At 55.1% G+C, this 408,178-nt stretch carries 336 protein-coding genes, 4 tRNA genes, 3 pseudogenes and 6 riboswitches; of the genes and pseudogenes, 71 read left to right on the forward strand and 272 right to left on the reverse strand.

The window, feature by feature from the left end; genetic code table 11:
• Nucleotides 1–299: 299 nt before the first annotated feature.
• Both ACFSOY_RS01235 and fdhF read right to left on the reverse strand, forming a co-directional pair.
• Nucleotides 300–788 carry a helical membrane plugin domain-containing protein gene (locus tag ACFSOY_RS01235; RefSeq protein ID WP_386043536.1) on the reverse strand — a complete coding sequence of 163 codons (489 nt, stop codon included), beginning with the start codon at nucleotides 786–788 and terminating at the stop codon, nucleotides 300–302.
• Nucleotides 781–3,738 carry a formate dehydrogenase subunit alpha gene (fdhF, locus tag ACFSOY_RS01240; protein ID WP_386043538.1) on the reverse strand — a complete coding sequence of 986 codons (2,958 nt, stop codon included), beginning with the start codon at nucleotides 3,736–3,738 and terminating at the stop codon, nucleotides 781–783. The genes ACFSOY_RS01235 and fdhF overlap by 8 nt, the downstream gene beginning before the upstream one ends.
• A gap of 103 nt (nucleotides 3,739–3,841) precedes the next feature.
• On the opposite strand from fdhF, the gene fdhD reads away from it, so the two are divergent.
• On the forward strand, nucleotides 3,842–4,633 hold the full coding sequence (gene fdhD, locus ACFSOY_RS01245; RefSeq protein WP_386043540.1) for a formate dehydrogenase accessory sulfurtransferase FdhD: 792 nt from the start codon (nucleotides 3,842–3,844) through the stop codon (nucleotides 4,631–4,633).
• Between the two features lie 226 nt (nucleotides 4,634–4,859).
• On the opposite strand, the gene ACFSOY_RS01250 is transcribed toward fdhD, so the two are convergent.
• The 5 genes from ACFSOY_RS01250 to ACFSOY_RS01270 form a co-directional block, all read right to left on the reverse strand.
• Entirely contained in the window at nucleotides 4,860–5,303 is a 444-nt protein-coding gene (locus ACFSOY_RS01250; RefSeq protein ID WP_386043542.1) for a universal stress protein, read from the reverse strand.
• 395 nt (nucleotides 5,304–5,698) lie between these two features.
• On the reverse strand, nucleotides 5,699–6,208 hold the full coding sequence (locus ACFSOY_RS01255) for a GNAT family N-acetyltransferase (RefSeq protein ID WP_386043544.1): 510 nt from the start codon (nucleotides 6,206–6,208) through the stop codon (nucleotides 5,699–5,701).
• A 147-nt stretch (nucleotides 6,209–6,355) separates the two neighbouring features.
• Entirely contained in the window at nucleotides 6,356–6,838 is a 483-nt protein-coding gene (locus ACFSOY_RS01260) for a GNAT family N-acetyltransferase (protein ID WP_386043546.1), read from the reverse strand.
• 97 nt (nucleotides 6,839–6,935) lie between these two features.
• Nucleotides 6,936–7,256, reverse strand: a complete 321-nt coding sequence (locus tag ACFSOY_RS01265) for a rhodanese-like domain-containing protein (RefSeq protein ID WP_386043548.1) — start codon at nucleotides 7,254–7,256, stop codon at nucleotides 6,936–6,938.
• Between the two features lie 189 nt (nucleotides 7,257–7,445).
• On the reverse strand, nucleotides 7,446–17,879 hold the full coding sequence (locus ACFSOY_RS01270) for a non-ribosomal peptide synthetase (protein WP_386043550.1): 10,434 nt from the start codon (nucleotides 17,877–17,879) through the stop codon (nucleotides 7,446–7,448).
• A 399-nt stretch (nucleotides 17,880–18,278) separates the two neighbouring features.
• Here ACFSOY_RS01270 and ACFSOY_RS01275 point away from each other — a divergent pair, with 399 nt between their 5' ends.
• A complete protein-coding gene (locus tag ACFSOY_RS01275) occupies nucleotides 18,279–19,592 on the forward strand; it encodes a dicarboxylate/amino acid:cation symporter (RefSeq protein ID WP_386043552.1) in 1,314 nt (437 codons plus the stop codon).
• Nucleotides 19,593–19,696: 104 nt separating this feature from the next.
• On the opposite strand, the gene ACFSOY_RS01280 is transcribed toward ACFSOY_RS01275, so the two are convergent.
• Nucleotides 19,697–24,991 (reverse strand): amino acid adenylation domain-containing protein, encoded by a 5,295-nt coding sequence (locus ACFSOY_RS01280; RefSeq protein ID WP_386043554.1) that lies wholly within the window; start codon nucleotides 24,989–24,991, stop codon nucleotides 19,697–19,699.
• Nucleotides 24,992–25,214: 223 nt separating this feature from the next.
• Here ACFSOY_RS01280 and ACFSOY_RS01285 point away from each other — a divergent pair, with 223 nt between their 5' ends.
• Nucleotides 25,215–26,210, forward strand: coding sequence for a YeiH family protein (locus ACFSOY_RS01285; RefSeq protein WP_386043556.1), 996 nt, complete (start codon nucleotides 25,215–25,217; stop codon nucleotides 26,208–26,210).
• Between the two features lie 197 nt (nucleotides 26,211–26,407).
• Here the strand turns inward: ACFSOY_RS01285 and ACFSOY_RS01290 are convergent, their stop codons facing one another.
• The 11 genes from ACFSOY_RS01290 to ACFSOY_RS01340 are packed head-to-tail and all read right to left on the reverse strand — an operon-like array spanning nucleotide 26,408 to nucleotide 36,394.
• Complete coding sequence (locus tag ACFSOY_RS01290) at nucleotides 26,408–26,854, reverse strand: GNAT family N-acetyltransferase (protein WP_386043558.1); 447 nt, start codon at nucleotides 26,852–26,854, stop codon at nucleotides 26,408–26,410.
• 12 nt (nucleotides 26,855–26,866) lie between these two features.
• Complete coding sequence (locus ACFSOY_RS01295; protein ID WP_386043561.1) at nucleotides 26,867–27,166, reverse strand: YuzB family protein; 300 nt, start codon at nucleotides 27,164–27,166, stop codon at nucleotides 26,867–26,869.
• Between the two features lie 2 nt (nucleotides 27,167–27,168).
• Nucleotides 27,169–28,092 carry an RluA family pseudouridine synthase gene (locus tag ACFSOY_RS01300; protein ID WP_386043563.1) on the reverse strand — a complete coding sequence of 308 codons (924 nt, stop codon included), beginning with the start codon at nucleotides 28,090–28,092 and terminating at the stop codon, nucleotides 27,169–27,171.
• A gap of 9 nt (nucleotides 28,093–28,101) precedes the next feature.
• On the reverse strand, nucleotides 28,102–29,670 hold the full coding sequence (gene pelG / locus ACFSOY_RS01305; RefSeq protein ID WP_386043565.1) for an exopolysaccharide Pel transporter PelG: 1,569 nt from the start codon (nucleotides 29,668–29,670) through the stop codon (nucleotides 28,102–28,104).
• Nucleotides 29,670–31,076, reverse strand: coding sequence for a GT4 family glycosyltransferase PelF (gene pelF, locus ACFSOY_RS01310; RefSeq protein ID WP_386043567.1), 1,407 nt, complete (start codon nucleotides 31,074–31,076; stop codon nucleotides 29,670–29,672). The genes pelG and pelF overlap by 1 nt, the downstream gene beginning before the upstream one ends.
• Complete coding sequence (locus ACFSOY_RS01315; RefSeq protein ID WP_386043569.1) at nucleotides 31,073–32,932, reverse strand: DUF2194 domain-containing protein; 1,860 nt, start codon at nucleotides 32,930–32,932, stop codon at nucleotides 31,073–31,075. Before ACFSOY_RS01315 ends, pelF begins: the two co-directional genes overlap by 4 nt.
• Complete coding sequence (locus tag ACFSOY_RS01320) at nucleotides 32,929–33,966, reverse strand: tetratricopeptide repeat protein (protein WP_386043571.1); 1,038 nt, start codon at nucleotides 33,964–33,966, stop codon at nucleotides 32,929–32,931. Before ACFSOY_RS01320 ends, ACFSOY_RS01315 begins: the two co-directional genes overlap by 4 nt.
• Nucleotides 33,963–35,261 carry a GAF domain-containing protein gene (locus ACFSOY_RS01325; protein ID WP_386043573.1) on the reverse strand — a complete coding sequence of 433 codons (1,299 nt, stop codon included), beginning with the start codon at nucleotides 35,259–35,261 and terminating at the stop codon, nucleotides 33,963–33,965. The genes ACFSOY_RS01320 and ACFSOY_RS01325 overlap by 4 nt, the downstream gene beginning before the upstream one ends.
• 55 nt (nucleotides 35,262–35,316) lie before the next feature.
• Nucleotides 35,317–35,511 carry a hypothetical protein gene (locus tag ACFSOY_RS01330; protein WP_386043575.1) on the reverse strand — a complete coding sequence of 65 codons (195 nt, stop codon included), beginning with the start codon at nucleotides 35,509–35,511 and terminating at the stop codon, nucleotides 35,317–35,319.
• Nucleotides 35,508–35,897, reverse strand: coding sequence for an OsmC family protein (locus ACFSOY_RS01335; RefSeq protein WP_386044446.1), 390 nt, complete (start codon nucleotides 35,895–35,897; stop codon nucleotides 35,508–35,510). Before ACFSOY_RS01335 ends, ACFSOY_RS01330 begins: the two co-directional genes overlap by 4 nt.
• Before the next feature lie 41 nt (nucleotides 35,898–35,938).
• Nucleotides 35,939–36,394: a hypothetical protein gene (locus ACFSOY_RS01340; protein ID WP_386043577.1), complete on the reverse strand. Its 456-nt coding sequence runs from the start codon at nucleotides 36,392–36,394 to the stop codon at nucleotides 35,939–35,941.
• A 108-nt stretch (nucleotides 36,395–36,502) separates the two neighbouring features.
• Here ACFSOY_RS01340 and ACFSOY_RS01345 point away from each other — a divergent pair, with 108 nt between their 5' ends.
• The gene (locus ACFSOY_RS01345) at nucleotides 36,503–36,886 is read left to right on the forward strand and encodes a hypothetical protein (protein ID WP_386043579.1); all 384 of its coding nucleotides are present in this window, start codon (nucleotides 36,503–36,505) and stop codon (nucleotides 36,884–36,886) included.
• A gap of 172 nt (nucleotides 36,887–37,058) precedes the next feature.
• On the opposite strand, the gene ACFSOY_RS01350 is transcribed toward ACFSOY_RS01345, so the two are convergent.
• Nucleotides 37,059–41,429, reverse strand: a complete 4,371-nt coding sequence (locus tag ACFSOY_RS01350; RefSeq protein WP_386043581.1) for a diguanylate cyclase — start codon at nucleotides 41,427–41,429, stop codon at nucleotides 37,059–37,061.
• Nucleotides 41,430–41,876: 447 nt separating this feature from the next.
• Between ACFSOY_RS01350 and ACFSOY_RS01355 the strand changes: the two genes are divergently transcribed.
• Nucleotides 41,877–42,224 (forward strand): c-type cytochrome, encoded by a 348-nt coding sequence (locus ACFSOY_RS01355; RefSeq protein WP_386043583.1) that lies wholly within the window; start codon nucleotides 41,877–41,879, stop codon nucleotides 42,222–42,224.
• A gap of 377 nt (nucleotides 42,225–42,601) precedes the next feature.
• Here ACFSOY_RS01355 and ACFSOY_RS01360 read toward each other — a convergent pair whose 3' ends face one another.
• Nucleotides 42,602–43,384: a CheR family methyltransferase gene (locus tag ACFSOY_RS01360; RefSeq protein WP_386043585.1), complete on the reverse strand. Its 783-nt coding sequence runs from the start codon at nucleotides 43,382–43,384 to the stop codon at nucleotides 42,602–42,604.
• Nucleotides 43,385–43,486: 102 nt separating this feature from the next.
• Between ACFSOY_RS01360 and ACFSOY_RS01365 the strand changes: the two genes are divergently transcribed.
• Nucleotides 43,487–44,392, forward strand: a complete 906-nt coding sequence (locus ACFSOY_RS01365; protein WP_386043587.1) for a patatin-like phospholipase family protein — start codon at nucleotides 43,487–43,489, stop codon at nucleotides 44,390–44,392.
• 45 nt (nucleotides 44,393–44,437) lie between these two features.
• Here ACFSOY_RS01365 and ndk read toward each other — a convergent pair whose 3' ends face one another.
• From ndk to mtrB, 10 genes are all read right to left on the reverse strand, one after another.
• Nucleotides 44,438–44,884, reverse strand: coding sequence for a nucleoside-diphosphate kinase (gene ndk / locus ACFSOY_RS01370; RefSeq protein WP_386043589.1), 447 nt, complete (start codon nucleotides 44,882–44,884; stop codon nucleotides 44,438–44,440).
• A gap of 110 nt (nucleotides 44,885–44,994) precedes the next feature.
• Nucleotides 44,995–45,960, reverse strand: a complete 966-nt coding sequence (locus ACFSOY_RS01375; protein ID WP_386043591.1) for a polyprenyl synthetase family protein — start codon at nucleotides 45,958–45,960, stop codon at nucleotides 44,995–44,997.
• Nucleotides 45,961–45,972: 12 nt separating this feature from the next.
• The gene (gene mqnC / locus ACFSOY_RS01380; protein ID WP_386043593.1) at nucleotides 45,973–47,061 is read right to left on the reverse strand and encodes a cyclic dehypoxanthinyl futalosine synthase; all 1,089 of its coding nucleotides are present in this window, start codon (nucleotides 47,059–47,061) and stop codon (nucleotides 45,973–45,975) included.
• Entirely contained in the window at nucleotides 47,058–47,933 is an 876-nt protein-coding gene (locus ACFSOY_RS01385; RefSeq protein WP_386043595.1) for a menaquinone biosynthetic enzyme MqnA/MqnD family protein, read from the reverse strand. Before ACFSOY_RS01385 ends, mqnC begins: the two co-directional genes overlap by 4 nt.
• Nucleotides 47,933–49,093 (reverse strand): aminofutalosine synthase MqnE, encoded by a 1,161-nt coding sequence (gene mqnE / locus ACFSOY_RS01390; RefSeq protein ID WP_386043597.1) that lies wholly within the window; start codon nucleotides 49,091–49,093, stop codon nucleotides 47,933–47,935. The genes ACFSOY_RS01385 and mqnE overlap by 1 nt, the downstream gene beginning before the upstream one ends.
• Nucleotides 49,094–49,108: 15 nt before the next feature.
• Entirely contained in the window at nucleotides 49,109–49,717 is a 609-nt protein-coding gene (locus ACFSOY_RS01395) for a UbiX family flavin prenyltransferase (protein ID WP_386043599.1), read from the reverse strand.
• Nucleotides 49,710–50,447, reverse strand: a complete 738-nt coding sequence (locus ACFSOY_RS01400) for a demethylmenaquinone methyltransferase (RefSeq protein ID WP_386043601.1) — start codon at nucleotides 50,445–50,447, stop codon at nucleotides 49,710–49,712. The genes ACFSOY_RS01395 and ACFSOY_RS01400 overlap by 8 nt, the downstream gene beginning before the upstream one ends.
• An 11-nt stretch (nucleotides 50,448–50,458) precedes the next feature.
• Complete coding sequence (locus ACFSOY_RS01405) at nucleotides 50,459–51,340, reverse strand: heptaprenyl diphosphate synthase component 1 (RefSeq protein ID WP_386043603.1); 882 nt, start codon at nucleotides 51,338–51,340, stop codon at nucleotides 50,459–50,461.
• A gap of 207 nt (nucleotides 51,341–51,547) precedes the next feature.
• Entirely contained in the window at nucleotides 51,548–52,048 is a 501-nt protein-coding gene (locus ACFSOY_RS01410) for a hypothetical protein (RefSeq protein WP_386043605.1), read from the reverse strand.
• Between the two features lie 104 nt (nucleotides 52,049–52,152).
• The gene (gene mtrB / locus ACFSOY_RS01415; protein ID WP_386043607.1) at nucleotides 52,153–52,377 is read right to left on the reverse strand and encodes a trp RNA-binding attenuation protein MtrB; all 225 of its coding nucleotides are present in this window, start codon (nucleotides 52,375–52,377) and stop codon (nucleotides 52,153–52,155) included.
• Between the two features lie 259 nt (nucleotides 52,378–52,636).
• Between mtrB and ACFSOY_RS01420 the strand changes: the two genes are divergently transcribed.
• Nucleotides 52,637–52,849, forward strand: coding sequence for a DUF378 domain-containing protein (locus ACFSOY_RS01420; protein WP_386043609.1), 213 nt, complete (start codon nucleotides 52,637–52,639; stop codon nucleotides 52,847–52,849).
• 204 nt (nucleotides 52,850–53,053) lie between these two features.
• The gene (locus tag ACFSOY_RS01425) at nucleotides 53,054–54,568 is read left to right on the forward strand and encodes a M36 family metallopeptidase (RefSeq protein ID WP_386043611.1); all 1,515 of its coding nucleotides are present in this window, start codon (nucleotides 53,054–53,056) and stop codon (nucleotides 54,566–54,568) included.
• A 77-nt stretch (nucleotides 54,569–54,645) separates the two neighbouring features.
• Here the strand turns inward: ACFSOY_RS01425 and ACFSOY_RS01430 are convergent, their stop codons facing one another.
• The 9 genes from ACFSOY_RS01430 to ACFSOY_RS01470 form a co-directional block, all read right to left on the reverse strand.
• Nucleotides 54,646–55,071: a DUF2935 domain-containing protein gene (locus tag ACFSOY_RS01430; RefSeq protein WP_386043613.1), complete on the reverse strand. Its 426-nt coding sequence runs from the start codon at nucleotides 55,069–55,071 to the stop codon at nucleotides 54,646–54,648.
• Nucleotides 55,072–55,238: 167 nt separating this feature from the next.
• On the reverse strand, nucleotides 55,239–55,529 hold the full coding sequence (locus ACFSOY_RS01435) for a DUF4183 domain-containing protein (RefSeq protein ID WP_386043615.1): 291 nt from the start codon (nucleotides 55,527–55,529) through the stop codon (nucleotides 55,239–55,241).
• Between the two features lie 56 nt (nucleotides 55,530–55,585).
• On the reverse strand, nucleotides 55,586–55,876 hold the full coding sequence (locus tag ACFSOY_RS01440; RefSeq protein ID WP_386043617.1) for a DUF4183 domain-containing protein: 291 nt from the start codon (nucleotides 55,874–55,876) through the stop codon (nucleotides 55,586–55,588).
• A 40-nt stretch (nucleotides 55,877–55,916) separates the two neighbouring features.
• The gene (locus ACFSOY_RS01445; RefSeq protein WP_386043619.1) at nucleotides 55,917–56,450 is read right to left on the reverse strand and encodes a DUF4183 domain-containing protein; all 534 of its coding nucleotides are present in this window, start codon (nucleotides 56,448–56,450) and stop codon (nucleotides 55,917–55,919) included.
• A 148-nt stretch (nucleotides 56,451–56,598) separates the two neighbouring features.
• Nucleotides 56,599–57,186 carry a polysaccharide deacetylase family protein gene (locus ACFSOY_RS01450; RefSeq protein WP_386043621.1) on the reverse strand — a complete coding sequence of 196 codons (588 nt, stop codon included), beginning with the start codon at nucleotides 57,184–57,186 and terminating at the stop codon, nucleotides 56,599–56,601.
• A 428-nt stretch (nucleotides 57,187–57,614) separates the two neighbouring features.
• Nucleotides 57,615–58,199 carry a GNAT family N-acetyltransferase gene (locus ACFSOY_RS01455; RefSeq protein ID WP_386043623.1) on the reverse strand — a complete coding sequence of 195 codons (585 nt, stop codon included), beginning with the start codon at nucleotides 58,197–58,199 and terminating at the stop codon, nucleotides 57,615–57,617.
• A gap of 789 nt (nucleotides 58,200–58,988) precedes the next feature.
• A complete protein-coding gene (locus ACFSOY_RS01460; RefSeq protein WP_386043625.1) occupies nucleotides 58,989–60,029 on the reverse strand; it encodes an acyl-CoA dehydrogenase in 1,041 nt (346 codons plus the stop codon).
• Nucleotides 60,030–60,444: 415 nt separating this feature from the next.
• Nucleotides 60,445–61,122: a hypothetical protein gene (locus tag ACFSOY_RS01465; protein ID WP_386043627.1), complete on the reverse strand. Its 678-nt coding sequence runs from the start codon at nucleotides 61,120–61,122 to the stop codon at nucleotides 60,445–60,447.
• A gap of 184 nt (nucleotides 61,123–61,306) precedes the next feature.
• Nucleotides 61,307–62,014 carry a restriction endonuclease gene (locus ACFSOY_RS01470; RefSeq protein WP_386043629.1) on the reverse strand — a complete coding sequence of 236 codons (708 nt, stop codon included), beginning with the start codon at nucleotides 62,012–62,014 and terminating at the stop codon, nucleotides 61,307–61,309.
• A gap of 259 nt (nucleotides 62,015–62,273) precedes the next feature.
• Here ACFSOY_RS01470 and ACFSOY_RS01475 point away from each other — a divergent pair, with 259 nt between their 5' ends.
• The 5 genes and pseudogenes from ACFSOY_RS01475 to ACFSOY_RS01495 all read left to right on the forward strand — a co-directional run bounded on the left by ACFSOY_RS01475 (nucleotide 62,274) and on the right by ACFSOY_RS01495 (nucleotide 66,495).
• Nucleotides 62,274–62,942: a vWA domain-containing protein gene (locus ACFSOY_RS01475; RefSeq protein WP_386043631.1), complete on the forward strand. Its 669-nt coding sequence runs from the start codon at nucleotides 62,274–62,276 to the stop codon at nucleotides 62,940–62,942.
• A 311-nt stretch (nucleotides 62,943–63,253) separates the two neighbouring features.
• A complete protein-coding gene (locus ACFSOY_RS01480) occupies nucleotides 63,254–64,867 on the forward strand; it encodes an ABC-F family ATP-binding cassette domain-containing protein (protein WP_386043633.1) in 1,614 nt (537 codons plus the stop codon).
• Between the two features lie 210 nt (nucleotides 64,868–65,077).
• Nucleotides 65,078–65,221, forward strand: a pseudogene (locus ACFSOY_RS01485) (helix-turn-helix domain-containing protein); the annotation flags it as partial.
• Nucleotides 65,221–65,574, forward strand: a complete 354-nt coding sequence (locus ACFSOY_RS01490) for a hypothetical protein (protein ID WP_386043635.1) — start codon at nucleotides 65,221–65,223, stop codon at nucleotides 65,572–65,574. The pseudogene ACFSOY_RS01485 and the gene ACFSOY_RS01490, both read left to right, overlap by 1 nt.
• Nucleotides 65,575–65,595: 21 nt before the next feature.
• Nucleotides 65,596–66,495 (forward strand): sensor histidine kinase, encoded by a 900-nt coding sequence (locus tag ACFSOY_RS01495; RefSeq protein WP_386043637.1) that lies wholly within the window; start codon nucleotides 65,596–65,598, stop codon nucleotides 66,493–66,495.
• Nucleotides 66,496–66,792: 297 nt separating this feature from the next.
• Here ACFSOY_RS01495 and ACFSOY_RS01500 read toward each other — a convergent pair.
• From ACFSOY_RS01500 to ACFSOY_RS01545, 10 genes and pseudogenes are all read right to left on the reverse strand, one after another.
• A tRNA-Ser gene (locus ACFSOY_RS01500) sits at nucleotides 66,793–66,877 on the reverse strand.
• 207 nt (nucleotides 66,878–67,084) lie between these two features.
• The gene (locus ACFSOY_RS01505) at nucleotides 67,085–67,681 is read right to left on the reverse strand and encodes a hypothetical protein (protein ID WP_386043639.1); all 597 of its coding nucleotides are present in this window, start codon (nucleotides 67,679–67,681) and stop codon (nucleotides 67,085–67,087) included.
• A 122-nt stretch (nucleotides 67,682–67,803) separates the two neighbouring features.
• Nucleotides 67,804–68,916 carry a DNA polymerase III subunit gamma/tau gene (locus tag ACFSOY_RS01510; RefSeq protein ID WP_386043641.1) on the reverse strand — a complete coding sequence of 371 codons (1,113 nt, stop codon included), beginning with the start codon at nucleotides 68,914–68,916 and terminating at the stop codon, nucleotides 67,804–67,806.
• Nucleotides 68,917–69,095: 179 nt separating this feature from the next.
• Nucleotides 69,096–69,866: a hypothetical protein gene (locus ACFSOY_RS01515; protein ID WP_386043643.1), complete on the reverse strand. Its 771-nt coding sequence runs from the start codon at nucleotides 69,864–69,866 to the stop codon at nucleotides 69,096–69,098.
• Between the two features lie 222 nt (nucleotides 69,867–70,088).
• Entirely contained in the window at nucleotides 70,089–70,379 is a 291-nt protein-coding gene (locus ACFSOY_RS01520) for a recombinase family protein (RefSeq protein ID WP_386043645.1), read from the reverse strand.
• Nucleotides 70,372–70,905 (reverse strand): annotated as a pseudogene (locus ACFSOY_RS01525) (recombinase family protein). Before ACFSOY_RS01525 ends, ACFSOY_RS01520 begins: the two are co-directional and overlap by 8 nt.
• Before the next feature lie 700 nt (nucleotides 70,906–71,605).
• Nucleotides 71,606–71,887 carry a helix-turn-helix transcriptional regulator gene (locus ACFSOY_RS01530; protein ID WP_386043647.1) on the reverse strand — a complete coding sequence of 94 codons (282 nt, stop codon included), beginning with the start codon at nucleotides 71,885–71,887 and terminating at the stop codon, nucleotides 71,606–71,608.
• On the reverse strand, nucleotides 71,887–73,170 hold the full coding sequence (locus ACFSOY_RS01535) for a helix-turn-helix domain-containing protein (RefSeq protein ID WP_386043649.1): 1,284 nt from the start codon (nucleotides 73,168–73,170) through the stop codon (nucleotides 71,887–71,889). The genes ACFSOY_RS01530 and ACFSOY_RS01535 overlap by 1 nt, the downstream gene beginning before the upstream one ends.
• A gap of 235 nt (nucleotides 73,171–73,405) precedes the next feature.
• Entirely contained in the window at nucleotides 73,406–73,549 is a 144-nt protein-coding gene (locus tag ACFSOY_RS01540) for a hypothetical protein (protein WP_386043651.1), read from the reverse strand.
• Nucleotides 73,550–73,552: 3 nt separating this feature from the next.
• Nucleotides 73,553–74,722 (reverse strand): hypothetical protein, encoded by a 1,170-nt coding sequence (locus ACFSOY_RS01545; protein WP_386043653.1) that lies wholly within the window; start codon nucleotides 74,720–74,722, stop codon nucleotides 73,553–73,555.
• A gap of 437 nt (nucleotides 74,723–75,159) precedes the next feature.
• On the opposite strand from ACFSOY_RS01545, the gene ACFSOY_RS01550 reads away from it, so the two are divergent.
• Nucleotides 75,160–75,783: a hypothetical protein gene (locus tag ACFSOY_RS01550; protein WP_386043655.1), complete on the forward strand. Its 624-nt coding sequence runs from the start codon at nucleotides 75,160–75,162 to the stop codon at nucleotides 75,781–75,783.
• 18 nt (nucleotides 75,784–75,801) lie between these two features.
• Entirely contained in the window at nucleotides 75,802–76,413 is a 612-nt protein-coding gene (locus ACFSOY_RS01555; protein ID WP_386043657.1) for a hypothetical protein, read from the forward strand.
• Nucleotides 76,414–76,773: 360 nt separating this feature from the next.
• Here the strand turns inward: ACFSOY_RS01555 and ACFSOY_RS01560 are convergent.
• From ACFSOY_RS01560 to ACFSOY_RS01625, 14 genes are all read right to left on the reverse strand, one after another.
• Nucleotides 76,774–76,850 (reverse strand) — tRNA-Pro (locus ACFSOY_RS01560).
• A 143-nt stretch (nucleotides 76,851–76,993) separates the two neighbouring features.
• Nucleotides 76,994–77,755 (reverse strand): fumarylacetoacetate hydrolase family protein, encoded by a 762-nt coding sequence (locus tag ACFSOY_RS01565; protein ID WP_386043659.1) that lies wholly within the window; start codon nucleotides 77,753–77,755, stop codon nucleotides 76,994–76,996.
• A gap of 100 nt (nucleotides 77,756–77,855) precedes the next feature.
• On the reverse strand, nucleotides 77,856–79,217 hold the full coding sequence (locus tag ACFSOY_RS01570; RefSeq protein ID WP_386043661.1) for a hypothetical protein: 1,362 nt from the start codon (nucleotides 79,215–79,217) through the stop codon (nucleotides 77,856–77,858).
• Nucleotides 79,218–79,324: 107 nt separating this feature from the next.
• Nucleotides 79,325–80,197, reverse strand: coding sequence for a DUF1028 domain-containing protein (locus ACFSOY_RS01575; protein WP_386043663.1), 873 nt, complete (start codon nucleotides 80,195–80,197; stop codon nucleotides 79,325–79,327).
• Nucleotides 80,198–80,227: 30 nt separating this feature from the next.
• Entirely contained in the window at nucleotides 80,228–81,844 is a 1,617-nt protein-coding gene (locus tag ACFSOY_RS01580; protein ID WP_386043665.1) for an acyl-CoA synthetase, read from the reverse strand.
• 135 nt (nucleotides 81,845–81,979) lie between these two features.
• Nucleotides 81,980–82,252, reverse strand: coding sequence for an HU family DNA-binding protein (locus ACFSOY_RS01585; RefSeq protein WP_386043667.1), 273 nt, complete (start codon nucleotides 82,250–82,252; stop codon nucleotides 81,980–81,982).
• A gap of 254 nt (nucleotides 82,253–82,506) precedes the next feature.
• The gene (gene spoIVA / locus ACFSOY_RS01590; RefSeq protein WP_386043669.1) at nucleotides 82,507–83,985 is read right to left on the reverse strand and encodes a stage IV sporulation protein A; all 1,479 of its coding nucleotides are present in this window, start codon (nucleotides 83,983–83,985) and stop codon (nucleotides 82,507–82,509) included.
• A 308-nt stretch (nucleotides 83,986–84,293) separates the two neighbouring features.
• Nucleotides 84,294–85,124, reverse strand: a complete 831-nt coding sequence (locus ACFSOY_RS01595) for a lipoate--protein ligase family protein (protein ID WP_386043671.1) — start codon at nucleotides 85,122–85,124, stop codon at nucleotides 84,294–84,296.
• A gap of 11 nt (nucleotides 85,125–85,135) precedes the next feature.
• Nucleotides 85,136–85,519, reverse strand: coding sequence for a glycine cleavage system protein GcvH (gene gcvH / locus ACFSOY_RS01600; protein WP_386043673.1), 384 nt, complete (start codon nucleotides 85,517–85,519; stop codon nucleotides 85,136–85,138).
• Nucleotides 85,520–85,616: 97 nt separating this feature from the next.
• A complete protein-coding gene (locus ACFSOY_RS01605) occupies nucleotides 85,617–86,660 on the reverse strand; it encodes an NAD(P)H-dependent glycerol-3-phosphate dehydrogenase (protein ID WP_386043675.1) in 1,044 nt (347 codons plus the stop codon).
• Nucleotides 86,661–86,802: 142 nt separating this feature from the next.
• Nucleotides 86,803–88,131 carry a ribosome biogenesis GTPase Der gene (gene der / locus ACFSOY_RS01610; RefSeq protein WP_386043677.1) on the reverse strand — a complete coding sequence of 443 codons (1,329 nt, stop codon included), beginning with the start codon at nucleotides 88,129–88,131 and terminating at the stop codon, nucleotides 86,803–86,805.
• A 307-nt stretch (nucleotides 88,132–88,438) separates the two neighbouring features.
• Nucleotides 88,439–88,627: a capping complex subunit for YIEGIA gene (locus ACFSOY_RS01615; RefSeq protein ID WP_386043679.1), complete on the reverse strand. Its 189-nt coding sequence runs from the start codon at nucleotides 88,625–88,627 to the stop codon at nucleotides 88,439–88,441.
• Between the two features lie 21 nt (nucleotides 88,628–88,648).
• Complete coding sequence (locus tag ACFSOY_RS01620) at nucleotides 88,649–89,539, reverse strand: YIEGIA family protein (RefSeq protein ID WP_386043681.1); 891 nt, start codon at nucleotides 89,537–89,539, stop codon at nucleotides 88,649–88,651.
• A complete protein-coding gene (locus ACFSOY_RS01625; RefSeq protein WP_386043683.1) occupies nucleotides 89,532–90,185 on the reverse strand; it encodes a YphA family membrane protein in 654 nt (217 codons plus the stop codon). The genes ACFSOY_RS01620 and ACFSOY_RS01625 overlap by 8 nt, the downstream gene beginning before the upstream one ends.
• Nucleotides 90,186–90,349: 164 nt before the next feature.
• Here ACFSOY_RS01625 and ACFSOY_RS01630 point away from each other — a divergent pair, with 164 nt between their 5' ends.
• On the forward strand, nucleotides 90,350–91,024 hold the full coding sequence (locus ACFSOY_RS01630; protein WP_386043685.1) for an HAD family hydrolase: 675 nt from the start codon (nucleotides 90,350–90,352) through the stop codon (nucleotides 91,022–91,024).
• Between the two features lie 90 nt (nucleotides 91,025–91,114).
• On the opposite strand, the gene ACFSOY_RS01635 is transcribed toward ACFSOY_RS01630, so the two are convergent.
• The 7 genes from ACFSOY_RS01635 to ACFSOY_RS01665 all read right to left on the reverse strand — a co-directional run bounded on the left by ACFSOY_RS01635 (nucleotide 91,115) and on the right by ACFSOY_RS01665 (nucleotide 96,969).
• Entirely contained in the window at nucleotides 91,115–91,825 is a 711-nt protein-coding gene (locus tag ACFSOY_RS01635; RefSeq protein WP_386044448.1) for a DUF1028 domain-containing protein, read from the reverse strand.
• A 23-nt stretch (nucleotides 91,826–91,848) separates the two neighbouring features.
• The gene (gene fni / locus ACFSOY_RS01640; protein WP_386043687.1) at nucleotides 91,849–92,904 is read right to left on the reverse strand and encodes a type 2 isopentenyl-diphosphate Delta-isomerase; all 1,056 of its coding nucleotides are present in this window, start codon (nucleotides 92,902–92,904) and stop codon (nucleotides 91,849–91,851) included.
• A gap of 24 nt (nucleotides 92,905–92,928) precedes the next feature.
• Nucleotides 92,929–94,077, reverse strand: a complete 1,149-nt coding sequence (gene rpsA, locus ACFSOY_RS01645) for a 30S ribosomal protein S1 (RefSeq protein ID WP_386043689.1) — start codon at nucleotides 94,075–94,077, stop codon at nucleotides 92,929–92,931.
• A 191-nt stretch (nucleotides 94,078–94,268) separates the two neighbouring features.
• A complete protein-coding gene (locus ACFSOY_RS01650) occupies nucleotides 94,269–94,859 on the reverse strand; it encodes a lysophospholipid acyltransferase family protein (protein WP_386043691.1) in 591 nt (196 codons plus the stop codon).
• 12 nt (nucleotides 94,860–94,871) lie between these two features.
• Entirely contained in the window at nucleotides 94,872–95,552 is a 681-nt protein-coding gene (gene cmk, locus ACFSOY_RS01655; RefSeq protein WP_386043693.1) for a (d)CMP kinase, read from the reverse strand.
• A gap of 185 nt (nucleotides 95,553–95,737) precedes the next feature.
• A complete protein-coding gene (locus ACFSOY_RS01660) occupies nucleotides 95,738–96,238 on the reverse strand; it encodes a hypothetical protein (RefSeq protein WP_386043695.1) in 501 nt (166 codons plus the stop codon).
• Nucleotides 96,239–96,294: 56 nt separating this feature from the next.
• On the reverse strand, nucleotides 96,295–96,969 hold the full coding sequence (locus ACFSOY_RS01665; RefSeq protein ID WP_386043697.1) for a flagellar brake protein: 675 nt from the start codon (nucleotides 96,967–96,969) through the stop codon (nucleotides 96,295–96,297).
• A gap of 141 nt (nucleotides 96,970–97,110) precedes the next feature.
• On the opposite strand from ACFSOY_RS01665, the gene ACFSOY_RS01670 reads away from it, so the two are divergent.
• Nucleotides 97,111–97,797, forward strand: a complete 687-nt coding sequence (locus tag ACFSOY_RS01670; protein WP_386043699.1) for an N-acetylmuramoyl-L-alanine amidase — start codon at nucleotides 97,111–97,113, stop codon at nucleotides 97,795–97,797.
• 64 nt (nucleotides 97,798–97,861) lie between these two features.
• On the opposite strand, the gene ypeB is transcribed toward ACFSOY_RS01670, so the two are convergent.
• The 3 genes from ypeB to ACFSOY_RS01685 all read right to left on the reverse strand — a co-directional run bounded on the left by ypeB (nucleotide 97,862) and on the right by ACFSOY_RS01685 (nucleotide 101,030).
• Entirely contained in the window at nucleotides 97,862–99,184 is a 1,323-nt protein-coding gene (ypeB, locus tag ACFSOY_RS01675) for a germination protein YpeB (RefSeq protein ID WP_386043701.1), read from the reverse strand.
• A gap of 18 nt (nucleotides 99,185–99,202) precedes the next feature.
• Nucleotides 99,203–99,994: a spore cortex-lytic enzyme gene (sleB, locus tag ACFSOY_RS01680; protein WP_386043703.1), complete on the reverse strand. Its 792-nt coding sequence runs from the start codon at nucleotides 99,992–99,994 to the stop codon at nucleotides 99,203–99,205.
• 349 nt (nucleotides 99,995–100,343) lie between these two features.
• Nucleotides 100,344–101,030, reverse strand: coding sequence for a PrsW family glutamic-type intramembrane protease (locus ACFSOY_RS01685; protein WP_386043705.1), 687 nt, complete (start codon nucleotides 101,028–101,030; stop codon nucleotides 100,344–100,346).
• A gap of 145 nt (nucleotides 101,031–101,175) precedes the next feature.
• Between ACFSOY_RS01685 and ACFSOY_RS01690 the strand changes: the two genes are divergently transcribed.
• Nucleotides 101,176–102,153 carry an asparaginase gene (locus ACFSOY_RS01690; protein ID WP_386043707.1) on the forward strand — a complete coding sequence of 326 codons (978 nt, stop codon included), beginning with the start codon at nucleotides 101,176–101,178 and terminating at the stop codon, nucleotides 102,151–102,153.
• Between the two features lie 59 nt (nucleotides 102,154–102,212).
• On the opposite strand, the gene ACFSOY_RS01695 is transcribed toward ACFSOY_RS01690, so the two are convergent.
• The 4 genes from ACFSOY_RS01695 to ACFSOY_RS01710 form a co-directional block, all read right to left on the reverse strand.
• Nucleotides 102,213–103,484, reverse strand: coding sequence for a Glu/Leu/Phe/Val family dehydrogenase (locus ACFSOY_RS01695; RefSeq protein WP_386044450.1), 1,272 nt, complete (start codon nucleotides 103,482–103,484; stop codon nucleotides 102,213–102,215).
• A 186-nt stretch (nucleotides 103,485–103,670) separates the two neighbouring features.
• Nucleotides 103,671–103,880 (reverse strand): hypothetical protein, encoded by a 210-nt coding sequence (locus ACFSOY_RS01700; RefSeq protein WP_386043709.1) that lies wholly within the window; start codon nucleotides 103,878–103,880, stop codon nucleotides 103,671–103,673.
• A 203-nt stretch (nucleotides 103,881–104,083) separates the two neighbouring features.
• A complete protein-coding gene (locus tag ACFSOY_RS01705; RefSeq protein ID WP_386044452.1) occupies nucleotides 104,084–105,223 on the reverse strand; it encodes a trans-sulfuration enzyme family protein in 1,140 nt (379 codons plus the stop codon).
• 18 nt (nucleotides 105,224–105,241) lie between these two features.
• A complete protein-coding gene (locus ACFSOY_RS01710; protein WP_386043711.1) occupies nucleotides 105,242–106,417 on the reverse strand; it encodes a trans-sulfuration enzyme family protein in 1,176 nt (391 codons plus the stop codon).
• 73 nt (nucleotides 106,418–106,490) lie between these two features.
• A riboswitch (SAM riboswitch) is annotated at nucleotides 106,491–106,603 on the reverse strand.
• 137 nt (nucleotides 106,604–106,740) lie between these two features.
• On the opposite strand from ACFSOY_RS01710, the gene ACFSOY_RS01715 reads away from it, so the two are divergent.
• Nucleotides 106,741–108,024, forward strand: a complete 1,284-nt coding sequence (locus ACFSOY_RS01715; RefSeq protein ID WP_386043713.1) for an MFS transporter — start codon at nucleotides 106,741–106,743, stop codon at nucleotides 108,022–108,024.
• Between the two features lie 97 nt (nucleotides 108,025–108,121).
• On the opposite strand, the gene csaA is transcribed toward ACFSOY_RS01715, so the two are convergent.
• Nucleotides 108,122–108,451: a chaperone CsaA gene (gene csaA, locus ACFSOY_RS01720; protein WP_386043715.1), complete on the reverse strand. Its 330-nt coding sequence runs from the start codon at nucleotides 108,449–108,451 to the stop codon at nucleotides 108,122–108,124.
• A gap of 182 nt (nucleotides 108,452–108,633) precedes the next feature.
• Between csaA and comA the strand changes: the two genes are divergently transcribed.
• On the forward strand, nucleotides 108,634–109,437 hold the full coding sequence (comA, locus tag ACFSOY_RS01725; protein ID WP_386043717.1) for a phosphosulfolactate synthase: 804 nt from the start codon (nucleotides 108,634–108,636) through the stop codon (nucleotides 109,435–109,437).
• Between the two features lie 98 nt (nucleotides 109,438–109,535).
• Nucleotides 109,536–109,979, forward strand: coding sequence for a DUF441 domain-containing protein (locus ACFSOY_RS01730; protein WP_386044454.1), 444 nt, complete (start codon nucleotides 109,536–109,538; stop codon nucleotides 109,977–109,979).
• A 52-nt stretch (nucleotides 109,980–110,031) separates the two neighbouring features.
• Here the strand turns inward: ACFSOY_RS01730 and ACFSOY_RS01735 are convergent, their stop codons facing one another.
• From ACFSOY_RS01735 to ACFSOY_RS01755, 5 genes are all read right to left on the reverse strand, one after another.
• Nucleotides 110,032–110,640, reverse strand: coding sequence for an adaptor protein MecA (locus ACFSOY_RS01735; protein WP_386043719.1), 609 nt, complete (start codon nucleotides 110,638–110,640; stop codon nucleotides 110,032–110,034).
• A gap of 90 nt (nucleotides 110,641–110,730) precedes the next feature.
• Nucleotides 110,731–112,113 carry a dipeptidase PepV gene (pepV, locus tag ACFSOY_RS01740; RefSeq protein WP_386043721.1) on the reverse strand — a complete coding sequence of 461 codons (1,383 nt, stop codon included), beginning with the start codon at nucleotides 112,111–112,113 and terminating at the stop codon, nucleotides 110,731–110,733.
• 43 nt (nucleotides 112,114–112,156) lie between these two features.
• Nucleotides 112,157–113,140, reverse strand: a complete 984-nt coding sequence (locus ACFSOY_RS01745; protein ID WP_386043723.1) for a 2-hydroxyacid dehydrogenase — start codon at nucleotides 113,138–113,140, stop codon at nucleotides 112,157–112,159.
• Nucleotides 113,141–113,144: 4 nt separating this feature from the next.
• A complete protein-coding gene (locus ACFSOY_RS01750) occupies nucleotides 113,145–114,149 on the reverse strand; it encodes a substrate-binding domain-containing protein (protein ID WP_386043725.1) in 1,005 nt (334 codons plus the stop codon).
• Between the two features lie 170 nt (nucleotides 114,150–114,319).
• Entirely contained in the window at nucleotides 114,320–114,802 is a 483-nt protein-coding gene (locus tag ACFSOY_RS01755; protein ID WP_386043727.1) for a DUF6884 domain-containing protein, read from the reverse strand.
• A 113-nt stretch (nucleotides 114,803–114,915) separates the two neighbouring features.
• On the opposite strand from ACFSOY_RS01755, the gene ACFSOY_RS01760 reads away from it, so the two are divergent.
• Nucleotides 114,916–115,218 (forward strand): helix-turn-helix domain-containing protein, encoded by a 303-nt coding sequence (locus ACFSOY_RS01760; RefSeq protein WP_386043729.1) that lies wholly within the window; start codon nucleotides 114,916–114,918, stop codon nucleotides 115,216–115,218.
• 177 nt (nucleotides 115,219–115,395) lie between these two features.
• Here ACFSOY_RS01760 and ACFSOY_RS01765 read toward each other — a convergent pair whose 3' ends face one another.
• From ACFSOY_RS01765 to ACFSOY_RS01775, 3 genes are all read right to left on the reverse strand, one after another.
• Nucleotides 115,396–116,661: an MFS transporter gene (locus ACFSOY_RS01765; RefSeq protein WP_386043731.1), complete on the reverse strand. Its 1,266-nt coding sequence runs from the start codon at nucleotides 116,659–116,661 to the stop codon at nucleotides 115,396–115,398.
• Nucleotides 116,662–117,051: 390 nt separating this feature from the next.
• Nucleotides 117,052–118,647, reverse strand: coding sequence for a glycosyl hydrolase family 18 protein (locus ACFSOY_RS01770; RefSeq protein ID WP_386043733.1), 1,596 nt, complete (start codon nucleotides 118,645–118,647; stop codon nucleotides 117,052–117,054).
• A gap of 112 nt (nucleotides 118,648–118,759) precedes the next feature.
• A complete protein-coding gene (locus tag ACFSOY_RS01775; RefSeq protein ID WP_386043735.1) occupies nucleotides 118,760–119,950 on the reverse strand; it encodes a threonine synthase in 1,191 nt (396 codons plus the stop codon).
• Between the two features lie 186 nt (nucleotides 119,951–120,136).
• On the opposite strand from ACFSOY_RS01775, the gene ACFSOY_RS01780 reads away from it, so the two are divergent.
• The 3 genes from ACFSOY_RS01780 to ACFSOY_RS01790 are packed head-to-tail and all read left to right on the forward strand — an operon-like array spanning nucleotide 120,137 to nucleotide 124,019.
• On the forward strand, nucleotides 120,137–121,948 hold the full coding sequence (locus ACFSOY_RS01780) for a CotS family spore coat protein (protein ID WP_386043737.1): 1,812 nt from the start codon (nucleotides 120,137–120,139) through the stop codon (nucleotides 121,946–121,948).
• On the forward strand, nucleotides 121,945–123,072 hold the full coding sequence (locus ACFSOY_RS01785; protein ID WP_386043739.1) for a glycosyltransferase family 4 protein: 1,128 nt from the start codon (nucleotides 121,945–121,947) through the stop codon (nucleotides 123,070–123,072). The genes ACFSOY_RS01780 and ACFSOY_RS01785 overlap by 4 nt, the downstream gene beginning before the upstream one ends.
• On the forward strand, nucleotides 123,069–124,019 hold the full coding sequence (locus tag ACFSOY_RS01790; protein WP_386043741.1) for an NAD-dependent epimerase/dehydratase family protein: 951 nt from the start codon (nucleotides 123,069–123,071) through the stop codon (nucleotides 124,017–124,019). The genes ACFSOY_RS01785 and ACFSOY_RS01790 overlap by 4 nt, the downstream gene beginning before the upstream one ends.
• 146 nt (nucleotides 124,020–124,165) lie before the next feature.
• Here ACFSOY_RS01790 and ACFSOY_RS01795 read toward each other — a convergent pair whose 3' ends face one another.
• The 4 genes from ACFSOY_RS01795 to ACFSOY_RS01810 form a co-directional block, all read right to left on the reverse strand.
• Nucleotides 124,166–125,203, reverse strand: a complete 1,038-nt coding sequence (locus ACFSOY_RS01795; RefSeq protein ID WP_386043743.1) for a glucose-1-phosphate thymidylyltransferase — start codon at nucleotides 125,201–125,203, stop codon at nucleotides 124,166–124,168.
• Nucleotides 125,200–126,510 (reverse strand): UDP-glucose dehydrogenase family protein, encoded by a 1,311-nt coding sequence (locus ACFSOY_RS01800; protein WP_386043745.1) that lies wholly within the window; start codon nucleotides 126,508–126,510, stop codon nucleotides 125,200–125,202. Before ACFSOY_RS01800 ends, ACFSOY_RS01795 begins: the two co-directional genes overlap by 4 nt.
• A gap of 88 nt (nucleotides 126,511–126,598) precedes the next feature.
• A complete protein-coding gene (locus ACFSOY_RS01805) occupies nucleotides 126,599–127,951 on the reverse strand; it encodes a glycosyltransferase family 4 protein (protein WP_386043747.1) in 1,353 nt (450 codons plus the stop codon).
• Nucleotides 127,948–128,754, reverse strand: coding sequence for a HipA family kinase (locus ACFSOY_RS01810; RefSeq protein ID WP_386044456.1), 807 nt, complete (start codon nucleotides 128,752–128,754; stop codon nucleotides 127,948–127,950). The genes ACFSOY_RS01805 and ACFSOY_RS01810 overlap by 4 nt, the downstream gene beginning before the upstream one ends.
• Before the next feature lie 696 nt (nucleotides 128,755–129,450).
• Here ACFSOY_RS01810 and ACFSOY_RS01815 point away from each other — a divergent pair.
• The 4 genes from ACFSOY_RS01815 to ACFSOY_RS01830 all read left to right on the forward strand — a co-directional run bounded on the left by ACFSOY_RS01815 (nucleotide 129,451) and on the right by ACFSOY_RS01830 (nucleotide 135,544).
• Entirely contained in the window at nucleotides 129,451–129,801 is a 351-nt protein-coding gene (locus tag ACFSOY_RS01815) for a hypothetical protein (RefSeq protein WP_386043749.1), read from the forward strand.
• Nucleotides 129,802–130,158: 357 nt separating this feature from the next.
• The gene (locus tag ACFSOY_RS01820) at nucleotides 130,159–131,391 is read left to right on the forward strand and encodes an efflux RND transporter periplasmic adaptor subunit (RefSeq protein ID WP_386043751.1); all 1,233 of its coding nucleotides are present in this window, start codon (nucleotides 130,159–130,161) and stop codon (nucleotides 131,389–131,391) included.
• A complete protein-coding gene (locus ACFSOY_RS01825; RefSeq protein ID WP_386043753.1) occupies nucleotides 131,388–134,474 on the forward strand; it encodes an efflux RND transporter permease subunit in 3,087 nt (1,028 codons plus the stop codon). Before ACFSOY_RS01820 ends, ACFSOY_RS01825 begins: the two co-directional genes overlap by 4 nt.
• Before the next feature lie 8 nt (nucleotides 134,475–134,482).
• Nucleotides 134,483–135,544, forward strand: coding sequence for a GDSL-type esterase/lipase family protein (locus ACFSOY_RS01830; protein WP_386043755.1), 1,062 nt, complete (start codon nucleotides 134,483–134,485; stop codon nucleotides 135,542–135,544).
• 33 nt (nucleotides 135,545–135,577) lie between these two features.
• Here the strand turns inward: ACFSOY_RS01830 and ACFSOY_RS01835 are convergent, their stop codons facing one another.
• From ACFSOY_RS01835 to ACFSOY_RS01860, 6 genes are all read right to left on the reverse strand, one after another.
• Nucleotides 135,578–137,803 carry an ATP-dependent helicase gene (locus ACFSOY_RS01835; RefSeq protein ID WP_386043757.1) on the reverse strand — a complete coding sequence of 742 codons (2,226 nt, stop codon included), beginning with the start codon at nucleotides 137,801–137,803 and terminating at the stop codon, nucleotides 135,578–135,580.
• Between the two features lie 21 nt (nucleotides 137,804–137,824).
• Complete coding sequence (locus tag ACFSOY_RS01840) at nucleotides 137,825–138,085, reverse strand: hypothetical protein (RefSeq protein ID WP_386043759.1); 261 nt, start codon at nucleotides 138,083–138,085, stop codon at nucleotides 137,825–137,827.
• A gap of 23 nt (nucleotides 138,086–138,108) precedes the next feature.
• Nucleotides 138,109–139,053 (reverse strand): hypothetical protein, encoded by a 945-nt coding sequence (locus tag ACFSOY_RS01845; RefSeq protein ID WP_386043761.1) that lies wholly within the window; start codon nucleotides 139,051–139,053, stop codon nucleotides 138,109–138,111.
• Nucleotides 139,054–139,125: 72 nt separating this feature from the next.
• Complete coding sequence (locus tag ACFSOY_RS01850; RefSeq protein WP_386043763.1) at nucleotides 139,126–139,599, reverse strand: SprT family protein; 474 nt, start codon at nucleotides 139,597–139,599, stop codon at nucleotides 139,126–139,128.
• 21 nt (nucleotides 139,600–139,620) lie between these two features.
• Nucleotides 139,621–140,106: an NUDIX hydrolase gene (locus ACFSOY_RS01855; protein WP_386043765.1), complete on the reverse strand. Its 486-nt coding sequence runs from the start codon at nucleotides 140,104–140,106 to the stop codon at nucleotides 139,621–139,623.
• A gap of 171 nt (nucleotides 140,107–140,277) precedes the next feature.
• The gene (locus tag ACFSOY_RS01860; RefSeq protein ID WP_386043767.1) at nucleotides 140,278–141,531 is read right to left on the reverse strand and encodes a rhomboid family intramembrane serine protease; all 1,254 of its coding nucleotides are present in this window, start codon (nucleotides 141,529–141,531) and stop codon (nucleotides 140,278–140,280) included.
• A 34-nt stretch (nucleotides 141,532–141,565) separates the two neighbouring features.
• On the opposite strand from ACFSOY_RS01860, the gene ACFSOY_RS01865 reads away from it, so the two are divergent.
• Nucleotides 141,566–142,270 carry a metallophosphoesterase gene (locus ACFSOY_RS01865; protein WP_386043769.1) on the forward strand — a complete coding sequence of 235 codons (705 nt, stop codon included), beginning with the start codon at nucleotides 141,566–141,568 and terminating at the stop codon, nucleotides 142,268–142,270.
• A 26-nt stretch (nucleotides 142,271–142,296) separates the two neighbouring features.
• Here ACFSOY_RS01865 and ACFSOY_RS01870 read toward each other — a convergent pair whose 3' ends face one another.
• From ACFSOY_RS01870 to ACFSOY_RS01895, 6 genes are all read right to left on the reverse strand, one after another.
• A complete protein-coding gene (locus ACFSOY_RS01870) occupies nucleotides 142,297–143,250 on the reverse strand; it encodes an NAD(P)H-dependent flavin oxidoreductase (RefSeq protein ID WP_386043771.1) in 954 nt (317 codons plus the stop codon).
• 88 nt (nucleotides 143,251–143,338) lie between these two features.
• Nucleotides 143,339–143,902 carry a GTP cyclohydrolase I FolE gene (gene folE / locus ACFSOY_RS01875; RefSeq protein WP_386043773.1) on the reverse strand — a complete coding sequence of 188 codons (564 nt, stop codon included), beginning with the start codon at nucleotides 143,900–143,902 and terminating at the stop codon, nucleotides 143,339–143,341.
• 252 nt (nucleotides 143,903–144,154) lie between these two features.
• Nucleotides 144,155–146,602 (reverse strand): transglycosylase domain-containing protein, encoded by a 2,448-nt coding sequence (locus ACFSOY_RS01880; RefSeq protein ID WP_386043775.1) that lies wholly within the window; start codon nucleotides 146,600–146,602, stop codon nucleotides 144,155–144,157.
• A gap of 223 nt (nucleotides 146,603–146,825) precedes the next feature.
• Nucleotides 146,826–147,278 carry a hypothetical protein gene (locus tag ACFSOY_RS01885; RefSeq protein ID WP_386043777.1) on the reverse strand — a complete coding sequence of 151 codons (453 nt, stop codon included), beginning with the start codon at nucleotides 147,276–147,278 and terminating at the stop codon, nucleotides 146,826–146,828.
• Between the two features lie 31 nt (nucleotides 147,279–147,309).
• Complete coding sequence (locus ACFSOY_RS01890) at nucleotides 147,310–147,906, reverse strand: YkoP family protein (RefSeq protein WP_386043779.1); 597 nt, start codon at nucleotides 147,904–147,906, stop codon at nucleotides 147,310–147,312.
• Between the two features lie 142 nt (nucleotides 147,907–148,048).
• Entirely contained in the window at nucleotides 148,049–148,246 is a 198-nt protein-coding gene (locus tag ACFSOY_RS01895) for a cold shock domain-containing protein (protein WP_386043781.1), read from the reverse strand.
• A gap of 149 nt (nucleotides 148,247–148,395) precedes the next feature.
• Here ACFSOY_RS01895 and ACFSOY_RS01900 point away from each other — a divergent pair, with 149 nt between their 5' ends.
• The gene (locus ACFSOY_RS01900; protein WP_386043783.1) at nucleotides 148,396–148,776 is read left to right on the forward strand and encodes a hypothetical protein; all 381 of its coding nucleotides are present in this window, start codon (nucleotides 148,396–148,398) and stop codon (nucleotides 148,774–148,776) included.
• 31 nt (nucleotides 148,777–148,807) lie between these two features.
• Here the strand turns inward: ACFSOY_RS01900 and ACFSOY_RS01905 are convergent, their stop codons facing one another.
• From ACFSOY_RS01905 to ACFSOY_RS01925, 5 genes are all read right to left on the reverse strand, one after another.
• A complete protein-coding gene (locus tag ACFSOY_RS01905) occupies nucleotides 148,808–149,581 on the reverse strand; it encodes an SDR family NAD(P)-dependent oxidoreductase (RefSeq protein WP_386043785.1) in 774 nt (257 codons plus the stop codon).
• Nucleotides 149,581–149,922, reverse strand: coding sequence for a rhodanese-like domain-containing protein (locus ACFSOY_RS01910; protein ID WP_386043787.1), 342 nt, complete (start codon nucleotides 149,920–149,922; stop codon nucleotides 149,581–149,583). The genes ACFSOY_RS01905 and ACFSOY_RS01910 overlap by 1 nt, the downstream gene beginning before the upstream one ends.
• 18 nt (nucleotides 149,923–149,940) lie before the next feature.
• Complete coding sequence (cysK, locus tag ACFSOY_RS01915; RefSeq protein WP_386043789.1) at nucleotides 149,941–150,861, reverse strand: cysteine synthase A; 921 nt, start codon at nucleotides 150,859–150,861, stop codon at nucleotides 149,941–149,943.
• Nucleotides 150,862–150,966: 105 nt separating this feature from the next.
• On the reverse strand, nucleotides 150,967–151,680 hold the full coding sequence (locus ACFSOY_RS01920) for a C40 family peptidase (protein WP_386043791.1): 714 nt from the start codon (nucleotides 151,678–151,680) through the stop codon (nucleotides 150,967–150,969).
• A gap of 156 nt (nucleotides 151,681–151,836) precedes the next feature.
• The gene (locus ACFSOY_RS01925) at nucleotides 151,837–152,193 is read right to left on the reverse strand and encodes a Lin0512 family protein (RefSeq protein WP_386043793.1); all 357 of its coding nucleotides are present in this window, start codon (nucleotides 152,191–152,193) and stop codon (nucleotides 151,837–151,839) included.
• 143 nt (nucleotides 152,194–152,336) lie between these two features.
• On the opposite strand from ACFSOY_RS01925, the gene ACFSOY_RS01930 reads away from it, so the two are divergent.
• On the forward strand, nucleotides 152,337–153,095 hold the full coding sequence (locus ACFSOY_RS01930) for a TRM11 family SAM-dependent methyltransferase (RefSeq protein ID WP_386043795.1): 759 nt from the start codon (nucleotides 152,337–152,339) through the stop codon (nucleotides 153,093–153,095).
• 3 nt (nucleotides 153,096–153,098) lie between these two features.
• Here ACFSOY_RS01930 and nth read toward each other — a convergent pair whose 3' ends face one another.
• Nucleotides 153,099–153,773, reverse strand: coding sequence for an endonuclease III (nth, locus tag ACFSOY_RS01935; RefSeq protein ID WP_386043797.1), 675 nt, complete (start codon nucleotides 153,771–153,773; stop codon nucleotides 153,099–153,101).
• Between the two features lie 334 nt (nucleotides 153,774–154,107).
• On the opposite strand from nth, the gene ACFSOY_RS01940 reads away from it, so the two are divergent.
• Nucleotides 154,108–154,566: a hypothetical protein gene (locus ACFSOY_RS01940; RefSeq protein WP_386043799.1), complete on the forward strand. Its 459-nt coding sequence runs from the start codon at nucleotides 154,108–154,110 to the stop codon at nucleotides 154,564–154,566.
• Between the two features lie 30 nt (nucleotides 154,567–154,596).
• On the opposite strand, the gene ACFSOY_RS01945 is transcribed toward ACFSOY_RS01940, so the two are convergent.
• Entirely contained in the window at nucleotides 154,597–155,385 is a 789-nt protein-coding gene (locus ACFSOY_RS01945) for an MmgE/PrpD family protein (protein ID WP_386043801.1), read from the reverse strand.
• Between the two features lie 20 nt (nucleotides 155,386–155,405).
• A complete protein-coding gene (locus ACFSOY_RS01950; RefSeq protein ID WP_386043803.1) occupies nucleotides 155,406–155,855 on the reverse strand; it encodes a DUF441 domain-containing protein in 450 nt (149 codons plus the stop codon).
• Nucleotides 155,856–156,057: 202 nt separating this feature from the next.
• Here ACFSOY_RS01950 and ACFSOY_RS01955 point away from each other — a divergent pair, with 202 nt between their 5' ends.
• Nucleotides 156,058–157,296 carry an MFS transporter gene (locus ACFSOY_RS01955; protein WP_386043805.1) on the forward strand — a complete coding sequence of 413 codons (1,239 nt, stop codon included), beginning with the start codon at nucleotides 156,058–156,060 and terminating at the stop codon, nucleotides 157,294–157,296.
• A gap of 25 nt (nucleotides 157,297–157,321) precedes the next feature.
• Here ACFSOY_RS01955 and ACFSOY_RS01960 read toward each other — a convergent pair whose 3' ends face one another.
• The 6 genes and pseudogenes from ACFSOY_RS01960 to ACFSOY_RS01985 form a co-directional block, all read right to left on the reverse strand.
• Entirely contained in the window at nucleotides 157,322–158,683 is a 1,362-nt protein-coding gene (locus ACFSOY_RS01960; RefSeq protein ID WP_386043807.1) for a TldD/PmbA family protein, read from the reverse strand.
• 6 nt (nucleotides 158,684–158,689) lie between these two features.
• Nucleotides 158,690–160,078, reverse strand: a complete 1,389-nt coding sequence (locus ACFSOY_RS01965) for a TldD/PmbA family protein (RefSeq protein WP_386043809.1) — start codon at nucleotides 160,076–160,078, stop codon at nucleotides 158,690–158,692.
• A 361-nt stretch (nucleotides 160,079–160,439) separates the two neighbouring features.
• Nucleotides 160,440–160,709: pseudogene (gene fecE, locus ACFSOY_RS01970) on the reverse strand (Fe(3+) dicitrate ABC transporter ATP-binding protein FecE); the annotation flags it as partial.
• A 63-nt stretch (nucleotides 160,710–160,772) separates the two neighbouring features.
• Nucleotides 160,773–160,988, reverse strand: a complete 216-nt coding sequence (locus ACFSOY_RS01975) for a hypothetical protein (RefSeq protein ID WP_386043811.1) — start codon at nucleotides 160,986–160,988, stop codon at nucleotides 160,773–160,775.
• 350 nt (nucleotides 160,989–161,338) lie between these two features.
• The gene (locus ACFSOY_RS01980; RefSeq protein WP_386043813.1) at nucleotides 161,339–162,520 is read right to left on the reverse strand and encodes a ParB/RepB/Spo0J family partition protein; all 1,182 of its coding nucleotides are present in this window, start codon (nucleotides 162,518–162,520) and stop codon (nucleotides 161,339–161,341) included.
• A 12-nt stretch (nucleotides 162,521–162,532) separates the two neighbouring features.
• On the reverse strand, nucleotides 162,533–163,144 hold the full coding sequence (locus tag ACFSOY_RS01985; RefSeq protein ID WP_386043815.1) for a hypothetical protein: 612 nt from the start codon (nucleotides 163,142–163,144) through the stop codon (nucleotides 162,533–162,535).
• A 645-nt stretch (nucleotides 163,145–163,789) separates the two neighbouring features.
• Here ACFSOY_RS01985 and ACFSOY_RS01990 point away from each other — a divergent pair.
• Nucleotides 163,790–165,022, forward strand: a complete 1,233-nt coding sequence (locus ACFSOY_RS01990; protein ID WP_386043817.1) for a helix-turn-helix domain-containing protein — start codon at nucleotides 163,790–163,792, stop codon at nucleotides 165,020–165,022.
• Nucleotides 165,023–165,148: 126 nt separating this feature from the next.
• Here ACFSOY_RS01990 and ACFSOY_RS01995 read toward each other — a convergent pair whose 3' ends face one another.
• Nucleotides 165,149–165,385 carry a hypothetical protein gene (locus ACFSOY_RS01995; RefSeq protein ID WP_386043819.1) on the reverse strand — a complete coding sequence of 79 codons (237 nt, stop codon included), beginning with the start codon at nucleotides 165,383–165,385 and terminating at the stop codon, nucleotides 165,149–165,151.
• Between the two features lie 311 nt (nucleotides 165,386–165,696).
• On the reverse strand, nucleotides 165,697–166,461 hold the full coding sequence (locus tag ACFSOY_RS02000) for a S1C family serine protease (protein WP_386043821.1): 765 nt from the start codon (nucleotides 166,459–166,461) through the stop codon (nucleotides 165,697–165,699).
• A gap of 125 nt (nucleotides 166,462–166,586) precedes the next feature.
• On the opposite strand from ACFSOY_RS02000, the gene ACFSOY_RS02005 reads away from it, so the two are divergent.
• Complete coding sequence (locus ACFSOY_RS02005) at nucleotides 166,587–167,375, forward strand: nickel/cobalt transporter (protein WP_386043823.1); 789 nt, start codon at nucleotides 166,587–166,589, stop codon at nucleotides 167,373–167,375.
• A gap of 43 nt (nucleotides 167,376–167,418) precedes the next feature.
• Here ACFSOY_RS02005 and ACFSOY_RS02010 read toward each other — a convergent pair whose 3' ends face one another.
• From ACFSOY_RS02010 to ACFSOY_RS02035, 6 genes are all read right to left on the reverse strand, one after another.
• On the reverse strand, nucleotides 167,419–168,903 hold the full coding sequence (locus tag ACFSOY_RS02010) for a leucyl aminopeptidase (RefSeq protein ID WP_386043825.1): 1,485 nt from the start codon (nucleotides 168,901–168,903) through the stop codon (nucleotides 167,419–167,421).
• 91 nt (nucleotides 168,904–168,994) lie between these two features.
• Nucleotides 168,995–169,531, reverse strand: coding sequence for a DUF1450 domain-containing protein (locus ACFSOY_RS02015; protein WP_386043826.1), 537 nt, complete (start codon nucleotides 169,529–169,531; stop codon nucleotides 168,995–168,997).
• Nucleotides 169,532–169,987: 456 nt separating this feature from the next.
• The gene (gene iscX / locus ACFSOY_RS02020; RefSeq protein ID WP_386043828.1) at nucleotides 169,988–170,182 is read right to left on the reverse strand and encodes a Fe-S cluster assembly protein IscX; all 195 of its coding nucleotides are present in this window, start codon (nucleotides 170,180–170,182) and stop codon (nucleotides 169,988–169,990) included.
• Nucleotides 170,183–170,196: 14 nt separating this feature from the next.
• Nucleotides 170,197–170,439 (reverse strand): hypothetical protein, encoded by a 243-nt coding sequence (locus tag ACFSOY_RS02025; RefSeq protein ID WP_386043830.1) that lies wholly within the window; start codon nucleotides 170,437–170,439, stop codon nucleotides 170,197–170,199.
• Complete coding sequence (locus ACFSOY_RS02030; RefSeq protein ID WP_386043832.1) at nucleotides 170,417–170,845, reverse strand: sirohydrochlorin chelatase; 429 nt, start codon at nucleotides 170,843–170,845, stop codon at nucleotides 170,417–170,419. Before ACFSOY_RS02030 ends, ACFSOY_RS02025 begins: the two co-directional genes overlap by 23 nt.
• Nucleotides 170,846–170,864: 19 nt before the next feature.
• On the reverse strand, nucleotides 170,865–171,416 hold the full coding sequence (locus tag ACFSOY_RS02035; RefSeq protein ID WP_386043834.1) for an NADPH-dependent FMN reductase: 552 nt from the start codon (nucleotides 171,414–171,416) through the stop codon (nucleotides 170,865–170,867).
• 281 nt (nucleotides 171,417–171,697) lie between these two features.
• Between ACFSOY_RS02035 and lepB the strand changes: the two genes are divergently transcribed.
• The 3 genes from lepB (at nucleotide 171,698) to ACFSOY_RS02050 (ending at nucleotide 175,211) form a co-directional block, all read left to right on the forward strand.
• A complete protein-coding gene (gene lepB, locus ACFSOY_RS02040; protein ID WP_386043836.1) occupies nucleotides 171,698–172,234 on the forward strand; it encodes a signal peptidase I in 537 nt (178 codons plus the stop codon).
• Between the two features lie 117 nt (nucleotides 172,235–172,351).
• On the forward strand, nucleotides 172,352–174,160 hold the full coding sequence (locus ACFSOY_RS02045) for an HSP90 family protein (RefSeq protein WP_386043838.1): 1,809 nt from the start codon (nucleotides 172,352–172,354) through the stop codon (nucleotides 174,158–174,160).
• A 13-nt stretch (nucleotides 174,161–174,173) separates the two neighbouring features.
• Nucleotides 174,174–175,211 carry a hypothetical protein gene (locus ACFSOY_RS02050; RefSeq protein ID WP_386043840.1) on the forward strand — a complete coding sequence of 346 codons (1,038 nt, stop codon included), beginning with the start codon at nucleotides 174,174–174,176 and terminating at the stop codon, nucleotides 175,209–175,211.
• On the opposite strand, the gene ACFSOY_RS02055 is transcribed toward ACFSOY_RS02050, so the two are convergent.
• Both ACFSOY_RS02055 and ACFSOY_RS02060 read right to left on the reverse strand, forming a co-directional pair.
• Nucleotides 175,148–176,518, reverse strand: coding sequence for a helix-turn-helix domain-containing protein (locus ACFSOY_RS02055; RefSeq protein WP_386043842.1), 1,371 nt, complete (start codon nucleotides 176,516–176,518; stop codon nucleotides 175,148–175,150). The genes ACFSOY_RS02050 and ACFSOY_RS02055 overlap by 64 nt on opposite strands.
• 2 nt (nucleotides 176,519–176,520) lie before the next feature.
• Nucleotides 176,521–176,838, reverse strand: coding sequence for a hypothetical protein (locus tag ACFSOY_RS02060; protein ID WP_386043844.1), 318 nt, complete (start codon nucleotides 176,836–176,838; stop codon nucleotides 176,521–176,523).
• A 141-nt stretch (nucleotides 176,839–176,979) separates the two neighbouring features.
• On the opposite strand from ACFSOY_RS02060, the gene ACFSOY_RS02065 reads away from it, so the two are divergent.
• Nucleotides 176,980–177,222 carry a YuzB family protein gene (locus ACFSOY_RS02065; protein WP_386043846.1) on the forward strand — a complete coding sequence of 81 codons (243 nt, stop codon included), beginning with the start codon at nucleotides 176,980–176,982 and terminating at the stop codon, nucleotides 177,220–177,222.
• A gap of 69 nt (nucleotides 177,223–177,291) precedes the next feature.
• Here the strand turns inward: ACFSOY_RS02065 and ACFSOY_RS02070 are convergent, their stop codons facing one another.
• Complete coding sequence (locus ACFSOY_RS02070; protein WP_386043848.1) at nucleotides 177,292–178,110, reverse strand: DUF2797 domain-containing protein; 819 nt, start codon at nucleotides 178,108–178,110, stop codon at nucleotides 177,292–177,294.
• Between the two features lie 68 nt (nucleotides 178,111–178,178).
• Nucleotides 178,179–179,117: a GNAT family N-acetyltransferase gene (locus ACFSOY_RS02075; protein WP_386043850.1), complete on the reverse strand. Its 939-nt coding sequence runs from the start codon at nucleotides 179,115–179,117 to the stop codon at nucleotides 178,179–178,181.
• 76 nt (nucleotides 179,118–179,193) lie between these two features.
• Between ACFSOY_RS02075 and ACFSOY_RS02080 the strand changes: the two genes are divergently transcribed.
• On the forward strand, nucleotides 179,194–180,156 hold the full coding sequence (locus ACFSOY_RS02080) for a DNA-3-methyladenine glycosylase family protein (protein ID WP_386043852.1): 963 nt from the start codon (nucleotides 179,194–179,196) through the stop codon (nucleotides 180,154–180,156).
• Nucleotides 180,153–180,671, forward strand: coding sequence for a hypothetical protein (locus tag ACFSOY_RS02085; RefSeq protein ID WP_386043853.1), 519 nt, complete (start codon nucleotides 180,153–180,155; stop codon nucleotides 180,669–180,671). The genes ACFSOY_RS02080 and ACFSOY_RS02085 overlap by 4 nt, the downstream gene beginning before the upstream one ends.
• Before the next feature lie 34 nt (nucleotides 180,672–180,705).
• Here the strand turns inward: ACFSOY_RS02085 and ACFSOY_RS02090 are convergent, their stop codons facing one another.
• The 4 genes from ACFSOY_RS02090 to glpK form a co-directional block, all read right to left on the reverse strand.
• A complete protein-coding gene (locus tag ACFSOY_RS02090; protein ID WP_386043855.1) occupies nucleotides 180,706–181,065 on the reverse strand; it encodes a hypothetical protein in 360 nt (119 codons plus the stop codon).
• A gap of 24 nt (nucleotides 181,066–181,089) precedes the next feature.
• Nucleotides 181,090–181,377, reverse strand: coding sequence for a hypothetical protein (locus ACFSOY_RS02095; protein WP_386043857.1), 288 nt, complete (start codon nucleotides 181,375–181,377; stop codon nucleotides 181,090–181,092).
• Between the two features lie 24 nt (nucleotides 181,378–181,401).
• Nucleotides 181,402–182,817 carry a leucyl aminopeptidase family protein gene (locus tag ACFSOY_RS02100; RefSeq protein WP_386043859.1) on the reverse strand — a complete coding sequence of 472 codons (1,416 nt, stop codon included), beginning with the start codon at nucleotides 182,815–182,817 and terminating at the stop codon, nucleotides 181,402–181,404.
• 106 nt (nucleotides 182,818–182,923) lie between these two features.
• A complete protein-coding gene (gene glpK, locus ACFSOY_RS02105; RefSeq protein WP_386043861.1) occupies nucleotides 182,924–184,432 on the reverse strand; it encodes a glycerol kinase GlpK in 1,509 nt (502 codons plus the stop codon).
• A 190-nt stretch (nucleotides 184,433–184,622) separates the two neighbouring features.
• Between glpK and ACFSOY_RS02110 the strand changes: the two genes are divergently transcribed.
• The gene (locus ACFSOY_RS02110; RefSeq protein WP_386043863.1) at nucleotides 184,623–184,787 is read left to right on the forward strand and encodes a hypothetical protein; all 165 of its coding nucleotides are present in this window, start codon (nucleotides 184,623–184,625) and stop codon (nucleotides 184,785–184,787) included.
• Nucleotides 184,788–184,850: 63 nt separating this feature from the next.
• On the opposite strand, the gene ACFSOY_RS02115 is transcribed toward ACFSOY_RS02110, so the two are convergent.
• On the reverse strand, nucleotides 184,851–185,501 hold the full coding sequence (locus tag ACFSOY_RS02115) for an SIR2 family NAD-dependent protein deacylase (protein ID WP_386043865.1): 651 nt from the start codon (nucleotides 185,499–185,501) through the stop codon (nucleotides 184,851–184,853).
• Between the two features lie 80 nt (nucleotides 185,502–185,581).
• Here ACFSOY_RS02115 and ACFSOY_RS02120 point away from each other — a divergent pair, with 80 nt between their 5' ends.
• Together ACFSOY_RS02120 and ACFSOY_RS02125 are read left to right on the forward strand one after the other, a co-directional pair.
• A complete protein-coding gene (locus ACFSOY_RS02120) occupies nucleotides 185,582–186,499 on the forward strand; it encodes a YIEGIA domain-containing protein (RefSeq protein WP_386043867.1) in 918 nt (305 codons plus the stop codon).
• Between the two features lie 3 nt (nucleotides 186,500–186,502).
• Entirely contained in the window at nucleotides 186,503–186,694 is a 192-nt protein-coding gene (locus ACFSOY_RS02125; protein WP_386043869.1) for a capping complex subunit for YIEGIA, read from the forward strand.
• A 163-nt stretch (nucleotides 186,695–186,857) separates the two neighbouring features.
• Here ACFSOY_RS02125 and ACFSOY_RS02130 read toward each other — a convergent pair whose 3' ends face one another.
• Both ACFSOY_RS02130 and ACFSOY_RS02135 read right to left on the reverse strand, forming a co-directional pair.
• On the reverse strand, nucleotides 186,858–187,535 hold the full coding sequence (locus tag ACFSOY_RS02130) for an MBL fold metallo-hydrolase (protein WP_386043871.1): 678 nt from the start codon (nucleotides 187,533–187,535) through the stop codon (nucleotides 186,858–186,860).
• A 119-nt stretch (nucleotides 187,536–187,654) separates the two neighbouring features.
• Nucleotides 187,655–187,867: a helix-turn-helix domain-containing protein gene (locus ACFSOY_RS02135; RefSeq protein ID WP_386043873.1), complete on the reverse strand. Its 213-nt coding sequence runs from the start codon at nucleotides 187,865–187,867 to the stop codon at nucleotides 187,655–187,657.
• 238 nt (nucleotides 187,868–188,105) lie between these two features.
• Between ACFSOY_RS02135 and ACFSOY_RS02140 the strand changes: the two genes are divergently transcribed.
• Both ACFSOY_RS02140 and ACFSOY_RS02145 read left to right on the forward strand, forming a co-directional pair.
• Complete coding sequence (locus ACFSOY_RS02140; RefSeq protein ID WP_386043875.1) at nucleotides 188,106–189,422, forward strand: tetratricopeptide repeat protein; 1,317 nt, start codon at nucleotides 188,106–188,108, stop codon at nucleotides 189,420–189,422.
• A 14-nt stretch (nucleotides 189,423–189,436) separates the two neighbouring features.
• Nucleotides 189,437–189,595, forward strand: a complete 159-nt coding sequence (locus ACFSOY_RS02145; protein ID WP_386043877.1) for a hypothetical protein — start codon at nucleotides 189,437–189,439, stop codon at nucleotides 189,593–189,595.
• Nucleotides 189,596–189,648: 53 nt separating this feature from the next.
• Here ACFSOY_RS02145 and ACFSOY_RS02150 read toward each other — a convergent pair whose 3' ends face one another.
• Nucleotides 189,649–190,461 (reverse strand): histidinol-phosphatase HisJ family protein, encoded by an 813-nt coding sequence (locus tag ACFSOY_RS02150; protein WP_386043879.1) that lies wholly within the window; start codon nucleotides 190,459–190,461, stop codon nucleotides 189,649–189,651.
• Nucleotides 190,462–190,873: 412 nt separating this feature from the next.
• Here ACFSOY_RS02150 and ACFSOY_RS02155 point away from each other — a divergent pair, with 412 nt between their 5' ends.
• Nucleotides 190,874–191,038, forward strand: coding sequence for a hypothetical protein (locus tag ACFSOY_RS02155; protein ID WP_386043880.1), 165 nt, complete (start codon nucleotides 190,874–190,876; stop codon nucleotides 191,036–191,038).
• 862 nt (nucleotides 191,039–191,900) lie between these two features.
• Nucleotides 191,901–192,200, forward strand: a complete 300-nt coding sequence (locus ACFSOY_RS02160; RefSeq protein ID WP_386043882.1) for a DUF2642 domain-containing protein — start codon at nucleotides 191,901–191,903, stop codon at nucleotides 192,198–192,200.
• A gap of 527 nt (nucleotides 192,201–192,727) precedes the next feature.
• On the opposite strand, the gene ACFSOY_RS02165 is transcribed toward ACFSOY_RS02160, so the two are convergent.
• From ACFSOY_RS02165 to ACFSOY_RS02180, 4 genes are all read right to left on the reverse strand, one after another.
• Nucleotides 192,728–193,507, reverse strand: coding sequence for a thiazole synthase (locus tag ACFSOY_RS02165; protein ID WP_386043884.1), 780 nt, complete (start codon nucleotides 193,505–193,507; stop codon nucleotides 192,728–192,730).
• 31 nt (nucleotides 193,508–193,538) lie between these two features.
• Nucleotides 193,539–193,742, reverse strand: coding sequence for a sulfur carrier protein ThiS (gene thiS / locus ACFSOY_RS02170; RefSeq protein WP_386043886.1), 204 nt, complete (start codon nucleotides 193,740–193,742; stop codon nucleotides 193,539–193,541).
• On the reverse strand, nucleotides 193,739–194,374 hold the full coding sequence (gene thiE / locus ACFSOY_RS02175; RefSeq protein ID WP_386043887.1) for a thiamine phosphate synthase: 636 nt from the start codon (nucleotides 194,372–194,374) through the stop codon (nucleotides 193,739–193,741). The genes thiS and thiE overlap by 4 nt, the downstream gene beginning before the upstream one ends.
• An 83-nt stretch (nucleotides 194,375–194,457) precedes the next feature.
• A riboswitch (TPP riboswitch) is annotated at nucleotides 194,458–194,576 on the reverse strand.
• A gap of 43 nt (nucleotides 194,577–194,619) precedes the next feature.
• Nucleotides 194,620–195,123: a hypothetical protein gene (locus ACFSOY_RS02180; RefSeq protein ID WP_386043888.1), complete on the reverse strand. Its 504-nt coding sequence runs from the start codon at nucleotides 195,121–195,123 to the stop codon at nucleotides 194,620–194,622.
• A gap of 644 nt (nucleotides 195,124–195,767) precedes the next feature.
• On the opposite strand from ACFSOY_RS02180, the gene ACFSOY_RS02185 reads away from it, so the two are divergent.
• The gene (locus tag ACFSOY_RS02185; RefSeq protein ID WP_386043889.1) at nucleotides 195,768–196,325 is read left to right on the forward strand and encodes a YhcN/YlaJ family sporulation lipoprotein; all 558 of its coding nucleotides are present in this window, start codon (nucleotides 195,768–195,770) and stop codon (nucleotides 196,323–196,325) included.
• Nucleotides 196,326–196,364: 39 nt separating this feature from the next.
• On the opposite strand, the gene ACFSOY_RS02190 is transcribed toward ACFSOY_RS02185, so the two are convergent.
• From ACFSOY_RS02190 to ACFSOY_RS02300, 23 genes are all read right to left on the reverse strand, one after another.
• A complete protein-coding gene (locus ACFSOY_RS02190; protein WP_386043890.1) occupies nucleotides 196,365–198,119 on the reverse strand; it encodes an ATP-binding protein in 1,755 nt (584 codons plus the stop codon).
• Entirely contained in the window at nucleotides 198,116–198,838 is a 723-nt protein-coding gene (locus tag ACFSOY_RS02195; protein WP_386043891.1) for a response regulator transcription factor, read from the reverse strand. Before ACFSOY_RS02195 ends, ACFSOY_RS02190 begins: the two co-directional genes overlap by 4 nt.
• Nucleotides 198,839–198,908: 70 nt before the next feature.
• Complete coding sequence (ccsB, locus tag ACFSOY_RS02200; protein ID WP_386043892.1) at nucleotides 198,909–200,102, reverse strand: c-type cytochrome biogenesis protein CcsB; 1,194 nt, start codon at nucleotides 200,100–200,102, stop codon at nucleotides 198,909–198,911.
• Nucleotides 200,099–201,595 carry a cytochrome c biogenesis protein ResB gene (resB, locus tag ACFSOY_RS02205; RefSeq protein WP_386043893.1) on the reverse strand — a complete coding sequence of 499 codons (1,497 nt, stop codon included), beginning with the start codon at nucleotides 201,593–201,595 and terminating at the stop codon, nucleotides 200,099–200,101. The genes ccsB and resB overlap by 4 nt, the downstream gene beginning before the upstream one ends.
• Nucleotides 201,596–201,600: 5 nt before the next feature.
• Nucleotides 201,601–202,146, reverse strand: coding sequence for a redoxin domain-containing protein (locus ACFSOY_RS02210; protein ID WP_386043894.1), 546 nt, complete (start codon nucleotides 202,144–202,146; stop codon nucleotides 201,601–201,603).
• 157 nt (nucleotides 202,147–202,303) lie between these two features.
• Nucleotides 202,304–202,861: a YhcN/YlaJ family sporulation lipoprotein gene (locus tag ACFSOY_RS02215; protein WP_386043895.1), complete on the reverse strand. Its 558-nt coding sequence runs from the start codon at nucleotides 202,859–202,861 to the stop codon at nucleotides 202,304–202,306.
• Nucleotides 202,862–202,909: 48 nt separating this feature from the next.
• Nucleotides 202,910–203,629, reverse strand: a complete 720-nt coding sequence (locus tag ACFSOY_RS02220; RefSeq protein WP_386044457.1) for a pseudouridine synthase — start codon at nucleotides 203,627–203,629, stop codon at nucleotides 202,910–202,912.
• Nucleotides 203,630–203,722: 93 nt separating this feature from the next.
• Nucleotides 203,723–204,064, reverse strand: coding sequence for a peptidoglycan recognition protein family protein (locus ACFSOY_RS02225; RefSeq protein ID WP_386043896.1), 342 nt, complete (start codon nucleotides 204,062–204,064; stop codon nucleotides 203,723–203,725).
• 105 nt (nucleotides 204,065–204,169) lie between these two features.
• Nucleotides 204,170–204,706 (reverse strand): spore maturation protein, encoded by a 537-nt coding sequence (locus tag ACFSOY_RS02230; RefSeq protein WP_386043897.1) that lies wholly within the window; start codon nucleotides 204,704–204,706, stop codon nucleotides 204,170–204,172.
• Nucleotides 204,703–205,302, reverse strand: a complete 600-nt coding sequence (locus tag ACFSOY_RS02235) for a nucleoside recognition domain-containing protein (protein ID WP_386043898.1) — start codon at nucleotides 205,300–205,302, stop codon at nucleotides 204,703–204,705. Before ACFSOY_RS02235 ends, ACFSOY_RS02230 begins: the two co-directional genes overlap by 4 nt.
• A gap of 19 nt (nucleotides 205,303–205,321) precedes the next feature.
• Complete coding sequence (locus ACFSOY_RS02240) at nucleotides 205,322–206,512, reverse strand: D-alanyl-D-alanine carboxypeptidase family protein (RefSeq protein ID WP_386043899.1); 1,191 nt, start codon at nucleotides 206,510–206,512, stop codon at nucleotides 205,322–205,324.
• Nucleotides 206,513–206,656: 144 nt separating this feature from the next.
• Nucleotides 206,657–207,157, reverse strand: coding sequence for a GerW family sporulation protein (gene ytfJ / locus ACFSOY_RS02245; RefSeq protein WP_386043900.1), 501 nt, complete (start codon nucleotides 207,155–207,157; stop codon nucleotides 206,657–206,659).
• The gene (locus ACFSOY_RS02250) at nucleotides 207,130–207,867 is read right to left on the reverse strand and encodes a DUF2953 domain-containing protein (RefSeq protein WP_386043901.1); all 738 of its coding nucleotides are present in this window, start codon (nucleotides 207,865–207,867) and stop codon (nucleotides 207,130–207,132) included. The genes ytfJ and ACFSOY_RS02250 overlap by 28 nt, the downstream gene beginning before the upstream one ends.
• Before the next feature lie 93 nt (nucleotides 207,868–207,960).
• Nucleotides 207,961–208,557 (reverse strand): SMC-Scp complex subunit ScpB, encoded by a 597-nt coding sequence (scpB, locus tag ACFSOY_RS02255; protein WP_386043902.1) that lies wholly within the window; start codon nucleotides 208,555–208,557, stop codon nucleotides 207,961–207,963.
• Nucleotides 208,558–208,574: 17 nt separating this feature from the next.
• Nucleotides 208,575–209,339: a segregation and condensation protein A gene (locus ACFSOY_RS02260; RefSeq protein ID WP_386043903.1), complete on the reverse strand. Its 765-nt coding sequence runs from the start codon at nucleotides 209,337–209,339 to the stop codon at nucleotides 208,575–208,577.
• 4 nt (nucleotides 209,340–209,343) lie between these two features.
• On the reverse strand, nucleotides 209,344–209,988 hold the full coding sequence (locus ACFSOY_RS02265) for a site-2 protease family protein (protein WP_386043904.1): 645 nt from the start codon (nucleotides 209,986–209,988) through the stop codon (nucleotides 209,344–209,346).
• A gap of 119 nt (nucleotides 209,989–210,107) precedes the next feature.
• Nucleotides 210,108–211,586 carry an MDR family MFS transporter gene (locus tag ACFSOY_RS02270; RefSeq protein WP_386043905.1) on the reverse strand — a complete coding sequence of 493 codons (1,479 nt, stop codon included), beginning with the start codon at nucleotides 211,584–211,586 and terminating at the stop codon, nucleotides 210,108–210,110.
• 166 nt (nucleotides 211,587–211,752) lie between these two features.
• Nucleotides 211,753–212,220 carry a 6,7-dimethyl-8-ribityllumazine synthase gene (gene ribH / locus ACFSOY_RS02275; protein ID WP_386043906.1) on the reverse strand — a complete coding sequence of 156 codons (468 nt, stop codon included), beginning with the start codon at nucleotides 212,218–212,220 and terminating at the stop codon, nucleotides 211,753–211,755.
• Between the two features lie 36 nt (nucleotides 212,221–212,256).
• The gene (gene ribB / locus ACFSOY_RS02280; RefSeq protein ID WP_386043907.1) at nucleotides 212,257–213,399 is read right to left on the reverse strand and encodes a 3,4-dihydroxy-2-butanone-4-phosphate synthase; all 1,143 of its coding nucleotides are present in this window, start codon (nucleotides 213,397–213,399) and stop codon (nucleotides 212,257–212,259) included.
• Nucleotides 213,400–213,415: 16 nt separating this feature from the next.
• Nucleotides 213,416–214,072 carry a riboflavin synthase gene (locus ACFSOY_RS02285; protein WP_386043908.1) on the reverse strand — a complete coding sequence of 219 codons (657 nt, stop codon included), beginning with the start codon at nucleotides 214,070–214,072 and terminating at the stop codon, nucleotides 213,416–213,418.
• 3 nt (nucleotides 214,073–214,075) lie between these two features.
• On the reverse strand, nucleotides 214,076–215,185 hold the full coding sequence (gene ribD / locus ACFSOY_RS02290) for a bifunctional diaminohydroxyphosphoribosylaminopyrimidine deaminase/5-amino-6-(5-phosphoribosylamino)uracil reductase RibD (protein WP_386044459.1): 1,110 nt from the start codon (nucleotides 215,183–215,185) through the stop codon (nucleotides 214,076–214,078).
• A gap of 159 nt (nucleotides 215,186–215,344) precedes the next feature.
• Nucleotides 215,345–215,502, reverse strand: a riboswitch (FMN riboswitch).
• 57 nt (nucleotides 215,503–215,559) lie between these two features.
• On the reverse strand, nucleotides 215,560–216,927 hold the full coding sequence (locus ACFSOY_RS02295; protein WP_386043909.1) for a TrkH family potassium uptake protein: 1,368 nt from the start codon (nucleotides 216,925–216,927) through the stop codon (nucleotides 215,560–215,562).
• A gap of 42 nt (nucleotides 216,928–216,969) precedes the next feature.
• Entirely contained in the window at nucleotides 216,970–218,340 is a 1,371-nt protein-coding gene (locus tag ACFSOY_RS02300; RefSeq protein ID WP_386043910.1) for a TrkH family potassium uptake protein, read from the reverse strand.
• Nucleotides 218,341–218,501: 161 nt separating this feature from the next.
• Here ACFSOY_RS02300 and ACFSOY_RS02305 point away from each other — a divergent pair, with 161 nt between their 5' ends.
• Nucleotides 218,502–219,713: a D-alanyl-D-alanine carboxypeptidase family protein gene (locus ACFSOY_RS02305; RefSeq protein ID WP_386043911.1), complete on the forward strand. Its 1,212-nt coding sequence runs from the start codon at nucleotides 218,502–218,504 to the stop codon at nucleotides 219,711–219,713.
• 193 nt (nucleotides 219,714–219,906) lie between these two features.
• On the forward strand, nucleotides 219,907–222,195 hold the full coding sequence (locus ACFSOY_RS02310; RefSeq protein ID WP_386043912.1) for a phospholipase D-like domain-containing protein: 2,289 nt from the start codon (nucleotides 219,907–219,909) through the stop codon (nucleotides 222,193–222,195).
• 55 nt (nucleotides 222,196–222,250) lie between these two features.
• Here the strand turns inward: ACFSOY_RS02310 and ACFSOY_RS02315 are convergent, their stop codons facing one another.
• The 13 genes from ACFSOY_RS02315 to ACFSOY_RS02375 form a co-directional block, all read right to left on the reverse strand.
• Nucleotides 222,251–222,724 carry a cell wall hydrolase gene (locus ACFSOY_RS02315; protein ID WP_386043913.1) on the reverse strand — a complete coding sequence of 158 codons (474 nt, stop codon included), beginning with the start codon at nucleotides 222,722–222,724 and terminating at the stop codon, nucleotides 222,251–222,253.
• A gap of 353 nt (nucleotides 222,725–223,077) precedes the next feature.
• Complete coding sequence (lysA, locus tag ACFSOY_RS02320; RefSeq protein ID WP_386043914.1) at nucleotides 223,078–224,415, reverse strand: diaminopimelate decarboxylase; 1,338 nt, start codon at nucleotides 224,413–224,415, stop codon at nucleotides 223,078–223,080.
• A 116-nt stretch (nucleotides 224,416–224,531) separates the two neighbouring features.
• Nucleotides 224,532–224,727: riboswitch (Lysine riboswitch) on the reverse strand.
• Between the two features lie 74 nt (nucleotides 224,728–224,801).
• Nucleotides 224,802–226,295 carry a spore germination protein gene (locus ACFSOY_RS02325; protein WP_386043915.1) on the reverse strand — a complete coding sequence of 498 codons (1,494 nt, stop codon included), beginning with the start codon at nucleotides 226,293–226,295 and terminating at the stop codon, nucleotides 224,802–224,804.
• Nucleotides 226,282–226,872 carry a stage V sporulation protein SpoVABEA gene (gene spoVAEA / locus ACFSOY_RS02330; RefSeq protein ID WP_386043916.1) on the reverse strand — a complete coding sequence of 197 codons (591 nt, stop codon included), beginning with the start codon at nucleotides 226,870–226,872 and terminating at the stop codon, nucleotides 226,282–226,284. Before spoVAEA ends, ACFSOY_RS02325 begins: the two co-directional genes overlap by 14 nt.
• Before the next feature lie 10 nt (nucleotides 226,873–226,882).
• Nucleotides 226,883–227,233 (reverse strand): stage V sporulation protein AE, encoded by a 351-nt coding sequence (spoVAE, locus tag ACFSOY_RS02335; protein ID WP_386044461.1) that lies wholly within the window; start codon nucleotides 227,231–227,233, stop codon nucleotides 226,883–226,885.
• 7 nt (nucleotides 227,234–227,240) lie between these two features.
• Entirely contained in the window at nucleotides 227,241–228,260 is a 1,020-nt protein-coding gene (gene spoVAD, locus ACFSOY_RS02340) for a stage V sporulation protein AD (RefSeq protein ID WP_386043917.1), read from the reverse strand.
• 26 nt (nucleotides 228,261–228,286) lie between these two features.
• Nucleotides 228,287–228,745 carry a stage V sporulation protein AC gene (spoVAC, locus tag ACFSOY_RS02345; RefSeq protein ID WP_386043918.1) on the reverse strand — a complete coding sequence of 153 codons (459 nt, stop codon included), beginning with the start codon at nucleotides 228,743–228,745 and terminating at the stop codon, nucleotides 228,287–228,289.
• A 114-nt stretch (nucleotides 228,746–228,859) separates the two neighbouring features.
• Nucleotides 228,860–228,994, reverse strand: coding sequence for a hypothetical protein (locus tag ACFSOY_RS02350; RefSeq protein ID WP_386043919.1), 135 nt, complete (start codon nucleotides 228,992–228,994; stop codon nucleotides 228,860–228,862).
• A 62-nt stretch (nucleotides 228,995–229,056) separates the two neighbouring features.
• The gene (gene sigF / locus ACFSOY_RS02355) at nucleotides 229,057–229,806 is read right to left on the reverse strand and encodes an RNA polymerase sporulation sigma factor SigF (protein WP_386043920.1); all 750 of its coding nucleotides are present in this window, start codon (nucleotides 229,804–229,806) and stop codon (nucleotides 229,057–229,059) included.
• An 11-nt stretch (nucleotides 229,807–229,817) separates the two neighbouring features.
• Nucleotides 229,818–230,255, reverse strand: a complete 438-nt coding sequence (spoIIAB, locus tag ACFSOY_RS02360) for an anti-sigma F factor (protein WP_386043921.1) — start codon at nucleotides 230,253–230,255, stop codon at nucleotides 229,818–229,820.
• The gene (gene spoIIAA / locus ACFSOY_RS02365) at nucleotides 230,256–230,603 is read right to left on the reverse strand and encodes an anti-sigma F factor antagonist (protein ID WP_386043922.1); all 348 of its coding nucleotides are present in this window, start codon (nucleotides 230,601–230,603) and stop codon (nucleotides 230,256–230,258) included.
• A 252-nt stretch (nucleotides 230,604–230,855) separates the two neighbouring features.
• Entirely contained in the window at nucleotides 230,856–231,398 is a 543-nt protein-coding gene (locus ACFSOY_RS02370) for a TlpA family protein disulfide reductase (RefSeq protein WP_386043923.1), read from the reverse strand.
• A gap of 71 nt (nucleotides 231,399–231,469) precedes the next feature.
• Nucleotides 231,470–232,498 carry a hypothetical protein gene (locus ACFSOY_RS02375; protein ID WP_386043924.1) on the reverse strand — a complete coding sequence of 343 codons (1,029 nt, stop codon included), beginning with the start codon at nucleotides 232,496–232,498 and terminating at the stop codon, nucleotides 231,470–231,472.
• Nucleotides 232,499–232,753: 255 nt separating this feature from the next.
• Here ACFSOY_RS02375 and ACFSOY_RS02380 point away from each other — a divergent pair, with 255 nt between their 5' ends.
• Entirely contained in the window at nucleotides 232,754–234,046 is a 1,293-nt protein-coding gene (locus tag ACFSOY_RS02380; RefSeq protein WP_386043925.1) for a tetratricopeptide repeat protein, read from the forward strand.
• 524 nt (nucleotides 234,047–234,570) lie between these two features.
• Nucleotides 234,571–235,977 carry an MDR family MFS transporter gene (locus ACFSOY_RS02385; RefSeq protein WP_386044463.1) on the forward strand — a complete coding sequence of 469 codons (1,407 nt, stop codon included), beginning with the start codon at nucleotides 234,571–234,573 and terminating at the stop codon, nucleotides 235,975–235,977.
• Between the two features lie 64 nt (nucleotides 235,978–236,041).
• On the opposite strand, the gene ACFSOY_RS02390 is transcribed toward ACFSOY_RS02385, so the two are convergent.
• From ACFSOY_RS02390 to ACFSOY_RS02495, 22 genes are all read right to left on the reverse strand, one after another.
• Nucleotides 236,042–236,245, reverse strand: coding sequence for a cation transporter (locus ACFSOY_RS02390; RefSeq protein WP_386043926.1), 204 nt, complete (start codon nucleotides 236,243–236,245; stop codon nucleotides 236,042–236,044).
• A 38-nt stretch (nucleotides 236,246–236,283) separates the two neighbouring features.
• Nucleotides 236,284–238,485, reverse strand: coding sequence for a heavy metal translocating P-type ATPase (locus ACFSOY_RS02395; protein ID WP_386043927.1), 2,202 nt, complete (start codon nucleotides 238,483–238,485; stop codon nucleotides 236,284–236,286).
• Nucleotides 238,486–238,510: 25 nt separating this feature from the next.
• The gene (locus ACFSOY_RS02400) at nucleotides 238,511–238,786 is read right to left on the reverse strand and encodes a metal-sensitive transcriptional regulator (RefSeq protein WP_386043928.1); all 276 of its coding nucleotides are present in this window, start codon (nucleotides 238,784–238,786) and stop codon (nucleotides 238,511–238,513) included.
• Nucleotides 238,787–238,987: 201 nt separating this feature from the next.
• Nucleotides 238,988–239,566 carry a hypothetical protein gene (locus ACFSOY_RS02405; RefSeq protein WP_386043929.1) on the reverse strand — a complete coding sequence of 193 codons (579 nt, stop codon included), beginning with the start codon at nucleotides 239,564–239,566 and terminating at the stop codon, nucleotides 238,988–238,990.
• Nucleotides 239,567–239,709: 143 nt separating this feature from the next.
• Entirely contained in the window at nucleotides 239,710–241,173 is a 1,464-nt protein-coding gene (locus tag ACFSOY_RS02410; RefSeq protein ID WP_386043930.1) for a methyl-accepting chemotaxis protein, read from the reverse strand.
• A gap of 99 nt (nucleotides 241,174–241,272) precedes the next feature.
• The gene (locus ACFSOY_RS02415) at nucleotides 241,273–241,929 is read right to left on the reverse strand and encodes a hypothetical protein (protein WP_386043931.1); all 657 of its coding nucleotides are present in this window, start codon (nucleotides 241,927–241,929) and stop codon (nucleotides 241,273–241,275) included.
• 16 nt (nucleotides 241,930–241,945) lie between these two features.
• On the reverse strand, nucleotides 241,946–242,395 hold the full coding sequence (locus ACFSOY_RS02420; protein WP_386043932.1) for a hypothetical protein: 450 nt from the start codon (nucleotides 242,393–242,395) through the stop codon (nucleotides 241,946–241,948).
• Nucleotides 242,396–242,464: 69 nt separating this feature from the next.
• The gene (locus ACFSOY_RS02425; protein ID WP_386043933.1) at nucleotides 242,465–243,055 is read right to left on the reverse strand and encodes a TetR/AcrR family transcriptional regulator; all 591 of its coding nucleotides are present in this window, start codon (nucleotides 243,053–243,055) and stop codon (nucleotides 242,465–242,467) included.
• A gap of 18 nt (nucleotides 243,056–243,073) precedes the next feature.
• Nucleotides 243,074–245,197, reverse strand: coding sequence for a DNA helicase RecQ (gene recQ, locus ACFSOY_RS02430; RefSeq protein WP_386043934.1), 2,124 nt, complete (start codon nucleotides 245,195–245,197; stop codon nucleotides 243,074–243,076).
• Between the two features lie 101 nt (nucleotides 245,198–245,298).
• On the reverse strand, nucleotides 245,299–246,504 hold the full coding sequence (locus ACFSOY_RS02435) for a D-alanyl-D-alanine carboxypeptidase family protein (protein WP_386043935.1): 1,206 nt from the start codon (nucleotides 246,502–246,504) through the stop codon (nucleotides 245,299–245,301).
• Nucleotides 246,505–246,611: 107 nt separating this feature from the next.
• Nucleotides 246,612–246,827 (reverse strand): DUF1540 domain-containing protein, encoded by a 216-nt coding sequence (locus ACFSOY_RS02440; protein ID WP_386043936.1) that lies wholly within the window; start codon nucleotides 246,825–246,827, stop codon nucleotides 246,612–246,614.
• Between the two features lie 71 nt (nucleotides 246,828–246,898).
• Nucleotides 246,899–248,227 carry a pyrimidine-nucleoside phosphorylase gene (locus ACFSOY_RS02445; RefSeq protein WP_386043937.1) on the reverse strand — a complete coding sequence of 443 codons (1,329 nt, stop codon included), beginning with the start codon at nucleotides 248,225–248,227 and terminating at the stop codon, nucleotides 246,899–246,901.
• A 55-nt stretch (nucleotides 248,228–248,282) separates the two neighbouring features.
• Nucleotides 248,283–249,458: a phosphopentomutase gene (locus ACFSOY_RS02450; protein ID WP_386043938.1), complete on the reverse strand. Its 1,176-nt coding sequence runs from the start codon at nucleotides 249,456–249,458 to the stop codon at nucleotides 248,283–248,285.
• A gap of 258 nt (nucleotides 249,459–249,716) precedes the next feature.
• On the reverse strand, nucleotides 249,717–250,604 hold the full coding sequence (gene xerD, locus ACFSOY_RS02455) for a site-specific tyrosine recombinase XerD (RefSeq protein ID WP_386043939.1): 888 nt from the start codon (nucleotides 250,602–250,604) through the stop codon (nucleotides 249,717–249,719).
• A 91-nt stretch (nucleotides 250,605–250,695) separates the two neighbouring features.
• Nucleotides 250,696–250,941 carry a DUF4227 family protein gene (locus ACFSOY_RS02460; RefSeq protein ID WP_386043940.1) on the reverse strand — a complete coding sequence of 82 codons (246 nt, stop codon included), beginning with the start codon at nucleotides 250,939–250,941 and terminating at the stop codon, nucleotides 250,696–250,698.
• Nucleotides 250,942–251,035: 94 nt separating this feature from the next.
• Entirely contained in the window at nucleotides 251,036–252,154 is a 1,119-nt protein-coding gene (ald, locus tag ACFSOY_RS02465) for an alanine dehydrogenase (RefSeq protein ID WP_386043941.1), read from the reverse strand.
• Between the two features lie 200 nt (nucleotides 252,155–252,354).
• Nucleotides 252,355–252,795: a ferric iron uptake transcriptional regulator gene (gene fur / locus ACFSOY_RS02470; protein WP_386043942.1), complete on the reverse strand. Its 441-nt coding sequence runs from the start codon at nucleotides 252,793–252,795 to the stop codon at nucleotides 252,355–252,357.
• Between the two features lie 65 nt (nucleotides 252,796–252,860).
• A complete protein-coding gene (locus tag ACFSOY_RS02475; RefSeq protein WP_386043943.1) occupies nucleotides 252,861–253,703 on the reverse strand; it encodes a DNA alkylation repair protein in 843 nt (280 codons plus the stop codon).
• 79 nt (nucleotides 253,704–253,782) lie between these two features.
• Nucleotides 253,783–254,124: an RNHCP domain-containing protein gene (locus tag ACFSOY_RS02480; RefSeq protein ID WP_386043944.1), complete on the reverse strand. Its 342-nt coding sequence runs from the start codon at nucleotides 254,122–254,124 to the stop codon at nucleotides 253,783–253,785.
• Between the two features lie 24 nt (nucleotides 254,125–254,148).
• The gene (gene spoIIM / locus ACFSOY_RS02485) at nucleotides 254,149–254,799 is read right to left on the reverse strand and encodes a stage II sporulation protein M (RefSeq protein WP_386043945.1); all 651 of its coding nucleotides are present in this window, start codon (nucleotides 254,797–254,799) and stop codon (nucleotides 254,149–254,151) included.
• 72 nt (nucleotides 254,800–254,871) lie between these two features.
• Complete coding sequence (locus ACFSOY_RS02490) at nucleotides 254,872–256,062, reverse strand: endonuclease Q family protein (RefSeq protein WP_386043946.1); 1,191 nt, start codon at nucleotides 256,060–256,062, stop codon at nucleotides 254,872–254,874.
• A gap of 1 nt (nucleotide 256,063) precedes the next feature.
• Entirely contained in the window at nucleotides 256,064–256,621 is a 558-nt protein-coding gene (locus ACFSOY_RS02495) for an NUDIX domain-containing protein (RefSeq protein WP_386043947.1), read from the reverse strand.
• An 86-nt stretch (nucleotides 256,622–256,707) separates the two neighbouring features.
• Between ACFSOY_RS02495 and mciZ the strand changes: the two genes are divergently transcribed.
• Nucleotides 256,708–256,863 (forward strand): Z-ring formation inhibitor MciZ, encoded by a 156-nt coding sequence (gene mciZ / locus ACFSOY_RS02500; protein WP_386043948.1) that lies wholly within the window; start codon nucleotides 256,708–256,710, stop codon nucleotides 256,861–256,863.
• Here the strand turns inward: mciZ and ACFSOY_RS02505 are convergent.
• The 3 genes from ACFSOY_RS02505 to ACFSOY_RS02515 form a co-directional block, all read right to left on the reverse strand.
• Nucleotides 256,815–257,984 carry a DUF3866 family protein gene (locus ACFSOY_RS02505; protein ID WP_386043949.1) on the reverse strand — a complete coding sequence of 390 codons (1,170 nt, stop codon included), beginning with the start codon at nucleotides 257,982–257,984 and terminating at the stop codon, nucleotides 256,815–256,817. The genes mciZ and ACFSOY_RS02505 overlap by 49 nt on opposite strands.
• Nucleotides 257,981–259,195: a M20/M25/M40 family metallo-hydrolase gene (locus ACFSOY_RS02510; RefSeq protein WP_386043950.1), complete on the reverse strand. Its 1,215-nt coding sequence runs from the start codon at nucleotides 259,193–259,195 to the stop codon at nucleotides 257,981–257,983. The genes ACFSOY_RS02505 and ACFSOY_RS02510 overlap by 4 nt, the downstream gene beginning before the upstream one ends.
• Nucleotides 259,196–259,334: 139 nt before the next feature.
• Entirely contained in the window at nucleotides 259,335–260,135 is an 801-nt protein-coding gene (locus tag ACFSOY_RS02515) for a sulfite exporter TauE/SafE family protein (RefSeq protein WP_386043951.1), read from the reverse strand.
• Between the two features lie 148 nt (nucleotides 260,136–260,283).
• On the opposite strand from ACFSOY_RS02515, the gene ACFSOY_RS02520 reads away from it, so the two are divergent.
• Nucleotides 260,284–260,523, forward strand: a complete 240-nt coding sequence (locus tag ACFSOY_RS02520) for a hypothetical protein (RefSeq protein ID WP_386043952.1) — start codon at nucleotides 260,284–260,286, stop codon at nucleotides 260,521–260,523.
• A 127-nt stretch (nucleotides 260,524–260,650) separates the two neighbouring features.
• Here the strand turns inward: ACFSOY_RS02520 and ACFSOY_RS02525 are convergent, their stop codons facing one another.
• The 8 genes from ACFSOY_RS02525 to trpS form a co-directional block, all read right to left on the reverse strand.
• Nucleotides 260,651–262,579, reverse strand: a complete 1,929-nt coding sequence (locus ACFSOY_RS02525; RefSeq protein ID WP_386043953.1) for a methyl-accepting chemotaxis protein — start codon at nucleotides 262,577–262,579, stop codon at nucleotides 260,651–260,653.
• Between the two features lie 182 nt (nucleotides 262,580–262,761).
• Nucleotides 262,762–263,880 (reverse strand): M20/M25/M40 family metallo-hydrolase, encoded by a 1,119-nt coding sequence (locus ACFSOY_RS02530; RefSeq protein WP_386043954.1) that lies wholly within the window; start codon nucleotides 263,878–263,880, stop codon nucleotides 262,762–262,764.
• A complete protein-coding gene (locus ACFSOY_RS02535; protein ID WP_386043955.1) occupies nucleotides 263,877–264,095 on the reverse strand; it encodes a hypothetical protein in 219 nt (72 codons plus the stop codon). The genes ACFSOY_RS02530 and ACFSOY_RS02535 overlap by 4 nt, the downstream gene beginning before the upstream one ends.
• A gap of 10 nt (nucleotides 264,096–264,105) precedes the next feature.
• Nucleotides 264,106–265,632 carry an acyl-CoA carboxylase subunit beta gene (locus ACFSOY_RS02540; RefSeq protein WP_386044465.1) on the reverse strand — a complete coding sequence of 509 codons (1,527 nt, stop codon included), beginning with the start codon at nucleotides 265,630–265,632 and terminating at the stop codon, nucleotides 264,106–264,108.
• Nucleotides 265,633–265,650: 18 nt separating this feature from the next.
• Nucleotides 265,651–266,076, reverse strand: a complete 426-nt coding sequence (mce, locus tag ACFSOY_RS02545) for a methylmalonyl-CoA epimerase (RefSeq protein ID WP_386043956.1) — start codon at nucleotides 266,074–266,076, stop codon at nucleotides 265,651–265,653.
• Nucleotides 266,077–266,081: 5 nt separating this feature from the next.
• Entirely contained in the window at nucleotides 266,082–266,486 is a 405-nt protein-coding gene (locus ACFSOY_RS02550) for a cobalamin B12-binding domain-containing protein (RefSeq protein ID WP_386043957.1), read from the reverse strand.
• Nucleotides 266,487–266,501: 15 nt separating this feature from the next.
• A complete protein-coding gene (locus tag ACFSOY_RS02555) occupies nucleotides 266,502–268,157 on the reverse strand; it encodes an acyl-CoA mutase large subunit family protein (protein WP_386043958.1) in 1,656 nt (551 codons plus the stop codon).
• A gap of 236 nt (nucleotides 268,158–268,393) precedes the next feature.
• Nucleotides 268,394–269,377 carry a tryptophan--tRNA ligase gene (gene trpS, locus ACFSOY_RS02560; protein ID WP_386043959.1) on the reverse strand — a complete coding sequence of 328 codons (984 nt, stop codon included), beginning with the start codon at nucleotides 269,375–269,377 and terminating at the stop codon, nucleotides 268,394–268,396.
• 238 nt (nucleotides 269,378–269,615) lie between these two features.
• Here trpS and ACFSOY_RS02565 point away from each other — a divergent pair, with 238 nt between their 5' ends.
• On the forward strand, nucleotides 269,616–273,524 hold the full coding sequence (locus ACFSOY_RS02565; RefSeq protein WP_386043960.1) for a non-ribosomal peptide synthetase family protein: 3,909 nt from the start codon (nucleotides 269,616–269,618) through the stop codon (nucleotides 273,522–273,524).
• A 351-nt stretch (nucleotides 273,525–273,875) separates the two neighbouring features.
• Complete coding sequence (locus ACFSOY_RS02570) at nucleotides 273,876–275,630, forward strand: methyl-accepting chemotaxis protein (protein WP_386043961.1); 1,755 nt, start codon at nucleotides 273,876–273,878, stop codon at nucleotides 275,628–275,630.
• Nucleotides 275,631–275,729: 99 nt separating this feature from the next.
• Here ACFSOY_RS02570 and lipB read toward each other — a convergent pair whose 3' ends face one another.
• From lipB to ACFSOY_RS02610, 8 genes are all read right to left on the reverse strand, one after another.
• The gene (gene lipB / locus ACFSOY_RS02575; protein WP_386043962.1) at nucleotides 275,730–276,488 is read right to left on the reverse strand and encodes a lipoyl(octanoyl) transferase LipB; all 759 of its coding nucleotides are present in this window, start codon (nucleotides 276,486–276,488) and stop codon (nucleotides 275,730–275,732) included.
• A 51-nt stretch (nucleotides 276,489–276,539) separates the two neighbouring features.
• Nucleotides 276,540–277,469 carry a lipoyl synthase gene (gene lipA / locus ACFSOY_RS02580; RefSeq protein WP_386043963.1) on the reverse strand — a complete coding sequence of 310 codons (930 nt, stop codon included), beginning with the start codon at nucleotides 277,467–277,469 and terminating at the stop codon, nucleotides 276,540–276,542.
• 25 nt (nucleotides 277,470–277,494) lie between these two features.
• A complete protein-coding gene (locus ACFSOY_RS02585; protein WP_386043964.1) occupies nucleotides 277,495–278,832 on the reverse strand; it encodes a dihydrolipoamide acetyltransferase family protein in 1,338 nt (445 codons plus the stop codon).
• Nucleotides 278,833–278,855: 23 nt separating this feature from the next.
• Nucleotides 278,856–279,839, reverse strand: coding sequence for an alpha-ketoacid dehydrogenase subunit beta (locus tag ACFSOY_RS02590; RefSeq protein WP_386043965.1), 984 nt, complete (start codon nucleotides 279,837–279,839; stop codon nucleotides 278,856–278,858).
• Nucleotides 279,840–279,854: 15 nt separating this feature from the next.
• Nucleotides 279,855–280,850 (reverse strand): thiamine pyrophosphate-dependent dehydrogenase E1 component subunit alpha, encoded by a 996-nt coding sequence (locus tag ACFSOY_RS02595; RefSeq protein ID WP_386043966.1) that lies wholly within the window; start codon nucleotides 280,848–280,850, stop codon nucleotides 279,855–279,857.
• Between the two features lie 12 nt (nucleotides 280,851–280,862).
• The gene (gene lpdA, locus ACFSOY_RS02600) at nucleotides 280,863–282,308 is read right to left on the reverse strand and encodes a dihydrolipoyl dehydrogenase (RefSeq protein ID WP_386043967.1); all 1,446 of its coding nucleotides are present in this window, start codon (nucleotides 282,306–282,308) and stop codon (nucleotides 280,863–280,865) included.
• Nucleotides 282,309–282,348: 40 nt separating this feature from the next.
• Complete coding sequence (locus tag ACFSOY_RS02605; RefSeq protein WP_386044467.1) at nucleotides 282,349–283,422, reverse strand: Leu/Phe/Val dehydrogenase; 1,074 nt, start codon at nucleotides 283,420–283,422, stop codon at nucleotides 282,349–282,351.
• Nucleotides 283,423–283,840: 418 nt separating this feature from the next.
• A complete protein-coding gene (locus ACFSOY_RS02610) occupies nucleotides 283,841–285,931 on the reverse strand; it encodes a sigma 54-interacting transcriptional regulator (protein ID WP_386043968.1) in 2,091 nt (696 codons plus the stop codon).
• A gap of 220 nt (nucleotides 285,932–286,151) precedes the next feature.
• Here ACFSOY_RS02610 and ACFSOY_RS02615 point away from each other — a divergent pair, with 220 nt between their 5' ends.
• Complete coding sequence (locus ACFSOY_RS02615) at nucleotides 286,152–286,394, forward strand: DUF2627 family protein (RefSeq protein WP_386043969.1); 243 nt, start codon at nucleotides 286,152–286,154, stop codon at nucleotides 286,392–286,394.
• Nucleotides 286,395–286,421: 27 nt separating this feature from the next.
• Nucleotides 286,422–286,805, forward strand: coding sequence for a hypothetical protein (locus tag ACFSOY_RS02620; protein ID WP_386043970.1), 384 nt, complete (start codon nucleotides 286,422–286,424; stop codon nucleotides 286,803–286,805).
• A 239-nt stretch (nucleotides 286,806–287,044) separates the two neighbouring features.
• Here the strand turns inward: ACFSOY_RS02620 and ACFSOY_RS21245 are convergent, their stop codons facing one another.
• From ACFSOY_RS21245 to moaA, 22 genes are all read right to left on the reverse strand, one after another.
• Nucleotides 287,045–296,137 (reverse strand): SDR family NAD(P)-dependent oxidoreductase, encoded by a 9,093-nt coding sequence (locus ACFSOY_RS21245; RefSeq protein ID WP_465335895.1) that lies wholly within the window; start codon nucleotides 296,135–296,137, stop codon nucleotides 287,045–287,047.
• Nucleotides 296,130–302,456 (reverse strand): amino acid adenylation domain-containing protein, encoded by a 6,327-nt coding sequence (locus tag ACFSOY_RS02640; RefSeq protein ID WP_386043971.1) that lies wholly within the window; start codon nucleotides 302,454–302,456, stop codon nucleotides 296,130–296,132. The genes ACFSOY_RS21245 and ACFSOY_RS02640 overlap by 8 nt, the downstream gene beginning before the upstream one ends.
• Nucleotides 302,453–304,873, reverse strand: a complete 2,421-nt coding sequence (locus tag ACFSOY_RS02645) for a beta-ketoacyl synthase N-terminal-like domain-containing protein (protein ID WP_386043972.1) — start codon at nucleotides 304,871–304,873, stop codon at nucleotides 302,453–302,455. Before ACFSOY_RS02645 ends, ACFSOY_RS02640 begins: the two co-directional genes overlap by 4 nt.
• Nucleotides 304,870–317,640, reverse strand: coding sequence for an SDR family NAD(P)-dependent oxidoreductase (locus tag ACFSOY_RS02650; RefSeq protein WP_386043973.1), 12,771 nt, complete (start codon nucleotides 317,638–317,640; stop codon nucleotides 304,870–304,872). Before ACFSOY_RS02650 ends, ACFSOY_RS02645 begins: the two co-directional genes overlap by 4 nt.
• The gene (locus tag ACFSOY_RS02655) at nucleotides 317,637–322,430 is read right to left on the reverse strand and encodes an SDR family NAD(P)-dependent oxidoreductase (protein WP_386043974.1); all 4,794 of its coding nucleotides are present in this window, start codon (nucleotides 322,428–322,430) and stop codon (nucleotides 317,637–317,639) included. The genes ACFSOY_RS02650 and ACFSOY_RS02655 overlap by 4 nt, the downstream gene beginning before the upstream one ends.
• Nucleotides 322,427–332,068: an SDR family NAD(P)-dependent oxidoreductase gene (locus ACFSOY_RS02660; protein WP_386043975.1), complete on the reverse strand. Its 9,642-nt coding sequence runs from the start codon at nucleotides 332,066–332,068 to the stop codon at nucleotides 322,427–322,429. The genes ACFSOY_RS02655 and ACFSOY_RS02660 overlap by 4 nt, the downstream gene beginning before the upstream one ends.
• Before the next feature lie 49 nt (nucleotides 332,069–332,117).
• Nucleotides 332,118–341,423, reverse strand: coding sequence for an SDR family NAD(P)-dependent oxidoreductase (locus ACFSOY_RS02665; protein WP_386043976.1), 9,306 nt, complete (start codon nucleotides 341,421–341,423; stop codon nucleotides 332,118–332,120).
• Entirely contained in the window at nucleotides 341,420–346,510 is a 5,091-nt protein-coding gene (locus ACFSOY_RS02670) for an SDR family NAD(P)-dependent oxidoreductase (RefSeq protein WP_386043977.1), read from the reverse strand. Before ACFSOY_RS02670 ends, ACFSOY_RS02665 begins: the two co-directional genes overlap by 4 nt.
• Nucleotides 346,507–347,931 (reverse strand): polyketide synthase dehydratase domain-containing protein, encoded by a 1,425-nt coding sequence (locus ACFSOY_RS02675; RefSeq protein ID WP_386043978.1) that lies wholly within the window; start codon nucleotides 347,929–347,931, stop codon nucleotides 346,507–346,509. Before ACFSOY_RS02675 ends, ACFSOY_RS02670 begins: the two co-directional genes overlap by 4 nt.
• A gap of 24 nt (nucleotides 347,932–347,955) precedes the next feature.
• The gene (locus ACFSOY_RS02680) at nucleotides 347,956–356,211 is read right to left on the reverse strand and encodes an SDR family NAD(P)-dependent oxidoreductase (RefSeq protein ID WP_386043979.1); all 8,256 of its coding nucleotides are present in this window, start codon (nucleotides 356,209–356,211) and stop codon (nucleotides 347,956–347,958) included.
• An 89-nt stretch (nucleotides 356,212–356,300) separates the two neighbouring features.
• A complete protein-coding gene (locus ACFSOY_RS02685) occupies nucleotides 356,301–357,677 on the reverse strand; it encodes an ABC transporter permease (protein WP_386043980.1) in 1,377 nt (458 codons plus the stop codon).
• Between the two features lie 16 nt (nucleotides 357,678–357,693).
• Nucleotides 357,694–358,953 (reverse strand): ABC transporter permease, encoded by a 1,260-nt coding sequence (locus tag ACFSOY_RS02690; RefSeq protein WP_386043981.1) that lies wholly within the window; start codon nucleotides 358,951–358,953, stop codon nucleotides 357,694–357,696.
• Nucleotides 358,950–359,636 (reverse strand): ABC transporter ATP-binding protein, encoded by a 687-nt coding sequence (locus ACFSOY_RS02695; protein ID WP_386043982.1) that lies wholly within the window; start codon nucleotides 359,634–359,636, stop codon nucleotides 358,950–358,952. Before ACFSOY_RS02695 ends, ACFSOY_RS02690 begins: the two co-directional genes overlap by 4 nt.
• A 54-nt stretch (nucleotides 359,637–359,690) precedes the next feature.
• Nucleotides 359,691–363,080 carry an ACP S-malonyltransferase gene (fabD, locus tag ACFSOY_RS02700; protein ID WP_386043983.1) on the reverse strand — a complete coding sequence of 1,130 codons (3,390 nt, stop codon included), beginning with the start codon at nucleotides 363,078–363,080 and terminating at the stop codon, nucleotides 359,691–359,693.
• A 30-nt stretch (nucleotides 363,081–363,110) separates the two neighbouring features.
• Nucleotides 363,111–363,785 carry an MBL fold metallo-hydrolase gene (locus ACFSOY_RS02705; RefSeq protein WP_386043984.1) on the reverse strand — a complete coding sequence of 225 codons (675 nt, stop codon included), beginning with the start codon at nucleotides 363,783–363,785 and terminating at the stop codon, nucleotides 363,111–363,113.
• A 433-nt stretch (nucleotides 363,786–364,218) separates the two neighbouring features.
• Nucleotides 364,219–365,082, reverse strand: coding sequence for a hypothetical protein (locus ACFSOY_RS02710; protein ID WP_386043985.1), 864 nt, complete (start codon nucleotides 365,080–365,082; stop codon nucleotides 364,219–364,221).
• Entirely contained in the window at nucleotides 365,079–365,744 is a 666-nt protein-coding gene (locus tag ACFSOY_RS02715) for a glycosyltransferase family 2 protein (protein ID WP_386043986.1), read from the reverse strand. Before ACFSOY_RS02715 ends, ACFSOY_RS02710 begins: the two co-directional genes overlap by 4 nt.
• Entirely contained in the window at nucleotides 365,741–366,628 is an 888-nt protein-coding gene (locus ACFSOY_RS02720; RefSeq protein ID WP_386044471.1) for a copper transporter, read from the reverse strand. Before ACFSOY_RS02720 ends, ACFSOY_RS02715 begins: the two co-directional genes overlap by 4 nt.
• A gap of 29 nt (nucleotides 366,629–366,657) precedes the next feature.
• A complete protein-coding gene (gene steA / locus ACFSOY_RS02725) occupies nucleotides 366,658–367,809 on the reverse strand; it encodes a putative cytokinetic ring protein SteA (RefSeq protein ID WP_386043987.1) in 1,152 nt (383 codons plus the stop codon).
• A gap of 348 nt (nucleotides 367,810–368,157) precedes the next feature.
• Nucleotides 368,158–368,643: a MogA/MoaB family molybdenum cofactor biosynthesis protein gene (locus tag ACFSOY_RS02730; RefSeq protein ID WP_386044473.1), complete on the reverse strand. Its 486-nt coding sequence runs from the start codon at nucleotides 368,641–368,643 to the stop codon at nucleotides 368,158–368,160.
• Nucleotides 368,643–369,137 carry a cyclic pyranopterin monophosphate synthase MoaC gene (gene moaC / locus ACFSOY_RS02735; RefSeq protein WP_386043988.1) on the reverse strand — a complete coding sequence of 165 codons (495 nt, stop codon included), beginning with the start codon at nucleotides 369,135–369,137 and terminating at the stop codon, nucleotides 368,643–368,645. The genes ACFSOY_RS02730 and moaC overlap by 1 nt, the downstream gene beginning before the upstream one ends.
• A gap of 15 nt (nucleotides 369,138–369,152) precedes the next feature.
• Nucleotides 369,153–370,151: a GTP 3',8-cyclase MoaA gene (gene moaA, locus ACFSOY_RS02740; RefSeq protein ID WP_386043989.1), complete on the reverse strand. Its 999-nt coding sequence runs from the start codon at nucleotides 370,149–370,151 to the stop codon at nucleotides 369,153–369,155.
• Nucleotides 370,152–370,293: 142 nt separating this feature from the next.
• Here moaA and ACFSOY_RS02745 point away from each other — a divergent pair, with 142 nt between their 5' ends.
• Together ACFSOY_RS02745 and ACFSOY_RS02750 are read left to right on the forward strand one after the other, a co-directional pair.
• Nucleotides 370,294–371,010 (forward strand): molybdenum cofactor biosynthesis protein, encoded by a 717-nt coding sequence (locus ACFSOY_RS02745; RefSeq protein WP_386043990.1) that lies wholly within the window; start codon nucleotides 370,294–370,296, stop codon nucleotides 371,008–371,010.
• Nucleotides 371,011–371,013: 3 nt separating this feature from the next.
• Complete coding sequence (locus ACFSOY_RS02750; RefSeq protein ID WP_386043991.1) at nucleotides 371,014–372,042, forward strand: ThiF family adenylyltransferase; 1,029 nt, start codon at nucleotides 371,014–371,016, stop codon at nucleotides 372,040–372,042.
• 290 nt (nucleotides 372,043–372,332) lie between these two features.
• Here ACFSOY_RS02750 and ACFSOY_RS02755 read toward each other — a convergent pair whose 3' ends face one another.
• Nucleotides 372,333–373,256 carry a helix-turn-helix transcriptional regulator gene (locus ACFSOY_RS02755; RefSeq protein ID WP_386043992.1) on the reverse strand — a complete coding sequence of 308 codons (924 nt, stop codon included), beginning with the start codon at nucleotides 373,254–373,256 and terminating at the stop codon, nucleotides 372,333–372,335.
• 99 nt (nucleotides 373,257–373,355) lie between these two features.
• On the opposite strand from ACFSOY_RS02755, the gene ACFSOY_RS02760 reads away from it, so the two are divergent.
• The gene (locus tag ACFSOY_RS02760) at nucleotides 373,356–373,847 is read left to right on the forward strand and encodes an effector binding domain-containing protein (RefSeq protein WP_386043993.1); all 492 of its coding nucleotides are present in this window, start codon (nucleotides 373,356–373,358) and stop codon (nucleotides 373,845–373,847) included.
• Nucleotides 373,848–374,076: 229 nt separating this feature from the next.
• On the opposite strand, the gene ACFSOY_RS02765 is transcribed toward ACFSOY_RS02760, so the two are convergent.
• The 7 genes from ACFSOY_RS02765 to ACFSOY_RS02795 all read right to left on the reverse strand — a co-directional run bounded on the left by ACFSOY_RS02765 (nucleotide 374,077) and on the right by ACFSOY_RS02795 (nucleotide 378,760).
• Nucleotides 374,077–374,523 (reverse strand): GNAT family N-acetyltransferase, encoded by a 447-nt coding sequence (locus ACFSOY_RS02765; RefSeq protein ID WP_386043994.1) that lies wholly within the window; start codon nucleotides 374,521–374,523, stop codon nucleotides 374,077–374,079.
• A gap of 240 nt (nucleotides 374,524–374,763) precedes the next feature.
• Nucleotides 374,764–374,850, reverse strand: a tRNA-Leu gene (locus ACFSOY_RS02770).
• Between the two features lie 9 nt (nucleotides 374,851–374,859).
• Nucleotides 374,860–374,935: transfer RNA gene (locus tag ACFSOY_RS02775), tRNA-Thr, on the reverse strand.
• A gap of 46 nt (nucleotides 374,936–374,981) precedes the next feature.
• A complete protein-coding gene (locus tag ACFSOY_RS02780; RefSeq protein ID WP_386043995.1) occupies nucleotides 374,982–375,890 on the reverse strand; it encodes a DMT family transporter in 909 nt (302 codons plus the stop codon).
• 71 nt (nucleotides 375,891–375,961) lie between these two features.
• Nucleotides 375,962–376,627, reverse strand: coding sequence for a uracil-DNA glycosylase family protein (locus ACFSOY_RS02785; RefSeq protein ID WP_386043996.1), 666 nt, complete (start codon nucleotides 376,625–376,627; stop codon nucleotides 375,962–375,964).
• Nucleotides 376,628–376,776: 149 nt separating this feature from the next.
• Nucleotides 376,777–377,493, reverse strand: coding sequence for a polysaccharide deacetylase family protein (locus tag ACFSOY_RS02790; protein WP_386043997.1), 717 nt, complete (start codon nucleotides 377,491–377,493; stop codon nucleotides 376,777–376,779).
• A gap of 34 nt (nucleotides 377,494–377,527) precedes the next feature.
• Nucleotides 377,528–378,760: an MFS transporter gene (locus ACFSOY_RS02795; RefSeq protein ID WP_386043998.1), complete on the reverse strand. Its 1,233-nt coding sequence runs from the start codon at nucleotides 378,758–378,760 to the stop codon at nucleotides 377,528–377,530.
• A 322-nt stretch (nucleotides 378,761–379,082) separates the two neighbouring features.
• Here ACFSOY_RS02795 and ACFSOY_RS02800 point away from each other — a divergent pair, with 322 nt between their 5' ends.
• On the forward strand, nucleotides 379,083–379,214 hold the full coding sequence (locus ACFSOY_RS02800; protein WP_386043999.1) for a hypothetical protein: 132 nt from the start codon (nucleotides 379,083–379,085) through the stop codon (nucleotides 379,212–379,214).
• Nucleotides 379,215–379,269: 55 nt separating this feature from the next.
• Here ACFSOY_RS02800 and ACFSOY_RS02805 read toward each other — a convergent pair whose 3' ends face one another.
• The 5 genes from ACFSOY_RS02805 to aroQ all read right to left on the reverse strand — a co-directional run bounded on the left by ACFSOY_RS02805 (nucleotide 379,270) and on the right by aroQ (nucleotide 382,355).
• A complete protein-coding gene (locus ACFSOY_RS02805; protein ID WP_386044000.1) occupies nucleotides 379,270–379,728 on the reverse strand; it encodes a CD1247 N-terminal domain-containing protein in 459 nt (152 codons plus the stop codon).
• A gap of 89 nt (nucleotides 379,729–379,817) precedes the next feature.
• The gene (locus tag ACFSOY_RS02810) at nucleotides 379,818–380,093 is read right to left on the reverse strand and encodes a YqhV family protein (protein ID WP_386044001.1); all 276 of its coding nucleotides are present in this window, start codon (nucleotides 380,091–380,093) and stop codon (nucleotides 379,818–379,820) included.
• A gap of 114 nt (nucleotides 380,094–380,207) precedes the next feature.
• A complete protein-coding gene (efp, locus tag ACFSOY_RS02815; RefSeq protein ID WP_386044002.1) occupies nucleotides 380,208–380,765 on the reverse strand; it encodes an elongation factor P in 558 nt (185 codons plus the stop codon).
• 39 nt (nucleotides 380,766–380,804) lie between these two features.
• Nucleotides 380,805–381,872: a M24 family metallopeptidase gene (locus ACFSOY_RS02820; protein WP_386044003.1), complete on the reverse strand. Its 1,068-nt coding sequence runs from the start codon at nucleotides 381,870–381,872 to the stop codon at nucleotides 380,805–380,807.
• Nucleotides 381,873–381,899: 27 nt separating this feature from the next.
• Complete coding sequence (gene aroQ, locus ACFSOY_RS02825) at nucleotides 381,900–382,355, reverse strand: type II 3-dehydroquinate dehydratase (RefSeq protein WP_386044004.1); 456 nt, start codon at nucleotides 382,353–382,355, stop codon at nucleotides 381,900–381,902.
• Nucleotides 382,356–382,502: 147 nt separating this feature from the next.
• Here aroQ and ACFSOY_RS02830 point away from each other — a divergent pair, with 147 nt between their 5' ends.
• Nucleotides 382,503–383,108, forward strand: coding sequence for a histidine phosphatase family protein (locus ACFSOY_RS02830; RefSeq protein WP_386044005.1), 606 nt, complete (start codon nucleotides 382,503–382,505; stop codon nucleotides 383,106–383,108).
• Nucleotides 383,109–383,180: 72 nt separating this feature from the next.
• Here the strand turns inward: ACFSOY_RS02830 and gcvPB are convergent, their stop codons facing one another.
• The 3 genes from gcvPB to gcvT are packed head-to-tail and all read right to left on the reverse strand — an operon-like array spanning nucleotide 383,181 to nucleotide 387,121.
• Nucleotides 383,181–384,650, reverse strand: a complete 1,470-nt coding sequence (gcvPB, locus tag ACFSOY_RS02835) for an aminomethyl-transferring glycine dehydrogenase subunit GcvPB (protein ID WP_386044006.1) — start codon at nucleotides 384,648–384,650, stop codon at nucleotides 383,181–383,183.
• Nucleotides 384,650–386,002 carry an aminomethyl-transferring glycine dehydrogenase subunit GcvPA gene (gene gcvPA, locus ACFSOY_RS02840; RefSeq protein WP_386044007.1) on the reverse strand — a complete coding sequence of 451 codons (1,353 nt, stop codon included), beginning with the start codon at nucleotides 386,000–386,002 and terminating at the stop codon, nucleotides 384,650–384,652. Before gcvPA ends, gcvPB begins: the two co-directional genes overlap by 1 nt.
• A gap of 18 nt (nucleotides 386,003–386,020) precedes the next feature.
• Nucleotides 386,021–387,121, reverse strand: coding sequence for a glycine cleavage system aminomethyltransferase GcvT (gene gcvT / locus ACFSOY_RS02845; RefSeq protein WP_386044008.1), 1,101 nt, complete (start codon nucleotides 387,119–387,121; stop codon nucleotides 386,021–386,023).
• Between the two features lie 65 nt (nucleotides 387,122–387,186).
• A riboswitch (glycine riboswitch) is annotated at nucleotides 387,187–387,249 on the reverse strand.
• Between the two features lie 3 nt (nucleotides 387,250–387,252).
• Nucleotides 387,253–387,382: riboswitch (glycine riboswitch) on the reverse strand.
• Nucleotides 387,383–387,507: 125 nt separating this feature from the next.
• On the opposite strand from gcvT, the gene ACFSOY_RS02850 reads away from it, so the two are divergent.
• Nucleotides 387,508–389,190 (forward strand): DEAD/DEAH box helicase, encoded by a 1,683-nt coding sequence (locus ACFSOY_RS02850; RefSeq protein WP_386044009.1) that lies wholly within the window; start codon nucleotides 387,508–387,510, stop codon nucleotides 389,188–389,190.
• Nucleotides 389,191–389,214: 24 nt separating this feature from the next.
• On the forward strand, nucleotides 389,215–390,087 hold the full coding sequence (locus ACFSOY_RS02855) for a YqhG family protein (protein WP_386044010.1): 873 nt from the start codon (nucleotides 389,215–389,217) through the stop codon (nucleotides 390,085–390,087).
• Here ACFSOY_RS02855 and ACFSOY_RS02860 read toward each other — a convergent pair.
• From ACFSOY_RS02860 to ACFSOY_RS02890, 7 genes are all read right to left on the reverse strand, one after another.
• Nucleotides 390,030–390,983: a hypothetical protein gene (locus ACFSOY_RS02860; RefSeq protein ID WP_386044011.1), complete on the reverse strand. Its 954-nt coding sequence runs from the start codon at nucleotides 390,981–390,983 to the stop codon at nucleotides 390,030–390,032. The two genes, ACFSOY_RS02855 and ACFSOY_RS02860, sit on opposite strands and share 58 nt — an antisense overlap.
• A gap of 180 nt (nucleotides 390,984–391,163) precedes the next feature.
• Nucleotides 391,164–392,069 carry a phosphate/phosphite/phosphonate ABC transporter substrate-binding protein gene (locus tag ACFSOY_RS02865; protein ID WP_386044012.1) on the reverse strand — a complete coding sequence of 302 codons (906 nt, stop codon included), beginning with the start codon at nucleotides 392,067–392,069 and terminating at the stop codon, nucleotides 391,164–391,166.
• A 159-nt stretch (nucleotides 392,070–392,228) separates the two neighbouring features.
• Nucleotides 392,229–392,738: a hypothetical protein gene (locus ACFSOY_RS02870; protein ID WP_386044013.1), complete on the reverse strand. Its 510-nt coding sequence runs from the start codon at nucleotides 392,736–392,738 to the stop codon at nucleotides 392,229–392,231.
• A 108-nt stretch (nucleotides 392,739–392,846) separates the two neighbouring features.
• Nucleotides 392,847–393,791, reverse strand: a complete 945-nt coding sequence (locus ACFSOY_RS02875; RefSeq protein ID WP_386044014.1) for an ATP-binding protein — start codon at nucleotides 393,789–393,791, stop codon at nucleotides 392,847–392,849.
• Nucleotides 393,792–393,881: 90 nt separating this feature from the next.
• Nucleotides 393,882–394,328 (reverse strand): ACT domain-containing protein, encoded by a 447-nt coding sequence (locus ACFSOY_RS02880; protein WP_386044015.1) that lies wholly within the window; start codon nucleotides 394,326–394,328, stop codon nucleotides 393,882–393,884.
• A 119-nt stretch (nucleotides 394,329–394,447) separates the two neighbouring features.
• On the reverse strand, nucleotides 394,448–396,370 hold the full coding sequence (gene asnB / locus ACFSOY_RS02885) for an asparagine synthase (glutamine-hydrolyzing) (protein WP_386044016.1): 1,923 nt from the start codon (nucleotides 396,368–396,370) through the stop codon (nucleotides 394,448–394,450).
• An 84-nt stretch (nucleotides 396,371–396,454) separates the two neighbouring features.
• Nucleotides 396,455–396,973 (reverse strand): shikimate kinase, encoded by a 519-nt coding sequence (locus tag ACFSOY_RS02890; protein ID WP_386044017.1) that lies wholly within the window; start codon nucleotides 396,971–396,973, stop codon nucleotides 396,455–396,457.
• 184 nt (nucleotides 396,974–397,157) lie between these two features.
• On the opposite strand from ACFSOY_RS02890, the gene ACFSOY_RS02895 reads away from it, so the two are divergent.
• Nucleotides 397,158–397,364, forward strand: coding sequence for a hypothetical protein (locus tag ACFSOY_RS02895; protein WP_386044018.1), 207 nt, complete (start codon nucleotides 397,158–397,160; stop codon nucleotides 397,362–397,364).
• A 1,419-nt stretch (nucleotides 397,365–398,783) separates the two neighbouring features.
• Here the strand turns inward: ACFSOY_RS02895 and ACFSOY_RS02900 are convergent.
• The 9 genes from ACFSOY_RS02900 to ACFSOY_RS02940 all read right to left on the reverse strand — a co-directional run bounded on the left by ACFSOY_RS02900 (nucleotide 398,784) and on the right by ACFSOY_RS02940 (nucleotide 404,289).
• Nucleotides 398,784–399,113: a hypothetical protein gene (locus ACFSOY_RS02900; RefSeq protein WP_386044019.1), complete on the reverse strand. Its 330-nt coding sequence runs from the start codon at nucleotides 399,111–399,113 to the stop codon at nucleotides 398,784–398,786.
• Nucleotides 399,110–399,562, reverse strand: coding sequence for a PulJ/GspJ family protein (locus ACFSOY_RS02905; protein WP_386044020.1), 453 nt, complete (start codon nucleotides 399,560–399,562; stop codon nucleotides 399,110–399,112). Before ACFSOY_RS02905 ends, ACFSOY_RS02900 begins: the two co-directional genes overlap by 4 nt.
• Nucleotides 399,531–399,884, reverse strand: a complete 354-nt coding sequence (locus tag ACFSOY_RS02910) for a type IV pilus modification PilV family protein (protein ID WP_386044021.1) — start codon at nucleotides 399,882–399,884, stop codon at nucleotides 399,531–399,533. The genes ACFSOY_RS02905 and ACFSOY_RS02910 overlap by 32 nt, the downstream gene beginning before the upstream one ends.
• Complete coding sequence (locus ACFSOY_RS02915) at nucleotides 399,884–400,336, reverse strand: pilus assembly FimT family protein (protein WP_386044022.1); 453 nt, start codon at nucleotides 400,334–400,336, stop codon at nucleotides 399,884–399,886. The genes ACFSOY_RS02910 and ACFSOY_RS02915 overlap by 1 nt, the downstream gene beginning before the upstream one ends.
• Nucleotides 400,333–400,707: a competence type IV pilus major pilin ComGC gene (locus ACFSOY_RS02920; protein ID WP_386044023.1), complete on the reverse strand. Its 375-nt coding sequence runs from the start codon at nucleotides 400,705–400,707 to the stop codon at nucleotides 400,333–400,335. The genes ACFSOY_RS02915 and ACFSOY_RS02920 overlap by 4 nt, the downstream gene beginning before the upstream one ends.
• A 43-nt stretch (nucleotides 400,708–400,750) precedes the next feature.
• Nucleotides 400,751–401,773, reverse strand: a complete 1,023-nt coding sequence (locus ACFSOY_RS02925) for a type II secretion system F family protein (RefSeq protein WP_386044024.1) — start codon at nucleotides 401,771–401,773, stop codon at nucleotides 400,751–400,753.
• Nucleotides 401,770–402,822, reverse strand: coding sequence for a GspE/PulE family protein (locus ACFSOY_RS02930; RefSeq protein ID WP_386044025.1), 1,053 nt, complete (start codon nucleotides 402,820–402,822; stop codon nucleotides 401,770–401,772). The genes ACFSOY_RS02925 and ACFSOY_RS02930 overlap by 4 nt, the downstream gene beginning before the upstream one ends.
• Nucleotides 402,823–402,910: 88 nt before the next feature.
• Nucleotides 402,911–403,147, reverse strand: coding sequence for a hypothetical protein (locus ACFSOY_RS02935; protein WP_386044026.1), 237 nt, complete (start codon nucleotides 403,145–403,147; stop codon nucleotides 402,911–402,913).
• Nucleotides 403,148–403,245: 98 nt separating this feature from the next.
• Nucleotides 403,246–404,289 (reverse strand): S66 family peptidase, encoded by a 1,044-nt coding sequence (locus ACFSOY_RS02940; protein WP_386044027.1) that lies wholly within the window; start codon nucleotides 404,287–404,289, stop codon nucleotides 403,246–403,248.
• A gap of 67 nt (nucleotides 404,290–404,356) precedes the next feature.
• On the opposite strand from ACFSOY_RS02940, the gene ACFSOY_RS02945 reads away from it, so the two are divergent.
• The 3 genes from ACFSOY_RS02945 to ACFSOY_RS02955 all read left to right on the forward strand — a co-directional run bounded on the left by ACFSOY_RS02945 (nucleotide 404,357) and on the right by ACFSOY_RS02955 (nucleotide 408,120).
• Entirely contained in the window at nucleotides 404,357–405,511 is a 1,155-nt protein-coding gene (locus tag ACFSOY_RS02945; RefSeq protein WP_386044028.1) for an ABC transporter permease subunit, read from the forward strand.
• Nucleotides 405,511–407,223: an ABC transporter permease subunit gene (locus tag ACFSOY_RS02950; protein WP_386044029.1), complete on the forward strand. Its 1,713-nt coding sequence runs from the start codon at nucleotides 405,511–405,513 to the stop codon at nucleotides 407,221–407,223. Before ACFSOY_RS02945 ends, ACFSOY_RS02950 begins: the two co-directional genes overlap by 1 nt.
• A 105-nt stretch (nucleotides 407,224–407,328) precedes the next feature.
• Nucleotides 407,329–408,120, forward strand: coding sequence for a sulfite exporter TauE/SafE family protein (locus tag ACFSOY_RS02955; protein WP_386044030.1), 792 nt, complete (start codon nucleotides 407,329–407,331; stop codon nucleotides 408,118–408,120).
• Nucleotides 408,121–408,178 lie beyond the last annotated feature (58 nt).

Consider the following 408,178-nt stretch of genomic DNA (forward strand, 5'->3'; position numbering starts at 1 on the left):
ATGAAAGAGAAATTCACTGCCTCGTTGATCTTACGTAGAACATGGTATTCGGGGATCAGCTCATAGAGCTCTGCATGAAAGGATGCTTTGGTTTGCTTTGATGTAAACAACATAAAATCGTCCCTCCCTTAGTAGAATCAATTCCATTATAAAAGAAACAGCATCCGTGTTAGATGCTGTTTCCAAGTTTTATGCTGTGTTTTGCGGTGCTCTCTCATGCAAGGTGGAGTTTTCGTTCCGTTCATTTTCCTTTTTCTCCGATCGACCGAGAAATGCCCAGCAGATCGCAGACGTTGGCGCTACTCCTGCTGTTTCGCTTCCCCCATGCCGCGCAGAAATCGCATCAACATCATCAGCGAAGCGCTCACTTCTGGATCGCGCAACTGCTGCATCAACTTCAAAAGCCCGACCGACTGTTTCGGCTCCTCGTCTGCCGGCTGGACCGCATGCTCGACGCCAGCAGCGACCGACGTCAGCATCGTCTCCATCTTCACCGGGTCGAGCTTGCCGAGAAACTGCAGCGTGCTCATGCTGTTTTTGATCAGATTTTGGGCGCCCGACTTGTTCAGCTGATCGAGTCCGATCGCACCGATCGCCTGACGGTTTTTCAACGCTCCCTGTACGATTTCCAGAGCGCCTGACGCGTGCAGTTCGCCGATGATATCCAAAAAGACGATCAGCGCGTCTTTGTGCTGCGCCACCGCGCTGATCAGCTCGCTAAGCGATCGCGCATCCTGCTCCGCTTGGCTCAGCACGCGCTTTTCGATCTGTGTGGTCGCTTTAGCCACGGCGCTCCCCTCCTTCGATCGCTTCTGCGAGCGGGACATAGTCTGCCCGCTTCCACTTCTCCTCGATCTTGATGCCGATCTGCGGCTGACGGTTGCCGAAGCGATGGTTCCATCTCGGCAGCGGACGCTCCCCTTTTTGTTCAAGCACTTCCATCTTCACGCTCATCTCTTTGTAATTGGGCGTGTGCGTGACCTTGTCATGATAGGAGGAGGTGAGCTTGTTGACCGCCCCATCCCCCGTCGTGTTCATCGTGATGTACAGCTCGTGCCCTCGCACGCGATCGGTGACCTCCACTCGCACTTTCACGCTGCCATACGGTGAGGTCAAGCGCACCAGCGAACCTGATTGCACCCCGCGCTCTTGCGCAAGCTCAGGCGAGATCTCCACCCACTCGCTCGGCACTTTATGGGTCAGACCTTTCGACTTGTAGGTCATGTTCCCCTCATGAAAATGTTCGAGCAGTCGGCCGTTGTTCAAGTGCAGATCATACTCTGCTCCCGGCTGGAACGGCGGTGTCCACTCGACCGGATAGAGGCGCGCCAAGCCATCAGGAAAGGCGAAGCGCTCCGTGTAGAGCAGCGGTGTGTCCGTACCGTCCGCCTGCACCGGCCAGACCTGCGAGCCCCATCCTGCCAAGCGATCGTAGGAGACCCCAGCAAAAATGGTCGCAAGCGATGCTGCTTCCGCCATGATCTCCGCCGTGCTCTGGTAGTTCCAGTTCGCCCCGAGTCGGTTGGCGACGAGCTGGATGATCTCCCAATCTGGCTTCGAATCGCCCAGCGGGTCGAGCGCACGGTAAAAGCGCTGGATGCGGCGCTCCGTGTTGGTGAACGTGCCCTCTTTTTCTAAGCTCGGCGCTGCTGGAAGCACCACGTCAGCAAACTGAGCGGTGCGGGTGAAGAAAATGTCCTGCACGACGAAGAAATCTAACTTTTCAAAAGCGGAATCCACATGGTTGGAGTTCGAATCGACCAACCCCATGTCTTCGCCGAACAGGTACATCGCCTTAAGCTTGCCATCGTGGATCGTCTCGATCATCTGATGGTTGTTCAGGCCAGGCTCTGGCGGAAGTTTGACAGCCCATGCCGCTTCGTAACGCGCGCGAACCGACTCGTCTGTGATCGACTCATAGCCGGGGAACCAAGCGGGCATCGTGCCAAAATCGCAGGCGCCCTGCACGTTGTTGTGACCGCGCAGCGGATAGGCGCCAGTCCCTTCACGCCCGTAGTTGCCGGTCAGGAGCAACAGGTTGGAAATCGCAGTCGAGGTGTCGGTGCCCCCCAGATGCTGGGTGACGCCCATCGCCCAACAGACCACGACCGACTTGGCCTGATGGATCATCGTGGCGATCTCGATCAGCTGCTCGCGGGACAGACCTGTTTTCTCGCTCGCGTACTCCAAGCTGTAGGGCGTAAGCGATGCGCGATACTCTTCCAATCCGACCACTCGGTTTTGCAGAAAGCTCCGATCTTCCCACCCTTGTTCGAGGATGTAGTTGCTCACAGCGGACAGCCAGACCAGATCGGTGCCTGGGTTGGGGCGAAGGAACAGGTCGGCGCGCTCCGCCAGCTCATGTTTGCGCAGATCGAGGACGAGCAGTTTCTGACCGCGCAGTTTTTGCGCTCGCTTGATGCGGGTCGCCAGAACGGGATGCGACTCGGCCGGGTTGGCGCCGACGATCATCACGAGGTCGGCTGCGGCGATGTCATGAATCGTGCCCGCATCGCCACCGATGCCGACCGTTCGCATCAGCCCTGCTGTCGCCGGCGATTGGCAGTAGCGCGAGCAGTTGTCCACATTGTTCGAGCCCATCACCGCGCGAGCAAATTTTTGAAAGATGAAATTCTCTTCGTTTGAGCATTTTGAGGAGGCGATGTAGCCGATCGAGTCGGGGCCATGCTGTTGCTTGATCGCTCCCAATTTGTCGGCGATCAGATCGAGCGCTTCCTCCCAGGTCGCTTCGACAAACTTGTCTCCCTGTCTGATCAGCGGTGTGGTCAGCCGCTCTTCGCTGTTGACAAAGTCCCAGCCGAACTTGCCTTTGACACAGGTGGAGATCCCGTTGACCGGAGCTTCTGTCTGCGGCTCGATCTTCAAGATCTGCCTGTCCTTCGTCCACACTTCGAACGCACAGCCGACCCCGCAGTAGGTGCAGACCGTCTTCGTGCGCTTGATGCGCGAGCTGCGCATCGCCGACTCGATCTCCGAGATCGCAAAGATCTCCTGATAGCTCGGCTCCACCGCCTTGGTCAGATCGATCATCGGCAAGAGCAGATCTTCGGAGATGCTCGTCAGATAACCCGCTTCGCTGAGCATCGTTTTTTCCATCAGCGCGTTGCACGGGCAGACGGTCACACAATGCCCGCAGGATACGCAGGAGCTCTCGTCGATCGCCACGCCGCCGTCCCAGAGCACGCGAGGGCGCTCCATGCTCCAATCGATCGTCAGCGTCTCATTGACCTGCAAATCTTGGCACGCTTCGACGCATCGACCGCAGAGGATGCACTGGTCTGGCTCATAGCGGTAAAATGGATGAGAGTGATCTGGCGCATACGGTTTTGGCGTAAACTCATATTCGTTGTGTTCGACCTGCAGAAACGCAGCCGTGTTGTGCACGGTGCAGTTGCCGTTGTTGTTGTCACAGACGGTGCAGTACAGCTCATGATTTTTCAAAATGCGCTGCATCGCTTCATGCTGTGCTGCTTTCGCTCGCTCGGAGACAGAATGAACCTGCATTCCGGGTGCGACAGGCGTCGAACAGGCGCGCTTTAACTCGCCATCGATCTCCACCATGCAGGTGTCACAGCTTTGAATCGGCCCAAGATCGTTGTGATAACAGATGTGCGGCATGTAGTAATCATGCGCTTTTGCCGCCTGCAGGACGGTCTGATCGGCCCGACACGTAAATTCTTGATCATTGATTCGAATCGAAAAATTCTGATCGCTCAACAGTAGCACCACCTAACCGTACATTTTTCAACAATTTCAGTATTGCCAGCTGTTGCTGGTGGATATGCCACAGATATAATGGAACGCAAGAGGAGTGACGCAGATGCAACGAATTGTAAAGTCCAGGTTGATCACCACCTACCATGAGGGAGTTGTGAATCAACGCGAAGATCTGGTCGTGACCGAGTATCCGCTGACGATCTTTGTAAACGATGAGGAATTTGCCACGCTGGTGTGCACGCCTGAGCATTTGGAAGAGCTCACCGTCGGTTTTCTCGCGTCGGAAGGCGTGATCGAACAGTGCGCAGATCTGAAACAGGTGCTGATCGACGAGGAGCGCGGGTTGGCCTATGTAGAGACCCACCGGGTGAATGCGCTTTCAAAAAACTTGCATGCCAAGCGCTACCTCACCTCTTGCTGTGGTAACAGCCGTCAGAGCTTCTATTTCTACAACGATGCTCGAACTGTAAAAAAGCAACTCGCGCAAACAGTATCGCTGCGCTACACCGACTGCTTCGCCCTGATGCGGAGCATGCAGGAGGAAGCGGAGACCTTTCGGGAGACGGGGGGCGTTCACAATGCGGCCCTCTGTGATCAAAACGGGATCTTGATCGCTCGCCTCGATATCGGTCGCCACAATGCGCTCGATAAGATATACGGTCACTGCTTACAAAACGGAATTCCGCTCGATGACAAGGTGATCGTCTTCAGCGGTCGGGTCTCCTCCGAGGTGCTGATCAAGACAGCGAAGATCGGTTGCCAAATCGTCCTTTCCAAGTCGGCCCCCACAGAGCTCGCTCTCGATCTGGCCGATCAGTTGGGAATCACGGTAGTCGGATTCATTCGTAACCGCTCGCTCAATGTATACACGCATTCGGAACGCATCCGCGCTTAGATTGCTTATTCAATACGAGCCTTAAAAATCCTGCGCTCGTACCGCTTTTGCACAGTTCCGACTGCCACTTGTGATCTGGCGCTCGACGAGTGCAAAAGCGGGCCCGGCGCGCAAGCTTCTGAATGCACGCTGATTCGCATTCAAGGAAGAAAGATCGCCGGAAAAAGCAAACAGCTCGCTCGCCTGCACACATTGCCAGGCGAACGAGCTGTTTTTTGCACCGAAACTATCGGACGATGAGCACCGGAATTTTTGCGTAGTGGAGAATCTTCGCCGAGACGCTGCCGAGCAAGACCGACTCGACCACACCGTGCCCTTCTGCACCGAGGACGATCAGATCATATTCTCCCGCATCCGCTTCCTTCAGGATGACATCGGACGGTACACCCTGTTTGGCCAAGCCGGTCACGCGCTCTTGGCTGGTGAACTGTTCGACCGCACGCTTTGCCGGATGCTCAGATGGCAGCTCTTCGGCAGCCCCCTGCAGGTCGTAGTCGAACTTATAGCCGACCGGCGCATACGCCGCAAACGTGGATGCTTTCAGCACCTGTTGGACATACAGAAAGGTAATTTGTGCATCTGGCAGTGAGTCGTGCGTATCTTTTGCCCAAGCGAGCGCTTTTTCAGACGCTTGCGAGCCATCGAGAGCTACAAGAATTTTTTTGAACATGGGCGGTTCCTCCTTATGTTCTGTATCATTTGTACTAGTTTCAGTTTATATGTAAGCAGCATCGTTGTAAGTCGGGAGGTTCCCTGATTTTTGCTGCCGGAACTCCCTGAACTATATTTCAATTCTGCAAGTTAACCGTTCCATCCTTCTTTTGCAAAAAAAAGGCCGCCTGTCCAGCTGGACGGCGGCAACACAATTGGAAGATATCGGGTTAGGCTTCTTCCTCTTAACTATAGATCAAGTCGAAGATGATGACTATCGGGGAATTCCCTGATCATTCGCTCAGGGGGATCAGGGAAATGCGAAATGATAGTATTTTTCAGGCTACTTCGGTGCGATGCGCTGCATTCGTTTCGATCAGCTTTTGGTCGCTCTATCACCTTTACAAATACTGGTCAGAAATCGATCGAAAACAGCCGACTTTCCTTGTGCTCAGGAGATAGTCTGATCATCCGTTCAAATCGCATCCCCAGCCGTTCCAGCAGTTTCGCTGAGTTATGATTGTCTGGAGCTGTGATCGCCACGATTCGCTTCAGTCTCAAGCTATGAGTTCCGTACTCGATCACAGCGGAAGCAGATTCGAACGCATATCCTTTTCCCCAGTACCTCGGCAAGAAGGCAAAACCGATGTCCACATCTTCCAGAGTATCCCTTTTAATCAGGCCGCAGATCCCGATCGGTACCGCGTCCGCTTTCCGCGCTGTCAAATTCAGGCCAAAGCCTTCTCGTTCATACATCTGAATCGGTCCTTTGACAATGTAGTTGCGCGCATCTTCAAGCGTGCGCACCCCGAAATCGCCGATGAACTTCAGCCAGGACGGGTCGTTCAAAAGCTCAAGGATAAACTCCGCATCACCTGTTGTCAAATACCGAACGATCAACCGCTCTGTTTCAAGCACGATCAAACAAATCCCCACCTTTTGAACGCAAAGTTTCTTTCGGGTTCTGAAATTATTTTACAGGAACCGAATCGATATGACCTTAGTTTTTTGCACGAGCTGCGAGTTCCTCTTCACAAAAAACAAGTTGCCAAAAAGACCTGCCGATCGCGATCAGCAGGTCTTTTCCAGTTCGATCTCATCCTGTATCGGAATCCCATCAAACCCGATCAGCGGGATTTGCGGTTTGATCTTGCGCGCTTTCGCAACCGCATGGCGGTGTATGTGGACAAGCTGGTAACCGCGCTTCTGATAGAAGCGCAGCGCGTTCAGATTGTCGTTGGTGGTGATCAGCCAGATGCGGCCGATGTTGCGCTTCTCCGCCTCCCCTTCCACCGCCTCGATCAGTGCTGATCCGATGCCCTTGCCCTCTTGTAAGGAGTCGAGCGAGACGATCTCGCAGGTCTCATCGCTCAGCGCATAGGTGATCAAACCGATCGGGTGACCGTTCTGGAAGGCAGCAAACCCAGGCAATCTGTCGCAATGATGTATTCCTTTCGAGTAGACCATCTGCGGGCTGCCCCAATGCTCGATCAAAAAATCGCGAAGCCACGCCCGATCGGACGGTTCAAGAGCACGAATGAGGGTGTCTGACATGGGAATCACTCTTTTCTCAATGTTTGGCAACTAGGATACCATGTCCGCGCGCTTTTTGAGAAGTGGGTACCACGTCCGACAGGCTTTCACAGTGAACTTATGGGTAATATTCCTCAAGCTCCCCCTTCCAAGCGAGCATCCCATCGCTCATGTTCAACAGGTTGGTGAAGCCTTTTGCTTGGAGAAAATTGCAAGCGGAACGACTGCGACGACCGCTTCGACAGACGACGACCGTCTCCAGCTCCGGGTCAAGCTCTTCATATCGCTCCTCCACCTCTGGCAGGCGGATATGCATGGCACCTGGAATCATGCCCCGCGTCACTTCCGACTCTTCGCGAACGTCGAGGATCTGCAACACATCCCCGCGGTCGAGCCGCGCGAGCACCTCTTCTGCCGTGATGTTCCTCGGTTTTGCCAACGGATGTCCCCCTCCTTATCTGCGCCTCTTCAAACCTATATTCTGCGCGACCATGACCTCGTTTGTCCAACAGTTTTTCACCTTCGCCTTCGAAGCGTGCCACCCCTGCTCCGTGGAGAACGTCACAGAAAAAGGCAAAGGTGAAGATCGTCGAGACCCTTCACCTTTGCCAAAAACGTAGCTTGCTGGCTAGCCTTGCACGTTTTGCGCTTGCGCCAAACATTTGAGAATTCGATCGGTCAGCGCTTGCAGATGAGGAGCGCTCAGAATTGTAAAGTGATCCCCCTGCGCTTCGTGCGCATCGATCTGTTGCGCCAGCTGACCCCAGCGATAGAACTTGTCGCGACGAAGTTTCTCATACATTTCGTGCGCAGGTGCCGTGCTCGCTCGGAAGAAGGCGATCGGCACATCTGCAGCCAGTCCAGGAGTCGGTTCATACTTCTCCAACGCGTTCGTATTCGCTTTGAAAATCTTAAACAGGCGGCGCACCTGCTCAAATTTTAGCCCATCTGGCAGCGATCCCATCGCTTTGGCCTGCTGGTACAGCATGCTCAAAGCGTCATCGATGGCGAGCCTGCCCAGCTGATGCATCATCATTTGCATGTTGGAGAAATCAAAACCGTTCGCCCCCGCGAAGTCTCCTGCAAATGCCATCAGCAGTTGAACATCGTCCATCTTCTCCTGCTCATTCTCCTGGACGGGAGCCATCGTATCGAGCAAGATCAGCAACTCGACCTCTTCGCCCCGCTCGCGAAGCTGCCGCGCCATCTCAAAGGCGACCGTGCCGCCGAGCGACCAACCTCCGAGACGATATGGCCCTTCCGCCTGCGCTCGTCTGATCTCTTCGAGATACCAGCTGGCCATCTCTTCGATCGAAGTGAGCGGCAGGCGATCATCCTCAAAGCCCAGCGCCTGCAGCCCATAGAACGGCTGATCGGTGCCGAGGCGTCGAGCCAACTCGAAGTAGGAGAAGACACCGCCGCCGACCGGATGGACGAAAAACACGGGCTTTTGCGAGCCATGCGGTTGGATCGGAACCAGCGAAGATCCAGTTCTCGTTCCCACTCCTTGGCGCAACAGCATCGCCAACCCTTCGATCGTGCCATCTTGGAACAGCACGGTCAGAGGCATGTTCAGACCTAACCGCTGCTCGATCGATGCCATCAGTTGCACTGCGAGCAAGGAGTGTCCGCCGATCGAGAAAAAGTTGTCTTTCACAGAAGGAGTTCTGCCGAGCAGCTCCTCCCAAATTTTCACCAGTTCTTTTTCGATTTCATCGCGTGCGGCCACAAACTCCGCCTCTCGTTCCAACACGATCTCTTCCGGGATCGGCAGGGCGCGACGATCGACTTTTCCGTTCTCGTTGATCGGAAGCTGCTTCATCACGACGATCGCAGATGGAACCATATATTCGGGCAAGGATTGGCGCAGATACCCGCGCAGTTCGGTCGCCATGCTCTCCTCGACCGCCACCGCTTCCACATAGGCGACAAGACGCTTCTCGCCGTGCGGATCATCGATCGCAAGCACGGTAGCCAAAGCGACATTCGGATGTGCGGTCAGCAGCGATTCGATCTCCCCGATCTCGATGCGGAACCCGCGGACCTTCACCTGCGTGTCGATCCGGCCGAGGAACTCCAGGCTGCCATCGGCGAGGTAGCGCACCAAGTCACCGCTCTTATACCAACGCTCGCCGTCGATCCAGACAAACGACGCGGCGGTCAATTCCGGCTGATTGCGATAGCCTCGACCAACGCCATGTCCGCCGATATAGAGCTCGCCCGGAACACCGACCGGAACCCGTTGTCCGTCACCGTCACAGACGCGGAATTTACCGTTTTTAAGCGCTCGCCCAATCACCAAACGCTCAGATGGCTCCGCTTCAACCGTGTGGAACGAGCAGAGGATGGTGGCCTCTGTCGGCCCGTAAGCCACGATCACGTTCGCATTCGGGAACGCTTGGCGCAGCTCTGCCTGCAGGTCGGCCGTGACCGCTTCGCCGCCGACGAGTACCGTCCGCATCGAGGTTACCGGCGCTTGCGACTTCATCACTTCCTGCGCGACGTGGCGCATCAGGCTTGGCACAGACAGACATGTCGTCGCGGATCGAAACTCCCCGACCAGCTGCGCGAGGTCGAGCACCCGATCTTTCGACATCAGGACGGTAGTACCCCCCGAGAGCAGCGGAGCGAACACCTCGGCGACGCTGACATCGAATGTCATCGTCGTCACCGACAGCATGCGCGTTTCGCGGCTGAAGTCGAACTGCTCTAACACCGTCGACAGCGTGCTCACCAGCTGCGCATGCTCGATCATCACCGCTTTCGGCTTGCCGGTCGAGCCGGATGTATACAGCATGTACGCCAGATGATGCGGCTCGACCGCGCTGTTCGGCGCTGTGATCGGATACTCTGCCAGCGACGCTTCCTCTTCGGCAAAGATCAACGGCACGTCTGTCGGGAGCCCACTTGCCAGCTCACGCTTCGTCAACAGCGCGACCATCTCTGCATCTTCGATCAGGTAGGCGATTCGCTCTTTCGGATGCGATGGGTCGATCGGCACGTACGCACCGCCCGCCTTCAGGACGGCCAACAACGAGATGACCATCGCAAGCGATTTGTCCATGCAGACCCCGACCAGCACATCTGGCCCCACTCCGAACGTTTGCAGATGATGGGCCAAACGATTTGCCCGCTCGTCCAACTCTTGGTAGCTTAACGTCTCGCCAGCAAATTCTGCCGCAACAGCATCTGGCGTCGTGCGCGCATGCTCGGCGATCAGCTGATGTGCACAGCGGCGTGGGAAGTTGTCCGATACAGCATTCCAGCCTTCGAGCATCGCTTCTTCTGCTGGTGTCAACAGCGAGAGTTCTGTGAGCTTGCGATCCGGATCATCGACGATCGCGGTCAACAGCTGCTCCAGATGACCGGCCATCCGCTCGATCGTGCTGGGGTCGAACAGGTCTGTCTGGTAGTTGAACGCATGCAGCTGACCCTCCTCCGACTCATAGACCATCAGCGAGAGTTCAAAATTGGCCACACCGCCTCCCGCCTCCAGCGCTGACATCGTGACACCAGGCAAGGTCAGATCGCCCATCGGTGCGTTTTGCACCGCGAACATCACTTGGAACAGCGGCGAGATGCTCATGTCTCGATTCGGCTGAATCTCTTCGACCAGCTTTTCGAACGGCAGATCTTGATGCGCATAGCTGTCGAGCGCCGACTGGCGAACTCTCTGCAAAAGCTCGCGGAACGAAGGCTGTGCCGAGAGATCGGTGCGCAAGACGATCGTGTTGACAAAGAAGCCGATCAGAGGTTCGATCTCTTTGCGATTGCGTCCGGCGATCGGCGAACCGATCAGGATGTCATCCTGTCCGGAATAGCGAAAGAGCAAAGTGTTGAGCGCTGCCAGCAGCGTCATATACATCGTGACACCCTCTTGCTGGCAGAGCGCTTGCAGTCGATCAGAAAGATCTTTTGAGATGCGCAGCGCATGCGATCCGCCCCGCAAGGTCGGCACCGGTGGGCGCGGATGGTCATGCGGGAGCGGCAACACCGTCTTCGCCCCTTGTAGTCGATCCTTCCAGTGTGCCAGCTGCGCCTGCAAGTTGTCCCCTTGGAGCCATGCGCGCTGCCAGTGTGCGAAATCTGCATACTGCACCTCAAGCTCTGCGAGCGGCGTCTCCCTGCCTTCCGCAAAGGCGGCATACAGTTCGCCTAGCTCGCGCACGAACACCCCGATCGACCAGCCGTCCGACACGATGTGATGCATCGTGAACAGCAGCACCACCTCGTCCTGCGAAGCGCGCAACATCGTCGAGCGGAACAGAGGTCCGGTGCTCAGATCGAAAGGTTTGCGCGCTTCCTCTCCGGCAACGCGCAAGATCTCCGCTTCACAAGCTTCTTTCGATAGATGCTGGAGATCGATGCGCTCCAGACGATGCGTATAATTTGCCTGCACCACCTGAACAGGACGGTTCTCCACCATCGAGAACGTGGTTCGCAACACTTCGTGACGGCGCACGATCTCTTGGAGCGCTTGATCGAGCGCCTCCACATTCAGATCCCCGCTGAAGCGCACGCCGGAGAACATGTTATAGCTCGACTGTTTCGTCAGTCGGTCGATAAACCACAACCGCTGCTGGGCGAACGACAGCGGCAATTCGCGATCGCGACCCACCGGGACGATCGGCGGAATTTGAATGCCTGTTGCCAACTCGCTGTGGTGCTTCATATACTCGACGATGCTCGCGACGGTCGCCGCTTCAAACAGGGCGCGCACCGGCAATTCCATGCCGAACACTTCGCGAATGCGCGAGATGAGCTGTGTGGCGAGCAGCGAATGGCCGCCCAGATCGAAGAAATGATCATGGATGCCGACACGATCCACCTTGAGCACTTCGCCGAAGATGTCTGCCATCAGCTGCTCCGTTGCGGTGCGCGGTGCCACATAGGACTCTGCCGCCTCCAATCGCGAGCCGTCAGGAGCTGGCAGGGCCTTTCTGTCGATCTTGCGGTTCGGTGTGAGCGGCACAGCGTCGATCGGCATGAACAGCTGCGGCACCATGTACTCGGGCAGGCGATCTTTCAAGAAGCTGCGCAGCTCTTGCGTGCTCGGCTCCAGCTCTTGATCGAGCACCACGTAGGCGACCAGCAGCGTCTTGGCGGCGCCTTCCGACTCTTCGCGCGCCATCACCACCGTTTCCAATACGCCTGGGTGCTGACCGAGGATCGTCTCGATCTCGCCGAGCTCGATCCGATACCCGCGAATCTTCACCTGAGTGTCGATCCGACCAAAGAACTCGATATTGCCATCTGGGAGATAGCGCGCGAGGTCGCCCGTGCGATACATGCGCGCCCCCTGTTCTTTGCTAAACGGGTCGGTGATAAATTTCTCAGCTGTCATCTCCTCGCGCTTTAAATACCCGCGGGCGAGCGAAATGCCTCCGATAAACACCTCGCCTGGCACGCCGAGCGGAACGGGGCGCATCTGCTGGTCGAGGATGTAGATCTGCGTGTTGGCGATCGGGCGGCCGATCGGCGGCAGCAGCGGCCATTCCTCTTGCCCGAGCGGCAGCGTGTACGAAGTGACGACATGACATTCGGTCGGGCCGTACTGGTTGTAGAGGCGACATCCCTCCAAGCTGGCCAACCAGTTGCGAACCGGTCGCGTGGTCTGCAGTTGATCGCCCGCCGTCGTGATCTCTTTTAGCTGTAGGGGTAATCGCTCGCTCAGACTTTCTGCTACCTCACAGAGCTGTTGGAAGGCGACAAACGGCAAGTAGATGCGATGTACGCCCTGTTCGGACAGATAGCGGAGCAGGCGGAGCGGATCGCGGCGCACTTCCTCTTTGACCAACACGAGCGTGCCGCCCGTCGTCAGCGTGCAGAAATACTCTTGGAACGAGATATCAAAGGTCATCGACGCATATTGCAACGTCCGCTCAAGCGGTGCAAACGGGGTCTCCTTCAATTGCCAGGAGATCATGTTGCGAAGCGGGCGATGCGTCATCATCACACCTTTTGGCTTGCCGGTCGTCCCCGATGTATAGATGACATAGAGCGCGTTGTCCAGCGTCTCGCCAGCGTTCAGGTTTTGGCTCGGCCACTTCTCGATCTCTTCCCAATCGCGATCCAGCGCGACCACTTCTACACCGTCTGTCGGCAGGTCGTCCACCAGATCGGCTTGCGTCACCAGCACGCCGACCTCAGCATCTTTCAGAATGAACTCGATGCGATCTTTCGGATGTGCGGGGTCGAGCGGCACGTACGCGCCTCCCGCTTTGAGAATGCCGAGCGTCGCGACGACCAGTTCGAGCGAGCGCCCCATGCAGAGGCCGACCAACGCTTCTGGTTGCACACCGCGCGCCTGCAAATGATGCGCCAAGCGGTTGGCTCGCTCGTTCAACTCGCGATAGGTAACTTGCGCTTCGTCGAGCACGAGCGCCACCGCATCCGGGGTGCGCGCCACCTGCTCTTCGAACAGCTGATGCGCACATTTCCCATCCGAATCGTCAAGCGCGATGCCGTGCGCCAGCTCGCGCACGCCGCGCTCTTCCTCCTCTGTCATCAGCGGCAGAACGGCGATCGGCTGTGCCGGATCGACGGTGATCGCTTCGAGCAGCGTATGGAAGTGACCGAGCATTCGCTCCATCGTCGCCTGCCGGAACAGATCCACGTTGTACTCGATGGAGACGATCAGCCCATCTGTTCTCTCCGCCATCGTCCAGAGCAGATCGAACTTTGATGTCTTGCTATCCTGCGACAGCGGAACGAGCGTGATATCGGCCGCAACCGTTGCATCGCTCTCAAAATTTTGCAGAGCGAACATCACTTGAAACACCGGTGAATGGCTTTGGTCGCGATCTGGCTGCAACTCCTCGACCAGTTTTTCAAACGGGACATCCTGATACTGGAAGGCTGCCAATGCAGTTTCCCGCACGCGCTTGACCAGTTCGAGAAAACTCGGGTTCCCCGACAGATCGGAGCGAATGACCAGCGTGTTGACAAAAAATCCGATCAGACCTTCGATGCCGCTTCGGTTGCGGTTGGCGATCGGCGTTCCGATCAGGATGTCGTCCTGCTTGGTGTAGTGGAAGAGCAGCGTATTGAAAGCTGCCAACAAGGTCATGAACAGCGTCGTGCCCTCCTGTTGGCTCAGCGCTTGCAGTTTGTCTGCCAGATCTTTTGGCAACAGATAGCTCATGCCATCACCGTTGTAGGTCTGCACAGCAGGGCGCTTAAAGTCGGTCGGCAACTCCAAGACGGGCAGCGTGCCACCAAGTTGCTGTTTCCAGTAGTTGATTTGCCCCTCCAACACTTCCCCTTGCAGGTAGTCTCGCTGCCACACAGCAAAATCAGCATATTGCAGGGGCAGGTCTGGCAGCGGTGACGGTTCTCCGTTGGCGAACGCTTGATAGAGCTGGGTGATCTCCTTGACCAGCACGCCATACGACCAACCGTCAGCGATGATGTGGTGGATGGTGAACAGGAGCACATGATCCTGCTGATCGAGCTGCAACAGCTGGGCACGAACCAAAGGCCCTTTGGCGAGATCGAACGGCAACCGCGCCTCTTCGCCTGCCAGCCGCATCGCTTCCGCTTCCCGCTCCGCCGCTGGCAGCTCCTGCAGGCTGATGATCGGCAGCGGCACTTGCAGGCTGTGCTTGATCACCTGCTCAGGTATCGTTCCATTCTTGCGGAACGTCGTGCGCAGCGTTTCATGACGACGAGCGATCTCATTAAAGCTCGCCTCCAGCGCCGCCACATCGAGCACTCCATAGATGCGGAACCCGAGCGGAATGTTGTATAGTGGTGAGTTGGGAATCAACTGATCGAGGAACCACAAGCGCTGCTGAGCGAACGAAGTCGGGAAGGCAACTTCCTCCTCATTTTCAGAGCTGGCTCCACGCGAGGTGACGGTCGGCCCCTGATCCTCCATCCCCAGCCTTTGCCCGCTTGCCGCCACGATGCATCCGGCTAGCTCAGAAAGCGTAGGAGCTTCAAACAGGGTGCGGAGCGGCAGTTCGATGCCAAACTCATCGTGCACGCGCGACATCAGGCGGGTGGCGAGGAGCGAATGGCCGCCCAATTCGAAAAAGTTGTCATGCTGCCCCACCCGGTCGATCCGCAAGATCTCCGCCCAGATCGAAGCTAATTTTTCCTGCACCCCACTCTCTGGCAGCACGTATTCCAGCTCTGCACTGCGCGTCCCGTCGGGAAGCGGCAGCGCTTTGCGATCCACTTTTCCATTTGGCGTAAGCGGGATCTGATCGAGCAGCACAAAGGCGGACGGAACCATATACTCGGGCACCTGCTGCTTCACATGGTTGCGCAGTTCGATGGTGGTCAGCTCCACACCGTTGCCCACCACATAGGCGGTGATCCGCTTATCCCCCGGCACATCTTCGCGCACGATGACGATCGTCTCTTTTACAGCTGCATGCTGTCCGATCACAGCTTCGATCTCGCCGAGCTCGATTCGGAATCCCCGCACTTTGACCTGATGGTCGATCCGCCCGAGAAACTCCAAGTTGCCATCGGGAAGATAGCGCACCAGATCGCCCGTCTTATACAGGCGAGATCCGTCTTCGCGGAACGGATTGCGGATAAACTTCTCCTCGGTCAGCTCCGGGCGGTTCAAATATCCGCGCGCAAGACCTGGACCGCCGACATGCAGTTCACCTGGCACGCCGATCGGCACCGGTTGCAACAGCGAGTCGAGCACATAAAGCTCGTTGTTGGAGATCGCCCGTCCGATCGGTACCACCCCTGCGACCTCCTCTGGCTGAGACAGCCAGATCGTCGTCGAGGCGACCGTGTTTTCGGTCGGCCCGTATGCGTTTGCCAGCAGACATCCGGGCAGCTTTTGCAAAAACTTCTTCGCATGCGGAGCGGACATCACATCGCCGCCGACCGAAAGCAGCTTCAGGTGGCCGATCTTTTCCAAATCCGCCTCTGCCAACTGTGGCAACAGGCCGGAGGTTAACAGCGCGACCGTCACTTTCTCCTCGCTCAACACGCGAATGACTTCATCGATCGTCGGTGTCATCGCGGGGAACACGACCAGTTTCGCACCGTTGACCAACGCCCCCCACACTTCTGGCGTGGCCGCATCGAAAGAGATCGCCGCCAGTTGCAGGAACACTTCCTCTTCGCCGAAGATCAGATAGTTGCTGTTTTTCACAAGGCGTGCCACCCCGCGGTGTGGGATCAGCACACCTTTTGGCTTGCCGGTCGAGCCGGACGTGTAGATCATATAGGCCAGATGTTCCGGATCGAGCGCAACGTCGAGGTTTTCCTCCCCCTCAAGCGCGATGTGCGGCCAATCGCGATCCAGACAGATCAACTCAGCGCCATGTGCGGGCAGATCGTCGATCAGCTTCTCCTGCGTGAGAAGCACAGACACGCCGCTGTCTTCCAACATGTAGCTCAAGCGATCTTGCGGATAGGCCGGATCGAGCGGCACGTATGCTCCGCCCGCCTTGAGGATGCCGAGCATCCCGACCACCATCTCCAGCGAGCGCTCTGTGCAGAGGCCGACGAGCACATCAGGGCCGACACCTTTCTTTTGCAGCAGGCGCGCCAGTTGGTTGGCGCGGCGGTTGAGCTCGCCATAGGTCAGCTCTGCACCTTCAAACGACAGCGCTACCTTTGCCGGCACGCGGGCGACCTGCTCGTCAAACATCTGCGGAATGGTCAGATCGTGCGGGTAATCGACACGATTGCGATTCCACTCCACCAGCGTCAGATCGGCCTCCTCAGCGGTCAACAGCGGGAGCGCGGCGATCTCGCGGTCAGGATCTGCAGCGATGCCTTGCAACAGCTCGGTAAAGTGTTCGGTCATGCGCAAGATGGTCGCTTCATCGAACAGGTCTGTACTATACTGGATCGTGCCGTATAAACCGTTCTTGCTTTCAGACATCGCAAGGTTCAGGTCAAACTTCGCACTGGCGTGATCGGCGTCCAATCCGCTCATCTTCAGCCCGGTCATCTGCTCTGCGCCCTTCGGGGCGTTTTGCAGCGCGAACATCGTCTGAAACAGCGGAGTATAACTCATGTTGCGCTCCGGCTGTACCTCCTCGACCAACCGCTCAAAAGGCAAATCCTGATGAGCGTACGCATCGAGCGCCGTTGTGCGAACGCGCGACAGCACTTCGCGGAACGTCGGTCGACCGGAAAGATCGGTGCGCATGACCAGCGTGTTGACAAAAAATCCGATCAACCCTTCGATCTGGGCGTTGTTGCGGCCTGCGATCGGCGATCCGACCGCGATATCATCCTGCCCGCTATAGCGATAGAGCAGCGTGACGAACGCTGACAACAACGTCATATACAGCGTCACGCCTTCCGTTTGCGTCAGATCGATCAACCGATCGGTCAGCGCTTTCGGAACGACAAATTCGACCGAAGCACCGCGATGGCTCTGTACGGCCGGACGGGGACGGTCTGTCGGCAATTGCAGGACTGGCGGATGATCTCCTAACTGTTTTTTCCAATAGGAGACCTGCCGTTCGAGCTCAGCTCCGGAAAGATGCTCCAACTGCCAATTGGTAAAATCGACATATTGGATCGGCAACTCGGGCAGCGGAGATGGCAAGTTGTTGACAAATGCTTCATAGAGCACCCCAACCTCTTTCATCATCACGCCACAGGACCAACCATCTGAGATGATGTGGTGCATATTCAAAAGGAGGACATGCTCCTCCTCATTCAGTTCCAAAAGCGCTGTCCGCATCAGCGGACCTTTGCTCAGATCGAACGGTCGGTTCGCATCTTCGAACGCCATTCGCTTAGCGTGATCCATGCGGCTCTCGGCCGGCACATGCCGCAGATCGATCATCGGCAACTCAAACGAGACCTCCGGCAAAATAACTTGCATCGGAGCGCCGCCCTCTTCGATAAAAATGGTGCGCAGCGTCTCGTGACGATCTACGATTTCCTCTAAACTCCGCTTCAATGCGTCCACATTGAGATTCCCCTGTAGTCGAATGGCAAACGGAATGTTGTACATGGCACTGCCCGGCATCAGCTTATCGAGAAACCATAGCCGTTGCTGAGCAAAAGACGCGGGGAAGACGAACGCCCCTTCCTCCAAGACCGCCTGATTTCCTGTGTGCTCCATCATTTCGACCTCCCTAACCCTGTCACAAGTGCATCGACAAAACGATTCGACTCTTCAATGCAATCTCTGACAACTATTTCTTTATTAAACCAGAATAAACCTTCCTGAAATCCTAAAGTTTTTACGGAGGTTGTGACCTATGAAAATTTATAGTGTGCAGGATCGCGCCTTTGCTTCGCTCGCCACTCCAGAAAGATTCTTGCTCCTCCAATTTTTCTGGACAGAATTCGGTGAGAAAATAACAGCCTACTCATTATTTTCTAAATATTAAGATTTTTCTTAGTTCTCATAGTTCTCACATTTTCATCAAGCTATTGACTTCTCTACTGGATCGCAATATGATATACCCAGTAATCCGAGTGTGATTACATACCATTGATTCTCTAGGAGGTGTCCCCTATGATTGCAAGTTTTATCGTTTCGTTTGTGATCTTGGCCTTATTGTATTACTTGAAAAGGAAAAAAGTAGGTTTTGGTAGTCGCGTCATTCTCGCGATGCTGCTCGGTGTCGCCGTCGGTGCCTTCTTCCAAGGAGACGCCATTAAAGTCGGCACGATCGGCACGATTTACGTCTCCCTGATCAAAATGATCGTCATGCCGCTGGTGATCGCGATGATCATCACTTCGGTCACCGCGCTGACCGATCCACAGCAGTTGAAAAAGTTAGGTGTGAAAACGGTCGCTCTGTTCCTCGCCACCACCGGGATCGCAGCGGTGATCGGCATCTTGGTCGCTCTGGTGATCGATCCAGGCGCAGGCGTCACCTTCGTCAAAGATGCTGCGTTTCAAGCGCGAGAAATTCCGACCTTCGACAAAGTGTTGCTTGATCTCATCCCGTCCAACCCGGTCAATGAGATGGCGAATGGCAAGGTCATTCCGGTCATCATCTTCTCCCTGTTCATCGCGGTTGCCATCCTGATCGAGCGCGGGCGCAAACCGGAAAAAGTTCAACCGGTGATGGATTTCCTGAACTCTTTCGCCGCGATCATGTTCCGAGTGACCAAGCTGGTCATCGCGCTGACTCCATACGGCGTCTTCGGTTTGATGGCTTCAATGGCAGCCAAGTACGGCTTCTCGTCGCTGTTGCCGCTCGGTGAAGTGATCCTTGCCGTCTATGTGGCTTGCCTGCTGCATTTTGTGATCACCTACGGCTCGCTCGTCACCTTCGTGGCTCGCGTCAACCCGTTCCGCTTCCTGAAGAAGATCTATCCGGTGATCACCGTCGCCTTCACGACGCGCAGCTCGTATGCCACTTTGCCGGTCAACCTTGAAGTGATCACCAAGCGCGTGAAAGTGTCGGAGAAGATCGCCTCCTTCGTCGCTCCGCTCGGCGCTACGATCAACATGAACGGATGCGGCGGTCTGTACCCTGCCATCGTGGCGATCTTTGTCGCCCGGGTCTTCGATATCGACCTCGTCTTCACCGATTATCTGCTGATCGTCGGCAGCGCGATGATCGCATCGATCGGTACGGCTGGCGTTCCGGGACCTGCTACCATCTCGACCACCGTCGTCCTCACTTCGCTCGGCTTGCCGCTGGAAGGTTTTGCACTGGTGCTCGGCATCGACGCGATCGTCGATATGGCGCGCACCGCAATCAATGCGACCGGCACGACCGTCTCCTCGCTGATCATCGCCAACTCGGAAGGTGAGTTTGACCGCGAGGCGTTTAACACCGAAGTTGACGAAGAGCTCGACACCAAGATCGCATAACTTCCTTCGAACTTATTGTCGATCATTCAAGCTCACTCGCTCACAAGCGAACGGCTCCCAAGATCTCTTGGGAGCCGTTCGTTGTTTTTACGAGATTGTGCTCTTTATCCGTCGATGCGGTGCGCCTCGCGGGACAGTCTGCCGATGGCAGGCTTTTTCGGCTTGCTCTCGCGGCCGATCGACTCGTCCACAATCTTGGCGAGCTCCGCGATCGTCGGGTTTTCAAACAGCCGCGCCACCGGCACTTCGACTTGGAACAGCTTGCGAACGCGGGTGACGATCTGCATCGCGAGCAGAGAATGTCCTCCCCGCTGAAAGAAATGATCATACACGCCCACTCGCTCGATGCCGAGCACTTCGCTCCACATCGACGCTAACTTCGCTTCGGTCGGGGTGCGCGGAGCTGTATAAGGCACCGTCGCATCGATTGCCTCAACTGTCGGTTGCGGCAAAGCGCGCAGGTCGATCTTGCCGTTTGGCAGCAGCGGGAACGAATCGAGCAGGACGAACGCAGACGGAATCATATAGTCGGGCAATTTTTGCTTCAACAGGTTGCGCAGGTCGGCGTCAGAAACGGCCGTGCTTGGGCCGATCAGGTAGGCGACCAATCGCACATCACCGCTGACATCTTCTCGGGCGATCACGACCGCCTCCCGGTGATCAGGATGCTCTTTGAGCACCGCTTCGATCTCCCCAAGCTCGATCCGAAATCCGCGAATCTTCACCTGATGGTCCAACCTGCCCAGATATTCTAACGTCCCATCTGCCAAGAAGCGAACCAGATCTCCCGTCTTGTACAGACGCTCCCCGTGCGCAGTTGGGTGAAAAACAAATTTTTCTGCGGTCAGATCGGCACGGTTGTGATACCCGCGCGCCAATCCCAGCCCGCCGATATGCAGTTCGCCTGCCACCAGCGCCGGAACGGGGCGCATCTGGCCGTCAAGCACGAACGTTTGCAGGTTGGCGATCGGTCGTCCGATCGGAACGGACCGCTTCGTCTCGCCTTTTTGACAGTCCCAGACGGTCGCATCGATCGTGCACTCGGTCGGTCCGTACAGGTTGTGCAACTTCGCGTCGAGCACTTGGAAGAAGCGTTCCTGCAGATCGATCGACAATGCTTCCCCGCCACAAAATACGTGCTTCAAGCTCTGACAGCTAGCGATCTCCGGCTCCTCCAACATCAGGCCGAGCATCGTCGGCACCAGCTGCAGCACGGTGATCTGTTGCGCTTTGACTGCGCTCACCAGATACCCGCTATCTCGATGCCCGCCCGGACGTGCGAGCACCAGCTGTGCTCCAGAGAGCAACGGTGCCCAAAACTCCCAGACGGACGCATCAAAGCCGATCGGCGTTTTCTGCAACACGCGATCACCCGCGCCCAGCGGATATGCTTCCTGCATCCACAGCATGTGGTTGACGATCGCCCGATGCGGAATTTCAACGCCTTTCGGTCGTCCGGTAGAGCCTGACGTGTAGAGGATATAGGCCAGATGGTCGGGCGACACTTCAACGTCCAGATTGTGCTCTGGGTAGGTTGCGATACGCTCTTCGTCGCGATCCAAGCAGATCGCCGTCGCAGCTTGGATCGGAATCTTTGCGAGGAGAGCCTCCTGTGTCAACACGACTGGGACTGCTGTGTCTTCAGCGATCCAAGCGATTCGCTCCTCCGGGTAGGAGGGGTCGAGCGGCACATAGGCACCGCCCGCTTTTAAGATCGCCAGCAAGCCCACCACAAGTTCAAGCGAACGCTCCATGCAGATTCCAACCGGCACATCGGCCCCCACGCCAAGCTCGCGCAGCTGATGCGCGACTCGATTGGACAGGCGGTTCAAGCGATCGTACGTCAACATTTGCCCTTCTAATGAGACGGCGACCGCTTCCGGCGTGAGTGCAACTTGCTGTTCGAGCAGCCGATGCAGGCGATCGGCTGTCACCGCGCCGACTTCCCCTTGCCATCCGAGCAACAGTTCCTGTTCGTTCGCGGTCAGCAGCGGAAGTGCATCCACCGAAGATGCGGGCGCCTCTGCGATGCTTGTGAGCAGCGTCTGAAAATGTCCGATCATTCGCTCGATCGTCGTTCGATCGAACAGCGATGTGCTGTACTCGAATACACCGTGTAGCTTTCCGCCCATCTCGCCCATCATCAGCGAGAGATCATACTGGGCAAACTGCTGCGGGAGCGCAATCGACTCCAGCATTAGCTCTCCTGCTGCGATCTTTGCTCCTGCTGCTCCCAATGCGAGCGCGATCAGCCCCTCCTCTTTCCAAAGCGCAGCGGACTGATAATTGAACATCACATTGAACAGGGGCGGCGAGCTGAGATCGCGATCTGGCTGCAGTCGCTCGACCAAAAGCTGGAATGGAAAGTCTTGATGCTTGAGCGCGGTCAGCACATCTGCCCGCACTCGCTCGACCACCTCTACAAATGGCGCCTTCTGCACGATTTGACTGCGCAGCACCACCGGGTTGACAAAATAGCCCACCGTCTGGGAAAACTTAGCCGAACTGCGCCCCGCGCTGGGCGAGCCGATCACAAAATCTGCCTGTCCCGAATAGCGATACAACAGCACCTGAAACGCGGTGAGCATCACCGTATAGAGCGTAACCCCCAGCTCTTTCGCCAGCGCATGCATTTGTTGCGTGATCTGCTCAGGCAGCTCGAACGCCTGCACAGCACCTGCCGAGTGCTGCACCGCAGGGCGCGTGCGATCGGTCGGCAGATCGAGCACCGGTACCTGTTCGAGCCGTTCCTGCCAATAGGACCAGAGGCGATCGCCCTCCTCCCCGCGCAACAGCTCTTGTTGCCAGCGCACATAGTCGAAATAGCTGTGATCGACCTCCGCTTTTCCATTCTCGGAATAATGCGCGCCCAACTCTTGCAACAACAAGCCGAACGACCAGAAGTCGACCGCGATATGGTGGGCGGTCACCTGCAAGAGGTGCTCCGTCTCTGAGATCTGCCAGAGGTGGACGCGCAGCAGTTGGCCGGTCGTAAAATCGAACGGGCGATTCGCTTCGGCGATCAGCTCTGCCCGCAGTTGATCTGCCGATAGCAGAGAAGCGTCCTTGACTACAACTGATGCCTCCGCTTGCGGCACCACCTTTTGGATCGGCTGGTCATCTTGCATTTCAACCGTAACCCGCAGCTGCGGATGCCTGGTCAACAGCTCTGCAAACGCAGCTTTCAACTTTTGCACATCCAGCCGCTGAGCGATGCGAACCGTCTTGGAGATGTTGTACGCCGCGCTCTCTGGCGCCACGCTTTGCATGAAATAGAGCGACTTCTGACCGAACGAAAGGAGAGACTCCGCTCGCTCCTCCGGCTCGACCGCTTCGAGCGGAGATCGGTCTGCACTTGCGTTCAGCTGCTCCGAGATCAGGCGGGAAAGCTCAGCTACGCTGGGGCCATCCAGAACGTCCGACATGGTCAGATCCACTGCAAACGTCACTTCTACGAGATGTTTGATCTCCACCGCCATCAGCGAGTCCATTCCGTACGCATGCAACGAGCGATCGATCGGAAGCTGACCGGGTGTCACTTTTAAGATCTCAGCACATTCGCCAAGCAAGAAGTTCGCGATTGGCGCCTCCCGCTCGTTTGTCGGCAGTGCGAGCAGTTCGCCGAGGTTCAACTCGATCCGTTCGGACGCTTCGACAGCTGCGCCTGCCCCCATCGCCGCCTGCGCCATCGCATCGTCTGCCACCACCTCTAACGTCCCGTTCAAAAAACGCTCTTTGCAAGCATGGCGTTGAATCTTTCCGGAGGACGTTTTCGGAATGCTCGCCGGTTTGATCAGCACCACCGCGTGCACCTGCAGCTGAAACTCTTCCGACACGCGCTTGCGAACTGCAGCGATGACCGCCTGATGATCGCCTTTTCGATGGGTGCGCTCGATCTCCTGAACGACGACCAGCCGCTCTTCTCCGCCGATCTCCACGGCAAAAGCTGCCCCGTTGCTGTTCTTGACGGCTGGATGGCTCTCCTGCACGACAAACTCCACATCCTGCGGATAGTAGTTTCGCCCGCGGATGATCAACAGGTCTTTGATCCGTCCGGTCAGATAGATCTGACCCTCTTTCCTAAATCCTAAATCTCCCGTTCGCAAAAACGGTCCGTCTCCCGAATCGGCCAGCGCGGCGCAGAACGTCTCCTCCGTCTGTTGCTCGCGATTCCAGTACCCGATCGCGATGTTCGGGCCTTTGACCCAGACCTCGCCAACCTGCCCGTCTGCACATGCCGTTTTCGAAGCGGCATCGACGATCAGCAGCTGTTGCCCCTTGCGGTCGCCTCGCCCGCTGCTCACCATCAACCGCGAGTCTGCTTCCGCTGTCGTTGCAACCGCTCGATTTTGCGCCAGCGCGTCCGCCTCGATCCGCTCGATCTGCGGAGTGTGACCGACCGTGCCTCCCGATACGAAAAGCGTCGCTTCTGCCAACCCATAGCAGGGGTAGAATGCCTCTTCCTTAAATCCGCAGGGCGCAAAAAACTCGGCGAACCGTTTGAGCGTCTCCGCGCGGACAGGCTCTGCCCCGGTGAACGCATTTTCCCAGCTGCTGAGGTCGAGCCCATCCCGCTGCTCCGGCGTTATCTTCTGCAAACAAAGCTCGTAGGCAAAGTTCGGCCCGCCGCTCACCGTCGCTTTCGTCTCGGAGATCGCCTGCAGCCAGCGGAGCGGTTTTTGAATAAAATCGACCGGTGCCATCAGCATCATCGGATACCCGGTGAACAGCGGCTGCAAGATCCCACCGATCAGCCCCATGTCATGATAGGGGGGCAACCAGACCACGCCCCGGCTCTCGGCTGTCGTCCCAAACGCCTCTTCGATCATCTCCAAATTGTGCAACAAGTTGCCATGTGTCAACATCACCCCTTTGGGTGTCGATGTGGAGCCTGACGTGTACTGCAGGAACGCAAGGCTCTCCATCCCGACATCAGGCTCAAGCCACAGCTCGGCCAGCGAGCGATCGGTCGCATCTGCGACCAGCCAGCGGAGCGCCTCCATCTCGGGCGACTCTGCAAATCGCTTTTCGATGCCAGCCAAGATCGTCTCTGTCGTCAGGGCAAACTTCGCCTCCGCATCGGCGACGACCGCTTGCAGTCGTCCGAGATTGCCGTTTTGGCGTGGAGGATAGGCGGGAACTGCCACAACCCCTCCGTACAAACAGCCAAAAAAGGCGGTCACATACTCGATCCCCGTCGGATACAGCAACAGCGCTCGCTCCCCGGTCGCGCCTTTCGCCTGCAGCCATGCGCCGATCGCTCGCGCACGCAGATCGAGCTCTCCATAGGTCAGCTCTATTCTTGTATCCTCTCCCCAAAACGAGTATGCAATTTGCTCTGGCTGTTCTGCCGCACGGCGCATCAGCAGGCCAACCAGCGAATCCACTCCACCGATCATCGATCGTTCAACCTCCCCGATTTACATACTTCATACATATTACAACCTACAGTGCGAAACCTCCTCTTTCCAGCTGCACACCTTTTCATTTCAACAGCGGTTCGCCGCGCATCTGCCGAGCATTAGGAATCCTTATGATACTCATAAAATCTTCCGATTTAATAAAGAAATCGAACCACGCTATACTCAAACTACAAAATGTTGTAGGAAGAAGTGATCTAGCATGACAGCTTTCACAAAGACTCACATCAGCGAACGCCCCGCGCTCGCCTTTGCGCTCGGCATCCTCTTCACCCTGTTGCTCTCCCTGCTCGGATTTGCGCTGGCGCAATTGCCAGGGCTCGATCATATCGGCCCGCTCGCCTGTGCGATCTTGCTCGCCATCCTCTATCGGCAAAAATTTGGCTATCCTGAAGCGGTGCGCACCGGCGTTCAGTTCTCCTCCAAGCGACTGCTGCGCATCGCCATCATCCTCTACGGATTAAAGCTGAATCTCGACCTGATGCTCAGCCAAGGGCTTCCCTTGTTAGCGCTCGACGCTCTGGTGATCCTTTTCGCGATCACCCTCTCGATCTTGCTCGCCAAGTGGTGGAAAGCGGACGCTTCCCTCACGCTGCTGCTCGGCATCGGCACCGGCATCTGCGGTGCTGCTGCGATTGCGGCAGTCTCTCCGATCTTGCGAACCAAACAGGAGGATTCGGCCCTCTCCGTCGGGATCATCGCGATGATCGGCACCCTGTTCTCAGTCGGTTACATCCTCTTGCTTCCGCTGCTTCCGATCTCAGCTGAAGCGTACGGGATCTGGTCGGGGCTGACCTTGCATGAGCTTGCACATGTCGCGCTCGCCGCCGCCCCCGCTGGGCAGGATGCGCTGGCGCTCGCCTTGTTGGCAAAATTGGGGCGCGTCCTGCTCCTCGTTCCCTTTTCCTTCCTGCTGCTCTTCTGGCAACGGAAAAAGGGAGGCAGCTCCGCGCCGGTTGAATTTCCGTGGTTTTTGCTCGGCTTTCTGGCGATGAGCGTCATCGGCACGTTGATTCTGCTGCCCGCAAGCATGCTCAGCGCGCTCTCGACGCTGACCACCCTGTTGCTGGCGATGGCGATGGTCGGGCTGGGTCTAAACGTTGCCCTGCGCGATCTGCGCAGCAAAGCGGGTCGCCCCCTGCTGATCATCATCGTCACCTCGCTGTTGCTCTCGCTCGGAGTACTGCTCTTGGTGTGAGATCGACACGATGTCGCTGAGACGGCGCGATCTGCCACTACCGCTCACCCCCTTCGAACTATCGAGTCGATGAAACGGCGAGCTGCTGAGAATCAAAAAAAGAGCGCATTCAGCCTTTACGGCCATGCGCTCTTTTCTGATTGGAACAACGATAGCGGAGGGCGATTTCTCAGCCTCTCTCCTCGTTGTGGGTTCGATTACCCGATCTGCTTGATAAACAGGACACGGCTCTGCCCTTGGCCGTCATAATCTTCGGCCACCCGCTCGACCGCAAAGCCCATCCGCTTGTGAAAGGAGATCGACCCTTCGTTTACCGGGGAGGTGATGCAGCGAACCTTCCGACAGCCTTTCTCGACCGCTCGCTCAAAAAAGAGCTGATACAAGCGGTTGCCCAGCTGCTGTTTTCGATAGTTCGGATCGACCCCGACAAAATGGATGTACGCCTCGTCTGGAGCTGTTTGCGAGACCAGGCCGACCAAAAAGGCGACGATCTTTCCCTCATCTTCCACCACGAAGCTCGTGTCTTGGAAATGGATAAAAAATAGCTTCGGAAGCATGGCTGCCATCTGCCGGCCGCCCCACCACTCATCGATGACCGAGATGACCTCCCGATAATCTTCCTCTCGAATCGCTCGCACCTGCATGTAGGACACTCCTCACTCCGTTTTCGTCTCTCCATCCAAAATCTGTTTCGCATCGGCCAGCCCTTGACGGTGGTTTTCAATATACGCTACGATCTGATCTTTTAATTCGCTTACCGAGTTGGCATAGAGAAAATCATCATTGATCACCACATACGCATAGCGGATACAGATTCCACAGCGATCCAAACACCCGTCCGGTTCGATCGAAAGCTCCGGATAGGTCGCAGATAGCCAATCGATCGTCGCAATGTCATCCAAAAACATATTGCTCGAACAGCACTCCAGCACAAACTGCTTCTCCACTTCAGTCACGGTCAGTCCTCCCTTTCCTCACTGTTCCCTTTTAGCCTTTCGACCAGCCGACACATATCCTCCGGCAAAGGGGATTGAAACAGCATCTTCTCACCTGAGCGCGGATGGACGAATCCGAGAAGTTTTGCGTGCAGCGCTTGCCGTTCGATCCATCGCTGATCATCTGTCGTCCCGTACATCGCATCCCCGAACAGCGGATGGCCGAGATGCTTCATATGCACTCGTATCTGGTGCGTTCTGCCCGTATGCAGCTTCAGATCGACCTGCGTGCCCTCCGCGAAACGGTCGGTCACCCGGTATTCGGTGCTCGCCTCCTGCCCGTCCGCTCGAACCTCACGCACTCGAAAATCGTCATCGTTGCGGCCGATCGGTCCGACGACCAAGCCCTCGTCCCGCTCAAGCACACCATTCACGATCGCCGTATAGGCACGGTCGATCGTGCGCTCCATCATCTGGCGGCTCAACAGCTGATGCGCATGGTGGTTTTTGGCGATCACCAACAGGCCAGAAGTCCACTGGTCGATCCGATGGACGGGACGAAAGCGAGCGACGATGCCCCGCTGCTGCCAATCGTAGACCACACCGTTGGCGAGCGTGCCCGTCCAATGGCCTGACGTCGGGTGCACGATCAGACCTGCTCGCTTTTCCACCACCAGCACGTCCTCATCCTCAAACACGTTTTGAAAGGGGATCGGCTCCGGCAGGATGTCGACCGACTCTTCTGCCGGCAGGATCAGGCGCAGGTGATCGCCTTCTGCCAACCGCCACGAGAGCCAGATCGGTTCGCCGTTCACCAGCACCCCTTGCGCTGCGACCAGCTTGCGAATGACGCGACGCGACATGTGCAATCGCTTTTGCAGCACCTCTTTGATCTGCTTTCCCGCCCATTCCTGATCGATCGTCAGCGCATACAACTCATCCTTCATCAAAAGAGTCTACTCCTCCTTCCGCTTATTCTTCCCATGTTTTTCCCGACGCGAGGGAAGGCGCATCTCCAGCTCCCAGCGGTTCGCTTCTTCCTGTTCTTGATAGAAGCGCTCCTCCTCGTCCAGATCGAGCACCGGATGCCCGAGTCGCCTTTGTCGAGGGTGTGCAGAAGCTGCTGGGGGCAGACTGCGCTTGCGCACGCCGTTAGGGTCATAGAAAGCGTAGAACAACAGGCGATCCAGCTGTTTGTTCAACAGCCACAAAGCGGCGAGCAGCATCACGACCGAGCCGAGCAAGTATCCTGCACCTGGCGACCAGTTGAGCTCCGTTGCCAGCGCCCCACCTGCCAGCAGCGCGAGCACGGCAATCCCAGCTGCCCACAACGCTTGCTTGCGCGCATCAAAGTAGAGCAGGAGCAAAAAGGCGGTGATCCAGACCATATGCGGTACCGAACCGATGATCGTCCACTGAAACGTGTCGATCACATTGGGATAGAACTGTTTGACCTGCTGAGCAAACACCCAGGACAGGCTCGCCACAAACGCTTGAATTTTCATCATCCGGAGCAGAGCGGCTTTCGTCTCCGTCCTCAGTTCCTCCTCAAACATCCGTACGGGGGCCAGCGTGTCACCGCTTTCGATCGCATCATAAAAGCGCCGGAACACTTGGTAGAAGTCCGTTTCGATGTTGACGGAGAACAGCGTAAAGGCGGGGATGAAGGCTAAAAACGTCCAAAACTTCGCCAGATCATACCCTGGAGAGAGCAGGTAGCTCCCCCCGACGATCAGACCTTGATCGGAAAACCAATAGATCCCGTTGTCCACCCAAAGCGTCATCGCGTACAAAAAACCGATGCCCAGCAGTTCAGGGTAGCGCCGATACTGCGGGAGCGCATCATATAGCACAGGCATTTGGCCAGGAAAATCGCGGACGATCACCCGACCCAACCAAAGAAATGCGACCGCCTGCCCGCAGGTGAACAGCCCGAGCATCACCGTTTCGTCAACTTGGGCGCTCGCCACGCTCAAGTAGATCGAGTACACCAGTGCGGATACGCCGAGCATCAGCAGCCCGAACAAAAAACCGCGGGCGATGTCCCAATACGCTTTGGCTGCGGAGAGCAGGATCATCGCAAGTCCCAGCTGTGTGAGCAGGACGGTCAGCACGACCGTCCAGATCTTATACGCGATCGGCAAGGGCAACAGCCATTGAAACGCGGTGGATAACGCTAACGCCGCCAAGCCGGTGTAGAGATAGATCCCGGTAAATCCGCTCAGCAGGCGCTCCGGCGCTTCCACATAGAGGGCGTCTGCCAGATAGCGCGTCAAAAAGAATTGTGCGGTCGTCGAGATCAGGTTGGAACCGATCATCGCATAGGTGATCGTCGCAAAAAACAGATCGCGCTGATCCGCCTGCAGGCCGAGCGCATTTCCCCACGCCAACAGCAGAAACAGTGAGATCAACGTCAGTAGCCACGGACCTGCCGCAACGAAAGCGGCCGCGCTGTACACCCGCCATTTTCCCGATCTGCCGAGCTCGCCCAGCGCTTTGCGCAAAGTGAATCCGATGCCCGCCACTACGACATCACCGCCTCATCGTAGAGCTTGCGATACGATCGCATCACATCGCGCAACGTGTAGTATCTTCGCACACGCTCTCGCCCGACGCGCCCCATCTGCTCGCGAAGCGGCCGGTCGCCCGACAGCTTGAGCAGTGCAGCCCCCGTCTCATCGGGCGCCATCAATCGGGTGACGATGCCGCATTCGCCAAGATCATCCCCTGCAAACCCTTCGATCAGCTCTCGGCACGCGCCGACATCTGTGGCGACGATCGGCAGTCCCGCCGCCATCGCTTCTAACATCACCAACGGCTGTCCCTCCGAGATCGAGGTGAGCAAGATGCAGTCGAGCTTGGGCAGGTAGTCGAGGACGTTGACCGACCCGGTCCACTGCACGCGCTCGGCGATGCCGAGCGATTCGATCAGGGCTAAACATTCCTCAAAATACTCCTGATCCTCATCCTGTGGTCCGATCAGCATCATCCTCGCGTCAGGCTGCTGCCTGAGCACGACCGCCATCGCCCGCAGCAGCGTCTTCACATCTTTGATCGGGACAACCCGCAGAATCGCCCCGATCGTGAACGGCCGATCGGGCGTCGGAGTGACCTGCGCATACAGATCTGGGTTGACACCGTTTGGAATCAAGCGCATCTTCTCCTGCACCGCCCCGTAGAACAGCTGCGCTTTCTGATTGCCTTGTGAAAGCGTGGTCACATATTTTGCCGACTCGTATCCTGCGCGCCCGACGCGCACAAAAAATTGGTTCCACCAGCCTTTGAGCGGCAACGATACCCAGTCGGCGCGCACGATCTCCTCTTCTCGTTCTCTGGTGTAGATCCCGTGTTCCGTGATGATCAGCGGCAGCCCCGACAGGCGGTTGATCACCGCACCGCACCACCCGGCATAGCCGGTTGATGCCGCATGCATCAACTGCCCTGGCGGAAGCGGCACTCGAAACAGGTGCAACATCGGCAGCCACATCGAGCGCCAATTCCAGACAAAATCGACGAGAGCGGGTGCGTTCGGCAATTCGCGATACACATCGAGCGTCACTTCCCACGCCCACTTTTCCTCCAAGATCGCTTCGACCGAAGGCGTATGCCGCTTCGAGCGAATGATCGACAGCGTCTCTTGGCTTGGCAGCTCACCCGTCTTAAAAAAATGGTGCATCTCTTCACGGTGCCGCTTGCGCCAGCGCCAAAGTCCGCCCTGCTCTTGATCTTGATCGTGCAGGTAGACCTCTTGCAGATGCGTGACATTCGCTGGCAGCTCATACTTATATCGCGCGTTTTTCTGGCGGGTCGCACCGATGTACACCAGCGAGAACTCGCAATCTGACATCGTTCTGATCAGCTGGTGCGTCCAAGAAGAGACGCCTCCTTGCACGTATGGATACGTTCCTTCCAGCAACAACGTCACCTTCACTTCGCCACCTCCAGCACCAACATCGGTTCGGTGACCTCCACCCAGAGCAGACCGTACTCCTCATTGCGCGAAACGATCTTTCCACCCGCTTTCACATCCCAATCATGCGGCGCTGCGACCCGAACTTCCAGATAGACCGGCCCTTTTAGCGGAGTCAGATAGGCGGTCAATCTCCCCGCCTGCGACCGATCGATCTGCACCTGGGTCTGATGATACAGGCGCAGCTTATCTGAAAGCTCGCTTGCGGTCAGCGGTTGCAACCAGGAGAAACGCAAGTTTACATCTTGGACCAACCGATCAAATCCATCGCGCAGTTTGTCCCACGTCATGCCTTTTCCCCGCTCATCGCTGAACACATCGTCAGGATGATTAAAGTGGGAGACGATGCCGAGCGTCGCCACCAACGAGTAGAGATCGGAAAGTTCGTCCGCCTCCGGTGAGTAGCCAGAGGTCGCGCGCGGCGTGCCCATCACTTGCGGATAATCAGGATCGGGCAAAAACTCCTGCGCCAGCTCCCCTTGTTTTCCGCTCGTCGCATAGAGCGATGAGATCGTTTTTAAATCGGGGAACGCTTTGAGCAACTGATCCTTTCCTTCCTTGCTCAAAACGTTCGAAGGCGGGATGTACATCGTCGGCAACTGCGAGTGAATTTCTGCCTTCCACGTGTTGCGAGCTGCGAGGAGCGACTGAAGCATCGCCTGCTCAGATGGCCACGGCCTGTACCCGTACAGCTCCTGCTCTTCTGGCGTATAAGACAGGTTGAGCGATTGGTGATTGAAGCCGTGCAGACCGATCTCGCCACTGTCTTCGATCAGCTTTACCTCTAAGTCGAACAACAGCTGCTGGCCTTCGTGCAGAACTTCAAACGGTGGCGTCACGCGGTCGCTGTACATAAAAATCGTCCCGACCGAATAGCGAACGCCATATTTTTTGGCGATCTCCTGCATATCTGGGTCCCAACGCTTCAGCCGAAAATCGTAATCGGTCATCCCCGTCAGATTGCCTTCTGAGACGCGGTTGTAGGCGGGCGATGGAAAGTCATCGATAAACCAGACCTGCCCGCCGATCGTCGCCTTGGCACCATCGCCCTGTGCTTTGATCATCGACTGCACAAACGCGCCGCGCATCACCGACTCATGCAGCAGCAGCGTGTTCCAGTACAACACGCCGCCCTTTCCTTGCTCCATTCGCCAAAGATAGGGAATGCCGCTCGGCTCCACCGACTCCGCCCACACGTTCACCTGGGAGCTCAGCTGCACCTCTAAAGACGAGGAGGTCACCCGCTCCGCACTCAAAGTCTGCTCGCTCAAGCCAGGATAGATCTTCTCCGTCCAGCGCAAGCCGGTCGGCGCGGTCGGTGCGAAGTCGACCGACCCTAAGATGCCCATGAACGAGTTGATCGGAGAATCGGAGCTGCGGATCGTGTTGACCAACAGCCCGCCCTGTTCAGTTACATATCTTTTGATGTTCTCAACGTGCGGCAAGTTGGCCTGCTGTTCGGCCACCAGAATGATCGCACCTTGCGCATACTGATCGAGCGGAGTGTTCAGCTGGCGATATTCGGCAAAGCTCATCACATCGACCGGCAGTTTGCCATAGCTCATCGCCATCGCCAGATTGTCCCGGGTCGCCTTCGTCTCGGCAATTCGGTCCTCTGCGTTATACAACAGCAAGTAGCGCTGGTGAGGTGCATCTGGCAACACCGTTTGCTTCGAGTGCGTGAATTCGAACTCTGGCGACCACCTTTTGTCGCTCCCCACCCATTCCTGAACACGGGTGGGAATGGTGAGCGCTAAAACGATCAGCAAAATCGCATAGACTGCAACTCGCCAGACGGGCAGCTTGGTCTTTCTCATCTGTTCCCCTCCCGTCGCCACAGTTGCACCAATCCTTGCATAAAGTCTGGCAGATGGTGCACATCTGTCACCTCGCGTACCAAGCGGATCAGCAGTTCCTGATCGTTTTGCTCATAGGCGAGCTGAATCAAGACCCCTCTTGCCCGGTCCGCCGTTTCCGCCTGTCGCTGTCCCAACCACAGCTTCGCTTCCGCCTCCGCCTCCTGATATCGCTTCAAGAAAAAGAGGGTTTGCGCCTTTTCGATGCCCACCTGCGGCTGATCGGGGTTGAGGAAAAGCGATCGCTTTAGGACTGTTAAGCGCTTGTCCAAATAAAAGTGAGATAATTCTGCGCCGGCAATCCCCTCTTCGATGATCAGCTCATATTCGGTCGCGAGTTCATTCCAAGCGTCAACATCTTCGGGCATGCGCTCCAATCGTTTTTCCAAACGACGAATCTGTGCAGAATGAGCAGCTTCTGCTCGCGAGAGCAAAGAAGCACCATAATAGCGAACTTCCGGATCAGGATCATCGAGCGCTTTTCGCACGACCGGCACCTGAATCTTGGAGCTCATCGACTGCGCCTGCAAGAGCACGCGCTTCTTCTTCTGCGCGTCCTGACCCTCCAGCACATCGATCAGCGGAACGACATCGAGCACGCCCCCCCAATCGATCGAAGAGCGATACACCTCTTGGGCGACCGGTACATCTTGCCAAGCTCCCTGTACCCGAGTCACCTGTGTCGACCAAAGGGCGGCGATCAGACCTCCGATCCCAGGCAGCAAGAAACAGGTCAGTGCGGTCAGCGCTTGCCGAGAACTCCACGGCTGAATTCCAGAGATCGGTTGGGCGAGATGAGCGACCAAGAGCGCGAACGCCGCTCGCAGGAACAGCAACCAGACCATCCCCTGCAGCGCGAATACAAAAAGGAATAAATCCACTACTGCGAACAGAGCGAACAGGATGATCGAGCGCAGATGGCGCGCTCGCACCAGCGTATCGAACACGTTTTGCTTGCTGTGTTTCGCTTTGCGCGAACTCAGTTCTGCACTCATCGCGCTTCAACCTTGCTTTCTATCCGTATTTGACATTCATTGTGCAACACTTGAAGATCGAGAATTTGAAATTCTGCCGACTCGATTCGCTCCTCGATTCGCTGAACAACCCCTCCGGCGTACTGTTGCTCCATCGTCGGAAAGAGCAACAGCAAGCGCATCGACGATGGCTCCCACATCGCGAGGTCGAAGGTGCGCATCTTCCCCCGCAGCCTTTCGGTCAACAGCTGGGGAATCTGATCGTCCGGCAAAGACGTATGCAAAGTCGCTTCGATAATCGTATAAGGAATCCCATAACGAACATAGCGATCATGCTCGATCGCGCATTGCTCTTCAAAATAGGGCGCTCGCAAAAAGCGCGAATTCGGATAGGTCGCCTCGGTCTGACGGGCCGTCTCAAAAGCGGTCGCACGCTCAAGCGAAGAGGATGCCCATCTGGTCAAGACCTGTAACAGTTGTGTCGTGTCGGCCGTCACCTTCGAGAGCGGCAACTTGTGAATCGCGATCAGCGCATAGGTCCGCTTTTGCCGAAAGAGCGGCACGATATAGATCGGCGCCGGACGCTCGTCCGCCTCCTGAAACGTGAGCACTTCCCCCGCTTCGATCGCTCTCTTCACCAGCTCATGCGCATCGATCGACACCGAGTTGGACCAGGCGGGCTCACCCACGCGCACCGCAAGGCGTGCAAATCGATTGCCCTCCTCGATTCGGTAGATGCTCGCCTGCTCCACCTGCAAAAGGTCTTCGAGCACGCCGAGCAGCTCGGTTAAGATCTTTTCGACAGACAGCACGTTCAAACTCTGTGCGATCTGGTAGAGTCGGGTCATCGTCGCCGTCTGCCCCAGCACGCGACCTTGCAATTCGAGCAGCGCCGTCTCCGCCTGTTGCAAGCGGGACCTGGCAGCTACCGATTCCTTTTGCAGCAGCTCCGCCTGATCGCGCAAGCGCTGCATGCGCCGCTCCATCGTGATTCGCAATTCGCCGAGCACATAGCCTGCGACGATCAAAAACATTGGGGTCAGATAGTGGGTTGGATCAGCGATGATAAATGTCCAGAGAGCATTGAGTGGAAAAGCTGTGGTGAACGTGAGCATGGCCAAATAGAGCAGGGAGGCTAAAAGCCCTGCTAGAACACCGATCACAGGGCCTGCGACCCATGCGCCGTAGATCACGAACAGAAAGAACGGAGAGGGGTTTAAATTTAACAGGGTTGCTGCAGGAAAAAAGCCTACCAACAAGCCGAGCCCGATCAAGACTTCGAGCAGCCCGGTCAGCTTTCGACGAAGCGGTATCATCTCGTTACCTCCAGAAGTTGCCAAGCACCCTGCCCAGAAGGCAAGGGTGCTTGTGTTACCATACCGTCTTTCGAGTTCCGTCCGGAAGCTTGTCCCGACGAACGATCGTATTTGGCGCATCGTGATGCTGCCATTCAAAATGGTCGCGCGTCTGCTCGCGGCGCGCATCGTCCATCAGACGACCACAGCGGCAGCAGCGATCATTTCTCACATCATTTTCTTCGTAGCAATCTGTGCACTTGATGATCATGCGTTGCCTCCCAGTTCGAATCGCTCTCCGTTCAACTCATAGGAGGCGGTCAAGCTTGCGTTCAACGAGGCGGACGCCGAGCAGTATTTCTCATTGGAGAGATGGATCGCTCGCTCCACCTTGTCCCGCGTCAGGTCGGGGCCTTTTAACACGTAATGAATATGTATGTTGGTAAAGCGCTGGGGCATTTCTTCCGCTCGTGACCCTGACAGTTCCATGCGGAATTCATCGATGGTCAGCCGACCTTTTTCCAAGATCATCACCACATCGATCCCCGAACAGCCGCCAAGTCCCATCAATAGCATTTCCATCGGACGCGGGCCCGTATCCTCGCCGCCCACTTCCGCCTTCGCATCCATCGTGACCGGGTGACCAGAGCCGCCAATCGCTTCGAATTTGCGTTTTCCCTGCCATTCAATGTTTACGTTCACTTCGATCCATCCTTTCTATCAAAAGGTGGGGCTGCGCCCCCAAAACTTACCTCTCCCAATTGTACAGCACTGTACGCATTTTGGAAACGATCTTTCAGAATCTGTTCGATCAACCAGAGATCGAGATGCACCCGCCCTTTTTGTTTAAAGTGGTGGTTGATCGACCAGACGATGACCAGGATCGACAGGATGGCGACGATCAGCCAGTGCAGCGAGTCATGCGGAAAATAACGATTGACCTGGCTGCCAAAGATCAAGAAGACGATCGGCGTCGTCGAGGCGAGCAGCGGGATGTTCCCGAGCATGTGTTGTCGGCGGGTCAACTCCGCTCGAATCACCGCCAACTCCTCTTCGTCCTTCATCAGGTAGTAGCGTCGTACTTTTTTTACCATCCCCGCATGTCGTCGATAATATCTGTCGAGCATTCGGGCGCGCGTCTCCGTACTTTTCAAGCCCACCTGCACTCCCTTTCCGCCCTTGCATTTGAAGTTAGTCTATACGTCTCCCCTCATTTCATGTACCATTACCGTATAGATTTCTCAGTTCGAGGAGGAAGTTCATTGCAGACGTTTTTGCTGATTATCTCCTACCCGATTCTGCTGCTTTCGCTCGTCTCCTTTTGGCAAACGATCCGCCAGAAGCCTGAAGGCTTCTTTCACGATTTGGAGCGAGCAGGTATGGGCAATGGGATCAGACAGGTCATCTACGGCATCACCGGAGTCTACTTGCTCTACGTGCTGACCGCGATGAACCATGTGCGCCCGCTTTCTTGGTACGGCTGGATCGTCATCTTCGAGTCGCTGCTCTTTTTGTTGTCGCTGCGAGGCGATCTGACAAAGGGGCTATTGATCGGCTGGTATCGCCGCGGCCCAGGTCTCTACATCTCATCGGTGCTCAACACCCTCTTCCCCCTCACCGCCATCTATTTGCTACAGTTTTCCTGAGGACAGACCGGCAAGTTCCCGCACTTCGACCAGTTTCGCGCCACCATTTCACGCCTCACACAAAAGACAAAAGAGCGCAAAGCCCCTTCACAGGCTTTGCGCTCTTTTCAATTGGACATCCGCTCTATTGAACATCCGCACGATTCGACCAGCGAACGCGAGCAGACATTGCTCAACTCTGCTCTTCCTCGACGGGAAGCTCCCAATGACAGACCACACGGTCCTTGCCGATCCGCTTGGCAAACGTTTCTGCCTGATCCGCCTTCTCAAAGAGATCGAGCGCATCGACCGGTTGATCCATATCGAAGGAAGCCACCCCGATCGAGGCGGTGATCTGATAGCGATCACCTTCGATCGGAATGTTGCGCAGGTTGTTCAGCACGCGCTCCGCTACGATCCGAGCGGCAGCGCCGTTCGTGTTCGGCAGGATCACGATCAGCTCTTCCCCACCGAAGCGACCGACGATGTCAACGTTGCGCACCGATCGCTGCAACGTCTTCGCCACCATGCGCAACACGCGGTCTCCTTCATTGTGCCCAAAGCGGTTGTTGATCGAGGAGAAGTTATCCAAGTCGATCATCAGGAAGGAGAGATCGACACCGTATCGTTTGACCTTGATAAACTCTTCAGATAATCGCTTCATAAAGTAATTGCGCTGATAGAGTCCCGTCAGGTTGTCGGTGATCATCACCTCGTACATGATCGCATTTTCGACGTTTGAGGAGACCAGTTGGGCCAGCGAGTTGATAAATCGTTTGTCGCGCAAAGAGAACGGCGTTTGCAAACTCAATTTTTCCAACACCATTACGGCGATCACCTGCTGGTCATGCGCAAACACCGGCATGCCGTACAGATAGGAGCTGCGGCTTTCTCGCTCTGTCGGCTGCTCCGACTCAAGCACTTTTGCCCACATCTCCTCCACTTCCAGATTGGCAGATAGCACCATCTGCAGCTGTTCGTTGAGGTGGATGCGCTCGATCCGTTCCGCTCCGAGTTTGACCCAGAGATGAATGTTGTCGAACAGGAGGTTCTCAAAGATGACGGCCGCCAAGTTCTCGCAGACCGTCTTGACCATGATCGACGAGGAGACGCGACGAACCGCATCGAGCAAAATTTCATTGTCGGTCAGCGTATCGATCAGCTCTTGGCGCTCATCGACCATCTTGCCCGACCATGCGCTCAGCTCCTCAACGCCAGAGTCGATCGTCTCCCCCAGTTCTGGGGATGTTCGCACCACATCTTGTCGCATGTTGTCGATGATCAGCTCTGCCTGTTCGACCAGCTCTCGATTGGTCTGACGCATCAGATAGTCCACATGCCCCAGCCGCGATTGCTGGTTGAGCTTGCGGAAGCCCATCAACGCTCGTTTGTAGTTCAAGTTGGCCTCGACAAACTGCTGTACCTGTTGGTGCAGACGACCGAGATAAAAATGGGCGAGCGGCAGATAGCCGATATAGCCAGTGTTGTGAATCAACTTTTGCACCATCAGCGCGACTTGCAGCCCTTCTTCACTGCGATTCGTTTTCATAAAGGCGATCACGAGCAGCAGATAGCGCTTGATCCTGACTTCTGTCGGGACGTCCTGCTCAAGAATCAGCTTGCTAAACTCCTCGATCACCTGCTCTTGACGCTCGGTGATCACATAGTAGCGGGCGCGCAGCAGCTGATGTTCACAAGTGAATCCTCTGAGCTCACAGATGCGCTCCACAATCGGCCACATCCGAGCACACCTGTTGAACTTGCCCAGTGCGAGCGCCGTGCGGAAGCGATAGATGAAGGCAAAGGCTCGCATCTTCTTCTGCCCCTGTTTCTTCGAAACGCGTGCCAGCGTGTCGATGACCCGATCCGCCTGTTCATATTCCTCGATAAAGAGAAAATGTTCAATCTCATTGCGCAACAAGCTCGTCTCATCGTCAGGAAACACCGCGCGACAGATCTCGCGCGCCTTTTCGATATAGCGCTGAGAATGGTACATATCGCCGAGCAATCGATAGGTCTCGACCAGGTTGACATACGCCATCCCCTCCAGCATCCGATTGCCCAGGTCTGCCGCCAGATTGGCAGCTTCCAAATAGTAATCTTTCGCTCGGAGCGGGTCTGTCTCTTGGAAACCGCTCGCCATGCTGTTGTAGATGCTGATCAACAGTTGGCGATTGTTGGTGTGCTCTGCGAGCGATGCTGCCTCGTGCAGGTAGCAGGACCGCTCCTCCCACGAGATGCCCGGCACGTACATCAAGAGCAGTTGCAAGTTGTACAGCCAAGAGATGTAATGTCTCGTCTTGATCGCCTCGCGCAGTCGGTGACCGTTCTCCTGCTGATAGCGAACCATCGCTCTGATCGCTTCGTAATCGCCGAGCGCTTCGTTCTCGTAAATGCCGACGACGACCATCGTGTACAACCTGTCTTGCTCCGACAGCTCCTCTTTGCCGATCTGTTCCCTTAACAGCGGGATAAAAGGCTCGATGCCTTGGAAATTCCCGATGTTGACATAGAGGAGCATCAGCGTCAACAGGACGTGCACCGATCCGGTCCGCTCATATAGATCGGTGATCACATTTGTCGCATCATCTAACAGCCCGAGCAGGCGTAAAATTTTCGCTCGAAACGCGTACAGCGCATTGGGGCATTCCCGATGCGGCAAGCGGTCATAGAGCTCGATCGCCTTTTTGATCTGCGTGTCCGCTTCTGCAAACAGCCCCCGCTGATACCAGCGTCTGCCGCCGATGATGTTCAGATAGATCGCCTGCTCCCACTCTTGACCTGCCTCAAAATGATGAGCCACCTCGATATAGGAGGTGGAGCCCACTTCCAGCAGGCGCTTGGCCAGCGTGCGATGCATCTCCTGGCGTCGATCTGAAGGGATCGTTCTGACGATATGATCTTTGATGTTGTTCGAGGTAAACCCATACAGGTTGTGCATCTGCCAGATCAGACCCTGCTCCTCCAACTGGTGTAGAACAGGCAACAAGTCCTGCGTCTTTTCAAAGCCGACCGCCCGCGCGGCAGCTTCGACGACGATCGAACCTTTAAACAGCGACAGCACCTGACAGACCTCTTTCGCATCGGGAGGCAACGCCTGCAGTCGGTAGAGGATCAGCGATTCCATCGAATGTGGGATCTCAAACTTATCGACCTGATCGGGCACCATCCGCCACACGTAGCGCTCCTGATAGATCTGCTTGGTGTCAGCCAGATATTCGATCAGTTGAAACACCTGTTCCAGCGAACCGCGGCTGTGATAATTGAGCCACTGGATCAGTTCGTCGCTCAAAAAGTCGGCGCTCCCAAATCGGGATAGCACCGCTTCCCTCATCTGCCCAAGCGGGAGCGGCTCCAGATGCAACTGCTCTTGAAACAGCGTTTGCAACGCCTGAGATTGCGCTTGCGCCACCCCGACAAACCCGATCGTCAGATGCTCCTGGGCCAGCAGGCGTTTGAAAAACTGAATCGACTCCCCATCGAGCAGGTGAGCATCGTACAGCTCAAACACCATCGGCTCACCGTATGCGTCCAAAATTTCTGTAAAAAATTCGAAGAGCAGATTCTCCCGCTCTTGCACCTTCGCCTCGGCAACGCTCTCCGCAGTCAGCATGTCCCTGTATTCGAACGCGACGCGCGGCAACACGCTGCTCAACCGATTGACATACATGCGCCCGAGCCGGTCCAACTTCGGTACGGCAAAGCAGAGCATGAACAGCTTCATCACCAGCACTTCGACCGCACCGAACGGCGTTTCGCGCACCGTCGCCGAGAGCACAGACAGATTGTGCATGTAGCGTCCCGACACTTCGTAGATCAAGCGCTTCCTTCCGACTCCGAGCTGTCCGGTGATCAGCAGCGACTGGCTCGATCCGATGATCAAACCCTCGTAATAGTCGGACAATGCCCGCACCTCGTCTTCGCGACCGGTAAATTCTGCGGAGAACAGATGCTGGGAACCGAACGTCTGCTCATCGGCATGGCAGATCGAATCGTGACGCCCTAACGTGCGCGTCAGCTCATCGATGATCTGTCCGATCCATTGAAAGCGCTTGCTCGGTTTGCGATTGATCATCTTGAGCACCAAACGATCAAGATGCGGTGGCAGATGCTCATTGTACTTGGAGGGCGGGAAGATCGTACCGTCCCCTTCCTCGTCAAACGGAAAGCGACCTGTCAGCACCAGATAGAAAAGCACACCGAGGTTATAAAGGTCCGTTCGCGCATCGAGCGGACTCATCGTCATCGTTTCCGGAGCAAAAAACTGAAGGGCATCATGTGTGCCGCACGCGTTGTATAAGGACAAGGGCAAGTCTGTGAGCATCGTCAGCAGGCGCACGCTGCCATCCGGCTGTACCAACACATATTCGGGTGCGATCCCACCATGCCACATCGTTCGCTTGTGAAGGGACGCGATCGCAATGCACAGCTCGCGCAACACGTCCAGCACGACGGGAAGCGGCTTGCCTTTCGTGTAGGTCAGAAGCGGTTGCTCCCCCTCCTGCCACTCATACGCAACATAGCTGCCACCCTCTGCGGAGAAGACATCCTGCACACGAACCATCGGTAAGTCTTGCTCTTGAAACAAGCTAGACCGCAGTGCAATTTGATCATGACCAATGAAGGACACCACATGAGGTGCCAATCGCAAGAGCCGAACTCGCTCATCCTTCTCCTGATTTAATCCTGCAAAGATCTCCCCAAAATAGGGACATACACCAAGTTGCTCCACAATGGTATAGCGGGTGTCTGTCAATTTATGCAGGGTCTCCGTCATGGAACGTCACATCCATTCTGCCGATACAGTTCTACTAGATTAATCTTAACACAAAAATTAATAAAAGTCATACCTCTGGACCGGAAGTTTATAGAATACAACTCGATTTTCCACTATTTTTCTGACCCTTCTCCGAAAATGTACCTATTTGGACACAAGTTATCAAAAAATCAAGTGTACGTATTTCTTTTTTGTCATGGTAAAATGGGTAGGTAGAAGAAAGGAGTGTGAACTATGAGCTTACGTGGTATCGGCATTGTACTCGTCCTGTTCGTATTGGGCATCGCATTTAGCGGCTTCGCTGCATACTCTGCAGACACCTTCCAACATAAGGAAGAAAAAGCAATCGACGCTGAAAAGCTCGTTGCGCAAAACTGCGCCTCCTGCCATGGCAAGGATCTGAAAGGAACGGAAACCGCTCCGAACCTGCATGAGAAAGGTCAAAAGCTGTCAGCGGAGACGATCGCACAGATCATCACTGACGGTGTAGCACCGAACATGCCGCCATATGCGGGTGGCAACTTGAAAGACCATGCAGAAATTAGTGCAGTAGCTCAATACATTACTAATCTCGATAAATAATCGACAATCGGATTCTTGCGACTTTCGCTTGAATCCTTTTTGTTTGGTGAAAAAAGACTGTCCTTCACGGACAGTCTTTTTCTGCTCTCAATTGCTACATCAGGAGTATATATGGTAGCTCATTTAAATACAGTATACCGAAAATTTAAGAAGTGCCTCCCTGTCCCCGTTTTTTTGGTGGGGCTCTCTCTTTGGAAATTGAAGTTGAATCCAATCCCGTTTCCTACTTCATTCTACGTTCTAATCAGCAGAATGTAAATAGTTATTCGATATCCCGTTCAAAATTTTTGCATGTAAATAACGCGACATATTTCGATGTATTTCGACAAACGAAATCGTCGTAAGACATCCTCATCTGCACATATGGATGAGTAAAACTACTGCCGCTGATAGAAGAACGTGTCGTAGGTCGAGAACTGAAAAGTTTGAGGATTGAAGATCTGTTCGGTGCTTCCGACGAACAACACTCCTCCAGGTCGCAACGCGTCCGAAAACTTTTGATACAATTTGTCCTTCGCATCCTCGGTGAAATAGATGATCACATTGCGACAGACGATCAGATCAAAGTCCGATTCGAACTTGTCCTCAAGCAGATTGTGCTTCTTAAACGTAACACAGCGCTTAACAGCATCGGAAATCGCAAACAGGTGGTTCCCCGCATCGGTGAAGTATTTGCGCTTGAAATCGTCCGGCACAAAGTGCAGGGATCGCTCCGAATAGAGCCCTTGCTTCGCTCTGGCGATCACACTTTCATCGAGGTCGGTGGCCAACACTTGAATGTCGGCGTAGGGCAGTAACTGATTGAGCAACATCACCAGCGTATATGGCTCCTCCCCTGTCGAGCAGGCAGCACTCCAAACTTTGACCCGCTTTTTCTGCTTCAACAGCTCTGGGAGCACGCGATCGCGCACGACGTCCCAACGATTCGGGTTGCGGAAAAACTCGGAGACGTTGATCGTCATGCGGTCGAGAAATTCACTGAACAGCGCATCTTCCTTCTTCAACGCTTGAAAATAGGTTGCAAAATCTGGATAGCCTCGCTTGTCGCGCAATGCGGTCAAACGGCGCTGCATCTGAGGCCGCTTGTATTTTCGGAGATCGATTTTCGTATAGTTATAAATATTTTCCATAAAGAGATCAAAATCATCGACGAGCGGCAAGGCTAGTACCTCCTCATAACCTTCATGTTAATCGGAGTAATATTCGCTTTGCCCCCCAAAAGTCCTGCTGTGGACACAAAATTGCCAAAAGGGGGAATCGCCATGAAACTCGGTTTGGCGCTGGGCGGAGGTACCCTGCGCGGTACCGCTCATATCGGCGTTCTGGAAGTGCTCAGCGAAGCGGGCATCAAGCCTGACATGATCGCCGGAACATCTGCCGGCGCGGTGGTGGCCTCCTTATACGCCCACGGGCTCGCTCCGAGCACGCTCAAGCGGCTGGCAAAAAGCTTTAAAGGTCGTGAGCTGATCGATTGGACGACCAGCGCGTTCGACGTGTTGAAGCTGATCGCCCGCCTTCCCTTTCATTATGCGGGCCTCGCAAAAAATTGGGATCGCCTGCTCCCCCAGGGGCTGATCAGAGGATCGAATTTTGAGCGATACCTCAATCAACTGTTCAGCTTGCCCCCTGCGCACCAAAAAATTCCGCTTTTCATCACCGCGGTGGACATCGTCACTGCCGAATCGGTGCTCTTTACCGACTATGCGAGATTTCGAAGCTACGCGCCGGAAGGATACGTCTACCTCCCGATCGAGGACAGAGGTGCCTGTGTCCGCGCTTCCTGCTCGCTGCCCGGCCTGTTCACACCGCGCGTGATCGACGGACGCTCGCTGGTCGATGGCGCTGTCCGCACGAACATCCCCGCCGAAGTGCTCATCCATGCCGGTTGCGACAAAGTGATTGTGGTCGACCTCCACGAAACGGAGATGAAACATGTGACGAAAGCGCCGAAAACTTTTTTCGATGTGTTTATGCGCAGCCTCGACATCATGCAAGATGAGATCATCTCGTTGCAGTTGATGGATGAAAACGTATTCGCCATCAAACCGATGATGAAAAACGTCACCTTCACCTCGTTTGACAAGATCGACTACTGCATCGAGCAAGGGCGCAAAGCAACGCTTGCCAAAATCGAAGAGCTCAAAGAGTATCTCAGACCTCGACATTAAAAAGCCCGCCTCCCTGACAGGAAGCGGGCTTTCGCATGTTGCCGATTAGATCCACTTGTTGATCGCTTTTTCGTAAGCGAGCGTTTCGCCGCCGAACCAAAGATCGATCTCGCGCTTTGCATTCTCCGGGGAGTCGGAACCGTGGATGATGTTCATGCCGACGGAGATTGCAAAATCGTTGCGGATGGTGCCCGGTGCAGCGTTTGCCGGGTTAGTAGCACCCATCATCGCACGAGCGGTGGTGATCACGCTCTCACCTTCCCAGATCATGCCGAATACCGGGGAGGATGTGATAAAGTCGACCAGTTCACCGAAGAACGGCTTGTCGGACAGTTCTGCATAGTGGGACTCTGCCAGTTCACGCGGAACTTGGATCAGCTTTGCGTTCACAAGTTTGAAGCCTTTCTTTTCGAAACGAGCAACGATTTCACCGATCAGACCGCGTTGTACGCCGTCCGGTTTTACCATGAGGAAAGTTTGTTCAACTGCCATTGGTTCAGACACTCCTTTATGTACACATTACAATCCTTGTCCATTTTACCAAGCTCATTGGCGAGACGCAAGTCGCAGAGTAAAACTGATACAAAAACGAACGCGATCGGTCAATGATCGCGTTCGTTGATAAAATGGGCAATACCTTCTAGCTTTCCACGCGCATCGATCATCGGCAACTCGCGCAGAGCGGACAGACACTTCTCCATGTAGCGGTCTGCCATCTGCCGCGCATATTCGATTCCGCCGGACGCTTTGACGATTCGAACCGCTTCCGCAAGCTCTGCCTGGGACATGTCGCGATGAATCAAGCTGCGCAACCGCAGTCCGTCTGGCGAATTGTGCAAGGCGTACAGAACTGGCAGCGTCAGATTGCCTTGGCGCAGGTCGGAGCCGACCGGCTTGCCAAGCTTTTTCGGCGTCGAGGTCAGATCGAGGATGTCGTCGATGATCTGAAACGCCATCCCCGCATAATAGCCGTAGCGCTCCAGCAGGCGCACCACCTGCGGCGAGCAGTCTGCCACCATCGCCCCCATCGTGCAAGAGATCGAAAGCAGCAGAGCCGTTTTGCGCTTGATCCGGCGCAGATAGGTGCGCAGGTTTTGATCTTTGTTATAGAAATCTCGAATCTGCTCGATCTCCCCTTCACACATGGAGACGATCGCCTTGGAAAGAAGTTGATGGACCCGTACATCTGAGAACTCTGAAAGGAGGACGAGGGCGCGGGCAAAGATGAAATCGCCTGTGTACATCGCCATCCGATCGCCCCACTCAGCCTTGACCGTGGGGGTCCCTCGCCGCGTGGAAGCGTCGTCGATCACATCGTCGTGGACGAGCGACGCCATGTGAATCAGCTCAAGCGCTGCGGCGACCTGGGCCATTTTGGTAACGTCATAGCGACCAAACTTCCCTGCGAGCAAAACGAAGACAGGACGAATCCGCTTGCCGCCCGCTTTCAGAAGATGGGAGGATGCTTTCTTCAGGTTGTATTGGGAAGTGTGCACCTCATCGAGAAGCCGACGCTCCACCAAGTCAAGATCCGATTTGAGCGAAAAATAGATGTCCAGCAACTTCATTCAAAATCCACCTTAGAAAATGTTCAGAATGTTGTATTGCGTATCGCGTTGAGCCGGGGTGCGCCCTGCATCGCGAATCAGACGGATCAATCCATCTTTGTTGATCCGGTTGTGTGCGCCTGCAGCTGCGACAACGTTTTCCTCGATCATCGTCGATCCCATGTCATTGCAACCAAACTCCAGTGCCAACTGACCGATCTTCGGCCCCATCGTCACCCACGAGGATTGGAAATTGCGAATGTTGTCCACCATCAGGCGAGAGATCGCGAGGTTTTTCAAAAATTCAACAGCGGTCGCACGAGTGCCTTTAAGCGCCGTGTTGTCCGGCTGATAAACCCAAGAGATAAATGCGGTAAATCGGCCGGTCAGATCTTGCTGTTCGCGGACGCGCACAAAGTGCAGCAAACGCTCCTCCACCGATTCACCAAAGCCAATGACCATCGTCGCGGTCGTGTTCATCCCCTGACGCTGAGCAGCGTCGTGGACTTCCATCCATTTGGTCCAAGACTCTTTCAGCTTGGAGATGCGCAGGCGCGTGCGATCATCCAAGATCTCCGCCCCGCCGCCTGGCAGCGAATCGAGCCCCGCTTCGCGGAGTTGCTTGATCACCTCGTCGAGCGGCAGTCCGGACACTTCGACCATCTTCAAAATCTCTGCCGCTGAGAACGAGTGCATCGTGATATCAAAGCGGGATTTGATCTTTCGCAGCAGATCGAGATAGTAAGAGAACGGCAGATTCGGGTGCGTACCACCTTGCATCAAGATCTCCGTCCCCCCGAGGTCGATCGTCTCCTGAATCTTATCGAAGATCACCTCATCGCTGAGCACATACGCATCAGCATCTCGCTCTGTCCGATAGAAGGCGCAAAAGCGACAGTAGGTATCGCAGATGTTCGTGTAGTTGATGTTTCGGTTGATGACAAACGTCCCCAAGTTATCTGGAACGTGCTTTTGCATCACCTGCTTGGCTGCAGCGCCCAGTTTGATCAGATCGTTCGAATCATACAGGATCTTACCTTCTTCTAAAGAGAGGCGTTCCCCTTGTAGCGCTTTATCGATCACTTCATCCACTTTGGTCGTTTTTGTGTTTACAAAACTCATTCCTCGTCACCCCACAGTTCCACCTTGGCCGGTTTTGGAATCAATCCGTGGCGATAGGCCGCATCAAAATATGCATTGGCGCCAACCGCCCACTCTTCGTCCAGATCATAACGTAGTTTATTGAAATAGTTGCGCCAGAACTCCTCCGTCTGACCGAGCATGCGAGTTGCCTCGGCGATGACAGCGTCCATATCGGCCAACCCCTTGCGCTTCCCTTCGAGGAAAAAGCGGTGGATCTTCCGCACCTTTTCCGGATTCTCGCGGACCAGTCGCTTCGGAATCGCACAGAGAGCGAACGTCATCGAATGGCCGGTGCGCACATTCCACTCTTCTCCTAGATCGTACAGGTGACATCCATGATCCTGAACCGACCAGTAGAGCGCATCATCTGCGATCAGCAGAGCCGCTTCCGCCTGTTCTAACATCGAGGGCAGATCGGGCTCTAGCGTTACGTATTTTGACGGTGTGATCCCAGCCTCAGCAAGCAGGATTCGCAACAGGTTGGAACTGGAGGCGGAGATGGTCGGCAATGCTACCACACAGCCGTTCAATTCCTCCAAAGGGCGCTTGGAGAAAAAGAAGATGGAGCCGACCGGTCCACGCGATGAGACGGACAGTCCGCGCAAAGCGACATAATCATCAGCATTGTAGGCATAGGCGAACGAAGAGCATAGCCCCGCGTCCACCGTACCGTCTGCAAGCCAAGCGTTCAGTTCGCTCGGTGCACCCGGCAGAAATTCGATCTCAGGGTCAGATCTGTCGAGAAAATGACAGATCGGCAATGCATTGGTGAACTTGATATGACCGATCCGCACATGCGTTCGAGACAAGGGGTCTGCGACCTGCAGCGCGCCGTTCGCCTTGGTTTCCACTAGAGTACGGGAAGCTCCTCAGCTTGCGGTTGTTTCTTCGTGTCGTCAAGGTGCGAAAAGTCGGTGTTGACGACATTGTACAGCGTATCGCGTTCAACCGGTGTGCGACCCGCCTCTCGAATCAATTTCACCAGATCTGCTTTTGTCATTCCCTGAGATGTCTGCGCGCCTGCAGCATGATAGATCTTCTCTTCGACAACGTTGCCGTCGAGATCGTCCGCGCCAAACCAAAGTGCGGTCTGCGCCAACTTGTCGCCAACTTGCATCCAGTACGTTTTGATATGGTCGATATTGTCGAGCATCAGGCGAGCGACGGCGACCACTTTCAGATCATCAAAGCCTGTCGACCAGTTCAGATGCGGATATTTTTTGATCAACTCGGTGTTGTCCGGATGCCACGACAGCGGGATGAACGTTTGGAAGCCACCCGTTCTGTCCTGGACGTCGCGCAGACGAACCATGTGGTCGATGCGATCTTCGATCGATTCCACGTGGTTGTAAAGCATCGTCGAGTTGGTGCGCAAACCTTTTTGATGTGCGACCTCATGAACTTCCAACCAGCGGTCACCGCTCGTCTTGTGATCGCAGATGATCGAGCGCGGTTGATCTGCAAAGATCTCTGCACCGCCGCCCGGCATCGAATCGAGACCTGCTGCGATCAGCCTGTCGAGCACCTCTTCGATCGACAGCTTGTTGACGCGGGTAAAATGGTCGATCTCCACGCCCGTAAATGCTTTCACATGCAGGTTGGGCCGCTTCTTCTTCACCGCGCGCAAGATGTTCTCATAATAATCCAAGCGCAGCGCCGGATTGTTGCCGCCGACGATGTGCACTTCGGTCGCGTCATCTGTGATCATGTCCACGCGATGCTCAACCTCTTCGATCGTCATCGTATAGGCGGCCGGGTCTTTCATGCGGACGCCAAACGCGCAGAAGTCACACAGAGTCTGGCAGATGTTGGTCGGGTTGATATGGCGGTTGGTGTTGAAAAACGTCTTGTCACCATGCCTCTTCTCCCGCACGTAGTTGGCCATAAAACCGAGTGATGCGATGTCCACAGAGGACATCAGCTTCACGCCATCCTCGAAGGTCAGACGCTCTTCGCGCTGCACCTTCTCCCAAATTTCTGCAAATGGGTGGTCTTTGGTGATGATTTCCACAATACTTCCCCCCGTCTACTCCTTCTCCCGTTCGCCCCAACGGCGAAACAGAGTATGTTCAACATGCATGGCATCCAGCACTTTGCCGACCACAAAATCGATCAGATCGTTCATCGTCTGTGGGCGATGGTAGAAGCCGGGCATCGCGGGAACGATGCTCGCACCCGCATCGGCAGCTGCCAGCATGTTCTTCAAATGGATTTTATTAAACGGTGTTTCCCGCGGCACGAGCACGAGCGGACGACCTTCCTTGAGATGAGTGTCTGCCGCGCGTTCCAACAGGTTGTCGGAGGAACCGTTGGCAATGGCTGAAAGCGTTCCCATCGAACAGGGAACGACCACCATGCCGGCTGTCAAATGGGAACCGGAAGCGACCGGAGCGCCATAATCTCGGCTGCCGTGAATGTGCAGATCTGCGCTTTCAGGCAGTTCAAAAAGAGACGGGATCGCGCTCAGATCACCATGCTCCACCGGCCAGCCCATCTCAAGGGTGAAAACTTGCCAGACCGATTCGGAGAGCAGCAGATGTACGCGATGCCCCGCCCGGCACAGCTCCTGCACCAGGCGAATCGCATACACCGCACCGCTCGCCCCCGTCATGCCGACCACATATTCCTTACGCATCGGGCGACTCCTCAACATGCGGCTTCTTGCCGATGTGCAGCGCGCAGATGCCCCCGAAGAAATTCCAGACCTTCACATCGGTCATGCCGACCTCTTCCATGATCTTTTTCAGCTCTTGCTGATCTGGGAAGTTGGTCAGCGACTCGGGCAACCACGAATAGGAGATCCCATCGCGGGACGACAGGTTGCCCAACATCGGCAAGACCTTATAAAAATAGAAAAAGTAAAGCGCTCGAAACGGCTTCCAGACCGGCTTCGACAGCTCAAGCGAGACCACTTGCCCGCCCGGCTTGACCACGCGCATCATCTCGGAGAGCACCTTGCGGATGTCCGGGACATTGCGCAGCGCGAAGCCGATCGTCGAGTGTTCGAACGTGTTGTCCTCATAGGGCAATTCCATTGCGTTGCCATAGATCATCGACGTCTGCTTTTCAACGCCCGCTTTTTCGATCTTCGGATAAGAATACTTGAGCATCTCTTGCGAAAAGTCCAATCCGACCACCTTGCCGGTCGGGCCGACCGCTTTCGCCAGCGAGATCGTCCAATCGCCAGTGCCTGCGCACACGTCGATCGCCGACTGACCTGGCTGAATCTGCATGCGCCGCATCGTCACCTTCCGCCAACGCTTGTGAAACCCTGCGCTCAAGACGGAGTTCATCAGATCGTAACGCTTGGCGACGCGTTCGAAGACATAATGAACTTTTTCTTCTTTTGATACAAATTTATCCATTCAGCGTCCCCTCAACCTTCTTCGCAAACTCGCCGTGGGAGAGCATCTGGCGCGAAAAGCTGCTCCAATAGGTTGCGCAACTCTTCGCTTGCGCCATCTGCCACCACCATCTCAGGCTTCGCAAGCGCTGCTGCTGCTTCCAGCAGGGAGAACAGATATGTCGATGTGCCATATTTCACATACAGGGACATAATCCTATTATCCCGCTCATCGCTCGCTTTTATCGCCTTCAGCCACTTCTTTTCTTCGTTGGTCGCCTGTTGCCACAAGGAAAGGTTGGCCGCATGGCGAGTCCATGTAGACGCAGACATCTTCTCAAGCTCAGCCTTGAGCACATGCGCGCGCACCAGATGGCTGACCAACGCCTCCCACTGCGGTTGATGCGGCACCAGCGCCATTCGAAGTGCGTGGAGCAGGGTAGCGTGAATTTTCTCCTGCATCTGAAGGTATCGCTCGACGTCAAGGGTAAAGTCGACCGGAGCGCGGACAAGCTCTGCCTTCACTTCGTTGATCGTTTGAATCGCCAGCGCAAAATGTCCGATCAGTTGGATCTGACCGCTCTCTGCCAGCAAACGATAATATTTGCTCGAATAGTAATCGCCAGCCAATACCCCAAGTTGCCGATGGCGCTCATCAGCATGGCGAGCTAACCACTCGATCTCTTCGTGCACAGCGAGACCGTGGTAGATCAGAAGCAGCGTCGACACGATGACCTCCGTCTCCTTCTTGCTCAAGCCAGCCGCTGTACAGATCGCTTCACTGAGTGTCAGTTGCAACTTATCCGGGGTCGGTTGTTCGATGATTGAAGATAAGTACGGATGATCCATTTCGCCATGAATCTTCGACCGGATGTTCTGCATGCCTGTCTCTTCGATGCGTTGTTGTACCTGCAATCGTTCCATCCCCTACTCAGACTGGCTGCCAAACCCCTATACATAAGAAAAAGGCCCGACCAGCCCTAGGATACAAAGCTACTAAACCAAGTTTAACATGGGCTTTTTCGTCAGGAAATATGAAATTTCCTGCAACAATCTCTAGCCCCTAGTATAGCATACAAAATTCTTCACGGAAGAGAAAAAAAGACGCGGCTAAACCGCGCATCATCTCGATTCCTCAATATTTTCTATCACGTCCAATTTTTGTTGAACGAACGCTTGCACCGCTTGCGAATCTGGCTTGGGTGCATCGATCATATCTTTTCGCTCGGCGATCACAGCAAACGCGACCGCATCGGGCCGCTCATAGGACACGACGCGAACTTCGACCACCTGCTGTTTCGGCACCTCCACCAAAAAGCGATGCGCGATCTTATAGATATCGCCCCAGGGCCGGTTGCGCTCCTGTCGCAGCTTTGCGGCGGGCACCGCCAGACAGACGATCAGCCGCTCATTTTCAGAAACGACCTTTTGCAGATGGCTCCCGAGCTTCAAGCTGCCGAGCTCATCGACGATCTGGTTCATCTTGATCACAGGTACATCTCCGCTCAGATGAGCTTCGAACTGCTCGCCTCCCCACCGTTTGAGCGCTTGCTCAGGCAAAAAGGACAATGCGAGCGCAAGCGCTGTCGAGATGAGGAGTGCTGCGATCAATCCTTTCGACATCTCGCTCTCCTCCTTTTCCCACTACCAAGAGGATATGCAAGTCGGTTGAAAAAAAGACGAGCCCTGTGCCTGTTAGACACCCGCTCGCCCTTTCGTACCTGCTATTATTCAGAATCGGCCTCGCCCGCTACGATCTTGCCGAATTTGGTCCAGATCGTCGCTTTGCCACGGACTTTCACAGCCGAAGTGTGCTCCGTAAATTCGGCGATCATCACTTCACCTTTGTCCAGCTTTTCAGCATGGTGAAACCTCGTGTCTTGACCGCGAGTAAGCCCAATCACCTGTACGCCATTATCTTGTGCTTTAATCACGAAATACTCGTTTGACATTCAATCCCCGCCCTCCAAAACTTCGTATTTTAGTATACCATCACGTGGTAAGAAATTGCAATGTAAATCAAACAAGGCGTTCCGGCTTTCCGAACGCCGCAGCCATTTGAGTTGCGAGCGATCGATCGCTCCGGCACGCAAATGCTGAGCATGATTCGCACGGATGATCGGCGATCGGTTGCCAACAACTACCGCCGATACGAGCGTCTTCAGGCGGCAATTCTATAGTAGAGACGGAAATCGAAAGGAGGCGCACACTATGAGTTCTCTGGATCGTACCGCGTTGACCTTGGTCATCATCGGAGCGCTGAACTGGCTGCTCGTCGGCCTTTTCCAATGGGACTTAGTCGCAGCACTGTTCGGTGGTGAATCATCATGGCTCAGCCGAATCATCTATTCGCTGGTCGGGATTTCCGGTCTGTACTGTCTGTCACTCCTGTTCCGCGGTGGTCGCACGATGACCGATCGCTAACCGTTGCTCATAGCTTGGCTGATGATGTTTTACCGCATTCCTCTTATTGGGGAATGCGGTATTTTTATGCATATTTTTAATAGTATATTAGTTGCATAAATATATGTTTCGTCTATCGTTTTTTATTGATAAAAAACTATTGCAATTTCAAAGAGAAAATTATAAGATTATTACGAAAACAAATATAGGGAGGTTATATGGGTCATGAAAAATCGCAAAACTTTCGTAACAGCAGTAACGACAGCCATCATGTTGACGATGCTTGCTCCACAAGCGATGGCAGAAACTGCACAAGGGGCAGCTGTGGTCGCAACGGTCGACATGAAGTCAGCAGCAGACAGCTTCTTGCAGCAAAGCGCTGGTGAATATGGTTTCAAATCGGATCTTTCCGACCTGAAACATGTGTCGACCACCGACACGAAGGCTGGTTCCTATGTGCGCTATCAGCAGACGGTAGATGGAGCAGATCTGTTCTATCACCAAGTGACCGTCACCTTGGACAGCGCAGGCACTCCCCTCTTGATCACGTCCGACTACGTGCCCAACCTGACCGGTTCGAAAAGCAAAGGCAGACTGTCTGCAAACGAAGCGGAAGGCAAAGCGCTTGGACACAACAAAGTGAAAAAGACGAAAGAGCTGGTCTCTCGCGTCTTCGGGTACACGGTTGAAAACGGCGTTGCCGTTCCGGTTTATAAAGTGACCGCGCTGGATGCTGACACGCATTCCAACTGGGAGACGTTCATCAACGCTGACAACGGTCAGATCGTGAAGAATAAAGACCTGAACCAAAAGGCCAGCGGCACCGGCCAAGTGTTCCTCCCCAATCCGATCGCATCGGCAGGCACCAAAGTTGGTTTTGCTGACAACAACAACGCCGACTCCGCCGCGTTGACAGGCCAGCTGAAGACGGTCACCCTGCTAGGTCTGGACGGCTCGGGCTACCTGAAAGGTGACTACGTCTATGCCAAACAGTCGAGCGCGAACAGCTACTCGGCTACCTATACCTACAACTACACCCGCAGCAGCAAACACTTCGAGAACGTGATGGTGTACTACCATATCGACTCGCTCCAACGCTACATTCAGTCGCTCGGTTTCACGAACATCAACAACCGTCAAATTCTTGTCAACGTCAACGGCACGACGGCTGACAACTCGTTCTACTCGCCGTCGAACAAACAGCTGACCTTCGGCACGGGCGGTGTTGACGATGCGGAAGATGCGGGCATCATCGCACATGAGTACGGCCACTCCATCCAAGACAACCAAGTACCTGGCTTTGGCAGCACGCTGCAGGGCGGCGCGATGGGTGAAGGCTTCGGCGACTACCTCGGCGCGATCTGGGAGGACAAGCTGATCGCTCCTTCCACCTACGGCAACGCATGTGTCGGTGAATGGGATGCGATGTCCTACAACTCGGGCGGCAACCCGCCATGCTTGCGCCGACTGGACAACAACAAAGTCATGCCGGGCAGCTGGTATGGCGAAGTTCATGAAGATGGTGAGATCTGGTCGCAAGGCTTGTACGAGATGGGGAAACAGCTCGGTGTCGATACGGCGACGAAGATCATTCTGCAATCTCACTTCTCCCTCACCTCAAGCTCCGGCTTTAACGCGGGTGCAAAAGCGATCAAAACGGCAGACCAACTGCTCAACGGTGGTGCGAACGCTGCTGTGATCGATGCGATCTGGGCTGCTCGTGGTATCTCCACCCTGTAATCGAACACCGAATCCACAATCCACAAAGACACCTTCTCAGCTTCGGCAGAAGGTGTCTTTTTCTGATCGGTTCCCGCTCATCCATCTGCTAAAATCGCTTGCGCCACCCCGAGAAAGTATTCGGACTCCCTCCTGATATGATGAAGGACCACATTGGCGACCGGAATGCTCTTTAGCGCTGTACTGCCCGCTTCAATCTGATTGAGCAACGAAATGAACGACTGGCTCTGTTGGAAACTGAAGGACGTCAAGTTGATGATCTGCTCTTGCAGCTCTTTTGAAACTCGATGCCCGAGTCGAACGAGCGATTCGATGTACCGCTCAACCTGAGCATGCGTTTGACTGAGCGCATTCTCCCATCGCTCCAACGCTTCGACGAAAGTGCGCTCCAACTGCGGTACCATCTGACGAATGACGACCGTATGTTCCGCCTCTTGCAACTTCCAAAATTGCACTTCGTCCAAAATGCGAAGTGGCATTCGATCTCCGTAAGCAAATTGCATGCGAGACTCACCTCTCCATCGTTCTCTTCCTACGCTATGAGAGAAGTTGAAGCATCGCATCTTGTCACTTCAGATTCAATCCCGACTCGATAAAAATCAGAGCCAGTACCCCAAGTGGGCACCGGCTCCAAGAGCTGCACAAAAATATTACTTCTCAGCAGATCAAACTAGAAGTTGATTCCTAGCTCGATAAAGATCGGATCTGCCGGGTCTAACGCACCACCGCCGGTGATCACGACCTGGCTTGATGTCAGAGTGGCAACACCATTTTCTTGGATCATGCCATTGATGTACAGGTTAAAATAGGCGTAGGTCGGGAAAGCTGTGATCGCATTGCCGCTGTCATCGACAAATGCTGTGGCAAGGATCGTCAAGTCCCCCGCAGCGACCGTCCCGGCAGATGCCAACGCAAAATACTTCTTGCTTTTAAAATTTGGAGGGACAATACTAGCAGGCATCTCTTTCACCTCCTTTCAAGTCGAGAGCGTTCATCAAACGCTCATTTGCGACGAGACTAGAAGTTGATGCCCAGCTGAACGGTGATCGGGTCGCCGCCGTCCAGAACCGCGCCGCCGAGAATTGTCAGCGTGCTGGAGGTCAGCGTAGCAACACCGTTTTGTTGAATCATGCCGTTGATGTACAGCGAATAAAAGGCAAACGACGGGAATGCGGTAATCGCAGTACCTGTGTCATCAACGAAGTCTGCCGCATCAAGCACGAGATCTGCACCTGCCACTGTGCCGCTCGACGCGACTGAAAAATACTTTTTGCTCTTAAAATTGGGAGGAACTATGCTCGCAGCCATTGTCTCACCTCCTTTCAATAATTCGCACCCGATCGAGCGCTTAGCTCAGGATGACAAATTCGATGAAGATCGGATCGCCAGAATCGAGCAATGCTCCACCTGTGATCATGAGCAGCGTAGAATTTACTGCGGCAACACCATTCAATTGGATCATGCCGTTAATATATAGGTTGAAGTAGCTGTACTCGGAGGGAAACGTGCTGATCGGATTCCCCTGATCATCCACGAAGCTCATCGCTGCAAAGATCAGATTCTGGCCTGACACCATACCAGCGGAAGCATGGGCAAAATACTTTTTCGAGGTGAGTGCAGCTGATGGTGGATGGGGAGGTTTTGGCGGGGTTGGAGGTTTGGGGCAACAGCACGTACAAGGAGAATGGCATGTACATTGGCAGCATTTGTTGCAAGGATCTTCACGCTTCAAGCAGAGTTTCGCCTTCTCTAGATGGCGAAGCGCATCGCAAATCTCAGATTCAGCCTTGCCGATTTTGCCTTCCTTCACGTGCTTCTTCGCATCTTTCAATTCATCAATCGCTTGATCGATCAGTTCCGAACAATCCTTCCCATCGGACATTGTTGTCACACACCACCTTTCGAGTCGCACCAGTTCTAGTATTGTATATGTTCTATCGATAAGCATTGGAAGGTACAAATGTGGTAGTGAAACGTTTGTTTTCTGCACATAAAAAAACAGTCTCGATCTGACGAGACTGTTTCCACACTTATTCATATTCGAGCGCCTTCATGTTCAACAATTCGGGGATAGTGACAATTTTATAGTTTTTGGCACGCAGCATCCGAATCATGTCAGGCAGCGAGTTGACCGTGTGTTGAATCTGTTTGGGACCTGCGCTATGCCCTAAGATGATCGCCCCCGGTTTGACCGTTTGATTGACGATGTTCAGGATCTGATCGGGGGAACTTGCGATCCAATCTCTTGTGTCGACCGACCAATCGATCACTTTGTAGTTCATCTTCGTGATCTGAAACACGTTGGCGGTGGTCGCTTCCCCGTAGGGAGGGCGAAACATGTAGGTATGAAATCCGACAATTTTGAAGAGCACATCATCCGTCTTCTGAATTTCCGCGCGGATCTTTTGCGGCGTTGATTTTGTCAGAATCGGATGATCCCACGTGTGATTTCCGATCGAATGACCTTCCGCCACGATTCGCTGAACGATATGCGGGTACATTTTGGAGCGTTTTCCCAGTAGAAAAAAAGTGGCTTTGACATTCTCGCGCTTCAGAATGTCGAGGATCTGAGGGGTGAACTCTAGATCTGGGCCATCGTCAAACGACAGCGCCACCATCTGGGACTTCTCCGACCCGCTGGTAAAAAAAAACCTGCTGGAATGCCTTTCGGTGTGGCGATTGCTGCACTTGCACGCTCATCATGCGACGCACTGTGGAAAAAACAGAGGCTGGAGAGCAAAGTGGACAGAAGGAATAATCTCGATATCTTCAACAGTCTGCCTCCCATTCGATCATTTCAACTTACAGATGCTTATCGATAAACTGCCACCAGAACATCTCCGTTACTCCTTGAAAAACATTCCACGCCGCGCAGATGATGTCCGAAAAAAGCGCCGACACCAGACTCGTCGAAACGGTTGGCATCGGCACCTTCTGATAAATTTGGAAACGAAGAGATCGAGATAGGATCGATGAGACCGCACTTGCAAAGGCATTTCCAAAGGCACTTGCAAAGATCAAATGGAAAAGAGCTGACTCGATTTGCTCAAAAGTACCGTTCTGGTGTAGCCGTTTGATGTCGCCGATTCTTTTCTTGGAGCATTCGACTGGCAGCCGACTGGGAAAACGTCTCCTCTGTGATATACATTGGCTGATAGGCTGCTTCGGTCGTGCCCACCAGGTGAGCAAATGGGCGAAAACCGATCCTCTGATAAAGCCTCAGCTCGCGAGTCGTTCCCGATATGACCGCCATGTCAAAGGCCGCCTCGCGCAGATGCTGTAGCAGGAAATGAAACAGCTCATAAAAAATCTGTCCTTTGCGATATTCCTTTTCGATCGCGAGCAGTCTGATCTCGACCATCTTCCTCGGTCGAAAGGGCAAATGCTGATCGAGGTCTGCTATTTTCTGATCCAAAGAGAAAGGTCTGTGCTCCCGGATTGCCAGCATCGCGACAACTCTCTGTTCATCAAGTGCGATCATATATGTGTTTTGCTCATGGTAGCGATCGATCAGTTTTCGCTGCTCATTCGGAAGGTGCTGAGGGATCTCTTCCACAAACGTTTTATAATTCAAGCGAAAGATCTGTTCCATCTCATCTGCATGGGAAGCAACTTTATAGATCAAACTCAATCGGAATACACTCCTCATCTTTCAAATCCTCTGCGATGTCAGCAAGGAAATAATGTGGTGCTCCAACATCCGGTTACTGTCCATAAATCGAAAATAAGCGGTTCTATTCCGATGACACACAATCCATACTTTACCATTTACCAACTAGCAGTATAGCAATTTATAGAAATGCTGTAAATGACCAATCTGACTCATCATCTTCAATTGATTTCGGCAGACACATGCGAAGACCGATATTTCAAAAATGCCCAGTTTCGTTGCCCAAAGCGATCCGATCAATTCCACTCTGTTTATCATCGTCTGTCCAGCTCAAGCATGCTGAGGCTGTAAAGCGCGTAGAGCAAATCTAGGGTTGTCTATTCATACTATATTTTATTAACGAACATCATCCAAAATGCCTGCCTTTCCTGCTCAAGATCATGTAGAAGGACAAAAAATTGCGAACGATTGATGCGTTCGCAGCCTTTTTATTGAAAGGGGATTTTGGAGCGAGAGATAATGTTGAGAAACAGACTGCTCTCTCGTATCGCAATTCTGACACAGATAGGATAAATCATAGAAAAAATCAGACTGACCAGTAGATGATTCTCTAATGTTGCTGTTCGGAGGAGATAAGAATCGCCACTGATTCTCATCAGAGGTGATAAGGATCGCCTAGAAAAAAAGCTGTCCTTGAGAAACAGGAAGAGTGCCTCCCCAAATGAGCAGGCACTCTATCATCCACCTATCTACTTGATCATTCTGCGCAATTGACAGTTCGTGATCCCTTCAAGCTGATTATGTGCGAGATCAGGATAGGCTCTTCAGCATTTTCTCCAGTTGCTTCACGGCTGGCGTCACCACCGCGAGAAACAGCGACTCTCGCAAGCGGCGCGAAGTGTGGCTCCCCGCGACGTAACCGGCAGCTCCTGCATGAAGCATCTCAGCTTGCGCTGCGTCCATCGCGAGATAGGCACTTTCCAGACGCGCTTCCACCACCTCTCGAAACGAAACTGTCGCGATCGCTGAACGATCGGACAACTGCTCAACGAGATCGGTCAGCCGCTGCAGGCGGTTTTCTAAAGATGTTGGTTGGACCTTGAGGAACTGATTGACCGCGTTCTGCTTGTCCTGCAGATTGTTCATGCTGTCGAGACTCGCGCGAGTTACCCCAAGAGCTAGACCAACCTGCGTCAGTAGAAAGCCTGGGCGAATCTTGGCGATCAACTCGTCCGCCTGCTCGGATACGACGTATTTCTGAGAGAGATGGACATTTTGAAATTGACAGCTGTAGGTGGCCGTCCCGTTCAAGCCGAGGAACCCGTTCGCCTCTTTCAAATTCACTCCCTCAAGATCGGTAGGCACGAGTGCGATTGCCCGTTGATTATCTTCGGTACGAAACACAACGGCAAACCAAGAATGAGGCGCAAGATTCGAGACAAAGGGCAAAGTTCCATGCAGACAGTATCCGGTCGGTGTTTTCTCTCCTACCAGCTTCAGCTCTTCCAACCCAGCGTAAAACTTCATCGCATTTGAAATGCCTGTCCCGCCAAGCACCTCCCCTGTCAGTAAAGAAGAGAGTAGTTCTTGTTTCAACTCATCGCTCGTTCCGTTGCTCACAAAGCTGATCGCAGCAGTCTGGCACCAGACAACAAACGCTGTCGAAACACAGACTGTGGCCACGTCGCGAATGAGCTTTAGATTGTCTGACGGGGATTGGGAGTAGAATCCTTCCTCGCCGAGCAGTCTTAAAAAGTCGCCAGGATATCTACCCAGTTCGTCAATCTCTTTGACTCGTGGGCGAAGATGCTTGTGTAATAGCTCCTGTAATCGTTGGCTCTCGATTGTCATCTCATGCTTCACTCCTAGACTTGCTGATTGATCGATCTTGATGGTAAGAATGTCATTCACATTGCTGATCGTAGGTGTTCAGTAGGAACGATTTTCATATCTTTTTTGGAACTAGCTCAGTTCCGGGGCTCGTCTTGCTCAAACTTCAATGAGACATTTAGATCGACCATAACTACCATCACATAACTGCTATCTATCAAGATGTCATTGGTTTGAAAATAGCACAGAGATTCATTACTCGCTACCTATTTATTCTACACGAGCATCTCGGTCTGGTAGTTGTCACTCCAATAGAAAGCACTCCATTAAGTAGAGTCGAGATCTCCCCCGCTGTCTGTCTACTTAATGGAGTGCGATTATGTGTCAGATCTGAAATGTTTGCGAATCTGCCGGAAAATTCATTGCCGATCAGACGTTATGGTTTGTGAATTTTGGGATCGGCCATCTTGGTCAATATTTTGTACGCTTGAAGCTCAGTTGTGATTTCCTCTGCGAGTGAAGCGAGTGTGAGAGCATCCTTTCCATTGCTGAGGGACGTACTTTCTGGCAGAGATTTAGAGAACTTCCCCTGTTTCATGCCGCTCAGTACATAATTCTGCTCTTCAGGTCTTGCGTTGTCACTGTCATCTTGCTGCAAAAATAAAACGATCTCCTCATCGAGAGCGAAGTCTGGAAAACCTTCCAATCTCCACTCGATGTTGCCAACCTTGCCCTTGTTGATCCGAATCATCACTTCATTTTTATGATAGGGCTGCCCTTTGAATACTTGATCAACTTGCACCCTGACATCGGTCTGCACCACGTTCGAGATATGCTCCCCACGCTCAAAGTTTGGATTCGACCATTTGCTTGGTAAGATCTCCTTTACCTTTCCTGAGAGAATCAATTGTGATTCCCCCACCAACTCTGTTTTCGTTTTTTCTGGTATGATCCAGGAAACGTTCACGATCTTGATTTCATCACCCGCTACAGCATCTACTTGCTTTACTTGGGCCGCAACTGGTACTTTGGTAGGTAATAAGATATAGTATCCGGCTAGAGCGAAAATAAATGAGGTACACACCGCAATGATTGACAACCTCGTTTTCCCCATCGATCGGTCCTCCAAAAAGCTTCTTGTTGTATGTGAGCATTGCGGATATTAAGATTCGATCCTATCCAATTGCTCAGTGTGATCAATAAGCTCTTTCCATTCTCATTCTCAATAGATTTGAACATGCTGTTTTCAATTGCATTGAATACAAGTCGAAAGGGTAGCATTCTCCCTACTGTTTCATTTACTCAACCGACTTGGTGTGTCGACAATTAGGAAAGCGGGAACAACCATAGAACGACTCCCCTTGCCTGTTTTTACGGATGACCATCAAATGACCACATCGACAAATGACTTCTGCTGTTGCCGCTACCTCTTTGCGAACGGAGCGTTGCTTTTTCTTCGTTGGCTTATACTTGCCCCATGCTGCCAATTTCCTCTCCACGATGCCGCCATGCCAATAATCAACATGGAATTGCTCAGCCTCTTTTTTAGCAGGCTCTGTAAGGTCTGATGTTGTAACCAGTAAGGTTAAAATACAATTATGATTTCGCTTTGCTCCAACCAACTCACGCACGGTCTGCACAGGCACTTTGTTGTGATCCGCATAGCGCTTCGCCTGAACTGCTGTTCGCTCCCCTTTTCGGTTGATCAGCACCAGATCAACCCCACCGTCATTTCCACCCACACCTGTTTCCTCAACCTTGTACCCTTGATCGCGGAAGTAAAGTGCGAGGAGCCGTTCAAATTCGAATCCTGAAAGCTCCTGAAGCGGCGTTTTGAGCAGCGTCGCATCCGGACGCACCTCATTCGAAAAAGCGGGCTTTGCCTTTGTTTTCGGCAAACCGTTCCGTTTGCCCGATCGACCTCTTTTCCTCGAACTTTTTGTTGCGCGTTCAAGCAAAATAGAAAGTATAAACATACCACCTACAACCATCCAAAACGTCGACATAAAACTTCTCCTTAATTGTTAGCACACTTTATCTACTAATTCTTCCGAACTTTGAGTTTTCCTTTTTCAGATTGCTCATGACATGATCGATGTGATAGATTCTCGCGCCGCAACCATCCTCGGCCTCTCTAACATCATATCGGGGTTAAATAGTACATCCGCTATGTTCTTCTAACATATCTTTTGCTAAACTGAAAATGAATGTTTTTGTTGATGGTTTTCTTGTTTGATTAACAGGAAAGATGAGGAGGAGTAGTGAATGAACTCAGTTTCTCTGATGAAGAAAAGTGTACAGGTCGTGCTTGAGAAAAAGCAGTTACGCGGCGTTGTTGCAAAAGTAGGATTGGTCTTGGATATCAGCGGATCGATGCGGAACTTCTATAAAAATGGAACCGTTCAGCAAGTTGTCGAACGCATTTTAGCGGTAGCAAGTCAATTTGATGATGATGGTTCTTTGGATGTTTGGGTTTACGACAATGAATTTTCCCGATTGCCGGCAGTGACGGAAAAAGATTTTATCGGTTACGTAAACAATCATATTCTGAACGATGAATCGATCCATAAATTTGGCCGGAACGACGAGCCGCAAGTGATGGCAGACGTTCTACAGAAATATGTAAAAGAAGAGCCTAGCGATCTGCCTGTCTTCTTGGTTTTCATCAATGATGGCGGGTGCAAAGCGGGGATCAAGAAGTTCATCGTCGAGTCTTCGAGCCAACCTATCTTCTGGCAGTTTGTAGGGATTGGAGATTCGAACTTTGATGTCTTGCGCAAGTTAGACACGATGGAAGGCCGAGTTGTAGACAACGCGAATTTCTTCCACTTTGACAACATTGAAACAGTCTCCGATGAGCAGCTCTATGACCAGTTGTTAGATGAGTTTCCGATGTGGCTTAAAGAGGCAAAGGCGAAAAGGATACTGAGATAGATTTGCCAAGCGAGCTGCATCTACATTTGCCATGTCAAAAAACACCCTATTCGGTCAGACTGAATAGGGTGTTTGATATATACATCACTTTGTCTGAGTTACATAGTTGCAGGGAATTATATTTATGAAAAACAATAACTTGGAGAAGATCGAGCTGACGAGCAAACTTTTTAGAGCAACCATTTCCCTCGCTCCCTCCCCCTTTCTCTTCCGATCTTACAATGTTCCTCGTTTCGCACAAGCATTAATTGTTCAATTATGATATAGTAGGTGTTTGATAGGATAAAAAAGAAGGATGGTATTGCAAACAAATGATCAGCACAAACGGTGTTACCTTACGATATGGAAAACGCGCTCTATTTGAAGACGTCACCATCAAGTTCACCCCTGGCAACTGCTACGGCCTGATCGGAGCGAACGGAGCTGGGAAGTCGACCTTCCTGAAAATCCTCTCTGGCGAGATCGAACCGAGCGTCGGCGATGTGAGCATCACGCCTGGCGAGCGTCTGGCGATCCTCAAGCAGAACCACTTCGAATTTGATGAGTTTCAAGTTTTGAAAGTCGTGATCATGGGTCACAAGCGCCTCTATGACATCATGGAGGAAAAAGACGCGATCTACGCAAAAGGCGACTTCACTGAAGAAGACGGCATGCGTGCCGCTGAACTGGAAGGCGACTTCGCCGAGCTGAACGGCTGGGTGGCCGAATCGGAAGCGGCGGAGCTGCTACAAGGTCTCGGCATCCCGGTTGACCTGCACGACAAGCAAATGAAAGAACTCGACGGCAGCCAGAAAGTCCGCGTCCTGCTCGCACAAGCACTGTTCGGCAACCCGGACATCTTGCTTCTCGACGAGCCGACCAACCACTTGGATCTCGCGTCGATCAAGTGGCTGGAAAACTTTTTGCTGGGCTATGAAAACACGGTCATCGTCGTCTCCCATGACCGTCACTTCTTGAACCAAGTCTGCACGCACATTGCCGACATCGACTTTGGCAAGATTCAGCTGTATGTGGGCAATTACGATTTCTGGTACGAGTCCAGCCAACTGGCACTCTCCCTGCAACGCAACTCGAATAAGAAGAAGGAAGAGAAGATCAAGGAGCTGGAAGAGTTCATCCGTCGCTTTAGCGCGAATGCTTCCAAGTCCAAGCAGGCGACTTCTCGTAAGAAGCAACTCGATAAGATCACGCTCGACGATATCCGTCCGTCGAACCGCAAATATCCGTTCATCGATTTCAAGCCGGAGCGCGAGGCGGGCAACGACATTTTGACTGTCGATGGTCTGACTGTGACCGTCGAAGGCGTGAAAGTGCTCGACAACATCTCCTTCACCGTCAACAAAGGCGACAAGATCGCGCTGGTCGGCCCGGACGAACTGGCAAAGACCACATTGTTCAAAGTGCTGGCAGGCGAGCTTGAGCCGGACAGCGGCGAGTTTAAATGGGGCATCACGATCACTTCTGCGTATTTCCCGAAAGACAACGCCGAGTATTTTGATACCGACCTGAACTTGGTCGACTGGCTGCGTCAGTATTCGAAAGATCAAGATGAGACCTATGTGCGCGGCTTCTTGGGTCGCATGCTGTTCTCTGGCGAAGAGTCGCTGAAAAAAGCGAACGTCATCTCCGGCGGCGAAAAAGTGCGCTGCATGCTCTCGAAGATGATGAACGTCGGCGCGAACGCGTTGATGCTCGATGAGCCGACCAACCACTTGGATCTCGAATCGATCACCGCCCTGAACAACGGGCTGATCAACTTCACAGGCTCGATGATTTTCGTTTCGCATGACCATCAATTTGTGCAAACGATCGCGAACCGCATCATCCAGATCACTCCGAACGGTCTCATCGACAAGCAGATGAGCTATGACGAGTTTTTGGAAGATGATCGCGTGAAGGAACAGCTTGAAAAAATGTACAGCTAGTTCACTTGGCTTTGCGAACATGGAACCCTTTTCGATTATGGAAAGGGTTCTTTTTTAAGCTTCAGACTCTAGGTTTCGATCAAAGAGAACGTCTTTGCAGTCCTCGAACCTGCCAATCGCTAACCCCAAAAACAGTTGGTCGCACTTGCCCAACTGTTTTTTCATACCGGTTATTGCCTCGTAGCTGATCGCTTCAACGGCACTCCCATGCTATGGGGGGTTGATTCGGAGGTGGAGAGCAACAACGTAGAGGTCTATATCTCCTTCTTGCGCAAAAAGCTGGCCTTTCTGCAATCGACTGTGAAGATCAACACGATTCGCGGAGTCGGCTATGTGTTGGAGGCGACGACTTGATGTTTACGAAACTCCGCAACCGCTTCTTGGTCTTGAACTTGGTGACCATCTCCTTCATGATGCTCTTGGCGTTTGCTGCCATCTATATGATGACCTATCAAAACGTGCAGCAGGCCATCCGGATGGAGCTGGATAGGGTCGTTGAATTCTACAACAAGCCGGGGGATCCGCGCCAGCCAAAAGGAGATCATCCGCAGCAGCCACCCGATGCCAAACACGACTCCGGGCCAGAGCGCTCCGTTGCCTTCACGATTGTGACGGACAAATCTTGGAACCGTCTGAGCGTCTCCTCCCTTTTTACGCTGGAAGACAGTTTCTACAATAACGCTTTGCAAATTGTGACCTCAGAATAACAGGAACGGGGCCAAGTCAACTTGGATGGCAACGAGTGGGCATACGCCGTCCGCGACGTGTCGGAAGGGCACCGAATCGTCTTTCTCGACGTGACCACCAGACAAGGCATCCTGACCAATCTGGTCTATACTTTCTTAGTTGTCGGATTCGTGATGCTGATCGTGATCTTCTTTATCAGTCGCTATTTCGCCAATCGTTCCATCGCTCCGGTTCAAGAAGCGTTCGACAAGCAAAAACAGTTCATCGCCGATGCATCCCATGAATTAAAGACGCCGCTCGCCATCATCAACACCAACACAGATGTGCTGCTAGCGAACGAAGAAGACACGATCCGCAGCCAAGCAAAGTGGCCCTCGTACATTAAGTCGGAGACCGAACGCATGTCGAAGCTGACGGGAGACCTGCTCTACCTGACCGAAATGGACGATGCGAGAGAAGGAATGATCTTCACGACGTTCGATGTGAGCGAAGCTGTCGAAAACGTAATCCTGATGATGGAAGTTGCCATCTTCGAGAAGCAGATCACGTTGAACTACGCCATTGAACCGCGCGTCATGGTGCGCGGCAACAGCGAACAGTTCAAGCAAGTCGTCATGATCCTCCTAGATTACGCCTTGAAATACACCTATCCCCGCGGCTCGATACGCATTGAATTAAAAACGCATCATCACGACATGGTTCTGTCTGTCGCCAACACGGGAGAAGACATAGCGCCGGAGCATCTCGACCTCATCTTCGAGCGGTTTTTCCGCACCGATGCCTCCCGAGCACGGAAGCATGGTGGCTACGGGCTTGGGTTGGCCATCGCCAAAGCGATCGTGGAGCAGCACAAAGGGAAGATCTACGCCAAGAGCGAGGTGAAAGAGCACACGACTTTCTTTGTACAGCTTCCTCTCGATCGTAAGAAAGTGCTCGATTGACCGCGGAACCTTCTCCGGGAACTTTAAAACATCGCTTGATTATAATCCTGTCTAGTAAACATTGGGTTAACAAAGTACCTTATAAGCGGCCTGAGTCCGATCGACTATCGGACTCAGGTTGTTTCGATTTCTTTGAATAAAAAAAGCGCCACGGACAAATGTCCATGACGCATTCTGATGTTCTCAATATCTTAGAAGACCGCTTGCACCGGCGAACGATCACATAGACTGGCGCGTGTTTCGTGATCGATCCATCTACTGTCGAAAAACAACGAGTCCTTGAACTACATTGTTTAGCGGAGAGTACAGCATTCGAACCTGCGTGGAGTTGCCCCCTAACGGTTTTCAAGACCGCCCCATTATGACCACTTCGGTACCTCTCTTTGGTGAGAGGCAAGTGGTAAGTTGTAGCAAGGGCTGTATGGCGTTCATACTGATTAGTTTGATAAATTCGTGTGTAAAGCCCTAGCGAACTCTACTACAAATTTACTATGAGCTGCGCGGTTTATCAAGGTCATTCTCCCAACTGGGAGACTTGGATTGAACAAACAAAAATTGCATCCAAAAATATATACGGCTTCCTAAAAATTCACCTAGAGCTTGAATAACATGAACTGCAAAGTTTCTTCCATCTGTTTTCAACGTTCAACCATCTTTTCTTTTGGCATCTAGTACACGTTTGTTTAACCTTTCGAAGCACCCACTCTAGTTTATTTTTGTCGAATTCATATTTAGAATCCGTATCTGAAGGATTAGGTGTTTCCTTCTCTATTATTTTTGGTAAACAAGTAGAACAATATTTCTTACCGTCTTTCTCTCTATACTTTTCATCTCTCCCCAAGAATGAACCATCATAGCCCTCTACATTTCTACACAAAAAACAAATCCGTCCTTGTTCAATTGCTTTCAGTTTTCCAAGTTTCCGTTCCATGACCTCAGTACAGACATTATCAAATACACCTGCATTCCGAATTATTGATTTGCAGTTGTAACAAGTCAGATCTCTAACTGGCAAGACTGGTTTAGTAAACGTGACACCGCTGAACCCTTTTCTATCGGTTTCCCATTTGGCGATTCCAACCACCGAAACATCATTTTCAAATGAACAATGTGGACAATTGATCGTATAGTCAATTCTTCTGCAATCTCTGCAATCACATGGGCGATTAAAATCACAACTCGGCATATGGATACCCCTCCAACTAATAATATTTGTTTAACAAAATTCATTGCTAGCACCTATGGTCTTTTTATATTCTATGCAAGTTATGTAATTTTGATTTAACACACAAGGGATTGTGCTTCAAGTTAATGTCTAGCCTGTCTAAATGACCATTTCCCCATATTTCTACGCAACCTCGTCACGATTTTCTCCCAATCGCTCAAGCTCCTTTTATTATGTATATCAAAATAGTTAGAGATGATTTTGCTTATTGGATCTAAGAACCCGTGCAAAATATTCTCTATCATAAAATCGACATAACTAGGCTCATTGTGCAACTTGATTTGAATGTACCCCCAATAATTCTGTCCCTTTTCATCATAATGGAGCATATTTCGTAGAATTTGACATTCCTCTTGTATTCCTTTGGAATATTGATCAGTCAAATACGATACACGGCCATTGCTATGTTTATCTAACATATCGTAGTAGGGTTTCATGTGCTTCTTCATATTCATCAGATTATCCATTATTTCATCCATACTTATGGATATGAAACGCAATAAGATATATTTATTGAACCCTCCCACTGCGTGGGCTGATTGAAGCGCGTTCCCTAACCAAATACAAGTGGTTGCTTCCTGTGCAATAAGCAATAGTCTAGTAGTAAGTACATTTTGGGCTTCATCGTTAGAAAATACCAAACTCCAATGGACATCCTTAAATTCGTAACTCGTTACGTCATCATAGAACAAGGATGGTTGATTGAATAGTGGCAATTGTCCATTTGCAAGTTCATTAATTTTTTCCATCAAATTTGCGGATAACTCGCCTGTCATTGTAAAAAACCGAATTATATCTTCCCCTTTCGTTTCTATACCACTGCTTTTATAAAACGTTGTGTCATAGAAGACATAGGTAGGATAAACCGTACTGCCTGCAAGTTCTGTACCATCTAGATAAAAACCGATGTTATCAATATCATCACCAAATCTCGCTACATGGTAGGATAAAATTTCATTATACACTTTTTTATTATTTTTCTTTTGATGCAGGTGTACCTTGTTTCTGATTTTTTTGTAGTCCTTATCCAGCGAGTCAATTTCACCCAAAATATCATGATGTATTTGATATATTATCAAACAAACATTTCTCGCCAAAACATGTATTGGGGCGGCCGTAAACTTCTTGCTGCCTTTGGTAAGAAGGAGAGAATTTATTCCGAGCAGATCAAAGTACGCTGTTATTAGATGATTCATTTCTCAACCTCCAAAACATCTTTGCATTAAGCCAGTTTTCTACTTTGGATAAGGTTCATCATTAGCGTCAGCAGCGATGACCAAGCATTCCGAAGTTGATTCCGTTATCTCTTAAGTAAAAATGTTTTACGACCGCTGAATTTTAGCGAGACTTTGTTAGGAAAAGTATCTCATTTCACTTACTCATTCAACTTATATATTTTAGATTTACCCAAAAACTTAATATCGAACACTTCACAGACCATTCTTAATGTATCTTCAAACCAACTAGGTGCAAATGGATTTAGCATTACGGATTCAATAAAATTTTCGATATGACCATAATTTATCTGGGTTGTTTTGTCCTCAATAGTGTAATTTAACTTCGAGATTATTCTATCTATTCCCTCGTCAATTTCATAGATTTCAAATTTATTAAATAGCCTCGAATCGCCACTGAGCTTTAAAAAATCATTTGAGTATTCTACAACATCTTCCTTTCCGCTAAATTTATAATGAGTTACCAACCTAATCTCACGTTCATGTGAAAACACTTCCCGTTTTGTAACAATCATACCATAAAAGGAGTCTGTTGAAGTTATATCTAGATCATCCACATAATTTACTTCTATTGCTTCAACACCTTCGAGTTTCGAGATTTTATTTAAATCGGTTTCAATGCGCACCGAGGTGTTATGATGATTATAAATTCTCCACAAAGCATCGCTTTCATTTAGTTTTGTCCAAGATTGACAGTATAACTTCTTCGAAATAATATGTTCGAGTATCGCACCTAATGTACCCTCATCAGCAATAGAACTGCTAGAACCAATGATTTGTTTAAGGTTATTTTCAAGCAACTTTAGCTCATATGGGTCGTCCCAAGCAGTTGGATGAACGAAAGTTAGTGATTTTCTAATCAACATATCAATAAATACCTCGAAACTGATAAATCTATATATTTTTGTCATATCTTTCTCCTCCAAGCAAATCTGTTGGTGAATAATACATTTTACGTGACGTTGTATACGAATTCTGTACTGCAATAGTGTAATGTTAATACATCTCACTTAATATTACCAGAGTAATAAAATTATTCTAGAAATGGAAGTGCTCATCTTTGTCAGTAAAAGCCAAACTCGATTTGGGATGTTTTCATACCCCCCCACGCAATAACCACCCTCACGGATGGCTTATTCGGTGTTCCTTTTGTTTTGTCGCTCCAATTTCGATTGTACTTTCCCAAAGGTGATTTTGTTTATGATCGCTTCATGCTGACCGCTTACCTCCAATTCGTTCCAAGTCACCTTTCCTATATAGAATTCATTTTTCAAAATGTTGCGGATCGACATATCGGTGAATTCTTTCCCTCTATTCATTTTATATCCCTGCTCGATCAGGTACTTCTTTACTTTTCCGATGCTGCCAAGCTCCAAGTATTGTTTGAAAATCTCTTTGACGATGTGAGCCGTTCGATCAATCAATCACAATGATTGGTTTTTTCTCATCATCATGTTTCCACTTGTAGCCTATCGGGGCTTCACCACTTGCTTTTACTCCGGCTTTTACCTTCGCCTTTCTTCCTCTTGCTAATTTTAGATTTGTGGACATCCGATCATAAGCATCCAAGAGTTCCATCATTCCGTTGAGCAGAAAATCATTCGGGTCTTTGGTATGTACGCTGTAGTTCGGCTGCTCGATACTGATTACATAAACGTTCAACTTCTCCAGTTCCCTTTTGATCAACACTATCGCTGTGTCGCTTCTCCAGAGGCGTGAAGTGTTCAAAACAATGACTCAATTGATACCGTTAAAACTCCCGATCAAGTCAGTGAGTCCTTCACGATCTACTACCGTGCCAGTTACCCCGAAATACTTGAAGACACGCACAAGCTCCAGATTGTTTTTCTTGCAGTAGTCTTCAATTGCTTGCTCTTGCGAATCTGCCCCGTAACCGCTCTTAGCCTGAGTCTCCGTACTGACCCGAATATAGCCGAACACTTTCTCCATTATTCAATCTCCGTCCAAGTTCTCTTGATGATCCTAATATCTCACGGAACGGAGTTTTTGTATATTGTCACACATAACTTTTTACAAAAATAGCACTAAACGCCTAGAAAATAAGCTATTTGCCGATATTCATCTTAGTGAGTATCCTCAATCGGTAAAACCCCTATCTCTCAACGATACAAGTCAATTTCATCCTTAAAATTCTCCTAATAATCGGAATCGGTGAAAAACAGATACCTCCATTCCAAAGTGTTCCATTTTACTTTTGACCCCTAATCCGTAACTACCTCACAGAAAAAGAAAAGAGCAACCGATACAGGTCGCCCAATTCACCGCTCATAAATCCTTGCCCCAGCCTCCCAAATGCCCCTTAGCATCCTTTTCTGTCTCAGCCCCAAACTCATGCCCACACCACACCCAAACACCTAATCTCGCCACGCTCTTATATAAGTACCCCCATTTTCCTCTCACTCCGATCATCGAGCCTACTTTTGACCAAAGAGAATCGTTCGATAATTCTGGGAGAGAAAAGATTGCCTCTTCAAGCTTTGTGAATGCTTCTGCGAAGTCTATTGCTGTCACATGTTACCCACGAAAATACCACACATTCCAATTGCCTCTGTTTCTGAATAGCCTTCCGCTCAATTTCCCAATCTGAATCCTGGCTGTTGTGTAGCTGACCCAATTATGCCTGTCCTTGCTATTCAAAACTGCCACTCTCGTTACAATTCGACATCAAAATGGGACAACTCTTGGATGACCTTTTCAGTGGATCAGGAGAATCCCTTTGATGAAAAAACAGCATCTCAATTGAATAGCCGAGACGGATTGCGAGCCTGTAAGCTACTTTAAGCGAGGGGACATGCCTGCCGCGTTCGATATTTGCGAGATAGGCTCTAGTAATCCCAACAGCGCCTGCTAATTGCTCTTGTGTTAATTTCTTACCCTTTCTCGCCTTTACGAGAGAGTTCAAATGTCTCATTACAGCACAATCCCTTTTTGTTCGAGCTTTTGCTTCATGAAACTTTGAAACTTCGATAGCTGTTCAAACGCTTCTTTGTGCATTCCTCCGCTGATCAGATGCTCACACAACTGACCGTTCGCTTCTTCAAACTCTGCGACTTTGCCATGCTGTTGAAAAATCTTGATCGCATTGAGCAGATGCTTCTCCGCTTTTTCATCATTGCTGCGTTCAAAATAAACACTGGCAAGAACACGATGGACGATCCCCATTGCCGGATGAAGATCTGAAAGTGATAATCTTGCTTTCTCAGCATACGCCCACGCTTCTTCGAGTTCACAATGCTCCGAGGAGATCAGGGCGATGTCTGCATATACAGTTCCTGCTTTTTCTTTATTTGATGTTGCCTCATAGTATTGTGCGATCCGTAAGAGTACTTCCACGGACTTCTGCCAATCTTCCTTTTTGCTTTTCAACTTGACCAGTCGATACTTCAACTCTTTCTCATGTTCGACGTTGGACAATTGTTCCAGGATCGTGAAAGCTTTGCTTGCGTACTCCTCCGCTTTTTCAAAGCTTTGTGCTCGGTGATGCATCTCTGCAACGTGGAGGTAGGCGAAACCCCGTTCTTCGATATTTCCTTGAGCTAGCATCAGCGCATCCTCATAAAGCCTCGCCGCATCTGCCACCTTCCCCATCGCATCGTGTACGCTGCCCAAACGCGTAAGCACATTTGAGTGCAGAACCGGATCTGGAGCTTTCACTTTTTCCAACTCCTCGAATGCTCGTTTCGAGTGAAATAAAGATAAGGCAAGTTCCCCTTTTTTCTGATAAGCGCTTCCCAAGCGCATGAGGGTTGTAGCTAGCATTTCATGATCCTGCCGCATGTTTGCGACCTCGTACACGCCATTCAATTTTGAGATCGCCTCTTCCACATCTCCCAATTCCAGAAAGCAAGTGGCAAGTTCTAGTAGGATTTCACTGTTTTTAATACGGTGATGGGAACTGTCGAGCAACTCTTGAAAGAGTGGAATCGCCGTTCTGAATTCCTTTGCCTGAACAAATCCCATCCCCATTTTGAATTTGCTTGTAAATTCAAGATCAAGATTGACATCAGACAGAAGTTTCTCGATCGAAATCTCCAAGCGGTCAGCGATCCTCGTAAGGATCTTGTACGACGGTTTTGCGCGATCAGATTCGATCTGTGATATCATGCTCGGTGTACATAATCCGATTGCCAGTTCAACTTGAGTGACACCTTTCTTCAAACGCAGTTCTCGAATTCTTTGTCCAAGGGAGAACATTAGAATACCACCTCTCGTTGAGTTCTTCGGTATTACAATGGTATCATCCCTATTTATTTTTATATCAAAAATTGATAACGTCACTCGGGTTGATTACAACCCAAGAAAAAGTCTGAAAATTATAAAAACACCCCAGACAGAGAAGAGGTGTTTTTAGGTTGCAGGTTTGTGTGAAACTGTCAGTCAATCCTATAGAACACGATTGTGCGTTGAGGTACAGCATGAAAAGGTATTGCTAGAACTTATCAATTTTTACGACACCATTTGTACCGATAGGTACATATTCTGCCATTTTCATTCCTTTCTCATCGAAAGAAATTCCAATCAAGGTAAGAACACAAACCGTAATAAACGTTCCAAGCAATAGTCTTTTTTTCATGGGTTATAAATCCTCCTCGTGTAAAATATCGGAGTTGTAAACCCTTAACCCCTCCGTAATTCCATAATACTTCATTACCCCATCCGAATCACCGGTACTGTACGAATAATGCATTAAATACTTGCAAGCTAGTTCCTTAATCTTATCATCTACAGATAAAGACAATACTTCTTCTGCAATCTTCGGTTGCCCCTTTGCTACCGATAGTAGGAGGAGCAGTTTTCCATACAAGTCCGGCGAAGTTGTTTCACTGATCGCTTCGTCAAAAATCTGAGTCCCTTCCTCAGTCCTATTAAGCTTGATCAATGTCTTCGCATACTCCTTCATAGCAATTAGCCATACCCGTTTATCCAGCACTAAGTGATTTAATGAACGTTTCAATATTTCATTGGCTCTTGCGTAGTTCTTTTGCTTGTATTCATAATAGCCAATGTTCAGTTCTGCTCTTCCAATCTTGTTTGTATGCCCGCTAACCTGTAGACAATCCAAAGTTTGATACAAAAAGTTACCCGCTTCTTCTACCTTTCCTTCATGCTCAGCCAACATGGCTTTCGCATGAAGTATCGAAGCCTTCTTTTCAGGTTGACCGTCAAACACTCCCTCAATCCGAATCATGATGTCCGAGAGCCGTGAGTATTGTTTTCGCGCAGCAAACAATGCAATAAGGTTTGATAGTACAATGTGTAAACGCTCGTTGTCCTTGAATTTCTCATGAATTAGTTCTGCAACCGAATATGCTTTCATCCAATACTCGTAAGCAGAATCATACCTTTCCAAGTAAAAGTAAACTCTCCCAATGTTATTCAACGCGTTGCATCTTTCGGTCAAGCCGATCGAAACTTCAAATAAGCCGACTGCAAGTTCATGCGCTCTTTCAAGTGAAGCTTTTGTCGCAAGAAGTTCGATCAGTTCAGCCGCTCCCCGTGTTACATCATCTTGAGTGATTCTTTCGACTGGCATTTTTAAGTCCTTCGCGATTTTTTCTAACTCGAACGAATAGATGTCCCTCTTTCCTTTAATCATCATACGCAATGTTTCCTCATGAACACCAATACGAGTTGACATCGCAGCAGTGGAGTAATATCCACCCTTTTCCTTTTTGATCTCCTCAATCCTGCGTCCTAAAGGAATCTTGTCAACTGTTGTCTCTTTTGGTGCAACAAGAGTGCTCATGTAAATGCCCCCATTTGTCAAATATATATGCTATCTGTTTAGATTATTATCACAATTCATCTTCATTAATTATATCAATGCTAATACCGAATGTATACATTTCTCTGGAGATTTCTAAATGAAAGGTGGGGCTTCCCTTCACATCTGTTTATCGCTGTCTTATTTCCTCTCGCAGCTTCGCAATTGGTCGAAGGAGAGATAGGAGATAATCTTCTGCGAGCTTAGAGGGACTGTGACAATGGGATAGCAGCAATAGGAAGAAAGAGTGTCCAACTTCAATTGTGCCGTAAGATGTATTAGACGGGTTCCACTTAATGCAAAAAACAAATACGTGTAGTACAGCTATACAGAATTTTTTATTCCATAAACTAGTAGATCATCTACAATACACATGATATTGTAAAACAAAAATCACAAATAAAAGGATTGGTTGAGTGATGACAAGCAGGCGCGTGAAAAGTACAGTTGCTTTAGTGGTGGATATTTCTTCCATTTCACTTCTCGATGATGCACATGCCACGTATTATGGTCGTGATGCATTCTTCCAGGGAAATGGTTTGCCGGACGCCACTATAGCGGCACTGGTTTATTATGAAGAAACTGCTGTTTCCACGATGGGATACTCAGGTCACACTTTAGCCGCTAGAACCGAGTTCGATAATGTGACCGATGCTGTGATAAATTTTCGAAAAGCTACCTCATCTGAAATTAACACAGCCCCGCTCAGAATACTTATGAAAACGGGAGGTAACTCAAGAGATTTATATTGGTACGGTCACACTACGAATTACGACATCAATGGAAACGAACTTGGAACTGTAGACGCACAATATTATGCTTGGAGTAAGGTTGACTTGTTGTTGAACCACGACAAAATGGAATACAAAGGATTGAATAGTAATCAACGTAGGCGGGTTGCCGTTCACGAAATGGGTCATGTCATGAGTATGAAGCACCAGCCTATTGGTTATAGTCACTTAGCTTCCGTCATGCAAGATGATTCTTATGAAAGCTGGAGTCTTACATCAGTTGATATAGTGAATCTTCAGTACATGTATTGATGGAAAGGGGGAAACGAGATGAAAAAACGTGTTTTACTCATAGTAGCCGCTGCTCTTGTAATCGGTAGTGTTGGGTACTACAGCATGAAAAAAGAACAAAACTATGAGAATTTCGGCGTTGCAACAACAAGTGCATCGTTTGAGCATCATGAAAGCGTTGACGAGTTGGCTGATGAGGCTGAACTTATTGTTTTGGGGTCATTCACTGGCAAACGAGAGAACTTTGTTGCAAAAGACGGTAAGGGCGACTACATTTCAACTATTTCTAAGTCGGTCGTCAAGATAGATAAGGTCATTAAAGGTGATAAGAAAAAAAATAGTACCATCGAGGTATTTGAAGACTGCTATCTAACTGACAATCAACGTTACATTGCTACAGAGGGTTATAAATGGATGAATGAGGACGGAAAGTATTTGTTGTTCCTTACTCCTGGGACATCAGATAATACGTATGTAATCGTTGGCATTTATGAGGGGAAATTTGATCTAACTCGGAAGGATCGTGCTAAGGAACACAAAGACTTGAAAAAAGCCTTCCTTGACCCAGACGTAGAGTTTTTGGGGGAGGATTTCGAACTCGAACACTTCTACAAGCTCAAGGGAGAAGCGCTCAAGAAGTACAATTTGTAGTCCACCCAGATCCCCCAAAATAAAAGAGGAAGTTGACAGGAACTTTTGTCAGCTTCCTATATTTTTGAGATCTAGAGAAGTGGTGCCAATTATGGTGTCCAAATCAACTCCCTCGTCATTCTCGATTACTGGGGAAGTAGCGATCTTGTTACCGACGGAGTATAATTGACCCGGCATAGCCGAAAATGAAATGATCCACTAAATAGCGATATCTCCTCGAAAACCCCCAAGTCATCGAAGAGAGGCATCCAAATGCTAAGAGGTGGAGAATGGAGAGAATCGCAAGGTAGCCAACCCTTCTCCTCAACCCGCACAACAAAAAAACGTGCCAGAGCAACTCCAGCACGTTTCTTCTTCATATGGTCGGAATAGCGGGATTCGAACCCACGACCTCACCCACCCCAAGGGTGCGCGCTACCAGGCTGCGCTATATTCCGGTGAAAATAGTCCACTTAGAGTTGCTGGACACAAAAGCAATTATATAGGAGTGTTGAGTCAATTGCAAGAGCTTTTTTAGAAAAAGGAGGGACATCTTGTTAGAAATCTCCCTCCCCTTACCATATGCTAGCTCCGTGCCGATTTATGCACGAACGCGATTCTGAAGCGTCCCTATGCCTTCGATCGTGATCTCGCAGAGGTCGCCCTTCTGCAGCTGACCTACTCCTTCTGGCGTACCTGTCGTCAAAATGTCACCCGGTTCGAGCGTCATCACTTTCGATACGAAGGAGACCAACTCATCCACCGTAAAGATCATATCGGATGTGGACGAAGATTGTTTGACCGCACCGTTGATCTTAGTTTCGATCTTCAAGTTCTGATAATCCAATCCCGCTACGACGAACGGACCGAGCGGGCAGAACGTATCGAACCCTTTAGCTCGTCCCCATTGCCCATCTTTGACCTGATAGTAGCGCTCCGATACATCGTTCAACACGGTGACGCCGAAGATGTGCTGTTTCGCCTCTGCGACAGAAATGTTCGAAGCACGCTTGCCGATCACGACCGCCAGTTCCCCTTCATACTCTACGTTCTTCGCGATGTCGGGCAGGACGATCTCGTCGCCCGATCCGATGATCGCAGAAGGCGGTTTTAAAAACATCATTGGCTCTTCCGGCAGCTGCTTCCCCCGCTCGACGGCGTGCGCCTTATAATTGAGACCGATGCAGACCACTTTCGAGGGGACGGTCGGCGCGAGCACTTTCACTTCGGAGAGGAGATATTCCACCCCGGTCAATACGGCCGTCCGCACATAGTGCCCGGCAAGCTCTCTGACTTTGTCCCCTTCTAACAGCCCGTATTTTTCGCGTCCTTCCGCTTCAAATCGCAAATACTTTGTTGCCATCCTCGTTCGACTCCTTCGACAGTCCGTTTGTCAGTTCACGCGATTTTTCTCATTCCCACGGAAATAGACTCAATTCTCTCACTATTCCCTCACTATTCCCTCAGCCCAGCCAAGAAAACAGTTTGCTCAGCAGGCTTGCCACCGCATCGATCAGCATCGTCAACATATCGAGTATGCCGTCCATCCACGACCAGTCCTTCGTGGACAGCAATTCACCAAAATCCAATTGGGGAAGTCCGATCAGATCATTCGCTGGCTCCCCCTCCACTTTCTCGACGGGAACCACTTTCTGCTCGTTGACCTGCACTTCGCTCGGGTTGCGCATATCGACGGTCAGCACCGCCGAGTCGGCCACCCAACCGTTTTTACCGAAGACGTACAGCTTAAAATGGCGCTTGGTCGCCGCTTTCGGCTCCTTGTACGTATAGACCACTCCGCCTTTGCGAATCAGCACCGCCCCGTAGAGCGCCCCCTGCTCCTCGTCCGCCTCGCGCGTGACGATCGGCTCGGCCAACAAGTCTCCATCCAGATAGGTGACCAACGTGTAGTGGTAGTTGCCCTGTTCTCCTTCTTGGTTCCACGTAAACTGCAGCTGATACCCCGCTTCGCCTTGCTGGGAATAGGAGGCCAAGCTCAGTTCAGGCTTTACTGGCGGGGCAAACTCGCCCTCCTGCCCTTTCATCTGCTTATACAGATACTCATAGAGGCCGGGCACTTGGCTTGCCAGCGGCAAGGAGAGGTTTTCCTGCGGCTGCACGTTGAACATCGATCCGTTCCATGAGACCACCCCCACCTGTTCCCCGTTGATCGCCTGCTCGATCCGCGAAGGAAAGGGCGTCTTGGCCTTGGCGAGCGGGGAGCCGAACAGCTGGACATAATCTTCAGCTGCAATCTCGGCCAACTGCCAGCGGTGTTCGATTCCATCTGCGACACCGACGCGATCATCTTCGGAAAGACCTCTCATCCTCGCATAGGTCGTCTCTTTCCACCGCTTGCTGTCGGTAAGCGTAATGCTGTCACGCTTCAGCGTGTAGTAATGGGTGACATGGTGACCATATTCGTGAGACAGTGTGTGGGCAAACGACCCTGCTGTCGTATGATCATCTCCCCCATACAGCTCGATCTTGCCAGGGCGCATTTTGGGCGTGCCCTGAAAGACGCCGGTCACCGTCTGAAATATATATTGACCCGCAACGCCTTTTCCGTGCGGATAACCATCATAGATCACAATCTCCTCAAGCAGTTCAAGCTCTTCCCCATGCACATTCTGCAATAACTCACCATAGAGCGCCTTCAGTTGTACCTGATCTTTCCACTTTGGAGAGTAGCTGGTGATCACCATCCCGCCAGGTGCCGAATAGGTGGCTTGTACCTGTTCGGCTGCGCGCGAGTGATCGCCGATGCCAAGCAACAAAAACAGCGCCAATACAACGGTGATACACCATCGCAGTCTGCCGCTCATCCGCTCCCTCCTTCTCCTGTCGATCGTAACTTCTCCATCTTCCTTCATCATAACACAGGGGGAGCCGCATTCCCAAATCGGCTCCCCCACAATGTATGCAGATTCGTTTACTTGGTGCGCATGTACAGCAAGATCTCCTCGTCGATCAGGTTGTCCTCCCGCCAACGAGTGTCAAAATTTTCTACCGCGCAGTAGTCTTGCAACGCGTTTTTCACGCGCTCCTCATAGCTCGTCGGCCGCTCTTCTCCCGGCAAAAGCCCGAAGCGCTTCAGATGGTCGACCAGTTCGCTCAGCACTTCCCCTTCGATCGGGCGAAGTTTCGCTGGGTCCGTTTCCCCCATGTACAGTCGATGGAGATTCAAAAGGCGCTTCAGTTCATACGTCGGCGACTCGTGATCATCGACCCGCAGATCCACATAGCGATCGATATGACCGTCATATGCACCCCGCTCTTTGACCACATAGAGCGCAGCGCCCTGTCTGCCGCGCTTGTCACCACCCGCTTCATCCCCTGCGATCAGCGCAGCCAGCAGCCTGTCTGCCAGATCGCCTTTCGCATATTGGAACGAGATGGCCATCGCATCGAGCACTTCTGGGCCTGAGAGCAAATTGCCCTGACAGGTGAACCCTTCCCCGATCTGATGGAACGCGTAGTCGTGGCACAGCTTGCCGGTAAATGCGGCCGCATTGCCATGACGGTCGACCACCCCGACTTGCCGCCAGTCGCGCCCCTCATCGCCTGCGAGCAGCAGGTCGAGCGTCTCCTGTGCCGTCTTGCCCTCTGCGAGCAGACGAAGACCATCCGGCCCAAACCCGGTGTTCGCCCATGACTGTGTCGCCACCGCGCCGACATTTGCCTGCGCCCACGGGACGACCGAACCGACCGCTAAAAATTTTGATGCGACTGCAACGCCGATCTCGCCTGTCTTCGTATCGCAGGCGACGATCGAGAACGTATGGATCAAGCGATCTTTGCGCATGATCATGACCCCTCCAACACGCGTATCGATCTAGCGAGCATTCTCCCGCTCGGCTGCTCGCAGTTCGACACGGCGAATTTTTCCTGATGTCGTCTTCGGCAGGCTTTCCACAAACTCGATGGCGCGCGGGTATTTGTAAGGAGCGGTCAAGTTTTTGACATGCTCTTGCAGATCGCGCACCATCTCATCAGATGCCAGCTCTGGACGCTTCAAAACGACAAACGCTTTGACGATATGGCCCCGATCCGGATCTGGGCTTGCCACCGCAGCACACTCTGCCACATCGGGGTGCTGTACGAGCGCATCCTCCACCTCGAACGGCCCGATCGTGTACCCGGCTGAGATGATAATATCATCTGCACGCCCTTCAAACCAGATGTAGCCTTCCTCATCCATCCGCCCTTGGTCGCCGGTGACATACCAATCGCCGCGGAAAGCGCGCTTGGTGCGAACTTCGTCGTTCAAGTAGCCTTTGAACAGGATCGGCGCATCTTTGGCGACAGCGATGTCGCCTACCGTTCCGGTCGGCACCACCTGACCGTCCTCGTCGATGATCGCCACGTTCACGCCAGGCGAAGGGCGTCCCATCGAACCGGGGCGAACGTCAAGACCGACCAAGTTGCCGACGAGCAGCGAGTTCTCCGTTTGGCCATAGCCGTCACGAACGGTGATTCCAAAATTCTTCTGGAACGCGTCGATCACTTCTCGATTGAGCGGCTCTCCAGCCGAGCAGGCGCTCCGCAGCGCTCTGGGACGATACGCATCCATCCCGTCCACTTTCGCCATCAGCCGATACTCGGTTGGCGTCGCGCACAGCACCGAGATCTCATGCTTGGCCAGCAGGTTCAGATAGGCCTGTGGATTGAATCGACCCGCGTAGACGAACGCGGTGCCGCCTTTGCCGAGGATCGAGACGAACGGGCTCCAGATCCACTTCGCCCAGCCTGGGCCTGCGGTCGCCCACGCCATCTCACCTTGCTTCACATCAAACCAATAGGTTGCTGCGATCTGCTGGTGCGCATACAGCCAAGAGTGTGTGTGGATGACCCCTTTTGGCCCGCCTGTCGTCCCCGATGTATAGGAGAGGAACGCCATCTCATCGGAGCGAGTGAAGACCGGCTCGAATTCATCAGCTTGGCCTGCTACCAGCGATTCGTAGGATGTCCATCCCGCCTGCTCGCTGCCGACGATGATAAAGGTCGAAAGCGTCGGGCATTGCTCGCGAACTTGATCCACTTCGGCTGTGATCGCACCGAAGGCGATCACGCCTTTTGCCTCCGCGTGGTTGGCTCTGTACTCGATATCTTTCGGGCGGAGCATCTCCGATCCGGGCATGATCACCGTTCCTGCTTTGATCAAGCCGAGATAGACGATGTACGCTTCGAGCGAGCGCGGCAGGAGCACGATCACCCGATCGCCATGTGTCAGGCCGCTGGCAGAGAGCGCGTTGGCCCATCTGTTTGATGCCGCTTTCAATTCTCCATAGCTGAGCTCCTGAACGTCACCCGCTTCGTTTTCCCAATGGATCGCCACCTGCTCAGGGTGAGCGGCTGCATATTGATCAACCTGTTTGGCAAAGTTATACGTTTCCGGCACATCGAAGGTGAAATCTTTCACTTTTTGCTCATACGCATTGTCCATCGTCATCGCTGTTCTCCCCCTGATGCAAACATTGCATAATTGATTTACTACCGTACCTTTATTCCACCTATTGAACGAAAATTCCTGCAACTAGCGAAATAAAAAAGAGCCTCGTACATCGAGGCCCTTTTTGTATGTATATTACTTGATCGAATCTTTGAATTGCTTGCCCGGTTTGAATGCCGGAACTTTCGCAGCTGCGATCTCAATCTCTTCGCCAGTCTGCGGGTTGCGGCCTTTGCGTGCAGAACGCTCGCGCACTTCAAAGTTGCCGAAGCCGATCAGCTGTACTTTGTCGCCGCTTGCGAGCGCTTCCACGATGCCGTCAAACACTGCATCGACTGCGCCAGCAGCATCCTTCTTGGAGAGATCCGCCTTTTCAGCTACGAGGTTGACCAGATCTGTCTTGTTCATGACCTATTACACCTCCTCTGCATATTACCTTTGTGAGCAAGAAAATGTCATTCTAAACGTGCCACCAAAGGTTTCTATCAGAATATATGGGTCATTATATGGCATGTTTTATCAATTGTCCAGTTGCGTCTCTTTCATCAGGACTTTCGACTCATAACAGCGAAGAAGCGCAGATCATCACTGCGCTTCTCAAGGGGTTGTATCTCATACTTGATCGCGGTTTGCCTGCGGACAGCCGCATCGCTTCTGCCGCGCTAGAGGATGATCGCAATCAGTCCGCCGCTTCCTTCGTTGATGATCCGCTCCAGCGTTTCTTTCAGCTTGTATTGCGCATTTTCTGGCATCATCGACAGCTTCGCCGAGATGCCTTCGCGAACGATCGCAGCGAGCGACTTGCCGAAGATATCCGAATCCCAGATCTTCAGCGGATCTTCCTCAAAGTCCTGCATCAGATAGCGCACCAGCTCTTCCGACTGCTTCTCTGTACCTACAATCGGGGCGAACTCGCTCTCCACATCGACGCGAATCATGTGGATCGACGGTGCGGTCGCCTTCAGCCGCACACCGAAGCGAGCACCCTGTCTGATCAGCTCCGGCTCGTCGAGCGTCATCTCTTCCAACACCGGCGGCGCGATCCCGTAGCCGGTCATGCGCACCATCCGCAGCGCATCTGCCACCTTGTCATATTCGCGCTTGGCGTAGGTAAAGTCTTTCATCAGCTGCAGCAGGTGATCTTTGCCGCGAATCTCCACCCCGACCACTTCGGTCAAGACTTGATCATACAGCTCATCTGGCGCGAGCAGGTCGATGTCTGCCACACCGTGACCCATATCCATGTTGGAGAGCGCAGCCCGGGAGATGAACTCAAACTCGCCAAACTGTGCAACCACCCGATCGATGTCGCGCAGACGGCGAATGTCTTTGACCGTCTCGTGCACGCACTCTTCAAAGTTGGCGCGAAGCCAGTGCTCCTGATCGAGCACCATGACCCAGCTTGGGAGGTTGACGTTCACCTCGTGCACAGGGAATTCGTACAGCGCTTCCCGCAGCACCGCCATGATGTCCTCTTGGCGCATCTGCTGTACAGAGAGTGCGATGACAGGCTGGTCATATTTTTCCATCAGCTCCATGCGCAACCCTTCGGCGCGCTCGGAGCGCGGTTCTGTCGTGTTGATGACGATCACAAACGGTTTGCCAAGCTCTTTCAGCTCGGAGATGACGCGCTCTTCCGCTTCGACGTAGGAATCGCGATCGATTTCGGAGATCGAACCGTCGGTGGTGACGACGAGCCCGATCGTCGAATGATCGGCGATAACTTTGCGCGTGCCGACCTCGGCCGCTTCCTGAAACGGAATCGGTTCGTCAAACCACGGCGTGCTCACCATGCGCGGCCCGTTTTCATCTTCATATCCTCGCGCACCGTTCACGCAATAGCCCACGCAGTCGACGAGGCGCACGTTAATGTCGAGACCTTCAGCAACGCCAATTTCAACCGCTTGGTTCGGGATGAATTTCGGCTCGGTGGTCATGATCGTCTTCCCGGCAGCCGATTGCGGCAGTTCGTCAGTCGCGCGTACGCGGTCCGCCTCTTCCTTGATGTTCGGAAGGACGATCAGCTCCATAAACTTTTTGATAAAAGTAGATTTTCCTGTACGCACAGGGCCTACGACGCCGAGATAGATGTCGCCTCCTGTCCGTTCCGCGATGTCTTTGAAAATGTCGAACTTTTCCACTCTGTTCCCTCCTTATTCTGATCGGCGATGACTTTGTACGCGAACCTCCTGCAGCCGATCCCTCCCCTTGAAAGGCAAACACGGCATCTATCAAAGCCGAAACTCAAACTCTCCCAATTGGACAGTACATGTATATGACCGCAAAAGGAGATTATGCTGTCTGTCTGCACAATCTGTCCAACCAATGATGGGAGGTGCTATGGTTCTACTCTATGAGTGCAGATTGCGACGTAGAACAAGCCTTCTCCCTCCATGCACCCACAAAAAAAACATCCGGGAGAACCTCCCGAATGTCATGATATGTCATGCTATTTTTTAAAATTCCACGAATCGGTACCGTATTTTTCACGCACCAACTGTTCGGCGAGCTCCTGCTCATATTCGCTGAGCGCGCCAGCCTCCAACCGAACGTCAAGCCCGCGGGCAAAGCCCAGCGTGAACGCTTCGACCGCTCGCTCGTAGGACACCGTCTGGCCCGAAAAATCTCGAATCGACACCGCTCGTTCTTTAAAGGTCTGCATCATCCGCTCGCGGATGCGCTCCGAGGAAAAAGTCAGGACAGAGAAAAGCTTTTCCACGTCGAGGTCGAGCAAGATCGAGCCGTGCTGCAAGATCGTATGCAGCTGGCGAACTTGTGCACTGCCGACCACCTTGCGCCCTTCGACGACCAACTCGTACCACGAGGGAGAGTCGAAACAGGCTGCTGAGCCCATCGACTCATATTTTTTCTTCTCCTCTTCGTCGGCGAGCGACACCATCTCTGCGCGGAATCCCAACTCGCGGAACCCTTCGAGCAGCCCCATCGAGAGGATGCGATAGCTCTCATTGATGCTGGACGGCATCATCGGATGCGATTCGGAGACGATGACCGAGTAGGTCAGTTCCTGATCGTGCAGGACGGCACGACCTCCAGTTGGACGGCGGACAAAGCCGAGACCTTTCGCTTGCAGCGCTTCAAAATCCACCTCTTTGGCGGAGCGCTGAAAATAACCGATCGACAATGTGGGCGGGTCCCAGCCAAAAAAACGAATAGTCGGAGGCACGAGCCCCCGACTATGAGCGTTTAGAATGGCTTCATCGACCGCCATGTTCCAAGCGGGACCCGAAAAACCCGTATTCAAAACGCGCCACGTTTCCATCCTGCTGTTCCTTACTTGCTGATCAGCGCGGTGTACTCGTCTGCCGTCATCAGGTTGTCCACCTGAGTTGTGTCAGCGATTTCCACCACGACCATCCATCCGTCTTCATAAGGAGACTCGTTAACCTTCTCTGGTACATCGTTCAGCGTAGCGTTGATCTCCACGATCTTGCCAGAGATCGGCGCGAAGAGGTCGGAGACCGTCTTGACGGACTCAACTGTGCCAAACGTTGCGTCTGCGGTCAGCTCGCCACCCTCTTCCGGCAGTTCGACAAACACGATATCGCCCAGCTCAGACTGTGCAAAATCGGTGATGCCGATGTAAGCGCGGTTTCCTTCAACGCGTACCCATTCATGTTCTTTGCTGTACTTCAGATTGCTCGGGACGTTGCTCACAATGATTCCTCCTTGCACCTTCAAAAAAGTTTCCAAACTACCGCCTATTGTACCAGATCATACCGCCGTCTCACAACAGCTTGACCTTTTTCCTCGCTTATGATTCCCATCGCAGCGAAACGGCTTCTGCCACTTCCTCCATCTCGTGGATGCGCCTGCGCCCCATCAGCTCTTCCACCGCCGTCTTCGGCGACTTGCCTTCGAAGAGGACACCGTACAAGGCGAAGGTGATCGGCATCTCGATGCTCTGGTCGCGGGCGATCTTGTAGGCTGCCTTCGTTGCCCGCACCCCTTCGACGACCATGCCCATCTGGGCGAGCACTTCGGACAGGCTCTTGCCCTCACCGAGCGCATAGCCCGCGCGGTAATTGCGGCTGTGCAGCGAAGTGCAGGTGGCGATCAGGTCGCCGAGCCCGGTAAGTCCTGAGAAGGTCATCTGCGAAGCGCCGAGCGAAACGCCGATCCGGACGATCTCCGACAGACCTCTCGTCATCAGCGCAGCTTTCGTATTGTCCCCAAAGCCGAGGCCGTCAGAGATGCCCGCACCGAGCGCGATGATGTTTTTCAACGACCCGCCGATCTCCGTTCCGATCACATCGGGGCTGGTGTACGCGCGCAGATAGGGCGCCATCAGCAAATCCTGAAACGCTTCTGCTGTCCGCTGGCTGCGCGAAGCGGCGACGACGGTCGTCGGAATGCGCAGCGAGACTTCCTCCGCATGCGATGGGCCGGAGATGACCGCAAACTGTCCTGGGTCGAAGTCTGCCAGCACTTCTTCCATCAGCTGCGTCATCCGCTGGCCTGTATCGATATCAAACCCTTTTGTCGCGTGCGCCAACAGCGCATCCTGTTCCAAATGTGGGCGCATCGCCTTTAGCGTCTCCCGAAATGCAGAAGACGGGGTGACGATGACCACCCGCTTTTTCCCCTCGACCACCTGACCGATGTCGACAGATGCGTGAATCCCTTCATGCAGGGCCACGTCGGGAAGATACTGTTTGTTCGTGTGGTGCTCATTTATTTCATCCGCCTGATCCTGTCGACGAGCGAACAGGTCGACTCGGTACCCTTTTTCCGCCAAGACGTTGGCGAGCGCGGTGCCAAAACTACCCGCCCCGATGACCGCCACCTGCTGTACCAAGGGCTCCCCCTCCTTATGTTCTGCTCCGAGCTTCTTCTCGCTCCCGGCTTCCAAGCGACCGCTGATCGCGCGGTCGCCGCCACAAGGCTAAACCTGACGCAACTGCTGTGCGATCCGCACGAGTCGTCGATGCGTCACCCGATTACTCTTTCTCGTCCTGTTTCCGCTTGCGCACAAACAGCTTGATCGGCGTTCCTTCAAAGCCGAACGCATCGCGCAGTTTGTTCTCCAAATAACGCTCGTACGAAAAATGCATAATTTCCGGATTGTTGACAAACACAGCGAAGGATGGCGGGCGAACGGCCACCTGTGTCGTGTAGTAGACGCGGCACTTTTTACCCTTGTCGGTCGGCGGGGGCACCATCGTCACCGCATCTTCGATGATCGAGTTGACCGTCGAGGTCGAGATGCGCATCGAATGGTTTTCAGAAGCTGTTTTTACCAAGCTCAAGATTTTATTTACACGCTGCTTGGTCTCCGCCGAAACGAACAGCACAGGTGCCCACGGCATGAAGGGAAACTCTTTGCGAATCTGTTTTTCAAATTCGATCGCCGTCTTGTCGTTCTTCTCCAGCGTGTCCCACTTGTTGACCAGGATGATGATCGCGCGTCCCGCCTCCAGCGCGTAGCCGACGATCTTCTTATCCTGCTCGATGATCCCTTCCTCGGCGTTGATGACCAGGCAGCAGACATCGCTTCGCTCGATGGCAGACATCGCCCGCATCACCGAGTATTTCTCGGTGGTCTCATACACTTTGCCGCGCTTTCTCATCCCTGCCGTATCGATCAGCACATACTCCTGTCCTTCATGGACGAACTCGGTGTCGACCGCATCGCGAGTGGTGCCCGCCACAGCGGAGACCATGACGCGCTCCTCGCCCAGCAAGGCGTTGACGAGCGAAGATTTGCCGACGTTCGGTCGACCGATCATCGACACTTTGATCACATCTTCCGCATAGGCGGTGTCATACTCTTCGGGGAAGCTCTTCGCGACCTCATCGAGCAGATCGCCCAGCCCCACTCCATGTGTCGTGGAGATGCCAAACGGCTCGCCAAAGCCGAGCTCATAAAAATCGTAGACCGTCTGCAGCATCTTCGGGTTGTCCAATTTATTGACAGCGAGCACGATCGGCTTTTTCGTGCGGTACAAAATCTGCGCAACCTCTTTATCGGCGTTCGTCACCCCGTCTTGTCCATCGACAAGAAAGATGATGACATCCGCTTCGTTCATTGCCAGCTCCGCCTGTTCGCGGATGCGAAAAACGATCTCGTCCTCCTCGCCGACTTCGATCCCACCTGTATCAATCATACGAAACTTATGCTCTAACCATTCCGAACTTGCATAGATCCGGTCACGGGTAATACCCGGTTTATCCTCGACGATGGAGATTCGCTCCCCAGCCAATCGGTTAAAAAGGGTCGATTTTCCCACGTTTGGGCGACCTACAATCGCAACTACTGGTGTTGGCATGGAAGATCCCTGCCTTTCTCTGTTACTTGGTATTTGCCAGTTGTATATTATCTATAAAAAAGATTGGAAAGTCAACCGTATCTAGCCAGCGTATCCATGCGCTTTCCCGCTTTATGTGTCACCTTCTACAGGAAGCTGACAGGATCGAAGAACCCCACTCACCTGTAAAAATAGGTCGCTTTCAACCGGAGCGACCAAAGCGATGAGCGCGTGGGCACACGCGAGGGACTAACGGATGCTTCCTCGTCTCGCCCGCGCAGCTGGCGTTAAAAAAACGGCGTACCGCTGTATCGCCGCCATTCGCCATTCAGTGCTTCACCAAGATCATCGTGCCAGGACGGACCTCGTGTGCCATCGCGTCGAGAATCTTCTCCAGATAGAGCGACGTTTTTTGCAACTCCTCTTCCGTGTGGCAGAAAAAGATCGGTCCAGAGCCGCTGACACAATCCTTTTCGGTGGTGCAGACGGCGAGGATAAAATTGTTTAGCATCGACATCTGAGCTTTGCCCCTCTCTGCTTAAAGCTGTCGATCCGGTCGAACTTCCGCCTTGAGCGGTTTGCGGTAGGAGTTCTCCAGCACCGGCACCCGCTTGATGATCTGTTGCGCCTTTTCGGGATCTTTGTCCATCGGCAGCAGAAACAAGGCGAGCCGACCTGTGTTGAGATCGCGCTTGGACAGCGGCACCAGCGACGGTTCGCCAGAGTCGCGATAGACGCCGAGGATGGTGGAGACGTCGTGTAAGATCGCTTGCCGCTGGCCGAGGTTTCCGAGCGAGACCGTCCCGTTCGCATTTTTCGGCTCCAAGATAAAGCCCAGCCCGTTTTTCAAGATGCGCTCCTGCGAATCTTTCAGCCCTGTATTGTAGATCAGCACATTGTCGACAAACAGGTTTGGCCCTTGAAAATGCACGCTGCCCTCGCGGATGTTCACCATCGTCTCCAGCGTTTTGCCCGCCATCAGCCAGTGGGACAGCCAGATGCAGATCAGGCCGACCACCACCCCGCCGACGAACGAGAAGAGATGGGTGGCAAGCGCCGCAAAAAATGCGGTGCCGATGACAAGGTAGTTGCGCCCTTCGAACGCCATCGCGATCCCTTCGATGTAGGTCGCTCCCCGCGGAACCAGTTCCAACGCATCGACGTTGGTCAGCATTTGACGCTCCATGTTTCGCACATCGCGAAACTGCTGAGCAGCCAAGGCGAGAAAGGTGACCGCCGTATAATCTTTTTTCAAAAGCGTGGCGACCAACATCGCGCCCAGCCCAGATGCGATCACGCCGAGCGCGATGTGAATCACGACGCCGTGCGGATAGGTCGGATACTGCCTGTAGTCGGTCCGCAGCAAGTAAAGTCGGCAGGCGATTCCGCAGAGCGCTCCGATCAGGATGATCATCGTAAACTTATGCATGCTCCGGGCCTCCCTTCGAACGGCGTTCTCGCAACCCTTTGACGATGTTCTGCAAATAGCTGACGGTCGCATGGTATAGCCCGTGTGCGACCAACACCCCCGCACCGGCGACGGCGAGCAAATCACGAGTTTCCCCGCTGCCAAAGATGGTGACCCCCAGATCGAACGTGCGGTGTAACAGCGGATCGATGCTTGCCGCGATCATCAGCCCTACCCAGGCGATCGAAAAGGCCACAAAAGGCCGCTTCACGCTCACGACGGAGATCACCAGCGCCATCAGCGGATAGAGCAGATCCCCATTCAAGACAAAAAAGGCAGGATCGAGCGGCACCAGCGTCATCAACACGAGCAGAGCGCAAGAGACGGTCAACACCCCGAGCACATACTGCAATCGGTGCGACCACGAGTCGAACACAGAAAGCGTCCAACCTGTCAGCACGATCGTCATCAGCGTGCAGCCAAGGTTCCAGCGCACGTCAAATGGCCCTGTAAACGTCACTTCTGAAGCGGCCAGGTACACGATCAGCCCGCAGGCTGCCAGCACATGAGACAGTCGTCCATCTCGCAACGTCTTCTCTCCCCATCCGGTCGACAGGAGGATCACGAACACGATCATGATGATGTTGGAAACAACGCCAGGGTTCACACGTACCCCTCCTTTCAGATAAAAGGCGACTCACCAGTATGATGTCAGTTTTTCCAGCCTTTTACGGGGGTATACGCGCCGATCCGGTCTGTGTGGAAGAGCGGAGATGAATCGATCGGAAACCTTCATCTATGCTAGGATGGAAAGGAGGTGATCATGACAAAATGATACGCGGAGTTCTTTTTGACCTAGATGAAACGCTTTTGGATCGAACCCGCTCGCTCAACCGCTTTTTGCATGGGCAGTACGCTCGGTTTCAGGCTGCATTCCAGCACGTTGCACCAGAGACTTTTGAACAACGATTTTGTGAGTTGGATCAGCGAGGATATGTACATAAATCGCAGGTTTACTCCACGCTTCTCACAGAGTGGAAGATTAATGGTCTGACCACTGAGCAATTGCTCGCCGACTATCGAACTTCGTTTTCCGATCATGTGGAGGGGAATGCCTGTTGGCACGCTGTTCTTATCGAGCTGAGAAAAAGGGGTTATCAGATCGGGATCATCACCAATGGCGAGACAGCATTCCAGATGGCCAACATGCGCACGATGGGTATGCATTCGCTCGTCGATCACATTCTGATCTCTGAACAAGAACAGGTGCGCAAACCAGATCCGATGCTTTTTCAGCGTGGGGCACAACGACTCGCCCTCTCCGAAGAGGAGTGCCTGTTTGTTGGCGACCATCCATACAATGACATCCAAGGAGCGCGGCAGGTCGGCATGAAGACAGCCTGGTTTCAAAATGGTCTCGATTGGCCAGCAGAGCTTGCCCGAGCAGATGTGGAGATCGACAAACTCGCAGATCTGCTTTCGATGCTCGACCAACCTTCTTGGTAACTGCAGGAGCGACGCATTTCGGTTGAACAGGAACTGAAAAAAAAGAGTGCCGTACCAACGCGGTACGACGCTCTCTTCTTTCAAACTACCTCACTTTGTATCCTCTTGGCCGTCCTGCTTGCCCGAATCGGGAACGATTCCTTGTCGAGTCGTTCTCACCCATTCGTGATAGTCTTTCATCAGACCGTTGCTGTGCAGGTTGAACAGGCGCCTCAGCTCTTTGAGCGGTTCAGGATGATCGTCGACACGCAGATCGATATAGGGGAAATCTTCAACATCGACGACGAGCAGGGCAGCAGACTGCTTCCCACGCTTGTCCCCTCCTGCCTGCTGCCCAGCATCCAGCGCTTGGAGCAAGCGCTCCTCAAACGGTGCGTTCGAACCGCGAAAGGCTGCTGCTGTCGCTTGGACGACCTCGATGCCGGTCAGCAGGTTCCCCTGCACCGAAAAATTGTCGCCCGTGATGTGTCCCTTTCCCTCTTGCACGTCCGCCCCTGTCCACGCTGCCGCATGACCGTAGCGATCGACGATGCCGATCTGACGCAGCTCCTTGCCAGCATCCGATCTCTTCAGTTCATGCAACACTTCCTCCGCCGACAGCCCGTGCTCCAAAAGCATCAGCCCTTTGGGGCCAAGCGCCGGATTGACGCGCGCCTGTGTCGCCACTGCGCCAACACCTGCCTTTGCAAACGGGCAGAGCGATCCAACCGCTAGCGCTTTGGTGGTCACAGCGATGCCAAACCGCCCCGTCTCCGGGTCGCGGGCGACGATCGAAAACGTGTTCAATTCGATCTCCTTCATCAGCTCCACTTCCTCCCCTCCGCTTACAGTCCGCGCCTGGCGAATGGCTCAAGCGGGATTCCGCGCAACCTGCACCATTCTGCCGTCTCGCCGCGGACGATCAAAGGTCGCGCTGACAGGTCTGCAATTCGCTCACACCCTTGCAGGGTCAGGATCGTCCGGAGTTCGCTGTGCATGTGCTCGACCTGCTGGATGGCATGTTCGACGCCAGCTTCCATCAGCGGACGCAAGATGGCGCCAGCAAGTCCGACCGCTCTGGCTCCCAAAGCAAGACATTTGGCGACGTCGAGCGCATGTTGCACACCGCCCGAACCGATCAACTCGAACCGATCCAGATATGTCTGCGCTTCCAACAGCGAGACTGCTGTCGTCTGCCCCCAGCCTTCTAGCTGTTGAAACTGCATGCCGCTGCGCCGCCTGTTTTCGATCGCCACAAAATTGGTGCCACCGCGCCCCGCCACATCGACACACCTCGCACCGATACTCGCGAGCATCCGATACGTTTCGATGCTCATCCCGTTGCCCACCTCTTTGATGATCACCGGGACGGACACGCCTTCGATCACCTGCTGAATTCGCTCCAACAGTCCTGCAAACGAACGGTCTCCCTCGGGCATCGTCAATTCTTGAGCAACGTTCAGGTGCAGGTGCAGCAGGTCGGCATCGATCATCTCCACCGCTCGCTGAGCATCTTCCACCGTCGCCCCCGCTCCCAAGTTGCCGATGATCACCCCGTCTGGGTTGACATCGCGCACGATCCGGTATGTACTGCGCAGAGATTCGTCGTTCAAGGCGGCACGCTGTGAACCGACCGCCATCGCGATGCCCGTCTCATTTGCCAACTCGGCAAGTTTTCGATTGATCGCCTCGGTCGGCCCCGCTCCTCCAGTCATCGCATTAAGCAAAATCGGCGAACTGAGAGTCAGTCCGCCGATCGAAGTCGCGAGGGAGGCATCAGCAAGGTCGCGCTCAGGCAGAGCACGATGCACGAAGCTAAGATCGGAAAAGCCATTGCTCATCGTGACCGGCAGTTCCAAAGCGTACCGCACATGATCTAACTTGCGCTGTTCAGTCGACACATGCTTCCCCCGCTCACCATCATTTTATTTTTTGAACAGATCGCCGAACACATCGCCCAGCGTTCCGAGACCACCCTGATCGTTCCCGCTGTCTTGGTTGATGTACGAATCGATCTCGCGGCGGTTTCGGTCGCCCTCCACTTCGCGGATGGACAACGAGATGCGCTGATCCGCTTCGCTCACCTCAAGAACTTTCACCTTTACCTCTTGACCGACTTCCAGCACTTCATCTGCGGTCGCCACATGGCGGTTGGCGATCTGCGAGATGTGCACCAGACCTTCGACCCCAGGCAACAGCTCCACAAATGCGCCGAAAGACACCAGGCGTTTGACCGTTCCGGTCGCGATGTCGCCCGCGTGGAACTTGTTTTCCACGTCGCTCCACGGCCCCGGAGTCGCCGCTTTGATCGACAGCGAGATGCGGCCCGCAGCAGGGTCAACCTTCAGCACTTTCACCCGAACCGCATCGCCCTCTTTGACAACATCTGCCGGCGTGTCTACGCGGTGATGCGCCATTTCCGAGATGTGCACCAGACCATCGACACCGCCCAAGTCGACGAACGCCCCGAACGAGGTGATGCGCTGAACGGTCCCGCTGAGCGTCTGACCGGGCTGAATCTCGCCGATGCGAGTTTCCTTCTGCTTCTCGAACTCTTGATCGAGCACCGCTTTTTGGGACAGGATCACCTTGTTCTCCTCGCGGTCGAACTCGACGATCTTCACGCGCAGGGTGCGACCTTTGTAGTCGGAGAAATCCTCCACAAAATGGCGCTCGACCAGCGAAGCGGGGATGAATCCGCGCACGCCGACGTTGACGACCAGACCGCCTTTTACAACATCGAGAACTTTCACTTCGAACACTTCGCCGCCGTTGAACTTGCGCTCCAGCTCATCCCAAGCGCTGATCGCGTCTGCCGCTTTTTTCGACAGGATGATCTTGCCTTCCTCGTCGTTGATCCGCAGCACTTTGGCTTCAACTTCGTCCCCTACCTGCAAAACATCGGTGACGTTCTCCACACGAACGGGCGCAAGCTCGCCGATCGGAATCACGCCATCATATTTAAAGCCCACATCTACGAGCGCTTGCCCCTCTTCGATCTTGCTGATGCGCCCTTTCACCACGTCACCTTTTTGAATTGTGACGAGATCCATCTCTTTCATGTCCTCTACCATAGATTTACCTCCTATTTTCCTAGCGCCAAAAACGCTTCGAATCGTTGATTTATAGGGATGGCGTTATGAGACTCTTGCGACTCCCATAGCTACCGATACCTCTCCGGTAAAAGAACAGCTCAGAATAAACGTGATGAGAACGTTTGGTAACATCACCTAGTATGATACTGGAAGCCGCATTCCATACGAGATCAGCTGTGCTCAGCAAGCAGCTGACGGATCGCATTCATGATGTCCTCCGTCGCCTTCTCGATCATCTCGCTGTTCGTCTTTTTCCCGCGATAGGCGGAAAGATCGACCGGCTGACCGTAGACGATCTTCACCGGGCGAAACGGTCGGTACGGACCGATGATCGCCGCCGGAACGACCTCCGCGTTCGCTCGCAGAGCGAGCATCGCCGCTCCTCCTTGCCCTTTGTTGACCTCGCCCGTCTTCGACCTCGTGCCTTCTGGAAAGAGGCACAGCGCTTTTCCTGCGCTCAAGAGCTCAAGGGAAGCGCGAATCGCGCCACGGTCGCCCGCACCTCGCCGCACCGGAAAGGCACCGACGCTGCGAATCCCCGCACCGAACACCGGGATCTTAAACAGAGAGTCTTTCGCCATGAAGCTGAGCGGTCGCTCCATCGCGGAACCGACCAACGGCGGGTCGAGGTTGGAGATATGATTGGCACAGACGAGCAACCCGCCTTCCTGCGGAATGTTCTCCCTGCCGATCACCTGCCATCTATAAAAGATCTTAAAAAATCCGCGAAACAGCGCTCGGAAGAAGCGATACAACACCATAGTATACGCCCCCTAGAAATTCTGTGCTTCAGCGGAGCGACAGATATGTAAGATTTTTTCGACGACCGCTTCAATCCCGAGACCGGAAGTGTCGACGATCACCGCATCGTCCGCACGCTTCATCGGCGAATGCTCGCGGCCGCTGTCCAACTCGTCTCGACGCTCGATATCGCGCTTGAGCTGTTCAAAATCGAGCTGATGACCTTTCGCTGTCATCTCCTCATAGCGACGCCGCGCACGCTCTTCAACCGATGCGGTGAGCCAAATCTTCACATCAGCATCTGGCAACACGACGGTGCCGATGTCACGTCCGTCCATCACGACGCCCATCTTGTTGGCGATCTCCTGCTGCAACTTCACCAGCGAGGCGCGCACGCCAGGGACGGCAGAGACAGCAGAGACGTTCGCCGTGACATCCCGCGCGCGAATCTCCTCCGTAATGTCCACCCCGTCGAGAAAGACATCTTGTCCCTCTGAGGTAAGCTTAAAGTCGATCTGAACGCGGCTCGAAATCGCAGTCAAGGCGGCTTCGTCGGCAGGGTTGATCTGCTCTTGCAACGCTTTCCAAGTGATGGCGCGATACATCGCCCCCGTATCCACATAGGTCAGGCCGAGAGACTTGGCCACCAGCTTCGCTACGGTGCTTTTTCCTGCGCCGGCAGGTCCATCAAGAGCAACGCGCAATGTCTTCATCAATAACTTGCCTCCTGATTCGCAACTACACATGAAGTGGGACAGAACACAAAAAGCAGGCATCGCCCGCTTCTTATGACAGTGTATTCACTTCAAACATCCTCGTGTCAGGACGATGTGACGCGACTTTTCAATTGTCAATCTCTTCTTCACTGATAGTATCATATTCGCTGCGACGGGCGCAATTATTTCATGAAGTGAATCGGGCCGACCTCTGCCAGCTGTCCCTCCATCGCCTCGACCAACATGCCGGGAATCGGATAGGAGATCGCGGGGTCATCATGATCGACCTCAAAGCGGAACACGCCTGGCAAAAGCGTTGTATCCACCGTGACAACATCCCCTTGCTTGATGGAGACGGTCGCCATTCCATCTTGAAACGGGCTGGTCGGTACGCCGTTCACCTTCACCCAAACTTTGCTGAGCGAAGCTGTTGCATCGACGGAGCGAATCGTGAGCTGAGCTGCGGCCGACTCGGCAGCGGCGGGCAATACGCCCGTCGCGCGCTGCCCCTCCATCCGATCGGTCGCCGACAAAAATTGACGCCCCTGCGGTGTGGAGAGCACCAGCTGTGCGATCAGGATCAGCACAAAGCCGAGCAGGATCACTCGAAACAGCGGCTTCTCCAACCTTTCATATGCGTTCAAAAAGCGCTCTTCATACGATTGCTGGCGCTTTTGTTCCAACTTGTACCACCCCCAGATACGTTCCATCCTATGCAAGTCTGGGGGCTTTCATACTTCTAGCGGAAAACGCCTTTTTCGCGCATCTCGATCTGCCGCTTAAACGAATATTGGATGATCGCCTGACGATCCGGCTCTTGAAGCTCGTAAAATTTGAGCGAGATCAGCTTGCGATCATAGTGATCGACCGGTGCGACGCGAATCACGCGAGCTTTCCCGACGACCTCTTGCGATTTCCCTTCCAGCGGCAACAAGAAGCGAAAGCCGATGATGTCATCGCGGTGGATCGGCAGGTCTTTGTGCACGCGAAAGGTCACGCCGCCGCCAGAGATGTCGTGACCGATACCGTCAGCATGGACGATCTCTTTGTTCTCACTGTTCACAAAGACGAGATGGAACGTTGCGGAGATCGGCACGCGCAAAAACTCCCGTCGCTGATGACGGTGAACTTGCGAATAGTCTGGCTTCTGCAGACTGAGCAGCGGAATCTGCCTGATATCGCGCCCTGTCACCTGGGTTTGAAACGTGCACTGCGCACCGTCGATCGCCCGATATTGCACGAGCACAACCTGTCCGCTCGGCAGGATCGTCGGAATCTTTGCGCCCGGTTTGAGCGGCATGTCGATAAAGATGTGCTCTCTTTCCATATCCTGAACACGCGCCTGATAGCGACCCATAAAATAGCCCTCTGCGATCGACAAGCTGATGGTCTGCCCGATAACTGGGTATGCCAAATCTCTCACTCTCCAAAAGTTAAGATCTCCCGTCTCCCGAACGATTGGTCAAGACGAGGTCAAAAGACTGTGAACAGAACCAGAATGAATGCTTACTGCGATGAATACAACTGTAGAAAAATGGACAAAGAGGAATTGAACATGAAGCGTCTTGCACCCTATGCACTCCTGTTCACCCTGATCTTTCTGTTAGCTTTTCAAAATCGCTCGCCTGATCCCGCAGCGGAGGCGATCACCGTGCCTGCCAAACACCCGGCGTTCGTGATGATCGATCCTGGGCACGGCGGCTATGATCCGGGCGTCCGCTCTGCCGATCTGAAAGAGGCAGATCTTACGCTCGCGATCGGCAAAGAGTTAAAAACTGCGCTTGCCGAGCTGCAAATCGCAGCGGTGATGACGCGAGAGACGGACACCGATTACGCAACGCGCGGGTCGAGCGGAAAAACGGCGAAGCGATCCGATCTCAATCGTCGCATGGATCTCGCTTTCGAACAAGGTGCGACAATGTTTCTCTCGCTCCATGTGAACGCCTCTTCCCAAGCTACTCGCGGCGGTGCGGAAGTATTCTACTCCGAACAGCTGCCAGAGGCGAAGCTCCTCGCCGAATCGGTGCAATCGAAACTGCACCAACTGCCTGAGATGAGCAGAAGAGATGCGAAACCAGCGAGCTACTACCTGCTGGAGAATCTGCCGATCCCCTCGCTGATCATCGAGTGCGGATATCTAAATATTACAGGGGATCGTGCCCATCTGACCAGTCCTTTGTACCAAAAAAAACTCGCCCAAGCGATCGCATTGGGCGTTGAGGAGTATCTAAAGTCCCGATAGAGCTGAATCTAAAGTCCCGATCACAAACATGGAAGATTTAGCTCCATTTTTCCTTTGTCTCTGCTTAATTCAGTTTTTCTACACCGACCTCGTCGCCGTTGAGCGCCGAGACATAGACTTTGTAGGTGTCTCGGTCCATCGTGCCCACATATTCGTAGGCGAGAACCTCTTCATTTTGCGCATTGTGCGCGACGACAAGGTGCGTCTCTTGCAAATTGACGCGCGGCGAGACGAATGTGCGCCCTTGCTGCGCGGAGATCGCCGCTTTCGCCAGCGTGCGCGGGCGGTGGTTAAACATGTACTCACGAGAGTTGACCCCAAGAATCTCCCCGTTGTCCAGCGCGACTTGCACGGTGAGCTTATCCGGGTAGAGGCGAATGCCATCCTGCCTGGGCACGATGTCATAGACCCCGATCTTATCGTGCGTGTCGATATTGACCACCTCAAGATCGTTGCCGATGTTTTGCGCTTTGAGGTAGTCGATCGCTTTTTGCGCCCCTTGACTCAGGTCGATCTTCTCATCGTTCACCGTGCGATCGTTGAGCAGGTTGGTGACGCGACCGCCTTTCACCGTGACGGTCAAGATCGCTCCTTTGCGATTCCCTTGGTCTGCCGTAACGGTGTACGACGGGTAGGGAGCGCCCTTTCCGTTTTGTTTGGCATGAATGCCATCTGTCGAACTTTTCCCCAGCCACTTGGCGGCGATCTTTGCAGCCTCCTGTTCGGAAACTTGTGGACCGGTCAGATTTTGCACGTTCACGCTGTTTCTGTTTTTCATCGATTTCATGCTCGGTCCGAAGTTGAGCGGCGCAGAGTTTTTGACCGACTTTTCCATCGCATGAAAGCCGTCGACAATCTGGTTGTCCGTCTGTTTTTTCGTCTGCGTGAGCGCTAGTTCTGCATCCATCCAGCGCAGGTTGTATTTGATGACATTCGATTGCACATCGGCCAGCTGATTTTCCAGCTTTTTCGATCGCTTGTACAGCTCGGTGAGCGTTTTAAATTCTTGATCGTTCAGGCCTTGTTTGCCATCGCGCTCAACAGCTGTCCGATAGGAGAAATTGCCGACATCGTTGATAAACTCCATCGTGTTGTTGAAGGGCATCAGCGACAAAGGCAGTTGCCCGACATCGCTGCGCGCTTCTGCAGCCAGCTTCCACACTTCGGTCAGCGATGGGGTGAGCTGTTTCTTCGTATTGATCGCCAGCGACTTGCCCAGCTGGTCTTGGAGCAGGTTCATCCGATCGCTCAGATCGTGAAAAGCTCGCTGGTATTGGTTTTCCGTCTTGAGCAGCAACGCCTGTTTTTCCTTATGTTCGCGATACCCCCAAAAACCTGCGACCACAAGGGCGACGAGGAGCACGACAGAGGTGATTCGGCTAAACATACGCTTGCTCCCTCCTTTCTATCTGCAAAAGATATGTTTGCCAATCCGTTTGATCTGCGGGCGCGACCAGATCCACTTCGAGGTTGCGGTCACCGGATTGAAGTAGTAGATCGCCGATGATGATGGATCCCAACCTTTCAATGCATCTTGCACCGCTTTTTTCGCGCTTTCGTTCGGAGTCATCCAGATCTGCCCATCTGCCACCGCTGTAAACGCGCCAGGTTGAAAGATGATGCCCGGCACCGAGTTGGGGAAGTTCGGATTGTCCAAGCGGTTGAGGATGACCGCTGCGACCGCTACCTGACCGACATACGGTTCACCGCGCGATTCGCCATACACCGCGTTTGCCAACAGCTTCAAGTCGTTCGCCGACAGGTTCTTCCCGCCATACGAGGCGCTCTTTGTTGCGGCTGCTGGCGCTTTTGACGCGCTTTTGCTCCCCGATTTGCCTCCGCCTCCCCCGCCTGCTGCCCACGGGTTGTACCCACGAGTGGCTCGCGTCAGTTTTGTCCGCGTTTTCGAACCGGCCACACCGTCCACTTTCATGCCAAATTTGTACTGAAAATTGCGGACCGACCAGTATGTACCCCAGCCGAAGTCACCGTCGATGCGCCCTTTGTAGTAGCCTAGATGTTTTAACCGCCCCTGTAGCTCCCGCACGTCGGTGCCTTTGCTTCCCTTTACCAAGTTGCGCGTGGTAAAGACCGTTCCATCCTGTTTTGAGATGGAGTCGATCGGCACCCCATTTATACAGAACAGCGTCAACACCAGTGCAAAGGCTGCCACAAGCCATCTCCATTTCCTACTCATGGTACCCCCTCCAGTATAAAGTGATTGTTCCTATCGCTAGTTTGAGAAAGGAAGGGGTTCGATATGAGCACCAAAAAAAGGGAATGCCGCGATTCGGCATTCCCTTTCTGACGTTTGATCAGGCCAGTGTTTCGATTTCGAATGACTCTTCGTTATCGCACAGACAGCGCTTAAAACCGGTATCCACCTGACCCCGATAGTCACGCGACCCCCGCAGGATGAACGATTCTCCACACTGGCGGCAGCGAATGTGCACTTTTACTCTCTCATCTCTTGTCAACACACTGTCCCCTCCTCCTACGAGTTGATGAACGCTCGTAGAGACAGTCTTGACAAGCGGGCCTATCCCTTATACGTCCGGTGCGCTCCCCCCGAGCTGTTCAAAGGGCGAACGCTGCTGTGCGTGGCGAATTTTTCGCAGGCCGTAGATCCATAAGAAGATCATGAACGGAATGATCAGCATGATCAAATAGAGATGATCCGACACGAGCAGTGCATCGTACGTCCCGTGGAACAACCACGGATAGAACAGCGCGAAGGAGAAAAAGAGGGTGCGCTTCTGCTTATTCGTAGCAAACTTTGCTTTCCCCAGATAATAGCCCATCGTGACGGCGAACAAAGCGTGTCCTGGCACGGTGAAAAACGCACGGATCGCCACCGTCTCCCAGCCGAGAACGAGCGCCTTGATAATATTTTCCAAAGTAGCAAAGCCGAGCGACGCGGCGACCGCGTAGACGATCCCATCGATCTCCTCGTCAAACTCTCGCAGTCGCAAAGCGAAGATCACCGTCAAGATGTACTTGGCGAACTCCTCGATCAGCGCTACCGAAAAAAAAGCGCGAGCATAAGGAGACTCGATGCTCTGGCTCACCCAGTCGCTAAAATACATTACCGGAATCGTCGACAACATCCCCAAGAAGAACAACAGCCCGACCAAGCTTAAAGGCTCGGAGTCACAGCTGTCGCGAAGGTAAAAAAACGACATCAGCGCTATACCGGGTGCGACCGCACAGCCGATAAGCAGCAAGAACTCCACTTCCCGTTTCCCTCCCCGTACCCTTAATGCGATGATCCCTTGTACTTCTTGACTCCAATTTAAAATCCTGCTTTGACAGAGCATGCCCACAGGTGGATAATGACGTAGAGCGCAAGATTATCGGACAAAAGGTGTGATCTCTACGATGAAAACAATTCTGATCATGATGACTGGCGGTACGATCGCGATGTTCGAAGACCCGTTGACACAGAGCGTTCGACCTGCGGAGAGCGCGACCGATCTGACGAAGGCGATTCCCAACCTGAACGCCCAAGCGAACGTGCTGGTCGAGTCATTCTCCAACCTGCCGAGCCCGCACCTGACGCTCGACCATCTGGTCGAACTGGGCAGACAGGTCAAGCAAAAACTTCAGGATGAAAACATCGACGGCATCGTGCTCACACACGGGACCGACACGCTGGAAGAAACCGCCTATTACCTCGATCTGATCTTACCGCCTGGCAAGCCGGTGATCGTGACGGGGGCGATGCGCTCTTCCAATGAGCTAGGCGCTGACGGCCCGCTCAACCTGCTGAACGCGGTGCGAACAGCCGCTTCTGCAGATGCGGTCGGCCAAGGAGTGCTCGTCGTTTTTAACGATGAGATCCACGCCGCTCGATTTGTTACCAAGACGCACACGAGCAACGTCGCAACGTTTCAATCGCCAGCTGTCGGCCCGATCGGCTTTCTCGACAAGCGCTCCGTGCAGATTCGCCATGTTCCAAAGCCTCACGCTCACATCCCAGTCGATCGTTTGGTCGCCGAGGTCGGATTGCTGAAGATGGCGGTCGGGATGGATGACTCCCTGCTGAAGTACCTGCTCGATGGCGGCATTCGCGGCGTCGTCATCGAAGCGCTCGGCCTCGGCAACGTACCGCCAACCGTCGTGCCAGGCATTCGGATGGCGATCGAACAAGGAGTTCCGATCGTGCTCGTCTCCCGCTGTTACAACGGCATCGTTCAAGATGTGTACGGCTACGAAGGCGGTGGCAAACAGCTCCGCGATCTCGGCGTGCTTTTCTCGAACGGTCTGAACGGCCAGAAAGCTCGGATCAAGCTGATGACCGCGCTCGCCGAAACGGGCGATGTTCCCCATTTGAAAAAATATTTTGACCAAGACTAATCTTCATTTCGCGACAAAAAACGTCTGCCAAGCATGTTGGCAGACGTTTTTCATTTTGCTTAGACCCAACCGCGCAGTTGGCATGCTTCTGCCATGCGACGGCAACCGACCATAAACGCTGCCAATCGCATATCGATCTTGCGCAGCTTGGCCGTTTCGTATACGGAGTTGAAAGAGCGGGACATGATCGTCTTCAGACGAGCATCGACCTCTTCTCCCGACCAGTAGTACCCTTGATTGTTTTGCACCCATTCGAAGTAGGAAACGATAACACCGCCTGCGTTTGCTACCACGTCTGGCACGAGCAGCACGCCGCGATCGGACAGGATCTTGGTCGCTTCGATCGTCGTAGGACCGTTGGCCGCCTCGACGACGATGCTCGCCTTGATGTTGTGCGCATTGCGCGCTGTGATCTGGTTCTCGATTGCAGCCGGAACCAAAATGTCGCAATCGAGTTCGAGCAGCTGTTGGTTGGTGATCGTGTTTTGGTAGAGTTTGGTCACCGTACCAAAAGAATCGCGACGATCCAACAGGTATTCGATGTCGAGACCATTTTCATCGTGCAAGCCGCCGTAAGCATCGGAGATCCCGACCACTTTCGCACCTGCATCATGCATAAATTTTGCTAAATATCCGCCCGCGTTGCCGAAGCCTTGAACGACAACCCGTGCGCCTTTAAGTTGAATCCCCTTCACTTTGGCCGCTTCTTCAATCGCGATAGCTACGCCCCGCGCAGTTGCAGAATCACGTCCATAAGAACCGCCTAGCACCAACGGTTTTCCGGTGATGAAGCCCGGCGCGTCAAACTCGCGGATGCGGGAGTATTCGTCCATCATCCATGCCATCGACTGCGAGTTGGTAAACACGTCTGGAGCCGGAATGTCTTTTGTCGGGCCAACGATCTGCGAGATTGCGCGCACATAGCCGCGGCAGAGACGCTCCAATTCGCGGAAAGACATCTCGCGCGGATCGCAGATGATGCCGCCTTTCCCACCGCCATACGGCAGGTTGGCGATCCCGCACTTCAAGCTCATCCAAATTGCCAATGCCTTCACTTCATCTTCGGTTACCTCCGGGTGGAAGCGAATGCCACCCTTCGTCGGTCCGACCGCGTCATTATGCTGTGCGCGGTAACCGGTGAACACTTTGACACTGCCATCATCCATGCGCACCGGAATCCGAACGGTGAGCACGCGAAGTGGCTCCTTGAGCAACTCATACATGTCTTGCGCATAGCCCAGTTTATTCAGGGCTTCTTGAATGACAAGTTGAGTGCTGGTCAACACGTTCAAATTTTCAGCAGGCTCGTTTGCATTAGCATTTGACGGCAAATTCTGGGTATCCAATCGACTCGACCACCTTTGAACTTTTACAGGTATTCGTGAACCTTCAATCAATATACACCTTACCTCTGTTCATGGAAAGGTGAGCTAACACCTTTCCTGTTCGAATCTACCGCGTACTCGGTCAAGAAGAGTGTTTTGGTTCGTTTTTTAGCAAAAACAGTTCGTTTCCGCCTACGATCTCCGTTTTTCAATCGGCGAACCGCTTTCCGGTTCCACCTTTTCCCCTTCATCCGGAAAATCGTCAGGATTGTCAACAACGACCATCGTCTCTTCATAGCCGCGCGCCTCTGGCAAAATCGGTTCTGGAGCATCGTCAGGATTGTCAAACGCGATTCCATCCTGTCTGTCATCTTTGCGCGAGATCGCATGAAAGGGCTTCATCCGTTCTCCCCCTTTGGCTGGATTCGCAGATTAGTTTGCCCAGAACTTACACCGCGGATGCTCTCGATGTGCAAAGGCATCCTAACCTACGCTTCGCAGATGTCAGGATGCCTCATCGATAGTTTACTTCAATTCAACTGAAATTTCCACAGAATGATCAAATCATTTTGACAATATGGACAAATGGCGCTTTTTTTGATCGTTTAACCGTTTTGTAACGCCTGTTCCAGATCGGCGATGATGTCTTCCGGATCTTCCAAGCCGACCGATAGGCGCAGCAGACCGTCTGAGATTCCTCGCTTGTGGCGCTCCTCTTTCGGCATCCCCGAGTGTGACATCGTTGCCGGATAGGACAGGATGCTCTCCACCCCGCCGAGCGAGACTGCCACGAGCGGAAGTTTTACCGCCCGCATCAGCCTTTTGGCCCGCTCTTCAGTTCCCAGATCGAACGACAGCACCGCACCCGAGCGGCTCGACTGCTCCAGATGCACACCATGCCCTTTGTGCGCGGCAAGCCCGGGATAGTACACTTTCGCCACCTCTTCTCGGTTCGCCAGCCAGCGCGCCACAAGCTCAGCGCCATCGCAAGAAGCGTCCATGCGCACTTTTAATGTTTTGATCCCCCGCTGCAGCAAGAAGCAATCCTGCGGGCCAAGCACAGCGCCAAACGAGTTTTGCAACTGCTTCAGTCGGTGTCCCAGCGCTTGATCTTTCGTGACCGCAAGCCCTGCAACGACGTCCGAATGTCCGCCGAGGAACTTGGTTGCGCTGTGCACCACCACGTCGATGCCATGATCGAGCGGACGCTGTAGATACGGGGTCTGGAACGTGTTGTCCACGATCGTCAGCAGCCCGTGCTCCTTGGCCAGCTTCGCCGCTCCGGCCAGATCGGTGATCTGCAGCAGTGGGTTGGAAGGCGTTTCTAAGAGCAATCCTTTCGTGTTCGGTCGGATCGCTGCCCGAATGTTCTCCAGGTCGGTCACATCGACAAAGGTGGTCTCGATCCCCAGCCGGTTGAGCACGGTCGTCAAGATCCGAAACGTCCCACCGTAGATGTCGTCGGTCGCGATCAGATGATCGCCTGCCGAAAAGAGCAGCAGCGCGGTGGAGATCGCCGCCATGCCAGAGGCGAATGCAAAGCCTCGCGTTCCCCCTTCGAGCGTTGCGATCGTCCGCTCCAGCGCCTCGCGCGTCGGATTGCCTGAGCGGGCGTACTCATACGGTTGCGCCTGGTCGACATCCTCTTGATGAAAGGTCGATGCTTGGTAGATCGGCACAGCTGATGCGCCTGTCGTTCGATCGATCTCATTGCCCGTATGCAACAGACGGGTCGCAAATGACAGCTCTTGGTTCTCCTTCAATTAGACCAACTCCCCTTCCTGTTCTGCGATCTCGCGCTCCGAAGCTTCAAACGCTCGTGCGAGGTCCTCGATCAGATCGCGATCGTGCTCGATGCCGACCGACAGTCGCAAGAGCGAATCGGTCACACCTAAGCTGTTGCGAATCTCCTCTGGCACATCGAAATGCGTCTGCCTGGCCGGGTAGGTGATCAGCGACTCCACGCCGCCCAAAGACTCGGCGAAAGCGATCAGATCAAGATGTCGCAACAGCGGTTCGACCAGCCGTTCGGATACCAGTTCGAACGACAGCATCCCGCCGTATCCTTCCGCTTGGGAGATGTGCACCTCCCGCCCCTGATGAGCGGCAAGGCCCGGGTAGTAGACTTTTTTCACCAGAGGATGCCCATCGAGCCACTCGGCCAGAACTTGCGCGTTTTGCTGATGTCGCTCCATGCGCAGCGCGAGCGTCTTCATCCCTCTCATCAGCAGCCACGCGTCCTGCGGACCGAGCGTTGCACCGATCGAGTTTTGCAAAAAGTAGATTCGCTCCGCCAACTCCTCTTCGCGCGCGACCGCAACACCTGCCAGCACATCGTTGTGCCCGCCCAAATATTTGGTCGCACTGTGCACCACCACATCGGCGCCCAGCGTGAGCGGGCGCTGCAGATAGGGCGTCATAAACGTGTTGTCCACGATCGTGATCAACCCGTACCCTTTTGCCCATCCGATCACCTCGCGCAGATCGGTGATCCGCATCGTCGGATTGGTCGGGGTCTCGATGAAGATCGCTCGCGTATTTTCCTGCCGTGCGGCTGCCACCTCGGTCAGATCTTCTGTGTTGACAAACGTCGTCGTGATGCCTTGACGCGGTAAGATCTGTTCCAGCAGTCGATAGGTCCCCCCGTACAGATCATGGGAGACGAGCAGATGGTCGCCCTGACCGAACAGCCCGAGCACGCCTGCGATCGCCGCCATCCCCGAGCCGTAGGCAAACCCTCTCACCCCGCACTCCAGGGTGGCGATCGCATCTTCGAGCGTCTGACGGGTCGGGTTTTTCGTACGCGTATAATCAAATCCGGTGCTCTCGCCAAGCCGCGGGTGACGATAGGTCGTCGAATGATAGATCGGTGTCGAGATCGCCCCGGTCACATCTTGCTTATTGTTGCCGATTTGCGCTAAACAGGTATCCAAATGCATGCGAATTCCTCCTGAATGTAAAAAGACCTCTCCCGAGTCGAGAAAGGTCTTTGGAATCCACAAAGAGCGCTTTCTCTCATCTGCCAGATCGCTCTCGCAATCTGTTGGAATTGGCACCGTGCACAAAAATCGTGTCGGTTGCCGTGGCATCATCGGGCCAGTCCCTCCGCCTACTCTTGATAAGAGAATCTTTTCTTTTTAGTTTGAATGATCTAAACATACCGCCTGCATCTGCTGTTGTCAAGCATAATATTGTCACTCATAGCTGGTCAAGACGGTAGCAAACTAATGCTGATTCGATCTGACTCTCAAGGAGTGACACCATGACTGCGACCCAATCGAAACATGCGATCCGCTTCTGGCCGCTCTTCGCGCTGGCAACCGTGCCGTTGATCATGGTGCTAGGCAACTCGATGCTCATCCCCATCCTGCCACAGATGCAGCAGGAGATCGGGATTTCCAAATTTCAAGCTTCGCTCGTCGTCACCCTGTTCTCCGTTCCCGCAGGCGTGATCATCCCTCTCGCCGGCTTTCTGTCCGATCATTTCTCCCGCAAAATCGTCATCGTCCCCTCGTTGCTCCTTTACGGAGCGGGCGGCATCATCGCCGGCCTCGCAGCTTGGCTGATCGACAAACCGTACGCGGTGATCATGGTCGGGCGCGTGCTGCAGGGGATCGGAGCGGCAGGAACGGCGCCGATCGCGATGGCGCTCGCCGGCGACATTTGGAGCGGCGCTGCTCGTTCGAAGTCGCTCGGCCTGATCGAAGCGGCCAACGGGTTCGGCAAGGTGGTCTCCCCAATCCTCGGCTCTCTGCTCGCTTTGCTCGTCTGGTATGCGGCGTTTTTCGCCTTTCCGCTGATCTGTCTCCTCTCGGCAGCTCTTGTCTACTTTTTGGTCAAAGAGCCGAAGAAACAAGGTCGATCACAATCGTTTCGCGCCTATGTAGGCTCGTTAAAAAAGATCTTTCAAAAACAGGCCAAGTGGTTGCTCACCGCCTATTTTGCCGGTGCGCTCGCCCTGTTCATCCTGTTTGGTGTGCTCTTTTATATCGCCCAGCTCCTCGAAGAAACCTACAAGGTTGCCGATCTGCTGCGCGGTGCGATCCTCGCGATCCCACTCTTGGCGATGTGCACCGTCTCCTACGTGACCGGAACGAAGATCAAGAAGAACATTCAGCTGATGAGGATCTTGATCCTGGTCGGGTTGACGTTGATCGGAGCACCGCTCGCTGTGGCCGCCTTTTTTAAAAATCCATACGTGTCGCTCGGGCTGCTGGTGATCACAGGCGTGGGCACCGGTCTTGTGCTCCCCTGCTTAAACACGCTGATCACCTCCGCTGTCCAACAGGCGGAGCGCGGTGCGGTCACCTCTTTGTATGGCAGTGTGCGCTTTTTAGGAGTTGCAGCTGGCCCACCGATCTTCGGAGCGCTGATGGATACGCCAAAGCTGATGTTTCTGATCATGGCAGGGCTCGCAGCCCTTGCGGTCGTGCTGGCCTTCTTTCTGCTCAAGCTCGAACAGGGGGGCGGCGGTTCCGATCCGCGGCGCTATGAAAAGATCGAACAGGAGCGAAAGCTTTTGACGCGGATGAAAGCGCGGGCGTAATCAAAAGTGTTGCATCCAGACAGAGATCCTCGGCGATCCCTACCGCTCAAACACAGACAGAAACCCTTCAGAGCAATGTCTGAAGGGTTTCTACACGCTAGGCGATCGGTGTACCATTTTGAATCGGTTCATCTGGCCGCAAGAGCACCACATCCCCCTCTTCTGGCACACCGCCGATCACCAAAACTTCAGATTTGAAACCGGCAATGCGCCGAGCGGGAAAATTGACGACTGCGATCACCTGTCTGCCGATCAGCTGCTCCGGTTCGTATCGCTTGGTAATTTGCGCCGAAGAGCATTTGATCCCGATCTCACCAAAATCGATCTCCAGCTTGATCGCAGGTTTTCGCGCTTCTGGAAATGGTTCTGCTTTTATCACCGTGCCTACACGGATATCCAACTTTAAAAAATCTTCGATCGTCGCCATCTGTTTCCCCCCGTTTTGATTTCTCTAACTATACGACAATCCGCAAGCAAATAAAAGCATCGAATACCCTTTGTGAAATCGAGGATTGTACCTCCTTCACCATCGAAACGCATTTTTCATAGGATGGAACAGCCCACGCTCCGATGCTGACCATCGGGGGTTGGAAAGGAGGCAGAATGTGTATGCTTCATTCTACGTCCGCCCGGGCATGGGATGATATCTTGCATGATCCGCTACCTGGCCGCACCGCCAAGCCGCGCGCGTCCAGCGGGCTCACCATGTTGATCGATACAGGACTTGGACTCGGTGAGATTCGCGACCTGGTGGAGTTAGCCGGTTCTTACATCGACTATGTCAAGCTGGGATTTGGCACATCAAAACTGTACCCTGTACACGTCCTTCGCGATAAGATCGGATGGTTGCAAGCTCATCAGATCGAAGTCTATCCGGGCGGCACATTTCTTGAAGCTGCTGTGCTGCAGAACTGTTGGAAATCTTTCTTGGCGCGATGCCAAGAGCTCGGATTTCGCACGATCGAAGTGTCTGATGGTACGATTCCACTATCTCGCGAGCTGCGGCAGCAAGTGATTCGCTACGCCAACAGCCAAGGTTTGACGGTGATCACCGAAGTGGGCAAAAAAGAGGACGGTCTGTACCTCCCCGTCGACGTCCAGTTGGAGTTGATCGATGCCGACCTGGAAGCGGGCGCCTTTAAGGTGATCCTCGAAGGGAGAGAGTCGGGCAAAGCGGTTGGCTTTTTCGATGAGGACGGATCGATTCGTCACGATGATTTCACCAAGCTGACCTCCCAAATTCAGCACCTCGATCACCTGATCTGGGAAGCGCCGCTGAAGTCCCAGCAGGAGGAATTGATCCGACTGTTCGGCCCGAACGTCAATTTTGGCAACATCAATCCGCGTGACATCATCTCGCTGGAGGCGCTCCGAATCGGGTTGCGCAGCGACACGCTTCGCATGACGCTGTAAATCACCGTTCTGCAGTTCATGGTCTACCTTGTCCCCCTCCTCCATATAATCTGTATTGAAGTCGTAGCACGTGAGGGGCGGTCAACGTGGTCGGTGAGATGATCCTCGTCGTTTTTATCATCATTGGCATCGTCGCCAGAGCTAGCATCCTGGCCACAGCTGCCAGCATTTTGCTCATTCTCAAACTGCTCAGCTTGCAGCGTTTCTTTCCAACGCTTGAGCGACGAGGGCTGGAGCTCGGCCTGCTGTTTTTGATGATCTCCGTCTTGATTCCGCTGGTCAACGGCAAGATGGCGACAAAAGACCTGCTCAACGCCTTCCTGACGGTCGGAGGGGTTTGTGCGATCATCGGTGGGGTGTTGGCCACCTATCTGAACGGTCAAGGGCTGTATATGTTGAAGATGGACCCCGCCTTGATGATGGGGCTGGTCATCGGTACTGTCATCGGCATCGTCTTTTTTAAAGGAATCCCGGTCGGTCCGCTGATGGCGGCCGCGATCGCTGCCATATTGTTCAAGATCTTCAACTACATCTTTCGCTAACCACCAATAAAGCTCCCCGCCAGTTCGGCGGGGAGCTTTTGTTAACACGTACTTAGTGCAGGGGAAAATGCTTGGTGATCGTCTGAACAGCATCACCATCCATCACTCGTTTCCCATATTCATCGAGCATCGCCTTTGTCGTAGGCGATAGCTCTCCATATTCATGCAAGACGGACCAAAACATGTCGTACATCTCTTCCCCGACCTCATCTTCCTCGAAGTACAGATGGTAACGCTCCTTGTAATGGTACAGTGTGCCCCCGACCGCTTGCAGTGCTTGCAGCGAATGCGCGGCGGAGATCACATCCTCCAGATCTTGAAACACGAAGGTGAAAGCGCCGAACGGATCGGGAGCGACTGCTGTCGGCAACGCGTCATCGTCCTCTTCCTCTACCGTTTCTTGCTCTTCCAGTTGCAACGCCGGCAACTGCGTGACGACCACGACGACTCCTTCGGTCGGCATGGTGAAAGCTTCCACTGCGATCGGCCCTGCCACTTCGAAGCCGACTTCCAGATACGCTCGCTCCATCATATCCCAAAACAGCTCTTGAACCTTTCGGCCGTTTTGCCAGATCTCTTCCCGGTCAATACCACGTTGGTCGAGGTCATCGTAAGTGAGCATAATTCGCACTTTGTTGTCTCCGAGCCTCTCTACGCGCATTCTCATCACTCCTTCGCAGAGAGATAGGGTGCTTCTTGGTTCATTACCTATCATTATGCAACGACAAGATCACCCGTTCTGTAAGCGAGGTCACTTTGCCAATTCATAAATCGCTTTGGCAAAAATTTTGGTGCATGAGAGCAAATGACCCACTTCCCAGTGCTCATCCCTCTGGTGCGCCACATCCGGTTGTCCGGGGAATTGAGCACCAAAAGCGACCGCATTTGGAATCGCTCGCGCATAGGTGCCACCGCCAGTGGTCAGCGGCGTCGCCTTCTCCCCCGTCTCTTCCTCGTACACCTTCAGCAGCGTCTGCACGATCTCCGACTCGATCGGCACATAGTGCGGTTTCATGTTTGCAATGCCGGGATCTGATGTTTCGAACCCTTCTGGGCCCACCTTGTCTTCCACCAACTTCAACATGTCCGCATCCGTCTTGTCGACAGGGAAGCGCAGGTTAAAGGTGAACGTCACGCTGTCAGCATCCACTTTCGCCAGACCGAGGTTGCTCGTGAGCGGGCCTGTCGCATGGCAGACCATCTGCACGCCGATGCGCGCACCTTCCGTGTCCACTTCGGAGAGAAACGACCATGTCTCGCGGTCTGCCGTATCGAGTTCGCGCAGCAGTTTCCCCGCTTGGACGATCGCGTTGATCCCGGTGTGCGGCGCCATCGAGTGGACGGACACCCCCTCGACAAACAGGGTGATCTCACCAGCTGCTACCTGCAGTTCGTGACGCACGCCCTCGCGAGCTGCCACCTCCTGAATGGTGGTTGCCACCGCCTGTGCGTCCCCTTTGACCGAAAGCACGACGCGGCAGCCATCTGGAACCATGTTCACCCGGTTGCCGCCTGTCAGCTCACGAACGACGACAGGTGCAGATTCGAGGTTGGCGCGCTTCTTGTTCAAGTTGAAGCAGTAGATACCCTTTTCAGCGTGGATCAGCGGGAAGTCTGCGTCTGGGGTAAACCCGCCGATCGGGTAGGGCTCCTTTTGAAAATAGTGATCCATACAGCGCCAATTCGACTCTTCGTCCAAGCCCATGATCAGCCTGACTTTTTTGCCCAGCGCGACACCCGACTCCTTGATCGCTTTCATCGCGAAGAGAGCGGCCATCGTCGGCCCTTTGTCATCGATTGCGCCACGCGCATATATTTTCCCGTCGTGGATCTCTGCACCGAACGGCGGATAGGTCCAGCCTGAACCTACCGGAACCACATCGAGATGACCGAGCACGGCGATGTAGTCATCACCCTCACCAAATTCGATGTGACCCGCGTATCCATCCACATTTTTCACCGCAAAGCCAAGCTCGCGGCCGAGTTGCAACACATAGTCGAGCGCTTCTGCACAGCCTGGGCCAAACGGTTGGTCAGGTGCTGTCTGCTCCCCGCCAACCGAGTTGATCCGCAAAACCCCCTGTGTTTTCTCGATGATCTGTTCGCTGTTTTCATCAATCCACTTTGCAAACATCCTATGCAGCTCCTCTCTCCGTTTTGTATGATTTCAAAAAAGTCTAGCGCTTCGTCCACACCTGATGATTCACCAGGGAGAGCGGATGCTCGCCGCGCAGAACGAGAAGCGCGTTTTCGACCGCGATCTCCGCCATCTTCGTCCGCGTCTCAAGCGTTGCGCTGCCGAGATGCGGGGCGAGCACCACGTTTGGCAGAGCGAGCAGATCGGGATGAACGATCGGCTCCTGTTCGAAGACGTCGAGCCCTGCCCCGGCGATCTCACCATGTTGCAACGCCTCGACCAGCTCGCTCTCCTGCACGACGGAGCCCCTCGCCGTGTTGATCAGATAGGCTGTCCGCTTCATCTTCCGAAATTCCGCGCGGCCGAACATGTGATGCGACTCTGGTGTGTAGGGCATGTGCAAGGAGACGAAGTCGGACGTTGCTAACAGCCGCTCCAGCTCGACATAGGTCAGCCCGTGCTCGCGCTCGATCGCTTGGTCAAGCTGGCGGCGATTGTGGTAGCAGACGTTCAGCTCAAATGCGCGCGCCCGCTTGGCCACCGCAAGGCCGATGCGACCGCAACCGACGATGCCGATCGTCTTCCCCGCAAGCTCGGTGCCGAGCAGCATCTGCGGTTCCCAGCCCTGCCAGCGCCCCTCGCGAACAAATCGATCCGCTTCGACGATGCGGCGCGAGACGGCCATCAGCAGCGCCCAAGCGATCTCTGCGGTCGCGTTGGTGAGCACCCCGGGCGTGTTGGTGACTGGGATGTTCAGCTCCGTCGCGGCGGCGATGTCGATGTTGTCAAAGCCGACCGCATAGTTGCTGATCACCTGCGGCCTCGCACTCGCGAGCAGGTCGCGGTCGATTCGATCGGCCAAGGTGCAGATCAGCGCGTCGTGCTCGGGAAGCAGCCTGTGCAGTTCCTCCTGCGTCGGCTGACGCTCCGCCGAGAACACGGTGACCTCACAGTGCTCGAACAGCTTTTTCATACCCGCCTCTGGCAAAGCGCGGGTGACGAGAACGCGCGGTCGCCTGTTCATCTGCTCACCCCCGGTCTGTCGAAGCCCGCTCGATGATCGAATGCGGCAGGCGGACGGTGTAGTCGTCGATCGGCTCATCGTTCAGCAGTTTGGTCAACAGCCGCATCGAGACGGCGCCAAGATCATAGGTGGGCTGAGCGACAGTCGTCAAATCGGGTCGCACCATCTTCGACAGGCGCGTATTGTCAAACCCGATCAGGAGCACATCGTCAGGCGCGTTCCCACCCCGATCGCGGATCGCATTCAAGTAGCTGAGTGCGAGCTCGTCCGAAGCGGCGACAACCGCTTCGGCGCGGTGCCCCGCCTGCAGAAAGCGGTCGACAGTGTCCAGACCTCCTTCATACTTCATATCGGGAGCGTGTAAGATCAAGGTGTCCTGCAAAGGCTGGCCCGCCGCAGACAGCGCTCGCTCGTACCCGCTTCGGCGCTCCATCGTCACCCGGTGCGAGGTAGGACCGCCGATAAAAGCGATCGAGGAGATTCCTTTGCTCAAGAAAAACTGAGCTGCATCAAAAGCGGCCGACTCATTGTCGATCGAGACGGACGGAATGCGACCTTCCGGATCTTCGGTCGCGCAGAGCACGACGGGCAGCTGCGCTTGCTCAAATGTCTTGACGATCTCTTTGGTGATCTGCTCCGAGATGAAGATCAGACCATCGACCTGCTTTTCCCACATCGTCCCGATCAGGTCGATCTCGCGCTCTTCTCTCGCGTCTGAGTTGGTGAGAATAATATGGTATTGATACATGGTTGCAATATCTTCTATGCCCCGCAGCACTTCCGCATGAAAGAGGTCGGAGACGTCGGGCAGGATGACGCCGATCGTCTTCGTCCGCTTGCTGGCCAGCCCGCGGGCGACAGCGTTCGGTCGATAGGCGAGCTTTTCGATCGCCGCTTGAACCTTCGCTTTCGTCTCGTCCTTTACGACTGCCGTACCGTTTAAAACGCGGGAAACGGTCGCCATCGAGACGCCCGCTTCTCGTGCTACATCGTAGATCGTCTTGTTCACGGGAAACTCCCCTTTTATCAGTGCAAATATAGCCTCATTTTACCATACGGCCGCTCAATTTCGAAACAGAATGCGCTCGAAGCCCGCATGAAAAACTAAGCGGCGGTAACTGCCCGCTCCTTCGCCGCGCACAACCGCCCGCTTACCACGACCCGCTTTCAGCCGCTCGTTCAGCCTTCGGTCGGGCGTGTGATCAGTTCTTGTCCCGACTCAAGCGCCCCTCGAATCTTCTGGAGCATGTAGCCGATCCCCTTGCATCCTTGCAGCGGTGTGTGATAGATTCGTGTCTCTCCCATGATCGCAGGAACGATCTCCGCATATTTTCTGCCCCCGAGGATCGTGATGTCCTCATATGCATCAATCCCCTTTTCCCACACCTGCCGTTGAAACCCATTTAGATCGATGTTCCGCAATGGGCGCTGTGTTGAAAAGCGCACATCATAATTTTCTGGCACGAGATCGCTCGGTCGAAGAAAGCCGTGTTTCGCCGAGAGAATCACCCAATCATCGCCAAAAAAAGTTTTCGCGTAGGACTGACAAAGCTGATGGAATGTGCCGAGATAGGCTCGTTCCGCCTCCACTGGACCTTCCGTATCGGGATGACGATCCCAAAGCTTTTTCGCGCCGCAAGGAATGATGCACAGACGTTTCACAGCGCAGCACCTCCATGGATCAGATTGGTGATGAGTATAGCACATCTCGCACTTCTGCAAGTAGACACCGCCACAAAAGTATGCTTGTGAACGAATCAGGAGGTGCTTTTCAGATGGCTTACAAAGGGCAAAAATTTAACAGCTACAGTTTCGAAACCAAGAAAAAGGCGATCGAGATGTTGTTGTGCGGCATGACCAAACAGGAGGTGGCCGATACGCTTGGGATCTACGATCTCGACCGTTTAAAGGTATGGATGCGCAAATATCGCGAGGAGGGCGAGGTCGGACTGCTCGATCGCCGTTCGTCTGCGCACAGGAAACGAGCGATCGGCGTTCAGCGCATCGAGCGAGCAGAGCTCAAGCGCGACATCATCGAAAAGTGTATCGAGTTGCTCAAGCGAGAGGGCATGCGATAGTGAGATTTGCTCTCGCTTTCTTGATCAGAATCGTGCGCGCAGTCGCGCCTGTGTACCGCCGATGAGCGAAACGGAGCTCCGTTCGTAAGCGGTGGTCTCTTTTTGAAAAAAACGGACGCCTGCGTTTCGCAGGCGTCCATCGTATCAGCTGATTCGTTTACAGCCATGCAGATCTCATCAGGCTGACGGTGCGGGCGACTCGTTGACAACATCCTGTTTCTCGTTGAGAATCCGGCTGAGCAGAAGCAGAACGATCACCGCGATCAGCGACATGAACAGACCTGCGATCACAAAAGTACCACCGATGCCGATCAAGCTGGACAACCAGGCTCCTAGTGCCGGAGCGAGCAACATCGAGAGGGCGGTGGTCGCAGTCGAAACACCGGACACCCGAGCGATCAGATGTTTGGGCGTCTCCTTCTGGATGATGAAGGAGAACGGAATCATCGCTGCGGCCGAAAAGATGCCGAAGAAAAGGAAATAGAGAAACCACATCCACAGCCCTACGGTGATCACTTTCAGGCCGCCAAGCCCGATCACCACGTCGAGGAGGCCGCAGATGAGCGCCAGTGTGATCAGCATGTGCAGAGGTTTTTTATGCCATCTTGGGATCGAGCCCATCAGCAGTGCACCCACGACAGAGCCGATGCCAAGCGCTGAGACGAGATAGCCGAACGCATGCTCGCCGAGCCCGACGTCTTTCGTCCAGATGACGAGCATTCCATCATAGAGCAGGACGATGAACATGCCGATCGTCATCAGGATGATCGAAACGGACAGGATGCGCTTCGACTTCACGTGCACGATCCCTGCGGCGAACTGCTTCCAAAAGTGTTGACCGCGCTCCGACTCGTTCGCTTCGCTTTTCAGCGGAGGCAAAAATGCCAAAAAGAGAGCGGACAGGAGCAAGAAACCGATTTCCACCAAAAACACTTGCCGCGCTCCGATCAGCGGGATCAGTGCGCCGCCGAGCATCGGAGCGCCAATCTGCGTGAGGTACATCGACATCTGCCCGAGCGAGATCGCCTGGGGCAACAGATCGTCGCTGACCAGCGAGCGAATCGCCGACATCCGCGCCGGATTGTATAGCGTAGCGACACATGCGCGCAGAAAGACGAGCGCTAACATCAGATACAGGTTGGGCACGAAAAACAAGCCCAAGATGACCACAGCCCTGATCAACACGCAAGTGACCATCAGCATTCGCCGTGGCAGTCGGTCCGCCCAAACGGCCACGACCGGACCGATGAAAATCCAAGGCAAAGCGAGCACGATCATCATCGAGGCGATCTCCGTCGCCCCCATGCCCCATTCGTAGGCGATGACGACCGCGAGGGCGGTCATATCAAGCCAGTTGGCCGAATCGGAGAACAGCGAGCCGATAAACAGGTTGCGAAAGGAACGCTGCTTGACCGGTGCAAACATCGATTGTTTCTGTCCCATCTCTTTTCCTCCCAGCGATTGTTCGTTACAGCGTCACTCTCTTTCGCTGATTCCATCGGCCGTTCTGCTGCCGTGAAAGAGAGTCTGATGGCTCGGGCAGGCTGCCGGTCGGCAGGTGCCGGCAGAACGTTCGTTGGCAGCCAACGCGTTCAACGGTCAACCGAAGTTCGTACCCGATGCCATCTGGCAAAATCGTTTGCTGTTTTCCAAGGTCCAAGAAATAGTTGAGTATGTCTTCGATGTTGCTTGGATCAAGGCTCGTAAATAAAATCAATAAATTAAGTTTAATCCGTTTCGCCTTACTTTGGCAATACCCGACAGAATTTTCTGCATCGCGCTGAAAAAAAAAACCACGTGCTCTACCGTCCTGTAGAGCACATGGTTTTTCGTTTAAGGTAGCGTTGTAAGTCTCTCTGCGATTCGATTCATCAGCGAAGCCATCTCCGCACGAGTCGTTCCGGCGAGCGGACGGAAATAACCACCCTCGTATCCGCTCAAGATGCCTTCCTGTTTCATCGCCAAGATCGCCTCAAAGGACCAGCCGTCGGTGACGTCGACAAATGGTGCACCTACGCTCGGCTGTGTTTCAATCTTGAGCAAGCGAGCCAGCATCGACGCCATCTCCTGACGCGACACATTTTGCTCAGGGGCGAACAGGTTGTATTCCAACCCTGAAATAAAACCTGCCTGTTTGGCGATGTCGATATGGCGCTTCGCCCAGTGGTTGGCAGGTACGTCGCGAAAGCCTGCACTCGGTGCCGACTGCTCTTCCAGACCTAACGCCTTCACCAAGATCACAGCCGCTTGAGCCCGCGTCAGTGGTTTTTCAGGCGAGAACTTCAGCGGTGCAGTTCCGACCATCCAGCCTTTGTCGAGCATTGCGAGAATATCATTCCCGGCCCAGTGGTTTTCCGTATCTTCAAAGTAGCGACCGTTCAACCAGCGCGAGTAATAGTCCCACGTCCCATCCGCCTCTTGGGTCAAACTCCAAGAACCGGTGCCCTTCAGTTGATATTTCTCGACCAAGCGCAACTTCTCTTTGATCGACGTTTCGTTCTCAAACCAAAGTGTGTACGTCCCCGCCGTAAAGCGAGTGGAGCCGATGACCAGCACCTCATCGGTCGGTTTGACTGTAAATGTCGCTTTCGCCGACTTGGTCGCAGCATCGTACACGACGCGCCCACCATATTTCGCCAGCAGCTCTGGCACGCGCGAGTTGGATACCCCCGCGCCGTTCATCGTGCCGTCCGATTTCCAGACGCGACCGAAAAAGGGAATGCCCAACACGATCTTATTGCGCGGAACGCCTTGATCCAACGCGTATTGAATCGAGCCTTTCACAAACGAATCGCTGGCGACAGGACCTGCTGTCGTATCGCCCGAATAGTTTTCGTCATAGGCCATGACCATCAAATAATCGCTGTAATCGGACAATTTTTTGTAGTCGTAGGAACCGTGCCAGCCGATCTGAAATCCGCGTGGGTTGGCGGCAACCGCCACCGACACCTCTTTCTGCGCCGGAAGTTTTGCCCGCAACAGCCGCACCAGATCCACATAGTTTGCGCGATCTGCCTCGTTCAGATTTTCAAGATCGACATTGACGCCGTCCAAATTGTACTTCTGCATCGCGTCTGCCAGCTGTGTCGCGAGTTGTTCGCGATTCTGCAACGCTTTGCGTCCGAGTTCCCGATCCCAATGGTTGCTCAAAAAGGGAACGACTTTGACCCCCCGCTTGTGCATCTCCGTGATAAAGGAGGTGGACAGCTTGGTCGTTAACTTCAATGTCCCATCCGTGTTTAGATTAAAGAAATCGGGAGACACTACATGAAGTGAATTTTTGGTTCGATCGACCGAATCCACATATGTCGATGTGCTTCCAAAGTAAAGATAGGACATGTTAAACTTGCCCTCGGCAGCTTGTGTGGAAACTCCCGGTACGAGCATTGCGGCGGTCACCAACCCGATAATGGTACGTTTTAACCACATGCGCACAACCCTTCCCTCGCTTCCCCTCGTAATCTAGTCATTCACCCACTAGTTTACAAGTAGAGGAAGGGCAGGGACAAGGCACAGATATTCCCTTTTTTCTTCGCGTGCGTTACTCTGCGTCGATTACTCTCATTTCTGGCTGTTGAGCAAAGTAATTGTCCTTATACCCGTTCGACGTCCCGATCATGACAACTCGGTCCGCTTCCCCGATCTCTCCGCTCGCTTTCAACTTCTTCACCGCTTCCCAGACGACTGCAGACGAACTTTCCACATACAGCCCGCGGCGTGCTAGCTCCGCTTGTCCACGCAGCGCTTCGCCTCCGTTTACATCGATCGCTCGTCCACCCGATTCTTTCAGCGTATGCACCGATTGATAGGTGACGGTCGTCCCGCCGATCGACTCGGTGTTCGCATGATCTCCAGAAAAATGATCGCGATAATCTTCCCCACTCAACACGCGGGACAAGCGACCAAACGGTTCGACCGCATACATGCGCGGAACGGTTTGAATCCACCCTGCCGCTTGTGCCTCTTTAAGCCCCTGCCAAATGCCCCAGAGCAAATCCCCTCTCGAAGTCGGGACAACTACTGCGGACAGGCCTGCCCCAGCGAATGATTCTGCCAACTCATGGCCGCACGTCTTGTACCCTTGCACGCCAAATGGATTGCTGCCTGTCGGTGGATCGAGATAGTTGGTCGCCGGATACCAGCCTTGCTCCTCTACCATCTTTCTCATATAGGACCAACGCTTGAGCGAATCGTGTGCCGCGACAAGCTCCGCCCCGGTCGAACGCACCGCTTGCCCCCAGATCGGATTCATCTGGACCGTCGTGATCACCACGCAGTTCAGGCCTGCTGCCGCCGCGTAGGCGGCGAGCGATGCACCCGCATTTCCACTCGATGCGGCGACCACCGTCGTGCAGCCGATCTCTTTGGCGCGAGCGACGACCAGCGCGCTCATCCTGTCCTTGTGCGATCCTGTCGGGTTCTGCCCTTCATTTTTCAGCCAGAGACTGCCGACCTCCACTTCTGCTGCGAAATCGGGCAGGTCGACCAAAGGTGTGTCCCCTTCGCCCAAGGTCGGATACGTGCGATAGGGCAACCTGTCGGCAAAGCGCCTCATCCCCCGAACTTTTGGATCGACGCTCCACGCCGCGTCCGCCGCATAATCGATCTTCAGCGAGGCTGGAAATCCTTGCGCCAGACAGGATGGGCAACCTGCCGTGTAATCGCCCCACTCATACTCCGCCCCACAGCGAAGGCACGACAGCGATCTGGCCAACTCGTTTTGTACGAACATCCTCTTCCACTCCTTCCAATCTGTCCGATGCGAGCAAGCACGCTCTGAGCGACTTCTCATTGCTTTCACCATATCACAGCGGCAACACAAGTCCAAGACAAAAGCTCGCCCGTGGTTGCCTGTACGTTACAAGAGTCGTCTCATGTAAATACACTGATAAAAACGCATGCAAAGGAAGGGAAGCACATGGAGGAAATGATCAGTCAGCCAAAGGAAGGGACCACCCTTGACCCATGGCTGATTCAGCCATGGGGTGACGTGGAAGGCGATGTGCCGACCGTCCCGCCCGAGCTGGAAGCGATGGCCTATGAAGTGATCAAAGAGTACGACATGTCGGTCAGCGAACTGTTGCTCATCACGACGAAACCGGATAAGGGCGGCGCCATCTGGAAGATCCAGACCAACCACGGTCCGCGCAGCTTAAAAGTGCTTCACCGCACACCAGCTCGCAGCCTGTTCAGCGTTGGTGCCCAACAATATCTGGTGGAAAAAGGGGCGCGGGTTCCCGCCTTGATCCCAGACAGGCGGGGCGAGCTATCAGTCGAGCGCGGCGGCAAGCTCTGGATCGTCACCGATTGGATCGAACCGCTGACCCCAGCAGCCAAAGTCGATCTCACTGGCGCTCAGCAACTCTGTTTCGGACTGGGTGAATTTCATAAGCATTCGCAAGGATACACGCCACCAAAAGGCGCGGTGAACGCCACCCGCCTCCATCGCTATCCGATGTCCTATTACAAAATACTGAACAAGCTCGACTGGTTCCGCCACATCGCCACCCTCTACTCCGATCTACCTGCCAGTCAGAAACTGCTCTCGCTGATCAGCAAATATGAGCAACAGGCGCGTAATGCGATGTACACGTTGGAACAATCCCCCTACAAGGAATTGGTGCAACGCGGTGAAGCAACATGGGGGTTCGCCCATCAAGACTACGGGTGGTCGAACGGTCAGGTCGGCCCCGACGGTCAGATTTGGATCATCGACCTGGACGGCGTCGCTTTCGACTTGCCGATTCGCGACCTGCGCAAACTGATGACTTCTACGATGGAAGATATGGGGCAATGGGATCTGGCGTGGATTCGCGGCATGATCGACGCCTATCATCAATCCAATCCGATCGAGCCGGAACTGATGCAAGTGCTGTTGATCGATATGGCGATGCCCAATGAGTTTTACAAACACGTCAAAGAGGTCGTCTATGCGCCAGAGCTATTTTTGACCGCCGAGACGGAAGCGATGCTCGATCGCATGGAAGCGACAGATGCAACCAAATGGCCTGCCCTGCAAGAGCTCGGCGCACAGATCCTCGAAGCTCCGGCCGACTGGGTGCCCTCGCTCAAGGCGCATCTCGTACCAGCTTCCAACCAAAGCCTCGCGCTCGACACGACCGGGGTCGTCTCCCCCGAGCTCGCACCGGAGATCGCACCAGGGATCGCACCGAGGATCGCACCGAGGATCGCACCAGGGATCGCACCAGGGATCGCACCGGGGATCGCACCGGGGATCGCACCGGGGATCGCACCGGGGATCGCACCGGGGATCGCTTACGAAGACGCACCGTCGATCACACCGGAACAGCCGCTTGTCGCAGCTGAGGAACTCAAGTCGTTCGACAATCTGATCACCAGCATTCCCGCAGCTACCAACTCTGTACTGCCGAACTACCAAGAGTGGGTCGATAACTTGCGCGAACAGATTCTCGCGATGCGAAAAACGCCGACGCCAGCTTCCATTCCTTCTTTTCCAACAAAGGCGCCCGCCGCGAAGAAACCTTCCGCTTCCAGAAGGTCGTCCGCATCGGAAAGGACTTTCTCATCCGACTGGAATCACAAGGAGCCAGAGAGCAAGAGCATCGTGGAACGAGCGCAGGAAATTCTTAACAACACCAGTTTGAACTTGGAGTTGAATACGATTCCGCAGGTCGGACAGTTGTCGCCCTACACCCAGGAACTGCTCAACAAGATCATCGTCAAACGAAAGGAGAGACGGCGTACGTGAAAATATTAATGATCTGCACCGAAAAGCTCCCCGTCCCGCCCGTGCGGGGGGGAGCGATTCAAACCTATATCGCAGGGATCGCCCCTGAGCTTTCCCTTCAGCACGACATCACCATCCTCGGCATCACCGACCCTAGCCTACCCAACTCGGAGCGACTGGGCAGAATTCAGTTTGAACGGGTGCCAGGCAAACAGTTCGACCTGTACGCGGAGAATGTGGCTGGCTTTTTGCAAGGCAAGCATTACGATCTGATCCACGTGTTCAACCGCCCCCGTCTGATCGGGCCGGTGCGCCAAATGGCTCCACGCTCCCGCATCGTGCTCTCGATGCACAACGATATGTTTACACCAGACAAGATCTCTCCGGAGGACGCACAGACTGCGATCAATGAGGTCGAGCGCATCGTGACCGTCTCCGACTATGTCGGAAACGCCATCGCCGCACTCTACCCGAGCGCGCAGCCGAAGCTGCGCACCATTTACTCCGGCGTCGATCTCGGGCGTTACGCAAAAACGTCAGAGGCGAACGCCATTCGTCATCAACTGCGAAGCGAGCACGGCATTTCTGACAAAAAAGTGATTCTGTTCGTCGGACGGCTCTCTCCCAAAAAAGGGGCGGACATTCTCGTTCGCTCCATGCAACAGGTGGCGCAGCGTCACTCCGATGCAGCGCTCGTGATCGTCGGCGGCAAATGGTATAGCGACAACGAGATCTCCGACTATGTGGCCTATGTGCGCGCTTTGGCTGCTCGCTCACCCGTCCCGGTCGTCACCACCGGCTACGTCGCAGCCGATCAGGTGCATCATTGGTTTCATGCGGGCGACCTGTTCGTCTGCGCCTCGCAATGGGAGGAGCCGCTCGCTCGCGTTCACTATGAGGCGATGGCGGCCGAACTTCCGATCGTCACCACCGCTCGCGGCGGGAATCCGGAAGTGATCTCCCTCGGGCAGAACGGCCTGCTGATCGAGACGCCGGAAGACCCGAACGCTTTTGGTGAGAAAATCTCAATGTTGCTCTCCGATACTGGGAAGATGAGGATGATGGGGCAACAAGGGCGAAAGTTGGCCGAACAGCGATTTGGCTTTTCACGGGTGATTCGCGAGATCCTTGAGGTTTGGCGATGAGACGAAAGCGAGTGCTCGTCACCGGATGCGCAGGCTTTATCGGCTCCTCGCTCTGTGAACGATTGCTCAGAGAGGGAATTGAAGTGTACGGAATCGACATGTTCGTCCCCAACTATGACCGCTGGATCAAGGAGCGAAACCTCTCTTCGCTCCTTCTCCACCCCCAGTTCCACTTTTTCGAAAGCGACCTGCGCCACCTGTCCTTCTCCGAACTTTTGCTCCGCGTCGATGAAGTGTTTCATCAAGCGGCGCTGCCAGGAGTCCGCACTTCATGGGGCGGTCAGTTTCAGCAATATGTCGATCACAACATTTTGGTCACCCAAGCGCTGCTCGAAGCGGCCAAAAATTCGAACGTCCAAAAGATCGTCTACGCTTCCTCCTCTTCTGTCTATGGCGGCATGGAGGGCCCGACAGACGAGACGCGCCCGCCACATCCGATCTCCCCGTACGGGGTGACCAAACTGTCTGCCGAACAGCTTTGCCAACTGTATGCCAAAGTGTTCGGGGTTCCAGTCGTCTCCTTGCGCTACTTTACCGTCTTCGGTCCACGACAGCGGCCGGATATGGCCATTCACAAGTTCATTAAGCAGATTCTGACCGGCAATCCGATTCAAATCTACGGAGATGGGGAGCAATCGCGAGACTTCACCTTTGTAGACGATGCGGTGACCGCCAACCTGCTGGCAGCTGCTTCCCCCAGCGCAGGCGAGGTTTTCAACATCGGTGGCATCTCCCGTCTCACCGTCAACGAGTTGATCTCCCTGATCGAAAAACATGCTGGCAAGCGAGCTCACCTGCAGACACTGCCCGAGCAGCCAGGCGATCCGAAACACACGTTTGCAGACATCACAAAGGCCAAAACCACTCTCGGCTACAACCCGCAATTCGATGTGGAACGAGGCGTTCACCTGCAGATCGAACAGGTGCGCTCGCTCTACAACCTCTGAACAGCAGCGCCCTGCTCCCCCGCGGAGAGGGCGCTGCTGTTTCTGCTTTTGGATCGCATCCTGCTCGCACGCTCCGCTCTCTTGAGCCTGTCCATCAGGAGCGATCGCACAAGCCTAGCAAGCCCCCTCATGTCAGAGGGGGCTTGCTAGGGCTGATGATCATTCTTCCGATCGGGCAACTGCACTTGGGAGTGATCCCCAAGCATGCAGATGATTCGCTCCGCTTCCTTGCCGCTGTGCAGTCTGGTCGCCCGTCCGAACACGCTCTGCTCGATCTTCATCTCCACCCCGCAGATGGAGGCGCCCTCAAGGCAGATGCTATCCTCGATCATGCAGGATTGGAGCATCACGCCATCTTGGACCGACACGTGCGGGCCGACCACCACATCTTTGAGCTGGCAGCCATCTCCGATTAACACCGGACCTCTGATCGTGCAGTTCTCCACCTTCGAATCTTTGCCGATGATCACCCGACTGCCCTGCATTTCATCGAGCATCCAACGATTTGCTAAAATCCAGCGCTCTAAAGTTCCGACATCCGAATACGGTTTGTTTGTGATCGAGAAGGAGACCGAGCGGCCGGAAGCGATCAACTTTTGAATCGCATCGGTGATCTCGTACTCCCCCCTTGCGGACGGTTTCAGCTCGGTGATCGCCTGAAAGATGCTCGGCTGAAACACGTACGCTCCGATGACGGCAAGATCGCTTTTCGGGCGCTTCGGCTTTTCGACCAGCGAGAGGATCTTATGATCCCGAATATCTGCGATCCCATAGTCGCTCGGATTCTCCACGCGCGCAAGCATGATCGCCCCATCGTGGCCTTGAAACGCTGAGCTCAGCGTCTGCAAATCCTCATAGATCAGGTTGTCACCGAGCAGCAACACGAACGGCTCTTTCCCGAGAAACTGCTGTGCAGTCTGCACAGCATGGGCGATGCCGAGCGGTTTTGTCTGCGGGATGATCTCGATTCGGCATTGCGTGTCATAGCGAGTCAGATATTCGCTGATCGCCAGCTGCTGCGGGTTGACCACCACGCCGATCTCAACAATCCCCAACCCGCGAAGCTTTTCGATGCAATACTCAAGGATCGGCCGATTGGCGACTGGGAGCAGCGTCTTCGGGGTGGTATGCGAAAATGGATGCATCCGCGTCCCTCGCCCCGCACAAAGAATTAAGCCTTTCATTCGGATCGCCTCTCCCCAACGCACGCATAGGCAAAGCCACTTGCGCGCAACTTGTCGCCGTCAAGCGCATTGCGACCGTCCAAGATCCAACGACCGCGCATCCGCTTGCGCACCTTTGACCAATCGAGGTCGAGAAACTCCGGCCACTCGGTGACCAAAAGCACCGCATCCGCTCCGTCGATCGCCCCGTATGCATCTGTCGCCATTTTTACTTGGGGGTGAATTTGCCGCACCGCCTCCATGCCTTGAGGGTCGAAAGCGCTTACCTCTGCCCCGCGCTCCTGCAGCATCTCGATCATCGCAAGCGCTGGCGCTTCCCGAATGTCGTCAGTCCCAGGCTTGAAGGTCAACCCGAGCAGGGCGATTCGCTTGCCGGAAAAAGGGCCGATCGCCGTTTCTACCTTCTGCAAAAACCAGGGCGCTTGGGTCTGATTGATCGAGGTCACCGCATCTAACAGCTGGAGCGGCACCCCCTGTTGTTTGCCAAGATGGATCAGCGCTCGCACATCTTTGGGAAAACAAGATCCTCCATAGCCGATTCCTGCGCGCAAGAACTGCGGACCGATTCGAGAATCCAATCCCATTCCGCGAGCCACTTTGCTGATCGAGCTTCCCGTCTTTTCACAGAGGCGAGCGAGCTCGTTGACAAACGATATTTTGAGCGCCAAGAAGGCGTTGGATGCGTATTTGATCATCTCCGCATCGCGAACGCTCGTGTACAGCATGACCGTCCGCACACCTTGGTACAGCTCTGTCATCATGGCTCGTGCCTTGTCCGATTCGCAGCCGATCACCACGCGGTCCGGGTGCAAAGCGTCGTGAAGCGCCTTTCCTTCCCGCAAAAACTCTGGATTGGACACGACATCAAACGGGATGACCACACCTCGCTTGGCAAGCTCTGCTTCGAGGATCGCTCGCACTCGATCGCCCGTTCCGACCGGAACTGTGCTCTTGCTGACCACTACCTTGTAGCGATCGAGATGGCGACCGATCTGCCGCACAGCCTCCTCGATATAGCTCAAATCGGCCGATCCGTCCGATTGCGAGGGCGTGCCGACTGTGAGGAAGAGGATCTCGCTTTCTGTCACCGCCTTGGGCAGGTCGGTGGTAAAGGTCAGGCTGCCTTGCGTGATCAACGACCCCATCAGCGCTTCCAACCCTTCTTCATAAAAAGGCAATCGTCCGCTGTTTAGCATCGCCACCTTCTGCTGATCGACGTCCACGCCGATCACCCGATGTCCCATCGATGCTAGTGTGGCGCAGGTCGTCGCGCCAACATATCCTGTACCGATAACCGATACGTGCATAAACCTCCCTGCTTTCTCAGATAGAATTGGTTCTTATATCCTATGAACCGATCAATTTTGTGGAGACGGTGTAAAAGTACAACCGCGATCAGAGTCCGCGCATCACCTGCACAAAGGTGGGATCTGGCAGTTGGTAATCTGCCGGATAGGAACTGCCGAGCTGCGCGAGCCATGCGGGGGAAGTTGCTTGTTGTAGCGAAGCGCTGCGAAATTGCGCCTGTCGCATCTGAACAGCTTTCCCTTGCAGGATCTCTTGGTACAACCTCATCGTCCGCACGCGCATCGTCTCCAGCGACCACTGCTGACTCCCCCAGGCCTTTGCGGTCGCACCGATTCGCTCACAGCCCGCTCGATCCGCAAGAGCGTGCATGATCGAGTTGCACAGCGCTGCGCTGTCTGCAGGTGGCGTGAGATAACCGGTCGCTCCTGGGCGAATCATTTCTGGAATCCCCCCTACCTCCGAGGCGATCACCGTCCTGCCAGCCACTTGCGCTTCCATGATCGAGTACGGACAGTTTTCCTGCAGGCTCGGCAGCACGCAGAGATCGGCAAGTTGGAGCAATGCTGGCACATCGCTTCGATCGCCGAGCAGCTCAACATCCTCTTGCAAGCCGAGCTGACCGATCTGCATTTCGATCTCTTTGCGCCCCGCGCCCTCGCCGATCAGCCAGCAGACCCAGCCTCCCCGACGAGCTTTTAGTTCGGCGAGCGCGTCGAGCAGATGAATATGTCCTTTCAGCCGATCCAGACGAGCGACAACTGCGATCACTTGCTTCCCATGCGGCTTGCGCTGTTCGGTCGGTCGACCCATCGCTGCCCAAAACGTTCTGATGTCCATCCCGTTTGGAATGACGCGCAGACCTTTTTCCGAAACGGACAGGTCGCGCAGGAAGATATCTTTCATCCATTTCGAGGGGAGAATGGCGAGATCTGCTGAGGCGATGCCGATCGACTCTTGTGCGAGCGAAAAGCGGTGATGAGCCGAGTGGGGCTCTCGGATGACCCCCTGTTGCAGCAATTCGAAGGAATAATAACCGTGAATGGTTGCGATCAGCGGCGCTTGCGGAGGTTTGATTCTTGAGAGGACGCGTGTGGAGATCACATCTTGCGTGTGAAACAGATCATAGCGAGAGATATCGAGCGCAGCTGCTGCCGCTTCAAACAAATAGCGCTGCATTTCCATCCGCAAGATGCCAGGATCGAGCGCAGGTAACAACCGATCATAGTGAGAAGCGAGATGTTCGGCAATCGCCTGTTGAGCTGGCTTTTTTTCAAAGCGTGTTCCCTGACCGATCAGGTAGTAATGCTTCCCATCCGGATGTTGAGTTAGCACATCTACCTCGTGGCCACGCGCCTCGACAATTTTTTTTAGCTGATTGACATACGTCCAAAGTCCCCCTGTATTGGGCAGTGCAAAATAGGAGGCGAGCAGTATTTTCATCCTTGCCCTCCTTTCATCAGCGGAATCACCGAATGAATCGCAGCTCGCACGAATGGCTTGCGAGTCAAAAGGAAGTGAACGAGCGCCTCTTTTTCCTCAGGAGTAACCGCCCATTCCTCCGGAACATCAGATTGGATCGCGTCGGCGATCTGACAGTCTGGAAGCGCTTCTAAGCGGGCGATCGCCTCTTCAAACATCTGTTTTTCGTCCACGAAGCTTACGAGGCGCTGGTAGAGTTCTCCCCAATAAGGCTGTACCCGCTCCGCATTTGCGTTCAGCGTTTTTACCGTCCACCCCGCACCACAAAAGCAGCTTCCGTGGTCGATCATGCGCAACTGCCAAACCTCTCCTTTTTCAATCAGCAGATTGCGGTTGCTCGCATAGCGATCATTGTTGTTGATCCAATAATCGAATGCGATCATCAGCGGCACAAGATCCAAATTGACACACCGCGCCACCTTTTCCATCGTCGTGCAGAGCGTGTGTTCCACCAGATACCGACTGCCATAATGCGGACCTGCTTGCAGTTGAAACTCTGCGAACTGTGGAAGGTCGATCAACTCTTCTGGTAGATATACCTTCTCGCTCTTGACGATCGGCAGACCGAGCGATGATCCGAGTCGATAGGCCCACCACTCGTTGGGCAAGATCCGCAGCCCTTGCGGATTGGACAAAAACTTAACCACATACGAAAGTCCATCGTCACACTCAAAGATCTGCGGACGGCAATATCCGGTGCTCGTCGGTCCGAGATAGCGAACGGCTGTTACCCCATCTGCCGACCCCCTTCCCTCTGTCTCGATAGATTACCTCATCGTATGCGCCAGCCGCTTGCACAGGCACGTACAAGAGCGCATCGCGCAAAGAAAAAGCGTGCTCCCCGTCACGCTCGTCCGCAACGGAAAACACGCTGTATAGGATTGCCGATGATACGAACCGATGGGCAGACCGACCGCAGGTGGGCCGTTCGCTCCGATCGCTGAGCAGCACCGACAAAATCCCAGTTGATTTGATAATAGAATATAGAGTTAATAAATAAATGTCAATGGTATAAATGAACCGAATGCACATCAAATGCCCATCAATGCCTCACTTCACCTCGTGGATCATCGCGACAACCTGACGCAAAACGCACCTGCCCCTGCGCTCTCCTCCACGTGCCTCAGACCGTTCACGACCCTCTCAAGTGGATCTAACACATATGGTTTCTATCTGCTTTTGATCGGGATCGCCATCGAAATGATACGTTTGCACTTGGTAGCAGCCAAGCTGTGCAGAATCCAAAAAAAGCGTGCCCCCGCTGAATGGGACACGCTTTTTGACCAACCGCTTGCGCGATTGGTAATTCTATTGAAATGTACCGTTTGAGGACACACCTATTATTATCAAACACTGACAACACTGTCAAGAGAATTTCAAGAATCACTTGCGAGGTTGTGCGCACGCTGTCTTAAAATCAGAATCTGGGGCATAAGAATGGGACAAGGAGGCATTACAGGATGAAAAAATGGCTTTTCGCGTGGGTGATCATCACCGCATACCTGATCACCAACTTAACCATTCGGCAGCCGGCCGTGCAACCGCACTTGGTCGCGACGATGCTGCTTGGTTTTTTCTTCTTCTTGATCTTCAGATTTCGTGGGGTTTACGGGGTTGCTTTGGCGGTCACGGCGATCGTGCTGCTCGCGGCGATCCTGCACCAGATTCGTCAGCCACCAGGAGTTTCGGTCGTCGATGCCGCCCTGCTGACACGCCTTGCGCTCGACATCGTGACGATCCTCGGCGGCGGCGGTCTCGGCTATTGGGTGCTGCGATCCTATCAAAAACTGTATCGAGGACGGCCAAAATGAAGCACGCCCTGCCGCAGTCCCTTCTGCAGTAAGGCGTGCTTGATATGTATCCAGCCCTCAAACCACCCGGTCGAGCAACTCGACTGTGGCTTGAAGAGCAAAGTTAACAAACTCGTGTCGAATTATCGAAATGATTTGTCGAACCCTGTCGTTCTAGGAACGACTATATCATGATATCAAAATTTAACTCAAACATGCGAACAACCGTACAAAGCAAATATCCCCTCGATGCTCAACTATGATTAAAAATACGCTCTTTCACCTATAGTTCCCAATTTAAGGATACACATAGAATCGCTGGTATTGATCTACACTATTTTCACCTTTGGTACTTGGATGCAAGGTGGAGGTGTGCGGATGAATCGAACCCTGCCCGTCGGATGTCTCACGATCAGCTTCACCCTATTTGCCCTCTTCGGCTGTGGCAACCAGCAAGCGCAAGAACATGCTGATGCACTCCTACCTGTCAGCTCCTATCAGGTGGCGACTCGCGATATCCCGGAGACTGTTCTCCTTCCAGGTCGCATCGTCTCAGCAGACGAGGTCACCGTCTCTGCCACCATGCCAGGACAGTTGCAACAGGTGTACGCACAGGTCGGGGAGCCTGTTGCCGCCGGACAACTGCTCGCCACTTTGAACAGCCAAGCGACAGAAACTGCCCTGCAAGAAGCGCAAAAAACATTGCGAGCGCTCGAACAACAGATGTCAGAGCTCAGATCGTTCGGCGCAACCGCCAATTCGGGAGTGCACATCGACAGGTTAAAACGGCAGATCGAGCTGCAGATTCGGCAACTGACATCTGCGATCGCTGCGGGAGAAACACCCACGCCAGAGAAACTGTCTACCGCAAGCGAAAAACTGCTTCTACTCCAAAAAGAGCTGGTGCGCATGGAGACCGAGTCGGCTCTGATCAGCTCTTTGCTTCCGCTTCGCACTTCTCTGCTGCAAGGGCTCCAACTACAAGTGGCACAGGCGAATCGAACGGTGCAAGCGGCACAAGCGCAGGTAGACGCTTCCCGCATTCGCTCACCGATCAACGGCATACTGCTCACCAACAGCGCAGCCCCCGGCAGCTCGACACTTCCTGGCGCTCCACTGTTTCAAGTCGGCCAAGTCGAACGGTTAGAACTTGAACTGCTCGTCGATCCGAACATCGTGACCCGTCTGACTCCTGGACAGCAAACGACGGTGCAGATCGGGTCCCTGCCTGCGACCACAACAAAGCTATCATCCGTCTCTCCTGCCCTCCAACCGCAAGCAAAATCGTTTACAGCTCGCGCCCCGATCTCGAATGAAAACGGACTGTTCAAGCCGGGCATGATCGGACAAGCGGTGATCAGCCTCGCCTCCCATGCTGGCGTGAACGCAGTGCCAAAAGCTGCGATCCTGACCGATCAGGCGGGTAGCTATGTGCTCAGAATCATCGAGGGCAAAGCGACCGCAACGCGGATCACCTGTGGCTATGATGATGGCACATGGGTTGAAATTCGATCTGGCTTGCAGCGAGGAGATCAGGTTGTGCATCAGGGCATCGAGCGCGTACAACCTGGTGCAGAGGTCAAAGTCGTCCAGAGGGAGCGCGGGCGATGAAGCTTTCTGAGCTGTCGGTCAAACGCCCGGTCGCCGCCACGATGATCATCATCGCTCTCGTGCTGTTGGGCGGGGTCTCGTTGTTCAAACTTCCGGTCGAACTGTTTCCACGCATGACGTTTCCACTGGCTGGCGTCACCGTGCAAAGTCAAGGCACAGCACCTGAGGTGCTCGAACAGATGGTCACACGGCCGCTTGAAGAAGTGCTCGGAACTGCCAACAATGTGAAAAATGTTTCCTCTGTCACCCGCAGCGGCGGAGTCATGGTGCTCGTCGAGTTCGACTGGGGCACAGACATGGATTTTGCCACCCTCCAGATGCGGGAGAAGATCGACTTCATCCGCAATCAATTGCCCAAGGAAATTGAACAGCCGATCGTCTTGCGCTTCGATCCAAACATGTTGCCGACCATCCAATTGGGTCTGACCGGCGGGCGTGATCTGACCGAACTCAATTCGATCGCCGAGACGATTCGCAGCCGAATCGAGCGCGTCGAAGGGGTGGCTGCCGTTCAGATCAGCGGCGGGGCTGAGCGCACGATCAATCTGACGGTCGATCCGAACGCCCTCTTTGAACGCGGTCTGACTCTGATCGAACTGAGTCAACTGCTCGCTTCGGAAAACCTCACCCTGTCCGGCGGAGCGGTACGCGAGTCTGAGCGAGATCTCTCGATCGTCATTCGCGGGGAATTTACCAGTTTGGAAGCGCTGCGCAATGTACCGCTCACCTCCAAGCAGGGCAACCGCTTTCATCTGCGCGATGTCGCCTCGATCGAAGAATCGGTCAACGAAGCGAGCAGTTTGTCGCGCATGAACGGCAAGCCGAGCATTTCGCTGTCGATTCGAAAACTGTCTGAAGCAAACACCGTTCAGGTCTCAAGCGGCGTGCAATCTGTGCTCACCGACCTGAAGCGAGCGCTGCCTGACAGCGTGCAGCTGGTATCGCTCTTCGACCAGGCTGTCTTTATCAAACAATCGATTCGAACACTGACTCGCGACATGTTGGTCGGTGCAGTTTTTGCGGCGCTGATCCTGTACTTTTTTCTCCGCAGTTGGAGAAGTACGCTGGTCATCGCGCTATCGATCCCCATCTCGATCATCGCCACTTTCGTCATGGTCTATTTTGCCGGCCAGTCGGTCAACATGTTGACGATGGGTGGATTGGCGCTCGGTGTCGGGGCGATGGTCGATACGGCGGTGGTGATCTTGGAGAACATTTACCGCCATCGTCAACTCGGTCGTTCGCTTTATGATTCGGTGCTCGAAGGTTCGAGCGAAGTCAGTTTGGCTGTGACAGCTGCCGCTTTTGCCTCGGTGGTCGTGTTCGCCCCGATCATCTTCGTCTCTGGACTTGCAGCACAGCTGATTCGCCCACTGGCGCTCACCGTCACGTTTTCCCATCTGGCCTCGCTGTTTAGCGCCCTGTTGCTCGTGCCGATGTTCGCCTACTATTTTCTGCGCAAAGACGAACCTGCTCAAAAATTTCCGATCTCCACTTCGGCCGAGCATGAAGCCGATTCGATGCGCTTAGACCGTCTAGGACGCCTTTACTTGCGACTTTTGAGCTGGGCGGTCGATCATCGCAAGACGGTGCTTTTTACAAGCCTCGGGCTGGTGTTGCTGTCTGCAGTCGCCTACCCTGTGCTCGGCAAAGAGTTTTTGCCCAAAGGTGACCAAGGCGCGATCGCTGTCAACCTCAGCTTGCCGGCTGGCTCACCGCTAGAGCGAACAGGCCAAACGGTGAGCGCCGCTGAAGCTTCGATTCGTAAGCTTCCCGAAGTGGAGACGATCTTCGTCACCATCGGTGGCGGAACGATGTACAGTCAGGGCACTGGTATCCAATCGCACAAAGCGACGTTGAACATTCAATTGATCGACCGTTCAAAACGCCTGCGCAGCACCGTTGCTGTCGCCGATGAACTGCGCACCAAACTGCGGCAGATCCCGGAGGCGACGACCTATGTGCAGGTGGCTGGCGATCAATTTGGCGGTGGGACGGGCCGCCCTATCCAGATCAGACTGCGCGGAGAGGACGACCAACAGCTGCGCAAGCTGGCAGCTCATACTGCTGAGCAGATCATGAAGGTCGAGGGCGTTCGAGAAGCATCCGCAGAGCGCGAGCAGCTGGTCGATGAAGTGCAGATCATCGTCAATCGTGAGGCGGCCCTCTCTTACGGACTGACCAGCTCACAGGTTGCCCAGATGATCAATCTCTCCACACAGTCGCAGACGATCACTTCCTATCGCGCGCAGAGCGAAGAGATCGATGTCCGTCTGCAGATTCCAGCTGAGATGAGAGCATCGGTCGAACGTCTCAAGCAGTTGCCGATCTCTTCCCCGCTCGGCACAACGGTCATGCTCGGCTCGATCGCAGAGATCAAGATCGACAAAGGGCCGTCTGGCATCTCTCGCTTCAACAACCAGCGAGAGGTCACCGTCGAAGCCGATTTTGTCGGACGTGACCTCGGACATGTGATGGATGACATCAGAGATCGGCTGGACAAACACCTTGAGCTGCCGGCAGGTTATGCGATCGATTATGGCGGCGAGTCGGAACAGATGAACGATGCTTTTCAAAAGTTGGAAGGTGCGCTCCTGCTCGCGATCGTGCTCGTCTACATGGTGATGGCAGCTCAGTTCGAGTCTTTTTTCCACCCGTTCGTCATCATGTTTTCCGTTCCGGTCACCAGTGTTGGCGTGGTGTTCGGCCTGCTGGTCACCGGGCGTTCGCTCGGGGTTGGCGCCTATATCGGGCTGATCGTGCTGGTCGGAATCGTCGTCAACAACGCGATCATCCTGATCGACTATATCAACCGTCTGCGCCGTCGCGGTCTCGACCGCTTCCAAGCGGTGCTGCGCGCAGCTCCCGTTCGCCTGCGTCCCATCCTGATGACGGCTGGCGCTACGGTGCTCGGCGTCCTCCCTGCCACGCTCGGTTTCGGGGAGGGGGCGGAAATTCAAGCGCCGCTCGCGACGGTGATTCTGTTCGGCCTCACCTTTTCCACCCTGATCACGCTGGTGTTGATCCCGGTGGTCTATCTCGCGCTCGACTTATGGCTGGAACGATTGAAAGCTCGGAGGTGATCGAAAAGATGGCCCGCCGTCTTCGTCAATATGTCTGCTCGCTCTTGCTGCTCCTGTTTCCCGCCCAATCGGCAGGGGCGAGCGCGCCGCTCCCGCTCGACCGACCGATCGAATATGTGGCAATCGGCGATTCGATCACCGCTGGATGGGGCACGCCGCTGATCGATGGCGCCCGCTTAAACGGTTATGCCCCCCTGCTGCACCGCCAGATGCAAGCGCACGGCCGGGCGACGATGCACAATCTCGGCATTGCTGGCCTGACGAGCGGACAGTTTCTCTTTTTGCTGGCCCATTGGCCGGAAGCGGTTGAGCAGCTTCGTCGAGCCGACCTGATCACCCTTTCCATCGGGGGCAATGACATCATCTGGACGGAGCACCAAAAGCCTGGCGACGTGATGGCGATGCGAGCCGCGCTGACCAAATACAGGTCGAACATTCAAAAAATCCTCTCCGCCTTCCGAAAGGTCAATCAGCGGGCGCGACTGTTTGTGCTGGAAGTGTACAACCCATTTGAGCAGCAGGACCCGCGACATCGCCTGTTCAACGAGTGGATCACCTGGGTCAACGAATCGATCCTAGCGGTGGCGACCCAATATGATGCGACGGTCGTCCCCGTCGCCAGCCTGTTTGCCACTCATGAAAAGGAATATGTCAATCTCGCCAACCACGATATTCATCCAAATCCGCTCGGACATCAGATGATCGCAAAACAGATCGCGCATCAGCTGTTCGGCAGGTTTACGCCGCTCCTCGTCACACCCGATCAGCAGCCCAACCTGCTCTGGAACGGCAACGCGCGCAACCTGCCCACTCGGCTGATCTGGGAAAACAGCACGATCTACATCAGCCTTCCACAGCTGAAAGCGATCGATCAGGATGCACGGCGAACACTGCGCACTCGCGTCGGTGCAAACGCTGTCCGGATCGATGGAATGCGCATCCCCTTACCATCTCCGGTCCTCCTGCTCGACGGAACGCTCTACCTGCCGCTGCGCCCGATCCTCGAATCGATCGGTGCCAAAGTCTATTGGGTGCCAGACAGCTTGACGCTTTCTGTGTTCAGCAAATAAAAAAAAGGAGGCGGATGCCTCCTTCGCTGAAGCTTACACTTTTACTGGCGCGCTCAACAAACCTAAGTACAAGCACAGCTCCAAGTGCAGATCGTGCGCTTTTTCTTGCCCGGGGAAATCGATCACCGCACGGCGTCCACTGCTGCCTGTCAACTCCTTCAGCTCGCGGATGGTGCCCGGTCCGAGATCTTTGTGATGCAAAGTGTCTCCCGCAGCGAAAGCGACCGATCCGTATTTGGCCAGCGCGCTCTTCATGCGCTCGCTGGCTGGAGCGGAGACAGCTTTCGGCGCATTGCTCGTGGCAGCAGGCTGCCCTGTTGCTGAAGCGATCGCCACTCTTTTTGAACGTGGCAACAGCCCTGTCTCGAACAGGAACGGCGAGGGCTCTGCGCGATGTCCATGGTAGCGAAGCGGTGCGGAAAGCGTAAGATAACGCTTGGCCCGAGTCATGCCGACATAGAAGAGGCGGCGCTCCTCCTCGACGGCTGCCGACAGCTTGTCCCCTTCCGCTTGCAGCGCTTTCGGATGCGGCAACATATCTGCTACCAGCCCGATGCAATACACATGCAGAAATTCTAACCCTTTCGACTTGTGCATGGTCATCAGTTGGATTCCCTCGCCTTTGCTCCGCGATTGTCGCACCTTCTCCTTGACCTCTTCGACGTGCTGCAAAAAGTCGTGCAAGCTAGCATGTCCGATCACCGCCTGTTCGAGCTCGTCCAGCGGCTCGCCGATCAGCTTGGGATCATTGCCCGTCTTGGCGGCAAACTCCTCCAGATAGCGGTCATAGCCGATCTCCTTGCGGATTTTGTGCAACGCTCGCGCTGGCGATAGCAGGCGCAGGGAGATCAAGTCTTGGATCAGCTGCTCCACCTTGGTGCGCTGATAGGGCTCCAGACTCTCGATCTGCGCGAGCGCTTCTAAGTAGGTGATGTTCTGCTGGCGGCGCAGCGAGTGCATCTGATCAACCAGTCGATCCATATAGAGATAGCGTTTCGGTCGGTTGAGGATCTGGACGATCCCATCGAGATCATCAGGCTGATAGGCGAGCTTAAAGTAGGTGAGCACATCGCGCACCTGCCAGCGACCGTAAAAGTCGCCGTCCGCATCGTGCAGGGTGAAAGGCAGACCACGCTGCACCAAGCCGTCGATCATCGCTCGCACCTGGATATTCGTCCGGTAGAGGATGGCGATCTCTCTCGCATCCAGCTCAGGGTCGGCCGCCAGCAGTTCAGATACTTGGGCCAAGATCTGCTCCGCCTCGTCCTTCTCCCCGTCCGCTCGCAACAGCTGTGGGCGCTCTCCCGTGTTGCCGGTGCCTCGGATCAGCTTGCTCTGGCGCAATCGATTGTGCAAAATCAGCCGGGAAGCGGAGTCGATCACCTGATCTGTCGAGCGATAGTTTACCGCCAAGATCACTTTTTTCGCACCGGGAAAGGTCGCTTCAAAGTCGAGCAAGAACTCGACCCGCGAGCCGCGAAACCGATAGATCGATTGGTCATCATCCCCGACGATGCACAGGTTGCCGTGTCCTGCAAGCATCTTGATCACTTCATATTGGGCGAGGTTGGTATCCTGAAACTCGTCGACGAGAATGCAGGAGTACCGTCGTTGGTAATGTTCGCGCACCTCGCGGTTCTGCTTGAGCATCTCGTAAGCAGAGACGAGGATGTCATCATAGTCCCAGCGACCTTCCTGCTGCTTGACCCGCTCATAGCCAGCATACAGATCGCGAAACTGCTGATTTTCAGGCTTGGTGACTTTGATCCTCGCCGGGAGGATCAAATTGTTTTTGCAGAGCCCGATTTTCGAGAGGGCGTCTGCCACCTGCTCATCATCGCCATCTTCCCCAAGCTCCCGCAGCAGCGCTTTGATGATCGTGCGCTGCTCACTCTCTGCCAACAGCGCCGGCAGTTGCCCGCCGTTTTGCTGCATCAACATCCGCATGAACACAGAGTGAAACGTACCGATCTCAGCCGCCCTGATGTTCTGCTGGCCGATGCCAGGCATCGCCGCCAAGCGATTCTGCATCTCAGCGGCAGCCGCGCGGGTGAACGTGACGATCAGCATCTTGGCTGCTGACACCCGTTCCACTTGCATCAGATAGGCAGCTCGACAGGTTAAAACGGTCGTCTTCCCGCTGCCAGGCCCTGCAAACACGACGAGAGGCCCTGCCGTGTGGCAGACCGCCTCTCGCTGTTCATCGTTCAACTCTATGCCGATTTGGCCAAGTTGCGCCAAAAAATCCGATTGGTTCATCCGTTCAACCTCCTAGCGATTTCAAGAGGTCTCTTGCTCCTCATCGCCTGAGCCAACCATCTGAGAAACGGGCTCCCAGCGCTCGATAAAGTCCTTCATGTCGGGAATCAATCGCCTCAGTTCACGCTTTTCCATGAGCAGTTCGCGAATGGAAGCGATGTCCTGCGCATCAAACAGCTCCATCGCATGGCTCGGCAATTGATTATAGCGAATTTCCCACAGGGTGACAATTTGACGCAAGCGGTCAAATCGCGCTTCCAGATGATCAGTCGGTCTCCACATCACTCAGGCTGTTCCGAACCGAGCTACTCGCTCTCGCTCCACTTGGTGACGAACGAAGCCAGGTCATCCGCCAGCGCCCCGACGCGCTTGCGCTCGCCCATCAGCGATTCGATCCCTGCCAGATCTTCCGAGTTGAAAAGAGTCAACACTTCGTTCGGAATCGCTTGATTGCGCTCTTGCAGCGCTGCGCTGAGCAGAGAGAGGTGCTGCAAAGCTGCTGCCACCAGCTGAGGGGTCGGTACGCTCGCCAACTCGTCCAACTTTTGGGTCATCAACGTCTGTTCTGTTTTCAACTCTTCCACTTTCTCTTCCTCCAAGTTCGTATCAAGATTCGAAGCGACTGCAACTTCCCGTTCGACGAGCAGACATTCGACCACATCGCCGTTCACGGTGAAGCGCGGATCGTACTCCGGATAAAAGATCTGATATTGATGAGTATCTTGCTCCTCACCGAGGAGCGCGAGCAGACTGCTGAGCTCTCCGCGGCGCTGACCTCGCTCGACCATCAGCCTGGCGAGGTGATCATTGACAGGCTCCCATTCGGTCAGGAGCCATTCGCCCCCATCCATGCGCACAAATCGCGGGTCGCAGTCGAGATCGACGCGCGACATCAGCTCCCCACGGCCGCGTCCGGTCACCTTTTGCAGATAGCGCAGAATATCGCCAAGCTTTTGCGGCTGGCCCGTCTCGGTCAAATACTGATAGGAGAGGTTTTGCAGATCATCTCCCACCGCATGGCGCAGCATATATTTATCCTCAGCGACCGAGGTAAACGCACCGTTTGTCGCTTGCAACGAAGCTCTTACGCGGGCTGAGATCGACTCGCGAGCTTGATCCGGCCCTGCCCAATCGGATAGGACCGCCTCCACCAACCCTTCCTCTGTCAGCGGGCATGGTGCGCAGTGTAACACTCGCTTCAAAAAACCTTCCAAGCTGTAGCGCAACGCCCCAGATCCTTGCTGCAACATGCTGCTTTCATCCCCTTTACTTTCAAAAAAAACTGCCGCTACTCTTCTTAAAAAGAGTTCGACAGCATATAGTCAATTCCTGTCTTGCTGCAAAAAGGTCCGCAGCAATTTTATTTTTCCGCGGCATCGCCCACACCCGAATCGATCGAGGTCGATCTTGCGCTTGCGCTGATACTCTTGCCCACAAGCTGTGCAAACATATTCATAGCGAGTCTTGACCTCGCGCCTGAGCCCGGTGTCCGGACAGTAGCGCGACCCGCCGACCCGCGCCAGCAACTCTTGAAAGTCTCGATCTTGATGGCGATATCCGCGCTTCTGCAGATGCAGATGATAATGGCAAAGCTCGTGTTTGATCGTACCGATCATCGACTCCAAGCCATGCTTTCGATAATGGTGCGGATTGATCTCGATGTTATGAGTTCGCAAGAGGTATCGTCCCCCAGTCGTCCTCAGCCGAGCATTGAATGAGATATGATGCAAAAATGGCAAACCGAAAAACGTTTCTGAGATCTCCTCTGTCAACGATTGCAGTTGTTGCTCCTCCATCCGCTCCGTCGCCTCCACCGTTTACTCGTCGTTCGGGTCGACATGGACGATGTGCTCAGGCTGCAAAGGAAGATCGCGCAAACGAGTCTTTAAAAAGGTGGGGTACACGCGAAGATCAGGCAGCTCTTCGAACCGAAACCATCTATAGATCAAAGGGTGTTCGACTTCGATCCCTCTGTGCTCCACATCTTTGCGGAAGATCGGCAGCGTCCGATCAGCAGTCAGCAGATAATAGAAAGCCACTTCATGGTATTGGTGCTCACTGTGATCAAAGTAGTTTTCCACCACCCACAAAAGACGCTCGACCTGCGCCTGAATGCCGATCTCCTCTTCCATCTCGCGGACGATCGTCTCGGCAGACCGCTCCATCAGCTCAATTCTCCCGCCAGGCAATGCCCAAAAATCGTCTCGTTCCAGCCGGTGCAACAGCACGTATCCCTCATCGATAAACACTCCAGCCGCGCGATGATTGAATCGGGCAATCCCTCGATCGAACGTGATCATCATCTGATAACTCCCCCTTCAAAAGACAGTATTCCTACTCTATCCAATATCAGGTTGGTTTGCAAGCGAAAGAAAAGGCGAGGCGATCGCCGCTTCTGCTCGTCACATCTTTAATTTTCCGATCGCTGATCGCTGTCCGGTTCCGCTTTTCAAGATAAAAAGCTCCTTCCCGCTTCAACGGAAAGGAGCTTCGAGACCGATCCAAATTGTGATCGCCGTATAGGCGAGATAGAGCAGCCCGTATTGCAATCGCTTTCGATTCGGAGTATCGGGTATGCCGACTGTCATCGCGATCAAAAAGCCGCCGATCAGACCGCCGATATGTGCCCAGTTGTTCACGTTGGGCATGATGAAACCGAAGATCAGGTTGATCGCCAACAGCGCGTAAACTGAAGTCCCGATCGTCATCGAAAACGCTTTCCGATTGAACTGCCCAAAGGCGAGGAGAGCGCCAAACAGACCGAACACAGCGCCAGAAGCACCAAGTGAGCTGTTTCCGGCGAATGCGACTGAGAGCAAACTTCCGGCGATCCCCGCCAGCACGTAGATGACCAGAAAGCGCGAGACACCAAAGATGCGCTCCGCGATGCTTCCAAAAAAATAAAGCGTCACCATGTTGAACATGATGTGCGTGATCTCATAGTGCAAAAAGACGGAGGTGAGCAGTCGCCACCATTCTCCCATCCGAACCAATTCAGGGATGAGGAGACCAAAGCCCAGCACTTGCTCTGTGTATTGCAGCCCGATCATCCAGATCAAAACGGTCAGCCCGATGATGCTGAAGACTGTCGGCGTCTTTCGGTTGCCCTTTAACGATTCTGTCACCTGCACGCGCTTCTCCAGCGACCTCGCAAGCAACAACTGCTGCCACGCTTCTGCGGAGCGGGTGATCATCTGATCGCTCGGCTCTTCTTCTGAAAACTTTTTGATCAGCGGCGTCAGATGTTCCAATTGAATATTTTCGACTGCCGGTCCCCACGGCATCGGTCCTACCACACCGCGCATCAAGTCGACGCCGACCGCAACCGCCCCTGTGCTCTTGGTCATGCCCGCATACACGCCAGCGAGTGCGATCGCATTCATGTTCTCGTCGGAGCGCCAATGGGAGAAGACGAACAGCGTCAGGGAGTACATCTTGCGCACCCCGTTTTGTTGCTTGGCTTGGCGGAGGTAAAGCGCCTCTTGCATCAACATTTTTTCGATCTGGTCGGTCCCGATCCGGTCGACCGGGAGCAAGCGCACGACCTGTGCTGTGTTCCAACGCCGTCGCACCAGCACGATCGGTTGAACCTCTTCTTGGCTAAGCGTTTCTTGCCCCGCTTGGGAAACTTGTGGCAAAATAGAAAAATCATCGTGTTCGATCAGCTGCTCTGCCAACTGATACAGCAGAGTCGTCTGTCGTTGTACCGCTTGTTCTGAACTTTCCACGCTCCCGTTTACCCCCTGAAAGGATGTGTCCTGCATGAATATATTCGCCATTGGCGACCTGCATCTCTCTTTTGCCAATCCGAAGCCGATGAACATCTTCGGCGAGCTTTGGAACGATCATCCGGAGAAGATCCGGACCGCTTGGGAAGCGACAGTTGCACCTGAAGACCTCGTGTTGATCCCTGGCGACATCTCATGGGCGATGCAACTGGAAGAAGCGAAGCAAGATCTTGATTATATCGCATCACTTCCTGGCACGAAGGTGATGATCCGCGGCAACCACGACTATTGGTGGTCATCGATCTCAAAAATTCGCAAAAGCGTCGATCCTTCGATTCACGTCTTACAAAATGACTCGATCACCATCGGAGATGTGACGATCGCCGGAGTTCGAGGTTGGGATTGCCCCGGCGGATACAAGTTCGATGAACATGATCGAAAAGTGTATGAACGGGAAGTCGTGCGCTTGCAGATGTCGCTCGACCATGCGATGAACCAAAAGGCTCGTCAGCTGATCGTCATGCTCCACTACCCGCCGACCAATGAGAAGCATCATGCGTCCGGCTTTCTGGAAATGCTGACCCGCTATCCGGTCGACAAGGTCGTCTACGGCCACCTTCATGGAAAGGAAGGTCATCGTCATGCGCTAGAAGGCGTGCATCACGGGATCGAATTTCACCTGACAGCCTGTGATTACCTCAACTTCGCCCCGCTCAAGCTCACGTCATCGAAAGCGTGAGCAGCGGGGCTTCTCCATGCTTGCGCTCAAAGCTGTGAAAGCTTGGCGATCACAGCGCGGGCCTCTTCAACCATCGTCGAGATCACCCGTTCGACAGGCAGGATCTCGGTGATCAATCCGCAGCCTTGCCCGCTGTACGCATACCCGTCTTCGAGCCGCCCTTCGAGCACAGCCAGTCGATTTTTCTCCCCTTTGATGTACGGATAGAGAGACTCAGGTGTCGGGCCCGTCTTTTCAAAACGCAGCACTTCCTCGATGTACTCCCCTTTTAGCACGCGCGTCACATGACCGATGCTTCGCTCGATCATCGTCGTATCTTCGCCCTGGGCAGCTACGATCGCCCGCTTGTAGCGATCATGAGCTGGTGACTCCTCAGTGGCGACCAACCGAGTGCCCAGCTGCACACCTGCCGCACCGAGTGCGAGCGCAGCAGCCAATCCTCGCCCGTCGACAATGCCGCCCGCTGCGATCACCGGGATCTGGACGGCGCTCACCGCCTGTGGAACCAAAGCGAACGTCGTCAGCTCTGCTGGGCCGTTGTGCCCGCCCGCTTCCGTTCCTTCTGCGATCAGAATATCAGCGCCTGCCTGCTCCGCCTTCGCAGCGTGCATCGCCGTCGAGACGACGACCATCACCGGCAGTCCTGCTTCTTTAAATACGGGAATAAACGGCCGCGGGTTCCCTGCGGAGATCGAAACGCCGCTGATCTGATCTTTGTATTTTAAGATCATCTCAACCCGTTCGCGAGGGTCGCTATGTTCACCGATCGGCAGATTGATACCAAACGGTCGATCGGTCTGCTCACATGCAATCTGAATCTGAAGTTCAAAATCGGCAAGCGACCGGCCGGCAGAACCCACTTGGCCGAATGCGCCCGCATTTGAAACGGCAGCCGCCAACTTGCCATCACCTATGTACGCCATACCGCCTTCGATGATCGGATATTCGATCCCTAACAATTCGAGCAATCGCTGTTTCATCGACATCTTCCCCTCCTGAATTCCATGATAGCAGAACCTGCAAAAAAAGGATGCCAACGAGCGCATCCTTTCGGTTGATTTCTATAGGTTATCCGCGCATCAGCGAGAATACTTCTGCACGCGCTTCTGACGATTCTTGATAGATGCCGCGCACAGCGGTGGTGATGGTCGAGGCGCCCGGCTTTTTCACGCCGCGCATCGTCATGCACATATGCTCCGCTTCCACGATGACCGCAACGCCGTGCGGGTTGAGCTTGTTGACGAGCGTATCGGCAACCGTCGCGGTGATGCGCTCTTGCAATTGCGGCTGGCGAGCAACCGTCTCGACGACGCGCGCCAGTTTCGACAGGCCGGTCACTTGACCGTTGCGCGGGATGTAGGCGACGTGCGCTTTGCCATAGAACGGAACGAGATGATGTTCACACATCGAGAAGAACGGGATGTCCTTGACGATGACCACCTCTTCGTGCATCTCATTAAAGATCGCGGAGAGCTCCTCTTCAGGATTTTTCCCCAATCCTTCAAACACTTCTGCATACATTTTTGCCACGCGCTTCGGGGTGTCGAGCAGACCTTCGCGGTCTGGGTTTTCTCCGACAGCTTCTAAAATCATGCGAACTGCAGCCTGTAATTTATCGTGATCAAATGCCATTGCTGGAACCTCCTAGCGAATATCTTACAATCTGTTGATTGATCATCTATTGCACATAGAGTCATAGAAATGCAATCCCTACTATAAACAAATGGAAGCTCTTTTGTCAAATGGGGTCTGGCGCATTACCCGTCTCTTGGTTCTCTCTCCTTACTTTTCCTCCGCACATCGAAATCATGCTCAGCGATCGAAGAAAAGAGCTTCTCCCTGCACGTCGGGAGAAGCCCTTTTTCTTACAACTGCTGTCAGCTGTCAGTTTTGAGGAGTCGTTCCACCAGAACCGCCCGTTCCGCCGCTTCCCCCATCGCCCGGTTGAGTTGGCTGATTGCCATCATCAGGTGGCTTCGGTTGATCTGGCTTCCCCGGGTCAGGCTTCTGGTCTGGTTTTCCCGGCTCGTTCGGCTCCTTACCCGGTGGCTTCTCCTTCCCATCGTCGTTCGGCTTTTGCGGATCGGTCGGACGTTTTGGTTCATTCGGTTGGTCCGGGTCCTTGCCTGGAACCGACAGTTGGGCAAAGTTCGAATCGGACAGCTTCTCGCTACCCTTCATCACGACGACCGAGTAAAGGTATGTCTTGCCCGGCTTGATCGTCGCATCGGTATAGCCCGGCTTGTTCAGCTCTCCGATGCCGCCAGAGTTGGCTACCGTCCCGTTTTGGTTTTTCTCCGCGCGGAACAGGAAGTACTTCACTCCCTCGACAGCGACCGGCGACCAGGAGAGCACCGCTTTGTTGCCCTCCAGTTTGACCGACAGATCGCTTACGATCGCCTTTTCCTTCTCTTGCTCTTCTTTGTTCTTCCCATCGTCCTTGTTCTGCACGTTCGTGTCGAAGCGCAGAGCGGGTCGTCCTTGCAGCCCTTGGGACATCACTTTCGAGAACAGGGCGGCCGGAATTTCCGAGCCTTGACTGCCCAGATAATGCTGTTCATCCGATTGGTCAAATCCCATCCAGCTCACCATCACGTAGCCTGGCGTGTAGCCGGCAAACCATGCATCGCGGTTGCCGCCCGTGTTGCCCATCTCGGTCGTACCCGTCTTGCCGGCCACGTCGCGCCCTGAGATGCGAGCGCTGGTACCCGTTCCTTGTTCCACCGACGCTTTCAGCAGCTTGGTGATCGTTTTTGCCGTATCGCCTTTGATCGCTTGGTGCGTTTTCACGTCGATCGAAGCGAGCTTGTTGCCATCTGCGCTTTGGATCTCGCGAATCGCAAACGGCTCGGTGCGCACGCCGTTGTTCGCAAACGCTGTGTAAGCGCCTGCCATATCGAGCGGCGTCACATCGACGTCGCCGAGCGCCACGCCAAGTCGCTGACCGTCCTCTTTTTTGAGCGGAATGCCAAAGTTTTGCGTCGCATACTTGTAGCCGACATCGACGCCCATGTCGTAGAGCACGGAGACGGTCGGGATGTTCAGCGACCAGATCATCGCTTCGCTCAGCGTCACCTTATCTTTCGGCCACAGTTTCCAGTTGTTCGGCTTGTAGCCGCCGGGGAACTCGGTGCCCGCCTTGTTGTTCAAGATGGAGGCCGGGGTGTAAGCTCCCGTGTCGATCGCCGGCCCGAACGCGATGATCGGCTTGAAGGACGAACCAGGTCTTACTTTCGCCATCGACACCCGGTTGAGCACCGCTTGCGGAGTGTGCTCAAGCTCCGGCTTGTCGCGACCGCCCACCAGCGCCAGCACGCCACCCGTCTCCGGATCGACGATGACAGACGCCGCCTGCGCCCACGTGCCGTCCGCCGCATTTCGCGGGAAGTTGTTCGGATCTGCATACGCTTTTTGAAGCGTGTCTTGCAATTTCGGGTCCAAGTTGGTATACACCTTGACCCCTCCGCGCAAGATCTGCTCCGCTTCGATGCCCAGCTTGTTCGACGCTTCCTCCAACACGTAGTCGAGGTAGTACGGGTACTTGACCTCTTGGTCCATCCCCTTGATGTCGTTGCCCGGCTTTTCCGAGAGGTGCAGCGGCTCTGTCTTCGCCTGATTGTACTGCTCCTCGGTGATGTACTCATACTTGAGCATCTGATCGAGCACGATGTTGCGGCGCTCGATCGAAAGCTCCGGATTGGAGCGAGGGTTGTACGCGCTCGGCGCGTTCGGCAGACCTGCCAACAGGGCGCTCTCCGCCAATGTCAGATCCTGCATGCGATCCCCTTTGTCAAAGTAAACCTCTGCCGCATATTTGATGCCGGTCACGTTGCCCGCGAACGTGATGCGGTTAAAATACATCTCCAAAATATCGTCTTTCGAATAGTTTCGCTCGATCTGTGCCGCGAGCGAAATCTCCTTGACCTTCCGCGTAAACGTCTTCTCGTGCGAAAGGTAGACGTTCTTCGCAAGCTGCTGGGTGATCGTCGAACCACCTTCCGCTTTGGAGCCGGTGATAATATCGCGGTAGACCGCACGACCGACCGCACGGAAATCGATGCCGTTGTGCGTCTTAAAGCGATTGTCCTCAACCGCGACCAATGCGTCCTGCAACGGCTGCGGGATTTCGCTCAGCTTGGCCGGCTCGCCAGCAAACGACTGAAAGGACATGATCTCATTGCCGTCTTTGTCATAGATATACGAGGTCTTGTACTCGATCTCAAGCTTCGATTTATCAAATGTCGGGAGCGCAATGCTGCATCCGATCAAGATCACAGCGATGCCTGTCACCAAAAAGGCGATCAAGATGCTCCTCAAGATTTTCTTCCCCACTACCTATCACCTCTTTTGCACATTCTACTGCACGACACCTTTCTCTACAACACAGTTTCTCGTCCAAGAATCGCAATTTCTGGTACTTCTGCTTACTCCTATTCGCAGAGATGGCTTTTTTTCTGTCCAAATAAAAAGACCTTCCCTATATAAGACGATTCACGCAGGGAAGGGGTTTCACTTGTCGATGTAGATGTAATTTTCAGATTCAAAACGGTCTTGATCAGGCGCTCAGGATATATCCGCCGACCATGATCAGGCTCCCCCCGATCATGATCCGGCTGAGGCTGACACCGTTGGCCAGCTCATTGAAGAAGATCAACCCGAGCACCACCGCCACCAGCGTGTTCGCATTGACGAGCGGAATCAGCTGGGATACGTTGGTCCCCGGGTCGCGAAACGCTCCGGTCACAGCGAGCGTGCCGATCAGCCAGACCGCGCCAGCCAGAGCTCCGATCAGCAGGTTGGACATCACCTGGGGCGATCCGAGCACCACCGTTCCACCGCGCAACCAGGCAAACAGGACCGCCGTGACCGCAACGCCGAGCGCCAACCCGAGCGCGATCAACTCAAGCGGCGCCTTGCTGTATTTGTCGGAGCTCAAATATTTTAACGGGATGCTGTACACCCCGTATGCGAATGCGGCGACGATGCCGGCAATCACCCACGACTTCAATCACACCACCTCAGCGATCTGAGAGATTGGCCTATCTCCTGTCTATATCTATGACGACTGAGGGTTGGACTTTCCCATACCTTCGAACCAATTCTTCGACTGAGATCATCACCCGCTTGAGCGCGAACGCTTTTTCCCGCTTTCGAGAGAGCCGTCTGCCCTCCGGATGACAGATCAAGAGCATCAGTCGCATGTACCACGCTTTAAAACGAAACCAGCCTGTGTCGGGGACGCTCTGAACGGTAAACCCGAGCGGCTCGACCCCGCGATTGAGCAGCGTGACTCCGATCAGCGCTTTGATCCGTTCGCCGCGAGGATGTCTGCGCAGAAACTCCACCAGTTCGGGCAGTGAGCGCTGCGTTTCGCGCAGCACGATCACCCCTCTTCTGTTATCAGACTTCACCCCGTGCAACATCTGCTGCAAGCGCAGATTATAAATGTGTAAAAAGCCAACCCAATCGCCTTCATGTATCTCCTGACCATCTGGCAGTCGGATCACCGGGCCAGCATAGTGCCGAACGCGAATGCGAAAAATATTCTTGCCTCGACGGTCTTCGAAGTCGAATCTGCGCAGCAACCGGTACAGTACATCGCCCCATCCCCACAGGAGCAACTCGATTCGGTTCATCTTTGCATCCCCTCACAGAGCTTCTAAAGTGTGCCTCCCTAGTATGAGCGTCCCATTTCATGTGTATGCTGAAGGAGTAGTTCCCTTGTAAAAACAAAAATCCTCCGGGGAATCAATCCCGGAGGCTTTGTTCGCAGTGTGATTACAGCTTGATTACGTTTGCTGCTTGCGGACCGCGAGCGCCATCGACGATGTCGAAAGATACAGATTGACCTTCTTCGAGGGTCTTGAAACCATCAGTTTGGATAGCGGAGAAGTGTACGAATACATCGCCGCCGTCCTCGCGCTCGATGAAGCCGTAACCTTTTTCAGCGTTAAACCATTTCACTTTTCCTTGCATGGGAATCCTCCTAACGGTACATTAAAGATAAAGGTAAAACTTGTTGTCCTATCTTACCTTTGTGTAATATTTTACCTCGTATGAAATTCGAAGTCAATCTTCCTTCGCGAGATAAAAAATATTTATGATGCAAACAGGAGCGAAATTCCATGAAGAAAAAACGCACAGCCCTCACAAAGATCTATCTGGTCAACGTGGAGGACCCAGACGATTATTATTTCAAGCCGGAAGCAGTTCTCTTTCTCGATGAAAATGGATATTTCACGCTGTACACCACAGACTCGCGACACAATTTCCTGCGCGCGGCCGTGCAAAAATATCCATATCAAGAGCTTGAGGATGGCGTCCATCACCGCAATCATCATCTGCAACTACACGATATCACCCTGCAGTTGGGCGAAGAGTACGATCTTCTGGTCGACGAGATGTTTGCCATGCTGCACACGATCTACAACTGGTCGCCTCGTCAGCACTTCTATCTGGAGAAACATCTGTCTGTCAGCAGCTTACAAAACGGGTTTATCCCGTAAGCATGAGCTCTCCGCGCAAGCGAGAGCCTCTTTATTTTACGCGGGTCATCGCAAAGTCGTAGAGGCGTGGAAACAGGTGGCGCAGCTTGACCGGTATCGCCGCCAACTTCGGCAACAGGTAGAGCGGCTTTTTCTGTACGGCCGCCTTGATCACCGTCTCCGCCACCTCTTCCGTCTTCAAAAAGCCCACCAGCTTCGGTACGCTGTGTCGGTCCGCTCGGTCAAAAAATGGGGTTTCGACCGGCCCTGGATTGATCGTCGACAAGGTGATGCCCGACCCTTTCAACTCATAGCGCAGCGCATCGGAAAACCCCATCACCGCGTGCTTGGTCGCAGCGTACACCCCATGTTTCTTGCCCGCCATGAACGAGGCGATCGAAGCGATGTTGATGATGTGCCCGCTGTTGCGCTCTCGCATCGATGGCAGAACCGCGCGCGTCATGCGGACGAGACCGAAGTAGTTGACATCCATCATGCCTTCGACCTCTTCCATCGCGATCTCCTCGGTGGAGACAAACAGCCCATAGCCGGAGTTGTTCAACAGGATATCGATGCGCGAGAAGCGCTTGAGCACATCCTGCACGACGCTCGTCACGTTATCCCCATCGGTCACATCGAGCGAATAATAGGGCGCTTCGATGTTGTAGCGCTGCTTGATCTCAGCAGACAACTCTTGAAGCTTTTCGATCGAGCGAGCAGCCAAGACGGGAATCGCTCCGTGCTTGGCAAATTTGAGCGCCGCTTCTCGTCCGATTCCAGAAGAGGCGCCGGTGATCAGCACAATCTGATTTTGCAACAACAGCATCACTGATCCATGCCCTGTTTCGTCGGGCCGCTCCAGGAGAGCATTCCGCCGTAGAAGTTGATCACATCTTCATAGCCGTTCATCTTCATGTAGCGGGCGACCTGCTGACTGCGGTTGCCGCTGCGACAGACGAGCACATAGCTCTCCTCCTTGCCCAGCTCAGCCAACATGCTCGGAATCGTGTTCATCGGAACGAGCGGCACGCCCGGGATGTGGCCTGCCGTGTATTCATGCGGTTCGCGAACATCGATCAACTTGATCTTCCCCGCTTCGAACTGCGCGATCAGCGCTTGTAACTCAGCAGCATCCACTTGGCGGATGCCATCGATCTCCTTTGCCATCTGCTTTCATCCTCCTTATTACTCTCCAAAAAGATCGCTCGACAAATAGCGCTCCCCCGTGTCAGGTGCGATGCAGAGCACTCGCTTGCCAGCGCCGAGCCGCTTCGCAACCTGTAGGGCGGTATGAACAGCCGCTCCTGCAGACGTTCCGACGAGGATTCCCTCGCTGCGGGCAAGACTGCGAGTCGTCTCCTGCGCATCGCGGTCGCTGATCCGAAAGATCTGATCATATACTTCCCGATTCAAGATCTTCGGCACAAATCCAGGGCTCGTCCCCACGATCTTATGCGGCCCTGGCGGCTCACCCGAGAGGACTGCAGAAGTCTCCGGTTCCACCACGTAGACCTTGAGGCCCGGGATCAGCTCTTTGAGCGTTTCGCCAGTCCCGGTGATCGTCCCTCCCGTCCCAGCTGTCGCCACAAACGCGTCGAGACGTCCACCCATCTGCTTAAAGATCTCCTGCGCGGTCGTTTTGCGATGCACGTCCGGGTTGGCCAAATTCTCAAACTGCATCGGGATGAAGCTGTCTGCGATCTGCGAAGCCAGCTCCTCCGCCCGCTCCACAGCACCGTTCATCCGCTTCGCTCCCGGCGTCAACACCACCTCCGCCCCATAGGCCCGCAGGATGGAGATGCGCTCCTCAGTCGCAGTGTCGGGCATCACCAAGATCGCGCGATACCCTTTTGCTGCCGCGACCATCGCAAGCCCGATCCCCGTGTTGCCACTGGTCGGCTCGATGATCGTCGAGCCGGGCTTCAGCAGACCCTGTCGCTCCGCTTCTGCGATCATATTGTACGCCGCGCGATCTTTCACACTGCGGCTCGGGTTGAACATCTCCAGCTTCACGTAGACGTCCGCCATGTCGGCACCTGCGATGCGCGACAGTTTGACCACCGGCGTCTCACCGATCAACTCGGCGATATTATGTACGATTTTCATCGGCCTCAACTCCTTCGTTCGGCCCCCGATTCCTGATGCTCAATGCGGGTTGTTCACTAATCGTGGCATGTTTTCTCCCACCTGTCAATCGAGCAGGCTGATCGATCAGATGACGCGCTTCGCACCGATGAATCGCGAATGATAATATTGTTCCTCAAGCGTCGAAGTGATCACGCCCGTCTTGTCGTTGAGCGCATGAACGAACTTGCCCTCGCCAACATAGATGCCAAGGTGCGAGGGGCCAGGAGCATAGGTGCTGAAAAAGACGAGGTCGCCCGGCTGCAGCTCTTGCTTCGGAACCGATTCGCCGACGGCGAACTGATCGTAGGAGTTGCGCGGCACCTCCACTCCGTTCACTCGGTAGACGTACTGCGTAAACCCGGAACAGTCAAACCCCTGCGGTGTCGTACCGCCCCATACATACGGAGTTCCGATGAACCGCTCGGCCTCGCGAGCGACGCGAAGCCTGCTCTGCTCCTGCACCTGCTTGGCAGCTTGGGCGAGGTGAATCGAGCGCGAGGTGAGCAGGTTGCGCGGGATCGACAGCTCTTCGGCACGACGGCCGAGCCGCTTCTGTTCGAGCAGCTTCTGATCTTCCGCTCGCAGCTCTTGCAGGCTGATCCCCGTTCCGATCTCGAACATCGAGGATGCTCGCAGACTCTCTGTGCGAAGGTCGAAACCACGCCCTGAGAGATCGAGCTGAACGAGCGGTCGCCCCTCCGCGAGCGCAGTGACGCTGGTCTGCGAACTGGGAAGGACGAGCACCCAAGTGAGGATCATGATCAACCAAGCGGTCACCCATTGCTGTCTCCTGTTCATCATTCGACTCCTTTCGCACGCAAGCTCTGATTCTCTTCCCAAAAGAAAAACCACCCTAGGAAAGAGTGATCTTCTTTGTACATCCTATGTAGGCTTTTCCACCGTTTAGAAACATCATTCACCAAAAGCGCAGGCGATTGCCACCCGGCTCCTGATCTAGTACCCCACTTCGATCGCCGCGTTGACGACGATCACCTCGTCATTGACATCTCCCTTGTCCGGCAAGACGACACCGCTTGAGCAGATCAGACCGCCAGGAACTACTTCGAACGAAACCTGACCGTAGGGAAATGTCGTTTTCACTTTTTCAAGGTCCACCTGCTCTGCCGGAACGGGCACGCCGAGTTTGACTCGCACGATCATCTTGTTGATGTCTCCATCGGGCAGGATTGAGCGAATGCCAGGCATCGAATTGGTTCCGATCGCATTTTTGCATGCGCGAATCGCAGCGACCGTCGCATCCTGTCCATGCAGATCAACACCCATTCCGATCTCAATAAAAACCACGTTCATAACAATTCCCCTCTCTTGGTGTTCTTATCCATTTGATCATAATGAAAAAATCAACTTCGCACAAAAGAGAACATATGTTCTTGCCAAATCGTTCCTCCCATAGTACAATCTAGTTACAGAGACTTTGAAAGGAGTGAAGGTTCATGGCAAATCCCGCATGGTTGAACCAACCCCCCATTCGTTCACATGCTCAAGTTCTTAGTGCGCAGCTCGATCTGCTCGATGTAGATTGGAAAGCTCCTCATCTTGAGCGGGAGGTAGCCGGAGCCTTTGCTCTCTCCTTTTCCCCCAATCTTGTCCGCCATCTGATCAATTCCTTCTCGCGACCTGGCGATCTGGTGCTCGACTGCTTTCTCGGTTCGGGATGCGCCGTGCAGCAATCGCTGATGATGGGACGTGAGGCGTTGGGCATCGATTGCAATCAAGACATGCTCGACAAAGCATTGCGGCGCATCGACGTCTTCGCAGAGGGCAACACCCCCACGCTGCTCTGCGGAGACGCCCGCAAGCTCAGCAGCTATCTCGCCGAAGAGTCGATCGACCTCGTGATCACACAGCCCCCCTATGGAAGCACCTACCGCTTTTCCACCCAGAATCCTGATGATCTTTCCCTGCTCTCCTCCCGCGACTTTCTGACGGCGATCGAACAGGTGGCAGCCGAGCTGTTCACCGTGATGAAGCCAAACGGTATCTGCGCCCTGTTGATCGGTGATGTCAAGGCGCAAGGTCGCATGATGCCCCTCGGTTTTCAGTTCATCCACCGCTTTCTCTCTCGCGGCTTCTCCGTTCTTGACACCTATGATTCCCGCACCCCTCTACACAAGTTGCCCGTCCCGCTCCACAATCATGAATATCTGTTCGTCTTTCAGAAAAAGCAAAAAGCGCCGAAGCACCCCCGCTAAGGCTTACTGAGTCGCCTGTTTGCTGGGTTGCTTCAGCGCCGTTTTCCTTCCTTTTTTATAATGGTCGCAGATCGTTTGCAGTGGGCAGATCTCACATTTAGGACTTCTCGCGCCACAGACGCGTCTGCCGTGCAAGATGAGCGCATGATGCACGAACGTCCACTCCGCTTGGGGGAGCTTTCGCATCAGATCCCGCTCCGTCTGCAACACGTTGGTCGCTTTGGTCATCCCCATTCGATGAGCCAATCTGTCCACATGAGTGTCAACCGCGATGGCAGGTATGCCGAAGGCGGTGCTCAGCACCACATTGGCCGTCTTCCGACCAACCCCTGGCAGCGATACGAGATAGTCATAATCGTTGGGTACTTGTCCTTTCTGTTCGGCGACCAGTCGCTTGCACGTCTCCAAAATGTTTTTCGCTTTGTTTCGAAACAGCCCGATCCGCCGTATCTGCTCCTCCATCTCCGCTTGACTCAAGCGCAGATAATCGTGGGGATGCGGGTACTTTTCAAACAGTCCTGGCGTCACTTCATTGACGAGCTTATCTGTGCATTGTGCAGACAGAATGACTGCGATCAGCAGTTCGAACGGATTGTTGTACAGGAGCTCACAGTGTGCGTCCGGATACATCTCCCGCAGGTGTTCGATCAACACGGGAACATCTGCTTTTTTCATCATCTCATGATCACCCCGCACTACGCATTCGACAAGTGCTCTTCGTTTCCTTTACCAATACTGAGCAAAGAACAGGATGGAAATGCTGATCGAGCATACCGCTTGCAAGCTCAATTCGATCGCCGCGCGATTTTTGCGCACCCAAGCTGGAAGTTCCATCGCTCTCACCTCTTGCCCTCTTTTCCACATTTTATGTATGAGCTCTTCACATGGAACGGCACAAAGGCGGTGTAGCAAAATCAGGGCATCTTTCACTATATCTTTTAAATCGACTTTGTATTATAATAAAAGTGAAGTAAGATATCAAAAAGAAACATCAAGAGAGGGAGGTATTCACGTGGAAACGTTTACAGAGGAGCGCCTTGAAATGCTTCGCAAACAATGGGAAGAGCATCTCCCATCACTCGCTACTTCAGGCGAACCTTTTTATTCGCTCATGAAGTTCGAAGGCGAGAAAAATTTAGGGGAGATTTACGCCTATCCGGGTATTGATTTGCCCTTCGGACGTCAAGCGATGGTCGTCCCGCTCTTTCCGGTCGAAGCGGTCGCTCGTGAATGTGAAGGGGTGGTCCGCAACAGTAACCCCGAATGGCGTGCTGTCGGAATCAGCGAACAGTTTTTGGGAGCGGTGCTCAGCTTGCTCGAGTATCAGGAGCTCAAGCTCGTCATCGGCGTCTCACCGACGAAAAGCATCGTCTGCGATCTCGGTAAGGTGCCCGAGCTGGTTGAAAAAATTCGAGCGGAAGGCTTCAGCGAAGAGCTGTTAGCTCCGATCGTCGATACAGATCCTCAGTAAAAAGCAGGCCGCTCATCAGGCCTGCTTTTCCTATCTGCGAAAGAAGAGCGGTACGCAGCAGATGTCTTCCATCCCCATCACCGCATCAATATAATACTCGATGTGCGGCTCTGGAATCTTTCCTGCCACCCGCTCGCGAAATGCAGCGATCATCCCCTGCTGATCGACCTCGATCACTTTTGACAGCGCAGGGAATTCGGAGTCTGTCGATTGGTTGATCGCCGCGAGCCAGTCGGCTGGCACCTCCCCGCGCTCAGATCGTTCCTCACTCCACAGTTCCCGCGCGAGGGAGCCGATCATCAGCAGATCGTGGGCGAACAATGCGCGAGCCATACCAGATCGCACAGTGAGATCTCGATGGTTCAACACGCCGAGCAGCAACTGCCATCCGTCTTCATCCAGTTCAAACGCGTTGGCCACGCCGACGATCGCGCCAAAGCACTCCGCTTGCGGATGATCGCCCATGCGAGCTGTCGCCTCCAGTCCGACACCCAGCGCGGATAGGAGCTCTTTGCCGCCTTTGTTCTGCATCTCGATCGCCGCCAAGACGGTCGGAAAAAGCAACGGCTGATCGCCTAGCATCACGTTGCCGAGCACCGCCTGCGGAGCTGGCACCATGCGCCCGCTGGCAAACAGCATCGCTTGTTCTTCCCCGCCAAACGACTCCAGATGCTCCGCCAGCCGCTCCCCCTCTTCCTCACCTCTTCCGGCAAACGACCGTCCTAAGGATTCGAGAAAGAGCAACTTGATCTTGTTCGTCTCCTCAGCACTCCAGTCGGGCCATACCGCCTCCCGAGCGCGTTCCAACCACCTTTGCATGTTTGCATCCTCCTCAGCAGTTATCGTTGAAAGAGCCCTAACAGCAGCGCAGTGAGACCACCGGCGATCACCGGGCCGGTCGGCACCCCTTTAAACAATGCCACCCCAAGTATCGTACCGATCATCAGCCCGGTGACGACCAGCGGATTGCCAGACATCAGTGGAATGCCGCGTCCGGCCGCATAAGAAACGAACATCCCCATCGCGATTGCCAGCAGGGCTGCTGGAGAGGTGAAGGTGTGCATCACTTCATTTATGCTGATCTTGCCGCTCGCAAGCGGTGCCAGCACACCGATGGTCAGGATGATCACACCGACGTTCAAGCCATGCTGCTCCAAGCTCGGCAACACTTTTTCCAAGTGTACCAGCCTGATTAACAACAGCACTGCCACCGCGATCGAAACGGTGTGGTTATTTCCAATGATTCCGATTGCAAGCAATATCAATAAGAGCAGATTGGTCAAATCCATACACTTCGACTTCCTTTCTTGATTTCCACTATAATGAAAAGTCTAGCAGAGAGCAAATGCGTATGAGACATACCACTTGGATCATAGAACTGAGAAGACTCCCATTCTTTGCAACGTCTGCCAGTTGGCATCCATTGTCGCCTTTATTGCGAAGTGATAGAATAGTCAGGTCGTAGACGAATGATTTGGAGATGATGTTCAGATGGCGATTACAACCAGATTTCGCGGTGCGTTGAACTCGTATCCGAAGCTGTTATGGTTTCTTGCATTTGGCGCGTTTTTGAACGTTGCCGGGCTATCTTTTATTTGGCCGCTAAACTCGATTTATATCCATGAAGAGTTAGGAAAACCGCTGACCGTCGCCGGGATCGTGCTGCTCTTGCACTCGGCGGGCGCTTCGATCGGCCAGCTGGTCGGTGGTACGCTGTTTGACAAGATCGGAGGGCGTCCGGTGCTCCTGATCGGTCTGTTCGGCTCTGCCGGGCTGATGAGCTTGATCGGTTTCTTCGACTCCTGGCCGCTGTATGTGACGGTGATGGTCCTTTATGGCTTAACAGCATCGCTCGTCTTCCCGGCGATGAACGCCTTGGCTGCCAAGTCATGGCCTGAAGGCGGCAGGAGAGCGTTCAACTTCATCTATGTTGCGAACAACCTCGGCGTTGCTGCCGGTACGGCAATCGGTGGACTGGTTGCCTCCTATTCTTTCAAGCTGGCCTTCTTCTCAGCAGCGATCACATTTTTGCTCTTTGCAATCTTCGTCATCTTTAAGATTCAAGATCGCCCCAGCAAAAAAGAAGCGGATCAGGCTGCACCTGCTGCTCACGCATCCGCACATGAGACGGCCGCAACCAGCGCGCTCGTCGAACCAAAGATTCCGTGGGTGCCAGTCCTCTCTCTGTTTGTTGGGCTGCTCGTCGCTTGGATCGTCTATGTGCAATGGCAAACGTCGATCTCCGTGCATATGCAGGCGAACGGGATCGAACTATCAGCCTACAGCGTGCTTTGGACGCTGAACGGTGCGCTGATCTTCCTCGGTCAGCCACTGCTAGCATTTGCGATCAAATACTTCCGCAGCTTGGCCTCCCAGATGTATCTTGGCACTGCCTTGTTCTTGCTCTGCTTCGCCCTGCTGTTAACTGCGGATCACTACCTGATCTACGTCGCAGGTATGGTGATCCTCACTTTCGGTGAAATGTTGCTCTGGCCAGGCATTCCAGCAGCTGTCTCCCAGCTCTCCCCGCCGTCCCGAGCAGGCTTTTTACAAGGTGTGATCGGCAGTGGCGCGACTGCTGGCCGGATGCTCGGCCCCCTGCTCGGCGGGTTGCTCTATGACAACACCTCGTTCTTCAACTTGCTGCTGGTGATGGTCATCCTGCTCGCGCTGCCAACTTTGTGCTTCACCATCTATTCTCGAACGAGCAAACGAAAAGAACGGACCTGATGGTCCGTTCTTCTTATTTTCCAGATTATTTTCCGGAGATCGAAAGCGAGTTGATCTTTAACGACGGCGATCCACATGCACCTCGACCGGAGCCTTGGAAACGCAAGTCGTTCCCAATCGCCTCTACATTTTGTAAAACGGAGAGGATATTACCCGACACGGTGATCTGATCGACCGGGCGGACGACCTTGCCATCCTCGATCAGATGACCGAGCGCCGAGAGCGAGAAGTTGCCGGAGACCATGTCGGAGCCAGCGTGCATCCCTTGCAATTCGATGATCAGAATACCGCGCTTGGTACCTGCGATCAGCTCATCGAGCGACCGATCGCCCGGCTCGATGTACAGGTTGTTCGGCGAGATCGTCAGATCGCCGCGATAGCCCGCTTTAAACCCGTTGCCGGTCGGTTCGACCCCCGCTTTTTTCGCGCTCTTCAGATGATGTAAGAACGTGACCAACTGCCCGTCCTTGATCACCTCATTGCGCCCAGTTGCCACCCCTTCAGAGTCGAACGGAACACTGCCCGGCGCACCAGGCAGATGCGCATCATCGATCATCGTGATGTTCTGGCCTGCGACCTGTTCGCCCAGGCGACCTTGCAACACGGAAAGCCCTTTTTCCGCATTTGCGCCCGAAAAGATCGGCGAATAGGTTTGTAGCAGCGTAGACATCGCATTGTTGCGGAAGATGATTTCATAATTATCCGATTCGACCGTCTGAGCGCCGAGCTTCGCCGCCGCATCACGACCTACGCGATCGGCAAAGTCGCTCACGTTTAGATCATCGAGGCTGCGGGAGGTAAAGCCAGAATCGTACGCGGTTGCGACCGCCCCATGCTCTTTTGCCATCGCCGACAATTGGCTGACCGCCATCGTGCTTGCTGTGTGACAGTCCAGACCTTTCGTATTGACGATCAGCAGTTCACTGTTGCTCCAGACAAGCGCACAAGAATTTAACATCTCGATGCGCGGGTCAGCGTCAAGCGCCGCCTTTTCCATCGCGAGCGCCGTCGAAATGATCGCTTGCGAGTCTGTGTCGATCAACTGCTGAGAGAAGTTGCTCACCTTTTGGTAGCTCTCCGACCCTGCAAACAGCTCGGTCTTCTCTTCGCTCTGCGTCACTTCCGCATTTTCCCGCGCTGCCTGCAGCAGCTGATCGATCGACTCCTCGTCGAGCTTCTCAGTAAATGCGGTTCCCATCGTCCCCTGATATTCACCGCGGAACGACAGCCCGGCCCGCTCTACGATGTTGAATGCATCGATATCGCCTTTAAAAATCCGAACGGAAGTGGCGCGATCCGCTTGGTAATAGATCTCCATATCACCAAATCCGTACTCGGCGCCTTTGGCAAACACAATTTCTTTCAATCGGTTGCGTTCGATCGTCATCGTCGATCAGTCCCCTTTCCGTCCACCGACAGTGATTTCTGACACGCGAATCATCGGTTGTCCAACATCGGCCGGAATGCTACCGGAGATCGAACCGCACATCCCTTGACCAAATCCTAAGTTGTTGCCAACCATGTCGATCTTCTGCAACACGTCGATGCCTTTGCCGATCAGCGTTGCGCCGCGCACCGGCTTTTCGATCTTGCCATTTTTAACGATATAGCCCTCGCGCACAACAAAGTTAAAATCACCGGTGGCCGTATTGACCGATCCACCGCCTAAATATTTCGCATAGAGCGCATACTCGGTGTTGGCGATGATCTCTTCCGGCGTGGACGTGCCTGCTGCAATATAGGTGTTGTTCATCCGCGAAGTCGGAGCAAACTTGTAGGATTCGCGACGGGCCGAGCCTGTCGACTCCATCCCCATCCGCTTGCCACCTAGCTTATCGATCAGATAGCCTTTGAGCACACCGTTTTCGATCAGCACATTGCGCTGCGTCGGGGTGCCTTCATCGTCGATCGTCGAAGAGCCCCACGCATTTTGAATCGTGCCGTCATCGATCGCAGTTACCAGTGGGGAAGCAACCAGCTCGCCCACCCTGTCGGAGAACACAGACACTTTTTTCGCAACAGACGTCGCTTCCAAGCCATGCCCGCACGCTTCATGGAAGATGACGCCCCCAAATTCATTGTCGATGATCACCGGAATTTTCCCACTCGGTGCAAATTCGGCGCCGACCATCGTCTTTGCCGTATGTGCGGCAATGCGAGCATGCTTCTCAATATCGAGGTTTTCCAAAAATTCAAATCCCTGGTGCGCACCTGGTGAAGAGGTTCCGACCTGTTTCTCACGCCCCAATGTGGCGACCGCTTCTACATACAGTCGCGTACGGATACGTCTATCTTCAATAAAGAGACCATCAGAGTTGGCGATCAGCACCTTTTGATCCTCATCCTTATAGCTGATCGAGGTCTGCGAGATGAGCGGATCATACGATTTGGCCGCAAGGTGCGCCCGACGCATCAACTCGATCTTCTTCGCCTTGGTCACCGATGCTGGCACGATTTGAATCGGATGTGCATGATTCAAAGAAACGGTTCGCAGATCGAGTGTAAGATCTCGCTGCGTTCCCCGAATCGCTTGCGCTGCAGAACGGGCGATCTTGATCAGGTTCTCGCGGCGGAGATCGTTCGAATAGGCATATACGGCAAACAGCCCGGAGATCACTCGAATCCCGATCCCATAATCGCGACCGGTGAGTGCCGCGTCAACGCCGCCGCCGATCATGCTGATCGATGTGCTCGTCTTGTCCTCTACAAATACATCAGCAAAGTCGCCCCCAGTTTCTAGAGCTGCTGCTAATACGTCTTCTATCATCGCTTGAGACAGCATGTGCGAACCCCCTTGGTTTCTCATTCTGTGTGCTGTAATCGTATCACAAAAATCTGATTCTTTCCTTGAAATTTTTCGAGACGCTAAACAATTCCGCTTGGCGAGGAAAAAAATTTGACAGCTTCATTCTCAGTTGATCGCCCTCCCTTCTCTCTCCCGATCGCACCGTCTGTAACGAAAAAAAGACACTTCATCACACGCGAACAGATGCCTGATGAAGTATCCTATTCATTTCGCGCAAAAGAGAACCGTCCGCAGTTGCTGCCTACACGTTCCCTTTTGCAGAGCGGCTGATCACCTTCCATGATCAACGTACAACATTTTGAGCTCCACTTGCTCATTCACCTGCTGCAACAACTCCTCATGCTCCTGCTCCAGCAGGCGTGGCCAATCCATGCGGAAGACAGAGCGGCACTCCTGTTCGCGGGTCTGGCATGACATCCGCTTCGATCGCGAACACTTCGCGCAACACGCTTTCTGTCATCACCTCTTCAGGCTTTCCTGCTTTGACCACAGTTCCCGTCTCGATCGCCACCATATGATGGGCAAAGCGGGACGCGTGATTCAGATCGTGCACGAGCATGACGATCGTTCGCCCTTCTACCGCGTTCAACTTTTGCAACAGCTGAAGCCAGATCGGTCTGCAGCTCCGTTTCATGAAACAGGAATCTAAGTTGATGACCTCGGCGGCACATCATTTCACACCTCCATCTTCGTCGTTTCGATGGCGGTTGGGGAACGGGATGACCTTCCCCGAATAGAGGCCGATCTCTGTGATCGAAACGATGTCTTCCCCCTCTAATCCATTTTCGCTCGTCACCTTCCACAGGGCGCTGATCAGATGTTGTTCGATAACTTCCACATTTCTTCCGTCTCGCAAGATGATCTCATATTTTCTATTTTGTGCCATAATGCACCCCTTTCCTTTGCATCGCTGTCAATCGCAAGCGGCTGTCATTCGCTAGCAACTCCCAACTGCGCACACCTCTTAACGCCTTGTCTGATTCTTCCAAACGCAGATTCACCCAAGAGCAATGCTCTGCAACGTATTTCGCTTCACTTCAAATGATCTTGGAAGATTTGTAAGTACCTTACAAACAATCTCTCGTTGTATCGATACAATCTGTCCATCGCCCGATTGCATATCTTGTCGCGCCTTTGATGAAAAAACCGCCTGGTCCGATGCCCAAGGCGGTGAAGTCTTACGTTGCGTCTACATCACTGCACTGCAAAACACTATCGGTTGCAATCGATCACAGTTTACCTCGGTCCAAGTTGAATGCGCTCCATCTCAGCAAGCTGCTTCCGGAGAATCTCTGTTGCTTCCGCGATCTGTCTTGCAGCATTTCCTTCGATTTTGTGATAGGTCTTGCAGACGGAGATTAGGCTCGATACGTCTTCCTTCCAGCGCTCTGTGCAGTTGTAAAGGCTGTGAGCGACCGAAACGATCTGCTCGACAGACTGGTTGGCCACATCGCGAGTGATCGCAGATGGCTCTGCGCTCACTTTGAGCCGCTCGATCTCAACCTCTTTGGCGTCAAGATCGCGCTTCAGTTCGTGCACAAACCGCTCAGCTTCTCGCAGCTCATGCTGGTAGGCAGCGATTCGCTTTTCATAATCATCAACATTGACATTTCCGTTGCTGGCGAGCAGCGCCGTATATTCTGCAGCAAGTTCGTCGCGGCGGCACTGCTCCAGCCGAAGCCGATCACGAAGCTCGCCGATCTCCCGCGCATGTTTCTGATCTCGTCCCCGCGCCTCGCTCAGCTTCGTTTCGAATTCTTTGCGGAGGCGCTTCGCTTCGGCAACCGTCACGATCTTCGCGTGCTCGGAAAGCGCTTCGACCACGCTGTATTGATCCTCTTTCGACATGCAGGCGAACTGATAGGCGGCAGTCGCAGAGAGCGTTTCATGTTCGATCATGCGCTCCAGCGGTGTGATCAGATCGTTGAGCTTGTCATAATGGTCGATCTGGCGCGGCTTCAGGCCATATTCTTTGGCGATCAGCTCGCGAGTACGCCCCGAGAACGTGTGGCAATCATTGCCCGAAGTCACGATCTTGTCGGAGCGCTGACCTTGACGCTTGCCGTAGATTTGCTTTTCTCGACGAATGCTGCGCGCGATCTCCAGCGGCGACAAGGTGCGCGTCTTCGTATTCGCGTGGATCAGCGCCAATTCCGCATCTTCATCGCTCGCATATTGTTTGATCACACAGGGCGCTTCCATCAGCTCGAACAAGCGCATCGCTCTCGTGCGCTGATGCCCGCTGATGATCGTATACCCGCCTTCGCTTCGCGGTGTGACCACGATCGGGTGCTGAACACCATGCTCGTTGATGCTCGCCGCGAGCTCTGCCAACTCATCCTCATCGAGCTTGCGAAAAAAGTTGCGCGGATGATCATGCAGTTGATCGATCGGAAGGTGGAGAATCATGTCCTTCATCTCTTGGTGTTCCTATCTTCCTCGCTGTGAAAAAAGAGCGCGTCTGTGTTTCGTCGCTCTCCACATCTGTTGGCGATTGCGGTAGATGTCAGGCGCGAGGTTCACCGCCTCATGTAGCGATAGGCCCTGTTCGAGCTGTGTGCGCAAAAGCGCCCGCTGATCAGCACTCATCTCCCCGCTCAAATAGGCGGTGCGCCGCAAGTGCTCTTCGATCGTCTCACGAAGCAATAAGCTGTCCTCTTCTGATCGCACAGTCGGAAGCGACGTCTCTCCCAGCTGTGCGATGCGCCAGTCGAGCGACTCTTCCCTTTTCGAAACGCGGATCGTTCGCCGTCCGAGATCGTGAGCGCGCAAGGTGATCGCTCTGTTCAGCAGCATGAGAAACGCCCCTTTTTCTGCAGAGCGGTAGCGTTTGACCTCAATCCACAGCGCTTCCATGTAGGTCGACTCCAGATCGGAGCGGTCTAGCGAAGGCATTTTGATGGAAAACTTGGCGATAAATCGGTGGCGGTGACTGCGCAATAGCTCGACCAAACGCACAAATTGATCGTCTCGTCCAGCAAAGAGCTCCCGATATGCGGCGAGAGCAGTCGCGGTGACCGCTGCCGAATTTACATCTGTCATGTTCATCTTCACTCCAGTCTCTGAGATGCTCGGCGCACCCCATCGCTGGAATCCTCGACAGAACAAAGGTTCGCGTTGAAAAACTGAAATCCCTGTCGTAGAATTAAATTGTCAGTGTGCTGGATGACAATTGCGAACATTCCATGGCGGTGGTTTGTTCGACCCAGTGATGTGGAACTTGTCGAGCCCTGATTTCATTCTTACGCAAGATGCACAACCTATCAGCGCATTTGGCGATGCGCTGTGCGAGCGACCTTGGCGGGTCGCTCTTTTTTTGCTTAAACGACTTATGGTTTACCATTTTTTCAATCGCCTGCGAGTTGCGTAATTTTATCTTTGTTAAGAGAGTATTTCATATCTATTTTTTTGTCAACAGTGACAAAATCACACGACTTATGTTGGATCAGCTTTAACTTACGACAGAAATTGAAGTCCTCCGATCAACTTCCAGCGCGTTTGCGCATCTCCGGTTCAGATGTTCATCTGCCCGCAAACAAAATCTGGAATTTCTACCTAGCAAAGTTCATATTTTTAGCATCCCGCTCCTCGTGTCCGAGCCCTTTCGCTGAGGAATTTAAATGATTTGTTATAAATCCGCCTTTTTGATACAATTTTTGCAGACTTGATGTAAGGGAGGGCAAGGTGATGGTTCCGACGGGAGCAGAGATTCGAAAACGACGAAAAGCGTTGAAGATGACCCAACAAGAACTGGCAGATTCGGTCGGTCTTGCTCGCTCTTACATTGCGATGATCGAATCTGAAAAGGCAAAGAATGTGTCTGCTCATCACATGAAACATATCGGTCGCGTCCTCGGGTTCACCTCGCAGGATGAACAGCCGATCTCCATCCTGGTCAACAAGATCAGAGCCGACTACCTATCGAATGACAGACAGGTCGATGATTGTCTTGCGGCAGCCGAGTCCATTTTGATCAACGCGAATGAACGCGATCTCGACTCGGTCGGCGAGCTCCATCTGCTCAAGGCGGAGATGTATTCCAAGCAGAAGAATTATCCGGAAGCGGTGCGAAACGCTTGCCTCGCCGAACAGATCTTTCGGCAGACGGGTAATATTTTCAACGCCTGCCTTGCCTCTTTTGAACTTGCAAACATCGATCTCGTCAAATCGAATATCAGCCAGGCGCTCGAACGCTTCTTGCTGATCGATCAGAAGGTCGCAATCAACAAGATCATCGATTCTGCCTTCCTCCCCCGACTGTATCTCTCGATCGCGATCTGTGCGGTCGAAGTGAACGATTTTGACATCATGCGCACGTACCTCGCCAAGAGTGAAAAACTGATCGCCAAAGCGCCCGAGCAAAAACGGGATCTGCTGTTGGCAACCAAATATTTCTTGCTCGGCGTCTCTTTAAACGAGGCGATGTCCTTCCTCGATGCGGCAGAAGCTTTTGAAAAAGCGTACCAGCACTACGAGTCAGCGAACGATCAGATGCGCGCGATACGAATGCGAACCAACCTCGCGCGAACCTATCTGCAAAGCGGTGATACGCGCAAGGCATACGAGGTAGCAACCGAAGCATACGCCTTGAAGAAGACGGTGGACGGCTGGCCTGCAAGCCTAGCCGAGTCTGAGCTGTTGATCGCCGAAATCGCATTTGCAGAAAAGGACTATGCAAAAGCGTTGTCCTTCTGTCGGTTGGTGCTTGAGAACTCCGCTCTGGATGATTCGAGAAGGGCGCGAACTCACCGCCTGATCGCTCAGGTCTCACTTCAGAGGGGCGATCGAAGCGAGTTTGAACGCCAGATGCATGCTGCCGTTTCGTTACTGCGAGGAAACTACTCGCTGATGCCCTTGCTGAATGAAATTCTTTTCGAATATATGGAGTTGACCGTCACAACCAAAAGTCCTTCAGCCTAGAAGTTGGCTGAAGGACTTTTGGTTTGATCAAGGCTGCCTGTTTTGGCGTTGTGCGTCCCGCTTATTCACTAGCGGGCCGGGGATTTCATGCGCCACACGCTTGTTCGCAAGCGGGTTGGGAGTGCCTTACGTCACCTGCTTGTTCTTCAACGGGCCGGGAATGTCATACACTACCCGCTTGTTCTTCAACGGGCCGGGAATGTCATACACTACCTGCTTGTTCTTCAACGGGCCGGGAATGTCATACGCAACCTGCTTGTTCTTCAACAGGCTGGGAATGTCATACGCAACCTTCGTCCCCCAAAACAGACCACCCGTCAAAAGCAGAGCACTCAGCACGACTCCAACGATCACCTTTTTCATTCGTTTCAACTCCTCCAGATTGATTGAGCACACAAACGATACGCAGCGATGACCCGACCAAACGATCGCTTATCGCTGAGCAACGCCTGTGCGATCTCTCATTCTCTCTCGAAGCTCACCCCCTGTTTGTCCGCCAGCTCAACAATTTTAGAGTTGGTTTCCTTCAGCGCCACCTCGCAGACCCGATCTGACCGAGAGCAACCGCGCACCTGCAAACAGAAACGACCTCAGTTCAGTGTGATACTGAACTGAGGTCGCATTTGCTCCGTCTGCGATCTGCTCTTCAGAATAAGAGTTCCAAGTTGTTGCACCTATTTCTTGCGCGAAGTTTTCCGCTTCTTCGAAGTCTTCCCCATCAGCTCATCGATCGCATCTTTGATCACATCGACCGAGATGGCAAAGCCGATGCCCTGTGAAGAAGCGCTGACCGCCGTATTCATGCCGATCACTTCCCCACGCATGTTGATCAACGGCCCGCCGCTGTTGCCGCGGTTGATCGCCGCATCTGTCTGAATCAGCTTCGCATAGTTGCGATCGCCGATCGTGATCGGACGCTCTTTCGCCGAGATGATGCCGACGGTGACGCTGTGGTCAAGACCGAGTGGACAGCCGATCGCGAGGACCCATTCGCCAACTTGGACATTTCTCGATGCGCCCAGCGGCATCGTGCGAATTCTTTTCGGTGGCTTGACCTTCAACACCGCCAGATCGAGTTCATAGGACGATCCGACAACTTCAACCGGCACCTCTTCCTCTTTGTCAAAAAAGCGGATAAAGACTTCATCAGCCCCGTGAATCACATGCTCATTGGTCAGGATGTAACCGCGCGAATCGAAAAAAAATCCCGTTCCGATGTTCATCGTCTTCCGCGCTTCATCCTCTTGCTGAAAAGTGAATGGATCTCGTCGGCGAGTAGCGCTCCGGCTCTCGCGCTTGATCACCTCGATATTGACAATCGCATTTTTGTATCGATTTGCGATGCTCACGAAATTAGGGATGGCGAGTTTGGACTTGCGCCGATGATTTGGCGCCGCAGAATACTTTTTTTTCGAATCGCGCTTTTTCACTCTGCTCACCTCGTATCATCATCCTATGTGCTCGCCATCTCTCCATGTGAGCCTAAGTCTGTCCTCGATGACAAAAAGGGCGCTCGTCTCGCATAAACATGTAGATGACAAGCCTAGAAATGGAGATGACAACTATGGAACTGATCGTTGCGATCCCGATGGCATTCGGTCTTGGCGCGCTCCATTCCTTGGAGCCTGGACATGGAAAAGGGGTGATGACCGCCTACCTGATCTCTTCGCGAGCCCGGCTACGCGATGCGGTCTTTCTCGGCTGTGCATCGGCGTTCTCCCACACCCTCTCCATCCTGTTTTTAGCATTTGTTGCGACATCGGCATTTCAGCTTTGGCTTCCTGAGCAGATCGAGGCATGGCTGGGCCTGATCTCAGGTGCGATCATCACCGGCATCGGGATGCGCATGGTGTACTTGCGCCTCAGCCCGCCCGTCGTATCGCTCGGGCGGATCGGAGTTACTTCGAGCGATGCTTACGTCTGCAGTCACGGCCACATTCATCATGACCATCGCTGGGACGGTCACTCCCATGAACATGATCATCATCATGATGACGCGCATGGCGGATCGGTTGCGGCGGTGGTCAAGCAGGATCGCTCCGTCAAACGATTGTTGACAATCGGCGTGTTGACCGGACTGATTCCCTGTCCGAGCGCGCTGGTGATGCTGCTCGCCGCCATCTCGGCTGGACAGATCTCACTTGGCATTGGACTTGTCATCGCCTTTTCGATCGGCGGAGCATTCGCCCTCTCGCTGCTCGGCATCCTTTTATTGAAAGCGGAGCACAAAGTCCGCGTGCTGGAACGGCAGCGCTTCGGCGAGATCATGGCGACGCTGAGCGCGGGGATCATCGTGCTGATCGGGTTCCTCGTCACCTATCAATCGATCGTTTCGCTCGGCCTGCTCAAGTAAAAAAGCCTCCGAGATCTCTCGGAGGCTTCAAACATTCGAATGCTTAGCCGCGTGCCAGCTCGATCAGCGTGCGCACACCAAAACCGGTAGAGCCTGACGGGTTCAGCTCTCCGCCCTCTGCATCGCGCGCAACGCCAGCGATGTCGAGATGAACCCACGGAGTGTTGTCAACAAACTCGCGCAGGATCAAAGCTGCGGTGATCGAACCGCCATCGCGACCGCCGGTGTTCTTCATATCTGCCACAGTGCTGGAGAAGCTCGCTTTGTATTCTTCGACGAGCGGCATTTCCCATGCGCGCTCTCCAGAGCGGTGGAACGCATCTTTCACTTCCGATGCGAAATCTGTATCGTTGGAGAACATTCCGCACACTTTGCGTCCGAGCGCGACGCCGATCGCACCGGTCAGCGTTGCAACGTCGACAACTTTCGTCGCCTTGCACTTCTCGATCGCATAGTGCAGCGCATCTGCCAGCACCACGCGGCCCTCTGCGTCCGTGTTGACGATCTCGATCGACTTGCCGTTCATCGCGACCACCACATCGCCCGGTTTGATCGCGCGGCCAGAAACCATGTTCTCAGCGGCGCCGATCACCCCGATCACGTTCGCTTTCGGCTTCAATTGTGCAATCGCTTGCATTGCGCCGATCACAGCGCCCGCGCCGCCCATGTCGGTCTTCATCGTTTCCATGCCAGCTGGCGGCTTCATCGAGTATCCGCCCGTATCAAACGTGACGCCTTTGCCGACGAGCGCGAGCGTTTCTTCCGAGGAAGGATCGCCGAGGTAGGAGAGGACGATCAGCTTCGATTCTTCCTCACTGCCCTGTCCGATCGACAGCAGCGCGTTCATTTTCAGCTCGCTCATCTCCGCTTCGCCAAGCACCTGAATGCCCAATCCGTGCTTGCTCGCAACTTCTGTCGCCAATTCGGAGAGGCGGGTCGGAGTCAGGATGTTTGCCGGCTCGTTGATCAGATCGCGCGCAAAGTTGGTGCTGTCCGCATACAGACGACCGATTTCCAAACCTTTTTCCAGATCTGCTTTTTTGCTCTCGTCAGCTTCCACGACGATCGCGTTTGTCAGTTTGACAACTGCTTGCGTCTTTTTCAAGTTTTTCACTTGGTACAGGCCGAGCAGCGTGCCCTCAGCGAGCGATTGTGCCGCTTTTTCCACGCCGAGAACGCCCGCGCCATGAACGAGAGTTGCATATGTCACAGCACCGAGTTCGCGAGACGCTCTCGCCGCATGCGCTGCGATCGATCGTCCACGGTTTGCGTTGAACTCTTCCACTTCGCCCAAGCCGAGGATCAGGACTCGCTTCGCCGGAAGTTTGCCAAACGTGTAGAGCATGCGAGTTTCTTTAAAAGCTCCCGTCAGATCCCCCGATTGAATCAGCGCCGAAATTTGACCGCCGAGCGCCTCATCGATCGAAGCTGTTGCTTCCTCCAGTTGTGCCACCCCTTGAAACAGCCCGATGACCAAAACATCCGCTTCCACATTCACAACGCCTTGCACTTGAAGATTGATGTTCATTCGTCTTGCCCCTTTCAAAATTTTCAGTATAAATTTCGATTTATGTAGAGTTGTCCTAAGAAAAAGAACCGACCGTATGGGTCGGCATTTCCTAGTCCAATTTTGGAGATTCGTCAGCTTTCGTCTCTTGCGGTGCTTCCTCTTGTTTCGATGCCGCATCAGCCTTCGGTGCAACTTCCGCTTTTTCGGCTGCCGGTGCCGCATCAGCCTTCGGTGCTGCTTCCGCTTTTTCGGCTGCCGGAGCCGCATCGGCCTTCGGTGCTGCTTCCGCCTTCACTGTCACTTCTGCTTTTGGAGCTGCTGCCTTGGGAGCTGCTGCAGGCTTCGGTGCCGCATCCTTGTCGGCAGCTGGCGGAGCCGGCGGAAGCGGTACAAGCCGCTCACGGCTCAAGAACTGCATCGAGCTGTCAATTTTAAAGTACAGATCGCGCTCATCTTTCGCGTGCAGAATCGAACCGTTGCGCAACACAAACGGAACATCCATGCAGAGCGAGCAGAGATCAGCACCTGCGCATTCTTTGATGTCCACTTTTTCTTCCGGATATTTAGAGACCAACGCATCATAAACTCGCTGGGAATGCTTTTCAAGGTTTTGCTTACAAAACACCCATTTCACAGATGAAGCCACGACAGACATCTCCTTTAGATAAAACTTGACACAATACTTCTTTATTCTACATCAATTCGAGGATAAAATTCCATAAAAAATGATGGCTTACCATTCTATTCTACCATTCCATTCAGATGAAGTCACATCGAATGATCGCATAGGTCTCATTTCCGCAGGTAAAACAGTGCAACAGGTGCGTACAAGGCCCCTCGACGCCCTGTTTAAATTGCAGGTCAACTTCATAAGGAGCGTACGGTCCGTCATAGTCGCTTTTCAACCCAGCATCGGTCATCGTTGCACCACAATTCTTGCATTTTAAGGAGACATTCGTCAACCCATTGCACAGCGGACATACCTGTTCCATCAAATCATGCACCTCTCCAAACGTTAGAATGTATGGATAGGTTGCCCTTGTCAAAAGGAAAAAACGCCCTCTCCTAACAAAAAGGACGTTTTTTCACTTCGGGCACGTTTCTAGGAAACCAGATCGTACCAAGCCATTTGAATCGCTTCTAATATCTTCTCGTTGCAATCTGCCGGGTCGCCTTCGAAACCTTCGAGTTCCATCACCCAACGGCGCAATGTCGCAAAGCGCAGCGACAGCACATCCTCATCCGGGTGCAACTCATGAAGCGCATCTGCCAGATCTTGCGCATCTTCCCACGTCATCTTCAGGCACCTCCTCACTCACAGTCAAAAGCGTCTGTACCGAATGCGGTCTTGTAATAGGAGCAGGCCACGCGACCTGTCTCCTGGCTTCGCCAGAGACCGAATACCCATTCTCCTTCATACAATGCATACGTCCGGGAAAACTTGGCTCCACAGGATGTACAGCTCGCCTTTTGAATCCCGCGCTCTTCGTGAAGTTCGTCCGGCTTGACCTCGCGACCGCACGACGGGCATTCAAACATCTCCATCGCTTCCATGACGTTCGCCTCTTTCAGCCGTTTCTGCTTTCCATTGTAGCACATTTGCTTCCTCAATTCTCCTGAGCACAGCTTGACCCAGTCGATGCGAAAAGCGCAGCGGCTCAGCCAGCACAAACTCCACCTCAGCATGCTGTCGCCTCGCATGCTCGACAAAGCGAGGCAAGTCTTCTGCGACATGCTTGCCTGGCAACAAAAAGTAAGGGATGATGACAACTCGCCTCACCCCTTTGTCAACACACGCTGCAATGCCATCCGGAATGCTCGGCATCGCCCCTTCTAAAAAAGCGGGCTCGATCACCTCATAGTCGCATCTGCATCTGAGCTGCTCCACGAGCAGAAACAAATCCTGATTGGCGACTTGGATCGGGCTTCCGTGTGCAACCAAAAGTAGACCGGTTGTCATCATACCCCTCCAGAACTGCTTACTTTACTTCTGCAGATTGTTTCATCGCTTTCACGAGGTTGACCACATCGCGTCCAACCTTTTCAAAGCGCTCTTGCATGTTTTGGTTTTCGAAGCTGCCGTCCTCTTTAAAGGTCACCCCGTAACCGACAGATGCGAACTGCGGCACGACATAAGCGTGCAGCGAGCGCAAGATCGTCAACATCTGGTTCAGCGTATTGGTCGCGACAGGGCCGCCTGCAGACGCGATCAGACCGACCGGCTTGTTTGCAAATTGAGTGGAGCCGATAAAGTCGAGCGCGTTCTTAAACACGCCGGAGATCCCGTTGTGATACTCGGGCGATCCGAGAATAAAGCCGTCCGCCTGCGTCATCAATTCGACAAACGCCTTCACGTTCTCCTCCTCGTATTTCCCCTCATCTTCCGGATCATACATCGGAAGCGGGCGCTCACGCAGGTCGAAAATCTCTACCTCTGCTCCTGCAGTTCTTGCTGCTTGTATGGCCACCTTGGCCCCTTTCATCGTAACCGAATCGGCACTCAAGCTTCCAATCAATACTGCGATTTTCATCGATACTACCTCCTACGTTATGATGGCGAGAATGAATTACACCATTTATGAAACATACTATAACTTAAAGTCTGTAAATACGCAACACTTTTTCCATTTGTTCCACTCATTCAAATTTTCTCTAGGAATCATGAAGCACAAACCTGCTCACAACAGTCTGGCATTCACAAATTTATCGAAGAGATACATTTTCTGGCACACTTTTTGTAGGAATTGCCCTCTCGATCGCGAATAGTGTAACTGAGAATTCCGTTTTCTCTTCAGAAGGAGGTTCGCAGACTATGTATAAAAACATTCAAAACAAATGGTTGCGCGAGCTGCTCAGCTGGGCAACCGTCTTGGCAGCTGCCTTTCTGATCAACATTCTCATCCGCGAGCACGTCTTTGCGATCACCAAAATCGACGGTCTCTCGATGATGCCCACTTTGGAAGATCATCAGCGGGTCTATCTTAACAGGCTGGCTTACAATTTTGAAGATCCGAAGCACGGCGATATTGTGGTGTTCCCAGCTCCTCACGATACGCGCGATTATGTGAAGCGCATCATCGGACTGCCCGGCGATGTGGTAGAGATCAAGAGCGGCACCCTCTATCTCAACGCTGAAGAACAGAAGGAAGCGTATGTGGATGCGGTGACGACCGACTTCCCAGAGACGATCGTGCCAGACGGGCATCTGTTCGTGATGGGCGATAACAGGCATCCCGGAGCTTCTTTAGACTCCCGTGACCCTCGGGTTGGCTTCGTGGCCGTCGACATGCTGAAGGGGCGCGTCGATTTTGTCCTCTACCCTTCGCCACATTGGCTTGACGCTGAGTAATCCAGATGCGAAATGGTCGGAGCACCTGCACGCAGGTGCTCTTTTTTATGATAAAATCTAACTAGATCATAAAGTAAGATTAAAGCACGCGTTAAACCACGAGGAAGGTGAAAGATATTGCAACAGGAGGAATCCAATTATCGGTTTCAAGTGAACCTGCAGGGCATGATCGAGCTTCTGTCTGGACATCTGTACAGCTCCCCGCGCGTCTACCTGCGCGAGCTCTTGCAAAACGGAACCGATGCGATACGCGCTAGAATCCAGCATGACCCTGACTATGAGGGGCAGATCAGCATCGAGGTGTTTTCGTCAGGCGATGGGCATCACACGCTGATCTTTGAAGATGATGGCATCGGCCTGTCCGAAGCGGAAGTACATACCTTTTTGGCAATTATCGGTGAATCCTCAAAGCGGCGAGCAGAGATGCGCGACTCCGATTTTATCGGGCGCTTTGGCATCGGCCTGCTCTCCTGCTTCGTCGTAAGCGACGAGATCGTTCTGATCACCCGCTCCATTCATAGCGATGTAGCGATCGAGTGGCGCGGCAAGCCGGACGGTACCTATCTGCTCCGGCGACTGGAAGGAGAGTTCTCACCGGGGACGCGCATCTACTTGCGCAGCAAGTTAGGCTTTGAAGAATATTTCGAGCGGTCGACTGTGCGCGACCTCTGTCGCCAGTACGGCGGCATGCTCCCTTTCCCCATCTCCCTGTCGGACGGAATGAAAAGCGAGATCATCAATGCGGTCAAGCCGCCGTGGCTTCTACCAGACTGGCAACACACCGCTGCTCCAGAGGCGGTGCTCGAACATGGACGTCAGCTGTTCGGGGAGAACTTTATCGATTATATCCCCCTGCGCTCTGAGATCGGCGATGTGAGCGGTATTGCCTTCATCCTGCCTCACCGCGCCTCGATCGCAGCCAAAACGCAACATCAAGTCTATTTGAAAGGCATGCTTCTCTCGGAGCATGTGGAAAACATCCTGCCGGACTGGGCATTTTTCGTCAAGTGCATGATCAACACGAACGATCTGATGCCGACCGCTTCCCGAGAGGAATTTTATGAGGATGCGAAATTAGCGCAAGTTCGGGAATCGCTCGGCAACTGCCTGCGCGACTATCTCGTCTACCTCGCAGAGCATGACCTGCCTCGCCTGCACAAGCTGATCGCCATCCATTTCCTCTCGATCAAAGCGCTCGCGGTGCAGGACGATCAACTCTATCGCCTCTTCATCAAGTGGCTGCCGTTTGAAACATCGCAAGGCAGATTGACGATGGAACAGATCTTAGAGCTGAACACCGAAATACGCTTCACATCCTCCCTCGATGAATTTCGCCAGATCTCCAGGGTGACGGCCGCACAGTCGATGTGCGTCATCAATGGCGGCTATGTGTTCGATACGGAGCTGATCCTGCGACTGCCGCAATTTTTCCCGCAGTATGAGATTGTCCGGATCAACCCACTCGACATCACCGAATCGTTTGAAGAGCTGACGATCGCCGAACTGCAATCGGCCTTGGCGTTCTTGCGAACGGCCGACCTTGTTTTGCAACCGTTCGGATGCAAGGCGGAAATTAAAAAATATCTGCCCCTCGAACTGCCAGCCCTCTATTCCACCAGTGAAGAGGCAACCTTCATGCGCTCGGTCGAGCGCACGCAGGAGCAGACCAATCCGCTGTTTGCCTCGATCTTGGAGTCGCTCTCGCAAGCGTTTGGCATGCAGACGCCGCACGGACAGCTGTGCTTCAACTATCACAATCCGGTCATCGCCAAGCTGGTCCGGTCTGACAACACCGCCCTGCAGGGAAAAGCGGTGGAGATGATCTACGTCCAGGCGCTCCTGATGGGCCACCACCCGCTCAATCAACAGGAGATGCGACTGCTGAACAACGGCTTGTTGCACCTGATCGAACTCGGGATGAGGTAAAGGAGTGGAGAGGATGAACTATCAGGAACAGCTCTATCTGCTAGAAAGCCAGGCGGACATGCTTCCCGATGGCGAAGCAAGGCTCGCTTTGCTCGAACAGGCGATTCGTTTAGCCGACTCGCACAACGAGCAGATCGATTCGTTTGAACTGCGGGAAAAGCTGATCGATGCGGCCAGCGCTGCTGGCAATCCGATGAAGATGCTCGTCGCCTTTTCGTGGTGCCTCTCCCATGTGGACCAACATCCACACCTGTTCGAACCGACGAGAATGCTCTGGCCCTATAAATGGGTGGTGGACGACATCGATTCGTTCTCGCAGATGTCGCGCGCGCTGATCGAACAGATGATGGACGACATGAAGCGTCGTTACGAAGAGCAGGGACTATCGCTTCGTCCCTACTACCGCCATCTGCACGCACATGCGATGCATGCCGGTCAGCAGGATGACTGTGAAACGCTCTATCGATTGTGGCTGACCGCGCCAGTCGATGATTTTTCCGACTGCACCGCCTGCGAGCGCGCACATCAGGTCGAATATATGGTCTGGTTGCACGAGGATGAACGCGCGGTGGCGCTTGCTGAACCGATCTTAAACGGACAGCTCTCCTGCTCCACTGTGCCGCACAACACCTATCATCACCTGCTGATCGCGCTCGTTCGTCTCGGACGAATCGAAGAGGCGATCGACCTGCAAAGGCGTGGTTACGCGAAGATCGAAAATGAGCTCTCGTTTCTCGATGGGATCGCCAACCACATCCGCTTCCTCACCCTGCTCGATCCTGAACGGGCGAAGGAGCTGTTTGAAAAACATCTTGATCATGCGATGACGAGCGCGCACCAGCGCAATCAATTTTATTTTTTCCTTGCCGGTTGGCTGCTGTTTGAACGATTGCGTCGCCAAGGCGAACTGAGCGATCACTTGCAGAGCTTGATCGCCAAGACGAGATCGCTTGCAGATGCGTTCGACCGGCGCAACGGAAACGATTATCACGCATCGCTGATCGAATCAACACTCGCGTTGCTCGATTCGTTTCTCTCTCCCCTCGACTGAACGTCGAGGGGTTTTGATTCCCACCAGCCGTGCTGATGCATCTTCCAACCGATCAGCTGATCAGCCCGCTCCGCCCAGACGCTCGCTTGGCGATAATCGTCCTGTCGCTTGCAGAGCTTGATCAGCAACCGATAGACGGGAAGCAGCTCCTCCCGACTCGACTGCAGCAACCTTTGCGCCTGTTCTGCCGCTTCGAACGCCAAGCTGATCTGCTGGTTTGCCTCGTACAGGTTGGCCAAAGTGAGATAGGTCAAGCCGCGCTCCTTTGGTGACGCATTTGTCCGATCGAGCGCATTGCGCAGCAAGGACACAGCGCTTGCTGTTGCTCCTAGCTCAGCTCGCACTCTCCCGAGCTCACAGCTCGCTCGCAAGATCAGGTCGGATGCTCCGATCTCTTCCGCTTCCTGCAAGCTGGCGTTCAACTCCTGTCTCGCTTCCCGAAGTCGCTTGCTGATCCTGAGCATCCGCCCATGCAGGATTTGCGCATACAGCGCCATCCGTCGATCGTTGCACGCCATATAATAACGCTTCGCCTCCCGCACATGCACTTCTGCCTGTGCGGGCCGCTCCATCTTCTCGAAAGTCAGCGCGATGCCAAGCTGCACCTCCGCTCGTTTGCGGCTTTGACCGGACAGACCTCGCAGCGATTGCTCCGCCAGGCGATAGTAATGCAGCGCACCCCGCAGCTCGCCGAGCGCCCTCAACCCTCCAGCCATGTGCATGCGCAGAGCAAGCACGAAAAGCGGCTCCTGCTTCGGAGCCGCATCGTGGTCTAACTCCCGCTCTGCACGCCGCCATTCCAGGAGAGCAAGCTCGATCTGTCCGACCGCATGCAACATCTCTCCGATTCGAACATAGAGCCGTATCGCCTCGCCGATCCTCTCGTCTCGTATCGCCAGTCGCAGCGCTTGTTCGTAGTAGCGCCTCGCTTGCTCGTATTCCCCCAACTGCTGATAGCAAGAACCGATCTGATTGAGCAGTGCGAACTCCGACCACGTCGGGTGTGGGTCGCGCAAGCAGCTTAACAACAGCGGCAACGATTCTGTCACATGCCCAAGCGACAAAAACGCCTGTGCCTGCTGATAGCAAGCCAGACGTTCCTGTTCCGCATGTTTTGCAGGCAAAAGGTGCTCTGGCAATACCCCAAGTCTTGCTGCCAACGCATGCAACAGATCGGCAGAAGGAAGTATCTTATCTGTCTCGATCTGCGAGATCATGCTTTTGGTGACAAAACCTGCTGCGAGTTCTCGCTGCGAGAGGCCAGCCGATCGCCTGAGAGCGCTGATTTTCTCGCCGAGCGTGGCCACAGTTAGAAGATGATATGCGGCGTATGACCGGCACCCGGCATCTCCATGAAGGCGGTGGTGAGCATCACCGAGATGCGCAGCGCCTCCTCTCGATTGGACAGGTTAAACTTCGATTGTACCTCTTCGGCCGTCACGCCCGCTTGGAACAGCGCGGTGCCCTGATGCGGTTCCGAGAGGATCACCAACTTCGACCCCATCGCCATGCCGAGCAAGTATTGAGGGGGAAGCGGAATCACCGCAAATTCCACCTTTCCCTGCTCGTCATGCATGGAAAAGTGAGTGATCTCCGTAAACCCTAAAGAACTTTTTTGAACTTCCATCAGACATCAACTCCTCTATCTTCTTACGTTAGAATATATCCTACCGCTTAGTATCGGCAAGTGCCCTGCTAGTAAAGCCTGCTCATTCTTGGTACACTAAAAGCGAACTGATGCTATCTGGAGAAGGAGTCTTTGCATACAATGGGAATCGTGATCGTTGAAGTCTGCGATGTCAACCCAGCTTCCGGACTCGAACTGGAGAGCTTGGAAATAAAATACCCGGGCACAAGCGTGATCCGCACGCCCTGCCTTAGCAATTGTTCGCAGTGTGCGCAACATCCATACGCCTATGTGAATGGGGAGATCTACTGGGCCGATACGACAGATCAGCTTTGGAACAAGCTGCAAGCTGCGATCGAACAGGAGCTCGCCAGCTTCGAATAGCAGCCATTCACCTCTTGCAAGTTCGAAGGGCCTGGCCGGTTGTCCATCGGTCAGGCCCTCCTCCTTTCATCAGGCGGTCATCTCTTCCGCCTCGGTGATTTCCACCTCTACCTTATAGCCGGTGTGCTTCTTGATGTTGAGCACTCCGCAGTCGAGGATCAAGTATTGCCCTTTGATTCCGAGCAGTTTGCCCGTGACCAACGGCGCTTTGTCAAATCCGATCGATTTGATTTTCTCAAGCGTCTCTAAGATCGGATAGGTGAACTCATACAGTTCCTCTACATCAAAAAGGTATTGCTGATACTCTGCCGGCACCACCTGCTTGATCTTCTCCCTCATCTCAAACAGGTCTACCTCTTCCACCACACCTCTTAACATCTTGCGCCAATCGGTCTTGTCGGCGACATGTTCCGCAATCGCCATCTCCAACTCCCCTGCCATCTTGCGAGTGGGAAGCTCTGCGATCGGAATCGCCTTGATCGCGCCTTGATCCACCCAGCGCGTCAGCTCGCGGTTCTTTCTGGTCAGCCCGACCTTGATCCCCGAGGAGAGCGCGAGATAGACATAGTGCGGAATCATGCAGTGCGTTGTTGCGAACTCCTCGTCGCGACAGGTCCCTTTGTCAAAATGGCATTCGTGCGGCTTGACGATGCACAGGTCTGTCTCCGGCAAAGTGGTGACGCACGGATAGCAATAACCTCCACCATACAGCTTATTCACCTTGCGACCGCAGGTGCAACAAGCCCGCTCACCCAAAAACGAAAAGCGCAACTCGGTGCCGATCAATCGATTTAAGGCGATGCGATGTTCGCCGACCTTCAAGTAATAACGAACCGGGGCTTCCGGTTCATGTCGCAGTTCGCTCAAATACCCTTGATATGTCGCCATGGTTCACTTCCTCTCTCAGACTGAGCTTCTTTTTACAAGTGTATCAAAAACGGATGAGAGTTTCGACCCTACTCTCTGTCTCGCTTGTAGACGTTAAACTCTTCCGTCCTGCGAAACCCGATCCCCGCATAGATGTTGGCAGCAGGCGCGTTGGTCCGCGTCACGCTCAAGGATACCGCATGTGCTGGCCCCTGCTTATCCCTTACCCGCCTGAGACCTTCGCGCACGATCTCGCCGCCATATCCCTTCCCTCGGGCATGCTCGGCAACCGCCGTATACATCAGCAGCGTATCGCCCGCATAGCGCCCCGATGTGATCTGTTGAAACATGGCGATCCCGACGTCCTGTCCGTCCGCATCGCTCGCCAGAAACCATAATTCTGGATCGACCGGCCCATACCGCGTCTGAAACATCTCAAAGCTCTCGACCGGATGATCGACACACCACTTCATCATCGGATCGAGCGATCCGGCGAAAGAAGCTGCATAGACTTGGTAAAAACGCGCTTTGACCGCCTCGGTGAAGCTAAAAAACTGTAGTCCTGTCCCCCGTGGCGCCACTTGCTCTCTCAGTTTGAGTCGCATATCAAAACGCTCCAACCAGAGCGAGAAACCGGCCTCTTCGAAAACATCGCCCAGCGTCGAGGAGTGCATCGGATAATCCACATAGGTCGCATGGGTCATCTCCTGCCGCACGAACGACCAGATGTCGGTCAACAGCGCTTTTGCCACCGCTCGTTGATCATAGCGAGGGTCGACATCCGGGCGCAGAAGCTGCAGTTCATTTTCGAACTCACCATAGCGCAGCATCCCGGCAAAGCGCTCGCCATCGAGCGCTACCAGCGTGTTGGATTCGATCATCTCCACCATGCCCTGCTCCTGAAAGCGAGCCACTTCCCGCTCGACCAGTTCATCGAGCGCCGCACCCTCCAGTCCTCTCGAAGCATGGACGAGGTGCGTGAGGTGTCGCAAATCTCCCGGCTGGACAGGACGCACCAAAAATTCCATCTCAAAACCTCCGTTCATTTGACGATCAGCTCAACTCTACTATACAGTAAAACTACATTAAGGGGGAAAGAAGAAAATGTCGACCAACATGTCCTATCAATTGACACCTGCCGCACCCTATCGCTTCGAATATTTTCAAAAACGAGTGGCCAACTCGTCCAACTCTTACCTCTACTCGTACGGGGAGAGTCGCCTGTCGCGGGCGCACATCATCGGAGGTAGTCCCGTGTTGGTGCATGTCTCAACAGATGCGATCCAAGACGTCAAACACCCTCCGGTCATCCTGCTCGAAGTGCAAGGCGCGACAGATCGGGAGCAAGCGGATCAGGCTGCGCAGATCTGGCGTCACATGCTATCGGTCGATCGCTCTCTGCTTCCCTTCTACGAACGTATTTCGAACGATCCTGTGATGAGCAGCATCACCCAAGAGCTGTCAGGCATGCATCTGCTGCTCGACTCCGGCCCGTTTGAATCGATGATCCTCTCCATCATCGGACAACAGGTCAACCTGACGTTCGCCGAGGCGCTCAAGCGTTCTCTCGTCGAACTCTGTGCGACTTCGATCGAAGTTGATGGGCAGAGCCACTATGCCTTTCCCTCCGCCGAGCAGATCGCCCGCTTGGAGTATGATCAGCTGAGAGCGCTGAAGTTCTCCCAGCGCAAAGCGGAATATGTGATCGACTTTTCCCGCGGGGTGGCAGAGGGAAGCATCGATTTGGACAGTCTGCACAGCATGTCCAACGAGGAAGCGATCGACTTTCTGATCAGATTGCGCGGCATCGGGCGCTGGACGGCAGAGTGCGTGTTGCTGTTCGGCCTGGGTCGCCCCAACCTTTTGCCCGCAGCAGACATCGGGTTGCGCAACGCCATTCAGCACTTCTGGCAACTGGAGGTGCAGCCGACCGAGCAGGAGGTGCGCGAATTTGCAGCTGGCTGGAAAGGGTACGAATCATACGCCACCTATTATCTTTGGACCGCGTATGGCATCGCGCGCGACAAGTTGAAGCAAGCTAAACAAAAAAAGGGGCGGTCCGATTGAAGCGATTCAAGCTTCTTTTGCTCATCGCATCGTTTACAACGGGGCTCAGCGCGTCAAGCGTCGCCCAAGCGAGGTGGTTCGCTCTCGACGAGCCGGTCGATCGATTCACAAATTTCGAAAGCGCCAATCACTACGCGGAGCACCTGCTGCTTGAGCGGCAGGTCGGAGCACGCTCCGCACTCTTATCTGCTGAGCTCACCATCGATCGCACGTCGAAGGAGCCGCTTTCGCATGAGCAGTTCGAACAGCATTTCCACGGGCAGGTGTTGGCATACAAGCCGCCGACAGACAACAGCGCAGGATCGATCACCTTGCTGGTGAAAACGAAGACAGCTTTGCACCAAGCCAATCGAAAAGTGACCTATGCCGTTCCTCCTTCAGCATCGGTCACGCAAAACACGAAGGTCGTCACGTTTTCAGATGTGCGTGTTGGTGACACGGTGGGCCTTTCTGTCCTGCGCAACGCTGTCGTCAACATCGATGTGTTTCCACCGCTGCGAAAACATCCGGAGTAAAAAAAACACCATCCCAGCTGGGATGGTGTTTTCGTTATCGCAGATCGAAGCCGTTTTGACCGAATGGCTTCGGTTGTGCCTGAATGCCTTCGAAGACGAGCATCCAACCGTTCTCCCCGCGATAGATCTTCGTCTCTGTCTTGTCGTCGATCATCAACAGGTGGAACAGAGAAGCGTTCGATTTCAAATAGGGGCTGAGATGCTCATCGTGCAGTCGCAAGTTGAGCACTCTGTGCTTGTCCTGCTGTTGCACGACCACACCATCTGTCAACAGAAAATCGGCGATCGTCACCGGCGGCAAAAGCGGTGATTTCATATGCGATTTGACATGCTCATAAGCGCTGCGCGTCGCTTTTGCTTTTCGGCTTTGTTCGAGTACGTAGGCGAAATACATGTCAGGTCTCCTCGCTTTTCAGAATTAACGTCCTCGCTCCTCTTCCGACTCGTCCTCGTCTTGATCTTCCCATTCGCGCAGCTTCTGCTGATAGCGAAGTTTGCGCTTGATCTCCTCTTCCTTCGACCACATGGTGCGATCGACGCGGGAGAAGACAAAGATGAATGGCAAGATCAAAAGCATGCCGATGACTGCCACGCCAAGAGCTGACAGCACCGAGTAGAGCAGAGATACGCCGCTGAGGAAGAGGATCAGAAAGACGGCTGGGCAGAAGACAAGACAGGTGCGCCACCAAAAACGAATATAGGACATCTAGCTGTCTCTTTCTCGCAGCCTCTAGCGTTGAGCGAACTCTGCCAACAGGCGCGCTCCGTAGCCGATCGCCCCTTCGTTGCTAAAGGAGTGCGAACGGTTGACCGCCATCGGGCCAGCCATATCGACATGCGCCCATTTTTGGTTCTCGCCGACAAAGTTGCGCAAGAACAGAGCTGCGGTGATCGCACCAGCCAGGTCGCCCGAGGAGATGTTCGACAGATCGGCGATCGGAGAGTACAGCAGATCTTCGTACTCATCGAACAGCGGGAGTTCCCACACCTTTTCTCCGGTGACTTTCGCTGCCTGCTCAACCGTTTCTGCTACGCTTTCATCGTTCGCCCAGAAGCCAGCCATCTTCGAACCGAGCGCGCGCATGCAAGCGCCGGTCAGCGTCGCGATGTCGATCACGCGCTCCGCCCCGATCTCCTGCGACAGGATCAGCGCGTCGGCGAGCACGAGGCGACCTTCTGCGTCGGTGTTGCCGACAGAGACAGTCTTCCCGTTGCGGTATTCGATGATCTCCCCCGGAAGCATCGCGTTGTTGTCGATCAGGTTCTCACAAGAACCGATGATGCCCACAACGTTGACCGGTGCGTTCAGACGGGTCAAGATGTACATCGCACCGACAGTCGCCGCTGCTCCGCCCATGTCCATCCGCATGTCTGACAGATCGCGCGCGATCTTCAGCGAATAGCCGCCAACGTCAAAGGTCAGACCTTTGCCGACCAGAGCGGTCAGCGGTTTCGACTGATCGTTTTGGAAGTTGATCTTGATCATGACCGGCTTGTGAATCGATCCGCGACCGACTGTGATCAGGCCGTTAAACTGGTTCTTGACCAGCTCCTCATCCTTGAAGAGCTCCACAGTAGCGCCCGAATCTTTAAACAGGTTGGTCACGTAGTCTGCGAGGTCATACGGGCGCATCTTGTTGGTCGGCTCGTTGTTCAGCTCGCGAGCGATCACAGTGCCTTCCCCGTAGATCTTACCGCGGGTGATCGCATCCTCATGGCCTGCGAGGTCACCGTCGAGCGAAGCGATCGTGATCGACTGAACGGTCGATCCTTCTTTTCTCGACTTGTATTTGTCAAATTGATACTCGCCCATCACGTAGCCTTCTGCCACCGTGTGCACGAGATCATCTTTGGAGTAGGAAGTGCCTTCTGGGAGCAGGACGGTCACCTCAGCCACGCCTTCTTTGCGCGCTGCGCGAGCGCCGAACGCCACCGCGTCACGGAACTTGTTCAGCTCGAACTTCTTTGCATCGCCGAGACCGACGACAACAAAGCGGGTGCCCTCATGATCGAACCATACGACATGGTCTTTTTTCTTGCCATGATAATCGCTCAGCTTCAGGCCGAGCTTTTCAACGTTTTGACCGATAAATACAGGCAGGATCGTCGTCTTGCCCGCTTGATATGTACCCAGAGTAAAGTTCATCTCAAGTTCCTCCTTCTATTCTCTTTCAAAACTTTCGCATATGGAAATATTCTTTCATTGCCATTATACCTCGTTCCCTTTAAAACACCAAGAAAAGTTTTTCCCACTAGGCGTCGATCCATCCCTTTACCCGCTCGACCGCCTTCTGCCAGCCAGCATAGCGATCTTCGCGTTCTCCGGCCGCCATCTGCGGGGAAAATGACATCTGCTCACCAGCCAACCGCCTCAAATCATCCAGGCTGCTCCACATGCCGATCGCGAGGCCAGCCAGAAAGGCAGCTCCGCGCGCTGTCGATTCATGATCTGCAGCCCGCACCACCTCTGTGCCGAGCAGATCCGCTTGGTATTGCATCAAAAAGCTGTTCTGCGTCGCGCCTCCATCGACGAGCAGCCGGGAGATCGCCAGTCCTGAATCTGCTCGCATCGCATCGAGCACGTCGCGCGTCTGGTAGGCGATCGCCTCCAGCATCGCACGGGCGATGTGCGCGCGGGACGTATCGCGCGTCAGGCCGAAGATCCCACCCCGAGCGTAAGCGTCCCAATAGGGAGCGCCAAGTCCAGTAAAGGCGGGCACCACGTAGACGCCATTGCTGTCTGGCACCGATCGGGCCAACCGTTCCGACTCGGCTGCATCCTGCACGATCTGGAGCTCATCGCGCAACCACTGCACGCCCGCGCCGGCGATAAATACGCTCCCTTCGAGCGCGTATTGCACCTCTTCACCGATCTTCCAGGCGATGGTGGTCAGCAGACCGCGCTTCGATTCTCTCGGCATCTCACCTGTGTTCATCAACAGAAAACAGCCGGTGCCGTACGTGTTTTTTGCCATCCCTTCCGCAAAACAGCCTTGCCCGAACAGAGCGGCCTGCTGATCGCCCGCGATGCCGGCGAGCGGGATTTCCACCCCGAGCAGGTCGCGGTCGGTCATCCCGTAGACTTCGCTCGATCCGCAGACTGTTGGCAACATGTTGCGCGGGATGCCGAACAGCTGCAACAGCTCGTCATCCCAGTCGAGCGTGTGAATGTTGAAAAGGAGTGTTCGCGACGCGTTCGTCACATCGGTGATGTGCAGTCTGCCCCCTGAGAGCTTCCAGAGCAGCCAGGTGTCGATCGTGCCGAAAAGCAGCTCCCCTTTGGCTGCTCGCGCGCGGAGCTCAGGCGATCGATCGAGCAGCCACTCCGCTTTCGTTCCAGAAAAGTAGGCGTCGACCACCAAGCCGGTCTTGCTGCGAATGATCTTGTCATATCCAGCTCGACGAAGCTCATCACAGCGACCTGCCGTTCGGCGGCATTGCCAGACGATCGCCGGCGCGATCGGCCTGCCTGTCGCCCGCTCCCAGATCACCGTCGTCTCGCGCTGATTGGTGATGCCGATCGCCGCCACCTCATCCGGCTGAACGCTCGCCTTTTGCAGAGCTTGTCTCAGCGCTTGCAACTGCGTCTCCCAGATTTCGAGCGCATCGTGCTCAACATGTCCTGGCTCCGGGTAATACTGCGGAAACGTCAGCTGCTCGACCGCAAGCGCACAGGCGTTCTGATCATAGATGATCGCCCGTGAACTTGTCGTTCCCTGATCGAGCGCGACCACATAGCGCCGCTTCCTGTTGTCCGACATGTCTCGTGCCCCCTCTCCACTCAATATTAATTGAATTTTCATTTTTTGAACAGCGCGGAATCGGCACCGCTTCTTTCCAATTCTTACGACTTTGTGAAAGCGAGCGCTTCAACAGGTGAAATCTGTTGCATAGCTTTGAAAAATAGTGGTATCATGACTAATAGAAATCAGAGCGTAGGGAGGGACTCCTGTGTACCGTTACTATATGGGCATCGCACTTATGTGTATGATCATGGCTTTGTTTGGCTTGTTGCTTTCGGTCAATGCGGCCGCATTCGCAACAATCCTCGTCGGATTTGCTGGTGCATTCTTGGCAATCGCCTTCATCACCGCAGGCCCAGAAGCTCGCTGGTAAACCTATTTTCAACCTTTTGAATGTATACGTACCATCACCCCTGTGGCATACCACAGGGGCTTTTTATCGTTTTAACCATTCGCAAAGCTCCGGAAGCAGGAGTTCCGCACTGTGGTTGCACCTGATAATCGGCACCCCTTTCTCCTCTGCGATCTTCGGCAGCGCACAGACCGGCTTCATCTCAAGCTTGGTGCCGACGATCAGCAGCAGGTCTGCCTGACCGACCCGATCGACGGCGATCGCGATGTGCCGCACATCCTCCCCAGCCAGCACGATGTTTGGCTTCAGCAGCTGTTGACAGCTTGGACAACATGGCGTCCGATCGCCTTTCGCCTCCTCAGACGGATAGAGCGCATAGCACGTTTCACAGATGAGCTCTCGCAGATTGCCATGCACTTCTAACACTTCGGCACTTCCCGCCTTTTGATGAAGCCCATCGATGTTCTGCGTGATGACGCTCACCTTCGCCTCGGCGAGCGCGCGATGTGCCGGATTCGGCTGGGCAGTGCGCCAGTCGAGCAACATCTCTCGGTAGCACCGATAAAAAGTTTCCGGCTCCCGACGGTACATGTCGACGGTGAAGATCTCCTGCAACGTGAACCCTCTCCACTTCGCAGCGGCAGTCGGCAGACCGCTCGGAACGGAGATGCCAGCTCCGGTGATCGCGACAGGACGCTTCGCGCTCTTCGCCCAGCCTTTCCACTGTTGCTCCATTTCGCAAGCCTCCCTTCTGGATAACAGTATGACCCAAATTCACATACTATCTTTAGCTTGATCATCATGGAGGCGATCCAGTGGCACAAGAGCTGTTATCCACCGAACATTTGATGATGATCACCACCGGCTTCGTCGTCGGCACGCTCGCCCGCCTGATGACCTTGCGAGAAGACTATCGCCAATATCCGAGCTATCCGAACGGCTACATCATCCATGTGGTCACCGGAGCGGTCGCAGCTGCGATCGGTGCGGTGGCGATTCCCTCCTTGCTGACGAAAAACTTTGTCGGCGTCTCCTTTTTGGCACTGGCGATCCAGCAGTTTCGCGACGTGCGGAAAATGGAGAAGAGCTCGTTGCACGACTTGGAGCAGACAGAGTTTACCGCCCGCGGCACCGCCTATATCGACGGCATCGCCAAAACGTTTGAGGCGCGCAACTACCTGTCGTTGATCTGCGCATTCCTCACCGTGCTGACGATGACGCTGATTCCTGGCAACCGGCCCCTGCTCGACATCGCCTGCGGTGCGGCTGTCGGCACCCTCGCCGCATGGCTCCTCTGGAACTATACAAAAGGGCGAACGCTCGGCGAGATCGCCGACATTCGTCTCGCCCAGATCTCCTTCGATGCGGACATGCTCTGCGTCGACGACATCATCGTTAAAAATGTTGGACTGCCCGATGCCCAAGCGCGCTACCTGGAAGAAGGGATGGCGGTGATGATCACACCGCGCGATGCGGACGCACAGATCGCGCTGGCCAACTATGGTCAGCGCCAAGCGATCATCCATGAAGCGGCGCGCACCCTCGGGCTGAAGCGCTACATCTGCATGCGCAGGGACTTCGACAATGGGCGCATCTGTTTTGCGATGATCCCGATTCACCGCGATGCTCGCACACTGCTCAAGCTTGTGGCGGAAGTGCCGCTGCTCGAATCGACCAAAAAGAGCGCTCGAATGCGCGACCCAGAGCTCGTTGCTGACCGAAAAGGAGAATGAGAGATGGCGAATCGTTCCCGCAACATCATCGCTGTGATCGCAACCGATAAAAAGCATCTGGCTGGGGGCAAAGCACAAACATTTCTCGCCGATTCGACCGAGCAGTGTCAAAAGCTGGCTCAAGAGATCGCCCTCGCCGTGCAAGGAGAGGTCGCCTCGCTGTCGATCGGCGTATACATGGTTCTCGATACCTGACTTCCTTCCAATCGAGAAGAACCTGTGCGCTCATCCGCTCCTTTCAGCGAAACGAACGTCATCGAAACGAACAGCACAGGCGAAACAAAAAAACGCCCCCTGTAGCGGGGGCGCTTCACTCTCGATCAGCATGGAGCTGGATGAAATGGTTGAACGTGATCGACTAGGTCCACTGCACGTTGGAGCCGCCAGAAAGCAGATCGCCCTGATCGTTCACCGCCCAGTTCGATTTGCGTTCGCGTCCGATCGTCGTCGACGGGCCATGCCCTGGATAGACGATCGTCTCTTCTGGAAGAGTGTACAGCTGTTCGCGAATGCTTTTGATCAGCAGCGCTGTATCACCGCCGGGAAGGTCGGTGCGGCCGATGCCATTGTTGAACAGCGTGTCCCCTGCGATCACGAAACCTGCGCCGACAAAGACCACATGCCCGGGCGAATGCCCCGGCGTGAAGCGAACTTCCAGTCGGTGCTCGCCAAGCGCGATCAGATCTCCATGTTGCAAGATCACATCCGCCCCTGGGCCATCGATCGGGTCGATATATTCCGGATAGCGGGCAGAACCGTTCAGCTCCGGGTCGACCAGCCAGTCTTTTTCCACCTCATGAATCATCACTTTCGCTTGTGGAGCCGCTTGCTTCACTTCGCGCAGACCTGCGATGTGATCCAGATGCGCATGCGTGATGATGATGCTGACCACATCGAGCCCCTGAATGGCTTCGATCACCTCATCCGGGTCCTGTCCGGGGTCGACGATCACCGCTTGGTTCGTCGCCTCATCGACGAGCACGTAGCAGTTCTCTTGGAAGATCCCCAGCGCATGCAACTGTATTTTGATACTCATCTACAATCCCTCCTGTTGAAAGCCAATCCTCACTCTGTTATACCATAAGTAAAATCAAAAGGACATCTCCTACAATGGGAGACGCCCTTACTTCGTAAGTTTAGAATGATTTATTAAAGTTAGAGATTCCAAACATCATATAGATCGGCAACCGGAATTCCTAGCGCGTTCGCAATATTCGACAATTTAGTCGCGTTCGCACCGCGATTTCCAGATTCGATCGCATAGATATAAGATTGTGAAACTCCAGCGCGATCGGCTAGCTCTTTTACTGATAACCCTGTCTGTTTCCTGATTTTCTTCAGCTGCATCCCAATGGTCAAATCGCTCATGATTATCTGACTCCCCATCTTTTCATTATTGTTCCCCCACACCACAACTAAAGAATAACGATTTGATATTTACTTATTTTATAACATAATTTTTCGACAAAAAACCACAATTGCTTTAATTAAAGTTTCAACGACATTTTTCGACAAAATACTACTTTAAGAAGCTTTACTCTATGGTCTTTCAAGCCCCCATTTGATAAAATATAGATCATGTATTTTCAATATTTGGAGGTTGGAGATGAATCAGGCTTGGAAGAATAAAAGATCCATTCAGATTGGACAAAATATTCGAGAACGGAGAAAAGCTCTCGGTCTGACCCAAGCTCATCTAGCAAAAGGTCTTTTTTCTGTACAAGCGATCTCCTTGATCGAGCGTGGCAAATTAAATGTTTCAGCGGAGACGCTTGAAGTGTTTGCCGAACGCTTGAACTGCCCCGTACAAGAATTGCTTCAGATGAACGAACTTCGCGAGGATTGGTTGGAGGATCTGCTCAAAACGGCGCTTCGCCATCAGGAATCCAATCGATTGAACGAAGCGATGGAAGTTTTACATACCCTATATGCGGAAGCGTTGGTCAAGAACAACACGCGCTATCTGCAGGAAAGCTCCTACCTGTTATGCACGCTCTACCATGCGGTCTCCAAGTACAGCACCTCGACCGACTGGGGACAGGAAGCGCTGCGCCTGCTCGACCCTGAGCCTCACTTAGACCGCGTGATCAATACGTATATCACCGTCAGCCGAAACTATTACATGGTCGGAAACATGTGGGAAGCTTTCGACCTGCTGCGCAAGGCAGAACAGCTGGTGACAACCCCGACTGCGACAAAAGAAGCGGGCAACCTCTATTTCGGCATGGCCTTGATCAAACAGATGCTGCAAAACTGGGAAGGCTGCATTTGGTACTCGGAGCAGGCGCTGCAACAGTTCGAACATCGCGACGAGATCATCAAGATCGGGCGCACGCTGATGATGATGGGAACCGCCTATAAAAATCAGGGGCGCATCACCCAGGCAAGACAACAGATCGAGCGATCGATCCGCATTTTGAGCCAGACGAACGATCTGCGCTCACTCGCACGCTCCTATCACAACCTCGGGGAAGTCGAGTTGAAGATCAGTTCCTTTGATAAAGCGCGCAAACACTTTCTTCGCGCGCTCAAGCTCAAGCGTCAGTCTGGTGACAAGGCGAGCATCTTGAACACCCTTCATGCGCTGGCAAAAGTTGAAATACACTATGGTGAATTTGAAAAGGCGAGACGCATTCTTCAAGAGTGCCTCACCAGAGCAGAACAGATGAACAACCCCTTGCAACTGGCGATCACAAAGCGTCATTTTGGCGACCTGGCCCTGCAGCAGAACCAAGAAGAGGTGTTCATTCATTTTTACAAGCAAGCGATCGAGTCGTTCGAAAAACTGAAATTTTCGACCGAGCTTGCCGAGGCGGCAGAAAAGCTTGGCGATCATTATATTCAAAAAGGGAGGGATCGACAGGCTATCCACTATGTTCGTCTAGCAAACCAGCACTATCGAAGACTGCTAAAAAAATCGTAGAGGAGCCAACGTGGATGAAAAAGATCGTCCTTGCATTGCTGTTGCTGGCCCTATTCATTGTGAGTGCAATCTTCTTGCAAAACGAACTGCTCGCAGATGACCCACCGATTTGGGAATCCTGCACGCTCGACCCGGTCACAGGCATTCTGATCTGTCCAAGTTCCACTCCCTAAAGGAAGCAAAAATGGAGACCCCGATCGGGGTCTCCATCTCTGTTTGAGCGATGTCAGGTGAGCGCAACCAGCGTGCGCACACGATTTTCGAATGTGCAGATGTTCGTGTAGCCCGCCTCACGAATGTAAGCGATCGCCGTGTCATAATCGGCGCCAACATCTTCTGGGCGATGTGCGTCAGAAGAGAGCGCGATCGGCACCTGGGCTTGAAAGCATGCCCGCAAAAAGTCTGGAGCGGGGTACATTTTCTGAACAGGCTTGCGCAAGCCGGCGGTCGAAACTTCGATGCACTGGTCGTTCTTTTTGAAATGAGCGGCCAAGCGCGCATACCAGCTCAGCAAAAACTCCCGATCGTCCGGCTCATGCCCAAACACTTTGATCACGTCCGGATGACCGACGATCTGGAACAGGCGAGAGTCTGCCAGGTTGATCAAGATCTGAAAATATTCCTCGTAGATCTCCGATACGATCCGCTCCTCCCAACGTGTGCGGTATTCGAGCAGGTCGAAGCCGAAATCCCCTAACCAATGCACCGAACCGATCACATAATCGAAAGGATAGCTGGCCAGAAAATGACGCATGTCTTCATCCCGTCCAGGCACATAGTCGAGCTCGATGCCGAACTTCACCTTGTGCCCAGCCTTCCGCGCGTCCATCACCATCTGCATGTATTCATCCAGATCTTCGGTGCGCTTCTTGCTCGTCCACTCATTGTCAAAAAGCGCCTGAGTCTGCTTGAACCGGTACCCGTGCTCCGAGATCCCCAGCTCCTCTACACCGCGCATTCGGGCGGTTTCGATAAAGCGCTCCAGCCACTCTACCGTATAGGGGCCGCGCTCGGTGTGAACATGATAGTCTGTTCTCATCCCTGCCCACCTCTTTTCTGATCGATGAGTCCTATTCTAGCAGGACACTCTGCCAAAATCCATTAGAGCACCCATATTTCCGTTTGAATCCGTATAGTCAAGGATGGAAGGTTGATCTTCCTCTGTTTCAAACCGACTGATTCCGTTTGGATTCCGTATAATCCGTTTGCACACACAAGACCCTGTTCGGATGAGCGGGGTCTTGTGTGCTGCTTTTAATAGAAAGCGACAGAAATATCCAGTTCATTGAGCCAGGTATTTTCTGTCCGCTGAAGGAATTATTCATCTTTCATTCTCTACGAAAAATAGAAAGAGAGTCCATTCTTTCTGCTATTTTTTCAAACATAAAATAAACATTGAATTTTCATAAAATTCATTATATTATAATTATATAAAAAGGAGGATTGATATTATGAAAAAGAAAATCATCCTTACTGCTTTGCTTGGTGCTTCCCTGTTATTGACTACTTCTTCCGCGCAAGCAGCTCCGTCATACAATTGTGAAGGCGGATGTGGCACTGGTGGAGGTGGTGGTGGTGGCGGCGGGACAATCCCCCCATCAAACGCTTATATATAGTATAGAAAAATCCCCGCTCAAACGAACGGGGATTTTTCTATGCTGACTTTCTTGTTGGAACCGCATCATCCATGAAGGGTTCGATAGGATTCTGGTTGCAAACCAGTGTCATACGGCTGTTTGAATCAGATGGATTGACCTTCCATGCAGTCGGGCCAACTCCTACGTCCTCCGCTCTGATCGGCAGAGGTGGTTTGAGATCACCGTTTAGTGTGTTCGGATCACTTGGAACAATCTCGACCGCCATGTAGGGTCGCCTAGTACCACATCGCCGATCAGAGGATCGGTAGGGTCGCCAGCCAATGCTAACGGACCTGGCGGTACCTGCTCACAAGTGATGCCATTCGGAACGCCAGGTTTGACCTTATCTAAGTGCTTCATTGGACCTGACGGCAACACCTCTCCTACGATGTACGGGATCGGTGGCGCATAAAAGTGTCGATAGCCCTCACGAGAACTAAAAACCATTTTTTATCATACAGAGCGTGCGCCTTGAACCAAGCTTTTTAGTCAAGCATAGAATGCAAGACAATGATCGAAATGGAGGGAAAGAAAAATGGATGGTTGCTTCGGTCATTTCACCCGTTGGGCAGTTGTATTTCTGATCATCTTTGTTCTGTTTATCTTGTTGATCCCCAACTGCTACCCTGTTCAAACGACCAGCATTCAATGCTACTAAAAACATCTGATAAACGGATGTGAAGCGAGGGGTCTTTAAGATGTATGGAACTTTTGGTTCCCTAACCCGATGGGCAGTAGTGTTTCTGATCATTTTCGTTCTATTCCTTCTGCTCGTGCCAGGCACAGGAGTCCATGGCACCTATTAGATTTCTTACCCCATCCTTTTAAGGAGGTGAAAGATTTGGCTGTAAGTCCTCAATACGCACGTTCTCTTGTAGGCCAGTGGGTAGATTGCCAAACCCCCAGTGGAATGCGTACAGGAATCCTAAGGGAGGTGCGTCCTGACGGTATTGTGCTGGATATGCAAGGAGGAAACACTGCTGGCTATGCAGATGGTCAAAAGGAATTGGAAGTTGAATATGCTGATCAAGGAGCTGAGTCGCAACAGGAGAATGTGTTTTTCCGACCCTTTTTCAACCCATTCTTCTTCATCCCGTTTTTCCTGCTCCTTGCAATAAGGCGGCGCAGATTCTTCATATAAGACTTCCCAAAACGGTGGCCAATTTTGACTGCCGTTTTTTCTTCTATTTTAAGGTTTCGCCAGATTCTTTTTTGAACTATCAAAAAGGCAGAGCAATTCGCTCTGCCTTACAATTCTCTGCCTGCGTGACCGTCTACACCGTAGTATGATTCCGACAAACATCGAACCCCCTACTACGGTTCTTCTCCTCAGCTCAACTCATGTCTTAATAAGCGCCGCCATCGTGACCTGGAATGAGCAAGATGAACAGTACAAAGATGATCAGAAAAACAACAGCCCATCGGGTAAACCCACCGAATTGTCCGTACACGTCATTTCCCTCCTTTATTGTTCCTCCAACAAATTATGCTGAATCTCTTCTTCTTGGAAAGGCTTGTGTGCTTAGCAACTCAAATCCATAAAAAAAGGGCCTCATTTCCGAGGAACTTAGGTTTTACCATCTTTTAAGCCATTCTTCGTTTGTGTGATCAAACACAAAAAAGCCCCGCCAGAAGGCGAGGCATCCTACAATTACCACAAGAAAAGAACTACTCGATCATCATCTCCATCGGCGAGGATGCATTCGCATAGCGCTTTTTCGGGATGCGCCCAGCCACATACCCTTTTCGACCCGCTTGAATCGCCAGCTTCATCGCTTCTGCCATCAGCACCGGATCTTTCGCGCCTGCCACAGCTGTGTTCAACAACACGCCGTCCGCGCCCAGCTCCATCGCTACAGCCACATCGGCAGGCGAACCGACACCAGCGTCGATGATCACCGGGACTTTGCCTTCGCACTCCTCAATGATAAAGGACAGGTAATGCGGATTGAGCAGGCCGAGACCGGAACCGATCGGAGAGGCTCCCGGCATGATCGCATGCGCACCCGCCTCAATCAGATGGCGCGCCAGCATCGGGTCATCAGACGTGTAGGGCAGGACGATAAATCCTTCCTTGACCAACATCTCGGTCGCTTTCAGCGTGCCGATCGGGTCGGGCAACAGCGTGCGCATGTCGCCGATGACCTCCACTTTGATCATGTCACACAGGCCGGACGCTTTGGCCAGTCGGGCGATGCGCACCGCTTCTTCTGCCGTCTGCGCACCCGCAGTGTTCGGCAGCAACGTATATTTTTTCAAATCGAGACGCTCAAGAAAGTTCGGGTTGTCCGGATTGTCGATGTTCAAGCGACGAATCGCAAAAGTCAGGATCTCCGTCTCCGACGCATCGACCGCCTGCTGTTGGATGTCAAGGTCGGGGAACTTGCCCGTGCCAAGCAAAAGTCGTGATTGGAACTGATAGGAGCCGATTTTCAAAATGTCTGCCATCGTTCTCGCACCTCTCTCTTCGTAGTATCCTCTAGAAGCCACCGCCGACAAAATGAACGATCTCAATCTTGTCGCCAGCCTGTACTCGCGTCCCCGCATAAAGATCGCGGGGCACGATGTTCAGATTGTGTTCGATGATGATGATTCGCTCGTTTAAACCGAAGTGGCTGACCACATCGGCGAGCGTTTGCACGCCTTCGAGTACCCGTTCTTGTCCGTTGATCAGCAAGTTCATCCCTGTGCCCCCCTCTCGTGATCGACGAGTTGACGCATTCTCCTCGCCGTCGCTTCCACATCGCTGCTGGCGATGATCGCCGACACGACCGCAACGCTCGACGCACCACTTCGAATGATCTCCGCCACGTCATCCTCTTTGATGCCGCCGATCGCGACGATCGGAAGCGAGACGTGCTCCCGCACCTTTTTGACTCCTGCGGGCCCGACGACCGGTTCGGTGTCCAACTTGGTCATCGTCTTCCGCATCGGACCAAGCCCGATATAATCCGCCCCGAGTCGTTCCGCCTCCATCGCCTCCTGCACATTGTGCGTGGAAAGCCCGACGATCTTTCCTGGCCCCAAGATGTCGCGTGCAGCCTGAATCGGCAGGTCGCTCTGTCCGAGGTGTACACCGTCCGCATCGACTGCGCGCGCCACATCGATGCGATCGTTGACGATAAAAGTGACGTGAAGCTCCCGCGTGATGTGACGAATCAGTCTCCCCGCTTCGAGCAACTCGCGACCGGTAAAGTCTTTTTCCCGCAGTTGCACACAATCCACACCGCCAGAGATCGCGGCGCGAATCACACTTTCCAGCGAACGGCCGTTGAGAAATTGATGACCAGTGACCAGATATAATCTCGAATCCATCGTTCCACCTCAACCTCTGAGCTTGAAATAAAAAAACCGCCTCTGAACGCACAGAGACGGCTCCATCACACTCGTAGATTTGCGTGTTGGCCATCCCGCTTCCCTACGCTGGCATTACCCAGTCGATTCAGGTTCCAAGGGTTGAAGGGCACAAAGCCTTCTCTCAGCCTCCTCCATTCCGGAAGCACCCCTAGGGGATTACACGCTTCTCATGATACCATCGGTTCCCTGCCCTGACAAGGCTTTCACCGATTAGACTTTTCATTCGATAAGATTGGGAGCGCTGTCAAACTAAACCCGATCACCTGATCGGCAAACAGGGTGAGCTGTGACAGCTGCTGTTCACGATCATAGCTATACACCACAACATCCCGCAGCGAGAGGATCGGCGCAGAGTCGATCAGTTGCAGACTCTGCTCCTCCTGCTCCCAAAGGGCGAGCAGATCACTGCGCATGTGAGTAACCATCGATGCTACATCTGGAGAAAGATCGCCATTTGCCTGCTTCCTATAGCTCTCGGCGTAAGATGGCCGAATCTCGCACAATGTGCCTTCAAGCTGCCCGCCAGCGGTCAACAGCATCACTCGCGGCTCGCTTCCTTCCAGCTCGAAGCGCTTGATCAGCTTCGCAAGCGCAGCCAGCGTTAGCCATTTCATGGAAACGCGACCTCGCATCGCGTTCGGAATCGTCGGTCCCTCTGGAGTCGACCCCTGATCGTTTCCTCGTTTTTGCTCCTGATCGTTCGTCATTTGCGCCTCCATCCTGTACGCCTTCACAAGATAGCATGCCCAAATCAGGACAGATCAGTGCGCGATCACAGCTACAGTCGTCAGATCGACCTTGATCGGCTTTTGGTAAGCGCCAAGAAACATCATGCCGATCACACCGATACAGCAAAGAATAAGTGCAGTTCGCTTCATAGGATACACCCCCACCATTACATTGTACTGAAGGTGCTCTTTTTGTCTAGTGCGCCTTGACAGATTCCCGCTGGACGATCAAACGATGTCGTTTTTCTCCTCCTCGCTTGTCGAACTTCTGATCGATCGGGCGACATGTTCCAACAAAATTACACAATATTTTGAATTGTTTCACGTGAAAACAAAGTTTAGCAGATGTATTTTACACCATATCTACCTTTGCTTGTCCGATAGATTCCCACATAGGAGGGACTTTTGTACCCGTTGGCCCACCAGTCCTCACGAAAGCGAGCGGCCAGACACCCCGCTTGAAATTTGCTGTCGAATAGTTTGCCATAATACACCCATGACATGTTGTGCGATCTCCTTCCACCGTGGTTTCGCTTTTACAGCATTCCCCTCCCCCGCTATAAATTTTCACGAGAGCCGCATTTTCTTTCTGTGCAGACTAAACGAAAAGGAGGGTGACAATCATGCGCGTAAAATCCCTAGCAGCCGGATGGCTTGCCCTGCTGCTCGCATTCAGTTTGGTCGGATGCGGCAAGCAAGGGGCGCTCCCAGAGCGAGGCGTCGGCGAAGCTCCGACTCGATCAACACCTGCCGAAAAAACGCCCAACCGTCAACAGGTCAATGAAACGCGGTCGCCAAATTACCAAGTTCGAGCGCCACAGATCAATGTAGCAGGAGGTCAAGGACAGCAGACTGCAGAACAGCAAGCGAAGGTCATCGCCGAAACTGTAACCCGCATTCAAGGTGTGGAACGAGCTTCCGTCTTGGTGGCTGGCAAGACCGCCTTGGTCGGCATCGACCTAAAATCGAACATCACCGGCTCGATGATCGATTCGATCAAGTTTTCGGTCAAAGAGGCGGTCGAGCGCAGCGGCAACGGATACCGAGCGGTGGTCTCGGCAGACCTCGACACCGTCACTCGCGCCCGCGCCTTGATTCGCGATGTGCAAAGCGGGAAGCCGGTCGAAGGAATTTCCAACGAGATTGCAGACATCGTCTCTCGATTGATCCCCGAAATGTAAAAAAGTGGTGTTCCGAGTTTGCTGTCGGAACACCACTTTTTATTTTTCGATCGCCTCGCGGGGCAACAGCACATTAAATGTGGTTCCCTGTCCAGGCTCACTTTCAACCACAATATCTCCATGATGGCTTTGGACGATGTTGCGGGTGATCGAAAGTCCAAGTCCTGTGCCACCTTTGCTGCGAGTGCGCGCCTTGTCCACTTTGTAAAATCGATCCCACACATAGTGGAGATCCTCAGGCGGTATTCCTTCACCTGTGTCGCGCACGCCGATCTGTACCACCGAATCTTCACGCGTCAGCAGCACGGTGATCGTGCCGCCTTGCGGTGTATGGCGAAACGCATTGTCCAGCAGGTTGGTAAACACCTGCTCCAGCCGGTCGCTGTCGCCCAGAACCACCACCGGTTGTCCAGTTTCCGCTCCTGTCAACTGCAGGGTGACATGTCGCTCGTGCGCAATGGTTGTAAACTTGCGAACCACGCGGCGAAGCAGGTGGTTCATGTCCACTTGCTCCACGTTCATCTGAAACTGGCCTGCTTCCAGCTGAGCCAGATCGAGCAGATCGTTGACCAGACGGCGCATGCGATGCGTCTCATCGAGAATGATGTTGGTCAGCTCTTCCCGCTGGACCGGATCATCGCCAAATTCGTCGAGCAGCGCTTCCGAATAGCCTTGCATCATCGCCAGCGGCGTGCGCAGCTCATGAGATACGTTGGCGATAAAATCTTTGCGCATCTTGTCCAACATCCGCTCATCTGTGATGTCGCGCAGCACCGCCACGACGCCGCGCAACGTATCGCCGTCCTTCTCATAAAGCGGCGCCATCGTGATGATGAGGATGCGCCCTTGCCAATTCAGCTCATCCACCACGGTCTGTCCGCTCTTCATCACCTGCTTCTCGAAAGCGAGCAGATCGATCGGCAGTTGCTTATCGGAAGGATTCCCGATCTCCGCGAGCTGCTGGGCGCGAATGAACCTACGTGCAGGCGGGTTGGCGAGCGTGATCGCCCCGTTAAGGTCGGCAGAGATCACCCCATCTGTCATCGAGGTGATGATCGAGGCCAACTGCTCTTTTTCCCGCTCCAGGTCGTCGATGTTTTCCTCCAACTTGTGGGCGAGCGTGTTGATCGTCAGGCCGAGCTGCCCGACTTCATCCCCGGTCACCACCTGCACTTTGCCACTAAAGTCGCCCTGCATCATTCGCTCCGCCACCTTGTTCATCTGCACGATCGGAATCGAAAGGTTGCGCGAGACGACAAAAGCAAGCCCGGTCGCCAAGACGATGCCGAGCCCCGCTGAGAAAAAGAGCAGATCCTGCACGCGCTCCATCGCTGTCGATGCGGAGATCGGTTGAACGACATAGAGCAGACCGTTGATCTGCCCCTGGCTCACCAGCGGCTGAAGCACCCAGAAGTTGAGCTCCTTCTTGCTCTCATCCGCATTCCAGCTCGGCTCATACCCTCGTTCGATCACCGCATTCCCATTGCGAAGCGCCTTTAACTTCTCAAGCGACAGTTTGGCGATCAGTTGGTCGCTCTGCGGTGGCTGAATCAGATTGACCACCGCATTTTCTTCCAGTGCGAGCTCCTGCAGGATGATCAGTGCCACATCCTGACGGTAGTTGACGATCACATCTGCCATATGATTGGTTCGCATCTGAAGTCGATCCTGTTCCGCCTGATAGAAGTAGGAGTCGAACAGCTGTTCCAAAAAGATTGAGAGCAGCAGCAGGACGACGGTGAACAGCCCGATGATCGTCAGCCAGAGCTTGCCGGTGACGCTGTTCCGAATCACTCAGCCACCTCAAACTTGTACCCGACTCCCCAGACGGTCACGATCATCGAAGCCGCGACTTCGGACGCTTTGCCGAGCTTTTCGCGCAGGCGCTTGATGTGCGTATCGACGGTGCGCTGATCTCCGTAAAACTGATAGTTCCACACATCGCGCAGCAGCTCCTCACGAGAAAAAACCTTCTCCGGGCGCTGGGCCAGATAGCAGAGCAGCTCATATTCCTTCGGCGTCAAGGACACCTCTTCCCCATCGCACAGCACGCGCCGCGCATCCATGTTGATCGTCAGGCTCTTGAAGGTCAACACAGAGGAGACGGAGGCGGGAGCTTCTTTGTCAGTCGCAACCATCGCCCGTTTGAGCAGCGATTTTACGCGCATCACCAGCTCGCGAGGCGAGAACGGCTTGACCACATAGTCGTCCGCCCCCAGCTCGAAGCCGTGGATGCGGTTCATTTCGTCACCAGCTGCGGTGAGCATGATGATCGGCACCTCGTTGTTCTGCTGACGAAGCGCTGCGCACACATCGCGGCCATCCATGCTCGGAAGCATCAGGTCGAGGATGATCAAGTCATAGTGGTTTTCCAACGCCTTGTCCAACGCCACCTGACCATCCTCCGCCTCTTCTACATCGAACGCGTTACGCTCCAGATACATCCGCACCAGACGGCGGATGCGCTCCTCATCGTCAACGACTAAAATCTTCGGATTTTTCGTTTGCTCCATCTGTTTCACTCTCCCCGAATATAACGACAAGCCACCGCTCCTACTTGGTGACTTGTCTGTCTTTGTTCGATTATGCGTAGGCGTGCAAGCCTGAGATGAGCAAGTTGACCCCGACCAGCAGGAACAGGATGACGACAAAACCGGCGACTGCCATCCACGCGGTGCGCACACCTTCCCAGCCTTGTCGCAATCGCAGATGCAGGTAGGCTGTGTAGTACAGCCAGGTGATCAATGCCCATGTCTCTTTCGGGTCCCAGCTCCAGTAGGAGCCCCACGCCTCTTGCGCCCAGATCATCGCAAAGACGAGCGCACCGAGGGTGAAGACCGGGTAGCCGATCGCGACAGCTCGGTACGAGAGCTCATCGAGCATCTCCTCATCGAGTCCGCGCACCCAGCGCGAGATGACGGCGACGAGCGGCTTTCTGGCGATCAGTCTCAAGATTCCGTACAGGACCAGCGAGCCGAGCACCGTCCAGATGATCGTGTTGAACTGAATGGCAGAGTCGGTTCCCTGCATCCAGCCTGGCGCGTTAAACAGCGGCAAGGACACGCCGAGCAACGTGGTCAGCGAGCCGAGGTCGGTGCCGGATGGCCCCGCGATCGGCGGCATCTTGTACAGCTGTGCCGCCCCTTCGGCCGTCTGCGCGATCACTTCGTAACCGCCGATGCGGAAGCTGAGCGAAATCGCGATAAACGAAACGAGCGCTGTGAAAAGATAGACGATAAACTCCAAAAACTTTGCCGAGCGCGGCTGTTTGGCCAGATCTGTCACGACGAGCAGATACATCAGGCCTGCCGCAAAGGAGATGGTCAATATCCCTTCGCCGAGCGCTGCCGTCGTCACATGGATGCTGAGCCAGTACGATTGCAAGGCTGGAATCAGCGGTTTGACCTCGCGCGGGAATACGGACGCATACGTCAAAATGGTCAGACCGACCGGCACGACAAAGGCACCGAGGCCGGGAACTTTATAAAAGAAGTTGATCACTACGAACGCTAACATGATTGTGAACGCCCAGAAGCTCATATACTCGAACATGTTGGATACGGGTGTAAACCCAGCACCAACCCCGCGGGTGATCATCGCCGCGATGTGCATCAGCACGCCGGAGATGGAAAAGATGTACCCCCACTTCGTCCAGATGTTTGCCTTCCCGGCTGCGATCTTCATCTTGCGCCCGGTCACACCGAGAACATAAAGGATCGTAGAGATAAAATAGCAGACGAGCGTCGCACCAAAAAAGATGCTTGAGGCTGTCATCATTTTTCAGTTCCCTCCTTCCCATGAGGAGCATCAGATTGTGGTGTATCCTGTTGTTTTGCTTGCTGTGCCGCCTTTTTTTTCGCCTTCGGTTTGAAGGTGACCGGGTCGATCCCAACCGTTGCGATCAGCTTGTTAAACTCTTTGTTCAGGCCGATCCAGTTCTTGTTGGTGTTGGCCCCGATGTGCAGCTCCCCATCCTCTAGTCTAGCCCAAATGCGGCGATGTTGGTAGTAGAAGCAGAGCACCAGCCCCCAGAGAACCACCGCGCATCCCGCATAGACCACCGGGATTCCGAGATCTTTTTGCAGATGCAGACCGGTCATGTTAAACAGTTCGACCTGCACCAGTTTCAGTTTGAACTGATACTCTTTCCCCAGCATCTCTTCGACAAACGGCGCGAGCGGCATCATCCACTGCGTTTGCCCTTCCATGCCCGGCTTGGAGATCGAGAGTTGAAGCCCTGGGTTGTACGGATCGCGGGAGTTGGTGTAGACGCCTCCCTTTTCTGGCTCCACCTTGATGTCCGGATAGTAGTTGATCATGGTCAGCGTATATTCGCCCACCTGATAGGAAGGTTGCGGATCATCGAAGTTGATGTCAAAAGTACCATACGACTTCCCGCTCGCCTTGTCGGTCAGCTCCACTTTCCCACGTTTGAACATCGGGTTGGGATCATATGAGTTCTGGAAGATCAGGGTATTGTTAAATTTGAGCGGTTCGTTGACGATCAGATGCTTCGTGGCCTTTTCTTCATCCCCGACATAGACGGCCACATCTGTCTCATACTTTTTGACTCGCGTCTGTGCATCATCATAAAACTCCAACGTAAACCCGTTGTTTTGCAGGCCGAAGCCGACATCCTCGATATACTGACGCTCGCCCTGTTTCAGCCAGACCATCCCCGAATAGTACGCGCCGGGGATCAGCCGAACGAAGACGCCGGCGATGATGATCAGCAGACCGATGTGGATGATGTACGCGCCAAATCGTGGCAAACGCCCCTTTTCGGCGAGCAGAGCGTTCCCCTCGCGGCGAACTTTGTAGCGCTTCTTTTTGAACGCTTCAGCGAGCTGGTCGATGCGCGACTGATCAGCCTCCGATTGGTTGGCATAGAGACGATCGCCGCGGATGGCGATCACCTTGCGCGCGATCGGCTGATTTTTCAGCGATTTGTAGAGCGGAATCACGCGCTCGATCGAGCAGATGATCAGCGAGATCGCAAGCAGGAGGACGAGCGCGAGGAACCACCAAGAGTTGTACATGTCGGACAGCCCTAAGCGGTAGTAGAGGTCGCCCATCTTGCCATAAGTATCCGCATAGTAAAACTGCGGGTTCGGACTTGGAATCGCGTTCTCCTGCGGATAGATCGTACCGATGATCGATGTAACCGCCAGCAGAATGATGATGACGATCGCGACTTTTACGGAAGCAAAGAAATCCCAGATGTGGTCAAACAGGCTCTTTTGCTTCTTCTTCTGAGTTTCTGCTTGCACTTGCTTCATCTCCCAGCTTCAAGTAGCGGCTTCACGATGCCCTCGATGTAGGAAAAGGACATCGGCGTCTCCGCTTTGTTGCGCAGGATCCCATCGCGGTCGACGAAAAAGGTGGTGGGAATCGGTCGAACCCGATACAGGTCGGTGCCCACCTTTCCATCTGTATCCAACAGAATGGGGAAGGTCAAACCGTACGTATCGGCAAATCCTTGGATCGGAACCTGCTTCTCTTTCAGGTTGAGGCCAAGCACGACCAGCCCTTGATCCTGATAGGTCTTGTAGGCTTGTTCGATCGCAGGCATCTCCTGACGGCAGGGTTCACACCAAGAAGCCCACACGTTGACCATGACCACTTTCCCCCGATAGTCTGACAGCGAGACCTCTTTGCCGTCCAGCGTTTTCAGAGTGAAATCGGGCGCTGTATTGCCCAGCTCTAAGGATACCACGTTATCCTTTTGGTTGAAGTTGATCACGGCAGCCATGATACCCAGCGCCGCGATGAGCAGGACCAAGATGGTGATGATCTTGGTTCGGTTCAGTTGGTTCGACATTCTCTACACCCCAATATCAGTGAAAGACTTCATTGATGAACATCCACAGCTTATTATACAGGAATGCATTGAAACACAGCTGCACAGATCATGACAACTTTATGAAATAAAGAAGCCTGTCCCATTCAGGAAAGGCCTCCAGCGCAACATCATTCTATCAAGATCCGGTCACCCAAGACCGGGATTGTCTCACCTCGCGGAATTGGCCCTCATAGCCGTCGAGCGGCAGACCGCCTTCAAGTGCGCGCGAATAGTCGCTGATCACCTGCACCGCTCGTCGATCGACCGTGATGTAAACCTGGGCGATCGATCTGTCCATCTGACGAATTTTGGCTGAGATCGCAGCTGGCAGATCGGACGGTAGCTCCTCCACCCCCGAGCTGGTCACACCCACATAAACACTTTTGTCGGCCACGATCACCGCCGCGCTTTTCACCGCTGAAAGCGATGCTAACTCATTGGCCATCCCGTGTGCCGAATAGGGCTTGCGGGAGCTTGTGCGCACCGCAGAATTGCGCGGATCGGCGCTCAGCTGTCGATCTTCGGCAGGCGGTCTGTAGCCGCTGTACGAACGCACGCCTTGGTCTGCGCGCGTCTCGTTCGTTTCGCGAGCCGGTTGTCTGGTGTAGTCGGCCGACCGATTGCAGCCGAAGAGCGCGGTACAAAGCGAGAGTGCGATGAGCGATGTGGTCGCATATTTCGCGTATCGATTCATAGGGAGCCTCCTCATAAGCAGATTCACTGCTCATAGGTTGCCCGCTGTTTACCGTTTGATTCCAGCGACTGCGAAGAGACGCTCCACTTCGAGCGGCGTGAGGTTGCGCATCTCGCCGTAGCGCAGCCTGCCCAGCTTGAGGAACGCCACCTGCATGCGGTGCAGCGATTTGACCGGATGGCCGATCGCCTCCAACATGCGGCGGACCTGACGATTGCGCCCTTCATGAATCGTGACCTCGATCAGCGACTCGTCCGCTCCTCTCTCCATGATCCGCACCTTTGCCGGCGCAGTCTGACCGTCTTCCAGCTCCACTCCGCTTGCGAGCTGCTTGGCTCGCTCACCGCTGACGACGCCTTTTACCCAAGCTCTGTAAGTCTTCTCGATCTCATGGCGCGGATGCATCATCGCGTTGGCCAGATCGCCATCGTTGGTCATCAACAGCAATCCTGACGTATCCAAGTCGAGACGACCGACCGGGTAGATGCGCTCTTTGGCGCCGACGATGTCGACAACCGTCTTGCGCCCCTGCGGATCGGAGGCGGTGGAGACGACGCCGATCGGCTTGTTCAGCATGATGTAGATCTTCTCTTCCGCTCCGATCGGCACTCCGTTCACCTCGATGCGATCTCGCGTCGGATCGACCTTGGTGCCGAGCTCCGTCACGACGACTCCGTTCACTTTTACCTGCCCTGCTGTGATGATCTCCTCACATTTGCGCCTGGACGCAACCCCAGCTTGAGCCAACACTTTTTGCAAGCGCTCCATTTGATCCATTCTCCGTCACTCTCCCACACGTTCTTCCTTTGCTCACTCATTCTAAAGAACTTGCAGGGCAAAATCAAATCCCCCGCATCGGGGTCAATGCGGGGGGCGGTCGATCCTTATCTTCAGTTCGTGCCACGGAAATTCTTCTCCTGGACACTGATCACCATGCGCGATCAGACGCTCCGGATCAAATTTAAATGCGGACGCCAGCCGCAACACCAGTTTGACGAGAACAAACATCTGCTCTCGCACAAGACCTGTGTTTGTGACCGGAACAGAAAAATCCCCTTCCACACAAACATGAATGTGCTCATCATCTAAAAAATCTTGAGACGTCACCACCGTCCCGTCTTTGCACACGTAAAAATCAAACCCGGCCCGAGTCCGTGCGGGACATGCAGAATCGTGCAACACTACGCCTGCAAATTCTCCCATTCGAAGCATCCCGCCCTTCTGGATTCGCATCCAACCGCATCTGGTAGTAACAGCATCATATGCAAAGGGGGGTTGCCAAAGTGAACGACATTCCGCTGGAATGCTCTAGTGAAAGAGGAGACGCACGACGGCGAGCGACGCGATGACAGAGGCCAGATCGGCGAGCAGTCCAACTTTCACCGCATACCGTGCGTTGCGGATGCCAACAGCCCCGAAATAGACGGTCAGCACGTACAGTGTGGTGTCAGATGCGCCCTGCATCGTGGAGGCGAGCTTGCCCAGAAAGGAGTCGGGGCCATGCGCTTGAAAGATATCGGTCATGATCGCCATCGAGCCAGACCCGGAGATGGAGCGCAGCAGTGCCATCGGCAAGAACTCTGGGGGCACGCCGAGGGGGACGAGCAGCGGATTGAGCCCTGCGATCAGAAGTTCTAACGCGCCCGATTCGCGGAAAACGCTGACAGCGACGAGCATGCCGACCAGATGCGGCATCAGCTTGATCACCGTCGGCAGTCCGCCTTTTGCCCCGTCGATAAATGTCTCATAGACGGGAACTTTCCGAAAAAAATAGGCATAGGTCGGGATGAACGCGATCAGGACGGGCAGCGTCCAGGCGGCGATGATCTGCACGAGGCCCATCATCGCCCGCCACCCCATCTCTTGCGCTCGCGCTCCCGATAAAAGCGGTCGAGGATCACGGCGGTCGTCGTCGCCAACAGCGTGGCGAGCAGCGTGCTGACCACCACCTCTGTCGGTTGGGCCGATCCGTATTGCATGCGAAGTCCGATCACCGTCGCTGGGATGATCGTAAGCCCTGACGTGTTGATCGCCAGCAGCGTGCACATCGCGTCTGTCGCCCGCTCCTTGTCAGGGTTGAGCTCTTGCAGTTCACGCATCGCCTTCAGGCCGAGCGGTGTGGCCGCATTGCCCAGCCCGAGCATGTTGGCGCTCATGTTCGCCACGATCGACCCCATCGCCGGATGGTCCTTCGGCACAGACGGATACAGAAAGCGAGCGAGCGGATAGAGCACTTTTGCAAACGATTGCACCAGTCCGGCCACCTCTGCAATCTTCATCAAACCGAGCCAAAACACCATGATCGACAGCAGGCCGAAACAGACGACAACCCCCTGCTTCGCACCGCTGAGCACCGCGTTGGTCACCAGATCCATCCGCCCGTTCAGAGCGGCGACGATCACGCCGATGACAATCATAAACACCCAGATCGCATTGATCATCCCGTCACCGTCCTTTCTGTCAGCGGTTGATCATGTTGGAAAACAGATTTTTCAGCTTCGACCAGAACGACTCTTTTTCCACATCGTGCCCGACGATGATCGGCACTTGCCCGACCAGCCGATCTTCAAAATATACTTTTAATTCCCCTACCTTCTGGCCGGCAGCAAGCGGAGCTTGCAACGTCTCTTCCATCTCGATCTTCTGCGTCACCTTTTCCTGCTCATCTTCGCGCACCGGATAGTTGAACTGGTGACCGACGATCACATCGACATCCTTTTTCACCCCGTCCTCCACAGGCACCGTTCGCAGCACAGAATTCTCTTTGGCGATCGGCAGAAATTGATACTTTTGAAACCCGTAGTTGAGCAGCCTCGCATGATCATCCCAATCGCTCGACGCTTTCAGTGTGAGCACCGCGATCTGCCGTCCATCTTTGGTTGCGGAGGAGGCGAGGCATCGTCCCGCCGCTTTGGTGTAGCCGGTCTTCACGCCGTCTGCTCCCTCATAGCGAACGAGCATCTTGTTTTTGTTATACATCTTGCGATCCCACGACTCTCCTTGCATCGGAATCGACTTGACCTTCGTTTGGACGATCTCGGCAAACACCGGATTGCGCAGCGCATACGCGGTGATGCGCGCCATATCATGTGCGGTCGAATAATGTGCTTCCTGATCCAAGCCGTGCGGATTGGCAAAATGGGTGCCGAGCAGGCCGAGCTCTTTCGCTTTTTGATTCATCATCTCCACAAATTTCTGCTCCGTTTTGCCCACATGCTCGGCAACTGCTGTCGCCGCATCATTTCCTGAGCGCAACATCACCGCGTAGAGCAGGTCGATCAGCTTCTGTTTTTCGCCGACTTTCAGATAGATCGAAGATCCTTCTTTTCCCGATGCGCGGTTTGATACTGTGACCGTGCTGTTCAGATCTACGCCCGACTCAATCGCCACAATGGTGGTGATAATCTTCGTCAGCGAGGCGATCAACATCTTCTCATCGCCATTCTTCTCATAGAGCACCCGCCCTGTCTGCACATCGATCACAGCTGCAGAAGTGGCGCTGATCTCAACTTCGCTCGCAAACAGGTTGTCAGGAGCGACCGTCGTTTCCAGAATTGCGTTGCCCTTCGGATCATGATTGGCAGACACAGGCGACACAGTTAGCAGCAGCACGGCGAACGCAGCAATGGCCACGAGCGATTTTCGTTTCATCTCGGGTCCTTCACTCCTCACGCGTAGGTTCTGTCTGTCCTATGTATATGCACAAGCTGTAGGCTTATCCCACCTTAGCGCGCCGAGTTGACCGAACAGAAAAAGACGCCCCGCCACGGGACGTCTTGCCGATTTTCTTCCGCTCTAACAATCGATCTGTGCAGCTTTTCCATTCTGGCTTTGCGACTTTCGCATGCCACCGTTGCCGTTCTGCCCTTGCTCATCGCCTTGTCCGCTCTTGTTCTGCTTGATCATCGCACTGATCTTGTCATACATCTGCGGGGCAAGATCGATCAGCTTTTCATACAGTTGATTCGGCCCTTCGGTCGAAAGCATTTTCACTTGACCATTGCCGACGACCAAAAAACCGATCGGCGTAATCGATACACCGCCACCAGCACCACCGCCAAAAGGAAGTTCCACATCTGCCTGTCCTGAGTTGCCGTTGCTGTTTCCCTTCCCGCCCATGTTCGAGTCAAATTCAGAACCACCTGCCGCAAATCCAAAGCCCACTTTTGAAATCGGCAAGATGACACTGCCGTCCGGCGTTTCAACCGGATCACCGACGATCGTGTTGACGTCGACCATCTCTTTGATGTTTTCCATGGCCGTCTGCATCAAGCCTTGGATCGGATGTTCCGCCATTTTGCACCCTCCCTCAACCATAAAAAGGCCAATGTAAGTCCTGCAAGTATAGCTTTGCCCGGCAAAAATCGGATTATGCAGACAAGATCGGTGCGAAATCCTTTCGCCTGAAAGTTTGGTTGCACCGTATAGCGAAGCGAAGACTCGACGGTGAACTGGCGGTAAAGTATGCTCGCAAGGCTTCCTTTTACCGCCCAAGCCATCCCGGTGATCGATCCGGTCTGTGCTGCATCACCTGTGCCAAAAGCGGTACGCCAGCGGAGTGACTCAATATGAAACGATTTGGTAAATCGACGCAACGCTCGCTTGTACTTGCCGATCCGCGCCCTGAGCTCATCGACCTGTCGCTGAAACTGCTGAATCTTTTCCACCGTGATCGTGACCCATCCTCCCGCGTGAGGATTGTCCCCCGCTGTCAGCTTCCGCTTAAACCCGATCTGCATGCGCTGCTCAAGCAGTGCGACAGTCGGCACTTCATAGCCGAGCCGGATCAGCCCGAACAAAGCGCGCACGCCAACATGCAGCCGATCATTCCGACCTTCTCGCCTATATTGAACTTCGATCGTCACCGGTAGTACCATCGCGAACAACAGAAAAACTGCCAGCGCCAACAGCACAATCCAATACCAGGCGAACATCTTGTGCAGAAGTAGAAAAAGCGTGGCAAACACGATCGCAAGCGCCAACAGGAGTCCCCAAAGCCATTTCATTCGGTCCTCCTCCACATCTTCCAGATTCTCGTCTAGGATACCCGTTTTATTCCTGAACATACAAAAAAGCCCGGATCATCCGGACTTTTTCTGTCATGATTCTGGTTCATTTTGATACAGATCGGGCATCTGAAAGAGCAGTTGCTCCTCCTCTTCATCAAGATCGACCATCGGCATCAACGCGGGCGGCGGTGGAAGTTCCTTCAGATCGCGAAGTCCGAAATACTCCAAAAACTCGCGCGTCGTACCGAAGAGAATCGGCCGACCTGGCCCTTCTGCCCGGCCCGCTTCTTTGATCAGCTGCTTGCTGAGCAGCGTGTTGATCGCGCGCTCCGACTTCACTCCGCGCACCTCTTCGATGCCACTTCGGGTGATCGGTTGTTTGTAGGCGACGATCGCCAGCGTCTCCAGCGCCGCTTGCGAAAGCGTCGCATGTTGCGGCTGGTAGGCCAGACGCTCAAAAAAGGGGGCGTGCTCCGCTCGTGTCGTCAACTGAAACGAGCCGGCCACTTCGACGATCCGTATGCCGCGCAGGTCGCGCTCAAAATCGGTCTGGAGGTCATACAGGTAGTCTTTCGCATCCTCCAGCTCGATCTGCAAAATATCTGCCACCTGCCGCGCTTCGATGCCGTCGCTTCCCGCCACAAACAACAGACCTTCTATCACAGATTTGATTTGACTTGCCTCCAACTGAACCACCTAGCTTGTTACAGAATGTCGTACGATTCGATCATGATCTCTTCAAACAGCCTGCTTTGCATACAGCGCACCTGCTTCCCCTTCATCAGCTCAAGCAGCGCGAGGAAGGTCACGATCAACTCCGAACGCTTGTGTTGATTGTGGAGCAGGTCGGAAAAGGAGATTCTGCCGTTGTGAAAGGCCAGCATGCCGATGATCTCCTGCATCCTGCTGTCGATCGAGATCTCATCTCGGTGAATGCCCGCCACATGATCGTCAGGCTGCGCTTTTTGTAGCGCTTTGCGAAATGCGTCGAGCAGATCGAACAGCGACACGCCTTCGACCGGATTGGGCTCGACGTCCGGAACGAACTGGCGCAAATTCTCCGGGCGGCGGGTAAAGACCAGCTGGCGCTTCTCCTCCCGATCTTTCAGCTCATCGGCGAGCTGCTTATACTTCTTATATTCGATCAAGCGCTCCATCAGCGCTTGACGTGGATCGATCATCTCTTCATCGTAATCGATCAGCGGCACGTCCAGCTCGATCGGGCGCGGCAGCAAGAGTCCCGACTTCATCGCCAGCAGTTGGGAAGCCATGACCAAAAACTCAGAGGCGATCTCCAGGTTGAGTTCCTGCATCGTCTGCAAGTAGGAGAGGTATTGGTCGGTGATCTGTGAGATCGGAATCTCCGTGATCTCCACCTCCGCCTTGTCGATCAGATGCAGGAGCAGGTCGAGCGGCCCTTCGAACGATTCCAACTTGAGCTTTAAGGAATCTGATTTTGACTGTTCCATCCGCTTAGATCAGCCCCTTGACCATCCCGAGCAACAGGTCGCCGAGTGCATAATAGATCGGAAGGATGAGGTAGGACGTGATGCCGAAGAAGACGACGAGCAAAAGGACAAAAGGTCCGTATTTTTCAAATGCGTGCAACTTCGGTGCCACGTTCGCAGGCAAGAGGTCGCGCACGATCCAATAGCCATCGAGCGGCGGAATCGGGAGCAGGTTGAACAGCCCGAGAATCAGGTTGAGCGAGACGACAGCTTCCACGACCCGCAAAACGAAGTTGTTCCACACCGCATCTTGAAGTTCGAGGCGAAAGAAAAACACGAGGAGAAAGCAGAAGACGATCGCGACCAAGAAGTTGGCGAGCGGCCCGGCAACGGTGGTCAAGATCTTCCCCACCCGCTTGTTGCCACGGAAGTTGTACGGGTTGAAGGAAACCGGCTTAGCCCAGCCAAACGGGCCAAACAGGATCATCAGCGTACCGAGCAGATCCATGTGCGCGATCGGGTTGAGCGTCAAGCGTCCTTCTCGCTTCGGAGTGGGGTCGCCAAGTCGATATGCGACAAATGCATGCCCGAGTTCATGCACGGTGATGGCGATCAAAAATGCGATGACCCGAAACAAAAGGTCATCCAAATCGAGTCCGCTAAACAGCATAAGGGTCCTCCTTCGACCATAGAAACGTTCCAGTTTATCATATCATAAAAGAGGCAAAAAGAGCACCTGCTGACGACGCAGCAAGCGCTCTTACCCTGTGAACCATTCTAGCTGAAGAACTATTCTGGCTGTGCTTTCTTTTTGTCGCGAGGGTAGTACAGCGTGATCACCAGCGCGCCGATCCCGAAGATGGCGACCAACAAGAACGCGTAGTGCAGGCCGCTGGCGAACGCATCGCTCAACTTCTCCAGCAAGGACGGTTCGATCAACTCCCGCTTTTCCGGGTCGAGCAGCGAGTTGGCCGCTTCCAGCGGGGCTTGCACCTCAGGGTCATCCTGCAGCATCCCGAGGATGCGCGCGTTCATCACCGCGCCCATCACCGCCACCCCGACAGCAGAGCCGAGCGAGCGGATAAACTGCAGCGAAGCGGTCGCGATGCCCCGGCGGTTCCAGGTGACTGCAGACTGCACGGAGACCAAAAAGGCGAGCGTGGTCAAACCCATTCCCATCCCCAGCACGACCAGCACGATCATCGGGTACCAATAGCCCATCTCCTGCGAGACGAACGTCAGCAAGAGCGAGGAAATGCCGACCAGCGTCGCCCCGATCAGCGCGGTGCGACGGAACCCCCATTTGACCATGCGCGGCCCGCCGATGATCGAAGCGATCGGCCAGCCGATCGAGATCGGCGTGAGCAGCATGCCCGCTTCGGTCGCCGTACCTCCGAGCACACCTTGTGCGTAAGATGGCATGTAGGAGGTGATCCCCATCAGCACCGCGCCGAGCAAGAAGTTGGCGAGAGAGGCGACGGCGATCAGCGGAGATTTGAACAGATCGAGCGGCAACATCGGTTCGGAAGCTTTCCGCTCATGATAGAGAAACCAGACGAAAACGGCTGCTGCCACGCCGAACAACGCGAGGATTTGCGGAGAGAACCATGCGTATTGATTGCCTCCGGTGAGCAAGGCGAACAGCAAGGCGGTCATCGAGACGGTCATCGTCAACGAGCCTATGTAATCGATCTTGTGTTTCTTGCGCTCAATATCTTCATGCAGCGCTGTTCCTAAGATCAGGATCGCGACCAGCGCGATCGGTCCATTGATATAAAAGACCCATTCCCAAGAGATATAGTTGACGATCAATCCGCCGAGCAGCGGTCCGATCACCGCCGACACACCCCAGACACCGCTGAACCAGCCTTGGATTTTGCCGCGCTCTTCCGCCGAAAAAATATCGCCGAGGATCGTCTGCGCGACCGCCATGATGCCACCGGCACCCAGCCCTTGAATCGCCCGGTAGATGATCAACTGCACCATCGTTTCTGACAGCCCGCAGAGAATCGAACCGATGATCAGAACGATCGAGCTGACCATAAAGATCGCCTTGCGCCCATAGAGATCTGATAGCTTGCCATAGATCGGAACGGTCACCGTCGAGGCGAGCAGAAAAGCGGAGAACACCCACGACATCAGCGGCAAGCCGCCTAGCGTCCCAATGATTGTCGGCATGGCGGTACCGACGATCGACACGTCGATGGCAGCGAGGAAGTTGGCCAACATCACCGCGACGACGACAGCTGTACGATTCGTTTTTGCCAAAGGTACACCCTCTTTCCCAACGAGTATCAAAATATTTATTCATATACAATCTCTCACATGCTATCTATTGTAGTAGATATCCGCTTTCGCTTGCAAGAATATTCCTTACAGGATCGATTTCCAACATAAAGAAGCGATGTGCAGTCTGCACATCGCTCGCTTCAGTTTACTGAAATTGTTTGGTCAAGTTCGCCATCTCGATGGCGGTTACTGCCGCTTCCCATCCTTTGTTGCCCGCCTTCGTGCCTGCGCGTTCGATCGCCTGCTCGATCGAGTCGACAGTCAGCACTCCGAATACGGTCGGGGTTCCGGTGTCCAATCCGACTTTGGCAACCCCTTTCGCCGCTTCGTTGCACACATAATCGAAGTGCGGAGTGGAGCCGCGGATCACCGCTCCGAGCGTGATCACCGCGTCATAGCGGCCAGACTGTGCCATCTTCTGAGCGATCAGCGGGATTTCAAACGCTCCCGGCACCCAAGCAACTTCCACATCATCCTCTGCCAGCCCGTGGCGCTTAAAAGCGTCGAGCGCACCTCCGAGCAGTTTGCTGCCGATAAACTCGTTAAAACGGCCGACGACCACACCCACTTTTAAACCGGTTCCAATCAGATTGCCTTCCAAAAACTTCGCCATCGAAATGCTCCTCTCAATTCGCTTCTTCTCGCTGATTTACAGCGGCAATGTAACGCCTTTACGATCCGTTTCCCGCACGCGAAGCGGGATCGTCTCCTCGATCGTCAACCCGTACCCTTCCAGACCGACAAACTTGCGCGGGTTGTTCGACAACAGGCGCATTTTGGTCACGCCAAGGTCGCGCAAGATCTGTGCGCCGATGCCGTAATCGGTCGTCGAGACGGCTCCCTTCGCCGCCTCCGCGCTCGCCTGTTGATACCCTTTCACCTTTTGCGCCAATGAATTCGCGCCGTTTGCTCCCTGGCGCAAATGCAAGAGAACTCCACTGCCATGCTCGGCGATCTCCCGCAGCGCAGCATGCAGTTGCGATTGGCACTTGCAGGAATGCGAGCCGAAGATGTCGCCGATCGGACATTCGTTGCGCACGCGCACCAACGTCGGCGATTGCGGATCGATCTTGCCCTTGACCAGCGCAACGTGCTCCACCTGATCCAGCTTCGATCGATACACGTAAAGTTGAAAGGGGCCGAAGTCTGTCTGCATCTCGACATGAGCTGCGCGTTCGACCAGCTGTTCGCGGTCTTTTCGGTAGGCGATCAGGTCTTCGATCGTGATCATCTTGATGTCGTGCTCCTCGGCGAGCAGCATCAGATCGGGCACGCGTGACATCGTGCCATCCTTGTTCAAAATTTCACAGATCACGCCAGCAGGATAGGAGCCAGCCAGACGCGCCAGATCGACCGCAGCTTCGGTGTGACCCGAGCGTCGCAGCACGCCGCCTTCTCTTGCGGTGAGCGGGAAGATATGACCAGGCTTTTTAAAATCATTGCCCGTCACACCCTCTTCGATCAACCGCTGAACTGTGATCGCGCGCTCGTAGGCGGAGATGCCGGTCGTCGTGCCCTCTTTGGCGTCGACCGAAACGGTGAACGCCGTTCCGAGCGCATCTGTGTTCTGAACGACCATCTGCCGCAGGTTGAGCTGCTCCGCCCGCTGCTCTGTGATCGGCATGCAGACCAGCCCGCGCCCATGGGTGATCATAAAGTTGATCGTCTGCGCGGTGACTTTGTCAGCAAGCGCGAGAAAATCGCCCTCATTCTCTCGATCTTCATCATCGACGACGATGATCACCTTGCCCTGTTTGAGATCTTCAATCGCTGCATCGATGCTATGAAACATCGCGATGTCTCCCCCTTCACGCAAAACCGTTTTGTTGAAGATAATCGAGCGTGATGCTCTGCTTGTCGCTCCCTTTGCTCGGTGCGTAAGGCTGCAACAGGCGCTCCACATACTTGCCGATCACGTCGCACTCCAAGTTGACGATCGAGCCCGCTCTGCGGTGCCGCAACACGGTGACCTGCCAGGTGTGCGGAATGACGGAGACCCGGAAGGAATCGCGTTCCACATCCATCACGGTCAGCGAGACGCCATCGATCGTGATCGAGCCTTTCTCCACCAAATAGCGCAGCACTTCCGCTGGAGCTTGAATGCGCACCACTTTGGCGATATCTTCATCGACCACCTCGACGATGCGTCCGATCCCATCGATATGGCCGGAAACGATATGCCCGCCAAATCGCTTGCCCATCTGCATCGCCCGCTCCAGATTGACGGGAGAGCCGCTCGACAGCCCCGCTAAAGAAGTCCGCCTCATCGTCTCCGGCACGACGTCGACCGTAAAGGAACCCCCATCATACTCGGTCACCGTCAGACAGATTCCGTTCACTGCGATCGAGTCGCCCAGCGCGACATCTTCCAAGATCGCCAGCGCTTTAATCTTCAGATGCACCGCTTTGCCGGTCGTTCGGATCGCTTGAATCGTCCCGACCTCTTCGATCAGTCCGGTAAACATGCTTTACACCCCCACTCGCCGCGGATAGCCGATGAGGCAGAGGTCTTCCCCATACCGCTCGACGGTCAGATCGATCAGTTCGACCGCCTCTGCCATCTTGTCAAAGCCGCTTCCTCCGAATGGAGTGGGCGCGCCTGTGCCGCCGATCAACTTCGGAGCGACGAACGAGATCACCTTGTCGATCAGGCCTGCCTGTAACAGCGCACCGTTGACAGACGCCCCGCCTTCCACCAACAGGTCGGTGATGCCTCGCCGATACAGCTCGTCCAATACCTCGGTCAGATCGAGCCCCGCTTGACCGCTCTGCACTTGGATCACTTCCACCCCGCGCTCGCGCAGCCGAGCGATCTTCGCTTGCTCCGCCTCCTGCGACGCGATGATCCAAGTCTGCGCCTCCTGCACATCGAGCAGGCGAGCGCTCTCCGGCGTCCGCAACGCGCTGTCGAGCACGATTCGCACCGGGCTCTTGCCTCCGCCCTCCGGTAGGCGAGTCGTCAGCTCCGGATCGTCAGCCAAGACGGTGCCGACGCCGACCATGATGCCATCCACCTGATCGCGAAGGCGGTGCACAAAAGCGCGAGATTCCGCTCCGGTGATCCAGCGGCTATCTCCCGTGTGCGCTGCGATCTTGCCATCTAAGGTCATCGCCGTCTTCACAGTCACAAACGGGCGTTTGTGCACCATGTTGTGCACAAACCGCTCATTGATCTGACGCGCCTCCGCTTCGAGGACGCCAACTTCCACTTCGATACCCGCTTCTCGTATGCGTGCAATACCGCGTCCAGCCACCATCGGGTTGGGATCGAGCATCGCGACGACCACCCGCTTTACCTTGGAGCGAATGACAAGCTCGGCACAAGGCGGCGTTCGCCCATGATGGCTGCAAGGTTCGAGCGTCACATAAAGGGTCGCGCCTTCTGCCGCATCTCCTGCCATGCGAAACGCATGGACTTCAGCGTGCGGCTCCCCGGCGCGCAAGTGCGCTCCTTGCCCGATGATGCGGTCTTCCTTTACAATGACAGCTCCTACCAGGGGATTCGGGTTCGTTTTGCCATTGGCGATCTGGGCCAGCTGCAACGCGATTTTCATATACTGTTGATCTGTCACTCGAATCCACCTCCTGTTCACTGCGCAGAAAAAGCCCTGCAGTCGAATGACAACAGGGCAGGTTATGCGCGCATACGGCTGACAGGCGTACGTGTGCACATCAAAAGATGCGCACCTAAAGAAAGCCCCCAAAAAAGGGCACATGTACACTGCCTTCCGCTCACTACATTCCTTCTTCCATCCGGACTATACCGTCGGTACTGGATTCGCACCAGTTCCTGCCTGTGAAGGCTCGCGGACTTAGCTCTTCAAGTTGCGAAGATCATCACCGCCGGTCAGGAATTGACAGTTGCTCACCGTCTCACCATGCCCTGAAGGAACTATATCATTGTAGAACCAAGTATATCCTTCCTCGCCAATCGTGTAAAGGGAAATCATCTTCACCCCACGTAGAGGTTGCCTTCCGGATAGCGGACATTTCCTTTGTCGTTCCCGCGCGCTGCCAAGGCCAGCGCGATGGTGAGCGGCCCGAGGCGGCCGATGAACATCATCACCATGATCACGATCCGGCCCGGCTCGGAGAGAGCGGATGTCAAGTTGGTGGAGAGCCCGACCGTTGCGAAGGCGGAAGTCGATTCGAACAGCAGTCGCAAGAACGATTGATCTTCTGTCACCGCCAAGATCATCGTCGAGAGCACGACCACCATCGTCGCCATCACCGCGATGGTCAACGATTTATAGATCGTGCGCGGCGAGATCGACCGCCTGAACACGACCGTGTGCTCCTTGTTGGAGATGACCGTCCAGACGAAGAGCAGAATGACCAGCGCCGTGGTCGTCTTCACCCCTCCTCCTGTCGAGCCCGGGCTCGCCCCGATGAACATCAGGAGGACCGTCCAAAACTGCCCGCCTTCTGTCATCGTCTCATAGTTGATCGATGCGTAGCCTGCGGTGCGCGCAGTCGTCGAGGCAAACGCGGACGCCAGCCATCTGTCCCCTTCCGCAAGCGGTGCGATCGTTCCTTCGTTATGATTTTCGAGCGCGTAGTATCCGATCGTTCCGATCAGCAGCAGCGCGAACGACGCGATGATGACGAGCTTCGTATGCACGCTCAAACGCTGCTTGGGACGGGTCGCCTTGCGACCTAGATCGACCATGACGACAAAGCCGAGTCCCCCCAAGATGATCAGCGACATGATCGAAAGGTTGACGATCGGATCGCCAACATAGTCGCTCAAGCTCTTAAAGTCGCCGAACAGATCGAAACCGGCGTTGCAGAATGCGGAGATCGAATGAAAAATACCATAATAGATCGCTCTGCCAGGCGGCATCTCCGCCGAAAAGCGCAGTGACAGCACGATCGCAAAAAACAGCTCGATCGCGAGCGTGAGCAAGACGACATTTCGAGAAAGTCGAATCAGACCTTCCATCGTGGTGACATTGAGCGACTGCTGAATGACCAGCCGTTCTTTCAACCCGATCTGCTTGCCGGCCAGAATGGTCAAAAACGTTGCGATCGTCATAAACCCGAGACCCCCGATTTGGATCAGCGTGATGATCACCAGCTCCCCAAAGGTGGAAAAGTAGGTGCCGGTGTCCACGACGATCAGGCCTGTCACACAGACGGCAGAGGTGGCGGTAAACAGCGCATCGAGAAAGGGCAGCCCTGCCCCGCTCTCCGAGGCGATCGGCAAGGACAGCAACAGGCCACCCAGCAGGATCAAGGCGGCAAAGCCGAACAACAAGATGCGAGCTGGCGTCCAAAACTTCGCCCATCTCTTCACTTTCCACGCGTCCTTTTTTCTCATGATCATCCCTCATCCCATTCGGAATGCACTCGATAAAAGCGATCAGCCCACGTACACATTTCCTTCCGGATAGCGAAGGTTGGCCGGCTTCCCTTGGTGTCTTGCTGCCAGCGCAAGCGCCATCGTCAGCGGCCCCAGCCGCCCGATATACATGACGATCAAGATGACGATCTTGCCCGTATGCGACAATTCGGGCGTCAGATTGGTCGACAGCCCGACAGTCGAAGCGGCAGACACCGCTTCGAACATCAGTCGGATGAACGACTGATCTTCGGTGATCGTCAGCACCAGTGTGGTCAGGCCGATCAGAACGGATGACATCACGGCGATCGTCAGCGATTTATAGATCGTGCGCGGGGGGATCGTTCGTTTAAACACGACCGTCTGATCCTTGTTCATGATCACGGCGAAGACGAACAGCAAGATCACCAGCGCGGTCGTCGTGCGAATCCCGCCACCAGCCGAGCCAGGGCTTGCCCCGATGAACATCAGAATCATCGTCCAGAACATCCCGCCCTGCGTCATCTCTTCATAATTGACAGTCGCATAGCCGGATGAGCGAGCGGTCACCGAGGCGAAGGCGGAAGCAAGCAGTTTTTCCCCTTCCGATCGATCTGCCAACGTGCCAGGATTGTTGTGTTCCAAAGCGTAGTACCCGATCGTGCCGAGCACAAGCAGCACAGAAGTCGCGATCAGGACAAGCTTCGTGTGCAGCATCAACCGCTCTCGCCGGTTGACCAGCTTTCGCAACAGATCTGACATCACCGCCAAGCCCAAGCCACCGACGACAACCAATGTCATGATCGAGAAGTTGACCCAGGGGTCGGTCGCATATTCGGACAAGCTGTTATAGTCGCCAAACAGATCAAACCCCGCGTTGCAAAACGCTGCGACCGAGTGGAAGATCCCGTAATAGAACGCCTGCCCAAACGGCATCTCCGACGACAACCGCACAGCCAGCACGAGCGCGAAAAACAACTCGATCACAAGCGTCATCAACACGACGTTTCGCGCCAGGCGGATCAATCCTTCAAGCGATGCGACGTTGAGCGATTGCTGCAAGAGCAGCCGCTCCTTTAAGCCGATTCGCTTCCCCGTCCAGATCGTGACAAAGGTGGCGACCGTCATGAAGCCGAGACCGCCGATCTGCACGAGCGTCAAGAGGACCACCTCGCCGAAGGTGGAGAGATAAGTCCCCGTATCGACGACGACCAGCCCGGTTACGCAGACGGCAGATGTCGCCATAAACAGAGCATCGACGAAGCTCAGCCCTGCACCGTTTTCTGTCGCGATCGGCAAGGAGAGCAAGATCGCGCCGACGATGCTCAACACCGTGAACCCGATGACCAAAAATCGAGCGGGTGTTAAAAATTTTTGCCAAGTCCGAAGTTGCCAAGAACGTTTTTTTCCCATGGAATCCCCTCAGTTTTCATCACAATGAGATTGAATATAATCGTTGGCGAGCTCGAATGCAAGCCAAAGATTTTTTTAATCCATCTTTGCATAAAGATGCACATATATACTAAAATGGAACTTGGTACTCGCAAGCCATTTCATTGTGGAGTGAAGAAGACATGCGAACGAAGCGACACATCATCTTGACAGTCTGTACAATCTTGAGCTTCCTACTTTTTTCTAGTCTTTCCACAGCGTTTGCTTCCTATGAAAAGAAAGCTCCAACCGGGTTGACCGCCAGGGGCGCAGTGCTCCTCGATCGACAGTCTGGCCAGATCCTGTTTGAGCAAAATGCGGACGAGCGGCTCTACCCCGCCTCGATCACAAAAATTCTCACCGCCATCCTCGCCTTGGAAAACGGCGATCTCCAAGCGATGGTTAAAACATCGAAGCTGGCGCGTGAACAGGAAGGCAATCGCATCTACCTTGAATATGACGAAGAGCAGACGCTCGAAAACCTGCTCTATGGCCTGATGCTCAACTCGGGCAACGATGCTGCGGTGGCGATCGCCGAGCATCTCGCCGGCTCGGTCGAACAGTTTGCGGAGCTGATGAACCGGAAAGCGGTTGCGCTAGGAGCGCGCAATTCTCACTTCGTCACGCCGAGCGGTTTGCACGAGGATGACCATTATACGACCGCACGAGATATGGCAGTTATCTCTTCCTACGCGATGCACAACGAAACGTTTCGGAAAATTGTTGCAACGGAGACGCTGCCGTGGAAAGGGCAGGTATGGGAAAGCGTCCTGTTCAACATCAATCAGATGCTCTACGAATACGAAGGCGCAACCGGCATCAAGACAGGATTTACCGATCAAGCCCAACAGACGATCGCCGTCTCTGCCAAGCGGCAAGACCGCGAGTTGGTCGCCGTCCTGATGGGAGTCGAAAACCGACCCAAGATTCGCGAAGAGGCGACGCGATTGCTCGATTACGGTTTCAAACAGTTCATCAATAAAAAAATTGCCTCGAAAGGCGAGGTTCTAAAGCAGTTCAACGTCGAAGGCAGCCTGGTGCGAGCGTATCTGCCAGAAGATGTGTATGTAACCCTTCCCGCTGCGAGCAAGGCGCTGATTCAATCGGTTCCCAAAGTGGAGCCTCCCCGCGCACCTTTTGACAAAGATGCGGTGATCGGTGCGCTCAACCTCTATCAGGACGGCCATCTGATCATGACGGCAGATGTGCTCGCCGACCGTGGAGTTTCAGGGATTCCGATCGAAGAGGTCACCTCCGCAACGGAGAACAAACTCCTACTTCTCGCTTTACTCATCCCACTCCTGCTCTTTTTCCCGAAGAAATTTGTAAAACTTAGGAAAAGTCGCTCGATGTAAACACCTTGTCCAACTCCTGTGGGCAAGGTGTTTTTTGATCAGATTGCCGATCATAAGGAGTGCTGCACCTGTTCGCTGCTCAGCGCACGGCACAATTCTTGAGAATCGGTTTACCATCGGATATAATTTAATTGTAAAAATGTCATTTTTACTTCAGAATCGGAACCACACATTGAGAAGGATGGTGAATCTCATGCAGCCACGCAGTACAAAACGCTTTTCCGCTCTGATGGCCTTGTTGCTGACCGCAAGTTTAGGCATCGGCCTGACCCCTGCCCCCTCTGCCCAAGCGGCCGGCCCAACCTACCCGCTCATCACCGAGGTGTATGCGGACACAAACGTATCCTATGAGCCGGAAGAGTACATCGCGGTGACCAACCCGACCTCCTCCGCCCTTTCGATCGGCGGTTGGTACCTCCAGGTTGGCTCGACCAAACTGTCCTTTCCTGCCGCCACATCGATCGCTGCCGGCCAGACAGTCTATGTGACCAAGACTGCGACCACATTCCGGTCGGAGATGCTGTTTCAGCCGAACTTCGAATACGGAACCGACTCTGACAGCACCGTCCCGCAGCTGAACGTCACAGGTTCTGTGCCAAGCCTTGCCAACGCCGGTTCGGTCATCTACCTCCGCGATGGAAGCGGTGCGAACATCGACACGTTCGCCTACGGATCTGGCGTCGCAAGCTCCGGATGGGTCGGAGCCACCGTGCCGGTCGTGTCGGAAGGTAACATTTTCGTCCGCGAGAAGAATGAGGTGACCGCTCAATATCCGGACACCGACTCGGCAGCCGATTGGGAGCACCTGCGCGTCTATCAGGCGGGCCAATCGCGCATGGGCTTGCAGACTTTCTCCTATGCGGGCACGATCCAGCCGTACTCTTCGCCAGACAACAGCTATGCCACCCTCGTCGCACTGCTGAACTCGGCGACCGAAAGCATCGACTTGAACGTTTATGAATTCCAGTCTGTTCAACTTCTCGACGCGATCAAGCAGGCGCTCCAGCGCGGCGTGAACGTCCGCGTGTTTCTCGAAGGTCAACCGGTCGGCGGACTGCTCGATGACAGCAAGTACGTATCCGATCAGATCACCCAAGCGGGTGGACAAGTTCGCTATATCATCTCCGATACTGCAAACGGCATTTATAAACGCTATCGATTCGACCATGCGAAATATGCGATCATCGATGGGAAGCGCATCTTCACCCAATCGGAGAACTGGAAATCGACCGGAGTGCCTTTCCATCAAAACTACGGCAATCGCGGTTGGGGCATCATCGTGAATGACGCACAGACCGCACAGTATTTTACAAACATCTTCAACACCGACTGGAACACGTCCGCCAAGGACTCCTTTCCGTACACACCGACGCACAGCAAATATGGTGCACCTGCGCTCAGCTTCCTGCCGAATAGCTCCACTCCGACCGGAAGTTACGCTGGCGGCTTCACGAGCAAACAGATCAACGGCGAGTTTCGCGTGACGCCGATCTTCGCACCTGACAGCACGTTCCTGCAACAGAATTCGATCATCGGGATGGCTCGCCAAGCGCAGAACACGCTGTTGGTCGAACAGCTCTACATTCATAAACACTGGGGATCGACCTCGGCTGGCAGCGTGACGACCACGCCAGATGTTTATCTGGAAGAAGTGATCGCCGCAGCGCGCCGCGGGGTGAAAGTTCGCGTGTTGCTCGATTCTGCTTTCCTCGATGCGAGCGATCCGCGGGACAACCAGTACACAGTCCAGTACATCAACGATCTTGCCAGCGCTGAGCAGCTCGATCTGCAGGCGAAGCTTGTGGACACCCGAGCGGTCGGCATCGAAAAAATTCATAACAAAGGCATGATCGCCGACAGCAACAAAACGCTCGTCTCTTCGATCAACTGGTCGAAAAACTCTCCTGAAAACAACCGTGAGGCGGGTGTGATCGTCGAGAACACCGAGGTGGCCGCCTACTACGAGTCGCTCTTCTGGTATGACTGGAGCGGCGGCGCGCAAGCTTGGAACCCAGAGGAGGCGCGCGGTTCGGCCAACATTCAAATCAACGAGGTGATGTACCAGACGGGTGGTTTCGATGCGACCCGCGAGTATGTGGAGCTGTTCAACCCGAACAACGTCGCCTATGACCTCACCGGCTATAAGCTCTCCAACAAATCGGGCAATTTCACCCTGCCCAGCGGCACGGTGATCCCGGCACACTCCTATCTGATGGTCGGCAAGGACAGCCAGGCGTTCTCCTACTATAAAGGTTTCGGGCTCGATGTTTCCGGCATGAATCTGACCTTGACCAACACGGGAGACAACCTGCTCTTGAAAAATCCAACGGGCGCGATCGTCGACAACGTCGCTTGGGACAACTACGTGACCAACTGGTCCCTGTATACGAATAACGGCCAAGTCCTGTCCCGCAAGTCCCCCTTCCTCGACACCAACATGCCGAGCGACTGGGAAGTGACCAATCCGAATCCGAAGCGTTAAGAAGCGTTAGAACGAAAAAGAGCATCCGATCTCCATCGGATGCTCTTTTTGTTGCTTATAGAAACTGCTGACAATACCCGGGAACGCCGGTGTAAAAACAGTGGTTTTTATAGGCATACTCAAACTGCGTCTTGGGCGAGCGCGGCATTTTCGGCGTACAGGGTGCTCTGTATCGTTGGCCTGGCGACGGGTTGAAAAACCAGAGGCTTCGTCTCGCCATCGAGTCGACACGCCCGTTTGCCAGATCGCGAGCGCGACGAATGTCCTGAGAGCTCGGGCGCATCTTATAGATCTCCCCGTTTTGCACCGGCTCGAACGGGGAGCGCGACGGGCCAAACTTGCCGTAGACCGCATGCGGGATGTTGCGAATGTTGTGGAAGTCCGGCTTGCAGTCTGCCACAACCCGATTGATCAGCACCGACCCGACCAATTCCTGCCCGCGCCGGCCTTCCCCTCTCGCTTCCGCCTGCATCAGCTGGGCGAGCAGACGAATGTGTTGATTGGTCGCTTTCACTTTGCGCATCGGCATCTCGATCCTCACCGCCTATCTTTCAGATACGATCAGGATATGGCTCGCGCTCTCATTTGGTCACCTGACCGCTTGCAAAACTCACTCGATCATCGCCCGCCTGCCACCGCTCGATTCGGATCTCAAGCCAATAAAAAAGTCGGGCTTATGCAGCCGCCCGACGGGAAAAGAAATTCGAAATCACAGGCCAGATCGGCTGGATAAAGCCGACGACGCTTTGGAAGATTCCAAAGAACTGAAAGATCCTCGGGAAGAAAGAGAACAGGAGACCCAAACATACCCCCTCCTTTCCCTACCCATCCTATGCACAAAAAACGGGACTTGCCTTCCGCATCTGCCCCCTCGTCGGCCCCCTAGCGATTGGTCAGCGCTTCGCTGACCATTCTTGCCGGAATCAGATCATGAGACAGGAGATCTCGGTCGCTCTCTCGTCTGATCACCAGATCGGCCTGACCGTTTTGCACAAAGACGACAGCCGGTCGAGCGATGCGGTTATAATTGCTCGCCATCGAATATCCGTACGCGCCTGTACAGGAGACCGCTAAAATATCGTCCGCCTGCACTTTGGGCAATGCGACGTCCCAGATCAACATATCGCCCGATTCACACGCTTTGCCCGCGATCGACACGATCTCCTCGCTCGCCTCGCTCGCGCGGTTGGCCAGCATCGCTTCATATTGCGCCTGATAGAGCGCAGGGCGTGGATTGTCTGTCATTCCCCCGTTGACCGATACATATTTGCGCACGCCCGGGATGTCTTTTGTCGAGCCGATCGTATACAGAGTGGTTCCCGCAGCGCCGACGATCGAGCGCCCCGGTTCGATCACGATCTCCGGATAGGCTAGGCCTAACTGGTCAAACGCCCCTTGTACGGCGCTCGCGATCGCTTCGACATAGTGGCTCGCCGGAAGCGGAGTGTCCTCCTCCGTATAGCGAATGCCAAACCCGCCGCCAACATTGAGCTTGTAGAGATGCTCCGCCCCAAAGTTTCGCACGCACTCTCCATAGAACTTCGAAACGATCTCCACAGCCACCGCAAATCCTTCCGTCTCAAAGATTTGCGAGCCGATGTGCGAGTGCAAACCGATCAGGCGAACCCCCTCTGTGTTCAAGGCGGCTCTTACCGCGCGCTCCGCCATGTCGCTGGTCATATCGAAGCCAAACTTCGAATCTTCCTGTCCGGTCGAGATGTATTCGTGCGTATGAGCTTCCACCCCAGGCGTCAGTCGCAACAGAATGTTTGCCGTCATTCCTTTTTCGCTCGCCATCGCACCGAGCAATCGCAATTCGTGAAAGTTGTCGACCACATACTCGCCGATCCCAGCGTTTAACGCTTGCTCGATCTCAAATGGCGTTTTGTTGTTGCCGTGAAAGTGAATACGCTCTGCGGGAAATCCAGCTTCGAGCGCTGTGACCAACTCCCCGCTCGACACGACATCGAGCGCCAATCCTTCTTCATCGATCAGACGGCACATCGCCAGACAGCAGAACGCTTTTGATGCGAACGCGATCTGGTGGCGGAGCCCCGCTGTCGCAAACGCTTGCTTATACTCGCGGATCGTCTGGCGGATCATCGTTTCATCGTACACGTACAGCGGAGTCCCGTATCGGCTGACAAGATCTGTGGTGTCCAGTCCACCGATCTCCAGGTGACCTTTTTCGTTGATGCGACTTGTTCCGTGCAAAAACATCCGTTTATCTCCTCTCTGAGAACACAAAAAACGGCCGGCGTCAAAGGGAGGCGCCGACCGTTTGGATTTATCAATACTCGAACGAGATGATCCAAATCAGATCTAATCCCCTCAACTCATGAAGTAGCGCATCACTCTCGGCATGATCAAGATCGATCTTCCGAGGTGACAGTCCGACACTTGTTCAATGTCGACCCAGCGAAAAAGCGAATGGCTCACTTTTCACTTCGGCGGTCATCCTTTCACGATCGTTCATCAGCGTGCCATCGCTTCCCGATCGATACTCATCTTTCCCGCGCCTCTACCCCACTCGTGCGAATGAGGTGTGTAGGTATTAAATTATATTCGATTATAGCAGGAGTGTTCGCCGATCGCAAGGGACCTGTCTAATTCGGCTGACGATCTTTATCCTGTGGTTTGACGATCTCCGGGCGCTGGTTTTTGTACTGCATCGGCGTGCGAACGAGGATCTCCCACATCGCCTTGACATTGAGCGGCACGAGCGGCCAGAGATAGGGTCGCGTGATCGATTTGGTGCGCATGAGCAACACAAACCACAGCACGATGGCGCCGACGAGCCCATACCAATCGAGAAAGGCGACCGCCAAGATGAAAAACAGCCGGGTCAGCCGGTTGGCCATCGCCAACTCGTAACTCGGCGTCGAGAACATGCCGATCGCAGCCACCGCCATGTAGAGGATCGACTCGGGCGAGAACAGCCCGACGCTGACCGCTATATCGCCGATCAGCACCGCTGCGATCAAGCCCATCGCGGTCGCGAGCGGTGTCGGCGTGTGAATCGCAGCCATTCGCATCATGTCGATCCCGACATCTGCGAGCAGAAACTGCAGGATGATCGGAATCGCCCCCACATCATCCGGCCCCAAAAAGGCGAACGATTCGGGAAGCCATTCGCGGTGGATCAGCGTAAACAAGATCCACAGGGGAATCAGAAAAATCGACACAAAGATGCCGATGAACCGCACCCAGCGAATGTAGGCACCGACCGCCGGGTTTTCCCGAAACTCCTCCGCGTGCTGCACATGGTGAAAGACGGTCGTCGGCGTGATCATCACGCTCGGAGAAGTGTCCACATAGATCAGCACATGCCCTTCCAGCAGGTGGTTGGCTGCCACATCGGGACGCTCCGTATAGCGGATGACCGGATACGGGTTCCAGTTGTTGCGCTTGGTCAACCATTCTTCGACCGACTTCTCCGCCATCGGCAACCCGTCGACGTCGATCTTTTCCAAGCGGGTCTTGATCTCGCGCACCAGCTCCTCATCGGCCACATCCTGCAGGTAGGCGACGCAGACGTCCGTCTTCGAACGCTTGCCGATCTGCATCGTCTCCATGCGCAGCCGCGGGTCGCGGATTCTGCGCCTTGTCAGCACGGTGTTCTGCACGAGCGTCTCAACAAATCCATCGCGCGAGCCGCGCACGACGCGCTCCAGCTCCGGCTCTTGTGGCGTTCGCGCCGGATAGCTGCGCGCATCGACGATCAGCGCCTCCTCATAGCCGTCGATCAAGATCGCCGTCTGACCGGACAGGATGGCGGTGATGATCGTGTTGGTCTTGCTCTGCTTTTCCACTTGTGTGTGCGTGAGATAGGTCTGGATCAGCTTTTCCAGCGTATCGACCGCCAGCTTCTCCCGCTTTATGGTCGCAAGCAGGCGCAAGATATCGTCTAAGATCCCATCTTTGATAAACCCGTTGACGTAGAGCAGACAAAAATCGTGACCAGCAAACTGCATCTCCCGCTTGATCATGTCGTAGCTCTCGCCGATGCCGAGCACCTTGTCAAAAAACTTCAGATTCTCCGCCAACTTTTTCTCCAGTTGCAAATCCTGATCGGCCGGTGGGATATCAGTGTTCGTCATGATTCGCGGCATGCTCATATCCACTCCGTTTCATGATTTCTAAGATGGCCGCCTTGGTGATCGGGGCTCCTTTCAAAAAGTGATCCTTTCCCTGCATCTTGCCGATATCCCCAACGCCGATGATCATCGGGACATCGCAGTTGGAGAGCACATCGACCGTATCGCCATAGACCACTTTTTCCCCATCGTGAGCGGGCAGACCATCCTTGTCCACCGCTTCCTCGACCTTGCGACAGTTCTGATCGATCGAAAAGTCGACCTGCACGCCATCGACCATCGGCGTGTTCGATGCGACGGCGATCGCGCCGAGCACATCGATTCCCGGGTGGTTCACCACATGTTCCAGCGCCTGTTCTCCGTAACCAAAGTCTCCGTTGCCATTATCATCAAACATGACCAACACCGGATCATGCTTCGCATGCTGAATCAGCTTGACCAGCTGTTCACCATTTAGCGGGCTCGGGTTGCCAGAAGAGCGCGAGATCACGCGGCAGCCGACTTCGGCCGCCACCTTCTCGACCGCTCTTCTCGCAACTTGGTCACCATCTGTGATCAGTATGACCTTTCGCTTCCCCATATCAGATCGCTCACCCCTTCGGTTTAAACAAGAGTGCTGCAAAAAAGGAAAAGACGATCGCCGCCGACACACCTGCCGATGTGACTTCGAAAATACCAGTGATGATGCCGACGATCCCATGCTGCTCCGCCTCGGCCATCGCGCCGTGCACCAGTGCATTGCCAAACGAAGTGATCGGGATCGACGCTCCCGCTCCGGCCAGCTCGATCAGCGGCTCATACAGTCCAAAGCCATCGAGAACCGCCCCCAAGACGACGAGCGCGCTCATCGCGTGTGCAGGTGTGAGATTGGTCAGATCGATCAACAGCTGTCCGACCACACAGATCAGACCCCCGATCAAAAAAGCGTAGAAAAAGGTCATATCCATCTTAGTCCCACCGCCCTCTCTCGATGACGACCGCATGGGCGACACATGGGATCGACTCCCCTTGCTGCGTGGAAAGCGGGGAGAGCAGAGCTCCTGTCGCACAGATCAGCATGCGGTTGAGCTCGCCTCGCTCCATGCGCTTCAGCAGATGTCCATAGGTGACGACCGCGCAGCAAGCGCAGCCGCTCCCGCCAGAGAACACTTCCTCCTGATCGGGATCGAAGATCAGAATCCCACAGTCTTTGAACAGGTCGCCGAGAAACAGCCCCGCTTTTTGCTCCAGCAGCTCCGCTGCGATCTTGTGACCGATCCGCGCCAGATCACCGGTGACGATCAGATCGTACTCCTCCGGCTTCCGACCGGTGTCCTTCAGATGTTGAGCGATCGTATCGACAGCTGCCGGCGCCATCGCCGGCCCCATCTCAAACGGCGACTTCACGCCCAGATCGACCACCTGCCCGATCGTGGCGTGGGTGATGCGCGGCCCCTCGCCCGCCTTGCCGACGATCGCCGCTCCCGACCCGGTGACCGTACACTGCGCCGAGAGCGGCTTCTGCCCTCCGTACTCGGTCGGGTAACGGAATTGCCGCTCCGCCGTCGAATGATGGGAAGCGGTGCTCGCCAGCGCATAGTTGGCATACCCCGCATCGACAGTCATCGCCGCCAGCGCCAGCGACTCCATCGAGGTCGAGCAAGCGCCAAACAGCCCGATGAAAGGAGTTGCCAAAGTGCGAGCAGCAAAGCCGGATGTGACGATCTGATTGAGCAGATCGCCCGCATAGAAGATGTCGATCTGATCCGCCTTCAGGTGCGCTTTGCTCAGCGCCGTCTCGCACGCTTCTTCCATCAAACGCCGCTCCGCCTTCTCCCACGAACCCTGCCCGAGATAGCTGTCCTGGTGCACCATATCAAAATCATGCCCGAGCGGACCTTGCCCTTCCTTCGGGCCGACGACCGTGCCCGTCGAGATCAAGACGGGCTGTGACGCAAACTCCCACGTCTGCTTCCCGATCAAGCCCATGAGCGACTCACCTCCTTTGACTAGGATCAGATCACCATCTTGATGATCTGCTTGACGAGGGCGATGACAAAGGCGGACACCACGCCGAACACGATCACCGGGCCTGCGACTTTAAACATCTGTCCGCCGACCCCGAGCACGATCCCTTCGCTTCTGTGCTCGATCGCAGCCGAAGCCATCGCGTTCGCAAATCCGGTGACCGGGACAGCCGAACCTGCACCCGCCCATTGTCCGATCCGATCATATACGCCAAAACCTGTGAGCAGCACGGAGAGAAAGACCATCACCGCAACGGTCGGATTGCCGGCCGACTTTTGATCGAAATCAAAGAAGTGGATAAAAAATTTTTGTACAAACTGCCCGAGCAAACAGATCGCGCCCCCGACCAAAAAAGCGCGAACCGAGTTGGAAAACACAGGGCGCTTGGGCAAATGCTTCTGTGTGATCCGTTTATATTCAAGCTTCTCTTTGGGACCCTGTTGCATCGCTCAACCCCTCCTCGTTGACGATTCCTTCCTACCGTAGTCCTATTCTGCCAACCGAAAGCCTGCGCTATGAACGAAAAAACAGGCACCTTTACCAGAAGGTGCCTGCCGCTTTCATACGCGTTTTGCGTTTGTGATCCGCTCGTATTTGATCGCCGTCTGTTCCCACCAGACATACCCGCCCGCACTGACGGCGAGCAGGGCCAACAGGACAGCAACCCACAGCACTCTGCGCTTGGTCGTTCTCAACTTGTCCACCCTCCTATCACCTCGCCGTTGCCTTTCGATAGTATGGGGCAGAATTGCAGAACTTAACCCAGTTGTTCGCGAATGATCTGCAGAATCTTTTTCTCCAGACGAGATACCTGCACCTGCGAGATGCCGAGCACTTCGGCGACCTCCGCCTGCGTCTTGTCCCGGAAGAAGCGCATAAAGACGATCAAGCGCTCCCGTTCGGGCAGTCGAGCCAGCGCGTCGTGCAACGCCAGCTTATCAAACCATTTGTTTTGCGACTCATCGGAGATCTGATCCATCAGATAGATCGGGTCGCCATCATTTTCGAAGACTGTCTCGTGGATCGAAGCGGGTTGCCGCATCGATTCGAGCGCAAAGACCACCTCGGTCGCTTCCATGCCCATCGCTTCTGCCACCTCATTGATATGTGGCTGGCGGTTGAGCTTCTTGGCAAGCTCGTCGCGAGTGCGACGCACCTGCCGCGCTGTCTCCTTCAGCGAGCGAGACACTTTGACTGTCGAATCATCGCGCAAGAAGCGTTGAATCTCCCCGATGATCATCGGCACCGCATAGGTGGAAAAGCGCACATCGTACGAAAGATCGAACTTGTCGATCGCCTTCATCAGACCGATGCACCCGATCTGAAACAGATCGTCCGCTTCGTAGCCGCGATTGAGAAAGCGCTGGACAACCGACCAGACGAGGCGCTGGTTGGAGACGATCAGCGCCTCGCGGGCATCATCATCGCCAGATTGCGAGCTTGCGATCAGACCTTTGACCTGCTCGTCCGTATACTTTTGGTGCGGGGCAGTTTTTTCCATCGCCATCCTGCTCTCTCCTAGTGGCTGGCGACAGAAGGACTTTTCAGACGCTTGACCAGCCTTACTCGGGTGCCCACTCCGGGTTGGCTCATCACTTCGATCGCATCCATGAAGTTCTCCATGATCGTAAAGCCCATGCCTGATCGCTCCAGCTCCGGCTTGGAGGTGAACAGCGGTTGGCGCGCCTCTTCCACATCTTCGATCCCGCGCCCGCTGTCCTCGATCACAAGCTCGATCGTCCCGTCGATGATCTTGCAGGAGATCGAGACCTGTCCGTCCTGCTCCTCATAGCCGTGGATGATCGCGTTGGTCACCGCTTCGGAGACGACCGTCTTGATCTCCGTCAACTCCTCAAGCGTCGGGTCGAGCTGCGAAACGAACGCTGCGACAGACACGCGCGCAAACGATTCATTTTCTGATCGAGACGCAAACTTCAGCTCCATGAAGTTTTGCATTTACGCCACCCCCGTCTCGGCCAGCGCCTGCGATTCGGTCGGGTAGATGCGCAAAATCTTCAGCATCCCGGAAAGTTCAAACAGCTTTTTCAGTTGATCGTTCACCGAGCAGAGCGCCATGCGCCCTCCTGCTTGCGTCACCCGCTTGTAACGCCCCAAGATCACGCCCAGACCGGAGGAATCCATAAAGCTCAGCTGCTCTAGGTTCAAGATCAGGTTTTCTGTCGCACTGCGATCAAGTTCTGACTCTACCTGACGGCGCACCATTTCTGCTGTATGATGGTCAAGCTCACCCGCCATCCGCACGATCAGGGTGACACCTTGAACTTCTGTGGAGATCTGCATCATCTCGTACCTGCCTCCTTGAGGAAGAAATTGCTGTCTAGCCCCTATTTCTACCGAGGTCAAACCGATTCCTGCCCCTCGACAAAACAACTGTTTAATCGTGAAAAGAAGCCATTTTTCGCGAGGTTCGGGGCGGTGAAATAGGAAACGGCCCACCCTGATTCCCCTCTTCCAGCCCACCAGCATTCACGAATTGCATTCATGAATTACCATTGTGGTCAAAGCGAGAGCGAAATAAACGATGGACCGTTTTTCTTAGCGCAATTTAGGAAGCACACTCTGGAAGAGCCTGTCGATCGCTTCATTGGAGAGCGGGCCCTGCACCCGCTGAACCACCCGCCCCTGCGCATCGAGCAAAACGGAGGTCGGGATGACGAGCACCTGATATTGATCGGCCACTTTGCCTTCCAGATCGAGCACATTTGGATAGCCAACTTTAAACTTCTTGAGAAAAGCTTGCGAAACGGACGGTGCGTCTCGGTCGGCCAGATTGACGCCGAAAAACTGCACCTTGTCCTGATACAGATGGGACGATTCAACCAGGTCTTTCATCTCCATCCGGCAAGGCGTACACCATGAAGCCCAAAAGTTGAGCAGCACCGGCTTGCCGCGAAAATCGCGCAACCTGTGCGAATTGCCGCGATGATCGAGCAGCTCGAAGTCGGGAGCGATCTCTCCTGCCCACAGCCCGACCCGCGCGAACTCTCCGTCTGCCAGTGCGAGGGGCGACAGGCTGATCAGCAAGAGCGATGCGATCGCAAAGATCAAAAAACTGGCGAGCTTCCAACGATTCCCCACAAGCATCCTTCCTTTCCGCCTTCTACCAGAAAGGATGCCCCACCGAGCAAAATCGAACTCCTCGGTCGCGCTCAGATGTCGTCCGACGCGATCGCCCGATGCAGCGCGATCTGCACCTGGTGATGGATCACCTCATAGCCCCCGACGACAAACCCGTGCACGCGGCGCCCCCGCTTCCGCGCCTGCCAGCCGATCAGATGCTCCTCGACGGGGGGTGGCAGGCGATCGGCCCGCGTGAGCAAAAGCGGTGTCAATCGACCTCGCCTCGACAGCGCGGCCGATGCGGTTCCGATCGGCCACAGCTCAGCTGGCACCACGGCGATCGCGCCGCTCTCGGCCAACTTTTTTCCGAAGCCGCTCTTGCGCCCGCCCTGATGCAGCTTGGCAAATTCAACACTCGTCTCGTACCCGTCGCGGCCGGCGACCCAACCATCGATCTTTGCGCCCAACCTCCGCACCTCACGCTCGACCGTCCCGGAGAGATAGCGGGCAGGTGCGACCACGATCAGTTTCGTGCGTGGGCGCTGGTGCAGAAAGCGCACCGCCATCTCTGACAACCCCCGCTCTGAGGCGAAGAGGATCGGGATTCCCGAGGCGGCGGCAAAGCTGCCAGCGGCGACCCCTCCGCCTTTCGGATCGACCGAGACGAGCAGCGCATGCGACCCCTCAAGCACCCCTTCGCATTCGGCAATCTTTCCTAAAGTATCTGCTAGATCTTGGCCCAGCAGATGCCAGACGGTAAAACCGAGAGCGGCCACATCATGCAAAACATTCGCGTGCATCGCACCGATCACGATCACCTGAGCGGGCAGGCCTCTGCCCAGCGGGGACAGGCGCAACAGCTCGCGGGAGACGTCCTCTTCCAGACGCTCACCTTCCGTAAACAGCATCACCGCAGCAAACGGGTGATGCATCAGGCGCGTCGCCCCGAGCGCCACCGGATAGCAGTCGGGTCGAGTTAAAAGCACCGCGTTCGGCCTGCTCGCAGGAAACACCGTTTGCGCGATGCCGATCGCGGCGCTCTTCGCCGTCGAACCGACGATGCGGGTGGTCAAAATTGTCGACGCCTGTCGAAAAAGAGGATGCCAATGTTCGTACACCTGAACCCCCCTCTCTGGGCAGATCGATTCTTCTTTACACATTCTATCTAAAACTTATGCAGTGAATCTGGCACTCTTGACTGGACAGTTAACGGTCAAGATGGTATATTGATCAGGAAATGTGTATAAGCTATATAACATTTAAAACGTGTTTTTCCTTGATGAATTGATTTTATCAGGTATTCCTTTCTTTTCGACGCTATAGTACAATAAAACTATACAGCATAACTAGATTTAGGGTGGGAGGGAACCCAAATGCCTACGTCTTTAGGACAGAAAATTAAAGAACTTCGAATCATGAAGGGTCTCACTCAAAGTGACCTCGGCTCCGGCATGGTCACCCCGAGTATGATTTCACAGATCGAAGCTGACAAAGCGAATCCATCTCATAAATTGCTATGCGCTATCGCAGAAAAACTTGAGACTTCGGTCGACTACTTCCTCTCTGACATGCAGACGAAGCTTGAGCAGACGAGCACTTACAAGCTGGCGAAAGCGTACATGGAAACGGGCGAATATGAGAAAGCGATTTCGTTGCTTGAAGAACTTCTCGACAATCCGGCGCCGCATCTGCAGTTGACCAACATCTCGTTTGATCTGGCGAACTGCTACCTGCATGTCGAGCAGTTTGAGCGTGCGACCGAACTGTTTGAAGATGTTCTTGACGGGGCGATTCGTGCTGGCGAGCACAACATCGCAGTCTTGGCACTGAACAAGCTCGGCGTGATCCAAATGCGCAAGGAAAACCTCTTGCTCGCACAATTCCACTGGAAGAAGGCGTATCAGGTGCAGTCCCGTTCGGAAGGAATCGACGTCTCGACCAAAGCGTTTGTTATCACGAACCTCGGAATGGTTAATTTGAAACTCGGTGAATATAATGACGCACTTAAATATTACACCGAGTCCTACCACCTGTTACAAGGTACAAATTACCTAAAATTGATCGGTGAGACGTACAACGGTTTGGGACACGCGAACAAAGAGCTGAAGAACTACAAAAAAGCGGTTGAGCACACGCAGGATGCGATTGCGATCTTCAAATCTCTGAACCTGATCAAATCGTCCTACCACTGCAAAGTGAACCTCGCGATCATCAAAGGTGATGAGGGCAAAATCGATGAAGCGCTGTCTCTGCTCGAAGAGAGCATGGAAGGCTTCACCGCACACGGCAACGATTTTGACATCGCGAACGTGCACAGCGAGTTTGCTCGCATGTTGCTGAAAGAAGACCGCTTCAAAGATGCGGAAGCGCACTGCAAGCAATCTTTGGAGTTGCTTGAGCCAGGCATCCGCGAAACCGCGTTCCTCTATCGCACGTTGGCGAAAGTGGAACTGGGCCTCGAAGAGTTTGAAAACGCGATCGAGTATGCGGAAAAAGCGATCGAACTGTTCCAAACGTATGACATGATCGGTCAGCTGACCAAGTCGTACGCACTGCTTGGCGAGATCTACAAAATGCAAGGCGACTTCTTGTCTGCCACCGAATCTCTGCAAAAAATGCAAAGCATCGTCGAGTCCAACCTGCGCGAGCGCGTGCTGGTCATGTAACACCTTTGCAAAAAGCCCCCTGTTCTGCAAGCAGCATCAGGGGGCTTTTTGTCATCCGAACGTCTATGCAAAAGTGCTGCGAATTCGATGATCACAAAAGTACAACGATGCACACGATGCTAGATTCCTTGACTTCATGAAAATGGTATGGTAGAGTCTGGTTAGTTAAAAGTGAAAGGGTGACCTTAGTCCGATGATCTACTAATCCTATTCCAACGCAAAAACTCGTAATCTAACGAATTTTTTTGGATGGGGTCAGTGTGTGGACTTACATATATTCAAGAAGAGAATTGCTTCCCTGATGTGGAGTTGTCTTTCTTTTTGTCTCTATGCCTACCTCCTGTCCAGAATGTGGATCAGGTGGTTTTTTGTTTTACCGTTTTCCCGATTGCGCATTTCAACTGTTTGCATGCATTCGGTTATACTAGTTATCATCTATACTGGTGAATGGTATAGATAAGGAGGATGAGAACTTGAGCACTGCCACAACGTCTGCACCCCCAGCTTCTCCGGAGCTTGGGAATTTGAAGCGACTTCCGATCTTGATTTCACTGATTATCGGGGCGTTTTTCTCGATTCTAAATGAAACGCTGCTGAATATCGCGTTTCCCCAGCTGGTGGTCGAACTGGGCGTATCTCCGTCGACCCTGCAATGGCTGGCGACAGGCTATATGCTTGTTGTCGGCGTGCTGGTTCCTGCTTCCGCTTTGCTCGTCCAATGGTTTACGACGAGACAAATGTTCTTGGGCGCGATGATCCTGTTTGCCATAGGTACGCTCATCTGTGGGATCGCGCCACAATTTTCGTTCCTGTTGTTTGGTCGTTTGTTACAAGCTGCCGGGACCGGTCTGATGCTGCCCGTCCTGATGAACACGATCCTCGTGCTATATCCCCCAGAAAAGCGCGGCGCGGCGATGGGGAGCATCGGGCTGGTCATCATGTTCGCTCCTGCGATCGGGCCTACGCTCTCCGGCCTCATTCTGGAGTCTTTGCAATGGCGCTGGCTGTTCTTCCTGGTGCTGCCGTTCGCCATCTTCTCCATCGTCTTCGCATCGATCTATTTGAAAAACGTGTCCACGCCGACAAAGCCGAAAGTAGATGTGTGGTCGATCATCTTATCGACGATCGGCTTCGGCGGCATCGTCTATGGCTTCAGCAGCTCCGGTGAAGGAAATGGCGGCTGGTCCAACCCGGAAGTCTACGGAACCGTTCTTGTCGGCGGGATCGCGCTTCTGCTGTTCACGATCAGGCAATTGCGACTGCAAGAACCGCTGATGGATCTCCGAGCATTCAAGTTTCCGATGTTCTCACTGACCACCATCCTGTTGATCATCATGATGATGACGCTGTTTTCAACGATGACGCTCCTGCCCTTCCTGTTCCAAGGCGCGCTTGGGCTCACCGTATTTGCATCCGGGCTTTTGATGCTGCCAGGCAGCCTCCTAAACGGGCTGATCTCGCCGATCACCGGCAAGCTGTTCGACAAATTCGGACCGCGGGCGCTGGTGATCCCCGGCTCAGCCTTCCTGGTCATCATCATGTGGTTTTTCACGCAGGTTTCGGCAGATACTTCCAAAATGACCTTCCTGATCTTGCACATCTGCATGATGGTGTCCATCTCGATGATCATGATGCCTGCGCAAACGAACGGGTTGAACCAACTGCCCCCACGTTACTACCCGCACGGGACGGCCATTCTCAACACCTTGCAGCAGGTAGCTGGCGCGATCGGCGTCGCTTTCTTCATCAGCGTCATGTCATCAGGTCAGCGCAACTTTTTGGAGCAGTCATCCGATCCGACTGCACCGCTCCAACTCGCGCAGGCGATGGTTGCTGGCGTGCACAACGCTTTTGTGATCGGCTTTGGCTTTGCTGTGCTCGCCTTAGTGCTTGCGCTGTTCTTGAAACGCACGCAGCAGGCGAAAGAATAGGATTACGGCAAAAGGGCCGGATCGATCCCCATCAGGATCGATCCGGCCCTTGTTGTTTATCCAATCAGGCTACATCATAGCCTGCGTCTTCGATCGCAGTGCGCAGCTTGTTCAGATCGTATTTGTCAGCATCATAGGTGACGCCAACAGTCCCCTGCTCAAGGTTGACATCGACCGCTGCAGCGCCCGCCTCTTTCAGTGCGCTTTCCACCGCGCTTTTGCAGTGACCGCAGGACATGCCCGATACATTAAACGTGAACGTGCTCATGTGAATTTCCTCCTCATTCTCCTGTTTGTCTATATGCTTTACGCATCGAGTTTGACGCGTTTCAGCCGCAGTGCATTTAAGACGACAGATACTGAACTGAACGCCATCGCCGCACCTGCCACCCAAGGCAACAGCAGGCCGAAAGCGGCGATCGGAATCCCGACCACATTATAGGCGAGCGCCCAAAACAGGTTCTGTTTAATATTGCCGATCGTGGCGCGCGACAGTCGGACCGCTCGCACCACACCTTCCAGATCGGCGCCCATCAAGGTCACATCTGCCGCCTCGATCGCCACATCGGCACCTGTGCCGACCGCGATTCCAACATCGGCCATCACCAAGGCGGGAGCGTCATTGATGCCATCGCCGACCATCGCCACGGTGCTCCCCGCCCCTTTGTAGCGTTTGACAGCAGCCGCCTTATCTTCTGGCAACACTTCTGCCAACACCTCGTCGACGCCAACTTGCGCCGCGATCGCTTGTGCGGTCCGCAGATTGTCGCCGGTGACCATCACCACCTTCAGCCCCATTCGCTTCAGGCTGTCGATCGCTTCCTTCGATGTCTCTTTCACCGTGTCGGCCACCGCGACCAGCCCGGCGACCGCTCCCTCGACGGAGACGATCATCGCCGTTTTGCCCGCTGCTTCAAGTTGCTCCATCATCTGTTCGATCGAAGCGACATCGATACCTTCCTCGATCATCAATCTGCGCGTGCCGATCAACACGGTGCGAGCGTCCACAACCGCCCGAACACCGCGGCCGGTGATCGCCTCAAACCGCTCCGGGTCTTCCAGATCGCCCAATTCGGCACCCGCTTGAACGATCGCCGTCGCCAGCGGATGCTCGGACAGCTTTTCCGCGCGGGCAGCCGTTCTGAGCAGATCGTCCTGCGACGCCAACTGCTCCCCGATCACCAGCAGATCGGTCACGGCAGGTTTCCCTTTGGTGATCGTCCCTGTCTTGTCGAGCAGGATCACATTCACTTTTTGCAAATTCTCCAGATGTTCCCCGCCTTTAAACAGAATTCCGTTCTCTGCCCCCTTGCCCGTGCCGACCATGATCGACGTCGGCGTGGCGAGTCCGAGCGCGCAAGGGCAGGCGATGACCAGCACTGCTGTCGCGTTCATCAGCGCGATGGTCAGCGCATCGTGCAGACCGCTTTGCAGGAAGAAATACCAGATGATAAAGGTGAGCAGTGCGATGCCGACCACGATCGGAACGAAGATGCCGGAGATCACGTCAGCCATGCGTTGAATCGGCGCTTTCGATCCTTGCGCCTCTTCGACGACGGTGATGATCTGCGCAAGCGCCGTCTCCTTGCCCACCTTCTCCGCTGTAAAGCGCAGCGCCCCGTTTTTGTTGAGCGTCGCCCCGAACACTTGATCGCCCGGGTTTTTATCGACCGGAATCGACTCACCGGTCAACATCGACTCATCGACTGAGGAGACGCCTTCAAGCACAGTGCCATCGACCGGAATCTTCTCCCCCGGACGCACCAGCACCACATCGCCTGCGATCACATCCTCGATCTTGACTTCCAGCTCGCGACCTTCGCGCACCACTCTCGCCGTCTTCGCCTGTAGATTCATCAGCTTTTTGATCGCATCGGACGTTCGCGACTTGGCCAGATGTTCGAACAGCTTGCCGAGCAGGATCAGCGTGATGATGATCGCGCTCGTTTCGAAGTACACATGATGCTCACCGCGCAAAATCATCCACAGCGAGTAGAAGTAGGCGGCCGAAGTGCCGAGCGCCACCAGCACATCCATGTTCGCGCTCTTGTTGCGCAGCGCTTTGAACGCCCCGACATAAAAACCAAACCCTGCCACAAACTGAATCGGGGTTGCCAGTGCCAGCTGCACCCACGGATTCATCAGGAAGTCGGGCGCGATCGACACGCCGAGCATCTCAAACATCACCAGCAAGAACGGCAGCGATAATATGGCGGAAAAGATCAGCATGCCGATCTGGCGCTTCTTCGCCTTCTCTGCCAGTTCGTTCGGTTCTCCAGCTTGCTTCTCGACCAACTCGCTCGCACCGTATCCGAGCTTCTCGATGCGCATGATGATCGATTGCGGAGTCAGCTTCTCCTGATCAAAGGTGACCGTGGCGCGCTCCATCGTCAAATTGACATTCGCATCTGCCACGCCTTCCATCTTGCCGACCACTTTTTCGATCCGTGCGGAGCAAGCTGCACAGGTCATACCGCTCACCTGAAGCGTTACTTTCTGTTCACTCATCTTTCTCACTCCTTTCTTGGGTCACCTATTTGGTGAACATCCGGATCACATCCATCAGCTCTTTGATGTGCTCCTCTCCGCCACCCGCTTGAACTGCATGGGTTACACACCCGCGCGTATGCCCTTCGAGCAGCTTCAGGCCGATGCGGTGACTGGCCGACTTGATCGCGGTCAACTGCACCAAAATGTCGATGCAGTAACGATCTTCTTCGATCATCTTCTGCACGCCGCGAATCTGGCCTTCAATCTTTTTCAAATCGCGAATCAGAGCCTCTTTGTTGCGCTCAGCACGATGTTCCATATCAACCATACCCCCCTATGGTATATAAAATACTCCAAGGATGAGGAAATGTCAACCTTTCTTTTCGAAAGAGAGGAAAATTCGGGCATACAAGCGATCTTTAAAGCACCATCCGCTTGCCAATCCTCGTAGTTTCTTAGCAATCTCGAAGTAAAATCCGTGCGGTAGACTCCCCTACCCCCTACCCGTATGTGAAAAGAATTATCCGCCAGCCTTCATCGCCATCGCCATCGGCATCGCCATCGCCATCGCCATCGCCATCGCCATCGCCATCGCCATCGCCATCGCCATCGCCATCGCCATCGCCATCGCCATCGCCACTTGCCACTTGCCACTTGCCACTTGCCACTTGCCACTTGCCACTTGCCACTTGCCACTTGCCACTTGCCACTTGCCACTTGCCACTTGCCACTTGCCACTTGCCACTTGCCACTTGCCACTTGCCTCTTGCCACTTGCCTCTTGCCTCTTGCCTCTTGCCTCTTGCCTCTTGCCTCTTGCCTCTTGCCTCTTGCCACTTGCCACTTGCCTCTTGCCTCTTGCCTCTTGCCACTTGCCACTTGCCACTTGCCACTTGCCACTTGCCACTTGCCACTTGCCACTTGCCACTTGCCACTTGCCACTTGCCACTTGCCACTTGCCACTTGCCACTTGCCACTTGCCACTTGCCTCTTGCCTCTTGCCTCTTGCCACTTGCCACTTGCCACTTGCCACTTGCCACTTGCCACTTGCCACTTGCCTCTTGCCTCTTGCCTCTTGCCTCTTGCCACTTGCCTCTCACGCACCGGCCCGGTTACCCTTTGGCAGCACTCACCAGGGTCGCTTCTTCACATATGGTCTGTAAGCGCAGGATGGTTGATACGAGCCGCCCAAATCAAAAAGCCAAGGGTCTACGCCCTTGGCTTTCCGTCACATTCAACTCAGCTATTTTTGAAACTGGTCCATCATCTCATCGAGCGTGGACGATATTTTCTCCAGCTCTTCCGACACTTTGACCACCTCTTCAGAAGCGGTGATCGCCTTGTCCGTTTCGACCGACATCTCCTCCGCGGCACCCGATTGCTCATACGCCGCTTCCTCGACGATGCGCACCATCTCGCTCATCGAGGACACGCTGGAAGCGATCATCTCAAACTCTTCGGAGATCTGCTCACCCTTCGTTCGAATCTTATCGGTCGTATCTTTGAGCTCGTTCGACTTCTCTGCCACCGCATCCGATTCATCGCGAATCTTATCGAGAATCTGCGCGATCTTCGACGTTGCAGATGCAGTCTCATCGGCAAGCGACCTGATCTCACCTGTCACCACCGCAAAGCCTCGACCTGCTTCCCCAGCGCGCGCCGATTCGATCGCAGCGTTGAGCGCCAGCAGATTGGTCTGCTGCGAAATGTTGACGATGATGTCGATGATCTGCGCGATGTTTTTCGTCTCCGCCTGCAGATTTTTGACCTTTTCCGCATTTTCGTTGGCGGTGAGAAACGCACCTTGGGTCACATCCATGATCTCGCGCACTCTGGTCGTTCCTTCGCCGACTGAGCGCTTCACTTCTACGTTTTTCTCCGACAGCGAAGAGGAATAGGCGCTGACCTGCTGAGCGAGCCCGGCGACGTTTTGAATCCCGACAGCCGTCTCCTGCAAAGCTGCCGAAGCGTGTGTGGAGGAGCTCGCGACCGTTTTCGCTTCCTTCAGCACCTCTTCCGCTGTCAGCTGCAGCTTTTTCGACAGGCTGCGCATCTTGTCTGTCGCCACCGACAGCTCTTCGTTGCGCACCGAGATATCTCTGATCAACTCTTCTGTCTTTTCCTGCTCTGCATGGAGCAGGCTGCGCTGCGTAAACTCTTTGCGCAGCTCATTCTCCTGCATGTAACAGGTGAACATGCCCGCCAGATTGGTCGAAGCGATGAAGAACAGATCGGTCACCAGCTGCATGTTCGACTCCATCGTCATGATCGCCACAACCAGATAGGCGGCGAAAATCATCCAAGCGAGCACGCTCGCATAGACGAAGCGCAAACGAGACATCGTGTAGATAAAAATGAGCAACATCATCATGCCATAATAGAGATAGGATGCCTGTGGTGCCAAGTACATCATATAGACCAGACTTAATCCGGAGACGGCCGGGAAGAGCAGCAGCAGCGGCTGCATCATGCGCTCAAAAGATTTCGTGTAGGAGAGCGCAAACGCCAGCAATGTTAGCGGAATCGTCAAGGCAAAGCGAAGGAACCAAAACTGGCTTTTCACCTCTGGTACGAGCCATACGTCCAGTACGGCAAAGATGAGCGACAAGCCTAGACCCATCAACAAACCCATGCGTGCCAGATTGATCGACTTGAGAAAAAAGTCGTGCTGGAACGCGATCTCTTGTACTCTTCGTTCGTTCGTCACTTTTCCACCCCTATAAAAGGTTTCAATCCATACTAATTATAGGCTTTTTTTAACTCCATTTCCATAGAAAAAACCGAGGTGAAATCACCTCGGCTTTGCTTATGCCAGCTTCCGTTGCAAAGCTCTGCGCTGTGCGAGCGCGTAGCCGTAGTAGATCAGTCCGATCCCGATCGAGTTGGCGATCGGAAGCATCTGCGGCAGATCGAAGCGGGTGATCGTGCCGCCCATCGCGATGATCAAAGCACCGATCCCGATCCACAGCCCCGACTTCGAGCGGCGGACGACCGCGGTGAACAACGCCCCACCGATCAGCGCCAAACTGCCCGGAATGGTCAAGATCGGCGAAAATACGCGAACGTCGCTCGGCAATGCGGCGCCACCGATCTCGCCTTGCGCGCCTTCCAACACGGCCAGATCGACTGGCACGGTCAGCGCTTTGAACAGCATCACCAGCGTGACGCCGATGACAAAAACCAAAAATACATTAGCCCATCTTGGTTTCAGCGTAAAATACAGCTGTCCAGCTCCCAAAAAGGCGACCAGCGACGCGGCAGCAACATACCACAGACGATAGACAGTCTCATCCCACCCGAAGAGATAGGACCACGCGCTGCCAAACGCGCTGACGCAGTATAGGAAGAAACCGATCAGCCACACGAGTTGATTCATCTTGCGCTTCGCGACCCACTCCTGCAGGATCTGCACGGCGAAGAAGCCGGCGAGCAAGGTCGCAAACGTCCATAATACCAGATTCATTTCATAAGCCTCTTTTCTAGGAGATCTTCAGCGAAACTACACCCATCACGACGAGAATCCCGCATACAGAAACCATCATGAACGCCCGGTATGGCAAGGTAGCCTGCGAGACCTCCGTCCCTTCTGCAGCCGTGAGACGCTTCTTTAAGCGGCTGCCAACCCAAGTGAGTGCGATCGTGGAAAACAGCACCACCGTCCCGCCCCACTGCTCCATGAACGTGAGCCAAAACGGTTTCATGTCGCGTTCGATCCCCATCTGAACGATCATGATCGCACCGGAGATCAGCACGAGCAACGCGCTTGGATGAAGCAGTCGATTCGCAAGTTTAAGATAGGTTGAAACCTGCGCCTTCACTGCCTCGCCAGCGCTCTGCTTGATCGAAACCAACAAGAAGCTCAACATGACCAAGCCGCCAAACCACAGCGCCAAGCTGGTCAAATGCAAAAAGAGCAACCAATCTTGCATATGATTCCCCCCGATTTCATGCGAGTATCCGACACTAGTGTCGGATTGATTATCACATAGCGCTCGCTTTCAGTCAAGATCACTTTCATGTCTTTGAATCCCTTGATAGAGCAGGTCGAAGATCAGCTCGCTCCATCGCTCTTCCGGCAGGTTTTCGACGTTGGGCAGCAGAATCGAATGAAACACCATCGAAGCGAGCAAGGAAGTCGGTGCATCTTGACGCACGCTTCCCTGTTCTTTCGCCTTTTCGAACGCGTTCGTCAAGAGCTCCATCAAGCGATGATGATCTTTCGCGAGCTGTTCGAGCGCCTCTGCGATCCGCTCAGAACGGGCGCTCGCCTTTTTCAATGCGGGCATCGACTGGACGAGTTGGTGAATCTGCGAGTAGGTGTGGAACGTGCGAACCATCCCTTTGATCTGGGAGCACGCATCCTCGCATTGCGACAGCTGCTCGCACTCGACCATCATCTTTTCCATCACATCTGTCATACAGGCCACGATCAGCTCTTCTTTGGAGGAAAAGTGGTCGTACAACGTGCTACGACCGACACCGATGCGCAGAGCGAGCGCAGAGAAGCTGAACCCATCGTACCCTTTTTCTCGCAGGAGTGACTCTGTCGCTTTCATCAGATCGCTCCGCTCTACTTTTTTCCTGACCAATCGCGTCCCCTTCTTTCTTTACTGGTGTTGCATCGAGCGCTTGCACAGCATTCCTTTGATCGCAAAATAGTCAACCTCTGGCGGCAGCGCTTCTTTGAGCGGCTTGAGCGTCTCGGCGCCGAGCTGATCGATCGCCTCCGCGATCAAACGCTCCTGCTCCGGCGGCACGATCCGCTCCCACTCGACCTCTTTCCCTTCCGATATGGCCCGAATGATATGGTCTTGGACGGTGATCAGCTTCAGTTCGCGCTCCGCTGCCACCTCCGCCACAGTCAATCCCTGTGCGAACAGTTCATACGAGCGAAGGTGGCTGGGCACCTCTTCCTCCCGCGTTGAAGCCTGCTCGATCGGCTGTCGCTTCGGCAAACTTCCCCGCTCGCTGGCATACGCCTGCAACAGCGCTAAAAAAGGAGCTCCGTAGCGAGCCATCTTGCCCTCGCCGATCCCTTTGACCTTCAGCATCTCGCGCTCATCTGTCGGGCACTGTTCGCTCATCTCCCGCAGCGTGCTGTCGGGGAAGATGATGTAGGGAGGAACCTTTTCCCGCTGCGAGATCTCTTTGCGCAGCTCGCGCAGGCGCTCGAACAGATCGCTGTCGATCGGAGCTCGTTCGCTGCGCACTCTGACCTTTTGCAACACGTTCGCCTGGCCTTTCAACACCTGCAGTGCCTTTCCAGCCAACCGCACCACCGGATATTGCCCGTCGCTAAGCACAAGATATCCTTCTGCGATCAACACGTGGATCAGGTCGCCGATCTCCTTCTCTTTGTACGATTTCATCAGCCCATAGGTCGGCAGCTGGTCAAATCCGAACTGCAACACCTTTTTGTTCGCCGACCCTTTTAACACCTGCGCGACGAGCGTGACGCCAAAGCGCTCCTTCATCCGATAGATGCAGGAAAAGATCTTTTGCGCGTCCACGGTGATATCCTTCACTTCGCTGTCATCCTGACAATTCGAACAGACGCCGCACGGCACCTTCGGCGATTCGTCAAAATACTCGACGATATAATTGCGCAAGCAGCGCGTGGTATGGCAGAAATCGACCATGAGCTGCAACTTTTTATATTCGGACGCCTTTCGTTCAACGGCGGCCGTCCCTTGCTCGATCAGAAACTTTTGCAGTTGCACATCTTGCGGATGATACAGCAGCACGCATTCGCTCTGCTCGCCATCGCGTCCTGCCCGTCCGGCCTCCTGATAGTACGACTCCATGTTCTTCGGCAAATTGACGTGGAGCACAAATCGAACGTTCGATTTATCGATCCCCATGCCAAATGCGTTGGTGGCGACCATGATGCGAATATCATCATACAAGAACTGCTCCTGGTACGTCGATTTCTCCTCATCGCTCAGCCCGGCATGATACTTTCCGACCGCAAAGCCGCGAGCGCTCAGCTCCTGATGCAGCGCATCCACCTCTTTGCGAGTGCCCGCATAGATGATGCCCGCCTGCTCGCGATGCTGTTCGAGGTAGTGCAGAACATAGTCGCGTTTGTTTTCGCCGCGCAAGATCGCAAACTTCAGGTTCTCGCGGTCAAACCCGGTCACGAATGTCTGGGTCGGATCGATCTGGAGCAGACGAACGATGTCCTGCGTGACCTCGCCTGTTGCGGTGGCGGTAAACGCGGTGAGCAGCGGGCGCTCAGGCAGTGCTTTTAACACGCTGGGGATGGCGAGGTAGCTTGGACGAAAATCATGTCCCCATTGGGAGATGCAGTGCGCTTCGTCGATGGCGATCATCGAGATCGGCAACGTTTGCAGCTGGGAGCGGAATCGATCCGAATCGAGTCGCTCCGGGGCGATGTAGATCAGCTTGTACGCGCCAAGCTTGGCCGCTTCCATCCGCTCTTCCGCCTCCGATTGCGTGAGCGACGAATTGATGGCGCAAGCGGAGATCCCGATGCTTTGCAGAGCGTCCACCTGATCTTTCATCAGGGAGATCAGCGGAGAGATCACGACGGTAACGCCGGGCAGGAGCAGGGCGGGGATCTGATAGCAGATCGACTTCCCCCCGCCGGTCGGCATGATTCCCAACACATCATGACCGCTCAAGATGCTGGTGATGATCCGTTCCTGTCCTTCGCGAAACGAATCGTACCCGTAGTATTTCTTGAGCAGTTGTAGGGCTTGTTCGAACACGGACAACACCTCGCTTCCCTTTATCCTACCATAAAAAAAGCATCAAAGACGGTCGAGTGTCTTTGATGCTCTCCATAGATTTTCCCCGATCGAACCGCTCGTCAGCGCCCGAACGACAACCAGCTTTCCACCGTCCGCTTAAACAGCGTCCACATGCTCGCCTTGCCCACATCCAGCCCGGCGACGAGGTCCGCTTTGGCGATCTCTTGCTCATCCTTTTTAATGACGACAGATCCTACGATCTGCCCCTTTTGGATCGGAGCTTTGACTTCGTTTAAGCGAATCTCCTGACGGTAGGCGGTCTGCTTCTCTCCTTTTTTCATCAGCACCCCGACCGTATCGGTCGTGATGATCGGAAGATAGGGGACGCCGCCTTTGTCGATGCGAACTTGCTGGACGACCTGACCTGGCTTATACAGCACTTCCGACTTGTAATTGGCGAACGCATAATCGATCATCTGTGAGATTTCTGCGTTCCGAACAGGGGAGGTCGGCGCCCCCATCGCGACTGCGATCACGCGAAAACCGTTTCGTTTGGCCGTCGCGGAGAGACAGTATTTCGCCTCTGCCGTATACCCGGTCTTCAGCCCGTCCATCCCGTTGTAAAAGCGCACCAATTTGTTGGTGTTGACGAGCCAGAAAGGTTTCTCGCTCGATTTGCGCAGATGATCTTGGTAGACCCCCGTGTATTTTGTCACCTCTTCATGCTTCAACAGCTCGCGCGACATCAGCGCGACATCATGTGCGGACGTGAAATGGTTCTCGACCGGAAGCCCGTTCACATTGCGAAAGCTCGTGTTTTTACATCCGAGCTGTGCGGCCCGCTCATTCATCATTTGCACAAAGTTCTCTTCCGATCCGGCCAGATGTTCTGCCACCGCGACGGCCGCATCGTTGCCAGAGGCGAGCGCGATGCCTTTAAACATCTCGTCGAGCGTCATCTCCTCGCCCACTTCTAAAAAGATTTGTGAGCCGCCCATGCTCGCCGCGTTTTCGCTGGTTCTGATTCGATCACTCCATTTTACCTTGCCGTTTCCCACCGCTTCTAAGATCAAAAGCATCGTCATCACTTTGGTCACCGATGCTGGTGGAAGCTTCTGATGCGCGTTTTTTTCAAACAAGACGGTGCCTGTCGCCTGATCCATCAGCACAGCCGAAGTGGATTGCTTCGCGAGATTCACTTGTGCGGCCTGTTGCTTCTGCTTCGTTTCGGCCGCTGAGGCAACGCCTGTAAATGACGCGAACATAAGTGCCGTAGCACAGAGCAGGGCTGTCCATCTCCGTCCCAAACCTCTTGTGAGAGACATCGCAAATCCTCCCTTAAACTCATTTCGGTATACAAAAAGCATTTGTAGCATGCTTCCAGAGTGGGAGTTTTATTCCATGAAAAAACCCCTCAGATGAGGGGCTTTGATCAGTGTTGGGAATCATGTCGTTCGCGATATTCTTCCTTGTTCAGTCCCGAATCCGCTCGATAGTGATCACGGTATTCATAGGTTCCACACATCGTTCCCTTGTTCGTCCCGACCACATCGTTTCCGTTCGAGGTCACCTCGATCTGCTGCGCGGAACATGCGGTTTCTTTGTTGTATACGCATTCTTCCACCTGGCATTTTACACCTTCTGGCATTCCACTCACCCCCTATGGAGCTTATTCTTGCCAGAAGAAATCACACATATTCTGCCTTTGGTTGGAGAGGATCAGCAAAATCGCTCAACGCCCGATCGGCTGACCACTCCGTAGACCAGCGCAGGAGCCTGCTGCGCATGATCGGTCAGCACATAGGCTGCTTGCAAGCGCGCGATCACCTCGGAAAGCTTGCGCTCATCGCTGACGTGCAAAGTTGCGATCGGCTCTCCTGCCGCCACCTGATCGCCGATCTTCTTGTGCAGGACGATGCCGACAGCCAGGTCGATCTCCGACTCTTTCGTCTCACGCCCCGCGCCGAGCAGCATCGCACAGGTGCCCACCTCTTCTGCATGGATGCTCGCCACATAGCCTGAGCGATCCAGCACCACAGGCACATGGCGCTTCGCTTGCGGCAACAAGGACGGATCATCCACCACAGCCGGGTTCCCGCCTTGCGCTTCGAGAAAACGTCTGAACGTTTCCAGCGCTTTGCCGCTTTCGAGCGAGTCTTTCAACATCTGTTTCGCCGCCGCTGCATCTGCCGCATGACCGGTCGCAACCAGCATGTATGAGCCGAGCAACAAGCACAGCTCGGTTAGATCGGCCGGCCCTTCTAGGCGCAGCGTGTCGATCGCCTCTTTCACTTCTAGCGCGTTGCCGATCGCCAAGCCGAGCGGCTGATCCATGCTGGAGATCACCCCGATCGTGTTGCGACCGATGTTCGTGCCGATGTCGACCATCGCTTTCGCCAGATCGAAGGAGCCTTCGAGCGTCTTCATGAACGCCCCATCGCCCGTCTTCACATCGAGCACGATCGAGTCGGCGCCAGACGCGATCTTCTTGGACATGATCGAAGAGGCGATCAGTGGGATCGAATCGACCGTCGCTGTGACGTCGCGCAGCGCATAGAGCTTCTTGTCGGCTGGCGCGATCGTTCCGGTCTGCCCGATCAGAGCACAACCGTAGCGATTGACATGATCGACAAATTGGGATTCTGACAGCTCGATCGAGAAGCCGGGAATCGCTTCCAGCTTATCGATCGTTCCGCCCGTGTGCCCTAAGCCTCGCCCCGACAGCTTCGCGACCGGCACGCCGACCGATGCGACGAGCGGCAACAAGACGAGCGTCGTCGTGTCGCCTACGCCGCCGGTCGAGTGCTTGTCAACTTTGTTCCCTGCGATCTCCGACAGATCGATCTGATCGCCCGATTGCGCCATCGAAAGCGTCAGTTCGGCCGTCTCCTCCGGGCTCATCCCGCGGAAATAGATCGCCATCGCCAGCGCCGACATCTGATAGTCGGGAATCGTACCTTCTGTAAACCCTTTGACAACGTAGGCGATCTCCTGTTTGCTCAAGCTCTCCCCGTCGCGTTTTTTGTGAATGATGTCATACATTCTCATCGTCGGCAACCTCTCTATCTCTGAGTCTGCTTCCTGCCCTGCTACTGCGGTTCGCTCAACCTTTGACGATCTCGCGCAGGAAGCTTTCCCCGAGACCGGTGCTCTTCAGACCAAAATTTTCTGCAAGCGTCGCTCCGATGTCTGCAAACGTCTTGCGAGTGCCGAGGTCGGCCCCCCCGCGCACACGCTTCCCGTATACCACCAGCGGAACATATTCGCGGCTGTGGTCGGTGCCAGGCGTGGTCGGATCGCATCCATGATCGGCTGTCATAATCAGCAGGTCGCCTTCGCCCATCTTGTTCAATATCTCCGGCAGGCGAGCATCGAACTGCTCGATCGACTTGGCGAACCCTTGCGGATCATTGCGATGTCCGTACAAGGCGTCAAAATCGACCAGGTTGGTGAAGATCAACCCTTTTTCCACCCGCTCCATCTGCTCAAGCGTCTTGTCGACGCCGTCCATGTTGCCATTGGTCGACGCTTTGCCGTTTACGCCAGAACCACCGTAAATGTCGTAGATCTTGCCAACGCCGATCACAGACAGCCCCTGCTCATCCATCTCGTTCAGCACGGTGCGACCGAAGTCGCGCGAATAGTCGTGGCGGTTGGCTGTGCGCGCAAACTCGCCTGGCTTGCCGATGAACGGACGGGCGATCACGCGTCCTACCGCATGCTCGCCAATCAGCAGTTCGCGGGCGATCTCGCACATCTTGTACAGCTCTTCCAGCCCGATCACCTCTTCATGCGCGGCGATCTGAAAGACGGAGTCGGCCGAGGTGTAGATGATCGGAGAGCCGGTCTTCATATGCTCCTCACCGAGATCTTTGATGATCTCCGTCCCAGACGCCGGGTAGTTGCCCAGCGTCTTTCTGCCGATGCGACGCTCAAATTCGTCCATCAGCGAACGAGGAAAACCGTCCGGATAGGTCGGGAGCGGACGATCCAGCTTGATCCCCATCATCTCCCAATGGCCGTTGGTCGTATCTTTGCCTGCCGACAGCTCAGCCATCTTGCCATACGCCCCGATCGCATTCACATCTGCGCTCACACCTGTGATCGGATGAATTTTGCCAAGTCCGAGCGATTCCAAGTGCGGAATGTTCAGCCCGCCGACAGCCTTTGCGATGTTGGCGATCGTGTTCGATCCTTGATCGCCATATGCTGAAGCATCATACATCTCCCCAATGCCACAGCTATCCAATACGATACATACAACGCGTTCAAACGCCATGTCGAATTACCTCCAAGATATGCTGATACTTACATTTAGATTATGTAGTTCCTGTCTTGTCCATTAATGTACCTCATAGGACGGATGTCTGACAACCATATAGTTGTCAAAACCGCCCAATCTGACGAGGGTCGTTCTCCCCTGCTCTGACGATTTCAAATGCTGTTCACCGTCGTATTCGCCGCCAAAAGCGGGCTGGCAAAATAGGAAACCCCTCACCACGGCGTGAGGGGTTGCTCAAGCATTTCGATCACCGCATCACGCACGCGGATGCGCTTTCGCATAGACCTCTTTCAACCTCGATTTGGTGAGGTGCGTGTAGATCTGGGTCGTCGAGATGTCCGCATGACCGAGCATCTCTTGCACGGCGCGCAGATCCGCCCCGTTCTCTAACAGATGGGTCGCAAAGGAATGGCGAAGCGTATGCGGCGTAATCTCTTTCTCAATTTGTGCAGATTGCGCATATTTTTTGATGATCTTCCAAAACCCTTGTCGAGACAATCGTTGTCCATGATGATTTAAAAACAGCGACTCTTCCGCCTGATCGCGCAACAGCTTACCACGGCTGTTGAGCAGGTAGTCGCTGACCGTCGTGAGCGCCACCGAACCGAGTGGAATGATCCGCTCCTTCGAACCTTTGCCAAAACATTTGAGAAAGCCCATGTTGAGGTTCACATCGGAGAGGTTCAGCGAGACCAGTTCAGAAACGCGAATCCCTGTCGCATAGAGCAGTTCAAGCATCGCTTTATCCCTGCCGCCAGCGACAGTTCCCGTATCTGGACCTTCCAGCAGCGACTCCACCTCTTTGACCGAGAGCACTTTGGGCAATCGCTTCTCGATCTTCGGCGACTCTAAGTTGGCCGTCGGGTCGACATCGATCAAACTATCGCGCAACAGAAAGCTATAGAAAGCGCGCAAAGAGGCTAGGTTGCGAGAGATCGTCGTCGTTGCACGTCCCTTGCGCTGTAGCTCCGCCAAAAAACCGATGATGTTCGCACGTCGAGTCTGGTTGAGATCTGTGACCCCACTTCGCTCCAAAAAACTCACATACCCGATCAAGTCGCGCTGATAGGACTCAAGCGTGTTCAGCGCAAGTCCCCGTTCGACTGCTAGATAATGGATAAATCGCTCGATCAGCCTGTCCATGAAAAAACTCCTTTTGTCCATGCTTGACCCAAATAAAGTTCGGCAAAATGGCTCGTTCTCCTGCCGAACGACAAAAGTTATGTAAAGAAATCTATTCCCCAATTTCATAAAACTGACTCAGTCTGTCAAACCATTCCTGATAGGATCGCTCTGGCAGCACTTCTTCGTATCGAGCGTCCACCTTCACCGCATCCCCGCCGACCGGCTCCTTATACTTGTTGGTCGGCTGAATCATCTCTTGCACGATCATCAGCACTTTGAAGCAGATGAAGCTAAAGATGACCGTAAAGATGACCATGCGAAAAAAGCGCGACAGCTGACGAACTGAGATGATCATCCTGATCCCCCTCCTCAAAAAGCTCTCAGCATAGCTTATGGACGAGGAATCAAAAAAAGAAGGGGGACTCCCCCTTCTTTTCACTGCGCTCCGGTTACGCGGTCACCGCGCCCAGATCGGTATATTCATAGCCAAGTGCATTCGCTACCGCTTCGTATGTCACTTTGCCATTTACGACGTTCACGCCTTTTGCCAAGGCTGCATCGTCGCGCACCGCTTGCAACCAACCTTTGTTCGCAAGCGATACCGCATAGTTCAAGGTGACGTTGGTCAGCGCCAGCGTAGAAGTGCGTGCCACAGCGCCTGGCATGTTCGCCACTGCGTAGTGAACGACACCATGCTTGATATAGGTCGGCTCCGAGTGAGTGGTCACTCGGTCGCTCGTCTCGATCGAACCGCCTTGGTCGATCGCCACGTCGACGATGACAGAGCCTGGGGACATTTGCTTCACCATGTACTCTTTGACCAGCTTCGGAGCGCGAGCGCCCGGGATGAGCACAGAGCCCACGAGCAGGTCCGCTTGGCGAACCATCATTTCGATATTGAACGAGTTGGACATCAACGTGCGAACACGGCCGCTGAAGATGTCATCCAACTGACGCAGACGGTTGGCGTTGTTGTCGATGATCGTCACGTTTGCACCCAGTCCGAGCGCCATCTTCGCAGCGTTCGTACCGACGATACCACCGCCGATGATCACGACGTTGCCCGGCAGTACGCCTGGAACGCCGCCGAGCAGAATCCCTTTGCCGCCCCAAGGCTTTTCGAGGAACTGCGCGCCGATCTGCACCGACATGCGGCCTGCCACTTCGGACATCGGAGTGAGCAACGGCAGGGAGCGATCCGGCATTTGGATCGTCTCGTACGCGATCGCGACGACGCCTTTTTCGATCAGAGCTTTGGTCAGCTCCGGCTCCGGTGCGAGGTGGAGGTAGGTGAAGAGGATCAGCCCTTCGCGGAAATATCCATACTCCTCTGCAAGCGGCTCTTTCACTTTCATGATCATGTCAGACGTGCTCCACACCTCTGCTGCGGTTTCCAGAATGACCGCACCCGCCGTTTGGAAGTCTTCATTGGTGAATCCGCTTCCAAGCCCAGCATTCGTTTCGATGAACACGTTGTGTCCATTGTGACGGAGCGCTTCCACGCCCGCCGGAGTGATGGCAACACGGTTCTCATTGTTCTTAATTTCCTTCGGAATTCCAACGTTCATAACTATGTAGGCCTCCTTCATTGGTGCGAGAATAGCTCGTCCCAACAAAACTTCCTATGCAATAAATATGCCAAGTCAAATCGACTTGGAAACTTGTCCACTCTCTTACCGTTTCTAGTTTGACAACAAATGAATAAAAGTATCCATACCCTGCAAAAAATTACACACTGTGCAATGATTTGCAGGCAACGATTCGCACATCACTGGTCGTCACGACAGTTTTCACAATAGCCAAGGAAGCTGACGCGATGGTCGACAATCTTAAACTTGTGGTCGCGCTCAACGCGCGCTTCGAGGTCGTCGAGCATATCTTCGATCTCTGAAAGCGATCCGCATTTTAAGCAGATGAGGTGATGATGATGATGTGGATGATCGTCCGTTCGGAATTCATAGCGCGCGACACCGTCGCCAAAGTTGAGCTTCTCGATGATCTTCAGGTCGCACAGCAGATCTAAAGTTCGATACACCGTCGCCAAACCGATGTCGGGCGATTTCTGCTTGACCAGCATAAAGATCTCTTCTGCGCTCAAGTGGCTTTCCTCATTTTCCAGAAGCACACGAAGAGTCGCCTCTCGCTGAGGGGTCAGTTTAAATTGCTCCGCATGGAGTTGTTTTTTGATTTGTTCAAGCCTCTCTTGCATCTCCTGCCCCCCTAAGCGGTTGTTGTCTAAATCCTTCCTTATTATATTCAACGGTTTTAGACGTGTCAAACTTTTGCCAGACTGACAAGTCTGTCATCTTCAGGACAGCGCTTGGCCAGATTTTTAATCGTCCTTTTTACCGCTTTTTGCACCAGCGGATGCGGGTCGTCGATTCGCCCGCTCAAGATCTCATAGGCGACATCTGGGTGAGCGCTCCCGCTCGCACCGCAAAACGACATCACCGCATTCCATCGCACCGGCCAAGGCTCGTCCGTTGCCCATCGCTTCAGCTTCGACAGCGTCTCCTGCGGATAGACGCGCAGCAGACCATCGCCGATGCAGAAGGGCCCGAGGTTTTTCCGCACATATTCGTGCTCTTCCGGCAACAGACGCTCCGTCAACGCCAAGAGTGAATCGACGCTCCCCGCGATCCTTTTTTGCGCCGTCTGCTTGATCGCAAGGGCGATCTGCCGCTTGACCGACTCGTGAGGATGCATCGTCAGCTCCTCGATCATCGGCAGATGTCGCGGCCATTCGCTAACGAGCAGGGCGGTGAATGCGGGCGCCGCCCATTCGCGCACTTCCCAATCGTCGTCGATGGTGAGCGCGAGCACCAGCTCAGTCAAGCTCAGGTCGTCAGGCCACAGCTCCTGCAGCAGAGCGCAGGCGATCTGCTTGGCCATCGGGGAATGCATGGCGGCGAGCACGAACGCTCGCTCAGTCAGCACCTGCCGATCGCCTGCATCGCGCATCGCTTCGGTTGCCAGCATCTTTTCAGCCATGCTCGCGCCCGGCTTGCCGTGGTGAGTCCCTCTGTTGAGCCACTCGATCAGCTCCTGCCATTCGCCCGCTCGGGCAAGGCGTACAATCGTTTCCTCTCGCTCGGACAGCACGCTTTTTTTCCGCAAGAAAACCGCTCCCTTCTCTTGACACGTCTATTATAGACGATCAAGATCGAAAGCGGTTCCGTTTTCCAGTCGGTGCGAGTTAGAATTTTTGAAAGGACAGCTTCTGCATCAGCTTCAGCATCTGCTCGAACGAGTCAGGTTGCACCGGGTCATCGAACGAGAGCTTGTTGCGGCCGATATGACCGCACTTTTGACAGCGGTGAACCACCATGTGCCCTTTCTTTTTATGCTCTTCAAAGTCGATCGGCACGAGCAGTCCACCACAGTCTGCCGCCCGATCTCCCGGGTTGATGTCCAGATGCAGCGAATGAAAGCAGTGCGGGCAGTGATTGCGGCAGGAGCCCTGCGCAAGCGGCTCGACCTGCAACCCGCAATGAATGCATTCAAATCGTTCATTGATCACAGTAAATTTTCGACTCATCAGGTATGGTACGCTCCTTGCTTCCTACACGTGCGGTACGATCATGCGCATCAAAGAGGGTGACAGATAGCCTTCTACAAAGGCGGCCAGCACCATCACGAGCGCAGTCGCCGCCACAAGACCTGTGTACGAGAGAAATTTTCGATAGAGCAACGTCCCTGTGCCGCCGCGCTGCTGATTGGAGAACCTGCTCCTGACCAGCATCAGCGAAAACGAGATGCCCGCAACGCCGCAGAGGATCAGCGCCGGCACGTAGATCAGATTTTGCGGCAGGATCGCCGCCATCGAGAACAGGAACCCCTGCCCTTTAAACTGCGCTACGATCACGCCGACCGAGAATCCGACGACAAAACCTTTGATGAAAATATAGATGACGATCACCGGCAATCCAATGATGGAAAGCCCTAAGATCCAGAGCAGGCCGACCGTCTTTAAAAACGAGGCGGCCGAATGCCAGGTGATCTCCGATGAAGAAGTGCCCGTCTGATCTAAGGAGATCGCGTTAAAAAATCCTTTTAATGATTCGTTGAGCGCATTGGCTTGATCCTCTGCCAGCGCGCCGACGACGATCGCGCCAAACAGTGCGCCGATCATAAACAGGACGCTCGTAAAGACAAACAGACTCATGTGATCTCGCACATACAAGGACGATGCTCGTCTCATTCTTCCGAACACGGCTGTCCCCTCCTTCTCCGACATATCTGATGCTACAGTCTATGCCGGAGAACAGGAGACTATGAATCTCCCTCAGGAGAGAATTTTTCCGTAGATTCCGCCGCCGCCCGTCTCGATCGGCAGCTGCCCGATCCGGGCGAGCGCAATATCGTGCGCGATCTTTGCCCCTACGACCTCGCGCAGCTGCTCTTCGGTCGCCACATGCAGCACGTTCATCTCCGTGCCAAAATGGTCGAGCAATCGATCGAGCGTTCGCTTGCCGACTTTCGGGATGAATTCGAGCGGAATTTGATAATGATAGGGAGCGCGGTGCGCCGGGTGCACGGGCTCTTGGCGATCGGCGATCGATCTGATGCGATCAAACACCCCGCGCACAATCTTGTTCCCCCCGCAGGCCGGACAGTGCAGATGGTGGGTGGTGGCGGTATCGATCACTTGCTCACAGGCGAGACAAAAGGTGCGGTGATATTTGCCCAGCGAGGGCTGTAGCCCATAGTTTGCGACGACACACCGTCCCTCTTGGCGCAAAAGCGCTTTTTTCACCTCAGCAAAGGTCGGCTCCGCAAGCCGCACCCGGTTGTACTCACGACCGATCTTCGGCAGCGAATGGGCATCCGAGTTGGAGATAAACGTCACTTCTTGAAGCTCGGAGAGCAGATCGGCCATGTCCGCATCTGCAGACAGTCCGAGCTCCAAGGCGGTCAGATCTTTGAGCTCCACCATCTCCGACACGCGTGGCACACAGTTGCCGAGCACTCCTTTATGCGGTGTGAACGCATGATTGATCACAAAGATCCCCGCGAGCTCCACACATTTTGCTTGCAGTTCAAACGATGTGCAGCGGGCTCGCTGTGAAGAGAGCACCGGATTGGTCACCCGTTGGGTCAGCCAGTTGGAAAACTCGCGCATCGCGCTCAGATCTGGCATCCAGACGCCAAAATGAGCGGCACCACCAGCAGGGCCTGCCGTCTCCACCTCAGCTCCCAGCAACAGGGTGGTCTTGCCCTGGAAGTCATACCCTCCGCCTGGCAGCTCGGTCAGCACGCCAAGACGTACCTGCTCTTCGATCTCCGCAAGCACCGGCGGTGAAACAGCATCGATGATCCCGATGATCTCGATGCCTTTTCGTTCGGCAGCTTCGCGGATGATTTCATAAAAGGTCAGATTTTTGGCTGCTGTGATCTTGACGGGGCGACCGTCTCGCGTGCGTCCGATGTGAATGTGCAAGTCTAAGTAAAAGTCGCGAAGCATCGCCTGTGACACACTACGCCTTTCCTTGCAGGGCTCGCTCACGCAGCCACCAGTAGACGCAGGTCAACGTCTTCGCATCGTAGATCTCCCCGTCGACGATCATCTGCAGCGCTTGATCTGCCGTCACTTCGAACACATCGATAAACTCATCTTCATCCAAGTTCTGCTGCTTCAAGGTGAGCCCGGTCGCCACATAGGCGTGCATCAGCTCATCCGCAAATCCTGGCGACGTATAAAAGGATGCGAGATGCTTCCACTCGCTCGCGACATATCCGGTCTCCTCCTCCAACTCTCGCTTGGCAGACTCTAACGGATTCTCCCCGCGCTCCAACTTGCCGGCCGGCGTCTCGACCAGCACGCGCTCTGTCGCCTTGCGAAACTGTTTGACGAGCAGGATCGTGTCCTTTTCTGTCAAGGCGAGCACCGTCACCGCACCCGGATGCAGGACCACTTCTCGCTGAGCTTCTTTGCCGTTGGGCAATTGGACCGTGTGCAAGGTGAGATCGATGATCTTGCCCTCATAGATCGTCTTGGACGATACGGTCTTTTCAATCAAATGTTCATTCGACAACGCGCTCTCCCCCTCAGGTGGTATAACCTGTCCCACGAAAGAATAGACTGGGAACAACCGAAGCCAGTCTAGGAGGGACAAACCGAATGGTAAAAACCTACATGACGAACAACAGGTTGCGCTTGGTCGGAAAAGCATGGGAGATTCGAGCTGTTCTGCGCACGTTTGCGGGCACGAGCAGCACGACCCTCCATCAGTTCTTATCTGCCAACAACGCATCTGTCGAAGACCGCGCGGAGTGATGCCGAGGCGGTCTTTTGATTTGACGGAACGCCCATTCGGCCGCAGCGCCCGCCGCCAAAAAAAAGGCGGGATCTTCTTCGAGCGTGCGCCCCATCGTCTTCAATGGTACTTGAAAAGAGGTTGTTGCGTCCAGTATCGACCTGCCGCTCACTCCGACGAACCGATGTTTCTGATGCAGGTTGGCCGCTGTGAGCTGTGCGAAGATCTGTCCGTTCTGCTCCGCTTCCAAGTCGGGCAGCGGCACGACGGCAGATGCTAACGCCACCTGCCCGAGCGCGGTCAGCGTGTGATGCGACAGTCCGCGGTGGCGCGGGCGCGGGTCGGCGAACGACAGCCGCGGCACGACGATCGGGCTTCCCCCAAGCGTGTGAACCGCATTGACCGCCTGTCCAACCTCGATCCCCGTATGGCCAAACTTGCTCCCCGTCCCGACGATTCCAGGTCCCATCGCCACGACGATGCAATCTGCTCGCATCGCGTGGCGGGCGGCAAGCAGACCGGAGTACAGGTTGACCGCCTCCAGATCCCCTCCATAGGCGTGACCGACGGTGACGGTACCATGCAGAAGCCCCTGTCCCTGCAGAGCGGACACCGTCTTCGAAAAGGCGAGCGGCAGGGCTGCACCGTCTGTCATCACATAGCTGATCCGGCAGCGAGGGTCGCCCGCCTGTGCGAACAGATGCTGCAAAGTCATCACCACCGCGGGCAACATCGAATGCAGTTCACAGATCACCACCTGAGCGCCTTCCAGCGTCTCCCGGCCGTGAAGCAATCCGTGCAGAGGATGATCCTGCTCTTCCACCGCGTGCACCGCTCGTTGAAGCGGCGTGTAGCGCAATTTCATGATGTGGCCAGCCGATCGGGCCACAGCTAGAAGCGCGTCGTCTTGCTCGGCATGGCGAAGCGGTACGACGACAAAGTGCACCCCGCCTGAGCCGAGTCCCAGCCTGACTGCGGTCGTGTTCAGCAGCACCTCATCGCCCTCGCGCAAAGGGTGGTGCACCCCCGACTCCTCAAACGCCAGCTCCTGCTTGCCGTTCACCTCGACGATCAGCTCTCGACCGCTCGCCGTCGCCTGAAGAACGGTGCGCACGATCCCTCGCTCCACATGCCGCTTCATCGAGATTTCACCTCTGTGCGCTCTGCCGCCGTCTGAATGATGCCGATCACCAAGCGAGTTGCATCGATCAGATCTTTCACCTTCAGGCTCTCTTCCACCGTATGGTCTTTTGTAGCGCCCACGCCCAGATTGACTGCCGGAATGCCTTTTGCATTCAGATTGTTCGTGTCGCTTCCGCCGCCGCGGGGCGCGAGCTTCGGTTCAAGGCCCGCTTTTCGCACCCCTTCCATCGCCAGCCGCACCACCTCGTCCGCTTCGGTCAGATTGAAGCCAAGATAGATCTTCTCCTCCTCAAAATCCATCCGGGCACTCCACTTCTCAACGGCGAGGTCGAAGGCGGTGCGGATCTTGGCGATCTGCTCGTTCAGCTTTTGATCGTTCCGACTTCTGACCTCCCCGTTGATCTCACAGCGGTCACAGACGATATTGGTGCGCTCTCCCCCTTTGATGATGCCGATGTTGCTCGTCGTCTCCTCGTCGATGCGCCCAAACGTCAGGTTGGCGAGCGCGTCTGCTGCGACGGAGATCGCGTTTAGCCCATCCTCAGGATTGACACCGCTGTGCGCCGCTTTGCCAAAGATGCGCACCGTAAAATCGACTTCGGTGGGAGCTTGCGTGATGATCGTGTCCGGGGGACCTCCCGAGTCCATGACGAACGCATACTGCGATCTAATATTTTTTTCTTCCAAATAGAGCGATCCAAAGAGACCTGTCTCCTCCGCGATCGTAAACACAAACTGCAGATCGCCATGTGGCACATCGTTTTCTTGCAGATACCGAATCGCTTCCAAGATGGCGCAGATGCCGGAGCGGTCATCCGCGCCGAGGATTGTCTTGCCGTCCGTTTTGATCACGCCATCCTGCTCGATCGGTCGAATGCCTTTGTTCGGGACGACCGTGTCCATGTGCGCGGTGAACATCAGAGCGGGCACGCCCTCCTGATTGCCCTTCATGAAAGCGATCAGATTGCCCGTCTTCGGCGCTTGTCCCAACGTTTTCACCGTCTCCTGATTCAGCCGGTGCAGCGCCCTCTGCCCCGCATCGTCTTCGAACGCCTCCAGACCATATTCTTGCAACGCTTTAAGCAAATAGTCGGCCACCGGGCGCTCCTGATGGGAAGGCGCATTGATCTTCACCAGTTCCAAAAAGCGCTTGACCACCTGTTGTTCGTTCAGTTGCACCAACATCACCCCTTTGCCATTGCTCAACATTTCCTTTCAGCACCTAGTATGACCTGATTGTGGCAAGGCTAAGCGAGCGTCCGGCACGAAGAAAAGCGGTAGGAAAGAACAGCTTGCACCCGCGACGGAGACAGGCTGTTCTTTCCTACCGCTCTGTTTACAAATCGTTTCAACGCAACACCCACCATTGCCAGATCAGTTCGCCCCAGATCTGCAAAGCGGACAACAAGATCACCCCGATCATGACGAGGCGCAACAGGCGAACGTTCATCTTCTGCCCAACTTTCGCACCGATCCACGAACCGACTAGGCTGGCGATCACGAGCAAGAACGAAAGCGCGTAGAGCGTATGACCTGCGCTCACCTTGCCGATCACACCTCCGATGCTCGATAAAAATACGATCGTCAGCGAACAGGAGATCGCCGTGCGCGTGGGCAGTTTTAATACATTGATCATCAGCGGGATCAACAGGAACGAACCTCCCGCGCCCACAATACCCGATAGAATGCCGACAACTGATGACAGCAGGATCGCGCGCGATCGATCGATCACCGCTCCTGCTCCGATCTCATCTGATAGTTCCCCCCGCTGTCCGCCAACCATGATCACCACCGCTGCCAACGCCATCGTGCCATAGAGCAGATGGATCACCACACCGTCGATCATGCCCGACAAGAAGCCTCCAACCAAGCTACCGAAAAGCATACCTCCCCCGATGATCAGCACCACCTGACGCGAAAACCACGGCGAACGGCGGTACATCAGCATCCCGATTCCGGAGGATGCAAACACTTGAAACATCGTCGCAGACGAGATTTCGATCGGCGACATCGCATAGGCACCAAACAGAGGAGGGACAAAGTAGAGGAGCGGATAGGTCAGGATCGCACCGCCGACTCCGAGCATGCCGGAGAAGAAGGAACCGATCAAGCCGATCAGCACGTATACTACCACATCTACACCTGTCACTCCCGAATCTCCTTTCCAGACCCAAACGTACACTTCTATACCTATTGTAACACAGGTGAAAAATGTCTGTACCGCTTGTTGTCACTTGTCAGACAGCAGCAAAACGATTTATAATACCAAGTATAATGATTGGGATTTGGTGATAAAAATGAACGCTTGGCAACGTTTTTGGAAGCCGCTCACCGGCCGCTGCCCCTATTGCAGCGAAAAGTTGATCTCAACACTTTCACAGACCGGTTTTAGCAGCCGCTATCGGGTGTGTCCGAACCACCATTATGTGGAGGAGACGGTACCTGCCGCCGATACGGTGCTCATCTACCAGCAAGATGGTGCTGCGATCGACCATCCGGTTTTTGCGATGATCGAAATGGACGAACCAAACGCATAGACGATCGATCGGGAGACCGTTTGTGGTGTCCCGTCTTTCGCTTGAACAGCTCGACCTGTCGCTCGTCGACAGCGCGTCAAGCAAAAAATAGCACCTGTCATCCGACAGGTGCTACTTCAGGTTGAGTCTACTCTTCAAAATTGAAACGTTTGACCGCCTTGTTCAGCTCGTCTGCGAGCATCGCCAGTTCGTTCATCGAATCGGACAGCGTCGCAAGCGTCGCGCTCTGCTCCTCGACAGATGCAGCAACCTCTTCGCTAGAGGCTGCCGTCTGCTCCGCGACGGCGGCGATCGATTGGAACTCTCCTTCAACCCCGACCGCTTCTTCTGTCGCTTCATCGGTCAGACGGTGCACCTGGCTGATCTCGCTCGTCACGACGGTCAATCCAGAGCTGACAAGCCCAAACGCGTGCTCCGCCTCTTCAACCGCCGCGCTTCCTGCCGATACGGCAGTCAGCCCCTGCTGCATCCCTTCGATGCTCTCGTCCACCTGATCGCGCATCTCACGAATCAAGGTCACGATCTCCTCTGCCGCTTTTCCCGACTGTTCTGCCAGCTTGCGCACCTCGTCGGCGACCACCGCAAACCCTCTGCCCTGCTCACCAGCGCGCGCCGCCTCGATCGCAGCATTCAATGCCAACAGGTTGGTTTGGCCGGCGATGCCAGCGATCAGATCGACGATATGACCGACCCGTTGCGACTGTTTTCCTAAGCGGTTCATCGTCTCCGCCGTCTGCACGACCTGTTGATGAATCGAATTCATCTCGGTGCGCGTCTTGTCCATCGTGCGGCGACCGACAAGCACAGCCTCGTCCACCTCTTCTGCCCGCTGGCTGAGCTCAGATGCCCGCTTCTGGATCTGCTCCAGAGAGCGAATCGCCGTGCTGAGCCGATCGTTCGCACGCTGCAAGGAATCGTTTTGGGAGTCGCTGCCGACCGCCACCGCGTCGATCGCCTGTGTCACTTGCTCGGCCGCGACCGAAGTTTCCTGCGCGCCGCGCGACAGTGTTTCGGTCAGGTCTGCTACTTTGCCTGCCGTCTCTTTCGCCATCGCTAGTAAGTCTGATACGCTTAAGATCATCGTATTATAATGTTCATATAACATCTTGAGTTCGCCCGAAGCTTTGACCGGCTTCGCTTTGGTCAGTTGACCTCCCGACGCTCGTTTCAGACCGTCCATCACCGAGGTGATCGGTCGCATGATCGAGCGAGTGGTCCAGATCGCGATCAGCACACAGACTACCATCACCAAGATCCAGATCAGGAGTTGATAAAATTGACTTTCCTCTTCTGCAGCGACGAGCGTTTCTCTCGATTCAGCGATGCGCAAAACGCCAAGCGTCTTCGCATTGTCAAAATCGGTGAGGGGGATATAAAGAAAGCTATAAGGCACCCCGTTCAATTCCCCTTCGCTGCTATAGCTCTGCTTCTGTTCGATCACCGCATCGAGCAATGTTGGATCGGAGAGCGTGCTCTGCTCCCCAGGAATCGTCGAAACGAGCAGCGTTTTCTTGTCGGCGTTGAAAACTCCGACCTCTCCACCATCCATTCTCTTCAGTCGATCGACAAACTGTTGATCGGTGATCATGCCGATCGTGACAGTTCCGACGACTTTGCCCCCCTGCTTGACCGGAGACACTCCGCGCAGAGCAAGACCGGTCACCCCTTCTGCGACAAAGGATAGAGATTCGCCACGAGTGAGCACAGACATGATCGCCGAATCGCCGCGCTTGCTGTCCCCATACGTTTCAGGTTGGTGTCCCCGATATGCGACCATTCCGTCTTGATCGACAACTTCAAATAGTGTGACATCTCTCATCTTGAGAGCGGCATACACCGTGTCGACCACCTCTGCGATCTTCTTTCGATCCTTTTGGCTCAACGCCTCGATCAAGTCCTGATCCAAGGTCGCTTGCTCTGCCAACATGAGCGCTGTGTTCTTCTCAGATTCGATCACTTCGACCGCCGTCTCTTTTGCTGATTTCTCAGCCGACTTTTGCAGAGTTTCCAGCGAATGTGACGAGAAGAAGCTATTGATGCTGCCCATAATAAACATTGGAATCAGTGCCATTCCTAGCAGCAGGCAAAACATTTTGGTTCTCAATTTCAAGGTTTTCATCCTTCCTCAAGAGGTATAAGCATATAATTTGACGAGCCACACCGATTAACCTCTTTAAAGAAAAAAAAGACCAACTTTCAAGTGAAAGTGGTCTCGAAATTACATAAATTATAATAACTCTAAACTGCTTGGGTTACAGCCACGAACAGCTTCGCAGCCGTTTCCAGATCGTCAAGCATGATAAACTCTTCGATCGTGTGGATCTTTTGGTAGCCGATCGCCAGGTTGACCGTCGGAATGCCTTGCCCGTTGAGCACGTTCGCATCGGAACCGCCGCCCGAAGACATCGTGCTCGGTTCGATCCCGAGCATCTTGATCGCTTTAAATGCTGTCTGGACAACTTCTGAGCTCTCTTCGTGACGCAGGTTATGATACAGCTTGTTGACGGTAACTTCAGCTGTGGTATTGTTCTCTTTTGCTGCCGATTCAAACGCATCTTTCATATGCGCGATCTGCACATCGAGCTCTTCCGGGTCGAGCGAGCGCGCTTCCGCGTGGATCTCGACGCGATCGCAGACAACATTTGTCGCCTCGCCGCCGTGGAAGGTGCCGATGTTCGCCGTCGTGTTTTCATTGATGCGACCGAGCTTCATCCGCGAGATCGCAGCAGATGCGACCTTGATCGCCGAGATGCCCGCTTCCGGGTTCACGCCAGCATGGGCCAGCTTGCCGTTGATCACCACATCGAGACGAGCTTGGGAAGGAGATTTGGTCACCACTTTGCCGATCGGACCGTTCGAATCGAACGCAAACCCCATGTCGACCGGTGGGAGCTTGCTCCAATCCGCATGGCGAGATCCGAGCAGACCGGTCTCTTCGGAGACGCTCAAGAAGAGCACGATGTTGCCGTGATTCAAATTCTGCTCTTTCAGCACGCGCACCATCTCCAAGATGCCCGCGATCCCCGCCTTGTCATCCGCACCGAGGATGGTGGTGCCGTCGGAGGTGATGCGATCTGCCAACAGCTGTGGCTTGATGCCTTTGCCAGGTGCGACCGTATCGAGATGGCAAGTGAAGAGGATCGTCTTTTTCGAAGGGTCGCCCTTGATCGTGCAGATCAGGTTGCCCGCATTGCCATCGATCTTCTCACCCGCGTTGTCCTCAACCACTTCAACGCCGTACGCTTTGAGCTTGTTGGTGACCGCATCGGCCATGTTTCGCTCATCGCGGGACAGCGAGTCGATTTGTACCAATTCGAGAAATTCGTTGATCAGTCGTTCGCGATTCACTTGGATCATCTGTTATTCCTTCCTTTCTGATGAAAGCTAGCATTCGGGAAGTTCTCACTGTTTATTTCGTGTCGTTGCTCCAGATAACCTGCACGCGCATGCAATGCCCCTCGTTCGGTCTGCAAGCGGCCGTTCGCAAGCGAAAACTCACGCGCAGCCTGCTTCCAAGGCGATACGTCGCGCGGCCCTCTGATAAACGTCACATCGAACTTTTCGTCAGACATAACATCCTCCTTAGAGCGGGATGTTCCCGTGCTTTTTCGGTGGACGAGTCTCGCGCTTGTTGCGCAGAATTTCCAGCGCCTCTTTCAGCTTCTGACGCGTTTCGCGCGGGTCGATCACATCATCGACCATCCCCAGCGATGCTGCCACATAGGGGTTGGCAAACTTCTCTTTGTACTCGGCGATCTTCTGCGCCCGCGTTTCCATCGGGTTCTCGCTTTCGGCAATCTCTTTGGCGAACACGATGTTCGCTGCACCCTCTGCGCCCATGACCGCCACTTCGCCGGTCGGCCAAGAGTAGACGAGATCGGCACCGATCGCTTTGGAGTTGAGCGCCACATAGGCGCCGCCAAACGCTTTGCGCAAGATGATCGTGATCTTCGGCACGGTCGCTTCCGAGTAGGCGTAGAGGATTTTTGCTCCGTGGCGAATGATGCCGCGGTGCTCCTGCATGACGCCTGGGATGAAGCCGGTCACATCTTCGAACGTGATCAGCGGAATGTTGAAACAGTCGCAGAAGCGGATAAAGCGGGAGATCTTGTCGGACGAGTCGATATCGAGACCTCCTGCCATAAACTTCGGCTGGTTGGCGACGATCCCGATCGGATGCCCTTCGATGCGCGCAAGGCCGATGACCGCATTTTTAGCAAAGTTCGGCTGGACTTCCAGAAAGTCGCCACCGTCGACCACCCGGGTGATCACATCGCGCACATCGTACGCTTTGGTCGCTTCGACCGGCACCACTTCCAGCAGCTCTTCACTGTATCCGTCATCCGGCTTGCAAAAGAGGCGCGGCGGCTCTTCCATGTTGTTTTGCGGCAGGAAGGAGAGCAGTCGGCGCACTTCGTTCAGCACTTCCTCTTCCGTCTTCGCCGTAAAGTGAGCCACGCCAGAAACGCTCGATTGCACGCGCGCTCCCCCGAGGTTTTCGGCCGAGATGTTCTCGCCGGTCACCGTCTCGATCACCTTCGGTCCGGTGATGAACATCTGCGAAGTTCCCTCGACCATAAAGATAAAGTCGGTGATCGCAGGCGAATAGACCGCACCGCCTGCGCACGGCCCCATGATCACCGAAATCTGCGGAATCACGCCGGAGTAAATCGAGTTGCGGTAGAAGATGTGCCCATATCCGTCGAGCGACGATACGCCCTCCTGAATGCGCGCTCCACCCGAATCGTTCAACCCGATGACCGGAGCGCCGTTCTTGGCTGCCAAATCCATGATCTTGGCGACCTTCAGCGCGTGCATCTCGCCGAGCGCTCCGCCGAAGACGGTAAAGTCTTGCGCGAACACATAGACGATGCGGCCGTTGATCTTGCCCCATCCGGTGACCACGCCTTCCCCCGGCCCCTCCAGATCGGCCATCCCAAAATGGGTGGCGCGATGTTCGATAAACGGGTTGAGTTCGCGGAAGGTGCCTTCGTCGAGCAGGATCTCCAAGCGCTCACGAGCGGTCAGCTTGCCTTTGTCATGTTGGGAGGCAATTCGCTTATCGCCGCCGCCAAGCTCGATCTTGCGGCGTCGATCATGCAGTTCCATCAGCTTCTTTTCCACTTACTATTCCTCCTCTTCCTCGATGCTTTGGCAGAACTCGGTCAGAACTCCGTGCGTATCCTTCGGATGGACAAAGCCGATCAGCTTGCCGTGCCCCCCGCGCCGCGGCTGCTCGTCGATCAAGCGCAGACCTTGCGCTTTCGCATGATCGAGCGCCGCCTGCACATCTTGCACCGCATAGGCGATATGGTGGATGCCCTGCCCTTTTTTCTCGATGTATTTGGCGATCGGCGACTCGGGCGAAGTCGGTTCGAGCAGCTCGACACAGCTGTCCCCCACCTGCAGAAAGATGGCGCGAACCATCTGGTCTTCGATGATCTCCTCGTGGATCACCTTGAGGCCGATCCCGTTCGTGTAGGTCGGGAGGGTCTCTTCGATGCTTTGAACTGCCACCCCGAGATGGTCGATCTTATATGGCACGTGCGACATTCGTTCTACCCCCGTTCTTTGACGTGAGCATATATGTATTCTGACATCGCCGAGAGCGGAGTGCCCGGTGTGAACACTTCGGCGATTCCAGCGGAGCGAAGCGCCGGGATATCCTCATCCGGGATGACCCCTCCGCCGATGACCAGCACGTCGTCCGCCCCTTGTTCTTGCAACAGGCGCACCACCTCTGGAAACAGGTGCATGTGAGCGCCAGACAGGGAGGAGAGACCGATCACGTCGACATCCTCCTGGATCGCCGATGCGACGATCTGCTGCGGCGTTTGGCGAAGGCCGGTGTAGATCACTTCCATGCCCGCATCGCGGAGCGCTTTGGCGACCACCAGCGCACCGCGATCATGACCGTCAAGCCCCGGCTTGGCAACAAGTACACGAATTTTTGTCTCAGACATGATGTGCTCCTCCTCTTACCACTGTGCCGGCTGATATTCGCCGAACACGTCGCGCATGACGTTACAGATTTCGCCAAGCGTCGCATACGCCTTGACCGATTCGATGATGAACGGCATCAGATTGTCCGATCCCTTCGCCGCCTGCCTGAGCGCTGTCAGCGCAGCTTCCACCGCGTCGTTGTCGCGCGTCTTGCGCAGCTCTGCCAAGCGCTCGTTTTGGATGCGCTCAAGCTCCGGATTGATCTTTTGCAACTCCGGCTTCGGCTCGTTCTCGATGCGGAACTTGTTCACGCCGACAACCACCGAGGATGCGTCTTCGATCGACATCTGCGCATGGTACGCCGCATTTTGAATCTCCCGTTGCATATATCCCTGCTCGATCGCCTTGACAGCTCCGCCCATCTCATCGATCTTGGCGATGTATTCGAGCGCTTGGCGCTCAACCTCATCGGTCAGCGACTCGATGTAGTAGGAGCCGGCCAGCGGGTCGACCGTATCGGCCACACCGCTTTCGTAGGCGATGATCTGCTGCGTGCGCAGCGCGATGCGCGCCGATTCTTCAGTTGGCAGCGCCAGCGCTTCGTCCTTCGAGTTGGTGTGCAGCGACTGCGTGCCGCCGAGAACTGCGGCGAGCGCCTGCAGGGTGACGCGGACGATGTTGTTGTCCGGCTGTTGTGCCGTCAGCGTCGAGCCGCCCGTCTGCGTGTGGAAGCGCAGTTGCCAAGACTTCGGATCGCGCGCGCCGAAGCGCTCCTTCATGATGCGCGACCAGATGCGGCGCGCCGCACGGAACTTGGCGATCTCTTCGAGAAAGTTGTTGTGCGCGTTAAAGAAAAAGGACAGGCGAGGTGCGAAGCGGTCGACATCGAGGCCCGACTTCACCGCCGCATCGACGTAGGCGATCGCGTTGGAGAGGGTGAATGCCACCTCTTGCACGGCGGTCGAACCGGCTTCGCGAATGTGATAGCCGGAGATCGAGATCGTGTTCCAGTTCGGGACGTGCTCGGCACAATAGCCGAAGATGTCGGTGATCAGGCGCATCGACGCCTCCGGCGGATAGATGTATGTACCCCGAGCCACGTACTCTTTTAAGATGTCATTCTGAATGGTACCTGAGATCTTGTCTGCCGATACCCCTTGCTTCTCCGCGACCGCGATATACATCGCAAGCAAGACGGAAGCGGGCGCATTGATCGTCATCGACGTGGAAACTTTGTCCAACTCGATTCCGCTGAGCAGCGTCTCCATATCTTTGAGCGAGGCGATCGCCACCCCGACCTTCCCCACTTCCCCTATTGCCATCAGATCGTCCGAATCGTATCCGATCTGCGTCGGCAGGTCAAAAGCGGTCGAAAGTCCGGTCTGGCCGTTTTCAAGCAAATATTTAAAGCGCAGGTTGGTCTCTTCTGCCGATCCAAAGCCAGAGTATTGGCGCATCGTCCAAAAGCGCGAGCGGTACATCGTCGGTTGAACCCCGCGCGTGTACGGATACTCGCCTGGGAATCCGAGCTTCTCTAAGTAGTCACCCGAGAGGTCGTCCTGCGTGTACAGCCGTTTGACCTCGATCGTTTCTGCAGATGTGCGAAACTGTTCGCTGCGCTCAGGAAAACGGGATGCCGCTTTGTCCGCCTTCGCCTGCCAGTCCTGCAATCTCGTCTTGAAGTCTGACATCAATCAAAACCTCCTACATATGTACTTCTATGTGTTCATTTAAACGCTGTCACCAGATGCTCTCACCATGAAAAAAAAGATTGGCACATAGTGCTTATTATACCACACAACCGCTTTCGACAAGGGGCAATCGGTGAATGAATGCTCATTTTTTGCACAGAAAAAACTGACAAGTTCCGATCGGAAAACTTGTCAGCCTAGTCAGAAAGCCTCAGTCAATCGCTTCCTTTATAGTGCTATAGTCGCACAAGGCCCATCGCATCTTTGACGCGGTTGACCGTCCGCTCGGCGATGGTGCGCGCTTTTTCAGCAGAAGCGACCAAAATCTTGTCCAGCTCTGCCGGATCGTTCAGCTCTTCATATCGCTTCTGAATCGCGCTGAGCTTATCGGTCATCAGCTCGACCAGATCTTTTTTCAGGTTGCCGTAGCCCTGACCTTGGTAGCGAGCGACCAGTTCTTCCACGCTCGCGTTGGCGAACAGCGAATAGATCGTCAACAGGTTGGAGATTCCCGGCTTGTTCTCCTCATCAAAGCGGATCTCGTTCTCCGTGTCGGTCACAGCGCGCATGATTTTCTTTTTGAACACGCTCGGCTGTTCGAGGATCGCGATGCGGGAGTTTTCGTTCTCCGCCGATTTGGACATCTTTTTGGTCGGCTCGTCCAGCGCCATGATCCGTGCGCCAAACTTTTGAATCTGCGGTTCGGGGATGACGAACGTCTCGCCAAACCGCCCGTTGAAGCGCTCGGCGATGTCGCGGGTCAATTCGATGTGCTGCTTCTGATCATCGCCGACCGGCACATGCGTCGCATCGTAGAGCAAGATGTCTGCAGCCATCAGGATCGGATAGGTATAAAGTCCCACATGGACCGATTGCTTCCCTTCCGACTTGTCCTTGAATTGAGTCATTCTGTTCAACTCACCCATATAGGAAGCGCACTGCAAGATCCACCCCAGCTCCGCATGCTCCTTGACATGGGACTGGATGAAGACGGTCGCTTTGTTCGGATCGACACCGCTCGCCAAGTACAGCTGTACGATCTCACGAGACCGCTTGCGCAGTTCCGCCGGATCTTGCGGCACGGTGATCGCATGCAGATCGACGACGCAGTAAAGAGCTTCCGCCTCGTTTTGCAGTTCCACAAACTGCTTGATCGCTCCCAAATAGTTGCCGATCGTCAGGTTTCCTGACGGTTGTACACCAGAAAATACTCGTCTCAAGCTAAACGGCTCCTCTCGTTCTCAACACAATGTTTATACCTTGCATTTTAGCATAAGTTGGGTGCTGAAAACACCATTGCCAAAAGCTGCATAAAAAGTTGATAGTTGGTTAACATCCCCACTCGAAAATAAACTCAGTTTAAACGTTACTACCCATTAAGTTGACGAGGGGTTAGGATAGAAGTATAATTTTAATGGGGATTGAAGAAAAAATTACCATTGGGGGATGGGCAAAGTTATGCGATTTGAAAAAAAGGGGAACGGTTCTTCTGGGGAGAAGACCGCACAAAACAAAGTTTTCGCTGCAATGGGGAAAGCGAAAGCATCTGACAGTTTGAAAAGCTTCTATGCCAAACACTGGCAAGCTCCTTTGCCGGTGCTTGAGTTGCAGGCGGATTTCTCGCGTGGCCAGAAAAAGGGGTCGGCTCGCGAGACGCACTCTGTAGCTCTGTCTTCCAGTCTGGAGAAGCGTCTTCGCGCGTTTTGCCGCACTTCGAACGTGACGCTCTCAACGACGATCCTCGCCGGGTTTGCGGCGCTTTTGCACCGCTACAGCCGCGGCAGCGACCTGCTGGTCGGCGTCCATTGCTCCGCGTTGACCGAGTATATGGACAACCCGCAAGAGAAGGACTTCATTTTGCCGCTTCGCGCCGACTTTTCGCAACACTCCGACTTCTTAGGGGTGCTTGCAGACATCAATCTGGCAACGTTGGTGGCACAAACTTGTGACATCGAACAGTTGCTCGAATTGACGATCGCCGAAAACCCAGCGTTTGGCAATCTGACCTTCCCTGCTTGCTTTGCTGTGCAAAACGAGCAGACTGGCAAAATGATCGACTGGTCGAATGAGGACCTCGGCGTTGAAATCGGCATCACCGTCATCGAGAGCGCTTCCGCACCGCAGGTTTCGTTTACGTACGACTCCGCTCTGTTCAAATCGTCGACCATTGAACGAATGGCGCAAAACTTCTTGGTGTTGCTCAATTCGATCGCCGAAAAGCCGAAGCAATCTCCGAAGGAGATGGACATGCTTTGCCGCGAAGAACTGCAACTGATCAACTCGTTCAATCAGACACAAGCTGCGTATCCAGCTGACAGCACTATTGTCGAACTTTTTGAACAACAGGTGGCAGCTCGGCCGAACTCTGTCGCACTTCGCTTCCAAGATCAGGAGTTGACCTACGCACAGCTGGACGCTCATGCTAACCAACTTGCGCACGCACTTCGCGAGCGCGGTTGCCAAACGGAGACGATCACAGCGCTTGTGCTCGACCGCTCTTTGGAGCTGGTGGTCAGCATCCTCGGCGTTCTTAAATCGGGCGGCGCCTATGTGCCGATCGATCCGGACGCTCCACAAGGGCGCATCGACTATCTGTTGAGCGATTCGGGAGCTCCCGTCGTGCTGACGAAGTCCCATCTTTTGGACAAGCTATCCAACTATGAAGGCAACCTGTTCTGTCTCGATGATCTTTCCGTTCTCTCGTCTTACAGCGCGACAAAAGTGCCGACGGACATCACCGCTGAGAGCTTAGCTTATATCATTTATACGTCCGGTTCCACCGGCAAACCGAAAGGCACGCTCCTCATGCATCGCGGGGTCAGCTGCCTCGCACTCGCGCAAGGCGAGCTGTTTGGCGTAAACGAACACAGCCGTTCGCTGCAGTTTACGTCCATCTCGTTCGATCCTTCGATCTTGGAGATGTTCCCAGTTCTGCTGCGCGGGGGTACGCTGGTGCAAGCACCGTCTGACGTATTGCGTGACCCGATCGCACTTTCCGAGCTGATGAAAAACGAAAAGATCACCTTCTGGGCAACCGTTCCTTCTGCGATCGCACAGCTGCCAATCGATGGCGCACCTTACTTGGAGACGATCGTGACGGGTGGCGACGTATGCCCGCCCGCACTGGCTGAAACATGGGGCAAACAAGTAAACTTCATGAACGTTTACGGCCCAACAGAAGCGACTGTCTGTGTGACTGCTTGGTCTTCCAAACGCGAAAAAGCGATTGAATCACCGCTTCCGATCGGACGTCCGCTGCCAAATGTTGAAATCTACATTTTGGACGCGAACCTCAACATGATGCCGGTCGGCGCGTGCGGCGAAATCTACATCGCAGAACCAGGTCTTGCGCGCGGCTATCTGAAGCGCCCCGATCTGACTGCAGAAAAGTTCATTGACAACCCGTTCGTTTCGGGAACCAAAATGTACAAGTCGGGAGACCTCGGTCGCTACCGTGAAGATGGCCAGATCGAATTCTTAGGTCGGGCAGACAACCAGGTCAAAATTCGCGGTTACCGAATTGAATTAGGTGAGATCGAATCCACTCTGATGCAGCACGAGTCTGTCAAAGAGTGCGTTGTGATTGCGAGCGCCGATCCACTCGGTCAGAAGCGCTTGGTCGGCTATGTTGTCTCCGATACGAAAGCGGATGCAACCGAGCTGAAAGCGTTTTTGAAAGAGACGTTGGCCGATTACATGGTCCCCTCTTACATCCTGCAAATTGAGTCGATCCCGGTTACGATCAACGGCAAGATCGACCCGAAAGCGTTGCCAGCTCCGGAAGATGTGATCGGCGCGTGTGACGCTGAGTACGATGCGCCGGAAAACGAGATGCAGCAACTGATCGCCGATGCGTGGGCGGAAGTGCTCGGCTTGAAACAGATCGGCATCCATGAGAACTTTTTCTCGATGGGCGGTCATTCGCTCAACATCCTGCCCTCGATCGTCAAGCTGAAAACGCAGTTTCCGATGTTGACCATCCAAGATTACTATAAGCATCCGACAGTTGCTGAGCTTGAACGCTACCTGTCTTCGCAGACTGCACAATCGAAGGATGTCTCCGCTCGCTTCGAAAGCTGTGCAACCAAGCTGCAGAGCTTGAGCCAGCCGAAAGCGGAAAAGCGTGCGACCCACACTTGGATCGCCGACGAGACAAAAGCGGTCTTCTTGACCGGCGCGACCGGATATCTCGGCGCGCACATCCTGAGCAATCTGCTGCAAGATACGGACGCGCACGTCTACTGCTTGGTGCGCCCTGCAAAAGGAACCACCGCTCTGGAGCGCCTTCGCGATACGCTGAGCTTCTACTTCGGCCGCAAGGTGGCGAAGAAGGTCAACGATCGGGTCACCGTCTTCGTTGGCGACTTGGAAGCGGAAGGTCTCGGGTTGACCGAGCAGGAAACGGAGCTGTTGCACAGCGTCGATACGATCATCCACTGCGGTGCAGATGTCCGCTATTTCGGCGATACGGAACATTTCCTCAACGTCAACATCCGCTCGACCACGCAGTTGCTCGACGTGGCAAGAGCGCGCGAAGGCGTGCGCTTTCACTATGTGTCGACGCTGAGCATCGTCGGTTGGTCGGAAAACGACCCGCTGGAGATCGTAGCGAAGGAGTCTGAGTTTGACCGCGGTCAGAAATTTGACAACGTGTATGCAGAAAGCAAGTTCATCGCAGAAAAGCTCGTTCGCGAGGCGATGGACGAAGGAATCCCCGTCACTGTTTATCGCGTTGGCAATCTGATCGGTCATTCGGAGACGGGCCGCATGCAAAAAAATATCGCAGGCAACGCATTCTATCAATTCGTTAAGGCTACCTTGCTGCTCGGAGTAACAGCACAAGATGAACATTATGTGGATCTAACCCCGGTCGATTATGCGAGCAAAGCGATCGTACACTCTGCCAACCGCACCGATACGGTAGGACGCACGTTGCACCTGTGCAACCCGCAACAGATCAAAACGGAAACGTTTATCCAGCTGTTGCAATCGTTTGGCTACAGCATCTTGCCAGTCGATGGTCCTTCTTATCAGCAGTGGCTGTTCCAATCGAACTCGTCAGAGGAACATCAGGAAGCCCTGCAGTGCATGATGGCGCAGCTGAGCGAAAACGATGATCACGGTTCGATCATTCGCCTGAGCTGCACTGAGACGCAGGAGCTGTTCGCAGGCACCGATGTGGTTTGTCCCGCACCGGATCGAAATCTCATCTATAAGATTCTAAAATATGCGATTAGTATCGATTACATGAAGCCTTCTGCACACTGGTCGTTGTACGAAGCGTTTAACGCTACCTCGTTTGAAGCAGCTTCTGTAGCAAAGAAAAAACAGGTTGCCACCTCCAAGCAAGAACTGGTGATGGCGTAGCAACTGGCATCCCGGACACACCCAAACACTCTGACAGATGTTTCCCGTCTTGTTTCTGTCATCTGTGTGATTGGGTGTGTCTTTTTTGTCCCTTTTACAGACGGCAAGTCATTTTGAGCAGCGTGAAGCCAACATTTTAACCGCCTATCACACACCGCTTTCGGTGTTTTGTAATAGTCCTTTATGATCCAATAAATTTTGAAATTCCATTCTTCCTCACGGCTGATCAATTCCATAGTAAAATTTGGAGACAATCGATTCAGAAGTATACTTTACAAGAAGGATTACGCTCAGTTGATGTAGAATGATTATTCTAACGAAATATTTATTATCTTAAGGCGGTGTGATCTTATGTTTAAGAAGATTTCGTTCTTCCAGAAGAACCTTTTGTTATCCGCAATTTTTGTTTTATTGATCGGAATCACAATGATCGGAGCGAGCTATTACTTCGAAGGCAAGGTGATCAATGAAACATTGTCGCAACAGGGCAAAGGGTTGGGAAGCCTCGTAGCGGGAAGCTTTGACACCGCTCGCGTGAAAGAAGCGATCACCAATACTGACATCAATTCCGATGTGCAAAAACAGTTGATTGCCGAGTTGGATAAGATCGGAGCTAACAATTCGAACATCGCACAGGCCTACATTTTCCAAACGAAAATGAACGCGGATGGCAAGTTTGTCGCAGTGGCCAACCCGACCTCCCTGCTTGAATTGGAAGCTCTGCCAGGTACTGAGCTTGAGCCCTTCCCCGCCTATGTGCTCGCCTATGAAGAGATGCTCAATACGAAAAAACCGACGACCACCGAAGTTTACGACGATCACATCGGCAGTTGGTTCACCACCTTGTCGCCAGTCCTCGACTCCCGCGGAGATGTCGTCGCGGTGCTCGGGATCGACATGAGCGCAAACATCATCGCAGATTCTCAATTGATGATGGTCGAGCGCCTCGGACTTGCGCTCGTCGTGCTGTTCCTGATCATCTTCGCTGTTCAATACTTCAACCTCAAGCGCATGCTGTTCCCGATCAAAGAGCTGTCCCATGCGGTCGATCAGGTCGGATCTGGCAACCTGAATGTCGAGCTTGAAGTGCGCAGCCAAGACGAAGTTGGCGTCGTCGTCGCCGGCTTTAACGAGATGGTAAAAAAGATTCGCAACATGATGCAAGAGATCGAAGGTGCGACCGGTCAACTGGTCACTACGTTCACGCAAGTTGCTTCCGTTTCGGACAACTCGAAAGGTCAAGCGGAGCACGTGTTGCGCTCCTTGCAGGAGATCTCCACCACCACCGAGTACCTCGCATCTGAGGCGGAGCGCGGCAACAGCCAGCTGTGGGATATCAACACGAAGATCGGCGAGATTCTCACTCACACGTCGGAAGCGCACAGCTCGATCGAAAAGTGCGTGGATGAATCTGTGCAAGGTATCGACATCGTCGAGGGTCTCAAACAGAAATCTTCGCAAACGGAAGCGATCACTCTCGGCCTCGGTCAAAAGATCTACTCGTTGGAAGAGCGTACGCGCCGCATCAACTCCCTGCTGTCCAGCATTCAGGACGTTGCCGAACAGACCGGCCTGCTGTCGCTGAACGCCTCGATCGAAGCGGCCCGCGCTGGTGAACACGGTCGTGGTTTCTCCGTCGTCGCCGATGAGATTCGCAAGCTGTCTGCCAACACGAAACAAGCTTCGCAGGAGATCGACGAGCTGCTCAGCGACATCTCCCGCGATATCGTTTCGACCGGCCAAGAGATGCGCATCGCCGAGGATTCGCTGCGCGAGCAGACCACCCAGGTCGAAGACACGATCCAAAGCTTCTACCACATCCGCAACACGGTGCAGCAAGTCGCAAGCTCTGTACAAAAGGTCACGCAGACGATCCAAGTGGTCGAGCAGAGCAAAGAGTCGTTGCTCGCCACCGTCGAATCTGTCTCGTCGATGTCGGAGCAGACGGCCGCTTCGGTCGAGCTGATTCAACAGAACTTTACAGAACAGCTCAAATCGATCTACTCGCTCAACGAGTCGAACCAAGCGCTCCAAGAGCAAGCGAGCCGTCTGGCAAGCCAGCTGATCCGCACCGAAGACCAATCGAAAGATCCGGAGACAGTTTAACCGAGCTGTCGACCAGAACACAAAAAGCAACCGGCCTCCGCGGCCGGTTGCTTTTTTGCTGCTGATGATCAAATGCGTATGCGCGCTGCTGCACGCTTGTTACTCATACATGCGATCGGTGCGAAAGGCGTTGTTTTCGCTCGCCGCTTCCCCCTGCCCCGAAGCGATGCGTTCTCGAATGTCGTCTGTCGGCCATTCGACGCTCGCGCCGAACACTTCTTGGAACGCCATCACCCAGCGCAGCTTCATCTCCTGCATATCGGGAGCGGAGCCGAGCAGCTGATGCAAAGAGGTGACGCCATACTCAGTGATGCCACAGGGAACGATATACCCGAAATGACGCAGGTCAGGATGGATGTTAAAGGCAAACCCGTGCGAGGTGATAAACCCTTTGTGCGCCGTATCTCGATTCGCCTTGACACCGATCGCACAGATCTTCTCCTCCCCCACCCAGGTGCCTGTCAGCCCCTCTTTTCGCCCCGCTTGAATCCCGAAGTCTGCCAGCAGACGGATCACAACCTCTTCGAGCATTCGCACATAGAGCCGCACGTCGTTCTTCCACGACTCCAGATGTAAGATCGGATAGCCGACCAACTGACCCGGCCCATGATAGGTCACATCGCCCCCACGGTCCACATCGAACATCGAGATCCCGATCTGTTCGCGCTCTTTTGCCGTCACCAAAACGTGCTCGGCACCGCCTGCACGACCGATCGTGAACACGGGAGGATGCTCCAACAGCAGGATCGTGTTGGAGAGCTTCCCCTCTCGCATCGCCCGAACCGCCTGTTTTTGCAGCTCAAAAACAGGTCCGTACTCCACTTTCCCAAGATCATAGACATGACAATGCGGCTTCATGCTCGACCCCTCCTTACAAAAGGGCCACAGCAGACGCTGTGACCCGATTGATTACGCGTTATCTCTGAACTTTTGATCGGCCGACTGCGCCTGCTCATGCGCATGATAGGAACTGCGCACCAGCGGACCCGATTCGACATGCTTAAAGCCGCGTTTGAGCGCTTCCTCTTTCAGCGCTGCAAACTCATCCGGGGTCCAATACTTCTTCACCAAGAGGTGTTTCTTCGTCGGCTGCAGATATTGCCCCATCGTCATGATGTCCACATCGACAGCGCGCAGATCATCCATCACCTGGATGATCTCCTCCCACGTCTCGCCATGCCCTAACATCAGCGATGACTTGGTCGGGATCTGCGGCTTGTATTCCTTGGCGAAGCGCAACACTTCGAGCGTGCGATCATAGGTCGCTTTGGCGCGAACTCTCGGCGTCAAGCGGCGCACCGTCTCGATGTTGTGATTGAAAATGTCAGGCTCTGCGTCGAGCAGCACTTTCAACGATTCGTATTGACCGCCCATATCGGACGGCAGCACCTCTACTGTGCACAGCGGCAAGCGGCGGCGAATGGCTCGTACCGTCTCTGCAAACACAGATGCACCGTGATCTTTCAAATCGTCTCGCGCAACCGAAGTCACCACAGCGTGCCGCAGTTTCATGATCTCAGCCGAGTCGGCCACGCGCTCCGGCTCCTGCAGATCGAGCTCAGACGGAAGGCCGGTCTTCACCGCGCAGAATCCACAAGCGCGAGTACAGATATCGCCGAGGATCATAAAGGTTGCCGTGCGGTTCTCCCAGCACTCGTAGATGTTGGGACAACGCGCTTCTTCACAGACGGTGTGGAGCGTATTTCCCCGCAACAGATCTTTTAGTTCCGTGAAGTTCGGGCCCGTGCGCAGTTGAATCTTCAACCAGTCAGGCCGTCGCAACGGGCGCTCCTCCTCTGTTGCCTTCGGGGAATCGCTCAGAACGTTTAGTTCTTCCACGCTGACACACCTCTTTCCTCAAATCTTAGTACAAGTTGGGCTCTACATAGGACTCGATGCGCTTTTTGACCGCTTGCAGGAAGCGGCCGCAAACCAGACCGTCGAGAATCCGATGGTCGAGCGACATGCACATGTTCATCATCGAGCGGATCGCGAACGAATCATCCGGCATGACGACCGGGCGCTTGACGATCGCTTCCATCGACAGGATCGCAGCCTGTGGCGAATTGATGATCGGCATCGATTGAACCGAGCCGAACGATCCTGTGTTGTTGACGGTGAACGTGCCGCCCGACATGTCGTCCGGCGTGAGCTTTCCTGCGCGCGCGCGCTTCGCCAGATCGTTGATCGCATGCGACAGGCCCAAAATGCTCAGGCGATCCGCATTTTTGATCACCGGGACGAAAAGCGCATCTTCGGTCGCCACCGCGATCGAGATGTTGATGTCTTTTTTAATAATAATCTTATCATCCTGCCATGTCGAGTTGATAATCGGAAACTCTTTGAGCGACTCGACGACCGCTTTGATGAAGAACGGCAGGAAGGTCAGCGACACGCCCTCTTTCGCTTTGAACGCATCTTTGCTCTTGTCGCGGAACTTGGCGAGCGTGGTCACATCCGCTTCCATCATCGTCCAAGCGTGCGGAGCGGTGTGCTTCGATTCGACCATCCGGCGAGCGATCGTCTTGCGGATGCCCGAAGCTTCGATCACCTGATCGCCGTCTGCCGCCTGATAGGCAGCTTTCGCAGCCGGTGCAGGCGCTGCCGGCGGGGTGGAAACGCCTTGTGCTCCAAGCGCTGTCAAGCCGGTCGCCGGCTCAGTCGGAGCTGCGACCGAAGCGTGATCCTCAGCCGTCTTGGTCAGCTCGGTCGCTGCGCCGCCGCCTTCGACGAAGGACAGCACGTCTTTGCGGGTGATCCGACCGCCCGCACCGGTGCCGACGATCTGGTTCGGATCGAGGTTGTGCTCCTGAATCAGGCGCATCACCGCCGGAGAGAAGCGAGCGCCGCCCGCTGTCCGCGCGGGAGCCGCCTGTGCTTGCGCCGGTTGTGCAGCAGGTGCTGCTGCCCGCTCCGGCTGCGCGACAGCTGCCGCTTGCGGAGCTGCTGCCGGTGCGGGTGCTTCGCCCTCTTCTGCGATCACGGCGATCGGCGTTCCGACCGCGACGGTCGAACCTTCCGGCACGAGAATTTCGGTCAGGGTGCCGACAAACTCGGACGGAACTTCTGCGTTCACTTTATCGGTGATGACTTCTGCAATCGGGTCATACTTGTTGATTTTGTCGCCCACTTGTTTCAGCCACTTGGCGATGGTTCCTTCCGTCACCGACTCGCCAAGCTGAGGCATCAAGATCGTTGCCATGGAGAAGTCCTCCTTACTACGAATTAGAATTTAGCCAGTTCACGAATCGCATCTGCAATCTTCGCAGGGGTGAGCATGTAGAACTTCTCTTGCGGCGGAGAATATGGCATTGCCGGAACGTCTGGACCGCACAAGCGCTGAATCGGCGCATCGAGGTCGAACAGCGCCTCTTCGGAGATGATCGCAGACACTTCCGCACCTACGCCGCCAAACTTGCCGTCCTCGTGGACGATCAACACTTTGCCAGTCTTTCTCGTCGCTTCGAGGATCGCTTCACGGTCGATCGGCTTGATCGTGCGCAGGTCGAGAATGTGTGTGGAGATGCCCTCTTGGGCGAGCGTCTCTGCCGCTTCCAGCGCATAGTGTACCATCAAGCCGTAGGTGATCACGGTGACGTCATCCCCTTCGCGCTTGACATCCGCCTTCCCGATCTCGATCGTGTACGGCTCTGCTGGCACTTCCCCTTTGATCAGTCGGTAACAGCGCTTGTGCTCGAAGAACAGCACCGGGTCGTTGTCCCGAATCGAGGCGATCAACAGCCCTTTCACATCGTACGGTGTGGACGGCATGACGATCTTGATCCCTGGAACGTGGTGGAACAGCGCTTCAACCGATTGGGAGTGGTACAGAGCGCCGTGGACGCCGCCGCCGTATGGAGCGCGAATCGTCATCGGCACCGTCCAGTCCGACTTGGTGCGGTAGCGAATGCGCGCCGCTTCGGACACGATCTGGTTGTAAGCTGGGAAGATAAAATCTGCAAACTGAATTTCAGCTACTGGACGCATCCCGACCATCGCAGCACCGATCGAAACACCGACGATCGCCGACTCGGACAGCGGAGAGTCCATCACGCGATCTTCGCCATACTTTTCGATCAGACCTGCGGTGGCGCGAAATACCCCGCCGCGCACACCGACGTCTTCACCGAGGATAAAGATTGAGGAATCGCGCTCCATCTCCTGATCGAGCGCTTCGGTCACTGCTTCGATATATGATTTAATCGCCATGTCTGCGAGTACCCCCTATCGTTCTTCGTAGACGTGCGTGAGCGCGTCTTCCGGCGCAAAGAACGGCTCTTTTTCTGCCGCTTCAGTGCCTTCGTTGACTTCACGCATTACGCGATCGTTCATCTCTTTTTCTTTCTCTTCGGTCAGAACGCCCTTGTCGCGGAGATACTGCGCAAACGTGATCAGCGGGTCTTGTTTCTTCGCTGCCTCTACCTCTTCACGGCTTCTGTACGCTCTGTCATCATCGTCGGAAGAGTGTGGCACCAGGCGGTAGGTGCGCGCTTCGATCATCGTCGGGCCTTCGCCGTTTCTGCCGCGCTCCGCCGCTTCCTTCGCATATTTGTACACTTCGAGCACATCGTTGCCATCGATCTGGAAGCCTGGCATGCCATAGCCGATCGCGCGATCTGCCGTGTTGTGGTTGCCGAGCTGTTTGGACAGCGGCACAGAGATCGCATAGCCGTTGTTCTCGATGTAGAAGATGCAGGCCAGCTTATGGACGGCAGCAAAGTTGCACGCCTCGTGGAAGTCGCCTTGGTTGGAAGATCCTTCGCCAGTCGAAGTGTAGGCGACGCTCTTCTCACCGCGCATCTTCGCAGCGAGAGCAGCGCCGACCGCGTGCGGAAATTGGGTGGTGACAGGAGAGGAGCCAGACAGGGTGCGATATTTGCGACCGCCGAAATGGCCCGGCATCTGCCGCCCGTTGGAGTTCACATCGCCCGGCTTGGCGAACGCAGACATCATCACTTCGGTCGGCGTTTGGCCGAACACGAGGACGCAGCCGAGATCGCGGTAATAGGGAGCCAGGTAGTCAACATCCTTGTCCAGCGCGTAGGCGGCACCAACCTGTGCTGCCTCTTGGCCTTGACAGGAGATGACAAACGGAATCTTCCCGGCGCGGTTGAGCAACCAGAAACGCTCGTCCAATTTGCGGGCGAGCAGCATAAAGTAGTAGATCTCAAGAACCTGCTCATCAGACAGGCCTAGCTCTTTGTAATCATACTTGGACATGTTGAGACCTCCCTAAAAATGAATCGCTTTGCCATCGACAGCAAGCGCCGCTTCACCGATCGCCTCCGACAAGGTCGGGTGCGGATGGATCGCCAGTCCGATCTCCCACGGCGTCGCATCGAGCAGTTGCGCCAAGCTCGCTTCCGAGATCATATCGGTCGCGTTTTGACCGATGATGTGCACGCCGAGCAGGTCGTTCGTCTTCGCGTCGGCGATCATTTTGACAAAGCCGTCAAATTCGCCGTTGACCAGCGCCTTGCCGATGCCGCGGAACGGGAATTTGCCCACTTTGATCTCGCGTCCCCCATCGCGGAGCTCATCTTCTGTGTAGCCGAGAGAGGCGATCTCCGGACGCGTATATGTACAGCGCGGAATCATCTTGTAGTCGATCGGATGCGGGTGCTCACCTGCGATCACCTCGACCGCGTGAATCCCCTCGTGCGCTGCGATATGCGCCAGCTGCGGGGTGTTGATCACATCGCCGATCGCAAAGATGTTCTTTTCCTTTGTGCGATAGTGTTCGTCCACCTGGATCGTGCCGCGCTCGACCACCACTTCGGTCGCTTCCAGGCCGATGTTTTCAACGTTCGCACCGCGGCCGACCGAGACGAGGATCTTGTCGGCAGCAAACGTTTCGACCGACTCCTTATCCGTTCCGACGTTGACCTTCGCTTGAATGGACACTTGATCCCCTTCGACCTTGACCGTCTCTGCCAGCACGCCGGTCGACGTATGGATCTTGATCTTCGACTTGCGACGTCCGAACAGCTTGGCGAGCTCTGCCGACACGTCCGCATCTTCGAGCGGGAGAATGCGAGGCGCGTATTCGATCATCGTCACCTGCACGCCGAAGTCGGAGAGCATCGATGCCCACTCACAGCCGATAACACCAGCGCCGACGATGATCACCGACTTCGGCAGCTCTTCCATCTGCAGCGCTTCGTCGGAGGTGATCACCCATTTGCCGTCGATTTCAAGGCCTGGCAGCGAGCGAGGATGCGAACCTGTCGCGACGATCACGTTGCGCGGTGCGATGATCTCCGCCTCTCCGTTCGCGCGCTCGACAGAGACAGCGCCAGCGGTCGGCGAGAAGATCGATGGCCCCATCACGCGGCCGATGCCTTCGATGATGTCCACCTTGTTTTTCTTGAGCAAGCTCTGCACGCCTTTGTGCAGGTTGTTGATGATCTTCTCCTTGCGGTTCATCACCGTGGAGAAATCGAGCGATACATCGCCTTCGACCGTCACGCCAAACTCTTTCGATTTTTGCACGGCCGCCATCATCTCGGCGCTTTTGAGCAGCGCTTTCGACGGGATGCATCCGCGGTGCAGACAGGTTCCGCCTACCTTCTCCTTCTCCACCACTGCCACTTTCAACCCGAGCTGGGCAGCACGAATGGCGGCTACATAGCCGCCCGTGCCCCCACCCAGGACCACAACATCGTATTGTTCAGACATTGAATCCTTGGCTCCTTCCGATGTTCAAGTTCAAAGAGGTTTATTTCGAAAGCAAGGATCGCTCGGTGCGCAGGAAGTTCGAGCGAGTGTTTTTCATTTGGTTGATGCGATCTTCCGCCATCTGGTCGGCCGCCTTGTAAGTCGGGATGCCGTCGCGCTTGGAAATGTCGAAGATGGTGGTCATGATGTTGTAGATGTTTTCCACTTTCTTGCGTGCCAATCCCTCGTTATATCCTTCCAGCTCGACCGCGACGTTGATCAGACCGCCAGCGTTGATCACATAGTCTGGTGCGTAGTGGATGCCCATCTCGTGGATGGTGTCACCATGACGCTCCTCTTTGAGCTGGTTGTTCGCCGAGCCTGCGATCACTTTGCACTTGAATTGCGGGATCGTCTCATCGTTGATGATCGCACCCAGTGCGCACGGCGAGAAGATGTCGCACTCCACGCTGAAGATCGCATCAGGAGCGACCACTTCTGCGCCAAACTCGCGAACGACGCGATCGAGCGATTCTTGGTTGATGTCGGTGACGATCAGCTTGGCGCCCGCTTCGTGCAGGTGTTTGCAGAGGTAGTAGCCAACGTTGCCCACGCCTTGGACAGCGACCGTCTTGCCCGCCACATCGTCTGTGCCAAACGCAGCCTTCGCCGCCGCTTGCAGACCGCGGAAGCAACCGAGCGCGGTCATCGGGGACGGGTTGCCAGAGGAACCGTACTCCACGGAGACGCCGGTCACATGTTCAGTTTCCATGTGGATGTAGTCCATGTCGGTCACGGTGGTGCCGACATCCTCAGCGGTGATGTAACGACCGTTCAGGGACTCGATGTAGCGTCCGAGCGAGCGGAACAGCGCTTCCGACTTGTCTGTCTTCGGGTTGCCGATCAGGACGGTCTTCCCGCCGCCGAGGTTCAAGCCCGCTGCAGCCGCTTTGTAGGTCATGCCGCGCGCCAGGCGCAGCGCATCTTCGATCGCCGCTTCTTCCGTCGCATATGTCCACATGCGGGTGCCGCCTAACGCCGGACCCAGCGTGGTATCGTGAATTGCGATAATCGCTTTCAGACCAGATGCTTCATCATGACAGAACACCAGCTGTTCATAGTCATACTTCTCCATATATTCGAAAATTTTCACGATAGTTCCCCCTTCGAGTGTTTGGAATCACTTGGTCAATAGGTTAAGATAAGGTCTTAACAACAAGCCACACCCAAGAAACAGAATACCATAGCATCGCCTGGATGTGGTAGCGAAAGGCAGATATGGATAGTATCTGCTACTCGCGCAACGGCTATGTCCTTTCTTCAGAAAAAAGAGAATGGACGGATGACTGTGTACGCCAATTCTATTATGCAAGGATCATGCCAATTTCCCTGAAAACGGTTACAGTTCCTTTGGGAAAAAGAGTCTTCCCCCGCGAGAAGACTCTGACACTCTAAAGCGTTCAAAGAGCAACGTGCAGATATTTGCAGAGAATGCGCAAAAAATTGCAAGCAACAATTTGCGTATTCCCGCTCGCAAATGTGAGCGCCTCCTCTCACTGTATCCCATATTTGTCCAACTTATAATAGAGGCTTCGCACCGCGATCCCTAAAAGCTTGGCCGCTTCCGTCTTATTGCCTTTCGTCTTGGCGAGCACACGCTCGATGTGCTGGCGCTCCGCCTCCCCCACCACATCGTCCAGCGCGCGAACCTGCCCGTCCAAAAAAGATGCGGGCAGATCGCCCAACACGTTCTCTCGGTCTGTCGCTGTGCCCCCGACCGCTTTTCGCTCCGGCACTTCGCCTGGCAAGATCAGATGATGCTGCTCGATCACCGTCTCCGGAAACTTCATGTTGATCATCGCGCGCCCGATCGCGTTTTCCAGCTCCCGCACGTTCCCCGGCCACGGATAGTCCTTGATCTTCGACAGGGTCCGCGAGGAGATCCGCTCCACGCTTCGCCCGTACTCCTGGTTGTACTTTTGGATCAGGCGGTTGGCGATCGCCTCCAGATCCTCTTTCCGATAGCGCAGCGGCGGAATGATGATCGGCAAGACGTTGAGCCGGTAGTAGAGGTCTTCGCGAAAGGCGCCCTGTTGGATCGCCCGCTCCAAGTTCACATTGGTCGCTGCGATCACGCGCGCATCGACGATGACCGCTTTGGCGCCCCCCACCCGCAAGATCTCCTTCTCCTGCAGCACGCGCAAGATCTTCGCCTGCATGCTCATCGACAGCTCGCCGATCTCGTCGAGAAAGATCGTGCCGCCCGACGCCTCTTCGAAAAATCCTTTCTTCCCGCCGCGCTTCGCCCCGGTGAATGCCCCCTCTTCATAGCCGAACAGCTCCGATTCGAGCAAGCTTTCGGAGATCGCCGCGCAGTTGACGCGAATAAACTGGTTGTACTTGCGCTCGCTGTCGTTGTGAATCGCATGGGCGAACAGCTCTTTCCCCGTGCCCGATTCGCCGCGCAACAGGACGGTCGCCGGAGTCTGGGCCGCTTTATGAGCTTGTTCGATCGCCATGATCATCTCGTTGGAAGTGCCGATGATATCATCAAAGGTATATTTCGCTTCCAGCTTTCTTATGAGTTGCTTCGCTTGCTTCAGCTCTTCGGTCAGCTTCTTGATCTCCGAAATATCATGAATGATGCCGACCGAACCTTTTAGCGAACCGTCCACTTCGATCGGCGCCACATTGACCAGCACTTCCTTGCTCTTCGGGCCGAGCTTCATGCTGACGCCGCGCACCGGCTTGCGGGTGTGCAGCACCTTCATGTGCATCGAATCCCCTTCGGCGATGTCCGCATCGGCCGGCTTGCCGATGATCTCCTGCTCGCTCAGCCCGGTCAGCCGCGTGTAGGCCGGATTGATCATAATGCCGCGCCCTTCTGTGTCGACGACGGAGATCGCATCTTGGGTCGAATTGATGATCGCCTGCAACAGCTCTTGAATTTCCTTGAGGTTGGTCACCTCTTCTGCCAACTGCTGCACTTCGGTGATATCGCGGAAGACGGCCACCGCCCCCACCACTTTTCCGTTGCTGTCGAGCACCGGCACCCGGTTGGTGATGATCCGCGTGTTTCGAAAGTTTTGCAGCTGGTTCAGCTCCGGCTCTCCCGTTTGCAAAACGACGTGCAGGCGCGAGTTGGGCACGACTTCGCTCGCCAGCTTGCCGATCATCTCCTCCGCTTCGCCGCCCGTCAACCGCTGAGCGGCCGCGTTGTACAAGGTGATGATCCCTTCCGCATTGATGGCGATCATCGCATCGTGCGTCGAGTTTAAGACCACCTGCAACTCCTGACGCGACACGGTCAGCTGATCGATCAGCTCCTCCTTTTCTAACAGCAGGTGCATCATCAGGGAAGCGATCGCCCCTGGAACGAGCGTCGTGCCCTTCGGCAAAAGCTCGGCGATCTTCCGGTTGATCTGTCCATCCCCCGTCGCCTCGATCACCACGTCGACCGAGTCGTTCAGATAGTCTTGGTACTTCTCTCCGGTGATCACGCCTAACTCCCGTGCGAGGGCGAGCCCCGGCGCATGCGGGTTGATGTCGACAATCCCGACGATTCGCACTTTCGCCAAGTCTTGAAAAGCGCGCAACATAGCGGTCCCCCCACGGCCCGCTCCCACGATCAAGATGTTGATCAATGTTACCATCCCCACTCTATGTACTGTTGCAACTCGATCGAACACGATCTGCAAACGAATGCTGACATGAAAAAAATTGCACACTGTTTTTTCTCGCTTCGACATTCAGTTTCTGAAATCCTGCATGGAGCCGGTCGACACTATCGCTTCTTGTGAACCCTTATCAGATGCGGTATAGTGAACTTGAATCTATTGCCATTGTCGAAAGGGCGAGACTTACATGCTTGGAAAACTGATCGTCTGGGGAATCTTACTCGGTGTTTTTATAGTGTCCGGCTATGGACTTAACCTGATACGCATCGCAATCGTTGACAAGATGGCTCATCCGGACGCGGTCATCTGGTGGAAAATGCTGATCGGCGCAGTCCTGATGACCGGCGGGATCACCTTTCTCGGCGGTTTTGTCTTCTATCGGGACAAAAAGCGCGGCAAGGTCAAACCTCCCGCTTGGAAAACCAAATAGCCCACTGCTGAAGGAGGCGTTTGCTCGATGAAAAAGCGATCTGCCCTCATCATCGTGACAACTTTGCTGTTCCTCGCGTCAGGCTGCTCGTTCGACTCGGAGCGAGAAGCTTTGACCCAGAAGGCGAACGAGTTGAAGCAAAAAGCACAGGACACTTTGCAGCAACTGAAAGAAGATGCAGCCCTTCAGAAAAAACTGATGGAGTCTGCCAACGTGGGTCAGGAGAAGGTCCATCAGTTTTTGACCAGCGTCATGGAGGAGCCGATCGTGCAACAGGCGATCGATCAGCTCGGATACGACGCGGTGATCAACATCATTTCAGAACAGGTTTCAGAAAATGGCGGCTCGCTCAGCGAAGCTTCGCTGAACAAGATCAAAGAGGAGCTGGCCAAGCGCGTGCAGGCGCAATGAGCGCTCCCTGCCACATCGCAGAAAAGCGGATGCCCCGAGTTCGGAGAGCATCCGCTTTTCTGTTTTGCGGCGCAGTCAGGAAGCGCCTCGGACGAACCGCCCGCTCAAAAAGGATAGCAAAACCCCCGCCAACCACAAAAACTGTGGTTGGCGGGGGTTTTTTGGCTACTGACAGCGCGCTGCATGTTGTGATCGATCTGATCGCGCCTTCAGCTTCCTGCATTCTTGATCATGTGCGCTCAACCTGAAGCGTTGATCACAATCGCTTCTGCGGTGTGACGCTTGATAAATTCACCGACTACTCGGTTGAACGTTTCAGCATGTGTGTAGCTGGGCGCATGTCCTGCACCCTCGATTTCGCAGTAGGTGGAACCTGCGATCTGCTCATGCAACCGTTTTGATTCGGCCGGATCGACCACTTGATCCGCTTGCCCCACGACGATCAGCGTCGGCGTTCGAATCGCCGCCAGATATTCGCTGGTCGACGGGCCCTGATCCGCATAGACCTGCGCATAATGAAGAGCGTGCGCGTTTGAAGCTTCCCAGTTGGCGATCTCCTCATAATGATCGACTGCGCCGATGTTGGCAAAATCTTGTTTCACTTTCTCCTTGAGCGGGATGTTCTCATCCTGCTGCGTCTGGATAAAGGAGCTGACCAGCGTCAGCGAGGCAATGCGCTGCGGTTGTTGTTCAGCCAACACCTGGCCGACTTGGCCTCCCCACGAGCTTCCGACCACATGGACAGGCTCACCGATGGCTAAGCGATCCAACACCTCGATCAGAACCTGCGCGACCCCGACAAGGCTGAAATCTTCACCGCCTTCGCTCAGTCCAAAACCTGGGCTGTGAATCACGACGATGCGGTGATCTCTCGCCCATTCCTCGATCTGCGGGAGCCATTGTGGCGCGGTATATCCGAACCCGGGGATCAAGAGTATCGTCGGTCCCTGTCCGGTCATCACCACTTCCATGTTCTTCGCAGACGGCGTGTCGAGCAGGAAATGCACCAGCTGCTCGCGCGGTCGAGCTGCCAACGATTCCGGCTGCACTCGCTCGATCACCTGCGGAGCCATACCTTTTTCGCGGATCGTCTTCCAATAGTTTGTAAACTCCTCGCGCAGCGGTACGCCGCTCAGTTGCAGGATGCGCGCTTCTGCTTCACGAGGTGCATCGGAGTTGCGCTCACGCTTCGCTCCGAACAGATCTTCGAGCACCACCTGTTCCACCACATCTGCCGGATCGGCGCTGCCAAACTTTTCTGCGACGATGTCTGGCATCTCGGTCAGGAAAAACTCGCTCAGCCTCGCAAGCGTTGGATGATCGAACAGCAAAGTGGCTGGCAGCTTGCCAAACTCTTTCTCGAACTGCTTGTTCAGCTCCATCACGACGAGCGAATCGACACCGTACTGTTCAAACTCTGTCTGCCGATCGAGCTTGGATCGGTCGATGCGCAGCACTTCGGAGAAGATCGTCTCGACAAACTCCTGCACCGCTTCCTCTTTCGTTTTGCCCGTGCCCCGCGTCGCTGTGCTCGCAGGTTGCTCCGTTTGCACCGCCTGTTTTGCAACGCTCGTCTGCACAGCGCGCTCCGTCTGGATCGCCTTGCGATCTTGCCAGACGAGGCCGTCGCTTTCGCCAACGATGACAGTCTGACCCGATTCGTCCGCTTGCTGGCCGCTCAAACCAAAGACTTTCGCCTGACCAAATCCGTGTTCGGCCAACACTTCCTGCCATTTTTTCGCGCTGAGCAACGGAGAATGCTCCAACCGCTGCTCCGCATCCTCATAGAGCCACCAACCGCTGGTCATCCCAAAGGTCAACGTCGCAAAATCTTGGACTGCTGTCGCTTCGTTGATCACGATCAAGCCGTTCTTCTTGAGCAGCTTTTTCGCTTGGCCGAGGGTGTTGGCGATCCGCTTGGTCGCATGGAGCACGTTGGTCGCCAGGATCAGGTCGATCCGATTCGGCTCAAACCCTTGCCCGAGCGGATCTTTTTCGATGTCGAGCACGGTGAACTCCACAAACGGATAGTCTGTGCCGAACGTGCGCCGCCCGTGTTGGGTAAAGCCGACCGAGATGTCCGTATAGTCATACTGCACGTGACTGCCAAATGCGCGCAGCCGCTCCAACACCGCGCTGCTCGTGCCGCCTGTCCCCGCACCGATCTCCAGAATTCGTACGCTCGCCCGGTCGTTTTGCGCCAGTCGCTGCTTGACAAACTCCTGCACAAAGCTTGCGACCAGCTGATTGTAGTAATCGGTCATTCTGTTCCCTTTGTAGATGTTTTCCACCAGCGATTTCGATCCGTTCGGGAACATGACCTCCATATGGTTTTTCCGCCCGGTCAGCACTTCAGGATATGCGGTGACGCACGCCCAGACCAGATTCACATACGCTTCCATGTCAGATCGTGAAGCGAGGAAACGCTCTTTTTCACCGACCAGATCGTCAAGCATCTCGATCGTCTCCGCCCGATCCACTTCGGTCGTCGTGATCAATCGAGTGCCCGCAAGCTCCGCAAAGCGCCCTTTGCGCAGCATGTCGAGCAACGCATCGAACAGGCGATCATACTCGGACAGAACGCCGAGTTGCCGTTTTAGCTCCTCGATCTCATGCTGTTCTCCGCCGCTTTGGAAAACACCCATCTCGCGGAACGCCTTCAGGAGCAACAGTTGCCCAAAACGCTCGAATGCTGCAAAATCCTGCTGTTTGCCTTCCAGCTGGTCGATGTCGGCAAAGCCGGTCGGAGTGGCTGTCGCAACGATCTGCAGCAGAGAGGGCTCGCGCTCCGGATAGACGGCGATCTTTTTGCTGTAGTCGACCCCCATCTGTTCCAAGACGCGCCGCTCCGCCTTGTAGGGAATCAGCTGCGAGATCGGGTTGGCAAGCGCCGTCTCGATCGCCCGCATCCCTTCTTCCGGCTTGATCGAATGCACGCCGAATTCTGCCATGCGCTTGTTGTATTCCTCGGAGGCGACGATGCCGACACTTCCCCAGTAGCCCCAGTTGATCACTTTTACCGGATAGGGCATGACTTGATCCAGGTGGAGAGCGAAAGCGTCTTTGAACGTGCACCCCGCCGAATAGTTGCTCTGGCCAGGTCCTGCGACAAACGAGTTGGCCGAGGAGAGAAACAGCATAAAGTCTAACGGTTCGTCTTGAAGAACGTGCTGGAGGACGACACTGCCCTGCACTTTCGGCGTCAGCGCCTCAAGCAGCGTCGCTTCCTCCATATTCTCGATCGCCCGATCGCGCAGCACGATCGCCGAGTGGATCACGCCATCGATCGAGCCGAATCGCTCCTTCGCGCTCGCAACCGCCGCGCGCATGCTGTTCGGATCGGTCGCGTCCGCTTGCAGATAGAGCACTTCTCCGCCCAACGCTTCGATCTCCCCTAGCTTGGCAATACGCGCTTCCTCCAACTCGCTGCGCCCGATCAGCACGATGCGGCCTTGGACAGTATTCGCAAGATGCTTCGCCATTTCCAGCCCAATCCCGCCCGCTCCACCGACGATCAGGTAGACGCCTTTCGTTTTGAACGGCGTATCGGTCACGGCAGGCAAGGAGATTGGATGGATGGTGCGAACGAACCGCTTGCCGTTGCGAATCGCCACGACTTCACCGCTCAGGCTTCCCGGCTCGTTTACCATCGCAAGCGTCACACCGCGCAGCTCATCTTCTGTCGGCGCTGCCGGAAGCGAGATGTCCAAGCAGGTGATCGATGCCTCCGCATACTCTTTTGCCATCGTCAGCGTGAATCCGTGCAAGCTCGCCGCATACGGTGTGGTCGTTTGTCCTGCCAGCACCGGAAGCACGTCGTTGGTGACCACTTTGAGCTTCAGGTTCTGCCTGAGCAAACCTTGCTTGGACAGCGCTTTGACCAGTCGGAACAGGGAGAGCACGCCCAGCTCTTGGCTGTTCGCTAACGCTTCCAGATCGCCGAGCTCCACCTTGTCGCTCTCCAGCCCGCCGAGAAAATAGACCTCGTCCAATGCGGGAATCTCTGCCAAAAAGCGTTCAAAGCCTTGCGCTTCTGTCGCTTTGACTTCAAAAGTGCTCGCAGAGACGCGACGGTTTCGCTGTCCGAGGCGCATCCGATAGATGTCCGCATCTGCGCACAGCTTGACCAACTCTTTTTCTAAGCCGAACGACTTGGCCGAATGGACGAACAGCACAGAGCGCTGCGCCTGCGCCGAACGGTCGATCCGCTCGGGCGAAAGCTTTTCCTGCACCCAGGTGGTTCCATAATAGAAATCGTCCGCTTCCTCTCTGCGCTCGCGCAGAGCGACGTCCCTGAGCTTGATGCAGACCTGCCCAGCTTCATCCAAAAGGGCAACGTGGAAACGATTCTCCCCGGCTGCCAGCACATAGGCGAACCCGACCGGCTTGAGCGGCTGAACGATCTCCACTTCCCCGACTGCAAAGGGGAGCGTCGGCTGCGAACTCCGCTTGCGGCTGCCCAGCTGGAGGCCGATCATCGCATGCAACGCGCTATCCATCAAGGAAGGATGCATCGTGTACGAATCGAGTTCGCGCTCCGTGCCTGACGCCATGTGCAGCGTTGCCAACACTTCCTCCTCCCCGATCCACAGCTCACCGAGACCTTGGAAATACGGACCGTAGCTGACACCGCCCGCATCGAACAGCGAGTAGATATGCTGCGAATCGTACTCGTCGACCTTGCGCATCCGCGATTTCAAAGCGGGGATGTCGAGCGATTGAGCGGTCAGCTCGGCAGGATCGGATGTCCGCTTTAGCTCTCCTCTTGCGTGAAGCACGACCGCTTCCGCCTCATGGCTGACGATCTCAAAGGACAGATCTTCCCCTTGTTGATGCAGGACGATCTCCACTTCCTTCGGTTCGGCGACGACGATCGGTTGCAACCAGACCACGTCGGTGAGCCGATGATTGGTCGCGTCCTCAATCTGTCTGCTGGCAGCGAACGCCATCTCCAGATACCCCACGCCTGGCAGCATCGGCTGCCCCATCACGCGATGCTCATCGACGATCCGGTCGGTCGGATGAAACGCCTTCTGCAAGACGAGACCACCCTGTAGACTTCGCTTCGCATTGATCTGATCGACCAGCGGGTGCAGCGCGGACGTTTTTCGGAAGGATCGACCGCTCTGCGGCACCCAGTGCCGCTCGCCCAAAAACGGATAGGTTGGCAGGGTGATGCGTTTGTAACGATGCTCCGAGTCTAGCCCCTGCCACTCGATCTCCACGCCGAACGCCCACAGCTTCGCCAGTTTGAACAGATCCCGCTTGTGGAAGATGACCTGCAGGAACGCTCTGCCCTCCTCACCCGCGAGCAGTTCCAGTCCTCCCTTGCCAGACTTCACGTTGTTTTGAACATCACCGTCGCCAAGCGGTTTCCCTTGCGCGAACGATTCCAATTTTTCCTGTAGCTCAGCAAGCGAAGAGACGACGAGCGCCAAGCGCTCCTCCATCATCTCCCGGCCGACTCGCAGCGTGTAGGCGAGCTCCGACAAGTGAAGAAGTGGAGTTTTCGACTCATGCTCATGCTCCGGTTCCGGCTTCGCTCCATTTCTCTGCTGCTCCATCTGGAGCAGCGCCGAGGCAAATGTCCCCGCTGTCGAAAAGAGGCTGGCATTGATGTCCAATGCGTACACATCGTTGATGCGGTCGGCCAGCTCCGTCAGCTTCATCGGGTCAAAACCGTAGTCTGCGATCGACTCTTCCAGCGAAATCTCTGCGGGGTTGACCTTGAGAATTTCGGAGGCGATGGTCAGCACTTCCTCGACGAACCGGCTCGGCATCCGTTCTGCTGCCTGCGCAGAGGAGACGCTCCGCCCGCTTGCCCCTTCGGCGATAAACGCGGCGAGCGACTGCGCATAGGCCCGCAAGCGGTCTTCATTTTTGGCGGATAGCAGGATCAGCTGCGGTCGCGCGTCCAACTCTCCCTGCTCTTCGACCGACTGCGGCAGGTATTCTTCGAGGATGATATGCACGTTCGATCCGCCAGCGCCAAACGAACTGACGCCAGCCCGCCGGGGTAAAACCTGCTGCTTCCCCGCTTCGACCCGCTCCAGCCGCTTCCACTCGCTCAGCTCTTGCTGGACAAAAAAGGGCGAATCATCAAACTTGATATTCGGGTTGAGCGTTTGCGAATGCAAGGAAGGCACCAGCTGCTGATGCTTCATCTGCAGCAGCACTTTGCTGACACCCGCAATCCCAGCTGCCGATTCGAGATGTCCGATGTTCGACTTGACCGATCCGATGGCGATCGATCGCTTCGGCAGCGCCGCATCTTTGAACGCCTTCATCAGTCCGGACATTTCGATCGGGTCGCCAAGCGAGGTGCCCGTTCCGTGCGCCTCAATATAGCTGATCGTGCTCGGGTCGATCTGCGCTTGACGAAGCGCCTCTGCGATCAGCTCTCCCTGAGCGTTCGGATTGGGAACGGTGTATCCGTTGACCTTCCCCCCGTGGTTGGCACTCGTGCTGCGGATCACCCCGTGAATCTGATCGCCATCCTGCAAAGCTTTGTGCAGGGGCTTGAGCAGCACAGCTCCGACTCCCTCGCCTGGCACATAGCCGTCTCCGCCTTCGCCAAACGATCGGCAGCGGCCGTCTGTCGAAGCGTATTTTCCTTGGCTGAGCAAAAGATGTTTCGCCGGATGGATCGTCACATTGACGCCCCCGGCGATCGCCAGGTCGCTTTCGCCTTTGCGAATGCTGTCACAGGCCAGATGGATCGCGGTCAGCGAGGAGGAGCACATCGTGTCGATGGCGATGCTCGGGCCACGGAAATTGAAGAAGTAGGAGGTGCGGTTGGCGATCGACGCATAGGAAGAGGATGGAATGAACCCTTCCCCGTTCAGTGCATCTTCCAAGCCGAAGAACTGATAGTGCCCATACATGACACCCACAAATACGCCAGTTCGATCTCGCTTCAACCGATCCCGCGTGTAGCCCGCATCTTCGAGCGTGTTCCAAACCGTCTCTAAAAACAGCCGCTCCTGCGGGTCGAGATAGTCTGCTTCGCGTGGCGAGATGTTGAAGAACAGCGGGTCGAACTTGTCCACATCGTCGATGAAGCCGCCCCACTTCGCATAGCTCTTCGCCCGGTTTTCTTGCGTCGGATCGAAATAGGGACGGTGATCCCATCGATCGCTCGGAATTTCGGTGATACAGTCTTTTCCTTCTTTTAGATTGTTCCAAAACTGCTCTAAATTTCGCGCCATCGGATACCTGCCGCTGATCCCGACGATGGCGATCTCGATCTCTTCCTGAGCGGGGAGCGCGGAGGGAGCCGCTTGGCCCTCCGCCTGCTTGACCGGTTCGACAAATCGCGGCCTCGTCGCTGCGCCGATCTCTGCTGACCGGGTTGGTTCCTCCAGCGCAACAGGCAGCGCCTGCACGGGCGCAGACTGCACCGGGCCGATGAGACGGCTGATCGCGTCAAAATGATGGTCTACAAAATAGCTGGCGAGCTCCGCCGTGTTCTGATATTCGAAGAAAAGCGTTTTCGACAGGTCGCCAAACGTGCTTTCCAGCTCGCGAGTCAGCGACATGATGATCATCGAATCGATCCCATACGCTTCGAACGACTCGTCCGCCACGATCTGATCGACCGGAAGCTTAAACTCCCGGGCAAGCATCTTTTTCAGATACTGCTCCGCTTGCGCCTGCACTTGATCGTTCGGTTGGCTCGCCGAAACGGTCTGGCTCTTCGGCTGAGCGGTTTCCACAGCGCGTTCGCTCGTCACCGCCACTTCTGCTACCGAAGCGGCTTGCCGCATCGCGTCTTTCTCTTGTGCAAACGCTCGGCGAATTCTGTCCGCATCTCCTGCCATCACCACCCATTGCGCTTCTGAGGAGCGCAAGGCGCATTCGAACGCCGCGATCCCTTGCTCTTTGCTGAGCGGTCGTAGACCGATCTCACGCTGCAGCGCTTCGATCGTCTCCGCTGGCACTTTCATGCCACCCGCCTCCCACAGCGGCCAGTTGATCGAGAGCGTCTTTCCCGCTCGTCCACGCTGCGTTCGCCAGTTCGCAAAACGATCGAGAAACGCGTTGGCATAGGCATAGTCGCTCTGACCGACACTGCCCTGCAAAGCGGCAGTCGATGAGAACATTGCGAAAAAATCGAGCGCTTCGTCGCGCGTCGCTTCGTCCAGATGCACGGTGCCGATCACTTTCGGCGCAAATACGTCTTGAAGTTCGCTCCCCGTTTTTTTCAAGAGGAAGGAGTCGCGCAAGAGGCCTGCGCTGTGCAGGATCCCGTGGAGGGCACCGAAGCGTTCCTTCGTTTGGCGCACCAGTTGTTCGACCGCGCTTTGATCGGCAAGGTCGGCACGAACATAGAGGACGTCAGCCCCCCGCGCCTTCCACGCTTGCAGTTGCTCCTGCTGTTGCGCAGTAAGCTCACTCCGGCCGGTCAGCACGAGACGCGCCTGCACGCGGCTGGCCAAGTGGTCGGCGAACATCGTGCCGAGACCACCCATCCCTCCTGTGATCAGATAGACGCCACGCGAGCGGAGCGGCACTTCTGCAGACAAGTCTGGCTGCACTTCTTCCAACCGCCGAACGAAGCGCTCTCCGTCCACATACCTGACTTCCGCTTCCTCCCCCACAGTGGCCCATTCTGCAAGCAGCCAGTCGGCCACCGCCTCCGCTCGCGGAAGGTTGTTTGCGCCGGATAATTCGACCGCCTGACAGGTCAGCGTGCGATGTTCCAGCCTGATCGTGCGCGCCAGACTGCCGACCGCAGCAGCAAAGGGTTGTTCCTGCAGTCCGACCGTCGTGAAGGCATAGAGCAGATGCATGCTGTCCTTGATTCGCTGTTCAAGCAGCGCCTGGCTGAGATAAAACAGCGAGTACACGCCTTTGTCGAGCAGCGCCTGAGCGTCCGCGACCGAGTTGTAGCGTCCCTCTGACCACAGATGGACGATTCGTTTCGGGACGCCAGCGGTCGCCAGCAACGACTGCACAAGCTGACGATACTCTTCTGGGCGCGAAGGGTTCAGTTCATATGTGTGCTCATCGAGCGCTTGAAAGCGATCTCCTGTTCGCACCCGCACGATACGATCTGCCGCTCCTGACCGGCTGAGCAGCTCGGTGTGCAGATCTTCGCGATCATCGAAAATCACCATCACCCCGAGCGTCCCCGCAGCGGAAGAACGGCTCCCCTCCTTCTTCACCCAGTGCGGGCGGAAGTAGACGTTGCTGGTGGACGCATGCGCCAGTTTCTGCGGTTCCGGGCTTGACAGCAGGCCCTGAAGCAAGGACAGACCTTCCGCAGCCGTAAGCTGACCGCTCTGGATCTTTTGTAAAACCTGTTTGCGTTCAAAATTCTGTTTATCCATCAATCATTACCTCCAGCAACTGATCCGCCTCTTCCGCATCCAACTCTCCATTCGCCACCCGCTGCAGCAGTTCTGCAAGCAGCGGATCGCTTTGCCAGACTGTGGACCGCTGCTTCTCGTCAGCCTGTTTCGGCTCCGCGTAGGCTCTGGTCGTAAAGTCGAAGATTCGCACCAGATGGTTTCCGCGCTCGTCCACGATCGAAATGTTGTATTTGCGCACCGCATTGCCCGACAGATGATCTTGTGCAGCGTAGGTGACATATGCGAAGCACACTTTGGTCAGCGAGCGAACGATCTCCACTTCACCGATCGCAAAGGGCAGATAGACCGGATCGTCTGCCGATCCAGTTTGGCCGCTCAAACCGAGAACTGTCTGCAGGGCTCCATCCAACAATGACGGATGCAGTACGTACTCTTCATGACGATCGACCACAACATCTGGAAGTTCCAATCGGGAGAGCGCCTCTCCCCGATTGCCGATCAATTCTTGCATCGACAGAAAGCTCGGCCCGTAAGCGAATCCCTTGCTGGCAAACAGCTGATAGCAGTCGCTGGCTGACAGCGAGACGGTGCAGCGCTCTCTGATCGCATCCAGGTCGAGCGGTTCGTAAGCAGTGGCTGCCGCTCCCTGCTCATATAAAACTTTTCCTTGCGCGTGCAGCACTTTTTGCTCCGCACTGCCAGTCGTCACTTCAAATTCCACCGCTTCGCCATCCGGGTAGTAGCTAATCCGCATCTCGATCGCTTCCGCTTGAAGCAAGATCGGTCGCGCCCAGACGATTCCTTTCAAGCGGCGCACCGCCCCGCGCCGCGATGCGAGCTGTCCACCCGCCCGCGCGAGCTCCAGGTAGGCGACGCCTGGGACGATCATGTTCTCGCCCAACACATGGTCGCGAAGATAGAACTCAGTTCCCCGCAACACTTTTTTGAAAACTTGCTCTTCAAGCGTCGATTCGTTCGAGTCGATCAGCGGATGCAGACTGCCTCCAACTGGAGATGCGGCAATGGGGCGCTCGCTCTGCACACCATCTGTCACCCAGTAGCGATTCTTCTGGAACGGATAGGTCGGCAGCGCGAGCCGACGCGGCTTACGATCTTGATGCAACAAGCGCCAGTCGAGCGGCACTCCGGCAATCCACAGCTGCGCGAGCTTGCTCAACTTGCGATCGCGGAGCACGATCTGCATATATTCGGCACCCTCCGGCCCCTCGACGAGCAACCCGATGTGCGACAGACTTTTTTTCACCGTGCCGCTGAATTGGGGAACGGTCTGTTTCTGACCGCCTACATATTCGGTCAGCGCCTGTCGCAGCTCTTCGAAGCTGTTGACGATCAACGCCAACCGCACTTCCATCGCCTCTCGCCCGACCTGCAGCGTGTAGGCAAAATCGGCGAGCGATTCGCTGCCAGCCGCGATCGAAGTCAGACTGTCGAGCAAGTTGCTCGCATACACATTCAGTCGCTCCTCATTTTTGGCAGAGAGGAGGATGATCTGCGGCTCGGCTGAGCGGTCTGCCATAGGAGCTCGCAGATACTCCTCGACGACAACATGCGCATTGGCTCCGCCAAATCCGAACGAACTGACGCCCGCCCGGCGCGGCAAGGCTCGATTCTGCTCATCGCGCAGCGGCTCCCAACGCTGCGTTTCGCTGACGATGTAAAAGGGCGTGCCGCTCAGATCGATGTACGGATTTAACGCCTCCACATGCAGGCTGGCGGGCAGCGTCTGATGCTTCATCGCCAAGACCACTTTGAGCAGACCGGCGAGACCTGCTGACGCTTCGAGGTGGCCGACGTTGCTCTTGACCGAACCGATGCCGCAGTGCGGCTGGCCGGAGAATGGCCGATCAGCGAGCTTGTACAGCTGATCAAATGCTCGCTTGAGGCCATTGATCTCGATCGGATCGCCCAAGCTGGTGCCAGTGCCATGCGCTTCCACGTAGGAGATCGTGCGCGGATCGATGTTGGCCTGCGTCCACGCTTCCACGATCAGCTCCGTCTGCGCGTTCGGGTTCGGTGCGGTCAGCGAGTTCGTCCTGCCGCCATGATTTTCTGCCGAACCTCTGATTACCGCATAGATCGGATCGCCATCCGCCTCCGCTTGCCGGAGCGGCTTGAGCATCATCGCGATCACCCCTTCACCGCGCACATAGCCGTTCGCATCCTGGCCGAACGCTTTGCAGGTGCCGTCGGGGCTGAGCATGCCATTTTTGCTGAGCGCGACATAGGGGATCGGGCTCAACAGCAGATTGACTCCGCCGACGATCGCCGCTTCACACTGCCCGTGGCGAATCGCCGAGACCGCATGATGCAAAGCGACGAGCGAGCTCGAACAGGCTGTATCGATGGCGACGCTCGGCCCGGTCAAGTTCAAGAGGTAGGAGAGCCGGTTCGCGACGAGGGTGCGCGAGACGCCAGACATCGTGTGCGCTTCGATGTTGCGACCGCTTTCCCGCACCAGCTCCGCATAATCGTTCGCCGTGATGCCGATATAGACTCCGGTCGCGCTGCCCGCATAGTCGGACGGCTTGTGTCCTGAGTCTTCGATCGCCCGCCAAGCGACCTCAAGCAGCAGGCGCTGCTGCGGGTCCATCAGCTCCGCTTCACGCGGTGAAATCCCGAAGAATGGAGCATCGAACGCATCGACATCGCGGAGGAAACCACCCCAGCGGGAGTTGGTCTTGTGGTCTTCTTTCGTCGGGTCGCCAAAAAATTCTCGCCAATCCCAGCGATCGGGCGGAATCTCTTCCACCAGATGGTGGCCCGCTTTCAGATGCTCCCAAAACTGTCCCAGATCGGAAGAGTTCGGCAGCGAACCTGCAATTCCGACGATGGCGACCGGCTCCTCGATCCCTGCCGCAGATGAACTCCGCTCGATTGAGGGCTCACGTTTTGAAGCGTTCGGCGCATCCGCATACGCCGTTTGTTGCGACGCGCGATTCTGCCCCTGCGGAGCTTTCGGGAGCTGCGCCTGATAGATCTCCTGCAGCGTCGAGCGGTGCTCTTGCCAGAGATATCGGGAGAGCGCTCGCACGGTCGAAAACTCGTAAAAGAGCGCAGGGCTGACTTCAAAGCTGTATTTTTGATCGAGCTTGACGCTCAGCGTTGTAAAGCGGATCGAATCGAATCCATACTCGCCAAAATGAGTCTCCAGCTCGATCTCGTGCACAGCAACGTCGAGCACCGCTGCCACGATCGCCGCAACGTCCCGCTCGATCAGCTGCAGAAAGGCATCGTCAGCAAAGCTCTGCGCCTCGGCCTCGTCTGCGCTCTGCCGATCAGGTGCCACCGCTGATGCCCCAAATTCTTTTTCGATCTGCTTCAAGCTCATCGAAGCGAGCAGCTTGCGGTCAACCTTCCGGCTCAAAGTCATCGGAAGCGAGCGCAATAGCACAAAGCTGGATGGGATCATGTAGGCCGGCAACCACTTTTTCAACGCGTCTTTTCGCTGCTGTTGCGCAGCTGCCGGAGCGTCCGGATGCTCGACGAGAAATGTGACCAGCCGCTTATGCCCTGGGCTGTCTTCGCGCAGGACGACGACCACCTCTTGACAGTGCGGGAGTTTGCGCTGCACAGCTTCGATTTCACCAAGCTCGATGCGATATCCGTTCAGCTTGACCTGTTGGTCGATTCGACCGAGATAATCGACGCGTCCATCTGGCAGATAGCGAACCAGATCTCCCGTTCGATACAGTTTCGACTCGGGATCTGAACTGAACAGATTCGGCACGAAGCTCTTGCTGTTCAAGTCAGGCTGGTTGAGATAGCCTTTGGCCACGCCGTGGCCCCCGATGTACAACTCGCCGGGCACGCCGATCGGAACGGGTCTCCTGTTCTCGTCTAGGATGTAGAGTTGGTTGTTGTGGATCGGTCGCCCGATCGTGATCCGCTCGCCTGCCCGAACCTGATCGATCGTCGTATAGATCGAATTTTCTGTCGGCCCGTACTGGTTCCAAAATTGATCGACCCGCTCGACAATCTTTTCAGCCAGTTCGCTGCTGAGCGGCTCGCCAGCCGTGATCGCTTTGAAGCGCTTTTTCTGCTCCCATTCGGCGGAGATCAGCATTTGCCAGGTGGCAGGCGTGGCTTGCACGATCGTCGCCTCTGTCGCTTCGATCTTTCTTCTCAGCTTGCGGCCATCTTTCGCATAGCTTGAGGGCAACAGCTCCACTCGCCCGCCTTTGATCAAGGGCATGTACAGCTCAACAGCGGCGATATCAAAACAGATCGTCGTCAGCGCCAACACATGGTCGGCGGCTGTGCATCCGGGCGACTCGCTCATCGACCAGATCACGTTGGTCAGCCCGCGGTGGTACACCTGCACCCCTTTCGGCTTGCCTGTCGAGCCCGACGTATAGATAAGATAGGCGATGTCGTCGGAGTTGACAGCCGGCAAGACGATCGCTCCCCCGCTTGCCCGCACTCCGCTCGCCACCGTTTCCACCTCCGACCAGTCGCGGTCAAGGCGCACCGCCCGCACCGAATGTGTCGGCAGTCGCTGCATCATCTCGTCGCGGGTCAGCAGGACGGGAAGCGCTGTATCTTCCATCATGTACTGCAAGCGGTCTGGCGGGCTGGTCGGATCGAACGGCACATAGGTTGCTCCCGCCTTCATCACGCCAAGCAAGGCGACCATCATCTCAAGACATGGCTCGATGAAGATCCCCACGATCGTCCCCCTGCCAACCCCCAAGCTCTGCAGATAGATCGCCAACTGTTCGGAGCGCTCCGCAAGTTCTAGGTAGGTTAAGCTCTGCCCCTCGTAGATCACCGCGATCGAATCGGGCGTCTGTTGAGCTTGCTCTTCAATCAGCTTGTGGATCGGCAGTTCGGGAGAGTCGGCTGCCGTCTGATTCCACGTCACCAGCACTTGATGCTCCTCTTCTGCTGACAGCATGTTCAGCTCTGAGATCGGTCGATCGGCATGCTCGACTAGGTCGAGCAGCAGCTGTCGATACTGTCTGGCCATCTGTTCGATCGTCGCCGATTCGAAGCGATCCGGATTGTATTTGAACAGCAGTTCGCATCGTTCTGCTTGCTGGTAGACTTCTAACGACAATTCAAACTCGCCTTCCTGATGAACGCTCTTTACCATGTCCAGCAGGAAGCTCTCGCCAGCCGCTTGGCCCTGCACCAATTCTTTGACCCAGCTTTGAAAATGGAACGTCGCTTGAAACAGCGAGTTGTCACCCGACTCTTTGACCATCAGGAAAGCTGGGTACTGGCTATGTTCGAACGCATCGAGCAACGTGCCATGCACTTGCTTGACCAGGTCGAGAAATGAGGTCGCTGCTTCGACGCGACATCTGATCGGCACCATGTTGACAAAATAGCCGATCAGCGATTCGCTGGCGCTATTCGGCCGCCCGACCATCGGGGTGCCCACCGCAAACTCCTCCTGTCGACTGTAGGTGAACAGCAGCACTTGGTAAGCGGTCAACAGGATCGTGAACAGCGTTTGGTTCTGGGCGAGCGCCAACTCCTGCAAGCGATCGGTCAGCGCGGCGTCAATCGCAAATGGGTGAGTCTTCCCGCGGTAGGTCGCAACTGCCGCACGCGGCTTGTCAGCATGCAGATCGAGCGGCTCCAACCCGCGCAGCTGCTGTTGCCAATAGCGGCGGTGTCGCTCCCCTTCCGCACCGGCCAGCATCTTGCGCTGCCATTCGACATAATCGCGATACGTGCTTTCCTGCTCGGTGAGCAAGATTTCCGTTCCGAACGTCTCCGCCTGATAAAACGCCTTCAGGTCCTGTAAAAAATTCTGTAGCGAAACGCCGTCAAAGATCAGGTGGTGAAAGCGAAACAGCAGGATGTGCGGCTTTGGCGGCGATCGCCAGAACAGGATCGTCTGAAACAGCGGGCCATCCTTCAGCGAAAAAGGCTGTCGCGCTTCTTCCTGCACCCGCCTCAACACATCAGGTTCGCCAGCGGGCGTCACCTCCACTTGCCGATAGGACAGCTTCTGATCGGGCTGAATCGATTGCATCGGTTCGCCCGCTTGCTGACGAAAGACGGTGCGCAGGCTGGGATGACGGTCGATCAAGCGCTGCAGTGCTCGCTTGAGAGCGGCCGTATTGATCGTGCGCTGGACATAAAAGGCGACCGGCACGTTGTATGCGTAAGTATCGGGTGCCATCTGATGGACGATCCAAAGTGCTTTTTGCCCTTCGGACAGAGGAAAAGAGTCCGCAACCGGGGACTGGTCGGTCGGTGCGGGCGCTTGCTCCAGCCGCATGAGGTGCTGTTTCGCTTCTTGCATCGTCATCTGTTGGTCAGCAACTCTCCGAAAGACTTCCTCTCTGCTCAATCGATAGGTCATCGCGCTCTTCCCCCCGTTCTCATCCACTCTGACTCCAGCTCTTGCGCTTGATCAGGAGTGATCATGCCTTTGCTCAACCCGCTCAACAAAAATGTGTAGAACCGATCCTCCACAGCCGGCTCGGACAGCGCCCGCTCCTGTCGCTCCGGTGCAAGCTCGCCGCTCGCCGCTTCGAACAACCCTTCGCCGATCAGATACTCTGCGATCTCCTCCACGGTGGACAGGGCGAAAAAAGATCGAACGGAGATCGTCTGCTGATACGTTTTCTGCAGGTGGTTGACCAGCCGCATCCCGACCAGCGAGTCCATGCCATACTGCTTCAAGTTGACATCGAGCTCGATCTCCTCCAGATCGATCTTCAAGATGCTGGCGATCATCTCGCGGAGCATAAACTGCGCTTGCGCTGTTTCGTTCGCCACCACAGCCCGTGTTGCGGTTGCGGTCGCTGCCGTAGCCGCTGTCGGAGCAACAGCCGCAGCCGGTTCCGATTCGGGCAGCCAGCAGCGGTTGCGCTGGAAAGCGTAGGTGGGCAGTGAAACGCGCTTACCCAGTTTCGTTTGATCGATCGCACGCCAATCGACCGCTCCACCTCGCGTCCAGACTTCGGCCAGCTTCAGCCAGTCTTGCTGCGCGATCAACGATTGGAGCTTCGACTTCCATTCTGGCGATTTGTACGCTTCGGAGTGGCTCGCCTTGCCGCTGATCATTCGCGAATCGGGCACACCTTCCAAAAAGTTGGTCAGGCGTTCGAACAGCTCCGCTCGATTTTGAGCCAGGATTGCCAGCCGCTCTTTCATCGCTTCGCGACCCACTTGCAGCGTGTAGGCAACATCGGACAAGGAGCTCTCCTCTGCACGGGCAAAAAAGTCCCGCATCTTCTCGGCGAGCGCTCGGAGCGAGTTTTGATTCTTGGCGGAAAATACGAAGAGCAGCGGGCGTTCCGGTCGATCGGACGATAAAGTTTGATTTTCCTCTCGCCTGTACTCCTCGACGATCAGCAGCGCGTTGGCTCCTCCGATCCCAAGCGAGCTGATCGCAGCACGCAAGGGCATTTCCTGCCGTGCGCCTGCTCGCTCAAGTTGCGGACGCCGCCACTCCGCCAATCTATCTTGGATGTAAAAAGGTGAGGCGGCCATGTTCAGGCTTGCATTTGGCGGATCAGCATGCAGGGACGGAACCAATTTTTTATGCCGCATCTGCAACAGCACTTTGGTCAGCTGCGCGATCCCCGATGCTGCTTCAATGTTGCCCAGGTTAGATTTGACTGTGCCGATCGGACAGGATTGCTGCTCCACAGCCTCGCGCTGAAGCGCATCGCTCCAGCCTGCAACTTCCATCGCATCGCCGAGCTCCGAACCGTTGGCCGCTACCTCCACATAGGAGAGGGAGCGCGGTTCGATGCCCGACTGCTCAAGCACCTGTTGCACCAGCTCCTGCAGCGCTTGCGGGTTGGGTGCGCCGTAGGCGGAAGCTCCGCCATTGTGGTTGATGCCGCTCGCCTTGATCACCCCGTAGATGTGGTCGCCATCCTTTTGAGCTTTTGCGAGCGGCTTCAGCACGGCAGCTCCGATGCCCTCACCGAGGACGAATCCATCGCTCACACCGAGGCTCCTGCTCACGCCATCAGCGCCGAGCAGACCGATCTGGCTGAGTCCGAGGAAGCGATTCGGATGCAGGTGCAGATTGACGCCGCCTGCGATCGCGACGTCACAGCGACCTTGACGGATGCTCTCCGCCGCAAAGTGCAGAGCGGTCAGCGAGGCAGAGCAGGCGGTGTTCAGCACCACGCTCGGCCCGCCAAAGTTAAAGAAGTTGGAGACGCGATTGGCGATCGAGTAGTGGGGCGTGATCGAAAGAAATGCCGCCTGTTCCGCACTGTTGGCCAACAGCGGATAATCCCGATAGATGCAGCCGACAAACACACCGACCGCAGCGGCCGCCTTTCCTCGTGCCAACTCCTCGCGCGTGTAGGCAGCATCTTCCAGCGCTTCCCACACTTTTTCCAAAAACAACCGCTCCTGCGGGTCGATCAGTTCTGCTTCCACCGGGGAGATGTTGAAGAACAGCGGGTCGAATCGATCGACCTCGTCCAAAAAGCCCCCCCATTTGCTGTAGCTGGTGCCTGGATGCAGTTTGTCCGGGTGATAATACTGCGCCAGATCCCACCGATCTTGCGGAACTTCTGTGATGCAGTTCGTCCCTGACGCCAAGCGTTCCCAAAACTCATGCAGATCGCGGGCGAGCGGGTATTTCCCGCTCAGCCCGATCACTGCGATGTCGGTGTGCGCCTCCTTCACGACGGCAGGCGGAGCTTCCCGCTCGGCGATCTGTTTGAGCAGTCTGCTCCCTTCTGCCGATGTGACTTGGCCGTTTTTGATCATCTCCAAGATGCTTCGCTTGTCGAGATTCTGGGTCATAACAGTTCCTCCAATAGACGATCGACTTCCTCGACGTCGATCTCACCTTGCTCCAAACGGCGTAACACTTCCTCCACCTCATCCACTTCCGTCACCGCTGCCGCACGGTCTTGAGGGAACGCCTGCGCAGGAGTGTCGATGAACAGCTCGCGATCTGCACGCTTCGCAGCCGAACTGTCGGCGATCGGTTCGACCGTTCGCTCCGGTGCCAGCGGCGCTTTTCCGGCCAAGTAGGCACTCAGCTCGCGAATGGTCGAATGGTCGAACAGATCGTTGGCGCTGATCTCTGTTCCGAGCCGCCCCTTGATCTCATCGACGATTTTGATCGCGAGAATCGAATCGACTCCCATGTCCATCAGCGGCGTGTCGATGTCCAACTCCTGCCGATCGATCTTCAGCACGGAGGAGACGCTGTCGGCGATCTGCTCTTGCATCTGCTCACCCTGATCGAGCGTCGGCTGATGTTTGGCAACCGGTGGTGGGGTTGGTTCGATTCGCTGCTCGATCAAAGCTGCGGGCGCATCTTTCAGTTGCGGAGCCGGAGCGTCTTTTTTCACTTTCACCCGTCCGTTGCTCTCGCCGATGATCACATTGCCGACCGCCTGCACGCGATCATATCCTTCGACCTGCAACAGTCGCTTCCACATGTCTGCGCTGAGCAGCGGAGATCCTTTCAAGCGAATCTCCTCATCTTCGAACAGCCACCAACCATCGAGCAGCCCGAAGGTCAAGGTCAGCACGTCCAGCACCTCCGTCCCTTCATTCAGCACCAACCAACCGTTGGTGCGAAGCAGAGCTTTGGCGTGGCGCACCGTCTCCTGCAGGCGCTTGGTCGCATGAAGCACGTTAGCTGCGATCACCAGATCGAACGTGCCGATGTCGACCCCTTGTCCGCGCACATCTCGCTCGATGTCGAGGACTTGAAAGCGAACAAACGGAAATTCTGCACCATACTGTTCCCGACCGAACATCGTAAACGCTTTGGACACGTCCGTATACACGTACTCCACTCGGTCAGCGTACCGTTTCAGCGCTTGTAAGACACGAGCGCTGGTGCCGCCCGTTCCCGCCCCGATCTCCAGCAGGCGAATTTTCTCACCCGGTTCGAGTTGCGGCAGGCGCGATTCGAGATAGGTGCGAACCCGATCGACGACGAGCTGGTTGTAATAGTCGGCGCTCTCGTTCCCCTTGTAGATTCCTTCGACGAGCTCCATCGAGGAGTTCGGGAAGATCACGTCGGTGGCGGCGAGCTCTCCGCGCAAAATCTCGGGGAAATCTGCGATGCATGCGATGACCAAGCGCAGATAGGCGCCCATCTCCGGGTAGCGGCGCATCAGCTCTTCGCCGCGCAGCTGGAGGTTCGTGCCCTCCTGCTCTACGCTGTCGGCCGCCTGCACTCGACTGTCGAGCGCCGTCAGCCAGCCCTGCTCAGCAAGCATGTCTAACAGCTCTTCATACAGCCTGAAATATTTCGGAACGACGCCGAGTTGATCGCGAAGCGCTGCCCGCTCATACGCTTCGCCAGCACGCTTGAACACTCCCATGCGCTGGAACGTATCGAGCAGCAGCTGACGGCAGTAGTTGGTCGCCTCCGCTCGGCCTGCTAGGACTGGCTGCGGGTTGAGCTCTCCGCCCAACGAGTGAAAGACTGACGATCCGTTCTCCGGATAGAGCTCGATGCGATAGTCGCGATCCACTCCCATCAGGTTGAGGACAAATTCTTTCACTTTGATGCCGAGCACTTGACTGACGCGATGGCTGAGGACACGGCGGACAGCTTCCATCCCGTCCGTCGGTGGAATCGGGATGATTCCTTGCGCCTCCAGATACTGCAGCTCTTCTGGAGCGAACGGCTTGCCGCCGATCGTTCCCCAAAAGCCCCAATTGATCAGGCGCACCGGATAGCTGAGCTCCTGCTGCAGTCGCAAAACGTACGCATCTTCAAAATTGCAGCTGGCCGCATAATGACTGCGCTCCGCATTACCGGTGAACGATTGCCCCGATGAGAAGAACACGAGGAAATCGAGCCGCTCGTCTTTTAACACTTCGTACAGGAAGAGGCTGCCTTGCACTTTCGGCGCGAGCGATCGCTCGAACTGCGCCTCGTCCAGATCTTCAAACAGGGTGGGCGTAAACGCCATCGCCGAGTGAAACACGCCGTGCAAGGCGCCAAAGCGCTGCTTGGCTTTGGCGATCACAGCTCGCATGTCCTGCAGATCGGCAAGGTCTGCCCGCACATAGAGCACCTGTGCGCCGCGCGACTCGATCTGGGCGATCTGCTCCCGTTTCGTGCGGGTGAGCTCGCTCCGTCCGACCAGCACCAGTCGAGCCTGTTCGGTCTCGGCCAGATGGGCGGCCAGATCCAAGCCGACAGACCCGAGCCCTCCGAGGATCAGATAGACCCCCTGCTTGCGGAACAGGCGATGCTCCTTCGCCAGCGGCGGCAAGCTGGTCGGCACAAGTTGCAAGCGATAGCGCTCACCGTGCCGCCAAGCCAGCTCCTCCGCATGCGTCTGAGCCGGTTCGGAGAGCAGATGACCGGTCACATCTTGTAACGACTCCTGCCCGGTCAGCGAAATGTCGACACAGGCCACCTTCAACTGCGGATATTCTTTTGGCATCGTGCGAATGAAGCCATTCAGTCCCGCTGCGAAAGGCAAGCTCTGCTCATCCGAAAGGACTTGATGCACATCGTTGGTGATCACTTTCAGCTCGACCCCGCGCTCCGCATATCTTCCGTCGACGAGCGCTTTCATCAAGCGAAAGAGCGTGCGCGAGCCGTAGAGCTGGCTGCGCTCCAACTCTTTTCGATCATCGATCTGATACTTCTGCGCTTGGAGACCGCCGAGGAAGTAGATCAGATCGAGCGAATCGATCTGTTCGAAGCAAGCTGCTAACGCCGTCTCCGCTTCGACATCGATTTCGAAGACAGTTTCAGATCTGCTCACCGTCTGTTGACCGAGCAAGATCGTCCGCACCTGATCGCCTGCGCGTCGATGAGCTTCGGTCAGCGCGCTGTCCAGCCCGAGCGATTCTGGCGGCGCGACGATCAGCACCGCTCGCCGTTTTGCAGGCGCAGTCGGCAACGCCGCAAGCGGCGATTTGACCCAGGTCGGCAGGCAGAAAAATGGGTCTAACCGATCTTCCAACTGCACGGCTGGGACGCTTACCGCTTGCAGTTTTGCCGAGACCTGTCCCTGCTCGTCGATCAGCGCGACATGAAACTGATGCTGACCTGCTCGCTTGAGGTACACATAGCCGGTCTCCGGCACCGGGATGTGCCAGTCCAACTGCTGAACACCGTCTGGCTCTCCGCAGATGCCCATTTCGCCGGCCAGTTCCCAGACTGCGTCCAACAGGTCTGGCGGCAACGCATACCCTTCCTGCCCCTGTGCAGGCGACAGGCTGTAGGCTGCCAGAATTTCCTCCTGTGTCTGCCATACCTGATGCAACAGCCCGGCTCGCACAGATTCTTGATGGCTGCGCGCGATGCAATCTTGGACTGCGAAATGCGGCGCTTCCCCTGCCGCTCTGACGATCAGATCGCCTTGCGCATGGCGGGTGCGCTGCGGCTGTCCGCTTTCGATCTCCAATCTGTATCTGCCTTGCTGCTCCTGAAGGGAGAGAGACAGCTCCGCCTGCCCACCTGTCAGCTCCAAAGCGTCCTGCCCGGTGAGCTGATGGATCGAAAACGCGCTGTTCTCCGCAAGCTCAAGCCCCGCTTCGGCCGCCATCTCCAACCAGGCGGTAAACGAAAGTCGAAGCTGTCCTGTCGGCGCATCCAATCGCCAGAGCGGGTGGGCCCGATGCAGCGCCTTGCGGAAAACAAGCCCTTGCCGCAAACTGCGCTGCAGATCCACGCCGTCCAGCAGCGGACGCACGCTCTCCGCGCTGCGCTTTTGATCGCGCTTGTCCACATCTGGAATCCAGTACCGCTGTTTGGCGAACGGATAGGTTGCAAGCGTTATGCGCCTCGGCACCTGGGCGGACTTCGTGTAGAGCAAGCTCCAATCGATTTCCACGCCGCTGACCCACAGGCTGGCCAGCTTTTGAAACTTGCGGTTTTGAATCAAGCTGTTCAGGAACAGTTCGCCCTCGGCTCCATCGACCAACAGCTCGACATCCTCGCGGCCACTTCGCACCGTTCCCCGGTAGACTTCTCCCACATGCTGTTGTTCCTGGCAGTACGCCTGCAATTTTTCGATCAATTCTGCTACGCTGCTGGCGACGACTGCGACGCGCTCCTTCATCGCTTCACGGCCCACTTGCAGCGTGTAAGCGACGTCCAGCAGGCGAATCTGTGATTTTTGTTCGACGACCCGCTCTTCCACAGCGGCTGGATAAACGCTCAGCAGCGCTTCGCGGTAGCTTTGCAACAGGAAGTGGGCAAACGACAGGAGCGAGGTCGATTGCGGAACATCTGCTGAGGACAGGTCGAGCCCATACGCTTCATTGACGCGCTGAAGCAGCTGATGCCAGGCCAGCCGGTCAAATCCGTACTCCTCCTGCGCGGCTGCCAAGTCGAGATTGCTCTCACCGACTTCGAGCACCTCTGCTGCGAGGCGGATCAAGTCTGCCTGCACCCTTTTTTCCAGCGACGCTTCCACCTGACGATAGATCGTCTTGCTCACGGCGGTTCGCTTTTGCAGGGTGTTCAGCAATTTTTGAGCGTACGCCTTCAGCCGCTCTTCGGTGCGCGCGGAGAGCACGATCAGCTGCGGACTGTCGGTCGATTCGGAACCGCTTTGCGGTGCCTCATATTCTTCCAGCACCAGATGCACGTTGGTCCCCCCGGCGCCAAAAGCGCTGACGCCAGCCCTGCGCGGCACGATCTGCTCCCTGCCTCCTCGTTCGATCACCGGACGCTTCCACTCGCTCAGCTGATGCTGAAGGTAAAACGGAGTCGCGCTGATGTTCAGGTTGGGGTTGAGAACGTCAGAGTGCAGCGACGGCACCAGCTGTTTATGCTTCATCTGCAACAGCACCTTCGTCACCCCGGCGATACCTGCTGCCGATTCGAGGTGACCGATGTTCGACTTCGCCGACCCGATCGCACAGAACTGCTTGTCCTGCGTCGTCTCGGCGAACGCTTTCTGCAATCCGGTGATCTCGATCGGATCTCCGAGCGGAGTGCCCGTCCCATGCGCTTCGATATAGCTGATCGTCCGCGCGTCAACATCTGCTGCTCGAAACGCCTCGGCGATGAGCTCAGCTTGGGCGGTCGGATTGGGCACCGTATAGCCGTTTGTCTTGCCGCCGTGGTTGACAGCAGTCCCTTTGATCACCGCATAGATCTGATCGCCATCTGCAACCGCCTGGCTCAGCCGCTTCAGCAACACAGCTCCGACGCCTTCGCCTGGCACATAACCATCTCCACCCGCGCCGAACGAACGGCATCGACCGTCGGACGACAGGAAGTTGGATTGGCAGAGGAAGATATATTTGTTCGGATGCAAGCTCAGGTTCACCCCGCCTGCCACCGCCATGTCGCACGCCCCGCTCCAGATGTTCTGACAAGCCAGTCGGATCGATTCGAGCGACGACGAGCAGAGCGTGTCGACAGCTAAGCTCGGGCCGTTAAAGTTCATCAGGTAGGACACGCGGTTGGCGATCGAAGAGAAGAACGAGGAGAGCGCAAGCACATTGCCGCGCATCGATTCCTCGATGCCGAACAGCTCATACTGCCCGTACATCGCCCCGACAAAAACGCCGACCCGATGTGGCTGTAAGCTCGTTCGCGTGTAGCCCGCATCCTCGATCGTCTCCCAGACCACTTCGAGAAATTGCCGCTCCTGCGGGTCGATCGATTCTGCCTCTCGCGGTGACATGTTGAAGAACAGCGGATCGAACGAATCAAACCCTTCTAGGAAACCGCCCCATTTGCTGTAGATCTTGCCCTTCTTCCCTTTTTGCGGATCGAAGTAGCGACGATGATCCCAGCGATCCTGAGGGATCTCGGTGATGCAGTCCAAACCTTGCTTCAAGTTCTCCCAGAACTGCTCAAGATCCTGAGCCATCGGATAGCGCCCGGAGACACCGATGATCGCGATCTCCTCCTGCCCGCTCGCCTGCGTTGCAGTGGACGTCGGGGACGGTGCGGAGGAAACTGTTGGTGCCTGAGTCTCAAAGAAACGACGAGCGGGGAGGATCTCCTCGGCGACTGCCACCTGTGCAGTCGCATGGTGAGCTTCCGCCTCTGCCGAACTCGCCAGCGGTTCCACCCACCCGACGACCGGACGAATTGCCTGTTCGTGGTGTTGAACGAGATAGTTGGACAGCTGGTGCAGCGTCCTGTGCTCAAACAGCAAAGTCTTCGGAAGATCGGCAATATCTTTTTCCAACAGGCTGTTCATCTCCATGATCATGACCGAATCGATCCCGTATTCCTCAAGCGGGATCTTGGTGTTGATCCGCTGGGCGGGAAACTGAATGGTCTTGGCGAGCATCTCTTTGAGATACGCTTCTGTCGCTTCGAACAGGCCCTCAGTGGAGGTCGTACTGGCTGCCACACCGATCACTTCTGCTGGTCGGTCACTCTTTTCGACCCGCTGCTGCTCCACGCGAAGCACGCGGTTGATCTTCTCAACCTCTCCGCTCATCACCACCACCTGCGGCAGTTCCATCCGCAGCGACTCTTCAAACGCGCGCAAGCCCATTTCGGTCTCAAGCGGCCGCATGCCGGAGAAGGAGAAGAAAGCGTCCGTCTCTTCGGGGAGATCCAGACCGCCCGATTTCCAAAGCGGCCAGTTGATCGAGATCGTCCTGCCTGTGCGCGCCCCTTGAAGTCGCTGCTGTTCACGCCAGGCGGCAAAGCGATCTTGAAACGCGTTGCCCGTCGCATAGCTGCATTCGCCAAAATCTCCGATCAGCGCGGAGCTGGAAGAGAAGAGGATGAAAAAGTCGAGCTGCTCCTCCGTGGTCGCCCGATCGAGATGTAAAGTGCCTTCCAGCTTCGGCGACAGCACTTCTGCAAACGCTTCCCGATCAGCCTGCAGGACGGGCAGGTCGCTTCCCACCCCGGCGCTGTGGAAGATGCCGTCGATCTTCCCGTAGCGATCGCGGGCCGCTGAAAGCATTTCCTGCACCTCTTGCGCTCGCGAGACGTCCGCTTGGCAATAGAGCACCTCCGCGCCTCGACCTTCCAACGCTTCCACTTGCAACCGCTTCTCCGCAGACAGTGCGGAGCGACCAGTCAGCACCAGCCGCGCTTGGTAGTTCTTGGCCAGATAGTCTGCGAAGATCATGCCGAGTCCGCCAAGCCCGCCGGTGATCAGATACACGCCTTTCGTCTTCAGCAACGGATGTTGATCTGCGGAAGCTTGTGTCGTGACAGGTTGCTGGTGCAAGCGACGGATCTGGCGCTCTTCGCCAACATATCGAATCTCCGTGCCATTGCGATACTCGGCAAACGCCAATTCGCTGACCACCGACTTGACCTGTTGCTGCAGAGTGGACGCTTGCGCTTCCATCTGCAGGAGGATCAACTGAAAGCGATGATTGACCGAGGTAAGCGACTTCGCAAAGCCGGAGAGCATCTCATGATGAGGAGCGATCGCGCTTGGCCCGCCTGCAAAGAGGAACAGACAGTCGGTCTGCTCATCACGCTTGCGCTTGGTCAGCGTCTGGAAGAGGCGAAGCACCGAATACAGTCCGCGATCCAACTGCTCCTGCAAGGTGAGCTCCGCTTCGCTTGCGGCGCCCTCGTTCGAACCGTTCCACAGATGCACGATATGGGAAAGGCGCACACCCTGCTCATCGAGCGCTTCGATCAGTTGCTGATAATCATCCGCCACCGCCGTTCGAACCGTATAAAGGTCAGGTGCGAGCTGCTGATAGCGGTCGCCCTGCCGAATGCGGACGATGCGCTTCTGCCGGCCCGACAGCGTGCCGAGCAGCACCTGCATCTGCTGGGTGAACGCCTCCTCCTGCTCGAAGAGCACCAGCGCTTCCAACCGCTCAATTCCGTCATGCAGAGGGCGATTGGGCAATGGGCTAAGCTCCCACTCGGGGCGGTAGTAGTACAGCTGCTCCCCGCCAGTCTTCCCCAGCGCCCGCTCGCGGACCGGATGGGAGGAAAAGTCGGTCAACAGCGCCAACACCTCGCCCTGTTCATTCAGAATGGCGATGTTACAGGTCTGCACCTGATCCTCTTTGACCAGACGGTCTTCGGCTGCGAACGCATACGCATAACAGCTGCTCGGGAGCGGCTGGAAAATTTCTACTTTTCCGAGCGCGAACGGGATGCGCAACACAGGGTCTTGATACCCGTCACCGCCGATGCCAAACGCCACTCGCACCGCCGCGTCCAGCAGGGACGGATGGAGCGAATATGCGCTCGCCTCCTCACGCAACTCGCTCGGCAGGTGGAGCAAACCTAACGCTTCCCGCTCTCCGCAATGCACCTCTTGGGTGACGCAGAAGCTCGATCCATACTCAAACCCCATCGTGCGGAAAGCGCCGTATACGGTCTGCTGGCTCATCCGCGTCGAGCAGCGGCTCTTGATCGCCGACAGGTCGAACTTGGCAGGATGCGATCGACCTGCTGTCGATGCTTGCTCAGCCATCAGCAGTCTGCCTTTGGCGTGCAGCGCGCGCTTATCGTTGGCGCGGCTGAAAACTTCAAACTCGACCGCTTCCCGATCTGGCTGCAGGCGGATCCAAACGTCCTGCTCCTCCGTCTCCAAAACGACCGGACTCGCCCAGACGATCTCCTGAAGTTCCTGCACGCGGCCGCTTCCTGCCAACTCTCCTGCCGCTCGCGCCATCTCCAGATAGGCGACGCCTGGCAGCACATGTTTACCCGCCACCACATGGTCGTGCAGGAAAAACTCTTCCTTGCGAAGCGTCTTGCGAAACACTTCTTCCTGCAAGGTCGATTCGTTCCGATCGACCAGCGGATGCAGCGGCCCAAATCCGCTCGCATGCTCAGATGCACGGCGCAGCAGATCGGGCTTCGTGCCGGACGATTGCACCCAGTGCCGCTCGCGAGCGAACGGATAGCCGGGCAGCGAGATGCGGGTCGGGTCGTTTCCGCGATCGAACAGCTGCCAGTCGATCGACATCCCCTTGACCCAAAACGAGGCAACTTTGTCCAGATTGCCGCGGCGAACCATCGCTTCCAGATAGTCGCGATCCTCTTGGTCATCGCCCAAAGCGATCGGTTGATCGGCAACCTCGCCGAGATGGACGCCATCTCCGCCAGCTTTTCGCGCGAGCAGATCGGTCAGCTTGTGCACCGCATCCTCGACCGTCTCGGCAATGATCGCCAATCGCACTCCCATCGGCTCCCGGCCGACCTGCAGCGTGTATGCTACATCAGACAGGCGGACAGCAGGACGCTCTGCGGACGAGAGGAACTCTCGCAGCCGCTCAGCGCTTTCCAACAGCTGCTCCTCCCGCTTGGCGGACAGCACCAGCAGGTGCGGGCCTCGTTCCGCTTCTACGTCCACCTGCCGCTCTTGCAGATACTCCTCCACGATCAGGTGCGCGTTCGATCCGCCCGCCCCGAACGACGAGATGCCCGCCCTTCTCGGCACTTCGACCTCTCGTCCGCTCTCCGCTCGCTTCAGCCGCTTCCATTCGCTCAGCTCTCGTTGCACGTAAAAGGGCGTTTCGGCAAACGGAATGTGCGGGTTTTCCGGCTTCGCATGCAGCGAGGGTACCAGCTGACCATGCTTCATCTGCAACAGCACTTTGGTCAACCCGGCGATCCCCGCTGCCGATTCCAGATGCCCGATGTTCGACTTCACCGAGCCGATCGCGCAGTATTGCCGCTCCTGCTCTTCTCCGAACGCCTTCCGCAGCCCGGTGATCTCGATCGGATCGCCGAGCGAAGTTCCCGTTCCGTGCGCTTCGATGTAGCTGATCGTCTGCGGGTCGAGATTCGCCCGCTTCAGCACCTCGGCGATCAGCTCCCCTTGCGCATTCGGGTTGGGCACCGTGTACCCGTTGGTCTTGCCACCGTGGTTGACCGCCGTCGCCTTGATCACCGCGTAGATGCGATCGCCATCCGCTTTCGCTTGCGCCAGCGGCTTGAGCAGCACCGCACCGACGCCTTCGCCTGGCACATAGCCATCGCCGCCATCGCCAAACGCTCGACAGCGCCCGTCGGACGAGGCGAACTTGCCTTGGGCCAGCTGCAAATATTTGTTCGGGTGGATCGTCAGGTTGACGCCGCCTGCCACCGCCAGCTTGCTCTCCCCTTTGCGCAAGGAGTCGCAGGCCAGATGAATGGCGGTCAGCGAGGAGGAGCACATCGTATCGAGCGCCAAGCTCGGCCCGTGGAGGTTGAACGTATAGGACACTCGGTTGGCGATCGACGCATAGGAGGAACCGGGTGTGATCAGATTGCCGTCCACTTCGGTCTGATGAAGTTGATACTGCCCCCACATCACACCGACGAACACCCCGACGCTCCGTTCGTTCAAACTGCTCCGCGTGTAGCCCGCATCTTCAAACGTATGCCAAACGGTCTCCAGGAACAGCCGTTCCTGCGGATCGATCACGTCCGCTTCTCGCGGCGAGATGTTGAAGAAGAGCGAATCGAACTTATCGACATCGTCGAGGAACCCGCCCCACTTGCTGTAGGTCTTGCCCTTTCGCCCTTTGTCCGGGTCAAAATAGTCGCGGTGATCCCATCGCTCAGCCGGAACTTCGGTGATGCAGTCTCGCCCGCTGCGCAGATTCTCCCAAAACTGATCGAGCGTTCGCGCTTGCGGATAGCGTCCGCTCAACCCGATGATCGCGATCTCATCTGTTGCCAGCGCGACCGCGCTCTGATCGTCGTTCCCACGATGCGCATTCGTGTCGAGCGGCTGTAAAAACCGCTTGCGAAGCGCACCTTTTTGCTCGACTCGCTCAACCTGTTCGACTTGCTCGACAGGAGGAAGCGTTGCCCGCTCAGCTTTCGAACGAACTGTCAGCCCGAATTTTGCCTGCACGCTGCCTAGGTGGCGCTTCAGAAAATAAGCGGAGAGCTCCTCGATCGTCTGATATTCGAAAAAGAGCGTTTTAGAAAGATCGCCAAATTCACGCTCCAACTCACGGGTCAATCCCATGATGACGAGCGAGTCGATCCCATATTTCTCTAAAGGTTCCTCTGCGCGAATCTTTGCAGCTGGCACCTTCGTCTCCGCGGCAAAAAGATCTTTCAGATAGGCTTCCATGCGGCTCGCAAGCTCAGCCTGTTCGCCGCTGTCCACTTCGAACGCCTCTGTTGCTGCACCGCCTGCCAGCTCATCCTCGCCTGTCAGCGAGCGCCTGATTCGCTCCGCATCTCCTGCCAGCACTGCCAGTTGACTGACCCCCGCCTGCAAGCCATCGACAAACCCTTCGATGCCCGCCTGCGTGCTCAGCGGCGCGATGCCCAGCCGCCGCTGCAGCTCGGCCAACAGTTCCGCCTCTGCTCGCATCCCGCCATCCGCCCAGTACGGCCAATTGTAGGAGATCGTCCGACCGGAGCGGTGCGCGGCGCGCAGCTCAGCAAAATGATCCAAGAAGCTGTTGGCAAACGCGTAGTCAGCCTGCCCCACATTGCCGGTCAGCGCTGCTGTCGAAGAGAAGAGTGCAAAAAAGTCGAGCGGTTCATCCGCTGTCGCCGCTTCCAAATGCAGGGCACCGCAAACTTTCGGTGCGAGCACCTCTTGAAACTCCTGCTCGGTCTTTTTCAACAGGAAGGAGTCGCGCGTGACACCGGCGCTGTGGACGATGCCATGCAAAGCGCCAAAGCGCTGCTTTGCCGACTTGACAACTTCGATGACCGCGTCCTGACAAGCGACATCCGCTTCGAGATAGAGCACTTCTGCGCCGAACGATTCGAGCGCTTTCAGCCGTGCTGCTCGCTCCGCCCCAAGCTCCGACCGACCGGTGAGCACAAGGCGCGCCTGCCATTCGCGCGCCAGATATTCGGCAAAGAGCAGTCCCAAGCCGCCAGCGCCGCCGGTGATCAGGTAGACACCATGTTTGCGCAAAGGCAAACGATCGGTCTGCTGCTTCCCGACAGGATGTTCGGCCAAGCGCTTCACCTGGCGAATGCCGTCCACATACCTGATCTCCGCAGCATGCTGTCCGCCCGCGCTCCACTCATCCTGCACCGCCTGCAACAAAGCGGGCTGCTCACACTCTGCTTGCCACTGCATCGTCTGAACGACCAAGCGCGGGTTCTCCAGCCGGATCGTTTTGGCAAAACTGCCGATCGCCGCACGCAAGCAACCGAGCAGATCGGTCGCCGGCTCGTACAGATAAAGCAGTCGAACCGTCTCTTCGATCTTCTGCTGCATCAGCGCTTGACAGAGGTGGAAGAGGGGGAGCACCCCGTGATGCAGAGCTTCCTCAATCCCGCCATGCTGGCGCGACCGCTCATGGAACAAAATTCGCTGCGGCAATCGTCCTCGTTGCAAAAGCGAGTCGATCAGCAGTTGAAGATCAGCTGGGCTTTGCGGATTCAATTCAAAATGTCTGCCCTCGCTGTCCGACTGGAAGGATTCGCCCCATGTGACAAACGCAGCGTCATGCGGTCGATCTGCCAACCGCTTTTTCCAAGCTTGAAGCGTCTCTTGGCTGTCTGCAAAGATCAACAGGGAGCTCGACCATTCGCTGTCGTCCCCCTGTGGGGACAGTCGCTCAGCCTCCCAGACCGGGCGGATATATACTTTCTCGGCAGGCGGGGATTGCTGCGCTTCTTTGATCATGCACCACCCGTCTTCTGCCGTCATCTGTCGTCGCTCGATCATCTCCAAGACTTGGTCGACGTTCAAGTTCCCCCTCATTGCACTCCCCCCAGTAGCGGTTTGAGCTCATCTGACGTGAGCTCTCCTGCTTCTAAGCGTCGAAGCAGTTGCAGCAACCTGTCATCCGAATGCGACGCATCTGTCGCCTTGCGAACCGCCATTCTTCTCACCGCAAAATTTTTCATGCTCACCGACAAGCGTCCCGCCTGATCGAACATGCGAACCTGGAAATGATAGACGCCCGCTTCTTGCGAAGCTGTCTCAGGCATGAGCTGCACATGTGCAAAACTGACGGCCGACAACTCTGAGCGGATCTCCACTTCTTCGATCGCAAAGGGGAGGTACAGCTCGCCGTCCTTCGCACCGCCGCTCATCAGGCCGATCGCCGTCTGCAAAGCGCCATCGAGCAGCGTCGGATCGAGCATAAATTCGCCCCTTCCTGCGCGTGCCGCCGGGAGAACCAATCGGCTCAGCGCTTCTGTCCGATCTCCGTACCAGTCTGCAATCGCTTGCATCTCGGGGCCGTATTCGAAGCCGAGGCGAGCAAACTCGCGATAGCAATCCTCACCGCTCCGATGCGCCGTACAGCGCTTTTTGATCTCGTCCAGTTCGAACGCTCGTTCCTCTGCGAAAGCGGTACTGCGCACTCCATACTCGATCTGACCTTGTGCGTGCAGCTTTTCTCCGCCCGCTTCGTCAGACGTGCGAACCTCATAGGCGACCCGATCATCGCTTGCAGACAGGACGATTTGCGCGGTGATCGGCCCACCGCTCCACACCATCGGCAGTCCCCAGACGACCTGCTTCAGCAATAGAAGATCTGCCTTCGGGTGGGCGAGAGCGCCTGCTGCCCGCGCCAGCTCAAGATAGACCACACCTGGCAACAGATGTTGACCTTGCACGCGGTGATCGCGCAGGTAAAACTCTGCGCCGGACAGCACCTTTTGATAACATTGCGCTTCCAGGGTCGACTCGTTGGAGTCGATCAGCGGATGCAGCGGACGAGCGGTTGCCAACGCTGCCACCTGCGGCCGGAACTGCTCCGCAAACCAATGGCGCTCCTTGGCGAACGGATAGCCGGGCAACCCGATGCGACTCGCGGTGCTGGCAGCTTCCAGATGGAAGCTCTCCCAGGGAATGCGAACGCCCGAGATGTACAGCTCGGCCAGCTGCGACCACTTCTTTTCGCGAAAAAGCGTTCGCAACTGACTTTCGCGATCCAGATCTTCGCCGCTCGCATCGCCCGACTTCTTCAGCCCGCTCACACTGCCGCGATAGAGCGGCTGCTGCTGTCGACCGGCGACGAACGCGCGCAGGCTGTCTTCCACCTCTTGCAGGCTGGAGGCGACGATCGCCAGCCGCTCCTCCATCGCCTCGCGCCCCACCTGCAGGGTATAGGCGACATCGCCGAGCAAGAGCTGATCGCCCGCCTGACGTTTTTGCGCAAGATGGTCGGCCAAGCGCGTAGCAGATTCGCTCAGCTGTTCTTCCGTTCGCGCGGAGAGCAAGAGGAGCTGCTGGCCGGACGGCTCCACCTGTCGCGCCGGAGCTGTGAACTCCTCCAAGATCACATGCGCGTTCGACCCGCCTGCGCCAAACGAGCTGAGTCCCGCCCGCCGCGGCACCTTGACTTCCAAGCCGTGTTCGAGGATCGTCTGCTGCTCCCACTCGGCCAGCTCTTGCTGGACATAAAAGGGCGTGTTGGCAAACGGGATATGCGGGTTCAACCGCTCCGAATGCAAGGATGGCACCAACCGTTTCTTTTGCATCTGCAACAGCACTTTGGTCAAGCCGGCGATTCCGGCCGCCGACTCAAGGTGCCCGATGTTCGACTTGACCGACCCGATCGCGCAATAGCCCCGCTTCTCCGGACGATCGAACGCTTTGACCAAGCCGGTGATCTCGATCGGATCGCCGAGCGCAGTCCCCGTGCCATGCGCCTCCAGATAGGAGATCGTGCTCGGATCGATGCCCGCCTTGGCGAACGCTTTGCCGATCACCGCCGCTTGTGCGTTCGGATTGGGAACTGAGTATCCGTTCGTCTTGCCACCGTGGTTGATCGAGGTCGATTTGATCAGCGCATGAATGCGATCACCATCTGCCAGCGCTTTGCTCAGCGGCTTGAGGAGCACCGCCCCGACACCTTCACCTGGCACGTAGCCGTCGCCGCCTTCACCGAAGCTTCGACAGCGCCCATCGGTCGATGGGAATCCGCCCAGCGCCAGCAGCATGTATTTGTTCGGATGGATCGTCAGGTTGACTCCGCCTGCGATCGCCACGTCCGTCTCTCCCCGGCGCAAACTTTCACAAGCCAAGTGCAAAGCGGTCAGCGAAGAGGAGCACATCGTATCCAGCGCGAGGCTCGGCCCGCGAAGGTTGAACAGGTAGGACACCCGGTTGGCGATCGACGCATAGGAAGAGCTGAGCGCCATCGAGTTTCCCTGACTGGATTGCTCCGCTCCGTACAGCTGGTAGTGCCCGTACATCACGCCGACATAGACGCCGACTTCATAGTTCCCCAACTTCTCCACGCTGTAGCCCGCATCTTCCATCGTGTGCCAGACCGTCTCGACAAACAGCCGCTCCTGCGGGTCGATCACTTCTGCTTCCCGCGGCGTGATTTTGAAGAAGAGCGGGTCGAACTTGTCCACATCTTCGAGGAACCCACCCCACTTGCTCCACGTCTTCCCCTTCGCTTCTTTGTCGGGGCTGTAATCAGCTTGCCAATCCCAGCGATCGCTGGGAATTTCGGTGATGCAATCTCGTCCGGCCGCAAGATTCGCCCAGAACTCTTCGAGGTTGCGCGCCTGCGGATAGCGTCCGCTGATGCCGATGATCGCGATGTCTTCCTCTCGCTGCCCCCCCTTGCGCTCTGCGGAGGGCGACGCTTCAAAAAAGCGGCTCCTGCCCGCACTCGCCGGGAGCGGCATCGTCGCTCGCCTGTCGATCAGCTTGAGAGGCGCTTCGGCAGCCGCAGTTCCAAACTTTTCAACGATCGTGTCCAGATGATGTTCGATCAGATAGGAGACCAATTCTTTTACATTTTGATATTCGAAAAAGAGCGTTTTCGACAGCTCGCCAAACGTCACTTCCAACTTTTGCGTTACATTCATGATCATGACCGAGTCGAGTCCGTATCGGTCTAAAGCTTCTTCCGCATCGATGCGATCGACAGTCAACCGCATCTCCTCAGCAAGCACCTCTTTTAAAAATTGTTCGGTCTTCGCCAGCAGATCTTTTTGATTTTGTACATTGCGAACAGGTGCCATGCTTTTTTCGGGACGCGCTTCACGCACGCGCAAAGTGCGCTCGATCTGCTCTGCGTTCCCCTCCACGACCACCAGTTGAGCGCGATGCATGGCCAACCCGTCATGGAAAGCTTGCAACCCGGCGGCGGTGCTCAGCGGCACCATGCCGAGCGCGCTTCGCAGATACTGCTCCGTCTGGGCTGAAACGCTCATTCCGCCATGCTTCCACAGCGGCCAGTTGATCGAAAGCATCTTCATTCGCTCGCTGCGCAGTTCCGCATAGCGATCGAGGAACGCGTTCGCATATCCGTAGTCTGCTTGACCGACATTGCCAAACACTGCGGTCGTCGAGGAGAAGGTCACGAAAAAGTCGAGCTCCTCCTCGCGCGTCACCTCGTCCAACCAGACCGTTCCGTACAGTTTCGGGGCGAGCACAGCCGCCCAATCCGCCTGCGTCTTGTTGCGCACAAGCGAATCGCGAACGACGCCCGCACTGTGTACAATGCCGTTCAAACTGCCATACCGCTCCCGAATCTCGGCGACGAGACGGATCACCTGTTGACGATCGGCGATGTCAGCCTGTAGATAGACAGCTTGCGCACCAAACCGCTCCCACTCGCTCAGCTTTGCGGCCACCTCTGCTGTCAAAGCGGATCGTCCGGTCAGCACGACGGTCGCCTTCGCTCGGCGCACCAACTCTTCTGCAAAGAGCAATCCCAAACCGCCTTGACCGCCGGTGATCAGATACACCCCTCGCTCGCGAAGCGAAGCGAACGCGCGATCTTCGCTCGCTTGCTCGATTCGTTGCAGGCGCTTCACCTCACGCCGTCCTGCTTGATAGCGAACGTCAGTCTCCTGCTCATCCCAGAGCGCAAACTCCCGCTTGACCAGACTCCGCAAAGGGAGTTCATCCTGTACTGCCACCACTTTGCAGGATAGGCGCGGCTCCTCCAGTCGGATCGTCTTGCCAAACCCGCCGATCGCCGCCTGGAGTGCAAGCGCCGCTTCGCCTGCAGGTGGAGCGGAAATCAGCTGGAGCAGTCGCACCGGCTCTTTGTTCGATCGGCGCAACAGCGCTTGGCTCAGCGAGGAGAGGAAACGAATTCCGAGCTGCAGCTGCTGCTCGATCTGCTCGTCGAGGCTGCTCTCACCATCAAGATTTTGTCCATGCAGCAAAAACATGGTCGGCGCTCGACCCTGCTCCGCTTCGATCGCTTCAAGCATGGCGATGCAGTCATCAGCCTGCTGCGGATTCAGTTGGTAGAGGCGCTCCTGCAGTCGATCGAATCGGCTGCCCGACTTGACCCGGATCACGTTCATCCCGTCGCTGAGCTCCGCTTGCAGTCGCTCTCCCTCATCCCAGAGGACGATCAGGTCCGAATCGACCGCACTGCTGGTCGATTCGTCCTGCACCTCCACCGCTGCTTCTTGCCAGTCAAAGGAGAAGTAGAGCGCTTCATCACCAGCCGCTCCCGCAGGCTCTGCACGAAGCGCTTTTAACAACGCCAAGCCTTCCGCGGAGGATATCTGATGTTGTTCGATTCTGCGCAGAATCTCTTTTTTGCTCAGCCCGTTTTTCATATGCTCCCCTCCGTCAGCAGCTCGACTTCGTCGGCGTTCAGCTCGCCAGCTTCCAGCTTTTTCAACAAAGCGAGCAGTTCCTGATCTTCCAGTTCTCCGACCGCCGCCGCTTGCGCTTTGCGCACGGTGAACCTTTTTAACTGCACAGCGACCCTACCTGCCGCATCGGTCAACAGAACGTCAAATCGTTTCAGTCCAGACTGCGGATCATCTTCTGTCATCACAACATGCGCATAGCCATCTTTTGCATGCTCGGAGAAGATCGACACCTCGCCCAGCGAATAGGGCAGGTAGATCGCCTGCTCATCTCCGCGCATCCCGATCATCAGCGCCATCACCGCTTGCAGGGCACCATCCATGACGCTCGGGTGAAGATGGAACGATTGGAAATCATGCTCCAATTCGCTCGGCAGCTTCCAGTTTGCCAGCGCTTCGGCCGTCCCGAGCGCCACCGATTGCAACGGTTGAAAGCTCGAACCGTATTGGAAACCCAAGTCGGCAAATTCGCGGTAGCAGTCGGAGCTGCTCACCCGTTTGCGGCAACGATCTGCGATCGTTTGCACGTCGATGCTCTCCGCCTGTAGGCTGTTCAGCTCCTGCAGCTCCAACTGCCCGCGAGCATGCAGCGTGTGATCCCGCCCCTGCGCGATCGTGCTCACTTCAAAATCGATCTGATCTCCGTTCGCATAGAGGTGGATGTACATCTCCTGCTCTTGCTCAACAAAGCGGATCGGCCTGATCCACACCGTGTCGAGCAGGCGACAGACGGCAGCTTCCCCGGCGATCTCGCCAGCTGCGCGCGCCGCTTCCAAGACTGCCACTCCGGGCAGCAATCTCTCGCCCTCGACTTGATGATCCCTGACGAAAAACTCATCTCCGGTCAACTTGGTCACAAACTTTTGCGCGCGCAAGGTCGACACGTTGGTGCCGAGCAGCGGGTGCAAAGCAGCGGCAGATTGGCTGGTGAACACAGCAGCAGCGGCAGGCTTGGCGCCAGGCACCCAATACCTTTCTTTGGCAAACGGATACAGCGGCAGCGAGATGCGCTTTGGCGCGATACTGCCAGCCGGCGGCAACAGCGACCAGTCGATCTCCACGCCAGATGTCCACAGATGTGCCAGCTTGCTCAGTTTTCGCTCTTGCATGATCACTTTGAGGAACTCTTCCCCCTCGCGACCATCGACGAGCACTCCGACCTGCTGTTCTTTCATTCGCACGTGACCGCGATAAAACTCGGGGCTGTTGCCCGCTTGTAGAAACGCCTGCAAGCTGTTTTTCAACTCGGTGAAGTCGCGCGCCAAGAACGCAAGACGCTCCTCCATCGCCTCCCGCCCGACTTGCAGCGTGTGGGCGAGATCGCGCAAGGAGAGCGCGTCAGATGCGTTCAGCCTGACCTGCTTCCTGATCGGCTCCGCTTCCGCTCTCGTCTGCGCCGCAAGATAATCGGCGAGCGCGCGCAAAGAACGGTGCTCCTGATACCAAGCGGCAGACAGTTCTACGCCGATCGAGCGACCGATCTGCTCTGCCAATTCGGTCAACACCATCCGGTCCACTCCGTACTCGCTCCACTCCTCCTCTTGCTCCAGGCTGTCGGCAGGTACGTTCAGCGTGGCCGCCACCAGCGCGACCACCTCTTCGCGCACAGGCGATCGCTCGCTCGCAGGCGCTGGGGTGACCACCGTCTCGATCGTTTCATCTTCGCGAGTCAAGAAGGATAGCAGCTGTTCGGCGCTGGCTGCCAAGCGCTCCGCATTGCGGGCGGAGAGCACGATCAACTGCTGTTCACCCGCATCTTGTGATCGCTCGTCAGCAGCAGGCTGGGCGAACTCCTCAAGGATCAGATGCGCATTCGAGCCTCCCGCTCCGAAGGCGGAGATGCCCGCTCGTCTCGGAATCCGGACTGCTCTGCCCTCGATCAAAACGGTCGGCTGCCTCCACTCGCTCAGTTCCCGCTGCACAGAGAAGGGAGACTGTTCAAACGAGATGTTCGGATTGAGCGTCTCCGAATGCAAAGACGGGACGAGCAGCCGATGTTTCAGCTGGAGGAGCACTTTGGTCAGTCCGGCGATACCAGCTGCCGATTCGAGATGGCCGATGTTCGACTTGACCGAACCGATCGCGCAATAGCCCTTGTCTTGCGTATGCTTGCTGTACGCCCTGATCAGACCGTTGATCTCGATCGGGTCGCCAAGCGAAGTGCCCGTCCCGTGCGCTTCCAAATAGCTGATCGTGCGCGGATCGATCTGCGCTTTTTCCAGCGCTTCCGAAATCAGATCTCCCTGCGCTTTCGGGTTGGGCACCGTGTAGCCGTTCGTCTTGCCACCGTGATTGATCGCCGTCGCTTTGATCACCGCGTAGATTTGATCCCCGTCGGCAATCGCTTTGGACAGCGGCTTGAGCAGCACCGCGCCAACCCCTTCGCCGGGAACGTATCCGTCCCCACCCTCTCCGAAGGAACGGCAGCGCCCATCGCTGGCAGCAAATCTGCCTTGGCTCAGCAGCGTGTATTTGTTCGAATGCACCGTCAAGTTCACACCGCCAGCGATCGCCATCTCGCTTTCGCCGCGATACAAGCTCTCACAGGCGAGATGGATCGAGGTCAGCGAGGAGGAGCACATCGTATCGATGGCGAGGCTCGGGCCGTGGAGGTCGAACGCGTACGACACTCGATTGGCGATCGACGCGTACGAGGAGTTCAGCGCCAACAGATTCCCTTTTAGCGTCTCCTCCGCCCCATAGAGCTGGTAGTGACCGTACATCACGCCGACGAAGACGCCAACTTTGAAAGGGGCCATCCGCTCTCGGGTGTACCCGGCGTCCTCCACCACATGCCAGGCGGTTTCCAAAAACAGGCGCTCCTGCGGGTCCATCACTTCTGCTTCCTTTGGCGAGATGTTGAAGTGAAGCGGATCAAACTTGTCCACATCGTCTAAAAAGCCGCCCCATTTGCTGTACACCTTGCTCCGGTTGGTCTTGTCCGGATCGTAGAGCGGACGGTAATCCCAACGCTCAAGCGGAATCTCGGTGATGCAATCCTTGCCCGATTTTAGCTGCTCCCAAAACTGCTCAAGGTTGCCAGCTTGCGGGTAGCGACCGCTGACGCCGATGATCGCGATGTCCTCCTGGCGAACGCTTGCTTCGCGAGCCGCCGGAGCGGACGGACGCTGATTGAAACGCTCCCGCTGCCGGCGGGTCACCGCCTGTTCCTTCGCGGACGGCAGACTCGCTTCGCGCACAGCCGGTGTGGTCGCTTGCGGAAGGGCGCCGACTCCTGTCAGCTCGATCATCCGCTGCTGGTGGTGCGCCAGAAAGTAATCGGTCAACTGCTCGATCGTCTGGTATTCGAAAAACAGCGTCTTCGTAAGCTCGCCTACCTGCGCTTCTAGCTCGCGCGTCAAAGAGGTGATCATCAGCGAGTCGAGCCCATACTCATCCAGCCCTTGCCGCGAATGGAGTTTGGCGGAGGGGAGCTTGAGCTCTTTGGCGAGAACATCCTTGAGGAACGATTCGGTCTTGGACCGCAGCTCTTCGGTCGGAACTTCTGCCTTCACCTCCGTCTGCGCTGGCGGCGCGATCGAAAGACGAGCTTCCTCCAGTCGCAGCGCCCGCTTGATCTGCCTCACATCTCCTTCGAGCACCATCCAGTTGGTGGAAGAGCTGACCATCCCCGCCATAAACGCGCGCATCCCCGATTCGGTGCGCAGCGGGATCATGCCGTTCGCTCGCGCTAAGAAGGAGACCTGTTCGGCTGATACCCGCATGCCGCCCTCCTGCCAGAGCGGCCAGTTGAAGGAAATCGTTCGGCCAGCATGACCTGACGCTTGCCGCCACTCTGCGAATCGATCCAAAAATCCGTTCGCATAGGCGTAGTCGCTCTGTCCCGCGTTCCCGACGACAGCAGCCGCAGAGGAAAAGAGCACGAACACGTCCAGATCGTCCGCCTGCAGCGCTTCCTGCAGGTACAGAGTGCCGAACAGCTTGGCGGCCAATATTTCTTCCACTTCCTGCTTGCGCTTGTTGCGAACGAGCGCATCGCGGAGCAAGCCGGCCGCGTGCAAGACGCCATCGATGCGTCCAAAGCGCCGTTTGGCCTCCTGTACCAACCGCTGAACATCTTCGCGCCGCGAAACGTCCGCTTGTAAGTACAGCACGTCAGCACCGCATGATTGCAGCTGACGAATGCGCTCCGCCTGCTCCGCATTGAGCGCTGATCGTCCCGTGAGGACGAGCTTGATGCGAGCCTGCTCGACCAGGTGTTGTGCGAAGAGCAACCCGAGGCCACCCGCTCCGCCGGTGATCAGGTACACGCCGCCCTCCTTGAGCCAGTCCGCCTGAGCGGGCACCGCGTCCGCTTCGCAAAGCTGCAAGCGTTTCACCACGCGAACGCCCTGATCAAACCGTAACTCGGCAGTCTGCTCATCGCGATCAGCCCACGCCCAGAGCGCGATGTCTGCCAAGCGCTCCGCCCTTTTTTCCTCCGCCGCAAGCTCCAGCGTCTTGATCAGCAGATTGGGCTGTTCCTGCTGCAGCGTCTTGAGGAAGCTGGCGACTGCCGCCTCATGCGGCAGACCGAGCGAGCAGGCGTAGAGGAATCGAACTTCGGTTGTTAAAAGGTGATCGATCAGCGCTTGTGACAGGAACAGGCAGGAATAGATGCCATAATCCAACTTGTCGTGAAGTTCAGCAGGCTCTGCGCTCACAAGCATGCCCGGTGACCAGTTGTGCAAAATTCGATCCGGCAGCAGATCGAATCGCTTCAGGTGTTCGAACAGCTGATGATAATCTTCCGCCGCCTGTGGGCAGATCTCGTAGGTGTGCCGATCGACCACCTGAAAGGAGTTGCCCGGTCGAACCAACACGACAGGAACGCCCGACAGATCGGGTCGCTTCAACAGCTCGTCTCGCAGCTCTATCCCCCTGTCGAACAGGAGCAGCGGACCGCTCGTCGTCTGAGGCAATGCGGGCAGCTCTGCTGCAAGCGCTTCCCATGCTGTATGCAAGTAGATCGATTGGTGCGAATCCGCTTGCGATCGGTGGAACGCCTTCAGCGAAAAGTCGCGGACGTTCACCGCCACCGCTCCCGTTTCATCGCACAGGCTGATCGCAAACTTTTTCAGCTGGCCTGTCGCCTCGATCTGACGAACATGCGCATACATCACAGGCGAGAGCGGACGCAGAAACACAAGCTCTTCCAGCGCGACGGGGAGATAAAACAGCCCCGACTGCGCCTCGCTTTTGTCCATCAGCGCGACGACCGTCTGAAATGCTCCGTCGAGCAGAGCGGGGTGTAAACGACATTCATCCATACCGGCCGCTGCTGTCGGCAGTTCAAGGCGTGCCAACACTTCTGTCCCGTTGCGGAAGATCTCCTGAACCGCCTGCAGACTTGCGCCATATTGAAAGCCGAGCGAAGCGAACTCCTGATAGAAGGATTTCCCGCTCTGCACTTCCGGGCAGCGAGAGCGAATCTCTGCGATCTGCAGCGGCGCGATCTGTTGCAGCGATGCGCGATCCGCCCAGACCAACGCGCCGCGGGCGTGCAGATCATCCCCTTCGTCAGCGGTCGATCTGATCTCATACTCGACCTCATCCCCTTGTGGGTAGAGGCTGACCTGCAAGTTTTTCGTCGCTTCGGTCAGACGAACAGGCGCTGCCCAGACGATCTTGTTCAGCTTGCAAACACCTTGGCGATTCGGTTGCGCGAGTTCGCCTGCCGCACGTGCCATCTCCAGATAGGCAGCTCCTGGCATCACCATCTGGCCATCGACCACATGGTCGCGCACATACGCATCGTCTTGGCTGAGCTCCTTTTGAAAACTCTGCTCGTCCAACGTGGACACGTTCGCATCGATCATCGGATGCAACGCGTTCAGACGCCGACTCCCCGCGCCGCTCGCCGCCTGTTCCTCTGCGATCGGAATCCAATACCGCTCTTTGCTGAACGGATAGGTCGGCAGCACGACGCGGCGCACAGCAGGGCGCCCCTCCAGGGCTGACCCATCCAGATTCCCTCCGTTCGCCCACCAGCGCGCCAACTCGGCCCAATCCTTTTGCTGCCAAAGGGTGGCAACATCCAGCTCGGTCGTGCGGGCTCCCTCGCGAACGTTTCCGCGATAGAGAGGACATTCGGCCGTCTCTCCCGTCCGGTACGCACGAAGCGCGTCCAACAGTTGCTCTTTGCTCGTGACGACAGCAGCAAAGCGCTCTTCCATCGCCTCGCGCGCAACTTGCAGCGTATAGGCGACATCTGCCAGTTCGATCTGTGGGTCGCGAGCGATGTGCAACGCCAGCTTCCAAGCGTACTCTTTCAGCCGTTGCTCATCTTTGGCAGATAGCAGGATCAGATGCGACTCCTGCTCACGAAACGGCCGATCCTCGACCGCAGCTGGCATGTACTCTTCTACGATCAGGTGTGCATTCGCCCCGCCCGCGCCGAATGACGAGATTCCGGCACGCCGAGGAAGCTCCTGCTCCACACCGTTGCTCACAACAGTCTGCCGCACCCAATCGCTCGATGTTCGCTGGACGAAAAAGGGGGACTTTTCAAACTCCACATTCGGATTGAGCCGCTCCGCATGCAGCGAAGGGGCCAATCGTCCGTGCTTCATCTGCAAAATCACTTTCGTCAGACCGGCGATGCCTGCTGCCGACTCCAGATGGCCGATGTTCGACTTGGCCGAGCCGACCGCGCAAAATTGCAGATCGTCCGTATGTTCTCGAAACGCCTTGGTCAGCCCGTTCACCTCGATCGGATCGCCGAGCGAGGTGCCCGTCCCATGCGCTTCCAGGTAGGTGATCGTCCGCGCGTCAACGTTTGCCTGCCGCAGCGATTCGGTGATCAGGTCAGCCTGCGCTTTGGGTGAAGGAACGGTGTAGCCGTTCGTGTTCCCGCCATGGTTGAGCGCGCTGCCTTTGATCACGCCATAGATGTTGTCGCCGTCTGCCACCGCTTGGCGCAGCGGTTTGAGCAGCACAGCCCCCACCCCTTCGCCCGGCACAAAGCCGTCACCGTCAGCGCCAAAGCTGTGGCACTTTCCGGTGGGCGAGAGCATGCGCATGTGGCAGAGCGCCACATAGCGAGACGGGTGCAGATAGAGGTTCACACCGCCGGCGATCGCCGTCTGACACTCTCCTCTTCGCAAGCTCTCACAGGCGAGATGAATCGCCGTCAGCGAGGAGGAGCAAGCAGTGTCGATCGGCATGCTCGGCCCGTGCAGATTGAAAGCGTAGGAGACGCGATTGGCGATCGACCACGGGAAGGAGTTCGGAAATACGACATTTCCTTTCCGCCACTCCTCCGGCCCGAACAGCAGGTAGGTGTTGGTCGTCACGCCGACGAAAACGCCCACGTTCGCACGACCATCCTGCTGCAGTCGCTTTCGCGTGTAGCCAGCATCTTCCATCGCCGACCAAGCGACCTCTAAGAAGAGGCGTTCCTGCGGGTCCATCGTCTCCGCTTCCTTGGGCGAGATGTTGAAGAACAGCGGGTCGAATTTGTCCGCATCTTCCAGAAAGCCGCCCCACTTGCTGTACATCTTGCCGAACTTCGACTGCTCCGGGTCGGGATCATAATAGCGCGACACATCCCAACGGCTCGCCGGCACTTCTGTGATGCAATCTTTCCCCTGCTGCAAATTTTGCCAAAACTCGTGCAGGTCGCTCGCCATCGGATAGCGTCCGCTGATCCCGATGATCGCGATCTCTTCCTGTTCGATCTTGCCCGCGCCGAAGGAAGCAAACGGCTCCAGCTGCTCTTCCAGCGGTCGCAGTTCGCCCCATTCAACGTCTGACCAGAGCGACCGTTCCACTTTTGCTTCAGACGCTTGTTTGCGGCCGAGCCCCAACCCTTTGATCAGCTCCTGCTCATGCTGCTTCAGCATGGTCTCGGTCAGCTCGTTCAAAGTCTGCGACTCGAACAACAGCGTTTTGGAGAGCGGGCCGAAGCGCGCTTCCGCCTTCACGTTGAACTGATGGATCATGATCGAGTTGATCCCGTAGTCCTGGAAAGAGGCGTCCTGATCGAGCTTGTCCGGCTGTATTTTTAAGATCTCTGCAAACAGCTCGCGCAGGAACTGCTCGGTTCGCTCTTTCACCAGCTCGCTGTCCACTCGACTTGGCGCTTCCGCCTTCGACGCGACTGACGGCCGATCGGCGGGCAGAAGCCACCGCTCAATCTTGTCGCTCTGCCCGTAGCTGACGATCAGGTGAGGACTTGCTGTCTGCAGGGCGGATTCCCAAGCTTGCAACCCAGCAGCGGTGGGCAATGGATGCAACCCGGTCCGCTCCTCGCGCAGAGCTCGTTCCTCTTCGTCGATCTGCATGCCACCCGCTTCCCAGAGCGGCCAACCGATCGCGACCGTCTTGCCAGCGCGCGGCTGTCCTTGACGCCAGGCTGCAAATCGATCGAGAAAGCTGTTCGCGTAGGCGTAATCGCACTGTCCGACATTCCCCGTAGTGCCGGCGATCGAAGAGAACAGGGCAAAAAAGTCGAGCTGCTCGTCAGCGGTGGCTAGGTCGAGCTGGATCGCGCCATGCACTTTCGGCAAGAGCACCGCTTTCAGATCCGCCTCTGTCTTCTGCAAGAAAAAGCGATCCTTGAGGACGCCTGCGCTGTGAATCACGCCATGCAGTGCGGCAAACCGCTCGTGCGCGGCTGCGACCAGCGCCTCCACATCCTCTTTTTTGGCCACATCTGCTGGCAGATAGATCGCCTCAGCACCGGCAGCTTCCAGCGCCTGCAGCGCGTTTTGACGCTCCTCATCCAGCGGGGAACGGCCTGTCAGCACCAGCTTCGCTTGGTAGCGCTCCGCCAGATAGTTGGCGAAGAGCAGACCGAGACCGCCGAGACCGCCAGTGATCAGGTATACGCCCTGTTTCCGCAACGGAAGTTCGGTATGCACCGGCGCGACGTCGCTCAGGATTTGCAGCCGTCGCACATACTGCTGACCTGCCACTTCGCACACTTCGAATTCCTCGTCCCGCCATGTGGTCAGCTCGCGCATCACCGAGTCTGCCTCAGCAGCAACAGCCTCGCCGCGAAGTTCGAGCGTTTTCAGCTGCAAAAAGCCAGTTTCCTGCGCAATCGTCTTGGAAAAGGCGCTGATCGCCGCTTCCACCGGCTGCTCGTCCGCTGCTGCGCTCTGGTACACATGCAAGATGCGGATCGACTCGCGCGCTTTCAGCCTGCAGAGCGCTTGGCAAAGGTGGAACAGCGCATAAATGCTGCGCGTCAGCTTCTCCTCAACCACATCGTTCGTCAGGGAACGGCCAGGCCGGGACCAGCGAAACACGATGCGGTTTGGCTGAACGCCTGCCGCCTGCAGCTCGGCGAACAGCTTTTGATAGTCATCAGCCCGCTCGGGGCGCAGCTCATATACACCGCCGCTTCGCTTGCGAAACCGGCTGCCAGGCTTGATCAGAAGGACTTCCTCCTGCTGCTGCAAACGATCGCGCAGCGTTTCCTCCACGTCGAAGAGGAGCAGGGGGCCGGAAGTGACGACGCTCGTCTCACGATCGTCTGCGTCTCGCTTCTCCCATACCGTTTTGGCATACACATGTCTGATGTCGACAGGTTGGGGGTCCAAGATCTGCTGGTTTCCAACCCCCTCCAGAATGTTTGTCCTGCTCAGGTCTTTCATCGAACTCCCCCCGCCAATCTCTTGACATCTATTTCAATCGCAACTCTCCTCAGCTGAGGACAGCTCTTTGTTTACATCCTTGCATGCTCGCCACCGTGTGGCCCGCTTCATCGAGCAGTTGGAGGTGAGCAGATGCGCCTGTGCCGATCACGCGCACATAACAGGAAGCTCCTGCCGCACCCAGCAGATCGAACCGCTCGACTTCCTGCGGCAACAGAATGTTCCCCAAAGCAGTCTCCTGCTCAGGCAGCCCCCAGGCTGCTTGGAGCGCGCCGTCGGCCAGCAGCGCATGAAGTCCGTAGGCAGCAGCATCAGCTCGATGTGCGCTCGGTATCTCCAAACGCGCTACCGAATATCCATCACCTGCAAACCATTCTTGAATCGTGTGAAACTGTGCTGGCACGCGCTGCTCGTCACCAAACCAACGGCGGTACCACTCCGCTCCGGAGAGGCGCACCGTAGCTCGCCGGATCAGATCCTGCACATCCACTCGCGCCATCTCGCCGGGTGTCTCCCCCGCTGCTGTCAACAGGATCGTTCCTTGACAGTGGATGGTGCGCGGCTCCCCTTCCGACTCTGTGCTGACCTCAAACCTCATCATCGTATCTGCCGGATAGAGCTGAATCTGAAGCTCGCAGGGGAGCTTGAGCGGCGACATCGGTCGCGACCAGACGACCTGTTCCAACCTGTGCACGGCGCGTTCGCCCGCCAGCTCTCCAGCCGCCCGCGCGACCTCCAGGAACATCGCACCTGGAAGCATCGGCGCAAAGAGGAGATGCTTGGCCAGATAGTATTCGTCGCCAACGAGGCGGGTGCTGTACTTCAGAGCGCGCACCGTCGAGGTGTTCCGCTCGATCAGCGGATGCAGTCGCTGAACCGCCCCGCCGCGAAGGGTGAGATCGCCAGAAGCCGCACTTTGCACAGCCCAATAGCGCTCTTTGGCGAACGGATAGGTGGGCAGCGTCATCCGAGGTGCTTTCGCTCCTTCGTGGAGCAGCTCCCAATCGATGCTGATGCCGCTCACCCAAAATTGAGCGATCTTTCCCATCTGGCGATCCTGCATGATCATCCGTAAAAACTCTCGACCGGCACGCCCTTCGATCATGCGCTCAAACTTCTCTTTGTTTGAGCGCACATTGCCTTGATAAACTCGCTCTAACTCTCGTTCCCCTTGCAGGAATCGCCCCATCAGGTCGATCAGCTCGGGGATTTCCGAGACGACGAACGCCACTCGCTCGCTCATCTCCTCACGCCCTGTTTGCAGCGTGTAGGCGAGTGCGCTGATCGCTCGCTGCTCCTCCCTCTGCTGCTCAAGGTGAGAGATCATTTTCCGCACATACTCGTTCAGCCGCTCGGCGTTCTTCGCCGAGAGGATGATCACCTGCTCGCTCCGTGACGCCCGTTCGTTCACAGGCGCCTGCACAAACTCTTCGAGCAGGATGTGCGCGTTCGCTCCGCCCGCGCCAAAAGAGCTGACTCCAGCTCGACGCGGGTGCGACACCTCCACGCCGTCCTGCACGAGCACCGGCGCTTTCCACTCCTGCAACTCCCGCTGAACATAAAAGGGCGAATTGACAAATGAGATATGCGGGTTTAGCTGCTCGCTGTGCAGCGACGGCACCAGTTGGCGATGTTTCATCTGCAGGATCACTTTGGCGATGCCCGCAACGCCCGCTGCCGACTCCAGATGTCCGATGTTCGATTTGGCAGATCCGATGGCGCAAAACTGCCGATCCGGCGTATGCTCCGCAAATGCTTTCATCAGACCGGTGATCTCGATCGGATCGCCGAGCGAAGTGCCTGTGCCATGCGCTTCGATGTAGCTGATCGTCCGCGGGTCGAGGTTGGCTCTTTTGATCGCTTTTGCAATGACGCCCGTCTGTGCAACTGGGTTGGGCACCGTGTACCCGTTCGTCTTCCCACCGTGGTTGACCGCAGTTCCCTTGATCACCGCATGGATGTGATCGCCATCTGCTAACGCTTTTTTCAGCGGTTTCAACAGGACTGCGCCGACGCCCTCACCTGGCACATATCCATCGCCACCCTCGCCGAAGCTGCGGCATCGCCCGTCGCTCGACATAAATTGGCTTGAGCTGAGCAGGATGTATTTGTTCGGATGAATCGTCACGTTCACCCCGCCTGCCACCGCCATCTCGCTCTCGCCGCGATGCAGGCTCTCACAAGCCAGATGGATCGCGGTCAGCGAAGAGGAGCACATCGTGTCAAGCGCGATGCTCGGCCCGTGCCAATTGAAGAAATAGGAGACGCGGTTGGCGATCGAGGCGAAGGACGAACTGAGCGCTGTCACGTTGCCCCTTTGCGACTCCTCCGCACCGAACAGCTGGTAGTGACCGTACATGACGCCCACATAAACGCCAATGTCCGCATGGGACAATCGCTCTTTCGTATATCCGGCGTTCTCAAGCGTCTCCCAGACCGTCTCTAAAAACAGCCGCTCCTGCGGATCGAGCAACTCCGCTTCGCTCGGCGCGATGTTGAAAAACAGCGGGTCGAACTTGTCCACATCGTCGAGGAAGCCGCCCCACTTGCTGTTCGTCTTCCCCGCCTGCTCCTTGTCGGGATCGTAAAAGTCACGGTAGTCCCAGCGATCTTCCGGAACTTCGGTGACACAATCTCTTCCCGACTTCAGATTGTCCCAAAACTCCTCGATGCTGTTCGCCTTCGGGAAGCGTCCGCTGATCCCGATGATCGCAATCTCGTCCGGCTGCGTAGCTGCAGACGGCGAGCTTACAGCCGGAGCGGTGAGGAAACGCGATCTCGCCACCTCGTCGCGTCGCACAGGTGCTGGGATTTCCGGCACAGCGGGCAGCGAGCGCTCGACAGCAGGTGCTACCGTCGGCAGATCGAGGATTTCGACCAGTCGTGCGGCGTGTTGATCGAGAAAATAGTCGGTCAACGCGTCTGCTGTCTGATATTCGAAAAACAGCGTTTTGGACAGCTCGCCGAACTGAAGTTCCAGCGCCTGTGTGAGCTCTACGATCATCACCGAGTCGATCCCGTAGTTCTCCAGCGGCTCCAGCATCTCGATCTCAGACGCCCGAAGTTTCAGCCCGTTGGACAGCACTTCCTTGATCAGCTCGGTAGTCCCCTCGCGCAACAAAGATCGATCGACGCGACTCACGCTTGGGGTGCGATCCGCTTCGGCAGCCGACTCGCTCGCTTGTCGCTGATCGAGCAGCCCGCTCTCCTTCAGATAGCGCCGTACCTTGGCGCGATCTCCCTGCAGCACCATCGATTGGCTCTGGCTTCCCGCGAGCAGTCGTTCAAACACCCGCAGTCCACATGCCGTTTCCAGCGGTTCCACCCCGAAGCTCTGCCGGAGGGATTCGATGCGCGCTTCCGGCAATCTCATGCCGCCCGCTTGCCAATACGGCCAATTCAGGGAGAGCGAGCGCCCCGGTCGATCGCTCGCAGCGCGCAGCTTCACATATTCGTCCATAAAGCGGTTGCCCGTCGCATAATCGCTCTGTCCGACATTGCCGAGCACGGCGGCAAGCGAGGAGAACAGGACGAAAAAGTCGAGCGGCTCCCGCTTCGTCGCCTCATCCAGATAGATCGTGCCGTACAGTTTAGGCGCGACCACCGCATCAAAATCTTGCTTCTGCTTGCGAAGCAGGAGCGAGTCGCGAAGCACGCCTGCGCTGTGAATCACGCCGTGCAGCACGCCGAATTTCGCTTTGACCTGCTCGATCAAACGATCCACATCGCGCTTTTGGCTCACATCCGCTTGCACATAGTGCACATCAGCTCCGAGATCGGACAATCTCCGCAGCTGTTGCTCCTGCTCTGCCCCCCGCTCGGAGCGCCCGCTCAGCACGAGGCGCGCTCGATGCTGGGAAGCTAGATAGTCGGCGAAGATCAGTCCCAGACCGCCCAATCCGCCTGTGATCAAATAGACGCCGCGCTCTTTCAGCGGGAGGTTGTCCACCTCGGCAGTCAGAATTTCCTCCTCCAGCCGATGAACCAACCGCTCACCGCTCTGATAGCGGACCTCCGGTTCGCTTCCGCCCATGCACAGCTCCTGCCAGAGCGCGTCGATCGCCTCGTGTTCCGCGATCGAATCGGCGATCCCCACCGTCTTGCAGAGGAAGCGCGGTTGCTCTTGATGCCACGTTTTGGCAAAGCTGCCGACTGCCGTATCGATCGCTTCGACTGTCTGCTCGGTCGTGCCGAGCGGATAGACGAACAGCAGCGGTAGCGGGTGCCGATCGGGATGTTGTTGCAACGCTTGGCTCAGGAGGAACAGCGAGTCGATCCCCGCCTCGATCTCCCGGGAGAACGAGACTTGCTCATCCGATCCAACTCCCCGACGAAAGCGATGCACGATCGCACATGGCGGTTGATGATCATCTGTCACGCTCTGCAAGAGCTGTCGATAGTCCTGTTCGCACGTCAGATCGATCACATAACGATCTGCTGCCAACCGAGCAAACGAGTTGCCAGGTACCACAGTGACGACCGTTCTGCCGCACGTTGCCGCCCAGCTCGCACTCGCCCTGTCATCCTGATCGAACAACAGCAACGGCCCTTCGGACAGCTCGACCGTCCGTTTTGGTTCGGTCGACAGCCTTTCAGGTTTCCAGATCGAACGATAGCAAGCGATCAGCTCCTGCTCTGCGGTGGCAGCCGCTTGCAGCGCACCTTCTTGCAGAACAGGTTGGGACTGTTTTCCGCCGCGAAGCGAAAGCCCTCTCATCGCCAGCAGCAGGCGGCCCGACGGGTCGAGCAGTCGAAGATCGAACGTTCGCACGGGCGCTCCTTGCTCCGTCTGCTGATCTGCCGGGCAGACCAGCGCATAGCAGACGCTCGTCAGCGGATGAAAGAGCTCGATCTCCTGCAAAGCGAACGGAAGGTAGTCATAGGGGCCGGTCAACAGGCTGATCGTCTGGAGCATGCCGTCGAGCAATATCGGATGCAGCCCATACTCGTCAAAGCTGTGCTGCAGTTCTGCCGGCACTTCCAATCGAGCGAGCGCCTCGTTCTCTCCACCCCACAGCTGCTGGACAGGTCGCATGCTTCGGCCGTACTGCAACCCTTTCCCCGCTAAGCCTTGGTAAAATTGCTCGACGCTGATCGTGGAGCGATTGCGCATTTGCACATCGGCCAGATTCACGCGATCAGCCTGCGCAGGCTGATCGCTCAGCTCCGCGTAGACCAGCGTGCCTTGCGCGTGGATCGTCACGGCGCTTTCGCTCTGCCGTGTCGTCACCTCGTAAGCCACCCCTCCCGCTTGCGGATAGAGGGAGATGTGCATCTCACGAGCGTCCTCCCGCAAGGTCAGCGGGTGCAGCCAGACGTTCCCTGTCAGCTTGATCACGCTGTGGTTGCGCCTTGCAAACTCACCTGCTGCCCGCGCCAGCTCCAAATAGACAACGCCCGGTAGAACAGGATTTCCCTGCAACAGATGATCGCGCAGATAGAAGTCGTCCGCGTGAAAGCGCTTCTGAAAGCATTGCTCTTCCAGCGTCGACTCGTTCGTATCGATCAGCGGGTGCAAAGCGATCGTTTGAACTCGCTCCGCTCTGCCTGTCGCACGAGGTTCCACCCAATATCGCTCCTCAGCAAACGGATACCCTGGCAGCGAGAGGCGCGGCAGGATCGGCCGCTCCTGCAACAAGCTCCAGTCGATCTCCAGACCGTCCACCCACAATTGAGCGATCGTGCTGAGCTTCCGATTTTGCACCAGCCGGCGAAAGTATTCGCTGCCTTCCTCATCCTGAACCACCAAAGCGGAGTTGCTTCGGTTGCCTTTCAGATTGCCGCGGAATACCTCATGACAGTTGTCCGGCTCGCGGCTGAACTGCTCCAGCAGTCTGATCGCTTGCTCCAGATCGGAAGCGACAAACGCGATGCGCGCTTCCATCTCCTCTCGACCAACCTGCAGCGTCTGCGCGAGGGCAGCCAACGACAGCTCGTTGTTTTGGGCTAAGAAGCGGGCGAGGGCTGCTGCTGACTCCCGAAGCCGCTCCTCCCGCTTGGCGGACAGCACCAGCAGGTGCGGGCCTCGTTCCGCTTCCACTTCCACCTGCCGCTCTTGCAGATACTCCTCCACGATCAGGTGCGCGTTCGATCCGCCCGCCCCGAATGACGAGATGCCCGCCCTTCTCGGCACTTCGACCTCTCGTCCGCTCTCCGCTCGCTTCAGCCGCTTCCATTCGCTCAGCTCTCGTTGCACGTAAAAGGGCGTTTCCGCAAACGGAATGTGCGGGTTTTCCGGCTCCGCATGCAGCGAGGGCACCAGCTGACCATGCTTCATCTGCAACAGCACTTTGGTCAACCCAGCGATCCCCGCCGCCGATTCCAGATGCCCGATGTTCGACTTCACCGAGCCGATCGCGCAGTATTGCCGCTCCTGCTCTTCACCGAACGCCTTCTGCAGCCCGGTGATCTCGATCGGATCGCCGAGCGAGGTTCCCGTTCCGTGCGCTTCGATGTAGCTGATCGTCTGCGGGTCGAGGTTCGCCCGCTTCAGCACCTCGGCGATCAGCTCCCCTTGCGCATTCGGGTTGGGCACCGTGTACCCGTTGGTCTTGCCACCGTGGTTGACCGCCGTCGCCTTGATCACCGCGTAAATGCGATCGCCATCCGCTTTCGCTTGCGCCAGCGGCTTGAGCAGCACCGCGCCGACGCCTTCGCCTGGCACATAGCCATCGCCGCCCTCGCCAAACGCCCGACAGCGCCCGTCGGACGAGGCGAACTTGCCTTGGGCCAGCTGCAAATATTTGTTCGGGTGGATCGTCAGGTTGACACCGCCTGCCACCGCCAGCTTGCTCTCCCCTTTGCGCAAGGAGTCGCAGGCCAGATGAATGGCGGTCAGCGAGGAAGAGCACATCGTATCCAGCGCCAAGCTCGGCCCGTTCAGATTGAACGTATAGGACACCCGGTTGGCGATCGAGGCATAGGAGGAGTTCGGCACGATCACCTGCCCATCCGATTCGCCCTGATAGAGCTGATACTGCCCCCACATCACCCCGACGAAGACGCCGACGTTCAGCTCTTTCAATCGCGGTCTGGTGTAGTTCGCATCCTCAAACAGGTGCCACACCGTCTGCAGGAAAAGGCGCTCCTGCGGGTCTAACAATTCGGCTTCCCGCGGTGAGATGTTGAAGAAGAGCGGGTCAAACTTATCGACATCGTCGAGGAACCCGCCCCACTTGCTGTAGGTCTTGCCCTTTCGCCCTTTGTCCGGGTCAAAATAGTCGCGGTGATCCCATCGCTCAGCCGGAACTTCGGTGATGCAGTCTCGCCCGCTGCGCAGATTTTCCCAAAACTGATCGAGCGTTCGCGCTTGCGGATAGCGTCCGCTCAACCCGATGATCGCGATCTCGTCAGTTGCCAGCGCAACCGCGCTCTGTTCTCCTTCCACAAGACGCGTTGCCCTTGACAAGTTTCTAGGAGCCAAGTTTCTGGTAGACGAGTTCCGCAACTGCGGAGTCGATTTGCGATCGAGCGCAGCGGATGGCAAACGCTTCTGCACTCCCAGCTCGCGCAACAGTTGCTCGCCATGATGCTTTTGCAAATAGCCGGCCAGTTCAGAAATGGTCTGGTACTCAAAAAAGAGCGTCTTCGAGAGCGTGCCGAACTGTTTCTCCAGCTCTCGGGTCAGCGTCATGATCATTACCGAGTCGAGACCGTAATTCTCCAGCGGTTCCTGCGACTGCAAGCGAGCAGCAGTCAATTCGAGCTCACCGGCAAAAAGCTCTTTTAAGAAAGCTTCTGTCAGCGCACGCAGTTCCTGCTCATGAACTGGGCTCAGCTCCGCATGCTCTGCCTCGCGGGTCACAGGTGTCGGCGACTTCCATTCGAACGCTTGGCGGATGGAACTGGCATCCCCTGCGGTGACCACCAGCTGAGAGCAGCTCCCCGCCAATCCAGCTGCGAAAGCGCTCCACCCGTTCTCCGTCTGCAGCGGCACGAGACCGAGCGTTGCCCGCAAGCTCTGCTCTACGCTCGGCGAGACTTGCATGCCACCCGCTTGCCACAACGGCCAATTGAACGACAGTGTCCGACCTGGCGATCTCCGATTCGCTCGCACTTCGGCATAGCGATCCATAAAGCAGTTCGCATACGCGTAGTCGCTCTGCCCGATGTTGCCGATCGCCGAAGCGAGCGAAGAGAAGAGCACAAAAAAGTCGAGCGGCTCCGACTGTGTCGCCAGATCTAAGTTCACCGTGCCGAACACTTTTGGCGCTATCACCTGCGCCCAGTCCTCGGCCGTCTTGTTCAGCAACAGGGAATCTCTGATCACACCTGCGCTATGGATCACGCCGTGAACCTCACCAAAGCGAGCTTTCGCCTCGCCAACCCATCTGTCAACATCTTCACGGGAAGTCACATCCCCGCGCAGATACAGCACGTCAGCGCCGAGCGCTTCCAGCATCTTCAACCTTTTGGCGATCTGGTCATCAGCTGCTGAGCGCCCGGTCAGCACCAGCTTGGCCTGACATTGACGTGCCAGCAGCTCGGCAAACAGCAGCCCTAGGCCTCCTGCGCCTCCGCTGATCAGGTACACGCCTCGCTCCCGCAACAGGGTTCCTGATGCTGCTGTCGGCAGAGGTGCCGCCTCTTGCAGACGCTTGCAGAACCTCTGACCGCCTTCATAGCGAATCTCGACATCTCCGTCGGGCGACGCGTTCGCTTCCGCCAGCAGATGATCGATCCAATCGGCTGTGGTCAGGTCGAGCTCGACCGCCTTGCACACCAGCTGCGGGTGTTCCAGTCGCAGCGTCCGCGCAAATCCGCTCACAGCCGACTGCAAAGCGAAAGCGGTGTTCGATCGGGCTGCTGTCGGATGGGCGAAGAGCAGTTGAACTTCCTTGTCCAGCTTCTGTTCCAAGCAGGCACGGCTGAGGTGAAACAGCGCCAGTATCCCCTGCTCCATCTGGCTTTGCAGGTCGTCTGCGCTCAGTTGCGACCAGAGATGAAGCACAAGGTCTGGCTTCACCTCTTTGAACAGCGTTCGATACGCCTCAGCAGAGGCAGGGTCGATCACGTACTGGTGATCGCTCCGCTGTTCAAAGCTCTTCCCCTGTTGCACCAGCACGACCTGCACGTCCCGTCCGAGCCGCTCTCGTACAGACAGGCGGATCTCCTCGCTGTGAGCAAACAGCAAGAGGGTCTGAGCGCTTTCGCTCGGTTTCACCTCGCGGCGGATCGGCTCTGCAGCCACCCATTCGCTCTGGAAGTAGAGGAGCTGATCCTCGTCTTGGTCTGCGCGTTGGCCTTGCTGATCAAGGCGCGCCGCTGCAAACAGCTTCCAGCCTTCCTCAGGTGTGATCTGCTGTTTTTGAATTTGCTCGAAGATATCTTGGTAACTCCGCTTCTCGCTCCTCATGCGTTCCCCACCAACCTTTGCAGATCGTCGATCTCGATGTCTCCGCTTTGTAGTTTGTAAAAAAGGTCGATGATCTCTTGTCGTCGCGGCCCTTCCTGTTTCATCACCCTCTGCGTAAAGTCATTGATTCGCACCAACTGGTTCCCCTGTTCGTCTGCCAGCACGATCGTAAATTTTTGAACGCGATCCTCAAGCGCTGACGTGCGAACCGCATAGGCAAAACAGCGCTGCGGAAGCGGTCGGTACACGATGAGCTCGCCGATCGAATAGGGCACGACCGACTCGCGAGAATCGAGCAGTCCGATGACCGTCTGCAACGCGCCATCGAGCAGAGACGGGTGCAGCAGATAGTGATCCGCTTCTTGTGCTGCCGAGTCTGGCAAGCAAATTTCGGCGAGCGCCGACTTTCCATCGCCGCTCCACTCGCGGATGCTCCGAAAGCTCGGGCCGTACGCGTAGCCCATCTGCTCAAACTCCTGATAGCATTGCGCAGCTCCTTTTAACCCAGACAAGCTCTCGCGGATGGCGCTCAGCTGCAGCTGCTCCGGAATTCGCGAATCGTCCGCCTCAAACTTGAGCGCACCTTGTGCGTGCAGCGTCACCTCGCCACCCTCGTGCTCCGAGTACACTTCGTAGCCGATCTGCTCACCGTCCTGATACAGGCAGATGTGCACCTCTCGCTCCTCAGTCGACGTGTCGATCGGATGCGCCCAGACCGCCTGCTCGATCTGACGAACTGGCCGTTCAGCCGCCAGTTCGCCAGCTGCTCGCGCCATTTCCAGATAGGCTGCAGCAGGCAAGATCTGCGCCCCGTCGATTCGGTGATCCTGCAGATAGAACTCAGCTCCGGTCAATCTGGTGCTGAACTTCTGCATTTGCAGCGTCGATGTGTTTCGCTCGACCAGCGGATGCAGACGCGCTGCCAAAAGAGGACGATCCGCTCCTGCAGCGCTTGCTGAAGCACTCGAATTGGGCACCCAATAGCGCTCTTTCGCAAACGGATAGATCGGCAGCGAGAGACGCTTGGGTCGATCGGTCGCTGCTGTGTACAACAGGCTCCAATCCAAGTTGATGCCGGCGACATAGAGCGTTGCCAGATGTTCGAATCGACCTTCCTGCAGGAGCATCCGCATATAGGCCTCGCCTGCTCGACCCTCGACCAACAGCTCCACCTGATGACGAAGGTCGGCGCCTCCACCGCGATACAGCTGTTCGATCCCCGCTTCACCTGCGAGGAAACGACCCAGCTTTTCGACAAGCTCCTCCACCGAGGAGACGATGAGCGCCAAGCGCTCTTCCATCGCTTCACGCCCGACCTGCAAGGTAAAGGCGATATCGCGCAAGGAAAAGTCGCGGCTCTGCACAGCCTGCAACACAGGTAGCCCTTCTGCCTGGCGGTCGACCCCAGCGCGAATCAGCTCATCCGCCAAAGTTGCCAGCGTGTGATGCTCCAAAAGCGTCCAAGCGGTCGCATCCACCTGAAACTCCTGACCGACAAGGTCGAGCAGGTCGTTCCAGATCAGGCGATCCATCCCGTACTCGGTCAGCAGGATCGAAGCGTCCAGATCCTCCACCTTCACCTGTAGCAACTTGGAGGCGATGCTAAGCAGCGACTGCTCCACCTGTCGAGTCTGCGCCACCCGGCTATTGGCGCGCGGGAGGAGCGGTCGATCCGCATCGCTGCCGAGGAACTTGAGCATCTGCTCCGCGTATGCTTTCAGGCGCTCTTCATTGCGGGCTGACAGCAGGATCAATTGCGCTTCTTCCCCAGAAGCTTTTGGATCAGAGAAACGCTCGCTCGCTTGAAATTCTTCCAAGATCACATGAGCGTTCGAGCCGCCCGCTCCAAACGAGGAGACGCCCGCCCGACGCGGGGCGATGGAGCGCACCCCATTTGCTTCGAGCACCGGTCGCTTCCATTCGGCAAGCTCCTGCTGCACATAAAAAGGAGATCGCTCGAAGTCGATGTGCGGGTTGAGCCGCTCCGCATGCAGGGATGGAACCAACCGCTCGTGCTTCATCTGCAACAGCACTTTGGTGATCCCAGCAATACCAGCAGCCGATTCCAGATGACCGATGTTCGATTTGACCGAACCGATCGCACAGAATTGCAAATCTTTCGTCCGCTCTCCGAACGCTCGCATCAACCCGGTGATCTCGATCGGGTCTCCGAGCGCCGTCCCCGTTCCATGCGCTTCGAGGTAGGAGATCGAGCGCGGATCGATCTGCGCTCTCTCCAGCGCCTTGGCGATCAATCGCCCTTGCGCTTGCGGGCTGGGCACCGTATACCCGTTGGTCTTGCCCCCATGATTGAGCGAGGTCGCTTTGATCACCCCATAGATCTGATCTCCGTCCTCGATCGCTCGATGCAGCGGTTTTAACAGCACCGCCCCGACTCCCTCGCCAGGCACATATCCATCCCCTCCCTCACCGAAGCTCCTGCACCGACCATCGGTGGAGGAAAACTTGCCTTGGGAGAGCAGGATGTATTTGTTCGGATGAATCGAGACGTTGACGCCGCCGGCGAGCGCCAGATCGCTCTCCCCTTTGCGAATCGAGTCACAGGCGAGATGGATGGCGGTCAGCGATGACGAACACATCGTGTCGACCGCCATGCTCGGCCCGTGCAAGTTCAGGCTGTAGGAAACGCGGTTGGCGATGGTGGCAGAAGAGGAGTTGAGGGCGATCACGTTCCCTTTTAACGATTCTTCCGCACCGTATAGTTGATAATGGCCGTACATGACCCCGACGAACACACCGACCGCGGTGTCTTGCAAGGCGGTCTTGGTGTAGCCAGCATCCTCGAACGCATGCCATGCCGTCTGCAAAAACAGCCGCTCCTGCGGATCCATCAGCGCCGCTTCTTTCGGGGAGATGTGAAAGAAGAGTGGGTCGAACTTATCGACATCGGAGATAAATCCGCCCCATTTGCTGTAGCACTTTCCTTTTCGATTTCGATCTGGATCAAAATAGATCGAATGATCCCATCGCTCGCTGGGAATCTCGGTGATCGAGTCCTTTCCCGCTTGCAGATTCGCCCAGAACTCCGCTAGATTTCGCGCTTCTGGGTATTGACCGCTCAGCCCGATGATCGCGATCTCCATCTGCTGCTCTCGTTCAGGAGTTGACGATCCTGATCGAGACTGCAACGGGCGACGCACATTTTTTCGCCGCTCGCGATGGAGCGATGTCGGAAGTTCCGCTACCGCCTGTTGCCCAGCTGGCGATGCAGCTTGGGGAACCGCTGCGGTGACAACATTCGCCCGGTTGAACAGCTTGTGCAAGACGTCCTGATGATGGTCGACAAAATAGTGGGATAGCGCTTCGATGTTCTCATACTCAAAAAATAGGGTCTTCGAAAGCGAGCCGAACTGCTGCTCCAACTCTCTTGTCAGCGACATGATCAACACCGAGTCGATCCCGTACGCTTCCAGCGGTTCCTTCGATGCGATCGAGTTCGCCGGGATCTTGGTCAGCTTGGAGAGCACGCTTTTCAGATGATCTTTCGTCGGCTCAAGCAGATCTGCTGCGGGGAGATCGGAGTTTCCTTCGTTCCGCTCTAGCGTCGCGACAGGTTCTGCACGCGGTGCGAACAGATTCCGAATCTGCTCGCCCGCTCCGTGCAAAATGGCCAGTTGGGCGTGCGGGCTCTGCAACGCCGATTCGAATGCAAGCAAACCCTGCTCTTGGCTCATCGGAGTCAAGCCCAACGTGCGGTGCAGGTGCTGCTCCGCCGCGGCATCAAGGCGCATCCCCCCGTCTTGCCACAAGGGCCAATTGAGCGAGAGGCTCTTGCCTGGGCGTCGAGCGTTTGCTCGCCCTGCGGCAAAATGGTCCATAAAACTATTGGCGAACGCATAATCGCTCTGCCCTACATTGCCTGCGACAGCAGTGACGGAAGAAAAGAGCACAAACCAGTCTAACGGCTCATCCTGCGTCACCTCGTCAAGATGGAAGGTGCCATACACTTTTGGCGAGAGGACAGCCTCCCACTCCGCCGCTGTCTTCTTCAGGAGAAACGAATCGCGGATCACTCCTGCCGAGTGGATCACACCATGCAGTTCACCAAATCGCTGTTTCGCCTTCGCGACCAGCTGTTCGACCTGTTTCCGCTCCGCGACATCAGCCTGCACATACAGCACCTCAGCGCCGAGCCGCTCCAAGTCTCGCACTCGCTCCTGCTGCTCTTTACCAAGCGGCGAGCGTCCGGCCAGCACCAGTCGCGCCCGCGCTTGTCGCGCGAGGTAGCTCGCGAACACATGCCCAAGCCCGCCGGCACCGCCTGTGATCAGGTAGACGCCTCGCTCTCGCCAAGCGAGCGCGGAGCGGTCTGCCCCCTGCACTTCCTTCAGGCGTCTAACAGAGCGGACGCCGCTCTCCACTCGCACCTGCACATCCGCGTCGATCGCTGTCAGCTCTGCGAGTGCCATCTCGGCGAGCGCGGACAGGGAGGTGTCGCGAACTGTGACCGCCTTGTAGAGAAAGAGCGGATTTTCCTGACGAATCGTCAGAGCAAAGCTGCCGATCGCGCCCTGTATCGCGTCCTGAAGATCGCACGCATCGACCGAAAGGGAGAGGAGGCGAACCGCATGCGTTCTTTTCTGTTCCATCAGTGCCTGGGTCAGATGAAAGAGCGACAGAGCCCCGTTTGTCAGCATCGACCGGATGTCCGTCCCGCTGTTCGACCAGTGAAACAGGATGTGCGTGACAGGCATTCCTTGCTGCGCAAGCGTTGCGATGAGCTCGCGGAAATCGGCGGGCCGTTCCGGATTCACCTCAAATCGATTGCGATCCAGTTGGCGAAATGCTGACCCCTTTTTTACCACATGCAGCTGCCCAGCAGCTGGAAGGTGCTTGCTGATCTCCGTGCTAAGCGCATCATCCAGCTCGAACAGCAAGATCGAATCTGGCGCTGGTGATCGGTGATCGAGGGCAACCCGCTCCCATTCGGGGTGAAAATACAGCAGATCCCGCTCTCCCTCCATGCGAAGCTCTTCGAGGATGCGAAGCCCTGCGGACGGTGTCAGCCGACCGCTTTGGATCTGCTGCAATGTGTTTCGAATATCCAAACGCACCTGATCTCTCATGATCCTCCCCCCAGCACCTGTTCGACTTCCTGAACACTCAGCTCGCCCCGGCTCAGCTTTTCTAACAGATCGAGCGTGCTGACCTGCCCGACTTTTGCTCGGCCAGCCTTTTGCAGATCGAATGCGCGCACCGACAATCCGGCCAGCACGACCGATTCGTAACCCGCTTCATCGGTCAGCAACACATCATACTTCAGGCCTGAGCTGCCCTGAGCCTTGACATATGCGTAGCCATGTTTAGGCAGCGGTCTGATCAGCCTGACCGCTTCCAGCGCAAACGGAAGATAGACCACCTGTTCCCGCTGGTGCACACGCTCAAGCAGACCGACCGTCGCTTGAAGCGCACCGTCAAGTAGTGCAGGGTGCAACTTGAAATCGGCAAAGTCGGACTGCAAGCCTTCTGGAAGCTTCAATCGCGCGATGCATTCCTGACTGCCAAGCGAAAGTTCCTGAATCGCTCTCATGCTCGGCCCGTAGTCCAAGCCGAGATTTTGCAGCGCCCGATAATACTCATCCGCTCCCAGCCGGACTGTGCATCTCTGTTCGATCGCTTCCAGATCCAAGCGCTGACCGGCAGTGTTCGAGATGCATCTGACCAGCCCTTGCGCATGCAAGGTCGACTCCTGCTCGCCTTCTGACCAAACCTCAAATTCGATCGTTTCGCTTCGCTCATCGCTCGGATACAGGCTGATGTGCACATCCTGCGCTTCTGCTGCCAGCACCGGCCTTGCCCAGACGATCTGTTCCAAGCACACCGCCTGATCAGCTCCAGACAGCTCAGCAGCCGCCCTGCCCATCTCCAAGTAAGCGACGCCAGGCAACATCGGCTGCCCCCCGATCTGATGGTCCTGCAAGAAAAACTCCCGGCCAGTGAAGCGGGTCGTAAATTTTTGCTCGCTGAAGCTTGACGAGTTGCAATCGAGCAGCGGATGCAGTCGATCTGCTGTTCTCACCCGCTCAATCTGCTCGACGATCTCTGCCTGATCGGGAAGCCAGTATCGCTCCTCAACAAACGGATAGGTGGGGAGCGGCAGACATCGATATCGAGCGTCAGCATACAGCGACTCCCCATCCGGTTCGCCACCTGCCAGATAGCGTTCGAGGAGTTCCTCGATCAGATCTGTGCGCTCTCCGCTCCGCTTCGCGCTCGGCAGCCGCTTCGAACGAGACACCTCGCCCAGCTGTTGATGAAGGTCTGCCCAATCTCGAACGAGGAACCCCGTCCGGACCGCATAATGCGTTCTCCTTCTCCACAGCGTATAGGCGATGTCTCCCAGCGCAGGCTGCTCTTGCTCCGCTTCCAGCCACGCGAGCAGATCGACGATTTTTCGGTACAGCGCATCCTCTGTCTTCGCTGACAACGCGATCAAGTGCCGATCGATATTCTGTTCGCCCGACACTACCCTTGTCGTGCTCCCCATCGTCAATCTCTCCCTTTTTCCTTCTTACTTTCTAGGCGCCTCTTCGATCACCATGTGGCAATTGGTGCCGCTAAATCCGAACGAGCTGACAGCCGCTCGGCGCACATCGCCAACAGGCAGCCAATCTCGCAATTCTGTGTTCACATAAAACGGACTGTTCGCAAAGTTGATATACTCATTCGCCCGGCGATAGTGCAAGGAAGGTGCCAGCTTGCCATGTTTCAAGCTGAGGATCGTTTTGATCACACCCGCTACGCCAGCAGCTGCTGAAGTGTGTCCGATGTTCGTCTTGACCGAGCCGATCGCACAGAACTGCTTGCGGTCTGTATACGCTCGGAACGATTCGCTCAACGCTTCGATCTCGATCGGATCGCCAAGCTTCGTGCCCGTTCCGTGCGCCTCCACATAGCTGATCGTGCTCGGGTCGATGTCAAACTCGCGATACAAAGACAGCTCCAGTCCTTTTTGCGACTCTTTGCTCGGCGCGGTGATGCCGTTCGTCTTGCCATCCTGATTGGTCGCCGATCCTTTGATCACCCCAAAGATCATGTCCTGATCTCTGATCGCTTTGTCCAGTCGTTTCAACAGCACGGCCCCGACGCCCTCACCTGGCACAAATCCGTCCGCCCCGTTGTCGAACGTCTTGCATTTTCCTTCTGGTGAAAGCATGCCCAGCTTGGACATGCGAATGTAGGGCGATTCGGTGAGGTAGAGCGTCACGCCGCCAGCCAACATCATCTCCGCCTCTTCATCCTGTAGCGTTTTGCAGGCGAGATGCATCGCGACCAGGGAGGAGGAGCACGCCGTGTCGATCGCCAGAGCTGGCCCTTTCAAGTTGAGCAGATAGGCGATCCGCGCGGGCAGAATCGCATTGGAGTTCCCGACCAGCGCATGCGCCGGCGACAGGTCATGTCTGCTCTTCATGATCATCTCTTGATAATCGTTGTTCATCACGCCGACATAGACGCCACAGGAGCGGCTGTTCAGCATCTTTTCGGTATAGCCCGCCATCTCCAGCGTGTTCCAACACTCCATCAGGAATTGCCGTTGCTGCGGGTCCATCAGCTCCGCTTCCACCGGCGAGATGTTAAAGAACAAAGGATCGAAGCGATCGACGTCCGTTAGAAACCCGCCCCACTTGCTGGAGCTCTTGCCCGGCCGCAGCGGGTCTGGGTCGTAAAACTTCTCGATCGACCAGCGATCAGCTGGGATCTCACCGATCGAGTTCACACCCCGCGAAAGGTTGGACCAGAATTCCCGCGTGTTGCGAGCTCCGGCGAACCGTCCCGAATAGCCGATGATGGCGATGTCCCTCGTATCTGCAGTGCGCACAGAACTCGGCCGAGCGAACAGATCGGTCGGCCGGACTGTCGGAACGACTTCCTCTTCTTTTGTCGCGACCGCTTCTTCGAAGTGTTGGAACAGCTCGATTTGGCTGCAGATATGCTCGGTCAACTGCAGAACGGAAGTGTGATCGTACAGCACCGACGGGCTCAAGCTGAGCTGAAGCTGTTCGTTGAGCGCATTGACCAGCTCAACCCCGACGATCGAATCGACACCGAGCTCATGAAAACTGCACGCTTCGTCCAATTCGTCCGTCGAGACGAGCAACACCTCTGCCGTTTTCTGGCTTACGATCTGACGCACGCGATTCGATGCGTTCAACTCCGCACGACTTGCAGCTGGCCGTTGCGGTTTCACCGTCTCGGCGATCAAATTCCCTTTTGTCGCAACGTCTGCTGCTGGCGGAGACTGTCTGATCAATTCGTCCGCATATCGCTCTGCCAAATGTTCGGCGAGCTTTTGCACCGAATGATAGTCGAACAGCGTGGTCGGGCTTAAAGAGATCTGCAGCGATTGATTCAGCTCGGAGATCAGCTCGACGGCGACGATCGAATCGACGCCAATCTCAGAAAACACCTGATCTTCGGGCAGATCTTCCACGCTCATCTCTAAGACTTGCGCCACTCTCGCTTTGATCTGCTCTTCCGCAAGCGCGATCAGCTCGTCTGCTGTACGGACGACTGATGCAGCGACAGACGGTACGGCAGATGCAACCACAGGCGATGCTTGACGCCCGACGATGACGATCTGTCTGGCCGCTTGCGAGCGATCGGGCTGTCCGAACACCGTCACATCTGCAAATCCGTTCTTGCCCAGCAACTCGCTCCAGTTGGTCGGATCGAGCAACGGGGAGTGCGGCAGACGAACCTCCATGTCCTCATACAACCACCAGCCGTCCAGCAAACCGAACGTCAGCGTTAAGAAGTCTTGCACATAGCACAGTTCGTTTAACACCAATCGTCCGCCAGGCTTCAACAGCGAACGAATCTGTTGGAGCGTCGTGGTCAGGTTGGGCGTTGCATGGATCACATTCGTCGCAAAGATCAGGTCGAAAGCGCCCAGCTGCTCAGCCTTGTCTGGCGTCATCTTGTTGATCGCAAGCGAAGTGAACTGAGTGAACGGATACTGCTGCGAAAAGCGATTTCGCCCATGTTTGACAAACGCTGGCGAAATGTCCGTATACCAGTAGTCGATCCCTTCGCCAAGCGGCGCGATCTTCTGCAGGACCGCCTGGGACGTACCGCCCGTTCCAGCTCCGATCTCCAAGATGCGAAGCTTGTCGGTCCGCCCTGTTACGCCACCATGCTGTTCCGCGATCGCCAGCAGAAAACGAGCGACCAGATCGTTGTAATAATCGGAGAAGCGGTTTCCGTGGTAGAAACCTTCCACCAATTGCAGCGAGGAATTGGGGAACAAGATCTGCGTCGCTTGCATCTCCCCTGACCAGATCGAATCGACAGTCGCCATCGCCTGCTCGATCAGGGCAACGTGTGCCCGTTTGTCCGGATAGGTATCGAGCAGCCGTCGCTGTTCCGCACGCATCGCCTCGGCGGTCAAGGATTCTGCTAGCTCAGAAACGCGATCGGTCACAGCGACCATCGTCCGCCCCTGTTCCAAGCGAATGAACTGATGGCGGCTCAAAAGGTCGAGCACAGCGTCGAACCAGCGGCTGTACCTGTCGATCAGCCCGATCTTTTGCACAAGCTGTTCGCGCTGATCGCGCTCTCCCGCTCGCAACAGGACACCACGCCTCTGCAAAGCTTGCACCAGCAGGTAGATGCCAAAACGCTCAATCTCTGGCATTCCGTCGAGCAAATTCTGATCGCCGAACGCCGTTGCCGCCTCGCGTTCGATCTGCCGCCCGATCGCCGCATGTGCCGCATGCCCCGCTTCGCTTCGCTGTTCGCCACCGCTCGCTTCGCCAGCTGTCATCTGCGCCAAGCGATCCGCCCCGATCTTGGCGACGACGATCTGCTCGCTTCCTCGCTCGATCGCCGTCTGGAAACCAGCGATGCCCTCCTGCGTCTGCAAGGCCAAAAATCCCTGCTCTGCAAGCAGCTTGCGGAATCGCTCGTTCGCCACGATACCAACCTCGCCCCAATAGCCCCAGTTCAGAGCGACCGCGTGCGTTTGCCCACTTTTTCGCAAGTAGTGGGCAAAGCTGTCCATAAAGGAGCATCCGGCCACATAGTTGCACTGACCCGCATTTCCTTGCAGCGCGAGAATGGAGGAGAAGAAGACGAGAAAGTCGAGCGCATCCCCTGCCGTGACTTGGTGTAAAATCTGCGCCCCGCGATATTTCACAACAAACGCTTGCCGGAAACTCGCCTCTGTCATGTTGCGCATCAGACCATCCGCCAAGAGGAGAGCCGAATGAATCACCCCATGCAAGGCGCCATATTGTCGCTTCGTCTGGTCGATCACCGCCTCCATGCTGCTCCGGTCTGTCACATCGGCGCTTCGGTACAGCACATCGCCGCCGAGCGCGCGCAGCGTTGCCAACTGCTGCTCCACCGTCTGATCGTGCTGACGTCGCCCGACCAAGACGATGTTAGCTTGAAAGTTTTCCAGCAGATGACGCGCGACTTCCAACCCGATCCCACCGAGGCCGCCGACGATCAGATAGACGCCGCGCGGGCGAATGGCGACCTGTCGATCCGCTGTGGTTCCGCTCGCCTGTGCGAGGACGCGCACATAGCGCCGTCCGCCGCGGTAGGCCACCTCATGCAGCGGTGCGCTTCCCGACTCGACAGCCAGCATCCGGATGCTGGCCTGAAGATCGTCAGCATCCAAATCGATCAGGCGCACCTGCAGCTGCCGATTCTCCCTCGCCATCACCTTCCCGATGCCATGCAAGGCGGCAGCGGACGGAAACTCCGGTCGATCCTGAGGCAAAACTGCCTGGAGCTTTCGGGTGACGATGATCAATTCTTGGGGAGCAGACTGACCGATGTGCGCGAGCGCCTTCCCGAGTTGGAACAGCTCCAACACAGGAGCTGGAACTTCTGCTCGCTCTGCGCGCAGCAGCTCTTCCTCAGACGCCATTCCACGAAGATAATAAATCTTTCGAATACTTATCTGCTCGGCTGATAGTTGCTTCAACACCGCTTGCCCATCTTCTGCGGGGCTGATGAAGATCGCGTTGCCAAGCTCTGCTGCCAGCCGTTCCCCCACACCGAGCGCATCTCCGAAGATCAGCGTCGCTCCTTCGCCGGACGCAGGAGCGCACTCGGCGAATGCGGGTTGTTCTTGCCACTCAGGACGCCACAGATTGAGCGATTCCTCCGGCAGATTCGGCTGTAAAAAACTGTGCTCCACCCGCTTGAAGATCATCTCTTCGATCGATAGCACCGGCTGACCCGTCTCGCTGTAGACGTGCATCTGCGCGCGAAAATCGGTCCCGATCGACCGTACGTCGCCCTTGTTGATGCGAATGAAGCAACGCCCGTCAAGCGGAGCGAACACGGTCATCGAACGGATCAGATAGGGCACGTAGAGCGATCTGCCCTCCAGCATCCCTTCTGCATGAAACTGAACGGCGATCGCCGCTTGAAAAATGCCATCCAACAGATTCGCCGACAGTTTTTGACCACTGGCGCCATGCCCCTCGACACGCGCATCAAACCAGAACGTATCTGTGCTCAGCTGAAGTCGATGCAACACTCGCAGCGTTGGGCCATACTGGTAGCCGCGCTGTTCAAAGAGCTCATACACCGCCTGCGCGTCTTGCCACCGCACGTCCCGCAGTGCGCTCGCGATCTCAGCAGACTGCGATTGCCCGCCATGACCGCGCCCATATTTGCCCACGCAGAGCGTCTGCGCACCCTGTTGGATCGAAAACGTTTGTCGAGTCGGTTCCAGGTCCACCGAAAGCGTGACAGCTGGCTCGACCAGCCCTGGCCGTTGAAACAATACATCGCGCAGCTCAACAGCGCCCGCCTGCGTCTGAGCGATCAGTTCGTTTGCAGTCTCCAGCAGACTTGCGCCAGGCAGCAGATGATGACCTGTGATCAGATGATCCTGCACGACCGCATCGTCGACCGAAAACGATCGAGTCCACCCGCCCGCCGCTTCGGTCAGCGGAGGATGCAGAGTCTGTTCTGACGTGCGCTTGTCCGCGAGTCGTTCCGTCTCTGTCCCAGTCGGCCGAGGCAGCCAGAACGCGCGGCGATCGAACGGATACGAGGGGAGCCGGTGCGGGCGATATTCTCTGCCGTCGAGCAGCGAATCCCAGCGGATCGGCACTCCTCGCAGCCAGAGTTGCAGGAGGAATTCCTGCACGCCGTCCAGGTTCGCGCCCAACGGGCGGTCGCTCGCCTGCTGGTGGTTAAAGTGTCCCCAGACGACAGCTTGCTCATCGTCCAGCTCTGCGGTCTGCGCTTTCAGCATCGCCTCGATCCAAGCGGCTGGATCTTCGATTTCTTGCACCTGCTGCCCATGCTGACGCAGCAATCGATATTCTTGCCCATCCTGCAAGCGATGTTGACGGCTTTTCATCATCTCGGCCAACGCTGCAAAATCGGGCTGTTCGCTGAGCAGAAGCTCGACGATCATCTCCGGTGTCACCACTTCGTCTGTGAGCAGATCGAGCAACTCATAAAACTCAGGTTGCTCCACCACTTTCTGCTCGCTCAGGTTCCACTTGCGGTTGAGCTTGCGCAGACTGCTGGCGATCACGAAGAGCAGCACTCGCTTCGCCTCGCCAAGCGTCGCTTCACGCTGAAACAGCCGATCGATCGAAAGGTCAAAAGCTTGCAGCACAGAGTTCCAATCTTCCATATAGCGCTTAAATGTAAATTGATTTTTTAGCAACAACTTTGCTTTTTCGAAATAGTAGGTCGAGCTCTCTTCCAGATCTTGTGCGAGCAGTCCTGTGAGCAGCGCTTGCAGATAGTCTGCATCGATCCTGATCGCCGCGATCGATCGCCCCGTTTGCAAATCGACAAAGGGGATCTGCGGACGCTTCAGATCGGCATCCAGCTGGTCGCCAGCTGACCCGTAGGTGAGCAACTTCACCATCGCTCGCTGCGGTTCGATCATCCCGCTGACAGACAGGCTGTTCCAAACGCCTGCCCCACAACCTGCTACCGAATGCGGGATCGCCCCCGCTGCCAAAATCATTCGCAGCAACGCCTCGTTGACCACAAACGAGAAGAGCGGCCGATCCGCCTCTTTCCAGCGCTTCAGTCGGAAGCTTTTGCGAGAAGCGTTCACTCCCTCTGCGCTCAGCAGCGTGGCAAGCGCGTGCTCAAGGTGTTTTCCAAAAGAGGGGAACGCATGGGTCAGCGCCTGAACCTGTGCGCTCCCGTGCCAGGTCAGTTCGCCAACGCAAAGCTGCCACGGGCGCGCTTCTGCCCGTTGATCTGGCAGCGACACTTCCTGCAAAAAGCGCACCAGCTCTCCCTTATCCCGCACCAGCTTCCCGATCCGAAACGGGAGTGCTTCCCGCCCTTTCAGCAGCGTCATGCTGAGATCTTGCAGCGACATCTGCGCAAAGCGCTCGCTCTGGGCGAACGCTTGCCACGCTTGCACCAACCGATCTAAGCTCGCTTTGCTCTTGGCGCTGAGCAAAAAGAGCACCGGTTCTTGCTGCTGATCATCAGCAGACGACTCCGCTTGGACAGGGCGATACTCTTCGACCAACACGTGTGAATTCGCACCGCCAAAACCGAACGAACTCACACCTGCGCGCAACGGTTCATCTGCATTTCGCTGCCACTCGTCAAGCTGGTTTGCTACTGCGAAGGGCGATCGCTCAAAGTCGATCATCGGGTTGAGCGTTTTGATGTTCAGCGTCTGCGGGATCTGACGGTGACGCATCATCAGCAACACTTTGATCACGCCAGCAACCCCGGCTGCCGCCTCCAGGTGTCCGATGTTCGTCTTGACCGAACCGATCTTACAAAACTGACGATCTTGCGTGAATTTTCGAAATGCTTGGGTCAGTGATTCCACTTCGATCGGGTCGCCAAGCGATGTGCCGGTGCCGTGCGCTTCCACATATCCGACCGTTCGCGGATCGACCCCTGCGTCTTGCAGCGCATGTAAGATCACTTCCTGTTGCGCCTCGACACGAGGAGCGGTGATCGATTGCGACCGTCCCACATGGTTGACTGCCGAGCCTTTGATGATGCCGTAGATTCGATGTCCGGCTGCGAGCGCATCGTCCAACCGTTGCAAGAGGAGAACGCCAACACCATCGCCTGGAACATAGCCGTTTGCATCCATGTCGAACGTCTTGCACTGCCCGTCTGGGCTCAGCATTCGCGATTTGGAAAAGGAGATGTATTTCCACGGATGCAGGTTCAAGTTCACGCCGCCAGCGATTGCAAAATCGCTCTCCCCGGTCAGGAGCGAACGCTTCGCTTCATGAATCGCCACCAGCGAAGAGGCGCATGCGGCGTTGATCGACATGCTCGGGCCTTTCAAATCGAAAAAGTGGGAGATGCGATTCGCCAAGATGCATTCGTACCCACCCAAAGCGGCATAGCTGTCAGTCTCCAGATGCGGAGCGGACGCTTCCTGCCGATAATCGGCAGCCATCACGCCCATGTACACAGCTGTATTGCCCGCTTGTAACTCCCGCAGCGCAACGCCTGCATCTTCCACACAGTGCCACGTCTCTTCCAACAGCAGACGCTGTTGCGGGTCCATGTTGTTCGCCTCGCGAGGCGAGATGTTGAAAAACTGATGATCGAAACGTTCTACCCCTTCGACCAGCCCACACCATTTGCTTACACTTTTGTTTGCCTGTTCAAACTTGGGAGAATAGTATTCCTCCAAGCTCCAGCGATCAGGCGTAATTTCAGCGATCGAGTTCTTCCCCTGTTTTAAGTTGAGCCAAAATTGTTCATGATGATCGGCTCCTGGGAAGCGACACGACATCCCGATAACGGCAATGTCAGTTCGTGCATGAGTAGTGGCCACCTTTTTCACGAGCGATACCTCTTTTAGTTAGATATAAAGCTGTTCAATTCGATGCGGTTTTCGATCAACAGCAGGAATCGAAAGCTTTCCCCTCAACCTTATCGGTTGAGGGGCATTTTATCTTTCGACGGCGCTGTGGTCGCTTTGGGAAACCAGCCCCGCCAGATCGCAGCGGGCAAAAACACCCGCTTCTGTCGTTTTGCCATGATGTCGGTGATGTTTTGATACAGCAGTTTCAGTCCGGGATTGAAGGTGGAGAGCAAGGCGAACAGCGCGATGATCACCAGGGCGAACAGGACATCGAGCACGCGCATGCTCGGATAGATGCTCTCGCCGCCAAAATAGCTGAGCGGTCCATCACCCAGGTAGACCCCCACTTCGCTGAAGATCTGCACCAGCACAAACGCGCTCACAAGCGCAAGGCACAGCATCGAAAGCGACAGGAAGAACGCCTCAAAGAAGATGATCGCAAAGCTTTGCCCGCGGCTATAGCCAATCGCGCGAATCGTCCCAAATTCCTTCATCCGTTCAAACAGGTTCATGTTGATGGTGGCGCGCAATCCGATGGCGATGATGAAGAGCAGGGCAAAGATGAACAGGTTGAAGACCGCTTTTAGATTCTGTGCCATCATCGGGAACATCGCCGACGCTTCGGAAGAGGATTCTGCCCGCAACACGTCGCTTTGCGCGGTTAACACGCTGTCGAGATCTTTGGCAAAATCATCCGCCCGCTCCGCATCATCGAGATAGATTTTGGCGATGTCAAACGTGCCCGGCTTGTATTGGAAGAGATCGCGCGCCGCGCTCTCCGCGATAAAGCCGTAGTAATTGTCCCATCCGGCACCGTTTGCATAGATCCCCTTGACCACAAACTGACGAGCAACCGCTTTCCCATCGATCGACAAACCGGCAATCTCCACCTTGTCGCCAAGATCGAGGTTATATTCGTCCGCTTTTGCCCGCGAGATGGCCAGCGCATTGCTGTCGTCGTAGATCAGCTCTCCTTGCGAGAGCTCGATCGTCCTGCTCTCCAAGAGGAACTTCCGGTTCGCCTCGGTCAGACCGAAAATCGAGAACTGCGAGTCCTTCTTGTTCCCATTGACGAGGGACGCGTTGCGCCGAACGAGCGGATAGTACGCTTTCACTTCCGATTTGTGCTCATCCAAATAGCTGTTCAGCTTGTCTGTCGCCCGTTTGTTCTCCGCTTCCTTTTTCGGGTCGAAGCTGTTGTTGGTCAGAAAGAGCAGGCGTGTAGTATCGTCGTTGCCGACCTTTTTTAAACTGTCCCACATCACGACCACGTCGGACGCTTGTAGGTTGTCATACCCTTTTAAAATCTGTCGCTCAACACCGTTCATCATCGCATCGGAAATCAGCAGGATGAAGGTGGATAGAAAGATGACAAGCCCGATTAAAAACGAACGCTTTTTGCTTGCGATCACATTGCGAAGCGCAATTTTGGCTACGATCAACATCTCGAAGGCCCCCTGTTCATGAAACTTCCTTCAAGGCCTCGACCGGAGATAAGGAAGCCGATTTTAAAGAAGGATATAATGCGGAGAGCAGAGCGATGCCGAATACGACCAGCAGCGCAGGCACGACTTGGGCAACATCGAAGTTCAAGTACAGCATCTTCCCCGTGATGTTGCTCAGCGGAGAGAAGATCGGCAATCCGACTTGGGAGAAAATATAATTGACCAGCAGACCGCACGCCGCTCCGATCGCGAAGAAAATCGCGGTGATCAACAGGATCTCGCCGAGGAAGATCTGGACGATACGCGAACGGTTAAAGCCGATCGCCCGAAGCGTTCCGACTTCTTGTCGGCGCTCAAGCCCCATCATCAGCACGATGTTGGTGATCAGGATGGCGATGATGACCAGCAGGATGGCGATGCAGGCATAGAACATCATGATCTCAATGTTGACCGTGCTCAACACGAAGCCGCCCATGTCCTTCCAGGTGGACAGTTTCACATCGCTTGCGGACAGACCGCTCGCCGCCAGCTTATCGGTGAGAGCGGTCAGCTCCTGTTCGGCGTTCTGGCGATCTTTGAGGTAGACGACCAGATCGGTCGCCTCGCCCGCTTGAAACCCGATCAGCTCCTGTGCGGTCGCTAGGTCCACATAGGTCGGAGCGAAGGAGAACGTGGCGAACAGCTCGATCTCGCCGATGCCGACCACCTCCAGCGGCACTTGCACCGGCTGTCCATCTTTGGTCTGCGCAACCGCGTTGATCTTGTCGCCCACCTTCACCCCGAGCTTCGTCGCCTGCTGTTTGGGCAGTACGACCTCCCCTTTGCGATCGTTGCTGAGGTATCTGCCTTCCAGCAGGCTGACATACTTCTTGTACGCGTTCGTCTTCGATTCCATGCCGACGATCAAGGAAGGCTCCATCAGCTCATCTTTCGAAAGCAGTGCGGCGTGGCGCACCAAGCGGGTGGACTCGACGATCTGCTCATCCCCTCGGAGCGCCTGCTCGACCTTGTCTGTCTGTTCCCGCTTGAGGTAGGCGAGGTCTCCCCAATCGCCCTTCATGGTGAACATGTCCTCTTCTTTTGTCGAAGCTTCCCTGATCTGCAGATCTCCGGTCAGCACGTAGCTGATCGCCTCCTCCATGTTCGACTTGATCGTCGAGGTGAAGGAAAGGAAGAACACCAGCAGAAAGCTGACCACAAAAATGAAGCTTCCGAGCGTCAGCGTCCTCCATTTGTTTTCAAAGATGTTTTTGAAGGAGAGCGAGTAGATGTTCATTCCTGCTCCTCCTGTTTGATCATTCCGTCCTCCAGATAGATGATCCGATCGGCGCGTTGCATCACCTTTGGATCATGCGTGGAGAAGATGAACGTCGTCCCTTCCTTACGGTTGATCTCTTGCATCAGCTCGATCGTCTCGATCCCCGTCTTCGAATCCAAGTTGGCGGTCGGTTCGTCCGCCAGAACGATCGATGGCTTGGTGACGAGCGCACGCGCGACCGCCACGCGCTGACGTTGACCGCCTGACAGTTCGGAAGGCTTCTTCTGCGCCTGTGAGGTGAGTCCGACCGCGTCCATAAAATAGGTGACGCGCGCTTTTCGCTCTTCTGCCGATACGTCCTTATGGATCAGGAGGGGAAATTCGATGTTCTCATAGACGTTTAAGACGGGGATGAGGTTATACGACTGAAAGATAAAGCCGATCATCGTCGAACGGATGAAGTTTAACTGCTTCTCCTTGAGATTGCTGACCTGAGCATCTCCGATCCACACTTCTCCGCGCGTCGGTTGATCCAAACACCCGATCAGGTTCAACAGCGTCGATTTCCCGCTGCCCGATGAGCCGGCAAGCGTTAGAAACTCCCCCGCCTCGATCGTCAAATTCACGCCGCGCAGAGCAGGTACGCTCGTCTTGCCCAACATGTAATCTTTCTCCACTTGCTTGATCGTCACGGTTGCCATATACAGTCCCCTTCTCCGATTAGACTCCCTGCTTGGCGAGCTATCTGGTCTCCCTTACTTGACTTCGAGCAGTCCGGACGCGCCCTGCAAGATGCGCAGCGCCAGATCATCAACATGGCGATTCCGCCAGTTTTCCAACCTCGTCCCTTTTACCCATTGGTTGAAAGCTCCCAGAGCAGGACCGCAGTATACCTGATAGTCAACCTTTTGCTCCGATCGGCCTTCGATCGCCAATCGCTGCGCCCGTTCCAAATACCACTTGAACACGACTGCCAGCTTCGCCTTCGGAAAACGCTCCGCGTTTTGCAGCTCCTTGTCGGGAAGCAGCGCTTTGGCCGCCTCATAGGCGGCTGCGAAACTGCGCTGGAAATACTTCTCCTGCAACTGCGCCTTCGTCTTCTCGTCGATCTCTTGCCACGAGTTGTGCAAGCTGTACAGATCGTAGAGCTTTTTGGCTCTGGCTGGGAAGAACAGCCCCTTTTTCACCACTTGAACCATCGCGCCCATCTCGAACATCTCCTGCGCCGGAGCATAGGCGGTATCCTGCACGTTGATCTCCTGCAAAAGCGACTTCACATGCTCGCTTGTTCCAGCTTCCACCGTGCACTGGTTGATCGATCCGGTCATGATAAAATCGGCTCCCAGCACGAACATCGCCGCCGCCGCTTCCGGCGTGCCGATGCCACCGGCAGCGCCGACTCCGACCCGCTCGGCATAGGCAAACTGGGCGGCTCGCTGATCGCGCAATCGGCAGATCGAGGGCAGCAGTGCCAGCGCGGACGCCTGATCGGTCGGTCCGCCGCCGTCCGCCTCCGCGATCAGGTCATCTGCCATCGGCACCTCTTTCAACAGCTCTGCCTGACGCTTGGTGATCTTATGCTCCGCCAGCATCTTTTCGATCAGGCGATCGGGGGCAGGCTTCAAAAATGCATCTGCCACCTCCGGCCGCGTGACTTTGGCCAGAATCCGATTTTCTGTGACCACCCGGCCATCCGCCTGACGCGTAAGTCCCTGTGCGCGATAGATGAGCAGCGCAGGCGTGATGTTGAGAAACCCTGATGCGAGGACCGTCCTCACCCCATAGCGCAAGAACAGCTCGACCAGCTGTTCCTCCACTTCCGGCTGAACCGGCTGACAGGGCAAGTTCATCCCATACGCCTGATCAGGGGTCAACTGTTGCGAAATGGCACGGATCGCCTCCTCGACCTGGCGAAGTGGCAACCCCTGCGTACCGAAGAAGCCGAGCATGCTCGCCTTGCCCCATCTGACCACCATCTCGGCAGAAGAGACACCACGACCCATCGCACCGCCGACAGCCGCAAAGCGCACACCGTACCTGCTCTTGAAGGATGCGCTGCCCAGCGCCGCTGCCGCTATGGTCGTTTCGTCAGCGACGAAATCGATCGCTGTGGGGGGCGGAACAGCGGTGGCAGCCGTCTCTCTGGAAGCGGCGTGCAGCTCAGTTTCAGCCGCCCGCTCAGCCTGTGCCGGCTCCTCCTTTTCAGGTTCCTTCTCCGGTTCCTTTCGTTCCTGCTCGACCAGCAGTTCGACCTGCTGCTCGGGTTCAGATGCAGGCGCTTCCTCTTGAGATGATGTGATCACCACAGGCTCATGCTCTTCTTCGACGATCAGCGGCTCCGCTTCCAACTTCACCTTCTTGATCAGTCCAGCCAGCACTTTGCCAGGGCCAAGCTCCACAAACTCCATCTCGCCCTTGCCCATCAGATAGCGAATGCTTTCCGACCATTTGACCGTGCCCGAAATCTGTGCGCTCAGGTTCTGTTTTAACTCCGCCTGCTTGTACGGTCTTGCTGTAAAGTTTGAGATCACCGGAATCTTCAGCTCGGAGAATTGGAACGGTTGGAGAAATTCAGCAAATTGCTGCTGCGAGTGCTCCATGTAGCGGGAATGAAACGCGCCGCTGACCCGCAGAATCGAATACATGCGCGCGCCTTCCGCTTCAAAAAACGGCTTGCCACGCTCAATATCGGCTGCAGAACCGGAGATGACGATCTGTGAAGGCGTGTTGAAATTGGCGATGTCGATGTTGGTCAGGCCGTGCGTCTGCAGCACCTCTTGAATGCGTTCGAGGCTAAAGCCGACCACCGCGGCCATACCGCCTCCGGTCGCTTCCCGCATCAGGTCGCCTCGCTTCTTCACCAGCCGAAGCCCGGTGCCGAAATCGAACGCACCCGCCGCGAGCAGCGCATTGTACTCGCCCAAGCTATGTCCCGCCACGTAGTCGGGAACTTCGCCCGTCTCCTGCACTCGCTTAAAATAGCTGAGCGCGTTGACCACATAGAGCGCAGGCTGAGTGTACTCGGTCTGACCCAGCCGTTGATCCGGATCTTTCAGGCAGAGCTCCTTGATCGAATAGCCGAGAATCTCATCCGCTTCTGCGGTCAATTCGGGGAACTGATCGAACAGTTCGGCTCCCATCCCCACCTTTTGCGACCCTTGTCCAGGAAACACGTACGTCAACATTTTTCTCACTTCCTTTATGCGCAACGCCTGTTCTAAATTCTTCAGATCTTGTTGAAAGGGAGTCATGATCGAAAGCAGCTTCGAACTGGAATCGGGCGAGATCGTCTGTTTGGCAAAGTTGGCAAGCGTGCCCGATGGCCCGAGATCTAAATAGATGCAAGCGCCCTCCTGCTCCAGCGTCTGCAGCGCTTCCTGAAACGCGATCGGCTGTCGAACCGCCTCCCAGAGATAGTCGGCTGTCATCGCCTGCACCGGCTGACCATCCCGGCATGAGATCATGCGACAGGTAGGTACACCGAACGTCTTTTTCTGCGCTTCCTGCAAAAAGCGAGCGGCTGCCGGATCGATCGAGGTCGAGTGGAATCCGAAAGATACGGGCAACGGCTGGTGGACATATCCTTTGTCGCGCAGATGAGCTTCCACAAGCTGCATGCGCTCGCGATCGGCCGACAGGACAAAATGGTTTTGGTAATTGACGGCTGCCAACTCGCAGTTTGCTGTCAAAACAGGATCGTTCCGATAGGCGCTCGCATCGCTGACGACCGCGATCATGCCGCCGGGAGCACAGGTCTCCTCAAATGACATCGCTTGTTGCACGACCAGCTCTAGCGCGTCGCGAAGCGGCAACACGCCGGCAACTGCAGACGACACGAACTCGCCGAGGCTGGTTCCGACGACGCGATCAGGTCGGATGCCATGTTCCTGCAACACCTGACTCAGTGCATACTGCACCATGAAGATCGCCGGATGCGTGTAGAGCGTGCGATCGAAGCGCTCGCTCAGGCGCTTGCCTTCGTGATACAGCAAATGGACGATCGATTCCCCGATCATCCCCTTCACCAGCTCGTCCTGTAACAACATCCATCGCTTAAAGGGATCAGACTGGGTGTATAAATCCTTTCCCATCTGATAAAATTGCGAACCCTGACCAGAAAACATGAACACGATTTTAGCTGACATCAAGAAGCACCTTTCTCCCTAAAAATAAGGTCATTGGAACGACCACTGCCGTTGCTGATGCCGCATGCGAAACTTTACAAATTGCTCTTTTTTGTCCAGATGGAAATACACATTGTGTTGCAACAGTTCGCTCATCGGTCGCCCTGGCTGACGACCGAACGAATGGCCGGGATAGACGTGGACGCTTGGGCGCACCCACGTTTTAACCTTTTGCACACTTTCATACATCGCCTCCGGATCGCCGCCCAAGCTGTCGCAAACACCACAACCTTCAATAAAGATCGTGTCACCAGCAAACAGGCTGTCGGAGAGCAGATAACAGGCGCTTCCTGCCGTGTGTCCAGGGGTCAGCAGACAGGTGATAGAAGTCATGCCTAAGTGAATCGTTGAAAAATCGTCAAGCGCATGTAGGGAACTGCAAGTGAATCGATAATACTCGATCTCCTGACGCGACATGTAAACTTGCGGATTGTAACGCCTGACCAGTGGTTCGACCAGGTTGACATGATCGTCATGTGAATGAGTCAGCAGAATCGTTGTCAAATCCACTTCGAGGGAATCGATCAACCCTGCGATCTTCGACATCTCCCAAGCTGGGTCGACGACAGCAGCCTGTCTGGTCACCTGATCAACAATCAGATAGATGTTGTTGATAATATGGCGATTTCCCACTTTTAGCGAGTGGACTTGATAGGTGCTGCTCATGATCGAACCTCCTTCGATGAACGGTGACAGCAATCGTACAAGCGATGATCGAAATCAGCATTTTTAAAATATGTTCAGAATGTACGACCTTAAAAATAACAACACATATACATTCCGGAAACAAATAGAATTCCTTTTTAAGAAAATTTTTTCACTATTTAATATACCATTGCCTATAAATTGGGTCAAGTTCCTAGTTGCAATACTTTAAAAGGTTTTCCATTTACCAATTCTTATCACTATTCTTATCTATTAATTCACAAAAACATGACCCGACTGTTGTCGAATCTTTCTTCATTAATAGATCTTCTACAATCTTGCGAGCAGATGCGCCTCAAATAAAAAAATCGGCAGCCGCTCACGCAAATGGCTACCGATTCTTTCGATCTCGCTTTCAGCTCACCGAGTTGCTTGCTCATACCACCAATGTCGATCATGCTGATCTCCCCAACCTGTCGATCCACTGCAGCAATTTATTTTTTTCGATCGTATCGGAGATCGAATACTTTTCCGCATAGAGGTGAAGAAACAGCGACGCGAGCAACCAGACCAGCGTTACCGGAAGCGTACAGGTGGCGACGACCAAAAAGCCGATCCCCCCGCCGAGCAGGTTGGAGCCCGCATCCCCCATCATCGTGCGCGCCTTTAGATCATCAGGAAAATAGGCGAGCACCATGCCGAGCAACAGCCAGAATCCAGGCGATTCCACCGCGCGAAGCGAAAAGATCCCGAGCAGCGCGAGCAGCAGCAGCGCCCCTTTGCACGCTCGACCAGGTCGCAGATCGAGCAGGTTGACCATGTTCGCCGACAGCGCGATGACCGCGCTGTCCAGCACCAATTTCCACCCGCTTGCTCCGATCAGCCACGCTCCGGCAAGCCCGACGCCAATCCCTGCTACCGCCTTGATCAGCCCTGTCGTCAGCTCACGGCGCTTCAGCAGCTGCCTCAGGTGACCGCGAATTCCTGTCACCTCTCGATTGCCCACCACATCGTCGAGCAACCCGATCACAAAAAAACCTGTGCAGACCACGAGCATCCCGATCAGATCCTGCACCATCGTCCACGGGATCGGCAGCAGATCGCTGATCAGAAAAAAGGGGACGGTGGTAAAAAACAGCCCGAGCCAAAGCGCGCTGCCCATGCCGATCGGCACGCTTTTACCCACATAGTTTTTCCGGATCAGACCTGCCTTTTTAAATGCGGTCTGCAGCGGGCGCACCGTCCAGCCGGTCAGCAGATACCCACCCCAGAATGCGATCAACAACCCGGCCGCTGTTCCTGCCAAAAAAGGATTCATCTCATCTGCCACCTGCTCAGCAGCACGCGCGCGATCTGCACAAACTGTTTGCCGCGATGCAAAAAACCGCGCAGATCGCGCCCGTACTCGCGATTTTTCATTGCCACTTCCACCTCTAAGAGGCGCATCCCTTTTCTCGCCGCATCGATCGTCATCCCCACCTCTACGCCGTACCCGTCGCCGAGGTTTTCAATCGCGTTCAATGCGCGGCGGTTGACTGCCCGCTGCCCGGAGAGCGGAGCTTCCAGCTCAACACCGCTCAGCCTTTTGATGCCGTTTCGGGCAAAGTTTTTGACGATGCCGAAACCGCCTCTCGCAGGCTTCGGCAGGCGACCGATCGTCATGTCACAGCGCTCCTGCAAGATCGGATCGACCAGCTTCTCCACTTCCACCGCCGTCTCGCAGAGATCCGCATCAAGAAAGACCACGATATCCGCATCTGTCGCCAAGAGCCCCGAATAAAGCGCCGCCCCTTTTCCATAGTTGGTGGAATGGCGAATCACCCGCGCACCCGCCTCCAACGACACCCGATAGGTTTCATCTGTCGAGCCGTCGTCGATCACGATGATCTCCTCGACGATCGCAAGCGTCCGCAGGGCCAAGATCGTTTGGTCGATGCGGTCCGCTTCGTTCCATGCGGGAATGAGCACGCTCACCTTCACTGTGCGGTGACCTCCTTTGCGTTTGAGACTTTCGGCAGCAGCGCTTCGGCCGTCTTCTTGATGCCAAAATGACCTTTGACACCTCCCAAAATGTCGATCAGCGCGACCAATCCGGTCACCTGATCGATGTTGTCGACGGTGGAGACGCCCAGCGCTCGATAATGGCTCACCCCTGAGTGCACAACATCCGATCGCTCCACACCGGTTGGATCGATCGCCTGTTTTTGCAGCGCTTTCAGCAGTGGGAGATCGAACGTCAACACCCGCTGTCTGTTCGCTTCACCTGCTCCGCCGACGACGATCACCTGATCGGGGCGCACGCCCAGCTCCCCGCTCGCCGTCATCGCGTTGCTTCCCTGCAAAAAGGTCACGACCGCCCCTCCGTTTTGCAGATACAGCTCCCGCACCAGCGCCTCGGCCAGCATGCTGTACATCCCTTTTCCATCGCGCGAGCTGATGCCGAGCACCTCCAGCAGCGGCTGATGCCGCGCTTCGAGCAGCGGCAGGGCGTTGGTCAGGGAGACGGTGCTCGTCACGCGAGCTCCCGCCGTCTCCAACTGGGTGAGGATGCCCGACAGGTCGGATGGCTCAATCTGCAAAACGGCCACTTTCTTCCCCGCGAGACGATCTTTCACATAGTGCCCCCCCACTTGGCCGACCACCTGCTCCAATCGCCCCTGCGATTTTTCCAACTCTCCGTTCTGCTTTTGCAGCTTCACATTGTCCGCTTTGGTCTGCGTATATCGCTCCTCTAACTGCTCCAGCAGTTGTACCTGCTCTTTGACGATCACCCCTTCCCCAAGCGTTCCACCGAGCAACAGCCCGAGGCCGAGCGCGAGAAAGACCGCGATCAAGGTCATGATGTGATATCGAAAGCCGTACAGCGCGGTTCCCTCCTCTCATACGCGATCGATCAGGTTACCAACAGGATGATGTTCAAATACAACATGTTTAGAAAAGAGCGGGTCAGCGGATTCAGCCATGCGACGATGCCGATCGGCACGAAGGCAGCGCCGACGAGCAGACATGCGGCTCGCCAATCGACCGTTCGGCAGTAGAGCTGCGACACCCCTTTGGCATCGACCAGTTTGTTGCCGATCCGCATGCGAGTCAGCACTGTGCTCGCCATCCCCCGCCGCCCTTTCTCTAAGAAATCGATCATGTTCGAATGCGTTCCTAAAGCGACGATTAGCTCCGCGCCATACTCGTGGGCGAGCAGCATCGCCACATCTTCGCTCGTCCCAGGTGCGGGATAGGTGTGCGCCATGCGCTGCAGCGCATCTGTGCGCGCCAACCCCGGAGCTCGTCCGTCCGGATAGGCGTGAACGATCAGCTCCGCACCCGAACAGAGTCCAGCATCGGTGACCGAATCCATATCACCCACGATCAGATCGGGGCGAAACCCTGCATCCAGCAGCGCATCCGCTCCTCCGTCCACACCGATCAACACCGGCTTCACATCGTGGATATAGGTGGCGATCGCTCGCAAATCCTCTTTATACGTCGGCCCGCGCACCACGACGAGCACGTGGCGGCCAGCCAGCTTCGTCTTCAGCTCAAGCTTGGGCAGATCGCCGAGAAAAAAGTTTTTTTCCTGCTGGGCGTAGGTCAGCGTATTCTCGACAAAGGAGCGCAGCTCACGTTTGACGCTGAGCATCGCCTTGGCCATCTTGGCCAACACCTGCTCCTCCCCAAGCAGGTCAGCCTTGCCGATCACAGCATCCTCGCGCACGATCAGATTGTCGATCACCGCTAGTTCCTGACCTTCCACCAGCATCTGCATCAGCTCGGGCGGTGCGCAGTCGAGCAAGAGGATGCCTGCGCGCACCAGCTTCAGCGGCCCGAGATTCGGATAGCGCCCCGAGATCGAGGCGGCAGTGTTGATCACCGCTTGCGCTCTTGCTGCGATCAGGGCATCGGCAGCCACCTCGTCGAGATCCACATGGTGGATCACAGCGATCTCGCCCGCCTGCAACCGCTTGGCCAGGTGCTTCGTCTTGTGATCGACCCGTGCTACGCCGTGCAACCGGATGACATTTCCTCTCTTTTCAGGGGCAAATCGCATCTTTTGCACCACCTTTCGTCCTCAGGGCGACCGAAGGCACAAAAAAACGGTCACCCCTAGTATGGAACAGGTGACCGCCAGATAATCCCATGTATGCAAAAGAAAAAGGTATGAAAAAGAAAAAGAGACCCTTGGCTCGATATCAGGGTCTCTCTTTCTTATAAGCTCGAACCGTCCCCACATTCTGCACAAACAGAATGGCTGTTGTTGGGGAACTTGCACTCCGCTGCGCTAGCCATTCGCAGTTGAGTGGAGCCGTGCTTGTGGGTCTTACTATATGTAAGATGCTTTTCGGGGTGAAAAAGTTTCACCTCGAAAAAAATTTTTTATCAATATCACTAACAATCATTAATGCTCTCCCATCATGCCTGACAATATTTCTAAAGCGTGCGGCAGGACAGGTGTAAGCACTTCCAAACATTCGCGGACTCCCTTCGGACTGCCGGGGAGATTGATGATCAAGGTGCTCCCACGAGTGCCGACGACCGAGCGGGAGAGCATCGCATACTTCGTCTTCTCCAAGGATGCGGCGCGCATCGCTTCCGCCATGCCAGGAACTTGCCGATCGATCACGGCGAGCGTCGCCTCAGGCGTCACATCTCGTTTCGCCAGCCCTGTACCACCTGTGGTCAGGAGCAGATCGAGTTTATACTCGTCGCAGTAGCATACCATAGAATCGTGCAAGATGTCAAATTCGTCAGGCACAACTCGATATTCGACCACTTCAGCGCCGATGTCGAGCATCATTTCCCGGATCACCTGTCCGCTGACATCTTCGCGCTCCCCGCTCGCCCCTTTGTCGCTGGCGGTGAGAATTCCAACGCGCCATCGCATCATCTTCGCTCGCTCCCTTCCCGATGGTAATCGCCGCTCTTGCCTCCCGTCTTATCGAGCAAGCAGACGTTTTGAATCGTCATGCCCTTGTCGACCGCTTTGCACATGTCGTAGACGGTCAGAGCGGCTGCCGTGACAGCTGTCAGCGCCTCCATCTCCACTCCGGTCTTGTACGTCGTAGCGACCGTCGCATAGACGACCAGCGCGCGCTGCCCCTCCTCTTCGAAGCTCAAGTCCACTTTGGTCAGCGGCAGCGGATGGCACATCGGGATCAGGTCGGACGTTTTTTTCGCCGCCATGATCCCGGCAACCTGAGCGACGGCGAGCACGTCGCCCTTTTTCATCTTGCCTTGTCGAATCAGGGACAGAGTCTCCTCCTCCATCTCGATCCGAGCCGTGGCGGTCGCGATGCGTTTGGTCACGTCCTTCTGGGTGACATCGACCATCTGCGCGCGCCCCTGTTCATTAAAATGGGTCAGCCGGTTCTCCTCCATCACAACGTCTCCCTATCAGCCGCCGATCTGCGACATGCGTCGCAGCGTCGGATTGTGCGATTTTTCTTCGCCGATCAGCGCTTTGGCCATCTCGTGCGTCTCCGGTTTGGCATCGAGGCTCCGCAGAAAAAGCTCTGTCAGCTTTTGTTCGTCGCCGAGCGCATTCTTTACGTTAAACTCATCTTCCCAGTACAAGCATGGCTTCAGGCTGCCGTCTGCGGTCAACCGCAGACGATTGCAGCTCTGGCAGAAATGGTCGCTGACCGGATGGATCAGGCCGAACGCGCCTTTCGCGCCTGGGATCGTGAAGTTTTCTGCCGGTCCGTTTCCTTTGATCGCTTGGGCGAGCTGCACAGGCTCCCACCCGTTCTGGTGACAGCGGTCGATCACCGTCTGCAGCGGCAGGTAGCTCCCTTTCCAATCCTCGCCCTCATGCCCGATCGGCATGTATTCGATAAAGCGCACCGTCAGCGGTCGCTCGATCGACAGCCGGAGGAAATCGTCGATCTCATCCTCATTGAATCCTTTCATCAGCACGACGTTCAACTTGATCGGATCGAAGCCGACCTCAAACGAGCGCTCCAGCGCATCGAGCACCCGCGAAAGATCTCCGCCGCGCGTGATGCTCGCAAATCGTTCCGGGTTGAGCGAGTCGAGCGATATGTTCACACGGGTGATTCCCGCCTCTTTTAACGCCTGGGCCCGCTGTGCCAGATAGATGGCGTTGGTGGTCAGCGCGATATCTTCAATGCCGGGCAGAGCGGACAGCTGTTCGATCAGCCGCTCCAAGTTGGGCCGCACCAGCGGCTCCCCCCCGGTGATTCGCAAACGGCGCACGCCGAGCTTGGCAGCCACCCGCACGACTTCGGTGATCTGCTCGAAGCTCAGGTAATGGCTCGGTTCAAGAAAAGGCAATCCTTCCGCAGGCATGCAGTAGCGACAGCGCAAATTGCAACGATCGGTGACTGAGATGCGCAGATAATCGTGGACCCGTTGAAACTTGTCGATCAGCACGCGAGGATTCCCCCTTTCGCAGGAAAAACTTGTACGCCTATTATAGCATAAGCATTGGTCAGATTCTGCTTGTATGGTATTCTCATGATGAATCAACTTCCGTTCAGGTCGATGCGACCGACTGCTAAAGGAGTTTCGTCAGATGAGATTAAACGTACAACTGTTTGCAAGCGTCGCCGAGGCGGTCGGTTCCCGCAGTTGGGAAGTCGAGCTGCCAGATGGCGCATCGGTTCAAGATTTGCTGACCGCACTTCTCCATCAACATCCGACTGTCGAGCAGCTGCTTCAGATCTCGTTCGCATCGGTCAATCACCGATTTGCTACGCCCGACACGAAGCTCTCTGCAGGGGACGAAGTCGCCATCCTGCCTCCCGTCTCCGGCGGACAGGATGATCAGCCTCGCCCCCGCTTTGAGATCACCGATCGACCGCTGTCTGCCGATCAGGTGATGGCCAAGGTGCGCAATCCGCTCGCTGGGGCGATCAATCTGTTTGTGGGCACCGTGCGCGAGCTGACGCAAGGCAAGCGCACCGTGCGATTAGAATATGAAGCATATGAGCCGATGGCGCTGAAGATGATGGAGCAGATCGCCGCCGAGATCGAGGAGCGATGGCCCGGCACCGAGGTGGCGATGTCACATCGAATCGGCAAGCTAGAGATCGAGGAGGCGGCTGTCATCATCGCCGTCGCCACGCCACATCGCGCCGCTTCGTATGAGGCGGGACGCTATGCGATCGAGCGATTGAAAGAGATCGTTCCGATCTGGAAAAAAGAGAACTGGGACGATGGAACAGAGTGGATCGGTCACCAGCAAGGACCGTGGAATCCACTGCGTCCTGAGACGGAGAGGGATGTTTGACTGATGGACCTGGCTCGTTATTCAAGACAGATATTGTTTGCCGACATCGGAGAAGAAGGCCAGAGAAAACTGCTCAAGAGCCGTGTCGCAGTGGTCGGCATGGGTGCGCTCGGAACGGTGCTCGCCAATCACATGGTGCGCGCAGGAGTTGGCTTTGTGCGGATCATCGACCGCGATTTTGTCGAATCGTCCAATCTGCAGCGGCAGATGCTCTATACGGAACGGCATGCGGAAGAAGGCATTCCCAAGGCGATCGCAGCTGCGGAAATGCTCGCACAGGTAAACTCCCAAGTGACGATCGAACCGATCGTCGCCGATCTGACGTGGAAAAATGCGGAAGACTATTTGACAGATGTCGACCTTGTGCTCGACGGTAGCGATAACTTTCAAGTTCGCTTTTTGGTCAACGATGTGTGCGTGAAGCATCGCATTCCGTGGGTGTATGGCGGCGGCGTGAGCGCAAACGGGATGACCCTGCCGATCCTCCCGCAGGAAACGCCATGTCTGCGCTGCCTGTTCGAGTCGGCCCCCGCTCCCGGATCGACCGCAACCTGTGACACGGCGGGCGTGATCGGGCCGATCATTCACATCGTCGCCTCCTACCAAGCGGTCGAGGCGATGAAGTTGCTCGTGGAAGCGAAAGACAAAGTGCGCCGCACGATGCTCAACATCGGCGTCTGGGAGTACAGCACCTCTTCGATCGATATCTCCAAGGCGAAGCGTCCCGACTGCGCATGCTGCGGGCAGCGGCGTTTCGAATACTTAGAGCCTGTCGCAGGCAACCAAGAGGTATCGCTCTGTGGACGCAACACGATTCAGATCTCCCCGGCTGAGCCGTGGGCGGTCGATCTATCGGCGATGGCGGAGCGCCTGTCGCTGAGCGGCAAGGTCGAGCAGAACAAATTCCTGCTGCGCTTTTACGTGAGCGACGAGGTGCGTCTCGTCGTCTTCTCGGACGGTCGCGTGCTGGTCCAAGGCACCGATGATCTGAGCGTGGCGCGCACTCTGTATGCCCGATATATCGGAAACTAGAAACAACCCCGCTTCCTCCGAAGCGGGGTTCAGATTGCAGACAAACGCCCTCGTTCACTTGCAACAAGAGGGCGTTTGTCTGTTTATTTGAACTGTCTAAAGAAAAAATAAGTCATTTCGCTCTAGCGAGGGCGATTACTTTCGTCAACGATTTTGCCTCCATACATGAAAAAAAGCCGGCTGCGCTGAATCTCAGGACAAATGCTTTTGGAAAGAGTATCTAAAAGAGCACCCGGTCAGGGATGTTCTCTTGGATATTCAGGTCAATGGAAATAAAACTTTATGGTAAATTAGCGTTCGTATTTTTCCAGAATACTACGAATGTAATTTTGAAACTCTGTCCGTACTTCAAGCGGCTCAATTACTTCACATTTATCTCCAAATGCAAGCAACTTTTGATATCCGAATGCATTCTTGATGATCGGATAAGTCGCAAGGCAAGTCTCTTCCCCCATCTGAAGGATATGTCCTTCCCCAAAACGTTCGATCACTTTATCTATGACTGAACGATGGATGCGAATCGTTACATCAACCCATTCCTGACTCATCCATTCGGCTCCATTCATGGGTAACGGTGTAAATTCTCTTGGCACAAAAGTGTCCCGCGACACCTGTAGCCTGCTCGTTCGCGCCAATTTGAATATGCGAAAATCCGCTCTATCGACACAGTAACTTTGCAAGTACCAACTACTTTCTTTGAAGACAACCTGATACGGCTCGACCTTTCGGGAACTAATACGTCCGTCCCGATCTACATAATCAAAGACCAAATATCGCTGTTCATTCATCGCGGTCTCAATAAAACTAAGTAAATTTCGCAACGATTCATTTCCTTGATTTAACGATAAATCTACTGCATACTTCCCACCCGCAATATCAGTACCGCTATCATGATGGATAGCATGCAGTTTCTCCAAAACGTAAACAAGTTCCTTATGGCCAAATAACTGTATATAGCTGTTCAAGCTGGCCAACAATGTCTGAATATCATGTTGTGTAAATAACAGCTTGTCCATTTTATAGGATTTCATCAATCCCACCCCGCCCATCGCCCCCTGATGAGTAAAAATAGGCAGCCCAGCAAAGGTTAAAGTATCAATATCACGATAAATGGTTCTTCTGCTCACTTCAAGACGTTCAGCCAATTCCCGTGCGCTGATAACATCACGCTCTAACAAAATCATAATCAAGGCCATTAAGCGATCAATTTTCATATTCCACCTCCCATTCAAGTATGCCATATAGATGTCACAGTTGATAGATTATGCTAAATACGTATTCACAATTCACCCATTACTAGGAGGCATCACGTAATGAACAATTTCAAGTTTGAAAAGAAGCAAGCCTTTCGTGTCATCGGTATTAAAACCACTCTAAGCGATGGGACAAACATCCACTCTCCACAGTTTTCTAACCAAAAGACAACGTTTTTCAAGAGTGTGATTGATAATGGACAAATCGCCAGCCTTCGTCCTTACGCAGATAGCCCTTATGGTTACGCCGTAGTAGCCAAGGAGAATGGATTTATCGTTTATTATGCGGGTGTCCAATCTTCCAAACCTCTGCCCGAACATGCTGATGAAGTCCAGTTCCCGGGAAGTGAATATTTAATCTTATCAGGAAGCGGCGGATTATCGCGCTTGGCATTTGATAAGTTGGAAGATCAGGCATTTGGCTCACTTTTAACCGACGAATACGAATATGTATATTCCGGAGCACCGATTGCAGAAGTTTTGCTTAATGGAAATCCAACTGACGCCGAAGTTGAGGTGTGGATACCTGTGCACAAACGAAATGTAAGATAAAGCAGCACAGAAGACTTGTTGACTTGTACAAAAGACATGACCTTTATGCAGGTCAAATTCAATTGACCGCATCAGCGTGTAGACAAAGTACCTCATGGTACAAAGTCTACACGCTTTTTTGTTGAATCATTTTTTATAGCGCTGTTGTCATTGCAATAGGATTCTTCTATACCCAGTTATTTTGCACGTGTGAATTTAGCCATACAACAGAGGTAGCTATTAGGAATGCTCACTTGGCAAGAAGAATTGCGTTAACAGCTGTTTTGAATCCATTCTTAAGATAAAATTTCTCCGATGGAAATCCCTTGGTAGTTGTTAACACGATAGTGCTTATATCCTGCTTTTTAATGTCAGATTCGATAAGCTCTAGAAACTTGCTACCCGCTCCTTGTCCTTGGAATTTTTCACTTATACAAAATTGATCAATGAAATATTCCATTCCTTTTAGACATGGCTTTTTTGCTCCTAGGCTCAATCCAACAAGTTCATCGCCTACTTTTAGAACGTAACCTAGAAAATAATTGTTTTTCATGTGATTCTCAAAAAAATCTACAACTTGTTTTCTTGACTCATAGATATCATTCCAAGGTTCTTTTGAGAAAGTGTCAATGAATAAATCAACACAATCATCAAGCATGTCGTATTTCAACAAATATAGATCAGCCTCTAATCCCATATCTATTTACCTCCATCAAATTAAAGTTTCTTTGGTATCATTCAGTGCTAGTTGAATGAGAGCAACAACATCACGCATGAAGTATCCTCCTTTTCCCCTTGGATTAGCTCTTCACCAACCGAGGCTGCATGAGCCGAATATCAACGATTTGAGGACGAAAATATAATAACATAGGGAAGCAACAAAAAAAGGCTACTGCTCTGCCAGAAAAAGCAGATCAGTAACCTATCGTTGTTGAAATGGTGCGGTCAAGAGGACTTGAACCTCCACAGGGTTGCCCCCACAAGAACCTGAATCTTGCGCGTCTGCCAATTCCGCCATGACCGCATATGAAGATGGTGCCGGCGAAAGGAATCGAACCCTCGACCTACTGATTACAAGTCAGTTGCTCTGCCTGCTGAGCTACACCGGCACGTGGTGTTGACGTTATTTAAGATAACATCGCCACCCCAAATTCGTCAAGAGGTTTTGTACTCTTTTTTTGCGATCGATAAGATCATCACCGTCAGCACGATGCAAAGACCGCCGATCGCCTCATAGAAGCCGAACGGCACCTGCAACCACAGCACCGATGCGACCACCGCCACCAGCGGCTCCACGCTGGAGAGCATGCTCGTCTCAGACTGCGAGATGAAGCGCAGCGACTCCAAGTACAAAAAGAAGGCGATCAGCGTGCCGAACAGGATCACAAACAGCACGAGCGACGAGCTGTACAGCGTCCAGATCTGCCCCTCCATCAACCACGGGCGCTCCAGCAAGAACAGTCCCACCCCGCCGATCAGCATGCTCCATCCGATCACGACCAAAGAGTTCCACCGCTTGAGGAGCCCGGTGGGGAACAGCACGTAAAAGGCGAGCGCACCGGCTGCCATCAGCCCCCAGAACACGGCGATTCCGGGCACCGACAGCTCGTCGAACCTCCCGTTTGTCACGAGCAACGCTGTGCCAAACAGCGCGATCGGCAACGCGATCAGCTCCCGAGCTGTCGGCATCTTGCGCAACCTGAGCGCTAAAAACGCAGTGACGATCAGCGGAGCGAGAAATTGCAGAAGCGCTGCGGTCGCCGCATTGCCCGTATCGATCGCACTGAAAAACGTATATTGGGTGCCCAGTACCCCCAGCACGCCGAATATGACCACCCCGAGCCGATCCTTCGGATGTTTCCAGATGGCGAGCAGTTGATTCCCTTTCCCCAAAAAGGCGGCGATCATCAACAGCGCGGCACCTGCGGTCAACATGCGCAGCGTCACCAAATATCCAGGTATAAATCCATACTCCTCAAACAGCTCCTGCGCGACCGTTCCGGAAAGCCCCCACATCGCAGAAGCGAACGACGCCATCAAAAAACCTTTCACACGCGAATACATGCTTTGCGCACCCTTTCCCAGTCCTCTGCGACGATCGCGAGCAGATCTACCGCGCTCGAAAGCTCACAGAATCACTCTCTGCTGTCCATGCCAAATGCTGTCTTCAGGGCGTTCACCGCTCCCGCATACTCCTGTTTGCTCCAGCCGTTATACGAAGGGTGCGGAACCCCTTCGATCACCTGCCACAGCTGGCTCTCTACCCCAGCCAACCGAAAGAACTTTTGTGCGAACCGTCCGCACGGCACGACGATCAGGCGATTCTCGCGCAGCTTGTCCAACTTTTTGCGCAAGCTCTCGGCGATGATCTCCTGCACGTCATTCCAGACGGGGTCCGCATAGACGTGCTTGTTGTTCGTCGAACGAACGCCTTCCAAAGCTTTAAAAAAGTCTGTATGCTGTTCCCGCAAGTGAAGATCCTGATAGGCGGCCGCCTGCATCGGAATCTGACAGACGTTCATCAGCCCCACCTTGTTCAGCGCAGGTCGGTCGAGCTGCTCCTCTCGGTTCTTCTTGATCAAGATGCCGAGCGGATATTTCTCAAATCGCTCCCCATACAGGTGCTTGGTCATCGAAGCGCCTGACGATCCAGAGACGGGCGCCCCGTATTTTAGCTCCTGCACGTGTGGGCTTTCCAGCAAAAACAAAAATTGTACCTGCTGATCGATCAAGTCTGGAACCAAATATTTTTTGGCAAGACCGTTAAAGACTTGCCGCAACTCCTGCTTCCTCTCGCTCACAAATTCACCCTCTGATCTGCTGTGATTTGACCGACACTATTATAGCAAATCTAGCAAATGATCGCTGTTTTCGCAGCGCGATCTGCCGTTATCACCAGCGGATCGCGAACAAAAACAGCATCCCCTCGTCGCCGAGGAGATGCGAAAAGCTAGAGTTGCAACCCTTCTGACACCGTCACAAAGCGATATCCGTCCGCCTTCAACCGCGTGACGACCCGCTGCACCACATCGAGAAAAGCGCTCGGATCGCTGTGCCTGCCATCGTGCAACAGGATGATCGCGCCCGGATGAACGCCCTGCAAGATCTGCTCGGTGATCTTGTCAGGATCATACCCTGGTTCGTACTGTTCTGCAGGATCGACATCCCAGGTGACCAGCTTGCGATCTTGCTGCTTCAACAGCCAGGGCAACACGACCATCTTATCGCCATACGGGGGGCGAAACAGATTTTTCTCCTTCACGCCAAGCTTTTCAAACAGGCTGTCCATCTGCGCGAGATCGTCCCGAATAAAGCCTGGGGTCTTGTAGATCATCCGATCGTGGTTCACCGTGTGATTGCCCACTTGGTGCCCTTCCTGCACCACCCGCTCCCCCACTTCCCAGTTGTCGACCAGATTGAAGCCGGTCATAAAAAAGGTCGCCTTCACCTGCTCCCTGCCCAACAGGTCGAGCAGCGGAGCGGTCCACTCCTTCGTCGGACCGTCATCAAATGTCAGGGCGACAACCTTTTCCTCTGTCGCAAAGTGGGTCACCGGGTCTAAAAACAGCGAGCGGTCTGCTGGCCTGTTGTAGTAAAAAAACAGAAACAGGTTGCACGCCACAAAGATGCCGACCACCAGACCTGCATATTTTAACGCTCTCTTCATGCAAGTTGCCCTCCTCATCAGATCAATCTGCTCATCACGATTCTTTCTGCTTCCAACTTTTCATCTGTCGATCGGATGGCAACAGATAGGTCAGGATGCCGAGCAGCGGTAACAGCGAGCAGAACACCATCGTAAAATCAAGCCCTTGCAGGTCGGACATCTTGCCGAGAGTGACCGAGCCGATCGCGCCGAGACCGAACGCCAGCCCGATGATCAATCCGGAGACGGTTCCCACTTTGCCTGGGATCAGCTCCTGCGCGTACACCACCGTAGCCGACCAGCTCGTCGACAGGATCACCCCGATCACAAAGAGCAGCGGATAGGCGGCAGTCAGTCCGACATGCGGCAAGAGCAAGGCGAACGGCGCCGCACCGATCATCGAGAAAAAGATGATTCTGCGCCTGCCATAGCGATCGCCAAGCGGACCGCCGATCAGCGTCCCGATCACCCCGGCCACCATGAAGAGAAAGATCAGCACTTGCGCGGAGGAGATCGAGAGACCATACTTTTCGATCAGGTAGAATTGATAATAATTGCCGAGCCCCGAAGTGTACCACGAACGGGCGAAGACGAGAAAGACCAACAGCACCATCGCAACGCCGATCTGCTTTCTGCTCGCGCCCATTCCGCTGCGCTCGCCTTGCTTTTTGGCCGGGATCGCTTGCAGGCTCAGCTTGCGCGTGTACCAGGAGGAGACGAACAACAACACCAGGATCGCCAGCGCCGCAAACGACGTAAACCAGATCGCGCCAAACTGTCCGAGCGGCACAAAGATCAGCGCCGTCATCAAGGGAGCGAGCGAACTGCCCGTATTGCCGCCAACTTGAAAGACAGACTGGGCGAACCCCCGCCTTGAACCGGCCGCCAGATAGACCACTTTCGAGCCTTCCGGATGAAAGACGGCCGACCCTAAGCCGATGAACAGCACCGCGCAGATGATCAGACTGTAGGACTGCAGAAATGCCAGTCCGAGCATCCCGATCAGGCTCAAGCCCATGCCGACCGGAAGCATGTACGGCTTCGGTCGCTTATCCGACCAATACCCCACCACCGGTTGCAAAATCGACGAGGTCATCGTCATCGCAAACGAGATCCAGCCTACCTGCGTAAACGTAAGCGACAGCGACTGCTGCAGGATGGGAAAGATCGCTGGAATCACAGCTTGCATCGAATCGTTTAACAGATGAACAAAGCTGATCGCAAACAAGATCTGGTACATCGTGCCAGTCGCCGTCGACTGAGCATTCGCTTTTGCCACCGATTGCATCGGCACATCACCCTTTCCGGACCTTGTTTGACTCTTTCGATATCCGTAATAATTGTACGTCAAACGCTCTTTTCTGAAAAGACTGTCTGGCCGATGCTCCTTCATCGGAGCAAGCTGCTTGGCGATCTGGGTGTAAAGCCACTTCCAGACGTTTTGCAGAAGCACCACAAGCTGAGCAGATTCCCAAGCCTGACCTCAGCATTTCACCTCACTCAAACGCACCCTTTCGCCCTTTTTGCCGCCTTTTCCACACCTGTATGAATCAATCTCCCCCACGCCCGCATGTACTAAAGAAAAAGGTTCAGTCAAGGAGGGACGGTTAGTGCCAGATTTTGTTGCCACCATGACCAAATGGATCGTCGCGTTCCTCATCATCTTTCTGCTCTGCATGATTCTCGTGCTCACCTTCTTCAGACAAAGAAAAAGTGGAACTTCCTCCCTAGCTGCTGTCTGATCTCATGCGAAAACCCCTGTCTCCAGCAGAGACAGGGGTTTTATTTTCCGTTCAACTATTCGAGGAGGTCATCCGCCTCCACGCCATCCTCATAGCTGTTGTCGTTGACCAAGATGGTTTCCTGACATTCGGGACAGAGCACTTCGACGATCTCATCGCCGCGAAACACGTCTTCATCGACAAACACCGTCTCCTTGCAATTTGGACAGCTCATCTCCAAATATTCGATCCCTGTGTCAGCTTCGTCCAGTTCAAGATCTGCATCATACTCGAACTCATCCTCATCGAGCTCGCCGTACAATTCCTCTTCCAGATCGGTCAGGTCGTCATCGACCGCTTCGATGTACTCTTCCAGCTGTTCCTGCATCATCGTCAGGCGATCGAGGGTTCGAGCCATCTCGTTCATGACGTCCAACATGCCGACAAGCACCCGGCCTTCCGGGCTGCCTTGCCCAACGTTCAGTCCTTCTGCTAGACCTTTCAAGTAAGCCAGTCGTTCTTTGATTGGGTTCAAGAGACTCGTTCCTCCTTCGCGGCCAACATGCGGCTCTTAGCTCGTAAGATTTTCCATACATTTGCTAGTCTGACCGAACGAGCCACATTTTAACCGCGCACCCCCCAAAGAATCAGCCCGACCCCGCCCATGACGACGACCATCCGCCAAAATTCCAGCCGATCAGCCAGCCCGAGCAGGCCGAGCGATGTGACCAAGATCAGTACGGTCGGCCCCACCAGCGCAAGGGCAGCGTTGATCTGTACCGCTTTTTGTAGGCTACCAAAGTACAGCATCAGGATCGCCGCCACCACCTCGATCGTCCCTGAGAGCAAGCGCAGTCCTGCCATCCCGAGCAAGATATGTTCACGAAAAAATGAAAGCATCCTCTCGCCTCCTCACCTGCAAGCATCACTATTCGAACATATGCTGTGCGCGGACAAGGTATCACCAAAACAAACAGGCACGCCTCCCTGAAGAGGCGTGCCTGTTTGTTTTCGTTATGCGCGGGAGACGTAATCCCCGCTGCGAGTGTCGATGATCAGCTTTTCGCCGACTTCGATGAACAGCGGAACCTGCACGACAGCACCCGTTTGCATCACAGCATTTTTGGAGCCGCCTTGTGCGGTATCGCCCTTGATGCCTGGTTCAGTCTCTGCAACTTCCAGCACGACGGTGTTCGGCAGTTCGACACCGATCGCTTGACTTTCGTAGATCATCACGGAGCATTCCATGTTCTCAAGCAGGTACTTGGTCTCCTCTTCCAACATCGCAGCCGGAATCCCCAGTTGCTCGAAGGATTCGTTGTCCATGAACGTGAAAAACTCACCGTCGTTGTACAGGTATTGCATCTTGCGAGTTTCAACCCGTGCGCGCGGCACCTTCTCACCAGCGCGGAAGGTCATCTCGCGAACAGCACCTGTGCGGATGTTTTTCAGCTTGGTGCGGACGAATGCGGCGCCTTTGCCAGGCTTCACGTGCATAAACTCGACGACGCGCCAGATGCCACCATCATATTCGATCGTTACGCCTGGACGAAAATCGTTTGAAGAAATCATGAAAAATGCCTCCCATGTGGTTCTAAAAGTCTCTCGGCCTTAGCCGATGGTCAAAAGTTCTTTTGTCGAAGAGGTGAGGATCTCGATGCCCGTCTCTTGCAGCACGATGTCATCTTCGATGCGCACGCCGCCAAAGTTCGGGAGGTAAATGCCCGGTTCGATCGTCACGACCATTCCCGGCTTGAGCACCATATCTCCGCGGACAGACAGGCTGGGCATCTCGTGTACAGCGGTGCCGAGGCCATGTCCGAGCGAATGCCCGAAGTTATCTCCGTAGCCGTGAGCCGAGATGATGTCGCGAGCGAGCGCATCCGCTTCGCGGCCGGTCATGCCCACTTTGATGTTCGCCAGCGTGTGCAGTTGGGACTTGAGCACGATGTCGTAAATCTCACGCTGCTTGTCGGTCGGCTCTCCCAAGACGACCGTGCGGGTGAGGTCGGAACAGTACCCTTGGTAGTATGCGCCAAAATCCATCTTTACAAAATCGCCCGCTTCGAGAATCTTCTCGCTCGCCACGCCATGCGGCAGGGAAGATCGCGCACCAGATGCGACGATGATGTCGAACGAGGAGCATTTCGCGCCTTGTTTGCGCATGAAAAACTCCAGTTCCAGCGCAACGTCGATCTCCGAGATTCCGGGGCGCAAGAAGCTGAGGATGTGTGAGAACGCATCGTCTGCGATCTTCGCCGCTTGGCGCATGATCACAAGTTCGCTCTCATCTTTGAACAGGCGGATCTCTTCCACGACGTTGGAAGACGGCACCAGCGTGATGCTGTCGAGTTTCTCACCTAGCGATTCGTAGAGGCTGTAGTTGACATGATCTTTCTCGAAAGCGAGCTTGGTCAACTGCTTGGCTCTCAACTCTGCAAGAAGCGATGCGGCAAAATCGCTCGCTTCCACGACGCGGCAGTGTGGGCATTGCACAGTCGCTTGTTCGGTGTAGCGGAAGTCGGTGATCATGATCGCTTCGTCATGCGTGACGAGCAAGTAGCCGGTCGAACCTGTAAAACCCGAGATGTAAAAGCGATTCTCCATCTTCAGGATGAGCATTGCTTCCAAACCTTGCTCGGTCATTTTCGCGCGCAAACGTGTCAGACGCTGTTCCACAGAAACTCCCCCTTAGCTGTTCATTGTCTACTCAGCAGATAACAACCCTCTTTTGGCAAAATCTTCAATCAGCGCATGGAAGGCGAGCGTATACCCGAGCGCGCCTAGCCCGCAGATCTGGCCCATGACGACAGGAGCGGTCATCGAGCGATGACGAAACTCTTCGCGCGCATGGATGTTCGACAGATGCACTTCGATCGTCGGGATCTGAATCGCCGCCAAACAATCGCGGATGGCGATGCTGGTGTGCGTATAGGCGGCCGGGTTGAGGATGATGCCGTCCGTGTTGCCAACGCACGCCTGCAGGCGATCGATCAGCTCACCTTCATGGTTGGACTGAAAACTTTCCAGCTCGACGCCAAAGCGATCGGCGAGCAAAGCGAGATCGCGGTCAATCCCAGCAAGCGTCGTCCGGCCGTAAATCTCCGGCTCACGCGTGCCAAGCAGATTGAGGTTGGGCCCATGCATTACCAATATTTTCACCAAAGGGATAACCTCCCAAAAAGTCCAAGATACATTTTATCATGAAAATCTATCGTTGAATAGTCGCGAGCCGATCGCCGAGTTGTCAATCGCAACCGCTCGCCACCATGATATAATGGGCAAAAAGAAATAGCGAGGTGTGACATCATGAATCAGCCGATCCATCTGACGCTCGTGCGCCACGGAGAAACCCTTTGGAACCGCGAGTTTCGCTTGCAGGGTTCCCAGGACATCCCGCTCTCTGACACTGGGCTGGCACAGGCGACAGCGATCGCCAAGCGCCTGTCCCGCGAGCAGTTCCAAGCCCTCTACTCCAGCCACCTGCAACGAGCGCACAAGACGGCAGAGACGATCGCAGAAGCGTCAGGCGTTCTCCACCGCGTGCACAAAGATTTGCACGAGCGCCATTTTGGCGAGATCGAAGGGCATACTCGCGACGAGATCCTTGAGCGCTATCCGGCGATCTGGGGCCGCGAAAAAACGTATGACGTCGCAGGTGTCGAGCCGTTCGACGCGCTGCGTGAACGCTCCCGGCAGGCGATCGAACAGATCGCCGACCAGCATCCTGGCGAACATGTGGTCATCGTCTCTCACGGCGGCACGATCAATGCGTTCTTGCATTCGATCTCAGACGGCAGGTGCGGCACCGGCATCAGCACGCTGGGCAACACGAGCGTCACCCGCGTGCTGCGCGACCAGGACGGCGTTTGGCAGATCATCGAAATCGGCTGTACCGCGCACCTCGGCGGCTGAAGGTGACGCATGATCTTTTCACTTCATCGAGCAAAGCAAAGGGAGCGCCATCGCGGCACTCCCTTTTTATGATTACCCTTCGAAGGAAAAACGCAGCACCGGATTGCGCGCAGCGGTCGTCTCGTCCAGACGATTGACCTTCGTGTGGTACGGTGCGTTTTTGATCAGGTCCGCATTCTCTTCCGCCTCTTTGGCGATCTGAATCATCGTGTCGCAGAAAGAGTCGAGCGTCTGCAGGTTTTCCGTTTCGGTCGGCTCGATCATGATCGCTTCCTCTACGTTCAGCGGGAAGTAGATCGTCGGCGGATGCACGCCAAAGTCGAGCAGTCGCTTCGCCAGATCGAGCGTTTTGACGCCATGCTCTTTTTTCAGCTTGCGACCGGACAGAACAAACTCATGCTTGCAGATGCGGTCATACGGCAGCTCGAAATGAGGTTGCAGACGGCGCATCATGTAGTTGGCGTTGAGCACCGCATCTTCGGTGACGCGCTTCAGGCCGACCGGGCCCATCGTGCGAATGTACGAATATGCGCGCACGTTGATGCCAAAGTTGCCCCAGAAGCCTTTTACCTTGCCGATCGACTGCGGGCGGTTCCAGTTCAGCACGAAGCTGCCATCTTCCGCCTGTTCGACGCGCGGTTTCGGCAGGAAGGGGATCAGTTCCTTCTTCACGCCGACCGGGCCGGAGCCTGGGCCACCGCCGCCGTGCGGAGTCGTGAACGTCTTGTGCAGGTTCAAGTGCACGACGTCAAAGCCCATGTCGCCCGGGCGAGCATAGCCGAGGATCGCGTTCGCGTTCGCTCCATCGTAGTAGAGCAAGCCGCCCGCTTCGTGAACGATCTCCGCGATCTCGATGATCTGATCTTCAAACAGTCCGAGCGTGGACGGGTTGGTCAGCATCAGCGCTGCCGTGTCTTCGCTCACCACTTGGCGCAGCGCTTCAAGGTCAACCCCGCCCTGTTCGTTCGACTTGACGGTGACCGTCCGATAGCCGGCGACTGTCGCCGAAGCCGGGTTGGTGCCGTGCGCAGAGTCGGGAACGATGACGGTCGTGCGCTTTTCGCCGCGCGCTTCATGGTAGGCGCGGATCATCATCAGACCGGTCCACTCGCCGTGCGCACCAGCTGCCGGCTGCAGGGATACTTCATCCATGCCGGTGATCTCTGCCAGCTCCGTCTGCAGTTTGAACATCAGTTCAAGCGCACCTTGCACCTGCTCTTGCGGTTGCAGCGGATGGATCGAGGCGAAGCCGGGGATCGCAGCCGCTTTTTCGTTGCGCTTCGGGTTGTATTTCATCGTGCAGGAGCCGAGCGGATAGAATCCGTCGTCCACACCGTGGTTGCGCTTCGAGAGCTCGGTGAAGTGGCGCACGAGGTCCAGTTCAGCCACCTCGGGCAGCTGAGCAGGAGTTTGACGGATATAGCCTGCCGGAATCAGGTTTTCGATCGGCTCTTCCGGCACATCGAGCTCTGGAAGGCTGTAGGAGATGCGGCCTGGCTCGCTCAATTCAAAAATGAGTGCTTTATCTTTCTCTTGACGCATTACAGGATCGCCTCCAGTCTTTCAGCCAACAGGTCAATGTCTTCTTTCGTGCGCAGCTCGGTGACTGCGATCAGCATGGCACCTTCGTATTCCGGATAGGTCGTTCCGAGATCGTAACCGCCGATGATCTTGGCTTCGAGCAACTTTTTGTTGACTTCCGCCACATCGCCTTCGATCTGGATGGCAAACTCGTTGAAAAACGGCGTGTTGTCAAACAGCGCTTTCACCTTCGGAATTGAGGTCAGGCGTTTGAACGCGTAGTGCGCTTTTTGCAGGTTGAGCTTCGCCACTTCTTGGAAGCCCTGCTTGCCCATATAGGAAGCGTAGACCGTTGCGGCCAGCGCGTTCAACGCTTGGTTGGAGCAGATGTTGGAAGACGCTTTTTCGCGACGGATGTGCTGTTCGCGCGCCTGGAGGGTCAGCACGAACGCCCGGCGTCCGTCGATGTCTGTCGTCTGCCCGACAACGCGCCCCGGGATGCGGCGCACTTGATCTTTTTTGACTGCCAGCATGCCGAGGTACGGACCGCCATAGGAGATGCGATTGCCCATCGATTGGCCTTCGCCGACGACGATATCCGCATCGAACGTGCCCGGCGCTTCCAGCACGCCCATCGCGATCGGGTTGACCGAGACGACGAAGAGCGCTTTTTTGCTGTGTGCCAGCTCGCCGATCTTCTTCAGATCTTCGATGCCGCCGAAGAAGTTCGGATATTGAACGAAAACGCCTGCGACGCTATCGTCGAGCTTCGCTTCGAGATCGTTCAGGTCGATCAGGCCGTTCGCGCTGCCGACTTCGACCACTTCGATGTCTTGGCCGTAGGAATATGTTTTCAACACTTCGCGATATTCTGGATTGACAGAGCGCGCGACGAGCACTTTGCTTCTGCGCGTTGCCGCACAGGAGATGAACGCCGCTTCACCAAATGCGGTCGGAGCATCGTACATCGACGCGTTCGACACGTCCATGCCGGTCAGCTCGCAAACGATCGTCTGATATTCGAAGATCGCCTGCAGCGTGCCTTGGGAGATCTCCGGTTGGTACGGCGTATAGGCGGTGAAGAACTCGGAGCGACCGATGATCGCTTCGACGACCGCCGGAATGTGATGCTGGTAGGCACCTGCGCCGAGGAAGTTGATATGCTCGTCCAAATTTTTATTCTTAGCAGCTAGTTCATTGAAATAGCGATATAGTTCGACCTCAGACAGTTCTTTAGGAATGTTGAGCTCGCGGTTTAGGCGTGCTTTTTCCGGGATGTCGGAGAAGAGGTCTTCCACCTTCTCGACGCCCAAAAAGTCGAGCATTTTTTTGCGATCAGCTTCCGTGCTTGGAATGTAACTGAACTTGTTCACTCAGGTTGGCCCCCCTTATTACTTCTGACGCTTGTAGAACGGCGTTTTGATGAGTACCCCTTTGACTGGCTTGTTGCGGATGATCACATCGATCTCTTGACCGATCGTCGCGAACTTCGCATCGATCAGCGCAAGGCCGATGTTTTTCTTCACGGTCGGTCCCATCGTGCCCGTGGTGACCTCGCCGATCGTCTCGCCGTTCACCTGCACTTCATAGTGTGTGCGGGGGATTCCGCGCTCCAGCATCTCAAAGCCGACCAGCTTGCGGGAAAGGCCCGCTTCTTTCTGTTTCGCCAGCGCTTCACGACCGATAAAATCGCCCTTGTCGAGCTTGACGAAGAAGCCAAGCCCTGCTTCGAGCGGGGTGATCGTCTCCGAGAGCTCTTGACCGTACAGCGGCAGGCGCGCTTCAAATCGCAGGGTGTCGCGCGCGCCGAGGCCGATCGGCAACACGCCGTCCTCTTTGCCTGTCGCAAGGATCGAATCCCACAGCTTCGCCACATCGCTGGCATCGCAATACAGCTCAAAACCGTCTTCGCCCGTGTACCCGGTGCGCGACACGAGACACTTCACCGAAGCGATCTCCACGCTGTCCAAGAACCAGAAGAATTTGATCTGCGACAGATCGGTCGATGTCATCTTCTGCAGCACCTGTTCAGCCAGCGGGCCTTGGAGTGCGAGCTGTGCGACAGCTGCGGAGATGTTCTCGATGCGAACGTCGCCAAAGGAGTTTTGCTTGAGCCATTCGTAGTCTTTCTCAGTGTTTGCAGCGTTGACGACGATCAGATAGTTGTCGTCCCCTTTTTTGTAGACGATCAGGTCGTCGACGCAGCCGCCGTGCTCGTAGCAGATCGGGGAGTAGACCGCCTGGCCGTCCGCCAGCTTCGAAGCGTCGTTGGTGATCCACTTTTGAATGTTCGCCAGCGCATCAGCCCCGGTCACCGCCAGTTCGCCCATGTGGGAGACGTCGAACAGGCCAGCGCGAGTGCGCACCGCTTCATGCTCTTCTAAGATGCCGGAAAACTGGACAGGGAGCGCCCAGCCACCAAAATCGATGATCTTACCGTTATAGTTCGGATAGACCTCGAACAACGGAGTTTTTTTCAAATGCTCCACCAAAATACCTCCTTGGGAACGGATGATCAAACAAAAAAGGAGACACGAATGCCCGTTGGCCCGGTCTCCTCTGTCCACTTAACCTGAGAGTTTTACACCTTGGGTGGCCGTCGACACGGCTCTCTCCAGAGTTGCGTCCCGCGACGGTACATTTGCCTGAGAGATTCGCAGCCACCTGTGGGTTCAGGTGTTGCTTGCTCCTTCGGCGTCACATCCTGTTCGTCTTAAAAAACGAACATTGTGCACTCTCCCGCCAGCGATCATTCGCTTTATGAGTTTGGTTACGCATCCATCATATCACAATCTCGCCAGTTTGGAACCGTCCCTCGAAAAATTTTCCCCGTTTCGGGTCATACTATCCGTACACGCGATGACGGGGGTGGCATGGGTTGAAAAAAGCTCGCTTCATGCCGGAGCTTGAGTGGCAGGAAAGTCTGGTAGAGACGCTCTTTGCACGAGAGCAGCGAGGAGAATGGGACTCGTGGGAACTGTTTCGCTTGGCGCTGGAAGCGGAGCGAACGCGGGTGGTGCCCACATTCGATCAGTTGCTCTCGATCGAACAACTGCCGGAGATCACCCCGTTTCCCCACCAGATTGAGACGGCAAAAAAGGTGTTGAACGAACTGCACGGCCGCGCGATTCTCGCCGACGAGGTCGGACTTGGCAAGACGATCGAAGCCGGGCTGATCTTAAAGGAATATCTGATCCGCGGGCTGGTCAAGAAGGTGCTGATCCTGGTGCCCTCTTCCTTGGTGCTCCAGTGGGTGCGCGAGCTCTCGGTCAAATTTAAAATTCAGGCGTGGGCGCAAAAAAACGCGTACAGCTGGACCGATTACGAGATTGTGGTCAGCTCGATCGACACGGCGAAGCGCGACCCGCACCGCGAGATCGTGCTCGCACAAGAATGGGATCTGGTGATCGTCGATGAAGCGCACAAGCTAAAAAATCGAAAGTCGAAAAACTGGGAGCTGATCAACAGCCTGCGGAAAAAATATCTGCTCTTGCTTACCGCAACGCCCGTTCAAAATGAGATGAAAGAGCTGTACAATCTGATCACCCTGCTCAAACCGGGTCAGCTCGGCTCGACGACCGACTATTCGAGCATGTTTATGGAGAATCGCCGCCTGCCCAAAAATCGCACCGAGCTGAAGCGAGCGCTCTCCGAAGTGATGATCCGCAACAAGCGATCTGAGGGCAGCGTGCAGTTCACCAATCGGATTGTCGAGCCGATCCTGTTGGAGCTCTCTGCCGATGAGCGAACCTTGTACGACAGCGTGAGCGAGTTTATCAAAGAACAGTATGAGGCGATCGAGCAGACCGGCAAAGGCAACGTGTTGCAGCTGATCACGCTGCAGAGGCAGATCTGCTCCTCCCCCTATGCGGCGCTGGTGTCGTTAAAGTCGATGAAAGAACATCCGAAAACGCCTGCAGGGATCAGGGAGCGAGCCGAGCAGCTGTACGCGCTGGCCGAGCAGATTCCCGCCTACACCAAAGTGAACAAATGCCTGGAGCTGATTCAGCAGATCGAGGAAAAGGTGATCATCTTCACCGAGTATCGCGCCACCCAAGATTTTATTTTGTACATGCTTCAGCAGCATGGTGTCAAGGCGGTCATGTTTCGCGGCGGCTTCAAGAAGAGCAAAAAAGATTGGATGACCGAGCTGTTTAAAAATCGTTTTCAGGTGCTGGTCGCCACCGAGGCGGGCGGCGAAGGGATCAACCTGCAATTTTGTCATCATGTGATCAACTTTGACCTGCCGTGGAATCCGATGCGGGTCGAGCAGCGGATCGGTCGCGTTCATCGCTTGGGGCAGACGAAAGATGTCAAAGTGTACAACCTGTCGACAAAAGGGACGATCGAAGAGCACATCGTCAACCTGCTGCACGAAAAGATCAACATGTTCGAGCTGGTGATCGGTGAATTGGATCTGATCTTAGGCAATCTGAAAGTCGGTCGACAGTTCGACCATGACATGATGGACCTTTTTGTGAAAGGCGCTTCTCAAGATGAGATGAAAGCGAAGTATGATGAGTTGGGCGAAAAGCTAAAAGATGCTTCGCTCAACGCCTAGAAGCGGACAGGAGGTAGCCTGCGAATGGAAAACAAGCGGGAGATTCAAGATTTTTGCAGGCGATTCTTTGCGGCGGTAGACGCGCCCACCCTGATCGATCAAACCGATTTTCTCCAGGTTGAGCTGCCGCGGGAGATCGACAAGCAGCTGACCGACCGGCCCTATTACTGGATGTATGTCGAAGCGACCGGACAGCAGGTGCCCAACACGGTGCTCTCCCTCTCCTTCGATCGGTCTGTCGCGGTCGAGGGAATCGAGAAGATCGAATATGTGACGCTCGGAAGCTTTCGGCTGAACAAGATGATCGAAACGGCGCAAAAGCGAGGTCGGGTGACGCGCGCCTATCAACAGGTGAGCGCGAAGCGGCTCTCCCCCTATCTGCTGACGACGTTTAAGATCTCCTTTCTCGCCGATCGGCGGCGAGATGAGATGGTCTCCTATGGCGTTCATCTCGGCCATGGGTCGGTCGAAGCCGATTTTTACCCGCGCATCGAGAGTTTGACCTTCGGGGAACAACCCTGCTCAGCCGCGCAGGTGGAACGTTCGGCGCTTTCGCTCGCAGAGGGCTACCAGCTGTTAAAAGCGAACATCACCTCGGAGATTGCCGCACTCGATCACTCCTGGGCGGAGGATGCGGACGCCCATCTCGCCGAGGAGCTCGAACAGCTGGAAACCTACTATCACTCCCTCGGGCTCATCCATGCGGACGAACGCGCCACCGATGAGGAGCGATCCCAAAAGGCAACTCTGTACGCGGCTGAGCGAGATCTGCGCATCTCCGAATTGAAGTGGAGGTGCGCCCCGCGCATTCAGATCGAACCGTTTCATTTTGCAGTGCTCTACGTGGCGGAGGAAGCGCTGCGGATGACGAGCAGCGGAAAGCGGCTGTCGATATAGACCGTTGCGCCCGCTTTGGCAAACGGATCTCGAACTGCTAGGTAGCGATCGTCGCCTTGGCTGATCACAGCCATCACTTGCAGACTGACATACAGCTTGTTAGGGATCGGATCGAAGACCAGAAAAGCAGGATTGGCAAACGAATCAGCTCTGGAGAACTCTCGCAAGGTGAAAACGTCTGCCCCGCGCACCAGATCGAGCTTGTGTTGACCGTAACGCCCCACTGCGTACAGCGCATCCAACTCAGGATCAGAAGGGCTGGCCACCTTGCGCTCTACCGCCCCGTCCCCCACGTTCCCGTTCGTCCCGTTCGTCCCGTTCGTCCCGTTCGTCCCGGTCGTCCCGGTCAGTTTCGGCACCAGCTCTTCGAGCTTCCCTCCCGCATGCGTCTCGCCGGTGAAAAGGTTGTAGAGCTGTGCTGTGGAATCGGCAGCGCGAAACGAGACGAGATGCAGCGTCGGGCCCGCATACAGGTACTGTTCACCCGCGAGCTTTCCGCGCAGTTTTTCCGGCAGTTCAGGCACCGCTCCTCGACTCCACTCGTACAAAGTCACCCCGTCTGGCGAAGTGACCACATATCCGCTCGCTCGATCATCAAGCTGAACGCTCCAGAGGATGGCGACCGCCGTGCCGCTCCGGTTCTCCAGCTGACGAACTCGCGTGGCAGAGGCGCCTGCCCATTCGTGAAAATCGCCGAGCTTCGCCAGCCGCTGCAACAGCGGTGTGATATCTGGAGCGGAACGCACATCGTCCGAGATACTGCCAACCTGTGGTAGCAGTTGCATCCGTTCGATCGAAGACCCATCAAAGTTAGCTTGCAAGGCGACCGCGTGTGCGGTGACAGAGCTGCTGCAGAGCAGGATCGCCAAGCTGGCAAAACGCATCATCCGTCGCATTCGACATCGCTCCTAACGGTATCATTTTCATCCTGTCGGTTTGTCACTAGCGTATCGTGTCAGGATTGCGATGTCTGTTAGAACCTGTCGGACAGCTCCACATATTTTCCAGCAAAAAACGACCCAGCAAGCAAAAAAACGACCCTCCAATTGGAGAGTCGTTTTCTGTGCGAATCGGTCCTACTTCGGTTCGAGACCCATAGTTTCGACCGCTTTACGAACCGGATCGAAGTTTTTGTCATCAGACGGAACGAGGTTGTCGAAGGAGTAGATCTCTTTCCCGATCTTTTTGCCTTCATCCGTTTTCATGATCTTCATGAATGCATCAGCAACTTTTTTGTTGAACTCATCGGAGAAGCCGTTGCGGATAGAAACGGTGTCGTTCGGGATCTTATCAGAGTATGCGAACGGAACGAGCTTTTCTTTTACATCCGGAACTTCTTTGAGGATCGTGTCACGAGCATCTTCGAAGACGGTCGCTACGTCCACATCGCCGCGGAGCAATGCCATCATCGCTTTGTCATGGCCGCCTGCCAGCGTCGGTTTAACATCCGTTTCCGGGTTGAGTTTCAAATCTTTCATCATAACAGCCGGGTAGATATAGCCTGCTGCGGAAGATGCATCGACAAATGCAACTTTTTTGCCTTTGATATCTTCAAGCTTGTTGATATCTTTGTTGTCTGCACGCTTCACGAACATCGCGCGGTAGTAGTCAGCGCCGTTACGTTCAGTTTGAAGCAGAACTTTAACCGCTTTTTTCTTGTCATGTGCGAATACATAGTTGATCGGGTTGAGGAAACCAACGTCAACTTTCTTCGCAGCCATACCTTCAACAAGGCCGTTGAAGTTGGTGGTGACTTGAACTTCTACCGGAATCCCCAGCTCTTTGGAGAGCAGGTCGCCAAGCGGTTTTGCTTTTGCGGACAGGTTTTCCGCGTTTTGCGACGGGATGAAACCTACGGTCAGCTTCTCCGGATCTTTTTCGGGCGTATTCGCGTCGCCGCCCTTTTTGTCATCGCTGCCACAACCTACGAGAGTCGCTGCCAAAGCGAGAGTCATACCAACTGCAAAAGTCTTTTTGAACATTCGTTTTTCCCCCAAATGTGTTAAATGGATACATTAATTGGGCAATTGCCATGATCAGTATAGCACATTTGCCCGAGAAAGAAATATCGGTTTTTTGTAGAATATGTTAGCATTCGCTACAAAACGTCAACAAAAGATTCATTAGACTAGCAATCTCTGCTATTTTCTCCTGTTCGCTCGCTCCTGCACCTGCGCAAGCAGTTCTTCCACCTCTTGATTGGCTTCGCGCAACCGCTCCAACTGCTTCATTTTCAGCTGGTCGAGCTCTGCCGTCAGCAAGCGCAATCGCTTGAGGTCACGGTTGATGCGCGCCGCATGAATGCTCTTTTTCAGCCGATCCCCTTGCTCTTGCAACAAATTCGCTTCGCTTCGCTTGCGATCAAATGTTGCGAACTGCTGCTCCAATCCGGCGGTCAGCTTTCGATCATTCGCCTTGCGGAGCAGTTGACGCAGTTCATAGCTCTGATCGTTGATCTGATGCTTCAGAATCCGGATCGTTTGCTCCTTTTGCTTGATCATGCGGAGCTGCCCGCGATATTCGGTCAGTTCGGCTGTCACTTTCTGTGCCGCATCGGTCGTATCCAAGCTGTTTGTGGCCGCTGCGGAAGATGGGAGCAACGCGGTCAGCAAAAACAAAGTCAGCGCTGTTTTTCGCATCCGCTTCAACATCGGTGCCGATCACCTCAAAGCTAGTATTCGCATTCCTCCAACCTCCTATAAGGTTCTTCAAATAAAAAGAAGAGGGGCGCATTCTCCCCTCTTCTTTGGAAAACAGACTCATGTATCTAAAAATTCGACTTGGCTAAGCCTTGCATCTTTGCCGGTCAAGCGGCCGATGCGCGTCATCTGCGCGATGCGAGAGATCATCGCATCGACCGTCTTCGTAGAATCGTAAAATGTCTTGTAGACGGCTGGTGGCTCATAATTGGAGGTAAACAAAGTGGGGAGCTTGTTGGAAAAGCGGTAGTTGATGATCCGGAACATCTTGTCGAGCGTAAACTCATTCGCGCGCTCTTGCGCAAACTCGTCGATGGCGAGCACCGGAACTGTGCAATACTTTTCGATCACCGTCTCCATATCCTGGCCTGTCGCCGCCATCGTCCGCAACTTGTCAAAAATCGTATCTGCGCGAACGAAGATGTTCGGAATCTGCCGCTCGTCCAGCTTGTTGCAGATCGCGAGCATCAGGTGCGTCTTGCCAACCCCAGGCGACCCGAAAATGTAGAGTCCCTTGACCGGAGCCGCCTGATCGATCAGATGGCGACGGTGGTCAAATCCGCCCGCAAACTCCATCGCCGCCGCATACAGCTCCGGATGCTTGCGCGCCTGTTCGGGAGGGAAGTTGTCAAAACGGTACTCTTTGTCGGCCAGCGTCTTTTCCGAAAATTGACTCAGGCTGGTGACCTGCTTCATCTCCACATGTTTCAAATAGGGGTTGCAGGGGCCGATGCGAACGGTCAGCTGGTCGTTGTATAGGTCAAGGTAGTCATACAGCCCTTGCGCATCCCCAAACTTTCCGCACTTGTCATACCCTTGACAGCTGCCGCAGATGCGCTCCTGTTTGATCAGATCGAGCAACAGGATCGCACCCCGCTTGATCGTCTCGTCGTTCACGCCGAGCGATCGCAACTGCGGCAGACGCTCGCGAAAATAGTCTGGTGAATAGTCATACTGCCCCTTCAAACGCGCTACAGAGCCCAGTGCCGAGCCGATGTGCTCCATGCATACCCTCCTTTCTTTCCTTCACTCCGCATATCTGTACTAGCGTACCATGAGCGACCGCTCAACCTCAAGAAGCGAAATCTGCTAAGCTCAGGAGTAACCGACCACTTCCGCTTTGCGAACTCCCTGCAACGCCACCAAGCGCTCCAGCAGATCATCTACCGAAGCGGAGAGGTTCTCGACGCCCACCGTCATCGTCAGGTGAGCCGCTTGGCTCATCGGAATCCCCTGGTTGATCGTGATGATGTTCCCCCCGTGCTGCGCGATGTTGTTGAGCACTGCGGAGAGCACCCCCTGCCGATGCTCAAGGATCAGCGACAGGGTGATCAGCCCACCTTGCCCCTCTTCTTCATAGAGAAAGACAAGATCTCGATATTTATAGTAAGCGGATCGCGACAAGCCCACTTGAAGCACAGCATCGTGTACCGTTTGAGCATCACCGCGCGCCAGCATATCCTTCACCTGTACCGTCTTGATCATCGCTTCTGGCATGATATCTTCGCCGACCAGAAAAAAGCGGCGCCGTTTCAAACTCAACTTCGATCCCTCCCCGCCCTGATCATTACTAATCTCTATTGTATAGAATGCGAGGACTATTTAATAGCCGTCCTCGACAAAAAAGGCCCTCTGACAACGCAGAGGGCTTCAAGTGATGATCAGTGTGTCATCTGTTGTGCATGATAGTCGCGCCGCGTCTGCACGGACGGCGGCACTTGAGGTGCGATCGTCACCGAGCGCTCGACGTAGATCTGGTGCCACATCATGAAGACGAGGATCGTCCAGACTTTGCGCGCGTTGTCACGAACTCCGTTTTTGTGATCTTCGAGCAGTTGCATCACATACTGCTTGTTGATCAGATGATCGATCGGGCTGGCATCGATCAGCTCGCGCGCCCATTGGTAGTGCTCTTTTTTCAACCAGTGGCGAGTCGGCACCGGGAAGCCGAGCTTCGGACGCTCCGCCACTTCCCGCGGCAAGATGTTGCGCACCGCTTCACGCAGCACATATTTGGTCGTGCCGTTCATCGTGCGGTAGTGCGCCGGAATCTTCGCCGCAAATTCGAACACCTCTTTGTCGAGGAAAGGCACGCGCAACTCCAGCGAGTTGGCCATCGTCATCTTGTCCGCCTTCATCAAGATATCGCCAGGCAACCACGTGTGGAAATCGACATACTGCATCTTGGTCACATCATCATAAGCTGCGGCGCGATCATAGTGCGGCTTGGTGATGTCAAGATAGCGACGCAAGCCCAGCTGCTCCGGATTCAGGCGAACAAATTCCTCTTTCATCTGTTCACCGAAGATGAAGGCGTTGCCGACGAAGCGCTCTTGCAACGTTTTGCCGCCGCGCATGAAGAAGGAGCGTCCGCGCATGCCTTCTGGGAACTTCTCAGCGAGCGCCCCAAGGCTGCGGCGCATCGACATCGGCAAGTAGTCGAACATCTTCAGGGACAGCGGTTCGCGATAGATCGTATACCCGCCAAACACTTCGTCCGCCCCTTCGCCGGAGAGGACGACTGTGATGTAATGGCTGGCCAGCTCGGCGACAAAGTAGAGTGCGATCGCGGAAGGGTCAGCGATCGGTTCGTCTTGCTGGAACATCAAGCGCGGCAACACATCTAAATACTCTTGCGCGGTGATGATCGTGTCCCGATGCTCGGTGCCGAGGATGCGAGCAGTCTCGCGGGCGTATCCGATCTCCGACTGTCCTCCCGCCCCTTCAAAACCGACGGTGAACGTCTTGACCTGCTCCAGCTCTTTCAGCAGAGCGACGATCGTCGAAGAGTCGACCCCGGAGGAGAGAAACGCACCGCGCGGCACCTCGGAGTTCATGTGCATTTTTACAGAGTTGCGCAAAATATCCTGGGTGCCTTCAATATAGTAAGACAATGGCTTGTCTTCCGGCTCAAACGCAAGATCCCAGTAGCGTTCGATCTTCCATTTGCCGCCTTTGATCAGCATGTAGTGTGCAGCTGGGAGCTTATAGATGCCGCTAAACATGGTCAGCGGATCTGGCGCATACTGAAAGGTCAGATAGTTCCAAAACGACTCCGGATTGACCTCGCGCTTCACGCCTGGCACTTCCAAAAGCGACTTGATCTCCGACCCCCAGACGATGCTCTCATCCGTCTCCGTGTAATAGCAGGGCTTGATCCCGAAATGGTCGCGGGCGATCAACACCGTGTCGTTTTTCGTATCGCAGATCGCGAAGGAGAACATTCCGCGCAGTTCTTTGACGCAGTCCACACCTTTTTCTTCATAAAGATGGACGATCACCTCGGTGTCAGCTTCTGTCTGAAACTGATGCCCGCGATCCAACAGCCATTTTCGCAACTCCTGATAGTTGTAGATCTCACCGTTGAAGGAGATCCACACCGTGCCGTCCTCATTGGACATCGGCTGATGGCCGCCTTCCACGTCGATGATCGACAAGCGGCGGAATCCAAGTCCGACCGGCCCGAGATATTGCATGCCCGAATCGTCCGGCCCGCGGTGGACGATCTGATCGGCCATTCGCTCCAGCACGGAGCGGTCTGCCCCATATCCTGTTTTATTGTACATTCCGACGATGCCACACATGTATGTAAAACCTCGCTTTCCGTTTCGAAGACGATGTCAATTCACAGCAGAACTATTCAAGTGTAGACTCTTTCATTCTGCTCGTCAATGTGAAGAAATAGACAGATTCTGCTTGATTTCAGCGATGATCGACTCTACGGAGCGATCAGTTGTAGCAACCGTCAGATTCGCAAAATCGTACAAACCTGCTCGCTTGCGCATCAACTCGGTCACTCGCTCCTTCAGATCGCTTTCGCTTTGCAAGAGCGGTCGGCTGCGATCCTGTTCGACGCGGCGGACGATCTCCTCGGGCGATGCACTCAGCGCGACCACATAGCCGGACTGCTGCATCAACTGCCGATTCGCCTGCTTTAGCACCACTCCGCCACCCGTTGTGATCACCGACTTGGGGAGACGGGAAAGCTCTGACAACACCGCCGCTTCCACCTGCCGGAAATAGGCTTCCCCCTTCGACGCAAACAGTTGGGAGATCTCCATTCCTTCCCGCTTCACAATCTCTTGATCGCTATCGTAGAACGCATACTTGAGCTCATTCGCCAAGGCGAGACCGACCGTCGTCTTGCCCGTCCCCATAAAGCCGATCAAAAAGAGTCGCTCTTGCATATGATTCGCCTCCTGCCTTCTTTTTTTGGACTCATCATAATATGACGCAGACGATCATACAACCGTCACAACAATTCGAGTAAAATGTTACGCGTTTTGTAAGAATACGGGGAGAAAAACGAATTGATTTCGGTTGACATATGATACAATGAAAGTGAAATAACTCACAAGGAGACGATGCATCATGTGGGCAGATTTTCTGTATTGGATGACCACCGCCACAGTCTGGGATTGGGTCTGGCATATCGTAGCGGTTGTCTTGGCGCTGTACTTCAGCGTACCAGGTTTGTGGTGGCCATATGTGGAGAAATATATGAAGAAGAAAAAAGAGCGTGAAGCTGCTCTGATGGCTGAACAGCAGAAGCAAGCGGAGCTTGTGAAAGGCAAATGATGCGTGTGGCAGTTCTGCCACCCTGTTGCTCAAGTACAAGTATGATGATGTTGAACTCATTCATTTCTAGAACACGATTGTCTACATGTACCGCTAGCAGCAACGCAAGCTCTTTTGATGTCTGTTCTTCAGTACGTCCTTATTGACACCTCTTTATCCTTTCGAACGAGTTAGCTCGCAGGGCCCAGTCCTGCACGATGCCTTTCAAATCGGTCGCTACCCCGTTTGCACGGAGAGATCTCTTTGTGCATGCCGGCTTCTATTGAGCGGTCTTGCGAAGAGCGACTGGCAGCTCGAACGCTCGTCGCTAGCAGACTCGCCGTCCTGTGATGAAAACGAATCGTGGTTTATATCGGTGTGCAGTGCATTACCTTCTTCACGGGATGCGCTTCACGCCGTTTTTTTTGCCAAACGGTCCTTCTGACTTCCTTCTGACTACAATCACTGCACTTTTATCTGCCTTCATGTTTGCAGACATAGATCCCGTTCAGACGAATGGGGTCTTGCTTATGTTCATCTCTTTATTCGGAAGAGTATGGGCTGATCTCGCTTCGAACGGGCACGATCAGAATTGCAGGTACTAGATTTTCACATCAAGTACAGATAGCTCATTTTGCTCTCAGCGTAAACCAAGCTTTGAACCAAGCTAGTCTGCCAAGCATATGATACAACATACTAAGGTTGGGAGTGGATCAAATGGACGGACTTTATGGAGGCTTTACCCGTTGGGCTGTGGTGTTTCTAATCATTTTCGTTCTTTTCCTGTTGCTTGTGCCAGGCGTGGGAGTCGATGGCGGGTATTAGGTCGTGCCTCCGATACGCTCGCCTAGATTCATGAGAAGGCGATGAGGATTTTCATCAATACCTCCATGAAACGGTAACCGATCGCGGTTGCCGTTCTTTTTTATTCGCTGCTCGATAAGATTTCAATTCAACGTGCTCTCCGTTGTTTCTTTGGAACGATCAAAAAGGCAGAGCCAATTGCTCTGCCTTGCAGTTCCCTGCCTATTCGATCGTCTTTCCGCTCGTTCGATTCTGACAAACATCAGAACCTCCACGCGCGTCCCTGTTCAACTCAGACTTTAGTATACGCCGCCATCAGCACCTGGCATGATCAGGAGAAACAGCACAAAGATGATCAGAAAGACAACGGCCCACCGGGTGAAACCACCAAATTGTCCGTACACGTCAGTTCCCTCCTTTTTCGTTTCTTCAACAAGTTATGCGATTGCATTTCTAGTTGGAAAGGCTAATGTGCGAACCAACCTCGATTCCCAGTAAAAAGGGCACTCGCGATGGATGAGACTCGGAGCTTAACAGGTATGTTCACCCACGCTTCGTTCGATCGGTGCGGACGCAAAACGGCCCGTCATTCGGCGCAACTGAGCGTCATGACGAGCCTTTCTGAGCAGCAAAAGATCATTCGGACGAACGCCAAACGATCGTTTTGCGCTCGATGATCTTTCCGATCTTCCCGACCGCTTCGATGTTCACCACACCGTTTTGCTCAAATACGCGCATGCTGTAGGTGCCAGACCCGAGTTCAACATCGAACCGATCACCCCGCCAGTTCGGGTCTGCTGACAGTTGAAACTGCGCTTCGATGACCGCAGCTTCCGCTAGGTAAAAAGCTTGGTCGGAACGATACAGCTTGGTGGTAAGCTGGAAGTCCTGAGAGGTGAGCGTGAGTTGTACACCGAGGAGAAGCAAGGTCAAGAGGAGCACGGAGAGGGAAAGCATAAGCTTCACAGCGCGCTTCGCCTCCCCCACCAGGTCTGCCGAACATCATCCAGCGTGATCGACAGAATTCTCCCACCCTGTTCCAGATCAAATCGGCAGATGGTGATCGCAGTTGCGAGGACGGTCGACCCTCCCCCCACTTCTTCGCGAAGCAGATTGCCGGCTGACGACAGTTGATAGCGGATCGTACGCCCTTCGCCGTCATGAAGAGCCAGACCGTTCGACAGCTGCAAAAAATCCCCACCGCTCCGAACGTCTGCACCGATTCGATGCAAGGCGATCGTCGTCTGTTGACGCGTCTCCATTCGCTCTGCCATCTGCTGCCACTGTGCGGTGAGCGCGATCAGCCAAGCGGCGATCAAGGGGAGGAGCATGCCTGCTACAGACAGAGCGATCACAAGTTCTAACAATGTAGTGCCTCGTTGATCAAAGATGTAGCGTCGCCCACGTTTGCGCATGCGTGCGACCTCCTTCCAACCAAGAGTAGGTGAGCACAACGCGGTAGATCTGTCCCTCCCGCTCGACGAGCAAGCGCTCTTCGACGCTTACCCCCTGTATCTCCAACTCGTTCGTCCGCTCGACAGTTGCGATGCTTTGAGCTTCCCCGATCCGCTCCATCTGCGAAACGGCGATGCGGGACACGAGAAAATGAAGTTCGGACTGCCGCTCTTGGCGGATGCTCGCATGCCAAAGCGCAGTTGCGAGCATGATGGTGAGCGATACGATCGTCACGGCGCAAAGAGCTTCCAACAGCACAAATCCTCGCTCCGACCTGCTCATCACCTCATCCCTCCAAAGACCGCATGACCGGAGATCGGAAATATTTTCACTTCCGCCTGCTGCCCGAGCTGGTTGATCAAGCGAATGTTCCCGCTTCCGACCGCTCGCTGCCGACCGTAGCGCAACGTTTCCACCGTGGATTCGATGTACCCGAGACGATAGGCGATCCGCTCCGACATCCGTTTTTGCCAGCGAAACACACCAGACTCCCATCTGCTGTAACGGGGTGAAAAGCGATTGAATCTCAACTCTTGCTCGCCATGTTCGACCCACGCCGAAACTTGCGCACTGCGGATGTCAGACACGATCTCCCTGCTGCTCCCCTCCAACTCATAGTGCTGGTACACCCTGCCGAGCACAGGAAGCACAGCGGCCAACATCACGCTGAGAATCGAGATGACGATCATCAGTTCCAACAAGGTGTGTCCTCGCTGTCCCCATCTGGCAGTCATCGTCCGAGCGCTCCGTGCTCCGAGCAGGTCAGCTCAACCGTTTTGCCGTCTGCTGCCAACTCGATCTGATAGGCTCCCCCGCTTGGACAGGATGGCTTCGACTGCAAATAACCTCGATCGACCATCGCCATGAATCGCTCCTCAGCTGATGAACCTGTCGGATACCCATTTTCGATCAGCATATAGTTTTCCAGTTGGGCGCGCACCAAGCGCTGATTGCCCTCACAGGTGACCTTCTGCGCTTTCTCGCCCGTGCCGCGCAGGTTGGGCAAGGCGATGGCGATCAAGACGGAGATGACAAACACGACCACCGCGAGCTCGATCAGGGTGAACCCTTGTTGTCCGCGCCACAGCTTCCACAGCTTGTTCATCGACAGCCCATCCTCTCACGATTCAATTTTGTATGAAATTGTCTTAGATCGCTCTGATCAGGTCGAGCATCGGCCAGAGCATCAACAGGGTCACCAGCCCGACCATGCCTCCCGCGATCAGGAGCAAGATCGGCTCCAAACATTTGCTCACCAGCGCCATCATCGCTTTGCGCTGATCGGATAAGTCTCGCTCCAGCGAAAGCAGCGCGCGACCAAGATCTCCTGTGACCTCAGCCACCCCGACCGCATGCGCGAGCGCCGAGTCGAACCGTTCGCACAGAACTGCCTCTCCAAGTGAGCTCCCGCTTGATACCCGCTCGCGAATCCGCAAGCAAGCACCGCGATTCTCCACGTGCAGAGGCAACCGTTCCTGTATCTGCAACGCCTGCAAAAGCGACACCCCGCCGTCGAGCAGCAGCCCGAGCGTCGCGACCCACTCGTGCGTACGCTCCACGAGCAGCAGACGGCGCAGAAAAGGCACTCTCCGCAGCAGCCGCACACCGGAAAAAGTGCCCACGTCCTTCCATCTCTTCTTCCACATGAACAGGCTGGCAACGATCAGCGCGCTCGCCAGCACCAGTTGGGGAAACGATGCGCTCAGGCTGAACAACACCTGTGCCATCCCCTCTACTTGAAGCCCCAATCCTGCATACAGATCGGCAAATCGCGGAACGACCACCGTGAACAGAAACAGGGACAAAAAGGTCAGCACAACCCCGACCAACAGCGGGTACAGCATCGCCTGCCTGCGCTCTCGTCGCCAGCTGACTTGCATCGTGCAATAGTCGGACGACCGAAACAGGCTTCCGGCAAGATCGCCAGCATGTTCGCCAATTTCGACCAGCGCTTGCATCATCAGCGGCGCTCGCTTGCTCTTCAGCAAGCTGGACAGCGAATGTCCGGCCTGCAAACTCGCTTGCAGGTCGGGAATCCAGACTCGCTCCTTCGAACCGCCTCGCTCAACCAGCGCGGAGAGCGCTTCGAGCAGAGGAATTCCGCCTTCCAAAAGCAACGCCAGCCTTCTGGCGAAAGCGCCCCAATCGGCAACCTGCAGCCGTCTGCTCATATCATTCCCCGCTCGCAGATGATCCGATCGACCGTCTGCTCATCGACCGCTCCGCGCTCCAACCAATCGCTCAACACATCGGGAAGCAATCGGATCGACTCTTTTCTTGCCTGCCTGCTCAACTCCCGCACATCTGCCTTTTGATAAAGCGCCTGTCGAATCCCATCTGTCATCGGAACGCATTCGAACACAGCTCGCTTCCCTTCGCTCGTCTCTACGAGGCGCTGCCCGACAACGCCTCTCAGCCCCGTCGCCAACACTTGCGGCGGCACGCCGAGATCGATCAGGCGCAACAGCGCTCCGACGGCGCTTTCGCTGTGCAGGGATGTCAGCACCAGATGACCGGTCAAAGCGGCGCGCGCCGCCACCCCTGCCGACTCTTCATCGCGAATCTCGCCGATCATCAGCACATCCGGGTCTTGGCGCAGCACGGAGCGAAGCGCAAGATCGAACGAGAGACCTGTCTTCGGCTGAATCTCCACCTGATTGATGCCCGGCAATTTCACCTCGACAGGATTTTCTAATGTCGAGAGGTTCAAGCCCGCCTCTCTCCGCTGGAGCATCGCCGCATACAGGGTGGTCGTCTTGCCCGATCCGGTCGGCCCGGTGACCAACACCATCCCATGTCGCGCTTCGATCCACGAGTTGAACAGCCTTCTCTGCCCCGGGTCGAAGCCGAGCTCGTCCAGCGCATGGCGCGCCCTGTTTTGCAGCAACCGCAGCGCAACCTTCTCCCCGTGGACGGTTGGAAGCGAAGAGACGCGAACATCGAACACCTCCCCCTCCGGCAGTTGCACTTGGAAGCTGCCGTCCTGAGGAAGTCTCCGCTCTGCGATGTCCATCCGCGCTCGTAGCTTCAGCTTGGAAACCGTTTGTTTCAACGTCACATCCGGAGCGTCCCACATCTCCAGCCTCCCGTTCATCCGCACCCGCACTCGACAGCCTTCATCATGCCACGGCTCGATATGAACATCGCTCGCTCCTTCTCGATATGCTTGTGCAAGCATCAGGTCGAGCACGTCTGCCGTGACACCTTCATCGTGACTCATGTTGCAGAACTCCTTTCCAGCATGTTGACGGATGCGCATCCTGTCACCTGTTGTACCACTAACCGCCGGCGTGAATAAAGAGTTTTTTCTAATACAATTTAACTGAAATAAAATCAAACAAGCTTTGACATCTCTCGATTTCTCCCATCATCGATTCGATATCGTTATTTTTATCAATCAGCAGGATTTCGATTGGCAGTACAGAATTTTGATCGAGTGTTTTCAAAACATTTCCTCCAAGACACCTTCCAGCTCGCCGCTCAAAAGCCTGCCAGATTTTCTTCTCCTCGATCACCCTTCCCTGCGCTGCCCGATCTGTTCGCAATAGCTCAACTCCCGCTTCCCCGACGTGTCACATCGTTCAGTTCACATAAAAAAGCAAAGGAAGCGCTACGCTCCCTTTGCCTGTCCTTCGATCCCCACTCAGCGATACACCATCTCCACCGTTCCTCTGCCTTGTCCGACCTGCACATGTGCCAGCGCGCCATTTACCAAGATCATCTGCGGCGGCAGATGGCCGACATCAACATCGTAGATCACCGGCAGCTGCAGTTCGTCAAGCGCTCGGTGCAACGCATCCTGATAGCGGAAATCTGCCACGTCAAGATTACCCCTCGCCCGACCGATCAGAAAGCCCTTCGCTCCCTGAAACCATCCAGCCTCCCGCATCTGCCACAGGCTGCGGTAGATCTCTGCCGCATTGATCTCCGAGCTCTCCAAATACCAGATCACGCCTTCTCCCGCGCAGTGTTCATCGACAAACTTCTGCACGGGAGCATAGGAGGTCCCAACCAGCGAGCGCAAGATCTCCAGACATCCGCCTAGCAGGCGACCTGAAAAACGGACTAGCGCCGCCCGGTTCTGTTCCTGCCCCAGCCATTTCCATTCGGTCTGTTCGTTCAGTCGGAACGGGTCGTCAGGATTCTTGCGTGAAAAGTGAGTCTGGTAGCGCTCAGAAGAATGCTGCACAACGCTTTCACCAGCCGCCGTGCCCAACACATCGACCCACCTTCGGGTCAACAGATCCCAAGGCGTTGTCCCCAGATCGAAAAAATTATTGCCGTGAGCAGACGCCCGCCCGGTCAGCAGCGTATAGACAAAACAGAAGGTGGTCAGATCGGAGTAGCCGAGCACCCACTTCGCCTCTTCTTTCCGCAATCGCTCCCAGTCGAGCAGCGGCAGAATTTCAAAGAGAAACTCCCCTCCCCAGACCGGAACGATCGCCTGCACAGACCGATCCTGCAACAGCTGTTGCATCTCTTTTGCCCGCATTTCTTTCGGCGCAGAAGTCAGCTGCACGTTGCTCCACACACTGTCGCTGATGCTCACTTCATATCCGGCCGCCTCCACATTGCGCTTCGCCTGATCCATATATGCTTTCCAGTCGATCGTCACCCCAGAGGACGGCGCATTCACGACGATGCGTCCTCCTTTCTGCAACGGTTCCGGATATTCAATTTTCCTCATCGCACAAACTCCCTTTCGCTTGTGATAAAATAGTTGAAATATTGTTGTAACATTTCTGTTTCATCTGATGACTAATAAAATACAGATCATTTTCACTATTGGCAAGAAAGAGGAGGGAGTCATTCTGTTCAAACTACTAAAAGGGCTGTTGCTTGCAGCCGGCACCATACTTGGCATCCTGCTCATCGCCAATCTAGGCAAGGGGCTTGAAGTGGTAGAGCCCGACCAATTTTACTTGAAACTGATGCCGATGCGCACCATTCAAGAAGTGGTAGAGCGCTATCCGGAGATCAAGGTTCTCGATGAGAAGCTAAATGCTGTTCAGATCCCATCCGGTCAGGGCGAAGAGTATCAAGAAATATTTAATCGAGACTGCGCAAAATATTACCCAGCCTGCCTGATCGACGGAGCGCTGACCGTACCCAAAACGCCATCATTCAATTTTTCGGCATATGGTCATGCGATCCTCGAACAGCTGAAAGGATACGCCCAAGGAGATCTCGGTGGCATCTTTTACGATAGTGGGCGGGCTGGCGTCCGCGAGGTCCCGATCGTCGATTCGCTTGGGAAGATGATCACCCGTTCGCTCTCCTATCTGATTCCAGGCACGCTGCTCGGCATTTTGGCAGGGTATCTGCTCGCGCTGTGCGCCGTGTGGTTGCCCAAGGTGGGACGAGGAATCGACTGGTTACATAGCTTTATGCTCGGCCTGCCTGACTTTTTCGTCATCGTGATGATTCAGTTGCTCGCCATTCAACTGGCGAAGCAAAGCGGGCACAAAGTGATCACCATCATGCAGTTCGGAAGCGATGTTCCGCTCTTGATCCCGATCATCGCGATCTCGCTGATGCCCGCACTGATGATTTACGGCACGGTGAGGCTCGCGGTGAAGCGCGAATGGGAGGAAGGCTATATCAAAACCGCCTATTCCAAAGGGCTATCCCGCACGCGAGTCTTCATCCGTCACATCCTGCGCAACACGTCTGAAGATCTGCTGACGATCTTGCCGCGCACGATCACAGCAGGAATCACCGCGCTCGTCGTCGCGGAAGTGATGACCGGAACATTTGGGCTCGGCGGCTATACGAGCAACAGCAAGATCAGTCAGGTCACTTCGTTGCCTGTCACCTGTGCGATTTTGGCCGGTTTCGCCCTCGCAGCAAACGCAGGCATCGCCATGCTGCGCAAACTGATCACAGTCAACACGAAGGAGGGCGCTTGATGAACACGTTGCGTCGAACTGCCAAGCGAGACCGATTCCTCTTTCAGCTTTCCTGCGCTTTGTTGCTCCTGCTGGCCATCGTCTGCTTGTTCGGCTCCTACCTGATGCCGCAAGAGCTGACGCCTGATAACAAGATCACGTTTCGCACCCAAGAGGTGAACGGCGTGATGAAAAGCGTGCCGCCACCGTTTGCACCAAGCGGTGAGAACTGGCTCGGGACCGATCATCGCGGCTATGACATGCTGAGCTTGTTGTTAAACGGCGCTAAGTATACGCTCCTGTTTTCGCTCGGCATCACCCTCACCCGCTTTCTGCTCGCAGTTCCACTCGGGCTGTTCGCAGGCGCGACTGGGAAAGGCCGCAGTTTCATCTCGACCTTGCAGCTGGTCACTTCGGCAGTTCCTGCTATCCTATTCGTCTATCCAACGATGTACGAATTGATCCAAACGTTTGGAATCAATCGCGGTCTAGCGGGCGATGACCCGCGAGTCGCCCTCTTTACCTCGATCCTGTTTACCCTGCTCGTGTTGATCGGCGTGTTTCCGCTCGCCCATCAGTTTGCGGAGCGCTCTCGATTTTTTAATGACAAGCTCTTTGTGGAAGCATCGCGCACGATGGGCGCGTCCACGCCGCGGATCGTGTTTCGCCATCTGTTGCCGCATCTGCGGCCTGAACTTCTGTTTGCCTTTTTGACCGAGCTGATGCAGGTGCTCTTCTTGATGGGGCAGCTGGCGATCCTCAACATCTTCATCGGTGGCGGTGAAAAGGTCGTTTTGTCGGACGGAAGCAAATTCTCGGCAGAAGTTTCACTCGTGGTGACCAACAGTGGAGAATGGGGTGGCATGATCGCCTATGGCACCAAATTTATCCGCGAGTTTCCCTGGCTGCTGGTCGAGGCTGCCGCTTTCCTCACCGCTGCGATCTTGATCTTGCTGTTCTTCAGCAACCAGTTGCAAAAGCGGATGGAAGTTCGGGCCAACTCGCCCCGCGCTCGGTCGAGCAAGAAAATGTGGATCTCAGCAGGAACTGCTGTCGTTGCTTGTATCGCCTTGATCCTGTTCTTGCCAGACAAGCAACAGGCGCTTCCCACCGGCGCACAGCCGGGCGCGGGCACAGAAAAGCTTCTGCCCGAAGTTGAGAAGGGAATCAAAGACCTCGCAAAGCAGTTCATGTCCTATGTGAAAGAGGATCGGTGGGATAACGCTCAAGCGTTCGTCATGAAAGAAGCGCTCCAACCCACCTCAACAGGCGGAGTGATCCCGACGGAAAGGCAGTTCTCGCTGATCCAAGAGAGCTGTACTCGCTGTCACAGCACTCAATTTGACAATGTCAAAAAGACCAAGCTGACCGCTGCCGAGATCGAACAGGTCCTCCGGGAAGGCAAGGGAAAAATGCCAGGAGGGCTGATCACCGATGAGGCGGAGATCAAAGCGATGGCGCTCTATCTCGAATCGCTCTTGAAGAAGAACAATGCGCCGAAGCCGTTCGATGATTGGTTCAAAGCATTCCAAACGTCCGGTTATGAGCTGATTGAGTTCGGTTTGCCAGAGCAGATTGAGCCGACTCGCTTTCAGATCGATGTTCACGTAAAAAGTGGCACGGGTCAGCCGGAGACTTGGAAACTGCTCATCTACGATTCGGAGGCTGGCAAGCGAGCTGGCGTCTACCGCGTGATGGGCATTGAAAACGGCCCGCTTCACCTTAAGGACTAAAACCAGCTTGGCTAAAAAGCAGTTTGGGTAGGAAGATACTCTAACTTACGTTACAATGAACAAATACTGTTCATTATCGGAAGATAGGGGGGACTTCTCACCAACATGGTTGATGCACTTCTTTTGTTGTTGACTGGCATCGTTGCAGGGGTGACAGGTTCGGTCGTCGGGCTCGGCGGCGGATTTATCGTCGTGCCTGCACTTTCCTTCCTGTATGTGATGCCGCCCGCGCACATCGTCGGCACCTCGATGGCCGTCCTGCTTTTCAACTCGATTTCGAGCACGATCACATATGCACGGCAAAAACGGATCGATTTTGCAGCAGGCCTTTCGTTTGCCGCAGCCAGCATTCCTGGCTCGATCATCGGAGCGTTTGTTGCAGACGGGCTGGCGAGCAAAACGTTTTTCGTCGGGTTTGGATGCTTTCTGATCCTGATCTCGCTCTTTTTGATCTTCAAGCCGAAAAAGCCTGTCCAACTGCCGCTCGAACCGACAGTTCGTCGGAAGTTTACCGACGCATCTGGCACCGAGTTCGAGTACGCGTATCACCGTCCATTAGGCGTGTGGATCTCGTTTGTGGTCGGATTTATCTCCAGCTTGCTCGGCGTCGGCGGCGGAAGCATCTTGGTACCGATGATGGCGATTCTGTTCGCCTTTCCACCGCATATCGCAACAGCGACCTCGATGTTTACCATCTTCCTGTCTGCGATCATCGGATCTGGCACTCATTGGTATCTTGATAATATCGACTGGTTGAAAGTGTTGTACTTAGCTCCCGGAGCGTTTCTCGGCGGTCTAATCGGAGCTAAGATTGCGCCAAAACTACCCGCGCAGACGATCTTGCGCGTGTTGTCGATCATGTTGATCATCGTGGCAATTCGGCTGATCACCAAGTAGCAAGCACAGCAACAGATGGGGCCAAACGATCATTTCTTGACCTGTTCCCCCATCTGTT

This window comes from Tumebacillus lipolyticus (genome assembly GCF_042682745.1).
GTDB lineage: Bacteria > Bacillota > Bacilli > Tumebacillales > Tumebacillaceae > Tumebacillus_A > Tumebacillus_A lipolyticus.

Coding starts and splice junctions, on each gene's coding strand:
- ACFSOY_RS01350 (WP_386043581.1), bottom strand. CDS start 41,429: ATGGTTCGTGTGCAGGATGTCTTCTCCGCAGAGGGTGGCAGCTATGTT.
- ACFSOY_RS01945 (WP_386043801.1), bottom strand. CDS start 155,385: ATGCAAAGGTGGTTGGAACGCGCTCGGGAGGCGGTATGGCCCGACTGG.
- ACFSOY_RS02910 (WP_386044021.1), bottom strand. CDS start 399,884: ATGAGCAGGTCGGAGCGAGGATTTGTGCTGTTGGAAGCTCTTTGCGCC.
- ACFSOY_RS02920 (WP_386044023.1), bottom strand. CDS start 400,707: ATGAACAAGCTGTGGAAGCTGTGGCGCGGACAACAAGGGTTCACCCTG.
- ACFSOY_RS02565 (WP_386043960.1), top strand. CDS start 269,616: ATGCGATTTGAAAAAAAGGGGAACGGTTCTTCTGGGGAGAAGACCGCA.
- gcvPB (WP_386044006.1), bottom strand. CDS start 384,650: ATGCGTCAAGAGAAAGATAAAGCACTCATTTTTGAATTGAGCGAGCCA.
- ACFSOY_RS01925 (WP_386043793.1), bottom strand. CDS start 152,193: ATGAACGTGGTTTTTATTGAGATCGGAATGGGTGTTGATCTGCATGGA.
- ACFSOY_RS01865 (WP_386043769.1), top strand. CDS start 141,566: ATGAATATATTCGCCATTGGCGACCTGCATCTCTCTTTTGCCAATCCG.
- ACFSOY_RS02310 (WP_386043912.1), top strand. CDS start 219,907: ATGCAGCCACGCAGTACAAAACGCTTTTCCGCTCTGATGGCCTTGTTG.
- ACFSOY_RS02520 (WP_386043952.1), top strand. CDS start 260,284: ATGAACGCTTGGCAACGTTTTTGGAAGCCGCTCACCGGCCGCTGCCCC.
- ACFSOY_RS02540 (WP_386044465.1), bottom strand. CDS start 265,632: ATGGAACTGCATGATCGACGCCGCAAGATCGAGCTTGGCGGCGGCGAT.
- ACFSOY_RS02220 (WP_386044457.1), bottom strand. CDS start 203,629: ATGGAGCGCTTGCAAAAAGTGTTGGCTCAAGCTGGGGTTGCGTCCAGG.
- lysA (WP_386043914.1), bottom strand. CDS start 224,415: ATGTTTTTGCACGGAACAAGTCGCATCAACGAAAAAGGTCACCTGGAG.
- ACFSOY_RS01650 (WP_386043691.1), bottom strand. CDS start 94,859: ATGGTGTTGTATCGCTTCTTCCGAGCGCTGTTTCGCGGATTTTTTAAG.
- ACFSOY_RS01515 (WP_386043643.1), bottom strand. CDS start 69,866: ATGACAAAAATATATAGATTTATCAGTTTCGAGGTATTTATTGATATG.
- cysK (WP_386043789.1), bottom strand. CDS start 150,861: ATGAAAATCGTACATAATATCGCCGAGTTGATCGGTGAGACGCCGGTG.
- ACFSOY_RS01825 (WP_386043753.1), top strand. CDS start 131,388: ATGAAGCTTTCTGAGCTGTCGGTCAAACGCCCGGTCGCCGCCACGATG.
- ACFSOY_RS02260 (WP_386043903.1), bottom strand. CDS start 209,339: ATGGAACAGTCAAAATCAGATTCCTTAAAGCTCAAGTTGGAATCGTTC.
- asnB (WP_386044016.1), bottom strand. CDS start 396,370: ATGTGTGGCATCGTCGGAATGTACAATAAAACAGGATATGGGGCAGAC.
- ACFSOY_RS02550 (WP_386043957.1), bottom strand. CDS start 266,486: ATGTCTGAGACAAAAATTCGTGTACTTGTTGCCAAGCCGGGGCTTGAC.
- sigF (WP_386043920.1), bottom strand. CDS start 229,806: ATGGCGATGGAAAAAACTGCCCCGCACCAAAAGTATACGGACGAGCAG.
- ACFSOY_RS01445 (WP_386043619.1), bottom strand. CDS start 56,450: ATGTCCGATGGGAAGGATTGTTCGGAACTGATCGATCAAGCGATTGAT.
- ACFSOY_RS01480 (WP_386043633.1), top strand. CDS start 63,254: ATGATCAGCACAAACGGTGTTACCTTACGATATGGAAAACGCGCTCTA.
- ACFSOY_RS01275 (WP_386043552.1), top strand. CDS start 18,279: ATGATTGCAAGTTTTATCGTTTCGTTTGTGATCTTGGCCTTATTGTAT.
- glpK (WP_386043861.1), bottom strand. CDS start 184,432: ATGTCGGACAACAGGAAGCGGCGCTATGTGGTCGCGCTCGATCAGGGA.
- ACFSOY_RS02025 (WP_386043830.1), bottom strand. CDS start 170,439: ATGGAAGCGATGGAGATGTTTGAATGCCCGTCGTGCGGTCGCGAGGTC.
- ACFSOY_RS02415 (WP_386043931.1), bottom strand. CDS start 241,929: ATGAATCTGGTATTATGGACGTTTGCGACCTTGCTCGCCGGCTTCTTC.
- ACFSOY_RS02005 (WP_386043823.1), top strand. CDS start 166,587: ATGGAACTGATCGTTGCGATCCCGATGGCATTCGGTCTTGGCGCGCTC.
- ACFSOY_RS02615 (WP_386043969.1), top strand. CDS start 286,152: ATGCTTGGAAAACTGATCGTCTGGGGAATCTTACTCGGTGTTTTTATA.
- ACFSOY_RS01530 (WP_386043647.1), bottom strand. CDS start 71,887: ATGAGACATTTGAACTCTCTCGTAAAGGCGAGAAAGGGTAAGAAATTA.
- ACFSOY_RS02230 (WP_386043897.1), bottom strand. CDS start 204,706: ATGATGGGCCTCGTGCAGATCATCGCCGCCTGGACGCTGCCCGTCCTG.
- ACFSOY_RS02690 (WP_386043981.1), bottom strand. CDS start 358,953: ATGAACATCTACTCGCTCTCCTTCAAAAACATCTTTGAAAACAAATGG.
- ACFSOY_RS01550 (WP_386043655.1), top strand. CDS start 75,160: ATGACAAGCAGGCGCGTGAAAAGTACAGTTGCTTTAGTGGTGGATATT.
- ACFSOY_RS01470 (WP_386043629.1), bottom strand. CDS start 62,014: ATGTCGACGTTTTGGATGGTTGTAGGTGGTATGTTTATACTTTCTATT.
- ACFSOY_RS01630 (WP_386043685.1), top strand. CDS start 90,350: ATGATACGCGGAGTTCTTTTTGACCTAGATGAAACGCTTTTGGATCGA.
- ACFSOY_RS01580 (WP_386043665.1), bottom strand. CDS start 81,844: ATGACGATGGACAATGCGTATGAGCAAAAAGTGAAAGATTTCACCTTC.
- mqnC (WP_386043593.1), bottom strand. CDS start 47,061: ATGAGTTTTGTAAACACAAAAACGACCAAAGTGGATGAAGTGATCGAT.
- ACFSOY_RS02570 (WP_386043961.1), top strand. CDS start 273,876: ATGTTTAAGAAGATTTCGTTCTTCCAGAAGAACCTTTTGTTATCCGCA.
- ACFSOY_RS02215 (WP_386043895.1), bottom strand. CDS start 202,861: ATGAATCGATACGCGAAATATGCGACCACATCGCTCATCGCACTCTCG.
- ACFSOY_RS01980 (WP_386043813.1), bottom strand. CDS start 162,520: ATGAAGGACATGATTCTCCACCTTCCGATCGATCAACTGCATGATCAT.
- ACFSOY_RS02395 (WP_386043927.1), bottom strand. CDS start 238,485: ATGAGTGAACAGAAAGTAACGCTTCAGGTGAGCGGTATGACCTGTGCA.
- ACFSOY_RS01460 (WP_386043625.1), bottom strand. CDS start 60,029: ATGACAATCGAGAGCCAACGATTACAGGAGCTATTACACAAGCATCTT.
- ACFSOY_RS02325 (WP_386043915.1), bottom strand. CDS start 226,295: ATGACGAACACTGATATCCCACCGGCCGATCAGGATTTGCAACTGGAG.
- pepV (WP_386043721.1), bottom strand. CDS start 112,113: ATGTTTGCAAAGTGGATTGATGAAAACAGCGAACAGATCATCGAGAAA.
- csaA (WP_386043715.1), bottom strand. CDS start 108,451: ATGGCGACGATCGAAGATTTTTTAAAGTTGGATATCCGTGTAGGCACG.
- ACFSOY_RS02760 (WP_386043993.1), top strand. CDS start 373,356: ATGAACAATTTCAAGTTTGAAAAGAAGCAAGCCTTTCGTGTCATCGGT.
- ACFSOY_RS01905 (WP_386043785.1), bottom strand. CDS start 149,581: ATGCTGTTGTTGCAAAATCAGATTGTGCTGATCACCGGCGCCTCTTCT.
- ACFSOY_RS01250 (WP_386043542.1), bottom strand. CDS start 5,303: ATGTTCAAAAAAATTCTTGTAGCTCTCGATGGCTCGCAAGCGTCTGAA.
- ACFSOY_RS02640 (WP_386043971.1), bottom strand. CDS start 302,456: ATGACCTATCGATTGAGCAGAGAGGAAGTCTTTCGGAGAGTTGCTGAC.
- ACFSOY_RS01330 (WP_386043575.1), bottom strand. CDS start 35,511: ATGATCATCAAGTGCACAGATTGCTACGAAGAAAATGATGTGAGAAAT.
- ACFSOY_RS02855 (WP_386044010.1), top strand. CDS start 389,215: ATGGAAAACAAGCGGGAGATTCAAGATTTTTGCAGGCGATTCTTTGCG.
- ACFSOY_RS02745 (WP_386043990.1), top strand. CDS start 370,294: ATGAGATTAAACGTACAACTGTTTGCAAGCGTCGCCGAGGCGGTCGGT.
- ACFSOY_RS01835 (WP_386043757.1), bottom strand. CDS start 137,803: ATGAACCAATCGGATTTTTTGGCGCAACTTGGCCAAATCGGCATAGAG.
- der (WP_386043677.1), bottom strand. CDS start 88,131: ATGCCAACACCAGTAGTTGCGATTGTAGGTCGCCCAAACGTGGGAAAA.
- ACFSOY_RS02420 (WP_386043932.1), bottom strand. CDS start 242,395: ATGCAAGATTGGTTGCTCTTTTTGCATTTGACCAGCTTGGCGCTGTGG.
- ACFSOY_RS01465 (WP_386043627.1), bottom strand. CDS start 61,122: ATGGGGAAAACGAGGTTGTCAATCATTGCGGTGTGTACCTCATTTATT.
- ACFSOY_RS01920 (WP_386043791.1), bottom strand. CDS start 151,680: ATGAACAGGAGACAGCAATGGGTGACCGCTTGGTTGATCATGATCCTC.
- ACFSOY_RS02145 (WP_386043877.1), top strand. CDS start 189,437: ATGAAAAAGATCGTCCTTGCATTGCTGTTGCTGGCCCTATTCATTGTG.
- ACFSOY_RS02450 (WP_386043938.1), bottom strand. CDS start 249,458: ATGGCGTTTGAACGCGTTGTATGTATCGTATTGGATAGCTGTGGCATT.
- mce (WP_386043956.1), bottom strand. CDS start 266,076: ATGTCGCACGTGCCATATAAGATCGACCATCTCGGGGTGGCAGTTCAA.
- ACFSOY_RS01770 (WP_386043733.1), bottom strand. CDS start 118,647: ATGTGGTTAAAACGTACCATTATCGGGTTGGTGACCGCCGCAATGCTC.
- ACFSOY_RS02645 (WP_386043972.1), bottom strand. CDS start 304,873: ATGACCCAGAATCTCGACAAGCGAAGCATCTTGGAGATGATCAAAAAC.
- ACFSOY_RS02955 (WP_386044030.1), top strand. CDS start 407,329: ATGGTTGATGCACTTCTTTTGTTGTTGACTGGCATCGTTGCAGGGGTG.
- ACFSOY_RS02675 (WP_386043978.1), bottom strand. CDS start 347,931: ATGGGGAGCACGACAAGGGTAGTGTCGGGCGAACAGAATATCGATCGG.
- ACFSOY_RS01845 (WP_386043761.1), bottom strand. CDS start 139,053: ATGTTGCAGCAAGGATCTGGGGCGTTGCGCTACAGCTTGGAAGGTTTT.
- ACFSOY_RS02130 (WP_386043871.1), bottom strand. CDS start 187,535: ATGAGTATCAAAATACAGTTGCATGCGCTGGGGATCTTCCAAGAGAAC.
- rpsA (WP_386043689.1), bottom strand. CDS start 94,077: ATGGTAGAGGACATGAAAGAGATGGATCTCGTCACAATTCAAAAAGGT.
- ACFSOY_RS01870 (WP_386043771.1), bottom strand. CDS start 143,250: ATGAAACAGCGATTGCTCGAATTGTTAGGGATCGAATATCCGATCATC.
- ACFSOY_RS02180 (WP_386043888.1), bottom strand. CDS start 195,123: ATGACGAACGATCAGGAGCAAAAACGAGGAAACGATCAGGGGTCGACT.
- ACFSOY_RS01315 (WP_386043569.1), bottom strand. CDS start 32,932: ATGAGAAAGACCAAGCTGCCCGTCTGGCGAGTTGCAGTCTATGCGATT.
- ACFSOY_RS02235 (WP_386043898.1), bottom strand. CDS start 205,302: ATGATCAATGCGATCTGGGTGTTTATGATTGTCATCGGCGTGATCGTC.
- ACFSOY_RS01855 (WP_386043765.1), bottom strand. CDS start 140,106: ATGATGATCACGTTCGATCGAGGGATTGCCCGATTCAATCATCGCGCG.
- spoVAD (WP_386043917.1), bottom strand. CDS start 228,260: ATGGGCTTGATCGGGAAGCAGACGTGGGAGTTTGCGTCACAGCCCGTC.
- ACFSOY_RS01475 (WP_386043631.1), top strand. CDS start 62,274: ATGAACTCAGTTTCTCTGATGAAGAAAAGTGTACAGGTCGTGCTTGAG.
- ACFSOY_RS01930 (WP_386043795.1), top strand. CDS start 152,337: ATGGCAAATCCCGCATGGTTGAACCAACCCCCCATTCGTTCACATGCT.
- ACFSOY_RS01535 (WP_386043649.1), bottom strand. CDS start 73,170: ATGTTCTCCCTTGGACAAAGAATTCGAGAACTGCGTTTGAAGAAAGGT.
- ACFSOY_RS02750 (WP_386043991.1), top strand. CDS start 371,014: ATGGACCTGGCTCGTTATTCAAGACAGATATTGTTTGCCGACATCGGA.
- ACFSOY_RS01285 (WP_386043556.1), top strand. CDS start 25,215: ATGACAGCTTTCACAAAGACTCACATCAGCGAACGCCCCGCGCTCGCC.
- ACFSOY_RS01545 (WP_386043653.1), bottom strand. CDS start 74,722: ATGAGCACTCTTGTTGCACCAAAAGAGACAACAGTTGACAAGATTCCT.
- ACFSOY_RS01710 (WP_386043711.1), bottom strand. CDS start 106,417: ATGCATTTGGATACCTGTTTAGCGCAAATCGGCAACAATAAGCAAGAT.
- steA (WP_386043987.1), bottom strand. CDS start 367,809: ATGCGATTTGCCCCTGAAAAGAGAGGAAATGTCATCCGGTTGCACGGC.
- ACFSOY_RS01900 (WP_386043783.1), top strand. CDS start 148,396: ATGAAGAAAAAACGCACAGCCCTCACAAAGATCTATCTGGTCAACGTG.
- ACFSOY_RS01800 (WP_386043745.1), bottom strand. CDS start 126,510: ATGCACGTATCGGTTATCGGTACAGGATATGTTGGCGCGACGACCTGC.
- ACFSOY_RS02660 (WP_386043975.1), bottom strand. CDS start 332,068: ATGAAAGACCTGAGCAGGACAAACATTCTGGAGGGGGTTGGAAACCAG.
- ACFSOY_RS01620 (WP_386043681.1), bottom strand. CDS start 89,539: ATGCATAAGTTTACGATGATCATCCTGATCGGAGCGCTCTGCGGAATC.
- ACFSOY_RS02940 (WP_386044027.1), bottom strand. CDS start 404,289: ATGAGGAAAATTGAATATCCGGAACCGTTGCAGAAAGGAGGACGCATC.
- ACFSOY_RS02890 (WP_386044017.1), bottom strand. CDS start 396,973: ATGCAAGAGCGACTCTTTTTGATCGGCTTTATGGGGACGGGCAAGACG.
- ACFSOY_RS02705 (WP_386043984.1), bottom strand. CDS start 363,785: ATGAGCAGCACCTATCAAGTCCACTCGCTAAAAGTGGGAAATCGCCAT.
- ACFSOY_RS02265 (WP_386043904.1), bottom strand. CDS start 209,988: ATGCTGTTTAGCGGACTCGATTTGGATGACCTTTTGTTTCGGGTCATC.
- ACFSOY_RS02730 (WP_386044473.1), bottom strand. CDS start 368,643: ATGCGATGGCGCGTTGGAATTCTCACCGCCAGCGACAAAGGGGCGAGC.
- ACFSOY_RS01775 (WP_386043735.1), bottom strand. CDS start 119,950: ATGTTCGTACAAAACGAGTTGGCCAGATCGCTGTCGTGCCTTCGCTGT.
- ACFSOY_RS02525 (WP_386043953.1), bottom strand. CDS start 262,579: ATGTTTATTATGGGCAGCATCAATAGCTTCTTCTCGTCACATTCGCTG.
- ACFSOY_RS02060 (WP_386043844.1), bottom strand. CDS start 176,838: ATGGAAGTTCAAAAAAGTTCTTTAGGGTTTACGGAGATCACTCACTTT.
- ACFSOY_RS02915 (WP_386044022.1), bottom strand. CDS start 400,336: ATGACTGCCAGATGGGGACAGCGAGGACACACCTTGTTGGAACTGATG.
- ACFSOY_RS01320 (WP_386043571.1), bottom strand. CDS start 33,966: ATGAGTGCAGAACTGAGTTCGCGCAAAGCGAAACACAGCAAGCAAAAC.
- ACFSOY_RS02860 (WP_386044011.1), bottom strand. CDS start 390,983: ATGCGACGGATGATGCGTTTTGCCAGCTTGGCGATCCTGCTCTGCAGC.
- ACFSOY_RS01365 (WP_386043587.1), top strand. CDS start 43,487: ATGAAACTCGGTTTGGCGCTGGGCGGAGGTACCCTGCGCGGTACCGCT.
- ACFSOY_RS01995 (WP_386043819.1), bottom strand. CDS start 165,385: ATGAAAAAGGTGATCGTTGGAGTCGTGCTGAGTGCTCTGCTTTTGACG.
- cmk (WP_386043693.1), bottom strand. CDS start 95,552: ATGAAGACATTGCGCGTTGCTCTTGATGGACCTGCCGGCGCAGGAAAA.
- spoVAEA (WP_386043916.1), bottom strand. CDS start 226,872: ATGGGGAAGCGAAAGGTCATACTGATCACAGATGGTGACCAAGTTGCG.
- moaC (WP_386043988.1), bottom strand. CDS start 369,137: ATGGAGGAGAACCGGCTGACCCATTTTAATGAACAGGGGCGCGCGCAG.
- ACFSOY_RS02945 (WP_386044028.1), top strand. CDS start 404,357: ATGACTAATAAAATACAGATCATTTTCACTATTGGCAAGAAAGAGGAG.
- ACFSOY_RS02665 (WP_386043976.1), bottom strand. CDS start 341,423: ATGAGGAGCGAGAAGCGGAGTTACCAAGATATCTTCGAGCAAATTCAA.
- ACFSOY_RS01260 (WP_386043546.1), bottom strand. CDS start 6,838: ATGTCAGACACCCTCATTCGTGCTCTTGAACCGTCCGATCGGGCGTGG.
- fdhD (WP_386043540.1), top strand. CDS start 3,842: ATGCAACGAATTGTAAAGTCCAGGTTGATCACCACCTACCATGAGGGA.
- ACFSOY_RS02505 (WP_386043949.1), bottom strand. CDS start 257,984: ATGAAGCGGCATGTGGAGCGAGGGATCGTGCGCACCGTTCTTCAGGCG.
- ACFSOY_RS02950 (WP_386044029.1), top strand. CDS start 405,511: ATGAACACGTTGCGTCGAACTGCCAAGCGAGACCGATTCCTCTTTCAG.
- ACFSOY_RS01430 (WP_386043613.1), bottom strand. CDS start 55,071: ATGCAATTTGCTTACGGAGATCGAATGCCACTTCGCATTTTGGACGAA.
- ACFSOY_RS01400 (WP_386043601.1), bottom strand. CDS start 50,447: ATGGATAAATTTGTATCAAAAGAAGAAAAAGTTCATTATGTCTTCGAA.
- ACFSOY_RS01805 (WP_386043747.1), bottom strand. CDS start 127,951: ATGAAAATACTGCTCGCCTCCTATTTTGCACTGCCCAATACAGGGGGA.
- ACFSOY_RS01450 (WP_386043621.1), bottom strand. CDS start 57,186: ATGGTGGCGCTGTCGTTTGACGATGGCCCAGATCTAGAGTTCACCCCT.
- ACFSOY_RS02780 (WP_386043995.1), bottom strand. CDS start 375,890: ATGTATTCGCGTGTGAAAGGTTTTTTGATGGCGTCGTTCGCTTCTGCG.
- ACFSOY_RS02080 (WP_386043852.1), top strand. CDS start 179,194: ATGTCGACCAACATGTCCTATCAATTGACACCTGCCGCACCCTATCGC.
- ACFSOY_RS02650 (WP_386043973.1), bottom strand. CDS start 317,640: ATGAGGGGGAACTTGAACGTCGACCAAGTCTTGGAGATGATCGAGCGA.
- ACFSOY_RS02590 (WP_386043965.1), bottom strand. CDS start 279,839: ATGGCGATTAAATCATATATCGAAGCAGTGACCGAAGCGCTCGATCAG.
- ACFSOY_RS02390 (WP_386043926.1), bottom strand. CDS start 236,245: ATGAGCACGTTCACGTTTAATGTATCGGGCATGTCCTGCGGTCACTGC.
- ACFSOY_RS01735 (WP_386043719.1), bottom strand. CDS start 110,640: ATGCGCGTAGAGAGGCTCGGAGACAACAAAGTGCGAATTATGCTCACT.
- ACFSOY_RS02070 (WP_386043848.1), bottom strand. CDS start 178,110: ATGGCGACATATCAAGGGTATTTGAGCGAACTGCGACATGAACCGGAA.
- ytfJ (WP_386043900.1), bottom strand. CDS start 207,157: ATGGCGGAACATCCGATCCAAGGCTTGATGCAGACGGCCATGGAAAAC.
- ACFSOY_RS02695 (WP_386043982.1), bottom strand. CDS start 359,636: ATGGCAACCGTGACGATCAAGCAAGTGGAGAAAGATTACATGTTGGGC.
- ACFSOY_RS01815 (WP_386043749.1), top strand. CDS start 129,451: ATGAAAAAATGGCTTTTCGCGTGGGTGATCATCACCGCATACCTGATC.
- ACFSOY_RS02925 (WP_386044024.1), bottom strand. CDS start 401,773: ATGAGCAGACGGCTGCAGGTTGCCGATTGGGGCGCTTTCGCCAGAAGG.
- ACFSOY_RS02210 (WP_386043894.1), bottom strand. CDS start 202,146: ATGTCGAACCAACTGAACCGAACCAAGATCATCACCATCTTGGTCCTG.
- ACFSOY_RS01595 (WP_386043671.1), bottom strand. CDS start 85,124: ATGGAAACGTGGCGCGTTTTGAATACGGGTTTTTCGGGTCCCGCTTGG.
- ACFSOY_RS02240 (WP_386043899.1), bottom strand. CDS start 206,512: ATGAAACGAAAATCGCTCGTGGCCATTGCTGCGTTCGCCGTGCTGCTG.
- spoIIAA (WP_386043922.1), bottom strand. CDS start 230,603: ATGATGCAGATCTCCACAGAAGTTCAAGGTGTCACCCTGATCGTGCGG.
- ACFSOY_RS01830 (WP_386043755.1), top strand. CDS start 134,483: ATGGCCCGCCGTCTTCGTCAATATGTCTGCTCGCTCTTGCTGCTCCTG.
- ACFSOY_RS02865 (WP_386044012.1), bottom strand. CDS start 392,069: ATGTTCAAAAAGACTTTTGCAGTTGGTATGACTCTCGCTTTGGCAGCG.
- ccsB (WP_386043892.1), bottom strand. CDS start 200,102: ATGATGACAGCCTCAAGCATCTTTTTTGGTGCGACGCTCGTCTGCTAT.
- ACFSOY_RS02535 (WP_386043955.1), bottom strand. CDS start 264,095: ATGTCTGACGAAAAGTTCGATGTGACGTTTATCAGAGGGCCGCGCGAC.
- efp (WP_386044002.1), bottom strand. CDS start 380,765: ATGATTTCTTCAAACGATTTTCGTCCAGGCGTAACGATCGAATATGAT.
- ACFSOY_RS01290 (WP_386043558.1), bottom strand. CDS start 26,854: ATGCAGGTGCGAGCGATTCGAGAGGAAGATTATCGGGAGGTCATCTCG.
- ribB (WP_386043907.1), bottom strand. CDS start 213,399: ATGTTTCATAGCATCGATGCAGCGATTGAAGATCTCAAACAGGGCAAG.
- ACFSOY_RS02400 (WP_386043928.1), bottom strand. CDS start 238,786: ATGGAACATCGTGCTGAGCGCAACAAAGAGGCTCTGATTCGCGATTTG.
- ACFSOY_RS01715 (WP_386043713.1), top strand. CDS start 106,741: ATGACTGCGACCCAATCGAAACATGCGATCCGCTTCTGGCCGCTCTTC.
- ACFSOY_RS01570 (WP_386043661.1), bottom strand. CDS start 79,217: ATGAGCGGCAGACTGCGATGGTGTATCACCGTTGTATTGGCGCTGTTT.
- ACFSOY_RS01850 (WP_386043763.1), bottom strand. CDS start 139,599: ATGGAGGAGCAACAACTGCAATCGTTGACAGAGGAGATCTCAGAAACG.
- ACFSOY_RS01555 (WP_386043657.1), top strand. CDS start 75,802: ATGAAAAAACGTGTTTTACTCATAGTAGCCGCTGCTCTTGTAATCGGT.
- ACFSOY_RS02530 (WP_386043954.1), bottom strand. CDS start 263,880: ATGATCCAAGTGAATCGCGAACGACTGATCAACGAATTTCTCGAATTG.
- ACFSOY_RS01410 (WP_386043605.1), bottom strand. CDS start 52,048: ATGTCGAAAGGATTGATCGCAGCACTCCTCATCTCGACAGCGCTTGCG.
- ACFSOY_RS02030 (WP_386043832.1), bottom strand. CDS start 170,845: ATGACAACCGGTCTACTTTTGGTTGCACACGGAAGCCCGATCCAAGTC.
- ACFSOY_RS02440 (WP_386043936.1), bottom strand. CDS start 246,827: ATGCCAGAAGGTGTAAAATGCCAGGTGGAAGAATGCGTATACAACAAA.
- spoVAC (WP_386043918.1), bottom strand. CDS start 228,745: ATGCAACAGGGTCCCAAAGAGAAGCTTGAATATAAACGGATCACACAG.
- ACFSOY_RS02100 (WP_386043859.1), bottom strand. CDS start 182,817: ATGAACTTTACTCTGGGTACATATCAAGCGGGCAAGACGACGATCCTG.
- ACFSOY_RS01585 (WP_386043667.1), bottom strand. CDS start 82,252: ATGAACAAGACAGATCTGGTCAACCTCGTAGCTGAAAAGGCGGATCTC.
- lepB (WP_386043836.1), top strand. CDS start 171,698: ATGTATAAAAACATTCAAAACAAATGGTTGCGCGAGCTGCTCAGCTGG.
- spoIIAB (WP_386043921.1), bottom strand. CDS start 230,255: ATGCAAAACTTCATGGAGCTGAAGTTTGCGTCTCGATCAGAAAATGAA.
- ACFSOY_RS02555 (WP_386043958.1), bottom strand. CDS start 268,157: ATGTCAGACTTCAAGACGAGATTGCAGGACTGGCAGGCGAAGGCGGAC.
- ACFSOY_RS02140 (WP_386043875.1), top strand. CDS start 188,106: ATGAATCAGGCTTGGAAGAATAAAAGATCCATTCAGATTGGACAAAAT.
- ACFSOY_RS01615 (WP_386043679.1), bottom strand. CDS start 88,627: ATGTCGATGCTAAACAATTTTATCCTCGCCGTCTGCACCACCGAAAAG.
- ACFSOY_RS01490 (WP_386043635.1), top strand. CDS start 65,221: ATGTTTACGAAACTCCGCAACCGCTTCTTGGTCTTGAACTTGGTGACC.
- ACFSOY_RS01965 (WP_386043809.1), bottom strand. CDS start 160,078: ATGCTGTCTCAAGCGATGATAGAAGACGTATTAGCAGCAGCTCTAGAA.
- ACFSOY_RS02050 (WP_386043840.1), top strand. CDS start 174,174: ATGAACTATCAGGAACAGCTCTATCTGCTAGAAAGCCAGGCGGACATG.
- ACFSOY_RS01890 (WP_386043779.1), bottom strand. CDS start 147,906: ATGAACCGAATCGAGTTGCTCCTGTGGGGATGGGGCGATGTACTGTAC.
- ACFSOY_RS02150 (WP_386043879.1), bottom strand. CDS start 190,461: ATGAGAACAGACTATCATGTTCACACCGAGCGCGGCCCCTATACGGTA.
- ACFSOY_RS01910 (WP_386043787.1), bottom strand. CDS start 149,922: ATGGCAAAGGAGATCGATGGCATCCGCCAAGTGGATGCTGCTGAGTTA.
- ACFSOY_RS02165 (WP_386043884.1), bottom strand. CDS start 193,507: ATGGCAGACATTTTGAAAATCGGCTCCTATCAGTTCCAATCACGACTT.
- ACFSOY_RS02185 (WP_386043889.1), top strand. CDS start 195,768: ATGCGCGTAAAATCCCTAGCAGCCGGATGGCTTGCCCTGCTGCTCGCA.
- ACFSOY_RS02685 (WP_386043980.1), bottom strand. CDS start 357,677: ATGTTGATCGTAGCCAAAATTGCGCTTCGCAATGTGATCGCAAGCAAA.
- ACFSOY_RS02115 (WP_386043865.1), bottom strand. CDS start 185,501: ATGGAGCAACAGTGGAAAGGCTGGGCGAAGAGCGCGAAGCGTCCTGTC.
- xerD (WP_386043939.1), bottom strand. CDS start 250,604: ATGGACAGGCTGATCGAGCGATTTATCCATTATCTAGCAGTCGAACGG.
- ACFSOY_RS01790 (WP_386043741.1), top strand. CDS start 123,069: ATGAGACGAAAGCGAGTGCTCGTCACCGGATGCGCAGGCTTTATCGGC.
- ACFSOY_RS02295 (WP_386043909.1), bottom strand. CDS start 216,927: ATGAGAAAAAAGGACGCGTGGAAAGTGAAGAGATGGGCGAAGTTTTGG.
- ACFSOY_RS02670 (WP_386043977.1), bottom strand. CDS start 346,510: ATGAGAGATCAGGTGCGTTTGGATATTCGAAACACATTGCAGCAGATC.
- ACFSOY_RS02595 (WP_386043966.1), bottom strand. CDS start 280,850: ATGTCCAAGTATGATTACAAAGAGCTAGGCCTGTCTGATGAGCAGGTT.
- thiS (WP_386043886.1), bottom strand. CDS start 193,742: ATGAACTTGCTGATCAACGGACAAGAACGGGTACTCGAAGGCGTGCAA.
- ACFSOY_RS02125 (WP_386043869.1), top strand. CDS start 186,503: ATGGCGAATCGTTCCCGCAACATCATCGCTGTGATCGCAACCGATAAA.
- ACFSOY_RS01820 (WP_386043751.1), top strand. CDS start 130,159: ATGAATCGAACCCTGCCCGTCGGATGTCTCACGATCAGCTTCACCCTA.
- ribH (WP_386043906.1), bottom strand. CDS start 212,220: ATGGCGAAGTTTTTGGAAGGCAATCTGATTGGAACCGGTTTAAAAGTG.
- ACFSOY_RS02905 (WP_386044020.1), bottom strand. CDS start 399,562: ATGCGCAAACGTGGGCGACGCTACATCTTTGATCAACGAGGCACTACA.
- ACFSOY_RS01540 (WP_386043651.1), bottom strand. CDS start 73,549: ATGAAAAAAAGACTATTGCTTGGAACGTTTATTACGGTTTGTGTTCTT.
- mciZ (WP_386043948.1), top strand. CDS start 256,708: ATGGTAAAAACCTACATGACGAACAACAGGTTGCGCTTGGTCGGAAAA.
- ACFSOY_RS02510 (WP_386043950.1), bottom strand. CDS start 259,195: ATGTTGAGCAATGGCAAAGGGGTGATGTTGGTGCAACTGAACGAACAA.
- ACFSOY_RS01510 (WP_386043641.1), bottom strand. CDS start 68,916: ATGAATCATCTAATAACAGCGTACTTTGATCTGCTCGGAATAAATTCT.
- thiE (WP_386043887.1), bottom strand. CDS start 194,374: ATGGATTCGAGATTATATCTGGTCACTGGTCATCAATTTCTCAACGGC.
- ACFSOY_RS01985 (WP_386043815.1), bottom strand. CDS start 163,144: ATGACAGATGTAAATTCGGCAGCGGTCACCGCGACTGCTCTCGCCGCA.
- fur (WP_386043942.1), bottom strand. CDS start 252,795: ATGCAAGAGAGGCTTGAACAAATCAAAAAACAACTCCATGCGGAGCAA.
- ACFSOY_RS01765 (WP_386043731.1), bottom strand. CDS start 116,661: ATGGGACAGAAACAATCGATGTTTGCACCGGTCAAGCAGCGTTCCTTT.
- ACFSOY_RS01780 (WP_386043737.1), top strand. CDS start 120,137: ATGGAGGAAATGATCAGTCAGCCAAAGGAAGGGACCACCCTTGACCCA.
- nth (WP_386043797.1), bottom strand. CDS start 153,773: ATGATGAAAAAAGCAGATGTTCCCGTGTTGATCGAACACCTGCGGGAG.
- ACFSOY_RS02755 (WP_386043992.1), bottom strand. CDS start 373,256: ATGAAAATTGATCGCTTAATGGCCTTGATTATGATTTTGTTAGAGCGT.
- ACFSOY_RS02065 (WP_386043846.1), top strand. CDS start 176,980: ATGGGAATCGTGATCGTTGAAGTCTGCGATGTCAACCCAGCTTCCGGA.
- ACFSOY_RS02225 (WP_386043896.1), bottom strand. CDS start 204,064: ATGGGAGAATTTGCAGGCGTAGTGTTGCACGATTCTGCATGTCCCGCA.
- ACFSOY_RS02195 (WP_386043891.1), bottom strand. CDS start 198,838: ATGGAGCAAACGAAAAATCCGAAGATTTTAGTCGTTGACGATGAGGAG.
- ACFSOY_RS01270 (WP_386043550.1), bottom strand. CDS start 17,879: ATGGAGCACACAGGAAATCAGGCGGTCTTGGAGGAAGGGGCGTTCGTC.
- ACFSOY_RS02655 (WP_386043974.1), bottom strand. CDS start 322,430: ATGAAAAACGGGCTGAGCAAAAAAGAGATTCTGCGCAGAATCGAACAA.
- ACFSOY_RS02810 (WP_386044001.1), bottom strand. CDS start 380,093: ATGCTTTCATTTTTTCGTGAACATATCTTGCTCGGGATGGCAGGACTG.
- folE (WP_386043773.1), bottom strand. CDS start 143,902: ATGGCATTTGATCACGATAAATTACAGGCTGCAGTTCGCATGATTTTA.
- ACFSOY_RS02095 (WP_386043857.1), bottom strand. CDS start 181,377: ATGTCCTATATTCGTTTTTGGTGGCGCACCTGTCTTGTCTTCTGCCCA.
- ACFSOY_RS01950 (WP_386043803.1), bottom strand. CDS start 155,855: ATGGATTTGACCAATCTGCTCTTATTGATATTGCTTGCAATCGGAATC.
- ACFSOY_RS02380 (WP_386043925.1), top strand. CDS start 232,754: ATGCCTACGTCTTTAGGACAGAAAATTAAAGAACTTCGAATCATGAAG.
- ACFSOY_RS01760 (WP_386043729.1), top strand. CDS start 114,916: ATGGCTTACAAAGGGCAAAAATTTAACAGCTACAGTTTCGAAACCAAG.
- ACFSOY_RS02710 (WP_386043985.1), bottom strand. CDS start 365,082: ATGAATCCTTTTTTGGCAGGAACAGCGGCCGGGTTGTTGATCGCATTC.
- ACFSOY_RS01420 (WP_386043609.1), top strand. CDS start 52,637: ATGAGTTCTCTGGATCGTACCGCGTTGACCTTGGTCATCATCGGAGCG.
- ACFSOY_RS01745 (WP_386043723.1), bottom strand. CDS start 113,140: ATGAACAGGCGACCGCGCGTTCTCGTCACCCGCGCTTTGCCAGAGGCG.
- ACFSOY_RS02090 (WP_386043855.1), bottom strand. CDS start 181,065: ATGTATTTCGCCTACGTACTCGAACAAAGCCGAAAAGCAAAAGCGACG.
- ACFSOY_RS01840 (WP_386043759.1), bottom strand. CDS start 138,085: ATGTGGAGACCGACTGATCATCTGGAAGCGCGATTTGACCGCTTGCGT.
- ACFSOY_RS02585 (WP_386043964.1), bottom strand. CDS start 278,832: ATGGCAACGATCTTGATGCCTCAGCTTGGCGAGTCGGTGACGGAAGGA.
- ACFSOY_RS01505 (WP_386043639.1), bottom strand. CDS start 67,681: ATGCCGAGTTGTGATTTTAATCGCCCATGTGATTGCAGAGATTGCAGA.
- ACFSOY_RS02930 (WP_386044025.1), bottom strand. CDS start 402,822: ATGAGTCACGATGAAGGTGTCACGGCAGACGTGCTCGACCTGATGCTT.
- spoVAE (WP_386044461.1), bottom strand. CDS start 227,233: ATGACCTTTTTCTACGCTTTTTTGATCGGGGGTCTGATCTGTGTGGTC.
- ACFSOY_RS01990 (WP_386043817.1), top strand. CDS start 163,790: ATGGTTCCGACGGGAGCAGAGATTCGAAAACGACGAAAAGCGTTGAAG.
- comA (WP_386043717.1), top strand. CDS start 108,634: ATGCTTCATTCTACGTCCGCCCGGGCATGGGATGATATCTTGCATGAT.
- ACFSOY_RS01395 (WP_386043599.1), bottom strand. CDS start 49,717: ATGCGTAAGGAATATGTGGTCGGCATGACGGGGGCGAGCGGTGCGGTG.
- ACFSOY_RS02305 (WP_386043911.1), top strand. CDS start 218,502: ATGCGAACGAAGCGACACATCATCTTGACAGTCTGTACAATCTTGAGC.
- ACFSOY_RS02895 (WP_386044018.1), top strand. CDS start 397,158: ATGTGGGCAGATTTTCTGTATTGGATGACCACCGCCACAGTCTGGGAT.
- ACFSOY_RS01280 (WP_386043554.1), bottom strand. CDS start 24,991: ATGATCGGTGGAGTGGATTCGCTGGTTGGCCTGCTGATGCGCCGTGCG.
- ACFSOY_RS01700 (WP_386043709.1), bottom strand. CDS start 103,880: ATGAAGCCCTTTCATGCGATCTCGCGCAAAGATGACAGACAGGATGGA.
- ACFSOY_RS02765 (WP_386043994.1), bottom strand. CDS start 374,523: ATGGGATTAGAGGCTGATCTATATTTGTTGAAATACGACATGCTTGAT.
- fabD (WP_386043983.1), bottom strand. CDS start 363,080: ATGTCAGCTAAAATCGTGTTCATGTTTTCTGGTCAGGGTTCGCAATTT.
- lpdA (WP_386043967.1), bottom strand. CDS start 282,308: ATGTCTGAACAATACGATGTTGTGGTCCTGGGTGGGGGCACGGGCGGC.
- ACFSOY_RS01425 (WP_386043611.1), top strand. CDS start 53,054: ATGAAAAATCGCAAAACTTTCGTAACAGCAGTAACGACAGCCATCATG.
- ACFSOY_RS02035 (WP_386043834.1), bottom strand. CDS start 171,416: ATGAAAATCGCAGTATTGATTGGAAGCTTGAGTGCCGATTCGGTTACG.
- ACFSOY_RS21245 (WP_465335895.1), bottom strand. CDS start 296,137: ATGGATAAACAGAATTTTGAACGCAAACAGGTTTTACAAAAGATCCAG.
- ACFSOY_RS01375 (WP_386043591.1), bottom strand. CDS start 45,960: ATGAAGTTGCTGGACATCTATTTTTCGCTCAAATCGGATCTTGACTTG.
- ACFSOY_RS02870 (WP_386044013.1), bottom strand. CDS start 392,738: ATGTTGAAGCGGATGCGAAAAACAGCGCTGACTTTGTTTTTGCTGACC.
- ACFSOY_RS01575 (WP_386043663.1), bottom strand. CDS start 80,197: ATGCGCAAAGATCGCTTGATCCATACGTTCTCGATCGTCGCCTGCGAT.
- ACFSOY_RS02795 (WP_386043998.1), bottom strand. CDS start 378,760: ATGCAATCGGTGGCAAAAGCGAATGCTCAGTCGACGGCGACTGGCACG.
- ald (WP_386043941.1), bottom strand. CDS start 252,154: ATGAACGTTGGAATTCCGAAGGAAATTAAGAACAATGAGAACCGTGTT.
- ACFSOY_RS02480 (WP_386043944.1), bottom strand. CDS start 254,124: ATGAGTCGAAAATTTACTGTGATCAATGAACGATTTGAATGCATTCAT.
- ACFSOY_RS02075 (WP_386043850.1), bottom strand. CDS start 179,117: ATGGAATTTTTGGTGCGTCCTGTCCAGCCGGGAGATTTGCGACACCTC.
- ACFSOY_RS01690 (WP_386043707.1), top strand. CDS start 101,176: ATGAAAACAATTCTGATCATGATGACTGGCGGTACGATCGCGATGTTC.
- ACFSOY_RS02285 (WP_386043908.1), bottom strand. CDS start 214,072: ATGTTTACCGGACTGATCGAAGAGGTCGGGACGATTCAAGCGATCCGA.
- ACFSOY_RS01730 (WP_386044454.1), top strand. CDS start 109,536: ATGATCCTCGTCGTTTTTATCATCATTGGCATCGTCGCCAGAGCTAGC.
- lipB (WP_386043962.1), bottom strand. CDS start 276,488: ATGAAGCCGCATTGTCATGTCTATGATCTTGGGAAAGTGGAGTACGGA.
- ypeB (WP_386043701.1), bottom strand. CDS start 99,184: ATGTTTAGCCGAATCACCTCTGTCGTGCTCCTCGTCGCCCTTGTGGTC.
- ACFSOY_RS02010 (WP_386043825.1), bottom strand. CDS start 168,903: ATGAACATCAATCTTCAAGTGCAAGGCGTTGTGAATGTGGAAGCGGAT.
- ACFSOY_RS01795 (WP_386043743.1), bottom strand. CDS start 125,203: ATGAAAGGCTTAATTCTTTGTGCGGGGCGAGGGACGCGGATGCATCCA.
- ACFSOY_RS02460 (WP_386043940.1), bottom strand. CDS start 250,941: ATGATCATCTCAGTTCGTCAGCTGTCGCGCTTTTTTCGCATGGTCATC.
- ACFSOY_RS01325 (WP_386043573.1), bottom strand. CDS start 35,261: ATGATACCGCTTCGTCGAAAGCTGACCGGGCTGCTCGAAGTCTTGATC.
- ACFSOY_RS02445 (WP_386043937.1), bottom strand. CDS start 248,227: ATGAGAATGTATGACATCATTCACAAAAAACGCGACGGGGAGAGCTTG.
- ACFSOY_RS02605 (WP_386044467.1), bottom strand. CDS start 283,422: ATGGAGAAGTATGACTATGAACAGCTGGTGTTCTGTCATGATGAAGCA.
- ACFSOY_RS02250 (WP_386043901.1), bottom strand. CDS start 207,867: ATGAAATGGCTTTGGGGACTCCTGTTGGCGCTTGCGATCGTGTTTGCC.
- ACFSOY_RS01670 (WP_386043699.1), top strand. CDS start 97,111: ATGAAGCGTCTTGCACCCTATGCACTCCTGTTCACCCTGATCTTTCTG.
- ACFSOY_RS02620 (WP_386043970.1), top strand. CDS start 286,422: ATGAAAAAGCGATCTGCCCTCATCATCGTGACAACTTTGCTGTTCCTC.
- ACFSOY_RS01960 (WP_386043807.1), bottom strand. CDS start 158,683: ATGACGATCGAACGCAACCGATTGAAAGAAATTGTGTTTGCCAAAGGC.
- ACFSOY_RS01565 (WP_386043659.1), bottom strand. CDS start 77,755: ATGGCAACAAAGTATTTGCGATTTGAAGCGGAAGGACGCGAAAAATAC.
- ACFSOY_RS02435 (WP_386043935.1), bottom strand. CDS start 246,504: ATGTCTCTCACAAGAGGTTTGGGACGGAGATGGACAGCCCTGCTCTGT.
- ACFSOY_RS01300 (WP_386043563.1), bottom strand. CDS start 28,092: ATGAAGGATGAGTTGTATGCGCTGACGATCGATCAGGAATGGGCGGGA.
- ACFSOY_RS01355 (WP_386043583.1), top strand. CDS start 41,877: ATGAGCTTACGTGGTATCGGCATTGTACTCGTCCTGTTCGTATTGGGC.
- ACFSOY_RS01895 (WP_386043781.1), bottom strand. CDS start 148,246: ATGCAAGGAAAAGTGAAATGGTTTAACGCTGAAAAAGGTTACGGCTTC.
- ACFSOY_RS01955 (WP_386043805.1), top strand. CDS start 156,058: ATGGCGATTACAACCAGATTTCGCGGTGCGTTGAACTCGTATCCGAAG.
- mtrB (WP_386043607.1), bottom strand. CDS start 52,377: ATGTCAAACGAGTATTTCGTGATTAAAGCACAAGATAATGGCGTACAG.
- ACFSOY_RS02315 (WP_386043913.1), bottom strand. CDS start 222,724: ATGCCGATGCGCAAAGTGAAAGCGACCAATCAACACATTCGTCTGCTC.
- iscX (WP_386043828.1), bottom strand. CDS start 170,182: ATGACGTGGGAAGATGCGCAAGATCTGGCAGATGCGCTTCATGAGTTG.
- sleB (WP_386043703.1), bottom strand. CDS start 99,994: ATGAGTAGGAAATGGAGATGGCTTGTGGCAGCCTTTGCACTGGTGTTG.
- ACFSOY_RS02830 (WP_386044005.1), top strand. CDS start 382,503: ATGAATCAGCCGATCCATCTGACGCTCGTGCGCCACGGAGAAACCCTT.
- ACFSOY_RS02135 (WP_386043873.1), bottom strand. CDS start 187,867: ATGAGCGATTTGACCATTGGGATGCAGCTGAAGAAAATCAGGAAACAG.
- ACFSOY_RS02790 (WP_386043997.1), bottom strand. CDS start 377,493: ATGAAGAGAGCGTTAAAATATGCAGGTCTGGTGGTCGGCATCTTTGTG.
- ACFSOY_RS01635 (WP_386044448.1), bottom strand. CDS start 91,825: ATGAAGGAGATCGAATTGAACACGTTTTCGATCGTCGCCCGCGACCCG.
- ACFSOY_RS01440 (WP_386043617.1), bottom strand. CDS start 55,876: ATGGCTGCGAGCATAGTTCCTCCCAATTTTAAGAGCAAAAAGTATTTT.
- ACFSOY_RS01975 (WP_386043811.1), bottom strand. CDS start 160,988: ATGGCACAAAATAGAAAATATGAGATCATCTTGCGAGACGGAAGAAAT.
- ACFSOY_RS02300 (WP_386043910.1), bottom strand. CDS start 218,340: ATGGGAAAAAAACGTTCTTGGCAACTTCGGACTTGGCAAAAATTTTTA.
- ACFSOY_RS02155 (WP_386043880.1), top strand. CDS start 190,874: ATGAAAAAGAAAATCATCCTTACTGCTTTGCTTGGTGCTTCCCTGTTA.
- ACFSOY_RS02875 (WP_386044014.1), bottom strand. CDS start 393,791: ATGGAGCACATCGGCTCGGCACTGGGCTCTGTAGCGCGTTTGAAGGGG.
- ACFSOY_RS01435 (WP_386043615.1), bottom strand. CDS start 55,529: ATGCCTGCTAGTATTGTCCCTCCAAATTTTAAAAGCAAGAAGTATTTT.
- ndk (WP_386043589.1), bottom strand. CDS start 44,884: ATGGCAGTTGAACAAACTTTCCTCATGGTAAAACCGGACGGCGTACAA.